Here is a 457636-nt window from a genome sequence, read left to right as displayed (position 1 = left end):
CATGGCCATGTACTGGGGTGGCCTGACCACCCGCGGCGCTCTCTATGGCGGCCTGACCGGCCTGGTCAGCGCACTGGCCCTGGTGATCGGCTCGCCGTCTGTGTGGGTCGGTGTACTGGGGCATGCCCAGGCGCTCTTCCCTTACGACCAGCCGGCGCTGTTCTCCATGCCACTGGCCTTCCTGGTCATAGTTGTGGCTTCCAGGCTTGACCGCAGCGAGCGCGCCGACCGCGAACGCGCCGCCTATGCCGACCAGTTCGTCCGTGCCCAGACCGGCCTTGGAGCTGCCATGGCCAGCAGTCACTGACGCTGCTTTCCGGGGCTGACGCCCCGAGCGCGAGTCCGCTCCTTTGCTTCGCGCTTTTTTACGCCAGCCCTGCGCCACTCGGCGCAGGACACCCCAAAAGCGCCCTTCCCTCGCCAACTCCAAATGGCGCGGGAGCGGCTCGTCGACAACAAAAACAACAAAAGGCATCCAATGAAACCCACCACCCTCACCCTGTTCCTGGCCGGCAGCGGCCTCGCCGCACAGGCTCACGCCGACTTCCTGGCAGACAGCACGGCCAGACTGGAAACGCGCAACTTCTACTTCAACCGCGACTTCCGCCAGGCCAATGCCGCCCAGTCCAAGCAAGAAGAATGGGCCCAGGGCTTCTTGCTGCGCTACGAATCCGGCTATACCGACGGCATGATCGGCGTCGGTATCGATGCCCTCGGCCAGCTCGGCGTCAAGCTCGACTCCAGTCCCGATCGCGCCGGTTCCGGCCTGCTCAAACGCGATAACGAGCCGCCCAAGCGTGCCAAGGACGAGTATGGCGAACTGGGCCTGACGGCCAAGTTCAAAGCGTCCAATAGCGTGCTCAAGCTCGGCACCCTGACCCCGAAGTTGCCGGTACTGCTGGCCAATGACTCGCGCCTGTTGCCGCAAACATTTCGCGGTGGCCAGTTGAACGTTCAAGAGATCAAAGGCCTGAGTTTCGATGCGGGGCGCGTGGATCGGGTCAACCAGCGCGACTCCTCGGACTACGAGAAAATGGCAATCACCACCACCGGCGCCAAGGGCATTGTCAGTGGCCAGGCCCGCAGCGACGCCTTCAACTTCGCCGGCCTTGCCTACCAGTGGAACGATCGGCTGAACACGGGCTACAACTACGGCGGCCTGGACAACTTCTACCACCAACACCAGTTCAGTCTGGTCCACGTGCTGCCGCTGGGCGCAGGCCAGACGCTCAAGAGCGACCTGCGCTACGCCCGCTCCACCGACGACGGCAGCAGCAACATCGACAACAACGCCTTCGGCGCCATGTTCACCTATGCCCTCGGCGGCCATGCCTTCGGTCTCGGCTACCAACGCATGAGCGGCGACACCGGCTTTGCCTACGTCAATGGCAGCGATGCTTACCTGGTCAACTTCGTGCAGATCAACGACTTCGCCAACAAGGACGAGCGTTCCTGGCAGGCGCGCTACGACTACAACTTCGCGGCGCTGGGCATTCCCGGCCTGACCTTCATGACCCGCTACCTGGCCGGCGACAGCATCGATCTGGGCGTCGGCAAGCCAGGCGGTCGCGAATGGGAGCGCGACACCGACATAGGCTACGTCGTGCAGAGCGGCCCGCTGAAAAACCTCGGTTTCAAGTGGCGCAACGCTACGGTGCGCACCGCCCACTTCGGTAACGATCTCAACGAGAACCGCCTGATCCTCAGCTATACCCTGGCGCTCTGGTAAGCCCCGCACAAGGCGGGTGCCGCTCACATCGCCTGACGGTGCGAGCAGCGCCCGCCTTGTGCATTTGCGGCGCATCAGGGATGCCGCAAGCCTGTGTTTTTTTGCATAACGCACGGGATTTTTTGAGCGTTCTTATTTGATTTATGCATGCCTATACTCGATTCAACCGCCTGGTCATGAACCAGGTCAGTCCCAATAAAAATAAACAGGGCACTCACCGTGAAGCCATCCTTGCTTACCGTCGTCTCCCCACTTTCAGGTACCCGCGCGCGTCTCGGGAGACTCCAATGAACAACAACTGCCAACCCTTCCTCGCCGCTCGTGACTTCCTGCTGGCCCACCGTACCGACTACGCCACTGCCGTGCGTGACTTCCGCTGGCCGCAACTGAACGAATTCAACTGGGCGCTGGATTACTTTGACGCCATGGCCGAGGGTAACCAGGCCAATGCCCTGTGGATCGTCGAAGAGGACGGCAGCGAGCAATGCTACAGCTTCCAGCAACTGGCCTCGCGCTCCAATCAGGTGGCCAATCACCTGCGTGCCCTTGGCGTACGCCGCGGCGAACGCATCCTGCTGATGCTCGGTAACGACATCGCCCTGTGGGAAACCATGCTGGCTGCCTTCAAGCTCGGCGCCGTGGTCATCCCCGCCACCGCCCTGCTGACCCCTGAAGACTTGCGTGATCGCATCGAGCGTGGCCATGTGCGTCATTTGGTGGTCGGCGCCGCCCATGTCGACAAGTTCGACGGCCTGGGTGAAGGCTGCACCCGCATCTGCGTCGGCCCGGCCCCCGCGGGCTGGACGCCGCACAGCGCCGCCAGCGAGCACTCCGAACAGTTCGAAGTCGAGGGCAGCACGCTGGCCACCGACCCGATGCTGCTGTACTTCACATCCGGCACTACCTCCAAGCCGAAGATGGTGTTGCACAGTCACCAGAGTTACCCGGTCGGCCACCTTTCGACCATGTACTGGATCGGCCTGCAGCCGGGCGACCTGCATCTGAACATCTCGTCACCGGGCTGGGCCAAGCACGCCTGGAGCTGCCTCTTCGCGCCGTGGAACGCCGGCGCCTGCATCTTCATCCACAATGTCGCGCGCTTCAGCGCTCCAGCCCTGCTCGGCGCTCTGGAACGCTACGGCGTCACCAGTCTGTGCGCTCCGCCCACCGTATGGCGCATGCTGATCCAGGAGGATCTGGCTGGTATAAAGGAACGCCTGCGCCTGCGCGAACTGGTGGGAGCCGGTGAGCCGCTCAACCCGGAAATCATCGAGCAGATCCAGCATGCCTGGGGCCTTCCATTGCGCGACGGGTTCGGTCAGTCGGAAACCACCGCTCTGGTTGGCAACACGCCCGGCCAGCCGCTCAAGGCGGGCTCCATGGGCCGTCCGCTGCCAGGCTACCGAGTGACAATGCTTGACCCCGATGGCGTCCCCGGCAATGAGGGTGAAGTTGCCCTGCCGCTGGACGTGCGACCACTCGGCCTGATGCTGTGCTACGAGGACAGCCCGGAAAAAACCGCCGAAGTGATGCGCGACGGCTACTACCGTACCGGCGACACCGCGCAGATCGACGCGGATGGCTACATCACCTTTGTCGGTCGCGCCGACGACGTGTTCAAAGCCTCCGACTACCGTATCAGCCCCTTCGAGCTGGAAAGCGCGCTGATCGAGCACCCGGCGGTGATGGAAGTGGCCGTGGTGCCAAGCCCGGACCCGCTGCGCCTGGCCGTGCCCAAGGCGTTTCTGATCCTGGCCCATGACGAACCCGGGAGCGCCGAGTTGGCCGGCAACATCCTCGCCTTCGCCCGCGAGCACCTGGCGCCCTACAAGCGGGTACGACGCATCGAGTTCGTCACCGAGCTGCCCAAGACCATCTCCGGCAAGATCCGCCGGGTAGAACTGCGGCAGATGGAAACGCAGCGTCGTCAGAGCGACGCGCGCGGCCCACAAGAGTACTTCGAAGAAGACTTCCCTCAGCTCAAGGGCTGAACCGGGGCCGGTACGCCGGCCTTTCCGAATTCAAATCCGACCGCTCGGCCAATCTGGCCGAGGGGCTTAACTCGACCCAAAGAAACCAGGCAGGACCCGAAAATGACCACTTCCATCGTTCCAAGCGTCAAGCTCCTGATCAACGGCGAGTTCGTCGAATCGCGCACCACTCAGTGGCGCGACGTGGTCAATCCGGCCACTCAGGAAGTCCTCGCTCGCGTGCCCTTCGCCACCGCAGAGGAAATGGACGCCGCCGTCGCCAGCGCCAAGGAAGCCTTCAAGACCTGGCGCAAGACACCGATCGGCGCCCGCTCCCGGATCTTCTTCAAATACCAGCAACTGATTCGCGAGAACATCAAGGAACTGGCCGCCCTGCTCACCGCCGAACAGGGTAAAACCCTGCCCGATGCCGAAGGCGATGTGTTCCGCGGTCTGGAAGTGGTCGAGCACGCCACCTCCATTGGCAACCTGCAGATGGGCGAGTTGGCCAACAACGTCGCCAACGGCGTCGACACCTACACCTTGATGCAGCCGCTGGGCGTGTGCGCCGGCATCACCCCGTTCAACTTCCCGGCGATGATTCCGCTGTGGATGTTCCCGATGGCCATCGCCACTGGCAACACCTTCATTCTCAAACCGTCCGAGCAGGACCCGCTGGTGACCATGCGCCTGGTCGAACTGGCACTGGAAGCCGGTGTACCCAAGGGGGTGCTCAATGTCATCCACGGCGGCGTCGATGCGGTGAACCTGATTTGTGATCATCCGGACATCAAGGCCGTGTCCTTCGTGGGTTCGACCAAGGTCGGCACCCATGTCTACAACCGCGCCACCCAGAATGGCAAACGCGCACAGTGCATGATGGGCGCGAAGAACCACGCCATCGTCCTGCCCGATGCCAACAAACAGCAGACGCTGAACAACCTGCTGGGCGCCTCGTTCGGCGCCGCCGGTCAGCGCTGCATGGCCCTGCCGGTGGTGATCCTGGTGGGTGAAGCGCAGGCCTGGTTGCCGGACCTGATCGAGCGGACCAAAACCCTCAAGATCAATGGCGGCACCGAGCCTGGCACCGACATCGGCCCGGTGATCTCCTGCGCGGCGCTGGATCGCGTCAACAGCCTGATCGCCAGCGGCATCGAAGAAGGCGCCAAACTCGAACTGGATGGACGCAACCCAAGCGTGCCTGGCTACCAGGACGGCAACTTCGTCGGCCCGACCATCTTCTCCAGCGTCACTCCACAAATGTCTGTGTACCGCGAAGAAATTTTCGGCCCGGTACTGTGCGTCATGCACGCAGCCAGCCTGGACGAGGCGATCGAGATCATCAACGCCAACCCGAATGGCAACGGCACCGCCCTGTTCACCCGCTCTGGCGCAGCTGCCCGTCACTTCCAGGAAGAAATCGACGTCGGCCAGGTGGGTATCAACGTGCCGATCCCGGTACCGGTTCCGCTGTTCTCCTTCTCCGGTTCCCGCGCCTCCAAGCTCGGCGACCTGGGCCCTTACGGCAAGCAAGTGGTGACGTTCTACACCCAGACCAAGACGGTCACCCAGCGCTGGTTCGACGAGGATGACACCGGCGGCTCGGTGAACACCACCATCACCCTTAAATGATCTCTGCCGGCCGGCGCCCAGCGTCGGCCGGCCAGAAATTGAACGGTGCAAGACCAGACATAACGGGTCGATGCGCAGTAGCGCCTCCCCACTCGCTAAAGGTAGTCATCATGCATATCGGTTTTCTCGGCCTGGGCAACATGGGCGGCCCAATGGCTCGCAACCTGCTCAAGGCTGGCCACAGCCTGACCGTCTTCGATCCTTTCCCTCAAGCCGTCGCCGCCCTGGTCGAGGCCGGCGCCAGCGCCGCTGACTCGCCTGCCGGCGTGGCCAAAGCCGGGGTCGGGGTGATTATCACCATGCTGCCAACCGCCGAGCACGTGAAGCAGGTCTATCGGGGCAAGGACGGCCTGCTGGCCAATATTGGCCAAGGCGTGCTGTTGATCGACAGTTCGACCATCGACCCGCTCAGTGCCCGCGAGGTGGCCAAATTCGCCCTTGCCCAAGGCAACCCGATGCTCGACGCGCCGGTATCCGGCGGAACCGGCGGCGCGACGGCAGGCACCCTGACCTTCATGGTCGGCGGCCCGGTCAGTGTGTACGACCAGGCCCTGCCGATTCTCTCGGCCATGGGCAGGAACATCGTGCACTGCGGCGCAGCAGGCAACGGTCAGGTGGCCAAGATCGCCAACAACATGCTGCTCGGCATCTCCATGGTCGGCGTCGCCGAGGCCATGGCCCTGGGTGTGACCCTGGGCATGGATGCCAAGGTGCTGGCCGGTGTCATCGGCACTTCCACCGGTCGCTGCTGGAGCTCGGAGATCAACAATCCGTTCCCGGGCGTGCTGGAGAATGCGCCGGCCTCGCGTGGATACAGTGGCGGCTTTGGTACCGACCTGATGCTCAAGGACCTCGGCCTGGCCACCGAAGCAGCCAGACATGCGCGGCAGCCAGTGGTGCTCGGTGCTGCCGCTCAGCAGCTGTACCAGACCTTCAGCCTGCAGGGTAATGGCGGCCTGGACTTCTCCGCGATCATCAAACTGTTCCGCGGAGAAGCCTGAACATGAGCGAGCAGCAAGCCCCGGTGCTGGCCAGTGTGCGCAACCGCATCGGCCACCTGACACTGAATCGACCGAGCGCGTTGAACACCCTCGACCTGACCATGGTGACGCAGCTGTACCGGCATCTATCGGCCTGGGAACGGGATCCGGAGATCGTCGCCGTGACCCTCCGTGGCGCCGGAGAAAAAGCCTTCTGTGCCGGTGGCGACATCCGCATGCTGTACGACAGTCACAAGGGCGGCGACGATCTGCACGAGCTGTTCCTGGAGCAGGAGTACGCCCTGGACGAGTACCTGCATGGCTACTCCAAACCGGTGCTGGCGCTGCTGGATGGTTTTGTTCTGGGCGGTGGCATGGGGCTGGCACAGACTGCCTCACTGCGGGTGATCACCGAGCGCACGAGGATGGGAATGCCGGAAGTCGGCATCGGCTTTTTCCCCGATGTCGGCAGCAGCTATTTCCTGCCGCGCCTTCCGGGTGAGCTGGGTATTTATCTGGGGGTTACAGGCTGCCAGGTCCGTGCCGCCGATGCGCTTTATGCCAATCTGGCTGACTACTGCCTGTCCAGCGAGCGGTTGGCGGAACTGGATGCCGCTCTGGACTATGTGAGTTGGACCAGTGCACCTGAAGAAGACCTGCGAGACTTGCTCGACGGCCTCGCTACCGAGCGTATAGCGGGGTCGGAACTCAAGGCGTATCGCCAGGCAATCGATGAATATTTCGCCCTGCCTGATGTGTCGGCGATTCGCAACGCGCTGCAACTTGAGCAGCGTCCCGAGCTGCGCGACTGGGCCGAACAGACGGTCGCGCTACTCGACAGCCGCTCGCCGCTGGCGATGGCCACGACACTGGAGCTGTTGCGTCGCGGTCGATTCCTGAACCTGGCCGACTGCTTCGCCCTGGAGTTGCATCTGGACTATCAGTGGTTCGACAAGGGCGACCTGATGGAAGGCATACGCGCCCTGATCATCGACAAGGACAAAAGCCCCCGCTGGAATCCGTCAACCCTGGCAGAGCTGGCACCAACGCGGGTGCAGGCCTTTTTCAGCGGTTTCCGGCCAGCCTCCAGCCCTCCCCTTCGCATCGCCTGATCAGCAGGAGACAACGCAATGCACGATATCGAATTGACCGAAGAACAACGCATGATCCGCGACATGGCACGCGACTTCGCCCGCAGCGAAGTCGGCCCGCATGCCCAAGCCTGGGAGAAGGCAGGCTGGATCGATGACGCCGTGGTGGCGCAGATGGGTGAACTGGGCCTGCTGGGCATGGTGGTGCCGGACACTTGGGGCGGCAGCTACACCGACTATGTGGCCTACGCCCTGGCCGTGGAGGAAATCTCGGCCGGCGACGGTGCCCTCGGCGCATTGATGAGCATCCACAATTCAGTGGGCTGCGGCCCTCTGTTGAAATATGGCACCCCGTCCCAGCAAGACAGCTGGCTGCCGCTTCTGGCCAGCGGCCAGGCAATCGGCTGCTTCTGCTTGACCGAACCACAGGCCGGCACCGAAGCACACAACCTGCGCACTCGCGCCGAGCTGCGCGACGGCCAGTGGGTACTCAACGGTGCCAAGCAGTTCGTCAGCAACGGCAAACGCGCCAAGCTGGCCATTGTCTTCGCCGTCACCGATCCGGAGCTGGGCAAGAAGGGCCTGTCGGCCTTCCTGGTGCCAACCGACAACCCCGGATTCGTGGTCGACCGCAGCGAACACAAGATGGGCATCAAGGCCTCCGATACCTGCGCGGTGACCCTGAGCGACTGCATGATCCCCCAGGCCAATCTGCTGGGCGAGCGCGGCAAAGGCCTGGCCATTGCCCTGTCCAACCTCGAAGGCGGTCGCATCGGCATCGCCGCCCAGGCTCTGGGAATCGCCCGCGCCGCCTTCGAGGCTGCCCTGGGTTATGCCCGCGAACGCATCCAGTTCGGCAAGCCGATCATCGAGCACCAGAGCGTGTCCAACCTGCTCGCTGATATGCACACCCGGCTCAATGCTACCCGCCTGCTGGTGCTGCATGCCGCGCGCCTGAAAAGCGCCGGGCAACCGTGCCTGTCGCAAGCGTCCCAGGCCAAGCTGTTCGCCTCGGAAATGGCCGAGCGCGTGTGCTCCAGCGCCATGCAGATCCATGGCGGCTACGGCTACCTGGAGGACTACCCGGTAGAGCGCTATTACCGCGATGCGCGCATCACCCAGATCTACGAAGGCACCAGCGAGGTCCAGCGCCTGCTGATCGCCCGCGAGCTGGCCCACTACGCGCTCTGAGCCGTTGGCCGGACGCGCCCGCTGCGTCCGGCCGCCCCTTCTTCCACCCCCTTCTGGAGTTGCCCATGCCCGGCCTGCGCAATATTCCCATCAGCCACCGTCTATGGTTGATCCTGCTGACGTCCATCCTGATGCTGCTGATTCTCGCCGGCCTGATGCTCAAGCAAAACCATGACGACCTCTACGCGGCCAAGGCGCTGAAAACCCGTCATGTGGTCGAGACCGCCAGCGGCATCCTGCGTCACTTCCAAAACCTGGAAAGCCAGGGTCTGGATCGTGAGCAGGCGCAACAACAGGCCCGCGCGGTCATACGCGACCTGCGCTACGACCGCGAGGACTACTTCTGGATCGAAGACCTCGACACGCGCATGGTCATGCACCCCAATGCCAAGCTCGAGGGCAAGCGCATGGCCGGCACCCGCGACCCTGATGGCAAGGCACTGTTCGACGAGATGGTGACCGTGGCAATGCGCGACGGCTCCGGTCTGGTGCATTACCGCTGGCCAAAGCCGGGCTCCGACACGCCGGTGGAGAAGGTTTCCTATGTCGAACTATTCAAGCCCTGGGGCTGGATTGTGGGTTCGGGCATTTACATCGACGACGTGCAAGTCGAGTTCCGCCGCCAGCTGATGCAGACCTTCGTCATTCTGGTGACGATCGCCCTGCTGCTCAGCGTGCTGATCCTGCTGATTGCCCGCAGCATAGCCTCGCCACTGGCGCAGGTGGTCAATGCCATGGAGAACATCGCCAGCGGCGAAGCCGACCTGACGCACAACCTGGACAGTCGCTGGCGCGATGAGCTGACCGCCTTGAGCGGCCACTTCAATGCGTTCACCAGCAAGCTGCGCGCGGTGATCGGCCAGTCCATGCAGAGTGCCGGCAGCCTGGACAAGGCCTCGCAATCGCTCGGTGAGATCGCCAGCGACAGCCAGCGCCACAGTCAGCAGCAGTCACAGCAGATGGAACTGGTGGCCGCCGCCATTCACGAGGTTTCCTACGCTGTGCAGGAAGTAGCGAAGAACGCTGAGCACGCCGCCAACGAAGTACGCCAGGCCGATGAGCAGGCACGCCAGGGCCAGCACAACATCGATAGCAGCCTGCACCAGATCGATAAGTTGTCCGAGACCATTGGCCAGGCCGTCGAAGTGATCCAGAGCCTGGCCCAGGAAAGCACCCAGATCGGCAGCGTGCTGGAAGTGATCCGCGCCATCGCCGAGCAGACCAACCTGCTGGCGCTGAACGCTGCAATCGAGGCGGCGCGCGCTGGCGAACAGGGTCGCGGCTTCGCCGTGGTGGCAGACGAAGTGCGCCTGTTGGCACAACGCACCCAGCAGTCCACCGCGCAAATCCAGGGCATGATCGAGCGCCTGCAGGGCAACTCGGAAGCGGCGGTCAATGTCATCACTGCCAGCAGTCAAGCCGCTAAACAAACCGTGGAACAGGCCCGCGAAACCGGTGAAAGCCTGCACCAGGTCATCGGCGCGCTGCGCAACCTCACCGAACTGAACGCCTCGATCGCCAGTGCCACCCTGGAACAGTCCCACGTGGTCGAGGACATTAGCCAGAATGTCACCCGCGCAGCCTCGCTGGCCCACGAGAATGCCCTGGCGGCAGACCGGTCCAACGAGGCCAGCCTGGAATTGGGCCAGCTGGCGGGCCAGCTCAATCGGTTATTGGGGCAGTTTCGCGTATGAGGTGGATGAGCAACGATGGAGGTATTGATTCCATGACTGCCCCCCAGCCAGTCACGCCCCGTTGCGCCAGCCCGAACGCACTGTTGGCGAGGCCCATCGAACACGTGCACCACTCGCGCTACCTGGAAACCCGCCACAAGGCACTCGAGCTATTCGCCAGATGTGGTTTCAGCCGGGTAAGCATGCGCGACCTGGCTGCTTATCTGGGCATCAAGGTCGGCTCCATTTACAACCACATCGAAAGCAAGGAGGCACTGCTGTTCGAACTGATCGAGGAACTCTACGAACAGTTGCTTCATGGCGCCAGCCAGGTGAACCGTCGCAAATCCGCGCCCGCCGTACGGCTGCATGGCCTGCTTGAGGCGCACCTCTTGCTGCATGAGCGTATGGGAGCGCATTTCCGCCTGGCGGAGTATGACCTCCATTGTCTAAGCAGCGAACAGCAAGCCTTGATCCTGACTTTACGTCGGCGCTATGAGGAACACCTGTTGGGAACGATAGAGCAGCTTACGGGTACACCGCTGAGCGTCACCCAGCGTGATACCTTGAGCAGCATCGTTTCCCTGCTCAACCAACTGCCGGCCTGGATTGCAGAATCCCAGGCGAGCAAGGGAGCACGGCGCAAGCTGTTACATGAGATCGTCATGGGTGCCCTCCACGGTGCATTGCAGGCGACTCATGCCACCGGTTGCAAATTCCCGGAAAAACCAATCATCTACCGCTCGTGAGACAGCGCTCTGAAAATGTCGGTATTTACGTTCGATTACAGCAGGCTGAACGATTTAGCCAATCTGTTGCGTCGACCGGTTGAATCCACAGCCAAAAGCTGCCTCTCACCAAGGGCAGCCATCAGCCATTTGCGGACATGCCATTGCTTTCCATCACCCTGAACCAGCCGATTTCTGCCTGTCATCCAAGGTAGCAATCGACGGTGTATTCAATCTGTCGAGCTTCTGCTGCGCGTCATGTGTATGAGGGCCGATCGGCCGTTTCCCGAAGAAGGTCGCTCCTCAATGGCATAGGGCACAAACCCAAGCTTGGGGTAGAGCAGCAGCCCTGCCGTGTTTTCGTTAAAACAGGAAATCTGCACCTCGTTGGCTCCGTAACGCTCGAATGCCAAGCCGGTCATCGTCTCTACGAGAAACGTGGCTACTCCTTCGCCCCGAGCGCTCGGCGAGACGATGACATTGCCGATACAGCAAATGCCATTGCGTTCAGCTCGATAGAAATTGGCAAACCCAACGACAGTCCCATTGATCTCCACGACAGTAGAGTCGAAGCGTTGGGAGATCGCGGTATTCAACTGCGTTTCCGTTAGCGGAAAGTGCGCCTTCGGAAACATGAAAAACAACTCTTGAGTGTTCTGAGGAAAGCCGCAGATCATTTTTACGTCGCTAGCCTTCACTGGCCTGTGGTTCAGTTTCATTGCTCGTCTCCAAGCTCCATGAGTCAGTACTTTAGCGGCTAAAAGTGGTCATTCCGTCTGTCTACGAAACCAGGGGTGATTCTCGCAACCTGCGAAGGTTAGTTGGTTAATTGCACTGACTTGACCACCCATTTGCATTCGACCTGACCAGCCATGTGCATCGGACTTGACCTGCACATTTCGTATCCATGACCGGTAGAGCGCGACCCAGGCTGTGTGAAAACACCTGCAATTTAAGTGAGGGTATGGCGCTACTAGCTATGAGGCGTTCGCAGCTGGGCCGAAAAGCTATCGATGCCTATCTGATAATCACGAAAATAAATCAGGAGGCGGTCGTGAAGCTGGAAAAGCGTAGTATCGAGTTTGTCCCTCACAGTGAACGTTACGGAACGCCGCGGCGGTTGTTCACCATCTGGTTCAGTTCCAATTTCCAAGTGACCGCTTTGATGGTTGGTACGCTGGGTATCGCCTCGGGGTTGAGCTTCGGCTGGACATTGCTGGGCCTGCTGATTGGCAATCTGGTCGGCACTGTGTTCATGGCCGCGCACTCCGCCCAGGGCCCTCACTTGGGGGTTCCACAAATGATCCAGAGCCGGGCACAGTTCGGTGTTTACGGAGCCGCGATCCCCTTGCTGGTAATGGTCACGGCGGCGGTGCTATTTCTTGCCGCCAGCGGCGTCTTGATGCGCGATGCCTTAAAGGCGCTGGTGCCAATGAGCGACGACCAGGCCATTGTGGTGGTTGGCGTTCTGACTTTCATCATTGGTTTTATAGGCTACGAGCTGATCCACCGTATGGGGGCGTGGATGAGCCTGTTATCTACCCTGGTGTTTGCAAGCGCCTTGGCCTTGATCCTGCTGCACCCCAGCGACGCGGCATCAACAACCGTCTCAGGTACGGGCTTTACGCTGGCCGCCTTTAACCTGGTCATAGCGCAGGCGGCCTCCTGGACTTTAGGTTACGGCCCCTACGTGGCAGACTACTCGCGTTACCTCCCCGCGAACGTGAGCACCCGCGCCACGTTCTGGACAACCTATTGCGGTTGCGCACTGGGCTCTTTTGCCATGATGGCATTAGGCGCTTTACTGGCAGTAGCGATACCTGCAGCGCTTGAACACGACCCTGCAACCGCCATTGCCACATTGTTTGGCCCGTGGGCACCTTTGGTACTGGGCGTGATCGCGCTTGGTGTCATCCAGTACAACGTACTCTGCTTGTACAGCGCCTATATGTCTTCGGTCACGATATTCGGAGCCTTTGGAGGGCTCAAATACGTCACGGCTCCAGCAAAAGCGTTGGTGATGGCCATGTTGACCGTTGCTGCGACCCTGATCGCCATAGCCACCCAGTACCGTTTTGACACGTTTTTTGCGGACATTCTGATCGGTCAGTTGTATTTGCTGATTCCCTGGAGTGCGATCAACCTGGTTGATTATTACTGGGTGTGTCGCGGTCACTATGAAGTAGGTGACCTGTACGACCCTAAAGGCCGCTACGCCCGCTTCAACGGGCGAACCCTTATGGTCTATGCCGTTTCGATAATCGGCACGATTCCCTTCATGAAACTCTCGTTCTACACAGGCTTTGTAGCGAACTGGCTAGGCGCCGACATTAGTTGGGCGATGGGGTTGGTGTTGGCCGGGGGGCTGTACTGTACGGTCAACAGCCGACCAGTTGTTAAAAGCTCGCGCATGTTTGGTCAAAGATCTCTCGAATAGCATTTCTCCCAAAATGCAGCATTGCGGCGGTTCAGCTCTCCCGGCGTCATACTCCGACCTTCTCAGCCTGCAGCTTGATGGCTCGGGCTATTCGCTCCCACGCCTCAACAAACTGCTCCTGCTCGAATGCAGACGGCTTTAACCAGTAGTGATGCTTCCCGGAGCCTTTGCTTGGATTACTGTCGCGAGTGGCTTGGTTCTTTACCTCGTCGGGGGTCAGGACATGGCACACCGGCGAGTCTGAACCTACATTGCTCGCAATAACCCAGAACGCGCCTTTGATTTTCCCCAAGTCGTGGCCGAGTGGGACGTCACCGCGTGTTTGTCTGCCTTTCACTTGAACGCCGATTGCCATGGCGCAATCATCGCCGTAGACAAATAGATCGGCCCCTGCAGCATTGCGCGCGGTTGGAAGTGTGGACAGCCCAGAGCGCCCGAGCTGATATGCAACCCAGTGGAGGGCCATCTCAGCGCAGTGCTGGCCGCTGTATTTAGCCGCCATGATTTTCTCCAATTACCCTCGATATTTCAGCATGCCACAACTCTAGCGCTGCACGCTTTTCCCGCAGCAGTTCACCCACTCCACTATTTTCAAGGCCTCCAGCGGTATCGAGGTACCGTCATTTGGCGCTCGTCCTCAGTGTCCGTTATGGGTTGTGGATTCAACTGGTCGCGACAGGCAGAAAACGGCCAAAAGCGGTCGGTGGACAGACTAGTAGAAAATAGGTGGTGTTCTGCTACCTTCTTTATGGTAGTCGGGATTGCCGCCCCCCTGTCGGGTTACCCCCGAATAGATCTCGCGCTTAACGCGACAAGAAACGCGACATGGCATGCCACCTCATCGGAGAGTGTCAGGATAGCGCTATGAAAGTTCGATGCCCTGATTGTGGCTATATCACAGACTACCTTCCGCCAACCCATAGGTGCCCTAATTGCGACAGCTTTTCCCACGAATGGCTGATCTATGATTGGGAAAGCTTTGCTTCAACTAAGCGCCTACTTATTAGATGTAACCTTTTAATCATAGGCATAACCCTAATTAATGCACTTGTGGCGATCACCTCTGAATCAACAAATGCGCGACAATGGTTGTTCAGCTTGTTATTTATCCCCGCAATGATCAGTTTGTTTAATTGTCGAAGGCAGCTTAGAAAAAAATCGGAGTATGAAGGGCATAAAAGCAGGGGTCCCTGGTTTATCGGTGGTTCCATTCTCTAAAGCGGCTAACAACTCGTCCACAAGTGATGAGTAATGCTTTTCCAACGCTGTCGTCAGTGCGATTGCATTCGTATATCTAACCGGTGTTGAGCTTGCTCGCCTGGTCACACTGTGGTTCGCGCAACGGGGGCCAGTCGTTCATAGACGATGGCTGGTGGCTGCCAACAGTGAACGACCGCAATGGGTCGGTGGCAGCCCTTCGTGACAGGCAGTAATCGGCCAGAAGCTGCCTCTCACCAAGGGCAGCCATCAGCCAGTAGCGGACGGTGGGCAGAGTGACGGCAAATCGGTTGTAGGGATGATCAGCTTCACAAGCACGGCAGCGTTACAAAACGCAAAGCGAGCATAACCACGCGTTGCACCTATTCATTGCCCTCGATACCAGCGAAGGCAACAATGCACTGAGGTAGAACGATGTATGGAGTGTGGCTAAATTCGTTTTTTAACGGTTGTGGTTAGACGCTCTACCAAGTGTAGAACTTGGTCAGGGTTATCGCGTCGCACGGGGTGTGCCAGCGGGTGTAAATCTCATTGACGGCGCTCTTTTGGCTTCGAGGCTAGCTTGGTCTCCAACTCAAAAATCTGCCTATCAATTTCTGCCAGCAGAGCACGTAACAATTTCTGCTGTCCTCTGCAGAAGTCCAAGCGGTATTGATTTTCAGGCTGTCGTCGCTCAGTAAGAAACGTTTTGAAGTCGTCTTCAAGGGCAGCTACAGAGTTGGCGTAAGATTTACTGGCTTCTTTGGTATTTGCTGCACCAGTCCTGGAGGTGCCAGAAGAATGGATAGCGTACCTATCAATCCAACTATTGAGGCTGGTAATGTTGGTTTCGTATGGTTCGCCTTTTGAGTTCATAACAAACTTACGCTTATTAGGTTTCTCGCCAGCAGCTGTAGCTTGAGCAACATGCTCTAACCACTTTTCAAGTACCAGTCTCCTCTTCGTTTCCCGCTCCAGCATCACCGACCAAGACATATTGCCTCCCCTGCTCTGCGTTGGACCGCTCTCAACGTCCGTGAGCACAACCCTTAAAGTGTAGCTCAAGCCGCCCAGCCGGGTGAAATCAAGCCGGGCTCAAGCAAGCCTAATACTTAATGATTGGCAATATAAAACTGTCTAACGGACTGCTATCGGCCAAAAGCGGTCTGTGGGGCGCGCCTCGTAAATCCAGGGCCACTCACAATTTTGACTCGATACGACTGACTTACTCGGGCCGGTAGCGGTATCGACTTTCCGACGCAGAATCATCATTACCGCAGGTACAAGGCGAGTTGCACTGCGGCTCGCGGATGGCCGCCGGCCACCCGCGAGCCAGTGCCATCAAGCCAGTAGCTTAAGCTCGTCTTTACCGTACTTGAGCGATTTCTCGTCTGGAATCATCAGGCCAGTGTGCTCGTTGCGCCCCTGCAGGATGAAGCGGGCGTTCGGGGTGCCCAACTGGGTAGCGGCCTGCTGGCTGTCGGTGCCGATCTCGCCCTTCTTCATGCGGTTGACGATCACCCCCACCGCCGTATCGTTGAAGTCGCGCAGCATCCAGGCATCGCCATCGCTGTCGCCAGCCACCAACACCGGGCCATAGCCCTTCTGTTTAACCAGCACGTTCTTGATGCCGACGGTCTTGCCCGGCCCGTAGTTGAAGTGCCAGTCCGGCTGATAGCGAGTGGTGTACTTGCCGCCTTCCATCGCCATGCGCAGGCCGATCACGTTCTCAGGCGGCACGCCGTATCCGTAATGAGGATTGCCCGCGAACACGCGTACCACATCGTCGATCGAGGCTGTGCTGACATAGACGTCGATGCCGTTGGCGCGCAGCGTGTGCATCAGGCCGCGGATTTCCTCATGGATGCGGATGCCATGAAAGTGCGTATCCGCCACCACCCCGGCCTTGCCCGGCAACGTGCGTGAGCTCTCGTACTTGACCTTGCGCAGCGCGTCGCCGATGGCGTAATTGTTGGAAGCCTCGGCCATCGCCTGCAACTCAGCCGTGGTCATGTTCTTGTAGAAATACAGAATCCACTTATAGCCGATCTCCACCGGGTAACTGTCGCAGATTGCGTCGTACATGAAGTAGAGCTTGGCGAGAAAATCCTTGTACTGCTCGCTGGCCTGAATCTCTTCCAGGCTCTTGTCGCCGGCGAGCCCCTTGTAGTTGGCGTGCAACCAGCGGTAATCCGCTTCTACGTCGCTGGCGATGTCTTCCATCTTGACCGGCTTGCCGTCCACCGTGGTGTAGTCCTTCATGAATGCGCCGTTCGGCACGTCCTGACGCACCACCTCAGCGAACTCATCGGGCGTCAGCTTGTACTGCAGATGATTGATCTGGTAGACCAGCAGTGCTTCTTCACAGTCGTTCATGATGCAGGTGTTGTCCCAGTCGAACACCGCGTACGGGCGCTGGTCAGGGCGGTAGGACGCGCTCTTGACGCCGTGCTCATCGATCACCGCCTGCAGACGCTTTTGGTTGAGCGGCGACCAGCGCGCCGGGTCCAGCGCACTTGGTGTGGCCGGGGGCGTGGCGGCTTGCGTTATGCGGGATGACAACAACAGCGGACTGACAACGGAAACGGTGGCGAGGGTGTTCAGAAACTGGCGACGCTGCATGGCATAGCTCCTACTTCTAGATGAGAGGTTACAACCGAGGCGATGGCGAAAGCGTGTTTCGAAATGCGGACGAGGGGAAGAAATCGTCCGGCCACGAGGCTAGCTCCAAATACACAAAAAAACAATGATGCCTCAGCATTCCACAAATATGACGCGCAGGCTGCGCCAGCCCAATGATCATGAGGCCGCGCCAAACTTGACAGCGACTGACGCCCCTCCACAATGCGTGCTCGGACAGCGACTCGAACAGCAGGGACACCCGGTATGTGGCAAGAAGAGCGTTACCAGCGGATCCGCGCACTGCTATCGACTTTGCAGCGCGTCACCACCGACCGCATCGTCACGGAGCTGAACGTTTCACGCGAGACGGTGCGACGCGACCTGGTCGCTCTGGAAGAACAGGGGGAGTTGAAGCGGATACACGGCGGCGCCATCCGCGTTGAAGACGAAGCGCCCATCGCCGAGCGGGCGAATATCAACGTCAAATTCAAGCGTGACCTCGCGCGCGCAGCGGTCAGCCTGCTGTCGCACGGACAGACTTTGTTTATCGACGCGGGCACCACCACCGTCATCCTCGCCGAAGAGCTGGCCAAGCTGGGAGGGCTGACCGTGATCACCAACTCGTTCAACGTGGCGTTGCAATTGCGTAATCCCGCTGTGCCAGGCGGCCAGCACAACGAGGTGATCGTACTGGGCGGTTCGCTCGACGACCGAGCTCCCGCTACGGTTGGCGGCACCACGGTGGCGGAAATTGGCCGCTATCGGGCCGACCTCGCGCTGTTATCTCCCGTCGGCATCGACGCCCAGCGCGGTGCCAGCAACTACGACCACCGCGAAGCCGAAGTGGCGCGCGCCATGGCCGACAATGCCGAAGGCGTGGTCATCCTCGCCGACTACAGCAAGATCGGCGTGGAGAGCCGCGTCGCTTTCTGCCCGCCAGAACGCATCGACGTGCTCATCACCAACCACAAGGCCAGTACCGAAGCGGCGTTCGCCGCACTGAACGCCAAGCTCAAACGTATTGTCCTGGCGTAGCAGTGGCTCGGCGGTTGCAACAGGCATTGACGCAGCGTGATGCTCTAGTGCGGCGCAACCGGGTAGATCTTGCACGACGCGACTCTCGGCGCGGGCAAACTGACCGTAACTGTATTGGCTGCGATCGCTTGCAATGGGTCGATTTCTGCACTTGGTGACGGGCAGTAATCCACAGCCAATAACGGTCATTCATTGTCTACAAAATCAGGGGCGATTCAGACAGTTGATTTTTATCAACTGCAAGCTCGACGGCGTTCCTTTCAATCGGGCAAGACTAATGGCTTGACGATCATCAAACTGCACGGTGCCCGGTTTAACACGCTCTCGGCAGTATCGCCGATAAACCGGTCACGCCCACGGTGATAAACCGTGCCCAGCACCACCATGTCAAAGGCATTCTGTTGAGCGAAAAGTCCGATGACCTTGTGGGGGACGCCTGTCAGTGAGTGTCGGCGTGTATTGCTGATGCAATAGCGCTCGGCAAGCACATCGAAAGCCTCTTGTTGGGCATCTTCAATTGCGTCCCTCAAACTGTTATCAAGACTGCCTGTCGGCACACTCATCGGCACATCGCTTATCTCTGACCAACGACTGACGTTAAGTAAGTGCAACTGGGCACCACAACTGGCCGCCAGAGTAGATGCCAGGTCGATTATTCGGTCATTTAATCCCCGAGTCAGCTCTTCCAGATGGGATAAATCGATCGCCGCGAGAATTTTCAAGGGTTTAGGATTTTTGGCGCTGGTAACCAGGTGCAGGGGAGTCGGACACTCGCGTAGCAGTCGCCAGTCCACAGGCCGGTGAAAGGCACGGTCAAGTGCCGGCACATAATGGGTGTCCTTGATTACCAGGTCCGGAAGAAAGTCGTTCACGTACTCAAGCAGGTTTGTCAGGCTCGACTTGGCCCAGACCACTTCGGTGGTCACCTGTATGCCGCCACATCGTTGAAACCGGGCCTGCTGCTCCAGCCAATGACGGTGCACCTGCAGGTAGCCTTCTCGTGCCTGAGCCATCGCATCATGGTCAAGCAGACCGGCTACCGCCAGTGCCTGGACATAATCGAACGCGACAATGTGCAATAAGGCAGCGGTTGCACCAGCCAAGGCATGTGCACGCTCAAACGCCGGGGTCAGGGTCATTTCGCTGGGGGCTATCAATAGAATGCGTTTGAGTTTGAGCATCACATACCTCGCCCTGAAACCTGCCTGAGTGCGAACCCGCCTGGCTGTCGGGGCCTTGAATCAAACGCCTGTTACTTCGAGTGAGCTCGTGACTGCAGCCAGCAAAATATCCGGCAATACAACGAACAAGTACGTTTTCATAATCGTCCCGTCGACTTGTTACGACTGGAAAGCGGTAGTTCGATTATTTGGAGTTATGCCGTGGGGAACCTGACTTTTATCAACTAATCAGCAGCTATCGTTAACGGAACGACTGGCTCTCGATTACTAAAACCCTTGTTGATTCAGCTCAACGATTTTCCGGCTTCTTGGCGTAGAAATACTCTGATTCACCGTCTCCCCTTTCACTGGAGATTTGCCATGCTGGCAGTCACGCTGATCAATACGCTGGTGGTCATCATCACCGTATTGATCCACTATGAATGCCTGTTACGCCTGAATGATTGGCTACCCCGGCTCAAGCTGTGGAGCCGCTTCAGAATCGTAGTTGGAGTGTTCGGCGCCCTCCTGGCCCACGCAATAGAGGTCTGGTGCTTTGCGCTGGTCTATTACCTGATGGTGCACTCAGGGAGATGGGGCAGCCTGACGGGAAACTTCGACGGTTCGCTGATGGACTGCGTTTACTTTTCCTTTACGACGTACACGACGATCGGCTTCGGCGATATTTCGCCTGTGGGTAACCTCAAATACTTGACCGGTCTACAAGCCCTTACCGGGCTGGTGCTCATCACGTGGACCGCATCCTTCCTGTTTCTGGAAATGCAGAAGTACTGGAAGCGCAAATAATCCCCTTTCTGACTCGTATCAGACTCAACTGTCGAACTGACGGTGTGCCATCAAGCCTGGTATAGACTCGATCTAGACGGCCAGAACGCAGCATGGCACCTGATACAGAATATGCTCGGTCGTGCTGCCCAGAAGCTTGTCCACACCGTGGGACTGAACTCTGCCCATCACGATCACATCCACATTGTGTTCATTAGCAAACTCACTCAACGCTGTGACCGGGTTTCCCTCAATGAAATGTCGACGATCGGAGGGCACTCCGAACCGACCTGCCAACCCCAGAAAAGAATTTTCCAGGTCTCTGCGAAGCGCTTTGGTCAGGTCAGCAAGTGTCAGGCCGCCCATGTCCGCCAGAAAAGCGGCCGAGATATCGCAGGCGTATAGCAAATGCAGCTCGGCGTTGCACTGCATCGCAAGGCTGCAAGCCTGTTTGATGATTCGGTCGTTCAGTCCATTGTCGGTTGACTCGATATCCGATACCTCGACCGCTGCTACAACCTTGCGGGGCAAAACGAAGCTGCTCCCGCCTACCAGATAGACCGGCACCAGACAGTGACGCAACAAGTGCCAATCCAACGGGGTGAAGAAGGCTCGCTTGAGCACGGACTCATGCTGAACCTCCTTGATCAACAAGTCGGGCTGCATGTCCGTGACGTGATCAATGATGTCTTGCTTCATGTCTTCAACCCAGGCCACCTCGGAGGTCACCTCTATCCCCCTGTCACGCAAATTTTCGGCCTGAGCCTTAAGCCAGCCGCGATGGTCCTGCAGGTATCGCTCCCGAGCCGATTCTCGATCGCCCTCTTCAAGCAGCGATAACCATTTGAACTAGGGGATAAGCGCCGCGATATGCAAACTTGCACCGCTAGCCTTGGCCAGCGCCGCTGCACGATTCATGGCTGGAGAATGGCGCAAGGCCGGGTTGATGATCAGTAACAGGCTTTGATACTGGCTCATGATAAATCTCCCGTGGGGTGGATATTCGACGCAGGCCGACTCTGTGTAGACGTCAGTGATTGGCCATCAATGTCCATTGCCGGCTCAGCCTAGGCTTCATGTCCCTACAGTTGCTCGGCACTTAGATAATCGCTCATGAACTTCTCCGCCAGAGGATCAGGCAACCAGCAGGTTTTTCCTCGATTCTGAGAGTCTGAAGCGCTCATGACTTGATTTGCATCAAGTCTCAAAGATTGCATATGAACTGAATTGCGCATGTGAGCCAGCCGACGGAACGGTTTTTTACCCGCTTGTCTGTTACGCCCACAATAGTTTGGAACAAAAGGTGGTTTGGGCAGGTAGCACCTATGCTTATCCCATCCATTTCGGGGCATTTAGGTCATGTCTGAAGCCAGGCCGTTTCAAAGTCAAAACCTCAAGTCTGCATGTTCCAACTGCAGCGTCCTGGAACTGTGCCTGCCGCTTGGCCTTACCGGTCTGGAAATCGAACGCCTGGACACACTGATCGTGCAACGATTGAAGGTCAAAAAGGGCGCGGCGCTTTACCGCGCAGGCGACCCTTTGCGTTCGCTGTATGCGGTGCGAATCGGTTCGTTCAAGACCAGCGTGCTTTCGGTCGATGGTCGCGAGCAAGTCACAGGGTTCCAGATCCCCGGCGAAATGCTTGGTCTAGACGCCATCAGCACCGATCTGCATGCATGTAATGCAGTTGCCTTGGAAGATAGCGAGGTCTGCCCCGTCCATTTTTCTCACCTGGAAAAACTTGCTCGAGAACTGCCTTCATTGCAGCACAACCTGAACAAAATCCTCAGCAGGGAAATCGTTCGCGATCACGACATGCTGATGATGCTGGGTAACATGAACTCGGATGAACGCTTGGCCGCTTTTCTCCTGAATTGGTCGCAGCGCTTGAATACCCGCGGTTATTCGTCCAGCAGCTTTGTGCTGAAAATGCGTCGGGAGGAAATTGGCTCTTACCTGGGCCTGCGCCTTGAAACCATCTGTCGGGGCATCGCGCACCTGCGTGACCAGGGAGTGGTGGAAATAAACGGACGCGACGTCAACATCCTGAACATGGACGAGCTTAAGCAACTGATCATGGGCTGCCATCGCAATCTCCGCTGACACCTGTTGACTGGAGAACCTTCATGCGTGCCATGGTTCTGGCTGGCGCTGTTGCGCACAGGTCAGTTCAACGGCGCAATAGTGCTCATTCCCTGACACGCGACCTGACCACCAAAATACTGCCCGCCACAGAGTACAGCGCTCGCTCTGTGTTGCTACCGATCAACCGGTCGAGCCCCACCCGATGCGCAGTGCCCATCACCACTACATCGGCCAGGTATTGCTCGACAAACTCACTGATCACCGGCACCGGCAGTCCCATGACGAAATGCCGTCGCTCCGGTGGCACCCCGTAGCGCTCCGCCAGTGCAACAAACGCCTGGTGCAAGGATTGACGCAGCTCTTCGCTGAGATCCACGCCCCAACCGCCCCCGGCCAATGGCGCGTCGCTGTTGAAAGCGGGCGATAAATCATAGGCGTAAAGCAGGTGTAACGGCGCATCGCATTGCAGAGCCAGGGCGTTGGCGGTTTGAATGATGGTGTCGTTCAATCCGCTGATTTGTGTCGACGGATCGAACGGATCCACTGCTGCCACGATTCGGTGCGGCAAGCTGTACCGGACATGGTTGACCAGATGCACGGGGATCGGGCATTCACGCAATAAGTGACAATCAAGCGGGGTGATGAACACCCGCTTGAGCACAGGTTCAAAGGTCACATCCTTGATCAACAGGTCGGGCTTGAGATCTCCGACCGTCTTCAAAATATCCAGCAGCGGATGGGTGGTGAAGACGGCTTTGACCGTCACGTCCAGCCCCAGGTCGCTGAGTCGATCGAGCTCTTCGGCCTCCCAGCGGCGGTAGTGACGCAAGTACCGCTGTTGCTCTGCGTCGTCGACTTTTTCTTGCCATAAATGAACCACCGGCGCCGGTTCGACAAAGGCCCGCACATCCAGTACGGCCCCGGCTGCCTTAGCCAATGCGACGGCACGCAACTGGGCGGGAGACTGATGCAGGGTTTGGTCAGAGATCAGCAGAAAACGTAGATATTGACCCATCACACACCTCCGTTCGACTCCGGTCATACAGTGCCAGCATGCTTTCAAGACTGCGCTCTATCACCTCGTGCGGTTTGATTTACATCAAGCACACGCAAACCAGTGCCGCCGGCACAGCTGTCTGATCCAGATCAGATTCAAGCATCGACAGCGGTGCAGAAAAGGATTCAAACGCGGTTCTTTTGCCGCATGCCAACCTTTCAAACCGCACAGGAGGAACACCCCATGCTTACCGTCAAAGACCACAATGATCGGGCCGCGGCACCCTCCGCCGCGGTCGACGGCCAATACTGGATCGAAGCGCTCAGGGACGGGCGATACCTGCTGATTCGGCCACTGGCGGAGAAGGATCGCGACCGTGAATACGCATTCATCAAACGGCTGTCTCCCGAGTCCCGCCACATGCGTTTTCTCGCGCAGATCAACGAACCCGGTGCTGCGATGCTCAATCAGTTGATGGACACGGATCATAACCAGCGTGTGGCCTACATCGCTTTGGTCCATGACAACGGGCATCTGGTCGAGATCGGCATCAGCCGTTACGCGGCCACTCGCGAGCATGAGTGTGAGTGTGAATGTGAATGTGCCGTAACGGTCGCCGATGAATGGCAGTACCTGGGTCTGGGCACATTGCTGATGGAACATCTGATCAAGGCGGCCCGCAAAAACGGCTTTCGCCAGATGTATTCGGTGGACGCCTCCAGCAATACCCCAATGCGCGACCTGGTCAAGGCGCTCGGATTCGAGACGCACAATGATCCCGACGACAGCCGTCAGGTGATTCATCGTCTTTACCTGTAGAAAATCGCCCCCGCGATGTTCCGGCCAACGGCTCATCGAGGGGCGATCAATCCCTCAGGATTGCAGTATTCTTCCTGGCTTGATCGCCAGCACACTGCACGGCGCCCGATGCAGGAGTTGCTCGGCCGTGGTTCCGAGTAATTTGCTCAAGCCCTTGTGCTGCACCGTGCCCATGACAATGACATCGCTGCGGTACTCGAAGACAAACTCACAAATACTCGGCACGGGTGCCCCCTCTATGAAGTGACGACGCTCCGGTGACACGCCGTGGCGTTCAGCGATGGCCGCAAATGCTTCACGCTGAACCGCTCCCAACATTTCATAAGTTCCGGTGTCCAACGGCAATGCGGCAAAGCCCATGTCCTGGACGTATACAGCCGTCCAGTCATACACATGCAGCAACTCAAGACTGGCATCACAGACCGCGGCCAGTTTCGCCGCAGCGTCGATAATCTGGTCGTTGAACACACGGTCCTGATCCTCATCGCGCAACACATCAATGATGGCCAGTACGTTGCGTGGTCGGGCATTCAGCGGAGTAGTCACCAGATGCACCGGCACAGGACAATCGCGCAGCAGCTGCCAATCCAGCGGTGTAAAAAACACGCGCTTGAGCGCCGATTCTTCCTGGGCGTCCTTGATGATCAGCATCAGCGGCATCTCATTGATGAAGTTCAGAATCTCCTCATAAGGATGCTGTACCCATACCACTTCGCTGGTGACCTCGACGCCGTGCTTGCTCATCAGTCCGGCCTGCTCCACGAGCCATTGGCGATGGGTTTGCAGATAGCCGTCCCGAGCTAGACTGAATTGTTCCGGGGCGAACAGCCCGGCCACCGCCAGGGCCTGTGAATAGTCGAACGCAACGATGTGTAACGGCAATTGCATCACAAGCGCAAGCGCGGCAGCCCGGTCGAATGCCGGTGTCCGAGTCATGGCTGAAGGAGCAATCAAGAGTAAACGCTGAGATTGCGACATAGGGCACCTCGGCACACGGCCATTTCAATCCAGGAGTAGAACCACAGATTGATTGCTCCTTGTTCCGACCACTTGATTTTTATCAGTTGCGCACGCGATATCCTTCAGAGCAGCCCCATCCCCGCCCACAACGCCAGGGTCAGCAACACCTGGCCCGGGATCACGTAAGCGGCGAAGCGTCGCCCGCCGCTTACCCACGCCACCACGCATTTGCTGACGGAGTTGCTGCTGATCGCAATCAGCACAGGCCCGACAATGGCATCGAAGGGCAACTGACCGGACTTGGCCAGCGTGGCAATCGACGCCGTGGAAGCATGCGCATCAGCAAAACCGCTGAATGTGGCCGTCAACATCACCCCCAGCTGGCCGAAATGGCTGAGCATCACAGACGAAACAAAGGTAATGCCGGTCATGGTCAATGTGACGATCAGGGCCAACTTGAGGTTGAACGCCCCACCGACTTTGATCGGCTGGTTGGCCTCGGTCGCTGACTTGGGAAACATCAGGCATACCCCATACAACGTCGTGGCGGCCGCTCCGGACATCAATGGCCCCCACATATGGCTCAGTAAACCGGGGTCGACCGCCCCCAGAATCAAGCCGACCTGCGTAACGGTGGCCATATTGGACAGGATCGCTGCCGCACTCAGGACCTTGATATTGTCGGGCTGCCGGGCGACGAGATGGCCCATGGCAGCGATCGTCACGGTGCTGGAAGCGAAACCGGAGGCAATCGCGCTGATCGCATATCCGTACCGCGTCCCCAGGGTCCGAACGGCAATATGTCCAATCGCCCCCACCGCCATCAGCAATACGGTCAGGCTGCAAATGGTGCGTAGATTGATGGCAACGTAGGGACCGATAAAGCGGTCCGGTGCCAAGGGCAGCACGACAAGAGCAACCGTCAGGAGGATAAGGCCGTCGCCTAATTCCGCATCAGTCAATTGGCTGCGGGCAAAGTGGTGCAGCTTCTCTCGATAAGTCAGTAGCCCTGCCATCACCACGCCGATAGCAATCGCTAGCTCAGGGTTCATGCCACACAACGCCCCCAATACCAGCACCGTAAATAATGCTACTTCACTGGTCACCCCGGGGTCGTCGCTCAGGCTTCGCCAATAAGCCACAGTGACGAGCAATCCCAGAGCGATGACCACGATGCCCACCAGCAAACCGCCACCGACCTGCATCGCCACATAACCCAGCAACACCGTAATGGCGAACGTCCGTAAACCGGCACAAGCGCGGGTCTCGCCCTGATCCTTATGCCGTTCGCGTTCAAGACCGATGAGCATGCCAATCCCCAGCGCTGCGGCTGCTCCTGTCAGCCCAATGGCTCCGTTCATTGGATCTTCATCTGCTTGAACTGCGCCCCGCACTGGTCCACGTTGTTACTCCATGCGGTCGGCGCAAACCCGTTTGCCATTGGGATAAGCCATTTGACAGCCAGACATCCGTCTTGTGTCGTCTGCCAGGCGAGCACCAACTGGCCAGACATGGGGCGCCTCGATACGTGCCTTGAGCAGGCCAACAAACGCCTGTGCTTCTCCCAAGCTGTTGAAGTTCACTTTCAAGGCATCCATGCACACGACCCAGCAATGGCTTGCCGGCTTCTCCGTGATATCAATGATCATAGATACCTCCGTACTGCTTCGAGTAAGCGCGGACATCCTCAAGGGGTGATTGCGACCTTCATCACACCGTCCCGTTGGTGGGCAAACAATTCATAGGCCGCTTCAATATCATCGAGTTTGAAGCGGTGGGTCACCAGTGGCGACAGGTCCACACCACCACTGTGCACTACGGCCATCAAGCGGCGCATGCGCTCTTTCCCCCCCGGGCACAGGGTGGTGACAATGCTGTAGTCGCCCAATCCTGCGGCAAAGGCATCCTGGGGAATGCGAAGATCGCTGGAGTAAACGCCAAGGCTGGATAGTCGACCACCCGGGCGTAGCACGCGTAACGCGGATTCGAAAGTTCCCTGGGTACCCAATGCCTCGATGGACACATCAACACCACGGCCATCGGTCAGCGCCATGATCTGCTCGACCACATTGCCGTCCTTGAAGTTGACGACATGGGTCGCACCCAACCGTCGCGCGACGCTCATCCGCTCGGCCACGGCATCCACGCCAATGATTGTCGTCGCGCCTTTGAGCCGTGCTCCCGCCACCGCGCACAGGCCGATGGGACCCAGGGCAAACACGGCAACGGTATCGCCGATATTCACCTCGCCCCGCTCTGCACCGGAAAACCCGGTGGACATGATGTCCGGACACATCAATACCTGCTCGTCGCTGAGTCCGTCGGGAATCGGGCATAAATTGGCAAGTGCGTCCGGTACCAGCACGTACTCGGCCTGGCAACCGTCAATGCTGTTGCCGAACTTCCAGCCGCCGGTAGCACGAAAGCCATGGCGGGTATCTGGCCCATCCTGGGAACCGCAGCCGCACAGGCAAGCGTAACTTTGTCCGCTGGGCGTGATGGCGCCGGCAATAACCCGCTGCCCTTCGAAAAAACCGCGCACCTGCGACCCCAGTCGCTCAATGACGCCCACTGGCTCGTGGCCCACGGTCAGCCCTTTGGCCACTGGATATTCACCGCGCAGGATGTGCACGTCGGTGCCGCAAATGGTCGTGGTGGTGATACGGATCAATGCATCCAGCGGTCCGACTTCAGGGACGGGTTTGTCTTCCAGCACGATCCGGTTCTTTTCAACGAAAACAGCCGCTCTCATGGTTGCCACGGTGATCCCTTCTTTAAGTGCGTAAGCCAAAGTTCAGCACGAGCCCAAAGACTGCACCGGGGAGCCAGGCGAAAGATTGATAATGGTCAACAATTTCGTCACTGGACAAAGCCCGGACAACCGCACGTCGGGCAACACCATCCATTCCCTTCCCTTTGACAAAGATCAAACCCGGCGCCCTAATCAGCGGCAGGCTAAGAGCAAGGCTTTACTGCCCAATAACGCCGCAGCATTGGGGCAATGCGATTGCGCGATTACCTACCGGAGATCCGTCATGTCTGATCAATTACGCTTCATGCTGGTCGTCTCGCCGCTGATGGAAAACAGCCCCGCCTTCGACCGGGCCGCTGCTTTGGCCAAGGCTTCAGGTGCTGCCCTGCACATCGTGGCGTTCGACTATCTTGAAGGGCTGGCGACTGCCGGAATGGTCAACGAACAGGCGCTGGAACAGATGCGACGGGGCTATGTCGAGCGCCATCGTCAGTGGCTGGAAGACCAGGCCCGCCCCTTGCGCAAGATCGGTGTGCATGTCACCACGGAAGTCATCTGGGTCGAAAGGCCCTTGCAGGAAATCCTCATTCATCTCAAAGAACAGCCGATGGCCGTACTGATCAAGGCGTTGGAACACGAATCGCTGCTGTCACGCCTGATGTTTACGCCACTGGATATCCACCTGCTACGTGAATGCCCGGTGCCCCTGCATTTTGTCAGTCATTTACACAACGCTTTGCCGCGCAAGATCGTCGCCGCCGTTGACCCTTTTCATTCTGATGACCAATACGAAGGCTTCAACGACAGAATTCTGCGTGAGGCCTCCAAACTGGCGAGCACCTGTAACGCAAAACTGGACGTGATCTACGCCCATGACCTTTCCAGTATCAGTGCGGACGAATTCGGTTTCAGTAATGGCTCGGCGTTTTTCTCCTCGGGAAAAGCCAAGACATTATTCGATGCGCAGACTGATGCGTTTCGCGACCTTTCTGAACGCAATGGCATCCCGCCGGAACACCAGCACATGATCATGGGCAATCCGGCCAAGGTGCTTTCCAGCTACGCGGGGGCCTATGACACCGATGTGATTGTCATGGGGCGCGTTGGACACCGCGGCATGGAGCGGTTGGTTGGCAGTACGGTGGAACATCTGCTGTACAAGTTACCCTGCAGCGTGTGGGTGGTTTCCCCAGAAAAAATCTGAACGATGGATAAAGCGCGTTTCAACAAAACAGGTAACGGGAGAATGAGGAGTGAACGCTCAATTGACCAAAGCTACCCATCGGTTTCTTGTGTGCCTGCTGGCATTCGTGCCAGCGATCGCCGGCGCCGAGACCCTTGAACGGATACGAAACAATCAGTCAGTCGTTCTGGGGTATGTGCCTGACTTCGCCCCTTTCAGTATCCAGCAGGGTGACAAAGCCAACGGTTATGCGATTGATCTCTGCTTGAACATCGTCAACACAATAAAGACCGAGCTGAACCTGCCTTCATTGCAAGTGCGCTACCAACCCGTTCAATTGGGCGAAGAAACCAGCGCCGTCAGTACGGGAAAAATCGACATTCTCTGCACACCGACGCCAGCAACGCTGGAACGCCGTAAAACAGTCAGCTACTCGATTCCTGTCTACACTGCCGGCTTATCAGCCGTTGTCAGCAAAAATGCGCCCAACGCGTTGCTCAGGGTTCTCAAAGGTGAAGTATCTAAAACCGGCCCGACCTGGCGCACAGACATCAACCGCGCACTGGCCAACATGACCTATGCCACGATCGCTGGCGGGGTAACCGAGCAGTGGATCAATCAACAAATGCGGTCCTTGGGCGTGGTCGCTACACTCGTCACGGTGGCAGACGCCAGCGCGGGTCTCAAGCGTGTTGCCGATGGCAAGGCGGATGTTTTCTTTGCCGAACGCACGATGCTCACGCATGACCTGGCCGACAAATATTCCAACGAAAAAATTGTACTGCTCGATCGAATATTTGAGTATTCAGCGACCTCGCTGATGGTTGATCGAGACGATGAAAACTTCCGCTTGCTCGTCGATACCGCGCTCAGCGAGATGTATCGCTCGGGTGAGGTTGAGCACGCATACGACAAACATTTAGGGGGTACCAGCGACACATCCCGGATGCTGTTCAAGCTCTATGCCCTGCCTTGAAAGCGGCAACCAGCATTTCTGTATGCGTTGAAAAGAGTCTCAGCGCATATCGACAGATGAATCGCTTGCTGCCCTTCGCAACAAGCGGCAATTGGCCGTTTTCAGTCTGTCGCAACAGGTAGAAAACGGCCATTTCCGGTCGCTCGTGACTGATCACAGTCGACCCGGTGCAGGCAGGCGGCCAGCGTGGAATGAATCTGTTCCCTTTCTCGCGGATGGGGATCCATGCTGAGTCGAAGCAGATCCGGCTCATCACCCACCGTGAGAACCAAATCTTTACTTGTGAGTAAAGTCGAGCTACCGAGCAGCAAGCCGCCTGTACAGTGACAGCACAGAACAAGGCAATTACAATTTGATTAACATCCAGCGACTTAAGCGATTGAATACCCCATGGAAAGCAAGACTGCGCGCCTCACTGTACTCATTGACCCCATCAAGAAAAAAGCTTTCGAGGAACTCTGTGCAGCACAAGACCTGACGCCTTCACAGGTGGTCCGTCAACTGATTCGTGACTACCTGGATACTCACGGTGCCAGCTATTCGACCAAGAGTAAGCATGCCACCAACACCAAGTCATAATCCAACACGGACAGTTAGCCTCTAGAGAGTCGACGTACCCTCTACGTGACTGACCGCGTTGGCCAGTGCGATGTTGAAATCGGCGTGGTAATGCTCCGGGCCGATTTCTTGCAGGATCCCCACCCTATCGAGTTTGCCGAGCACCTTTGTGTTCGCTTCGCAGAGTTTCACCACGATATTCCGCTTGTGCAGCTGCTGAATAACCTCCTCCAGCACTTGCAAGCCCGTGATATCCATGAACGGTACGCGCTTCAGACGAATAATCAGCAGGCGTGGGTCGGTATGGGTCTGTGCTAACACACGCTCGAAGGTCTCAGCCGCGCCAAAGAACAATGGCCCTTCAATCGTATAAATCAGTATCCCTGGCGGCAGGCGAGCATGCCCGTTGGCCCTCAGCTCTTCTTCAAGTTCGTGTTCGACTATCTGCTGCACCTCCACAGATGAGGCCATGCGGCGCATAAAGTGCAGCATCGCGAGAATGACGCCGATATTCACGGCGATCACCAAGTCACTGAACACGGTGAGGCTGCAGGTGATGAGCAGGATGGATACATCTGCGCGTGGGGCTCGCTGGACCATGCGCTTGAAGTGTTTCAACTCGCTCATGTTGTACGCGACCACGAAAAGAATGGCGGCCAGGGCGCACAGTGGGATGTTTGAGGCTAGAGGTGCCAGGAACAGAATAATAAGCACCAAGGTGACCGCGTGCGTAATGCCGGCCAGTGGGCTCGTGCCGCCGTTACGGATATTGGTTGCAGTACGGGCAATGGCTCCGGTAGCTGCGAAGCCGCCAAACAATGGCGTGACCAGGTTGGCCACCCCCTGACCGATCAGTTCCTGATTGGAATTATGCTTAGTGCCCGCCATACCATCGGCCACCATTGCGGACAGCAGCGATTCGATTGCTCCAAGCATGGCGATAGTGAACGCCGGACCAATCAAATCGATGACGCGGGACAACGTGATTTCAGGCAGGCTAAACGCGGGAAGACCTTGAGGTATGCCACCAAATGCGCTGCCAATCGTGGCGACTCCCTCGAAATGAAAGGTTGTCTGTATCGCTGTAGCGACCGCCATTGCGACTAGCGGGCCAGGCACCCGTTTGAGACCGGGAATTTTGGAAGCGGTGATTACCAGGAAAAGACTGAGCGCAGCCAGCAGGGTGGTGGCCATATGAAGATCCGGGAGTGCCTGTAGCAAATGCCAGAGCTTTTCATGGAAGTGCTCTCCACTGATCGTCGGTAAACCGAAAAAGTCTTTCCACTGCCCGACCCAGATGATCACGCCGATGCCCGCGGTGAATCCGACGATCACTGGATCGGGGATAAACTTGATGATTGCACCGAGCCGGGAAATACCCAGCAAAAACAACATGGCCCCCGCCATCATCGTGGCGATTTGCAGGCCGTCAACGCCATGCTTGGCCGTGACTCCCGCCAGAATCACGATGAACGCACCTGTCGGCCCGGCAATCTGCAGGCGGCTTCCCCCAAAGAGTGAAACCAGCAGGCCGCCGATGATTGCGGTGTAGATGCCTTGCTCTGGCTTGACGCCAGACGCAATGGCAAACGCCATTGCCAGGGGGAGTGCCACTACCCCTACGATCACGCCAGACACCATATTGCGAAGCCAGTGTCCTCGCCCCAACAACCCCGCCTTCCATGCCTCGCCTATCGCAATCATGGCTAGCTCCTCAGTGGATGCATGTGCATAATATTAACATGCAGTGTTAATTGAAATACCCTAGACCCACTGCGTCGTGCGGCTGGAAATGTTTATAGCGAAGACTCGCATGAGGCTGAACGGGCGCGCACTGCAAATAGAAAATTCGAGAGCGCGTGTAGCGTGGTGACTGACATGAATCGTAAAGCTGTGAAAAGCAAACATGCCGAAGGCGTGACCTTTGACACCCATGTGATCGCAAACCCGACCAACCCCAAAGAGTGGATTGTGTTCTTCAAGAAGGACGCCGGCAGAAGTTATTTCTTGGTTGATGACAACGAGGAGGTCGAGTCTTTCGGGCATCTGGATGACTTGATCGCCGAACTTCGAGACTTGGGACTCAAGACCGCTGAAATCCATTTTTAACCCTCGGGTTACGCCCTGGAGACATGATCATGTCAGTGAAGGTCGAGCTTCTATCCAGTCAAAGCAAAGCTCTTAGGTCTGTATGGCTTGGCATCCGACGAGTGCAGTTTCGGCATGAAAAAAGTGCTCAGGACCATGCAACCAGGCTCAAGGAGAGAATCGGGGCTCCGCATGTTTTCCCTCGACGTTGTGAGCCAGCGAAAATTCATAGCTTATAGAGACAGGCAAGGTCGAACCCCACCTGGCATGTCTATCTGCTTGTTGTACAAAGGATCTGGTTGAACTCGCGACCTTCGGTAAAAAGGCCGAGCAGCCCAATCGCCAGTCTTGAAATCTGTAACAGATAGGCGTGTTACTACAAAGGGGTGACTGTTTTTGGCCGGTTGATGCCTGATATGACAGGCAGCTTTGGGTTGTGGATTCAACCGGTCGACGCAACAGAAATCGACCAAGTGCGAACACACGGATTCCGTCCATTAGCGCGAATCGACGAACTACTCCGTAACAACCGCGGTACCTAACGACTTTCGTAGATAGGTTGCCGATGCAGGACACAAATGCTTGAACTGGAGGGTTTGACTGATAGCGACCGGCGCTTCACCCCTATCGAAAATTTCATACCCGTTGGCTGTAAAAAGTCCAGTCGCGCTTTGAGTTAACAAATGCAACCGAAGCACACCTTGGAAGGCAGCATATCGCTCCAGCTCTGACAGCACTGCTTTGCCAAGCCCTTTCCCGCGATGCGAATCACTAACGACTAGTGAGCGAAGCAGCATGTCTTGATCACAACCCTCCAGTCCTCCGTACGCGATCCATTTTCCGTCCATCTCAAAACGGAAAAACTGCCTACCCGGTTCGCTTAAATCATCAAAGGGCAATGCGGCTTGACTCAGAGCCTCACGGAGTTGACTCAATCCGCTCGCCTCGATTTTAAACATCTGCATCATCAGTCCTTCTATTAGCTCCCAAAGCACTCAACGCTAGCAGACTTAGCCGTTGTGGCCTTGTCGCCGGTCGACGCGGTATTGGTCCCTTTGGGTCGATTTCTGTTAGTCATGACAGGCAGAAAACGGCTGTTTGCCGCCCTTCATGACAGGCAGAAAACGGCCAGAAGGAGACATTCGTTTGCGTCGGGATGCCCCCTATTCAGTCGTCAGGCATTAAGCACTGTTGAGATGGTCGCGTATGAACTCGATGAACCGCCGGGGCTTCGCAGGAAGCAGCCGTGTTTCGGTCAGTGCGTAGACCGAGATGCGAGTGCAACTACGACGAGATGTGCCACATCCTCGAAGGCACCGTGCGCCTGACCGATGCGGACGGCGTGGCGAAGACCTTCGGGCCGGGGGGATTCGTTCGTGGTGGCGGCGGGGTTCAAGGGAACCCGGGAAAACATCACGCGGGGGCGCAAGGTGTATTTCATTCGCGGATGCGTTCGGCCCTGGCAAGCCGGGACGATGCGTCGTGCGAGCAATCAGGCCTGCGCCTCGCCTGGGAACGCCGGCAGCCCGTACGTCAACGCAAGTTCCAAGGCCGGTTACAAGGGGTATAACTATCAGAACAAAAGGCGGGTCACCCGGAACAGGCCCTCCAAAGGCAGCGCCCGGGCCAGGCGCCCCAAGCCTGATCGGCGCCTGCGGCGCGGAGCGATGTGATGAGTTCCAGAACATGGCGATGGGCTCGCAAGAGCCTTCTTGTTGGCTGCATAGAGCTGGCCTTGCTGGTCGCTCCACTGTGCGCCAGTGCCATGTTCAAGTGCCAGGCCAGGGACGGAGCCATCAGCTACACCAGCCAAGCCATCGCCAGCGCCCGCTGCACTCGCCTGAATGGCATGGCGGGCGCCGGTGTCGGCGCCAAGGCAATGGCCCTGCCACGGCTTGTGCGGGACGACAACCCGGACGCGGTGCGGATTCGGGTGTGGACCTTCATCCACAAGGGTATTCGTCAATATGTGAGCCGGCGCCCCGTCGGGATCTCCGCACGGGTCGATGTCCTTGAGCTCTATTACATCAAGGGCTGCTATCTGTGCATGGCGCCGAAGGATTTCAAGGTCGCCTCACTGCGCCTGGACACCCATTCCTATCGGCGGGAGATCGAAGCTGCTTCGGATCATTATGGTGTCGACAGGGCGCTGATCCGCGCGGTGATGCATGCCGAATCGGCGTTTCGCCCCAACGCCATTTCCGAAGCCGGCGCCCAGGGGCTGATGCAGTTGATGCCCGCCACCGCCGAGCGCTTCGCCGTGGACAATCCGTTCGACGCACGACAGAACATTCGTGGCGGCGTGCGCTACCTGGCCTGGCTGCTCAAGCGCTTCAACGGCAACCAGGTGCTGGCGTTGGCAGGTTACAACGCCGGCGAAGCGTCCGTGGTCGAGTACAACGGGGTGCCTCCCTACGCCGAGACGCAATCCTACGTCACCCTCGTGCAGTCCTTGACCGAACGCTATCGCAACGATCGCGAGTACCGTAGGGCGCATAACCCGCAATAGGTCATACGGCGGGCGGGGAATGGCTCAACCGAACTTCCACGCTCACCGGTAGCTATCTTCGCGCGATGAGGCTGTCGCATGGGCCGCGCGGATCGCGAGGGCCTGTCGCTGCAACCAAGAGCTGCGCGTCTTTGGGTTTGACCCGGAGTCTTGAGAGTGGTCGTGTAGCTGTGCGTCTTTGCTTGCACACTGCAATGTCTACGATTTTACAGCAGGAGCGCGTCCGAAGATTGATCTAGGCTTGAATGACATCCTGCGGGAGAAACACCATGTCCCTCGCTCTCGGAAATCTGTCCGTTCTTGCCATGGGTGCCTTCTTTTGCACAGTCGCATGCAGTGCAGACTCCATCGCCCCACCGGCGATACTGCCATTGCAATCCGAAACGGCGCCAATACTCACCGCCTATCCGCCACTTGCCGAGCCGCTCGCTCGCGGCGTTGTGATTATCCAGTATCGAACCGAGCACGCCAGGATCATGCCGGTGTTTGGTAAAGAGGCTGTAGAAGTATCACCCCGCCTCGGCCACCTTCACGTGACCGTCGACAACTGGAGCGGCACATGGGCACACACCAGTGAAGACCCGATTATCCTGGTCGGACTCAAGCCCGGCAGTCACAAGCTTCTTCTGGAAGTGGCCGACCCGAATCACAGGATCCTCACCAGCACGACAGTGAGTTTCAGCGTTCCGGAAAAGAAATCAACCGACGCCCCTCACACTGACGATGGCCAAGGAGTAAAGCCATGACAATACCCTGGTTCTCCCTTGGATGACCGGAATGGGATACCTTGGCGACCCCGTTCCTCATTGCTCAGGGAGAGCAGCATGTCTGTGAAAATCGAACGTTCGGAAAATGTGACTGAAGCAGAGCGGCTGGCAATCCTGACACCGTTGCTGGCCCACAACCTGGCCAACGGTGGTGACGACGCCCATGAAACTTTCGCCCTGTTGCTTCGGGCCCCTGACAGTAACGAAGTCATTGGCGGGCTGTACGGGAAGATCTCTTATCGATGGCTGCTCATCGATCTGGTCAGCGTCCCCGAGTCGATGCGCGGCCAAGGCATCGGAGAACAGTTGATGCGCAAGGCCGAAGAAGTTGCGCGGGAGAAGCAGTGCGTTGGCATCTGGCTGGAGACTTTCAGTTTCCAGGCGCCCGGGTTTTATCGAAAACTTGGTTACGTTGAATTCGGGCGTTTGGCGGATTATCCGCCGGGGCATATGCGGTTTTATTATCAGAAGAGGTTGGGCTGATGGTGGGGCGGATTTTGGGGTGATAGCTGCGCTTTGTAGTGGGTAGCTATCGGCCACGAGCCGACACTCGGTCAGCTCAACTTTTAGCCACTTGGTCGAATCTTCAACGCATCGATTTTTTGGCTTTGAAGAAAACAGGGGGCAGTTTTTTACCTGCCCCCCAAGTTGCCTAACCTCGCAGGAAAGCGAGCAAATCGGCATTGATTGTATCGGCGTTCGTCGTAGGCATTCCGTGCGGGAAGCCCGAATAGGTTTTCAGCGTGCTGTTTTGCAATAGCTTGGCCGACAACAGTCCAGAATCTTCATAAGGCACGATCTGGTCATCATCCCCATGCATCACCAGCACGGGGATCGTGATGCTTTTTAGATCTTCGGTAAAGTCGGTCTGGGAAAAGGCCACGATCCCGTCATAGTGTGCCTTTGCGCAGCCCATCATGCCTTGTCGCCACCAGTTCCGGATGATGCCCTCGGACGGTTTTGCACCAGGGCGGTTATAACCGTAGAAAGGTCCAGCTGGAACGTCATGGTAGAACTGTGCGCGGTTGGCCTTCAGCTGTGCCTGCAAGTCATCGAAAACCGACTTTGGCAAACCGCCTGGATTGCTCGGCGTCTGAACCATCAAGGGTGGCACGGCGCTGATGATGGCGGCCTTCGACACTCGATCTTCGCCGTGGCGCGCAATGTAATGGATGACTTCACCACCGCCGGTGGAGTGCCCCACATGAGCTGCACCTTGCACCCCAAGATGGTTGACCACGGCCGCGACGTCATCGGCATAGTGATCCATGTCATGCCCGTCCCAGACCTGACTGGATCGCCCGTGGCCACGCCGGTCGTGTGCAATGACCCGGTAGCCGTTCGCCAGGAAAAACAGCATCTGCGCATCCCAGTCGTCCGCACTGAGTGGCCATCCGTGATGAAAGAAGATCACCTGGGCATCGCGTGGACCCCAGTCTTTGTAAAATATCTCAACACCGTCCTGCGTAGTGACATAACCCATGTTCACATCTCCCGAATGAAATGGAGGGCATGACCAATCGTGTTCTGATCTTGACCCTTGCTGAGCCTCGCCCTTGGTGAATAACGTGCAGTCCATCCAATAGGCGGTTCCCAGGGAATGGTCCTGGTCTGGTTTTCCCTACCCCTGAATTCCATGGCGTCTCAGCAACGCATCACCTCTGCGCCACTTGGCCGCCAAATCACTTTAGGTTTAAAGTCAACTTTAAGGTCAATGGCTTTTTGGGGGGGAATATGAGAATAGGCGAACTGGCGAAAATCAGTGGGCTGGCGCCTTCACGCATCCGCTTTTACGAAGCGAGCGGCCTGATCAAATCTGTCGCGCGCAAAGCCAATGGGTATCGCGACTATGCACCTGACACGGAATGGGTTCTGGAGATCATCACGGGCGCACAGGCCGCGGGTTTTTCATTGGACGAAATCCGACAATTACTGCCGATGAATGCGAACGGCTGGAAGCATGAAGAGCTGCTCAGCGGGCTCAAGCGCAAGGTCGAGGAAATCGAAATCCTCCAGCAACGGCTGGCCCGGAACAAAGCGCAACTGCTGCTGGTGATCGATGGCGTTGAAAGCAAGCCCGAAGGCATGGGTTGCGTGGATAACACCCAGTTGTTATTGCATCGTCTGCGCGAGGAAGGTGCGGCGACAGCACCGCGTGGCCGCGATATCGCGTCGTCCAAGTGAAGCGTGGCCTGTCAGGCTAGTGAAACCTGACAGGTTTTTTGCCGGATCGTTGAATCAATGCGCGTTAGCCAGTGCCGCTAACGGCTTCGGCGCGTAGAGCGCACTTTGGAACGCTGGCACGTATTCGTACTTCATCATTTTCCCCAGCTTCAAGGAGCGGATGTAGTTCGACAGGCTGCCGTCGCCCAGCGTGAGGGTTGCCGAATCCTCGTTCCTGCTGGAGCCGTGGCTGAGCTGGCGGGAAACGGCATACCCATAGGCCAGTTGGCCTTGATGATCGAGATTGGTGAAACTGCTGGTGACAATATCGACGTCACTGGACAGGTCGTCGAGCTTCTTCGCTTTGAAAGACACGTCCACTTTGCCGGTCTGGCTATCAGTAATGTCATAGACCACCGATTGGGCATCCTCTTTTCGATCAATGCCCGTCAGCCATTTCGGCAGGTTGTAACCGACGACACCGCGAACCCTCGCCAGCTCGGTATTGACCGGCAGCTTGAGCACATAACCCCAGAAATCTCCAGACATCGACTGGCCAATCAGCGTGAACGGACCCAGATTGGCTTTGCCAGGTTTGTTGGTGATGATCGATACAGCGACTTCGTTATAAGCGTCGTTATCGCAGTGCTCATAGGTGTACGCGGTAAATGCGATCAAGCCTCGGCCTGGCCAGATCTGCAGAGGTTGGACGGTTGCCAGTATCTCGGGTGGCATGAGTTCCCGGAGCTTTTCCAGATCCGCCGTATAAACCGCCGTCACGCGGCTGTTCTCGTAGTAAAAGTTTGGCGAGTACGATTCAAAGCCAATGTCGACCTTGTTCTTTTCCAATCCTTTGAACCAGCCTAAATCAACGCCCGGTACTTCTGCCGCAATCACCGACAAAGGCGGGTTGGAGCGAAAGCGGTCGTACAAGCCGCCCTTGACGACAGGCACCTGGTGACCTGCGATATCGATCATGGTGGTGTCGGTCTGGCTGGGCATTTCAGGCATCCCCGCCAACGCATGGTTGGCAACAGTGTTGAAAAGCAATCCTGTTAAAACGGCGCTTGCGAGTTTCAATCTTTCTCTCTCCCGGTGATTGCATCTGCTTGATGGATTTAAGGCCTGCCGAAAGAAACCTTAACGTTAAACTTAACTTTAATGTCAAGCGTCAGGGAGACAGATTTTTTGGTTCGCTCGCTGCCGTGTTTTCAGCGTGTCATCGACAAAGGCTTAGCGAGTTACAGTGTCGGCGGAGAGCAAGGCCAATACGGCTTCAGCCACGGCCTTGGGCGACTGAGGGTTTTGGCCCGTCACGAGCCTTCCATCGGTAATGGCAAATGGCGTGAAGGGCAGCCAGGCCTTGCGGTAACGCGCACCCTGGCTCACCAGCCGGTCCTCCAGGAAGAAAGGCACCTGACTCTTCATGCCTGAAAACAGCTCTTCGCGATCAGAGAATCCGGTGATGTTTCTGCCGTTGATGATCAACTGGCCTTGCTCGTCCTTAAGATCCAGTAGTCCCGCTACGCCATGGCAGACGGCAGAGACGATGCCGCCCTGGTTGTAGATTTTTTCGGCGACCCGACGCAGGTCCGGGTTTGCGGGGAAGTCCCACATGACACCGTGCCCCCCCGTGAAATAGATGACGCTGAATCGAGACGGGTCGATATCGGCAACCGGAATCGTGTTTTTCAGTCGAGCGAGAAAGGCCGGCGACTGCAAATGCTCACGGGCTGCCTTGTCCATATAGAGCCAACCGAGGCTGCGTTCGTCCAAAGGAACAGCTCCACCCTTGGGGCTGGCAAAAACCGTCGTGTAGCCTGCCGCTTCCACAACATCGGTGAAATGCGTCAGCTCGGTCAGCCACAGCCCCGTGGTATCGGTTCGTGAGGGATAGCTGGCGTGATTGGTCATGATCACCAGTATCTGGCGGTCCTTTGCAATAGCAATGGAAGCGTTCGGCTCAGCATTTGAAAAGGTCATGAAAGCACCGCCTATCAATACCAACGCACAAGAAAGAAAGGTCTTAAACATCATCCGGGTTCCAACAGTCATGCATGTCCGCGCATGCTCACCTTAAACCTTACTTTAAGGTCAACCCCTGCACCTCTGAAAGTTTCCTGCCGGCGCTGGCACACTTCTGCTTGACTCTAAACCTGACTTTAACGTTAGCGTCTGACGCTGATTGGGCAAGGCAATGACGCACTTCATCAATCCTGTCAGGAGCAATGCATGAGTCAGCAAGACAACCCTGTGACGCAGATGAAATGGATGATCTATGGCGCCTACGGTTATACCGGCGAGTTGATCGCTCGCGAAGCCGTCAAGCGCGGACTCAGGCCGGCTTTGGCGGGACGAAGCCGCGACAGGATCGAAGCCCTGGCCCGGGAGCTGGGTCTTGAAGCCCGTGTTTTCGGACTGGATGACGAGGCGCGATTGCTCGCCCAGATCAAGGGCCATGGTCTGGTTCTGCATTGCGCAGGACCGTTTTCGGCGACCGCCGCCCCGATGATGGACGCTTGCTTGCGTGCCAATGCGCACTACCTGGATATCACCGGCGAAATTGCCGTTTTCGAACATGCCCAGTCCCTGCAAGAACGTGCGCAAACGGCGGGCGTAGTCATTTGCCCTGGCGTCGGCTTCGACGTGATCCCCACTGACTGTGTCGCCGCTGCACTCAAGAGTGCGCTGCCGGATGCAACGCATCTGGCACTGGGTTTTGATTCCCGCTCCAGCTTTTCGCCTGGCACTGCCAAGACGTCAATCGAAGGCATGGCGCAAGGCGGCAAGATACGTCGCGACGGGAAAATCGTGTCTGTACCGCTGGCCTATCAGGTGCGTCGTATCGATTTCGGCGACGGCGAGAAGCTGGCGATGACCATTCCCTGGGGTGACGTTTCCACGGCCTGGCACACCACCGGCATTCCCAACATCAAGGTGTTCATACCGGGCTCTGCTGGCATGATTCGCGGCGCCAGGTTCGCCAACTTCATTCGTCCGCTGCTGGGTTTGTCGTTCGTGCAGAGGCTGCTAAAGGCACGCATCGCCAAGACGGTGATCGGCCCGGATGACGAAAAGCGTGCAGATCAAGGCACTTACGTGTGGGGCGAAGCCCGTAACGCTCGTGGAGAATGCAAAGTGGCACGCGTGCACACCGCGAACGTCTACAGCTTGACGATCTACGGTGCGTTGACCGTGGTCGATTACCTGTTGCAGGTGCGTCCGGCTGGCGGCACTTACACGCCCGCGAGGCTGCTGGGGGCCGATCTGGTGACGGACTTGCCAGGGTCGGGAGCCTTGAAGGTCGAATAGCAATTGGGAGCCAGGCACCGAAACTTCTCATGCTGATTGTCTGCGCCAAGTACTGGGTGATGTGCCGAACTGGCGTTTGAATGCGGATGAATCCGGGCTAAGGCAACAAACGGTGGCCGCAGCGGTCATACGCGTGGCTGGACACCGGGTGCGAGATACCAGAAGCATCACCTGCCGACCGCCACTACCTCTGGGAGAACCAATTGTCAGCTGTCTTTTTGCGTCAAGTCTTCCGCTTAGCGGTACTGTTCTTTTCCGTAGGTACATCATTTTCTGTTTACGCCTGCCCAAAAGGGCAGTACGAAGCCTGCGTGCTCGCTTGCTTTTGTGCTCCAGGCTCCAAAGAGGAAACGGGGGCGATCTTTGAAAGCATGAACCAAATGGCTTCCTCTGGATTACAGAGTTGGATTGTGCAATCGCGCAACACCGCGGCAACTGGCGATATTCAGACAATCCCGCTGAATATCCGAGCCCAACTCGAACCCTACTATGACATTCAAGTGCTTGATTCGGCTCGCTACAAGGTAGGCGACGATGTGGAGCTGAACGCCGCAAACACCATGCTACAGAATCCCGATGTAAGTGCAGTCACCCTTATAGACATCATCGTCTTTCGCAGTGCCGATGATGCACTTAACAATGTCGCGCTGTGGGCGCATGAATTGAAGCACGTGCAGCAGTACCTGCAATGGGGTGTTCGGGAGTTTTCTACGCGCTATACCCGTGATTACACCGCCGTCGAGGCGCCTGCTTACGAGATTCAAACCCAGGTAGCCAAAGCGCTAAGAGCCAGCGTGGTCCAGTCAGAACCTCCTCGGCATCCTTGAGTTCAAAGGTTTTAACCTGGCCAGCTATCACGGGTGAGTTACTTGAAACGACCCTGTGCAGACGTTTTCTAATGTCCGCAAAGCCAAAGAGCGGACACTCGAACACATAACTTGATCGGCTGTTTTTGTAGGACGAAGCGGTCACCCGTGCTCCGCTGCCAACAATGACCTGAACTGCGAAATGATCTCTAAAGATAACCCGGCAGCTTCGAATACTGCGCAGGTAAAGCTAACAGGGGCAGGACCTGGAGCAGTGATGATGCGGTCAGCAACCACAGCAACCTGACTGCTTCGATAAAGCGCGGCCCCGTCATAACCTACGGCATTCTGTTGTAAAAAGTCAGCGCTGTTCGAAGTATGAGGAACCGTGTCGAGAAGCCCGGCCCTCGCAAGTGCCAGCGTTCCTCCACAGATACCGGCAATTGTCGCTCCACTTGAACGACTGGTATGAAGAAAGTCCCGAATATCCGGTGCATCTGCACGCTCCCAGATCATTCCACCGATGACTGCAACAACGTCCGGCTTCCAGTCCAGGCATTGTTGCAAGCTGCTATCCACAGTTACAGCCAATCCACCCTGCGAGCGGAACTGCCCCGTAGTCGAGGCGAAAAACCTGACGTCGATCCCGTAAAACGGCGATGCGGTTCCTGCAATGAAAGCGTATTCCCAGTCCGCAAAACCGGGTGTCAGTATCAAGCCCAAGCGTGCCATCAGTCAGAATCCTCCATGAAAGCGAATAACATAAAGCGACAACAAATAGATCTCAACGGCTGCTTCGGGTTAAAAGCGAACGTCAGGATTCTCGCCAACACCGCGAATAGAGTTAACGATGAAAATTATGCGCGGCGGTTCGAATCTGGGCTTTAATGTCCGTGCTTAGAGGCAACCCCATTAATTTCGACTCCGCAGGACGGTGGATGCGCCTAACGGCGGGGTCAGGTGCTATGCACTTGTCTGATCAAGGAAGAAACGACATTGAAAATATCTTTCGGCGCCCTGTTGTTGGCTTGGCTGACGACTACCGCATTTGCTGACGAGTACCCCGTCGGTTTCCAGTCTTCCACACTGCCGGATTCGCACAATGACCGCGCACTGGAGATGGTGGTCTGGTACCCGAGTGCAACTACCGCAGCCACGCAACTGATCGCCGACACTGCGGTGTTTGTCGGTGCTTCTGCCGTTCGTAACGCGCCGCCATCTGCCGGCGAACATCCATTGGTGGTGCTATCCCACGGATACAGGGGTAACTGGAGCAACCAGACCTGGCTTGCCAGTTCCCTGGCCAAAAAGGGTTACATCGTCGCCGCAATCAATCACCCTGGCACCACGACCCATGACCGCAGCCCTCAAGCAGCTGCACAGTTATGGCAGCGGCCGGTTGATCTGCGCCGAGCCATTGACAGGGTCACGACTCAACCTGAAAAATTTGGCCTGGTCGCCAATGGCCGAATTGCAGTAGTGGGCCATTCACTCGGCGGCTGGACCGCCCTGGAGATCGCCGGTGCTCGTTTCGATCCAGACCTCTTCGCCCATGACTGCAAAGCCCACCCGCAGTTAGCCGGTTGCACCGTTTACGGACAGATAAACCCCGCAGACACCTCAGAATCAAAGGCCGCGTTGGCCGCCGATTGGCGCGATAAACGCGTCACTGCCGTGGTTACACTGGACCTGGGCCTTTCACGGGGCCTGACCAACGAAAGCCTGGCCGCACTGCCTGTACCCGCTCTGGTGATCGCTGCCGGCGTACCGTCGCACGACCTTCCTGCGGAGTTGGAGTCTGCCAACCTGGCCAAACGCCTGCCTGCGGCGTCAAGCCATTACGTCGAGATCAGCGACGCAAGCCATTTCAGCTTCATGTCGATGTGCAAACCTGGTGCGCAAGCAATGCTCGAAGAAGACGTGCCAGGCGATGGCATCATTTGCCGGGATGGCGATAACGGTCGCGCTCGTGGGTTGATTCAGCAACAAGTTACATCACTGATAGCAGAGTTTCTGGCGCAATCACCTGGCTACAAAAAAGACAGTTTGTAAACTGACAGTACTGACTTGCCGCGGCTCACCGAAAACGCCGTAGGCGCCCACGCAATCTCTCGGATTGTTGGTCCGGGATGAGGGCTGGGCCGAAAGCGGCCATTCGTGACAAACAGCAATCGCCCAGAATCAGTCATTCATCAATGGCTGATTCGAAGGAGTCGAGCGACTGCATCCAGAACGACGTCCGGGGCCTCTCGATGGGGGACATGATGGCAATTTTCCAGTATCAGGTATTCCCCGGGCGCGGTCGCAAGTCTGGCGATGCGCATGGGATGCAGAACGGATCCGTACTCGTCTTGCTCTCCATGAAGCGCAAGCAGCGGGCAGTGAATCGAGTCAATGGCATCTTCAATCGTCCAGCCGCTGAATGCCTCCGACAGCCAGGTATCCGTCCAGGCTGACAGCACCCATTGCGCTTTATCGCCATGATATTTCTCAAGACGCGCCATTTGCCCCGGCGCCTCAAACTGCGCCTTGGCATCCCGAATGCCGCGCAGCGTCTGCTTTTCAACGAACGCTTGTGCTGAAACGGTGATCAATGCAACGCAGCTCTGCGGGTACAAAAAGGCGCAGTTCGTTGCCATCGCGCCGCCAACACTATGACCCAGGGCGACAAACTGATCGAACTGGAATTCGGCCCTTACATACGCGAAGAAGCGCTCGGCTTCGTCGCGAATGAAATGCATGGGCAAGATCCCCGGGTACGGATCCGACTGCCCGAAGCCGAGTCGGTCATAGGCAATCACCTCGCGTTTTGTGGCTTGACAGAGTCGTTCAGGAAAGTCTCGCCACAGTTCGACGCATCCCAGGGAATCATGAAAAAGAATGATCGGCGGTTTTACCTGGCTGTATTCCACGCCCGCCGGAAACCAGCGTCGGGTAAAGAGTCGCCCATGTGGCGTATCGATCCAAAGGGTTTCGGCACAGACAAACGATGACATTGGAATCCTCGACTGATCATTCAGGCGGGTAAGAGTAAACGAAGTGTTGCGGTCGCGAGGACAGCTATCAGCACGACTGGGGAAATCGGCAAATAGGTCAGTGGCGGCTCAGTCAAGGGCTCTGTAGGAGCGAGCTTGCTCCGGGCGGCGTTCCGACGATGGTCGTTAACGATTACGCGTGTTTACTGGCTAAACGCGGCGCTCTTGAGTCCATCGCGAGCCAGCTCGCTCCTACAGAGTTCTTGACCGAACTGCATTACGCTAAATGGCGGGCTGGTTCGCCTGCCTGCCGACAGATCCGAATTCAACCGGGGTCTTTATGTAAAACAGGGAGATGTCTTCGGCCTCAAGTCGCTCAAACAGGCGAACTGACTCTTCTTCGGTAATTGCCATATGGATTTCGGTAGGCTGATCGGCCAGCTCAAAAAAATGCGAGGAATGCAGTTTCCCTGAATGCCCGAAGCCTTCGATACCGGTTGCCAGGGTGGCACCGCGCAGCCCCATCTCCTGGGCCAGGTCGACGAGCCAATCACCCAGCATTTTTCCGTGATGTCGACGGCTCTGTTGGGTAATGAAAATCACCAAAAAGCCTTTCATGACTCATCACCTCTCTAGCGTGTGCCAATCAATTGAAGCGATACAAGCCCTGCAACGGTCATCGCCAGCGAACCTGCCACGTGTAGCCCGCGTTACCGGTCCCCGAGGGATGCGCCGATAGCGATAGCAAGTAGTGATTTCAGCATAGCTGTCCGTCTCCTTGGGGCATCCTGTATCAGCCCCGCGAAAGGCGACAACCGGCCACAAGCAATATCAATACTTCATTTTTTCATGGAAACAATCGTGGCTCTACCGCCCTCCAGCTGAAAGGAAAACGATACATGGTCTCCAACCTTCAGCCCTTTGAGCTGATCTTGCGTCACTGAAAAGGCCATGGTCATCGGAGGCCATTGCACAGCTGGAACGGCACCGTGAGCGAGAGTCACCGTTTGCTTTGCAGTGTCCATGGCCTTGATCGTTCCCTCGGCGCTGGCGACTGGAGCCTGCTTCGACTCCTGCTTCATCTCCATGCCCTCCATACCATCCATTTGCATACCTGGCATATCCTCCGCGCGGGCAGAAAGCGATAGCGCAAATACGGTGCTTGCAACTGCAATAAGGGTCAGTTTCATACGACTTTTCCTTGAACATTGGTGGGTACAATCTGGAGTTGCCGGCGACGCATCAAGCGATACGCCGCCGGAATGACAAACAGGGAAAGCAAGGGTGCCGTGACCATACCGCCGACCATGGGTGCGGCGATGCGGCTCATCACTTCGCTACCCGTTCCGCTGCCCAACAGGATGGGTAGCAGGCCGGCGATGATGACGGCCACGGTCATGGCCTTGGGTCTGACACGCTGTACGGCACCTTCACGAATCGCCGCCACCAGTCCGCGCTCAGTGCTGTCGCCGAGGTCTTCACGTTCGGCCCAGGCGTTCTTCAGATAGAGCAGCATGATCACGCCAAACTCGGCAGAAACGCCGGCCAAGGCGATAAAGCCGACCCCGGTGGCGACCGACAGGTTGAACCCCAGCAGATAGAGGAACCATGCCCCGCCAGTCAGCGCGAACGGCAGAGTGGCCATGATCAACAAGGCCTCGTCGAAGCGGGCGAACGTCAGGTACAGCAGCACGAAAATGATCAACAGCGTGGCCGGCACCACCAGTTTGAGGCGTGCGTTGGCCCTTTCGAGAAACTCGAACTGCCCGGAGTAACTCAGGCTCATGCCCGGTTGCAACTTGACCTGTTCATTGACGACCCAACGCAGATCGGCAACCACCGAGGCAATGTCCCGACCCCGCACATCGATGTACACCCAGCCCGAAGGTCGTGCGTTTTCGCTCTTGAGCATCGGCGGACCGTCGCTGACCTTGACCTTCGCCACCGTGCCCAGGGTGATCTGACTGCCCAGCGGGGTATAGATCGGCAGTTGCTCCAGGGCACCGAGCGAATCGCGCCACTCTCGTGGGTAACGTACGTTGATCGGGAAGCGAGCAAGCCCTTCAATGGTCTCGCCGACATTTTCACCACCGATGGCACCGGCGACGATGGACTGCACATCGGCAATGTTCAGCCCATAGCGGGCGGCGGCTTTGCGGTCGATATCCACATCGATATAGCGCCCGCCAGTCAGCCGCTCGGCCAGCGCCGAACTGACACCGGGCACGTCCTTGGCCACTCGCTCGACCGCCTGGGTGACCGCATCGATTTCCACCAGATTGGTGCCGGCAACCTTCACACCGATCGGGCTCTTTATACCCGTCGCCAGCATGTCGATACGGTTTCGAATCGGCGGTATCCAGATGTTGGTCAAACCGGGAACGTTCACCACACGGTCCAGTTCCTCCACCAGTTTTTCCTGGGTCATGCCCGGGCGCCATTGCGCATGGGGCTTGAATTGAATGGTGGTTTCGAACATCTCCAGCGGTGCCGGGTCGGTAGCGCTTTCGGCACGACCGGCTTTACCGAAGACATGTTCGACCTCCGGGATGGTCTTGATCAAGCGGTCGGTCTGTTGCAGCAGTTGCGCCGCTTTCTGCGCCGACAACCCCGGCAGAGCCGAAGGCATATAGAGCAGGTCGCCCTCGTCCAACGGCGGGAGAAACTCGCCCCCCAAGCGAGACATTGGCCATAGCGCACTGACAAACACCAATAGCGCCAGCAGCAGCGTGATCTTTGGCCGACGCAGGACTGCATCCAGGGCTGGCTGATAGATCCGGATCAACCAGCGGTTCAACGGGTTCTGTTGCTCACTGGGGATTCGTCCTCGAATCCAGTAACCCATCAGCACTGGCACCAAAGTCACCGACAATCCCGCCGCGGCGGCCATGGCGTAGGTCTTGGTGAAGGCCAGCGGACCGAACAGACGCCCTTCCTGCGCCTCCAGGGTGAACACCGGAATGAACGACAGGGTGATGATCAACAGACAGAAGAACAGTGCCGGCCCCACCTCTGCCGCCGCTTCGGTCATGACGTGCCAATGACGCTCCCCCTTCAGTTCTTCCCCGGGATTGGCCAGGTGCCAGGCCTCGATCTTCTTGTGGGCGTTCTCGATCATCACCACAGCGGCATCGACCATGGCGCCGATGGCGATGGCAATCCCGCCCAAGGACATGATGTTGGCGTTGATGCCTTGGTAGTGCATGACGATGAAGGCAATGAGCACCCCCACCGGCAGGGAAATGATTGCCACGAGGGATGAGCGCAAGTGCCAGAGGAAGATGCCACACACCAGCGCGACAACGATGAACTCTTCGAGCAGCTTGTGGCTGAGGTTCTCCACTGCGCGGTCGATCAGCTTGCTGCGGTCATAGGTGGTGACGATTTCCACGCCGGCCGGCAGACTGCCTTTGAGTTCGTCAAGTTTGCTCTTGACCGCCGCAATGGTCTGGCGAGCGTTCTTGCCGCTGCGCAAGATCACTACGCCGCCGACCGTCTCCCCTTCGCCGTCGAGTTCGCTGATACCACGACGCATTTCCGGTCCCGTCTGGATCGTGGCGACATCGCCGAGGGTCACGGGCACCCTACCCGCGCCGAGCTTGAGCGGGATCGCCCGAAAGTCATTGAGCGACTTCAGGTAACCGGAAGCCCGCACGATGAACTCGGTCTCCGCCATCTCCAGCACCGCGCCACCCGTTTCCTGGTTGGCCTTGCCGATAGCCTCGGTCACCTCAGCCTGAGTGATGCCGAGGCTGGCCAGTTTGAGCGGATCCAGCTGCACCTGATACTGCTTGACCATCCCGCCGACTGTCGCCACCTCGGCGACGTTCGCGAGGGTCTTGAGCTCGAACTTGAGGAACCAGTCCTGAAGTGCGCGCAGCTGTGCCAGGTCGTGCCCGCCACTGCGATCCACCAGTGCGTACTGGTAGATCCAGCCCACCCCCGTCGCATCCGGCCCCAATGCCGGTTTGGCACTCGCTGGCAAGCGGCTTTGTATCTGACTCAAATATTCCAGGACCCGCGAGCGAGCCCAGTACAGGTCGGTTCCGTCCTCGAACAGCACATAGACAAAGCTGTCGCCAAAGAACGAGTAACCACGCACCGTCTTGGCCCCCGGCACCGAGAGCATGGTGGTGGCCAACGGATAGGTCACCTGGTTCTCGACGATCTGCGGTGCCTGCCCCGCGAAAGGGGTACGGATGATGACCTGGACATCAGAGAGGTCCGGCAACGCATCGATGGGCGTGTTCTGCACCGACCAGATGCCCCAGGCCGTGACGAACAGCGTCGCCAACAACACCAGGAACCGGTTGGCCACGGACCAACGTATGAGGGCGGCGATCATGGCTGGCCTCCGGTTTTTTCCAGGCGCTCGACCCGCAGGCCATCGTCAGTCTGGCTCACCGCGACCCGAACCCTGTCGCCCGGCTTGAGGCCCTGCGTCAGCGCCGGATTGGCGAGCGGGAACGTCATCGTCATACCCGGCATGCCCAGCGTCTTGAAAGGGCCATGGGCGAGCGTGACTTCCCTGTCGTTGATCTCGACGATCTGCCCATCCGCTTCATGCAAGCCGGAGGCGGCTGCGTCGGGTGGCGACTCTTGCTCCGGGCTTGCAACAATGCCCTTCAGACTGGCCTCCGAGTCGAGCAGGAACTGGCCGGACGTAACGACCTTCTGGCCATCTTCCAGACCTTGCAATATCTCCGTCTTGCCATCGCTTTCCTGCCCGGGTTGCACCTCCACCGGCCGGTAGCGGCCCGCGTCTTCGGCAAGCATCACCAAGGCACGCCGGCCTGTGCGGATGACGGCCTCGCTCGGCACCCACAACACACTGTGCTGCGTTGAGCGGTTCAAGCGTACCTGCGCGGTCAAACCCGACCTGAGGCGTCCGTCCGGGTTGGGCAGTTCCACCCGCACACGCAGGGTACGGCTGTCCGGATTGGTCTCCGGCAGAATGGCGCTGACCTTGCCATTGAGCTTTATCCCCGGGAATGCGGGCAATTGCGCTTCAACCGTTTGCCCTACGGAGATGGTTCCTGCCTCCGACTCTGGAACGGCCACGGCCATCCAGACATTGCTCAAACCATTGACGCGAGCCAGCGTCTCGCCCGCTGCAACGGTCATTCCCGTGCGGACATTCAACTCTTGCAGCACACCACCAATCGGGCTGGTCAGCGTCAGGTAGGGTTGGACCTTACCGCCCCGCTCCACCTGAGTGATCAGTGTTGCCGGCATTCCTGTGAGCAGTAGTCGCTGGCGGGCCGCAGCCAGCAAGTCCGCATCGCCGTTGCGCTTGAGCGCCAGGAACTCGGTCTGGGCGGCGACCCACTCGGGCACCAGGATATCCGCCAACGCCGCGTTGGCTTTGAGCACATCACCTGGAGCATGGGCGTAGACCCGCTCCACAAAGCCAGGAGTGCGGGCCTGTATCACGGCGACATCCCGTTCGTTGAATGTCAGGACACCGCTCACATCGAGACTGGAATCAAAGATCCCGCGACTGACTGTCGCAAAACGCAGACCGAGATTCTGAGTCAGGCCGGGATCGATACTGACCGTCGCACGGTCGCTGCCGCCACTGGCATATTGCGGGACCAGTTGCATGTCCATGAAGGGAGACTTGCCCGGCTTATCGAACTTTTGCTGCGGGTACATGGGGTCGTACCAATACAGCGCCTTGCGTTCGTCCGGTGCATTGGGGCTCAGCTGCGGGGCGGCAACGGGTACTTCGCCCATGCGCTGGTGAGCGAACCAATAACCACCGGCAACCCCCAATGCCAGCGAGATGCCCACCAGCAGTGCCCCGTTCCATTTATTCAGGATCATTGGCTGGACTCCCCATAGGCAAAATACAGTCGCGCGCTGGTCAGCGCTCGTTGCTCTTCCACGTCGATCTGTTTGAGGCGGGCTTCGATGAGTTCACGTCGGGCGGCAACAACGGCATTCAAATCGCCCTTGCCGGCACGATAACTGGCCATGCTGAGTTCGACCTTTTCCCTGGCCAGCGGCAACAGGCTTTGCCGGTTTCGCTGTACTGCACGATTCAGGCGTTCGTAGTCAGCCAGTTCGCTCTCCAGTTGCTGGGTATGCTCACGTGACAGGGCTTCGCGCTCGGCCTCAAGCTGGCTGAGTTCAGCCTGTTTGGCCGCGATTCTGGGACTTTGGCGAGCGTCAGGGAACAGTGGCAGATCCCAGGAAAACTGCACGCTGACCATGTCGCCGAACTCACGGCCACGGTGCTGGTAATCCACTTCCCAGCTCCAGTCCGAGCGCTTCTCTGACACGGCCTCACGAACCTTGGCTTGCGCTTCGCGGGTCATCGGCGCAAACACTGCCAACTCAGGATGGTGTTGCAGCTTATGGGTGTAGCTTGAAGTATCGACAGGCCATTCAGGCAAGCTGCCGGCAGGCTTATCGTTGGCGGCAGGACCGATCCAGCGCTTGAGCGCCGCTCGTGCTTGCGTTCTCTGGCGAATCAGCTCGTCCTGTTGTTCCTCCAACCGAGCTGCTTCTTGCCTGGGCGTCACTGCGTCGGCGGGTTGAGCGCGGCCACCGGCAACCTGCGCCCGGACGGTCTCGGTCAGCAGGCGATTTTCTTTGTAAAAGTCCTGGAATAGCGCGTCTTTACGCTCAACCGAGTAGCTATTTATCCAGGCCAATGCCGTGGATTGACGAACGTTCAGACGTTCGACCCGCCGCTCTGCAGCAGCTCGATCAACGGCCGCATCGGCAACTTCAATGCGCGCTTTGCGCTTGTCGCCGTTGGGCATCTCCTGCCTGACTCCGACCATTTGCATGGTCATGAAGTCCTGGTCGATGCTCCAGCGATCCGGACCACCCACGGGGTAGTTCTGCACACCCAGCAGCAGCTTGGGGTCGGGTAGCTCACCGGCTGGAATAGCTGCACTGCTGGCAGCCTGAATTTTCGCGTCTTGTGCCGTCAGCGACGGCGCATTGTTTTCCGCCAGCCGCAACGCTTCGTCGAGTGTCAAGGCGCCAGCGAAGCTCGGCAATGCCAGTACGCTTGCCGCCAGGCCGGCCACGAGGGACCAGCCTGTGCAATAGCACTTGGAGTTCATGTTTACGATTCCTGTGATCATCCACTGCACGCATCAAAGGACACGCGCACAGCCATGCCATCCCGCTAAAACGGAATGACGCTCAATGTGGGTCAGGAATCAAACGCGGGGCGGTCGCCATACCCCGGAAGGGGTCGATACAGGTACGGAATCGCCGATGAGGGAAAGCACTACGGGGCTGAACAACGTAACAGGAGGCTTGATGATCGAGACTTGCAACATGCCACCCGTCTTGCACTCCTGCCCCGGCTTGCAGGGTTTGCCGTGCTCGGTCGGGCTTTTCATATCGTTGCAGCAGTCCATCCCCATGTCGTCCATCATCGCCATGCCCATTGCTTTCATCGGGCACGGCTCTGTCGGCGCCTGAACGCCCGCCATCCCGCTGAGGGGAAGCGCCAGGCTGATCACGAAAATGAGGCAAAACCGCAGGTAGCGTTTCATGGGGTTGGAGTGTAGCCGTCGGAAATAGTACTAACAATCAATTGAACACACGCTCTCGGTTGCCTTGCACAAAGCGCCGATTGCGCACGATCTCAGCGGATCAGAATTAAGCCAGCATTACTGACAGGAAAATGGTTCGTCAGCCCGGCATCGGCAATGGCGTTGAAAAGGGTCGACAGTGCGCCTGCGCCAGGGCCGATGAAAGTTTCGGCCTCGTTGACACGAAAGAGCGACCTGGAAACGCTTCCCTGACCGATCACGCGAGCTTTATGGTGCCGCCCTGGATATCGTCGCGCGCCATTCGCAAATCATTGGCGTCCTGGTTGAGCTGGTGAATCATGTTGAGCAAGCGTTGACGAAGCACCTCGTCCTGGAGCTGCTCTGCTGCGCGCATCACATCGAGCGCCGCTACCTCATTGTGAGTGGCGACTGAGTCGAGCAGTTTGCGCATGCTTCTTGATGGCCGATTCATCTCCAATCCCCTGGGTTTCGGTGACGCGAATCATATGGCTGGAATGTTTCGTCAGTGTTTCAGCTGAACGAGATGGAGGGACGACCTTAAGGGTCGGCCCGTCAGTGATGACGCTAGGCCGCCCGCTCCAAGGTATCCAGCAATCCAAAAAATTCCCGCGAAAGCTTATGCCGGGGAGCCAAATGAACAAGGGGTACTGAGACTTCGTGCGACTCGCGCATCTTGATGGAGCTGCTCAGGTAAACCGGCAGCACAGGTAAACCTTCGGCCAACAACTCATCAACGAGATTCTGGTGCAAGCCGGTATGCCCGGTGAACTGGTTGACCACCACGCCCTCTACTATCAGTGATTCATTGTGATCAAGACGTAGCTCCTCTGCCTGAGCGATGACGCGGTACAGCGCCTGGCGCGAAAAGCTGTCGCAATCGAATGGGATCAGCAATCTGTCCGCCGCCACCAGCGCACTGAATGTGTAGAAGTTGAGTGTCGCTGGTGTATCGATATAGATGCGCTCGTAGTCCTCGGACAGTTCAACCAGCAGCTTGCGCAGCTTATTGATCTTGTATTTGGACTCGAGTTTTGACTGAAGGTCCGTCAGATCGGAGCAGGCAGTCACCAAGTGAAGGTTGTCGTAAGAGGTCTCGGTGATGACCACTCGATTCCTTCTGCCTTCGAAGCCGCCGGATAGTGTCTGTCTGAAAAAGTCAGCGATGCCCGTTGGAATGCTTTCGTTGATCAGGCCTGTCAGGTAGTGAGTCGAATTGGCCTGGGGATCGAGATCAACCAGCAGCGTTCGGTAGCCTTCGGCAGCACTCGCTGCGGCAAGGTTGCAGGCAATGCTGGATTTCCCAACGCCCCCTTTCTGATTGAACACAACACGACGCATAGGGTTTTCTCATCCATGAAAACGGCCAAAGGCCGACTTGAGGAAATGTAAGCTCTCGTGTCAATTCTATGACCGATATATTTCAGTTTTGCGACAACAACCAAGCCAATCGAATTTCAGCTCTTTAGCACTGCGCTTAAAGCAACAAGCGAGAAGAATCGCAGCATTGCTGTTCACCCAAGACAATTTTCAGGCGAGCAGGAAACCTGTGACGAGGGGTTTTTTATGGGCGTTGCAAGGCTCTGGCCCGCACCACAGGAGGGTTCGAACCGCTTGCACTGATCGGAATCCTTATCAGAAATGAGCGAAACGATCATTTGAATGATTGAATTGCGCAGTTTCAGTGGTTGGCTTAAGATCAATCTGACTGAATCAATCACGCAATGATCGATTCAGTCAGATTCGAGGTGAAACACGTCTTGCCAAACAATTATAAAAGGAGACCCTCGTGGCCCAGATTCCTATCAAGCGCACCATTGAACGCATCCCCGGCGGCATGATGATCGTGCCTCTGCTGATTGGCTCGCTCGTGGCGACATTCCTGCCTGACACGCCCAAATTTTTCGGATCATTCACCAATGCGCTGTTCACCGGCGCACTGCCCATTCTGGCGGTGTTCTACGTGTGCATGGGCGCGAGCATCAATATCAAGGCCACGCCTTACCTGCTCAAAAAGGGCGGCACGCTGCTCGTCACCAAGGTCGGCATCGCCGTGCTCATCGGCATCGTGCTTGGCCACTTCCTGGGTGAGCAGCCGATATCCTCCGGGCTTTTCGCCGGTATCTCCACGCTGGCGGTGGTCGCCGCAATGAACGACACCAACGGCGGCCTGTACATGGCGCTGATGGGGCAGTACGGCCGCTCCGAAGACGTCGGCGCCTATTCGGTGATGTCGCTGGAATCCGGGCCTTTTCTGACCATGGTGACCCTCGGCATTGCCGGCTTGTCAGCCTTCCCCTGGCCGACGCTGGTAGGCAGCATCCTGCCGCTGGCCCTGGGCATGCTGCTGGGCAACCTCGACCGCGACATGCGCGACTTCCTGGCCAAGGCCGTGCCGGTGATGATCCCGTTCTTCGCCCTCGCACTGGGTGCCAGCCTCGACCTGCATAACGTCTGGCAGGCTGGTTTGCTGGGGCTCGGCATGGGTGTCGCGGTGGTCGTGCTGACCGGCATTCCGCTGTTCTTCGCCGATCGTTTGACCGGCGGCACCGGTGTTGCCGGCGTGGCGGCAGCCACTACAGCGGGCAATGCCGCCGCCGTTCCGGCGTTGATCGCAGCGGCGAATCCGGTGTACGCCGAAGCGGCCAAGAGCGCGACGATTCTGGTGGCTGCCTGCGTCGTGGTCACCGCGATCCTCGCACCGTTGCTCACCGCAGCGGTGGCCAAACGCGTGCAACAGCGCAAACCCGCCGTCATCCCCGAGTCGGACCTACAGGCGCAAAAGCAGGAAGCCCTGCGATGAGCATTCTGATCATCGCAGACGATCTGTCGGGCGCGGCGGATTGTGCCATCGGCTTTGCCAGCGCGGGGATGCAAACGGTCGTCACGCTCGACCCTTTGCATGACAAGGCTGACGCCCAGGTGATTGCCGCCGATACGGACACACGGCGCCTGTCCCCGGCGCAAGCCGCCGAACGCACGGTCGCTGCGTACAAGGCGCTGCAGCGTCCCGGTCAGCGGCTGTACAAGAAAATTGATTCGACCTTGCGCGGCAACTGGGCGGCGGAAGTGGCCGCCCTGCAACCGCTGGCGGGCCTGGCCATCGTCGCCCCGGCGTTTCCTGCAACCGGGCGCACGTTGCGCGGTGGCCGGGTGTTCGTCAACGGCCAGCCGCTGGAAACCACCGATACCTGGAAGCTCGAAAACGCCGATCGCCCGGCGGATGTCGAGGCGATGCTGGTGGCCGCAGGCCTGAGCACTGCCAGGCTTGATCTCGACACCTTGCGCGGGAATGAAGAAACACTCGTGCGTCACATCGCTGAAGTGGCGAGCAAGGGTACCCAGGCGCTGATCGTCGATACACAAACCGAAGACGACCTGCTGACGATCGCTCGCCTGACCGCGTCCATGGAACAGCCGCTGTTCTGGATCGGCTCGGGTGGGCTGGCGCGGGAAATCGCCAGTCTCGCGGATTTTTCCGAAGCACGCTTCACGGCAATCGAACCCACAGCACAGGAAAAAAGCCAGGCACCGATTCTGATCATGGTCGGCAGCCTGTCAGGTGTCTGCGAGCGGCAATGCGCACTGCTCAAGGAGCGCGGCGGGGTCAGCGAACTGGTGGTCCCGCCCGAAGTCCTGCGCCAAGGCACGACGCACGTCGATTGGGCGCTGTGGCAAGCGCGCATCGGCGAGCGGCTGGACGGCTGGAGCGACCTGCTGCTGCGCATTGGACGCGACGAGGCGTTCGATCCCCTGGAGGGCGCTCGACTCTCAACCCGATTGGCCGTGCTGGTAGAACCGCACTTCGCCAAGGTCGGCGGCCTGATTGCCACGGGTGGCGAGACGGCGCGGGCCATATTGACCACCGTCGGCATCGACAGCCTGCAATTGCTCACGGAAATCGAAGCCGGCGTGGCTTTCGCGCGCCCCACCGTTTCCCGGCAAGGGCATCGTCCCGGCATTGTCACCAAGGCCGGTGCATTCGGCACTGACCGCGCCTTGTATGCGGCATGGCAGCACTTGAGCGAACGCGCCGATCGCTCCCCGCCCCAACGTACCCGAATCCAAGGACTCCAATGAACGCTATGAGCAACTACCTCCCCATCATCGGCATCACCATGGGCGACGCCTCAGGTGTCGGTCCGGAAATCATCGTCAAGAGCCTGACCCACGACATCGTCTACCAACAATGCCGGCCATTGGTGATCGGCGATGCGCGGCGCCTGGAGCAGGCCAACGTGATTGTCGGCGGCAGCGCCAAAGTGCGCCGTATCGAAGACGCCTCCCAGGCGTTGTACGAGGCCGGCACCATCGATTGCATCGATCTCGACCTGATCCCCGATGACCTGCCGTTCGGCGAGCTGTCACCCATTGCCGGTGACGCTGCTTATCAATACATCGCCCGCGCCGTGGAACTGGCCGAGGCCAAACAGATCGATGCGATCTGCACCGCGCCGCTGAACAAGGAAGCGTTGCACGCCGGCGGTCACAAGTACCCCGGCCACACCGAAATGCTCGCGCACCTGACCCACGTCGACGAAGTGTCGATGATGCTGGTGGCACCGCAGCTGCGGGTGATTCACGTCACGACCCACATCGGCATCATCGATGCGATCCGCAAGATCGAACCGGGCCTGGTCCAGCGCACTATCGAACGCGGCAACGCCACACTGATCAAGGCCGGCATCGCCCGTCCGCGGATTGGCGTGTGCGGGATCAACCCGCATGCCGGTGAAAACGGCCTGTTCGGTTATGGCGAGGAGGAAGAAAAAATCATCCCGGCAGTGAAGCTGCTGCAGGAACGCGGCCTCGACGTGACCGGCCCGTTGCCGGCCGACACCCTGTTCTTCCGCGCCGGGCGTGGCGACTTCGATCTGGTGGTGGCGATGTATCACGACCAGGGCCACGGTCCCGTCAAGGTACTGGGGCTCGAAGCCGGGGTGAACGTGACCGTCGGCCTTGAAGTGATCCGCACCTCGGTCGATCACGGCACCGCCTTCGACATCGCCGGCAAGGGCATCGCCGATGAGCGCAGCCTGCTCGAAGCACTGCGCCAGGGCGCTGAGCTAGCCACACGACGGGGATGAGGTGCAGCGGCACTGTCGTGTAAGATCGACCACCGCCCAACCAACGAGCCCCCGCCATGAAAGTGTCCGAACGCCACCGCGCCATCCTCGATCTCGTACGCATCGGCGATGCCAACGTCGAGCAATTGAGCGCGGCCCTCGGCGTTTCGGAGGCGACCGTGCGGCGCGACCTGACCATGCTCGCCAAGCAGCGGCACCTGGTCCGCACCTACGGCGGCGCCACCGCCGTGGTGGGTGTCCATGAACCCGAAGCCTCGCTGGAAGAGCGCAAAACCAGCCAGTGGGAACAGAAAGACGCCATCGCCCTTGCAGCGGCTGCCCACGTCCAGGACGGCGACACCGTCCTGCTCGACGGCGGCACCACTTGCGCCGCACTGGCTCATCATTTGTGCTCGCGCCAGGACGTGCATGTGGTGACCAACAACCTGCTCGCCGTAATGACCCTGGCCAACGCGCCGGGCGTGCGCCTGACCTTGATCGGCGGTGATTTGCGCGGTTCGAGCATGAGCACCCTGGGGCCATTGGCCGAGCTGACGTTGAGCCGCCTGAGCGTGGACAAAGCCTTCCTCGGCGCAGACGGCGTCGTCGCGGAATTCGGCTTGTGCGAGGCGAGTGCGCAGCAGGCTTATCTCAAGGAATGCATCATCAAGCGGGCTGCGCAGATCGTCGTTCTCGCCGACACCGACAAACTCGGGCGAGCGCGGCAGCAGCATTGGACGCCTATCGAACGCGAATGGCGATTGATTACTTGTGCAACTGCCGATGAAGCTGCCCTCGCACCGTTTCACGCGATTGCGCAAATCACTGTAGAAACCGTGGACCTCGCCTGATTGCCTGCCCCGCCCTCCGTAAACATGCTCCGGTCAGCCGGTCTGTGACTGAATGGGTGGTTGCGCCGTCTCATTGCCAAACGGAACGTCGCTTGAGCCACTCGGATGTTGATAACCCAGAGTGGATCCGTGGCCCGATTGCAGTCATTTTCGGTCCATGTCCTGTCACATCCACTGCGTGAAATCTTGCGCAAAAATCCGTCATGACATGTTATGACCTCATCAAAAAAAGGCGTTTCGCCCAACAAATACGGCGTTTAATGGACGAATGGTCGTAAGGCGTCAAGCGCGGGGAATAGCCGGGAGCCTGAAGCCACTACAGGCGACTCAGGTTGGGTGCGTTCGTCGCGGTTTAGTGAACTTCGCGTTCATCACGTGTCACATTAGGTCCTCGTCAAGCGAACTTCAGAAGAGGTAAAGCCTAATGAACATCGCCACAGTAGTAAGTGCAGTAATTTCCAGTCTCGCCCCAAGTGTCTTTGACCAGAACGGCCTGCAAGAACCCGGCGCGCATGTTTCGGCCGTCGAATACCACTACGGAATGGAAATCGATGTAAAGCGGGTACTGCAGCGCACCGATACATCCGACAAGACCGGTATGGTACCGGTGACCCTGGTCTACGAAGACAGCGAGGGTGAGGTCCACAAGATCCGTTTCCTCGAATGGGGTGGAAGCCCTGCCAGTCCAACCAGCATTGTCTGATCCGCTCGCCGCCAGGGTTCCGGGCCACGCCCTCCCCCGCAAGCGCAAGTTGAACTTCATATTCACCCAGTGCGAATTGATGTTTTTGTAACCTGAAAACTTACATGACCGAATGATTAAAAGTTCATTCGCGAAAATCGCTATTATCTTGCCCGCCTAATGCCGCAAGACTAATGAATAGTGATTACTGAATCTTAATTGCAATCAGCAACGGCAAACGCCAATCATGCCGTGCCGAGCGTCATGCTGATTCACTATTGAAGCCAAGAGGTCACCATGGAACTTAGTATGTTTTCTTCGTCCACCGTGGAATATGTTCGTTTGGGCGTTGTATATTTCCACCTAATCGCCTGCTGTGTTGCAATTGGCCTGGTCTTGACCAGTGACGTCGCAATGGTCAAGCAACTCCTGAAGGGAGATGCGTCAGGTCACCATGATGACGCGCACATGGAAAGCCTGCAAAAAACCGTAGTACTTGCACTTTGGGCTCTTTGGATTACCGGCATTGGTATTGTCGGGATCGATTATGCCGGTAAAGGAATGGAATACTTCCTCAATCCAAAACTGCAGGCCAAGATCGGGATCGTTGTACTGTTGACCTTTAACGGCTTCCTGTTGCATAGCGCTGTATTGCCGGCGCTGAAAAAAGCCGGTTCGATACTTAATCTTTCCTTCAGCCTGCGCATGCTGGCGCTGTTCTCCGGTGCGCTCTCTGCCGTGTCGTGGTTCTATGCCGCCATGCTCGGTGTTGGTCGTCCGTTGGCCTGGAAGTACTCGCTGGTCGAGTTGCTGGCAGCCTATCCGGTTCTCATCGTCGGTGGATTCGCGATGATGGTACTGCTCACCGCCTATGCAAAAAACAAAGGCAGCGAAGGGCGTCTGGAGCAAGACACCGGGATCGCACGAAACGCCGCCCTGGCTTGATGGTAAGGCCAGGTTGAACAGGCAGGTTCTGCGTTAGCAAATACATACCGCTATTCGTTATTTACAAACTCTCAACTTGAGGAAACCCAAATGAAATCCATGAAAGTTCTCTTCGTAGCCGCCGCTCTGACCGCTTCTTCTCTGGCAATGGCCACAGGTGGCGGTGATCGCACCTTCACTCGCATGGAGTCGGCCCGAAAAGTCTCGATGGAAGCCTTCCAGGTTGCCCAGAAACAGAAAGCTGAAGCCGCTGTAGCCCAAAGCAAAGCCAAGGTCTCCGATCACAGCAACAGCTGATCCGTGTAACGCGCCAGGAGGCCGCCGCAAATGTGCGGCCTCAACCCTCAAATGCAGCACCCAAGGTGCTGCTGGCGCTGGTTTGACCGAGATCCCCTTGGAACCACGCTTATGCCAGCCTCGCATATCCGCCCCTTACCCGCGCCACTGCTCAAACCTGGAGAAACGGTCGTCTTGTTCGACGGTATCTGCAAGCTGTGCAATGGCTGGGTGAGGTTCCTGATTCGCCATGACCGCCAGCGGCGCGTGCGGTTGGCGGCGGTTCAGTCACCCGAGGGGCAGGCTCTGCTCGCGTGGGCAGGTTTACCCCTGGATCAATTCAACACCATGGCGGTGATCCGCGACCGGCACTACTGGGAACGTTCGGAAGCATTTTTCGAAGTCATTGCCCGGTTTCCCGCACGCTGGCGCCCCGTGAACCTGTTGCGCATCTTCCCTCGCAAGCTTCGAGACTGGGCATACGACCGCATTGCGCTCAATCGTTATCGTCTCTTCGGGAAATACGACACCTGCCTGTTGCCTGATCCTGATCATGAACAGCGCTTTTTGAAAACGCCCCTATAACCCCCCCCTCAAACGCATTGACTGGATCGCCTGTGGCCGGCCGGCGTTCATGTTTGGCTACCACAGCCTGATTCCTGCGCACGACGCCGTCCACCGACCCTCCCTCTGAAAGTACAGCCGCCAGGCGAAATTGAGACGAATGTTCTGATTCGTGTCGGTCGCTTGTATCGAAATGATATGTATTTACTTACAAAAGATAATCGTTATTATTCGCGCGAAAATTCACACAAAAGGTGTCCATGGTGGCTCTATCGCGCATTTACCCAGCCTCTCTGTCGTTGCTGGGCGTTCTGGTCGTACCTGATCTACAGGCAGAAACCGAGACTGCTCTGACCCTGCCGGCAACCGCTGTAAACAGTGAGTACAACGAGCAGAGCTATATGTTGACCGAGAGCAGGAGTGCATTGAAGATCGATGCCCCGCTACGTGATATTCCGCAAACGGTGAACGTGATTCCCCAGAGCGTGATCAAGGACCAGGGCGCGCAGTCGATGGAAGACGTGCTGAAGAATGTCCCGGGGATCGGTCTGTCCAATGGCGATGGCCAGCGCGACCAGGTCACCATCCGCGGCTTCAGCGCCATCGGCGACATGTACATCGACGGTATCCGTGACGACGCCCTGTACTTCCGCGATCTGTCCAACGTCGAGCGCGTGGAAGTGATCAAGGGGCCCGCAGCGGTGCTCTATGGCCGCGGCTCATCCGGTGGCCTGATCAACAGCATCAGCAAAAAGCCCAACTTCGACCCCAAACAGGAAGTGGGTGTCAGCTTCGACAGCGAAGGTAAAAAGCGCACGCAGTTCGACGCTGGCTGGGCCGATCAACAGCAGAACGACAAGGCGTTCCGGGTGACCGGTGCGCTGGAAAACAGCGACACCTTCCGCGATGACGGCTATATCGACCGCAAGGCCATTGCACCTTCGGCTTACTTCAAGCTCTCCGACGATCTGGAATTGAACCTGGGTGCCAGCTATCTGTATGACAGGCGCCTGATCGACTTCGGCATCCCGGCGCGAGGCGATCGTCCGGTCGATGTGGATCGTGGCAAACGCTTTGGTGCTGCCGACCCGGATGACGACTACACCCGCAGCGAGGTGTTTTCGTTCACGGCCGGTGTCGACTACCGGATCAACGACGACTTCAGCCTGAGCAACACCAGCCGCTACTACCACTACGACCTGGATCGCAACAATACACTCGCCGACTCCAGCCCGACACGCTTCGTCACCGCCGCCAATGGCGAACTGTTGGTCAAGCTCAACCGCGGCAATGTGCAGCGCAAGGAGGATGGCTGGTTCAACCAGACCGAGCTCAAGCAACAGGCTACGCTCGCCGGGATGAACCACAACCTGCTTTATGGCGTGGAACTGGGGCGCCAGGTCAAGGACCAATCCGTGTTCAGCCAGAACAACGTGGCGCAGGTTCCGGTGTACCGCGATGGCTTGGTCGACGTGCCGTTCCAGGCCAACCGGCAAACCGCCAAGGGCACCAATACCCAGGACACGGCCGGTTTCTACGTCCAGGATCTCATCGAGTTGGCGCCAAAGTGGAAGGCGCTGGTGGGCGTGCGTTATGACGTGTTCGACCAGGAATATTCCGACGACCTGACGCACAGTTCCCTGTCCCGAACCGATACCACCTGGAGCCCGCGAGTCGGCCTGGTTTATCAGCCGGATCAGGTTCAGTCCTATTACGTCTCGGTGAGTCGTTCCTACCAGCCTTCTGCTGAAATGTTCGCCCTGAGTACGACGAACCAGGACCTGGAACCAGAAGAGACCACCAACTTCGAGATCGGCGGCAAGTGGGACCTGCTCGACAATCGCCTGGCGTTGACGGCGGCGCTGTTCCGTCTGGAACGCACCAATATGAAAACCAGCGATCCGGCGAACCCGAGCAAACTGGTACTGGCGGGTGAGCAGCGTACCGATGGCCTCGAACTGACCGCCAGCGGACAGTTGAGCGACAAATGGCAGGTCTATGCCGGTTACGCCTATCTGGATGCCGAGATCACCAAATCCAACAGCCGAACCAACGGTGTCGCCAACGAAGGCCAGACTCCGACCCTGACCCCGCGCCACAGCGCCAATGTGTGGTTGGTACGCTCTTTGACACAGCAATGGCGTGTAGGCATGGGGGCGAACTATGTCGATGACCGTTACACCTCCCTGGATAACCAAGTGGTCATGCCGGCCTACACCACCGTGGACGCAGCCTTGCTCTACAACCTGCCGAAATGGGACATGGCCCTGCGTTTGCGTAACGTCTTCGACAAGGACTATTACGCCTCGGCGCATGGCTCCGTGGACCTGATCACACCCGGTGCGCCACGGACTCTGGAATTGAGCACCAACTATCGATTCTGAGTGCGGTACTGAGAACAAAGCCCGGTAGTGCGACACTGCCGGGCTTTTTATTGATAGAGGCTCCACATGCGTCTGATGTGTGCGGTTGTTGTATCAAAACAGCCACAGCGCATCAGCCCGGTTTATCTCCTGTCCACAACATTCTCGCCGCGCTTGAATCGGTGGGTATTTCACCTGGCCGAAAGAGCAGATGCAATTACCCATCAGAGCCATGAACTTGAGAAAACTGCACAAGCCGGAGGTGGCGACAGGCAGCAACTGGCCGTTCACTGCCAGTCATGGTTGCTAGAGGGGCGGGTCAAATCCGTTGCAAATGGCTGCCAGCCCCAACTGGAGCCCATGCATCGCGGCTTCTTCGAAGAACGCCGATTCTGCGGGCTGTCGACAGTTCTCCCGGTTCCAGGGCAACAGCAGGTCAGAGTTGAGGTAGTGATGCACGATCGGGTCAATCGCGACATAGGCCTGGCTGTCGTAATGATTGCGCCAGCCAGGTTACCGGGTAGTTGCTTTGAATCGATACCTGCTCGTCAGGCGCAACAGGACCAGGCTTTACGCCCAGCAGGAAATTCGAGTAACCCAGTCTACACGTCAGTGTCTTGAGGTTCCCCAGCCAGTCCTCGAAGCGCTCCGTCTTACCGAGTTGTACCAGATCATCCATTACCAGCATGGTCATTCCCTTCCATGGTCACACTGTTCGACGGTGCTCTCATCCTGATATAGAACGAGGGAAATCGAGCCCCGTCATTAAAGTGGGGTGGTGACGTAGTGACAGGGAGCGTTGAAATCAATATGCCAGCAAAGGACCCGACAATCGCTCACTCAGTCGTCGGGGCCGGGGCTTTGCTGCCCAAGCGGATCAGCTCATTGGAGAAACACAGTCCGACGATGATCAGTGCCGCCCCCGCGAACAGGCTTTCGCGTGGTACTTCATGGAGCACCACAAACGCCAGCAGCGCGGCGAACAGCGGCTCGGTCAGTTCCAGCGCCTGCACTTGGGATGGCTTGAGATATTCGATGGCCTTGGTGGTGCAAAAGAAGCCGAGGATGGTCGGCAGCGCGGCCAGCGCCAGCAGTGCGGCGATCGCCAATGGCGACAGCTCGCCGATCACGAAACCATCGGCCGCAGCCGGCATCAGCAGGTACAGACTGCCAAAAAACAGCAATTGCCGGGTGAGGTGCAGCCCCCCGGACACGCCCATCCGCTTCATGGCAACCGAAAAGGCCCCATAGCCGCAGCCGGCCATGGAGGCAAGCGCAGCGCCTTGCAGGGTAAAGCCCTGTTGCAGGTCGGCGCCAAAGATCACCGCGATCCCGGCGATGGCCAGTGCAGCGCCCACGGTCGCGTTCGCGGTGATGGCATCCTTGAGGAAAATGCGCCCCAGGATGATCGAGGAAATCGAGGCACTGGCCATCAGCACCACCACTACACCTGCCGCAGCGTAATGCCGATAGGCGGACGTTTCGAAGTGAAACAGCACGAAGATGCCCAGGAAGGCGCAGATTGCCGCCTGAGTCCATTTGGCCGTGGACGCCGGGCGCTTGAGGAAAAGCAACAGGATCGAAAGTAGCATGCAACCCAGCAGGGTCTTGATGACAGCCACACTGCTGGCAGTGAAGCCATTACTCATGAGGACTTTGCTAAGCACACCGATCGTCGCGTTCAGTGCCGCGGCGGAGAGTGCAAACATGACGCCTTTGCTGAAACTGGATTGCATTGATGACGGTCCCTGTCGTTGCTTTGTCGTTAGATAGAATGCCGGCCCACATCGACGGCACCAAGTTCGAGGATACAAAGCCCCCGCCAAACCCGGCATTGATTGTGGCATAAACCGGATCGCCCGGCAGAATCCTGTGGGCCTTCTTGAGATTCCAGTGGGCGTCCTGCCCATGCACGTAAAAACTGTTACCTATGTGCTTGAACTGTTTTGTTACCTATGTAGGTGAGTCACACCCTCAGGATCTCTTGCCGGTTTTTTTGTAATGCTTGACTCGTCCTGAGCAAGGGGCAAGTCCCGGCACTTACAGTGGCAAGGTATTACAGTGCTTGATCTCCTTGACCGAAAACCCGGTGTACATTTCCTTGATACTGCCGAGTGTACGTATGCGATGCATGGCGAGTTCATGGAATGCCTCCATGTCTTTGACGACTACCTGCAAGAGGTAGTCGTATTTCCCCGACACTTTATGGCAGGCAATAATGTTGGGCAGCGCCAGAACGCCCGCTTCGAAATGCTCCATGGCGTCCTCGGAGTGACTATCGAGGGTGACGCTGATGAAAGCAAAAAGTCCCAGCCCCATGGTCTTTGGGTTCAAGTGCGCGTGATACCCGACAATCACCTCCTCTTCCAGGCGCTTCAGGCGCTTCCAGCAGGCTGGCGCTGACAGGCAGACACGAGCGGCGATCTCGGCGTTCGTCAGGCGACCATTCGTTTGCAGAATTTCCAGAATTGAACGATCAACCTTATCCATTTCCATCATGTGTTCTCTCCCTTTAACAATGAGTACGCGGCAGGGCGATCGGCCCCATCCCGCAGGTCCTTGATCAAGCATCCATTTCTAGAAACAACGGATATTAGAAAGAAAATTACGTAACGAACACATTTTGGATAATTAACGTCTGAAAATAATTAAATACAGATCCGTTTCGAAAGCTAATTTTCGAGGCGCTGAAATACAATTTCTTGTCACTTCCGACACCCAAGCCACACGCCCTGACAATAAAAACAAGTAACAACGGAGGCAATATTGAGCATTTTCAGAACAAAAGACCTGGACGCAATGATTGCTGCTGCCCGAGCGCCTTCCGGGTTGAAAAAAGTGCTGGGGCCGATGGATCTGGTCCTGATTGGTATCGGTGCAATCGTGGGGACGGGCATCTTTGTATTGACCGGAACCGGCGCATTGACTGCGGGACCGGCCCTCATGGTTTCATTCCTGTTAGCGGCGTTGGCCTGTGCATTTGCAGCGCTCTGTTATGCCGAGTTCGCCTCATCCGTACCGGTAGCAGGCTCGATTTACACCTACAGCTACGCGACGCTGGGAGAGTTGGTGGCCTGGATGATCGGCTGGGATCTGATGCTCGAATACGGACTGGCCAGTTCGGCTGTGTCTGTTGGGTGGTCGGGTTACTTCCAGTCCCTGCTGAGCGGATTTGGGCTGAATCTTCCGGTTGTGCTTACGGCGGCTCCAGGCTCTTTGCCCGGTGTGGAAACCTGGTTCAACCTGCCCGCGCTGGTGATTATGCTGGCAATTACCTGGATGCTTTCCATGGGCATCAAGGAATCCGCGCGCGTAAACAACGTGATGGTGATCATCAAGATCGCCGTGGTGCTGCTCTTCATCGCCGTTGGTGCGCGACATGTTCAGCCGGCTAACTGGCAACCTTTCGCTCCCTTCGGTGGCCAAGGCATTTTGAGTGCTTCGGCCTTGGTTTTTTTTGCTTTTATTGGTTTCGATGCAGTTTCCTCTGCCGCCGAAGAAGTGAAAAAACCGGCGCGTGACCTCCCCATCGGCATTATCGGTTCCCTGGCCGTTTGTGCGGTGTTGTACGTTGCCGTTTCAATGATCATGACCGGCATCGTGCCCTATGCCCAATTCCTTGGCGTTGATCACCCGGTCTCATTGGCGTTGCAACATGCCGGTGAAAGCTGGGTTGCCGGGTTCGTCGATTTAGGCGCAATCATTGGCATGACGACTGTCATTCTGGTTATGGCTTACGGTCAAACCAGGATCATCTACGCGATGTCGCGCGACGGACTGCTTCCCCAGCGCCTTTCCAGGGTTCATCCACGATTCGGTACCCCGTTTTTCGCCACTTGGATGGTCGGAATAGCATTCGGGCTGATCTCGGCACTGATTCCGCTGAACGTCCTCGCCGAGCTGATCAATATCGGTACGTTGGCCGCGTTCAGTCTGATCTCGGTGGCAGTGATCGTATTGCGCAAGACCCGACCCGATCTCCCTCGCGCATTCAGATGCCCGGGCGTGCCCGTTGTTCCGTTGCTCGCCATCGTGTTCTGCGTAACCTTGATGACCTTCCTCAAGCAGACGACCTGGCTGGTATTTGGGGCGTGGTTGGCAATTGGCCTGGTGATCTACTTCGCCTATGCGAGGCGCCGCTCGTTGTTGCATTAATCCGGCATTTCGTCAGGTCACTCTGGAGTGTCAATCCTCACCTCATTTGTCCTGTTTTTTGTCAAAGCGAGCAGAACTTGTCATCAGGATCCGCTGTGAGGATTGCAACACTTCTTCAATGGGGCCAGCCCTGTCGTCAGTGCGATTGCATTCTAGTACTTGGCCGGTGTTGAGCGTGGTCGCCCTGGCCACTCTGTAGTTCGCGCAACAGGGATCGCAGGTAGCTTAAAGGGTCGATTGCTGCCCTTGGTGACAGGCAAAAACAGGCCAAAAGCTACCTTTCACGTAAGTAAATCGCAGTGGCCTGGCAATCCAACACCTGCAGACTTTGATTTGCTGATTCGGTGGCGCCGTCCCGAACTCGCGGAGCACGAGTTCGGGGTCTTCCAGATCGCCACGGATAGCGACGACCCTCAGACAGGCGCAGAGACAAAGCAGAGACCCTCTTGTGGAGAGTGCACCGACAGCAAGGCGCCTGGTGAAGCGCCTCGATTTGGCATGGCTACTAACGCCGTGGAACGCGTAGCGTCCGCCCGCTGTAAGGAGCCCCCATGACAAGTTCAGTTATGGGCGCTGGAAAAACCATTCAATCAATTCGTAGTGGAAATGCTCTGGGTCAAGCCGATCAGTACCGATAGGTTGCCTGCACTGAAACCCCATTCGCACTGTTGTCGTATTTGGCACTGTATTCCGGTTGAAGACCTGAGTTGTTCGACTGCTTCACCGAGACTTTGGAATCCCAGAGATAACCGTAAGCAAAGTCGATCGTCAGATCGGAACTCGGCGAATAAGCGCCACCCAGGGTCACGGCCTGGCGATTCCCGACGGGAACGCGCACGCTACGATCGGCATTGCCGATTGGCGACGGATCATAGGCGTAGCCTGCGCGTAGCAGCCATTGCCGGTTCAATTGAAAGGATGCGCCAACGGCGGTGGCCCAAGTGTCATGCCAGTTCATTTCTTCGGTCACACTTCCCAGGCCCGCCGCCTGGCCCAGGGGGGAAAGTCCGCTGTTGACTGCCTCGACCTTCTTGACCCGGCTCCAACGCTTCCAGGTGGCCCCCAGGTATCCCGTCCAGCGACTGTTGAAATGATGGGTGATAGAGGTGTCGACGGATTCGGGCATCGTGAGGTCTATCTTGTTGTCATACTTTCCGTCCAGCGGAATTACGCTCGGGGAGCCGCTAACCTCGGTATGCCCTTTGAGTTCATAATCCACCTTCGAGTGATAGTTAATCCCCCAACGGGTGGCATCACTCAAGTCAAACAAAACCCCGACGTTGTAGCCAAGTGCCGTGTCATCGCCCTTGATGGTGACCAGCGTGTCTTCGCCGTTGTTCAGGGCGCCGGTGGCCAGGTAGTTCTGAAGCTTTGCATCGAAGTGGTTTATGGTCGGCCCGCCACCAATGGACACGTAATCATTGATCCGCCAGGCAATGGTGGGCTGCAGGGTTATTTCCTTGGTCGTGCTATAGGATCCATGGTAACGGCCTTGAAAACTGCTCTCGTAATCATTGATCAGACCACTCGGGGCATACAGGCCCAGACCAATCGAAAAACGATCGTCAAGCGGCGTCGACATATAGGCAAAGGGCACAACCCCCAAAGGGACCGAGTCCCCTTTATTCGTTCCCTGGGCACTGCTCTGCGCATCACTGATGTCAACGTTCACCGAAACGACCGCGGCTCCGCCGGAAACCTCGGCACGTTTCAATTTGGTCAAACCTGCAGGGTTTCCAAAGATAGTGCTGGCGTCCAACGCGGAAGACGACCTCCCCGCATAAGCAGTACCCGCACTACTTGCACTTTGCTCGTTCAAGGCAATGCCGTTGGCGCCCGCGCTTGTTGAAACGCTGAGTATTGCCGCGGCACCTGTGAATTTGATCCAGGAAGACATTTTTTGCACAGCGCAGAGACACTGGGTTGCACGGTTGCTCAGTTTCATTTCCCACCTCGAATTGTTTTTATTGATTGGTGCGCAGGCAAAGCTTCGCCTTCCGGTGCACTTGGCAGTGCCGGTTGGCGTTGATCGAAGTTGCGAAAAAGGCCCTGGCGGATTAGTACCAGGGGCGGAGTATCGAATTTACGAAGACAACGTCAGGATCATTCAAGCCACTCCACCTGAAAGCTGTAGCGACCTAGAACAAGGGCCAGCGACTCTTGTTCTCGCCCGGCCCGGATGCACGCGACCAATCCACGTTGTTCATGCTGAATCACCTCGACCGCAATGTCCTTCAGGCACATGCGCTGCACTTCCTGCCGAATGACTCGGGCGACCTCATGCTGCTGCAAGGCGGGTTTGAAGATCTTGCCCACCGCCGTCAATGGCAGTGCCTCGAGGATTTCGATCCGCTTGGGAACAGCCGCTCGCTCACTGATGTGACGCTGGGCAAACTGCTCAAGTTCTTCAACGTCGCAGATGTGACCTGGTCGCAGTTGCACGTAGGCGACCGGCACTTCACCCGAATAGGCGTCCGGGCTGCCGATGGCAGCCGCCAACGCCACCGCTGGATGGGCTTGCAGTGCTTCCTCGATTTGCTTGGGATCGATATTGTGGCCGCCGCGGATGATCAGTTCCTTTTTGCGCCCGGTCAGCCAGAAGTAGCCATTTTCATCCTGACGCCCCAGATCGCCCGTATTCAGCCAGCGCTGACCATTGATCCCGATCCACAGGCCCCGGTTATGGCTTTCCTCAACGTAACCCTCGAACAGGTTCGGACCCGTGATGCTGATCAGGCCAATTTCGTCGATGTCGGCGTCGCGCAGATAATCTCCCGCGTCATCGAGCATGACTGCACGCATGTCCTGGTAGGCAATCCGTATACCGATGGAGCCGATATGGCGCTCGCCATGGGGCGGATTGACCGAGGAGACGCACGCGCCCTCCGTGAGTCCATAGCCTTCGAGGATCTTCACCCCGGTCCGGCCTTCAAACTCCCGGAAAAGTTCGACCGGCATCGGCGCGGCACCACACATGGCATAACGCAGGCTGGACAGGTCGCGGCCTTCCAGATCGTTTTGCAACAGTGCGGAATAGACCGTTGGAACGCCGGAGAAGAAGTTGATGCCGAAGTGCTCGACCATCTCCCAGAAGCGTGGGATCACACCCTCACCGCGATAACCCTGCGGCGTGCCGAGGATGACATGATCACCCTGCGTCCAGGGCATCAGGCCTGTCACCAGCTGAGCATTTACATGGAACAGCGGCAACCCGCAAAAAATGACCTGACCCCCGCCATGGGGTTGCATGTGAGTGGCCATGGCCCACGCGTTGAAGACCTCCGCCCCATGGGTACGCATCGCAATCTTGGGCTGCCCGGTGGTACCGCCGGTGCAGAAGTAAGAGGAACGATCCTCAGGGCGGAACAGCCGGGCACTCTTCAGGTGCGAGCCTGGCTGAGCATCCATCAACGTTCGTAATTCATGAATCGTGGCCCCCCTGTGCAACTCACGTTCTTTCTCCGCCAGGGATTCAAGGGATTCGCGCTGAGCGACATCGATATAGGGGCCCATGCCAACCCAAACGACGTGCTTGATCTCGGGAAGTTGATCCAGCTGCGAGGCCAGCTTGGGCCACAGGTCGCTGCCCGGCGTCGGTGCGAGCGTTACCACCACGCTGGCCTTGGCGGCCCGTAGCAAGGCCGCCATCTGTTTGGCCTCCTGCAGCGGATTGATCGCCATGACGACACCGGCCGCTTCCCCCCAGATAGTGAAGTGGGTTTCCGGCAGGTTGGGCAGGATGAAGGCCAGCACTTCACCCGGGGTAATGCCCAGGTCGTGGAAGGCATTCGCCGCGCGGGTGATATCTTCGACGAGTTCGGAGTAGCTCCAGCGGTGGGTGTTTCTGAAGCACGTGGCGTCGGCGAAGAAACTCAGTGCGGGCGCATTGGGAGAAAGCCCGGCCGTACGCGCCAGTGCTTCATAGGTGCTGCAAGCCAAGCCACGCTCCGATAATGGAGCCTGCTCGATACTTTCAATGTCGTTCAGAGATCGCACCATCATCTTCAGGCTTCCTCTACGACTCGGTTGCGTTGCACACCCAGGTCAATCACGCCATCCGCACTGCGAATGCGTGCCTCGACCACGTCTCCTGCCTTGAGATACTGCGTCCGCCCTTCCTGCGCCTTGAGGAACAGCTTCCACTTGGTGGCTTCCGGCATCAGGGCCGCAATGCGCTGTTTGGCGGGCGAAGGGATGGTCAGCGCGCATCCCGCCGGAGTACCGGTGGCGATCAGGTCGCCGGGGGCGAGATCCTGGACAGAGGAGAGTTCGGTCAGGGTTTCAGCGGGGCCATACACCAGGTTGGCCGTGCTGTCGCTTTGTCGCACCTCGCCGTTGACCGTCAGGCGCAACTGCAATGCTTTCAGGTAACGCATGTCCTGGGCGCCCAGCAGGCAGAGATACGGGCCGACCGGGCCAAACGTGCGGAAGCTCTTGCCCTTGTAGAACTGCATCTGCGGGATCTGAATGTCGCGTGCCGAGTAGTCATTGACGATGACCACACCGGCAATGAACTCATGCAGGTTGGCGTCGTTGACGGTCACTGCGCCGCTGATCACGCGTTTCATCACCAGCCCGAGTTCGATCTCATAGTCAAGGAAACGGACGTTGCGCGGCTTGATCAGGACGCTGTCTGCGGCCACCAGGCAACTGGTCGCCTTGGTGAACATCATGTTGTATTTCTTCGCATCCGGGTCCATGCCCGACTCGATCATGTGCTGTCGGTAGTTGGCCCCTTGGCAGACGAACTGTTGATTGCGGGTCACCGGCGACAGCAGCTTCACTTTGTGCGCCTCCAACTGAGTACCATTCAGTTGAGCGAGGTCATCGATACTGTTCTGGCAGATGAAGTCACCCGTGGTCTCAAAAGTGCCCGGGACAATCGTGATACGGTCTTGGCGCAACACGCCCCAGTGGATACCGTTCTCATACTCAAAGCGGACTACGTGTACAGCAGACATTGAAGGTACTCCTGGAGCAGCGTTTGTCCCGCGCTCGATGGCGCGAGAACTGTGGTGTTGTTCTGAGGGTGAGTTGGCGACGCTGTCGATCAACGGGCCGCCGGCCATACCGTGTAGCGTTGCCCGACATGGCGGCCGCTCTACCCGAACATCCGCATCAGCGTGATCAACTTGCGAATCGTCAAGTCCGGGCTGCGCCGCAGGTTGCGGATCAGCGCTCGTACATTGCTGAAGCTCATCCTGGGTTTGGTAAAGCTCTTGGGCATGCGCTGGCCCCACTGCGCCATTGCCTCGGGGCTCACGGGATGGATGCCCGTAGGTTGCATGGCGGTAAAAATATCCCCGTCGCAGTAGTGCTCGTGCTTGTCACCCCAGGGGTCTTGCCAGTAATCGAAGATCTGACTGCCCAGGATGTGCCGGCCGATTCCCCATGAGTGCTCCCAACCCCGCTCTCGCAGGACCCGTTGCCCCATGCCCACCGCGTCGGCGTCGACGACCTCATAGGCGCTATGGCTGTAGGTCGCCATGAACCCCTGGGCGATCGCGAGCGTATGGTGATCCGCAGGCTTGTCACCGAGATCAAGGCGCATGAAAGCGACGATGGGCGTGCCGTCGGGGAGTACCTGCACATCGCTGGGAATGAACCCGAAATACCGGGTGTACCAGGCACAGGTCGCCTGATAGTCGGCCACTTCGACGACGATATGACCCAGTTTGATGACTTCAGGCGGTGCAATCGGCGTGCGCTGCGTGGCGTTGATTCGCGATTGCTGTTGCGCCAGATTCCAGGGAAGCGGAGCTCTGTGTTCCAGGTTTTCACTGGGCGTCTGGTCGCAAACAGCCTCGACAATAAAACCGGAAGGATCGGTCAGCCTGACGTAGTGGCCGCCACCAGGGTGGGTCGGGGCCTCGACAGAAGATGCCCCTGGAATTTGCGTCAGCTTTTCCAGATCCCTGAGCGATCGAACTGCCAGGCCGAACCCGATAAAACCTGCCTTTTCTGCACGGTGCACGCGGTAACAATAGGCAGTTGGCGCTGTGCCGCGCAGATAGAGCATTTCGGCGTTCTGATGACTGACGGTCAGACCGAAGTCCGTCAGGAAGTGCGCCGCCTCATTCAAGTCCGGCCTTTGAAAAATCAGATGAGTCAGACCCTGGGCCTTCACCGTCGGTTGCGGATGTCGGGCAGGTTGTGGCGTCGTCAACTGGGGGATTTCATTTTTGTTGTTCATTGTTCTTGTTTTCCGGTTTTTTCGGGCAAAGCGTCCCCGAACCCCTGAAAATGCCAGGGGTTTGTTCGTGGTGTCGGTTACTGCGTTTAGTCGATCGGAGGAAGCGTCGGCAACTCTACGGTCGCCAGCGCTCTAGCCTCCTCGAGAGGCACGCCCAAGGCCCGCAGCACGAGTTCGGCCGTGTCAGATCCCGATTCGCGCCATGTTCTGTGCCCTTCCAGAACCAGGAAAATGGAGCCGAGGACACTGCTCGATATCAGCGTAAGAACCGAGAGCAATTGCTCTTGCTGAAACTGGTACCGGCCGGTGGAAAGTCCACTCAGAAGATCCGTCGTCGCCTGGCTGGAAAACATTTCACGCAACGAAGCGTTGCTCATGGCGAACTTATGGATGAATGCCCCCCAGTGGGAGTCTTCGTGAGCCCGACGGATGAAGAACCGGATGCCATTGGCCAGGCGTTGAGCGGGATCGGAGAGGGAGTTGAAGCTCTTGTTGACCCGTTCATGCATCTCTCTCGCGAGATGGCTGGCGACCGCCTCGAACAGGCCTTCCATGCTCTCGATGTTGCTATAAACCGTGCCGCGCGCCACCCCTGCCTCTTGCGCAAGGTCGAGGATGTTCACTTGCGAGGTGCCTTTTTCCGCGAACAAGCGAAAAGCGGCCTGGTGAATGCGGCGCTGTGTTGGATTCAGAAGTTCCACGGTCTCTCTCCAGAATTGCCTTATGGGTCAATTGAACACACGTGTTCGATTGACGTCAATCTGGTTTTTGCAATGAGAGGCTATTTTTTCGAATAAAAATCGCGACCGCCCTTTATTTGTCTTATTTAGCGAAGGGCTTTCAAGGCGATAGGGCGAATTTTAGATACATTCGCACTGAAATACTTGAACACGCATGTTCAGAAGCTAATGCAGTCGCAGGGCGGTCCATCAAGTCGCCTGATGCCAGTCGCGTCGTTGATCAGGCAAGAACCCAGATCAGGCAGGTAGTGGCTTTGCAGCGATTTTCCGGGCTTTGGGAGGCGTTACGCCCAGCGCCTGGAGGATCATTTCGGCGACCCGCACATCGTGCTCCAGCACTGCACGGCCCTCGACAATCGCGCGCATTGCCCCGGTTGTGCACGATACGACCATATCCAGGGCGATGCCTTCTTCCTCGTAAGTGAAAATGCCCTCCCGCAGCCCTGCACGCAGGTCGCCAAGCACATGGTCAGCCAAACGCGAGCGCATGGCCTGGTCGTAATGGATGATGCGCAGCAACGCATTCGCCCATTGGTGGTCAGCAGCGGCCCGACACACGAACATGCGTACGCCAATCGAAAGCCGCTGTGCTCCGCACTGCACGTCCGTGCTCAGGACGGAAATGGCGTCAGAGAACTCGGCGGCCATGGCAATGCCCACCGCTTCGAGGACTTCATCACGCGTTCGGAAATAGTTGTAGATGGTGCCGTTGGATACCGCCGCCTCGGCGGCGACTTCGAACAATGCGATCTCCCCCACCTCCTTGCGTGCGACAAGTCGCAATGCCGCGTCCATCAGACCGCGACGGGTGCGCTCACGCTTCTTGTGCCCCCTGGTGAGAGGTTCTGGCGCAGCAGCTTCTGAAGGAGGTGTGGGGAAATCCATGATCAAGCTCGTAATTTAATCGGCTCGTTGATAGTAATGGAAACGCCGTCAGGAGTGGCGTCATCACTCATCAGCAGGCCCCGACAGTCTCGAAGGAGCTTGCTGGCCTCTGTGCCTGGGGCGTGGTGCATGATGATACGGTCAGGACGAACCGCGACCAGCGTTCCTTTCGCAGCCAGCGGCAGGATGTCATGGTTCATGTCTTCGATGAAGTCACAACGGCCGCCGGAGCGTTGACCGCGGGAACGGACCTCCAGGAAGTGACCGCCCATCTTTTCCCAGCAAACGATCTGATCAGTAGTGAGCAGTGACAACGGGTCGACACCGAATCCAACCAGGGTCAGGTTGTCTCCCAGTGCATCGTCGCTCAGCTTGATCTGCTTTTGCAGGGTGCGAATCCAGGCTTGGGGAAACAGGCTGCCACGTACCAGCTTGTCACCCCGACGATGTTGCACGAACAGGCCGTGCTTGAAGGTGTTCTTCGGTTTGATGTCCAACTGCTCGAAGTACCTTCTGGTCGCGGGAGTAAACGCCAGCATGCGCATCAGGCCGTGGATGAAGAAAGCCGCGATCCTGTTCTTGGGCATGACCAGACGGCCCATCATTTTTGCCAGATTGATCATCGCCCGAGCATGCGGGCGACGCTCTACATCGTAGGTATCGAGTATCGCCGGCGCGGCGTGGCCACGAAGGACCCAAGCCAGCTTCCAGGCAAGGTTGGCGCCATCACGAAGGCCCGCTACGAGACCCTGCCCGACGAAGGGAGGGGTAATGTGCGCGGCGTCGCCAACGAGGAACGTACGTCCCTTGCTGAATCGGTTGCAGCAACGAGCGTGGAATCGATACACCGCCTTGCGCTCGATTTCCAGTTCCTGCGGATTGACCCATGGCGCAATGAGCCGGGCGATGCTTTCCGGGCTTTCCAGCTCCTCCCGGGATTCACCGGGTTGCAACATGAATTCCCAGCGTTCCCTTCCACCGGGGGCAGGCATGTGTGGCGTGGGCCGCTGCGGATTACAGATAAACTCAATGTGATCAATGGCTGACTGATGCCGGTTTTTCGCATCGACAATCAGCCAGTCCTCTGCATAGGTTTGTCCTTCGAACTCCTGGCCGATCAGCGCCCTGACCCTGGAACTGGCGCCATCCGCACCGATCAGGTACCGGGCGCGAACAGCATGCGAGTGCCCATCCTGATCCCGTACGGTGGCGACCACGCAATCGGCTTCCTCGACCAGACCCTCCAGTTCGAAACCACCCAGGCTGGTCACTGATTTCAGTCGGGAAACCTGGCCACGCATCGCTCGCTCGAGGTCGGGTTGATAGAAGGTCACAAGCTTGGGATGGCCGTCGATACACCCTTCTGTATTGGCTCGACCGAATTGCCCGAGGACCGGAGAGTGCATCTTCACTTCCGGGATAACGATCTTCTCGAAAGCGTCCTCCGACAATCCGGCGAGTTGCAGGATACGCAGGGCCTCGTTGTCCAGAGCAATGGCACGAGGCATCAGTACGATTTCATGGAGCTTGTCCAGCACCAGGGTCGTAACCCCGTAACGGCCGAGCAGCGCCGCGATTGTCGCACCTACCGGACCGTAACCGACGACCAGCACATCGACGGCGGAGGGAGGCAATTGGGAAACTTTTTTGTTGTTGTTCATCTCGAGCCCTTGTTGTGATTGAAGTCGTGAGGCGCGCAGGTCTCATCGTCAGGCATCACCAAGGTATGCAATATTGAGAGATATTTCAATATTGACGCTTTTGTCATTAAGCTTTCAATCATTGCCAATCCACAGGAAGAGGCATTCAGGAGCGCCAGGGACTTGCGAATCGAGTCCGTGAACGGAGCAATAACCAATGAGTAGCTATGCTTGATGTGTCGCCAGCCCCTGATAGCAACATCGTGAAAGGAGGTGTTTGAAATGCAACTCATCACGTTGAAAATCGATAAGCCGGAAGTGACGAACTTCATTTTGGGTCAGACGCACTTCATCAAGTCCGTCGAGGACATCCACGAAGCGCTGGTCAATGCCGTGCCCGGTATCCAGTTTGGCGTGGCCTTTTGTGAAGCCTCCGGCAAATGCCTGGTGCGGTGGTCTGGCACCGATGCCTCAATGATCGAGCTTGCGCAGAAGAATGCAAAAGCCATCGCCGCAGGCCATAGCTTCATCGTTTTCCTGGGCGACGGTTTCTATCCGCTGAACGTGTTGAACACCCTCAAAATGGTCCCGGAGGTATGCCGTATTTTTTGTGCAACGGCCAATCCAACCGAGGTGGTTCTCGCCGAGACGGAACAAGGGCGCGCCATCCTGGGCGTCGTGGATGGTTTGCGTGCCACTGACATTGAAGGCGATGAAGACATCCTGTGGCGCAAGAACCTGTTGCGGCAGATTGGCTACAAGCAGTGAGGCGGGTGCCGGGTCTCGACTGATTCGTCTCCGATGAACCGCCCTCCCACCGCGCCGGTCAAGCAGTCCCTCACATAAAACCAATAGGAATAATAAAATAATTATTAATTCCTTTGAAGAATATAAACAATCTCCTATAACTGTCCGAAACCGGACACCTCGCAAGTGTTCCCTGGCAAACAGCACTTCAACAAAAATTGCCCGACAGCAACACACCAACCAAAAAAATCAAATAAAACCCTTTAGTTTCATATAGATAAATATTGGTTCGGTTCTTGCTGAGTACTGCCACCGACTCTGTTTGTAGAGCGACAGCACAGGAATCAGACAATGACTGCCCCCTTGAACGTAATCGCAGTATCCGGCGGTGCCTACCGCCCTTCTCGTACCCAGGTTCTCAGCCAGGCCATTCTCGACGAGGTCGCAAACCGTCTGAATATCGTTGGCCGGGTCATCGAGCTTGCCGATCTCGCCCGCGCCGTGGGTGGCGCCCTCAGCCGCAAAGAGCTACCTGCCGAAGTCGAGGCACAGTTGCAGGCCATCGAAAACGCCGACCTGTTGATTGTCGCTTCGCCGGTTTATCGCGGTTCCTATCCGGGCCAGTTGAAGCACCTGTTTGACCTGATCGGCCAGGACGCCCTGATCGACACGCCGGTGCTGCTCGCCGCTACTGGCGGCAGCCCTCGTCACGCGCTGGTGATCGATCACCAGTTACGGCCGCTGTTCAGCTTCTTCCAGTCGCTGACCCTGCCGTTGGGCGTGTATGCAAGCGAATCCGACTTCAGCAATTACCGTATCAACTGCGACCTGCTCCAGGCCCGCATCGGCCTGGCCGTAGAACGCGCCCTGCCATTTTTCAGCAGCCACCAACGCTTGCGCCAGAGCGCCTGAGGAGCAGAACGATGAATGTTTTCTGGTTCCTCCCAACCCACGGCGACGGGCACTTCCTTGGCACCAGCCAGGGCGCTCGCCCGGTGACCCTCAACTACCTCAAGCAGATTGCCCAGGCGGCGGATGGCCTGGGCTATTACGGGGTGTTGATTCCGACCGGGCGCTCCTGCGAGGACTCGTGGGTCATTGCATCGGCCCTGGCCCCGCTGACCGAACGCCTGCGCTATCTGGTGGCGATTCGCCCGGGGATCATCTCGCCAACGGTGTCCGCACGCATGGCCGCCACCCTTGACCGGTTATCTGGCGGGCGCTTGCTGATCAATGTGGTGACCGGTGGTGACCCCGACGAAAACCGTGGCGATGGCATCCACCTCAGCCATGCCGAGCGTTATGAAGTCACCGACGAATTCCTGCAGATCTGGCGCCGGGTGCTGCAAGGTGAATCCGTGGATTTCCATGGCAAGCATTTCCAGGTGGAAAACGCCAAGGCGCTCTATCCACCCGTGCAGCGACCTTACCCCCCGCTCTACTTCGGTGGCTCTTCGGACGCGGCCCATGACCTGGCGGCCGAGCAGATCGATGTTTATCTGACGTGGGGTGAGCCGCCGGCTGCGGTGGCCGAAAAGATCGCCGATGTCCGCGCCCGTGCAGCCAGGCATGGACGGACCGTGAAGTTCGGTATCCGTCTGCATGTCATCGTGCGCGAGAGCGCAGCCGAAGCCTGGCAGGCCGCCGACCGACTGATCGAGCACATATCCGACGAGACCATTAGCGCTGCGCAAAAGTCATTCGCACGCTTCGACTCCGAAGGCCAGCGTCGCATGGCCGCCCTGCATGACGGTCGCCGGGACAACCTGGAAATCGCCCCCAACCTGTGGGCTGGCGTCGGTCTGGTGCGCGGTGGCGCAGGCACGGCACTGGTCGGCGATCCACAACAGGTGGCCGCACGCATCAAGGAATACGCAGACCTTGGCATCGAAAGCTTCATCTTTTCCGGTTATCCGCACCTCGAAGAAGCCTATCGCTTTGCCGAACTGGTGTTCCCTTTGTTACCCGAACCCTATGCCAGCCTGGCAGGTCGGGGAGTGACCAATCTCACCGGGCCCTTCGGCGAAATGATCGCCAATGATGTCCTGCCACGGACACAGAACGCATGAACCTGTCACCCACCAGCCACCACAGAACCAACGAGGAATTGCGCGTGAGCCCCCAACCACAAACGACTGTACTGAGCCCCTTGCAGATCGCGCGCAAACTGGCCGCCACCTTCGCGCAAACCGCCGCCGAACGGGACGAGCACGGCGGTACGCCGAAGGCCGAGCGCGATGCCCTTCGCCACAGCGGCTTGCTGGCCCTGAGCATCCCCACCCGGTTCGGTGGCCTGGGTGCCGACTGGAGCGAGACACTCGGCGTAGTCCGTGAGTTTGCCAAGGTCGACAGCTCGATCGCCCACGTCTTCGGCTTCCAGCACCTGATGCTGGCAACCGTGCGCCTGTTCTCGCGGCCCGAACAATGGCAACCCTGGTTCGAACAGACCGCCCGCAACAACTGGTTTTGGGGCAATGCCCTCAACCCGCTCGACACCCGCACCGTGGTGAAATCGTTTGATGGATGGCGTGAGTTTTCCGGCAAGAAAAGTTTCTGCTCCGGTGCCAGCGACTCGGAAATGCTGATCGCTTCAGCGGTCGACGAAAACGCCGGCGGCAAGCTGCTGATCGCTGCCATTCCCAGTGGCCGGACCGGCATCACCCTGCATGGCGACTGGGACAACATGGGCCAGCGGCAGACGGACAGTGGCAGCGCCACCTTTGAACGCGTACGGGTGGAAGAGTCTGAGCTGCTGCTTGATCCAGGCCCCCTGAGTACGCCGTTTGCCTGTCTGCGCCCACTGATCGCCCAACTGCACTTTGCCCACATTTTCCTCGGCATCGCCGAAGGGGCGTTCGAGGAAGCACGTCATTACACCCTCAAGGAGGGACGCCCGTGGTTCACCTCCAAGGCCCGCCATGTCAGCGAGGATCCCTACATCCTGCGCCACTACGGCGAGTTCTGGGTCGGCCTGGAAAGCGTGCGTGTGCTGGTTGAGCGTGCCGCGGCACAACTCGACGAAGCCTGGCGCAAGGGACACGGCCTGGGCAGCGAAGAGCGTGCGCAACTGGCGCTTTCGATCGCCTGCGCCAAAGTGGCAGCGACCCGTACCGGCCTCGATCTGTGCACCCGTCTGTTTGAAGTCACCGGGGCGCGGGCGACTCATGCCTCACTGCGGTTCGACCGTTATTGGCGCAACCTGCGCACCCAGACGCTGCATGACCCGGTGGACTACAAGATTCACGAACTGGGTGACTGGGCGCTGAACCAGAACCGCCCTACCCCTACTTTTTACTCATGAGCGAGGGAGCCCATGCAACTGCTGACTCTGCCCCCATCCCCATCGTTGGCGACGTCGATCCGCGCCACCGCCCAGGTCTTCGAAGACCCCAAGTCGCAAGCCTTGCTCGCCCATTTGCAACAGGTTGCGCCGAGCGAGGCCAGCGTCCTGATCATTGGTGAAACCGGAACCGGGAAGGAGTTGGTCGCACGCCATATCCATAACCTCAGCCGGCGCAGCCAGGGTCCTTTTGTGGCCGTCAACTGCGGCGCCTTCTCCGAATCACTGGTCGAGGCCGAACTGTTCGGCCATGAGAAAGGCGCCTTTACCGGCGCCATCAGCGCCAAGCCGGGCTGGTTCGAAGAGGCCAACGGCGGCACCCTGTTCCTCGATGAGATTGGCGATCTGCCAATGCCTGTGCAGGTCAAGCTGCTGCGTGTGCTGCAGGAGCGTGAAGTGGTGCGACTGGGGTCGCGCAAGAGCATCGCGATCAACGTCCGGGTGTTGGCGGCGACCAATGTGCAGCTGGAGAAAGCGATCAACGCCGGACATTTCCGCGAGGACCTCTACTACCGCCTCAACGTGGTCAGCCTGCATCTGCATCCGCTGCGCGACCGCCCCGGCGACATTCTGCCCCTGACCCGACACTTCATTCGTACCTACAGCGAACGCCTGGGGTATGGACAGATTGCCCTGAGTGCCGACGCCGAACGCAAGCTGGCGGACTATGGTTGGCCCGGCAACATTCGCGAACTGGAAAACGTCATCCACCACACCTTGCTGATCTGCCGCGACGGTCTCGTGCGGCAGGAGGATTTGCGCCTGTCGAACTTGCGTATCGAGCGCCAGGAGGAAAGAGTCAGCACCTCTGAAGAATCTGCCCAGGCGCTCCTGCAACGGGCGTTCAAGCGACTGTTCGAAGAACACCAGGGGGCGCTTTACGAGAAGGTCGAGGACAGCTTGCTGCGCGCCGCCTACCAGTTCTGCCATCACAACCAGGTGCATACCGCCAGCTTGCTCGGTCTCTCGCGCAACGTGACCCGGGCACGCCTGATTGCCATCGGTGAACTGGTGGTCAACAAACGTCGCACCACCGATCACGAGCCGGACAATCGGGTTATCCAGCTATCGATTTGATTGCCCGGCACTGCCGCCGCCGAAGGCCGACTCAGGCGCCGGCCTGCTCGACCCGATCGGCAATCTGTCGTGCCTGTTGCAGCAACACGTCCAACCCACCAACGGCGGCCTCCACGCGCACCCGCAGGCAACCCAGCGCGCGACCCTGGATGCGCTCGATACCGCCTTGCACCAAATGCGTCCGGCAGCCGAACAGCGCGGCGATGGCCGACAGCTCCGGCTCGTGGCCGCTGGCACCGGTGTAGTGCAGATCCAGCAGTATTTCGGCCGGCTCCTGTGCTGATGGCTCCGGCGCTGACGACACGTCATGATCAGCAGGCAGCAACGTGCCAAGCAAGGCGCGGGTGACGTGGTGTCGAGGGTCACCGAACACTTGCCAGACGTCGCCCTGCTCCACCACCCGGCCATGCTCCATGACCACCACACGGTCACACAGATCGCGGATCACCTCCATCTCGTGGGTGATCAGCACGATGGTCAGCCCCAGGCGCCGATTGATATCGCGCAGCAACGCCAGAATCGCTTGGGTGCTCTCCGGATCGAGTGCCGAGGTTGCCTCGTCACACAGCAGCAAATCGGGCTGCAACACCAGTGCCCGGGCAATGCCGACCCGCTGTTTTTGCCCACCGGAGAGTTGTGCCGGGTAGGCGTCACGCTTGTCCTCCAGACCCACCAGACGCAACAGTTCGTCAACTCTTCGCTCGCGCTCGGCGCGCCCGATGCCCGCCAGTCGCAGCGGCAGGCCAACGTTGTCGCCGACGGTCCTGGAGGCCATCAAGTTGAAATGCTGGAAGATCATCCCGGTGCGCTGGCGCAAACCGGCCAGGCGTGCGCGATCGAAGCCGACGATATCCTCGCCCTCGATCAATACCTGGCCGCTGCTCGGTTGTTCCAGACGGTTGAGTGAGCGCAGCAGCGAGGATTTTCCGGCGCCGCTGCGACCAATGATGCCGAACACTTCACCGCGGCGAATGTCCAGATTGATGTCGTGCAACGCTTGCACGCTCTGCTGCCCGACCCGGTAATGCTTGCCCAGCCCCACCAGGCGTATATGCACGGCAGCGGCCAGGGCCTGCGGATTGAAACTGACCATGAATGAAAGTCCTGCACAAACAAAAGTGACCACGCCCCCCGACACCCGCGGGGCGTACGCTAAAACGCGTGCACCGGCACCTCACGGCACCGGTGGCACGCCGGCCACCGGTCAGAAGCCGGGAGCGATCTGGCCCTTGTAGCGAGTCAGGATGAAATCGCGCACTTGCGGCGAGTTCAGTGCCTTGGCCAGTTTCTGGATGCCGGGATCTTTGATGTTGTCCGGGCGGGCGACCAGGAACTCGACGTACAGGTCCTTGCCCTTCTCGACGATCAGCGCGCTGTTGGTGTCGATACCGGCCTCCAGTGCGTAGTTGGCAAATACGAAGGCCAGATCCACCTGGCTGACCGCACGGGCCAGCAACGCACCTTCCAGCTCACGTATCTTCAGCTTGTGCGGGTTTTCGGCGATATCGTGTTGCGTCGACAGGGTATTGCTCGGGTCCTTGAGCTTGATCAACCCCGCCTCGTGCAACAACACCAGTGCGCGCCCGGTATTCACCGGGTCGTTGGGGATGGCGACACTGGCGCCTTCCGGCAGATCGGCCAGTTTCTTGATCCGGGTCGAATAGGCACCGAAAGGCTCGATGTGCACACCCACTACCGGCACCAGATCGGTATGGCGGGTCTTGTTGAAGTCATCGAGGAACGGCCGGTACTGGTAGTAGTTGGCGTCCAGGTTTTTCTCGGCCAGTTGCAGGTTGGGCTGGATGAAGTCGCTGAAGACTTTGATATCCAGATCGACACCTTCTTTGGCGAGCGCCGGTTTGACGAATTCCAGAATCTCCGCGTGCGGAACCGGGGTGGCACCCACCACCAGCTTTTCGTTGGCGTGGGCGCTCAGGGATAAAACGGCAGCGAGGGCGGCCAGGGTCTTTTTCATGCTCATGACTCCAGAATGATCGAAAAGTGGCCGTCGTGAGGTGGACGTAAGGCCTGCAGCAGCGGTACCCGGCTGCTGCGTTCGGGTATGCAGGGCGCTCAGCGCCTTGTGTAATGTCGTACCAGGCGATCGCCGCTCATCTGCAACGCCTGCACCAGCAGGATCAGCAGCAGCACGGTGACCACCATCACATCGGTCTGGAAACGCTGGTAACCGAAACGAATCGCCAGGTCCCCAAGGCCACCACCGCCCACCACCCCGGCCATGGCGGTGTAATCCACCAGCACGATGGCGGTTACCGTGACCGCGGCGATCAGCCCGGTGCGGGCTTCAGGCAGCAGGGTGTACAGGATGATTTGCGGGGTACTCGCGCCCATTGATTGCACGGCTTCAACCAGCCCGCGATCGACTTCGCGCAAGGCGCTTTCCACCAGCCGGGCAAAGAACGGCGTACACCCCACCACCAATGGCGGAATGGCGCCGCGTACGCCCAGCGAGGTGCCGGTGACCAGGGTGGTCACCGGGATCAGCACGATCAACAGGATGATGAATGGCATCGAGCGCAGTACGTTGGCCACCACCGACAACAGCCGGTAAAGCCGAGGCGATTCGAGTAACTGGCGCTGGCCCGTCAGGTACAACAGCACGCCGAGCGGCATCCCCAGCAACACCGTGCAGCCCAATGCCACGCCGAGCATGCTCGAGGTGTCCAGGCAAGCCTCGGCCACTTCGCTCCAGTTGACATGGGCGAACCACTCGTTCATCGCCGCGCTCCCGCTCGCAAGGCCGCTACCGGATGCGGCACAGCCAGCCGATCGCCCTGACCGAAGAGCTTGTGACGCAGGGTGCCCTCCTGGTACTCGCGCTTGAACAGCCCCCGTGCCTGCAACTCCGGCACCAGCAGATCGACCACTGCCTCAAAGGTCTCGGGTGCGACCACGCTGGCCAGGTTGAAGCCGTCAACACCGGTCTCCTCGACCCACTCCTGTAGCTGATCCGCCACCGTCTGCGCCGAGCCCACCAGGATCGGGCCGTCACCACCGATCGCGCAGTAGTCGGCAATTTCCGCGGTGGTCCAGGTTCGATTCGGGTCGGCGCGGGTGAACGCCTCGACGGCCGACTGGATGGCATCGCTGGGCACTTCACGCAGCACCTGGTCCCGCGTGTATTCGCCGAAATCGATCCCGGTCCACCCCGACATCAAGGCCAGGGCACCGCTCGCACTGGCGTACTCGCGGTACTCGCGCAAGCGCTCCAGGGCCTCGGCGTCCGTCGCGGCGACGATGACCGTGAGCTGCTCGAAAACCAGCACCTGATCGGCCTTGCGACCGGCCGCCTGAACCGCGGCGCGCAGCTGCGCGACCTGTTGTTTGAGCACCACCTTGCTCGGCGCGGCGACAAACACGCACTCGGCATTCGCCGCTGCGAACACCCGACCACGGCTCGACGCGCCGGCCTGGTAGATCACCGGAGTGCGCTGTGGCGATGGTTCGCTGAGGTGAAAGCCGGGCACGGTAAAGAACTCGCCCTGATGATCGATGCCGTGCACCTTGCGCGGATCGGCGTAAACTCCGCTGGCGCGGTCGGCCTGCACCGCGCCCTCCTCCCAGCTGGCTTCCCAGAGCTTGTAGCAAACCTGCAGGTACTCCTCGGCCAGCGCATAGCGCTGATCGTGGGACAATTGCCGCTCCTGGCCCATGTTTCGCGCGCCACTGCTCAGGTAGGAGGTGACGATGTTCCAGCCTGCACGTCCCGACGTCAGGTGATCGAGGGTCGACATGCGCCTGGCGAACGGAAACGGATGCTCGAACGACACCGACGCGGTGACGCCAAAGCCCAGATGGCGAGTGGCTGCGGCCATTGCCGGCACCAGCTGCAACGGATCGTTGACCGGCACTTGCGCCGCACTGCGCAGCGCCTCGTCGGCACTCCCCTGGTAGACGTCATAGACGCCGAGCACATCGGCGATGAACAGGCCGTCGATCTTGCCGCGCTCCAGGGTTTTCGCCAGTTCGATCCAGTAATGGATGTCGGTGTAGCGCGTGGACTGATCACGCGGGTGCCGCCACTGGCCGGGCGACAAATGCCCTACGGTATTCATGCTGAAGGCGTTGAGACGAATTTGCTTGGGCATCTGCGCGACCTCAAGACCAGTCATGGCGAGGAGGCTTGATGCCGTTGAGCAGCCAGTTGCCAATCACGTGGTACTTCCAGCGCACCGGGTCGTGCAGGGTATGAACCCGCGCGTTACGCCAATGGCGATCGAGGTTGTGCTTGCGCAGCGTCGACCGGGTGCCACCCAGTTCGAACAGCTTGTTGCTGGCCTCGATGGCGATTTCGGTGGTCAACACCTTCGCCCTGGCCACCGCCAGCGATGCCTGCGCGACTGACTGCTCATCGGGCGCCGACCGGGCCTGGTCGAGCACAAGGCCCGCACGCTCCAGCAACGCCTCGGCAGCTTCCAGACGGATATCCAGTGCGCCGACCTGAATGATGGTCAACGGATCTTCACTGGCCTTTTCCACCCCGGCATCGATCCATGGCCGCGCCTGCTCACGCACAAAGCCGATGGTGTCGTGCAGTGCCGCACGGGCAATGCCCGCATCAATGGCCGCCGTGGTGATCTGCGCAAAGGGCCCGGCCAGGGTCGGGCGTTCATAGGAGCGGTAAGTCGGGAACAGGTTGAAGGCCGGCACCCACAGCCCCTCGACCAGCACGGTGCCGCTGGAGGTGGTGCGCTGACCGATGCTGTCCCAGTCGTCCACTACGTTCAAACCCTCGGCATGGCGCGGTACGAAGGCCAGTTGTGCACGGTCTTCGCTGTCCAGGGCCAATACACCCAACCAATGGGCATAGAGCGACCCGGTGCAGTAACCCTTGCGCCCATCGATGCGATAACCCTCGCCCTCTGCGACCAGCCGGGTACGGATGTCCTGCACGTTCTTGCCACCGGTTTCCGACAGCGCGTTGGCGAAGCGATTACCCGCAAGTGCCAGGTCGAAGAAGAACCGCTTCTGATCGTGACTGCCCTGCAAACGGATGTCTTCCAGCAGGCAGTAATGGTTCTGCGGTATCTGGCCAAGGGATGGGTCGGCCGCCGAGACAATCGCGATGACCCGGGCCAGGGTCGCATAAGACACCTGCGCGCCACCGTACTCCCGAGGCACCGTAATGCCCCACAGTCCACTGTTGGAAAAAGCATCGACCACCTCGGCCGGCACCTGTCGCGTCAGATCGCGCTCGGAGGCGCCAGCCTGCAACAGCGCAGCGATTTCATGGGCAATGCGAATGGCTTCGGCATCATCACGGATCACATGGGCCGAAGGTGGATTGATCGGGTATGCGGCTGAAACTGACATGGATTCCTCACTCTATCGGTGGCTCCGCCAACGGCCGCACAGTCCTGCAAATGACTGTCGGTACGGAGCCTTACCCGGATGGAGCACGATCCATGCCATGACATTTAATCGTTAAATATCAATATCTTATAAAAAACAGCGGAAACCGGAATAGCCAGCCAGACACTTGCTGTTGAAGCACTGTTGAGTATCCAACAGTGGCTGGCCATTCCCGGCTACGCCAATTCAGCGGGAAAACAGCGCGAACGGTTGCGCCAATGCGGCCTCGTCTTGAAACTCAGGCCGGCTTGAAACAGTACGCAGCCAGTTTGTTCCCATCGAGATCCCGCGCGTAAGCCGCATAGGCGTCAGGTGCCCAGCCTCGCGGACCCGGTGCACCTTCGTCGGTGCCGCCACTGGCCAGCGCCGCGGCGTGGAAAGCGTCAATGGCGGCACGATTCGGCGCCTCGAAGCTGATGGTGACACCGTTACCCACGCTGGCCGGGGCGCCGTTCGCCGGCTTCAGAACGAAGAAGGACGGGGCGCTCTCACCCCAGATCGATCCATTCTCGTCCAGATCAGCGATGCGTTTTTGGCCCAGGGTACCCAGGACATTGTCATAGAAGCTGCGCGCTTTTTGCAGGTCGTTGGTACCGACGGTCACATGAGTGAAAATGGTCATCTTTGTGCTCTCTTTAGTGTAGATACGGTGGGTTGATGTTGCAGGTTTTCGCGCCTTTGACTCGCCCTGACGGGCTTCGCCAATCTGTTGAGTCAGCGATCGAAATGGATAACGGTGCGGATGCTTTCGCCTTGGTGCATCAGGTCGAAGGCTTTGTTGATCTCCTCGAGCCCCATGGTGTGGGTAATGAAACTATCCAGAGGAATCTCGCCCTTTTGCGCGTTCTCGACATAGCTGGGTAGCTCGCTACGTCCTTTCACACCGCCAAATGCCGAGCCGCGCCAGACGCGCCCGGTCACCAGCTGGAAAGGACGGGTACTGATTTCCTGTCCTGCGCCGGCGACGCCAATGATCACCGACTCGCCCCAGCCCTTGTGGCAGCACTCCAGGGCGGCGCGCATCAGATGGACGTTGCCAATGCATTCGAAGGAGTAGTCCACACCGCCCTCGGTCATCTCGATGATCACGTCCTGGATCGGCCTGTCATGATCCTTGGGATTGATGAAATCGGTAGCCCCCAGTTGCCTGGCAATGTCGAACTTGGCCGGGTTGATGTCGATCGCGATGATCCGGCCGGCCTTGGCCATGGTCGCACCGATAATGGCTGCCAGGCCGATGCCTCCCAGACCGAAGATTGCCACGCTGGCTCCCTCCTCCACCTTGGCCGTATTGATCACCGCGCCAATGCCGGTGGTCACACCACAACCGAGCAGGTAGACCTTCTCCAGTGGCGCATCCTTGGGGATTTTGGCCAGGGAAATTTCGGGAAGCACGGTGTATTCGGAGAAAGTCGACGTGCCCATGTAGTGGAAGATTGGGCGCCCCTCATAAGAGAACCGACTGGTGCCATCGGGCATCAAGCCTTTGCCTTGAGTGGCACGGATCTTCTGACAAAGATTGGTCTTGCCGGATGTGCAGAATTTGCACTCGCCACATTCCGGGGTGTAGAGCGGGATCACATGGTCGCCCACCGCCAGTGAAGTGACCCCCTCGCCAACCGCTTCGACGATACCGCCGCCTTCGTGGCCAAGAATGACGGGGAAGATCCCTTCGGGATCGGCGCCAGACAACGTAAACGCATCGGTATGGCAGACGCCGGTTGCGATGATCCGCACCAGCACTTCCCCGGCCTGCGGGGGTGCCACATCGACTTCGACGATTTGCAGAGGCTGGTTCGCCGCGAAGGCGACGGCCGCTCGTGATTTGATCATGTTCATGATTCCCGGACGCAAAGAGACGCCGTTCCTGTGTAGAAACAGTCAAGAGATGGTGTTCAGAGGGGCGTAACAGAGGGCGGGCGTCCTTGCCCTTGAGGCCGATTAGAGCGATGCCTCGATCTTTTTTGCTGCGGCTTCGTCGACCCAGGCATGCCAGATTTCCGGGTGTTCCTTGAGGAACATTCTGGCCAGCTTCGGCGATTCGATGCGTTCCCGGGTCATCCTCGCCAGATTCTGATTCAACAAGTCGATGGGAATGTTGACCTTCTCCAGTACCGAGACCAGTTCAGGAGCCTGTTCATGAAAAGCCTTGGAGAGTCCAACCATGGTGATGACGTCTTTGTTGGCGCCGGTCTTTTCCTCCAGCCTTATCGCATCGATCTGCCCCATCAACGGCGTCGGTGACCAGTAGTAGAACAGTACCGGTTCACCGCGCTTATAGCTGGACAAGACAGCCGCATCCAATGCGGCACCAGTGCCTGGACGGAAATTCGTGAACGTGGTTTCAAGGCCATACTCTTTCAACATCTCGGTATTGTCCTGCTCACAGATCCAACCCGCAGGACAGTTGTAGAAACGGCCTTTGGACGGTTCCTCCGCATCGTGAAAAACACTCGCGTACTTGCTCAGGTCAGCGACTCTCCTGAGGTCGGGCGCCTGCGCTGGCCGGTTACGTTTAGCGTCCCCTTCAACGACGTAACGCGGCACATACCAGCCCTGAGTCGCACCGATGATCGGAGCGCCAACCCCGACAACCTTTCCGGCCGCCGCCGCCTTTTTCCAGACTTCGCTGCGCTCCATCCACTCTTCGCCAAACACCTGAATGTCATTGCCGGCCAGTGCGGTTTCAAGAATGATGGTGTTACCCACCAACTGATCCGTTGCACAACCATAACCATCCTTGAGCACGATCATCATGATGTCGGTCAGGAGCATCCCGCTCTCCCAGTTCAGCCCGGCAAATTTCACCGACTTGCCCGATTCACACCACCCTGATGCCTGGCTTGAAGCACTACCGACAAGCAAGCCAAGGGTGAGCAAAGAGGCCAACAAACTCTTCCTGTTTTTCATGATCAGACGCTCCGAATCATTATTATTGGGGGCAGCGAACTGTTGTGTGCGACACAGGAACAAACGAGTCCATCAGATTCAGTATGGACAAGTGCGTGCGCAAACACGTGAGGCGAAGGCGTGAATCAATTGCTTTTATGGTTATTTGGCGAAGCTCAAGCCAATGGATCTACAGACGTACGCCCGTAGAACAACTGGCGCGCATAGGCACTGAACTCGACATCGGGCTGGTCCACGTACGCAAACACCGCGTTGAGCCTCAGCCTGTCCCCTTCCACCGGCGTAACCCGGTGCAATGAATAGCGGCCGCGGAACAATGTCAGGGTGCCAGGCACTTGAGGCAGGACCTCTACCTGCTGTGTTTGCGAGTCATCGAGGAATTGCCTGACCGCGTCATAGCAATCGTCGCTTTCATTGCGCAGCATCCGCACATACTCGAAATCCCCACCGGCGCTTGCAGCCTGAAGGGACAGCGTGACGCTGAAGTCGGAACGATCAAAGTGCCACCCCAACTCCTGCCCTGCCGTGAAGCCCTGCAAGTTAAGGGCGGCCAATGGATCGGCATGACGATAGAGCGTGTCCAGAGCCAAAACATCTTTGATGAAAGCAAGGACTTCGTCCGACCCATAGATCTGCCGGATCAAATGGTCGGCAGGAATATCGGCATAGGCAACCGTGTCTTTTGCCGTGTTCATCAAGCGTCGTAGCGGATGTTGCGGATCAACGCTTTCATCCTGGGGTTTGAAATAAACCGTGTGGTTTTCCCGAAAATGAAACATGCGCGAGTGCAGTGCAAGTGTCTGCTGCGCCATCGCGACAACCGATGGATCGCGCACAAAACCCGGAAAGATCGCAACGCCCTCTTGTCCCAGCAACGACTGACTGTGAGTGACCAGTGCGAGATAAGCGGGGCTGGTGCGATTGGTGATTGGGTAACGCTCGAGATCGACGAGATCGCCCAGGGTTAGCGCAGGTGTGAAAGGCAGGGTAGTCATTGTTGTTGGTCTCCGTTGGCTCTGCTGGATTCAGATTGCATCGGCACCAAAAACAAGTCACGCTCATAATTTTACGCAATTTTGTGAATTATTTTCAGGTCGTATTCCCATGAGACTGACGCTGGATCACTTGGTGATGTTGCAAACCCTGTCGGAAGTCGATTCGATAACCGCGGTGGCCGAACGTTTATGGCTGACACCTTCAGCCGTCAGTCACCGCATACGCGAAGCGGAGCGGCGGCTAGGTGTGAGCCTGACGGAAAGATCGGGAGGAAAGCTCAGGCTCAGCCCTGCCGGCGTGCGCCTGGAACGGGCCGCCAAAGACATCATCGCCATACTCAATGAGGCTGAGTCCGAGGCCCGGTCCATGGCCGGTGGCGTCACAGCGTTTGTCCGTATGGGTGTCACCTCCTACGGCCCGTTTCGCTGGATTCCAAAGTTCATCAAGCACTACTCAAGTCTTCGACCAGATATCGAAATCACACTGGTGACCGTGCCCCGTAACGACGTTTACGCGAGCCTGATGCAAGGCAGACTGGATGTGTCCATTATCGATGACGGCATGGTGCCTAGCGGTGTCGCCAGGTTGCCGCTTTTTCGGGACGACCTGATTGCAATCATGGCAACCGATCACCCCCTTGCGGGAAGGAAAAATATCTACGCGCAAGACTTCAAGACTTACAACCTGGTGACGTATTCGACCGATCGCGCCAGTGGCTGGGAGTACGACCGTTTCTTCGCCCCCGCCAGCATCTTGCCGCGCCGCATGATCACGGTGGAGTTGATCGAAGCCATCGTCGAACTGGTCCGTTCGGGATACGGAATCAGCATATTACAACGGGATTTGGTAACCCCCAGCCTGGAGCGTGGGGAGCTTGCGTGGGCCGCCCTGAATGACGGCCTGGATATCGCCTGGAACGCAATCGTTCGCCCCTCGGAACGGGAAGATAGTGAGGTCAGTAAAATGGTTACAGAGCTTGATACCTGGATTAAATATGCAGGAAATACCGGGCATGGCTAATCCCGGGTTAGCGCGTGAAAATCGTTTCTTTGGGTCAATTACAGTCTTTCGCATCAGGTAGCTACCGACCAGAAGCGCTCGTCCACCCACTGCCCCCTTGAACACAACGCTCAACTGCCCTGGTTGCCTGGCCATAGCGTCCGCGGAATACATACGGTCCCATCCAGTAGCAATCGGGCTGTTCTCATCAGACCGCAACTCATCAGACGATCATGCCCAGGACGCAATTCTACGGTGAACTCTCCCGTGGGGTGTTCAACCGAGAGTTGCTTGACGTCACCCTCAACGACACACGCCACACCCGCCGCCACACTGCCCTCGACCAGGCAGGCAACCGCCACACTGACCGCACCGAACACGCCGATGCTGGTATGGCATCGGTGCGGAATGAAGGTGCGGGTGCTGAGTGCCCCACCCGCTTGTGCTGGCGCAATCAGGCACATCTTGGGCACATTGCGCTGGCTCACGTCCCCCAGATCCATGCGTGGACCGGCCTGCAATCGGATCGATTCAAGTCGGGCCTTCAACCCGGTGTCGGCATCCAGTTGCTCAGGGTGCTCGTAGCCACTGAGCCCGAGGTCTTCGGCGCGGATAACAATGACCGGCATGCCATTGTCGACACAGGTGACCTCGACACCATCGAACACATCGACAGCGTTACCGGTGGGTAGCAATGCGCCGCAACTGGAGCCGGCGATGTCCTTGAACTCAACGACCAGCGGCGCACCGCTGCCGGGCACACCGTCAATACGTGCTTCGCCAGAATAGCTGACGGTACCCTCCGGCGTCGGTATATGAGCAATCGCGATCTGCCCGGTGTTTTCCATGAAAATGCGCACCGGGGTCACATCACCCGCCGCGGGCACCAGTCCGCGCTCAATGGCAAACGGCCCGACACCGGCGAGAATGTTGCCGCAGTTCTGGCCGTAATCGACACGCGGTTCATCGACCAGTACCTGGGCGAAAAGGAAGTCGACGTCGGCTTCGGCGCGCGCGGAAGGTTTGATGATCGCCACCTTACTGGTGAGTGAGTCGCCGCCACCAATGCCATCGATTTGTCGCGCATCCGGCGAGCCCATGACCGCCAGCAGTACGCGATCTCGAAGCGCTTGCTCATCGGGCAAGTCGCGGGCCAGGAAGTAAACGCCTTTCGACGTCCCGCCACGCATCAACAGGCAAGGAATACGTGTCTGGCCCATGCTCAATCTCCGAGTTCGTCAAGGCTGTCGACATAGCGCAAGCCCTTTTCCGCGAGCCGCTGGCGCATGTTGTATATGTCCAGCCCCAATTCGCCCTTGGCCAGACGCAACGCCTTCTGCTCTTCGAGGTCGGCGCGCGCACGACTGGCTTCGACAACCTGCGCAACTTCGCCGCGACGCACGATGACCACACCATCGTCATCGGCTACCACCACGTCGCCGGGGTTGACCAACTGACCGCCGCACACCAGCGGCAGGTTGACCGAACCAAGGGTCTCCTTGATCGTGCCCTGGGCGCTGATGGCGCGGGACCAGACCGGGAAGCCCATCTCGCGCAGGGTGTGGGTATCACGCACGCCGGCATCGATCACCAGGGCGCGCACGCCGTGGGCCTTGAGCGAAGTGGCGAGCAGGTCGCCGAAGTAACCGTCGGTGCACGGAGAACTGGGAGCAACCACCAGAATATCGCCGGGCCGGCACTGCTCCACCGCCACATGGAACATCCAGTTATCGCCCGGGGCAACCAGCACCGTCACCGCCGAGCCGCTGATGGCCGCCCCTCGTTGAATCGGTGTGATCGAAGACGTCAGCAGGCCTTTTCGCCCCTGCGACTCGTGGATGGTCGCGACACCGAAGCGCCCCAGCTCATCGACCAAAACCTGCTCGGCCCTGGCGATGTTACACACGACGACACCGGTTTTTCCGATCAGCTCGCTCATGCCAGATTCTCCGTCACGCGAGGGAAGATGCTCTGGTAACCCTCGCCATAAACGATGTCACGGCTGGAGGTGATGCCGACGTTGCGCTTGGCCTGCACACCTCGTTGCAGGGCGACACGAGTGTAGTACTCCCACAGGTGTTCCTGACCGGCCATGCACTGGATGGCGGCGTACTTTTTGTCCCAGACCGAGGTGATGTCCAGCAACACATCGGGGCGCCATTCGCATTGCTCGGGCTGGTGCGGCTCGAAGCTGTAGACCGGTGGTGCACCGACGATTTTCTCACCCGGCTTGTAGCCTTCGGCCTGGGCGACGATACGTGCCTCTTGCGTCAGGTTCATGGCCAACGGGTGATCGTAGTTGTACGGGTCTTTCAGCGAGTGGCTGAGGACGAACTCGGGCTGGACGCGACGAAACACGTCCGCCAGGCGAAACAGCGTTTCCTTGTCGGCACGCATCGGGTAATCGCCGATGTCGAAGAACTCGACACTGGCACCGAGGATATCCGCTGCGGCCTGAGCCTCCTGGCGCCGGGCGGTTTTGACTTTCTCTTCGCTCATCTCACCCTTGCGCCACAGCTTGGCGGACTCACCGCGCTCACCGAAGGACAGGCAGACGATGTGCACGGCATAACCCTGTTGTGCATGCAGCGCGATGGCACCGCCGGCGCGCCAGACGAAATCGGCAGAGTGGGCGCTGACGACCAGCGCGTTTTTCGGTGAATCGACCATTGCGGATACTCCTCCTGCGTTTCGAACGAGCATCGCACCGCGACCTGCTCCAGGAGTAATGCGTTGAAGTGTTGGAGGTATGCGTTTTTTTTATTGCTACTCAATCAGGGCGGCGGCATAGTCCAGCTCGAAATGACTATTTGAAGAGTCCGCGCCCCATGGAATCCACCGAACTGCCCAGCCTGATGCACGTACGCGCCTTTGTCCGGGTGGCTGATCACGGGAGTGTTTCCAAAGCCTCTGTGGCGCTATTCCGTGCTCAGTCAGTCGTGACCCGGTCGATCTCCGAGCTGGAGAGCCGTCTCGATGTGCCTTTGTTCGAACGCCACGCCAACGGTATGCGTTTGACCGCTTTCGGCGAGCGCTTGCTGCCTCGGGCGCGTCGCGTGCTGGCCGAGCTGGACAGTGTGCCGCGAATGCTGGATGGCGCGGACAAACGAGCGGTCGAGCCGCTGTACCTGTTCCAGGCCCGGCGCCTGCAAGTGTTCGTCAAACTCTGCGAAACCCGGCATATGCAGACCGTCGCCAGCCTGCTCGGCCTGAGCCAGCCGGCGATCAGTTCGACCATCAAGGTCATGGAAAACGGCTGCGGCCAAGCGCTGTTCGAGCGCACGCCTCGCGGATTGCAGCCAACCCGCGCCAGCCAGGAAATCCTCTTTCCGATCCGCCGGACGCTGAACGAATTGCGCCATATCGAGACCGATATCACCGCTCTGCGCGGCGTCTTGCAAGGCGTGGTGCATATCGGTGCCCTGCCCTTGGGTCGCACCCGTATATTGCCCGAGGCCATTGTGCGCATGATGGCCGATCATCCACAGATCCGGGTGATCACCAACGAAAGTCCGTTTGATTTGCTGGCGACCGATCTACGCGCTGGCGATGTTGATTTCATTTTCGGCGCCCTGCGCCCGGAAGCCTATGCCAGTGACCTTACCGGCGAGGCGCTGCTCACGGAAGACATGGTGGTATTGGCACGGCGTGATCATCCGCTCTATTCAAAAACGACCTTGCACGATGAACTCGGCGCGGCCCAGTGGGTGCTGCCACGTGCCGGCTCGCCAGCCCGGCGGATGCTCGATGAGTGCTTCACCCGATTCGGCATTGCGCCGCCCCGGCCGGTAGTGGAAAGCGGCGACATGGCAATCATTCGCGGGCTGTTGCTGCGCTCGGACATGCTCGCGGCAGTGTCCGCCCACCAACTGGAACAGGAGATTGCTTCGGGCGAGTTGTGCATCCTGCCGCTGGAGTTGAAACAGACCACCCGGGCCATCGGACTGACTTATCGCAGTGGTTGTCTGCACTCGCCCGTGGCGCAAGCCCTGATGGATGTGATTCGCCGGGTGATCCGCGAACAGCAAAATCTGCTTTGTGACTGACGCACAGCCATCGCGAGCAGGCTCGCTCCTACAATGGTTATTCGTCGTACACCGGGCCTGAGTACAACGCCAATCCACTGCTCGCGAAAAACGTCCGGACAACGCGTTCATTCAGACAGCACGCGTTATCGTTGATGTCCATCGCGAGCAGGCTCGCTCCTACATTGGTTGTTGTTCGTGCGCAGCGTTTGAATACAACGCCAATCCCCTGTAGGAGCGAGCCTGCTCGCGAAAAACGTCCGGAAAACACGTTCATTCAGACTGCACGCGTTATCGTTGATGTCCATCGCGAGCGAGCTCGCTCCTACAGCAGGCTGAAGGGATAGCTGACGATCAGGCGGTTTTCGTCGAACTCGTTGCTGCTGTAGTCGCGGCGAATACTGGAGTTGCGCAGGCGCAGGCTGAGGCTTTTGAAGGTGCCGCTCTGTACCGTGTAGCCCAGTTCGGACTCACGCCCCCATTCCTTGCCATCGGTGACGCTGCCCGTGTGCACATTGTCGCCGCTGATGTAGCGGTTCATCAAGGTCAGGCCGGGAATGCCCAGCGCGACGAAATTGTAGTCATGGCGCAGTTGCCAGGATTTCTCCCGGGCGTTGTCGTAGCTGCTGTTGTAGCTGTCGTTGGCCAGTGTTCCGCCGCTGGTGCCGTTGACCCGCATCCACGCATCATCACCGCTAAGTTTCTGCAGGCCGACGTAGAAGGTGTTGCCGCCATAGCGCGCAGAGAGAAGTACCGAGAGGGTACGGTTGTCCAGATCGCCGGCCCGCGCACTGCCATCCTCGCGCCCCCAGAAGTAACCGAGGTTCGCGCCCAACGTCCAGGCACCGAGTGGCTGGCTGTGGACCAGCTGCAAGTATTGCTGCTGATAGATATCCTTGAGCTCGGCATTCCACAGGCCGATCAAGGTACGCTTGTCGTTGAAGCTGTATTCACCGCCGACGAAGTTGAAGCGATCGGACGTGAACGCGGTTTTACCCTGCATGAACATGTCTTCCATGCTCGAGTCGTTGCGCGGGCTGTTCTGCCGAAACTGGCCGCCATACAGGGTCAAGCCATCGATATCCTGCGAGGTGACCTGGCCGCCGCGAAAGGTTTGCGGCAACGAGCGGCCGTCATCGGACCGCAAGATCGGCAGCACCGGCATCCACTCGCCGACCTTCAGTTCGGTTTTCCCCACTTTCATTTTTCCGGCGACCGCCAGACGGCCAAAGTCATCGGCAGGACGCCCATCGCTATCGAGTGGCAACAGCTGCGTACCCCCCGTGCCCTGCCCGCCATCAAGCTTGACCGAATAGAGCCCCAACACATCCACGCCAAATCCCACCGTGCCTTGGGTGAAACCGGAACGAGCATCGAGGATGAAGTTCTGCGTCCACTCTTCGGCTTTCCCTTGCGGGTACGCCGGGTTGGTGAAGTTGCGGTTGATGTAGAAGTTACGCAGGTTCAGATTGGCGCTGGCGTCTTCGATAAAACCCGCGGCCTGTCCTTCCAGAGGTAACGCGCAAGCAACGGCCAGCGAACAAGCGATTCGACGATTAACGGTGATTTTCATTGTTATTGTTGTCCGATTTTTGGGTAAAGGAACGCCCTACGCCCTTATGTGTCGGGCACAGTGAGATCAAGCGAAAAATGGGTGATGGCGACCCGGGCAGGGTCGCCAAGAACTGACGGGGCCGTCGCCCCTGATGATCAGCGCGGTGCTTTACCCGCCACCGAGTAGAGCACCTGCTGGTTCCGGGTTTTCATGAACTCGTCCAGGCTCTGCCCACGCATCGCCGCGTAGACCTGCAAGTTGGGAATGCCGAGTACCGCAGCAAGCTTTTCCAATACGAAGAAGATCGCCCCGTACTGGATCAATCCGCGCCAGTCACGGCGCCGCAGCAGTTCGCGTTCCTCTTCGCTCAAGCGGCCTTCCTCGAACAGCGCCTCCGGGGCATCGAGAAAGCGTTGACGCCATTGCGGCTCGATCATGCGATGCAGGAATTTGTTCAGGCGATAACCCTTGGCACTGCGCTCCAGGGTGAACGGATAGGTCCCTTCAAGTTTCTCGATACCGACCAACTGGTGTTGCATATGCTGCAAATGGCGTGTGTTCACATCAGCCGGAACCGGCCGATCCTGGTTCTCCAGCAACAGTGTCGCGATGCCGGTCATGGACGGCAGGTAATAGTCCTGATGCAGGTTTTTCACCGTGGCCGACAAGGCGCCACGCATGATCAACCAGGTGATCACCTCCGAACCCTCCATGCCCCCGAGAGTGGCGTACTCGGCATGGGTCATCTCGGTCAGCCGTACCGGGTCGTTGACCAGCAGATCAATGAACTGCTCGTCCCACTGCGAATTATTGAAACCGCAACGCTCGCCATGCACCTGATGAGACACGCCACCGGTGGCGACAATGGCCACTTTCAGGTCTTCGGGATAGCTTTCAATGGCCCGGCGCAAGGCCAGGCCCAGCTTGTAGCAGCGCAAGGCGCTGGGGATCGGGAACTGCAACACGCCGACCTGCAGCGGCACGATTTCCACCGGCCATTCAGGTTCGCAAGGCAGCAGCGCCGACATCGGCGAGAAGAAACCGTGGTCCAGCGGCTTGTCGCGGAAGAAGCTCATGTCGAACTCGTCAGCCATCAGGCTTTGGCCAATATGCCGCGACAGCGCCGCATGCCCGCCGACCGCTGGCAGCGAGCGGGGGTTACCGCCCTCGTCCGCCACCTCGTAACGCTCATCGACCCCGAGGGAGAACGCACCATAGTGATCGAAGAAAAACGACGTCACGTGGTCGTTGAAGATGTAGAACAACACATCCGGTTGTTGCTCCTTCAACCACAGCTTGATCGGTTCGAAGCCTTCGAAGATCGGCGCCCAGGCGGCCTCATTCTGTTTGTCGTGATCGACGGCAAAGCCGATGGTGGGTGTATGGGATACAGCGAGGCCACCGATGATGCGTGCCATGATGAGTTCCTTTTTGCGAAGAAGATTATTGCGTCAGCAAGGCCTGGTTGGCCTGGCGCCGCGCATGACCGTTGGCCAGGATCGCCAGTGCGGCGATGAAGGCCGGCACGCTCAACAGGGCGAACAGCAACGGCAGGCCCAACCCGAGACTGAGCACCGCACCACCGATGAGAGAACCAAAGATAGCGCCGAAGCGACCGATGCCCAGCATCCAGCTCACGCCTGTGGCGCGGAAATCGGTCGGGTAGTAACCGGGAGCAAAAGCGTTGAGTCCGGTCTGCGCGCCGCTCATGCAAAAACCTGCCGCGACTACACCGAACGCCAACAGACTCGATTCCAGACTGAACGCCCCCAACAGCAGGATAAACACGCCGCCCAAGGCATAGGACGTGGCGATGACCCTGTTCGGATTGCGCCGGTCCATGGCCCAACCTACCGCAATCGCGCCGACCGTACCGCCAATCTGGAACAGGCCGGTGATGGTCGCCGCCCGCTCGATGGACAGGCCACCTTCGCGCAACAGGGTCGGCATCCAGCCCATGGTCAGGTAGATCACCAGCAGGCCCATGAAGTAGGTCATCCACAGTGCGACAGTGCCGAACCGAAAGCCCTCGGTGAACAGCATGCGCACCGGCGCTTTATGCTGTGCCTGAGGCTCGGTCATGGTGAATTTCGTGGTGGCCGAAAAGGTGCCACCCAACTTGTTCAGCACTTTGGCGATCTGTGCAGCAGGTGCATTGCGGGCCGCCAGGAAACGTGCGGATTCCGGCAACAGCAACCAGAGGAAAGGCAGCAACACCAGTGGCAGGATGCCGCCGACCAGCAACACCGATTGCCAGCCGTGCAATGGAATCAACCAGGCGGCGACCAAACCGCCCATTCCCGAGCCCATGTTGAAACCGGTGAACATGATGGTGATGAACAGCGAGCGGTTGCGCTCTGGCAGGTATTCGGCAAGCAGCGTGGTGGTGTTCGGCATCGCGGCGCCCAGGGCCACGCCGGTCAACAGCCGCAAGGCCGCAAGTTCGTAGGGGTTGCGGGCGAATGCACAGGCAAGACTCAGCACGCTGAATCCGGTCACCGCAAACAGCAGCACCTTCTTGCGTCCCAAGCGATCAGCGTAAGGGCCGGCCGTCAACGCACCAATGGCGAGCCCGACCATGCCCGCGCTCATGACCGGGCCGAATGCGGCTTTTGACAACCCCCATTCCTGAATCAGTGAAGGCGCGATAAACCCCATGACCGCCACATCGAGGCCATCGAATAGAACAATGAAGAAACACAGGCTCATGATGAGCCACTGGTACCTGGCAACCGGACGGTTATCGATCCACGCTTTGATGTCGACCGTTTCGTGACTCATGTTTTCACCTTCTTATTTTTGTAGAAATGCCGAACGGCTTGGGGATTGGCGCAGGCCAGAGGCCGCCCGACAGCCGAACGTTGAGCGTGACTTTAAAGCCGCAGGTGCCTGCCGCGCCTCTGGGAAATCCTTAAACGGGTATCTGTTTTGTTTATCGGATATTTGAGGCGTGCCGCGCGGCCATACAGGAATGCCGATAAAAAAAACCGATAACTGCTTAATGACTTCACAGGCGACGATCGGGAAACGCTTGCCTTAAGGTCGACGCTACTGCCTTGACGGCGGTAGCGGTGATTGACTCTCCGTAGCCGCACATACTAATAAAATAGGGGTTTGAACATGGTCACGCGTCTCGATGACAGCGGTTTTTCCCGCCGCTCGCTGCTCAAGAAAAGCTCCATTGTGCTGACAGCCAGCACCGCGCTCGGCATGCCGATCCTGAGCCAGGCCACCTCACTCAACAACAAGGAAGACCCCCATCAATTGCCAGGCACCGTCATGGATTCCCAACTACTGAGCCTGTTGTCGCAACCCAAGATCGATTGCCACCATCATGTGATCGACCCTGCCCAATACCCCTACCCCACTGACTCCACCTACCAACCGGCAGGGCCTGAGGTCGGACCCGCGGCGTATTACGAACAGGTCATGCAGGCCTATGGCATTCGCCATTCAGTGATCGTGCAGCCGACCTCCGCCTATGGCTACGACAACCGTTGTCTGCTGGACACGCTGGCGCGCAACAAGGGCCGCCATAAAGGTGTCGTCGTGGTGCCGAACGATGTCTCCAGCGAGACGCTCGCGCAGTACAAGGCACAAGGTGTAGTCGGCGTGGCGCTCAATGCGGCACTGCTGGGTCCCGAGCGTTTCCTGAAGGTCGACACCCTGATGGGACGCCTGGCCGAGCTGGACCTGTTCGCCCAGATCCAGGTGAAAGACGATCAACTGCTTGCACTGTTGCCCTTGCTGCAGCGCACACGCCCCCGCGTGCTGATCGACCACTCCGGCCGGCCCGATGCCAGCGTCGGCTTGCAACAGCCGGCCTTCCAGGCACTGCTGGCTCTTGCCGGCAACGGACGCACCTTCGTCAAACTCTCCGGGCTGTCGCAATACTCCAGGCAGAGCTACCCGTATGCCGATGCCCAGCCATACCAGCTTGCACTTTTGCGGGCGTTCACTGCCGAAAACTGCATGTGGGGCACGGACTGGCCGTTCTTGCGCGCGCACCAACACATGGAGTTAGGTACCGTTCTGACAAACTTCGGCGAGATGTTCCCGAATGCCAGTGACCGCCAGCAGATTCTTTGGGAAACCCCAAAACGCCTGTTCGGCTTTACCGCCTGACCCCGAACATCACGGAAAACTCAGCCTGACTTGACCCGGCAGGCTGTCCGGCCGCCCTTTTGACTCAAACCCGAAAGTGGACAACTGGAGGGCTTGATCTTGCAGGGTGCCATAGGAGAAAAGCATTACCGGTTGCTCGGTTGGATGGAACATGGAAGCTCCGAAGTTGTTCAGATCAGCAAGTCTTCATGGAACGCGCCAAACGGACGCTCGGGATGGGTGATCTGAATTTCCAGAATCCACAGGCCGGTGTTCGGGTAATGATCCAGATCCCCGAGGTCGCCGCCCCGGTAAATCGCGTGGGGAAAATCGCTGACTCTGTGGCCTTTGATGTCGAGGTGGAGCTTCCATCCCATGGCCTGTGCCTGAGCGTCCGCAAAGTCATAAAGCGCCACCCCGGAAACACGCTCGCTGCGCCAGAAACTTTCGACCCGGTTGAACAGCTCCTTGGCCGCTGCGGCACAGGCGAGCATTTCTGGATCGGTGCCGGTGGTGAAGGTCGCGCCGGCATCGCCTTCGTGCCCTTGCCACACCACCCCCATGTCGATGAAGAAAATGTCGTCGGCCCCCAGCTCGGGGTCGCCATCGGAGCGTTGCTTGAAAGTCTTGAGCGTGTTGGCGCCAAAGCGAACCAGCAACGGGTGCCAGATCCGGTCCATGCCCAGTTCCGCCAGAATCTCTTTGCCTCGCAACTGCGCCTCGGATTCACGCATACCGGGTGTGATGACACGGGCGATCCGGTCGATAGCCTTCCAGGTCATCTGCTGCGCATGACGCATCGTTTCCAGTTCGTAACGCTCACCTACCGCTTCTTTGCCGCTCAAAAACGTACTCATCATTCATTCCCTTGGTAAGAAAGTGCAGGCCATTCGCTATATAGTTTTGTATATTGCGATACTTGATTTCAAAGATAAAGCCATGACCCAGGCTTCGACCCAACCTTATGACAATCGCCAACACCGCAACCGGTGACCAATGCAGCGCGCTGGATCACTCTCTCAAGCCCGCAGTGACTCGCATCCGCCAGCGCAATCAGCACCTGATCCTGAAGGCCGCCAGCGAAGAGTTTTCAGCGACTGGCTTCGACGCAACCCAGACCCGTGATATCGCAGCGCGTGCCGGGGTTCCCAAGGCCAATCTCTATTACTACTTTCAAAGCAAAGAGAATCTATACGCTCAAGTACTGCTGAGTTTTGTCGAGCCACTGCTCAAAGCTTCAGCGGCATTAAGAGAAAGCGACGACCCGGTGGCTGGCTTGCAGGCCTACATACACGCCCGGATTCGCATCATTCAAGAAAACCCTCTCAGTTCAAAAGTCTTTAGCCACGAACTGTTGTTTGGTGGAAAACATTTACCTGAGGAGTGCAAGAACTTGCTGCAAGTGGAGGCCCAGCGCAACGTCGATTGCCTGCGCAGCTGGATTGATCGTGGTCTGCTCGCGCCGGCTGATCCCGAACATTTGATGCTCTTCATTTGGTCGGCAACCCGAATCTATACCAATCTGGGATGGCAGATGTCACTCATTACCGGCACACAAAAACCGAACGACGCAGACTACAAGTGCGCAGCGGCGACCATTACCCGGATGGTGCTGAGCGGCGTTGTTCCAAAAATCGGGAACGGATTTAAAGCCGCAGCATTTATAACTTGAACGACAGCCTGCCAACACCGGGGATCAGGAATGGCTGGCCAACCAGGCCCGGGTGATCGAGAAAGCCTGAGCCAGCCGCTCAGGTGCGCATGTCGCGGGGCATGGGATTTCCACGCTCCAGTGCAGCCGGGGTGGCAGGACATCGAGCAACTCGGCCAAGGGCAACTGTCCCTGACCGGGCGGCAGGCGACCCTCGCGGGCTTCGCGGATGATCCCCTCCCCCGTGGGCGCCAGCCCCGGCGCATCGCACCACTGCACACCGTGGATGTAACGCCGATCCAGTTGAGCCACGGCAGCGGCGTTGCCGCCGGAGCGGAACAGGTGCAACGCATCCAGCAGCACGCCGCCGTTGGCCTGCCCCGCCGCCGCGATCAAAGCGACGGCCTGTTGCAGGTTGCCAATGTGACGCCAGCGCATGAATTCCAGATCCACACGCAGGCCATAACCGGCAGCCAACTCGCACACGGCAGCGAAATTGTCCGTGAGCCGGCATTGCTCCGGATCGTCGCCCGACACAGTGAGGCAACGCGCCCCCAGTTGTGCCCCGGACTCGAGCAGCGACGCAAACCCGGCGACGTCCACTTGCGGCGTCAGCTCGACGAATTCGATCTCGTTGACCACCACGCCTTCGCTATCCAGCATCGTCTTCAACTGCTGCAGCGCCTGACTGCCCGGCGCCAGCGGGTAAGCGACACCACCCGCCATGGCCGGGTGCAGGCGCAGGCCGACCGAACTGAAACCGGCGCGCGCCGCCTCTCGTACCAGGGCATCGGGCGCCAGCTCCAGCGCGGTGAGGTGCGCGACACCCAGGCCACTCAATAGGTGGCCCTGCCGCCACTGAGGTCGAACACAAAGCCTGTGGTGAAGCTGCACTCGGGCCCGGCGATCCAGGTCACCATGTTGGCGATCTCCTCGATTTGCAGGAAACGCCCCATGGGAATCTTGGCCTTGCTCGCGGCAATGTGTTCCGGGGTCATTTCCGCCATCAGCCCGGTTTCCACCATGGCCGGAGCAATGCAATTGAGCAGCACGCCGTCCTGGGCCAACTCCTTGGCCGCTGCCTTGGTAAATGCGATGACACCGGCCTTTGCCGCCGAATAACCGGAGATGTATTGCACGCCGTCCTTGCCGGCCATTGAGGCGACATTGACGATGCGCCCGTAGCCGCGCTTGCGCATGTGCGGGATGACCGTGCGGCAGCAATGGAACACGCCCGTCAGGTCGATGGCGATGACCTGGTCCCAGGCCGCTGTCGGGTACTCCCAGCAAGGGGCTACCGGTCCATTGATACCGGCATTGTTGACCAGGATTTTGACGCCGCCCTGCTGGGCAACGACCTCGCCGAAAGCCGCCTCGACGGACGCCAGTGAGGCGACATTGACGGCTTGCCGCATCACCGGTTCAAAGCCGTTGGCGACGCTGTCCCAGCCATCGACCGCCAGGTCCCAGATGACGATCTGCGCGCCAGCCTTGTGCAAGCGACGGGCAATGCCCAGGCCAATGCCACGCATGCCGCCGGTAACGATGGCCGTCTGGCCTTCAAGGTATCGGGTCATCAAAGTGCTCCTTGTTGAACGGATTGGATTTCGGGCAGGCGGCGCAGATCGCGCACCATGAACAGGTAACACAGCGCACCCAGTACGGTGATCGAGGAGACGAAAGCCAGGGCCCAGACGAACGAGCCCGTGGTTGTGACAATGACGCCGATGGTCAACGGGGTGACGATGCCGGCGGCATTGGCGAACAGGTTGAACACACCACCGCTCAAGCCGAGCAAGCCTTTGGGGGCGATATCGGAGACGATCATCCAGGCCAGCGCCGACATGCCCTGGGCGAAATAGGCCACGCACAGAATGGCGATCACCAGTGCGTCGGAGTCCACGTAATTGGCCAGCACGATCACCGATGCGGTCAAAAGACCTGCGATCACCGGCAACTTACGCGCGACATTCAACGAGTAACCGCGGCGCAGCAACGCGTCCGACAGCCAGCCTCCGGCCAGGGTGCCCAGGGAAGCCGCAATGAACGGCAGCACCGCCACCCAGCCTACCTTAAGCCAGGGCATGTGCCGCTCGGTGACCAGATACGTGGGGAACCAGGTCAGGAAAAACACGTTCGTCGAGTTACAGGCAAACTGCCCCAGGCAGATCCCCAGCATGTTGCGATGCTTGAGCAATGCAGGAATCTGCGACCAGGAGAATCGCGTGGCCTTCTGGCCCCCATCGACCACCCCGCCGCCTTCGGCGATGTAGTCGAGCTCGGCCTGATTGGCCGTGATCGACTCATGGGGCTCGTGGTACTTGCGCCACCACACCAGGCCATAAAGAACACCCAGGATGCCCACCGCCATCAGCAGTACGCGCCAGCCATGGGCGTGCAGCACCCAGAACAGCAACGGCGTGAGAAACGCCAGCCCGACGTATTCGGCGAAGGTGTAGATGCCGGTCGCCCGAGCGCGCTCGCTCTGCGGGAACCAGGTCGCGACCACCCGACTATTGGTGGGAAAGCACGGTGCTTCGCTGGCGCCCACCAGCAGGCGAAAACCCAGTAACGAGAGAAAGCCCTGGGCGAGACCTTGCAGGCCGGTGAACAACGACCATAACGTCAGCGCCAGCCAATAGGTGAACTTCGTGCCCAACCGGTCGATCAGGATGCCGCCGGGAATCTGCGCGGCGGCATAGGTCCAGGAAAATGCCGAGAAGATGAGCCCCATCATGACGGCATTCAGCCCCAGGTCGGCACTGATGCTGGGGGCGGCGATACCCATGACGCTGCGATCCAGGTAGTTGATCATGGTGCCACCGGAAATCAGCGCCAGGATCATGAATCGGGTGCGGGTTCTGGCGGTTTGCGCCGTCGGACAGGCGAGCGTTGCCGCCGCAAATCTATTGTCGGTCGTCATCGTTTTGTTCCTTGTTGTTATCGGGGGTATTACTAGTGGCGCAACTGCCCTGGGCAGGCTCAATGCTCGCCAAAACCGAACAGTCGCCGTGGCGTGTCCCACATCACCTTTCGCCTTACACTGCAATCGGGCATCAGTCGCTCGGCCAGTTTGAGCAGCGGCCCGTAGTCCACGCGCGATTGCTCGCGAATGAACGGCCAATCCGAACCCCACACGCACGCATCCGGGCCAAAGGCCTGGAGCAGCGCCCGCACGTAGGCACCGGCTTGCTCATCGAGATGATCGTGAGCGGCGAACTTCTGCATGCCGGAGATTTTCACCCAGGCCCGGCCGCTCGCGGCCAGACCCAGTAGCGCCTGGAACCCTGGCTGACCGAGGCCTGCGCGGACGTCGGGACGGCCACAGTGGTCGATGAGCAGCCGCGGCGCAGTCGATTCAATCAAGCCCAGCAACTCGACCAGTTGGTTGCCATGGACCTGGATCTGGGCGAACAGGTCCAGTTCGGCGAGCCGCCCGAAAAGCCCGGCCGCATCACTCATGACGTCCACGCCTTCCAGCGCGGGATTGAACGCAATGCCCACCACGCCCTGTTCCTTGAGCGCGGCCAGTTCATCCAGGCCGGTGTCATGGTCGACAACGGCAATCCCCTTGAAGCGGCCCTCGCTTTGCCCCAGCGCATGCAGCAGGCAACGATTGTCCGTGCGGTAGCCACTGCTCGGCCCCACCAGCAAAGCGTGTTGCACACCATAGGCGCCCATGACCCGGCCGAACTGCTCCAGGGTCGCGACCTCCTGCCCGGCGGGTGCGTAAATCGTGTCGGCGCGATAGGCAAAGCGCGCGGGGTCAAACAGATGGTTATGGCAATCGATCTTGGGTTCGTCGTAGATGCTCAAGGCTGCTCCCGCCAAGCGTCACTGCGCCTGCTCACTGATCTTTGTTATTGTTCGCCGCGTGGGCGATGCCGTGGCAGTGAAGATACGACCAGGCGATCAATAGCGCTCATACAGAGATCGCTCGAACAATAACCAAAGGTTAATGACCCATGCCCTACGGCGAAGGCCCCGACGCCAACACGATGCTGTTCAAACTGCGGCACATGGAAGTGTTCCGGGCGGTGATGCTGACCGGCTCGATCAGCGGTGCGGCAAAAATGCTCTACGTGTCGCAGCCGGCAGTCAGCAAGCTGATCACCTATATCGAGAGTCGGCTGGTCTACCGCCTGTTCCAGCGCATCAACAATCGCCTGGTGCCCACCGCCGAAGCCGTGACCCTTTACCGGGAAGTCGAGCGTGTCTACCAGGCTGCGCTGGCCGTCAATGAGTGTGCGTTGGCCCTGGCCAACGGCCCCCACCGTCAGCTGCGCATCTGCTGCAGTGCTTCACTGTCGACGGTGGTCATCCCGTTCGCCCTGGCCCGACTCAAGCGGGAATTGCCATCGCTCAACATTGAATGGCAAACCACGCTGATGGGCGACATGCCCAACCAGATCCTCTCGAAGAAAGTCGACCTGGCTGTTTCGGCGCTGCCGCTGATCCATGACCACCTGCACTCGCTGGCCTTCATGCGCGCACGCATGGTCTGTGTAATGCCGGCTGATCACCCCTTTGCCCACCGATCTTCATTGTCACTGCACGAACTGGTCGACCAGCCGTTGTTGCTGTTTCGCCCCGACATGCCTTTTGGCCGGCTGCTGGCCGACGAGATCGAACGCCAGGGCCTGAACCTGTGCTCCATGCTGAATTTCACCAATGCCAACGAAGCGGTCGCCCTGGTCAAGCAAGGCATGGGGCTGACCATCATTGATGAGTTCGTGGCCCAGGACAGTGGCCTGATCGTCGTACCGCTGGTTGAGGCGATTCATTTCGATATCAGCTTTGTCTACTCGCGGTTTGAGCCGCTTGGCGAATCCGCCATGCAGCTCATGCAGGTGCTTTATCGCCAGGCGGTCAAACTGGGACGAGTGATCCCCGGCTGCGAACTGCCGAATGTCGACCGATAACCACGAAGGCAGCGCACAGATTGAACATCGATACCCGAATCAAATTCCGTCATCTTGTCTGCTTTCTCGAGGTCGCGCGCCAGGGCAGCCTGGCACGAGCTTGCGACAAGTTGGCAATCAGCCAGCCAGCGCTCTCCAAAACGCTGAAGGAACTGGAAACCCTGCTGGCTGCCACGTTGTTTGAGCGGGGAAAAAAGGGCTCGACACTGACCGAGGCCGGAGTGGCCTTTTTGCACTATGCGGGACCGAGCGTGCAATCGCTACGTGAAGGGGTCAACAGCCTGCGCTCCGGTGTACATGAGCCGATTACCGTACGACTGGGCGTGCTATCCACCGTCGAAAGCCTGTTGGTTCCTGAAGTTGTCTGCCGTCTGCACGACCGACAACCCGCGTTGACGGTCAGTGTCGTGACCGGGCCAAGCGCTTACCTATTGTCCCAACTGCGTGTCGGTGAGCTGGATCTGGTGATTGGCAGAATGACCGATAGCCCATCGATTCTCGGCTTGTCGTTCGAGCACCTTTACAGCGAATCCATGACCCTGGTGGTACGTTGCGGCCATCCGCTGCTGACCGATCCACTGGGGCATAAAAACCTCGAAGACTATCCAGTGGTATTGCCATTGGCGGGAACGACGATCCGGAAATTCGCCGACGGCCTGTTTGTGCAGCACGGAATTACCCCGTCACGCCAACGCCTGGAAACCCTGTCGGTAGCCCTGAGCCGGCGCTACGTGCAATGCAGTCAGGCAATCTGGATCGCGCCTCTCGACGCAGTCCGACAGGACTTGCGGCAAGGTGAGTTGGTGGAGTTGGATCTGAGGATGCGTGAGCCAGGCGGTTCTGTAGGGTTATGTACAAACCCTGCGATGCCTGTGACACCGGCAGCGCAGTGGTGCGTGGAGGCTCTGCGGGAGGTCGGGCAAGAATATCGTGAGGGGAAATATCCATAACCTTTTGGATATGGATAAAGTCGGTTTTTTCAATTTCGGGTTGGGGCGCAACGAGGGAGACTGAGCCACAGGTAGCCGCCAATGTAGCGCTTGCCTCTGACTAACCCTGACAACAGGAAGACCGACATGTCTGATGCGCATGACAGCCGCTTCGTCATTCGTGACCGTAACTGGCACCCCAAAGCCCTGACGCCTGACTACAAGACTTCGATCCCGCGATCCCCCCGCCAGGCACTGGTGAGCATCCCTCAATCGTTATCGGAAACCAGCGGTCCGGATTTTTCCCACCTGAAACTGGGCCGGCACGATAACGATCTGCTGGTGAACTTCAATCATGGCGGCTTGCCCGTTGGCGAACGCATCATTGTCGCGGGTCGGGTTTGCGATCAGTACGGCAAGCCGATTCCCCATACCCTGGTGGAGATGTGGCAAGCCAATGCCGGTGGCCGTTACCGGCATAAAAAAGACAGTTATCTGGCTCCCCTTGATCCGAATTTCGGCGGCGTCGGCCGTGCATTGACCGACCGCGATGGCAACTACAGCTTCCGCACGGTCAAGCCCGGCCCCTATCCATGGCGCAACGGCCCCAACGACTGGCGGCCGGCCCATATCCATGTCTCCATCAGTGGCCCGTCAATTTCCACGCGCCTGATTACCCAGCTGTATTTCGAAGGTGATCCGCTCATCCCCATGTGCCCGATCGTCAAGTCGATCGCCAATCCGGACGCGGTGCAGAGCCTGATCGCCAGGCTTGATATGAGCATGGCCAATCCTATGGATTGCCTGGCTTATCGCTTTGATATCGTCCTGCGCGGCCAGCGCAAGACTCACTTCGAAAACTGCTGAGGAGGCCTGCACATGCCCGTTCAACTGCTGCCTGAAACCCCGTCGCAAACGGCCGGCCCCTATGTGCATATCGGACTGGCACTGGAGGCGGCCGGCAACCCGCCGCGCGAGCAGGAAATCTGGAACGTCATGGCTAAACCGGGCGCGCCCGGTGAGCACATTCTATTGATGGGTCACGTTTACGATGGCAATGGGCATTTGATTCGTGACGCATTTCTGGAGTTCTGGCAGGCGAACCACGACGGCCTCTACGACACCGCTTACGATCAGGAAAAACCATTCAACGGCTTTGGCCGTACGGCCACCACGGATGTCGGTGAATGGACGATCGAAACCGTGAAACCTGGCCTGGTGAAGAACGCCTCGGGTGTGCCGATGGCAGCGCATATCAATGTGTCGCTGTTCGCTCGGGGCATCAACATTCACTTGCAGACGCGGCTGTATTTCGACGACGAATCCGAGGCCAATGCAGTGGATCCCGTATTGAACCTGATCGAACAGCCACATCGGCGTGAATCCCTGATCGCCAGGCGCTGCACGGTTGACGGGAAGTTGGCCTACCGCTTCGATATCCGCCTTCAAGGCGAATCGGAAACGGTGTTCTTCGATTTCTAACGACGCACGCACCGTGTTGAGATACCCGATCCGCCTTTGCGCGAGCGCAGTTGCCAGCGTCACGCACAGAGCCCACCGCGGATTTATCCGCGATGGGCTCTGCAACCGCGCATCAATGTGCGACCAGCAGCAAACGCATCATGCCGACAGGATAAAGTCCGCCTGATCGATACCCGCACTGTTAACACCGACAAGGCGAATAGAGTCCATTCCGATCCCGATCAGCGTGTCCGCCCCATCAGCCGTAATGCTCACGTTGGCAGCGAACGTCTCGCTGCTGATCCCCAGCCCCGCGATGTTGAGCAAGTCCTGCCCTCCGGCCGGATCGACGTCGAAGCCCTGAATCGAGTCGTTGCCGAAGCCTGCGGCAGCAAACGCGAAGGTATCGTTGCCGAGGCCGCCGTTGAGCGTGTCGTCGCCCAGCCCGCCGATGAACAGATCGTCACCCGCACCGCCGACCAGAATGTCGTTGGCCAGGCCGCCCAGCATCGTGTGGTTTGCCGCCGCTGCATCGTAGGCGAGCTCACTGCCGCTGCCCTCGGTGTTCGCCTGCAATCCCGCCGCCGCGTATTGGCCATTGAGCGCGACCTGCGTCGCGTGCGCGCCGTCGTTCACGATCAACAGGCCGCCGGTGCCTGCGTCATTCGCTGCATAGGTAATCTGCGTATTGGCGCCGAACGCAATATCGCCAAAATCCAGCCTGTCACCTTCGGCAAATCCGCTGACGCTGCCACTGAACGCCGTCGACATGTCGAGCTTCAGCGTGCCTGCCGCACCGCTGTCAAACGTCACATGCTGATCGGAGGCAGCACCGAACTCCAGCATCGCCGAACCGCTGATAGTCGCGTTTCCTGCGCCTGTGGCATCTCCGTGGATGGTGATATTGCCATCGTTCGCCCACAGGCTGCCGCTGTTGACGAGCGCACTTTCAATCACCAATCCGCCGCTGCCGCTCGCTTGCAGCACGCCAGTGTTGGTGACGGCGTTGCTACCGGTATCGATCACCAGCGCATTGACGCCGCTGGCCAGGATCAGGCCCGAGTTGACCAGCATCATCTGCCCCGCACCCAACTGGCCGGCACCCGAGATGGTGTTGTCGGCATTGGTGAGCACCGTGTCTGCACTGCCTCCAAAAATCACGTTATGTGCGCTGTCGGACAGAACCACTTGGCCGCCACCGGTCAACGTCGCGCCACGGAACAGAATCTCGAGATCGGTCCCGCGGCCGGTGGAGCCGAGCGCTATGGTGCCGCTGTTGTCGATGCGGCCACCGAACGGCATGATCGCGCCGTCGGCAATGGTGATGGTGCCCGTATTGGTCGTGACCGGGTCCACATCGAACAGCAGGTTGGCCCCGCTCAACGCCGCCGCATCCACACCTTTGACCGTGATCGTCTGGTCGGCGCTGATGCTGAGCACGGCATTGCCGTTCGCGTCGTTGACGATACTCACATCCGCAAAATCGTTGACGCCCGTGAAGCCGATCAAGTCGATCTTGTCCGCCGCCGCGTCGAAGCTGTAAATGACGTTGTTGCCGATCGGCTGGGCGAAGACGAAGGTGTCGGCACCGGACGAGCCGGTCAGGTTGTCGTCGGCGGACAAGGCGAAGATCGGCGTGCCCGGGGCATAGACTTCGACGTTGTTGAACACATTGGCGCTGGCGGTGCTGCCATCGCTGTTGCTCCAGTGCATGTTGACATCGAGCACCAACGCACCGGCGAAGTCGCTTGGAGTTGTCACAGTCAATGCGCCGGGATCGCTGGTTTGCACGGTCCAGGTGCCGTCGCCGTTGTCGGTACCTGCATTGAACCTCCAGCCCGAGGGAACACCGCTGATGGCCACCGTTATCGGGCCGCTGATATCGGCCGACGGAACGTTGAGGGCTAGATTGATGGGTTCGCCAGCCACACCTGCCGGGAGATTTGCGCTAGAGGTGTACGCAACACCCGTATTACCAGCCAAGTCCGTGTAGGTGTTTGCAATGCTGGCTTTTACAGATCCATTGCCGGTTCTTGTGAAATCCACTGTATAAGTAGTGCCGCTACCGGAGAAGTTGCTGAGGGTTCCGCGGCCTGCGGTGACACTGAAATCACTGATATCGAAGTTAATCACAGCTTCACTGAATGTGATGGTTATTTTGCCGCTTACGTTGTTCTCTAACATTGGGGACGCAGTAATGGAAGTCACTGTTGGAGCCACGGTATCAACTGGCGTCTCAACGACGTTCTGCACGTTTACCGTAATGGTCTGCGTGTCGGTTCCGCCATTGCCGTCGGCCACCTGAACGTCCACAACGTAGGCGTTGTCGCCGTCGGTGCCACCGATATCCTGGGGATTCTCGTAATCGGGCGCCGAAGTGAACGTCAGCACCCCGCTCGAACTGATCGAGAACCTGCTGAAGTCCGTCCCGGCCGTATTCAGGATCGAGTAGCTCAGCGTCTGCGCCGGCAGATCAGCATCGGTCGCCAGCACTGTCGTGACCGCCGTGGTGTTCTCCGCCACGTTGACCGAAGCCGTTGCACCACCACCGTTGGAGCTGATCACCGGTGAGTTGTCGTTGACGCCCGTCACGGTTACCGCGATCGCCTGGTCGTCAAACAGCGTGCCGTCCGACGCCCGCACAATCACGTCATAGACGTTGTTCGTTCCCGAATCAGTCGGTGCTTCAAAGTTGGGTGCAGAGATAAAGCTCAGCACGCCTGTGCCTGAAACGATCGAGAACTTCGCGGCATCCGCTCCGCCGACGATGCTGTAGCCCAGCGTTTGCGCCGGCAGATCAGCATCGGTCGCCGCCACCGTCGTGACCGCCGTGGTGTTCTCTGCCACATTGATCGAAGCCGTCGCACCGCCACCGTTGGAGGTGATCACCGGGGAGTTGTCGTTGACTCCCGTCACGGTTACCGCGATCGCCTGGTCGTCAAACAGCGTGCCGTCCGATGCCCGCACAATCACGTCATAGACGTTGTTCGTCCCCGAATCAGTCGGCGCTTCAAAGTTGGGTGCAGAGATAAAGCTCAGCACGCCTGTGCCTGAAACGATCGAGAACTTCGCGGCATCCGCTCCGCCGACGATGCTGTAGCCCAGCGTTTGCGCCGGCAGATCAGCATCGGTCGCCGCCACCGTCGTGACCGCCGTGGTGTTCTCCGCCACGTTGATCGAAGCCGCCGCACCGCCACCGTTGGAAGTGATCGTCGGTGAGTCGTTGCTGCCGGCGATATGCACGGTGACCGAAGTGAGGGTGCCGTCGGCACTGCTCACCGCGAAGGTGTCGGTGTAGGTGGTACCGGCAGCGAACTCGTTGTGGGCGGAACTGGCGACATAGGTCCAGGCACCGCCGGTGCCGATGGAGAACTGGCCGTAGCTGCCGGTGGTGTTGGTTTGGGCGACGAAGGTTGCGGCGCTGTCGACGTCGCTGATGGTCAGGGTGCCGCCGGTGGAAATGTCGACGGCGGTATTGGTCTCGGTGAGGTTGGCGATGTCGGCGGACAGCACGGCCGCATCGTTGGTGCCGAGGATATGCACGGTGACCGAAGTGAGGGTGCCGTCGGCACTGCTCACCGCGAAGGTGTCGGTGTAGGTGGTGCCGGCGGCGAACTCGTTGTGGGCGGAACTGGCGACGTAGGTCCAGGCACCGCCGGTGCCGATGGAGAACTGGCCGTAGCTGCCGGCGGTGTTGGTTTGCGCGACGAAGGTTGCGGCGCTGTCGACGTCGCTGATGGTCAGGGTGCCGGCGGTGGTCAGCGCAGCATTGGTCTCGGTGAGGTTGGCGATGTTGGCGGACAGCACGGCCGCATCATTGGTGCCGAGGATATGCACGGTGACCGAAGTGAGGGTGCCATCGGCACTGCTCACCGCGAAGGTGTCGGTGTAGGTGGTGCCGGCGGCGAACTCGTTGTGGGCGGAACTGGCGACGTAGGTCCAGGCACCGCCGGTGCCGACGGAGAACTGGCCGTAGCTGCCGGCGGTGTTGGACTGCGCCTGGAAGCTTTCCGGGCTGTCGATATCGCTAATGGTCAGGCTGCCGCCGGTGGTCAGCGGAGCATTGGTTTCGCTCAGCGTAACGCTGGCCGAGGACAGCACGGCGGCGTCGTTGCTGCCGGTGACGGTGATAGTCACCAGTTGGGTGTCGACGCCGCCGAGGCCGTCGCTGACCTGCACGCTGAACACTTCGTTGTGACTCTCGCCCGCCTGCAGCGACTGCACCGCGCTGGCGACACCGTCGGTGCCATTGGCCAGGGTGTAAGTCCACTTGCCGGTGTTGTCCACCGCGATCGAACCGTAGGTGCCCGTATCCGTACCCGCAATGCTCCAGGTCGCCGTGGCGTCGTGGTCGATGTCGGTCGAGCTGAACTGACCGATGACGCTGAGCGTGGTGTCTTCCTGCACCGCGCTGGCATCATTGCCCGTCGCGAAGCTGAGCACGGGCGCGTCATTGCTGCCGGTGACGGTGACGGTCACCAGCTGGGTGTCCACCCCGCCGAGGCCGTCGCTGACCTGCACGCTGAACACTTCGTTGTGGCTCTCGCCCGCCTGCAGCGACTGCACCGCGCTGGCGACACCGTCGCTGCCATTGGCCAGCGTGTAAGTCCACTTGCCGGTGTTGTCCACCGCGATCGAACCGTAGGTGCCCGTATCCGTACCCGCAATGCTCCAGGTCGCCGTGGCGTCGTGGTCGATGTCGGCCGAGCTGAACTGGCCATTCACGCTGAGCGTGGTGTCTTCCTGCACCGCGCCAACATCGTTGCCGGTCGCGAAGCTGAGCACTGGCGCATCGTTGCGGCCGGTGACGGTGACGGTCACCAGTTGGGTGTCCACGCCACCCAGGCCGTCGCTGACCTGCACGCTGAACACGTCGTTGTGACTCTCGCCCGCCTTCAGCGACTGCACCGCGCTGGCGACACCGTCGCTGCCGTTGGCCAGCGTGTACGTCCACTGGCCGGTGTGGTCCACGGCGATCGAACCGTAGGTGCCCGTATCCGTACCGGCAATGCTCCAGGTCGCCGTGGCGTCATGGTCGATGTCGGCCGAGCTGAACTGGCCACTCACGCTGAGCGTGGTGTCTTCCTGCACCGCGCCAACATCGTTGCCGGTCGCGAAGCTGAGCACTGGCGCATCGTTGCGGCCGGTGACGGTGACGGTCACCAGCTGGGTGTCCACCCCGCCGAGGCCATCGCTGACCTGCACGCTGAACACGTCATCGTGGCTCTCGCCCGCCTGCAGCGACTGCACCGCACTGGCAACGCCATCGGTGCCGTTGGCCAGCGTGTACGTCCACTGGCCGCTGCTGTCCACGGCGATCGAGCCATAGGTTCCAGTTGGCGAGCCATTGATGCTCCAGGTCGCCGTGGCATCGTGATCGATGTCGGTCGAGCTGAACTGACCGCTGACGCTGAGGGTGGTGTCTTCCTTCACGGTGCCAACATCGTTGCCGGTCACGAAGCTGAGCACCGGTGCGTCGTTGCTGCCGGTGACGGTGACGGTCACCAGCTGGGTGTCCACCCCGCCGAGGCCATCGCTGACCTGCACGCTGAACACGTCATCGTGGCTCTCGCCCGCCTGCAGCGACTGCACCGCACTGGCAACGCCATCGGTGCCGTTGGCCAGGGTGTACGTCCATTGGCCGGTGGTGTCCACCGCGATCGCGCCGTAGGTTCCAGTTGGCGAGCCATTGATGCTCCAGGTCGCCGTGGCATCGTGATCGATGTCGGCCGAGCTGAATTGGCCGCTGACGCTGAGGGTGGTGTCTTCCTGCACCGCGCCGGCAGCATTGCCCTCCGCGAAACTGAGCACTGGCGCATCGTTGCTGCCGGTGACGGTGACGGTCACCAGCTGGGTGTCCACCCCGCCGAGGCCATCGCTGACCTGCACGCTGAACACGTCATCGTGGCTCTCGCCCGCCTGCAGCGACTGCACCGCACTGGCAACGCCATCGGTGCCGTTGGCCAGGGTGTACGTCCACTGGCCGCTGCTGTCGACCGCGATCGAGCCATAGGTTCCAGTTGGCGAGCCATTGATGCTCCAGGTCGCCGTGGCATCGTGATCGATGTCGGCCGAGCTGAATTGGCCGCTGACGCTGAGCGTGGTGTCTTCCTGCACGGTGCCAACATCGTTGCCGGTCACGAAACTGAGCACCGGTGCGTCGTTGCTGCCGGTGACGGTGACGGTCACCAGCTGGGTGTCCACCCCGCCGAGGCCATCGCTGACCTGCACGCTGAACACTTCATCGTGGCTCTCGCCCGCCTGCAGCGACTGCACCGCACTGGCAATACCATTGGTGCCGTTGGCCAGGGTGTACGTCCATTGGCCGGTGCTGTCCACCGCGATCGCGCCGTAGGTTCCAGTTGGCGAGCCATTGATGCTCCAGGTCGCCGTGGCATCGTGATCGATGTCGGCCGAGCTGAATTGGCCGCTGACGCTGAGGGTGGTGTCTTCCTGCACCGCGCCGGCAGCATTGCCCTCCGCGAAACTGAGCACTGGCGCATCGTTGCTGCCGGTGACGGTGACGGTCACCAGCTGGGTGTCCACCCCGCCGAGGCCATCGCTGACCTGCACGCTGAACACGTCATCGTGGCTCTCGCCCGCCTGCAGCGACTGCACCGCACTGGCAATACCATCGGTGCCGTTGGCCAGGGTGTACGTCCACTGGCCGCTGCTGTCGACCGCGATCGCGCCATAGGTTCCAGTTGGCGAGCCATTGATGCTCCAGGTCGCCGTGGCATCGTGATCGATGTCGGCCGAGCTGAATTGGCCGCTGACGCTGAGCGTGGTGTCTTCCTGCACGGTGCCAACATCGTTGCCGGTCACGAAACTGAGCACCGGTGCGTCGTTGCTGCCGGTGACGGTGACGGTCACCAGCTGGGTGTCCACCCCGCCGAGGCCATCGCTGACCTGCACGCTGAACACTTCATCGTGGCTCTCGCCCGCCTGCAGCGACTGCACCGCACTGGCAATACCATTGGTGCCGTTGGCCAGGGTGTACGTCCATTGGCCGGTGCTGTCCACCGCGATCGCGCCGTAGGTTCCAGTTGGCGAGCCATTGATGCTCCAGGTCGCCGTGGCATCGTGATCGATGTCGGTCGAGCTGAACTGACCGCTGACGCTGAGCGTGGTGTCTTCCTGCACGGTGCCAACATCGTTGCCGGTCACGAAACTGAGCACCGGTGCGTCGTTGCTGCCGGTGACGGTGACGGTCACCAGCTGGGTGTCCACCCCGCCGAGGCCATCGCTGACCTGCACGCTGAACACTTCATCGTGGCTCTCGCCCGCCTGCAGCGACTGCACCGCACTGGCAATACCATTGGTGCCGTTGGCCAGGGTGTACGTCCATTGGCCGGTGCTGTCCACCGCGATCGCGCCGTAGGTTCCAGTTGGCGAGCCATTGATGGTCCAGCTGGTCGTGGCATCGTGATCGATGTCGGTCGAGCTGAACTGACCGCTGACGCTGAGGGTGGTGTCTTCCTGCACGGTGCCAACATCGTTGCCGGTCGCGAAGCTGAGTACCGGTGCGTCATTGCTGCCGGTAATGGTGATGGTGACGCTCTGCGCCGCGGAGGTTGCGTTGGCCGTACCGCTGTTGTCGCTGGCCACCACGCTGTAGGAGAAGCTGATGGTTTCGCCGGCACGCAGGAAATCCAGGTTCTCGCTGCTGCTGTAGTGCCAGCTGGTCTGATCGACCGAGAAACCGGCGACCAGCGCCGCAGCCTGCGCCGCACCGAGGGTGCCGCCGCTCCAGACGATATCGTGGTTCGAACTCTGACTGATCGTGACGACGTCATTGCTGTCCAGGTCGGCGAAGCTCAGCACCCCGCTGTCGCTCAGCGTGGCGGCGCCGTTGCCTTCGTTCATCGCTCCGCTCGCGTCGCCGACGCTCAGGGTTGGCCGGTCGTTGGTGCCGGTCAGGGTGATGGTCACCGTCTGCGCTACCGAGACGGCGTTGGCCGCGCCGCTGTTGTCGCTGGCCACCACGCTGTAGGAGAAGCTGATGGTTTCGCCGGCGCTCAGGAAATCCAGGTTCTCGCTGCTGCTGTAGCTCCAGCTGGACTGATCGACCGAGAAGCCGGCCACCAGCGCGGCGGCCTGCACCGCACCGAGGGTGCCGCCGCTCCAGACCAGATCGTTATTGGCGGTCTGGCTGACCGTCACGATGTCATTGCTGTCCAGGTCGGCGAAGCTCAGGGCCCCGCTGTCGCTCAGGGTGGCGGCGCCGTTGCCTTCGTTCATCGCTCCGCTCGCGTCGCCGATGCTCAGCGTCGGCCGGTCGTTGGTTCCGGTCAGGGTGATGCTCACCGTCTGCGCTGCCGATACGGCGTTGGCCGCACCGCTGTTGTCGCTGGCGACCACGCTGTAGGAGAAGCTGATGGTTTCACCGGCACGCAGGAAATCCAGGTTCTCGCTGCTGCTGTAGTGCCAGCTGGTCTGATCGACCGAGAAACCGGCGACCAACGCGGCAGCCTGCGCCGCACCGAGGGTGCCGCCGCTCCAGACAATATCGTGGTTCGAACTCTGACTGACCGTGACAACGTCATTGCTGTCCAGGTCGGCGAAGCTCAGCGCCCCACTGTCGCTCAGCGTAGCCGCGCCGTCGCCTTCGTTCATCGCACCGCTCGTGTCGCCGATGCTCAGCGTCGGCCGGTCATTGGTGCCGGTCAGGGTGATGGTCACCGTCTGCGCTGCCGAGACGGCGTTGGCCGTGCCGCTGTTGTCGCTGGCGACCACGCTGTAGGAGAAACTGATGGTTTCGCCAGCGCGCAGGAAGTCCAGGTTCTCGCTGCTGCTGTAGTGCCAGTTGTGCTGATCGACCGAGAAGCCGGCCACCAGCGCCGCGGCCTGCGCCGCACCGAGGGTGCCGCCGCTCCAGACGATATCATGATTCGAACTCTGACTGACCGTGACGACGTCATTGCTGTCCAGGTCGGCGAAGCTCAGTGCCCCGCTGTCGCTCAGGGTGGCGACACCGTTGCCTTCGCTCATCGCCCCGGTCGTGTCGCCGATGGTCAACGTTGGCCGGTCGTTGGTCCCGGTCAGCGTGATCGTCACGCTCTTGCTCACTGTCGCCCCGAAGTCATCGGTCAGCGTCACCGTGAACACTTCGGCCTTGGTCTGGCCCGCCGCCAGGTACTGCGCCGCGCTGTTGTTCAGCGTGTAGGTCCAGCCCACGCTGCCCGCCGCGTCGCCGGTGCTCTCATCGCTGACATTGGCCACCAGCGTACCCAGCACACCGGACGGTGCGCTCACGCTGGCCACATGGGCGTCATCGGCCAGATCGACGTCGCCGAAGGCAAAGCTGCCGCTGGCCACCGTGGTGCCGTCTTCGGTCACCGCACCGCTTTCGACTTCTGCCGCCGTCACCGTCGGCGCGTCATTGGTCCCGGTCAGGGTGATCGTCACATTCTTGCTCACCGTCGCCCCGAAGTCGTCGGTCAGCGTCACCGTGAACACTTCGGTCTTGGTCTGGCCCGCCGCCAGGTACTGCGCCGCGCTGTTGTTCAGCGTGTAGGTCCAGCCCACGCTGCCCGCCGCGTCGCCGGTGCTCTCGTCGCTGACATTGGCCACCAGCGTACCCAGCGCACCGGACGGTGCGCTCACGCTGGCCACATGGGCGTCATCGGCCAGATCGACGTCGCCGAAGGCAAAGCTGCCGCTGGCCACCGTGGTGCCGTCTTCGGTCACCGCCCCGCTTTCGACTTCGGCCGCGGTCACTGTCGGCGCATCATTGGTGCCGGTCAGGGTGATCGTCACGTTCTTGCTCACCGTCGCCCCGAAGTCATCGGTCAGCGTCACCGTGAACACTTCGCTCTTGGTCTGGCCCGCGACCAGGTACTGCGCCGCGCTGTTGTTCAGGGTATAGGTCCAGCCCACGCTACCCGCCGCGTCGCCGGTGCTCTCGTCGCTGACATTGGCCACCAGCGTACCCAGCGCACCGGACGGTGCACTCACGCTGGCCACATGGGCATCATCAGCCAGGTCGACGTCGCCGAAGGCGAAGCTGCCGCTGGCCACCGTGGTGCCGTCTTCGGTCACTGCCCCGCTTTCGACTTCTGCCGCCGTCACCGTCGGTGCGTCATTGGTGCCGGTAATAGTGATGGTCACATTCTGCGTTGCCGACGACCCATGACCATCGCTGATGGTGACCAGGTAAGTTTCGGTTACTGTCTGTCCCTGGGCCAGGTACTGCGCTGCCGCATTGTTCAGGTTGTACGTCCATTGCACCGAACCGTTGGCAGCATTCGCGGCTTCGCTTACCGACGAGAGCATGAACGTACCAAGATGAGTAGCGTTGCCCCCCGCCGGCGCGAACGTCACCATGTGCGTGTCACTCAGGTCGACGTCGTTAAAGACAATCGTGCCGCTGGCCGTCAGCGAGTCGGTCGTGCTCGCAGTGGTGTTGGCGTCTTCGGTCACCGTGCCGGCCTGTGCGCCGAGACTGATCGTCACACCATTATTCACGCCCGAAAACTGCACCGTCGCAGTAGCCCAACTGAGCGTTCCGTTGCCGAGGCGAATCGCATAGGTAAAGCTGTCCGTCAGGAGCTCGCCAGTGGCAAGCGCCTGGAGTTGTTCCTTGAACGCAGATGAGAAAGTGGCGGCGTCGTAGCCGACCTTACCGTCCGAGGTGATCCAGATCTTTGCACCATTCAAACTGGTGTCAGAACTTGTCGCCTCGGCCCTCGCCGTATCCTGGGTCAGGAGGTCGGCCGGAGCATAAGTCTTGGTGGCCGTAGAAAGACTGTCCGCGTTGTCGAGTGACCAGAGTGTCTTCGCGTTTCCACCGAGGTCATTGGACATGACGTCCCAATAGACGACCCCCAACAGGTTTTCAGTGGTGCTGAAGATGTCATCCTTCGCCTGCGGCGTGTTGGAAAACGAGGTAACGGTTCCGCCGCTGGTAGTTGTAGTGCTAGCCATGTCTTTCTCCCAAGAATGTCACCCTGAGCAAAAAACCGCTGTGGACCGCTAACAGCCACAGGCCGATTCTTCCTCACCCCACGAACACCTCACTCAACCGGCACCAGCCGGCTGGTCAGCAGTTTCACGCCCGCCCCGGTCCTGCCACCCTGTGGCTCAATGCGCACGATTTGTCCTTGCGCCTTGAACTTCATGGGGCCGCCGGGAGTGTCGAGTTCGATCTCGAATTCAATCAAGCTACCCAGTTGCTGCTCGCTATCGGTTTCGAAATACAAACCGGAGGCGCTGATGTCACGGGTGACACCGTGGCTCCCACCGGTCAGTTTCAGCGACAGGGTGACTTGTTCACGGGGCTCAACTCGGTATGTGCCTTTCATGGCTGCAGTCTAAAAGGACCCTTGTTTTTTACATGAGCGCGCTATCCCTTTTTTCTGGGAGTCAATCAGCCATGAAAACAGTGTTTTACGGGACAAATGTCATGGGAGGGGTTGCCCGAAGCGCTATAGAAAAAAGCTACAGGCTGCAACGATTGCTATCATGATCAGCTAACACAACCCGCCTAAAGAGGCAGCGAACCGCATGCCAATTCAAGTCCTGCTAGTTGCTCTACCGCTCGTGGCCTGGGGTCTTGAGCGTCTGGTGGAAAGCGCTCAACCGAGGTTGATGCTGGCGGGTTCGGTGTCGTCGGTGGCGCAATACCTGCTTTCGCTGCACCAATACACGCCAGATGTGGTGGTACTGGACCTGGACAGCGAGGACTGTATCGAGTCGCTGGCCGACTTGCACAGCCAGACCAAAGCCAAGATTCTGGTAGTGACAGGGTCGAGCGACGTGGCGCTACATGACAGTGCGGTGCTGGCGGGCGCACGTGGTGTAGTGGATAAGCGGGAGTCGGCATCCGCCTCAACATTGCTCAAAGCCATAGAAAAAGTGCATGACGGCGAACTCTGGATCGACCGCAATGCGACCAGTCGTATCTTCCTTGAACTGGCGCGCAAGAAAGCCGAGCGGGATATAGATCCGGAGCAACATAAAATCGCCAGGCTAACGCGTCGCGAGCAGCAGACCATTGCATCGCTGGCCAGCGACCCCTCAGCCCCTGGCAAGCTGGTGGCCGAGAAGCTGCACATCAGCGAGCACACGCTGCGCAACCATTTGACATCGATCTACAGCAAGCTGGGCCTGACGAACCGCGTGGATCTGTATGCCTACGCACACAAGCATGGGCTTTTCACAAGTGACTGAGGACTGCGGTGGCACGCCGGGCGGCGTTTCGATGATGGACGTTAGCGATGGCGCGGGAAACCTGGTACCCCGCGGTGCGCTCGGGTTTTTCGCGAGCGAGCTCGCTCCTACAGGGGGGACAAAAACAAAACCCCTACCTGCAGATGCAGATAGGGGTTTCGGAATTTAATCTTGACGATGACCTACTCTCACATGGGGAAACCCCACACTACCATCGGCGATGCATCGTTTCACTGCTGAGTTCGGGATGGGATCAGGTGGTTCCAACGCTCTATGGTCGTCAAGAAATTCGGGTACTGAGTCGTGACCGGAGGGCCTCGCTTCAGCAAATTGGGTATGTGATGGAAATCGGTGTTTTGTGAGCGTCGAACTTTCGGTTCTTTCGTCTTCACACACCGCAATCTGATGCTCTTTCGAGTAGTCAAATTGCTTGGGTGTTATATGGTCAAGCCTCACGGGCAATTAGTATTGGTTAGCTCAACGCCTCACAGCGCTTACACACCCAACCTATCAACGTCGTAGTCTTCGACGGCCCTTCAGGGAGCTCAAGGCTCCAGTGAGATCTCATCTTGAGGCAAGTTTCCCGCTTAGATGCTTTCAGCGGTTATCTTTTCCGAACATAGCTACCCGGCAATGCCACTGGCGTGACAACCGGAACACCAGAGGTTCGTCCACTCCGGTCCTCTCGTACTAGGAGCAGCCCCTCTCAAATCTCAAACGTCCACGGCAGATAGGGACCGAACTGTCTCACGACGTTCTAAACCCAGCTCGCGTACCACTTTAAATGGCGAACAGCCATACCCTTGGGACCGGCTTCAGCCCCAGGATGTGATGAGCCGACATCGAGGTGCCAAACACCGCCGTCGATATGAACTCTTGGGCGGTATCAGCCTGTTATCCCCGGAGTACCTTTTATCCGTTGAGCGATGGCCCTTCCATACAGAACCACCGGATCACTAAGACCTACTTTCGTACCTGCTCGACGTGTCTGTCTCGCAGTCAAGCGCGCTTTTGCCTTTATACTCTACGACCGATTTCCGACCGGTCTGAGCGCACCTTCGTACTCCTCCGTTACTCTTTAGGAGGAGACCGCCCCAGTCAAACTACCCACCATACACTGTCCTCGATCCGGATAACGGACCTGAGTTAGAACCTCAAAGTTGCCAGGGTGGTATTTCAAGGATGGCTCCACGCGAACTGGCGTCCACGCTTCAAAGCCTCCCACCTATCCTACACAAGCAAATTCAAAGTCCAGTGCAAAGCTATAGTAAAGGTTCACGGGGTCTTTCCGTCTAGCCGCGGATACACTGCATCTTCACAGCGATTTCAATTTCACTGAGTCTCGGGTGGAGACAGCGCCGCCATCGTTACGCCATTCGTGCAGGTCGGAACTTACCCGACAAGGAATTTCGCTACCTTAGGACCGTTATAGTTACGGCCGCCGTTTACCGGGGCTTCGATCAAGAGCTTCGCGTTAGCTAACCCCATCAATTAACCTTCCGGCACCGGGCAGGCGTCACACCCTATACGTCCACTTTCGTGTTTGCAGAGTGCTGTGTTTTTAATAAACAGTCGCAGCGGCCTGGTATCTTCGACCGGCGTGGGCTTACGCAGTAAATGCTTCACCCTCACCGGCGCACCTTCTCCCGAAGTTACGGTGCCATTTTGCCTAGTTCCTTCACCCGAGTTCTCTCAAGCGCCTTGGTATTCTCTACCCAACCACCTGTGTCGGTTTGGGGTACGGTTCCTGGTTATCTGAAGCTTAGAAGCTTTTCTTGGAAGCATGGCATCAACCACTTCGTCACCCAAAGGGTAACTCGTCATCAGCTCTCGGCCTTAAGATCCCGGATTTACCTAAGATCTCAGCCTACCACCTTAAACTTGGACAACCAACGCCAAGCTGGCCTAGCCTTCTCCGTCCCTCCATCGCAATAACCAGAAGTACAGGAATATTAACCTGTTTTCCATCGACTACGCTTTTCAGCCTCGCCTTAGGGACCGACTAACCCTGCGTCGATTAACGTTGCGCAGGAAACCTTGGTCTTTCGGCGTGGGTGTTTTTCACACCCATTGTCGTTACTCATGTCAGCATTCGCACTTCTGATACCTCCAGCAAGCTTCTCAACTCACCTTCACAGGCTTACAGAACGCTCCTCTACCGCATCACTTGCGTGATACCCGTAGCTTCGGTGTATGGTTTGAGCCCCGTTACATCTTCCGCGCAGGCCGACTCGACTAGTGAGCTATTACGCTTTCTTTAAAGGGTGGCTGCTTCTAAGCCAACCTCCTAGCTGTCTAAGCCTTCCCACATCGTTTCCCACTTAACCATAACTTTGGGACCTTAGCTGACGGTCTGGGTTGTTTCCCTTTTCACGACGGACGTTAGCACCCGCCGTGTGTCTCCCATGCTCGGCACTTGTAGGTATTCGGAGTTTGCATCGGTTTGGTAAGTCGGGATGACCCCCTAGCCGAAACAGTGCTCTACCCCCTACAGTGATACATGAGGCGCTACCTAAATAGCTTTCGAGGAGAACCAGCTATCTCCGAGCTTGATTAGCCTTTCACTCCGATCCACAGGTCATCCGCTAACTTTTCAACGGTAGTCGGTTCGGTCCTCCAGTCAGTGTTACCTAACCTTCAACCTGCCCATGGATAGATCGCCCGGTTTCGGGTCTATTCCCAGCGACTAGACGCCCTATTAAGACTCGCTTTCGCTACGCCTCCCCTATTCGGTTAAGCTCGCCACTGAAAATAAGTCGCTGACCCATTATACAAAAGGTACGCAGTCACCCAACAAAGTGGGCTCCCACTGCTTGTACGCATACGGTTTCAGGATCTATTTCACTCCCCTCTCCGGGGTTCTTTTCGCCTTTCCCTCACGGTACTAGTTCACTATCGGTCAGTCAGTAGTATTTAGCCTTGGAGGATGGTCCCCCCATATTCAGACAAAGTTTCTCGTGCTCCGTCCTACTCGATTTCATGACCAAGAGATTTTCGCGTACAGGGCTATCACCCACTATGGCCGCACTTTCCAGAGCGTTCCGCTAATCTCAAAGCCACTTAAGGGCTAGTCCCCGTTCGCTCGCCACTACTAAGGGAATCTCGGTTGATTTCTTTTCCTCAGGGTACTTAGATGTTTCAGTTCCCCTGGTTCGCCTCTTGCACCTATGTATTCAGTACAAGATAACCATCTTATGATGGCTGGGTTCCCCCATTCAGACATCTCCGGATCAAAGTCTGTTTGCCGACTCCCCGAAGCTTTTCGCAGGCTACCACGTCTTTCATCGCCTCTGACTGCCAAGGCATCCACCGTATGCGCTTCTTCACTTGACCATATAACCCCAAGCAATCTGGTTATACTATGAAGACGACATTCGCCGAAAATTCGCACTTGCTCATAGAGCAACTCACAAATTTTACCTTAGCCTGATCCGCTACCAGTGAAAGTAACGTTCAGTCTATCTTTCTATCACATACCCAAATTTTTAAAGAACGAACTAGTCAAAGACTAGAAATCAACATTCACACTGGAATATTCATTTCTAAACTCTAACGAAACAGACCGCCTTAAAGGCTCGTCTCTCGTCTTCTTCAATGAATCAAGCAATTCGTGTGGGAACTTATGGAGCAGCTGAGTCGTCGATTAAGGAGGTGATCCAGCCGCAGGTTCCCCTACGGCTACCTTGTTACGACTTCACCCCAGTCATGAATCACACCGTGGTAACCGTCCCCCCGAAGGTTAGACTAGCTACTTCTGGTGCAACCCACTCCCATGGTGTGACGGGCGGTGTGTACAAGGCCCGGGAACGTATTCACCGCGACATTCTGATTCGCGATTACTAGCGATTCCGACTTCACGCAGTCGAGTTGCAGACTGCGATCCGGACTACGATCGGTTTTGTGGGATTAGCTCCACCTCGCGGCTTGGCAACCCTCTGTACCGACCATTGTAGCACGTGTGTAGCCCAGGCCGTAAGGGCCATGATGACTTGACGTCATCCCCACCTTCCTCCGGTTTGTCACCGGCAGTCTCCTTAGAGTGCCCACCATTACGTGCTGGTAACTAAGGACAAGGGTTGCGCTCGTTACGGGACTTAACCCAACATCTCACGACACGAGCTGACGACAGCCATGCAGCACCTGTCTCAATGTTCCCGAAGGCACCAATCCATCTCTGGAAAGTTCATTGGATGTCAAGGCCTGGTAAGGTTCTTCGCGTTGCTTCGAATTAAACCACATGCTCCACCGCTTGTGCGGGCCCCCGTCAATTCATTTGAGTTTTAACCTTGCGGCCGTACTCCCCAGGCGGTCAACTTAATGCGTTAGCTGCGCCACTAAGAGCTCAAGGCTCCCAACGGCTAGTTGACATCGTTTACGGCGTGGACTACCAGGGTATCTAATCCTGTTTGCTCCCCACGCTTTCGCACCTCAGTGTCAGTATCAGTCCAGGTGGTCGCCTTCGCCACTGGTGTTCCTTCCTATATCTACGCATTTCACCGCTACACAGGAAATTCCACCACCCTCTACCATACTCTAGCTTGTCAGTTTTGAATGCAGTTCCCAGGTTGAGCCCGGGGCTTTCACATCCAACTTAACAAACCACCTACGCGCGCTTTACGCCCAGTAATTCCGATTAACGCTTGCACCCTCTGTATTACCGCGGCTGCTGGCACAGAGTTAGCCGGTGCTTATTCTGTCGGTAACGTCAAAACAGCAAAGTATTAATTTACTGCCCTTCCTCCCAACTTAAAGTGCTTTACAATCCGAAGACCTTCTTCACACACGCGGCATGGCTGGATCAGGCTTTCGCCCATTGTCCAATATTCCCCACTGCTGCCTCCCGTAGGAGTCTGGACCGTGTCTCAGTTCCAGTGTGACTGATCATCCTCTCAGACCAGTTACGGATCGTCGCCTTGGTGAGCCATTACCTCACCAACTAGCTAATCCGACCTAGGCTCATCTGATAGCGCAAGGCCCGAAGGTCCCCTGCTTTCTCCCGTAGGACGTATGCGGTATTAGCGTCCCTTTCGAGACGTTGTCCCCCACTACCAGGCAGATTCCTAGGCATTACTCACCCGTCCGCCGCTGAATTCGGGAGCAAGCTCCCGTCATCCGCTCGACTTGCATGTGTTAGGCCTGCCGCCAGCGTTCAATCTGAGCCATGATCAAACTCTTCAGTTCAAACATCTTTGGGTTTTGAGAAAACCCTAAACTTGGCTCAGCAATCGTTGGTTACATCTTTGATTTCTCGCGGAGTAACTTGTGATGCTGATAATCTGTTGACTAGCAGTCTGACTCCACAAGCACCCACACGAATTGCTTGATTCAGTTGTTAAAGAGCGGTTGGTTAAGATCTTTCGTCTCAACCGAGGCGCGCATTCTACAGCACCTCTTTCAAAAAGCAACCTTAAAAGTTTCTGTTTTTACTTAATAAAATCAGCTACTTAAGCCAGACCAGCAGCAAACTGCTCGTCAGCGGGAGGCGAATACTACAGCATTAAAATACGCGGTCAACCCCCCACTAAAAATTCTTTTCCTTCCAGCGCACCCACTGCAGTTTTCATCCTGGTTCAAGTTCATATACGGATACCGACGTGAATTCCCCAGGATCGTTCAGGTGTGAAGCAAGTCTGTTGTCGCCTCAAGACCCGCCATCAACGAGTCTCACCCTGTGGCAATCAGAGGGGCCAAGTTTCTGACCGCTTGATGAACGAACATCAAGCGGCATCAGAGGCTGGCCGGACTCGTTATCCAGCAGTACAGAGCACGCCTCCTCTGGCTTGAACAGGAAACGTTCGCCCCACTGCCTCATACTGACCACAACCGGAAAGATCTCCCGCCCTTTTTCCGTCAGCACGTACTCCTTGTAGGCGCTGCCATCTGACGCCGGTCTAACATCGAATACCCCGACTTCAACCAGGGTTTTCAGTCGCGATGCCAGAATATTCTTGGCTACGCCCAGGCTCTTTTGAAATTCGCTGAAGCGGCGAATGTCGTCAAAGGCGTCGCGGATGATCATCAGCGACCAGCGATCACCGATGGCCTCAAGTGTTCTTGCTACCGGGCATTCGCTGCTTTGCGGTGAAGTGTCTGCGACCATCTTTTTGACCTTCCGGAATTTCGATTTGCCAAGTCTGTCCACCGGCCCGGCACAATGTGGTTGCATTTTGAAACAAGATTCGACAACAATCGAACAGGTTTTGAATTGAAACCAGTTTAGCGCCATGGAGGCGTACATGACAGCAGATGCCGACTCAGCTACCACGCGTTTCTCCAGTCAGCCTTCGGCATTGCCGCCTGCGGACATTGAAAAAAGCGGCAGGGCCGAGCGATCTCCGGGGCTTTCTCCGTCGCTCACGTTGTTGTTTTCTTTCACCTGCGCGCTTGCGGTAGCCAACGTTTATTTCGCACAACCATTACTCGACTCCATGGCTCAGAGTCTGGGTGTGGCCTCATCAACGATCGGGGTTGTGGTGACTGCGACTCAGGCTGGATACGCGCTGGGGTTGCTGTTCATCGTCCCGCTCGGCGATCTGGTCAACCGTAAGCGGCTGATCCTGACTCTAGTACTGCTGTCTGCCATTGCGCTGGCGGCAGTCGGCGCATCACAGCAATGGCTGGCACTGCTGGGGGCCATGATCGTGATGGGCTTGCTGGCAGTGGTCGTTCAGGTGCTTGTGGCATACGCCGCGGTGCTGGCAACGCCATCACAACGCGGGCAGGCCGTGGGGACGGTAACCAGTGGCATTGTCCTGGGCATTCTGCTGGCGCGGTTTACCTCTGGCCTGATTGCGGACATCGCTGGCTGGCGCGCCGTTTACTTTGTGTCCTCGGCAATGATGCTGATCCTCGCGGCAGTGTTGTGGAGAGCGGTTCCTGTCACAGCGTCGCCAAGGCATCAAGACGCCTATCCGGTGCTCGTGGGTTCGCTCTTCAAACTATTCATCAGCGAGCGCACGCTGCGCGCCAGGGGCCTGCTGGCCCTGCTGATCTTTGCCGCTTTTTCCGTGCTCTGGACATCCATGGTGCTGCCATTGAGCGCCCCGCCGCTGTCGCTTTCACACACGGCCATCGGCCTGTTTGGCCTGGCTGGCGTCGCCGGCGCGCTTGCTGCCGGAAGAGCCGGTCGCTGGGCCGATCAAGGGCTGGGGCAACGGGTGACCGGTATTTCGCTGGGGCTCCTGACGTTGTCCTGGCTGCCCATCATGTTTGCCGAGACATCCCTGGTCGCGCTGGTCTGCGGCGTAGTGCTGCTCGACTTCGCGGTGCAGGCAGTACACGTCACCAACCAGAGCATCATTTTCGCTGCACGACCCGACGCTCAAAGTCGCATGGTCGGCGCCTACATGTGCTTCTACTCGGTTGGCAGCGCACTGGGCGCCGCAGCCGCGACCCAGGTGTATGCGCTATGGGGCTGGATGGCAGTCAGCCTGCTGGGCGCCTTTATCAGCGCCAGTGCCCTGACTCTGTGGTTTTTCACGCGTCATTGCTCAACGGCCAATAAAGGAAGATCAACATGAGAGTCAGGCAACGCAAACAACCCACCGCCCTCCAGATTGCAAGGCATGTCATCCACTGCTCTGTCCTGATCTGCTCACCCAGGGCCAGGGCCACTGCAACCCTCAACAGCGGTTCAACATGACCCGGCAAACCAGACAGGCTCAATGGCAGCAGTCAAATGGCCCACGGAGGCGAAGGGATAAACTTTGACTCGATCCATTGTTTGAACGCGACAACCACGGCACCGGGAAACTTGGCCGATGGCCTGACCAGATAGACCCCACCTGCGGCATCCAGTTGCCAGTCAGGAAGCACATGCAACAGTTTCCCGGCAGCAATATCACGACTCATCAACCAGTCGCCCGCCCCCAGGATTCCTGCATCGGCGCGGGCCGCGGCAAGTAATGATTCGCTGTCATTGGCAGTCAGGTTTCCTTTAGGAGAAACCCCTTGAAGTTCGTTGCCGCGATGGAGTCTCCACAGGGGAAAAGACGCAAGACCACTGAAGCGAAGGCAATTGTGCTTGATCAGATCCTGTGGGGTTTCGGGCATGCCGTGCTTTTTGATGTAGGCAGGCGAGGCGCACAGAATCCGGCGATGGTCGCTCAGCTTCCTGGCGATCAACCTGTTGTCTTCCAGTTCTCCAATCCGGATTGCAGCGTCAAATCCTTCATCAATGATGTCCACCAGACGCTCGCTATAGTCTGCATGGATCGAGACATGAGGATGAGCCGCAAGAAACTCCGGAAGCATCGGGCCGAGCCAACGCCGTCCCATGGCGGCTGGCAGTGCAATTCGCAAAGTACCGCGAATTTCGCTGGCACCTTCGGCCGCCTGCTGTTGCGCTTCATTCATCAACCCGATGGCTGAGCGAAGACGCTGCTCCAGCCTGACACCGACTTCAGTGATTCGCACCTGCCGGGTCGAGCGCTCCACGAGCCGAACGCCAAGGCGCTTCTCCATTGCCGCGAGCCGCTTTGAAACGACTGTGGGGTGTCGCTGCAATAGCCGGCCGGCACCGACAAATGAGCCTTGCGAGGCCACGGCCAGAAACGCAGCGATTTCGTCACTGTGCTGATTGTTCAGAACATCAGGATTCATGGTTTTAGAATGATCGCCCCCGAAGAACGCCCCGACTCCAGAACGGCATGTGCCAACGCTGCATCAGCCAGCGAGTAGCTGGCCCGGATTCGGGGCTTGATAATTCCCGCGCCTATCGCGGCCAAAACATCCTGTGCACGCTCCTGGTACTCCGCGACACTCGCCGTATGGGCTGCCAACGAGGGGCGTGTCAGGAACAGCGAGCCCTTGGCGTTGAGTGTCGACAGCTCCACGGCTGACGGCGCACCGGATGAAGCGCCGAACGATACCATCAGGCCACGGGGTCGCAAGCTGTCCAGGGATGCCTGGAAAGAAACACGCCCTATCGGGTCATAGACGACGTCGACCTTTTTCCCGCCGGTGATCCGTGCGACATCCGATGCCAGGCTGTCAGCATCAAACACCAGGACTTCATCGCATCCCGACGCTCTGGCCTTTTCGACACTGGCCTGTTTTGAAACCACGCCAATCACAGTGGCACCCAAGTGCCTGGCCCACGGCACCATGATTTCCCCCACCCCTCCAGCCACACCGTAGAGGAGAATGGTTGTGCCCTGCCCTACGGGATAGGTGGTTTTCAAAAGGTACTGCGCAGTGATGCCCTTGAACATGACGGCTGCGGCATCATCGAACGAGAGCGCATCCGGAATCCTGACCAGGCGCTCCGCCGGATAAAGCCGGGCGCAAGCATAGGAACCGACGGGGCCGGTGGCATAGACGACACGATCCCCTACCCGCACATTGCTGACACCGGCACCTACAACGGCGACACGCCCGGCGCCTTCCAGCCCAAGCCCGGACGGCAACGCAATGGGCACCGCGCCCTTGCGCTGGGTGACGTCGAGGAAGTTGACACCAATGGCTTCCTGCTCAAGCCAGACCTCGCCTGGCCCTGGCGATTGTTCGCTCAGTGTCTCCAGGTTCAGTACTTCAGGATTGCCGCACTGGTTAAACCTGATCGCAGATACCATTGTCATTTCCCCTTCAGTCAGAAGCTGCCTTCACATAGATGCCGCCAGTGTGAGAACTGACCTTCCAATGAACAAGACGGGTTGCGTGCAGATCATTAGTGCATAGATTGCAGCAATCACATCACAGATACCACGCGTCATTGCGTGGAACAATGCGGGTCGTAGCGATACTTGATCTTCACTTTATCCGGGCTGAATACAAACCGCGCATCCTGGTGTCGATTTCGCAGCGTCTGGTTCGACTATCTAACAGGGATATGATCTCAAGGGGTCGCAGATATCCCTGCATAGACACTTTCACCCGGATGAATCAGGAGAAGAGCATGCGCACACTGACCGTTGCCGCGTTCATCAGTCTGGACGGTGTCATGCAGGCGCCCGGCGGGCCTGAAGAGGATCGCGCTGGCGGATTCCGGTTCGGTGGCTGGATCGTCCCCTACGCCGACAAAACCACCGGCCAGGCCGTGCAGGACCTGTTCTCACAGCCATTCGATTTGTTGCTGGGGCGTCGCACCTACGACATCTTCGCCTCCTACTGGCCGCGCATTCAGCCCGACTCAACCAACCGAACAATTGCCGACCTGTTCAACGGCGTGCCCAAGCATGTGGCCACGCACCGCGCCGATTCGCTGGACTGGCAGAACAGTCATGCGCTGCCGGGCAACCTGGTCGACGCGATCAGCGCCCTCAAGCGTCAGGACGGTCCCCGGTTGTTGACACAAGGCAGCGGCGATCTGGTTCGCCAGCTGCTTGCCGTCGGCCTGGTGGACGAATTGCGGCTGATGATTCACCCGATCCTACTGGGGCGCGGCAAGCGCCTGTTCGACGACAACGCCCAAGCATCGGCTTTCACCATGCTGAGCTCGATCAGCTCGCCCGGGGGCGTGCTGATCGCCCGTTACATCCGCAGCGGCGAGGTGCGAACAGGTACGTTCGAGGGCGTCAGGCAGCAATAGCCTGCGCCCCTGGCAACGGCTCAAAACCGTGCACCCGCCTCGATACCAACGGCCCGGCTGAAATTAAGCTTGGGCTAAGGTTGCCTGTTTAATCTTCGACGCTTTTGAGTCGTCGAGCATTTCGCAGATGGGTAGTGTCGATACAAACGCCAAACCACCGTTCAGCATCGTTCTGGTTAATTACAAAACCCTTGATTTGACCAGGATCTGCCTGGACCTCTTGCGCGAGCCTGTACAAAAAGCCGGAATTGCCGTCTGGGTGGTGGATAACGATTCGGCGGACGCCAGCGTCGAGTATTTGCGCTCACTCGACTGGATCAACCTGATCGAACGCGATGCGCCCACCAAAGAGCCGGGGCACATCGCCCATGGCAAGGCACTGGATATGGCGCTGGCCAGGATCGATACCGACTACCTGTTCCTGATGCACACCGACACCTTCGTCTTCGATGCCAATGTCTTTGCGATGATGATGGAGCACTGCACAAAGGATCGAAACGTCGCAGCGGTCGGATGCACCGAGCAACTCAATCGCGGACTGCCAAGGACCGCGTGGCGTTTCAGTTCACGCCTTTGCAAACACCATTACCGACGCCTGAAGCAGTCGCTGGGCCTGCGATCAAAAGAACCGAAACCCTACCGGGAAACCCACTTGAAAAGCTTTTGCACGCTATGGAATTGCAGGCTGATGAAGCAACAGGGTCTGCATTTTCAGATCGACGATCGTGTGCCCGGCTATGAACTGCAGGATCGGGTGATCGGGCTTGGCTACAAGGTAGTGTTTCTGTCGCCGGGCAAAATATTCAAGTACCTGGACCACGTTCAGGCCGGCACCGTCGCCGCCGCTGGCGGATATGGCCAGGATCACCGAAGGACCAGAATGTACCAGGACATTCTCAAGCGCTTCAGTGCGGACAACACCTCGGTGTCTTGAACGAACCTCACATACCCGACCACAAAAAAGCCCACTGACCGTCGCCGGTTCAGCGGGCTTTTTTGCATCAGGCTCACTGGCTCATGATGAACGTCGCCAGGCTTTTCAAGTCGTCCGAGCTCAACTGCGCAAAAGGCGGCATGGGCACATCCCCCCACTTTCCGCTGCCGCCGTGCTCAATGCTGGACATGACCCGGGCCAGTGCCTGCGGGTCATTGGCATATTTGGTCGCCACATCGTGATAGGCCGGGCCGACGACCTTGTGGTCGACCGCATGACAGGACAGGCAGGCGTTGTCCTTGAGCAAGGCCGAGGCGACTTTCGCGACCGACACCGTCGGTGGCTGATCCGCCGGCGGGTTCGAGGCCGCCTGAACATCGGCATCGCTCGCCTGGGCACTGCCGTAGGTCACCGCCAGGTAGGCGCCGATGACATTCACCTCCTGGTCGCTGATCGGCGCACCGTACACGTGCTGCATCTTGCCCGCCTCGGCGGTCCACTGCGCCAGGCTCATGCCAGGCGGCTGGAAGTTGATGTAGTCGGCCGAATGGCAGATGGAACACTTCTGCTGGGCCAATGGGTAGCCAGGCAGTGTACTGGGCTTCAAAGCAGCTGTTTCGGGCGGCAGCGTAATCGAAAGTGGTGCTGCGCCAGCCATGCTGGCCAGACCGACCTGAGCCGCACACAGCAAGGCAGTCATGAACTTCATTGGTTTCATGCGGCCCTCCTCAGGCGACGGTGACGTGGCTGGTTTCTACGACGTGGCGGCGGTAGCCACCGGGGTTCCAGTCGGCTTGCAACGGTTGCGTCTCGCCGGCACTGTTGCTGGCCCGCACCATCAACTGGGTGGCACCCTTGCTGGTAAAGGTGATCGGCAGCGTCCACTCGCGGAAGGAAAAACGGCCAAGGTCCTGCCCGAGGGCGGATTCGCGCCAGGTTTTTCCGCCGTCGATCGACACTTCCACCTTGTTCACCCCGACGCCGCCGTCGAACGCGATGCCCTTGAGCACCACGCTTTTGTTCAGCGGCAATACATCGCCGTGCTTGACGCTGGTGATGAAACTGCGTACCGGCAATTTTGAAATCGGCTGGGTTTTCGCCGGCGTAGTGCCGGGAGCAACGCAGAAGCAGTCGTTATCCGGAACCCGATAACCCTTGGCCATGAAGAAACCGTCGTAGGTATGGTCGACGACTTCGATCTCGCTCAGGTGCTTGACCCAATACGTGCCGAAATAGCCAGGCACCACCAAACGAATCGGATAACCGTTGAGAAATGGCAGGTCGGTGCCATTCATCGACCAGGCAATCATCGGCTCGCCGTCCATGGCATGGCTGATGTCCAGCGCCTTGATGAACTCCGGCGTGCTCGGCAGCACCGGTTTATCCAGCCCACGGAAAGTTACTTGCCGGGCCTCGGCCTTGACGCCGGCCTTTTCCAGCACCGCCTTGAGCGGCACCCCCAGCCAACGCGCATTGCCCATGGAGCCATTGCCCAACTGAGCGCCGAACACGCGCGGCATCGAGAAGCCGCGGCTGTTGCCCGAACACTGATTGACGGCCACCACTTCCACCGGCTCGGCGAGGGCCTTGAGCTCGGCGAGGGACAGTGACAGCGGCGTGTCGACCACACCCTTGATCGTCAGGCGGTAGGTGTCGGGGTCGATGCTGGTCGGGAAATTGGCCAGGTGGTAACGCACGAAAAAGGCGTCATTGGGCGTGATCGGTCCTTCGTTAAAGACAGAGAACGGCGTCTCCAGATGCGGCGGCCGAGTGGTCACCAGGGTCAACGGGCGCTTTTGCGGGTATTGCACCAGCGGTCGTGGGCCAGCGGCAAAGGTTACTTCCTCGGAGGATTCACTGGCTGCCCCGCTTTCCTCGGCTGCCCTGGCGAGGCTGGCCAACGGCGAAGCCACCAAAGCCAAGGTGAAAGCATCGCGTAAAACCCGCCGCCGGCTCGGCTGGCTGCTGTCTACAAAACTGAACTTCATTGCACGCTCTCCTTGATTGTTTTATCGAGATGCAACTGACAGTTCCTCGTCAGGATGAAGAGGCATCAGCCTTGATGTGCCAGTGCGGGTTCTCTTTATTGTTCGATGTCGATAAACAAACCAGTATCGTCAGGTGCACATGGGTTGCTTCGCATTAAACGTCAGGGACTTGGCAATTGATGACAGGAGCAGCCGAAAGGAGCGGCATTGAGAGGCACCCTCTCAGTGGCTATTTTTCACATTAGCCTAAAAACTGCCCTCGCCTGCTACCGCCAAGGCAATCGCCTGTTGAATCCCCAGCGCCAGAGAGGATGAACGCCAGCCTGTAGGAGCGAGCTTGCTCGCGATGGACGTCAACGATAACGCAGGCTGCCTGAATGCCCGCGTTGTCCCGGCGTTTTTCGCGAGCAAGCTCGCTCCTACAGGGAGAAGCGTTCAATTGCGATCAGGCCGGCCAGCAGGCCGCCTCGCTTTGGCTTTTGATCTGCTTGCCCCCTCGAGAGGCCGAGCGCAGGTTCTGCGCAGTGGGCAACCCGGCATGGATGCCGGGTTAGCCGCGTACGGCCAGGGATGGCCGATCGTGGCGGGCCCACGGAGCAGGACCGGAGCGAGGCACCGAACGTCAGGGGCAAGAGCCCTTGGTTACTTGGGGCCGGGCGGCGCTCCGCTCTTCCAAGTAATCCGCCGTAAAGGCGGAACCACAAGTAGCCGTGACCGCAGAAACGGATACGCACACAAAAACAACATCGCCACCAAGGTAATCATCTATTGAATCCCCTGCGCCAAATTGCATTCAGGGCCGGAGAGGATGAACGCCAGCCTGTAGGAGCGAGCTTGCTCGCGATGGTCGTCAACGATGACGTGGGCTGTCTGAGTCCCCGCGGTGTCCCGGCGTTTTTCGCGAGCAGGCTCGCTCCTACAGGGAAGCGCGTTCAATCGCGGTCAGGTCGGCTGTCAGGCCGCCTCGCTTTGGCTTTTGATCTGCTTGCCCCCTCGAGAGGCCGAGCGCAGGTTCTGTGCAGTGGGCAACCCGGCATGGATGCCGGGTTAGCCGCGTACGGCCAGGGATGGCCGATCGCGGCGGGCCCACGGAGCAGGACCGGAGCGAGGGAATGCCGAGCCTTGGCGAGGCACCGAACGTCAGGGGCAAGAGCCCTTGGTTACTTGGGGCCGGGCGGCGCTCCGCTCTTCCAAGTAACCCGCCGTAAGGGCGGAACCCTAAGTGGCCGTGACCGCAGAAACGGATATGTACGCAAAAAAAAACCCGCCAACCGTAACCGGTTCAGCGGGCTTTCTTTTATACGGGTCAGCTAACCCAAACACCCCACCTCAACGGCAGGACATCCGAATCACAGAGCCATATCACTCGCAGCATTAGCCTTCGGCGCTTTTACAGCCGTGTCGACCGTCACTGGCTTCACAGCCGGCGCGATCACCGCTGGTGGCGGAGTCAGCTCCAGCACCTTGGCGGTATAAGCCCACTCTTCAGCGACTTTCTCCGGGCTGGCGTTCAGCTGGGTGCCGTAGCTCGGCACGATCTGGTGCAGTTTTGCCTGCCAGTCAGGAGTCGCAACCTTGTCCTTGAACACTTTCTGCAGCACGGTCAGCATGATCGGCGCAGCGGTCGAAGCGCCTGGGGAGGCACCCAGCAGGCCGGCAATACTGCCGTCTTGCGAAGCAACGATCTCGGTGCCCAGTTTCAGCACGCCACCGGCCGCTTCATCACGCTTGATGATCTGCACGCGCTGGCCGGCTTGCCACAGGCGCCAGTCTTCAGCCTTGGCGTTCGGGAAGTATTCTTTCAGGGCGTTCATGCGGTCTTCGTCAGACAGCATCAACTGGCCTGCAAGGTACTCGACCAGCGGGTATTCCTTGATGCCGACCTTGGTCATTGGCCACACGTTGTGCGTGGTCGTGGTGGTCAGCAGGTCCAGGTACGAACCTTCTTTCAGGAACTTGGTGCTGAAGGTCGCGAATGGGCCAAACAGGATCACGCGCTTGCCGTCCAGCACGCGGGTGTCCAGGTGCGGAACCGACATCGGCGGAGCGCCTACCGAAGCCTTGCCGTAGGCCTTGGCCAGGTGTTGCTCGGCGATGGTCGGGTTCTCGGTCACCAGGAACGAGCCGCCTACCGGGAAGCCTGCGTATTCCCTGGCTTCCGGAATGCCGGACTTCTGCAGCAGGTGCAGGGCACCGCCGCCGGCGCCGATGAACACGAATTTCGCGTCGGTTTCGGTCTTGCTGCCGTCTTTCAGGTTCTTGTAGCTGACGCGCCAGCTGCCGTCTTCGTTCCTGGTGATGTCCTGCACTTCGCTGGACAGCTTCAAGTCGAATTTAGGCGTGGTCTGCAGGTGTGCAACGAACTGACGCGTGATTTCGCCGAAGTTCATGTCGGTGCCGATCGGGCTCCAGGTGGCCGCGATTTTCTGGTTCGGGTCACGCCCTTCCATCATCAGCGGTACCCACTGCTTGATCACGGCCGGGTCTTCGGAATACTGCATGCCGGCGAACAGCGGGCTCGCCTGCAGGGCTTCGTAGCGTTTTTTCAGGAACTTGATGTTGTCATCGCCCCACACGAAACTCATGTGCGGAGTGGAGTTGATGAACGAACGCGGGTTCTTCAGCACGCCTTGCTGAACCTGCCAGGCCCAGAACTGACGGGAGATCTGGAACGCTTCGTTGATTTCAACGGCCTTCTGGATCGAGACCTTGCCGTTCTCGTCTTCCGGGGTGTAGTTCAGCTCGGCCAGGGCGGAGTGACCGGTACCGGCGTTGTTCCAGCCGTTGGAGCTTTCCTGGGCGACGCCGTCGAGGCGCTCGACCATTTCCATCGACATGCCGGGTTCCAGCTCATTGAGCCACACACCCAGGGTCGCGCTCATGATGCCGCCGCCAATCAGCAGTACATCGACTTTCTTTGCCTCTTCTGCGTGGACGGAAGTCATCCCCATCGACAACGCCAGCCCCAGCAGGGCCGTGTTCACTTTCTTAAACATCTGTAGCACCTATGATAAAACGCCATCCGCCCTTCCATCCTCACGCGCACAGCCCCATGTTTCACGGCAGTCACGGGTGCGGCACTCAAGGATTGCAGGGTGGGCACACAAGGCCGACGAACCGCGTCGACCCCCGTTTAATGTCCCTTCTGAACTGACTTTTTATCTTTATTGGCTTCAGCTACTTGAGCGACAGTGATTCTGCCGGCACGTCTCGAGGACACGCCGACTGAACAGGTCAAACCAAGTGGGCGCGAAGAATATCACGACAAGGCTTACCCGCGCGTCTGTTCCCGACTCTGTAGGAGCTGGCTTGCCAGCGATGGCGGCCTTGAGTGTTGTATCGCATCAGAGGCCGCCATCACCGGCAAGCCGGCTCCTACAGGTTCCGGTGCACGAGGTTACGGCGGATCGGCGACTATACTCAGTGGTCTTCAGATGAGCAGGTGAGGACAAGTCATGAGCGACAAAGACGATCTGCGCAAGTACTCCTCTCAAGTGATCGACGGCGTGGAAGCCGCCCCCGCACGCGCCATGTTGCGGGCCGTGGGCTTTACCGATGCAGACTTCAGCAAGCCGCAGGTCGGCATCGCCTCGACCTGGGCCATGGTCACCCCCTGCAACATGCACATCGACAAGCTGGCGCTCGAAGCCGAAAAAGGCGCGAATGCCGCGGGCGCCAAGGGCGTGATCTTCAACACCATCACCATTTCCGACGGCATCGCCAACGGCACCGAAGGCATGAAGTATTCGCTGGTGTCCCGCGAGGTGATCGCCGACTCCATTGAAGTGGTCACCGGTTGCGAGGGTTTCGACGGCCTGGTGACCATCGGCGGTTGCGACAAGAACATGCCGGGGTGCCTGATCGGCATGGCGCGGCTCAATCGCCCGTCGATCTTTGTCTATGGCGGCACCATCCAGCCGGGGGCCGGTCATACCGACATCATTTCCGTGTTCGAGGCCGTGGGCCAGCACGCGCGGGGCGACATCAACGAGATTCAGGTCAAGCAGATCGAGGAAGTGGCGATTCCCGGTCCCGGTTCCTGTGGCGGCATGTACACCGCCAACACCATGGCCTCGGCCATTGAGGCATTGGGCATGAGCCTGCCCGGCTCCAGCTCCCAGGACGCCATCGGCGCCGACAAGGCATCGGACAGCTACCGGGCCGGCCAGCAGGTCATGGAGTTGCTCAAGCTCGACCTCAAACCCCGCGACATCATGACCCGCAAAGCCTTCGAGAATGCCATCCGCGTGGTGATCGCCCTCGCCGGCTCGACCAACGCCGTGCTGCATTTGCTGGCCATGGCCAATGCGGTGGATGTCGAACTGACCCTGGATGACTTCGTCGAGCTGGGCAAGATTTCCCCGGTGGTCGCCGACCTGCGCCCCAGTGGCAAATACATGATGAGCGAGCTGGTGGCCATCGGCGGTATTCAACCGCTGATGAAGCGCATGCTCGATGCCGGCATGCTGCACGGCGATGTGCTGACCGTCACCGGCCAGACCCTGGCGGAAAACCTGGCAAACGTGCCCGATTACCCGGCCGGCCAGGACGTGATCCGGCCTTTCGACCAGCCGATCAAAAAGGATTCCCACCTGGTCATTCTGCGCGGCAACCTCTCGCCCAACGGCGCCGTGGCCAAGATCACCGGCAAGGAAGGCCTGCGTTTTGAAGGCACGGCCCGGGTCTATCACGGTGAGGAAGGTGCGCTGGCCGGCATCCTCAATGGCGAGGTACAGCCCGGCGAAGTGATCGTGATCCGCTACGAAGGCCCCAAGGGTGGGCCAGGCATGCGCGAAATGCTCTCGCCGACCTCGGCGGTCATGGGCAAGGGCCTGGGCAAGGATGTGGCGCTGATCACCGACGGGCGTTTTTCCGGCGGCTCCCACGGTTTCGTGGTCGGCCACATCACGCCGGAAGCCTTCGAAGGCGGACCGATTGCGCTGGTCGAAAATGGCGACAGGATCATCATCGATGCGCAAACCCGGCAGATTACCGTGGACGTCTCCGAGGCTGTGCTGGCCGAGCGCAAGTCGCGTTGGGTGCCGCCGCCCGCCAAGTACACACGGGGGGTGCTGGCCAAGTATGCGAAGACGGTGTCCAGTGCTTCGGAGGGGGCTGTGACGGACAAATACCTGTAGCCCGTAGTTTTGCGTTGTATGGTCTGCCGCCTTCGCGAGCAAGCCAGCTCCCACATTAGGCCGCGATCAAATGTGGGAGCTGGCTTGCTCGCGAAGGCGTCTTGTCAGGCAACCTCTACCTCAAAGCCTGAACCGATCCACCGACTGCGCCAACTGCCCCGCCAGGCTCGACAACTCATCGGTGGTCGAAGCCGTCTGCCCGATCACCTTGCTGTTGCCTTGCGACATGCCGGCAATCATCTCCACCTGATGGGCGATCTCGTTGCTGGCCAGGCTTTGCTCGCCGATGGTGCGGCTGATGTCATTGACCAGTTGCGTGGTGTTGAGCGTGGCATCGAGGATTTCACGAATGGCGCGCTCGACATCGGCCGTCACCGCCATGCCTTTGTCGACCTGGGCCACGCCCTCCTCCATGCTGATCACCGCCTCGCGGGTGCTTTGCTGGATGCGTGCGACCATGCTGGCGATTTCCTGGGTGGAAGCGCTGGTGCGCCCCGCCAGGCTGCGGACCTCATCGGCCACCACGGCAAAACCACGGCCCTGCTCGCCGGCACGGGCGGCTTCGATGGCGGCGTTCAGGGCCAGCAGGTTGGTCTGGTCAGCGATGCCCTTGATCACCTGAATGATGTTAAAGATCCCCTCGGACTCTTTGTCCAGCGTGCGGATCACCTGCGCCGAGTGCTGCGCCGAACGCGCGATGCCGTCCATGTCGCTGACCACTTGGTGGATCACCCGGCCACCGTCCTTGGCCAGCGCCTCGGCCTGATTGGCCATGTTCAGCGCCCGCTCGGCATGCCGGGTGATTTCCTCGATGCTCGCCGTCATTTCGCTGGCGGCCGCGGCCATGGTGCTGGCCGCCGCGCTTTGCTGCTGGCTGCTGCCGGCCACCTCATGGCAACCGTTGCTCAGTTGCGCGCTCATGCCACTGACACCGTGGGCGTTGCTGCGCACCACCTCGATCATGCCGCGCAAATCCCGCTGCATGGTTGCCAGGCTACGAATCAATGCGCTGGCTTCGTCCTTGCGGGTGGGCTCGACAATCGGCTCGCCGAGGTTGCCATGGGCGATGCTCTGGGCAATGCGACTGGCGGTTTGCAGCGGGCCCATGATGCTCAGGATCGCCGAACGCCCCAGGGCCAACAGCAGCAACAAACCGGCGATCAGCATGCCGCCGAGGGTCAGGTTGGCGTTGCTGATGACTTGCGCCGTGCCCTGGCTGGTCTGTTGCGTATTGCTTTCGATCAACTCGCTGAGAGCCTCCATCTGGTCTTCCAGCTGGCTGAAGGCGTTGTTGAAGGTGCCCAGCTGCTGTTGTGCCGCTTCCGGGTTTTCCAGCGCCAGCCCGGCGATGCGCTCGGCGGCACTGATGTAGGTGTCGAGGCTCGGCTTGATCTTGTTCAGGCCGGCCTTAATGGTGTCGTGGACCGGCAGCTTGAGGTTTTCCCCGAGCACTTCGCGAAAGCGTTGGGCGTGCTCTTCGATGGAACTGCGCACCTCGGCCTTGCTGCTGGTGCTTTTGTTCAAGCCCACCAACATGGCCGACAACACGTCGGCGCGCAACGCGTCGTGCATCATGTCGCCTTCCAGGTGATTGCGCAGCGCGGCCATGCTGACGTTGTTGTCGTCCACGGCCTCGGCCATCCGGGTGTTTCCCAGATAACTGACCAGGCTCATGATCAACGCAGTGAGCAATCCGGTGCCGATCAACAATATTAAACGCAGTTTTATGGACACTCTGTGGTTCCTCTCTGGCACGTTTGGCGACGGGGTTTGCCCCGCGCGGGTGGCACGCTTCAAGAGGGTATCGACGGGTTCGAGCAGTAGTTGAAGCCTATTCCCACAGATTGCTTTTTTTACGACACGCGGTCGTCAGCGGCTGTTTTTGCGCCATGCCGCGCAGGGACACCAGAAACAGGCTGACCAATGCACCGGCGAGCGCGATGGCCATGTCCTTTTGCGAGTCCCAGGGGTCGTTTTGTGCGCCGACGAAGGCGTTCGCCGTGTCATTGCCCAGAAAGGCACCGCCGATCCACTCCACCAGTTCATACATGGCGGAGGTCGACAGCATGATGTTCAGGGTCACGAAAAACAGCCAGAACCCGCGTAGCGGGGTCAGGCGCAACAACACTTCGCGCACCGGATAAGCCAGCAGCAGTCCGTAGCTCAGATGCACCAGTCGGTCGTAGTGATTGCGGTGAACGCCTGACGCCTGCTCGAAACTGAAACCCAACCACGCCGAAGACCAGCGTTCGTAAGGCACCAGGGAATAGGTGTAGTGGGCACCCAACTCATGCACGCACAGAAACGCAAACACCAGCGTGATGGATGTCGCCGACAAACGGAACCGCCGCGAAACCGCCACCAGCGTGCCCACCAGCAACAGCACCAGCAGGTTTTCCAGCGCCCAGTCCACCCGGCTGCGGGGAGCAAAACCCGACACCACGACGATCACCAGAAACACCATGAGCAACGTCAGGTCGTGCCGTAAACGCGGGTCAGGCTGCATGGTGCAATACCTCGAAGTCAGGGCATCGCCCTTTTAACTTCGAGGCATGGCTGCAGGGCAAGTTCGCTTTTTCCCTCCATCGCATGATAGGTTGTACGATGACTGACGAATACTCGAGCAGTCATAGCGCCATCCCTACAACAACAAGGAAACACCCATGAAAAAAACAACAGTGCTGATTGGTTTTCTGTGCCTGTTCAGCGGCTACGTCGCCGCCACCCCGGCTGCCGCGGACAAAGACGTCGCCCAGGCTGTCGACCACCTGACCCAGGCCATGCTGCACAAAGACATCCCGGAGCTGAACGCCTTGACCGCCGAGAACCTGACCTACGGGCACTCCAGCGGCAAGATCCAGGACAAGCAGGCGTTCATCGCCGACATCGAAACCGGCAAGAGCGCCTTCAAGACCCTGGAGATGCAAAACCAGACCATCACCGTCTCGGGCGATGTCGCGCTGGTCCGCCACCACTTCTCGGCGCAAGCGCTCAAAGGTACCGAAGTGGTGCCAACCGAAATCGAGAACCTGCAGATCTGGCAAAAGCAGAACGGCAAATGGCTGTTGGTGGGACGGCAAGCGTACAAGTTCTGATGAGTGCGTAAGCCACCAACATAACCTGTAGGAGCGAGCCTGCTCGCGATGGAGGTCAACGATAACGCGGGCTGCCTGACTGAACGCGTCGTCTGGACGTTCTTCGCGAGCAGGCTCGCTCCTACATTTGATCTGTGCTCGGCTGAAACTCTCAGTGCTTTCGCAACCACTCGATAAACAGCGCAAACAACTCCGAGTGCGAACCCACTTCCAGTTTCAGGTACAGGTTCGGTTTCCGGCGAGATGCTCATCCGGCGGGCGGTAGAACTCACTCGTCAGAACCAGGTTCAAGACGCCTGGTTCAAAAGTGGCGATGCAGGCATCAACACCGTGCCCCAGAGACCCGCCGCAGCCGCGCCGCCACTGAAGATGAATTGCGGCCCGGCACCGCACTGTATCGCCTGCGTGCCGGCACCGACGGCTAGCCAAGCCGAAGCGCAGCCCGGATGACCCAGCATTGCGTCGAGGTTGCACAATCCCGACCTATTGCCTGACATGGCGACTTCAGACCACACGCCTGCAATGGCGGCAGCCCGTCGCGCGTCGATACCCACTCGCCAAACCCGCTCGATTGATGTCGATTCAAGCGGCACCCAATCAAGCGCCTGGCGCGTTGCGTAAAGCAGGTCATCGGCATCGCATGACAAGCAACTATGGCGAAACGTCGCTCCATCCACCCTCGACGCTTGTGCCTTCAGCGCCATCGTCCCACTCAACAGAGCTTCCAGCTGTATTGCCGGTTCATCCTCAGGCTCTCGAAGCGCGGTCTGCAAGCTCACGCCCAACACCTGCTGCGATCGACGGCCCTGACGAATCTTGCGGATCAGGTCTTCTTCACGAGCTTCATCCCAACCATCGGCGGCACCATGTTCGCCTGCGTGCAACAGCACTCGCCCGAATCCCAGCACGCACCAGCCCAGGATTGGAATGCCCAAGGCCAGGCTCCAGAAATCCGAAGGCCGCTGGGGTAAGGTTTCGTCGCCGAACAACAGCGTCGCTCCTGCGCCCAGCAAACAAAACAGCAACAACAAGCCGAGCCAAAGAAGAAATCGGGGTCGTTGAGGACGGAGTGCGGGATGGGGAATTTTATCCAGTCTGATTGGCATGGTGACCTACCTCGCAGAAAAATTAATTGACTTACACTCCATCCACTTATCAACTATTTTTACTTTTGCTTGGTATGAGATCTTGCACCACCCAGCCCACGAATCTTGCACTAAAATCTTATCCCCTTTAATTAAGTACATTTTTGGTGAATACTGCAGCAACGGCTCCGAGCCGCCATCATAAAGAACATTTTTTTCTAAAACTGTACCGGGAATTTTTTTGTCAGCAATGATAGCGCGAAACAAGGGTGAACCTGCAGCTTTCTCAACACTACTCTTATCTTTATACGGATATATATACGGTACTCTCCCTTGCCTATCAATTTCATCCCCACCCAAATGAAAAAAACGAGTGAGTTTTTTGTCCAGAAACAAAGAATCCGCGCCAACCCTAAACACGCTTACATCGTATATATCTCTTACCCGACTCCACGAATCTGGCGCTACTATGTGATGAATAACGAACAACATTTCTTCTCCCCTACCAACGGGGAGAAAAAACGCGTCGATGATTTTACCTTCCGTACCATCATATGGAAATTCATAAACAAGTTTTGGGGTATCAGATGAAACAACTGAATAGAGGGATATTCCATCAGGATCACGCGATAGCTGCCCCTCGGTTTGCACATCTGATTTTGTGTAGACGATACATGCATTCACCTTATCTACATCGAAAGAGCTATAAGCTTCCCGAAGACCAATACCTCTGCAATTATTCGCACCGGGCACTTTTGTTTCGCCAAGCTCTATTGCCTGTATACCTTTATATGCGTCGTCAATTAAGTAATCTTTACCAGGAAGATTACAGCCTTTATTAAATATTTTTTTGCCATATTTTCTGGAAACAACATTATAGCTAAAAGAATTCAGACGTTCAAATGAGTAAAGATATTCGCCTTTTTTAAAGCGAAGAGCGGTCCCCGTACTATCTGGGTTTTTCGAGCTGTAAATTGCAAATATTCCTTTAGGAGGTGTTTTCTGCTCAGGAAATTGCATCTCTACGTTGGCCGGACCAAGTCCGTAGGATGGTATGCCGTAGCGATATTGTACATAACCGTTATCGGGAGAAGTGTTGGATCTCGCGCAAATGGAAGCTACTTCACCTATATAGTCATACTGATCCATGTCAGGATTAAAGGCACAGCTTATATAGACATCCTCTCCTTCCACGCACATTGTGCTACTTATATCCACGTATGGGTCTTTCGCCCAAGCTGAAAGATGCATGAAAAATGGTATAGCCAAGCAACAAATCAGTGTTATTTTCATTTCAATGCACCCACCCTCAACAACTCGGAAAAATTCTCTCTTCTACCGGGATAACTCTTCGTATGTTTGTTTACTATTGCGGTTATAGAATCCACAACCTCCGGAGTGCTACCTTTATCTGCGATCTCATACAGCTTATTACCCAACCAAAAATTTGCTGCCGATCGAACTGCATATTTTATCTCCAGTAGCAAGTCAGGGTTCGCAACAAAATCAACGTGATCATTCGGCCATTGCGCTGAATGTTTTGAGTGCCAATATTGAAATGCTTTGTAATTGTGTAACCCTGTCAATTGCTTCAGACCTCTCCCTCTGTATCTCCACCCATCACCGCTTGAAATCCCTCCATTGCCAAGATCAGCGCGCCCCCCATATGCCCCATTGGCGATGGCCTCATAATCGGTACGGGTCATAGGCAGGCCGTTTTCTTTAATTTTCCCAGCCCGTGTTTCGTAACCGTATCGCCTTGCCTCTTCAGGGTTTTTCCTGAAATAGCTAAACAAGCTCATAAGCGCGTTGGCTCCGTGGCTAAAATCTTCATCCACCGACAAGTTCTTTCCCGTTTCTTCTTGAATCTGCGCGAAAAAGTGTGTTCTCCGCAGCGGCGTGTCCAATCTAAAAAATTCGAGATTTTCGTTTAACTCATCAGCGATTTTTTGCAAATCACCGTATCGATCTTCCTTGAGATTTGGATAAATGCTCTTCATGACCTTCAGCGAAAATTTAAATCTGTTATCGCCAAAATTCCCCATCAACCCAATTGGATGAAAGTGATATGCACTGCCCCACGAAGGCAACCCCACTTTCTCCGCAACCTCCCTCCACCATCCCAACTGCGCAATCCGCTGCTTTTCCGCCAGCCAGTGCAGATGCGGCGTCGAGCCGCTATGACCGAGCAAATCGTCCAGTGCGTCCCAGACCTTGGGCTGGTGAAACCACTCGCTTTCCTTGTACAGGATCATCTGCGAAATCGACTGCGCATGAGCCGGTCGCTCAAGGGCCGCTTGCAGTTCGGTGGCCGTCATCTTGCCGTCGCGGTTGCGATCGATGATTTCGTACAAGCGGCTTTTCATCGGGCCCTTGTCGTCTTTTTCGGCGATGGAACGATAACGCTCGCGCTGCGCGTCGCTGAAACCGTCGATGGCGCTGAGAAAGGAGGCCAACAAGTGTTTGGGTCTGCTGTAGTCGATGATGACGCCATAGCCTTCCCACGCCCACGGACTGACCCAGGGCGTTACGCCGATCTCTTCACACACCCAGCCATCGAGCAGATTGTTATCGGCGTCGTGGAGCAAGTTTTCCAGGCGATACCAGTTGCGGGCCTTGCGCGTCAGGGTCGCGGGCACCTCGACTTTTCGGTCCGCCGGCAGCTCGTCGAGCAACGTCTTGGGGACCAGCAAGTCGGCGGCACTGCGTGGGCTGGAAGCACTGGACACCAGCAGTTGCGCAGCGGTGGTATTACCTTCAGGCGGCACCACCCGTGTGCCCTTGGCGAGCTTGAGCCAGGTATTTTCTTTTTCCGGCAGGCGCTGCGCCCAAACCCGGCATTCGTCGATGAACGTCTCGATGTCATCGCCAGTGAAGGTTTCCAGGTGCAGCTTCTTTTCCGGTTGTTGAGCGTCACCGTCCTGATACAGGCCGAGATGGCCGATCAAGTCTCCCGCCTTGATCGCCACGGGCTGCTCCAGCACCACGACCTGATCTTTCGCTAGTGGCTCAATGGCGCCGTCCAGCGAATCAAAACTCACATACTGGTTGATGCGTTCAAGCTTGCGAAACTCGCCCTCGCCACTGACCGTGACCTCCGAATCAACCGCTAAATTGAAAATGATGTTATCCGCAGCAATCACCGGTTCGGCCCGGACATTGACGGTTTTCTTCGACGAACTGATGCGGGTCTGTTTGAGGTCCGGGTTTTGGAGCACCTGGATAGAGAGATAACCTTTGATCGAACCATCGGGGTTTAGCAGTTTGGCCGGTCCCAGGCTGCTCTCCAACTGGCGAAATTGCCCGGTGCCGCTGATGGTCACTTCGGCGCCTCGCGGCAGAAAATCGATTTCCCGGCCGTGCCACCGGTTATACACCTTCAGACCACGCTGCTCGTGCTGCCCGGGGAGAGGGTCGTTCGCTGTCTGCTTGACAATAAAGGTCGCACGCTCAGGCCAGAATGCCGGGCGGGCGATGGTCGAGTCCTGCCGATACTTCGCCCAATCCTGCAAATGCATGTACAGGCTGTAAAAGATCAGGCTGGGTGGGATGTCCGTGCTGCCTTCGATCTTTGGGGGTTGGAGGCGATGGCGGACCAACACGAAGTTGCGCGAGAAAGGTTTCTCGACCGTTTGTTCATCGGTGAAGTAAGAGGTTTTCGGCGAATCCGTATCGATGCGATAGGCCACCACTTCTCCGTCGGCCAGGCAGTGCACGCTGGATTGATCAAGGGTGCCAGCAGTGCCGCTGTCGAAGTGCACGCCGCCGTGCCACAGGCCGTTGCGTCCGAGTGGATAGTAGCCAGCCACCGCTTTGGCCAGGTGGGTCAGTTGATCCAGCGGATTGCCTTTGGCCTTGAAGGGGTGGCACCAGTTTTTCACCGGTTGCAGTGTGGCAGTCTCGGACACCGGAGGCGGGGGTGGGGGGAAGAGGCTGGCCTTGGCCAGCGGCGAGATCGGGAGGCTCGGCCGCTCAAATTGAGGGGGCTTGCGGTTGTCGTGAATTCCAAAAAGTCGGGAAAGCAAACTGACCATGTTGAATGTTGCTCCTTGTCTGGCATGAACTGACATACGAGGAGGCTTCATTTACACCCTCGTTCAAGCGCTCGACAGCTTTCTGGAAGAGGACAAGGGATAAAATAGGACGCGTCTGATATGCGCGTAGGATGCGTCCGGATGTTGGATTTCCGGATCCGCTGAAGCTGTAGGAACCTTTTTGGGAGTTCCCACAAGGGGTCAGGCGGTGGTCAGCTGCCCTTCCATTCCCGCGGGCTCAATCCCGTCTTGCGCCGAAACGCCCGGGCCAGTGCCGAGGGGCTCTCGTAACCAACCTCCTCGGCAATCAGCGCAATCGGCCGGCCCTCGCGCAAGCGTTTCTGCGCCAGGCTGATGCGCCAGCTCACCAGGTAATCCACTGGCGTCTGCCCGACCACCCGGCGAAAGTGTTCGGCGAAACTGGCCCGCGACATGTTGGCGGCGACCGAGAGTTCGGCCACGCTCCAGGCCTTGGCCGGGGTTTGATGCATCAGGCTCAGAGGGCGCGCCAGGCGCGCATCGGCGAGGCCGGCCATCATGCCCGGTTGCTGGCCACCGGTACTCAGAATGTGCCGCAGCAACAGAATCACCAGCAGTTCAAACAACCGGTCCATTACCGCCTCACGCCCGCATGTACCGTCAAACGCCTCGTTGAACAGCCATTCCAGGGTCCCGGCCATCGCCGGGATTTCATCGAGCTTAAGCACCAGGTAATCAGGCAGTGCCGCCGCCAGGGCATTGCCCGCACCGCCGTCGAAATCCAGGGTCGCGCAGACCAGTTGCGTGCCGGACGCTTCTGAAGCGAGCAGGCGATGCCGATAGGGCCGAGGAAAAAAGATCAGGGTCGGTTCGGTCAGTTGCAGATCCGGCTGATCACCCAACCTGAGCAGCAACTCACCCGCCTGAAGCAGGTGCAAATGACCGCCGGCCTGTTGGCCGTCGAAGGCGGCGGTACCGCAAAACGTACCGCTATGGAACGTGCCGGCATTGACGCCAAAGTGTGTGAGCAACGTGGACAAGCGATCCATGACAAGGCTCCCGAGGGCAGTTCTGGACGATCTGTCGCATATCCTCGACGATTTGCACCCAACAAGCCAGACACTCTCCCTAACATCAGCTCCGTACCCAGCGCATTCCGCGCTTCACACCACGGAGTATCACCATGAGCCGCATTGCCCCGATCAGCCTGGAACACGCCACCGACGCCACCCGCCCGCTGCTGGAAGGCGTGCAGAAGAAAATCGGCTTTTTGCCCAACGTCTTCAAGGTACTGGCCCACGCCCCGGCGGTGTTGGCCTCGTACCTGCAAAACTCCGCCGCACTGGGCAAGACGTCCTTGAGTGCCACGGAAAAAGAAGCGGTGTTCCTCGCCACTTCCCAGGTCAACGGCTGCGACTACTGCCTGGCGGCTCACACGCTGTTCGCCGGCAAGGCCGGGTTGTCAGGCCAGGACATCCTCAGCGCGCGTCAGGGGGAACTCAATGCCTATGCCACCCTCGCCCGCCAGGTCACCGAAAGCCGTGGCCACCTGACGGTCGAGCAGATCGCCGCAGCCCGTGCTGCCGGTATCGGCGACGGCAAGATCATTGAAGTGATCGCCCACGTGGCTGCGCAGACGCTGACCAACTACCTGAACAACGTTGTGCTGACCGACATCGACTTCCCGGCTATCGACGCCTGAATGACTTGAGCGACGGAGAATCCACCATGAATACCGTGACCTTGTACACCACCGACACCTGCCCTTATTGCCGCAACGCCAAGGCGTTGCTCGCCAGCAAAGGCGCGGTAATGGAAGAAATCAACATCCAGAGCGAGCCCGGAAAGTTCGAAGAAATGCTCAGCCGCAGCAACCGCCGCAGCGTGCCGCAGATTTTCATCGGCGACACGCACATCGGCGGTTTCGACGACCTGGCCAGACTGGATCGTCAGGGTGGGTTGATGTCGATGCTGGCCTGACCAGGTCAGGTATTGGTTTTCAGCTTGGTCCACAAACGCGTGCTCAGACGTGCGATGGCCGCGGGCAAGTCTTCGACGGTGAACAGCTTGTCCATCACGGTTTTCGGCGGGTAAATCGCCAGGTCCTGCTTCACCGCCGGGTCGACATAGGCATCCGCCGCGCTGTTGGGGTTGGCGTAGTGGATGCTGTTGCTGATGTTGGCGATCACCTTCGGCTGCAGCAGGTAGTTCATGTAGGCGTAGCCGTTGTGCTCATGGGGCGCGCTCTTGGGCATGACCACCATGTCGAGCCACAGCGTGGAACCTTCGTCCGGGATCGAGTAGGCAATATCGATCCCGTTTTTGGCTTCCCTGGCGCTGGCGGCGGCCTGCACGATGTCGCCGTTGAAACCGATCACCGCGCAGACATTGCCGTTGGCCAGGTCGCTGATGTACTTGGACGCATGGAAATACTGCACGTACGGGCGGATCTTCAGCAGGGCCTGCTCGGCTTTCTTGTAATCGGCGGGCTCATGGCTGTGGGGTGGCAAGCCCAGGTAATTGAGGGTAATCGGAAGGATCTGCGTCGGGTTGTCGATGATCGCCACACCGCACTCGCTGAGTTTCCTGATGTTGTTCTCGTCGAAGAACAGGCTCCAGGAATGGGTGACATCGGTGTTGCCGAAGATCGCCTTGATCTTCTCGACGTTATAACCGATGCCCGCCGTTCCCCACATGTAGGGGAAGCCGTACTGGTTACCCGGGTCGTTGACCTCGAGTTTCTTCATCAACGCCGGGTCAAGGTTCTTCCAGTCGGGCAACTGAGTCTTGTCGAGCTTCTGGATGGCCCCGGCCTTGATCAGGCGCGACAGGAAGTGGTTCGACGGGCTGACCACGTCATAACCGGTGTTGCCGGTCATCAACTTCGACTCCAGCACTTCGTTGCTGTCGTGGATGTCGTAGGTCGCCTTGATCCCGGTTGCCTTGGTGAAGCTGGGCAAGGTGTCGTCGGCGATGTAGCCGTTCCAGTTGGAAATGTTGACGGTTTCGTCTGCATAGGTCGAGGCGGAAAAGGTCGAGATCAGGGCCACAAGGGAAAGCGTATTGACGCGCATGTTGAATCACCTTCGATGGGAAGTGCTTTTGTTCTTGTCGTTAAACGGGTGTGTTCATATTTCGCTTCTGGCCCGGACCGCTTCCACGCGCATACGCAGCATGGCACCGATATCGAGCAACGGCTTGGGCGGCAGCCAGCCGGGCTGCGCCCGTTGGATGACCGAGTGCAGCAGCGGCGATTCGCGACCCGAGGCCCACTCCGCCAGCAAGCGGCCCCACAGCGTGCCCCGGGCCACGCCGGAGCCATTGCACCCGGCCACGGCAAAAACGCCCTCCTCGACCTTGGCGAAATACGCTTGCCCGGAGCGCGAAGCGCTGAGATGGCCGGTCCAGGTGTATTCGATGTCCTGCTCACCGAGCATCGGGAACCGCCGCTGCAACCCCAGCACATGGTGCTGGCGGCGGCTCGACAATTCGCCCAGGGACAGATCCCGGGCGCGGTATTCCGCAGTGTTGCGGATCATCACCCGGCGATCCGGCGTCAGGCGCACCGTGGCGCCCAACGGGCGGGTCGACAGCACGCCCCAGGACGCGGGCGCACCCATGGCCTGAAACTCTTGATCGCTGAGCGGTCGCGTGAGGCTGGCGCTGAGCTCCATGGCAAATGTGCCGCTGTCTTCGATACCCGCCCGAGGCACAAAGGCGTTCAGACAGACCAGTACTTGCCTTGCCTCGACGCAGCCGTTTTGGCTACGGGCGCGAATTCGGCCATCGCCCAGGCGCTCAAGGCCGGTGATGTCGGTGTTTTCACAGACCGTCACTGTCTGCGGCAAGGCCTCGAGCAAGCCCCTGACGTACTTCGCCGGTTGCAGCAGCGCATTGCCGTTACCGCACCAGATCGCGGCGCGGTAGTGCCGGCTGCCGAGTTTCTCGATCAATGCCTGGCCCTGCAGAAAATGCGCGCTGGCGCCAACGGCACGCAGGGTCTGCAGCTTGGCCTCGACGTGGGTCAGCTTGCGTGGATCGCTGACGGCGAAGAAATAACCCGATTCCCTGAAGTCGCACTCGATACCGTGGCGGGTAATCTGCTTGCGGACTTCGTCGGCGGCTGCGCGGCCGATGGCCGTATCCACTTGATACCCGGCGAATCCGGCACTACCCACCAGTTCGCCAGCGGCGGGATGCTCATGGGCCACCACAAAACCGGAGTTGCGCGCCGATGCCCCTTGCGCAGCCCGCTGGCGATCAACCACCACAATGCGGGCCTTGGGGTGCATTTGCGCCAGAGCGTGCGCCGCACTGAGGCCGGTAATGCCGCCACCGATCACCAGCCAGTCGGCTTGTTGCGTGCCTTTGAGCGGATCGCGCAACGGAGAACTCCCCGCTTGTGCAATCCAGCCACAGATATTTTCCATGCGTCACCTCAGGTTCTTGTTCTGCCGGCCGTCTCGATCCAAAACAACACTGCATGCAGGATTCGCATAAGTGGTTTTCGAGTACGGTGGCAATGACTAGAATCTAAAGGGTCAAAACACGGACAACCAACGTTATTAAATCATCGAGGCATTCTGAAAACGCATGGATAAAATTCGCCACGTGCCCTCGTTGCAGGGCTTGCAGGCCTTGGTCGAGGTCGCCGGGTCAGGCAGCTTCACCCAGGCGGCGCAAAAGCTCTGCCTGACCCAAAGCGCCGTGAGCCGACAGATCCAGCAGTTGGAGAGCCACTTCGGCGTACCGCTGTTTGTCAGGAGCAGCCGCAGCATTCAACTGACCGCGGAGGGTGAACAGGTACTGGCCAGCGCCCGCAGCATCCTTGAACAGCTACGGACCCTCGAAGAGCGGCTCGCGCCGCAGGAACGCCCGTTCCGCATCCGCATGCACGTGTCACTGGCGGTGCGCTGGCTGCTGCCCAGACTGAGCGATTTCTACCGGCATCACCCGGACGTATCCCTGGCAATCGAAACCGTGGCCACCGAAGTGGTTGAGCCGGCCAGTGACAGTGACGCCTATATTCTCTATCTGCCAGAGCCATCCACAGCGCCCGATTGCCTGACCCTGTTCGAGGAAGCCCTGGTGCCGGTGTGCGCGCCGGGCCTGGGCAACGCCGGTCGGCCGATGTCATCGCTGGAAGATTTATCGGGGTTCGCCCTGTTGCACCGCTCTTCCGACCAGCATGACTGGCAGGCCTGGCTGTTGGCCAACGGCGGCCTGTCGCTACAGGACTATCGGCATATCCCCTTCAACCTCGACGAACTGGCACTCGATGCCGCCGCGCGTGGCCTGGGGGTGGCGATGACCGACATGACCCTGGCAGGCGAATCGATTCAACGCGGCGAACTGGTGATTCCGTTCGGCGAACCGTTGAAGACCCGGGGGATCTATTCGCTGTGCCTGCAACCCTCGGCCGCCGCGCATCCGGCCTGCGGGGCGGTGATGCAGTGGTTCACCGCGCAAGCCACCACATGACCCTGTGGGAGCGGGCTTGCTCGCGAAGGCGTCGGGTCAGTTGACACTTATTTCACTGACACACCGCTTTCGCGAGCAAGCCCGCTCCCACAGGTATGCACTCGACTGACAGGCATTCATCGCCCTCAATCATCCTCATGCAACTTGATGCCGCGTTTATGCAACACATAGGGCACCACCAGCACCAGCAGCGTCAGGGCGAGGAAGAACGCCGAGATCGGTTGCGTGACGAACACCGTCCAGTCGCCCTGGCCAATGGACAAGGCGTTACGTAGTTGTTTCTCGGCCATCGGCCCCAGCAGCATGCCGACGATCACCGGGGCGACGGGGAAGTCGAACCGCCGCATCAGCACCCCGCCCCAGCCAATCGCCAACATCAGGATCAGGTCGAAGGATGAGTGGCGCATGCCATACACGCCGATGGTGGCGAACACGAGGATGCCGGCATTCAGGTACGGCCGGGGGATTTGCAGCAGTCTGACCCACAGTCCCACCAGCGGCAGGTTCAACACCAGCAGGATCACGTTGCCGATGTACAGCGAGGCCACCAGCGTCCAGACCAGGTCGGCGGAGGTTTCGAACAGCATCGGCCCCGGTTGCAGGTTGTAGTTCTGGAACGCGGCCAGCAGGATCGCAGCGGTAGCGGACGTCGGGATGCCCAGGGTCAGCAACGGCACCAGGGATCCGGTCGCGCTGGCGTTGTTGGCCGCTTCGGGGCCGGCGACACCTTCGATGGCGCCCTCGCCCTTGTTGGCGGAAAACTCCTTGGGGTAGCGGCTGAGCTTGCGCTCGGTGGAGTAGGACAAAAAGGTTGGAATCTCGGCGCCACCGGCCGGAATCGAACCAAACGGGAAACCGATCAGCGTGCCCCGAAGCCATGCGGGCACCGAGCGTTTCCAGTCCGCGCGGGTCATCCACAACGAAGTCAGGCGGTGCCGTCCTTCGTTTGATTCCCCTTGATAGAGCAGGCTGTACAAGGCCTCGCCAACCGCGAACAACCCGACCGCCACCAGCACCACCTCGATACCGTCCACCAGTTCGGGCACGCCGAGGGTGTAGCGGGCAATGCCCGAGGTCGAGTCCAGGCCGATCAGCCCGATGGTCAGCCCGACGCCGAGCGAAGCAAACCCTCGGAGCATGGAAGCGCCAAGCACCGCCGACACGGTGGTGAACGACAGCACCAGGATCGCGAAATATTCGGTCGGGCCGAAATTCAGTGCCAGCCTGGCGACGATGGGTGCAAACAGTGTCAGCAAAATCGTCGCGATGGTCCCAGCGACGAATGAACCTATCGCCGCCGTTGCCAACGCAGGTCCCGCCCGACCGTTGCGCGCCATCAGGTTGCCTTCCAGGGCCGTGACCATCGAAGACGATTCACCGGGGGTGTTGAGCAGGATCGAGGTGGTGGAGCCACCGAACTGTGCGCCGTAATAAATCCCGGCGAACATGATCAGCGCACCGGTCGGGTCGACCTTGGCGGTGATCGGCAACAGCAGTGCCACCGTCAGCGCCGGACCGATCCCCGGCAACACGCCGATGGCGGTGCCGAGCAGGCAGCCGATGAACCCCCACATCAGGTTGATCGGCGTCAGCGCCGCTGAAAACCCCATCATCAGGCTTGAAAGAATGTCCACGGTGTCGATCTCCTCTCACAGCCAGATGTTGATCAGCGATGGCAGGGAAACCCCCAGCCCGGCGTTGAACAGCCAGTAGATCGGCAGGGTCAAGGCAATGCCGATGGCCAGGTCCCGCACCGGATGACGACTGCCAAACCCCCGCGCCGAACAGGCGAACAGCAGCCCGGCGGCCAGCACAAAGCCGATGAGGTTGATCAGCACCGCCACCCCAACCAACCCGCCAGTGACCCAGGCGGCCCCGGATTTTCCGCCAGGGATCACACCATTGCCGCTGTCCAGTTCGCGAAAACCGCCGGTTAGCGCCTGATAACTCAGCAGCAGGCCCACCACGCCGAGAAAGCCGGCGACGATCCAGGGATAGACGTAAGCCGGCAGAATCACGAAGCCCATCTCGGGCGGAAAGCGGTTGGCTCCCTCGGCCAGCAAGGCGCTGAGGGCGATCAGTCCAAGGCCGATCGCCAATTGCGTCGGCACGATTGCGCGTGACCCGGCCATCTCAAAGCAGCCCGACCTTGACCAGCATCGCCCGCAGACGCACGTGCTCTTCGTCGACGAATTTGCCGAAGTCATCACCGGTCAGCACGCTCTCGGTCCAGGCATTGGTTTTGATGTTCTCTTGCCAGACTTTGCTTTTGCTGGCGGCCACAACCGCGTCGGTCACTTCTTTACGCTGCTCGGCTGTGAGGTTCGCAGCACCGTAGACACCACGCCAATTGCCGATGATCACGTCGTAGCCGCTTTCCTTGAGGGTCGGCGCATCGATCCCCGGGACACGCTCGGGCGCACCGATGGCCAGCACCCGGATCTGGCCGGCCTTGATGTATTGACCCAGTTCGGCGTAGCCCCCGGTGAGCACCTTGATCTGGCCGCCCAGGGTCTGGGCGACGATTTCACCCCCACCGCCGGTGGCGATGTAATTGACCTTGTTGACCGGGACATCCAGTTTGCCCGCCAGCTCGGCGATGCCGATGTGGTCGATCGACCCCTTGGAACCACCGCCAAAAGTGACGCTAGTGGGCTTTTCCTTGAAGTCCTTGATCAGGTCATCGAGGGTCTTGTATGGCGAATCCTTGCGCACGGCAATCACGTTGTATTCGGTAAACAGGCGCGCAATCGGCGTCACATCCTTCAGGCTGATCTGCGGTTTGTTCTGTTCGATGCCCGCGACCATGATCGCGCCAACCACCAGCAATGCGTTCGGGTCACCCTTGGTGCTGTTGGCAAACTGTGCCAGCCCCAGGGTCCCACCGGCCCCGCCCTTGTTCTCGAAGGTCACGGCCTTGGCCGTATTGGCTTCGAGCATGGCCTTGCCCAGTACCCGGGCGGTCTGGTCGTAACCACCGCCCACGGAGCCCGGGGCCATGAATTTCACGGTATCCAGCGCGAAGGCTGGTGCGACCAGCACGGCAGCGGTCAAACCGGCGGCCATGCAGCGACTCAAACGTTGGATCAAAGCGGACATGGGCATCTCCTGATTGCATTGTTTTTATAGGTGCCGTTTGCCCATCGACGTACTCGATGAACATCGGCCTGCGAACAAGCTTAGGCCATGGATCCGTGGGTCGGTCCGTTTTGCTGAAACCACTTTCCAATGTCGCTGCTGCCCCTTGTGGGAGCGGGCTTGCTCACGAAGAGGCCATCACATTCAACATTGATGTTGGCTGATACACCGCCTTCGCGAGCAAGCCCGCTCCCACAGGGTCCCGGGTGCTCCCGCCATCCTTTCATTACAACTTTGTCATCAAGCTGTTGGTCGGCTGTCCGGATCGCCTCGTTAACCTGAACTCACTGTCAGGCCAACCACCGGCAGCCACCCTGCCCTTGTAGAGAGAGATTCGTCATGAAAATGTTGATCCTTGGTTTTGCCGCCCTGCTCGCCACCGGTTCGGCGTTTGCCGCAACTCAATCCACTTCACCCGTCATCCACGACAAGGACGGTTTTTATGTGGACGTGGATGTCGCCAAAGTGCTGTCCATGACCGACCTCAATGGCAAGTGCGGCATCGTGCCGGCGCAGTTCAATTACCTCGACCACCAGGGGCGCGAGCACCAGCTGGACTATCAGGTCCAGGGCGTGAATTGCATTGGCGAGAACTGATCGGATGCCTGTATCGACGATTGATCGGGCTACACTTGCGCCACTGGCTTGCCCCTGTAGCCCGACCGAATCAGGCAGACTTTCATGAACATCCTCGTAGTCGAAGACGAACCCAAGGCCGGCAATTACCTGCTCAACGGCCTGCAGGAACTCGGATACACCGTGAGCCTGGCGCGCGACGGCGTCGATGGTTTGCACCTGGCCCTTGAGCACGATTTCGATGTGATCGTACTGGACGTCATGATGCCGAAGATGGATGGCTGGGAAGTCCTGCGTCGCTTGCGCAAGGAAGCCGACACACCGGTGTTGTTCCTCACCGCCCGGGATGACATCGCCGACCGCATCAAAGGCCTGGAACTTGGCGCCGACGATTACCTGATCAAACCGTTTTCCTTCGCTGAACTGGTGGCACGCCTGCGCACCCTGACCCGGCGCGGCCCTACCCGGGAAGAGGAGCACCTGCACGTCGACGACCTGCAGATCGACGTGCTCAAGCGACGCGTCAGCCGCGCCGGCAATCGCATCACCCTGACCAACAAGGAATTTGCCCTGCTGCACCTGTTCGCCACGCATCAGGGCGAAGTGCTGTCACGCTCGATGATCGCCTCGCGGGTCTGGGACATGAATTTCGACAGCGACACCAATGTCGTCGATGTCGCGGTGCGCCGCCTGCGCCTGAAAATCGATGATCCGTTCCCGCTCAAGTTGATCCACAGCGTGCGCGGCATCGGCTACCGCTTCGACACTCAACCCTGAATACCGCCATGAATGCGATGACACCGCTGCAATCCGCTTCCCGCCTCAGTCACTCCCTGACCTTGCGTCTGGCGCTGGTGTTTGCCCTGCTGGCGTTTGTCTCGCTGGCGCTGTTGGGTGTCGCGCTGTACCGCGACCTGGAGCGCGAGTTGATCCGTCGCGACGACATTGCCCTGATCACCCGCATCGACCAGTTGCGTACCTTCCTCAACGACAGCAATACCCTGGACCTGATCAAGGCCAAGCCGGCGCTGTTCCAGAACATGATGGGCAACCGCGAGGCCCTGCTGACCATCGGCACCCCAGGCCAACCGCCGTTGCTGGTGGTCAACCCGGGCAACCTGAAAATGCCGGTGCTGACCCCGGTGGCGATGGATCATCGCCTGACCCTGAATGACGTGCAGCACTTGCCCAACGTCAATGGCGTGCCGTTTTCCGCCTTGGCGGCGACCATCGACTCGGGTGATCTGGGCAGCCTGCAAGTGGTGACAGGGCGCTTGATGACCGAACGCACCGCCGTGCTCGCCGACTACCGCTTCAACGTGTACCTGTTCGCCAGCGTCGCGGCGATTCTGCTGTCGCTGTCCGGTTATGTGCTGGTGCATCGTGGCCTGTTGCCCGTGCGGCGCCTGGCCCGTCACACCCAGAGCATCGACGTCGGCAACCTAAACGAACGCCTCGACAGCCAGGGCGCGCCACTGGAGCTGTTGCCGATGATCGACGCCTTCAACGCCATGCTCGACCGGCTGGACAAAGGCTTCATACAACTGGGCCAGGTGTCGACCGACATGGCCCACGAACTGCGCACGCCGATCAACAACCTGCTGGGTGAAACCCAGGTGGCCTTGCAGCAGAACCGCAGCACCGACGCCTATCAGCAACTGTTGGCCTCGAACGTCGAAGAACTTGAACGCCTGGCGCGCATGCTCGACAACATGCTGTTTCTGGCCCGCACCGATCCGCGCAGCGCCTTGCGCCAGCGTCAGGAACTGGATGCCGCCGACGAAATGCAACGCATGGCCGACTACTTCGAAGGCCCGGCGGGCGACGTTGGCATCTGCATCAATGCCCAGGGCAGCGGTCTGATCTGGGCCGAGCCCATGTTGCTGCGCCGTGCCCTGGCCAACCTGTGCGCCAACGCCATCAAGTACGGCGCCCCGCATTCCGAGCTGTGCATCCACGCCAACCCGACTGCCGACGGCATCCAGGTGCAAGTGCGCAACCACGGTCCGACCATCGCGCCGCACCATCTGCCACGGTTGTTCGAACGCTTCTACCGGGTCGATGAGTCCCGCGAACGCTCGTCCCAGTCCAATGGCCTGGGCCTGTCGATCGTGACGACGATCATGCAACTGCACAACGGTGCCTGCCATGTCAGCAGTGCCGACGGCATCACCTGCTTCGAGCTGTTTTTCCCGGCGCGACAACAGCATGAGTAACGCCTGAACGAAAACCACCCGGGTCACTTGCGACAAAACTTCGCTCGAGGGTGCGTGTCATGGCCTAACCTCATTGGCTAAGTGATCAACAACCCGTCGAGCACGCCGATGTGCAACGTATTCAAGTCAATGATCTGCATCGCCTTCGCGCTTCTGGCGGCAAGCCCGGGCTGGCTGTTGGCGACACCCATGGCCGACGCCCTTACCCCCGCCGCCACCCCTGCGGTCATCAGCATCCCCGATAACGATCTGCTGGGGCTGCAAAACCAGTTGAACAGCCTCAAGCAGCAGGTTTCCCTGGCCACCAATTACACCCAACTGGAAAGCGCACAGGATCAGGTGCAAGTACTGATCCAGGATATTGATAGCCTGTCTGCATCGCTACTGCCCGGGCAGGCGCAGTTGCAGGCGCAACTCAACGTGCTGGGGCCCGTGCCCCTCGCCGAGAATGCACAGGTGACGTCTGCCATTACCACCCAGCGAGACACCCTCGGCGAGCAGAAAAACAGGATCGATAGCCAACTCAAAACCCTGGAAGCGCTGAAAAAAAGTGCCGCCGAGCTGATCACCCAGATAGCCAGTATTCGCCGCAGCCTGCTGGAAGCGGAAGTGACCCAGCAAACCACCAGTATCCTGAACCCGGTTTTCTGGTCACCTTTGTTCAATTTTCCGGCAGAAGACCGCCAGCGTTTCAGTGCCCTCATCGAGCAACTCGGGGCCACGCACCGGGCGGCCTGGCAACCCGGACAACGCGGGATCACGGCCGCACTGCTGATACTGGCCCTGGCCATCTGGACCGTTGGGCGACGGTTCGCCGGGCGGGGCCTGGCGTGGCTGTGCATCCATCGAATGCCTGAAGGCCGGTTGCGGCGCAGCTCCCTTGCATTGGCGTCGGTACTGGCGACGGTGCTGACCGCCGGCGCAGCCTTGCAATTGCTGCACTTTGCCGGGACCCGGCAACTGCCCTACACCCCGCTGCTGGCCGATCTGGCGCAGTATCTGGAAAAGCTGGCCTATACCTGCGTGCTGATCACCGGATTGAGCCGAGCACTGCTGTCGACCAAACATCCCTCATGGCGCCTGCCCGATATTGCCGATCCGGTGGCCCTGGCGATGGCGCCCTATCCAAGGTTGCTGGCAAGCCTGCTGCTGGTGCTGGTGACACTGGTGCAGATGAGTAATGTCACCGGCATGAGCGCCGAAGTGGTGTTGTTCGGTCGGGGCATCGTGGCGTTGGTCGCTGCCCTGGTGATCGGTGCGCTCCTGTTGCGCGTCAGCAAGACCCGCAGAGACCTGATCGTTGCCGGAGAAGCCCCCGAAGGTGTCACAACCTTTGCCGGCCTGATTTATGCGTTTACCGGCGCTGCCGTGGTGGGGTCGCTGTTCGCCCTGGTGATCGGCTACGTGACGATGGCCCGGTTCATCACCTATGAACTGGTCTGGATATTCATCATCTTCGCCGGTTTCTACCTGCTCACACAGGTTTACCAGGATACTTGCGATTACCTTTTTTCAGCCCGGCAACCCACCGGCAGGACCATCAAACAGCTGCTGGGCATCGGCAATCCGCGCCTGGAGCAGATCTGCACCGTATTGTCCGGGGCAGGACGCGCGATCCTGATACTGATTGGCCTCATTGCGTTGTTTGTCGGCGGGATCGGTACGACACTGGGGCAACTGGTCACCGGCACTGTGGCCGTACTCGGCGGTGAAGGGCTGCGCGCGCTGAACATCGTCCCGGACAACTTGATGCGTGCCGTCCTGACACTGATGATCGGTGTCTATCTGATCCGCACGTTACGCCGCTGGCTGGACAAGGAGTTCCTGCCGAAAACCGAGATGGACCCGGGCATGTGCGCCTCGCTCAGCACCCTGTTTGCCAATATCGGTTACGCATCGGTGGTGCTGCTGACGCTGTCGTCGCTGGGGATCAAGTGGACCAACCTGGCCTGGATCGTCAGTGCCTTGTCGGTCGGCATCGGCTTCGGCCTTCAGGAGATCGTGAAGAACTTCATCTCCGGCCTGATCCTGCTGACCGAGCGCCCGGTGAAAGTCGGCGACCTGATCAGCATAAGTGGTGTTGAAGGCGATATACGACGGATCAACGTGCGGGCCACGGAAATACAACTCGCCGACCGCTCGATCATGATCGTGCCTAACTCGCATCTGATTTCGCAGAACCTGCGCAACGTCACCCTCGGCGGCAGCGCCCAGGGCGTGGTGATACTCGAACTGATGTTCCCGCTGGACATCGACCCTGAGCAAGTACAGAACCTGCTCTACGACACCTTCACCGAACACGAATCCATTCTGGATAAACCGGTGCCATTTTTGCGCTTCAGCCAGCTGAAACCCGAAGGCATCACGTTGACTATCACCGGCTATGTCGGCAGTCCCCGCACGGTCGGCGCGATCAAAAGCCAGCTGCTGTTTGAAATTCTCAAGCGGCTGGGTGCCGCTGGCATTGAACTGGCGAAACCGCCTGCTGCGTGATATTCGATCACGCGGCAGGCGGTCGCTACATCAATGCGCGATGCACACCGACTTGAGCTCGGTGTACGCCTCGATCACCGCACGGCCGAACTCGCGGCCCATGCCCGATTGCTTGACGCCGCCGAACGGCATCGCCGGGTCGAGCAGCACGTGGGCATTGACCCACACGGTGCCGGCCTCGATGCGTGGCACCAGGTTCATGGCCTTGCCCAGGTCGTTGGTCCACAGGCTGGCGGCCAGGCCGTAGCGGTTGTCGTTGGCCAATTCGATCACGGCGTCTTCGTCGTCGAACGGCATCACGCCCAGCACCGGACCGAATACTTCTTCGCGGGCCACGGCCATGCTGTGGTCGATGTCCGCCAGGATGGTCGGCTGCACGAAGAAGCCGTCGCCTTGCAGCAACTCACCTCCCGTCACCACCCGCGCACCTTCCTTGCGGGCCAGTTCGATGTGCTTGAGTACGCTTTGCTGTTGCTTGCGCGACACCAGCGGGTTGATCGCCGCTTCGCAGTTCATGCCCGCGCCAATCGGCATCGCCGAGACGGCGGCCGCCAGGGCTTCGACAAACTGGTCATGGATCGAACGGTGCACATAGAAACGCGAGGCCGCTGCGCAGACCTGGCCGTTGTTCAGCAAGCCACCGAGGATCGCGCCTTGCACGGCTTTCTCGATGTCGGCATCGGCGAGCACGATCATCGGGTTCTTGCCACCCAGTTCCAGGGAGAAGCGCGTCATGTTCTCCATGCACGCCACGCCGACACTCTTGCCCACGGCGGTGGAACCGGTGAACGACACTTTGTTCACCAAAGGATGCTGGGTCAGCGCGCCGCCGACGGAAGCGCCACCCCCGGTGACCACGTTGAATACGCCGGCCGGGATGCCCGCTTCCAGCGCCAGTTCAGCCAGGCGCATGGCGGTCAACGGGGTTTCCATGGCCGGTTTGATGATCACGGTGCAGCCGGTGGCCAGGGCCGGCATCAGTTTCCAGGCCGCGATCAGCAGCGGGAAGTTCCACGGCACGATGCCGACCACCACACCCACCGGCTCACGCTTGGTGAAGGCAGTGAACTTCGCACCGGGTGGCAACGGGATCGACACATCGAAGGTCTGGCCTTCGATCTTGGTCGCCCAGCCGGACATGTAGCGCATGAATTCCACGGTGGCGTTCAGGTCCAGCGCGCGGGCCATGTTGATCGACTTGCCCTGGCTCAAGGTTTCCAGCTGCGCCAGTTCTTCGGCGTGCTCTTCGACCAGACGGGTGAAGTTCAGCAGGATGCGCTCACGGTCCGCCGGACGCAGGCCCGACCACACGCCAGACTTGAAGGCCTTGTGGGACGACTGCACGGCGCGCTCGACGATTTCCAGCGGTGCATCCAGGGTTTCGCACAGGGTTTGCCCGGTGGCCGGGTTGACCACGGCGATACTGTCGCCCTCGGCAAACACCCACTGGCCATCGATGAAGCAGCCGTGGCGACGTTCGAGGAATGCAGCAACCTGGGGCAGGATTTCAACGTTGCTCATAATTCACCTTTCATTCAGACGATGTGTTCAGGCGCAGATCCGGCCTGATCAGTGTTGTTCTTTGAGGAAGCATGCGACTGCCTGACGGTCGTCGGCGGAGGCCAGGCCCATGTACGGCATGTAAGTGCCCGGCACGTAGGCCTGGGGCTGGGTGATCAATTGCGTGATGTTCTCGGCTTGCCAGTCGACGTCCTTGTCGCGCATGGCCTGGGAGTAGCTGAAGCCCGGCAGCGAGCCGGACTTGCGTCCATACACACCGAACAGGTTCGGTCCCATCATGCCGGTCGTGCCCTTGGTCACCGCGTGGCAAACACTGCATTCAGTGGAGAACACTTCGGCACCACGGCGGGTATCCGGGGCGCATTCGGCGGCAGACACCGCCTGAACCAGAGTGAAGGACAGCAAGCCGATCAGGGGCAAACGCAGCGAAGTGAACATAAGAAACCGACCTTGAAAATCCGCGCACTCGCCGGCAGGCGAACGCCAACACTAATAATGCCGAGGCTGGGAGCTTCGGCAGGTTGTCAGGGATTGTCGGTGGTCGCCGGCCCGCAGGTTTTGCCCTGCGTGCCAGTTGTATTGGCCGGGCTGCCAAACCGGGGAATCTGGCATGCACAGCCAACTTATTGGCAAACAGGGAAAAGGGCAGGGAAAAGTCGGGCCTTAGTATCTAAAAAGACCGCAAACCTGCGCTCAAGAACAAGAACGGATGCCACACCATGCTCAAGTCCCCCTTGCTTCGTCTCTCGACTCTCGCGCTGATGATCAGTGCCGGCCAGGCCAGCGCCTATGAGCTGTACGCCGATGACGACAGCCATCTGAACGCCACGCTGGAAGCGGCGTTCGGCATTTTCCACAGCCAGGAAAACTACGCCCTGTCCGGCCGCCTCGACGAAGGTTCGTCGTCGTGGCGCGAGGGCTACATCAAATACGGTTTGAGTTTCGACAAGGGCCTGGGCGGTGCGGGCACGGCTTACGGCGCGGGCAACCTGCTCAGCTCCGGCACCTGGGGCGACGGCGATGCCGCCGGCTTCAGCGACGGTTCGGAACGCACCACCAAGTTCGAAGATGCCTACCTCGGCTGGCGTTCCGCGGACCTGTTCGGGGCGTTGGGCAAGGACGGCGTCGACCTGTCATTCGGTCGCCAGAACATCATGATCGGCGATGGTTTCCTGATCAATGGCGACGCGCTGAACATAGGAAAAGGCCTGGCCGACGGCGAATTCAACCGTGGCGGCGCCTACTACCTGGCGGCGCGCAAGGCCTTCGACGAAACCGCCATATTGCGTCTGGGTGGCAAGGAAGGCTGGCGCGGCGACCTGATGTGGCTCAAGTCCGACAACCGCGCCCAGGCCAAGACCGAAATGTACGTCGGCACCCTGGAACACGTGGCCGAGGCCGGCACGGTCGGCCTGACCTACATCAAGACCACCGACATCGACGAACAGTTCGCCTCCCCGGCGCAACTCGAACGCGACGGCATGAAAACCTACAGCGTACGCGCGGCAGGCAATGCCGGGGTGAAAGACCTGTTCCTCTCCGGCGAATACGCCAGGCAGGACAAGCCCCACGCCTCCGACGAAAACGCCTGGTACCTGGAAGCCGGCTGGACCTTTTCCGACGCTGCCTGGACGCCGAACGTCAGCTACCGCTACAGCCGCTTCTCGGAAGGCTACGACACCTTGTTCTACGGCATGAGCCGTGGTTACGGCACCTGGTTCCAGGGCGAAGTGGCAGGCAACTACGCCGGGCCGTTCAACACCAACTCACGCATCCAGAACGTCGGGCTGAAAGTCTCGCCGCTGGAGAACCTGAACCTCGGCGCGCTGTACTTCAACTACGACACCATCGACCGCAGCCTGGGCAACACCGACGGCCACGAAGTCGACCTGTATGCCGAATGGCACGTCAACGATCACCTGACCGTGATGCCGCTGGTGGGCTTCTACCAACCGGACAAGAGTGCTGACAACGGCGGCACGCAACTGGGTAACAACGACCGGAACGTCTACGCCCAACTGCTGTTCGTCACTGGTTTCTAATGTCGGTCACGGGCAACGGCGCTGTCGTTGCCCGTGTGGAAAAAGGTATTTCCAATGCACAAAAAATTCCTGACGATCCAGAGCAAGATCGCCCTCCTCGCCGGCCTCTGCCTGCTGCTGGTCGTTGGCTTGCTGATGGGTTTGTCGCTCTATCAGACCCACAAGAGCAGCGAGCAAGTGGCGCAAGCCAGCGGCGACATGCTCGCCAATGCGGCCAGGGAACACATGCAAGCGCTGGGCAAAGTGCAGGCCATGCAAGTGCAACGCACCTTCATGCAGACCCACGAATACGGCCAGGGGTTATCGCGCTACCTGTTGTACCTGCGACAACTGCAACAAAAGGGCAACCTGACCCGCCAACAACTGCGCCAGGAGCTGAGCACCCAGCTTCACCAGGCCTTGATCGACAAGCCCGACCTGCTCGGGCTTTATGTCATTTTTGAACCCGGTGCACTCGATGGCGCCGACGCCGGTTTCGCCAACCAGGCGGAACTTGGCAGCAATGAAACCGGACGCTTTTCGCTGTATTGGGTGCAGAGCAAACCCGGCGAACTGCAAGCGGTGATCGGCGACGAAGGCCTGCTCGCCAACACCGAGCCGGGGCCGAGCGGCGCGCCGTACAACGCCTTCTATACCTGCGCCCGCGACACCCGCCAGGCCTGTGTGCTGGAGCCCTATTTCGACGAAGCCTCCGGCAGCCGCAAACTGGTGACCAGCGTTGCCTTCCCGCTGCTGGAAAACGGCAAGGTCATTGCCGTGGTGGGACTGGATATCAACCTCGCCGCCCTGCAACAAAACAGCGAAACCAGTGCCCGTGCGCTGTTCGATGGCAACGGTCGGATCAGCATCGTCAGCCCGCGTGGGGTAATCTCCGCCAACAGCCAGGATGTCAATCGCCTGGGCCAACCGATGGACAGCAACGAGGTCATGGACGCCTTGCGCCAGGGCAAACCCGAAGTGTTTGTCGACGCCCGGCAGATCAAGGTCCTTGAGCCGCTGTCGCCGATTGCCGGTGCCGCGCCATGGGGTGTGTTGGTCGGTGTGCCGCAGGACGTGTTGCTGGCACCAGTCGCCACACTGCAAAACGAACTCGATGCCCAAGGCGTGCAAAGCACTGCGCTTGAACTGCTGCTCGGTGGCGGCTCGGCCCTGCTCGGCCTGCTGCTGATCTGGTACACGGCGCTGCGCATCACCCGGCCGCTGCAAGTACTGACCCGGGTCATGGAGGATATTTCCCTCGGCGAAGGCGATCTGACCCGGCGCCTGCAAGTGCAATCGCGGGATGAAATCGGGCAACTGGCGACCGCTTTCAACCGCTTTCAACCGCTTTGTCGAGCGCATCCACCATTCGATCCGCGAGGTGTCATCGGCGGCGCTGGGGGTGAACGAAGGCGCGCGGCGGGTACTGGATGCGTCAAACTCGTCGATGAGCAATTTCGACGATCAATCCACCCGCACCAACAGCGTGGCGGCGGCAATCAACCAGTTGGGCGCGGCCGCACAGGAGATCGCCCATAACGCCTCCGACGCCTCGCATCAGGCCTCCAATGCCCGGCAACAGGCCGAGGATGGGCGCCAGGTGGTACAGCGCACGATCGAGGTGATGAACGAACTGTCTGGCAAGATCAGTGCGTCATGCACCAACATCGAAGTGCTCAACGACAAGACCGTGAACATCGGGCAGATCCTCGAGGTGATCAAGGGCATCTCCCAGCAGACCAACCTGCTGGCGCTCAACGCGGCGATCGAAGCGGCGCGGGCCGGTGAAGCGGGCCGTGGTTTTGCTGTCGTCGCTGACGAAGTGCGCAGCCTGGCCGGACGCACCCAGACATCGGCGCTGGAGATCCAGCAGATGATCGAGGAACTGCAAGTGGGCGCGCGGGAATCGGTCACCACCATGACAGAGAGCCAGCGCCACAGCGAAGAAAGCGTCACCATCGCCAACCTCGCCGGCTCCCGCCTGGGCAGCGTGACCCAGCGCATCGGCGAAATCGACAACGTCAACCAGTCCGTCGCCGCCGCCACCGAAGAACAGACCGCGGTGGTCGAGGCCCTGAATGTCGACATCACGCAAATCAACACCCTGAACCAGCAAGGCGTGGAGAATTTGCAATCGACATTGCGCGCTTGTACCGAGCTGGAGCAACAGGCGGCGCGGTTGAATCAGTTGGTGGGGAGTTTTCGGATCTGAGGATTGATGTTGCCTGATCTGCCGCCTTCGCGAGCAAGCCCGCTCCCACATTTGATCCAGGTCGCACACAAACTCTGTGTTCACTGAAAATCCCTGTGGGAGCGGGCTTGCTCGCGAAGAGGCCAGCACATCCAACATCAATCTCGACTAAACATTGGGAAGATCCATCCTATAACCCGCGCCCAGTGCACCTTCATGCAGCGCCGACTGAATTTTCGAATACAAGGCGTTCGCCTCAGCAGTAGTGATGGATCGCGAACAATCCCTCAGTACAACGCGCAGCAGCACATTTTCCTGTCCCGGCAGAAGCCCCAGGCGCTCAATTGCCTGCATAGGTAAATCCGAGAATGGCCAACGCCCCTTGACCTGCATTTCTTCGATCCAGTCAGAACAGTCGCCAGCAGCCTGCAACATCCTTTCGGTCAACACTTCCTCGCTCAAACCCGGCGTTACCGCTAACGAAATATCACGAGTAATCGAAGGCAACCGAGAGACGGCGCTCCACGGATTCAGATCATGCATCTGCGCCTGTACTCGTTCGTTCTTGTCGCGTAACAAACGAATATCCGGGATTCCTTTGCGCAACATGGTCAGACGATCCAATCCCATTCCGAGCGCCAACCCGCCATGACGCACAGGATCTATCTTCAGTCGGTCCAGCAAGGATTTCGCAATTCGACCGCACTCCAGCACCTCGACCTGAGCGCGGTCGTTCAACACATTCACTTCGATTCCACCCTCCGTGTAGTGATGCGGACTTTGGTTGTAGATCCAGGACTTGTCAGGCACCGCTGATTTGAGGATATCGCTAACCAGACGCAGCAAATGTTCATGCGTCGACAACTCGGGATCACCCAGCACCCAGATATCCATCTGATGTGGTTCCGCACAGTGCCAACGATCCCGACTGTCGCGGCGGAAAGTGATGCCGGGTGCGGCCAGTAATATTGTCTCTCCTGGTTGTCGTACTTGAGCCGCACGCTGAAGTGCTGCTGGAATTTGACTGGTGGTTTGCGTGCGCAACAACGAGCACTCGTCGACCCAGCGTGTGTGTGCACTCCCTAGCGTAACTTCTGACGAGTCATAACCGAGTAACCCGTAGTTTTCTTCAGCGGACACAATTCGTGGCCCTGTCAGTAGCTGCGCTTGCGGCCAGCCTTTTTCAGTCAGTTTTTGAAGGATTTCCTTCAGCAATAACCGAACAGCGTGATCCGGCGTGGCAGCTTCCGTTAGATCGATCTGCAGCAGGGCTTGTTGGAATGCACCTCCTGATACGGTTTTCTTTGAAGACGTGTCCATGCTCTTCCTCTCCTCCTTAAAACACAGTGCCAACACAGTACACAGCCGTTGGCCTGCATATCCTTAGAGCTGGAAAAATCAGAATGAACTGACAGGCGGGTCTGACATTGCAGGTGGGATGCGCAGATCTCTGCTCGTCTTGGACCGAGGTGTTGCCTTCGCATGCAGGCTCCCGAAGAGGATCACCATCGGGATCAAATCTGGCACCCACAACCAACGACATGGCATGCGCACAAACATGCCGCGCCGCGCCCCGCGCGTAGTATCGAGACCAGCCCCATTCCATGGGCGCAAAGCAACGCTGAACCCCTCCATTCCTCACTAAAACAATAATTCGGCCTTCGGGTCGCGGGAGACTTCTGTGCTCAAGAAAAGTGCGCTGGGCTGGCCAAAGATTGCCGGCCTCGGAATTGCGTTGGTGGTGGCCGGGCAGTTTTCCGGCTGGAACTTCGGGTTGGCGGCCGGTGGCTGGCTGAACATGCTGGTCGCCACATTGTTGATGGCCCTGCTCTGCGGCGGCCTGGCCTTGTGCGTGGCGGAACTGTCCACGGCGCTACCGAGTGCCGGTGGTGTGTTCGTGTATGCGCAAAGTGCGTTCGGGCCGTTCGTGGGTTACCTCGTCGGTTTCGCCTGTGCCCTGGCACTGACTATCGGCACCGGCGCGGCGGCCACCTTTATCTGCGCTTACACCGAATCGATTTTCGGCCTCGGTGGCTGGCCGGTGAAGATTGCCCTGTTCGCGGTAATCATCGGCATCCACATGCGTGGCGTCGGTGAAGCCATGGGCCTGACGTTCATTGCCGGTGTGATCGCCGTTGTCGCCCTGCTCACTTTTGGCGTGGCCATGGCGCCCCATGTCGAGTTGGCCAACTTGCTGAAGTTGCCCGCCAGCGTCGCAACACCGGTCAGCCTTGGCGGCATCTTCGCCTGCGTGCCATTCGCGATCTGGTTGTTCATCACCGTTGAGCAAACCGGCTCGGCCGCCGAAGAGGCGCACAACCCCGGTCGCACCATGCCCCGCGGCATTCTGGCGGCCATTGGCACCTTGCTGGTGACCGCGCTGGTGGTGCTGGTGTGTGCACCGGGTGCCGGTGGTGTCGAGCTGGTCGGCTCGGCTGGCGACCCGCTGTATGCCGCGATGTCCAGCAACAGCGCCTTCGGTGAAGGTTCATGGCTGGCCAGGGTGATTGGCTGCGGCGCGGTGTTCGGCCTGATCGCTACCTTCTTTTCCCTGGTGTACGCCGCCTCCCGGCAACTGTTCGCCATGGCCCGCGACGGCCTGTTCCCGCAATGGCTGGGCAAGACCGGCAAACGCGGCACGCCCTACCCGGCGCTGTTGCTGATCGGCGCCATCGGCCTACCGCTGTCCGAAATAGACCCGGCTACGGTGATGCTCGCGGTCGTGCTGCTGCTCAACGTTTGCTACCTGTTCATCTTCGGCGCGTACCTGCACATCAAGCGCAACCAACCGGACCTGCCACGGCCGTTCACCCTGGTCGGCGGCAAACTGGTTGCGTGGCTGGGCCTGGCCCTGACGCTGGTGGTGATCGCCGCCTGCTTCCAGCTCGACATGCTGATGCTGATCGCCCTCGCCGTGACCTTCACCCTGTGCATTTTCAATTACCTGCTGCGCAACCGCCGCACCACCGTCATCGAGGTTCCAGACCATGCCTGAAGACTCTCTCCTGCACCGCCGTCATCGCGTACTCGGCAGCGCCTCGCCGCTGTTCTACGACAAGCCCTTGCACCTGGTGCGCGGCGAAGGTGTCTGGCTGTTCGACGTCGACGGCCGGCGCTACCTCGACGTCTACAACAACGTGCCCTGCGTCGGTCACTGCAACCCCCACGTGACCGAGGCCATGCACCGCCAGGCCACCACGCTGAACATCCACACCCGCTACCTGGATGAACACGTGGTGCGCTACGCCGAACGTCTGACCGCGACCTTCGCCGCGCCGCTGGACACCGCCATGTTCACCTGCACCGGCAGCGAAGCCAACGAACTGGCGCTGCGCCTGGCGCGGTTCGCCAGTGGCGGCACCGGCATCATCGTCAGTGACTACAACTACCACGGCAATTCGGCATCGCTGGCAGAAGTCACCACCGCCCTGCCCTCACCGGAGCCCTTCGCCGCCCATGCGCGCGCCGTGCCGATTCCGTGCCTGTACCGCGCACCGGCCGGCACCACCGAGGCACAACTGGCCGAGGAGTATGCGGCCAACATCGCAGCGGCGATTGCCTCGATGCAGGCCCAGGGCATTCGCCCGGCCGCATTGCTGATCGATACCCTGTTCGCCAACGAAGGCCTGCCGCGGGTGCCGGCCAGTTTCGTCAACAAGGCCGCGGCGCTGATCCGTGCCGCTGGCGGTCTGTTCATCGCCGACGAAGTGCAATCGGGTTTTGGCCGTACCGGCGATCACCTGTGGGGCCACCAGGCACACGGCGTGGTGCCGGACATCGTCACCCTCGGCAAACCGATGGGTAACGGCTATCCACTGGCCGGGTTGATCACCCACAAGGCGCTGGTCGAATCCTTCGGGCGCCACGCCATGTACTTCAACACCTTCGGCGGTTCGCCCGTGGCGGCTGCGGTCGGCATGGCGGTACTGGATGTGATCGAAGAGCAGCAACTGCTGAAAAACGCACAAAGCGTCGGTGCCTATGTGCAGCAACGCCTGCAAGTGTTGGCCGACAAGCACTCGATCATCGGCGACGTGCGCGGCAAGGGCCTGTTCTTCGCCATGGAACTGGTGCGCGACCACGCAAGCAAAGAGCCGGCCGGACTGGAGGCGCGCAAGGTGGTCAACGACATGCGCGAGAACGGCGTGCTGATCAGCAAGATCGGCGCCGGCGACAACATTCTCAAGCTTCGCCCACCGCTGGTGTTCGGTCGCGACCACGCGGACCTGTTCGTCGACACCCTGGATAACGCGCTCAGCGCGATTTGAGGCCTTGCCATGACTGAATTCCACACCTTGTCCCATGACCAGCAAGTGGCCCGTCTGCACGAACTGGCGCACCATGCCCTGCACCAGTGGGACGGCGAATTCGCCGACATTGAACTGGTGAAGTTTCGCGAGAACGCGGTGTTTTCCGCCCGCCGCCACGATGGTCAGCGGGTGGCCCTGCGTATCCATCGCAATGGCTATCACAGCCAAGCCGCGCTGCGCTCCGAGCTGCAATGGATGGAGGCGCTGGCGGGCGCCGGTATTACCGTTCCGCAAATCATCCGTGCGCAAAATCAAAGCCACCTGGTCGAAGTCACCCATCAAGCCATCGGCGAACCCCGCCACATCGACATGCTCGCCTGGCTGCCCGGTGCGACCGCAGGCACCTCGGAGAACGGGGTGCAGGCCGATACCGAAATCGACTTTCTGTTCAGTGAAGCCGGCGCAATTGCCGCGCGTATCCACCTGCATTCAACGCACTGGCAGCAGCCGGACGAGTTCGTCCGGCATGCCTGGGACGAAGAAGGCTTGATCGGCGCCAACCCGTTCTGGGGGCGTTTCTGGGAACTGGAACAGCTCAGCGATGAGCAGCGGGATCTGCTGCAACAGGCCCGGCGCAGGGCGCGCAAGGACTTGCGCCAGTATGGTCGGCACCTGGGCAACTTCGGCATGATTCACGCCGACCTGGTGCCCGAGAACCTGCTGATCGAAGGGCCGCGTCTGCGGTTGATCGACTTCGACGATGCCGGGTTTGGCTGGCACATGTTCGAGCTGGCCACGGCGCTGTACTTCTGCCTGGATGACCCGCGCTATGAGCAGATCAAGGCGGCGCTGCTCGACGGCTACAACGCGGTCAAGCCGCTGACCGAGACGGATCGCAAGACCCTGGCGTTGTTTCTGATGCTGCGCGGCACCACCTACCTGGGCTGGATTCACACCCGCCAGGGCACGCCGACGGCGATTGAAATGGCGCCGATGCTGATTGAACGGGCTTGCTTGTTGGCTCGGGAATATCTGCAGGCCTGATATACCGCTATCGCGAGCAGGCTCGCTCCCACATTGGATCTCTGTACGACACAAAATCAATGTGGGAGCGAGCCTGCTCGCGAAAGGGCCATTACATCCAGCATATTTACTGCCTGACACTCCCCCCCACTGTATTCAGCGCCTAGCCGGGTGGATCAAACTGATCCAAAGCCCGGTTCACCGCCAACTCCCCCAGCATGATCACTTGCGCGATACCCAGCAGGGTATTGCGGTGCGTGCCTTGCAGAAATCCCGCCAGATCGTTGGCCATGACACTCGCCGATGCCAGCGATTCGCAGGCGTGGGCCAGCAAGGTTTCGGTGTCGATTTGCGGGTTGATGGTGAACATCGTGGAAGGTTTGTGCGAGGTGGCCATGATGTGGGCCGTGGGGTTGGGACAGGAATCGGTGTGTGGTGGATCGGGGGTAACCTTCAACATCGTTCGGTCTCCAGAACTGGAGCCGTCACCGATACGCTGCTAAACGAAGGGTGGCGGCTGTACGCAGGTTAGCAGACCGGGGAGACACGAAACCGGCGCGCCCGAGGGCGCCCTGCGCACAGCTGCCATCAAGTGCAGGGATGGGGAATACCTGACTGTCTGGACTGCCAATGCGCCTCATGTCACCACGGGCTGCTAAACCCGATCACTGGATATCAGTGACGCGGACCAAGTTACCGATGGCCTCCAGGGCGCACAAGCCGGCGGATTCTGGCTTAGCTGTAGGCAACGACGCAAGGCGCTGTAGCTTGCAGGAAGTTACTCCTACAACCGTTAAACAAGCACTCCAGATTGACACCGCCATCGCGGGCAGGCTCGCTGAACTCGTTTCCCTGCTCGCGAAAAACGCCGGGACACCGCGGGGATTCAGGCAGCCCGCGTTATCGTTAACGTCCATCGCGAGCAAGCTCGCTCCTACAGATGAGAAGAGCAGGCCGAGCGTTAGCTCGCCTGCCGCTTTTGATCTTGATCCACCCGCCCCCTCGGCAGGCTGAGTGGAGGCGTTTATCCGGGGAATGGCGCGCAGCGCCGTTCGACGCAGTCGAACTCATTGCATGTAGGTCGCGCGAAGCCGACCGGAGGGCAATGCCCCCGGATGAATGCCGGAGCGAAGGAACCCCGAGCCCAGGCGAGGGGCCGGACGTTCGGGGCGAGCGTTTTTTTGCTTACTTTTTTTAGGCGCTTGTAAAAAAAGTGAGTCGCCGTAAGGGCGAAACCGCCAGCCGTCGCTACCCAAATAATGGATATGTACTCAGTCAGACCGCCTTCGCGAGCAAACTCACTCCCACCTTCTCAGCAATGCGCCCCCGCATGCTCAAGGCGATGAAACAACCGGTTGAAATACACCAGGCTATCGCGCGGCTCCCGCACCCCGACCTTTTCCAGCTCGACAAACATCACCGAATGCGACCCCACTTCCTTGCACTCGCTGATCCGCCCTTCCAGCTGCACCAGGGCATCGCGCAGCACCGGCACGTCGGCCGCGCCATCGTCCCACAGGTCCCAGGCGAAACGCTCGGCCATCGGCACCTGGGTCATGCCGGCGAAGTGCCGGGCCAGTTCTTCCTGCTCGCCACACAGCACGTTGACGCACAACCGGCCGTTGGTGCGGAATACGTCGTGGGTGGCGCTGTTGCGGTTGACGCACACCAGCACGGTGGGCGGCGAGTCGGTCACCGAGCACACGGCGCTGGCGGTGATGCCGCAGCGCCCGCCCGGGCCGTTGGTGGTGATGATGTTCACCGCCGCCGGCAGCTGTGCCATGGCGTTGCGAAAGTCGATTTGCTGCTGGCTCAGGTCGGCCATGTCGATGCCCCTTCCTTCAGGAGGACCGCGTCGAAAGCGGCCCGTAGGTGATGGAACAAGACTAAGGCCGCAGGCGCGGCACAACCATTCTGACGATCCCCATGCCGGGGCCGGGTTTCCGCTAGTCGACTAGGTGGTTTCTTTATCGCAAGGGCCGGCCACAGTGGGTATTCTGCATACAGGCTCCAGAACGATGAGCCGATGCGTGCCGCGCGTTCGCGTGCGAAAACAATAATTAGAAAATTTCGTGGCAGCCCCGATGGAAACCCGTAAACCGATTGTTTATATCGTTGACGACGACAAGGACCTGCGCACCTCCCTGGCCTGGTTGCTGGAGTCGGTCAGTGTGCAGGCGCAGTGCTTTGCCGGTGCCGAAGAGTTCCTCAGTCAATACGACCCCAAGCAGCCCGCCTGCCTGGTGCTCGACGTGCGCATGCCGGAGACCAGTGGCTTCCAGCTGCAGGAAATCCTCAACCAGCGCGGCAGCACCCTGCCGACCATTTTCGTCTCGGCCCATGGCGATATTCCGATGTCGGTCACGGCGATGAAGAACGGTGCGCTGGATTTCGTCGAGAAGCCCTACAACCCGCAGCAGATGATCGACCGCATCCAGGCCGCGCTGAAGACCGCCGTACACGCCCAGGCCGATCAGCAGCAGCGGCAGAACCTGCAAGGCAAGCTGGCACTGTTGACCAGCCGTGAGCGGGAAGTGTTGATGCTGGTGATCGATGGCAAGGCCAGCAAGGTGATTGCGCGGGAACTGAACATCAGCGTGAAGACCGTTGACGTGCACCGCACCAAGATCAAGGAAAAGATGGGCGTGACCAGCATCGCCATGCTGGTGCGCGAGGTGCTGCATTTGCCGACTGAAGAGCCGGTGCGGCACTGAGTGATCTGCGGCGGTCATGAGGCCGCCTTCGCGAGCAAGCCCGCTCCCACATTGGCTCTGTGTACGGCGCAGATCCAATGTGGGAGCGGGCTTGCTCGCGAAGGGGCCAGCACATCCAACATCAATTGTGGCTATAGCGCTTGCGATAAGCACCCGGCGACACGCCGAAGCGTGATTTGAACGCTGAGGAAAAATAGCTGGAGTCAGAAAAGCCCCAGGCATAACACAGTGCCGAAAGCTTCTGCTCGACATCGGCGCGGCGCAGGTTTTCGGCGCAGAAGTCCAGGCGTCGGTGCTTGATGTATTGCGCCACCACCAGGCCACGCTTGGAGAACATCCGGTATAGGCCGCGCACGGAAATCCCCACTTCACGGGCAATCAGTTCGGGGCACAGTTCTTCGTCGCTCAGGTGCGCGTCGATGAAGGCGATGATCTTGCGAAATTGTCGCTCGTGCGGGTCCGCGCCACTGTCGCGGGCGCTGATGCCCGGCAGCAACAGGCTGGCCAGGGCATCGAGCACGGCTTCGCTCTCCTGCATGTCCAGCCCTTCCTGCTGGCGGGTGCCCTGCACCAGCTTGTTGGCCATCGCCGCAAGAGGGCTGCTGGCCGCGATTCGCGTGGCACAGTTGACGGCATTGAAGTGCGAACCACGCTCGACCACCTGGCGTGGAAGAATCAACGAAAGCTGGCGGCAATCGTCGTTGTAGATCATGTCGCTCGGACGGCTGGCGTCGATCAGCGCGATGTCACCACAACCCAATTGAGCACGGTTGTCGCCCTGCTCCAGTTGCGAGCTGCCCCGCATCTGGAACACCGCGTAGTAGTGGCCGTCGCTGCTGGTGCTGACGTCCTTGCTGGTGCGATACAAATGCACGTGCGCCATGTCGACCACACTGAGGTTGATCGCACCGCTGCGAAATTCCGCCAGTTCGCCGTAGAAATCGGTATCCAGCGCCCGGGCATCGAAACGCCCACAGGCCTGGTTCACCTGGCTCAACCAGCTTTCGAACGCCTCGTTGCGCACCGTCGATGCTGTAATCATGTCCGCAATGCCTCACGTTTTTTGTTGTTATTTTTCGACCGCTTCATCGAGCGGTTCGTCAAAACCGTTGTTTCTGTAGCCATCGCCTCCCTCGACGGCCGCCGGGCGCCCATTCAACAGGCTCCGGCGCAGGCTTTCCAGCCTTCCTGGTCTTAAAGGTCCAATACCAGACGAGCGGAAAGCGCCCGTGATACACAAGCGCAAATCTGCTTGTTGGACGCCTTTTCCTTGTTCGACAGGCAGTTGTCGCGGTGCTCCGGCACACCGTCCAGGACCTCGACGATGCAGGTGCCGCAAATGCCTTCACGGCACTCGGTGTCGATGTCGCAACCGTGAGCCTGCAGTACGTCGACCAGACTGGCGTTGGCGGGCACCTGCAGCACCACGCCGGAACTGGCCAGTTCCACTTCGAACGTGCCGGCCGGCGCGCTGTTGGCCGCCGGGGCCGCCGCGAAATGCTCCAGGTGAATGGCATCATCCGGGCGACTGCGCGAAGCCACCTCCACCACTTTGTTCATGAACGGTGCCGGGCCGCAGGTGTAGACATGGGCGGCGCTGCCGGCGCGCTCCAGGCATTCGCTCAGCGCGCCGTCCAGATCCGCAGGCTCCACGCCGTAGTGGAACTCCACGTGATCGGCAAAATTCGTCGCCAACAGCTGGGTAAACGCAGCGTACTGCGCCGAACGGGCGAAATAGTGCAGACGGTACGGCTGACCGCTTTCCGCCAGTCGATAAGCCATGCTCAACAGCGGCGTCACGCCGATACCGGCGGCGAACAGCACGTGTTCGCCGGCACTTTCATCGAGGCGGAACAGGTTGCGCGGCGCACCCATTTCCAGCTCCATGCCCTCTTCAACCTGCTCATGCAACGCCAGCGAACCACCGCGCGACTGCGCTTCTTTCTTTACCGCCACCAGATACGCACGGCGATCCTGGGGCGGGCTGCACAGCGAATACTGGCGGGTCACCCCGGTCGGCCCGGTCAGGTCGACGTGGGCACCCGGCTCATAGGTGTCGAGCGGCTGGCCGTCACTGCGCACGAGGCGAAAGGAACGGATATCCAGCGCTTCGTCGACGATCCTTTCGATCTTCACCTTCATCATTGCATCACCTGAATACTTGTTTTTGTTTAACGGTACGACTTGGGCCGATCCCCTGTAGGAGCGAGCTTGCTCGCGATGAACCTGAGAACAACACGGGGTGCCAGGTTTCCAGCGTCATCGTTGACGACCATCGCGAGCAGGCTCGCTCCTACAGGGGGGCATTTTTCTGCGTCTCAGCGCATGAACAGGCCGCCGTTGATGTCCCAGCACGCGCCCGTTACGGAGGCGGCGTTGTCGGCGACCATCAGCAATACGCTGTCGGCGATGTACGACGGATCGCCAAGGGTGCCGGCCGGGATCATTTTCAGGATCTGTTCCAGACGCTCAGGCGCCACGGTTTCGCGCACCACCGGCAAGTCCAACGGACCTGGCGAGATGCTGTTGACGGTCACGCCTTGCGGGGCCAGTTCACGGGCAAAGACCTTGGTCAGGGTCGCCACGCCACCCTTGGCCGCCGCATAGTGCGCACCGGTTGCGGTGCCACCGTTCTGTCCGGCCAGGGACGCGATGTTGACGATGCGCCCGAAGCCACGCTCGGCAAAATGTGCGCCGAATACCTGGCAGGCCACGAAGGTGCCGCGCAGGTTGATCGCCATCGACTCGTCGAACTCTTCCGGCGTGATGTCCATCAGCGCCGCGACCTTCGACACACCGGCGTTGTTCACCAGAATGTCGGTGCCGCCCCAGTGCGTGGCGAGCAGGTCACGGGCGCGCTGGAAGTCGGCCTTGCTGCGCACATCCAGCTCGATGGCGACGGCAGTGGTGCCGCTGCCATCCAGCTCGGCGGCCAGTTGCCGCACGCCATCGAGACGCACATCCGCCAGGCCGACGCGATAACCCGCTGCGTGCAGACGTCGGGCGATGCACTCGCCCAGTCCGCGCGAGGCACCCGTTACGAGGGCTACTCGACTCATGATTCTGCCCTCACAAAAGGAAGCCGAGCGCGCTCAGGCTGTCGGTGGAGTTGATCAGGCGCACCACTTTTCGCTCCAGCGACGGCACGCCGTCGGTGAAGCGGATACGGTGGTTCAGGTCGGCCACGAACGGCGTGTGCACGCCGCGCTTGTAGGCGTACAGCAACTGCGCCGAATTGACTTCGACGATGTCGCCGGCCGCTTCCACCAGACGGAAACGCGAAATCGTGCGGATGGTTTTAGCTGCATCCACCGCCGACGGCGAGTAACCGGCAGTCAGGCGCTCGATGCGCAGATCACGCATGCGCGCATCGTCGTAGGCGTAGTTGAGGGTTGCTTCGAAATCTTCGGTGTCCGGGTCGATCGGCACGATGTACTTACCGCTTTCGCTCCACAGGGTCGCCCATTCGACGTAGTTCTTGTGGTCGAGCAGTTCGGCTTCGCGCCAGATGAATTCGATGGCCTGGGCCAAGGGACCTGCAAAACCGTTCAGGGTGTCGTGATTGCTCATTGGCTCATCATCCTTTTCCACATGTCGTAGGCTCCGCGCATGCCGCCTTCGTCGGTGGCGTGGCTGACCTTGTCGCCGTTTTCAGCGGTGATTTCGCGGTTCAGGCCGCGGTTGACCAGGATTGGCGCATCGACGCCGGCATACGAGCCGCGCTGCACGCGGTCCCAGGCTTCGGCATCGTCAGGGCTGCCAAAACCGAACGGGCCCTGGAAGTGTTCGTGGATGCGCATGCGTTCGCGGTTGGCGATTTCCGGGCCGCCATCCATGCCGAGGGCAACGTGGCGAATCTCGGTTTCGGTGACCGACACCGGGCGCAGCACGCGGAAGAACGACATCGACATGGCCACATTGGGGAACAGGTTCAGGTTGAACCCGGCGCCGTGCAACGAACGCACGATGCGACGTACCTGATCGGCCGGCATGCTTTTCGACAGCTCTTCAGTGACGTGAGCGAAGCGCTCCTGCAACTGCTCGGTGCCGTCATCGTGATCGAGGTCGACGTGCTCCGGCACCATCACCATCACGCTGTGGCCGTTGCCCAAGGAGTGAGTCACGGCTTGCTCGTCGGTCATGAACGAGAGCATTTCCGAGGTTTCTTCATCCACCGACGACATGAACGACTTGTGCACGATCGGGAAATGGTACCCGTCGGTGGTGTTTTCCAGCTGGATCTTCCAGTTGCCCTTGAAGCTGAACTTGTGTTCGCCCTGGGTCTTGATCGGGTAGCCGGCGCCCTGCTTCATGAACAGGTCCATCCAGTGTTTCGCGCCGCCGAGGAAGTCTTCCAGCGGTTCGATCTCGTCGTTATAGCTGGCGAAGACCATGCCGGCGTAACTTTCGACGCGCAGGCTGGTGAGGGGCAGTTCGGATTTCTCCAGGATGCCTTCGTAGCCATCCGGATAAGGCAGCGCCCGCAGCTTGCCGTCCAGGCCATAGGACCAGCTGTGATACGGGCAGGTGAAACCGCTGGCATTGCCCTTGTGCTTCTCGCACACGGTGGCGCCACGGTGCCGGCAGCGGTTTTCCAGAACGTTGATGTTGTTCTTCTTGTCGCGCACGACGATCACGGGGCGACGGCCGATGGTGGCGGTCTTGAAGTCGCCGCTGTTGCGCACTTCGCTTTCGTGGGCAACCCATACCCAGGTGCGGTAGAAAATCTTTTCCAGCTCGGCTTCGAACAGCGCCGGATCGTTGTACAGCGAGACATCGACGCGGTCGCTCCGGACCAGGTCTTCGGGGCTTTTCGACGTTGCGATCAGCCGGTATTCATGAGTGCTCATGCGGTTCTCCTCATGGCTTGTTTTTATGATTTCGTTGTAGAGACCGGCCCTTAACGGGCCCTGCTCTGTTGCAGCTGCGCACCGAAGGCGCAGACCAGTTCGTCCTGACCTTTACGGCCGACGATTTGCAGGCCGACTTTCAAGCCGCCGCAATCGATTTCCACCGGCACCGTCAGGGCCGGATGGCCACTCAAGTTGAAGGGGCGTACCAGCGGCGTCATCCCGGCCACGGCCTTGCTTGCGCTGCGGGCTTCTACCAGCGTCGGTGGCAGGCTCGGCATCGTCGGCAACAGCAGCACTTCAAATTGCTCCAGCGCGGCATCCACCTGTTGGCTGAAGCGCGTGCGGACCTGTTCGGCTTGCGCCAAATCGGCAGCGCTGGTGCGGCTGGCGGCCAACAGGCGTAGCTCGACGTCCGCACCGATCAGGCCCTGGCCGGTGAGGTGGCCGAACGCGGCCCAGTTTTCAAAGTTGATCACCGTCAAACCGGCGGCAAACGCCGCTTCGAATTCACTCAACTGCACGCTGCTGCGGCGCCAGCCGGCACGGTCGGCGGCAGCGCCGAGGCACGCTTGCAAATGCGCGTCGCAGGCAACGTCGAGAAAGCCGACTGAGGCGTTGCTCGACGGCAAGCCCTGAGCCTGGAAACCGGGACAAATCACTTGCATCGCAGCGATCAGGTCATTCATGTCGGCCGCAAATGGCCCCACGCAATCGAGGCTGGATTCGGCCGGATGTGCACCCATTCGGCTGACGCGACCATAGGTCGGTTTCAACCCGGCAATGCCGCAGCAGGCGGCTGGTACCCGAACGGAACCACCAGTGTCAGAACCGATGGCGATGTCCGCCAGCCCCGCCGCAACGGCGGCGGCCGAACCGCTGGACGAACCGCCAGGCACCCGATCCGGCGCCTGCGGGTTGATCGGTGTGCCGGTCCAGTCGTTGATGCCGGTGACGCCAAACGCCAGCTCGTGCATGTTGGTCTTGCCGACGATCTGCCAACCCGCCGCGAGGATCGCATCGACCACCTCAGCGTTGCGCAGGGCTGGCAAAGCACGGGCAAAGGCGCGGCTGCCGGATTGGGTGGCGTGGCCGGCGATGTCGATGGAATCCTTGATGGCAACACGTTTGCCGCTGCCACCGAGCAGAAATTCGCTGATGAAGGTACTCATGCGCTCAGCTCCTGCTTTGATAAATGAGAGCTGAACAAGCGTTGCGTGCGGAAATGCGCGATCAGCCAGACACCGTCGACACAACGGAAATCGATGTTCAGGCGCGTGCCGAACAGTTCGTTGCGGCCATCGGCATAAGTCGAGATCTGCTGCATGATCCACTGTCCCTGCGCAGCCTTGCCGTCGACCACGATCGACTCGCTGGTGAGGTAATGCAGGTTCAACTTGAAGTGATCGGATGGCGGCAGGTAACCACCGATGAACGTCGCCACCGCCGCACGTCCGTGATGCTGACCGAAGGTCTGCGCGGTCTGGGTGCCGAGGCCTTCCCAGATCGCATCCTCGGTGAACAACTGCGCCAATTGGCTCAGATGAATCGCCGCCCGCGGCACATCGCACAGGTCCATGTAGCTCGCCATCAAGCGACGCACTGCGCTTTCCCCTTCGAGCGTCGCCAGACGCTGCAGCAAGGCCTCGTCCATGGCTTACACCCTGGCTGCGTCTGGGATGGTCAGCGGACGACCGATGCGTGCTTCGACCTTCGCGTAGCGCCACAGGCTGTATTCGCCGACCGGGGTGGTGCGGAACAGGTTGCAGGCGTCGATCACCGACTGGTGGCAGTCGACGTCGGCCATGATGTACACGGTCCAGGGCGAGGTGGTGGACGGGCCGACCATCAGGCGGTCGTCATCCATGGCGCCGAGCACGGTGATGCCGGGCATCGCGCCGAGGGAGCCCATCATCTGGCTGAAGCCTTTCCAGACGCTCAGGCCTTCGCCGGTGGGCAGGTCGAAAAAATTCTGGGTGATGCCGATGCAGAAGACGACGCGCAACGGTTCTTGAGTGGTTTGCGACATGGCGCTGGATCCTTGAAAAGTTGAAGGGAATTCAGATGTAGCCCGGGAACGGCGGCACGCCGAGGAACACCGAGCCGGCGCCGTCGTACAGGCCTTCGCTGAGGAAGGCGTGCTGGGTCACCACCATCGAGTCGCGCAGGTAACGTTGCAGCGGATGACGCAGGTAAATGGCGGTGGTCCCGGCCAGGCTGTAGGCGCTCTGCACCACGGCGGCACCGGCCTGGGACACGTGAATCGCGGACAGACGCAGCAGGCTGGTCTGCTCCGGCGTCACCGGGTTGCCGGCCAGGATCGAGTTCCATACCTGTTCGGTGGCGTTGTAGAAGAACCCGCGGGCGGCGGCGAGCCTGGCTTCGGCCTTGGCGATTTCGATGCGCACGTAGGCGCGGTCGGCCATTTTCGGCGCGCCGGTAATGCCGCCGGCACCGGCCATGCGGCTGATTTCGTCCAGCGCTGCACGAGCCAGGCCGAGGTTGACCACCGCCAGCACTTGCGCGGCATAGGCAATCGTCGGGTAGCGGAACAGCGGCTCATCAATGGTTGCCGCCCCACCCCGGATAAACGTCCAGCGGTCCTCGACGAATTTATCGGTGACGCGCAGATCGTGGCTGCCGGTGCCCTTGAGGCCGACCACGTCCCAGTTCTCGACGATCTCGACCTGACTGGCCGGGAACACCGCCGTGCGTGGCTTGCCGCCCGCGGCGCTGACGCCGATGCCGACACCCAGCAGGTCCGCGCCTTTGCTGCCGCTGGCGAATTTCCAGGTGCCGCTGACTTGCCAGCCACCTTCGACCGCTTCGGCAGGCTGCAACGGGAACAGCCCGCCGGCGAACACCAGGTCGGGGCTCTCGGCGTAGATTTCAGCCAGGGTTTGTGGCGGCAAGGCCGCCAGGTAGACGCCGGCGCTGCCGAAGCTGGCCACCCAGCCCGCCGAGCCGTCGGCTTCGGAGATGCGCTCGATCATTTGCAGGAACAGCGCCGGTGCCAGGGCGTCGCCGCCGAAGCATTTCGGCGTGGCAGCGCGATAGATGCCCACCTGCTTGAAGCGCTCGATCATGTCCCGAGGCACGTGGGAGCCAGCGTCGAATTCGTCGCGGCGTTGGCGAACCTCATCCAGCACCTGCTGAAATAGCTCGCTCTCGACCATTGGCACGACCGGGCCGGACACGGGGTCTTTTTGCGCGACAGCTGAACGCAGCATGGGCTTTCTCCGTTTTGCTTATTGTTAGTGGGGCGACACCGCGACCGACCTCTGTAGGAGCGAGCTTGCTCGCGATGGACTCCAACGATTACGCGCCCTGTCTGGATGACCGCGTTGTCGAGGCGTTTTTCGCGAGCAGGCTCGCTCCTACAGTGAAAGGGGTGCTGCCCTTGCATTGAGGTCCAGTGTAAAAACCGCATCCGGGCACCACTATTGGGGCGTGCAGCCCCCTCGCTAAAGAAAACCCCTAGGTCCACGCCGGTTACCTCTGAGCGCATCCCTCTGTGCGAGCAGGTATAAAACGCCATACTGCAAACTCTGCCGCCAAGGGCCGTGCGATGTACTTGCCAAAACCGAACGACTTTCATGCGCTGATCGAAGCCATGCCGCTGTGCATCATTCTTCATGACGCGCACACTAAGGAAATTCTCTGGGCCAACGCCGCTGCCCTGGCGGCGCTGGGCTTTACCCTGGAGGAACTGACGCCGCTGAAGGCCTCCGACATGACCCGCGATGCGCCGAAATACCGGCGCTCCATAGGTTTGCGCTGGCTCGAACGGGCCGCGCGCACCGGGCAACGGGCCATCGAGTGGTGCTATCGCTCCAAGCAAGGGGTGGAGATTCTTTCCGAGGCGGTGGCGACCCTGGTGCACCTGGACGGTCGCGATGTGTTAATGGTGCAGTTCCGCGACATTTCCAAAGAGGACAAGGTCAAGCGCGACCTCAAGCGTTTCGAGAGCCGGCTCAAGGCCTTCATGCAGGACCTGGCCGAAGGCGTGGCGGTGCTCGGCCCCGAGGGCGATATCGGTTTTATCAGCGACTCCGGCGCGCACCTGCTCGACAGCGAAGTGCACCAACTGATGGGCAAGAACTTCCTGGCCTGGTGCGACGACGCTTCGCGTCAGCGCCTGTTGCAACGGTTCGCCCAGGAGACACCTGAGCACGCGCCGTTCAGCGTGCACTACAAGGTACAGCGCCGGGACGGCGAATGGCGCTGGCATGACGCAACCTGCCGCTACATCGAGATTGAAGACGATCTGGTCGGCCATCTGCTGCTGTTTCGCGACGTGACCGAGCAGGTGCAGGCCGAAGAGGCGCGGCGGGTCAGCGAGCAGAAGCTCGAATACCTGGCGCGCTACAACGCCATGGGTGAAATGGCCGTGGCCATCGCCCACGAACTGAGTCAACCCCTGGCCGCCACCCGCAACTTCATCGAAGGCACGGTGATTCGCCTGGGCAACGCCGGCGACACCGATCAAGGCGTCGCCTGGGGTTTGCAGAACGCGGTGCGGCAAATCGAGCACGCGTCGGTGATCATCAAGAGCGTGCGCGATTACGTGGTCAAGCTGGAGCAGACCGAAGAGCTGGTCGACCTTAATGAGCTGCTGCGCGAAACCCGCTACTTCATCAGCCTGCGGGCCGATCCGAGCCTGGTGCGCGTGGAAATCGTCACCGCGCCCGAACCGCTGCAGGTCAGTTGCGAGAAAGTCCTGATCGGCCAGGTGATCCTCAACCTGGCCTTCAACGCCATTGAAGAAATGGCCGACCTGCCGACTGAACGCCGGTTGCTGCGCATCCATGCCAGCCGCGACAACGATGTGGCATTGGTGCGCATCGAAGACTGCGGCCGTGGCATTCAGGCCCAGGCGCAGGAGAAGCTGTTCGACGGTTTCTTCTCGTCAAAGGTCAGCGGCAACGGCATCGGCCTGGCGTTGTGCAAGAACATCATCGGCCGCCACCGTGGCGATATCTGGGCGCAAAACCTCGAGCCTTGTGGTGCCGTGTTCAGTTTTTCCCTCCCCCTCGCTACTTCTCCCAGCCCCCTGTAGGAGCGAGCTCGCTCGCGATGGTCGTAAACGATAACGCGTAAAACCAGATGCCCAGCGGCGCCCCTGGGTTTTTCGCGAGCGAGCTCGCTCCTACATAAAGCGTTTTCTGACACTGGCACAGACACACAAACACTTGGCAGGCAGGGCAATTCTCCCAATCGCGGGGCACGGCAGAATCAAAGGGTAAAAATCTGCCAAAGCACCCGCGATCCGCGTTACCAACAATTCAGGAAGTTCCCCTTATGCGAACAAACAGGATCTCCGTACAGTCAGCGCTTGGCCTGAGCCTGCTTGTACTAGGTTTGAACAGTGCCCGCGCGGACTTGCCCGCCGGTACGATTGGCCAGACCGTTCTGGCGTTCCCCCCGGAAGCTCACCGAGCGTTCGTCATCGACGTCGAGTTCGACAGCTTCGTGGCAGGCCGTGTGACCGTGGTCGATCCGGACCAGAAGCGCATCCTCGGCATGGTGCCGACCGGCTTTGCTGCGCCGTCGACCCTCAGTCACGACAAGAAAACCATCTACAGTGCGGACATCTGGTATTCGCGCGGCACCCGCGGCACCCGCACCGACGTGCTCACCGCATGGGACAGTTCGACCCTGTCGCCGGCCTGGGAAGTGCTGATTCCAAACAAGCGCGCCGAGTCGCTGACCCAGCGTTACTCGCTCAAGCCGAGCGGCGACGACAAGTTCGTCTACGTCTACAACTTCACCCCGTCGACATCGGTCACCGTGGTCGACACCCAGGCCAAAGCGGTTGCCACGGAAATTTCCATCCCCGGTTGCGTGCTCAACTACCCGATCGGCAACCGCCGTTTCGCCTCGCTGTGCGGTGACGGCAGCTTGCAGGTGGTAACCCTCAACGATCAGGGCCAGGAAACCGCGCGCAGCCGCACGCCGTTCTTTGATCCGAACGCGGAAAAACTGGTAGAGCGCGCAGTCAACGTCGGCGACACCTACTACTTCACTACCACGACCGGCACCGTACGCGGTGTGGATTTCAGCGGCGACGCACCGAAGGTCCTGCCGAGCTGGTCGCTGGTTTCCGACGAAGACAAGAAGGCGGGTTGGGCTCCGGGTGGCTGGCAGCTGATGGCAGTCGCGCCGAAGCTGAACCGCTTGTACGTGCTGATGCATGACGCCCACGAACCGATGAAGTGGGAAGACCCGAGCACCCTGATCTGGGCCTTCGATCTCAAGACTCAGAAGAAAATCGCCACCCTGGAAGCCCCGGCCCCGATCTGGAGCATGCAGGCCACCGACGACGACAAGCCGCTGCTGCTCGGTGCCGATGTGGAAGGTGGCTTGCAGATTTTCGATCTGAAGACCAACAAGCTCACCAGCAGCATGCCGAAAGTCGCGAAGACCGCGACTCAGGTCCTGAGCTACTAAGAGGTTCGGCCATGCACACAGATCCGATCTTCATCATTGCCAACGCCATCGCCATCGCGGTGTTGCTGGCCAGCGCCGCGACCCACAAATTGCGCGCGCCGGCCCGCTTCGCCCGGCAATTGGCGGACTATCAACTGCTGCCCCAAGCGCTGGTGCGCCCGACGGCACGGTTGGTGCCCATGCTGGAACTGGCCATTGCCTTCGCCTTGCTGGTACCGGTCAGCCGTGGTTATGCCGCGCTGGGGGCCGCCAGCCTGTTGGCGCTGTACGCCGTCGCCATCGGCATCAACCTGTGGCGCGGTCGTGCGGACATCGACTGCGGTTGCGCAGGTCCCGACCAGGCACAACCGTTGCGCCCGGTCCTGCTGCTGCGCAACAGCGTGCTGGTGGCGCTGGCGCTGCTGGCAAGCGTCGCACCGGTGGTCCGCGACATGACTGTATTCGATGGCTTCGTGACCCTGGCTGCCGCCGCCGTCGCGCTGCTCATCTACGCCGCCGCCGATGGCTTGCTGGCGAATTCCCCTTTTCTGCTCAAATTGATTGGTAGGTAATCGAAATGGAAGGCTTGATAGTTTCCAACGTTCTGCTCTGGGTGCTGCTGGTGGCCGTGGCGTTTGTCGTCATGGGTCTGGTGCGGCAGATTGGCGTATTGCACGGTCGCCTGGCCCCGGCTGGCGCGCTGATGGTCGACAAAGGTGTGGCGGTGAACGAAGCCGCCCCGCAAATCACCGCCGCCGACCGTAACGGTCGCCCGGTGAACTTCGGTTATGCCGGTGAGAAATCGCAACTGCTGTTCTTCCTCTCGCCGACCTGCCCGATCTGCAAGTCGTTGCTGCCGGCGATCAAGTCCATCGCCAAGGAACAAGCTGATCGCCTTGACGTGGTGTTCGTCAGCGATGGCGACATGGACGCCCAGCAAGCACTGATCCGTGAACACAAACTGGAAGACGCCACCTATGTGGTCGGCCCGGAAGTGGGCATGACCTACCAGATCGGCAAGCTGCCGTACGCCGCGCTGATCGACAAGGCCGGCACCCTGCGCGCCAAGGGCCTGGTCAACTCCCGCGAGCACCTGGACAGCCTGTTCGAAGTCGAGCACCTCAAGCACGCCACGCTGCAGCAGTACCTCAATGCCCAACCGCACACCCACGACCACAGCCACGGCCACGGCCATAGCCACTGATAAGGCAGGGAGACGTTTATGAAACTGCTGGATCTGTTGTTCGAGCGCTCCTCGCGCCGTGTTGCCGACACTACCTCGCGCCGCAAACTGCTGGCACGCATGGGCTCGTTGATCGTTGCCGGTGCCGCTCTGCCCGTACTGCTGCCGCTGGATCGCACCAGCAAGGCGCTGGCCGCCACTGACCCGAAAGCCGGCGACCCTGGCGATCCGAACAGCTGCGACTACTGGCGCTACTGCTCCATCGACGGTTTCCTGTGCAGCTGCTGCGGCGGGTCGGTGACCTCCTGCCCACCGGGCACCGAAGCCTCGCAAGTGACCTGGATCGGTACCTGCCGCAACCCGGCCGATGGCAAGGACTACATCATTTCGTACAACGACTGCTGCGGTAAGCAGAGTTGCGCGCAATGCGCCTGTACCCGTAACGACAGTGAAGAACCGGCCTACCGCCCGTTCAACAACAACGATGTGAACTGGTGCCTGGCCGCCAAGTCGCACATCTACCACTGCACCGTTTCGGTGATCCGCGGCGTCGCCGTATAAACGCGCACTTTCCGCCGGTTGCTCGCGCAATCGGCGGCTTTTTTTCTGTGGCTGCTGTTCTTTTTTTACTGCTTTGAATGTGTACCTGTAGGAGCGAGCTTGCTCGCGATGGACGCAAGGGCGACGCGTTAAACCAGATAGCCCGCGTTATCGTTGACGTCCATCGCGAGCAAGCTCGCTCCTACACCTACAAGTGCCAAACCGGTCATCAGCGGAGATTTTTTATGCGTAGGTTGATATTGCTCGGTCTTGTCTGTGCCCTGAGCACCCCGCTCGCTTTCGCCCGGGCCATTCCCGACCCGAACCAGCATCACGCGCCGGGCAATGAATCACCGCAAACGCCGATTGCCCAGGCCGGGTACGGCGTCGGCGTGAACTATCAGTTGCAATGTGCCGGTTGCCACCTGGGCGACGGCACGGGTTCCGCCGCCAACGACACACCGCGGATGAAAGGCTTTGTCGGCAACTTCCTGAAAGTACCCGGTGGCCGCGAATTCCTCGTGCGGGTGCCGGGCATGTCGCAGTCGGCGTTGAACAACGCGCAACTTGCAGATTTGCTCAACTGGCTGATGCGCAAAGACGGCATGGCGGGCGACAGCCTGCCGGCCGACTATCAGCCGTATACCGCCGAGGAAGTCACGGAGTTGCGCGCCAGGACCATGCTCAACCTGCCCGGCACCCGAAGCGAATTGATCAAGGCCATGCGTGCCCAGGGCATCGCTATCGAAGACGGGATGAATTATTGACGCGGGGTGTCCCGGACAAACCTTCGACCACCCGGACGATGGACTCTCTGACGTTAAATAAGTAACGTAACCGGCGCTGCTTTCACACCCGGAAAATCGAAAAGGGAGTTTGCATCGTGACCGAAGAGACAAAAACCAAAGGACCGGCTTCGTATTTCCCGTCAATCGAAAAGAAGTATGGTCAGCCGATCGCCCATTGGCTGGATCTGCTCAAGACCGTCAACGACAAGAAGCACATGGAAATGGTGGCCTGGCTCAAGACCGAACACGGCATGGGTCATGGTCACGCCAACGCGTTGGTTGCCTATCATTTGGCAGCCACCAAAAGCGGCTAGCCCGCCCGGCGTTCGCTGCGCTGCCGGTGGAGCCAGTTCCACCGGCAAATCATCTGTACTGGAAATGGCTGATCGGCGCCTTTGCCCTATCCTTTCATCCAACCCACCACGCCGGACAACGCCATGCCCGCCCCCGAATCCACCCTCCTCGACAGCTGGCACCACAATGCCCAGGCCTGGATCGACGCCATCCGCACGGGTAGCATCGAAAGCCGCCTCAAGGTCACTGACCAGGCGATCCTGCTGGCGGTTCTGGGTCGTCAGCCCGAGCGTGTGCTCGACCTGGGTTGCGGCGAAGGCTGGTTATTGCGTGCACTGACTGAACGTGGCATCGATGCAGTCGGTGTTGATGGCGATGCGACGCTGGTGGAGGCGGCGCGGGCGGCGGGCACTGCGCCGGTGCATCTGGCGAGCCATGAACAGTTGGCAGAAGCGAAAGTCGACATCGGCCGCGGCTACAACCTGATCTGCGCCAACTTCGCCCTGCTGCATCAGGACATCATCCCCCTGCTCGCCGCCATGAACAGCCTGCTCGCCCCTGGCGGCGCGCTGCTGATCCAGACGCTGCACCCGTGGACAGCTGCAGCCGGCGACTATCAGGATGGCTGGCGGGAAGAGACTTTCGCCGGGTTCAAGGGGCAATGGCAACCCATGCCATGGTATTACCGCACCTTGTCCAGTTGGCTCAATGCACTGGACATGGCAGGTTTTGCACTGGCCAGCTTGCAGGAACCACAGCACCCGCAAAGCCCCGTACCTCAGTCGTTGCTGCTGGTGGCCGAGCCCCGGCTGTAGGAGCGGGCTTGCCCGCGAAGGCGTTTGCACAGCCAACATTATCGGTGACTGGCCTACCGCTTTCGCGGGCAAGTCGGATCGCCGCACCGCCGCTCCCACAAGGGTTGTTTGCCGGCCTCGATATTTGTGGTCGACATCGATCACTGTGGGAGCGGGCTTGCCCGCGAAGACGTCGGCACAGCCAACATAGAAACCGGAGCACTGTGAAGTACTCCGGCCTGCTCATGCTGCTAAAGCGTCAGGCCCATTCTTTACGCAGTTGACGCGCCGCATTGACCATATGCACCAGCGCCGCTTCGGTTTCCGCCCAGCCGCGGGTTTTCAGGCCACAGTCCGGGTTGACCCACAGGCGGTCGGCGGGAATGCGTTTGGCTGCCTTGCGCAGCAGGTTGGCCATTTCCGAGGAGTCCGGTACCCGTGGCGAATGGATGTCGTACACGCCCGGGCCGATTTCGTTGGGGTAAGCGAAGGCTTCGAACGCATCCAGCAGTTCCATGTCCGAGCGTGAGGTTTCGATGGTGATCACGTCGGCATCCATGGCGGCGATGAACTCGATCACATCGTTGAACTCGCTGTAGCACATGTGGGTGTGGATCTGGGTTTCGTCACGCACCCCCGAGGCGCACAGGCGGAACACTTCGGTGGCCCAGTCCAGGTAGTGCTGCCACTGCGCCTGGCGCAACGGCAAGCCTTCGCGGAACGCGGCTTCGTCGATCTGCACGATCTTGATGCCGGCGGCTTCCAGGTCCACCACTTCGTCGCGAATGGCCAGGGCCAGCTGGCGGGCCTGCACTTCGCGGCTCACGTCTTCACGCGGGAACGACCACATCAGCATGGTCACGGGACCGGTCAGCATGCCTTTCATCACTTTGTCGGTGAGGCCTTGGGCATAGCGGATCCACTCCACAGTCATGGCTTTCGGACGGCTCAGGTCGCCGAAGATCACCGCTGGTTTCACGCAGCGCGAACCGTAGCTCTGGACCCAGCCGAAACGGGTGAACACGTAGCCGTCGAGTTGCTCGGCGAAGTATTCGACCATGTCGTTGCGCTCGGCCTCACCGTGCACCAGTACGTCCAGGCCCAGGTTTTCCTGCACTTGCACGGCGTGACGGATCTCGCTGTGCATCGCTTCGGTGTATTCGGCCTCGGTCAGCTTGCCTTGCTTGAACGACTGGCGAGCCAGACGGATCGACGCGGTTTGCGGGAACGAACCGATGGTGGTGGTCGGGAACAGTGGCAGGTTCAGGCCGGCGCGCTGTTTCTCGATACGTCGGGCAAACGGCGAGTGCCGCTGGCTGTCCCTGGCGGTGATGGCGGCAACACGCGCCTGCACGGCTGGCTTGTGAATGCGTGGCGATGCCGCACGGCTGGCCTGCACGGCACGGCTTTGAGTCAGCGCTTCAAGCACCTTCTGCGCTTCCGGCTCGTTGACTGCCTGGGCCAGCAGCGCGACTTCTTCACACTTCTGCACGGCAAACGCCAGCCAGCTTTTCAGTTCGCTATCGAGCTGGTCTTCACGCCCCAGGTCGACCGGGCTGTGCAGCAGCGAGCAGGATGGCGCGACCCACAGCCGATCACCCAGACGCTCGTTTGCGTGCTGCAAGGTGGCCAAAGCGTTTTCCAGGTCGCAGCGCCAGACATTACGGCCGTTGACCACGCCCAGCGACAGCACTTTGTAGGCTGGCAGGCGATCGAGGATGGTCGGGAACTGCTCGGGGGCGCGCACCAGATCGATGTGCAGACCGTCCACCGGCAGGTTGGCGGCCAGGCCCAGGTTTTCTTCCAGACCACCGAAGTAAGTGGCAATCAGTTTCTTCAGCGGGTCGCGCTGAATCAGGTTGTAGGCACGCTCAAAGGCGTTTTTCCAGGCTTGCGGCAGGTCGAGAACCAGGATCGGCTCGTCGATTTGTACCCATTCAACGCCTTGTGCCGCCAGGCGCTGGAAGATCTGGCCGTACAGCGGCAGCAGGCGATCGAGCAGTTCGAGCTTGTCGAACTCGACGCCCTTGGCCTTGCCCAGCCACAGGTAAGTCAGCGGGCCGATGATGACGGGTTTGACGTTGTGTCCCAGCGCACGGGCTTCCTCGACTTCCTCGAACAACTGGTCCCAACCGAGCTGAAACTGCTGATCGGCGCTGAATTCAGGGACGAGGTAGTGATAGTTGGTGTCGAACCACTTGGTCATTTCCTGGGCGTGCGCGCCGCCGCAGCAGCTGTCGCTTACGCCACGAGCCATGCCGAACAGGGTTTGCAGGCTGGCCTTGCCGTCGTGCGGGCGGAAACGCTCCGGGATCACCCCGAACATCAGCGAGTGGGTCAGGACCTGGTCGTACCAGGCGAAGTCGCCGACCGGCAACAGTTCGACCCCGGCCTTTTTCTGCAAGTCCCAATGGGTCTTGCGCAAGTCGCGGCCAACGGCACGCAGACCGGCTTCGTCCAATTCACCTTTCCAGAACGCCTCTTGGGCTTTTTTCAGTTCGCGGTCGCGGCCAATGCGCGGAAATCCAAGGGAATGGGCCAATGCCATGACGAAAAACTCCATGTGGTTAATGGCGTCATTGTCGGCAATCGAGCCTTAGTGAGACAAACTCATTTAAATCGTGATGATCACGAGATTATTTCATGAGGATAGACGTAAGCCTTTGCGTCGAATGTGTCGCAACCAGGCACTACTCCTCGTAGTAGTAGAGCTTGTTAATGATCACCCATCGCCCGTCCACCTTCAGCAACGACAGGTAATCGGTAAACCGTATCCCGGCGAAATCATCGATGACCTTGACTGCGGCGGCATCGCCGGTGACATCAAGATTGATCACCTGCCAAAACGGCTGCGTCCCGGCACGCGCCGGGATTTCGGCCTTGATGGCCACGACAAATTCATCCAGGGATGCCCATTCAAGCACCTTTTGGAAGTGACCGATGATGCGACAGTCTGGATGAAAGGCCTGCCGCAGCAACGCTTCATCGGCAAAGACCATACCTTCCACGTAATGGCGAACCACCTGGTTGATCTGTTCGGTATCTATCGATTGAGTAGTCATGTTTTAACCTCTGGTTTGCATGTCCGCGCACCGCTCGCGCAGGTTGACCGACAGTCTCCCCAAGGCTGATCAAGCTGAAAGTCTAGGCACCGCCAGTTCAATTGCGCGGCTTTACGACCGGAGGCACTGCAAAACCACTGGCGTGACCGAACTGTGGCGTGTGCGCAAGCCGAGCGTCGATGGCATCATCACCCGCTACGAAGGTTTCGATGCCGAAGGCGAACTGGTCATCCAGTTGTTCGACGTGCGCAAACCGGGCATCCCTGAGCGTGGCGACTGGCGTGCCCTGGCTGAAACCGCCACCGCTCTGATCGGCTAAGGAATAGTCCCGATGCGTATCAAAACACTTCTGGCCTGTGCCACGGCGCTCTACCCGGACGCCAAAGCGCAGACCGTCGGGCTCAGCCAATGACGGCCATTTTCCGGCCGCGTCCGACGTTGATCTTTTTGCTGCTGTTGCTGGTGCTGGTGTTCTGGTTGTCCCTGGCCCTCGGGCCGGTCAGCCTGCCGCTGAGCGATACCTTGCTGGCCGGGATGCGCCTGCTCGGGTTGCCACTCGACGGTGGTGACACGCAGCAAGCGCAGCTGATCCTCGGTCAGATTCGTCTGCCGCGCAGCCTGCTCGGCATCGCCGTGGGTTCGGTACTGGCGTTGTCCGGCGTGGCGATGCAGGGGTTGTTCCGCAACCCCTTGGCGGACCCGGGTCTGGTCGGCGTTTCCGGTGGCGCGGCACTCGGTGCCGCCCTTGCCATCGTCGGCGGCAGCCTGCTCGGTGGCGTGCCACCGGCCATCGAGCCTTATCTGCTGTCGGTCAGTGCCTTCGCCGGTGGCCTGATCGTCACGGCGGTGGTGTATCGCTTCGGCCGCCGGGACGGGCAAACCGACGTGGCGACCATGCTGTTGGCGGGTGTGGCGATGACGGCCATGGCGGGTGCCGGCGTGGGGCTGTTCACCTACCTGGCCGATGACGCAACGTTGCGCACCCTGACGTTCTGGAACCTGGGCAGCCTCAACGGTGCCAGCTACCCGCGCCTGTGGCCGTTGCTGATCGTCACCGTGGGCGTGGCGTTGTGGTTGCCACGTCGGGCGGCGGCACTCAATGCAATGCTGCTGGGTGAGTCGGAGGCCCGTCACCTGGGTTTCGACATCGAGCGGATCAAGCTTGAGCTGGTGCTGTGCACGGCGCTCGGCGTCGGCGCGGCAGTCGCGGCGGCCGGCCTGATCGGTTTCATCGGCCTGGTGGTGCCGCATCTGATGCGCCTGCTGGTCGGCCCGGATCACCGGGTGTTGTTGCCCGCATCGTTGCTGGCCGGCGCGAGCCTGCTGTTGCTGGCCGATCTGGCCGCGCGCCTGCTGTTGGCGCCGGCTGAATTGCCCATCGGCATCGTGACGGCACTGATCGGGGCTCCGTTCTTTCTTTATCTGCTGGTACGAGGGCGTTCCTGATGCTGCGGGCAAACAACTTGCTGGTTCGCCGTGGCAACCGCACGGTACTGGCGAACATCGATATCCAATTGCGCCCCGGTGAAGTGCTCGGCGTGCTGGGACCCAATGGCGCCGGCAAAAGCACCCTGCTCGCTGCTTTATGCGGCGAACTGGCGAGCAGCGAAGGCACGGTCAGCCTCGACGAACGTCAACTCGCCGACTGGCCGGGTCAGGAACGGGCCAAACGCCTGGCCGTGCTGCCGCAGAGCTCGAGCCTGAACTTTGCGTTCTCGGTCAATGAGGTCGTCGGCATGGGTCGCTTGCCTCACGCCAGCGGCCGCGTGCGCGATGCCGAAATCGTCGCCGAGGCGCTCAAGGCTGCCGATGCGCTTCATCTGGCCGGACGCAGCTACCTGGCCCTGTCCGGCGGTGAACGCCAGCGCGTGCATCTGGCGCGGGTGCTCGCGCAACTCTGGCCGGGGGCCGAAGGACAGACCCTGCTGCTCGATGAACCGACGTCAATGCTCGATCCACTGCACCAACACACCATTTTGCAAGCCGTGCGCGACTTCGCCGAGCGCGGGGCAGCCGTACTGGTGATCCTGCACGACCTCAATCTGGCCGCACGTTACTGCGATCAACTACTGTTGTTGCAACAAGGCCTGCCCCACGCCTACGGCCCACCGGCAGACGTGTTGACTGCCGAGGCACTGGCGGCGGTGTATGGGCTGGAGGTGCTGATTCATCAGCATCCGGAACGCGGCCACCCTTTGATCATCGCGCGCTGATATCGCCCCCTCCTCTGTCATCGAGGGGGCACCTGCCCAATAAGGAAAACCGATGCGCTTTCTGTTGCTCTGTGCATTCAGCCTGCTGGCTGCCTGCCAAACCACCCATCAGGTCACACCGCCCCCGGCGCCCATTGCTCCGCAAGGCCGTGATCACGCTGACCAGGGAGTCATCCGCGAACTGGCGACCGGTCGCACGTTGACGCCCCGGGAACTGGTCGAACGCCTGGCCGTTGCACCGCGTGTCCTGGTCGGTGAACAGCACGACAACCCGGACCACCACGCCCTGCAATTGTGGCTGCTGCGCGAACTGGCGGCACAACGCCCTCAGGGCAGTCTGCTGATGGAAATGCTCAACCCCGATCAACAGGCCAGGGTCGATGCCGCGCAAGCCGCGGCCCGCGCCGGCCAGCCACCGGCCGATGCGTTCGAGGCGCTGGCCTGGCAGGCCAATTGGGACTGGAGTGTTTATGGCGCCCTCGTCACCTACGCGCTGCGACAACCGTATCCGCTGCTGGCGGCGAACCTGGACCGCGCGCAGATCATGCAGATCTACAAACAGCGCCCGGTACTCACCGGTGAAGCGTCCACCACCCAACAGGTGCAGACGACCTTGCTGGACGACATCCGCCAATCCCATTGCGGCCTGCTGCCCGAAGCACAGATGCCGGCCATGCTCGCCGTGCAGCAACAGCGCGACCGGCGCATGGCCGAGCGCCTGATGGCCGCGCCGGCGCCAGCGTTGCTGCTGGCCGGTGCCTTCCACGTGCGCAAGGACCTGGGGGTGCCACTGCACCTGAAAGACCTCGGTGCCGGTGCAGACAATGCGGTGCTGATCCTGGCCGAAGCGGGCAAGACCGTGACTGGCGAGAGCGCGGACTATGTCTGGTACACCGCGGCGCAACCGGAACAGGATCACTGCGCGCAGCTGCGTCGTTAAGCTCGCCCCAAGGGGGCGGCTGGTCCTGCCCCCTCGCTCCGGCGCGACACTATGTCACGCCTCTGCGTCGGTCCAATGGTCGTATCCCCCCCTCCGGCACCGGCACAGTTTGTTAACATCCCCGGGATTTTTTCGTCTGTACAGTCATCACGCTGTCATTTCAGCCTGTTCAACAGGATGCTTTCCTTCATGAGTACCTTGTATACCCGCCGAACCGTCCTGCAAGGCATGGGCCTGTTGAGCCTGGGCCTGCTCGCCGGTTGCGACGACAGCAGCAAGCTGTCGTTCAAGTACGGAAAAGACCTCAGCGACAAGATCATGGGGCGTAACTTCAAGCTCAAGAACGCCGAGGGCGAAACCCGGATGCTGGGCAGCTATCGCGGCCTGATGCCGATGGTGTTCTTCGGTTTCACCCAGTGCCCGGCCGTATGCCCCACCACCCTGGCCCGTGCGGCCCAGGCCAAGAAATTGATGGGTCGCGATGGCGAAAGGCTGCAGGTGATCTTCATCACCCTGGACCCTGAGCGCGACACGCCAGAGATGCTCGACAAGTACGTCAAGGCTTTCGACCCGAGTTTCGAAGCGCTGTACGGCACCCTGGAAGAAACCGCCGCCACCGCCAAGGAATTCGGCGTGTTCTTTGAAAAAGTGCCGAGCGGCGACACCTATACCCTCTCCCATACCGCGACCAGTTATGTCTTCGACTCCCGGGGCACTCTGCGCCTGGGACTGTCCACGTCCCTGACGGCCAAAGAGTGTGCAGAAGACCTGCTCACCGTGATGGAGGTTTGCTGAAATGAATGCCCCGCAGGCTAAAAACCGTTTCGTGCAACGTTGCAAGCAACTGGCGCTGGGCTTGTCCCTGGTCGGCCTGGCCTTTCAGGTGTCGGCACAAACCCGGGTCGAAGACGCCTGGGTCCGTGCCACCGTAGCCGGCCAGCCGTCGAGTGGCGCCTTCATGACCGTCACCGCGAGCGGCGACAGCAAGTTGCTGAGCGTGCAAACGCCGGTTGCCAAACTTGTGCAGATTCATGAAATGAGCATGAAAGACGACCTGATGAAAATGCAGCAGGTTCAGTCTGTCGCGCTGCCGGCTGGTGAGGCGGTGAGCTTCGATCCCCACGGCTACCACATCATGCTCATGAACCTGACGGCCCAGATCAAGGAAGGCGACAAGGTGCCGCTGACCCTGACCGTGGAAGACGCCAGGGGCGAGAAAGAGTCGATTCAGGTTGAAGCCGTTGCCAAGGCGATCGGCACCATGGATCACAGCACGATGACGCATGATCACAGCAAGATGAATTGATTGCTCCGCCAGCTAACACACAGAACCTGTAGGAGCGAGCCTGCTCGCGAAAAACGCCGGGACACCGCGGGGATTCAGACAGCCCGCGTCATCGTTGACGTCCATCGCGAGCAGGCTCGCTCCTACAGGGCCGAGCGTTAGCTCGCCTGCCGCTCTTGATCTTGATCCACCCGCCCCTGACGTTCGGCCTCTCGAGGGGGCAAGAAGATCAAAAGCCAAAGCGAGGCGGCCTGCTGGCCAGCCTGATCGCAATTGAACGCGTTCCCCTGTAGGAGCGAGCTTGCTCGCGAAAAACGCCAGGACACCGCGGGGATTCAGACCGCCCGCGTCATCGTTGACGACCATCGCGAGCAAGCTCGCTCCTACAGAAGAGAGAAGAGCAGAGCAAAAGCAGGTCGGCATACCCCCACGCTTTTCACCATTCAACAGGCCGAGCGTTAGCTCGCCTGCCGCTCTTGATCTTGATCCACCCGCCCCCTCGGCAGGCTGAGCGGAGGTGTTCATCCGGGGTATGGCGCGCAGCGCCGTTCGACGCAGTCGAACCCATTGCATGCAGGTCGCGCGCAGCCGACCGGAGGGCAATGCCCCCGGATGGACACCGGAGCGAAGGAACCCCGAGCCTTGGCGAGGGGCCGGACGTTCGGGGCGAGCGTTTTTTTGCTTACTTTTTTTAGGCGCTTGTAAAAAAAGTGAGTCGCCATCAGGGCGAAACCCTAAGTCGCCGTTACCGCAGCAACGGAAATGTACACCGTCAACAAGAGACAGGCTGACGGAAACACCGCCTTCGCGAGCAGGTCGGATCGGGGCAGCAAGCACTTCAGGCCTTGGCGACAACCCATGTCGTTCGCCAAGGCCTTTTCATGTCAACTCAAACCAGCTTGAGCACGACGTTGATGTTGTTGCGCGTGGCTTTCGAGTACGGGCAGTACTGGTGCCCAGTCTCGACGATTTTCTGCGCGGTTTCACGATCCAGCCCCGGCAGGCTGACGTTAAGCCGCGCCTGCAACAGATAGCCGCCTTCGTTGGTGCCCAGGTCGACTTCGGCATCGACGGCCACATCCTTGGGCAGCGCCACTTTCATTTCCCTGGCCGCCACTTGCATCGCACCGATAAAACAGGCTGACCAGCCGGCAGAGAACAGTTGCTCCGGATTGGTTCCGCCGCCGCCCGCGCCCGGGGACGAAAGCTTCACATCGAGGATTCCGTCGGAGCTGCGGGAGGCGCCGTCACGCCCGCCGGTGGTGTGGGTTTTGGCGGTGTACAACACTTTATCGATCTGGTTCATGGTGACCTCCTGATTGAGTTGTAAGAAACCGGTTTTAACACCCCATCCGGTCGCTGGGATGGTCAATCAATATAGACGTCACAGGCCCATACCGTGGTCGATCCGACCGACGTTCGCTTCTTTTCTACTTACGCGCCAATTTGTACCTGACGCAGTCTTCATAAAAACTCTGCCGTACAGCAGTCGGTTTCAATCGCGACGAACTGTCATAAGTTTGCTCGGTAATGCCAAGTGCCATCATGCGCATCCATGTTTTGGCAAACTTGTAGGCCTGGATTTTTTGCCGTGCGGCGTACAGAGAAACGCCTGAAAGCTTGAGTTCCTGTGCCCTTGCAGCCGTGCCCGCGCCCCAACTGCACATGTACTGATCATTGGTGGCCAGTTCTTTGGCGTGAGCCGAATTGGCTGTACCCGCAACAACTAGCGGGATTAATGCGATCCATATCTTGCGCATCTTGACCTATTTAACTGGCTGAAAATGAACTAATTTTGCGGAGGATTTTTAAACTTGGGGGCCAGCATCCTGCCTTTTTTGCGATTTAGTGCAAAAACGAAATGAGTGACGCCATTTCTTGCGAGTTTTCAATCCTTTGCTATAGCTAAGACTCTCAATCGCCAACTAAGTGAGGCAACGGAATGTCAGTCGCAAAGAAAATGAGTGTGGGGCAACTGACAATGTTGACTGCCGTCAACATGTTGGGCTCCGGCATTGTGCTGCTACCGACGAAACTCGCGGAAGTCGGTGCAATTTCGATTCTTTCCTGGCTGGTGACGGCCACCGGCTCCCTCGCTCTGGCCTACGCCTTTGCGCGATGCGGGATGCTCAGCCGCAAGACCGGCGGCATGGGCGGCTATGCCGAATACACGTTTGGTAAAGCTGGCAACTACATCACCAACTACACCTACGGCCTCTCACTGTTGATTGCCAACGTGGCGATCAGTATTACTGCGGTTGGTTATATCCAGGTGTTGTTCGGGATAAAGCTTGATTCCCTGCAAGTAGGCCTGGCGACCATCGCCTTGTTATGGATCACCACCTTCGCCAACTTTGGCGGCGCCAGAATTACCGGCCGGATCGGCGCGGTGACGGTCTGGGGTGTGATTGCACCGGTGGTGCTGGTATCCACGGTTGGCTGGTTCTGGTTCGACAGCAGCGTCTACGCCGCCGGCTGGAACCCCCACGACAAGAGCTGGTTCGAAGCGGCAGGTGCCTCGGTGGCGATCACCCTGTGGGCCTTCCTCGGCCTGGAATCGGCTTGCGCCAACACCGACGCGGTGGAAAACCCCGAGCGCAACGTACCGATTGCCGTGCTGGGCGGCACCCTGGGTGCTGCGGTGATCTATATCGTCTCCACCAACGTCATCTTCGGTATCGTCGGCAACGAAGAACTGGTCGCGTCCACCGCACCTTTCGGCCTGGTGTTCGCCAAGATGTTCACCCCGATGGTCGGCGACATCGTGATGGCGGCAATGGTGCTCGCCTGTATCGGCTCGCTGCTGGGTTGGCAGTTCACCATCGCCCAGGTGTACAAAAGCTCGGCTGACACCGGTTACTTCCTGTCGATCTTCGCCAAGGCCAACAAGGCGGGAACGCCGATTGTCGGCATGATGGTACTGCTCACCGCACAGACCGCGCTGGCGCTGCTCACCATCAGTCCCGACCTGAGCAAGCAGTTCGACACCCTGGTCAACCTTGCAGTGGTCACCAACCTGGTGCCTTACATCCTGTCCATGGCCGCGCTGATGACCATGCAGAAAGTCTCCAACGTGCCGGAAGGCAAGGCACTGGCAACCAACGTCATCGCCCTGGTCGCGGCAGCCTACAGCTATCTGGCGCTGTACAGCTCCGGTGAGCAGGCGCTGATGCTGGGCGGCGTGGCCACCATCTTTGGCTACACCCTGTTCGGCTTCGTCAACAACCGCCTGATCCGCCTTGAAGCTCTCAACAACAGCGTACCGACGCAAACCGTCAGCGCGCAGCACCTCACTGCCGAGCCAGTGCCGGTGAACAATCTGAATAAAGCCATTCTGGAGGTTCAATCATGACGGAATATAAACACTCGCTCGGAATGCTGGCACTACTGGTCAGCAGTCCGCCGGACAAGCGAACGGTGTTCGGCCGCGCCCTGGATCAACTGGTCCACGACGTGGAGGGACGTGGCGTCAGTGTCCTGGCCTCGGAAAGCCTCAGTGATGCCGCCTCGATCCTGCGTTCGGACCCTGCCGTTCAATGCGTGCTCATCCGATGGGAAATGGACGCGAGCGAAGGCCACGCCGACTGCATCAAACTGCTGGTCAAGCTGCGCGAGCGCAACACACGCGTGCCGGTGTTCCTGATCAGCGACCGCACCACCGCGTCGAGCATTCCGCTGCTGGTCATGCAACACGCCGACGACTTCATCTGGCTGCCCGAAGACACTTCACGCTTCCTCAGCGGGCGCATCCTGGCCGCTATCGAACGTTACCGTCAGGCCGCCCTGCCGCCGATGTTCGGCGCGCTGGTGAAGTTCGCCCGCACCTATGAATACTCCTGGCACACCCCCGGCCATGCCGGCGGTACGGCGTTTCTCAAGAGCACTGCCGGGCGTGCCTTCTACGAGTTCTTCGGCGAGAACCTGCTGCGTTCCGACCTGTCGATCTCCGTCGGCGAACTGGGCTCCCTGCTCGATCACAGCGGCCCCATCGGCCAGGGCGAACGCTATGCCGCCAAGGTCTTCGGCGCGCACCGCACGTACTATGTGACCAACGGTTCGTCGATGTCCAACCGCGTCATCCTCATGGCCAGCGTCACGCGCAACCAGATCGCCCTGTGCGACCGCAATTGCCACAAGTCCGCAGAACATGCGATGACCCTGTCCGGGGCGATTCCGACCTACCTGGTGCCGACCCGCAACCGCTATGGCATCATCGGCCCGATCCTGCCGCAGACCCTGAGCGCCGAAGGCGTGAAAGCCGCCATCGCCAACAACCCGCTGGTCAAGACAGGCATCGACCCGACGCCGGTGCACGCCATTGTCACCAACTCCACTTACGACGGCCTGACCTACAACGTCACCCGCGTCGAAGAGCTGCTGGGCGAAAGCGTTGACCGCCTGCACTTCGACGAAGCCTGGTACGGTTATGCGCGCTTCAACCCGCTGTACAGCGGGCGCCATGCCATGCACGGCGACCCGGGCGATCACGACAAGTCCAAGCCGACCGTGTTCGCCACCCAGTCGACCCACAAGTTGCTGGCCGCCCTGTCCCAGGCCTCGATGATCCACGTACGCGACGGCCGTAACCCGATCGAACATGCGCGTTTCAACGAGTCGTACATGATGCACGCCTCGACCTCGCCGAACTACGCGATCATGGCGTCTTGCGACGTCAGCTCGGCGATGATGGAAGCACCGAGCGGGCAGATCCTCACCAGCGAATCGATCGAAGAGGCCATCAGCTTCCGCCAGGTGCTCTCGCGCATGCACAACGAGATGCTGAGCAAGGACAACTGGTTCTTCACCTGCTGGCAGCCACCGACCGTACAGGTGGGCGCAGCGACCGTGCCGTTCCATGAGGTCGACCCGGCTACGCTTAAAACCGATCCGAACTGCTGGGTCCTGCACCCGAACGCGGTATGGCACGGTTTCGGTGACATCGAAGATGGTTACTGCATGCTCGACCCGATCAAGGTCTCGGTGCTCAGTCCGGGCATGGGCGACGACGGCACCCTGCTCGCGTCCGGCATCCCCGCTTGCGTGGTCACGGCGTACCTGGGCCGCCAGGGGATCGTGGTCGAGAAAACCACCGACTTCACCATCCTGTTCCTGTTCTCGATCGGCATCACCAAAGGCAAGTGGGGCACGCTGCTCAACGCCCTGCTCGACTTCAAGCGTGATTACGACGACAACGCCGAACTCGAGCTGTGCCTGCCCGACCTGTACAACGCCCACCAACAACGCTATGCCGGCATGGGCCTGAAGGATCTGGCCGACGAAATCTTCGCCGCCATGAAGAAACACAAGACCACCGCCAACATGTCCCAGGCCTTCGGCACCCTGCCAAAAGCCGAATTCAGCCCGGTGGAGGCCTACGAAAAACTGGTGCGCAACGACATCGAACTGGTCACCCTCAACGAAGCTGCAGGGCGCCTGGCCGCCACCGGTATCGTGCCGTACCCGCCAGGCATCCCGCTGCTCATGCCGGGTGAGAACGCAGGGCCTGCGGACGGTCCGTTGCTGGCGTATCTCAAGGCACTGGAAGCCTTCGACAAATCCTTCCCGGGCTTCACTCATGATACCCACGGGATCGAAGTCGAAGACGGCGTTTACCGGATGCTGGTACTGAAGTAAGTCAGGCAGGTTCACCGCAACCCCTGTGGGAGCGGGCTTGCTCGCGAAGGCGTAGTGTCAGTCGACGCAAATGTCGATTGACAGGGCGCTTTCGCGAGCAAGCCCGCTCCCACATTTTTTTGGAGCGCCCTCACGCCAAAAACCCATGGGCAAATTCGATCACGGCGCTCTATGATTGAATCACATGAACGTCTCCACTCCGATTCGCCAACCCTGCCCGCCCGGTGCCTGCGACTGCGGGCGTGACCCGTTGCTGGAAACACCGGGGGCGGACCTGCGCATTCTGTTTCTGACCCGCAACGAAGAAAAACGCCTGATCGAACGCCTGGAGAACCTGCAGAGCCTGAGCGATCTCGAGCACGTGCAACGGCGCATGTTCGAACAGTTGGGGATCCGCGTGGACATCGCCCCCGGCTTCAATGAAGTGCGCACCATGCGCGGCATCGGTATCCAGATTGGCGAACTGCCGGGGCTGTGCCGCAAGACCCGCGCCAACATCCCCGCAGCCATTCGCCGCGCCATGGAAAAGCGCCCGGAGATTGCCTACGAGCTGCTCAATGCCAACGACCTGTTGCGTGACGCCTGATGAAGCCCATTCTCGAATTCCCTCGCACCGACGAGATCCTCACCTCGTTCGCCCTGGCCATCGGTGCCGACCTGCAGGGCTACCGCAACCACATTTACCGGGTGCTGAATTTCCATAGTGCCCTCAGCGGTGCCGAAGGCTTGCCCTCGGATGCCGTACAGATCGCGGCGGCGTTTCACGACCTGGGTATCTGGACCGATGACACCCTGGACTACCTGCCGCCATCCATTGCCCTGGCCACCGAGTACCTCGACCACCAACAACGACCGGAACTGAAGGATGAAGTCCGTGCGTTGATACTTGAGCATCACAAGGTGCGCCGGTATCGCGGCGCTTGTGCCGACAGCGTCGAATTCTTCCGCCAGGCCGATCTGGTGGATGTGTCCCTGGGCCTGGTCCGTTTCGGCTTGCCCCGAAGCTTCATCAAGACCATACAGTCGATCTTTCCCGACCATGGTTTTCACTCGATGCTGATAAAGCGTTCAGCCCGACAATTCATCCGCTCGCCGCTGCGGCCGCTGCCCATGTTTCGCTGGTGAAACACGCATCCGTTACCCCCTCGAACAGCCACCTGAACAGGATCAGCGGTCGTACATGAATCGCGGGGCGCTGCTATGCCTTCCATGGGAGATTCCGCCGCAAACCAGCCAGCACGGATCTGCAAACCCAAGCGCGGCCACGGCCCCGGCGCCAGCCAGGTTCGCGCATGAAAACCGGTGCCAATCCGTAACAGGAGGTGGCCAATGTTATTCATCGTCAGTTGGACAATCAGCCCGGACAACCGTGATGCCGCAATCGCACGTTTTCTCAAGACCGGTGGTGCGCCGCCCGAAGGCGTCACCATGCACGGACGCTGGCACGCCGTAGGGAGCTCGGCCGGCTTCGGCATTGCCGAGGCGAGCGATCTGGTGCCGATTCAAAAATGGGTGCTGGAGTGGAACGACCTGATGAGCATGGACGTGCATGCCGCATTGACCGATCAGCAAATCGCACCATTGCTGGCCGCCACTGCCGGTCGGTAATGGCGATTGAGGCGGCGAGTTCCGCTCGCCGCCCCGATTTGGCCGGTGTCTTTGACGGAGCACTCTTTCGGTTAGATGCACTTGAATCAACGCTTTCTGACTACTCATTACTGGATATTTCTCATTTCAAACCTACGCTCAAGGTTCACTTGGACGGCAATGATCACGGGAAAAAGTCCGTCGAACCGGCATGAAATCTTCTACTTTGGAGAGAGTGCCCTGGGCGCGATCCGTATCGATGACTTCAAGTACCGCTTCATCGACCAGCCTGGTGGCTGGCCGGGTGCCAGGTAAACAGCCGAATCCAGGGTGGCCGGCACAGGTTACCCGTATTCGAAATGGACATTTGTCGAGGTAGATACGTGCCGACCAGAACACTTGCCCAGCCTGCTTGCGCGCTACTCGCCCTGTGCTGTCAACAGGCCTGGGCCGGCGGCATCATGCTGTACGAAATCGGCACCGATAACGCAGGCCTCGCCAACGCCGGTGCCGCCGCCCGAGCCCAGGGCCCCTCGACCATCGCCAGCAACCCGGCAGGCATGAGCTACCTGCCCGGCACGCAAATCACTGCCGGCTTGCAGGTCCTGTACGGCGATTTGAGCTTCGACCGCGACTCCGGCACCAACGTCCCGGGCAGCGGCAGCGGCAATGCCCTCGATCCGATTCCCGGTGGCAGCTTCTTCATCAGCCATGAACTGGACGAGCACTGGAGCGTCGGTTTCGGCCAGTACGGCGACTTCGGGCTGGCGGTCAATTACGACAACGACTGGTCGGGCCGCTATTTCGCGCAGAACTCCAGCCTGCTCGGCTTGTCGCTGGTACCGAGCGTGGCTTATCGCTTCAACGAACAGTGGTCGGTCGGCCTGGGCATCAAGGCCATGTACGGCATGTTGAAGGCAGACACGGCTATCGACCGCTCCCCTTTCGGCTTCACCGACCGCTCTGACGGTCAATTCAAATACCGGGACAACACCTGGGGCTATGGCGCCAACGTCGGGGTGATCTACGCCCCGCAACCCGACACACGCATCGGCCTGACCTATACCAGCCAGGTCGACCTGGACTTCGAGGACCGGCTGGACGTCAAGGGCGACGGCCGCCTGCTCGAGCGCGTCAACAACACCGATACCGAACTCGACATGCAGGTGCCGCAGACCGTCACCCTGAGCCTGTTCCAGCAACTGGACCGACAATGGGCCTTGCTGGCCTCGGCCAACTGGCAGGACTGGTCCGGGTTCGGCGACATCGCCGTAGAGGTCGACACCACGGCATTGGGAGCGCAATCGAAAACCGTCGACGCCGGCTTCAAGGACACCTGGCATCTTTCCCTTGGCGCGCAATACCAGGCCACCGAGCAGTGGTTGTGGAACTTCGGCGTGGCCTACGACAGCAGTGCCGTCTCGGACAGCAATCGCAGCGTGGTCGTGCCGATGAGCGAATCCTGGCGCATTGCGACAGGAGCCACCTATGCTCTGAACGAGGACACCGATGTCAACGTCAGTTGGGCCATGGTCTGGCTCGGCGACATGCCGGTGGACCAGGCCAAATCCGTATCGGGCAATCGAGTTTCCGGTCAATTCGACAATGCCTGGATTCAAGCCTTGGCCGGGAACATGACCTGGCGATTCTGATGCACTGCAAACGAAAGAACGACGATTTCATCCAAGGAGTAAACACCACTATGAATCTGTCCCGAAAACTGCTGGTCGGCGCTGCGCTGGCAAGTCTGTTGCTAGGCGGTTGCACCTCGAAAGTGACTGAGAAAGCGCAATACTCAGGTTTCCTGTCCAACTACAACAACCTGCAGGAAGTCCAGACGCCGAGCGGTGGAACCGCGATGCGCTGGGTCAGCCCTTCGTGGAACCCGAACGCTTATGACACCGTGGTGTTCAACAAGCTGGAGCTGTACCCGGCGCCCAAACCCAATGAGCGGGTCAACCAGCAGACGCTGGCCGACATTCAGAACTACATGACCAGCAAGGCCAAGGCAACGCTGGGTCAGAAGTACCGTGTAGTGCCTAACTCCTCCGCTGCACCGGCGGGTTCCCGCCCCCTGATCATGCGTGCGGCGATCACCGGGGTGACCGCCGAAAACGAAGGCATGAAGTGGTATGAAGTGGTCCCCATCGCGGCCGCAGTCGGGGCAACGCAGGCAGCCACCGGTCACCGTGACCAGGAAACCATCCTGTTCATCGAAGCCGAGTTCATCGACGCAAAGAGCAACCAGACCGTGGCCAAAGTGGTGCGCAAGGTATTTGGCACTGCCCTGGAAAACGAGAGCCAGAAGGTTACCGCCAAGGACTTCAAGGCGGCGATCGACAAAATGGGTACCGACTTCCAGGCGTTCCTCAAGTAACACGCTCTTGTGGCGAGGGAGCAAGTTCCCTCGCCACATGGGGTTCCCCCCTGACCGTAGCCATCACTTTTTCATTCCGACCCGCCGAGATGCACCCCGTCAGGCAGTCCCCCTGGCCTGCTGCTCCAGATGCACTTGCAGTTCCGGCTCGATCTGCAACGCCGCAGCCAGTTCATCCAGATAGCTGCGCTCGGCGTCCTGCTGATCGTCCACCAGCATCACACTGGCCAGGTACATCTCCGAAGCCATGCCAGGGTCGGTGGCCGACTGCGCCACTTCACTGGCGTCCAGTGGCTTGGCAACTTCATCGTCCAGCCATTGCTGCAATTGCGGATCATCGGTATGACGCCCGATTTCAGTGCTGATCATCTGCTTCTCGGCGTCATCGATCCGGCCATCGGCCTTGGCCGCGGCAATCAACGCCCGCAGGATCGCATGGCTGTGTTCCTCGACTTGCGGGCCGGCCAGCAAGTCCACGGTCCGTGGCGCTTCTTGCGGCGCCGACGCCTGACTGCGCTGCCAGGCCTGGTACGCCTGGAACGCCATCATGCCGAGGGACGCCAGCGCCGCGTAGTTGGTACCGCCGCCGGACCGGCCTTGCGGCGCACCGCCCATCGGCGAACCGCCGCCAAGCAAACCACCGAGCAAACCGCCCAACCCTGCGCCACCGCCGCCAGCACCCGCGCCTGCGCCACCGCCCAACAACCCGCCGAGCAATCCACCGAGGTCGCCGAGCCCACCTTGGGCCGAGGTGCCGCCTTGTTGCGCCATCGAACCCTGGCCGGCGCGCAATAATTGTTCGAGCAGATCGCTGGTGTTCATGACGCTTGTCCTCTTGGCAAGGGGTTTATCCAGTCAGGCAACGATAGACCTCGCAGGCGAATGTACCAGCACCGTTGGGCCGACATGCCCGTGCTACCGCGGATTTGTCCGGGGTGTTTTTTTGCCGTGCAGCTAAGATTCATAGGTGGTGAACCTTATTCCCCAATACCCGGTCGATACCTGCAACCCGACCCGCTTTGCCAGCGCCCCCGTTCGCGGGGTGACAACCGGCTTGCTTCATTCACTGGAGAACGCCCCCGTGATCTCAACCCTGCACATCGCCAGACTCAAAGCATGGGGCGCCCATGGTTTCACTGCCACTGGCGTGGTCACCGCTTTCCTCGCCACCCTGTCGCTGCTGGACAACCAACCGACCCATTGCCTGCTGTGGCTGGGCGTCGCCCTGATCGTCGACGGACTGGACGGTGCGCTGGCGCGCAAGGTCAACGTGCAGACGGTGTTGCCGAGCTTCGATGGCTCGATCCTCGACCTGGTGATCGATTACCTGACGTATGTGTTTATCCCGGCACTGTTCATCTATCGTTACATCCCGTTGCCGGACTACACCTTGCTGCTGAGCGTGTCGGTGATTCTGGTGTCGTCGCTGTTCTGCTTCTGCAACGTCAACATGAAGAGCAAGGACAACTACTTCCAGGGCTTCCCCGCCGCCTGGAACGTGGTTGCCCTGTGCCTGTACATCATTGCCCCGTCGCCGTGGATCACCTTCATTACGGTCATTGGCCTGGCCCTGCTGACCGTGACCCGGATGAAATTCCTGCACCCGTTTCGGGTGCGCCGGTTCATGCCGATCAACATTGCGGTGACGGCGATCTGGCTGCTGTGCAGTCTGTCGCTGGTGCTCAACCATCCAGTGATCAACCCGTTGGTGATGGGGCTGTGGCTGCTGATGTCGGCGTATTTCCTGGGCATCTGCTTCTGGCGCACCGCGCTGGAGTGGTTCGACGAATCGCGGCTCAAGTAGCCATGCCGGTCCATATCGTTCAACTCGGATCACCCCGTCGCCCCGACGAAGGATTGCGCCTGGGCACGGTACGCCGCCCTCCCCGGGGCGTTCCGAAAGCCGAATTCGCCCGTCGGGATTTTTATGATGTCTGGCAACCGCTGCTGTCGCCCAGTACGGAGTTGGTGGCCGAGGCCAAGGCTGCGCAGGATGCCAAGGCCTGGGAGGTGTTCAGACGCAAGTTCAAGGCCGAGATGAACCAGCCCGCTGCCAGTCAGATGCTCGACCTGCTGGCCGCGCTGTCCCATCAGACTTCACTGGCCGTGGGCTGTTATTGCGAGGATGAAGCGCATTGTCACCGGTCGGTGTTGCGCGAGTTGCTGGTGGCACGTGGTGCCGAAGTGATTTAGATGCCATTGACCACCACACACCCCCTGTGGGAGCGGGCTTGCTCGCGAAAGCGGTGGAACAGCCCCAAACAAAAACGGCACCTTTCCGTGTCGTTTTTGCGTTTGGTGCTTCAATGACAACCTGAAAATTTGTCCATCGAGTTATCTGAGTTTGAGTAGCAAGTATGTAATGGCCATCCAAATCAGGGTAGCGATCGTCATCACCACGTTGATCATCAGAAGACGCTTCAGCTGAGGTGGGAAGTTTTCGAGATCGACAGGGTCCACATCACAGAGATGTAAATGCCTGTAGTTACGAACTTCATGTTGATATCGACCGCAATACTAAATGTGCAGTTGTTTTTCTGCCCGTTGAGTATTTCATGGGCGCGCCCAATCCGTGATGCATTGTTTTAGGCGATCCGAAACCGTGCCGCTGCCTTCACGGTGATCAATATCACCGTTGGCATCAAGGTAAATGTGCGTATTGGGCCACTTCGGGTTTATGTTGACGCAGTGAGGACGCACGTTTTTGCTCCACCAGGAAATCTCCATGAAGAAGTTCTCATCTGGAGACAAGAAGCCATGATCTTGCGTACTGCTGCCGGGCGGCATGCCACCTTTGTATATCCGATGTTGCACATTCCAGATGAAGCGCAATTCGTCTGCGCCATTCCTGGAGTAATGAACGGTTGCGCCGGGCAGCACAACAATTTACCAAAGGGCAACAAGCAGAAGCACCAGCAACGGCAGCCATATCGGTAATAACAGAATCAACAACCACCGCATGTAACGCCAACCAGATTTATGTGCAGACGTGGACACGGACTCCATCTCCTCAGTTTTCTTGCCTGCGACTAATTGTGGGAGCGAGCCTGCTCGCGAAGGCGATGGACTCGCAAAAAAGAAAACAGCACCTTTCGGTGCCGTTCGCGATTATGGTTTCACCAAATCCCATTGACACTCTTTCAACCTATCTACATCAATACCATTCCCTTTCTGCATATCAATGTTGCCGTCGGCGTCGAGGAAAATATGCATGTTGGGCCACTTCGGCGTGATGCTGATGCAGTGCCAACGCTCGTTCTCGACAGCCCAAGAAAATTCCATGAAGAATTCGGTATCAGGAAAGAGATATCCGTGGTCACTGGTGGAACCTCCGGGAGACATCCGTCCCCTGTATATCCGGTCTTGGACGTTCCATGTGTACCGCAATCCCCGCTCGGCATCCTTGGAATAATTGACGGTTGCGCTGGGTAGAACATAAATATTCCATAGGGCCATCAACTGCAGTACCAGCAACGGAAACAATGGAATCCATAGCCATCCTATGTACCGAAATCGTGGTTTATTTACAGACGTGGACACTGACTCCATCTCCCCAATTCTCTGGAGCTACCGCCAACACTTTATTCATGATCATCTGCGCTGTTATCCCGCCATTAGGGTGCTGATTGGCGAGCTTTATACCGATACTTATCGACACTCTATCAGCTACATCATCCCATGATCGCAATTGAGTCCAAGGGCTGGCGGTGGGACGAGGACCAGGGAGTTCTCTATCCTTTTTGGGGGTTGTTCGTAACTCTTCGACCTTGCGCAAGGTATCTGATGCAATTTGTTCGGCCCCTGCGCCGTCTAGCAGCAAGCTTTCGGAAAGCCCCCCTATGATTCCGACATAACCGTAGTGGATGTTCGACCAAATATCGTAGTAGTAGAGGTACTTCCCTTGCTTGTGCCGGACTCCGGGGAATAGTTCACGAAGCTTCGGCTTGTGATCCCACTCCATATTTTGACCCACTTGTTTAGTCCAGATCGCCATCGCCTCAAGCTTCTTAGCCAACGCGATAGCGTTGAAATTCGGTGGCCCAGCCAGTCTGGCATACCACGGTAATTCCAGAAATTTCCTGGCAGCCGCGCTACTGTCGTAGCTGATCAGCTCTTTCATTTGCAACACAGCCGGATGTTGGATGTTTCGATTCATCTCTCCAGCGATGTAGGCGGCAAGCTCTTCCATTTGATCTGGATGGTCACAACCTCCGGCTGCACCGAGGTCGCCGAGTGGTGAGGGGGCTTTCCCTGCAAGATTCGGATCAGCCGGATTGAATTTTGTCGTCTCAGCTCTATCGGAATGAATTGCTGGCTGAACAGCGGCCCCTGTAGCACTCCGCACGGGGCTTGGCTCATTTTTATAGCTGGCCGTAAACACCGAGGGAATCAGTTGGGCCTTGCAGGGACAATTACTGCGACTATCAAGCGTCCCCGCCATAGCTCTACCATGGCTGGTCTTGTGCGAAATGCCCCCCACAATCCGATAAGTCTTGCTGTCCTTGCCACAGGTGACCCGATCACCTTCGCACGCATGGGCGACGCCAAACATCATGACCCGAGTGTCACCATCCAGCACTTTGCCGCCGCAGGTGGTCTTGTCATGCAGGCCGATGAAATATCCTTTCTCCATTAGTTCTGTACTCCCTCTATGGAGGGCAGAAAATCCTCTCCCATGGGCACGCCTTCACGCGCCACGTACATGCAAATGCCTTGGGATGTATTGATGATCTCGTCGCCATTGCACAGACGACTACCGACCAGCGCCAGATGGCTATTCTCTTCGCCTGCTGTGGTTACGATCTGCGCCGTCCTGCCATCGGCATACACGACGAAATCGCCTTTCTGCGCTCCACGTACTTTTTGACCGCTGTCCAATATGAACTCAAGGGGCGACGTCGCTTGCTGGATCACCCCGCCGTTACGGGTCTGACTGCCCTCGGATGCGACTCGGTAAATAGCGCGAGGTGGATGTGTTTCAACGTAAGCACGCTGCCGATCAATGATCGCCCGGGCCTCCTCGTCAAATTGCGCAAGTTGCTCCTCGGTGAAAGGCGAGTTGTCCAGACTGCGGAGAATTTCAGGAGAGACTTCGTTGGTATACAAGGTGTACAGGGGGGCATTCATTTACAACGTCCTTATTGGCATCGATTGGTGTTGCCTTCCCTCTCGTCTCGGCAGAAGCGCTGAGCAGTGAGAATCTTGGGCGACGACGAATAAGACGGTGGAACATATGCTGAACGCAATCCAATGGCGTAGCCAAATGAACGAATAGGAAGTTTCTCAAAAGCAAACAACCAATTTCCTACAGCGGTAGTTAAAAAAGTTAATTTTTCGCGCAGTGGAAGCCCACTCAAAGAAAATTAAACGTACCCGTTTAATTGCTTGGGAAATTACTTCCTGAAAGCTACACCACCTTGCGCCGTTGCCTACCGGTGCGACAGAATCCGCCGGCTTGTGCGTCGTGGGCTTGGGTTCTATCGTTTGCCGGTCATTGAAAAATCAGTGATCGGGCTTGGTAGGCCCGAAGCATCGACGCATAGCGTCACCTTTACTGCCCAGTGTCTGGGCGGTGTTTTTATGGTGACCATGCGCAGGGCTCCTTCGGGGGCGCCGGTTCCGATGCCCGGTCTACCAACCTTCGTATGGTCGCCACCCTTCGTTTGGTAGCGGGGCGGTGATGGCTCCTTTTAATAGCGTCGGAGTTCCATCTATGTTCAAGGTCACACCCAATCCGCCGAAGACCGATCCACCATCCCCGTACGAAAACGCCGATTCAAAAAAACCTCACGTAGACGCCGAACAGACCCTCGACTATCACCTGAAGCCAGACGTCCCCATCATGGACAATCCGCGCTCAGTCGGCACGATGTTCTTCGTCAACCCAGAGCTCGATACAGAAACCCTGCTGGCCCATGCATGCGAATCGCTGGCTTCGGCCAATGTCATGACCATGGACTTGGCGGATCATATGGAAGGCCCCAGGCGCAACTCCCTACTCGGCATTGCGCAAGTCATCATGCTGGGCGAGCTGGCGGTGAACCGCGCGCTGGACCAACTTGACCCACCTGAATAACCGCCGCTGCCTTTGACCGACTCGCTTGACCTGATTTTCTGATCTCCGTTTACAGGAACAGGCGAAAAAAAACGGCACCTTCGGGCGCCGTTTTTGCATTTGGGTTTAACATCAAAAGATCGCAGACTTGGGTTATCAGGGATGACCTCTTCGCGAGCAAGCTCGCTCCTACAAGGGGTTATGCATGGCCACTCAACGCCGCGTAATCACCACCTCCAGGTATTCACTCGGCACCACCAGCGACTTGTCACCCGCCCGGTTCATCCGGTTGATCAGCTCGGTCAGGTCCTTCTCCAGGGCCTTGGCGCCGTCGGCGGGCAGCGCGGCGAAGGCCTTGTGCATCGGCCCGTACCAGTCGCGGAAGGTGTCGATGAAATGCACCGCCGAGCGATAGCGGAAATTAAACGTGCGGCGCGTCACCTGGAGCAGAAATTCGCGCTCGTCAAAATGCTCGTGCAGCCAGGCTTCGGTGCCCCAGCGCGAGGGTGGATTCGCTCCCGGCGGGGGTGGCAGGTGTTGGCCCAGGGTCTTGAACATCTGGCCGACGAAGCCTTCCGGCGTCCAGTTGGCCAGACCGATCCGCCCACCCGGGCGACAGACTCGCGCCAGCTCCGCGGCGGCTTTGGGCTGGTCCGGCGTGAACATCACGCCGAAGGTCGACAGTACGGCGTCGTAACTCGCATCCGCAAAAGGCAAGGCTTCGGCATCGGCGACCTGGAAGGCGACGTTCAGGCGTTCTGCCCGGGCCCGCTCTTCGCCGCGTTCGAGCAAGGCAGCGACATAGTCGGTGGACGTCACCTGGCAGCCACGACGCGCCGCAGCGAGGGTCGCATTGCCGTTGCCGGCGGCAACGTCGAGCACGCGCTCATCACACAACAGGTCGCAGGCTTCGGCCAGTTGCTCGCCGACAATTTGCAGGGTGGTGCCGATCACGGCGTAGTCGCCGCTGGCCCAGGAGGCCATCTGGCGGTTTTTCAAGGCAGTCAGATCAATGGGTGTACTCATGGAGACGGTCTCTGGGTTGAAACACGAATCGGGCCTGACCGCGGTTACTCCGCCGTCGTCGGATCGATGATGTTCATGACCTGGGAAATGCGGTTGGCGGGAAAACCACTGATTCTGGCGTGCTCCTGGATCTGCGCCTCGCTCGGCGAGATATACACGCAGTAGAGCTTGTCACCGGTGACATAACTCTGCAGCCACTGCACCTCCGGCAGCTCACGCAAAGCCTGGCAAGACTTTAGCGAAGCGGCTTTCAAATCCCTTTCCGACAGAGCTCCGGCGCCCTGGATCTCACGTTCAATCACGAACTTCGGCATGGCAACCTCTCTTTTCTTGTTGTGGGTGGCAGGGCCGGTACAGACCCTGTGAACCAACTATCGTCCTGACGGACGCTCGCGTCCTGTCCGATCGTCGCCCAAGCCTGCCCGATCGTCCGGAGATTCCACGTTGCACGCCGAGGCGCTCACAATCAGAACTCCTTCCACGGGAAATCCCCAATGGACGCCCTGTCACAGACCCTGCGAGTCGTGCACCTGGTCGGCGCGATCTTCATCAACGCCCGGTTCACCGCGCCCTGGTGCTACCAGTCGCCCAGTGCCGACACGGCGGCGCCGTTTCTGGAGCCCGATGCGGAACGGGTGGTGATCTTTCACCTGATCACCGAGGGCGAGTGCTACGTCGAACTGGGCGATGACCCGCCGCTGCTGCTGAGCGCGGGCGACGTGGTGATCTTCCCCCAGGGCGATGCCCATCGCATGTGCTCCCGACCGGGATTGCCCCCGGCCACGGGTGCGCGACTGGATGCGGTGCTGGCGCGCCGGCCCCGGCAGTTGAGTTATGGCGGCGGTGGCGCGGTCACCCGCCTGGTGTGCGGCTACCTGGCGTGCGACACGCGGCTGGCGGGCATGTTGCTCAAGGGATTGCCGGCCGCGGTGCGGGTCAATGTGCGCGGTTCGAGTGCCGGTGTCTGGCTGGAGTCCTCCGTGCGTTATGCCCTCGCCGAAGCCCGTTCGCCCCGCCCCGGCGGCGAAGGGGTATTGGCCAAACTCGCCGAAGTGCTGTTCATCGAAGTGCTGCGCCTGTACATGAATGAACAAGGCGAAGGCCGCACCGGCTGGCTGGCCGGCGTACGTGACCGCATCGTCGGCGCCGCCCTCAACGCCTTGCACAAAAAACCCTGTCACGCCTGGACGCTGGACGAACTGGCGCGCACCGCCAGCACCTCAAGATCGGTATTGGCCGAACGCTTCCAGCAACTGGTGGGGATGTCACCGATGCAGTACCTGACGCAATGGCGCATGTTGCTCGCCGCCAATCTGTTACGCAGCAGCAACAGCTCATTGACGCGGATCGCCGAAGAAGTCGGCTACCAGACCGATACCGCCTTCAGCCGGGCTTTCCGTCGCGAGTTTGGAGCACCGCCGGCGGCATGGCGACGCGGTCAGGCGGCCTCGAATCAGTTGAACGGTCGCTGAGCCAGGGGAGGCGACAGCACCGTTCGGGCCCGCTACTCTCGCTACCCAGCGACTGACCTTTGAAAGGACTCACAACATGGCACTCCGCCTGGACTGGCTTGCTCGACATATGCAACACAGCAACACATTCGCTTCGTGGATCCACCAGCAGTTCCACTACGAATACGCCGCACAGCCCCTGCCCGACTGGCAACGGGAATTCGCCGAAGGCCAGGACAATGGCGACTGGAAATGCCTGATCGCCCTCGACCACGACGAGCTATTGGGCGGCGCAGCACTGGCCAGGGCCGACCTGGCCCATCGCCCGGATCTGGGGCCGTGGCTCGCTTGCGTATTCATCACCCCCGAGGCACGCGGCAAGGGCCTGGCAGAGCGCTTGATCGAAGGTATTTGCGCGCAAGCCAAAGCCGGCGGCGAGAAGAGGATCTACCTGCACACCCAAGACCAGAGCGCTTATTACGCCAAGCGCGGCTGGGTGTTGCTGGAGCATTTTCAGGCGTGGGAAAAAGATCAACGGCTCATGGCGCGAGACCTGTGAGCCATTGATCGAGCGGATTACGCCGCTGGCGCACTGGCCTTGGCCTCCTCGAGTAACTGCTGAATGATTTTTTCCTGAGTGTCGTAGCTGCCTTCACCAAAGTGGGTGTAACGCACCTGCCCCTTGGCGTCGATCAGGTAGTGCGCCGGCCAGTACTGGTTGTCGAAGTTGCGCCAGATTGCGTAGTTGTTGTCGATCGCCACCGGGTAGGTGATGCCGTACTCCTTCACCTTGGCCTTGACGTTGTCGATGATGCGTTCAAAGCCGTATTCAGGCGTGTGCACACCGATCACCACCAGTCCGTCCTTTTCATACTTCTTCGCCCAGTCCTTCACGTACGGCAAGGTGTGCTTGCAGTTGATGCAGTCGAAGGTCCAGAAGTCCACCAGCACCACTTTGCCTTTCAGGGCTTCGTTGGTCAGTGCAGGCGAGTTGAGCCAGTCCACTGCGCCGGACAGCGACGGCATCGCGCCCTGGGCATTGTCCATGGCGCTGTCGGCCTTGACCTTGCTGACCAGGTAATCGACGACTTTCGGCACGGTTTCCAGCACGCCTTTCTCGACACGGCTGACACCTTCGGATGAGGTGTTGGCCAGCAACACGTCATTGGCCCCCGTTGCAATCACCGCCGCACCGGCCAGCACCGCAACCCCGGCGCCGCGGCGCAACCAGCCGGTGACCGGGATCGACGGTTTCAAGCGATTGACCAGGCCGCGACCGACAAAGATCAAGGTACCCAGGGACAGTGCACTGCCCGCGCCATAGGCCACCAACAACAGACTGGTGCCGGCGTTCGCGCCTTGCAGCATGGCGCTGGTCAGAATCACCCCGAGGATCGGCCCGGCGCAGGGCGCCCAGAGCAGCCCGGTGGCGACACCGATCATGATCGAAGCCAGCGGCCCGGACATCTTGCGCGAGTCCGGGTCGATGCGATTGCCCAGCAAAACGAAGGGACGGGCCAGCCAGTCACCGACCCGGGCGGAGATCAGCGACAGGGCAAACAGCACCATCACCGCCAGCGCTACATGGCGGCCGGTGTTGCTGGCCTGAATCACCCACTCACTGCTGACCACGGCCAGGCTGGAGACCAGGGCAAAGGTCAGGACCATGCCGCCGAGGGTGAGCAGGATCGAAGAGCGTGTGCGGTCGGCTCCGGCGAACAGGAAAGGCACGACTGGCAGGATGCACGGGCTGAGGACGGTCAATATGCCGCCCAGGAAAGCGATGAGTAACATGGGATCACCAGATACAGGTTAAAGGGCGACACAGAACCCATGTGGGAGCGGGCTTGCTCGCGAAGACGGTGTGTCAGTCGACATATGTATTGCCTGACACACCGCTTTCGCGAGCAAGCCCGCTCCCACAGTGGATTGAGGGTGTTCTCAAGCTGTTTGCTCATCCAGCAAATGCCCCTGAGGCGTGCGGCTGGTGCCGTTCTCGGCGAGCATCTGCCCTTGCGGCGTACGGCTGGAACCGTCTTGCGCCAGGAAGCCCTGGGTGCCCTTCTCTGCTACCGGCGTGAGCTGGAAGCAGGTGTTGCTGGCGCAGGCGCTTTGCTCGACAGCAGCGTTGGCGTGGGCTGCCGCACCGGCGACGGTAAAGGCGATGGCGGTCAGGTAGCGGGAAAAGTTGTTCATGATGTCCTTCCTGTTTCAAATGGATTAAGCGGTGGTTGATCGCAACACTCAGTTTTCCGAGTTGCAGTTGTCAGCGAATTTGCGGTAATCCAGCACCTGGGTTTTGGACTGAGCGTCGAGGTACGTCAGCCGCGCATTCACCACGCCGCAGGAAGGCGTAGCGTCTTCGGTCAGCGACACCACCTTCCTGATGTCAAGTTGGGTGCCGTAGGTGTAGGTTTTGGGGGCGACATCGGCTTCGGCACGGGCCGACAAGGTGCAGATGTTCAGTGCGGCAAACAGGCAGGCGGCGTAGATGGCTTTGGTGTTCATGGCGGATTCCTCAAGGTTTCAACAGGTCAACTGTTCGTTGGGCCGAGGCGCTCTGCTTTGCCTCGATGGAACCTATTAAAAGCCTGCGAGGTATCTCGTCTGTGTCGGGAATCGGCGAGAATCAATCGGTACGTATCAGAACGGTGCCTGGATACAAAGCAATACAAAACCGCCGGAAACCGGCTTTTTTGCCTTCGTGTGTATCCGCAGGCAAGCCGGATACACTGCAATACAAAGGGCGGCAGGCGACTCCGCCCTGGCTCGATAGACTGTGTGGCAATCCCCATTCATCAGAGGTTTGGCCCAATGGATCACGTTGATCACATCCTCATCGTTGACGATGACCGCGAAATCCGCGAGCTGGTAGGCAACTACCTGAAGAAGAACGGCCTGCGCACCACCGTCGTGGCGGATGGACGGCAGATGCGCGCTTTTCTGGAAACCACCCCGGTGGACCTGATCGTGCTGGACATCATGATGCCGGGGGACGATGGCCTGCTGCTGTGCCGCGAATTGCGCGCTGGCAAGCACAAGGCCACGCCGGTACTGATGCTCACCGCCCGCAATGATGAAACCGACCGCATCCTCGGCCTGGAAATGGGCGCCGACGACTACCTGGTCAAGCCGTTCGCTGCCCGCGAACTGCTGGCGCGGATCAACGCGGTGCTACGACGCACCCGCATGCTGCCGCCGAACCTGGTGGTGACCGAAGCCAGCCGGCTGCTGGCCTTCGGCCGCTGGCGCCTGGACACCTCGGCCCGTCACCTGCTCGATGCCGACGGCACCATGGTTGCCTTGAGCGGCGCCGAATATCGATTGCTGCGGGTATTTCTCGATCATCCGCAACGGGTGCTCAACCGTGATCAATTGCTCAACCTGACCCAGGGACGCGATGCCGACCTGTTCGACCGCTCCATCGACCTGCTGGTCAGTCGTCTGCGCCAGCGCCTGCTGGACGACGCCCGCGAACCGGCCTACATCAAGACCGTGCGTAGCGAAGGCTATGTATTTTCCCTACCGGTGGAAATCCTGGGCGATCAATCATGACGCAGGCGTTGCATTGGCCGCGCACCCTGGCCTCACGGCTGTCGCTGATTTTCCTGATCGGCCTGATCCTCGCCCAGGCGTTGTCCTTCGGCGCGCAATATTACGAGCGCTACGAATCGTCGAAAAACACCATGCTCGGCAATCTGGAAACCGACGTTTCCACGTCCATTGCCATCCTCGACCGCTTGCCCGCCAATGAGCGAGCCGGATGGCTGCAACAACTGGAACGACGCAATTACCGTTACCTGCTCAATGAAGGTTCGCCGGGCACGCCCATACGCACCGACATGCCCGATGCGCCCATCGCCATCGCCTCGATCAAGGACGCCATCGGTCACGATTACCCGATGACCTTTACCGACATCCCCGGGCCGAACAAACATTTTCAAGTGCACTTGAACCTGGCCGATGGCAGCCCGCTGACCATCGACGTCCGCCCGGCGATGGTCCCGTTGTCGCCCTGGCTGCCCATCGTGTTGCTAGGACAACTGGCGCTGATGCTTGCCTGCTCCTGGCTGGCGGTGAGAATCGCCATCCGCCCCCTCACCCGCCTCGCCGATGCTGTCGAGAACCTGGACCCCAATGCCCATCCAGTGCTCCTGAACGAAAAAGGCCCGACTGAAGTCGCCCATGCCGCCAGAGCCTTCAACTCGATGCAGGCACGCATCGCGGCGTACTTGAAGGAACGCATGCAATTGCTGGCGGCGATTTCCCACGACCTGCAAACCCCGATCACCCGCATGAAACTGCGCGCCGAATTCATGGACGACTCCAGCGAAAAAGACAAACTGTGGAACGACCTGGGCGAGATGGAACACCTGGTACGCGAAGGCGTGGCCTACGCCCGCAGCATCCACGGCGCCACCGAAGAAAGCCGCCGCACCGACCTCGACTCGTTCCTCGACAGCCTGGTATTCGACTACCAGGACATGGGCAAGGACGTACAGCTCACAGGCAAGAGTGCCGCCGTGATCGACACCCGCCCCCACGCCTTGCGCCGGGTGCTGGTCAATCTGACGGACAATGCGCTGAAGTTTGCCGGTGCTGCCGAATTGCGGGTGGAAAAACAGGCCGATGGCAACCTGTCGATCAAAATCCTCGACCGCGGCCCCGGGATCGCCGAGGACGAACTGAAGCAAGTGATGGAACCCTTCTACCGCGTGGAAAACTCCCGCAACCGCAGCACCGGCGGCACCGGGTTGGGGTTGGCGATTGCCCAGCAACTGGCGATCGCGATTGGCGGGACGTTGACCTTGAGCAATCGTGAAGGCGGTGGGTTGTGTGCAGAGCTGAGGTTGCCGGGCCAGGCGTAAGGAAATGGTTGGCTGGCAGGGCGTCTTCGCGAGCAAGCCTGCTTGCGATGGCTGTATGTTGAGCGACGTGTTTTTTACGGGTGTACATATCCGTTGCTACGGTAAAGGCCGCTGGCGGTTCCGCCCTTACGGCGGGTTACTTGGAAGAGCGGAGCGCCGCCCGGCCCCAAGTAACCAAGGGCTCTTGCCCCTGACGTTCGGTGCCTCGCCAAGGCTCGGCATTCCCTCGCTCCGGTCCTGCTCCGTGGGCCCGCCGCGATCGGCCATCCCTGGCCGTACGCGGCTAACCCGGCATCCATGCCGGGTTGCCCACTGCGCAGAACCGGAACGAAGCCTCTCGAGGGGGCAAGCAGATCAAAAGCCAAAGCAAAAGCGAGGCGGCCTACCGGCCGGCCTGATCGCAATTGAACGCGTTCCCCTGTAGGAGCGAGCTGGCTCGCGAAAAACGCAGGGACACCGCGGGGATTCAGACAGCCCGCGTTATCGTTGACGTCCATCGCGAGCAAGCCCGCTCCCACAGAAGAGCAGAGCAAAGCAGGGCCGCATACCCCCACGCTTTTCACCATTCAACAGGCCGAGCGTTAGCTCGCCTGCCGCTCTTGATCTTGATCCACCCGCCCCCTCGGCAGGCTGAGTGGAGGCGTTCATCCGGGGATAGGCGCGCAGCGCCGTTCGACGCAGTCGAACTCATTGCATGCAGGTCGCGCGCAGCCGACCGGAGGGCAATGCCCCCGGATGAATGCCGGAGCGAAGGAACCCCGAGCCCAAGCGAGGGGCCGGACGTTCGGGGCGAGCGTTTTTTTGCTTACTTTTTTTAGGCGCTTGTAAAAAAAGTGAGTCGCCGTAAGGGCGAAACCCTAAGTCGCCATCACCCAAAAAACGGATATGTACGCCATCAACCAAGAACCTGGTCGGCCCAAAGGCCGCCAAGGTCAAACACCCCCAACAACCCCCTCCTCATGCATCTGCCGCAACAACCCCAAACCACCCTCGAAAAACACCGAAGAACCCACCTGCCCAGCCTCCACCGCCACCCCCTGCAACTGCGCCCCCCCGGTCAACTCCGGAAACTCAACAATCCGCTGCAACAACCGCCACGCCAACGGACTCAACCCGGAAAACCTCACACTCCAGTCCTCAGCCCGACGCACCAGCAAAAACGTCGGCTGATCAGGTAACGCATCCGGCTGAAAATCGGGCCCCAACAACTGCACCGGCCAGGCATACGCCAACGGCCAGGCCAGCGGCGACACCTGCAAAGGCCGATCCAGCAACAACGCCGCATCACCACCAACCAGCGGCTGCGCATCGGACTGTTGCAACACCATTTCCACCCACTCGTAATGCGCCAGCTCCACCATGAACGGCGGCCACGCCCCATCGCTCAATGCCTCAGGCCCGCTCGCGAGAAACTCGACAAACTCCTCAGCGATTTCACCAAATTTCGGTGTGCGGGCCCGGTAGTCCCGCAAAAAGATCCGCACCAGCGAACCCCAGCGTTCATTGCCGATAATCTTCACCAACACCGGAAAGGTGCCACTGAGCAGCGAAGACAGGTTGGCGAACACCAGATCGCGGTAAACCTGTGCCCGCGCCGGGTCCATACCGGTGGGTGGCGCGTTGTGTTCAGGGTCGCGCAGGTACAGGCCCATCGTGGTTTGCTGATGCAAGAGACCCGACTTATCCACGGCTCACGCCCTCCTGTTGCAAACGGCGAATGGTCTGCAATTCCGCCACCAGTTCGGCGAATGCCGGAAAATTGAAATCGCGCTCCAGCAAGGTCGGTTGCGCACCGAACCGGGCATACGCCTGGGCCAGCAACGACCACACCGCCGGTTTTACCGAAGCACCATGGGTGTCGATCTTCAAGGTATCGGACTCGTCGAAATGCCCGGCAATGTGCATGGCCACCACCCGCCCCGAATCGATTCCGGCGAGAAATTCCTGGGGATCGAAACCGTGGTTGATCGAATTGACGTAGACATTGTTGACGTCCAGCAGCAGGTCGCAATCGGCCTCACGCAGCACGGCATTGGTGAAAGTCACCTCGTCCATGTCCTGTCGGGGGGCGGCGTAATAGGAAACGTTTTCCACCGCCAGACGCCGACCAAGGATGTCCTGAGCCTGACGAATCCGCGCGGCGACGTGGTGCACCGCTTCTTCAGTAAACGGCAGCGGCAACAGGTCGTACAGGTGGCCGTCATCGCTGCAATAGCTCAAATGCTCGCTGTACAGCGGCACGTTGTAGTGATCGAGAAAACCCCGGACTTCCTGCAAGAACCCGACGTCCAGCGGCGACGGTCCGCCCAGGGACAGGGACAGGCCGTGACAGGACAACGGATAACGCTCGGCCAGTGCCCGCAACGCCGCACCATGGGCGCCGCCGATGCCGATCCAGTTTTCCGGCGCGACTTCCAGAAAGTCGAAATCGCCTGTCGGTGCAGCCTGGAGGTCTTTGAGTAAACCGCGACGCAGGCCAAGCCCTGCGCTGGCCTTGGCTACAGGGGGAATGGATGTCTGCATGATATCGATCTCAAACGGTGTCTGGGGTGCGAGCACCGTATGGATGCTCGCCGTCAGACACAGTTAATCGAAGGGGTGTATCGGGCCTGTGTTCACTTGTGCCGGAAAATGCCAGCGTCTGTATCGCCGGCAAGTCCATACACACTGTGGTACAAACCCGCCATTGGCTGTCAGGCCAGATCGTATTTCTCACGCACCAGATGGCCGATGCCCATGCGATCGAGCACCGCCATCGGGCACAGGAACGTCACGCGCACGGTGCCCGGCAGGCGACTGATGTCGATCGAGCCGGTGATAGTGGCGCGGTTGAGGACTTCGTCATAAGGCAGGCCGGTGACGGAAGCGGCGCGTTGCAGGCCGTTTTCCACCGCCAGATTGAGGTTCTCGCCGCTGCCGATGAAGGTGATCGGCCCGCTCTGTTCGATCTCGTGCTGGCCCCAACGCTCGCCCAGTTCACGGACTTTTGCCCTTTGTCCGGCGCTCATTGGCCGCGCCATCGGCGGCAAGTCATCCAGGTTTTGCAACAGGATCGGCCCCTCCAGGGTCAGGTTCTTCACCACTTCCACCACCACTTCGGTTTCCCCGGAGCAATCGGTGGCGTGTCCGGCGATTTCGCCGTTGCCCTGCTGGGCATGCATGTCACCCATGTACACCCCGGCACCGGGAACTTTCACCGGGCAAATCAGTACGCAGCCTTCGCGGATCGAGTTGGTGTCCATGTGGCCGTCGGTTTTCGCCGCGTGCAGTTCTTCGCGGGTCATGCCGAAACGGTGCGGCGCATTGATCAGGTACTGGCCGAAGTCGGCGCAGTTGTGGGAGTCGGGCAAGTCCCGGGATGGCAGGGTACCGATGTTGCCGAGAAACGGCCGCATGTGAGCCGCAACGCCGGGGATGTCGGCACGGGCCAGGGACAGGATCGAATGCTGGGCAGCGAACTCCGGCAGTGCCGACATTTCCGAAGCGTTACCCGCCAGACGATTGGCGATGTCCTGATTGACCGTCAGACTGACCTGGTTCTGCGCATCGAACACGATCACATAACCGTGGCTGAAACGAAACGCGCTGACCTCGGCACCACAGTGGTTGCAGCGAATGGCCTCGGCGCCGATGCCTTCGACATGGCTGGCGGGATGATCGGTGCCACAGGTGGAGCAGAATTTCGAGACGAACGGATCGCCGTTGTACCGCCCCTCGACAAATTTCATGACCCCGGACGAAGTCGCCAGCGACGTCACGCGCATGCTTTTGATCTTGATGGCCACCGCATCACCGATTTGCGCCCCGGCGATCGCCACCGGTTGCGTCACTTCATGCCCGCCCTCGAAGGCTGGCGTGATCATTGGCCCCCAACAGCCCGGTGGTGTACCGGTGATCAGCGTGCCGCCGTCGGCCAATGGCCCGAGCATCGGCTGGCTTGGGCCGATGATGCCATTGGTGTAGTGATCGACCCGCAGGCGATCCACGGGTGTGACGTTGGGATCGGGTTGAGACACAAGCGTTGTCATGGAAATCCCCTTGACCGCATCAGGCGCGGAACAGAGTCAGGAGCGTACGACCGTCGGTTGCGACGGCCAGGGAAAGAGTTTTGGCCGCCACGCAATAGCGGCGCCAAAACGGCCTTCACAGTTCATCGCAGGTTTGTATCGGGTCTGTGTTCGGCTGGTGCCTGAAGTTGCGCGGGACTGTATCGAAAGGCGGGTGAGATACAGTGAGATACATCCCCCCTACAGAGTCATGTGCCCGCAGGGAAAACGTCGCTTTCGTCGCGCCAGACCGCGCAGTACAAGGCCCGAACTAAACTGTATGCACACAGGACCCGCTTGGTGCCCTGCACATTCCCACGACCACCGCCCAGCGGCGAGCGCCTCGCCAGATAATGCCCCTGGACCGTGATCCCGTTGAAGGAGCACACGTGATGGACGAGGCCAGACTCAACGATTTCATGGGCAAACTGGTGAACGACATGGGCGGCGCGGCGATGCTCGCCAACGTCATCCTCGGCGAAGAGCTCGGCCTGTACCGGGCGATGGCCGACAGTCAGCCAATCACCCCCGAAACCCTTGCCGCGAAAACCGGCTGCAACACCCGCCTGCTGCGCGAATGGCTCAGCGCCCATGCCGCCTCCGGCTACATGGAACACCACGACGGCCAGTTCCGCCTGCCCGAAGAGCAAGCCATGGCCTTGGCCATCGAAGACTCACCGGTCTATATCGCCGGGGGCATCGGTGTCGTCGCGTCGTTTTTCCACGACAAGGACAAGCTGGTCAACGCCATGCGCGGCAACGGCGCCCTGCCTTGGGGAGAACACCATCCGTGCATGTTCAGCGGAACCGAACGCTTCTTCCGCCCAGGTTACAAAGCCCATTTGGTCGCCGAATGGTTGCCGGCCCTCGACGGCGTGGTGGCCAAACTGGAAGCCGGGGCCAAAGTGGCGGACATCGGCTGCGGCCATGGCGCCTCGACGGTGATCATGGCCCAGGCGTTTGCGGATTCGCGATTCGTCGGCTTCGACTACCACGCGCCCTCCATTACCGTCGCCACCCAAAGGGCCGAAGAAGGCGGTGTGTCCGGTCGGGCCCGATTCTTCCAGGGCACGGCCAAAAGCTACCCCGGCAACGACTACGACCTGATCTGCTACTTCGACTGCCTGCACGACATGGGCGACCCGGTGGGCGCGGCCAGACATGCTTATGAATCGCTGAAAGACGACGGCACGGTGCTGCTGGTCGAGCCCTACGCCAACGACTTGCTCGACGACAACGTCAACCCGGTCGGACGCCTGTTCTACGCCGCCTCGACGTTTATTTGCACGCCGAACTCGCTGTCCCAGGAAGTCGGCCTCGGCCTCGGCGCCCAGGCCGGCGAAGCGCGGTTGCGCAAAGTGTTTACAGAGGCTGGTTTCACGCGCTTTCGCCGGGCCACCGAAACGCCGTTCAACCTGATTCTGGAGGCGCGTAAATAAACACCCCCGCCATCTCTGTAGGTGTAGGAGCGAGCTTGCTCGCGATAAACGCGATCACGCCGCGGGGTGTCAGGATTAAAGTGTTATCGTTGACGACCATCGCGAGCGAGCTCGCTCCTACAGGCCTGCACAACATGTTCGACAACCTGATCCACGAACAGCTCTATCGCCTCCACCGGCTCATGGCCGACGCGCCGTTCGCGGTCCTGACCGGGGCTGGCATCAGCACGCCCTCGGGCATCCCGGATTATCGCGACAACCAGGGCGTGCGCCGTGGCCGGCAGCCGATGATGTACCAGGAGTTTCTCTCTGCAGCGCAATCCCGGCGACGCTATTGGGCGCGGGCGATGCTCGGCTGGCCACGGGTGCGTCAGGCGCAGCCGAACGTGGCCCACGACACACTGGCCAGTCTGCAAGGCACGCGCCAGATCAGCGGGTTGATCACCCAGAACGTCGACACCCTGCACGACCAGGCCGGCAGCCATGACGTGATCGAACTCCACGGCAGTTTGCACCGGGTGTTGTGCCTGGATTGCGGCCGGCGCAGCGAGCGCGATTCGATCCAGCGCTTGATGGAAACACAGAACCCGTACCTGGCCGGCGTCGACGCAGTACAGGCGCCGGACGGCGACACCTTGCTCGACCCGGCTTTCGAGGCACGCTTCCAGGTCCCGCACTGCCCGCATTGCGCCGGGGAACGGATGAAGCCGGATGTAGTGTTTTTTGGCGAAAACGTCGCACAGGCCACGGCGGCCAGGGCGATGGCCACCGTCGAGCAGGCTGCCGGGCTGTTGGTGGTCGGCTCGTCGTTGATGGCCTATTCGGCGTTTCGCTTGTGCCGGGCGGTGGTGGATCAGGGCAAGCCGTTGATTGCGATCAACCTGGGCAAGACCCGGGCAGACGAGATGCTGGATGTGAAGATCGAGGGGTCGTGCGAGCAGCTTTTACCGCTGCTGGCCGAACGACTCAACAACTGACAAGACCCGCTCCCACAGGGGCATTTTGATTTGTTCATGTAAGTTGGTGACTGAAATTTTCCGCTTTCAGCACATCAAACATCGCCTGCGCCGCCGCCGACAGCTCTCCCCCCGGCAATGTCAGCACCCCAAGTGCCCGCTCCACTACCGGGTCACGCAACGTGATGCAACGCGCGCCCAGCTCACGCATTTGCCCGGCACACAAGGCCGGCACCGCGCTTACGCCCAGGCCACTGGCGACCATGCGCCCGACCGTCGCCAGTTGATGGCTTTCAAACTCCACCGGCAGCTTCATGCCGCGGGCCTGCAAGTGCTCTTCCAACATTACCCGCACGGTGGAAGGTCGCTGCAAGGTAATGAACGGCTCCTTGAGCAGGGTCTGCCAATCGATGTCATCCAGCCCGGCCAGCGCCGAATCCAGGGGCACCACCGCGACGAAACGGTCGATGTACAACGGCGTGAATTGCAGCGACGAACTCTGCGTCGGCTCGAACGCCACCCCCAGTTCCACCTGCCGATCCCGGACCATTTCCAGCACCTGCTCGTTGATCACATCGTTGACCGTGACGTTGACGTTCGGATAGCGGGCGCGGAATGTCTTGAGGATCGGCGGCAGCAGATTGCCGGCGAACGATGGCATGGCCGCCAGGGTCACGCGGCCGCGTTGCAGGGTGAAGCGCTGGCGCATCTCGTCCTCGGCATTGTCCCAGTCAGCAATCAGCCGGCGCGCCAACGGCAGCAGGGATTCGCCTTCGGCGGTCAGCGCGACGTTACGGGTGTTGCGGGTGAACAGCCGCCCGCCCAGGCCCTCCTCCAGCGCCTTGATGGTCAGGCTCAGGGCCGACTGCGACAGGTGCAGGCGCTCGCAGGCCACGGCGAAACTCAGGCTCTGGGCCACGGCCAGGAAGGCGCGGATCTGCTTGATGGTCATCTCGCTACGCTCAAGTTGTAAGCTGCTAGCTTCAAGCTGCAAGTTTAGAGCAGCGGTTTGTTGAGTTTTATCTATCAATCAACCTTAAAAATCAACTTAACAAATGAATCAAGCAGCGCGACACTCAACTCCATTCGGCTAGCCAGCCGCCCACAAAGAATAAAAGAGGTGCATATGGCAGGTTTCGACAAGCGCGTGAGTTCCTATGAGGAAGCTCTGGCAGGTCTTGAAGACGGCATGACCGTGATCGCCGGCGGCTTCGGCCTGTGCGGGATTCCGGAGAACCTGATCAACGAGATCAAGCGCAAGGGCACTCGCGACCTCACGGTAGTTTCCAACAACTGCGGCGTCGACGGTTTCGGCCTGGGCGTACTGCTGACCGACCGCCAGATCAGCAAGGTGGTGGCCTCCTACGTCGGCGAAAACAAGCTGTTCGAAGAGCAACTGCTCAAGGGCGAAATCGAAGTCATCCTGACCCCGCAAGGCACCCTCGCGGAAAAAATGCGCGCAGGCGGCGCCGGCATTCCGGCCTTCTTCACCGCCACCGGCGTCGGCACTCCGGTCGCAGAAGGCAAGGAAGTCCGCGAATTCCATGGCCGCAAGTACCTGATGGAAGAGTCCATCACCGGCGACTTCGCCATCGTCAAAGGCTGGAAAGCCGACCATTTCGGTAACGTGATCTATCGCCACACCGCGCAGAACTTCAATCCGCTGGCCGCCACCGCCGGCAAGATCACCGTGGTCGAAGTCGAAGAAATCGTCGAACCCGGCGAGCTGGACCCGGCGCAGATCCACACCCCTGGCATCTACGTCGACCGGATCATCTGCGGCACGTTCGAGAAGCGCATCGAACAGCGCACCGTGCGTAAGTGATCCCCTGCCCCCGGACCGAATGAAGGAATAACAACAATGGCACTTTCCCGCGAACAAATGGCTCAACGCGTCGCCCGCGAAATGCAGGACGGCTTCTACGTGAACCTGGGCATCGGCATTCCGACCCTGGTCGCCAACTACATCCCCGAAGGCATGGAAGTCATGCTGCAGTCGGAAAACGGCCTGCTGGGCATGGGTCCCTTTCCTACTGAAGAAACCATCGATGCCGACATGATCAACGCCGGCAAACAAACCGTGACCGCACGTATCGGTGCTTCGATTTTTTCCTCGGCCGAGTCCTTCGCGATGATCCGCGGCGGTCATGTCGACCTGACCGTGCTGGGCGCCTTTGAAGTGGACGTGCAAGGCAACATCGCCTCGTGGATGATCCCCGGCAAACTGGTCAAGGGCATGGGCGGCGCGATGGACCTGGTGGCCGGCGCAGACAACATCATCGTCATCATGACCCATGCGTCCAAGGACGGTGAATCCAAGCTGCTGTCCCAATGCAGCCTGCCGCTGACCGGCGCCGGGTGCATCAAGCGCGTGCTGACTGACCTGGCTTACCTGGAAATCGAAAACGGTGCGTTCATCCTGAAAGAACGTGCGCCGGGTGTCAGCGTCGAAGAGATCGTCGCCAAGACTGCCGGTAAACTGATCGTGCCGGACCATGTACCGGAAATGCAGTTCGCTGCCCAGTGAGGAATCATTCCATGCAAGAAGTCGTCATTGTTGCCGCCACGCGCACCGCGATCGGCAGCTTCCAGGGTTCCCTGGCCAATGTCTCCGCCGTCGAACTGGGTGCCGCGGTAATCCGCCAGCTGCTGGCCCAGACCGGCCTGGACCCGGCGCAAGTCGATGAAGTGATCATGGGCCAGGTGCTGACCGCCGGCGCCGGGCAGAACCCTGCGCGCCAGGCAGCCATCAAGGCCGGCCTGCCCTTCGCCGTACCGGCCATGACCTTGAACAAGGTCTGCGGCTCGGGCCTCAAGGCCCTGCACCTGGGCGCCCAGGCGATTCGCTGCGGCGATGCCGAGGTGATCATCGCCGGTGGCCAGGAAAACATGAGCCTGGCCAACTACGTCATGCCAGGTGCCCGCACCGGCCTGCGCATGGGCCACGCGCAAATCGTCGACACCATGATCAGCGATGGCCTGTGGGATGCGTTCAACGACTACCACATGGGCATCACCGCCGAGAACCTGGCCGAGAAATACAGCCTGAGCCGCGAGCAGCAGGACGCGTTCGCCGCCGCCTCGCAGCAGAAAGCCGTGGCCGCCATCGAAGCCGGGCGTTTCGTTGACGAAATCACACCGATCCTGATCCCGCAGCGCAAGGGCGATCCACTGTCCTTCGCCACCGACGAGCAGCCACGGACCGGCACTACCGCCGACTCCCTGGGCAAGCTCAAGCCGGCCTTCAAGAAGGATGGTTCGGTGACAGCCGGCAACGCTTCGTCACTGAACGACGGTGCCGCTGCGGTGATCCTGATGAGCGCCGACAAAGCCAAGGCCCTCGGCCTGCCGGTACTGGCGAAAATCGCTGCCTACGCCAACGCGGGTGTCGATCCGGCAATCATGGGCATCGGCCCGGTATCGGCCACTCGCCGCTGCCTGGACAAGGCAGGCTGGTCCATCGACCAGCTTGAGCTGGTTGAAGCCAACGAAGCCTTCGCCGCACAATCCCTGGCCGTGGCCAAGGACCTGGAGTGGGACTTGAACAAGGTCAACGTCAACGGCGGCGCCATCGCCTTGGGTCACCCGATCGGTGCCTCGGGTTGCCGTGTGCTGGTGACGCTGCTGCATGAAATGCTCAAGCGTGACGCCAAAAAAGGCCTCGCCACCCTGTGTATCGGTGGTGGTCAGGGCGTGGCGCTGGCGCTCGAGCGGGCGTAAGCCAACAGCGTTCAACAGACGGCACGGGGACCCACGAAGAACCGTCGCCGCCTGGAAAAACACCCGGTGTGACGCAAGTTGCACCGGGTTCTTTTTTGCCCGCGTGTTTATCAGAGGTCACAAATCCCCTGTGGGAGCGGGCTTGCCCGCGAAGGGGCCAGATCCGTCACCCCAAAAATCGCAGAATCAACAGGCTCAGGGCACCACACCCAGCAACTGCTGGCGCAGCTCGGGGTTGTTGGTTCGCGGATCGAGCCAGATGGCAAAAAATGCCTGGGCGAATTGCAGGTCCGTCACTTCACGCAACAACTGCTGGCCGAGGAAAAACCGCGCGCCCTGCCCTGGCAGATAGACACAGGTCAGCCGCGTGCCAGCCTGCACATCGACGAACGACTGTTGCATCTGCGCCTGCCAGGACGCCAGTTGCCCGGCACTGATCGCGGTACCGGCGAGCCGCTTGATTTCCCTGACACTGGCGCTTACCAGGTCATCACGGGAAATGCTGCGCTGGTAGATCAACTCCAGGGCAAACGGCTGATCGTTCGCCAAGGGCCGCGACGTACTCCAGAGCCGCGCGCTGTAGACATCGAAGCCGTACTTGCGAAACTCGCCACTGCCGAGGACTTGCGCGCCGGGCAGCGATTCCTGCCAATTGGCCAGGGCCTGACAGCTCAGCAAAACAAGTAGCCACAGGCCATGGCGCAGCAGCGATCGTTGATGGTTCATGGCGGGTTGGCCTCTTTGTGGATGCCCGGATAAGTCGTAGGCGCAAAAGACCCTTCCGTACAAATTTCGAACGAGCCTTATTTTTGTATACAAAACTCGCACACACATAAAGCAATCTACCCGACGCAATGTTACCGTTGCCACCTCACACAGGTCGGAGACGTGCGCGTGTTGATTCTCAAACTGCTGGTGATCCCAGGCTTCCTGCTGCTGATTTCCCTGGCTGGCAAACGCTGGGGGCCGAGCGTGGCCGGCTGGTTATCGGGGTTGCCGGTGGTAGTCGGGCCGATTCTGTTGTTCCTCGCCCTTGAACAAGGCCAGGCGTTCGCTGCGCAATCGGCCACCGCTGCGCTGTCGGCCATGTTCGCGATGATTGCGTTTTGCGTGACCTACGCCCAGGTCGCACAACGGGCCGGATGGCCGCTGGCGTTGATGGTCTCACTGTCGGTCTGGGCGGTGGTGGCAATTGTGCTGTCGCTGATCCCGACATCCCTGGTGTTTTCGGTGTGCGCCGCCGCCAGCGCGCTGCTCGCCGCACCCTACCTGTTCCCAACCGTGCAACCGGTGCCCAGTGGTCCTGTGCCGAAATCCGACAAGCTCCTGCTGCGCATGGTGGCCGGTGCATTGCTCACGCTGGTCGTGACGCTGCTGGCCAGCACCGTCGGCGACCGCTGGAGCGGCTTGCTGGCGGTGTTCCCGGTATTGGGCAGCGTCATGGCGGTGTTCTCCCAGCAAACCCGTGGCCCGGCCTTTACCGCCGCATTGCTGCGCGCCACCGCCACCGGCATGTACTCGTTCGCCGCCTTCTGCCTGGTGTTGGCGCTGGCGTTGCCGACGATGGGAATGAACGCTTTTGTCCTGGGCATCGCCGTGTCGGTGGCCATGCTGGGTGTGACCAAACGCTTGCTGGCACGGCCCGTGGGCCCGACGACGGACACTGAAGGAACCGTCAAAGCACCGAAACCCGTTCGATAGTTTTGCACGACCAGAACAATAACCCTGCACGTCAATCGAACGGGTTTGCTTCAACATCAGCCTCAGTTCCAACCCCTACCCGACTGAGGCCTGCACCATGAAATTCTTTTTCCACCCTTCGCCGAACCCGATGAAAGTTGCCCTGCTGCTCGAAGAGCTGCAAACGCCTTACGAATTGATCGGCGTCGACACCTTCAAGGGCGAGCAACACCAACCGGCCTTTCTGGCGATCAACCCGAACGCCAAGGTACCCGCACTGGTTGATGGCGATGCCAGCGTGTTCGACTCCCAGGCGATCCTGCTGCACCTGGCGCAGAAACATCAGCGCTTCCTGCCCACGTCCATTGCCGGCCAGGCCGAAATGCTCTCGTGGCTGATGTTCATCGGCACCGGCCTGTCGCCGTTCTCCGGCCAGGCGGTGCACTTCCTGCACCACGCACCGGAAGATCTGCCTTACGCGAAAAACCGCTATTTGAAGGAAGTCGAACGCCACTACCGCATCCTCGACGAGCGCCTGGCCCGGCTTCAGTACCTGGCTGGCGACACCTACAGCATCGCCGACATGGCCCTGTGGGGCTGGGCCAACTACGCGCCCTACATCCTCGGCGAGAGCGGTCTGGCGGCGTACCCGAACGTCAAGCGCCTGTACGATGAAATCAGCGCCCGCCCGGCCGCCCTGCGCGCCCACGGCCTGAAAGAGAAACTGGTGCTCAAGGCCGAATTCGACGAAGAAACCCGTCGCAACCTGTTCCCGCAAAACCAGGTGTAAGCACAAAGCGACCGCTCGTTAGCGCACACTGGAATGCAGCACAACCTCCGTGGGATGATCGCGCCCCACCGCGCGCCCATCCCTGGAGATTCCGATGTCATTGTTGAGTAAAAAAGCCCTTGTCCTGCTACTGGCCGCGGCTACCGGCCTGGGGGCTTTGAATGCGCAGGCCGCCAAGGCCACTTCCAGCGATAACGCGCCCGCCCAACAAGTCTCGATGCTCGGCGGCAAGTTCACGTTCAACCTGCCCAAGGGTTTCATCGCCAACCCGCTGCCCGCCAACCCGGGCGGTGCGACGGGCACCCTGTACAGCAACGCGACGACCAAGACCGTGGTCATAGCCGCGGAAAACAACCTGCCCGATGGCATCAGTGTCAAAGACAACGACGGCCAGTTCCTCGACAGCACCGTGGCCGACTTCGATTCGGCGCAACACACATCCCTGCCCGACTACAACAAACTGAGCGAGAAGTCCCTGACCCGGAAAAGCGGATTGGGCCTGCGCCAGGTCGACGGCACCGCCACACAGGGCGGCGGCATGACCCTTACCACCACGCTGATGGCGGCATCCGGCACCCGCATGACGGTAATCCAGGTGATCTCCCGTCCCGGCGACATGGCGGCCCACGAAACCCTGATCAAACAGATCGTCAGCGGAAAATGAGGCTCAGGGGTTCAAGCGCTGCAACCAGGCGCTCAAGTCCTGTATCTCCTCGGCGCTGATGTTATGGCCGACACCGGGGTAGCCGTGAAACTCGGGTTCGAGTGACACGCTCTGCAACAGGCTGTTGGCTTCCGTGCCGTCGCTGTAGGGAAGGCGTTTGTCCTGCTCGCCATGACCGATGAAAATCGCCAGCGACTGGCGTTTTTCATCCGGTGTGAGCTCGGCCTTGAGCACCGGCAGAACCCGCCCGCTCAACGCAGCGATCCCGCCAAGCGCCTCGGGATGCCGCAGGCCCACTTCGTAGGACATGATCGCGCCCTGGCTGAAGCCGACCAGGAACACCTTCTCGGGTTCGGTGTGATATTTCTTCGTGGCCTGTGCGACAAAATCCAGCAGCACCTGGCCACTGGACTTCAGATCATCGGTCTCACCGTTGTAGGCCCCTTCGCCCTTCTTGCGAAACCACTGATAGCTGCCCGCCTCCATCACCAAAGGTGCCCGCACCGACAGGTAGGTGTAGGACGCAGGCAAGTCATCCTTGATGCCGAACAGATCCTGCTCGTTACTGCCGTAACCGTGGAGGAAAATCACCAGGGGTTGATGGTTCGAATCGGCATTGGCCTGCTCCAGGTACTTGAGCGGCAAGTCGGTTTGCAGCGGGGTTTGGGCGTGAACGACAGTGGATGCCAACAGCGTGAGCAGCGCGAGAATCTTCAACATGGGTCTTCCTTCACGGAATGCAGGATTCGGGGAAGAGCCTAACACTGAGAATCAGACAGGAACATCTCGGGTGTGTCTGATGCCGCCTTCGCGAGCAAGCCCGCTCCCACACTGGATCGTCGTTGCACACCTATTCTGTGTTCACTGAAGATCCAGTGTGGGAGCGGGCTTGCTCGCGAAGAGGCCCGAACAGTCGGCAAAAATTCCCGGATCAGTCGTTGATCAACTTCCCCACCCGAATCGGCTCGCGCCCGGCGACTTTCGCCTGCCAGGTGCCGGGCTGGGTGTAGCGCCCACGGTCGATGGCAAACAGCACACCGCTGGTACCGGCCTGCACGGTGGTGACCTTGTCGTTCAACGGATCGACCACCTCGAACAGCGCATCGCCCTTCTCCACCCATTCCCCGGCTTCACGCAAGAAACTGACCACGCCGTGGTGCGGTGCGAACAGGTATTGGGTGCCTTCGAACGGCATGCCTTCACAGCATTCGTCCGGTGCCGCCGGCCAGCTGCCGGAGATGAAGCCCTGCTCGGCGAGGAACCCGAGAATGGCCTCGCAATTGGCCTGGGCCTGGTCGACGCGGGTATCACCCATGCTGCCCAGCTCCAGCGTGGTCGCCAGGTTCGCCGGTGGAATCGCCGCCGCCGGGAACGCCCTGGCCAGACGCAACCATGGCGAAGAACAGGACTCATCGAACGAGCTGCCGCCGGAGTCTTCGCACAACAACGCCACGCCAGCCTTCAAGCGCGCCGCCAGGGATTGCCATTGTGGCCAGTGCTGCGGCAAGGCGTAGAGGTGAATCGCAGCAATGAAATCGCAATGCAGGTCGAGGGTGATGTCGGCGTCGCAGGCATGGCGCAGCAACAGGCGGTGCATCGCTTCGAGCTGCGATGTCGCTGCCGGCAAGTCGCCGAGGACCTGGCCCATGGTCTGGCGAATCAGCGCGATGTTGGCCTGGGCATCGTTGCCGAGGCGATCACCGATCAACTCGGCCACCGGCACACTGAGCTCAACGAACGAGCGGTTGAAGTTCTTGCCGCTGCCCAGCTCGAAACGCCCCATGTGGCTGCCTTGCAGGTGCTGATCGAGGCCAATGGGATTGGCCACCGGCACCAGTTCGATCACACCGTTCAATTGTCCCTGTCGTTCAAGTTCGGCCAGGCGTTTCTTCAACTCCCAGGCCGTGCGCATGCCCGGCAGTTCGTCAGCGTGCAGGCTGGCCTGGATGTACACCTTGCGCGGGCCCGCGCCATAACGGAACACGCTGAGGGTGCGCTCTGTGCCCAGGTGGCTCCAGGGAAGCTGGTGGTCGATGCGTTGCATAGGGGGAACTCCTGATGTCAGAACGGCGAGATCACCTGTGGGAGCGGGCTTGCTCGCGAAGGCGTCGGTACATTCAACATCGATGTTGCCTGACACGACGCCTTCGCGAGCAAGCCCGCTCCCACAGGTTTCTCGTTTCAATAGAAAGAAAGCACAAAAAAAATGGCAACCGCACCAACGGTTGCCATTTTTTCAACCCGCTCGCTTACTCGCCGTAAACGTCAAACTTGAAGTACTTGTCCTGCACTTGCTTGTACTTGCCGTTGGCGCGGATGTCGGTGATGGCTTTGTTGAATTGCTCGGCCAGGGCGGTATCGCCCTTGCGCACGGCAATGCCGGCGCCGCCACCGAAGTATTTCGGATCGTTGTACTCAGGGCCGACGAAGGCAAAACCTTTACCGGCGTCGGTTTTCAGGAAACCGTCGTCCAGGTTGACCGAGTCGGCCAGCAGCGCGTCAATGCGGCCGGAGACCATGTCCAGGTTGGCTTCCTGCTGGGAGCCGTAGCGCACCAGGTCGATGCCGGCGGGTACCAGCACTTCCGTGGCGAAGCGGTCGTGGGTACTGGCGCGCAGCACACCGACTTTCTTGCCCTTGAGTTCGGTCAGCGGGTCCTTGATGCTGGAACCTTCCTTCATCACGAAGCGTGCCGGGGTGTGGTAGTACTTGATGGTGAAATCGACGTTCTTCTTGCGGTCGTCAGTGATGGTCATGGACGACAGGATGGCGTCGATTTTCTTGACCTTGAGCGCAGGGATCAGTCCGTCGAACTCTTGCTCGACCCAGGTGCACTTCACTTTCATCTGCTCGCACAGGGCGTCGCCGATGTCCACGTCGAAACCGGTGAGTTTGCCGTCAGGGGTTTTCATCGAGAATGGCGGGTAGCCGGCTTCGATACCGATGCGGATCGGCTTTGCGTCTTCAGCCACGGCGGTCAGGGACAACATCGACAGTGCCAGGGCACCGAACATCACTAGCTTCTTCATTTATAACTCCTGTGCGCGGAGGCTTTTATTGGCAGCTTCGATTGGCAGCGTTCGGTCATCGCTTTGTGGGCGGGAACCGAAGTGGCCGGCAGTCTAGAGCGGCTACAGGAGGGTAAATTACGCCGAGGCGACAAATATTTACAGAAAAGTGGCACCAAGACGGAGGTATTGAGGTTAAGCCTCAATGACAGTGAAATGTCTGTCAGACATATCGCGTTTTCAGCCCGGACCCTGAGGTTTTTCGGCCTATTCCAATGAAATGAACCGACTGGCGATACCCGATGTTTTACGGCACATTGAGCCCCCTTGCGTCCCATCGAGAATAGCGCGATGCCCACGTTGAACCTGATCCAGCACCACCCCGCCGAAGGTCCGGGTGCCATTGCCTTTTGGGCCGAGTCCCGGGGGCTGACGCTGAAGGTGTTTCGCGCCGACCTCGGTGAGTTGCCGGCCGTCAGCGCCGATCCGGTGATCCTGTTGGGCGGGCCTTACGAATCCAATGCCGGTCCGGCCTGGCTGGAGGCCGAACGGCAATGGCTCAAAGGCAGTCTGGATCTGGGTGGGGCCGTGTTCGCCATATGCCTGGGGGCTCAGTTGCTGGCATTGAGTCTGGGCGGCAATGTACGGCGGATGGAGCACAGCGAAACCGGATGGACCACGGTGAGATTTATCGATGGGCAAACGCTGAAGGTACTGGAGTGGCACGAAGACGCCATCAACCTGCCGCCTGCCGCGCAACTGCTGGCCAGCAGCGCGCAATGCGTACAGCAGATGTACCGCGCCGGGCCGACGCGGCTGGGGTTGCAGTTTCATCCAGAGTGGAACGCCGAGTCGGTGGCCATGCTCAATGCGCATTTTGGCGATGAGTCACCATTGCCCCGAGGGCCGCAGGACGATGCTGCCTACGCCGACGTGTTGGCTTGGTTGCAGGCAACACTGGATGAGTGGTGGGCAGCCTCCAAGCCACACTGAGGTGATTGGGTATCAGCATTCGCAACCGATCGCGGCATTCGCCGGCCGCGGCACCTCGACGCTCAACTCAAACCCCTCATCCAGCCATCCGGTCACGCCGCCGATCATCTCCTTGACCGGATAACCCAGGGCCGCCAGTTTCACTGCTGCCTTGTTGGCACCGTTGCAATGAGGCCCGGCGCAATAGACCACAAACAGGCTGTTTTTCGGATAAGCCGCCAAGCCTTCGGCGCTCAGCAAGCGCCCGGGAATGTTGATCGCTCCCGGCACATGTCCGCGTTCGAACGCCAGTGGGCCACGAACATCCACCAGAACGAAATCGACTTCACCGCCCTGCTGGCTGGCGTGGACGTCGGAACAATCGGTTTCGAACGTCAGACGGTTGCTGAAGTGCATCAGGGCGATGGCCGATGGGGCGGCGGGAATTTCGCGAACCAGGCTGGTCATGGGCTGTACTCCAAAGTAGCGGTGGGTGTGGGAAGACTTTATCCGTCCGTCACTTGCGGCTACAGTGGCGCACAAGACACTCACCGGGAACTTTCCGCCAAATGCACCCTACCCCTGGAATGGTGGCGATTCTGGTCTACGACGGCCTCTGCACGTTCGAGTTCGGCATTGCCGTGGAGATCTTCGGCCTGCCCCGACCTGAATTCGATTTTCCGTGGTACGAGCATCGTATCGTCGCTGTCGATCAGGGCCCGATGCGTGCCATGGGTGGCATCCAGGTACTGGCCGATGGCGGCATGGAATTGCTCGCCGATGCCCGCACCATCATCATTCCCGGCTGGCGCGACCGTAGCGCCGCGGTGCCTGCGCAGTTGATCGCCGCCCTGCGCCAGGCCCATGCGCGGGGGGCGCGGTTGCTGTCGATCTGCTCCGGTGTTTTCGTCCTCGCCGCCACCGGGTTGCTCGACGGGCGCGGCGCGACCACGCACTGGCGCTACACCTCGGAACTGGCCGAGCGGTTTCCCGGCATCCTGGTGGACCCGGACGTGCTGTATGTCGATTCCGGCCAATTGATCACTTCCGCCGGCAGCGCGGCGGGCATCGATGCCTGCCTGCATCTGGTGGCACGGGATTTCGGCACGCAGGTGGCCAATTCCGTGGCCCGGCGCCTGGTCATGTCGCCGCAACGCAGCGGTGGCCAGGCACAATTCATTCCGACGCCTGTCAGCCCCACACCGCGCAGCGATCTTTCCCGCGTCATGCAATGGGCACGTGAGCGTTTGCACGAACCGCTGGAGGTGCGCGACCTGGCCAGCGAAGCTGCAATGAGCGAACGCACGTTCCTGCGCCGCTTCAGCGAAGCCAGTGGGCAGTCGCCGAAAACCTGGTTGCAGCATGAACGTTTGGGCCGAGCCCGCGAACTGCTGGAAAGCAGCGACCAGAACACCGAGCAGATTGCCGAGCGTTGTGGTTATCGCTCGGTGGAAAGCTTCCGGGTGGCGTTTCGCACGGTGGTCGGCGTGCCGCCGTCGGTGTATCGGGAGCGGTTTGGGCGTGGGGGTAATGCTGCTTCTTGAGGTGTTCTCGAGGACCTCTTCGCGAGCAAGCCCGCTCCCACAGGGAAATGCATTTCAAATGTGGGAGCGGGCTTGCTCGCGAAGACGTCGGTCTGGCTACCACAAACCTCAGGGTTTTCGCAGCAGATAGGTATCCATGATCCAGCCATTGGCCAGCCGCGCGGCCTTGCGCACCCGTTCGATTTCATCCGCCACATCCTTGAGCTTGCCACTGATCAGGATTTCATCTGGCGTCCCCAGGTACGCCCCCCAGTAAATCTCGGTGTCCTGATCCACCACCTGACGGTAAGCATCCTGAGCATCGAGCATCACCACCAGGCTGTCGGCATCGCTCACCTGCCCTGCCGCCAGGCGCCGGCCCGTGGTGATTTCAACGGAGCGACCAATCTGGTTGAGCGGCACCTTGTGCTGCGCCGCCAACGCCTGGACGCTGGTAATGCCGGGGACCACCTCGAACTCGAATGCGCTGGCACCTGAAGCCTTGATCGCCTGCAGGATGCGAATGGTGCTGTCGTACAACGCCGGGTCGCCCCACACCAGAAAACCACCACACTGGCCGTCGGACACTTCTTCATTGATCAGCCGTTCGAAGGTCTGCTGCCTGGCCAGGTTCAAGTCGTCGACACTGGTCTTGTAGTCCACCTCACCGCGCTCGCGCTCAGGGCTGCGGGCTTCGACAAAACGGTAATCGTGGTCGGTGATGTAGCGTTCGCAGATTTCGCGCCGCAGATCGATGAGTTTGTCCTTGCTCTGGCCCTTGTCCATGAGAAAAAAAACATCGACCCGATTCAGCGCCTTCACCGCTTGCATCGTGATGTAGTCGGGATTGCCGGCACCGATGCCGATGACCAGGAGTTTTTTCATCAAGGCAGCTCCTCGGCATCTGTGCCCGGCAAGCGCAGGCGCCAGCGACCATGAAACCTCAACTCGAGCGCCGACAGGGGCTCGACGTCGATCAGGCTGGACGATCCACCCTGCAACACCTGCGTCAGCGCGGCGCGGATGACAAAGGGATGTGTAATGGCAACGATGTGCCCTGGCGTCGACTGCAACGCTGTCAACCAGGCGCCCACTCGCTCACCCAGTTGCACCAGCGACTCGCCACCGTGGGGTGCTGAAGCGGGATCCCCCAGCCAATGCTGGAGCGCCTCCGGGTCGTTTTTTTGCAGGTCGCCGATGCGCTCACCGCCCCAGCGCCCGAAATCGCAGTCCTTCAACGCATCGACAATCTGCGGCGCACTGCCGAACAGTTCAGCGGTTTGCCGGGTGCGCAATTCCGGGCCGCAGACAAGACGCGCGGCGCCCTTGAACTGATTGCAACGGGAAAGCCTGAACGCGTGCCAATCCATCTCCAGAGGCTCGTCCAATGGAAAGCGCGCCAATTTCTGGGCGACGGTTCGAGCGTGACAAATCAGGGTTAAACGGGTTGCCTGCACCGGCAATCACTCCATGGATGGAAAGGAACGACGGCGTCAGGTGAGCGCCATTGCGCAATTGTGCCGCAAGAAAGCACGCCTTGGGGGGGTGTTTAATATTCCTGCATGAAACGGATTCGTTCAGTCAAATCCTGCCAGGTTTTCTGTGATGGCTGACTGCAATAGAGGCAATCACCTACAAGACTTTACGAGATCGCTGTAGTCCCTTGGTATAGGCACTTCGCCGCTTTTTCGGGCACGGCCAGACCCTGCGAAAATTAACTAGACAGGCAGTGCGCGATAATTAAATACTCCTTTCAACGGACTGTTAAAACATGAGCCACACTCATCCAGCAGGAGCCCGGATGCCCTTTCTCGAACCCCCGATCAACGCGCCTGGCCAGGTATCGCATCCGGCCGAAGCGCCCGATCCTTGTTTAACTCGGTCCCTCTCAAGAACATCTGACAAGAATAACAGTGGCGCCTGACTACGTTCAGACGACCACCGATTTGATGTGTGGAAAAACCGACAGTGATAGTCAGGTTCGGCTCAAACCGCCGAATCGTTTGATACAGGAGTGTCTCCATGCTGGTCTTGCGTCCAGTCGAGTTGGCCGACCTGCCCCAGTTGCAGAAGCTGGCTCGTGAAAGCCTCGTAGGCGTCACATCCCTGCCCGACGATAGCGAACGATTACGCGGAAAAATCCTTGATTCCTGTGCCTCGTTCGAGAAGGACATCGAGGGTCATGGCCCGGAAAACTATTTCTTCGTCCTCGAAGACCTGACCACGCAACACCTGGTCGGCTGCTCGGAAATCCTCGCCACGGCCGGGTACAACGAGCCGTTCTACAGCCTGCGCAACCGACACTTCACCAGTGCCTCCAGGGAACTGAACATCGAGCACGGCGTACCGGCCCTGTCGTTGTGTCACGACCTCAGTGGCCACACCTTGTTGCGGGGTTTCCATATCGATGCCGCTCGGGTACGCACCGCACACTCCGAGCTGCTGTCGCGGGCGCGCCTGTTGTTCATCGCCGCCCACGCCCGGCGTTTTTCCGAAACGGTGATCACCGAGATCGTGGGCTACAGCAGTGATGAAGGCCACTCGCCATTTTGGGATGCCGTAGGCAAGCATTTCTTCGACTTGCCCTACGTCGAGGCCGAACGGCTTTGCGGCCTGCAGAGCCGCACGTTTCTCGCCGAACTGATGCCACACTATCCGATTTACGTGCCAATGCTGCCCCAGGCGGCACAGGACTGCATCGGCAGCATCCATCCCGATGGCCAGGAAGCCTTCGATATCCTCGAACGTGAAGATTTCGAAACCAACAGCTACATCGATCTGTTCGATGGAGGCCCCACGCTGTTTGCGCGCACGTCGGGTATTCGTTCCATCGCCCACAGCCAGCGCGGCGTCACGCTGCCTGGGCCGGTGATCGATGCTCGTGGCCGCTTTCTGGTGAGCAACGAATCCTTGAAGGACTATCGGGCCATCGTTGCCGATCTTGATTACATCACCGGGCAACCCGTGACACTGGATGCGGCCATGTGTGAGGCGCTGAAGGTGACCGAGGGCAGCCCGATCAGGCTGATCGCCCTGTGAATACCCGCCAGGGTCAACGCCAACGCCCGAGCACACGCGAACAAGGAACAACCGCATGATTGTCCGTCCGGTCCAGATCACCGACCTGCCCGCCGTGCTCATACTGGTGCGCCAGGCGGCTCCGGGGCTGACCAGCCTGCCGGCCGACGAAGAACGCCTGGCCCATCGGATCCGCTGGGCCCAACGTACTTTCGCCGGGCAGGTCGATCGGGCCGATGCCGATTATCTGTTCGTGCTCGAGGACGACGAGCAGCAAGTGGTGGGCGTCAGCGCCCTGAAAGGTGGGGTCGGCCTGCGCGAGCCCTGGTACAACTACCGGGTCGGACTGACGGTCAGTACTTCACCGGACCTGGGTATCCAGCGCCAGATCCCGACCCTGTTCCTGAGCAATGAATTGACCGGGCAATCGGAAGTCTGCTCGTTGTACCTGCGCCCCGATCAGCGCCAGGGAAGCAACGGTCGCTTGCTGTCGCTCGGGCGTTTGTTGTTTGTGGCCGAATTTACCCAGCTGTTTGGCGACCGGCTCATCGCCGAATTACGCGGAAGTGCCGACGAACGAGGTGGCTCACCGTTTTGGGACAGCCTCGGCCGGCACTTTTTCAAGATGGATTTCAGTCATGCCGACCACTTGTCCGGGCTGGGCAACAAATCGTTCATCGCCGAACTGATGCCACGCCAGCCGCTGTACACCTGCCTGCTCACCGAACAGGCCCAGGCGGTGATCGGCAAGGCCCACCCGAATACCGCGCCGGCCCTGAAAATCCTCAGCGCCGAAGGCTTTGCCCATAAGGGCCACATCGATATCTTCGACGGCGGACCGGTCATTGAAGCCCCGGTTTCCGCGATCCGCACCGTGCGCGACAGCCAACCGCTGTCTCTGGTCATCGGCTCGCCAGACGATAAAGCGCCGATCTGGCTGATTCACAATCGCCGCCTGGAAAACTGTCGCATTACCTGCGCCACGGCCCTACAGGCGGGCAACAGCCTGGTGGTTGATCGCCTGACCGCCAAGCGCTTGCAACTGCAACCCGGTGACTCGGTGCGCGCCGTGCCGTTGCTTGACCAACGGCAACAGACCGTGGCGGCGTGACTCATCAGGTTCATCGTTGCAACGTCAATCTGCCGAACCCGGCAAATTCGTCATCATTCTCCCCCTGCGCGCGTGATAGCCTTTTATTTCTTCGGCGTTGACACTTTTGCTCAAGCCCTTCCATTCCATTGGTGGAACTCATATGTCCAGGCTTTCCCATCAAGATTTGCGCCGCAATTTTCGCCAACTGCTCGCCTCCGACACCTGCTACCACACAGCCTCGGTTTTCGACCCGATGTCGGCCCGTATCGCCGCCGACCTGGGCTTCGAAGTCGGGATCCTCGGTGGTTCGGTTGCCTCGTTGCAAGTGCTGGGCGCCCCTGACTTTGCCCTGATCACCCTCAGCGAGTTCGCAGAACAGGCCACCCGTATCGGCCGCGTCGCCCAGTTGCCGGTGATTGCCGACGCCGACCACGGCTACGGCAACGCGCTCAACGTCATGCGCACCATCGTCGAACTCGAGCGTGCCGGCGTCGCCGCGCTGACCATCGAAGACACCCTGCTGCCCGCGCAGTTCGGCCGCAAATCCACCGACCTGATCACGGTCGCCGAAGGCGTCGGCAAGATCCGTGCGGCACTGGAAGCCCGCTGCGATAAGGAAATGGCGATCATCGCCCGTACCCACGCGGGGATCCTGCCGGTTCAGGAAATCATCAGCCGCACACGCCAATACCAGCGCGCCGGGGCCGACGGCATCTGCATGGTGGGTGTAAAGGACTTCGACCATCTGGAGCAGATCGCCGAGCACCTGAGCGTGCCGCTGATGCTGGTGACCTACGGCAACCCGCTGCTACGCGATGACAAGCGCCTGGCCGAACTGGGTGTGCGCGTAACCATCGACGGCCATGGCGCGTACTTCGCCGCGATCAAGGCGACCTACGACAGCCTGCGCGAGCAACGCCAGATCCTCACCCAGACATCGGACCTGAGCGCGACCGAGCTGACGCACACCTACACGCAACCGGAGGAATACATCCGCTACGCGGAGGAGTTCATGAGCGTGAAGGAATGACGCTTTAAACCGACACGCCGCCTTCGTCGGATCGCCGCCCGGAGCAAGCCCGCTCCCACAGTGGGCTTGCGGTGAGCAGATCATTTGGGTCCACCCGCGATCATTTGTGGGAGCGGGCTTGCTCGCGAAGAGGCCATCACAGCCAACACCCACGCTGCCTGACACACCGCCTTCGCGGGCAAGCCCGCTCCCACAGGTTTTGCGGTGAGCGGTCACGCCGAGTCGAGCAGTTCGCGATAGGGTTTCCCGTCACCGCAACAGATCACCCGGTTACGCCCGGTGGTCTTGGCTTCGTATAGCGCATGATCGGCGTCGTTGAGCCAAAGCGTCGCGTCGCAATGGGCCGGATTGAATGACGCCAGGCCAATGCTCAGGCTGACTTTCAGCGCCGGGCTCTGCTCGTACCCCAAGGTGGCGAAGCGATCACGCAGGGCATCCATGACGGCGGCGGCGCGGTTCAGGGGCAGGTCCGGAAGGATCACGCAGAACTCGTCACCGCCGTAGCGCCCTGCCACATCGGTCGCCCGCAGGTTCTGCTTGAGCATTTTGCTCAATTGGCGCAAGACGATATCGCCGGCAACATGGCCGCAGGTGTCGTTGATGGCCTTGAAATGGTCGATGTCGATCAGGGCAATCGCCCCGCCTTTTTGCTGGTGTTTGCAACGCTGGAACTCGACTTCCAGCTGGTCCTTCCAGGCGCCATGGTTCAGCAGGCCGGTCAGGCTGTCGGTGCGGCTCAGTGCCAGCAGCTCACGTTTTTGACGGCCAAGGGTATGGGCCTGACGAAAGCAGATCCAGCCCAGCGCCAGCGGATACAGGCACAGCAACGGCAAACAGGCATAGAGCTGCACCGGGCTGGTGGCAGGAATGAACGCCGGGGCGAAAATCTGCAGGCCGACACAGATGCCCAGTACTTGCGCGGCCGTCCCGGCCAGCAGGAAGCGCAAGCCGCCGATGGCCACGTTGTTCATGGCCATCATGGAAATGGTGGTCGCGCTGGGCAGTGGATTGAATTGCATCGCGGCAATCCAGAAGCCACCGAGAAAGGCATCGATCAGCAGGTTGCGGTGTTCGGCATGATAGGGCGTCCTGGCCCGGCGCGCCCATTGGTATGCCAGGTGCGGCCAGACCAGGCCATTGAACCACATGAAACCCCAGACCCAAGGCGCTGGATCGAGTGGATACATCGCCGCGCTCACGCACACCAATCCCAGGGCCAACCCCAGGATTCGCGATGTATAGAGCCTCCTGGCTAATGAAACCCCCCTTCCTCCCGTTTTTGCCATAGGGCCTCTGTACCACTCGACGGAATGCGATAACAGCCTGTGCCTCTGCTCTGGAGTCTATCAGGGTGAGATTAAATAGCCATCACCGGCTTGCGGGCTGAATATCGCTGCATCACGCTCGCATAAAAGCAAAAGCCTCGTCTCCAGAAACGGCTATACATGAAAGAAGGGATTGATCAATGACCATAAGAGGAGGCCCATGCAGACCTTTCAAGTATTGATCATCGGCAGCGGTTTTGGTGGCCAATGTGCCGCAATCAATTTGCTCAAGGCCGGCATCGACGATTTCCGCCTGCTGGAGCGACGGGACTTCTTCGGTGGCACCTGGTGCCAGAACACCTACCCCGGCGCGGCAGTCGACGTGCCCTCGCCGCTGTACTCCTTGTCTTTCGCCCCGTATCAATGGACGCAAATGTTCGCCGGACAGGCCGAACTGCATCGCTACACCCGCCATGTGATGGAACACTTCGGCCTGCGGGACAAAGTGGAACTGGACGCCAATGTCGTGCGCATCGAATGGGACGAGGCCAACAGGCGCTGGAAGGTGTTCACCGCGGGCAAAGGCACGTTTTGCGCGCAGTTTCTGATCAACGCGACCGGGCCGCTGAGTCAACCGGTGGTGCCGCACTTCGACGGACAGGAGCGCTTTCGGGGCAAGACTTTCCACACCAACAACTGGGATCACACCTGCGACTACCGGCAAAAACGCGTGGCCATCGTCGGCAGCGGTGCCAGTGCGGCCCAGGTCATTCCAGCGATTGCCCCGGACGTCGGGCACTTGCATGTATTCCAGCGCACGCCTCACTGGGTACTGCCTCGGGCTGACCGCAGCTTCGGCCGCTTGCAGCGCTGGCTGCTGGGGCTCAAGCCCGCCTACAAGCTGCTGCGCTGGGGAATCTACTGGCAATTCGAAACCCGGGTGATCGCCTTCAAGTATTCGAAGCCGGCGGTGCACATGGTCCAGCGCCAGGCCCTGCGCTTTCTCAAACGCCAGGTACCGGACGCCGAACTACGGCGCAAACTGACGCCGGACTACACCATCGGCTGCAAACGGGTGATCCTGTCCAGCACGCTGTACCCGGCACTGGCCCGCCGCAACGTGACGCTGCACAGCCGCGAGCAAGGCATCGCGTCCATCGACGAAACAGGCATCGTTACCCTCGATGGCCACCACATCGACCTGGACCTGATCGTCTGGTCCACCGGCTACGACGCCACCGACGGGGTGATTTCCTACCCGGTAACGGGCAAAAACGGTACCCGTCTGCAAGAGGTCTGGGCGCAATACCCGCGGGCCTACCTCGGCACCGCCCTGCCCGACTTCCCCAATCTGTTCATCGTCACCGGGCCGAACACCGGCATCGGCCACACCTCGGCGCTGTTCATCATCGAATCCCAGATGAACTACATCCTCGATTGCATTCGCACCTTGAAGACTCGAGGTTTACGCAGCATCGAAGTTCGCCATGAGGCGGAACGTACCTACACTGAAATGATCCACCGGGAAATGGAACGTACCGTGTGGAAGTCCGGTGGTTGCCACAGTTGGTACCAAAGCAAGAGCGGTCATGTGATTGCCATGTTTCCGGGGTTCAGCTTCAGTTTTCATCGCTTGACCCGAGCGCTGAAACCCGCCGATCACATTTTGTCCTGAGCAGATAGAAGGGAGACGCATGATGCTTTTGTTATTCGTCGTTCTCGCAGTTTTCGTCGCCTGGAGCTGGCTGACCTACCCGGCCATCGGCTACTGGCTCTACGACTTGAACATGGCGGCCGAGGCCAAGCTGTACCGGTTGCACAAAATCGTCGTGCCCATCCCCGAGATGACCGTCTCGACCTGGCAAGGCGGGCCATACGAAGCCACCAGCAATGTGCTGATGCTCCATGGCTTCAGCGCCGACAAGAACCTCTGGCTGCGTTTCGCCCGGCACTTTGTCGGCAGCCATCGGGTGATCATCCCGGACATCGCCGGCCATGGCGAAACCGGATTCAAGGCCGGCGGCGGCTACGACATCCCGCTGCAGGCCAAGCGCATGATCCAGCTGCTGGACGTGTGCGGGGTCGAGAAAGTGCATGTCATCGGCAACTCCATGGGCGGCTACATGGCCGCGTGGCTCGCGGCCAACTACCCGGAGCGCATTGTGTCCGTGGCCCTGATCGACCCGGCCGGCGTCACCTCGCCCGAGCCCAGTGACCTCGAGCGGCATCTGGCCAAGGGCCACAACCCGTTTCTGATTCATTCGCGGGAAGAATTCCGGCGTTTCTACGCCATGACCATGGCTTCGCCACCCTGGGTACCGAAGCTGGTGCTCGATGCCGTCGCCCAGCGTTATGAACAGTCCCGCGAGGAGCTGGAAGAAATCTTCCGGGAGTTCCGTGCCAGCCCGCCGATGGAACCGCACCTGTCCGACATCAGCGCCCCGGCGCTGTTGCTGTGGGGGCGCAAGGACCGGCTGATCGATGTCAGCAGCGTAGCGGTCTGGAGCAAGGGCATCGTCGACTTGCGCGTGCATATCTGGGACGCCATCGGGCACATGCCCATGGTGGAAGCCCCCACCGGTTCGGCGCGTCTGTATCGCGAGTTTTTGGCATCGCTGCGCTCGGAGAGCCCACAGGATCAACGACAGCATTAGGGGGCGTTCTCAATTAGTTTCCCCACCGCGCCGGGTCTGCTGTTGTGCAGGGCAAGGCGCGAGAAGCGCAGTTTGGTCATTCCAAATCAGCTTCGAGCAACACAGCCCTGCACAACAGCAGGCCCGGCCCTTCGGGTTGTGCCTTAAAGCTGGCCATGCTGCGTTGCAGGCCTTGGAAAGGGAACAACCATTCCCAGCGGCCTACGCCTTGCCTGGCCAGCTTTAAGGCGACAACGCGGTGGGGAAACTAATTGAGAACGCCCCCTTGCAGTCCTTTGCAGAATGAAGTTCGTCAGAAACTTCGTTTGTCGGCGTCGCTGAAGGCTGCGATCTTTCGTCCATCCTTTACGTCACCGCGCCAGGAATCCTGTTCATGAATCACCCGAACTTCGTCAGCCCTGACCTGATCCGCCAACGCTTCTCCAAAGCGATGTCCGACATGTACCGCGAGGAAGTGCCGTTGTACGGCGCGTTGATGGAACTGGTGGAACAGACCAACCGTCACGCGCTGGAAAGCGACCCGCAACTCCTGCAGCAGCTCACGAGTACCGGCGAAATCGAGCGCCTGGACCTGGAGCGACATGGGGCGATCCGTGTCGGTACGGCCGATGAACTGGCGACCCTCGCCCGCCTGTTCGCGGTGATGGGCATGCAACCGGTGGGTTACTACGACCTGACACCGGCCGGCGTGCCGGTACATTCCACGGCGTTTCGCGCGGTGCACGAAGCGTCGTTGCAGGTCAGCCCGTTCCGGGTGTTCACCTCGCTTCTGCGCCTGGAATTGATCGAAGACCTGGAACTGCGTGCGTTTGCCCAGTCGATGCTCGACCAGCGCTCGATCTTCACCCCCACGGCCCTCACGCTCATCGAGCGTGCCGAAACCCGGGGTGGCCTGACCGAACAGGAAGCCCTGGAGTTCGTCGAACAGGCCCTGGAAACCTTTCGCTGGCACCACAGCGCCACTGTCACCGCCGAGCAGTATCAAAAGCTCAGCGCCCAGCATCGGCTGATCGCCGACGTGGTGGCGTTCAAGGGACCGCACATCAATCACCTGACACCACGGACCTTGGACATTGACATCGTCCAGGCGCAAATGCCGGTCCATGGCATCACCCCCAAAGCGGTGATCGAAGGCCCGCCCCGCCGCCAGTGCCCGATCCTGCTGCGCCAGACCAGTTTCAAGGCCCTCGACGAACCGATTGCCTTCACCGATCAAAACGAGGCTCGCGGCAGTCACAGCGCCCGCTTCGGCGAGATCGAACAGCGCGGTGCCGCCCTCACGCCCAAGGGCCGCGCACTGTACGACCGCTTGCTCAATGCCGCACGGGACGAACTCAAGGACTTCCCCAGCGAAGCCAACGCCGCGCGCTACAACGCCCTGATGGCGCAGCATTTCAACGAGTTCCCCGACACCTGGGAAGGCATGCGCCAACAGGACCTGGCTTACTTCCGCTACTTCGTGACGGAAAAAGGCCTGGCGGCAGGCGACCTGAAAAACGCCGCCCTGGAAGACCTGCTCAGCGGCGGTTACCTGCGGGTTGAACCGCTGGTGTACGAAGATTTCCTGCCGGTCAGCGCGGCGGGGATTTTCCAGTCAAACCTGGGGGACGCGGCGCAGGCCCGCTACGGTGTGCACTCCAATCAGCAGGCGTTCGAAAAGGCCCTGGGCCGGCCGACGATCGATGAACTGGGGCTGTATGCCCAGAGCCAGCAGCGTTCGATCGAACAGTGTTTCGCCGCGTTGGCCGATGTTGTTCAAGTCAATAAAAAACAGGACTGAACGACATTTCACAACTGTGTAAAAACAGGACTCGGCAAAAAAAACGGGCGACCTGCAGGACGCCCGTTTTTTTATATCCGAAACTTTCAATACAGCATACAAAGGGTTCGCCCAGTGCACTGGCCTCGGCAATCCATGCACTGGTAAAGAGCCCTGCACTGGGCGAACGGAAAGCATTTTAGTAGAAGTAGCTAAATATGTCCGTGTGCTGAACATGAAATTTATCGACACCATATTTAATTAGATGTCGATTTAAATCCAATCCAGCACAGAACAACGAACTCACCAGTTCGACCAATAGAGTTGATTATTCCTATACAAAACCCGCACAAAAACAATCAACCCGTTTAGAGCCAATATTCAATTTCAGTGCTTGCTGGTCACCGTCAATATATCGGTGTAAACCACGTTCACGCTTTGCCCGACTTTCAGGTCCTTGAGTTTGGCCTGAACTTCAGGTCGCTTGACGTCAACCGTCTTGGACTTGCCTTCCGGGTTTTCGAAGGTCACCTGGTTTTTCTTCAGGTCAATATGGGTGATTTTCAGCTGCACTTTCACCTGACGGTAAGCTTCGCCGCCGGGGTTGGCGCTACCGGGTGCTGCGCGCACTTCGCCACTGGCTTCGGCGGTGCCTGGCAGGCCTTTGTCGACGTCAGTGTCGAGGTAGGCTGCAACGGCGCTGGTGACCTTGATATCGACGGTATCGCCGACCTTGAGGTTTTTGAGGTTTTTCGCTTTTTCGGTCAATTGCACCGGGAACTCATTACCCTGCGGGCCTTTAAGGACCACGGAATGGTTCGCGGTATCTACGGAAACGACTTTGGTGGAAACCTTATCAACCACCACGACTTCGGACAACGGGATATCGGCGGCTACCGCGGCAAAACTGGCGGTCGACAGCAAAGTAGCGAGGGTGATGGCTTTGGTCAGTACGTGGCGTTTCATAGGCAGAACGTTCCCTGTGATAGATGGCAACAGACGACGTTGAAACAGGCTCAACGCCATGTGTGCGATGAGCATAGACGCTGTTTAGCGAGTGGTCGCGGCGGGCCGCTGACTTTCGTGGCGCAGGGTACTAATACCCGGTCATTTCCAGATATCCGTTCCCGGCATGGCTGCCACTGAGACGTACCGGGCCTTCCCAGTAAGGAATGCGCAAATCCATCCAGGCCTGGGGATTGAGCGCGGTGATGGCGATATCAAGGTGTCTGGCGGGGATCTTGATCAACCAGCGCACGGGCATTTCGCGCCCGGCCACGCGGGCGGTGTCTTGCGGCGTCAGGCTGATGTCGCTGGCGTGGAGCAATTGTGTCTGGCCCCGGGCGTCGATCCAGGTGCCGGTGAGGTAAGGCGCGCCATCCTTTTGCCGCATGCGATACAGCATCACCTGCTCGCCGCTGTCCAGGTGCAGGGAGAACCAGTCCCAGCCGCTCTGGTTGGCCGTCAGGGGCTGGCTGCTCCATTCGCGGTCGAGCCAGGCCGGGCCGCTGACCTGATAGGTTTGGCCATCGATGTCCAGGGTGCCGCTGGCTTGGAAAAACGGCTGGCTGTAGTAATAGGAGGCTTGGCCCTGTTCGGATTTCTGGCTGAAGCCCTGGTCCCCCTGAAGCACCAGCGGACCTGTCGAGGTCAACCGCAAGCGGTAGCTGAAACGCTGGTCGCGAGCGCTGAGCAGCAGGTCGGCCAACGGATTGTCGGCAGTCGCCTGACTGCGCAATTGCCAGTCGTCGATCCATGCATTGAACGGCGCGACGCTGACACCGGCCTGGCCGACGCCGCCACGGGCATAACGCTCAGCCGCGTGATGCGCCGTCGCCGACGTCACCGCCGCGTGACCGAGCCAGATTGTTTGATTCTGCCAACCTGTCAGTTCGGGGGCGGCTTTCAAGGCACTGCGGAACAACGTCCATTGTGCGCCGAACTCATGCCCCTGATCGTCCTTGAGGTTGGCCGTGATGTACCACCATTCGATGCGAAAGCCGTCGTGCGGGCCGTGATCCGCCGGGAAGCTGAACACCCGACCGGGCACCACCGGGGTGAACGCAGCAGCCTGGTTGCCCAGCCCGGCAAAACCCTTTTCTGCCGGTGCCGGTTGATCGCAACCGCTCGCCAGCAGCGCCAGGAGCAACACGCCGAGCTTAATCTTCATGGGCAAACGTCCGCAGCAGATCCGCTGGTTGCGTGCGGTACAAACGGTACAACGGCCAGGCCGAGGCCAGTAACGTCGCCACCAGCGCCAGCCCCATCAACTGCAGCAGTTGCCATGGAAACACCCGCAGCGGCAGGCGCCAGCCAAAGGCCTGCACGTTGATCACCGTGTCCAGGCACCACGCCAGGGCGATGCCCAACGGCAACGCCAGCACCAGGGTCAGCAGCGCCAGCAACCAGGTCTGCCCGAGGTTGAGCAACATCAGATGCCGACGTGTCACGCCCAGCGCCCACAGCGGCGCCAGTTGCCCGAGACGACTCTGGCTTTGAGTCAACAGACTGATGAACAACGCCACCCCGGCCACACACAGCGTCAGGCTGTTGAGCGCGGCGGTGGCGGCGAAGGTGCGTTCGAAGACTTGCGTGGACCAGCCCTTGAGCCGCGCCTGATCGACGATACGGCTGTCGTCCAGGGTAAAACGCGCCTGCAACGCCGTGACGAACGCCGGGATCGACGCCGGATCGATGCGCAGGTTGAAGCGGTTCGGAGTCAGTTGCGGCCAGCCGCGCAACAGGTGGCCGATATTCACCAGAATGTGGCCCTTGGGATTGCCATAGTCGGCGTAGATCCCGACGACCCGTGGCGACCACGAGCCCAGGGGCGTCGGCAGCGTCAGGTGATCGCCCAGTCGCACGTGCAGGCGCCGGGCCAGTTGTTCGCTGAGCATCACCGCATCGTCCTTGGCCAGTCGCTCCCAAGGGTCATCGCCCAAGGCTTCGAGCAGTGGCCAGTGCTGGCGATAGGTCAGGTGGTCGATGATCCCGGACAGGTCCGTCGGCCAACCCTGCAACTGGATCGACACCTGCCAGTTGGGCAGCACCGCCGCCAGTTGCGGCTGCTGGTTGAGCCAGCTGTGCAGCTCCCGGGCCTGGGCCGGGTTCTGTGGGTTGAGGTAAAGCTCGGCCGTCAGCCGTTGTTCGAGCCAGTCGCTGAAGGTCTGGCGAAACCCGGCAGTCATGCTGCCGGCCCCGATATTCGCCGCCATGGCCAACAGCAATGCCATCAATGCCAGGCTCAGCGCCGGTAATTGCTGGCGGCAATCGGCGACAAACCATTGGCCAAGCACCGAGCGACTGCGCTGCGAGCCGAAATTGAGCAGCGAACTGAGCACCACCGGCAGTGCCAGTGCGGCGCCGATCAACAGCGCCGCCATCAAGACGAAGCCACTGACCAGGCTGTCGCCGAAGATCAGCGCCAGCAGCGCAATCACCCCGGCCATTGCCGCCACCGCGCCCTGGCGCAGCAACCAGCGGGCATGGGCCTGATGCCAGGCCTGCGGGTCGGCCAGCGCCAACAAGGGCAAACGCGCTGCCCGCAGCAGACTGTTGACCCCGGCCAGCATCGCGCCGATCAAGCTCAGGCCGATACCGCTGAACCACCATGCCAGGCTGAGGCTCAACTGCCCCGCCACTTCGGCACCGTACAAGCCGCGCAGGCTGGCGGCGACATCCGGCAACAGCATGCCGGCCAGCAGGTAGCCGCTGACCACCCCGGCCACACCGCCGATCAGGGCCAATCCGCCCAGTTCGACGGTGAGGCAAGCGATCAGCATCCGCGCACTCACACCGCAGGCACGCAAGGTCCGGAGCAAGCTTCGCCGCTGCTCCAGTGCCAACCCGATGGCCGCGTGCACGATGAACAGACCGACCACGAACGACAGTACCCCCAGGGCATCGAGGTTCAGGTGAAAGCTTTCGGTGAGGCGCGTCAGGTTGTTTTCTTCACCGGCGCTCTTGAGTTGCAACTGTCCCTTGAACGCTTCCGGCAGCGGCGCGGTGAAACCCTTCGGTAACAGCAGTCGCGACAGTTGATCCGGCAACCCCAGAATCTGCTGGGCAAAACCGATGTCCATCAGCAGCACACCAGGCGCCATATCGGCCTGCACATGCAGCGGCGGCAGTGCCGCGCCAGCCAGGTTCAAGGGCCGGTCACCTTCGCGCAAACCCAGTGCCTGCAAAGTCTGTGACGAGATCCAGGTACTGCCCGGCGGGCTGAAAAAGCCGACAACCTGCTCAATCGCCAAGGCCTGCCCGGCCACCGCCGCGCCGGCCGGCAGCGACACCGGCTCGATGCCCATCAGCTGCAAGCGCTGTTCTTCGTGCCCCTTGAGGGTGACCCGCCCTTGCAGCACCGGTGATACGGGCCACCCCGCCTGGCGCAGATCGATAAACCATTGCTGAGGGAAGGAGCCGCCACCGGGCGCACCGAGGCTGGCCTGAGGTTCGCCGCCGATCAACTGACTGGCGCGGGCATAGCTGTCGCGGGCCTGGCTGTTGAGTGCCTGGACGCCGGTCAACAGACTGGTGGCCAGCCACAACCCGGTCAGCACACTGAAAAACTGCACCGGGTGCTGCCGCCAGTGGCTGAGTAGTGCGCGCAGGGTTTCGCCAAAGATGCGCATGTCAGCGCTCGCCCGCACTGGCCAGGCGACCACCGCACAGCAAGGCTTTTTCCGCCAGCCGCGCCGCCACGCCGGGACTGTGGGTGACCATCAACAGGCTGGTGGGGCTGTCGTCGAGCAATTCCAGAAGCAACTGCAACACCTCGGCGCCGGTGGTTTCATCGAGGCTGCCGGTGGGCTCGTCGGCCAGCAGCAATGGCGGGCGTGACGCCAGCGCCCGGCCCAGTGCGACCCGTTGCTGCTGACCGCCGGACAGTTGCTCCGGGTAGCGCCGCAGCAACTCGCCCAAGCCCAGGCGCCGCACCAGATGCGCTTGCCAGCGTGAGTCATGGCGTCCCGCCAGTCGCGCCTGAATCGCCAGGTTGTCTTCGACCCGCAGGCTGCCGATCAGGTTGAATTGCTGGAACACCAGGCCGATTTCCGTACGGCGCCAGTTCGCCAGTTGCCCTTCATTCATCTGCTCCAGACGATGCTCGCCACTGCGGATGCTGCCGCGATCGACCTTGTCCAGCCCGGCGATCAAGTGCAGCAAGGTGCTTTTGCCACTGCCCGACTCGCCCATCAGCGCCAGGCTGCTGCCGGGCCTGAGCGTCAGGTCGACGCCTTGCAGCACCGGCAGCGGCCCTTGCGGTGTGGCGTAGCTTTTGAAAACGCCGTGGACTTCAAGCATGGGGCAACCTGTTGGATATGCTTGGCCCAAGGATAGCGGCCCGCAATGGTATTTGTCCGGTGACGCTCATCGCCCCGCTCGGCCCCAAGTAACCAAGGGCTCTTGCCCCTGACGTTCGGCCTCTCGAGGGGGCAAGAAGATCAAAAGCAAAAGCCAAACCAAGGCGGCCTGACAGCCGACCTGATCGCAACTGAACGCGTTCCCTCTGTAGGAGCGAGCTTGCTCGCGAAAAACGCCAGGACACCGCAGGCATTCAGGCAGCCCGCGTCATCGTTGACGTCCATCGCGAGCAAGCTCGCTCCTACAAGGCCGAGCGTTAGCTCGCCTGCCGCTCTTGATCTTGATCCACCCGCCCCCTCGGCAGGCTGAGCGGAGCGAAGGAACCCCGAGCCCTGGCGAGGGGCCGGACGTTCGGGGCGAGACCTTTTGGTTCCTTTTGTGTCGTTTGACAAAAGGAACTCGCCGTAAGGGCGAAACCCCAAGTCGCCGTTACCAAAAAACCGGATATGTACACAGTCAACAGCCGCTACTCAGCTCTTCACCACCACCCACGTAAAACACAACGGCAACTGCGCTGCCTGCTGCTGATAACGGTCATAGAGTTCTTCGCGGTTGGAGTGCGGGTATTCCTTGAAGTGACGAATCTGCAGCCCTGCCGCAATGGCGGCGCTGAAGAGGTCGCTCAGGGTATGGACGAACCAGTAGGATGCCGCCGATGGCTGTTCGATCCTGCCTTCGTAGACGATCGGTTCGTGTTGCACGAACGGTTCGCGACGGAAATATGAACTGTCCAGGCGAAAAGGATCGGTTGCCTCGGGGTCGAACATTTCCAGGAACGGGTGGGTTTCGTACACCACCAGCGCCCCACCCGGCTTCAGCGTGCTCGCCACATGGCGGAAGAATTCGCCGATGTCAGGCATCCAGTTCAAGACCCCGATGGTGATCAGCGCCAGGTCAAAGCGCTCCTGCAGTTGCGCAGGCAGGTGGTGAATGTCCGCTTCGATGAATTGCGGCGCATGGGGCGAGCGGGACGCCAGCTCCCGAGCCTGCTCGAGAAATGCTTCAGACTGGTCGACACCCACCACGCTGCGCGCGCCCAGGGCGAACAGTGACAGGCTTTCGCGGCCGTTGTTGCAGCCCAGTTGCACCACCTCCTTGCCGTCGACGCCTGTCTGGGTCAGCAAAGCGGTCAGGGTCTCATCCAGGCAGGAAAAATCCGCGTGCGCCACATCCTTCAACAAGGCTTGCCATTCGCCGGAATCCTTGTGGTGACGGGCAGAGTCATTCCAGGCCTCGCGGTTACTGGCGATGGCTTGTTCTTTTGTCGGCATTTCCATTGCACGCTCCAGGGTTCGGGTCGTCGATTTGACCGGCCGAAGTCTAGATCAACCCCATCCTGGCAGATGTTGCGAACTTGTAATCCGCGCAGCGCCGACGACTGCCCACGGCGACAGCTATAGTTAATGACCTTGGGGACATGCGGTTAAACCGATTTCGCAGGTGTTGCCATGAAAATAATCGACCTGAGGCTTTTGCTCGCCGTCTGCCTGAGCGCGACCGCTGTCGCCCGTGCCGACGACTTGCCAGCCACCACTGACTACAGCAGTGAATTCAACTATTACGGCGCCGACCAACCCTTCGCACACCCCGTACCACCGTCCATGAGCAGCGTGCCGCCGGGCACATACATTCCGACCGCACCCGGGGATTTCATCCCGGTTTCAAGCGAGCATGTGTTCTACGATTCGCGCCTGCCGACCGTGGCCGACGCCACGGTTCGGGTGTTTATCCGCTCCTACGATCCGGAGCATGGCGTCTACGTGAACCAGGAAGTCGAGAATCCCGATTGCATGCTGTCCTGCCTGAGGCAGGGCCCGGTGTTGCAGTGAGCACCAGGGGGCGTTCTCAATCAGTTTCCCTACCACTGGCGTTTGTCCGGGCGGGCGAGGCCGAGTTTTTCGATCCGGTAGCGCAACATGTCGCGGCTCAGACCCAGCAGGCGTGCCGATTTGGTGACGTTCCAGTCGGTCTTGTCGAGCATCTTGCGCACCATGTCGCGCTCCACTTCCGGCAGGTTCATGGATTCGCTGCTGTTGTAGGACGGACGCGGTTCGCTGAAGTGTTGTGGTTCATGATGAAACTTCGGTGGCTCATCCACCAGGCTCAAGCAAACGTTCAGTTGATGGGCGGCAATGGTGTCGCTTTGCGCCAGCAGCACGGTTTGCTCCAGCATGTTGCGCAATTCGCGTACGTTGCCCGGCCAGCTGTAGCTGAGCAGCAACTCTTCGGCCTGGTCGCTGAAATGCAGGTTCGGCTTGCCGTAGCGTTTGCCATGCAGTGCCAGGAAGTGCCGGGCCAGCAGCAGGATGTCGGCGCCACGGGCATACAGGCGCGGCACCTTGATCGAAATGATGCGCAGGCGGAAAAACAGATCGCGGCGGAATTTGCCTTGCTGGACCATTTGTTCGAGATTGCAGTTGGTGGCGCTGATCACCCGCAGATCGACCTTGCGCTCCTTCACTGAGCCGACCCGGCGAATGGTCCGGTCTTCCAGCAGTTTCAGCAGCTTGGCTTGCAACAGCAGGTCCATTTCACCGATTTCGTCGAGGAACAACGTGCCGCCATCGGCCGCTTCCACCAGCCCCATGCGACGATCCTTGGCGTCGGTGAAGGCGCCCTTCTCGTGGCCGAACAGCTCTGATTCCACCAGATTGGACGGGATCGAAGCGCAGTTGAATTCAATGAACGGGCCCTTGCTGCGCGGGCCGTCGAAATGCAAGGCCCGGGCCACCAGTTCCTTGCCGGTGCCGGTCTCGCCTTCCACCAGCACCGGCGGCAGATCGCTGTTGGCCATCCGCCGTTCGGCGTCGAGCAACTGGCTGATGGTGCTCTTGAGGTACGCCATCGGGGCCGACTCGCCAATCAGTGCCTGCACCCCCGACTTCTGGGCCTCGCGCTCCTGGTAAAACGACAGCGTGCGCTCCATGCGGTCGGTGGCCAGGGCCTTGTCCAGCAGCAGTTTGAGCTCCGGCAGGGCCACCGGCTTGGTGACGTAGTGAAAAGCGCCCTCTTTCATCGCCACCACGGCGTCTTCGACGTTGCCGTAGCCGGTCATCATGATCACTTTCAGATCCGGCGCACTGATGCGCAGCTTCTGGATCAGGTCGTGACCACTCATGCCCGGCAACGAGTTGTCGGTCAGTACCACGTCAGGAGCGAAAGAACCCAATTGCTCCAGTGCATCTTCAGCCGAGTGGCAGACGGTCACCTCGAAGTCCTTGCGCTCCAGGTAAGTCTGAATATTCTCGGCGAGGATTTCGTCATCCTCGACCAGCAGAATGCTGTGCTCCATACTCCCCTCCCGTTGCCACTCTGAAATTGAGACAAACGCGGGTTCCTTCCTGCTCCCGGCTGGTCAGTTCGACCGAACCGTCAAACCGCTCCATTATTCTTTTGACCAGGGCCAGGCCAACGCCCAATCCGCCTTGTTTGGTGGTGAAAAACGGCTTGAAGACCATTTGCTGTTGTTGTTTGGACATCCCCTTGCCGGTGTCGGTCAGGATCATGCTCACGTCGCCAGGAACCGAGGAGTCGATCTCGATCTTCAGCACGCCCCCTTTGGGCATGGCTTCCAGTGCATTGGCAAACAGGCTATTGAGTATTTGCGTGAGCAGCACCTGTTGGCTGACGACCGGTGGCACGCTGGCGGGAGAAAAGCGCACCTCGACGTTCGAACGTTTGATCAAGGACTCAAAGGCACTCAAGGTGTCTTCCAGGGCCAGTACCAGGTCGACCGTTTCGAAGTCGTCATTCATCGGTCGCAACGACACAAGCAATTCACGGACCCAACGCGACATGCGGTCGACCTGACTGATGATGTCGCCAATGTTTTTCTGTGCGGTCTGGCTGGCGATGTCCTGGGCCAGTTCGGCGCTGGAACGGATGTTCGCCAGCGGATTGCGCAGGCTGTGGGCCACCGCCGAGGACATTTCCCCCAGGGCGACAAAGGTTTCGTTGGCGATCAGTTGTTTTTGCTGGCTCTGCAGCAGTATTGCCGCGCGCCGGACGATCCAGAACAGCCCCAGGTAAATGGCCGCCCCACCGATCAGGGTGGCCAGCCAGATCGCCTTGAAGCCACGCTGGATGCGTTCCACCAGGTCCACCGGTTCCTTGTAGATCTCCACCATGGCAATCACTTTGCTTCTGTCGGCGTTGAACATCGGAATGTAGTTCTCGACGAACAGGTATTCCGGTTCGCGCAGCAGACGCTGTTCAGGACGTTCCTCATCGATCTGGTGGTAGCTGGTGGACACCGGCGATTTCATTTCGAAGGACTCGTCCAACTCACTGTCGTCTTCGATGCGCACGCCGATCAACTCGGCGTTGGTCGACCAGACCACGGTGCGGTCCAGGGCATATACCGTCGCCAGCAGGATGTCCGGCAGATGCTCCACATGGTCGAGAAACTCGACGCGCGCGGCGGCCCGGGATTCGGGGTTGATGTCGGGATCGGCATGGTCCAGGCGCGGGTCGAGCATTTCACCCATGGTTCTGCCCGGCAGAATCCCGGCATGACGGATTTCGGCCTCGCCAATGGATTGAATGAACTGCGCGGTCAGCATTGAATCGCGCTCGATGCTTTCATCGACCACAAAGCGCGTGGAGATGTAACCCAGCCCCAACGCCACCGCGGCAATGATGAAAAAGCTTGCCAGGGAGAACCAGCGGAGCAGGTTGAACTGCGGCCGCCACCCCTTGCGCGGTGCTGCCGGAGCCTGCGGCGCAGCTACTTTTTGTTGTTCCAGTATCTGCATGGCGGTGTCCTGGATGCTTGAAATCGAGCCTGTTCAGCCGCTGTCTGCATCAGTGTAGGTGGCATTGATAGCAACTGACTGGCCAATGTAATTTTCTTGACACTATTGCGCCTGGCTCATCTCGGGTTGCGCGACCGAATGATGGTGCTCAGGCTCCTCGTTACCACTGGCCGCTGGCGGATGCTGACGGTCAGTCTCTTCATGCAGGAAATCGATGATGGACCGGGCGGAATGCTCATCCAGCCGCAGGTTGGGCATCGGGATCCTGTTGTAGCTATCGAACAGTTCCATCGCAATCGGGTCCTTTTCCACGAGCATGCGATCCGGTTCGCGGATCCAGCGGATGAGCCAGGCCAGTTCGCGCCTATGGGTCACGCCGATGAGGTCCGGGCCGATGCTGCGCAAGCCGATGCCCTGTCCATCCAGCGGACCGAGGCTGTGGCAAGACGCGCAACGGGTGCGGAACAGCTCTTCGCCATTGCTCGGCGGGCGGATTTGCGGAGCATCGGCGTAGCTTTCTTCGACGCTGGGCTGCTTCCAGTTCTGCAGGGTATTGGCCAGTTGGTCGGCCAGCATCCACGGGTTTTCGAACGGCGAGGCTTTCATCCAGCGGCCCGTTTCCTGGTTGCCGACGATCAGGCTCAGGTTGTGGTCCTTGTTGCGCCCGTTATCGATGCCTTCAATGAACAATCCCAGTTTCTTGCGCAGCTCGGTGACGTCGGCGAACTCCCCGGTGAGGAATTTCCAGCCCGGCCCGACCTGGAAGCGTTGCGCATAAGCCTTCAGCACTTCGGGTGTATCACTCAGAGGGTCGATGCTGATGGAATAGAAGAAGATGTCCTTGCCGACCCGATCCCCCAGCAATTTCTGCACCTGGCGCAGGCGCGCGGTTTCCAGCGGGCAGGAGTCACTGCACGAGGTGAAGATGAAGTTGATCACCACCACCTTGCCTTTGATCATGTCATCGAAAAAACGCAGCTGCTGGCCGTCCTGGTCAGTCAGCAGGGTGTTGGGGAAATAGTTGCCGCCCCACGGGGTATCGGCTTCAGCGACAGCGGGTACGGGAGTGGATGCCGGAGCAGGTTCGGGCGTCGATAATGGCTGGCTGGCGACCAGCAGCTGGCTGGCCAGCAAACCGGTCACCAGCATCAGCACCAGGTGCATGCCCAAGGCCCGCGAGCGTGGTGAATGCAGCTTCAAAGGCGTAAACGCTCCTGAACGCTTGAAGTTGTAGCGCGCTTTTTTTGCCATCACCAGCCGCCTCGCAATCGTGTAGGAGGTGATGGTGACGATGCAAGGACCTCGCCAACTTTTTGACTGACTTATATAAAAGCATTAACACTCGATAAAACAATGACTTATCAAAATCAATATGCCATTGACCATGGAAATGACCGGGGACTGACCCCCCACTAACGGGGAATGTTCATGGGGCCAACTTGAACGACAGACGAACAGTGGTGCCCGCGCCTTCGCGACTGTCGAGGGTCACTACACCACCAAAACGCTCCATGATCCGCTTGACCAGCACCAGCCCGACGCCCAGCCCGCCCTGCTTGGTGGTGAAGAACGGCCGGAAGGCCATGGTGCGCTGTTCTTCGCTCATGCCTTTGCCGGTATCGCTCACCCTCACGCTGACGCGCTGCGCATCTGGCGGCTCGATCTGGATGGTCAGCGTACCGCCGTTGTCCATGGCTTCCACCGCGTTGGACAGCAGGCTGTTGAGGATCTGGGTCAGTTGCACCTGCTGGCTCAGGACCATGGGCGTCTGGTCCGGCTCGAACACCACGTTGACCCTGGCCTTGCTGATCTGGTGCTCGAAAGCCATCAGGCTGTCATGCAGTGCCGCCACCAGGTTCACGGGCTCAGCCTCGTCATTGAGCGGTCGCAGGGACTGGAGCAAATCCCGGACCCATGTCGACATGCGATCGACCTGGCTAATGATGTCGTTGATATTCCCGTGTGCCGGACCGTTGTCGAACTCTATCGCCAGCTCGGCGCTTGAACGGATGGTCGCCAACGGATTGCGCAGACTGTGGGCGACCGCCGAGGACATTTCCCCCAGGGCCACAAAGGTTTCGTTGGTGATCAATTGCTTCTGCTGCGTCGCCAGCAGGATCGCTGCCCGCCGCACGATCCAGTACAGGCCCAGGTAAATCAGACCGCCGCCCAGGGCGGTCGCCAGCCAGATCAGCACCAGGCCGCGCTCCATGCGGTTGATCAGGTCCTGCGGTTCCTTGTATACCTCGACCATCGCCGTGACGGTGCGGCCATCGACATCGAACAGGGGAATGTAGTTTTCGATGAAGAGGTATTTGGGTGGCACCCTGAACTTCTGCTCCATGCGGGTTTTGTCGACATCGTGGTAGCTGGTCGACACAGGTAGCTTCGAGCTGAACGCCCGCTCAAGGTCCTCATCGCCTTGGATCGTGGTGCCCGTCAAGGCCGGGTTGGTCGACCAGATCACCATGCGGTCGGGGGCATAGATGTTGACCAGGATCACGTCCGGCAAATTTTCGATATGGTCGAGGAAATCACCACGGGCACTGGCGCGGGCCAGCGGGTCGACGTCTGGAAAGTCCTTGTCTTTTCGTGGGTCGAGCAAGTCGCCCATGGTCCGGATGTTGGGAATCGGTGCATGGCGCACCTCGGCCCACGCAATCGCCTGAATGAATTGTGAGGTCAATAGCGCATCGCGCTGCACGCTTTCGGTAATCACGAACCGCGTGGATACCGCCCCCAGCGCCACCGCCACAGTCCCGATCACCGCCATGCTGACCAGCGAAAACCAGCGCAGCAGATCGAACGGCTGCTTGCGCGTGTTCAAGCGGACTTCGCTTTCGGTCGCAAGCACTTTGGCGATTGTGGTCATGGACACGGTTCCCGGTTTACCCCCCTATAGGTTTATAGCCCACCCATGGCGGTTTGCCCGAACCTGGGTACTGCGACTCCCCATCCGCCCCGCCGCCCAATCCACCCCCAATGTTGGGGAAAACCGCCCGATCTCGAACTTTCCAGTCTGTCACCCGCGACTGCGCCAACGCCTGTAGTTCGGGCCTATCACGGGCGTTTTCGCTGATTGGTATGGAAGTTGCCAAACTCCCAGCCAACTGACCCATCCCCAAGGGGCAGGTACTTCGATAGAGGGAATACTCATGCACCCTTTACTGTGCAAAACCGCGACCGCCCTGGTTTTTACCGCTCTAGCCCAAGGCATTGCCCAGGCAGCGCTGTTTGCCGTAGACCCCGGACCCTACCTGCCAGCCAATGGCAATTTCGCCGCCTGGTATCAGGATAGCCACGGCCGAACCCTTGACCTGTGCTTATCAAAGGCTGTCAGTTCCAGGGTTGCCAGCGCACCAGGCGCCCCGACTTACATGTGCTCGTTGATCCCTAATCCCGGCATTTTCGATGACACCAAACCTTTGGTCTTCCCGACCAATTTCCCCGACGAAGCGTTCTGGGCTACAGGCGAAACGACCATCGTCGATGCCGCCCGAGGCATCGACCTGACCTATGTGTCGGCGCTCGAAGCCGCCTTCAGTGGCGGTGATCCACTGGAGGGCGACCAGATCAGCTTCGCCCGTATCCGTATTCGCATCGACGTGCCTACCGCCGGCACTTATGTCATCACCCACCCCTACGGCGTCGAAGTGTTCAATGTCGACACCCCCGGCCGACGGGCGATCAACATGACCCGGGACATCGGCATCGGTGCGCCAAAAACCTACGATGGTGCGCTCAAAGGCGACGTCGGGCCGTTTCTGCGCAGCGTCAATGGCCCCTATACCGAGACCAATCCGACCACGGGCCAGGCCGAACAGTTCGTCGGCGATCCGAACCTCAATGAAGCGGTCACCGGCAGCCCGTTCAACACCAACTACGTGCGCATCGAAGGCCCCAATGGCCTGGACTTGCGCACCACCCTCTTTGCCGTTTCCGGCAAGTTGTCGTCGGTGGTCCGGCCAACCCCGGTGATCGCCGAGCGCAGCACCTACTCGCGGCATGCCGGTACCAGTGCACCGGTGGCCCAGCAGGACGTGTTCGTGCTGGCCCCGCCACCACCGGCCACTGTGACCCTGGCCAGCAACAACCCGGTCCTGAACTTCACCGAAGCGAACACCACCGGCCACTGGTATGCGCAGTCACCGAACGATCCGACGCTGCCGAGCACCTTGCAGGTAACCGCCGACAACCACCTGGCCATCGCCAGCAGCACGCCGACCACCCTGCCCATGCCGCTGACCGACCTGGTGACGATCTCACGTGCCGAATACAGCCTGAGCACCGGGCAAATCACCATCACGGCCTCGACCAGCGATGAAACGTCGCCACCGGTACTCACCGCTACCACTGGCACCGGTCTCGCCATCGGCGCCCTGAGTGGCGACGGTGCAGTGAAAAGCCTGGCCACCGGCATCTCGCCGATTCCGCCAGCCCAGGTTCGCGTGACGTCATCCAATGGCGGCAGCGATACCGAAGAAGTGGTCATCGTGCAATGAACGCTCACATGCCCAGATCCTCATCAGGAGGCATCATGAACAATTGGCCACGCCTGGCGCTCAACGCCCTGGGACTGACTCTATCGCTGTCCGGCAGTGCTTTCGCGCAACTTGCCGCCGTCGATCCCGGCCCTTACACCTTTGCCACCGGGAAATTCCCGATCTGGTATCAGGACCAGAACCAGCTGTCGATGGAGCTGTGCCAGTCCCGAGCCGTCAGCACACGGGTGCCAGCCAGTGTGCCACCGGCCTACATGTGCACCCTGTTGCCGACACCAGGCATTTTCGACGACACCCTGCCAATGGTGTTCCCGGATAACTGGCCAGACGAAGCCTTCTGGTTCCTCGCCGAGACCAGCATCCCCAACAACGCCGCCGGCTATGGCATGGACGCTTATGTCGCCGGGATCGAGGCTGCCTTTGCTGGCGGTAATCCGGTCGACGGCGACCAGATCAGCTTCGCGCGGATTCGTATGCGGGTGAACATTCCCACTGCCGGGACCTACACCATTACCCACCCCTACGGCGTGGAAACGGTCAACGTCACCACCCCAGGCCGTCGTGCGATCAACATCACCCGGGACGTCGGCGTCGGTGCACCGGGGGTTTTCAGCGGTGCAGTGAACGGAGCGATCGGGCCGTTCCTGCGCAGCGTCAACGGCCCCTATACCGCGGTGAACCCGGACACCGGCGCCATCGAGACCTTCGTCGGCGACCCGAACCTCACCGAAGCCGTGACCGGCAGCCCCAACAACACCAACTTCGTGCGCATCCAGGGTCCGGCCGGGACCATCCAGACCAACCTCTTCACCCTGTCCGGCAAGGTGCTCGACAACCGCGCGCAAACCGCGGTGGACATGACCCGAGCCACCTACCGCCGCACAGCAGGCACGGGCGGCAACACCACCCGGGTCGAAGTGTTTGCCAAAGCCGCCAACGGTTCGACCCTGTGCTTCCGTGAAAGCATCGCGCTGGTGCCCGGCCCGCCTGTATCGCCTTGCCAGACCAACATGCTGAGCGATAACAACGGCGTGTTCTTCGCCCAACATCTGCTGACCAACGCAACCGTGCCTCCGGTCGTGGTGGTCACTGCCACCAACCCGGCAGGGACCACCCGCCCGACCGCGGTGTCGAGCAAGCTCTCGGACGTGGTGAAAATCCAGACCGCCCTTTACAACTGGAGCAACCACAGCCTGCTGATCGAGGCCACCTCCACAGACGAAGTGGTGGTACCGGACATGGTCGCCCAGGGCTACGGAAGACTATCGAAAACCGGCACCCTGCAACGCCTTACGGTGACTGACCTGAGCCAACCCCCTGCAACCGTTACGGTGAAATCCGCCGCCGGCGGCAGTGACACCGAGCCGGTCGTAGTCGTCGGCACTGCACCGGACACCGGCGCGAACCAGGCACCGATCTCCGTCGCCGATACCGGCAGCACCAGCTTCGGCGTGCCGATCACCCTCAACCTGCTGGCCAACGACAGGGACCCGGACGGCAATACGCCGCTGAGCATTACCGCGCTGACCCCGCCGGCCGCCGGCCAGGGCACCGTAGCATTGAGCGGCACTACGGCGGTGGTCTACACCCCTCCCGCTGTGGTCAACGCGCCGCTGACCACGACCTTCACCTACAAGGCCCAGGACGTCAAAGGCCTGGCCTCGACGACGGCGGCAACCGTGACCATCACCGTGGCGCCTAACCGGCCACCGGTGGCAGTCGCCGATGCCGTCACCACACTGGGTGTGGCGATTCCAATCAACGTGCTGGCCAACGACACCGATCCGGAAGGCAACCTGCCGCTAGCGGTCGCCAGCTTCACTCAACCACCGACAGGTCGCGGCATCGTCAGCAGTAACGGCACAGTGCTCACCTACACCCCACCGGCCACCTTCCCCACGGCCTTCACCACGACCTTCACCTACATCGCCCGGGACAGCTTCGGTGCCCAGTCGACGTCGCCGGCCACGGTCACGGTGCAGGTCTCGCCACGGCCTGTTGCGGAAACCTTCGCAGTGACTACCGCAACGGTGAGCGCCCGCTCCAACAACCGCTTCACCTGGAACTTTGCCGGTACCTCATCGGTGACCACCGGCAACACCATCACCATCAAGGTCACCACTCCGACCGGACTGGTCACCCTGGGCACCACCGCCGTACCGGCGAACGGTCGCTGGAAGTTGACGGTGAACAACACCACCACGGTCGTTCCGTCAGCGAACCCGACCGCCACGGTCAGCTCGTCCCAAGGCTCCGTGCAGACGGTGCCGGTGATCGCCAACTGAGCCTGCGCCCCATCAGCCACGCTGGCTGATGGGGCTGGCTTCAACCCTATGGAAAACCGCGACCTCGGGTGGGGGGCAGCTTACGCTTTGAAGGTGTACATATCCGGATCTTTGGTAATGGCGGCTTATGGTTCCGCCCTTACGGCGGGTTACTTGGAAGAGCGGAGCGCCGCCCGGCCCCAAGTAACCAAGGGCTCTTGCCCCTGACGTTCGGCCTCTCGAGGGGGCAAGAAGATCAAAAGCCAAAGCAAAAGCGAGGCGGCCTGCTGGCCGGCCTGTTCGCAATTGAACGCGTTCCCCTGTAGGAGCGAGCTTGCTCGCGAAAAACGCCGAGACACAGCGGGGATTCAGGCAGACCGCGTCATCGTTGACGTCCATCGCGAGCAAGCTCGCTCCTACAATGGGTCTGCGTAGACCCACGCTTTTCACCATTCATTGCATGCAGGTCGCGCGCAGCCGACCGGAGGGCAATGCCCCCGGATGAATGCCGGAGCGAAGGAACCCCGAGCCCCGGCGAGGGGCCAGACGTTCGGGGCGAGCGTTTTTTTTTGCTTACTTTTTTTGAGGCGTTTGTCAAAAAAAGTGAGTCGCCGTAAGGGCGAAACCATCAGCCGCCGTTACCCAAGCAACGGATATGCACTCAGCCCCACAACCTGATTAGCGCACCAACCGCTCGGCCAACGCCTTGGCCTGGCTCGCCACATCGGTGACGGCAGTACTTTCCCACCACATGCCACGCAACGGCGGCCCCATGGCAAACAGACGGCGGGCCGGCTGCCCCTCGGCGTTCAGGACCGCGCCATCAACCTCTGCCGCGATGCCCAGGGCCAACGGCCCCGGCTGCACCAGGCCTCGGGCAAGCAGTTGCCGGGGCAACGGTCGCGCGACCCGGCGCCAGTCGTATTCGATACCGCTGGAGTTGATCAGGGCGGCACCGCTGACCACACAGGTCTGCGCCTCGCCGCGCCGCCGAAGGCGGATACTCACCCCGCCATTCATCGCAGGCTCAAGGCCCTTGTACGAGGCTGCGTGAATACGTAGCCGCCCTTCTTTATACAAGCGTTCCACCAATTCGGCGCTCAGAGGTGGCGAGCGGTGGTGATGACTTTCCCACCACGGCCGCACATGCCGCACGAACTGCCGACGCTGCTCATCCGTCGCCTGATGCCACAAGCGGCCAATGTGTGCTCGCACCGTGTCCAGTGGCGCCTGCCAATCGATGCCCTGGGCGATGGCGTCCCGGCAGTGTCGACGCAGCTCGCGCATCAACTGGCGGGGTGTGCGGATGCTCGGGTCCTCAGCGAGAAAATCCACCCAGGCCGGTGGCTGGCGCCGCACATGGGGCAACAGTCCATGGCGGGAAAACACTTCGATCGGCCCACGGTGTCCGGCCTGTTCAAGGGACACCACGGCGTCGACCATGGTCAGGCCCGAGCCGATGATCATGACCGTCGATTGCGGATCGAGTTGCTGCATGGCCGCCACATCCCACGGATCGAGGGCCGCCGCGTTCAAACCACTGGACCGGGTTTGTGGCGTGCGCGCGGCGGGAAACATCCCGGTGGCCAGTACCGCAAAAGCGCCCTGCACGCATCGGCCATCGCTCAGGGTCAATCGTACGGCGTCGGCATCGGTTTGCAGATCGACCACCTCGGCCTGCACATGCCCGACCGTCGAACCGTTCAAGGCACCCACCGCCTGCGCTTCCGCCAGGCGCTGCCGGGCATACAGGCCGAAAACGCCCCGCGGTGGAAACAGCTCGCTGACCGGTACGTGCTGCTGATCCGATTCCGGCCAGCCGCCCGCCTCGATGTACTCGGTCAACCATTGGGTCAGGTCGTCGGCGTTGTCCGGGTCGACACTCATCCGCGCCGCATTGCCGTTGAGCGTATGGCCCGGCTCCACCGCGCTGTAGGCTTCGCCCCGCCCCAGCTCGGCCCGGGGCTCGATCACCAGCACCCGGCGCTGGCCCGGCAAACGCATCAACTGCGCCGCCAGCATCGCGCCACTGAGGCCGCCGCCGACAATCAGGATGTCCGCGTCATTGGTCAAGGTCTGGTCCATCGTGCACTCCCTGTTCAGATCACTACGTTTCGCACAAACCGCGCCGCCACTGCGCCGTCGTTGCGATAACAGTGCGGCTGGTTGCTGGCGAACATGAAGAATTCACCTGCCGCAATATGCTGTGGCTGCTCGCCGAGCATAACGGTCAGGCAACCTTCAAAGACATAAATCTGCTCGCTCCAGCCATCGGCGTCCGGCTCCGACGGATACACCTCGCCCGGTTGCAGGCACCACTCCCACTGCTCGACTTCGCGGCTGGCCTGGGCCTTGGAAAGCAGCACCGCCTTGCTGCCTGGGATCGTGCCAGTCCAGGCCAGCTCATTGATACGGCTCGGATCACGGGCGTCGGGGGCCTGGATCAAATCACTGAAGGCAACGTCGAGGGCTTCGGCCACCCGGTCGAGGGTGGTCAGGCTGACGTTCTTTTCCCCCGCCTCGATCGCCACCAGCATTCGACGGCTGACACCGGACTTTTCCGCCAGCGCGGTCTGGCTCAGGTCGGCGGCATGACGCAAGCGACGGACGTTTTGACTGACGTGCTGGAGGACCGATGCCCGTTGGGTAGAATCTTTGTGCACTATATTGCTCACTGAGTGGGGTTGGGCAGTATACTGCGCAACATTCGGCGCATTGTGCGTCTCCCTCCAGTAGCGTGCAAGGTCATGACGTCGGTGAATTCCCCAAAGGCTTCCTCCCGTTTTACAAGGTTCAGCAAGGCCGAATGCGTGCTGGTGCTGATCACGATGGTCTGGGGCGGTACCTTCCTGCTGGTGCAGCATGCGATGACCGTCAGCGGCCCGATGTTTTTCGTCGGCCTGCGCTTTGCCGCCGCCGCGAGCATTGTCGCGCTGTTTTCCTGGCGCCACCTGCGCGACCTGACCCTGTTCGAACTCAAGGCCGGGTCATTCATCGGCATGGCGATCATGCTCGGCTACGGCTTGCAGACGGTCGGGTTGCAGAGCATTCCCAGCAGCCAATCGGCGTTCATTACCGCGCTGTATGTCCCGTTTGTGCCGTTGCTGCAATGGCTGGTGCTGGGACGGCGTCCGGGGTTGATGCCCAGCATCGGCATCATGCTGGCCTTTACCGGGCTGATGCTGTTGTCCGGGCCGGCCGGTGCGTCGTTCAACTTCAGCCCCGGTGAAATCGCCACCTTGATCAGCGCCGTGGCCATCGCGGCCGAGATCATCCTGATCAGCACCTATGCCGGCCAGGTCGATGTGCGCCGGGTGACAGCGGTACAACTGGCGGTCACTTCGGTACTGTCGTTCCTGATGGTGGTGCCGACCAACGAAGCGATTCCGGACTTCTCCTGGTTGCTGCTGTGCAGCGCACTGGGCCTTGGGGCCGCGAGTGCGGCGATTCAGGTGGCGATGAACTGGGCACAGAAAAGCGTGTCACCGACCCGCGCCACCCTGATCTATGCCGGTGAGCCGGTATGGGCCGGGATAGTCGGGCGCATCGCCGGGGAACGCCTGCCGGCGATTGCCCTGGTCGGCGCCGGATTGATTGTGGCGGCGGTGATTGTCAGCGAGTTGAAGACCAAGGGTAAGACGGCTGCGGTCGAGGAAGAGCTGGAACAGGAAACACAGGGTTAAGCTGTAGCCTCTGTTTTGTCTGTTGAATGACTTTCGCGAGCAGGCGGTGTGGGTTTTTGAAGGTGTACATATCCGTTTCTGCGGTAACGGCGGCTTATGGTTCCGCCCTTACGGCGGGTTACTTGGAAGAGCGGAGCGCCGCCCGGCCCCAAGTAACCAAGGGCTCTTGCCCCTGACGTTCGGTGCCTCAAGGGGGCAAGAAGATCAAAAGCAAAAGCAAGGCGGCCTACTGGCCGGCCTGATCGCAATTGAACGCGTTCTCCTGTAGGAGCGAGCTAGCTCGCGAAAAACGCCAGGACAACGCGGGCATTCAGACAGCCCGCGTCATCGTTGACGACCATCGCGAGCAAGCTCGCTCCTACAGAAGAGAGAAGAGCAGAGCAAAAGTAGGTCGGCATACCCCCACGCTTTTCACCATTCAACAGGCCGAGCGTTAGCTCGCCTGCAGCTCTTGATCTTGATCCACCCGCCCCCTCGGCAGGCTGAGTGGAGGTGTTCATCCGGGGAATGGCGCGCAGCGCCGTTCGACGCAGTCGAACTCATTGCATGCAGGTCGCGCGCAGCCGACCGGAGGGCAATGCCCCCGGATGGACACCGGAGCGAAGGAACCCCGAGCCCAGGCGAGGGGCCGGACGTAAGGGGCGAGACCTTTTGGTTCCTTTTGGGGCGTTTGCCAAAAGGGACTCGCCGTAAGGGCGAAACCGCCAGCCGCCGTTACCAAAAAATCAGATATGTACCCCCTCGACAATAATCACCTCAGCCAAAGCCACGCCTTCGCGATACCCCCTCGCCTCCTGATACAACGCCGAGTGATAGCAAGCCACCGCCTGCTCATAGGAATCAAACTCGATCACCACACTGCGTTGCGGCGTCGATCGGCCTTCCATCGCCTCGCTACGCCCACCCCGCGCCAGAATCCGACCGCCATACAAGGCAAACGCCTTCGGCGCGCGCTGCGTGTATTGGCTGTATTGATCGGGATCAGTGACATCCACATGAGCAATCCAGTACGCCTTCATAGTGACCCCTCGGTTTATTTTGTATTATGGTATACCACATTATCCATCCAACAAAAACCGAGACTCCAGCATGGCCTTCAACAGCATCGAAGAAATCATCGAAGATTACCGCCTCGGCAAAATGGTCCTGCTGGTCGACGACGAAGACCGGGAAAACGAAGGCGACCTGTTGCTGGCCGCCGATTGCTGCACACCCGAGGCGATAAGCTTCATGGCCCGTGAAGCCCGCGGCCTGATCTGCCTGACCTTGACCGACGAACACTGCAAACGCCTGGGCCTGGAGCAGATGGTGCCGAGCAATGGCAGTGTGTTCAGCACCGCATTCACCGTGTCCATCGAGGCCGCCGTCGGTGTGACCACCGGCATCTCCGCTGCAGATCGTGCCTGCACCATCGCCGCCGCCGTCGCCGCCAACGCCGGCCCCGCCGACATCGTGCAACCCGGTCATATCTTCCCGTTGCGCGCCCGCGAAGGCGGCGTGCTGACCCGCGCCGGTCATACCGAGGCCGGTTGCGACCTGGCCCGCCTGGCCGGCTTCACGCCCGCTTCGGTGATCGTCGAAGTGATGAACGACGACGGCACCATGGCCCGCCGCCCCGACCTGGAAGTGTTTGCACGCAAGCACGGGATCAGGATCGGCACCATCGCCGACCTGATCCACTACCGCCTCAGCACCGAACACACCATCGTGCGCATCGGTGAACGTGATCTGCCAACCGTACACGGCACCTTTCGTCTGATCACCTTTGAGGATCGCATCGAAGGCGGTGTCCACATGGCCATGGTCATGGGCGATCTGCGCCGCGATGAGCCGACGCTGGTGCGCGTGCATGTGATCGACCCGTTGCGCGACCTGGTCGGTGCCGAGTACAGCGGGCCGAGCAACTGGACCTTGTGGGCGGCCTTGCAGCGTGTCGCCACCGAAGGCCACGGCGTGGTGGTGGTGCTGGCCAATCACGAATCCTCGCAAGCGTTGCTCGAACGTGTGCCGCAATTGACCCAGTCATCCCGGCAGTTCAGCCGTTCGCAGTCGCGGATCTACTCGGAGGTGGGCACCGGTGCGCAGATCCTGCAAAACCTTGGCGTGGGCAAGCTGCGCCACCTCGGGCCGCCGCTGAAATATGCGGGCTTGACCGGCTACGACCTGGAAGTGGTGGAGAGTATTCCATTCGCGGGTTGACGCATCCCCTGTGGGAGCGGGCTTGCTCGCGAAGAGGCCGGTACATCCAACATCTTCGTTGACTGTTACACCGCCTTCGCGAGCAAGCCCGCTCCCACAGGAAGAATGTGTCGACGCTGAAAATTGCGTTTTTGGCTGATAGCCGGTACGGCAAAGTGCTTGCACAAAGTTTGGAATACCATAATATGATATTCCATAGACCGGACAGTCGAAGCTGACTTGACGGACCTGTTGCTCCCGATAGGCGGGCACTCAAAAGCCCCGCTCATAAACACAACAATGAGGGCGTGAAAATGGTGTTGAACAAACGTGCGACCGCGGTTCTTTTTGCGGGACTGCTGAGTGTGACCAGCCAGGCATTGCTGGCGGCTGAAAGCGTCAACTTCGTGAGTTGGGGCGGCAGCACCCAGGATGCGCAAAAGCAGGCCTGGGCCGATCCGTTCAGCAAAGCCAGCGGCATCACCGTTGTGCAGGATGGCCCGACCGACTACGGCAAGCTCAAGGCCATGGTCGAAAGCGGCAACGTGCAGTGGGACGTGGTTGACGTCGAAGCCGACTTCGCCCTGCGCGCCGCCTCCGAAGGTTTGCTCGAACCCCTCGATTTCAAAGTCATCGAACGTGACAAGATCGACCCGCGTTTTGTCTCCGATCACGGCGTCGGCTCGTTCTTCTTCTCCTTCGTCCTCGGCTACAACGAAGGCAAGCTCGGCGCCAGCAAACCTCAGAACTGGTCCGCCCTGTTCGACACCAAGACCTACCCCGGCAAACGCGCCCTGTACAAATGGCCAAGCCCTGGCGTGCTCGAACTGGCACTGCTGGCCGATGGCGTGCCGGCCGACAAGCTCTACCCGCTGGACCTGGACCGCGCGTTCAAAAAACTCGACTCCATCAAGAAAGACATCGTCTGGTGGGGTGGCGGCGCGCAGTCGCAGCAACTGCTGGCCTCCGGTGAAGCAAGCATGGGCCAGTTCTGGAACGGCCGGATTCATGCGCTGCAGGAAGACGGCGCCCCGGTCGGCGTAAGCTGGCAGCAGAACCTGGTCATGGCCGACATCCTGGTCATTCCCAAGGGTTCGAAAAACAAGGACGCGGCGATGAAGTTCCTGGCCAACGCCAGCAGTGCCAAGGGTCAGGCGGACTTCTCCAACCTGACCGCCTACGCCCCGGTCAACGTCGACAGCGTGGCGCGCCTGGATTCGGTGCTGGCCCCTAACCTGCCGACCGCTTACGCAAAGGATCAGATCACTCTTGATTTCGCGTACTGGGCCAAGAACGGTCCGGCCATCGCGACACGGTGGAACGAATGGCTGGTCAAATGAAAATGACGGCAACCGCGTCTCATCCATCCACCGCCACCGGGAGCGCCACTGGCGCTGCCGGTTCGGCACCAGGCCAGCCCCTAGCCAGGCAACCCTCGCCGTCGCTGAAACAGCGTTGGCGTGGCGCCAGCAACCTGGTCCCGGCGCTGCTGTTTCTTGGCCTGTTCTTTCTCGCGCCGCTGATTGGCCTGCTGTTGCGCGGCGTGCTGGAACCGGTGCCGGGCCTGGGCAACTACGAGCAACTGTTCGCCAACTCGGCCTACGCACGGGTACTGCTGAACACCTTCTCGGTGGCCGGCCTGGTGACGTTGTTCAGCCTGTTGCTGGGCTTCCCGCTGGCCTGGGCGATCACCCTGGTGCCACGCGGCTGGGGTCGCTGGATCCTGAACATCGTGCTGCTGTCGATGTGGACCAGCCTGCTTGCCCGCACCTACTCCTGGCTGGTGTTGCTGCAAGCCTCGGGGGTGATCAACAAGGCGCTGATGGCCCTGGGCATCATCGATCAACCGCTGGAGATGGTGCACAACCTCACCGGCGTGGTGATCGGCATGAGCTACATCATGATCCCGTTCATCGTGCTGCCGTTGCAGGCGACCATGCAGGCCATCGACCCGATGATCCTGCAGGCAGGTTCCATCTGCGGCGCCAGCCCCTGGACCAACTTCTTCCGGGTGTTCCTGCCGCTGTGCCGGCCGGGGCTGTTCTCCGGCGGCCTGATGGTGTTCGTGATGTCCCTCGGTTACTACGTGACCCCGGCCTTGCTGGGCGGCGCGCAGAACATGATGCTGCCCGAATTCATCATTCAGCAGGTGCAGTCGTTCCTCAACTGGGGCCTGGCCAGCGCCGGCGCCGCGTTGCTGATCGTGATCACGCTGGTGCTGTTCTACTTCTACCTGAAGCTTCAGCCGGAATCCCCGGTTGGCGCCAGCAACGCGAGGTAAGCCGTCATGCTCCTGACTCCCAATGCCATGAGCCGGCGCATGCGCTTCGGCCTGTATGCCACCACCGGGCTGATCGGGCTGTTCCTGCTGCTGCCGATCGTATTCATCGTGCTGCTGTCGTTCGGCTCGTCACAATGGCTGGTGTTCCCGCCACCGGGCTGGACGCTGAAATGGTACGGCCAGTTCTTCTCCAATGCCGACTGGATGAACGCGGCGATGGCCAGCCTCAAGGTCGCGATGCTGACGACGTTCTTCGCCGTCGCATTGGGCCTGCCGACTGCGTTCGCCCTGGTTCGCGGCCGTTTCCCCGGCCGGGAAATGCTCTACGGCCTGTTCACCCTGCCGATGATCGTGCCCCTGGTGATCATCGCCGTGGCGGTGTACGCGCTGTTCCTGAAACTCGGCTACACCGGGACCATGTTCGCGTTCGTGGTCAGCCACGTCATCGTCGCGCTGCCGTTCACCATCATCTCGATCATCAACTCGCTGAAGCTGTTCGATCAGTCGATCGAGGATGCGGCGGTGATCTGCGGCGCCTCGCGCCTGCAAGCGGTGTTCAAGGTGACCTTCCCGGCGATCCGTCCGGGCATGGTGGCCGGCGCCCTCTTCGCCTTCCTCGTCTCGTGGGATGAAGTGGTGCTGAGCGTGATGATGGCCAGCCCGACCCTGCAAACCCTTCCCGTGAAAATGTGGACCACCCTGCGCCAGGACCTGACGCCCGTGATCGCCGTCGCCTCGACGCTGCTGATCGGCCTCTCGGTCTTGGTCATGGTGATCGCCGCCGCTCTGCGCCGGCGCAACGAAATCAGCGCCTGAGCGCCCAGGAGTACGACATGAGTGCAGTGATCAAAGATTCCGCGCAGCAAAATGACAAGCCCCTGGTCAGCCTGCGTAACCTGAACAAGCACTACGGCGACTTTGCCGCCGTGGACAACATCTCGCTGGACATCAAGGACGGTGAATTCCTCACCTTCCTCGGCTCCAGCGGCTCGGGCAAAAGCACCACGCTGTCGATGCTTGCCGGTTTCGAAACCCCGAGCAGCGGCGAGATCCTGGTCAGCGGCCAGTCGCTGGTCAACGTGCCGCCGCACAAACGCGACATCGGCATGGTGTTCCAGCGCTACTCGCTGTTCCCGCATCTGTCGGTGCGCGACAACATCGCCTTCCCGCTGGCAATCCGCAAACTTGCCGCCGCCGAGCGTGACAAGCGCGTCGACGCGATGCTCAAACTGGTGCAGCTGGAGCAATTTGCCCATCGCCGCCCTTCGCAACTGTCCGGTGGCCAGCAGCAACGCGTCGCCATTGCCCGGGCACTGGTCTATGAGCCACGCATCCTGCTGATGGACGAACCGCTGGGAGCACTCGACAAAAAACTGCGCGAAGACTTGCAGGATGAACTGCGTCAGCTGCATCGGCGCCTGGGCATCACCATCGTCTACGTGACCCACGATCAGGAAGAAGCCATGCGCCTGTCCCAGCGCATCGCGATTTTCAGCCACGGCAAGATCGTCGGCCTGGGCAGCGGTTACGACCTTTACCAGAACCCGCCGAACGCCTTTGTCGCATCGTTCCTCGGCAATTCGAACTTCCTCAAGCTCAAGGCCCAGGGAAATGCCGTGGCGACTTTCGAAGGCCAGGCGCTGTCGATCCGGCTCACCGCCGGCCTGCGAACCGACCAGGACGTGCTGCTGATGGTGCGTCCGGAAAAAGCCCTGGCCCTGAGCAATGACCAGGCGATTGCCGAACCGCTGGCCGCCGGCTGGAACGAAGTCTCGGCCAAGGTCGTGGAAGTGCTGTTTCTCGGCGAAAGCCAGACCTGCAGCGTGGTCACCGCTGGCGGCACCTCGATGACGGTCAAGGCACTGTCCGCTGCCGGCATGCCGCTCAAGTCCGGTGACCCGGTGCGGGTGCGCTGGGCCACGGCGGACGCCTGCGTGTACACCGAATGGGCCGAAAGCGACCTGAACAAGGCCGCCGGCGCTCACTGATCCATTGGCCTGCGCGTGCGGGCCACTATAATGAGTCACCCTCGGGCCACCACAACGTCGGGTTGTGGTGGCCTTTTTTCTGTCGCCTGTAAGATAAATTGGACAACGGATTCCTAAAATCCCGGTTTAATGCTAAATAGTGCTCAGTATTTTTAACACCCGACCCTGTCGTGCCACACAGTGCAACGAGAATAACGATATGAATGTCCATTTCGAGAAAAGTGAAGTGTTTGGGACCCTCCACCTGCAAATGGCGGTGGCAGCATGATCGAAGTCACCGAAGTTTCCATTGCCCAACTGCGCGCCGCGCTTGAATCCGGCCAGACCACGTCAGTTGAGCTGGTCCAGGCTTATCTTGCGCGAATCGACGCCTATGACGGCCCCGAAACCGCCACGGCGCTGAACGCAGTTGTAGTGCGCAACCCCGAGGCCCTCGCCGAAGCACAGGCCGCCGACGCCCGTCGCGCCAAGGGCCAGGTGCTGGGGCCGCTGGACGGCATCCCTTACACCGCCAAGGACAGTTATCTGGTCAAGGGCCTCACCGCCGCTTCCGGCAGCCCGGCCTTCAAGGACCTGGTCGCCTATCGCGATGCGTTCACCATCGAACGCCTGCGCGCCGCCGGGGCGATCTGCCTGGGCAAGACCAACATGCCGCCGATGGCCAACGGCGGGATGCAGCGCGGTGTCTACGGCCGTGCCGAAAGCCCGTACAACGCCGACTACCTCACCGCCCCTTTCGCTTCCGGCTCGTCGAACGGTGCCGGTACGGCGACCGCGGCCAGTTTCTCGGCCTTCGGCCTGGCGGAAGAAACCTGGTCGAGCGGCCGTGGCCCGGCCTCGAACAATGGTTTGTGCGCCTACACCCCCTCACGCGGGGTGATCTCGGTACGCGGCAACTGGCCGTTGACCCCGACCATGGACGTGGTCGTGCCGTTTGCCCGGACCATGGCCGACCTGCTCGAAGTGCTCGACGTGGTAGTGGCCGATGACCCGGACACCCGCGGTGACCTGTGGCGCTTGCAGCCTTGGGTGCCAATTCCGAAATCGTCTGAGGTACGCCCTGAATCCTATGCCGAGCTGGCGGCGAACAGCGAAGCGCTCAAAGGCAAGAAGTTCGGCATTCCGCGCATGTACATCAACGCCGACCCTGAAGCGGGCACTTCCGAAGCGCCGGGCATCGGCGGGCCAACCGGCCAGCGCATCAACACCCGTCCTTCGGTGATCGGGCTCTGGGAACAGGCGCGCAAGGCCCTCGAAGCCGCGGGTGCCGAAGTGCTCGAAGTGGACTTCCCGCTGGTTTCCAATTGCGAAGGCGATCGCCCTGGCGCACCGACCGTGTTCAATCGCGGCATCGTCTCCAAAGAATTTTTACACCATGAGCTGTGGGACCTGACCGCCTGGGCGTTCGATGATTTCCTGCAGGCCAACGGCGACCCGAAATTGAACCGTCTGGTCGATGTCGACGGTCCGCAGATCTTCCCTCACGACCCGGGCACCCTGCCCAACCGCGAGGGCGACCTCGCCGCCGGCATGGACGAATACGTGCGCATGGCCGAACGCGGCATCACGCCGTGGGACCAGATCAGCACGGTGCCGGACGGCCTGCGCGGACTGGAAAAGACCCGCAAGATCGATCTGGAAGACTGGATGGATCGCCTGGGCCTCGACGCGGTGCTGTTCCCGACGGTCGCCGATGTGGGGCCGGCGAATGCCGATGTCGATCCGCAATCGGCGGATATCGCCTGGAGCAACGGCGTCTGGGTCGCCAACGGCAACCTCGCCATCCGTCACCTCGGCGTGCCAACGGTCACCGTGCCGATGGGCGTGATGCCGGACATCGGCATGCCGGTCGGCCTGACGTTTGCCGGTCGCGCCTATGACGACTCCAGGCTGCTGCACCTGGCGTCGGCGTTCGAGTCGACCGGCAGCAAGCGCATGATCCCGCCGCGTACCCCGCCATTGGCGGCTGACCAACAGTAAAAAGGTTCTTTCACTGGTTTGGACGCTCCCTTGTAGGAGCTGGCTTGCCAGCGATGGTCGTTAACGATAACGCGTTCGAGCTGGATAAACGCGGCGTACTTGAGTCCATCGCCGGCAAGCCGGCTCCTACAGCTTCCCGGGATTATCAGGGATCAACCTGGGCCATCAGTTCCGGAATCGATTCCGGCCGATTGGCAAAACGCTGCGCCAGCACCGCACAGACCATCAGTTGAATCTGGTGGAACAGCATCAACGGCAGGATCAGCACGCCAATGGTGCTACCGGCAAACAACACCTGCGCCATCGGCACACCGGTTGCCAGGCTTTTCTTCGAGCCGCAGAAGAGAATGGTGATGCGGTCTTCCTGATTGAAACCGAATGCCTTGCCCAGTACGGTCGAGGCCACCAGCACCAGCCCCAGGACCACGCAGCACGCCACCACCAGCCCGAGCAGATCCAGCAATGGAATCTGATGCCAGAGGCCCTCGATCACCGCCTCGCTGAACGCGCCGTAGACCACCAACAGAATCGAGCCCTGATCGACGAACTTCAGCCAGCTCTTGTTGCGCGCCACCCAGTTGCCAATCCAGCGCCGCGCGATTTGCCCGGCAATGAACGGCAGCAGCAACTGCACGCTGATCTTGAGGATGGCGTCGAGGGTCGAGGAGCCTTCGCCGTGCACATTCAGCAGCAAGGTCACCAGCAACGGCGTGAGAAAAATCCCGAACAGGCTGGACGCCGCCGCGCTGCAAATCGCCGCCGGGATGTTGCCCCGCGCCAGTGAAGTAAAGGCAATCGCCGACTGCACCGTGGCGGGCAGCGCACACAGGTAAAGCATGCCCATGTACAGGTCTTTGCCAATCAGCGGCGACAGCAGCGGCTTGAGCGCCAGGCCGAGCAACGGAAACACCACGAAGGTCAGGCTGAACACCAGCAAATGCAGGCGCCAGTGCCCGGCACCGGCAATGATCGACTCGCGGGACAGCTTGGCGCCATGCAGGAAAAACAACAGCGCGATGGCGATGTTGGTCAACCAGCCAAAACCGACCGCAACCTGGCCGCTGGCGGGCAGCAGGCTGGCGAGCGTCACCACGCCGATCAGGGTCAGGGTGAAGTTGTCGGGTAACAAGCGGGGGCGAGTCATGGGTTTGATCATCCGGGGGTTGCCAGTACGTGAAAGCGACTCTAACGTGCTTGTGAATTACCGACTAACGCCGATGAGCCAGCAGATGCCGCCTAAAGGACATGACAAAAGTATCCGGCGCAGTATTCCCGGGCTGTCCAGCCTGCCACGGCCACTCTACGGCCGTACCGAATCGCTGCCCAATCGCGCATTGACCCGGCGCCACAGCCACCCTTGGGTGCAGCTGTCCTATGCGATCCAGGGCGTGCTCGAAATACAGACCGGCGCCGGGCGTTTCGTGGCCCCGCCAGAGCGCGCGGTGTGGATTCCGGCGGGCATGCCGCACCGGGTGTTCAGCTCGCCGCGTACGGAAATGCGCAGCCTGTACATCGACTGCAGCGTCTCGACTTGGGCGCCGCCGGGCTGTCATGTGTTGGGGGTCAGCGATTTGCTGCGCGAGTTGATCCGTGCCTTCAGCCAGATTCCGGTGGAATACGATCAGAACGGTCCGCACGGTCGGTTGGCCCAGGTGATTCTGGATCAGTTGGCCGAGGCGCCGCAGATCGACTTGATGCTGCCACTGCCCCAGGACAGCCGATTGCGGCAGATCGCGCAGAGCCTGGAGTCGCACCCGGAGCAACAGACCACGCTCAGTCACTGGAGCGACAAATTCGGCGTCACCGAGAAAACCCTCAGTCGCCTGTTCCTGCGCGACACCGGCCTGACCTTTCGCGCCTGGCGACAGCGCTTGCGCCTGCTCGGCGCCCTGACGCCACTGGAACAGGGCGAACGAGTGACCGACGTCGCATTGGCTTGTGGCTATGACTCGACGTCGGCATTCATCGCCGCCTTCCGCCAGCAGTTCGGCGAAACACCGGGGGAGTTCTTCCGCTGACTGCTCAAACAGAACCCCGTGGGAGCGGGCTTGCTCGCGAAAGCGGTGGATCAGTCGACACATGCATTGACTGGCACTCTGCATTCGCGAGCAAGCCCGCTCCCACAGTGTTTTTTGTCGGACAAGGGATTTGTGTTCGACATCAACTGAATGTGCGAGCGAACCTGGGTGCACACAACACCTGTGCCCCACACAAAAACCCGTGGGAGCGGGCTTGCTCGCGAAAGCGGTGGGTCAGTCCCCCATGTATTGACTGACACTCTGCATTCGCGAGCAAGCCCGCTCCCACAGTGTTTTTTGTCGGACATGGGATTTGTGTTCGACATCAATTGAATGTGGGAGCGGGCTTGCTCGCGAAAGCGGGGGGGCAGTCGACACATGTATTGACTGAGACCCCGCATTCGCGAGCAAGCCCGCTCCCACAAGGATCCTGGTGTTACTGATCGGACTTGATGCTGGTCCAGACCCGGGTACGCACCCGCTCAAGCTTTTGCGGCAGTGGCTGCACGACGTACAGCGTCTTCAATGCCTCGCTGGTCGGCGTCAGGTTCGGGTTGCCGGTGATGTCCTTGTCGATCAGCGCCAGCGAGTCCTTGTTGGCATTCGGGTAACCGAGGAAGTCGCTGATCGGCGCGATGACTTTCGGGTCCAGCAGGTTGTTGAGGAACTCGTGGGCTTCGACCACGTTCTTCGCGCTTTTCGGGATGGCGAAAGTGTCGAACCAGATCGGCGCGCCTTCTTTGGGCAGGCGCCAGTCGACGACCACGCCGTTGCCCGCCTCTTTGGCGCGATTGCCGAATTGATAGAAGCTGCCTGAGTAACCGATGGCCACGCAGATATCGCCGTTGGCGATGTCGGTCATGTATTTGGCGGAGTTGAAGTAGGTGACGTAAGGGCGAACCTTGAGCATCAGCGCCTTGGCCTTTTCGTAGTCATCCGGGTTCTGGCTGTTCGGGTCCAGCCCCAGGTAATGCAGGGCCAGCGGCAGGATCTCCGACGGCGAATCGAGCATCGCCACGCCACAGGCCTTGAGCTTCTCCATGTTCTCGGGCTTGAACACCAGGTCCCAGCTGTCCACCGGCGCATTCTCGCCAAGCGCCGCCTTGACCTTGGCCGGGTTGAAACCGATCAGCACGGTGCCGTACATGTAGGGCACGCCGTACTGGTTGCCGGGGTCGTTCTTGTCCAGCAGCTTGAGCAAGGCCGGGTCCTGGTGCGACCAGTTCGGCAGTCTGGACTTGTCGAGTTTCTGGAACACCCCCGCCTTGATCTGGGTTTCGATGAACTGGTTCGATGGCACCACCAGGTCGTAGCCCGAGTTGCCGGTGAGCAGCTTGGCTTCCAGGGACTCGTTGGTGTCGAAGGTGTCCCAGGTCACCTTGATCCCGGTGTCCTTGGCAAAATCCTTGGGCACGGACGGCAGGATGTAGTCCGCCCAGTTGTACACCCGCAATTCGTGCTGTTCGGCTTGCACCGCGCTGGCCAGCAGCGACAGCCCGCAAACGGTGGCGCCCAGTATGCGTTTCATTGAGTCCATGGATCATTTCCCCAAGTGTGGCGTGAGTACGATGGTTTTTATGTTCTGTACACGGCAGCAGCCTTGAAAATTGCCAAGGGCAAGGAAGTGAAGCGTCTGGTTGTGATTTGACCTGGGGTTGCCGAACCGGCAACCCGCGTCTGATTCTTGCTGACGGCGTGGCCGGTTCACAGCGTGAGGCAGGCCAAAAGGAGACCGAAACGGCCAAAATACGTGTCCGTATTGATCAGCGCCGCGGTGGTCCGCAAACCTTAGGTGTGCTGCCTGACACATCGCTTCGCGAGCAGGCTCGCTCCCACTGGGGTTGTGATGTGACTACAACAGCGACAAGGTGTAATTAATGATGAACCGGTTCTGATCCACGTTGCGGCCCGCGTCAGTGTTCGACCTGGCGTTACGCAGTGTGAAACCCACCCCTTTGAACGTGCCCGACTGCAACACGTAGTCCAGGGTCATGTCGCGCTCCCACTCGGACTGATCGCTGGCGTTTTGCGCTTTGATGTCCGTGCCCTTCAAATACACGATCGAGGCTTTCAGGCCCGGCACGCCCAAGGGCGCGAAGTCGTAGGTGTACTGCCCGAAGTTGGTCTGTTCGCCGGCCCGGGCAAAGTTCTGGATCATCTTGTCGGTGGGCAGGTAGACACTGCCGCCGCCCGCCCCTTTGTCCACCAGGCTGCCCTGGTTGGGCTGGACGAAGTTGCTGCCATCGCCCACACGCTGATGCCCCACCGACACCGCGTGGCCGCCATGGGTGTAGGTGACCATAGCCGACCAGGTGCTGTTGTCGATTTCACCGTCGTTGTCGTCGGTGTAGCCCGATACCCGATAGCCTTGCGCGCGGCCGGAGGCCGAGCTGTTGGCACCGCTCGAGGTGGTGCGGAAGTAGCGCAGGTCGGTGGTCAGTGAGTTGGCGCTGTCGATTGGCAGGATGTGCGTCAGGCCGAGGAAGTTCTGGTTGTAGAAGTCCTCCAGCTGCGCGAAGTAATACTGGGTCTTAAGCGTTTTGGTGAGGTTGTAGTCACCACCGGCGTAATAGAACTTGTTGCTCTCGCGCGTGCTGCCGGCGACCGACAAGCCTGTGCGGTCCGTCGAGGCGCGCCCTACCGCGTGCTCAAGCACACCGCCGGTCAACGTCAGGCCATCGATGTCGTTCGAGGTGAGCTGGGCACCGGTAAACGATTGCGGCAACACGCGAGCATCGTTCGCCAGAAGGATCGGCAACTTTGGCAGCAAGGTGCCGTAGCGAAATTCTGTCCTGGCAAGGCGCATCTTCGCCGTAGGACCGAAGCTGCTCCAGGTGTCGGCCGCGCCGTCGCCGTCAGAAGGAATCATGCCGCTACCGACGTGGCGCCCCGCTCCGCTGTCCAGTGTGATGCCGAGCAATGCCTGGGCATCGAGCCCGAACCCCAGCGCGCCCTGGGTAAACCCGGATTCATAGCGCAACACAAACCCTTGGGCCGCTTCTTCGGTTTTCGAAGGATCAGCCGTGCCGTCGCGATTGTCGCTGTTGAAGTACAGGGTACGCATCGAGAGGCTGGCCTTGCTGTCTTCGAGAAAACCATGGGCTGCGCTATCGGCGGCCTGTACGCACAGCGAACTGGTGGCCAGCAGGACTGCAGTGGGAATCGCTCGTTTGAACATACGGTGCTCCTGGGTGTTTCTTATCGTTATTTGAAGGTTTCACCGCCAGACAGGACCCGATTTCCGCCCACGCAACAGCGCTCAACACGGGCGCGAAATCAGGCGCGCTCGATGAGTGACATGAGTCATGGGACGTTCGAGGTGAGGGTTGACTGGCTGGCTTGTGAAACTCTTAAAACATTTCGAGAGGCTATTATCAAACGCGACGAAAGTAGTTTTCGTGGAGGGATACGGCTTGTCGCGCCGGGGTATGGACGGTCACTGTTTTTGCATATCGGTGTGGCGAATTTTCACCATACTGATTTCATCGGCAGTGTTCGGCGACTGCCTGCATGTCCCGACAAGAGCAATGACTCATGAACGATCAAATCGAGCTGTTCGGTGCCAACACGGGCAACAGTCTGCGGGCAGCGATTGCCCTGGAAGAGTCGGGCATCGCCTACACGGCACGCAAGCTGGACCTGTATGCACAGGAGCAGCGTGGGCCGGCCTTCCTGGCGCTAAACCCGGCCGGGAAAGTCCCGACCCTGATCGATCACGGGACTACGCCGATGCTGATCATCAACCAGTCCAACGCCATCATCCAGTACGCCGATGCCAAGGTGCCTGGACGGCTGGCACCGGCGCAGCCAGGGCCCGAGCGCATCCGGGTGATCGACCGCTATTTCTTTTTCGTGACCGATGTCATCGCCCCCAGCCATGCCGCGTTTTTCCTGCACCAGGCGGGGCAGGACAAGGCGGCGGCGATCATCGATCTGCGGGTGATCGAGCAACTGACCTGGTCGGAAGGTTTTTTGACGGACGAATTCATGGCCGGAGAGCAGTTCTCCATGGCCGACATTATGGCGTTCACCATCGCCACCGCGTTCCGTGATCGACTGGACTGGACGCAACTGCCTCAGCTATCGCGCTGGTTCGACAGGGTCGAAGCCAGGCCGGCGCTGCAACGCGGCCTGAATGTGTTCAACCATTCCTGAGAGTCGCCGTCACTGTAGGAGCGAGCTTGCTCGCGATGGTCGTTAACGATTACGCGTGTTTACTGACTAAACGCAGTGCTCTTGAGTCCATCGCGAGCAAGCTCGCTCCTACAGTGACGTAATATGCCGGGCATTTTCTCACGAACACGAAACGATTTCGCCTCAGTCGGCGTAGCCGAGTTTCACCGAGCGACTTTCCTGCACCTGGCTTCGCGTAGCGAGGCAGTAATACAACGGGCACGTCACCACCAGCCCCACCAGCCACGACAGGTCCGCGCCATCTACCAGATTGGCGTACGGGCCGACGTACAGTGAAGTATTGGCGAATGGCAGCTGCACGATGATGCCGATGAAGTAGGCAATGATCGCGTGCAGGTTGAAGCGACCGTAGATGCCGCCGTCGGCCCGGAAGATCGACGCGATGTCATAGCGACGACCCTTGATCAGGTAAAAGTCGATCAAGTTGATCGAGGCCCACGGCACCAACACCAGCAACAGCGCCAGGATCAGGCCGATGAACTGCGAGATGAAATTCGCCGAGGCACCCAGCGCCACCACGCAGCAACCCGCCAGCACGATGCTCGACAACACCACGCGCACCTTGATGCTGGGCGTCCACTGGCTGGCGAAGGTCTGGATCGAGGTGATGATCGACAGCACCGCGCCGTACAGATTCAAGGCGTTGTGGCTGATGATGTTGAGCAGGAACAGCACCATCAGGATCGGCCCCAGCCAACCGGTGGACTGCTTCACCGCCGCCATCGCCTCGGTGCCTTCCGGGGTAGCCAGTACCGCCACGGCACCGAAAGTGAACGACAGGATCGTGCCCAGGGTCGCCCCCAGGTAAGTGGCGAAGAACGGCCGGGTGATGCCGATGTCCGCCGGCAGGTAGCGCGAGTAGTCCGACACATACGGCGAGAAACTGATTTGCCAGATGATGCCCAGCGAGACCGTGGCCAGCCAGCCGGACAGGTTGAACCCGCCGCGAGTGAAGAAGTCCGCCGGCAGGTCATGGGCGAAGATGTAGAGGAAACCGGCCAGCAAGGCACTGCCCATGACCCAGGTGCCGATGCGGTTGAGGGTATGGATGAAGCGATAACCGATCACCCCGATGGCCGTGGCGCTGAGGGCACCGATGAGGATGCTGGCCGGCACCGGAACCGACGGCGCAATGCCGACAATCGATTTGCCCGCCAACACGATGTTGGAAATGAAGAAACCGATGTAGATCAGTGCTGCGAAGAACACGATCAGCAGCGCGCCATAGCGGCCGAACTGACCACGGCTCTGCACCATCTGCGGAATGCCCATGCACGGTCCCTGGGCCGATGCGAGCGCAATCACCAGACCACCGACCATGTGCCCGAGCGCAATCGCCAGCAGGCCCCAGAACAGGTTGAGGTGGAACACCTGGACCACCATGGCGCCGGTGACGATGGGCAGTGGCGCGATGTTGGTGCTGAACCACAGAGTGAAAAGATCGCGGGCCTTCCCGTGGCGCTCTGCGAGTGGAACGTAGTCGACCGTGTGATTCTCGATCAACGGATCTTGCCGGGACATCTGGGACATGTGCATGAACTCGAGTTGGTCTGTTCTTATCTTTGTATGAAGCCAAACCGGGGGGACTCTCTGGCCGCCCCTCAGATGCCGACCATATTATGGTATTCCAAACTTTAAACAAGACTGAACCGGTCTTTGAGCACGCATCTGAACCGGCATCCTGCCCGATTCACGCCAGCTCTGGATAGCTTAAAGCCCCGTAATCATTGAGTTCCCGACGAAAGACGTACGTTTATCGGTTCACCCAAAAAGACCTTGCAATCGATGTATTACGGTATACCATCAGACCTACAAACACATAAAAAACGCGTCACACCACCCGAGGACCGTCCAATGATCGATGCCGCCATCTACAAACAAGTCATGGGTTCGTTCCCGTCCGGAGTGACCGTGATCACCACCCTGGATGACGATGGGCAAATCGTCGGCCTGACCGCCAGCGCCTTCAGCTCGCTGTCGATGGACCCGGCCCTGGTGCTGTTCTGCCCGAACTACAGCTCCGACTCCTACCCGGTCTTGATCAAGAACAAGCGTTTTGCCATCCACGTGCTCTCCGGCGGCCAGCAAAACGAAGCCTATGCCTTCGCGCGCAAAGGCAAGGACAAGGCCCAGGGGATCGAGTGGACGCTCAGCGAACTGGGCAACCCGATTCTGGCCAATGCCACGGCGGTCATCGAATGTGAGCTGTGGCGCGAATATGAAGGTGGCGACCACGCCATCATGGTCGGCGCCGTGAAAAACCTGATCGTGCCCCGCCAGAGCAGCGGGCCACTGGTGTATTGCCACGGCAAGATGGGCGCTTTACCGGTGCTTGCCTGATCCCTCTGATATCACCGCATACCCCTGTGGGAGCGGGCTTGCTCGCGAAAGCGAACTGCCAGGCGGCATATGTGTTGACTGACACTCCGTCTTCGCGAGCAAGCCCGCTCCCACACTGGTTAGCGTTAGCCGCGATGAGAAGTCATTTGCGGAAAATATGTATTATGGTATACCAATATTCAACGAGCCCGCAGTCGACAGGCCGATAACAAAAGATCCGAGGTAAACGTCATGAAGTTTTCCCTGTTCGTACACATGGAACGTTGGGACGAAAGCGTCAGCCACCGCCAGTTGTTCGAAGACCTGACCGAACTGACCCTGATGGCCGAGGCCGGTGGTTTCAGCACCGTGTGGATTGGCGAACACCACTCCATGGAATACACCATCTCGCCAAGCCCGATGCCACTGCTGGCTTATCTGGCGGGCAAGACCACCACCATTCACCTGGGCGCCGGCACCATCATCGCGCCGTTCTGGCACCCGCTGCGGGTGGCCGGCGAATGCGCATTGCTCGACGTGATCAGCAATGGCCGCATGGAAGTCGGTCTGGCCCGTGGCGCCTACCAGATCGAATTCGACCGCATGGCCGGCGGCATGCCAGCCTCCTCCGGCGGCCAGGCATTGCGCGAAATGGTGCCGGTGGTGCGCGCACTGTGGAACGGCGATTACGCCCATGACGGCGATATCTGGAAATTCCCGACGTCCACCAGCGTGCCCAAGCCGATCCAGCAGCCGAACCCGCCGATGTGGATCGCCGCCCGCGACCCGGACTCGCACAACTTCGCCGTGGCCAACGGCTGCAACGTCATGGTCACGCCGCTGATGAAAGGCGACGAAGAAGTCCTCGACCTGAAGAACAAATTCCAGGCCGCCCTGGACAACAACCCGGACGTGCCGCGCCCGCAACTGATGGTGCTGCGTCACACCCACGTGCACACCGCCGACGACCCGCAGGGTTGGGAAGTCGGAGCCCGGGCGATCTCGAAGTTCTACCGCACGTTCGATGCCTGGTTCGGCAACAAGACCACCCCGGTCAACGGCTTCCTCGCGCCGAGCCCGGAAGAGAAATTCGCCGGTCGCCCCGAGTTCGAACTGGAAAGCCTGCACAAGACCGCCATGATCGGCACCCCGGAAGAAATCATTCCGCGCATCAAGTACTACCAGGAACTGGGGGTCGACGAATTCAGCTTCTGGTGCGATAACAGCCTGCCCCACGCGGAGAAGAAAAAATCCCTGGAGCTGTTCATCAAGCATGTGGTGCCAGCGTTCCGCTGAATGCGCCACCCTGCTCCCCCGGACGCGAAGCCGGGGTTGCAGAACACCTCAACTGTAGGAGCGAGCTCGCTCGCGATGGACGCCAACGATAATGCGTGCCGTCTGGATGACTGCGTTGTCTAGAGTTTTTCGCGAGCGAGCTCGCTCCTACAAGGGTCGATTCCAATGATGACTGGTCGTCTCCCATCACTCGCCCTTCCCTCCGGCGCCGCGCGGGCTTACCTGCGCGGTGAATGGACCGCTTCGCACCTGCACTTCAAGCGCCTGCGCGCCAGCGTTTCGGCCAAGCAGAACGGCTTCTGGCAAATAGTTCACTGAGCCCACCCGAACAGCCAATCACGCACCCTACGTCTCGCCATTGCATGGCGTGTGCGGTGCCTTGTGTTTCGCCTTTGATCAGGTTTGCCCAATGAACAATAACAACGCGCTGTTGATCATCGACATGCAGCAGGAGGACGGTTTCGTCCTGGAAAACTTCGACAGGGTGGTCGCCCATACCGCCGCCCTGCTCGATACCGCACGCAACCAGCGGATGCCGGTCATCTATACCCGCCACATCAATCAGGCCGATGGCAGTGACCTGCCCCACGGTGAACCCCTGGCCGCCGACGGTGGCCCCGGCAGTTACCGCGCCGGCACCCGGCAAGTGGAAATCATCGAGTCGCTGACGCCGCAGTCCGGTGAATTGATCATCGACAAGGGCCGCTACAGTGCCTTTCACCGCACCGACCTCAATGCCCGACTCAAGGCACTGGAGGTCGATACGCTGATCGTCTGCGGTGTGCTGACGGACGTCTGCGTGCTGACCAGCGTGTTCGATGCCTTCGCCCTGGGCTATCGCGTGCGCCTGGTCAGTGATGCCTGCACCACGACCAGCGAGGCCGGGCATTATTCGGCCCTGCTGATCATGGCCAACTGGGTCTACTCGCTGGAAATCCTCACCACCACCGAGTGCCAGCGCGCCCTGGAACAGCGCGACTACCTGAGCCTGATCCCCGAGCGTCCGGACCTGTTTGCCCACCAGCCCCATGAGCTGCCCGGCACCATCGCCCGCCTGCATTCCCACCTCGTCCGGACTCAGGAGTGATCGCCATGCAAGTCGAAAAAAGAAGCATCGATTTCATCCCCGAGACCGAACGCCACGGCAAGCCGGGCTCGCTGTTCTACATCTGGTTCGGCGCCAACATGAACATCACCACCATCGCCTCCGGTGTGTTGCCGGTGGTGATGGGGCTCAACTTGTTCTGGAGCGCGCTGGCGATCATCGTCGGCTCGTTGCTGGGGGCGATTTTCATGGCCTCCCACTCGGCACAGGGACCGAAGCTGGGCATTCCGCAAATGATCCAGAGCCGGGCGCAATTCGGCGTGTTGGGGGCCGTGTTGCCGCTGCTGTTCGTGATGCTGATTTACCTGGGCTTCTTCGTCAGCAACACCTTGCTCGCAGCCCAGGCACTGGAGTCCGTCAGCCCGCTGCCGATGTCCGGCAACATCTACCTGATCGGCGCGCTGTGCTTCGTCGTCGCGCTCTATGGCTATCGGTTGATTCACCGCTTGCAGAAGCTGCTGTCGATACTGTCGCTGGTGGTGTTCGTGGCCGCCACGGTGCTCGCCTTGCAGTTGCCGATCCCGGCCGAACAGTGGTTGCCGACCGGCTTCTCGTTGTCGAAGTTCCTGGTGGCGGTGAGCATTGCCGTGACCTGGCAACTGTCCTATGCACCTTACGTCGCCGACTACTCGCGCTACCTGCCGAGCAGCACGCCGACCGCCCGGGTGTTCTGGTTCAGCTACGCCGGCACGGTCACCGGCGGCGCGTGGATGATGATTCTCGGGGCGATTCTGAGCGTCGGCATCGGCGACTTTTCCAGCAACGTCGGCGGGCATGTCGCCGGTCTGTTCGGCAGTGGCGCGGTACTGCTATTCGCCTTCATCGTCTACGGCCAGGTGTCGATCAACGTGTTCAACCTGTACGGCGCGTTCATGTCGACCATCACCGTGATCGAACCTTTCGCCCGACTCAAGGTGACCCCGCGGGTACGCGGCGTGTTCATGCTGCTGATCAGCCTGGTGGCCACGGCCCTGTGCACCATCGGTCAGGACGACTTCATCAACTTCTTCCTGAACTTCATCTTCTTCATGAGCTACTTCCTGATCCCGTGGACGGCGATCAACCTGGTGGACTACTACTGCCTGCGCAAAGGCCAGTACCGGATTGACGACATCTTCGACGTTAACGGGATCTACGGGTGCGTTAACCGGATTGCCTGCGGCAGCTTCCTGCTGGCGATTGCCCTGGAAATTCCGTTCATGAACACCACGCTGTACGTCGGCCCGGTGGCCACGGCGCTGGACGGGGTGGACCTGGCGTGGATCGTCGGGCTGCTGGTGCCGGCGCTGAGTTATTACTGGCTGATGAAGCTCGGCAAGCATGCACCGATGCTGGAGTCAGCAGCCGACTAAATTCCAGGCAAAAAAAATCCCAGGCAGCTGATGGACGCCTGGGATTTAAAAATGCATAAACCGTGGTGGTGAACGCGGCGCGGATATTACGGAATATTTCACGCTGTAACAAGATATTTTTATTCACTATCTAGTTAATAAACGTTCCAAGTCCTTAAATATCCACATATTTTCTAAGGCTGACTAGAGGAACCAGCGATATTCCCGCGCGCTGATGTCATGCAGAAATGCCAGATGATCCTGACGTTTGTTTTCGCAATAGACGTCCACAAACTCCGCCCCCAAGCCTTCGCGCAGCGATGCATGACTTTGCATGGACTGCACCGCTTCGAGCATTTCCAACGGAAAGTCGATGCCACTGCTGCGGTCTTCGTTGAGCGGTGCAATCGGCTCGCGCTCCGCTTCCAGACCTCGCTCCAACCCCACCAGAATTGCCGCCAACGCCAGATACGGGTTGGCATCGGCGCCCGCCAGGCGATGTTCGATACGCAGGTTCTTGACGTCCGACTCCGGTATACGCAAGCACGCATCGCGATCCTCGAAGCCCCAACTGGCGCGGGACGCGACGTTCACCGTGCCGCTCAGGCGGCGCATGGCATTGTGGTTCGGGGCAAAAATCGGCATGCAGTGCGGCAACACCTCCAGGCAACCGGCCACCGCATGACGCAGCGCCCGCTGTCCGTTCGCTGCCAACAGGTTGTTGCCGGCCTCGTCATACAGGCTGACATGCACGTGCATGCCGCTGCCGGGGTGCTGCAAGTAAGGTTTGGCCATGAAGCTGGCGCGCAAGTTGTGTTTGAGCGCCACGCCCCGGGTGCTGCGGCAGAACAGGGCGGCCCAGTCGGCGGCGCGCAGGCCGTCATCGCAATGGCCGAAGTTGATTTCGAACTGCCCCGGGCCGAGCTCGGCAGTGATCACCGTGGCATCCACGCCTTGTTCACGCGCGGTCTCGACCATTTCATCGAGCACCGGAGCAAATCGCGACAAGCGTTCGATGTGCATGTTCGGCTGATCATCGGCATCGCCAGTCAGCTCGTCACGGGGAAATTGCGGCAAGCCGTCCTTCAGGCGGCTGTCGAACAGGTAGAACTCCAGTTCGAACGCCACCACCGGATGAATGCCCTTGCGCTTGAGCCGCTCCAGCACCTGCGCCAGTACCTCGCGGGGCTCGAAGACAATCGGTTTTTGCGTGCCGTCGGAGGTGATCAGCATCTGGCCCAATGGCTGTTTTTCCCAATTCACCCGTTTCAGCGTGCCGGGCACCAGGCGACGGGGCGCATCCGGGTCGCCGTCGTTGAAGCAGTAATCACCGATCTTGAACAACCCGCCCTGGGTGCCGAGCAATACGCAGTTCTGCGGTAGCTTGAGCACGCTGCCGGCAGCGACTTTTTCGAGCATCTCGATCGGGTAGCGCTTGCCGTAGAAATGCCCCGGAATGTCCAGGGAGATCAGGTCGACGTAACGCACTTCGGGGTTGCAGTGGCGGAAGTTGCGAACCTCGGCCAGCAGTTCAGAGCACACAGCATCCATCGATTTGTTCCTTGTTGTTATCAGGTGTAAACCCAAAGCACGCGGGTCGGTTGGTCGGACAGGTTGCCGTAGCGGCAGTGCGCATGGCTGGCCAGTTGAAAGCTGTCACCGGGATGCAGGGTCACCGGTTGGTTGTCGTCGAGCCACAGGGTCAACTCCCCTTCCAGGACGTAACCGCCCTGCTCCGAGCTGTCCTTCATGTGCCGGTCGCCGCTGCTGGCACCGGGCTCAAGCCGGCTTTCGAGCATCGAGAACGAGGCGCGCATTTTTGGCGAAACGAGGATGTCGGTAATGCCGTCGGCGTAGTACAGCGTGCGGCGCTCGTCCGGGCGGGTGACCCAGGACAGGGCCATGGGTTTGGGCAGGCTGTAGAAATAGGTGGTCGGCACGCCCAGGGTTTCGCTGATGGCGGTCAGGTCCGCCACCGTCGGGCGCGACAGTCCGCGCTCGACCTGGGACAGGAAACCGACGGAGCGACCGATTTTGTCCGCCAGTTCCTTCAGGGTGTACTTCTTGTGTTTGCGCAGGTCCTGGATCAGGATCGCCAGCGCCGAGATTTCTTCTTGCATGTCCATCTTGAGGCTTCCAGAAAGTGTCGCTTCAAATACTGTCGCGCAGTCGATACCAGGCCTTGCCGATGGCTTCCAGCGGCGCGGCCAGGTATTTGCCGCCGGGAAAACTGCCGTTGTTCAGGCCCTGGTACAGGGACAGCTCGTCGGGTTGACCGAGTACCGCGTCGGACACCGCCCGCGCCGCGGCCAGCGTCGGCAGCACGCCATGCCCGGAATAGCCCTGCATCCAGTACAGGTCGCCGCGCCGTCCGATATCCGGTGTGCGCTTGAGGGTCAGGTCGATGTGTCCGCCCCAGGCAAACTCCAGTTCGACGCCCGTGAGCTGCGGAAACACGCGCTCCAGGAACGGCCGGGTCGCCGCTGCGATGTCCTTTGGCATCCCGCCCAGGTATGTGCAACCGCCACCGAACAGCAGGCGGTTATCCGGGGTGCGCCGGAAATAGTCGAGCACGAACTGGTTGTCGGTCACACACACGTTGCTCGGCAGCAGCGCGGTGGCTTGCTCCGTCGTCAGCGGCGCGGTCGCGACCTGATACGTCCCGACCGGCAACACGCAACTGGCCAGTTGCGGGTCGAGTCGATCGAGGTAAGCGTTGCACGCCAGCACCAGCACATCGGCGCGGATGCGACCGCGCTCGGTGGTCACCACAAAGCCGTCGCCCTCCTCGCCATAGCTCAGCGCCTTGCTTTGCTCATGGATGCGGCCACCGGCCCGCTCAATCGCATCTGCGAGGCCCAGGGCCAGTTTCAGCGGGTTCAAATGCCCGCCCTCGGGATCGAACAGGCCGGCCTGATAACGCTCGCTGGCGACCCACTGCGGCAAATCGCTGCGCTCGATAAATTGCAGTTTGTCATGGCCCCACTTGTGGCTCGCCTCGTCTTGCCACTCGGTCAGCAGCCCCACTCGCCGCGGCATCACCGAAGTCCAGAGATGGCCGGCGCGGTAGTCGCAATCGAATTCATGGCGACCGGGCAAATCACGCAGTTCGCGCGCGGCCCAGCGCATGCCGTCCCACAGTCGTCGCGCCCGTTCGTATCCCAGCGCCGCTTCCAGCGGTGGCATGTCGCACGACCAGCCGAGAATCGCCTGTCCGCCATTACGCCCGGACGCGGCCCAGGCCACCCGGCTGGCTTCGAGCAAGGTCACGCGCTTGCCGGCCAGCGCCAGGCGCAACGCCGTGTGCAAACCGCTGAAACCGGCCCCGATGATCAGCACTTCAGTGTCTTGCTCACCTTCCAGTGCGGCTCGATCGACCAGACGATCGGCGCAGGAATGGGCGTAGTAACTGGCGACATGCCGGGTGGATTGCTGAAACATACGGCCTCGTGAAATTTTGTATTTATAATTTCATGAAAAAATACACGGTAAATTTCACACAGGCAATCAGGGCGTAAAAAAATCCCGCTCAGGCGAACCCGAGCGGGATTTTTTCTTCAGACGCGATATTCGAATCAGGCCACGGGAATCATCGGGTCCGCCGAAGCCAATGCAGTGACACGGTCAGCCGCTGGCGGGTAGATCCACTGGGTGTTGATCTGCGTCTTCAATGCCTTGGCTTCATGCTTGACCAACTTGACCTGACGATCCCAACCCTCGGTGTAGACCGCGCCCCAGGCGCCCAGATCGAGGCAGGTCACGTATTTCGGCTGGCTGTACGGCGTCGGGTCGACACCGAGAATCTGCGCCGCGACGTTGTTACCTGCATGGCGGCCCAGGGAAATCGCGTGCTGGCAGGTCATCAAGGCGTAGTTGCCGATCTCGTCACTGGCCGCACAGGCAACGTCGCCGGTGGCGAAGATGTCGTCCTGGCCAATGACTTTCAGGTGTGCGTCGACATGCAGGCGGCCCAGGTGATCGCGTTCGGCCGGAATCTGCTCGGTCAGGGAGCTGGCGCGAACGCCGGTGGTCCAGACCACGGTCTTGGTATCGATTCGCGCACCGTCGGACAGGGTCACGCCGTTGGCATCGACCGACACGACCGAGGCTTTCAAGTGCCATTTCACGCCGGTCGCCACGCTGGCCTCGACGATCGACTCTGCGATTTGCTCACCCATCGAGCCGCCAACCTTGTCGCCGCGGTCAACGATGATCACATTGATGTCGGCACGGTCACCGAAGATGGCCCGCAGGCGGGTCGGCATTTCAGTCGCGGTTTCGATCCCGGTGAAACCGCCACCGGCCACTACCACCGTGTTGCGTGCCGTGCTTTCGGGCTGATTGGCCAGCGCCTTGAGGTGGTTTTCCAGGCGCACGGCCTGTTCGATCTGATCGACGTCGAAGGCATGTTCGGCCACGCCCGGGGTGTTCGACGAAGCCAGGCGACTGCCGGTAGCCAGAACGAGTTTGTCGTAGCTGCAGACTTGCGGGGTCCCTGCGGCATCGACATAGCCGATCTGCTTCTGCGCGACGTTGATGGTCTGCGCCGCACCCTTGATGAACCTGACCCCTACAGCATCGAACAGATCGCCAATCGGCGCGGCCAGTTGATGGGCGTTCGGCTCGTAGAAGCGCGGACGCACACGCAGTTCGGCCTGAGGAGCCAGCACGGTCACTTCAACATCGTTGTGGCCATGAATGTCGAACAGACGCGTGGCACTCAAAGCGGTCCACATGCCACCGAAACCTGCGCCGATCACCAGAATGTGCTGTTTCATTTTTAACTCCAGAGGATAAACAAGTGTTGTCGATCGTGATGGGTCACGCTCATCGGGAGCGGGCATGAGGTCGGTGTCGTTCGAAAATCGCTCACCTGTGCCGCTCGAATAACTACGACTGTATTGATCCAAGTTAAATTCTGCAACCCGTATTTTTTGATGACAGGCATCGAAAGCAACGATGCCTTCTCAGAAAAGGCTCAAGAACGCGTATGGCGCCGGCGTTTCACGCTGGAAAAGAAAATTCAGGACGCGACGATTCGTTGCCCGGCTTGCTTTCGGCTGTTAGAATTGGCGACTAATCAAGTCGGAGATCTGTATGTCTCTTTACAGCGCGGGTGTCGAGTACGGCATCCACTGCCTGCTTTTTCTCGTAGGCAATGGCGGCGACTCTCGCGAGGCGAGCGTGCGCGACCTTGCCGAACTGCAAGGCGTTCCCCTGGACTATCTGGCGAAAATCTTCACCAAACTGGCCAAAGGCAAACTGGTGGTCGCCACCGAGGGCATGCGCGGCGGCTTCAAGCTGGCCCGGCCCGCTGACGAAATAACCCTGCTGGATATCGTCAACGCCATCGACGGTCGCAAGTCGATTTTCGATTGTCGGGAGATCCGTGGCCGTTGCGCCGTGTTTGACGGTGCCCCGCCTGAATGGGCACTGGACGGTCCGTGCGCGGTCCATGGCGCAATGATGGTTGCGCAAAAACGCATGGAAGAGGCCCTCGCCCAACAGACCATCCTGGACATCGCCAGGAAGCTCGGGCGCAAAGCCCCGCCGGAATTCGGTGTAAAGGTGGAAAACTGGATGAACGAGCGCCGGGAGCGCAAAAGTGCCGCCCAGGGCAGTGAGCAACTCATCCCGACGACCGATCTTTCAGACTGACCCACACAAAAAACCGGATGCACGCCAGGCATCCGGTTTTTTTCACTCTTGCGCGCTTACAAACAGTCGCGGACGATTTGGCGCAGGTCGCCGGATTTGGCCCAGGGTGGCCCCTGATACAGCGAAATCCGGCTGCCATCCTTGTACTTCACGATATCCAGCACTTCGTCGGCCGTGATCACGCTGGGCGCGGTGATCCGATATCCGTTGGATATCGAAACCTGGGTCGTATTCGCTACTTCCTTTTGCCAGGCAGGCAACACACACGCCGCATACTCTTTTGGCGCCTTCGCGCTGTGCTTGCTGACATTCGGCTCGCCCGGAACCAGCGATGCCGGCAACGAACACCCGGCCAGCAATGCCAGCGCGACTCCCCCCATCAACATCCGCATGCTGTTTCCTTGAATTCGAAATAAGAAAATGTAGCTTGCCGTCGGCCGTACAGCCATCCCGACGATTCGGCGACTGTCATTGATATCGCTTCTCTCGGTTAGTTCCCCGACCAAAGGAAGCCCGGCTGATTCAGACGAACACAACATCCGGTAAACGGGTCTAAAATTCCGGAGTGTAGTATTCAGGAGGTCATCATGTGGCTTAACGAATCGGAACAGCAGCTTCGGCGTGATCTGCAAGGGCTTGCGTCAGATTTGCGCTGGTCGGCAGTGGAGCTTCTGCGCATAGAGGAGCAATTGCGCCTGCTCGGGAGCGAAGCCGACGCGCAAGCCGTTAAAAGACTGTGTTCTTTATTTCAGGGCGATGAAGCAAAACTGTCCGGCTATGCCGAGGAAGTGAAAGCCAAGGTCATTAGCCGCAACAAGGCTCAATAGCGGGAGCGCTGCCATGAACAGGCCTCTATTCACGCTGGTCGTTGCACTGACGGCGTTGACAGGCTGCAGCACCAACTCGATCTACCAGGACCAGCCGCTGGTTGCGAAAGTCAACACCGGCATGACTCAGGAGCAAGTCCGGCAAATCGGCGGCCAGCCCATGGCGGTCACCGATCGTACCGTCGAACCCGGTACGTGCTTTGACTACAGGCTGACTCAGGCCGGCCATCAGCAGCCGTACAACGTCAGCTTCGACGGCCGTGGCATGGTTGACCACAAGAGCTTCATGACCTGCGCGGAATGGAGCCACATGCAGCAAAAAGCCCGGGAACCCTCCCGCCCCAGCGGAGGCGGTGGCTACTAGCGCCCTCACGGATTTTGTAGGAGCGAGCCTGCTCGCGATGGACTCAAACGCGCCGAGTTTAGCCAGGAAACACGCGTTATCGTTAGCGACCATCGCGAGCAAGCTCGCTCCTACAGGCGATTACCGGCGAACCGAGGCTTCGGGCATGAGTTCATTTTGTTTGATGGCTGCCCGCTGGCCTGCCTGCACGAGCCCTGTAGCCGGGCAACGACGCGGCAAACGCCAGTGCCTCTTCCCGACTGCCAAACGAGCCAAGCCGGTCACCCTGGGTGCATACCCGCCAGGGGCCGTTGTTCACGCTGAGTACGTCGTAACCGTTCATATGCATTTTGTTCAACATCGGAACGCTCATAGTCACCTCCTCCTGGGCAGTGTTCTCAGGTTGACTTGCTTACCTTACACCCACCCTTCTGTGAAATACCGACCAGATGTCGCCATGGAAATTCCCCATTCCGGTTGCATTTGGACCTTAACCCTCGGCCAACGCCGTCGCTGCCCTGTCGATCAATGCCGCCACTTCGGCGGGCATCGACGCCAATGACGCATGGCTGGCGTTCAAGGTCAGAATCTCCCGGGCGTTGAGCCGCTCGGCCATCCATTGCTGGTTTTGCGGCGCGATCATCCGGTCTGCGCTGGAAATCTGATACCACGATGGTTTTTTCTTCCAGGCCACCTTGCTGATGACGTCACCGAAGGTCCTGGCCAGCGGCGCTTTCTGGGTGACCCCCATGACCAACCCTTCGGTCGCCGGCAGGTCCTGGCAGAAGCTTTCGTGATAGAGCTCAGGCTTGACCCACAGGTATCCATCGCTGTCGGGAGCCAGGTTGGCCGCCGCCGCAGGCAGATGCCGTTCCGTGATACTACCGGGGCTTTCACCAGCGTCCGGCGCGAAGGCGGCGATGTACACCAGCCCAACCACATTCGGCAAATCACCCGCTTCAGTGATCACCGCACCGCCATAGGAATGCCCCACCAGCAGCACCGGACCGGGCAGCTGGGCGACCATCTTGCGTGTACGCTCGGCATCCTCGGCCAGGGACGTCAGCGGCAACTCGACGGCACGAATGTGCGTGTCACCCCGGCCGAGCAATTTGACGATGACCTTGTTCCAGTGGGCAGCGCCGCCCCAAAAACCATGGACCAGCACGATCGTGGGTTTGACACTCATCATCATGTCTCCGATTGCGGATGGGGTTGTCTGTCGCTCGCGTCAGCCCTGATCGCCGCCGCCCACGGGCATGACCATGCCGGTGATATAGGACGCTTCGTCGCTGGCCAGAAACAGAATAGCCCCCGCCTGCTCATCCAGGGTGCCGTAGCGTTTCATCAAACTGCTGTCGAGGGTCTGGTCGACGATCTGCTGGTACCAGTGTTTTTCCTGCTCACTCTGCTCGGCACCGTTGCGCGGTATGCGTCGCGGCGGTGCTTCGGTGCCGCCAGGTGCAGTGGCGTTGACCCGCACACCACGACCGGCGGTTTCGAATGCCAGACAAGCGGTCAAGGCATTCACCCCACCCTTTGCCGCACCGTAGGGCACGCGGTTGAGACTGCGGGTGGCGATGGACGATACGTTGACGATCGCCCCGCTGCCCTGCTCCAGCATGAACGGCAGCGCCGCATGGCAACACCACAAGGTCGGGAACAGCGAACGGCGAACCTCGGCCTCGATCTGCGACGCTTCATAGTGCTCGAACGGCTTGGCCCAGATCGTGCCGCCGACGTTGTTGATCAACACGTCGAGGCGTCCGAATCGCTCGACGGCGGTTTGCATCACCCGGCAGCATTCCTCGTATTGCTCAAGGTCGGCGGTCAGGGCCAGAACCTGGCCGGTTGGCGCCAGGTGTTGCTGCACTTCGAACACCAGTTCGGAACGATCCACCAGGATCAGCTTCGCCCCTTCCGCGGCCATACGCTCGGCCACCCGCCGCCCGATGCCTTGGGCGGCGCCGGTGATCAGTGCGACTTTTTCGTGAAATCTGTTCATGTGTACCTCTCTTTGTCGGGCCCGATATCTGTGTACGGTTTCAATCACCCGCTCGCGAAAGCGGTGTCACGGGCAATATCAAGGTTGGATGTTCCGGCCTCTTCGCGAGCAAGCCCGCTCCCACATGCGTCCTGTGTCGGGCACGGCATTTGTGTACGACCACTACCAACTGTGGGAGCGGGCTTGCTCGCGAAAGCGGTCTAACGGGCAATATCGATGTTGAATGCTCTGGCCTCTTCGCGAGCAAGCCCGCTCCCACATTGGGTATTTGTGCGCGACTCAAGCCGCGCTGGCGGCGAATTTCTCAAAGTAAAAGTTCGCCGGCTTGATGCCTTGCTCGCCAATGTACTTGCTGACGGCCTCGACCATCGGCGGCGGGCCGCACAGGTAGACGTCGACGTCGCCATCGTTCAAATGCCCTGGCTCGATGTGCTGGGTCACGTAGCCCTTGAGCGGATGTTGGCTCTCGGGGCTGGCGACACAGGTGCTGAAGGTGAAGTTGGGGATGCGCGCGGCGAAGGCTGCCAGACGATCGAGCTCCACCAGATCGAAATCGTGGGTCACGCCGTAGATCAGATGCAGCGGGTGATCGCTGCCCTGCTCGGCGATCTTCTCCAGCATTGCGGTGAACGGCGCCAGCCCGGTGCCACCGGCCAACAGCAGCAATGGACGGCGAATGTCACGCAGGTAAAAACTGCCCAACGGTCCTGCCAGGCGCATGCTGTCGCCGGCCTTGGCCATGCCGGTGAGGAAACTGCTCATCAAGCCGCCCGGCACGTTGCGGATCAGGAAGCTGACCTCGCCATCGCGCTGCAACGAACTGAATGAATAAGCCCGGGTCTGCTCGCTGCCGGGGATCCCCAGATTCACGTATTGCCCCGGCAGGAACGCCAGCTTGCTCAAGGACTCACCCTTGATCGACAGCGCGATGGTGCTGTCGGACAACTGGCGCACGGCGCTGATGGTCGCGTCGTAACTGGCCTGGCGGGTACGACAGACTTCCGAGGACGTCGGCACCCGCACCACGCAGTCACTCCGGGCGCGCATCTGGCAGGTCAGGACAAAACCCTGCTCGGCCTCTTCGGGGCTGAGGGCGTCTTCGATGTACTCCTCGCCCAGATCATAGGTGCCAGCCTCGGCAAAACACTTGCAGGTGCCGCAGGCGCCGTCGCGGCAGTCCAGCGGGATGTTGATGCCCTGGCGATACGCGGCGTCGGCCACGGTTTCGCCGGCATTGGCGTCGATGAAACGGGTGACGCCGTCTTCAAAATTGAACGCGATGGAATGGGTCATGACGGCCGCCTCACAAGTGGTAAACATCGATGACCTGGCGAACGTAGTCGTTCTTCAGGATCACTTTCTTGGCCAGGATCAGCGGGTTTTCACCGCGCACGTCGAGGGTGTAGAAACTGCTGCCGAAATAGCTGTCGACGGTCTTGTAGCGAAAGCTCAGGGTGTGCCAGTTGAAGCGCACCTTGCACAATCCGTCGGCCTGTTCGAGCAGCTCGATGTTGCTGATGTTGTGAGACGTGCGGGTGTCCGGCACGCTGGCGCTGGAGCGCTCGGTCTTGATGCGGAAGATACGGTCTTCCAGGCCGGTGCGGTTGCCGTACCAGATCAGCGAGATTTCCCGCTGCGGGTCTTCGGTCAACTCGTCGTTGTCATCCCAGGACGGCATCCAGAACGTTGCGTCCGGGGCGTAAAGCTCCAGCCACTCGTCCCACTGCCGGTCATCGAGGTAACGGGCTTCGCGGTAGAGAAAGTCGCGCACGGTATCAAAGGAAATGCTCATTGCACGTCCTCCACGGCGATCAACTTCGACTGCTCGGCGGCCAGGGCCTTGAGCATGGTCTGCTGCCAGTACTTGTGTTGCAGCACGAACAGGCCCTCGTCTTCGGTGCGCACACCACTGAGCAGCGGATGCAGGTCGATTTCCCTGGCTGCCTCGTCGGCGCCTTCGATCCAGTGCTCAGCGCCACGGGACATGTCGTTCCAGGTGGTGACGCTGCCCTGGTAGCTGGTCTGGCAGGAGCGGAACTCTTCCAGATCGTCCGGCGTGGCCATGCCGCTGACGTTGAAGAAGTCTTCGTACTGGCGAATCCGGCTGGACCGCGCGTGGTCGCTTTCGCCTTTGGGCGCGATGCAGTAGATGGTGATTTCCGTGCGGTTGACCGAGATCGGCCGGGCGATGCGGATCTGCGAGCTGAACTGGTCCATCAGGTACACGTTGGGGTACAGGCACAGGTTGCGTGAGTTCTCGATCATCCAGTCGGCGCGGGCCTTGCCGAAGTCCTGGGCCAGTTCGTCGCGACGTTCGTACAGCGGGCGGTCCTCGGGGTTGGCCCACCGGGTCCAGAGCAACATGTGGCCCTTGTCGAAGGAATAGAAACCGCCGCCCTGCTTGGCCCAGCTGCCGGCGCTCATGGTCGGGTTTTCGTCACCGGCTTCGCGCTGTTTGCGCTGGTTCTGGGTGGCGGCGTAGTTCCAGTGCACGGAGCTGACGTGGTAGCCGTCGGCGCCGTTTTCGGCGGTGAGCTTCCAGTTGCCTTCGTAGATGTAGCTGGAAGAACCGCGCAGCACTTCCAGGCCATCGGCGGACTGGTCGACGATCATGTCGATGATCTTCGCCGACTCGCCAAGGTGCTCGACCAGCGGCAGTACATCGGCGTTGAGACTGCCGAACAGGAAGCCACGATACGACTCGAAACGCGCCACGCGGGTCAGGTCGTGGGAGCCTTCGCAGTTGAAGCTCGACGGGTAGCCGGCGTTCGCCGGGTCCTTGACCTTGAGCAGCTTGCCGGAGTTGTTGAACGTCCAGCCGTGGAACGGGCAGGTGTAGGAGCTTTTGTTGCCGGACTTGTGCCGGCACAGGGTCGCGCCGCGATGGCTGCAGGCATTGATGAACGCGTTCAGTACACCGTCCTTGTTGCGTGCGATAAAGATCGACTGACGCCCCATGGTGGTGGTGTAGAAATCGTTGATGTTGGGGATCTGGCTTTCGTGGGCCAGATACAGCCAGTTGCCTTCGAAGATGTGCTGCATCTCCAGATCGAACAACCGGGGGTCGGTGAACATCTCGCGCTTGCAGCGATAGAGGCCCTGCTCGGGATCGTCTTCAAGCAGGGAATGCAAATATTCGGGTCGCAGGGACATGGCCGCCGCCTCCATTGTTATTGTTCAGGCAGGGCCATGCTAGGACGGGGGATCAGGCTGGAATATCCGCTGGGTGCAGACCTTTATCCGTTTTGTGCAGGGGGATTTTTTGTAGAGACCAGGTTTGCCGCCATGCACATCCATCAAGACTCGGAACCTGTGGGAGCGGGCTTGCTCGCGAAGAGGGAGTGTCAGCCGGCATTGACCTTGCCTGACACACCGCCTTCGCGAGCAAGCCCGCTCCCACAGGTTTTCGAGGCGGCTGCGCAAGTCGTATGAGGGCCCCACTCAATGCCGGCGCTTGAGGGTATCCGACGGCAATTCGCCGAACTGCTTGCGGTAGCTGTCGGAGAATCGCCCCAGGTGCAGGAAGCCGTAGTCCATTGCGATTTCAGTGACGTTGCGCACGTTGCAGGTCGGGTCGCTGAGGCAGGCGTTGACGCGTTCCAGGCGTTTCTGGCGGATGTAGTTTTTCGGTGTGGTGCTCGCGTTGCGTTCGAACAGGCCATACAACGAGCGCAGGCTCATGCTGGCCTGGCGCGCCAGCTCTTCGCTGTCGATGTCCTGCTTGAGATTCCTGGCAATGTAATCGGCAATCGCTTCGAACGTGGCGGCCTGCGAGCCGATTTCGAGGCGGCTGACGTTGGTTTTCATCAGGCTCAGCATCTTGCTGACGATGATCTGCGCGTAATGTTCCTGCACCCGGGGAATCTGCTCGGTGGCCTCGGCCTCCTGGCAAATCATCGCCAGCAGGCCGACAAAACCTTCCAGTTCATTGAGCTGATAACGGTTCTCCAGGAACCGTACGCCCTGCCCCGGATATCGCCAGCGCTGCTCGTTGCAGACAGATTCGAGCAATGAAGTGGGGACTTTGAGGATGAATTTTTCGCAGTCGTCCGAGTACGTCAGGTCGACCGGATCGTCGGGGTTGATCAGCAGCAACTCGCCGGGGGCGAAGTAATGCTCCTGCCCGTGACCGCGCCACAGGCAATTGCCCTGCAACAACACTTGCAAGTGATAGATGCTTTCCAGCGCGCCCGAGGTGACGCGAACGCTGCCGCCGTAGCTGATGCGGCACAGGTCGAGGCTGGCGAACTTTCGATGATTGAGGCTGGCCAGCGGGCGCCCGGCCCGGGGCATCAGGATGCAATGATTACCGACATGCTGATTGACGTAGCCCGACACCGCGTAGGGGTCGGCGTGGTCGAATACGGCGCTGCGCTGACTCAACAGTTGCGCTTGCATCATCGGGTCACTCTCGTTTTTGTTATCGGTTGCGTCGATCCATTCTAGAACCGAACCCTCTGTAGGAGCGAGCTTGCTCGCGATGGACTTGAGAACGCCGCGGGGAATCAGGCACCCAGCGTCATCGTTAACGTCCATCGCGAGCAGGCTCGCTCCTACAGGGGATCGGGACAATCAGTCCTCGAGTGCGCGGACCCGTTCGTGGCGCTGTTGTTCCTCGGGCTGGGCGGACGACTGCAGGGTGAAGTCGAAGTCGATTTCGGCAAAGCGACCGCTCACGCCATGGGCCGCCGCGCGCTGCTGATCGTCGCTGAAGGTGATTTTGGCGATCAACTCGTCACGGGTGGCGTAGGCGAAATCGTCGTGCAGGTACTGATCACCGTCGAGGTTGATCTGGGTCGTCAGGTGGCGGTGATCCGGCGCGGAAATGAAGAAGTGCACATGCGCCGGGCGCTGGCCATGACGGCCCAGTTGATCGAGCAGTTGCTGGGTCGGACCGTCCGGCGGGCAGCCGTAGCCCGACGGCACGATGCTGCGCAAACGATAGCGGCCTTCGGAGTCGGTCACGATACGGCGACGCAGGTTGAATTCCGATTGCGTGGTATCGAAGTACGAGTAGGTGCCACCGGTATTGGCGTGCCAGACGTCGACGACGGCGCCGGCCAGGGGCTCGCCAGCGGTGTTGAACACGCGGCCTTGCATGAACAGGGTCACACCCGGATCGACGCCATCGTCGAGGCGCGCTTCGCCGACCGACAGCGGCGCGCCCGCCACGTACAGCGGGCCTTCGATGGTTCGCGGCGTGCCGCCGGACTTGCCGGCCTGTTCGTCTTCGGCGTCCATCAGCAGGTCGAGGTAATGCTCCAGACCGAGACCGGCCACCACCAGCCCGGCCTCCTGGCGCGCACCTAGCACGTTGAGGTAGTTGACGGCTTTCCAGAATTCTTCCGGGGTCACCGCCAGGTCTTCGATGATGTTCACCGAGTCACGCAGGATGCGGTAGACCAGCGCCTTGGTCCGTGGGTTGCCGGCGTCATTGAGCAGGCCGCTGGCCTCTTCGAGAAATTTCTGGACTTCGGCAGTGTGGGAAATCTTGACGTTCATTTTGCAGGGTTCCTCATCTTGTAATTATTAGCGTAGCGAACTGAACAGGCTGGGCTCAGCGGTCATCGTCACGGATGGAAGAAGGATGCCGGCACATCGCGTCGATTTCGATGGCCATGTACGGGAACAGTGGCAATTGCATCAGCAGGTCATGCAGTTCCTGAACGCTGTCGACATCGAACACGCTGTAGTTGGCGTAGTGCCCGGCGATGCGCCACAGGTGGCGCCACTTGCCCTGCTCTTGCAGGCGCTGGGCCAGGGCTTTTTCGTCAGCCTTGAGCCTGGCGGCCGCTTCAGGATTCATGTCGACCGGCAGGTTCACGGTCATTTTTACGTGGAACAGCATAATGCTCTCCTCAGGCTTGATGAATGGTCTTGTCGCGGCGGAAGAACGCCAGGCGCTCTTCATCCAGGCTCAGGCCCAGGCCCGGCGTTTTCGGCACGTGCAGTTCAAAATCGCGATACACCAGCGGTTCGCTGAGAATGTCTTCGGTCAGCAGCAACGGGCCGAACAGCTCGGTGTCCCACGCCAGTTTGTTCAGGGTGACGAAGGCATGGGCCGAAGCCATGGTGCCCAGGCCGCCTTCAAGCATGGTGCCGCCGTACAGAGCGATGCCGGCCGCTTCAGCGATGGCGGCGGTACGCAACACGGCGCGTGGGCCACCGTTCTTGGCGATTTTCAGGGCGAACACCGAAGCCGCGCCTTCGCGGGCCAGGTTGAACGCATCTTCCACGCTTTCGATGGATTCATCGGCCATGATCGGCGCCGGGCTCATGGCGTTCAGGCGGGCCATGCCAGCGCGGTTGTTGCGCGAGATCGGCTGTTCGATCAGGTCGATTCCGTTGCTGCCGAGGACTCGGCAGGCACGTATCGCGACGGCTTCGTCCCACGCCTGGTTGACGTCGACCCGCACGCTGGCGCGATCACCCAGGGCTTTCTTGATGGCAATCACATGGGCCAGGTCGCGGTTGACCTCACCGGCACCGATCTTCAGTTTGAAGATGCGATGGCGGCGCAGGTCGAGCATTTTTTCCGCTTCGGCGATGTCTTTTTCGGTGTCACCGCTGGCCAGGGTCCAGGCCACGGGCAGCGAGTCGCGAACACGGCCGCCGAGCAATTCGCTGACCGGCAGGCCGAGGCGTTTGCCCTGGGCGTCGAGCAGCGCGGTTTCGATACCGGATTTGGCAAAGGTGTTGCCACGGATGCTGCGCTCCAGGCGCAACATGGCGGCGTTGACGTTGCCACTGTCCTGGCCGATCAACAGCGGTGCGAAGTGCGTATCGATATTGGTCTTGATGCTGTCCGGGCTTTCATTGCCGTAGGCCAGGCCACCGATGGTGGTGGATTCGCCAATGCCTTCGATGCCGTCAACGCAACGCACGCGAATGATCACCAGGGTCTGGTTCTGCATGGTGTGCATCGCCAGCTTGTGCGGGCGGATGGTCGGCAGATCGACGATGATCGTCTCGATCGACTCAATGGCGGTTGCTAGCATTTCGATACCCGTCAGGTTCTTGAAGTTCTGAGTCGGATTCTCATACGGCTTTTTCCGGGCGGCCAATATAGAATTGGTCTGGCTTGATACCTTAAAGGTATTCAATTGAAAATCCGGAGGCCCCATGGAACTGCGTCACCTGCGTTACTTTCAGGTGCTGGCTCAAACCCTCAACTTCACTCGCGCCGCCGAGCACCTGCACATTGCCCAACCGCCGTTGAGCCGGCAGATCCAGCAACTGGAGGACGAGTTGGGGGTGATGCTGCTGGAGCGCGGCCGACCGCTGAAGTTGACTGACGCCGGGCGGTTTTTCCACGAGCACTCCACTGCCCTGCTCGAACAACTGAGCAAGGTCTGCGACAACACGCGGCGTATCGGCTCGGGTGAGAAAACCTGGCTGGGTATCGGCTTTGCGCCATCGACACTGTATGGCGTGCTGCCGGAACTGATCCGGCGGTTACGCAGTGGCGAGCCGCTGGAGCTGGAGTTGGGTCTGTCGGAAATGACCACCCTGCAACAGGTGCAGGCATTGAAGGCCGGGCGCATCGACATCGGTTTCGGCCGAATCCGTATCGACGACCCGGCCATTATCCAGACCGTGCTCACCGAAGACCGCCTGGTCGCCGCCCTGCCCGCCGGGCACCCGTTGCTCGCAGGCCCCATCAGCCTGCGGGAACTGGCAAGGGAACCCTTTGTGCTGTACCCCGGCAATCCACGGCCGAGTTACGCCGACCATGTGATTGCCCTGTTTGAGTCCTATGGCGTGAGCATCCACGTCGCGCAATGGACCAACGAGTTGCAAACGGCGATCGGTCTGGTGGGGGCAGGAATCGGGGTCACGCTGGTGCCGGCCTCGGTGCAGTTGCTGCACCGCGACGACATCGGCTTCACCCCGCTGCTGGAAGACAACGCCACCTCGCCGATCATTCTCAGCCGACGGGTGGGCGATGTGTCGCCGGGGTTGAACCATTGTTTGCGGATGATTGATGAACTGCTGCCACCAGGGATTTAAGGCAATAAATACCTGTGGCGAGGGAGCTTGCTCCCGCTGGGCCGGGCTGGTGCTCCTGCGCGCAGCGGCCCTATCTGCACGTTTTCTAATGGGTGTTCCCGCCCCAGATCCAGTTCCAGAACCCCGGCAACTCGACAGGCTGTGAATCGTCGCGCACGGTTCGCGCCATGGCGGCCCGCAGCAACGCGGCCTGATCCTCGTAGAATGGCTTGTCCGCGGTTTTCACCCCGGTCTCCCGGGCGCTGTCGAGCAGTATCTGCAGGTACTCACGGGTATGCCGGGCGGTGTACCGGTTGAGGTCGTGGAAGGTCACCACCACCGGAATCACGCCATCGACCACTGGCAATTCGCCACGGGCAATGCGTTCGCGTACTTCGGACATCGAGCGCAGCATGTGCGACCGGCGGCGGGGGCTGGCGTTGAAGCCCCAGATCTTGCCGTCATTGGCGCTCAAGTCCGTCAGCAGTACATGCAGGCCATGCTGCTGATAGGCGGCGAAAGTGCGTTTGTCGTAGTTCCAGAATGGCGGGCGCAGCAGGATCGGGGGGGCGCCGGTGATCGCCGCGATGTCGGCGCTGCCATCGGTCAGGGCCTGTTCCAGCTCTTGCGGCTCCAGCGAGCGATGGTTGGTGTGCCAGGGCGTCGCCGTGTGGAACCCCAGAATGTGACCTTCGGCGTTTTCGCGCCGCATGATGTCCCGGCCCAACTCGCTGCCGCCGGCTCGCGGTGCGCGTGTTTGCACGAAGAACACGGCTTTGATGCCCGGTTGCAGCGGGTTTTGCGCCAGGCTCTCAAGCACTGTGACAGTCGGATTCCACCAGCTCGATGCGCTGGGGCCGTCATCGAAGGTCAGCAGAAACCGGACGGGGGGTTGCTCACGCAAACGCTGTTCGGTCTGTGGAGTCATTTCAATCGGTGCTGCGATACAGCCCAGCAGACTCACTGCCAAAGCGCACACCGTTAAACATTTGAACAACTGTTTCATCTTCTGCCTTGGGCCAGACCATCACGGTCGATACGTCAACTGGCAAGAATCCTTCGCCCGTTCATCCGTCGTCAGCCCGCATCGAGACGGCGAGCCGAGGTTGGATAAGGTACACAGAGTTTGGTTCCAGTGCTTGCCAGGCCCATTTCGTCGCCACCGACTAAACTGAAAAAAACGCTCAACCAGAGTGTCAGGCCATGTGCGGACGACTGTCGCAATACCGTGGAATCCACGACTTCGTGGCGGTGCTGAGCATCCCCGATGCGCTGGTCAACCGCGTCGGCAACGAACCCCTGGCGCACTATAACGCTGCGCCCACCACGCAACTCGCCCTGTTGCACCTTGAGAATGAGCGGCTGCACGCCGACGCCGTGTGCTGGGGTTGGCGACCGCACTGGGCGACGGATCGCGTGGCGCCGATCAATGCCCGGGTCGAGAAAGTCGCCCACGGCCCGTACTTCCGGGCGATCTGGCCCCATCGCGCGATCTGCCCGATCGATAACTGGTTCGAATGGGTCGACGACGGTGACGGTAACAAACAACCGTGGCTGATTCGGCGACGCAACCGGGCACCGGCTTTTTGCGCGGCCATCGGCCAGTACCCGATCGGCGGAGCCCCTCACCGGGAGCACGACGGTTTCGTCATCCTCACGGCCGACAGCGCGGGCGGGATGCTTGACGTGCATGACCGACGCCCGGTGGTGTTCTCGCCCGAGCTGGCGCGGGAATGGCTGGACCCGGCCACGCCCAAGGAACGAGCCGAGGAAATGGCGCTGTCCCAGGGCGAGGCCAGTAACGTATTTGAGTGGTACAAGGTCGACAAGGCGGTTGGCAATGTCAGGAACCAGGGCGCCGCGCTGATTAAAGAAGTTCCATGAACTTATCAATAACGACAGCTGCGCATGCAAACTGAAATTCAACAACATCACATGACAAAGCCCCGCTCACTAGCGGAATTGCTGTAGGAGCGAGCTTGCTCGCGATGGACGTTAACGATTACGCGTGTTTACTGGCTAAACGCGGTGCTCTTGAGTCCATCGCGAGCAAGCTCGCTCCTACAGCAGCATTACGCACAATGGCGGGGCTTTGTTGTATTCGCGTGCAGCTCAAAATTTGCGGTCAGGCTCTGACAGTTCCTTGCCGTCGTCAGGATGCTTCCAGTCCGGTACCGAGCGCTTCTGTTGCTCAATCTCTTCTTCCGTGGGTTCGTCCTCTTCTTCTTCCAGATCCGGACGCTTGGGGTCATTGGCCATGTTCACCTCTCTTCCTGAAGGGATCGGTCATCCACTTTAAGCGTAGAACAGTTTCCGTCGACCGGCTCACAGCCACCAGCGCAGCAAAAAGAAGAAGCCCATGCTCAACAGCATGCTGAGCAAGGTGTTGCGGGTGTAGAGCACCAGGCCGACGGCGACCAGTGAACTGATCAGATAAGGGTTGTCCCATTGCAGGTTCAACTGTTTTTCCGGCATGAACACAATCGGCCCGCAGATGGCGGTCAACATGCCCGGTACGGCAAACCCGAGGAATTGCCGGGCATTGCTGCTCAGGCGCACCGGCAGTCGCGGCTCCAGAAAAACATAGCGATTGAGGAACACCAACACGCCCATGCCGACAATCACTGCCCAGACCATCATGTGCGTCCACCATGGAATTTATTGCAGACAAACCCGGCGGTCATGCCCGCCAGCCCCGACAACACCAGCGCCGAGCCCCATTGCCAGTAGCTGAACAGCACCGAGCAGAACAGCGACACTGCCACGCACACCACGGTCGGCACGTTACGGACCACCGGGGTGATCAGGGCAATGAAGGTGGCCGCGATGGAGAAATCCAGGCCCAGGTGTTCGAGGCCCGGGATGCTGCTGCCAAGCACAATGCCCGCCAAGGTGAACAGGTTCCAGGCGATGTAGAACGTCAACCCCACGCCCAAGGCGTACCAACGGTTGAATTGCTGCTTGTCGTGCTGGCTGGTCAGGGCGAACAACTCATCGGTGAGCAAAAAACCCAGGCCTGCACGCCAGTGCCCCGGCAACGGAGAAATCACCGAACGCATGCTCATTCCGTAAAGCAGATGCTGGGAGGTCAGCAGCAACGTGGTGAGCAGAATCGAAAAGATCCCGGCTCCGCCCTTGAGCATGCCGATGGCCACCAGTTGCGCGGCTCCGGCAAACACAATGCTCGACAGCCCCTGGCCTTGCAGGGGCGTGAGGTTGGCCTCGATGGCCATGGAGCCGGCCAGCAAGCCCCAGGGCGCGGTGGCCAGGGACAGCGGCATGATCGCCGCAGCGCCACGCAGAAAGGCACTGCGCGGCATCATTGAGTTGGACATGACGTTCTACAGACAGGGAAAGACCCCAGACTTTGCCAGCTATGGCGGCCAATGGCTTGAACAATCTTGCTCACTGACAGGACTGCGTGCCATTCATCGGCTGCCCGCTTGATTCGCCAAAGTGACAACAACATGATGGCGCTGCATTTTCATCGAGGCAGTCCCTTCATGAGTTCAGTCGAAACCGACAGCGACGTTTATAAAACCCTGCTTGAGTCAACCCGGGCGATTCCCTGGCGCATCGACTGGAAAACCATGACTTTCAGCTATATCGGGCCGCAGATCGAGGAGCTGCTGGGCTGGAAGCAGGACAGCTGGACCACGGTCAACGACTGGGTCGAACGCATGCACCCTGATGATCGCAACTACGTGATGGACTTCTGCGTCTCGCAATCGCGCGCCGGTCTCGATCACGAGGCTGACTATCGGGCGCTGACCGACAGCGGCGAGTACGTGTGGATTCGCGATGTGGTGCACGTGGTGCGCAAGGACGGCGAAGTCGAAGCGCTGGTGGGTTTCATGTTCGATATCAGCGAGCGCAAGAAAACCGAAGAACACCTGAGCCGCCTGCAAAAGCAGCTCGAAGAGTATTCCTTCCAGGACGGCCTGACCGGCATCGCCAACCGGCGCATGTTCGACACTGTGCTGGAACGCGAGTGGAGCAATGCCCAGCGCACGGGCTCGCCGTTGTCGGTGATCGTGCTGGATATCGATTACTTCAAGCAGTACAACGACCATTACGGCCACATCAAGGGCGACGAATGCCTGCGCCGCGTCGCGCAAACCCTGTCCCTGGCGGCGAACCGGCCACGGGACTTCATCGCCCGGATCGGCGGCGAAGAGTTCGTCTGGTTACTCCCGGAAAGCGATGCCGAATCCGCCAGGCTGGTGGCGCACAAATGCCTGCACCTGATTCGCCAGCAGCAGATCCCCCATGAATTCTCGAACGTGTCGAACCTGCTGAGCGTCAGCCTGGGCGTCGGCACCACCGCCGTTTCGATCCATGCCACGGCGCTGGAGTTCGTCGACCAGGTCGATCAATTGCTCTACAAGGCCAAGCACGAGGGTCGGATGCGCGCCGAGTTCGCTGATTTTCGTGATTGACAAACAGCGCGCCGGCTTTTAAAACTGGGCGCCTCACTCAGGGTGTAAGCAAGCATGTCCGCAACCTTCAACTTCAACTTTTCTGTCTTTGGCTTGATTGCCAAGGCGCAAGGTTGCGTTGCGCACGCCCTCAAATCGAAGAAACAGTCGCTCATGTGACCGGGGCGCGCTGTCCCGTCAGATGAGCTGACAGGACATTGAGCGCGACGGACCACCCTCCCCTTGCTTACTCTCCTTCTACGCTCCTGACGGTGACGAAATCGGTCAACCATCAGGAGAAAGTGCATGTCTGCGTTTCAAGGTATCTGGGTTCCACTGGTCACACCATTCCACAACGGCGCCATCGATTTCGTCGGCTTGCGCCGGCTGGTCAGCCATCTGCTGGAAAAAGGCGTCGACGGCCTCATCGTTTGCGGCACCACCGGCGAACCGGCCGCCATGGACAAACATGAGCAACTGGCGGTGCTCGATGCGGTGCTCGAACTTGTGCCGGCACAGCAGGTGGTCATGGGTCTGGCGGGTAACAACCTGACCGAGTTGTTGCAGTTCCAGAGCGAGATTCTCAAGCGCCCGGTGGCTGGCCTGCTGGTACCGGCGCCGTATTACATCCGCCCTTCCCAGGCTGGCCTGGAAGCGTTTTTCCGCACGGTCGCCGATGCCTCCAGCGTTCCGCTGATCCTCTACGACATCCCCTACCGTACCGGCGTGGCCTTCGAACAGGCGACCCTGCTGAACATCGTCGCCCACGAGCGCATCGTCGCCATCAAGGATTGCGGCGGTAATTTTTCCAACACCCTGGCCTTGCTCGATAGCGGCCAAGTCGACGTGCTGTGCGGTGAGGACAACCAGATCTTCAATGCCCTGTGCCTGGGCGCCAAAGGCGCGATTGCCGCGTCGGCGCATGTTCATCCCGAACTGTTCGTGCAGTTGCACCGGCAGATCCGCGACAACCGGTTGGCGGACGGCCGCGCCACGTTTTTCCGTTTGCTGCCGTTGATCAACAGCCTGTTCCTGGAGCCCAACCCGGCCCCGGTGAAAACCGCGCTGGCCCTGCAAGGCTTGATCGGTGACGAACTGCGTGCGCCGATGCAACGCAGCAGTGAATCGATGACCGAACGTATGAAAGGCGTGCTCAGCGCATTGGGTCGCGACAATCGCTAGAGCGCCCGACACCGGTCCGAGTACCATGGAGCGATTCGTTCAGCCTTCAGGGGCACCGATATGCTGTACCGAATCGCAGCCGATGGGCTGATGCTGTTTCACCTGTTGTTCATTGTGTTTATGTTGTTCGGCGGGTTGCTGGTGCTCAAATGGCGCCACCTGATCTGGTGGCATCCGCCTGCAGCGCTGTGGGGCATGGCGGTGGAATTCTTCCACTTGCCCTGCCCGCTGACCGACTGGGAAAACCGTCTGCGCCACGGGGCCGGGCAATCCGGCTATGGTGGTGGATTCATCGAGCATTACCTCTGGCCGGTCATCTATCCCGCCGGCCTGACACCCGGCATTCAGTTGGGCCTGGGCGCCGTGGTGCTGGCGATCAACGTGCTGGTCTATCTTCGATTGATCCGGCAATGGGCCGCCTGAAACTTCAACCACCCGCCAAGGACTGAACACATGCTGTCGACCGAAGACCTGGCACTGCTCGAGGCCATCCGCAAAACCGGCAGTCTGTCGCGGGCGGCGGCCCACCTGGGCAAGGCGCCGTCGACCGTGTCCTATGCGGCTCGGCAGCTGGAGGAGCGTTTCGATGCATTGCTGTTCGACCGCCGCCGCTACCGTTTGCAACTGACCCCGGCGGGTGAGTTGCTGGTCAACGAAGCGGCGCGGCTGATGCAGGACGTCTCGCGCCTGACCCAGCGGGTCCGGCAAGTCGCCAACGGCTGGGAGAGTCGCTTGTGGATCGTGACCGACGAACTGCTGGAGTTCGAAACCCTGATCCCGGTGATCGACCAATTCGATGCGCTGCAATCGGGCGTACCGCTGCGCATCACCCAGGAAGTGCTCAAAGGGGTCTGGGAAGCCCTGCGCGAAGGCCGCGCGGACCTGATCATCGGCGCCACCAACGAGCCTCCGGCGATCCCGTCCTTGCGCTGGATGCAACTGGGGGAAATGGAGTGGGTGTTTGCGGTGTCGCCCAAACACCCGCTGGCCAAGGCCAAAGGCCCGATTACCCGGGCCATGGTCGCGCAGCACCGGGCGATTGTGGTGGCCGATTCCTCCAGAGCCACCGAGGGCAGCACCTACGGCGTCACCGGGGGGCAACCGGTGCTGGCCGTGCCGACCATGCGCGCAAAGATCCTCGCCCAGTGCAATGCGCTGGGGGTAGGTTGGCTGCCGCGACACCGGGTTGGCTCGCTGCTGAAAAACGGCATGCTGGTTGAAAAGCCGATGGCCGACCCGCGCGAACCGAACATCCTGTACGCCGGTTGGCGTGGCGACCATGACGGTCGCGCCCTGGGCTGGTGGCTGGAGCAGCTTGAAAAGCCCAACCTGGCTACCCGGCTGGTTCAGGGAACGGACCGGTTTGCCTGACGCCTGACGTTCAGTTGGCGATCACGCTCATGTTGCGCCCGCTGGCCTTGGCCACGTACAGCGCCTTGTCTGCCGCACCGATCAGGTCTTCGGGGCGAACCTGGGAAGTGGCATTGCTGGCACACACACCGACACTGACCGTCACGCTGCCTTCCGGGCTGTCGCTGTGGGCAAATTCGGCCTGTAGCACCGCGCGACGGATTTTCTCCGCCATCAGAAATGCCCCCACGTAGTCGGTTCCGGGCAGCACCACGGCAAACTCTTCGCCACCATAACGGGCGGCCAGGTCAACGGGGTGATTGATGTTGTCCGTGATGATCGCACCGACCTTGCGCAAACACTCATCACCGGCCAGATGGCCGTAGCGGTCATTGAACGGTTTGAAATGATCGACATCAATCATCAGCAGCGCTAATCCGGTCTGGCTGCGCCGGGCACGCCCCATTTCGGCATCGATGAACGCATCGAGCTGACGCCGGTTGGCCAGCCCCGTCAGCGCATCCTTGAGGGCCAGGCCTTCGAGGTTGCGATTGACCTCCAGGAGCTTGTCCTGGGTGTCCAGCAACTCGACCTGTACCAGATTCTGCTGCTTCATCAACTTGATGAGCCGAAACCCCAGTACCCCGAGAACACTCAGCAACAACGTGACGATGCAGACGCTGAGCAGGGTTTCCCGGCGCCAACCGGCCAGCACTTCATCCTTGTTCAACGCGGTAAAAACGATTAACGGGTAACCCTCGACCCGGTGGTACCCCGTCACCCGCTCGACACCGTCGACGATCGAAGTGATCGTGGCCGTGCCCGAGTCGCCCTTGGGCAACAACCGGGTGAACAACGGGCTTTTGGCAAGGCTGGTACCGATATCCGTCTCCTTGAAGGGTCTGCGAATGACAATGCTGGCATTGTCGGCGATCAGGTTGATCACGCCGTTACTGCCCATGTCGATGCTGTCGTAGAGTTGCAGGAAATGGCTGAGGTAAATCGACGCCAGTGCCACGCCGGCAAAGCTGCCATCGGGATGATTGACCCGGCGCGAAACCGTCACGATCCATTCACCGCTCGAACGGCTCTTGATCGACGGTCCGATGTGGGGCCCGCGGCTGGGGTTGTCGCGATGGAAGATGAAATATTCGCGGTCGGAGTTATTGACGCCGGTTTGGCCGACGCCATTGGAATTGGCGATCCACTGCCCTTTTTCGTCGAAAACGAACAGGCCGTGGAGCTGGCTCAACTCACTGCGTTGGGCGTTGAGCAATTGCGGCAGCCGGGACTGATCCATACCGTCGTGCTCCAGACGGTCGACCAGAGTGAACAGCAGCGTGTCGGCCTGCTTGATTGTTGCCTGCGCTTGCGAAGCCAGGGTCTGCGCAAGGTTGGACATCACCACTTCCTTGTCATGCAGACGGTACTGGCGTGAGCTCCAGGCTTCCCAGATCACGATAACCACCATCGACAGGCACACAGCGAGCAGCAGGATCACCGCCGAGCGGACCTTGAGCCGGGGCACCGCTGGCCGGAGCATTTCAATATTATCGTTGATCGACGGATGTCCCATGGTGCTCCCTGATTGTCTGTGACAGGGCGAATCTTCCTGATCGCCTCTTTTGCTCACTATGCCTGGTCCAGGCTCGCGATGATGTTAGCGCGACGCTGGCTTTACCGCCTCCAGCCACGCCGGATCCAGGCGCGTCTGCCCGGTATCGATGCCCAGCGCCTGCATCCGCTCCTTGTGCCGGTCCATTTCGCGGATCAACTGGCTGTGGTCACTGGAGTTGCCGTCCAGTTGATGCATCTGGTCCAGCCCCAGATGGTAGAAACGCAACAGCTTCATGGCAACCGGATCACCCTTCTCCACGGCCGCCGTTACATGATGCATGACATTGGTGATGCTCATCAGGCTGCGCTTGAGCTGCCAAGCGTAGACCGCCGGCGCCATCCATTCCTGGTGCCAGAACACTTTGCGCATCAGCGCCGCCATCGCCAGCACCGCGACAAACACGCCACCGACGTTGAAGCGCAGATTGTCACCCCCTGGCACTCCGAACAGAGCCACCGCCACCGTGGACAGGCCCATCGCCAGCGCCAGAAAGATCAGGGCAATGATGATCGTGCTGCGCCGCGTCTGTTGCCGGTAGGTATCGGCGTTCATCGGCTGGATTTCGAACATTGCGTCGGGTTTCCTGAGCTTCAATGGTAAAAAGGGGTCTGAAGTAAAAAGACTGCGGGCCATTATCGCCTCTGCGAGGGATTTAGCTATGCTGGGGCTCCTTTTCATCTTTTCATCGTCAAGCGGGGGACATGGCGAGACCGTGCAGTTCGTGCCATCTTCTTTCATGAATACACATTATTCGGATGCCATTCGTGGTTGCTGTGTGAATGACATCGTTTTAAGGATCAATGAATGACCCAACGCCAAGTTATCAACGCCTCCGTCAGCCCCAAAGGCAGCCTGGAAACGCTCTCGCAACGGGAAGTCCAGCAGTTGAGCGAAGCCGGTTCCGGCAGCACCTACACCCTCTTCCGCCAGTGCGCCCTGGCCATCCTCAATACCGGCGCCCATGTCGACAACGCCAAGACCATTCTTGAAGCCTATAAAGATTTTGAAATCCGCATTCACCAACAGGACCGCGGCGTACGCCTGGAACTGCTGAACGCCCCGGCCGACGCCTTCGTTGACGGCGAAATGATCGCCAGCACCCGGGAAATGCTGTTCAGCGCCCTGCGTGACATCGTCTACACCGAAAACGAACTCGACAGCCAACGCATCGACCTGAGCAATTCCCAGGGCATCAGCGATTACGTCTTCCACCTGCTGCGCAACGCCCGCACCCTGCGCCCCGGCGTCGAGCCGAAGATCGTGGTGTGCTGGGGCGGGCACTCGATCAACACCGAAGAATACAAATACACCAAGAAAGTCGGCCACGAACTGGGCCTGCGCAGCCTGGACATCTGCACCGGTTGCGGCCCCGGCGTGATGAAAGGCCCAATGAAAGGCGCGACCATCGCCCACGCCAAGCAACGCATCCACGGCGGCCGCTACCTGGGCCTGACCGAACCCGGAATCATCGCCGCCGAAGCGCCGAACCCGATCGTCAACGAACTGGTGATCCTGCCGGATATCGAAAAACGCCTGGAAGCCTTTGTCCGCGTCGGCCACGGCATCATCATCTTCCCGGGCGGCGCCGGGACGGCCGAAGAGTTCCTGTACCTGCTCGGCATCCTGATGCACCCGGGCAACGAAGGCCTGCCCTTCCCGGTCATCCTCACCGGGCCGAAACATGCCGCGCCGTACCTGGAACAACTGGACGCGTTCGTCGGCGCCACCCTGGGTGACGCCGCCAAGCAGCACTACCAGATCATCATCGATAACCCGGCCGAAGTGGCGCGGCAAATGACCCAGGGCCTCAAAGCGGTCAAGCAATTCCGTCGCGAGCGCAACGATGCGTTCCACTTCAACTGGCTGCTGAAAATCGACGAGGGCTTCCAGCGCCCGTTCGACCCGACCCACGAAAACATGGCCAACCTGAAACTCAGCCTCGACCAGCCATCCCATGAACTGGCGGCCAACCTGCGCCGCGCGTTCTCCGGCATCGTCGCCGGCAACGTCAAGGACAAGGGCATCCGTCTGATCGAAGAACACGGGCCGTACCAGATCCGTGGCGACGCGGCGATCATGCAGCCGCTGGACCTGCTGCTCAAGGCCTTCGTCGCCCAGCACCGCATGAAACTGCCGGGCGGCGCGGCGTATGTGCCGTGTTATCGGGTGGTGGCGTAACGATATCGGTGTGAGAGCGTCAACCTGAGTTTTACCGTCGCGAACCGCAGTGAAAGCTGCGGTTCGCGGCACTCTATGGAAAGAAAAAAATGCGCCAACGCAAGTCCGCCAGACTGCTGGTGATCAATCCCTCGCAACAGGTTCTGCTGTTTCACTTCCAGCACACAAACGATGCCCTCGCCGGCAAAAGCCACTGGGCGACACCCGGTGGTGGGCTCGAGCAGGGTGAATCCTTTGAGGCTGCGGCGGTCCGTGAACTGTTTGAAGAAACGGGCCTCCACGTCGACACCATAGGTTCGAGCATTGCCGATCGCAGTTTTCCAATGATGCTGCCGAGCGGTGAAACGGTGTTGTCCGTTGAGCGCTATTTCGTGGTTCATACCGACAGTGAACGCCTGTCCCGTGAGGGGTGGACGGCTCACGAGGTTCGGGTGATGGCGGACCATAAATGGTGGTCGGTGGCAGAGCTACGGGAGACCCGCGAAACGGTGTGGCCGGAGCAGTTGATCGAGATGCTGGAAAACGTCTGAAGATCGTACAGACATCCCCAACCTCAGTGGTGAGGGAGCTTGAAGATTTTCGTTAGATGCCAAGCCGCCTTCGCGAGTAGCCTGCTCGCGATGGCGGAGTGTTGGGCGACGTTTTGTTGTGTACATATCCGTTTCTGCGGTCACGGCTACTTAGGGTTCCGCCCTTACGGCGGGTTACTTGGAAAAGCGGAGCGCCGCCCGGCCCCAAGTAACCAAGGGCTCTTGCCCCTGACGTTCGGTGCCTCGCCAAGGCTCGGCATTCCCTCGCTCCGGTCCTGCTCCGTGGGCCCGCCGCGATCGGCCATCCCTGGCCGTACGCGGCTAACCCGGCATCCATGCCGGGTTGCCCACTGCGCAGAACCTGCGCTCGGCCTCTCGAGGGGGCAAGCAGATCAAAAGCCAAAGCCAAAGCAAAAGCAAAAGCAAAAGCAAAAGCGAGGCGGCCTACTGGCCGGCCTGATCGCAATTGAACGCGTTTCCCTGTAGGAGCGAGCTTGCTCGCGAAAAACGCCAGGACACCGCGGGCATTCAGACAGCCCGCGTTATCGTTGACGTCCATCGCGAGCAAGCTCGCTCCTACAGAAGAGCAGAGCAAAGGCAGATCGGCGTCCCCCCACGCTCCTCACCACTCAACAGGCCGAGCGTTAGCTCGCCTGCAGCTCTTGATCCACCCGCCCCCTCGGCAGGCTGAGTGGAGGTGTTCATCCGGGGAATGGCGCGCAGCGCCGTGCGGCGAAGCCGCACACATTGCAGGGAGGTGCAGCGAAGCAAACCGTAGAGCAATGCCCCCGGATGAATGCCGGAGCGAAGGAACCCCGAGCCCTGGCGAGGGGCCGGACGTTCGGGGCGAGCGTTTTTTTGCTTACTTTTTTTAGGCGCTTGTAAAAAAAGTGAGTCGCCGTAAGGGCGAAACCGCCAGCCGTCGCTACCCAAATAATGGATATGTACTCAGTCAGCCCGCCTTCGCGAGCAGGCTAGCTCCCACAGGGGATCGCATTCACCCACAAAAGCCTGGTCGGCCCGAAAGCCGCCAAGATCAAAGATCAAAGTCACTGTAAACGCTCCGGCTTTACGACTGCTGCGCAGCCGAACGGGAGCAAGCTCCCTCGCCACATGACGGGTGTGAGCCTGAAAATTTTCGTTGATGCTAGGCCGCTATCGCGAGCAGGCTCGCTCCCACAATCGGGTTCCCGGTTTTTACTCGATACTTGTGGCCACTGAAGATCCCTGTGGGAGCGAGCCTGCTCGCGATGGCGGGATGTTGGGTGACGTGTCTTTTACCGGTGTACATATCCGTTTATGCGGCAACGGCGGCTTAGGGTTCCGCCCTGACGGCGGGTTACTTGGAAAAGCCCCAAGTAACCAAGGGTTCTTGCCCCTGACGTTCGGTGCCTCGCCAAGGCTCGGCATTCCCTCGCTCCGGTCCTGCTCCGTGGGCCCGCCGCGCTCGGCCTCTCGAGGGGGCAAGCAGATCAAAAGCCAAAGCGAGGCGGCCTACTGGCCGGCCTGATCGCAATTGAACGCGTTTCCCTGTAGGAGCGAGCTTGCTCGCGAAAAACGCCAGGACAACGCGGGGATTCAGGCCGCCCGCGTTATCGTTGACGCCCATCGCGAGCACGCTCGCTCCTACAGAAGAGCAGAGCAAAAGCAGATCGGCGTACGCCCACGCTCTTCACCATTCAACAGGCCGAGCGTTAGCTCGCCTGCCGCTCTTGATCTTGATCCACCCGCCCCCTCGGCAGGCTGAGCGGAGGTGTTCATCCGGGGATGGGCGCGCAGCGCCGTTCGACGCAGTCGAACTCATTGCATGTAGGTCGAGCGCAGCCGACCGGAGGGCAATGCCCCCGGATGAATGCCGGAGCGAAGGAACCCCGAGCCTTGGCGAGGGGCCGGACGTTCGGGGCGAGCGTTTTTTTGCTTACTTTTTTTAGGCGCTTGTAAAAAAAGTGAGTCGCCGTAAGGGCGAAACCCTAAGTCGCCGTAACCCAAAAAACGGATATGTACCCAGTCAGGCCGCCTTCGCGAGCAAGCCCGCTCCCACAGAAGAGCAGAGCGAAGGCAGATCGGCATACACAAATGCCGCCAGCCAGCGACGATTCATGGCTGCAAAGCCTGGGGCTCGGTGGACTGTGCTTTCGGCGGCCCCTCGGTTTCCTCGAGGGAGGCTTTCTCGGCCACGAACTGCCAGTCCTTGTAGCTGGCCATGCCGTTGAAGTCCGACCACTGGCTGGGAAAGTTCACCTGCTTGAGCGGCTTCTCCGTGGACGGGCAATACACACCGCTGATACGCCCGTCGATACCGCGAATCAGCTCCCATTCGCCACCTGTCATCGGCTCCGGGTACAACTGCCGGATATGGTGCCTGGCCGACGGAAAACGCTCGTCCTGCAACAGGTCCGCGAGTTCTTTCGGGTACTGCGCCACACCGGGCGAACTTCGGTAATAGCTGCGCAGCGCCTGGGCATACTGCGTACCGACCCAGAGCAACTGGTTTTCGCGATCCCGGCGCGCGGCGGTGGCCCACAACTCGCCGGCACTGGCCAGGCCCATGCCAATCACGACGATCAGAAACAGCACCCCCAGGTAGGTGAAGCCATCCTGGTCCGATGGCTTACCACTCGGAATAAAGGCTGCCATCACGTGCCCTCCCTTTGGCCCCACTCTTGATGTCAGCCACCCCGCCCGCCACGCCATCCGGTGGTGCAACCACAACCCAGGCGTCCTTGCGCTCGACAATCGGGTCCAGCGGCTGGTTACGCAGGTAGCGCAGTTCGACCAGCTGTTCGATGGAGTCGGGATAACGCCCGGTGTCCCCGTAATAGTGGTCCAGCGCCTCGCGCATGGACGACAGGCTCTGGTGCAGGGTGGTCTCTTTCGAGGCCTCCAGACTGTTGAAGTAGCGTGGCAAGGCAATCGTCATCAGGGTCGCGATGATTGCCAGGACCACCATCAGTTCAATGAGGGTAAAACCCTTTTGCCGACGCATATGCTCACCACTCTCGGTAGGCGATGCCGTTGAGACCCTTGCCCCGGGCCTTGGAGTAAACGTCAAAGACGTCCTGGCCCTCCCGCGGGTTCTCAGCGGAACTGTCATAGGAACGCAGGCCCCAGCCACCATTGTCGTCACGCTTGATGGTGGCCAACGGGTCACGGGGGATGCGCCGCAGGAAATAGAACTTGGCACCCTTGGCGCTACGCACGTCACGCACACCGTCGACCAGCACTTTCAGGTTCGGCGGGTAGCCATTGCTGTCGAGCGACTTCTCGATGTAGCCGGCGTCGAAGGCACGTTTGTAGGCGTCGATGCCGTCGCGGATCTGGTACAGCGCGGTCCGCAGTTCCTGTTCTTTGCCCCGGCGCACCACGGTCTCGGTCAGCGGTGCGGCCATGCTGGCCAGCAGGCCCACCAGGGCCAGCGTCACCACGACTTCGATCAGGCTGAAACCGCGTTGCGAGGCGTTCATGATCAAGGCTTCCCGACAGTAACCGTGGTGGCGATCGGTGTGCTCATGGGGTTCGTCTGAACCGTCGTGCTCATCGAGCGGTCCGGTGCCTGGATGTGCATGCTGGTTTCGGTACCGGTCGGGAATTCCATATCCGACGGGCTCTGGTACGGCAGGTTGCGCACGATCCGCGGGGTGATCGACAGCACCAGCTCGGACTTGCTGACGTCATCCTTGTTGCTGCCGAACAGGCGACCCAGGCCGGGAATGTCACCCAGGCCGGGAATCTTGTTGCCGGTGGCGCCATGGTCGTTGCGCACCAGACCGGCGAGGATCTGGGTTTCGCCGTCATGCAGACGCAAGGTGGTCTGGGCGTTGCGGGTATCGACCTGGACCGGAATGGTGCCCTGGCGGGTCGGTTCCAGCGGCGTGGCGTTACTGACTTCCAGCGCGACCTTGATCGCCACTTCGTTGTTCAGGTGCACGATCGGTTGCACTTCGAGCTTGAGACCGACGTCGAGGTAGGTCACGCTTTCGGTGATCACCGGGCCCTGGGTCGAAGGCACCGACGTGGCGCTGATGATCGGCACACGCTGACCGATGTGGATGCGCGCCTGTTCACGGTTACTCACCCGAATCACCGGGCTGGCCAGGGTGTTGATGTCCTTGTCCTGGGCATTGATCTTGGCCTGCGGCGCTGGCGAGATGGAAATCCGGCTGGAGTCGATGCCCTTGAGTTGGTCAAGAATGGACACTGGCGAGCCGTCGCTGTTGATCACACCGAAGGTGTTGGGCCATTGCAGGCCAAGGTCGAGAATGCGCTGACGGGCGACTTCCATCACTTCCACTTCCAGCACCACTTCCGGGTTGGACTGGTCCTGGGACTGCAGGAGTTTTTCCGCCATGCGCACCGCGTCACCGGTATCGCGCATGGTCAGAGTGTTGAGGCGCTCGTCAACGAACACGTCGCGGGTCTTGAGCATGGTTTTGATCATGTTCAGCGCCGTGTTGGCATCGATGCTGGTCAGGTAGAAGGTGCGCATCACCAGCTCCTGATAATCCTTGAGCTTCTGCGGCGAGTCCGGGTAGATCAGCAGGGTGTTTTCATTCACCACTTTCTGATGCAGCTGATTCTGTTGCAGCAGCAGCTCCACGGCGTCTTCGATACGTACGTCGCGTACGAAGATCGTGGCTTTCATGTCCGGGCGCAGATCCTTGTCGAAGATGAAGTTCAGGCCGGCGACCTGGGACAGCACTTCGAAAATGGTCTTGAGGTTGGCATCGCGAAATTCCAGGGTCACCGGCCGGTCCAGGCGCGTACGCAACTGCGGGTACTGCACCACATTGCGGCTCTGCACCAGGCGGATGCTGTCTTGCAGCTCCAGGGCACCTTGGTTATTCGGGTCCAGTTCGAGAATCTGTTTGACCTGGCGGTCGGCTCCGTAGATGTCACCGCGACGCAGGTCGCCACGGGCCAGTTCGAGTTTCTCATCCATGCTGCGCAGGTAGTCGAGCTGGTGCAGGGAATCCTGGGCACGACGGTTGTGCGGTTCGATGGTCAATACCCGGCTGTAAGTCATGCGGGCCCCGGCGAAATTACGCTGGGCCCGGTCCATGTCAGCCTGGGTCAGCAGCGCCGTCACGGCGCGGGCCCGACCGCTGTTGAGGGCCATGTGCAGATCGGTATCGCGAGGGTTTTCACGCAATCCCTGTTCGATGCGGGCCAGACCGGCTTCGTACTGACCCGACTCCATCAGGGCCGAAGCTTCGTCCCTGGCAACCTGCGCCGAACTGCACGCGGCCAACCCTGCGCACAGGCAGAGGCTCATCAGCAAACGGGATTTGTTCATTCCGTACTCCCCACAGGCAAGGTCTGCGCTAAACGCAGAGGCAGGTAGACCAGGCTCAGCTCCTCATCGGAAATCCGCTCGATCCGCCAGGTGTCGTCGATTACATCCCCTTTGCGCACGACGTATATTTTTTCGCCGTTCTGCAAGAACACCTGCAGATCGGAACGGTCATCCAGCCTGCCGACAAACTGGAAGGGCAACGGCGGTGCAGTGGGGGTTTGCACCACCGGATTAACGATTTCCGATTGTTCAGTGACGGTGCCGGTGCCGGGGGCCGCTGCCGCTTTCCAGCTGCGGGCGGCGAACAGGTCGCCGGCCGGGCTCAGATCCTTGATCGGCGTCACCGCAGCGGCAGTCGATGCCGCCGCCGATGCGCCAGGGGTCTTGTCTCTGGTTGGCGTGGCTACGGTGGCCACCGCGGGCTCGCTGTCGTCAGCCTGTTTGAAGTATTCGGGGAACCAGGCGAGCGCTGCCGCTACACCGAAGAACACCACCCAACCCACCACTCGTTTGGTATTCATCATGACCTCGACAGGTAAAGGGTCATGCGGATTCGCCCGGTCAGGTCGGTTTCGGCGATGTTCTTGCGCTGGAACTCCACATCCTCCAGTACCACCGCCGGCAACTGGCCAAGCAAGGCGTGCAGGAAACGCCGCAGTTGCGGATAGCTGCCCCGTACCGGCAGCAGGATCTGATAACGGGCCAGGTGCGTCTTGGGGTCCACGCCCAGGGAGTATTCACCCCGGGACAAGGTGATGCGCTCCTGGGCGGCCAGGGCATAGATCCTGTCGATGACCACCGTGGCCTGAGGCTGGGACGGTAACTTGCTGCGGAAGTCGTCGAGCTGGCGCTGCGGCACAACCGGTGCAGCCACGGTGCCGTCTTCGACCTTGGCCAGGTACTCGGTGGCTTCGCGGGTCTGCTGGTTGAGGTTTTGCAGCGACTCCCAGTCCGGCAGCAACCCGACCAGGCCATAGCTCAGCGCCAGCACCAGCATGCCCAGCCCTGCCAGCCCCGGAACGCCCAGGCCTTGCAGGTATTCGTGGACGATCAATTTATGGATTTGCATCGCCGATCTCCCAGGTAGCCGACAGGTTGAACTGCACCGGGTGTTCCGGCACGTTGGCGACAATTTCGTGGTCCAGCAGCGACACGTCGGACAGCTCGCCGCTGGCTTCGAGGCGGCGGTGGAAATCGAGCATGGCGTCCAGGTCCAGCGCCTCGGCGCTGATCCGCACCTGGCCCTTGCGGGCATCGGGGGTCAGGCTCAGCAGGGCAATGTTGTCCCGCGGCATGGCTTCGAGGGTGGCGAACAAGCGTTCCCAGGGGCGGCGCAGCTGCTGCGAGACCTTGCGCATTTCAGCCAGGTTCTGTGCCTGCTCGCGGATTTGCGCCGGGGTCAGGCTGACCTTGCTGCCGTTATCGCCAGTGAGCACCCGCTGTGTGGTTTGCAGGTGGCCTTGCTGTTGTTCGGCCTCGTTGCTCAGGTGCTGCTGCACCAGCAGGCAAGTCAGTGTCAGCACCACGCCACCGGCCAGCAGGCTCCAGCCCAGAGGACCGCAACGGCGACGCGGCTGAAAGTCGAGCATCAGGGGGCGCATGTCAGGCCACCGCCCGAGACATGACGTACAGGCAATCGCGTACGGCTGTCCGGTCCTCTTCGAGGGTGCGCAGATGCGCACCGGGCACGTCAGGGGGCGAATCGATGCGCGCCGGTGCATGCAGGTAGACATTCAACGGCCGATCGCTGGTGGATGCCTGCAACTGGTTTTCACGGCCGATCAGTGCGCTCAGCGCGGCATCGCTGTCGCTGCTGCCCACCGAGCGCACCGAGGTCCAGCGCCCCTCCCGGGCCAGCAGCAAAACGCTGCGTACCGGTTCGGCGACCACGAACAGGAAGTCTCCGGCATCAAGGCTTTTATCGAAATGGTTGAACGCCGCCATCAGGTACGGCTGCACCGAACGCAAGCGCAGGCCGCGAGCGCTGACCACGGCGCGCAGGCGTTCGAGCAAGTCCTGTGGCAGCGCGGTGGCGATACGGTCGTAACCGGCGGGTTCGGGCGACAGCACCATGCTCCAGGGTTGCGCCGGGGCACCGTAGAGGTCTTCGAAACACAGTTGGGCGAAGCCGAGCAATTCGGCCGGGCTGCTGATCTGCTCGCTCCAGGGCACCAGGCAATAGCGGCTGAAGTGTCCGGAGATCACCACGGTCAGTTCTGCCCTGGCAACGGCATGTTCGGCCAGCAAACGGTCGAGGGTGTCGAGGGCCACCGTCCAGGCCTGGAAACCTTCGTCGATGTAGCCGACGCTGCCCAGCCAGTGGGTTGCACTGCCCTGCCGTTGCCCCAGGCCGACACCGCTGGCGCCGAGCACGGCGACAAATTGCTCACGAGATAAAAGTGACACGATTGATCTCCTCGAGAGTGGTCCGGCCTTGTTCCACCAGTTCCAGCGCCGACTCGCGCAACAGACGCAAGCCATGTTTGCAGGCATGGGCCTTGATTCTGGAAATGGGTTGGCGCTCGACGATCATTTGCCGCAGCTCGTCGTCCAGGTGCAGCAGCTCGGCAATCGCGCTACGCCCGCGATAACCGGTGCCGCGGCAATGCCCGCAGCCCTTGCCGTGGACGAACTGGAAGTGAGCGACCTTTTGCGGATCGAGCCCCGAGACCTCCAGCTCTTCGACTGTCGGGCTGTACGGGGCGCTGCAACTGGTACAGACCAGGCGGATCAAACGCTGGGCCAGCACGGCATTGAGCGCCGAGACCAGGCTGTAGGGGTCGATTTCCATCTGGGTGAAACGGCTGATCACGTCGAACACGTTGTTGGCGTGAATGGTGGTGAACACCAGGTGACCGGTGAGCGCCGATTGCACGGCGATCTGTGCGGTGTCCGGGTCGCGGATTTCACCGACCATGATCTTGTCCGGGTCATGCCGCAGGATCGAGCGCAGGCCCCGGGCGAACGTCAGGCCTTTTTTCTCGTTGACCGGGATTTGCAGCACGCCCGGCAGTTGATATTCCACCGGGTCTTCAATGGTGATGATCTTGTCCACGCCATGGTTGATCTCGGTGATCATCGCGTACAGGGTGGTGGTCTTGCCGCTACCGGTAGGCCCGGTCACCAGCACCATGCCGTAGGGTTCGGCGGCCAGCCGGCGCAGCTGGCGCAGGGTTTCGTCTTCAAAGCCCAGGGCCTGCAGTTGCACGCCACAGACCTTGTCGGCGAGGTCTTGTTTGTCGAGTACCCGCAGTACCGCGTCTTCGCCGAAGATGCTCGGCATGATCGACACCCGGAAGTCGATCTGCCGGCCGCTGATACCGACTTTGAAACGACCATCCTGGGGCACACGCTTTTCGCCGATGTCCAGTTCGGCCATGACCTTGACCCGGGAAATCACCTGCTCGGCGAACTCGCTGCCCTGGATCTTGCTGATGTTGTTGAGCACGCCGTCGATCCGGTACTTGATCACCAGGCCGCTGCCGGTGGTGCCGAGGTGGATGTCGCTGGCGTGCATTTTCAGCGCGTCGTACAGGGTCGAGTTGACCAGTTTGACCACCACGCTGGAGTCTTCGCTGATGCTGGTCAGGGACAGGCTTTGCACGGTGTCGATTTCGGTTCCGGCCTCGGCCTGGGCGTTGAGCGACTCCACCGCATGGAAACTTTCTTCGTGCCGCGCCAGGTAGGCCTTCAGGTCGTCGGCATGCACCAGGTACAGCGGCGCGCCGTGCAGGCATTCATCGATCCAGGCCAGGCGCGCACTGTCGAAAGGGTCGGCGAACACACCGATGACCGCATCGTCATGGCGCAGCAGGATGAATTCGCGCTTGAGGCATTGGGCCAGGGTCACCCGGTCGAACACCGGGGTGGAGTTGAACAGGCTGTCGGTGTCGAGCACCGGATAGTGCAGGGTTACACCCAGGCACTGGATGAAAGGCATGGGAGCCAGTCCACTCAACTCCCCGAGGGTGTCCAGCATCCGCTCGCCGGAACTGGTGGCCTGGGCCCGGGCCTGGGCCAGTTGTTCACTGGTAAATCGAGTCGGTACACATTCCTGTTGCGCCGGTTCTACAACAAGGGATAGACGGTCCATGGCATGCTCTCCAACGCCCGGGGCTTTGAGCCCTGTCGGCGCGACGAGCAATTTCGGCGGGGGCCGGAACGGCGTGTCGCGCCACTACTCCCCGGTGAGCAATTGTTCGTCGTCCGGTGCCATGGAGGCCGATGTATTTTTTCGGCGATCTGCAAGCACCCAACTACCGTCGTACAACTGCAGCGGGAAACTTTCGGTCCTGCTCTGGCGTCGTTCGACGAATCCTTCGCAAGTGCTCACACCCGGTCTGGGTTCGCGCTTCCTGCCCAGAAGATCAAGTACTGCACGGGCCAGTTCCGCCAGGGGAAACGGTTTGAACAGGATATGGCTGACTCCCAGTTGCCGGGCCCGCTCGCAAACTTCCGCGGTTGGATGCCCAGTGATCAGCACAAAATGACAATTCCTGTTCTGGCGGACGGCATCGAGCACCTGAAAGCCTTCCATATCGGGCAAGCGGTAATCGAACACCATCACATCGGGTGCGAAATCGTCAGCTTCGGCGATTCCTTGTGCACCGTCGTGAGCAATCCGGACTTCCAGTGCTTGCGCCTGCAGGTAACCCTGGAGGTTTTCCGCCAGCAACTGTTCGTCATCAACAACCAGTACTTTGTTCAACAAGGTCGACTCCTTGAAACCGCAGGTCCGGGATTGAACCTGGCCGAGTGCGCGCCTTGACAGGACTTACGCACACTTCATGCCAGGCTGAGCGCCGGTAATGTCAGGTCTTCATGTCCTTGAATTTAAAAACAATGCCCTCTCGTACAGGCATTCGATCCCCCCAAACACGGGGGAAGCGATCGGATCGTCGCTGACGTTTTTCCCCCACTTTTGGGGAACCCCCCTATTCATCGTCAATCCGCTCGATTCGATTGCGCGAGCGCAATTGCGCCAGTGCCTGCAAGCGCGCTTGAACCTGTTGTTGCCGGGCGAGGTAAGCCCGAACCATTTCAAGCCCTTGCTCCTGCGGGACATTGGTCGCCTCCATGTGGTTTTCCAGATAAATCAAATGCCAGCCCACCGACGTACGCACAGGTTCGCTGACAGCCCCCGGTGCCAGGGCAAACGCGACAGCCTCGAACTCCGGCAGCATCCGTCCACGGGGAAAGTAGCCCAAGTCGCCACCTTCGCTGGCCGACGCGTCTTCGGACCCGCTGCGGGCAAGGCTGGCGAAATCGGCCCCGGCAACGATGGACGCCCGCATTCCCATCAAGCGTAGCCGCGCGGCTTCGACAGTGGAAGGGTCTGCGCCGGGCCCTACCTTGACCAGGATATGCCGGGCCTGCACTGCTTCGGGCCGGTTCATCTCGGCACGGTGCTCTTCGTAGAACGCCCGGACCTGTTTTTCGTCTGGCTCACCGGCCTGGGTGAGGTCATTGAACACTTGCCGGGCCGCCAGTTCACGGCGGGTGTATTCGGTGTAACCGGCTTCGTCAAAACCGGCATCTTCAAGACGCCTGGCAAACACCTCGGCACCGCCCATGGCCTGGCGGGTCTGATCGATCCGGTCCTTGACCACGGCATCACTGATCACCACGCCGCGCTTGATGGCTTCCTGCCACAACAATTCGCGGTCGATCAAGGCATCCAGCGCGGCCTTGCGCAGTTGCCGGTAGGCTTTGGGATTGTCAATGCTGCCTTCCACCCGGCCCTGGTCTTCCAGGTATTCGGCGAAATAGCGCTCCAGGCGTAACCGGGAAATTTCCTCGCCATTGACCCGCGCCGCGGCCGGGCCATTGCTGCACCACGCCACGGGCCCCCACAGCGTCAACAGGACCAGCAAAGTGTTGAGTTTCATGATCGGCCTCCCGTCAGGGCGTGGCAGCAATGGGCTTATAGGGGGCGACCAGATAAAAACGCTGGTCCGGCAGATCCACCGTGACGATATGGGCACCGCTCAAGCCCAGGCGTCGGCCAGGACCAAAGCTGATCAGTGGCGTCAGCCCGGTATCGAAGTCATGCAGGCCTTCCAGGGCACTGACCAGCTTGCCGCGGCTGGCATCCCGCCCGGCCTGCTTCATGCCTTCGCTGAGCAGCATCATCGAACTGAACGCCCCCACTTGCAGCACCGCGTGCTGGCCACCGAGGCCCTGGTGTTCGCGCAATTGGGTCAGGGCCAGGCGCCCGGCCAGGGTCCAGTCGCTGGGCACGAACGGATAGGCCAGGAACACCCGCCGGGAAAATCCACTGGGCACCTGCGTCAGATTGCCCGCCACCTGGTTCGAGGTGGCGAACAGGTAAGGCACCTGCCCCGCCGTTTGCAAGCGCTCGGCCAGTCGACTGAAACCGCTGCTGCTGCCCAGGTAAAACACCGAGCGCGACCCCAGGGGCAAATCATCCCCGGTCGGGTCATAGGCTTGCAGGCGCACCTTCTGCCAGGCGTGCCCCTGCAAGTACCGGCCAAGTTCCTGCGCCGCCAGCCGTTGACCGGATTCGTCCGGATAGGCGATCAGCGTCGGCCCCTGAAGCACCCGCAGGCTGGCACCGGCGTATTCGGCCAGGGCGATCAATTGCTCGCGAAGCCCCGGCAGCGGTTCGAATATCTGCGGGCTGGTGTGGGGCGTGCCCTGCAAGGACAGCGGCCCGATCAGGGGAATGCCGGCCTCTTCCAGACGCGCGGCAAGGTCCATGTCCAATGCTGGCGCCAGCGGGGCAATCAGGGCAAACACCTGCTCCTCATCGATCAACCGGTCCAACGCCTTTTCGGCACTGACGCGGTCGGTGCCGGGATCGAGGATGGTCAGGCGCAACTGCCGGCCATGAATTCCGCCCGCCTCGTTGATACGCGCCACGCAGCCGTTGAGCACCGCCGCCACCGTGGCCCCCTCCTCGCTCAATGGCCCGGCACCCGGCAACAAAGTGCCCAGGTGCAGAGTGTCGGGGCTCAGGCCCGGATCGCGGTCTTCGGCCAGACGCTTGAGGTACGCCGTGAGGTTGCGTTGATCGTTCGTCGACAACACGAACCGTGGCATTGTCGGATCGAGCCGGTTGTTGCCGGGGTCGCGCCCCTCCTGTACCGCCCGCGCCAGGGTGCTGTCGCTGTAGGCCGGATAACTGCGGCCGTTGACCTGCTGCTGGCCGGGAGTGCTGGCCAGCCGCGACCAGCTCAAGTCCGATGGTCGCACCCTGCCTTCCGGGCGACCGAGGCCGTCGTCGCCATGACAACTGGCGCACGGCAGTTGGGTGGCCGGTAGCACCATGTTGGATACGCCAACCCGGGCCATGATCGGCTCGCCACTGGCCGACACACCTTCGCGGTACAACCGCTTGCCGGCAATTTCGCTGAGGCTCAGCGGCAGCGCCTGGGCGCTGAACGTAAGGCTCCCGAGGAGCAGCAGGCCAAGGACGAGGGCAGCATTCATGGCCATGGCTCAGCGACCGGCCACAGGCATTGTCAACAACACAAGGTCCATTCGCGCCTTGTCGCCGGTAAGAAAAAACCAGTGGGGCCCATCGATGCCCTCTTTCAAGGTGTAAGCCTTGAGTACCGCCGGGGTGTCCCGCAGCGGATCACTGGTAAGGGAGATAACGGAGATGCCGTTGGCCTTGTCGCCCAACGCTTGAGGTACGTCCTTGAGCTTGCGGGCAATCAGCGGGCAAGCATCGTTGCAACGGGTGAAAATCACATTGCGCAGCACCACCTGGTCCTGCAACGGCGCGTCGGCAAACCAGTCGATGGCTCTCATGGCTGCTGCTCCAAGGCGATGGCCGTGTGCTTGGCGTGGGTGTTGCGTTCACCACTGAGCTTTTCGACGGCCCGGGCCAGCTCCGTCGGGTCGGTGAGTCCGTAGTAACGGGTCCAGAAACGGTTGTTGCCGTCCCCCACCAGAATCTGCGGCGAGTGATTCTTGAAGTCACCGCTGTAGGCGAGCCCCTTGAGGGTGGCATCGACCGACTGCGGCGAACCGGTCAGCCAGCTCCAGCCCGGCCCAGCCTGGAACGTGCGGGCGTAGTCGCTCAGGCGCTGGGGATCATCACGCTGCGGGTCGATGCTGATCGACACCAGTTGCACCTCGGTGCCGACCCGCGCACCCAACTGCTTCTGCACCTTGCCCATGATCGAGGACACCATCGGGCAGACCGTGGTGCAACTGGTGTAGATGAAGCCCATGACCACGATCTTGTGCCTCACCAGGTCTTTTTCCAGACTGACGACCTTGCCGTCCTGGTCCAGCAGGTCCACGTCGGCAAACTTGATCCGGGTGGTCTCCGGACTGGCCTTCCCGGCGGCCATGTCGTGCCCGTCATGTTCATCCGACGAGTGAGCCAGCGCCTGGCCGATACCGATGGCCAACAGACAGAACGTCAGCAGGCCGCAATGTGCGAATCGGTTCATGTCAGCTTCCTCTTGGTGGGTATCGCCGGGTATGACCCGAACGCTGGCAATGGTCTTGTCGTCGAAACTCGAACCGAGGGACGCCACCGGCACGTGCAGGTACCAGGCACCGTTCTGGTCGAGGGTCACCGGGGCTTCATGAATACCGTCGCTTGCGCTCGCAACGTGCAATTGCGCAGGCAATCCCGATGCCGGGCATCGATGTCACCAACAACGGCAAATCAATCAGGGACGGGGCGCGAGATATGCCGATCATAGTCTCGGGCCTCGTTGCGGATCATCCGGGGTGAGCTTCTCGATAAATCGTCCAGAGCAATCTGCATGCCACAAAAAATTACGTTATTAATCATCTAGTTATGATAATGACTTGATAAACCGGGGGGGATATTCCCCACCCAACCCCCACTTTCTCGCTGGGGCCACTATTCCCCACTATTGGGGAAAATCGCCCCGGGGTTTCGATCACAGCGGCGCATCCGCGGACAACCCCTGCAAAAGCCGATACTGGTTCAGCACGCTGGGCACATAACGCTGGGTTTCGGCGAACGGCGGGACCACGTTGCCCCGGCTGAGCACCGCTTGCGGACCGGCGTTGTAGGCCGCCACGGCGAGGCGGATATCGTTGTCGAACATCGTCATCAGGCGCTTGAGATAACGGGCGCCACCCTGGATGTTGGCCTTGGGGTCGTAGACGTTGGTCACGCCCATTTCGCGGGCGGTGTCGGGCATCAATTGCATCAGCCCGCGAGCGCCCCTGGGTGAGGTTGCGCGGGCGTTGTATCTGGATTCGGTCTTGATCACTGCGTGCAGCAGCGCCGCCGGGAGTTCGTTGGCCGTGGCCGCCGCCGACACCAGCTCGGCATAGGGTTGCGCGGCGATCATCTGCGGTTGCTGGTCGAGGCTGACGACCGCCGCATCAGGTTCATGGATCACCCGTTCATAGTGGCGTCCGGGGCGGTGGACATTGGACAGGACGTAGCTGCCATTGGCGTCCACGGAAACAAACACATCGGCCTGTGCGGCGCCGGTCAACACAAGCAGACCCAGCAACCCGGTGGTGAGTGATTTCATTGTTATACCTCCCCTTTCCGGCCCCGAAAAATGGGGGTATTGCCCCAATGGCCAGTCGTGCAACAGCCATACGCAAGCACTGTGCCGTAAGTGAGAAGGCCCGTAGTACGGGGGGTGCAGAAGGATCACCAAACGTGAGCATGGCAATTGCATGCGTATACATGACAACTGTGCCGCCGACTGTGTGAGGTCATCATGAATCAGCGACTGTGTTATGCCCGGCGGACCCAAAGCGGGTTCACCCTGCTCGAACTGTTGGTGGTGCTGGTGGTGCTGGGGTTGTTGGCTGGCATCGTGGCGCCGAAGTATTTCGCCCAACTGGGTCGTTCCGAAGTGAAAGTGGCCAAGGCGCAAATAGAAGGCTTGAGCAAAGCCCTGGACCTTTATCGCCTGGAGGTCGGCCATTACCCGTCGACCGAACAGGGTTTGCAGGCGCTGGTCACTGCCCCCGCCGACGAACCGCGCTGGACCGGCCCATACCTGCAGAAAAAACTCCCGCTAGACCCCTGGGGCCACAACTACACCTATCGCTACCCCGGTGAAAACAGCGAGTACGACCTGCTGTCCATGGGCAAGGACGGACAACCCGGCGGTGAAGGCGAGAACGCCGAAGTCACCAACTGGAACTGACGGGAATGGCGACCATGCGCTTTCATCTAAAGGCCGTCGGCAAGGCAGGTGTCGTGTCGATGACCGTCGAGGCACCGGGGCACAGCGAAGCCAGGCGCATCGCCGAAGACCAGGGCCTGCGCGTCGTCAGCCTGCACGCCGAGCGACATTGGCGCGCGTTGCGCCTGCACCGGCGCGAGACGTTCAACCTGGTGTTGTTCAGCCAGGAACTGACCACATTGCTCAACGCCGGCCTACCTTTGATCGATGCGCTGGAAAGCCTGGCGGAAAAAGAAACCGCGCCACAGGCCCGTAAAACCTTGAGCGAGCTGGTGCGTTTGCTTTACGAGGGCAAATCGTTTTCCCAGGCTTTGAGTCAGCTGTCGGCCGTTTTCCCTGCGCTGTACGTTGCGCTGGTGCAGTCCAGTGAAAAGACCGGTGCCGTGGGCGATGCCCTGGGCCGGTATGTCAGCTATCGCCAACGCATGGACGAGGTTCGCCAGAAGATCGTAAGCGCGTCGATCTACCCCATGCTGTTGCTAGTGGTGGGCGGTGGCGTGGTGTTGTTTCTGATGGGTTATGTCGTACCGCGCTTCAGTCTGGTATTCGAGGGGCTGGGGTCGAACCTGCCATGGATGTCGCAGATCCTGATGAGCAGCGGCATGTTCCTTCACTCCCACCAGGGCGAATTCTTCGGCGGCCTGCTGGCCATCATCGTCGCCCTCGTCCTGCTCCAGCGCCAACCGGCCTTTCGTCGGGGGCTGGACCGCCTGATCGAAAAGCTCCCGGCGGTGCACCAGCGCATCTTCATGTATGAGCTGGCGCGCTTCTACCGTTCGCTGGGGATTCTGCTGCAAGGCGGCATTCCTCTGGTCACCGCCATGGGCATGGTCCGTGGCTTGCTCACCGTCGCCTCCCGCGCGCGCCTGGACCAGGCGTGCGAGCGGGTACGCGAGGGGCAGTCACTCTCTACCGCGCTGGAACTCAACCACCTGGTGACCCCCGTGTCGCTGCGCCTGCTGCGCGCTGGCGAACAGTCCGGCAATCTCGGGCAGATGATGGAGCGCAGCGCCGACTTCTACGACGAAGAAATCAGCCGCTGGATCGAGTGGTTCGTGCGGCTGTTCGAACCCTTGCTCATGACCTTCATCGGCCTGTTGATCGGGGTGATCGTGATCCTGATGTACATCCCGATTTTCGAGCTGGCCTCGAGCATCCACTGACCTTATGCAACAGGGTCGCGCTGCCCGTTGCATTTTTTCAACCGCCAATTGAATAAATCAGTCCAGCGAGGTGTTTAACAAGTTCCCATGGGAAGAAAGCAGCACGTAGCAATGTTCATCAACGTTCCAATCTGAACAAGAGACGGAGAACGACATGCACATCAATAAGCTTTTACTCGCAGTAGCTATTGGCGCGGTTCTGTCGGCGTCTACCGTACTGATTCCGGACCACCTGTCCGGGGTATCCAGTGCTCAGGCCAAGGAAGGGGGTAGTGGCGGTGGTGGTGGCGGCAGTGGTGGTGGAGGCGGCGGTGGAGGCGGCGGTGGAGGCAGCGGCGGTGGCGGCGGCGGTGGCGGCGGAAGTGGCGGTGGTGGCAGTGGTGGCGGCAGCGGCCACGGTGGCGACCATGGCAGCAACAGCGGCCATGGCAGTGCCAACAGCGGTTCGGGTCACTCCGGATCGGCCTCGTCCTCAGGACGCAGCGGCACCCATGATGAACCCGGGGATGACCGCGGCGTGCATCGCGCTGGTGAAGTCGGCGACGATCGTGGCGTTCATGCCAACGGCGAAGTCGGCGATGACCGAGGCGTTCATGCCAACGGCGAAGTCGGCGATGACCGAGGCGTTCATGCCAACGGCGAAGTCGGCGATGACCGAGGTGTCCATGCCCAGCCAGGGGATGACCGTGGCGTCCATGCCCAGCCAGGGGATAAACGGGGGGTCCATGTCGAGCCCGGCGATGACAAAAGGACCTGATTCCAACTGATCCCCATACACACAAAACCCTGTGGGAGCGGTGGTGCGGCGATCCGACTTGCTCGCGAATGCGGTGGGTCATCGAACATTGATGTCGACTGACACACCGCATTCGCGAGCAAGCCCGCTCCCACAGGTTCGCTTGAGTCAGGCACTCCGCGTTTTTACACCCCACCCTCAACCCGATCCAGGCGCTCGCGCAAGAACTCAACCAGCGCCTGCACCGGCCGCGAACTCTGCCGGTGTTGCGGATACACCGCAGACAACGTCAGCGCCTCCGGCCGGAAATCCCCCAGCACTTGCACCAGCCGTCCATCCTTCAGTGCCGAACCGACAATGAACGTCGGCAAATACGTGATCCCCAGCCCGGCGATGGCCGCATCCTTGAGTACTTCGCCATTGTTGACCCGCATCCGCCCGCTGACGTTGACCGTCAGCGGCTTGCCCTGCCCGGCAAAACGCCATTGCACCTGTCGACCATGGCCGTACGGCAGACAGTCATGACCGTGCAAATCCTCAGGTTTGAGCGGAGTACCGCGTTCGGCCAGGTACGCCGGGCTGGCGCAATACACCCGCTGGATCGACGCGATCCGCCGGGCAATCAACGTCGAGTCCTCGAGCGTACCGATGCGCAACGCCAGGTCGTAACCCTCACCCAGCAAATCCACAGGCCGATCGCTCAAATCCATCTCCACCGTCACGTCGCGATAGCGCTGCAAAAACACCGGCAGCAGGCACCCCAGATGTGCCAGTGCGAACGACAGCGGCGCACTCACACGAATGGTTCCCCGTGGCTCGGTGGTCTGGCCGGCAATGCCCTGTTCCACTTGTTCGACTTCGCTGAGCAGGCGCAAGGCTGACTCGTAATAGCTTTGCCCCAGCGGCGTGACATCCAGCCGCCGGGTCGAACGATTGAGCAATCGCACGCCCAGGCGCTCTTCAAGTTGCATCAAGCGGCGGCTGACAAACTGCTTGGACAGGCCCAATTGATCGGCGGCCGAAGTGAAGCTGCCGGAGTCCATCACCTGGCAAAAAATGCGCATATCTTCGAAGGGGTTCATTGTCACTTCCCGGTTGACAGTCAAGCATTTTATAGCTGTTTTTCCCTTCCAGACACACTATTAATCTGTGTTCAAGGCGCGGTGTGGCGACGGGCTTTTCTGTGGTGGCCGGCTGTAGCAGGATGTCATCGGCGCACTCGGTGGCGGTCAGGAAAGGTGGTTTTCCGGGGTGGTTGCTGAGTCGCTGAGCGACTGTGAACACAAAACCCGGTGGGAGCGGGCTTGCTCGCGAAAGCGGTGTGTCAGGCAACATTGCTGTGACTGACACTCCCTCTTCGCGAGCAAGCCCGCTCCCACAGGTCAGGTCTTACTTGGCGGTAAATTTCATGTAGCTGTTGATCAGGTTGCGGTAGTTCGGCAGGCGTTCCGACAGCAGGTTGGCCAGGCCTTCCATGTCGTTGCGCCAGTCGCCTTGCAGCTCGCAGGCCACAGCGAACCAGTTCAGCAGGTGAGCACCGGCAGCCGACATCCGCGCCCAGGCCGCTTGTTGCACGGTGGTGTTGAAGGTGCCGGAAGCGTCGGTCACCACAAACACCTCAAAGCCTTCGGCAATGGCCGACAGGGTCGGGAACGCCACGCACACGTCGGTCACCACACCCGCGATGATCAGTTGCTTGCGGCCGGTAGCCTTGATCGCCTTGACGAAATCTTCGTTGTCCCAGGCATTGATCTGGCCCGGGCGTGCAATGAACGGCGCGTCCGGGAACTGCGCCTTGAGCTCCGGCACGATCGGGCCGTTCGGGCCGCTGTCGAAGCTGGTGGTGAGGATGGTTGGCAGCTTGAAGAACTTGGCGATGTCGCCCAGCGCCAGCACGTTGTTCTTGAACTCGTTGGGCGAGAAATCCTGTACCAGCGAGATCAGACCGGTCTGGTGGTCGACCAGCAGCACAACGGCATCGTCTTTGTTCAGGCGTTTGTAAGGAACGTTGCTCATTTGAAACTCCTCGGAGGGTGGTGAGGTGAAGCGTCGACCACGATGGCCGACGCTTTGTTGAGACTCAGAACGCGAAGCAGGAACAGCCGAAGGCGCCCCAGAAACCGGCGAAGTCACTCACCGGCACGTTCGACATACGGGCCTTCTCATGGCTGTGGGTATGCACGGCGCACGGGCCGCTGCACTGGTGAACCTGCGCCTGCAGCGGCGCGTTCGGCCGCCAGTGCCCCGGAACCTTCGCCACCGGCGACCAGTCCGGCAGCACCGGCAGGCTGACAGGCCCGAGTTTTTCGAAGTCGCCGGCACCGTAGACAATCTTGCCGCCGACCACGGTCAGTACCGACTCGATCCACTTGATCGCTTCTTCCTCGACGCTGAAGAAGTCCGCGCTCAGTGCGGCCAGGTCCGCCAGTTGCCCGACCTTGATCTGGCCTTTGTTGCCCTGTTCCGACGAAAACCAGGCGCTGCCGTGGGTAAACAGCTCCAGTGCCGTGGTGCGCGGCAACCCTTCCTCGTACAGCGCCAGACCGCCGACGGTACGGCCGCTGACCATCCAGTACAGCGATGTCCATGGGTTGTAGCTGGAGACTCGGGTGGCGTCGGTACCCGCACCGACCGGCACGCCTTCGGCGAGCATGCGCTTGATCGGCGGCGTGGCTTCGGCGGCCTGCTTGCCGTAGCGGTCGACAAAATATTCACCCTGGAACGCCATGCGATCCTGAATCGCAATGCCGCCCCCCAGCGCCCTCACCCGCTCGATGTTCTGCGGGGTGATGGTTTCGGCATGGTCGAAAAACCACGGCAAGCCGTTGAACGGAATGTCGCGGTTGACCTTCTCGAACACGTCGAGCATGCGGCTGATGGATTCGTTGTAAGTCGCATGCAGACGGAACGGCCAGCGTTGCTCGACCAGGTGGCGCACCACCGGCTCCAGTTCGGCTTCCATGGTCTGCGACAAGTCCGGGCGCGGTTCGAGGAAGTCTTCGAAATCCGCCGCCGAAAACACCAGCATTTCCCCGGCGCCGTTGTGCCGCAGGAAATCGTCGCCCTGGTGCAGCTTCACGCTGCCGGTCCAGTTCTTGAAGTCGGTCAACTCTTGCTTCGGTTTCTGGGTGAACAGGTTGTAGGCGATACGGACGGTCAGTTGCTCGTCCTTGGCCAGTTGCTCGATGACCTGGTAATCGTCCGGGTAGTTCTGGAAACCGCCGCCGGCATCGATGGCGCTGGTCAGGCCCAGGCGATTGAGTTCGCGCATGAACTGACGGGTCGAGTTGACCTGATACTCCAGCGGCAGCTTCGGCCCCTTGGCCAGCGTCGAGTAGAGAATCATTGCGTTCGGCCGCGCCACCAGCATGCCGGTCGGGTTGCCGTTGGCATCACGCACGATCTCGCCGCCTGGTGGGTTGGGTGTGTCACGGGTGTAACCGGCGACACGCAGCGCGGCGCGGTTGAGCAAGGCGCGGTCGTACAGGTGCAGAACGAACACCGGCGTGTCCGGTGCCGCCTGGTTGAGTTCTTCGAGAGTCGGCATGCGCTTCTCGGCGAACTGGAATTCGTTCCAGCCACCGACCACCCGCACCCACTGCGGCGTCGGCGTGCGATCGGCCTGCTCCTTGAGCATGCGCATGGCATCGGCCAGGGACGGCACACCTTCCCAGCGCAGTTCGAGGTTGTAGTTCAAGCCGCCACGGATCAGGTGCAGGTGCGAGTCGTTGAGCCCGGGGATCACACAACGACCCTTGAGGTCGATCACCTGTGTGTTCGCGCCACGCAGGGCCATGGCTTGTGCATCGTTGCCGACCGCGACGAAGCGCCCGTCGCTGATCGCAACGGCGCTGGCGAGCGGTTTTTCGCGGTCAACGGTATGGAATTGACCATTGAACAGAATCAGATCGGCGTTCATCACGGTTCCTCGTGTAAAGCGGCGGGAGACAGCCAGGGCGCGAACAGGCGCGTCGCCATGGGCATGAACAGGTAGACCACAGAAACCACGATGGTCAGGGTGATCAGGAACGTGGCGACCACGTAATTGGACAGAAAGATGTTGAGTTTGAGCAGCGGCCCCCAGAGCAGCGGCACCAGCAAGGTGTGCGGCAGGATCACCAGCAGCGTCACCACCGCCTGCTTCCAGCGCGGCGGTGGCGTACCGGCTTCGGCCTGGGGCGAGAACCAGAACTCGTTGACCGGATTGACCTCGGTCTGGTCGCCATCGGCCAGCATCTGCGCAGCTTCGTCGACCAGCGCCTGGCGCTGTGGTGAATCGAGCCAGTTCTGCATCGCCTCGGTCGAGCAAAAGCGCAGCACGCAAGTGTAGGTGTCGAGGCCGGCGTTCTTGCCGCGCACCACATCCACGCCCAGGTGCCCGTCGCTCTGCGCGGCCACCTTGACAATGTTGCGCAGCCAGGCTGCATAAGGCACTTCGAAACCGGCCTTGACCCGGTGTTTGACGATCAGCGTCACCACCTCATCAGGCCCCGGACTTGCCGGCTCACGGCGATTGGATTCAGACATAACGCAAGGCTCCGGCGAAACGGACATTGAGTGCCAGGCGTCCCGGCCCGGCGATGAAAATGCTGGTGAACACAATCAACAACAGCCAGCCGAACTGGCCTTCGAAGAGTGTCCACTGCGGATGCACGATCAACATCGACACCCACAGCAGAAACAGAATAGGCAAACACGCCAGACGCACCAGCAACCCGACGACGATCAGCAGCGGGCATACGACCTCGGCGAAAATCGCCAACACCAGCGTCAGGTTCGCGCCCAGATGGAAAGGGTCTTCGATGTTTTGCAACTCGGCACTGTAGTGAAGCAGCTTGGGCAAACCATGTACCCACAACAGGAACAACCCGCCGCTGACCCGCAGGAACAGCAGCCCCCAGTCTTGCGCCCGATCATCACGTCGCGAAGCGTCCATGGCCTACCCGCACAAATGAATAACCACCGGCGACCAGCCGCCGGCACAGGGTTAAATAGTGCCGGGGCAGGAGGGGGAAAAATTGAATGTACGTGCTCTGTTTGCAATGTGGGCCGAGAACTGCCCAGCGATGCAGATCCCTGTGGGAGCGAGCCTGCTCGCGATGGTGGATTGTTGGGTGGTGTGGATTTTTGAGGGTGTACATATCCATTGCTGCGGTAACGGCCACTTAGGGTTCCGCCCTTACGGCGGGTCACTTTGAAAAGCGCAAAGTAACCAAACGCTCTTGCCCCTGACGTTCGGTGCCTCGCCAAGGCTCGGCATTCCCTCGCTCCGGTCCTGCTCCGTGGGCCCGCCGCGATCGGCCATCCCTGGCCGTACGCGGCTAACCCGGCATCCATGCCGGGTTGCCCACTGCGCAGAACCTGCGCTCGGCCTCTCGAGGGGGCAAGCAGATCAAAAGCCAAAGCAAAAGCAAAAGCAAAAGCGAGGCGGCCTGACCACAACCGAACGCCCTTCCCCTGTAGGAGCGAGCTTGCTCGCGAAAAACGCCAGGACACCGCGGGCATTCAGGCAGCCCACGTCATCGTTGCCGACCATCGCGAGCAAGCTCGCTCCTACAGAAGAGCAGAGCAGAGCAAAAGCAGGTCGGCATACCCCCACGCTTTTCACCATTCAACAGGCCGAGCGTTAGCTCGCCTGCCGCTCTTGATCTTGATCCACCCGCCCCCTCGGCAGGCTGAGCGGAGGTGTTCATCCGGGGAATGGCGCGCAGCGCCGTTCGACGCAGTCGAACTCATTGCATGCAGGTCGCGCGCAGCCGACCGGAGGGCAATGCCCCCGGATGAATACCGGAGCGAAGGAACCCCGAGCCTAAGCGAGGGGCCGTACGTAAGGGGCGAGACTTTTTGGTTCCTTTTGTGTCGTTTGACAAAAGGAACTCGCCGTAAGGGCGAAACCCTAAGCCGCCGTCACCCAAAAAACGGATATGTACACAATCAGGAGGGAATATCCAAAGAAGCAGACATGAACTGACTGATCCGCGCCCGCAACCACCGCTCAGCCGGATCATTGTCATGCACCCCGCTCCAGGCCATCGACAACTGCGCCGCCTCAATCTCGAACGGCGGATCCTCAGCCCGCAACCCACACCCCTCCACCAACGCACAGGCCGCATAATCGGGCACCGTGGCAATCATCTCGGTACCCGCGAGCAACGCCCGCAACCCACTGAACTGCGGCACCCCCAGCACCACACGACGACTACGCCCGACCTTCGCCAGATCCAGATCGATATTGCCGCTCAAGTCCCCCGAGAACGACACCATCGCATGGGGCCGCTCACAGTACTCGTCCAGGGTCAGGGTCCCTGGGCGGGTGTCGCCACGCAGCACTTTGCAGGGGATATCGCGCAGCTTCTTGCGCTTGGCATTGGCCGGCAGATCCGTGGTGTAGCTCACGCCCACCGAAATTTCCCCCGACGCCAGCAGCGCCGGCATCAACAGGTAATTGGCCCGCCGCACGACCACGACGATGCCCGGTGCTTCCTCTTGCAACTGGCGCAACAACGGTGGAAACAAGCCGAATTCGGCATCGTCCGACAGCCCGATGCGAAACACATCGCAACTGGTCGCCGGATCGAACTCCCTGGCCCGGCTGACCGCGCCGGAAATGGTGTCCATCGCCGGCTGCAACTCCTTGAGGATCGCCAACGCGCGCGCCGTCGGTTCCATGCCGCGACCGTTGCGCAGCAGCAACGGGTCGTCAAACAGATCGCGCAAACGCCCCAGCGCGGCGCTCACCGCCGGCTGCCCCATGAACAGTTTTTCCGCGACGCGGGTCAGGTTCTTTTCGAACATCAGGGCTTCGAAAATCACCAGCAGGTTCATGTCGACGCGACGCAGATCGTTACGGTTCATAAGTACGGGTTCCTTGTGTGTTCGGCCAGGCATGAGTGCGCTGGACTTTACTCGATCAACGGCACGTTCGCCGCGCGTTTGTACGGTCCGTACTCCACCGGCACCCACTCGAAATGCTTGCCTTGTGCGCTGATATGACCGATGCCGGGGAACGGCAGATGCGCCGCCGTCACCCAGGTCTTGCTGGCGGCCGCGGCACTGAACACCTGGTTGCGACTGTTGATCGCTTGCTGGCTGTTGACGTCGAAACCGATCGATACCTCAGGGTGCAGGAACTGCACGGCGAGGTTGTGCACCAGGTCCCCTATGAACAGGATGCTTTGCCCTTGGGAAGTGAAACGGTACGTGGTGCTGCCCGGCGTGTGCCCGGCTTCCAGTTGCGCCTCGACCACACCCGGCAGTGGTGACTGACCGGGGGTGAAGGTCTTGAAACGACCGGCGGTAACGTAAGGGGCCGTGGAATCCTGAGCGATCTTGAAGTAGCCCTTGGCCGCTTCCGGCGCCTTGGTCAATGCTTGCGGATCGAGCCAGTAGTCAGCTTCGGCCTTGGCCGCATACACCGTGGCGTTGGCGAACACCGGTTGTTGCTGGCCGTCCACCAGACCGCAGACGTGATCCAGGTGCAGGTGAGTGATCAGGATGGCGTCCACCTGCTCAGGTTTGTAGCCGGCCGCTTGCAGGTTGGCCGGGAGCTGGCCGGCGGTAGGACCGATGCACTGCCCTGCCCCGGTATCAATCAGTACAAGCTGTTTACCGGTGTTGACCAGAAACGCGTTGAAGGCGGTCTGCACACCCGGGGTTTCAATCGAACGACGGGCCAGCAGAGCGCGGATCTGGCTCTGGCTCATGCCTTGCAACAGCTTCGGCGACAGGTCGTTGTAGCCGTCGAACAACGCCGTCACTTCGTAATTCCCCAGCGCCAGCCGGAAGTACCCGGGTACTTGCGTACCCACCTGCGCGGGCGCCTGGGCCAGCGCGCTGGTGGATATCAGAACCAGGCCAATGGCCCCCAGCGTTCCCTGCCATGTCCGTTTCATCTGCTCACCTTTTCAAGCCAGCCAGCGGTCCGAGATGGCCCGCTCCATGCTGCGCATCTTGTGCCCATCGCCGTTGCTCACACTTGCAGCGATGTGCTGTGTTCATACCTTCGGGGGATGGAATTAACAACGTTTAACTCGTCAGACGCTGAGGGCAACTCCAACAATGAAGCCCTCAGCGCAGAACTGTTTTTTTTCCAGAGTAACGGTGCTGATCGCTCAAGCCGGGCGCCAGTGCTTTTCCTCCCCGAACGGACAATGGCCATGGCTTACCCTCAGCACATCACTAACCGCGCACCTGCCAGCGAGCCTCGCAAGACCAGTACCGGCGGCCTCAGCCCGCAGCGCGAAAAACTGGTCAAGCAACTGATCCTCGATCGCCTCGGTGACAGCCTGGAAGTCACCGATCTGGCACAGGCCTGCGCCCTCTCGCGCAGTCACTTTTCCCGCGCTTTCAAGTGCAGCACCGGCCTCTCGCCGCAGGACTGGATTCGCCAGCAACGCATTACCCTGGCCAAGCAATTGATCCAGTATACCGACATGAGCCTTACGCAGATCAGCCTCGAGTGCGGCTTCTGCGATCAGGCGCACTTCTGCCACATTTTCACCCGCAGCGAAGGCATCACCCCGTTTGCCTGGCGCTGTCAGTTTGTCCGCGGCACCTCGTCGAGCGGCAAAAGATCGCAGGCTGCACCTGCGATCTTTCAGTCGGATATCACCCCTTGAGGAACGCCAGCAGATCCGCGTTGAGCTGATCCTTATGGGTGTCCGTCAAACCGTGAGGGGCGCCCGGGTAAATCTTCAGGGTCGAGCCCTTCACCAGTTTGGCGCTGGAGACGCCCGCCGCCTCGTACGGCACGACCTGATCCGCATCGCCATGCACCACCAGGGTCGGCACGTCGAACTTCTTCAGGTCTTCGGTGAAGTCGGTTTCCGAGAACGCCTTGATGCAGTCGTAGGCGTTCTTGTGGCCGGCCATCATGCCCTGCATCCAGAACCAGTCGATCATGCCCCGGGACGGTTTTGCGTCAGGTTTGTTGAAACCGAAGAACGGGCCGCTGGCGAGGTCAATGTACAGCTGCGAGCGATCGACCAGCGAGGCCTGGCGAATGCCGTCGAACACCTCCAGCGGCAGGCCGCCGGGATTGGCTTCGGTCTTGAGCATCAGCGGCGGCACGGCGGAAATCAGCCCGGCCTTGGCCACGCGGCCGGTGCCGTGGCGACCGATGTATCGTGCCACCTCGCCACCGCCGGTGGAGAAGCCGAACAGCACGGCGTCCTGCAGATCGAGCAGCTCGATCAACTGCGCCAGATCGTCGGCGTAATGGTCCATGTCATTGCCCGACCACGGCTGGCTGGAACGTCCATGACCGCGACGGTCGTGGGCGATGACCCGGTAGCCCCTGGAGGCCAGGAAGATCATCTGCGATTCCCAGCTGTCAGCATTCAATGGCCAGCCGTGACTGAAGACAATCGGCTGTCCGGTGCCCCAGTCCTTGTAGTAAATCTCGACGCCGTCGCGGGTGGTAAAGGTGCTCATGGGTGATGCCTCCTAAACGAGGGTTGGGGGGGGAATCAAACCGGTAGTTGCTTCATGCGATCCGCCAGGCGCGCCACACGCTCGCCCAGGTGCGCGGCGGTGCAGCGATCCTCGGGCGGAGGGGCATCGTCGGGGGATTGCTCGACATTCGACTGGGCCATGGCGCCCAGTGAGCTGCCCAAGCGATTGAGTTGGCCGTTGAACGCGCCGGTGCTGGAGCGCGCCGGCAACAGGTCAAGGCCGACCCAGATCATCGAGTGCTGGGCGGCGAACACCGCCATCTGCAGCAAGGTGTTGAGTTTGTCGCCGCACAGGCAGCCGGAATTGGTGAACCCCGCGGCGAGTTTGTCGCGCCAGGGCTGGGCCAGGTAGAACGCCGCCGTGGCCTCCATGAACGCCTTGAAGGCCGCCGAGGCGCTGCCCATGTAGGTCGGCGCGCCGAAGATAATGGCATCGGCGTTGTGCAGGCGCTCCCAGTGCTCGTGCACTTCCTCGACCGGTATCAACTGGCAGGTGCTGCCCAGGTGCCGTTCCACGCCCCCGGCCACAGCTTCGGCCATGACCCGGGTGTGCCCGTAGCCACTGTGATAGACCACCACCACGTTGCTCATTGGTTTGTCCTTGAGATGGATTTAATTCCCTTGTAGGAGCGAGCTTGCTCCGGGCGGCGTTCCGACGATGGAATATCAGTCGACACCAATGTGGCTGACACACCATCGCGAGCAAGCTCGCTCCTACAGGTAGAGAGTTTTGGGCGCAGTCGGGCGCAGGACGAGTTAAACGTTGTTAATTTTCCATGGTGCGCAAAAAGCCCCGGCAATCGCTGTCCATCTGTCGCGCCCAATGATCTCGGGGCTGACGGTCCCGGGCCTGTACGTTAGAGTCATTGCCTGCACCCGACAGTCACCCGGTCGGCGCATTGCGCTTAGTGAAAAACCTGAGGAATATGCTCGAAAACCGCGTACCAGACGGATGCTCCAGGAGTGACTCGTTGACCCTATCCCCCGAACAGGTTGTGCATTTCGGCCCCTACCGGGTCTACCCCGGACAACGCCTGGTGATGGAGGCTGACCAGCCCTTGCGCCTGGGTCGGCGCGCCATGGACATCCTGTTGATCCTGCTGGAACACGCCGGCAACGTGGTCAGCAAGCAACAATTGATCGCCCGGGTCTGGCCCGACAGCGTGGTCGAAGACATCAACCTGCGGGTGCACATGGCCGCGTTGCGCAAGGCGCTCGGCGACGGCCAGGCCGGCCAGCGCTATATCATCACCGTGGCCCAGCGCGGGTACAGTTTCGTCGCACCGCACTCACTGGAGCAGGCCGGGCAACCGCCAGCGCCCGAGGCGTATGCGCCGAGCCGACATAACCTGCCGGTGCGCCGTACGCGCATGATCGGCCGGCAGACGCTGGTCGACCATCTGATGATGCAACTGCCACGCCAGCGCTTCATCACCCTCGTCGGTCCCGGCGGCATCGGCAAGACCACCGTAGCCCTGCGGGTCGCCGAACAGATGATCGGTCGCTACCGGGACGGCATTCGCCTGCTGGACCTGGCCCCGGTCAACTGCCCGCTGATGATCGACGGCCATCTGGCGACATTGCTCGAACTGGCCCTGCACGACGATGAACCCCTGAGCGGGCTTGCAGACTACCTGCGCGACCGCCACATGCTGCTGGTCATCGACAATTGCGAGCACCTGGTCGACGCCATTGCCCAGCTCAGCGAAAACATTCTGCGCAGTGCGCCGCAAGTGCACATCCTCGCCACCAGCCGCGAGAGCCTGCGGGCCGAAGGGGAATTCGTCCAGCGCCTGGAATCACTCGACTGCCCGCCGCCCATCGCCGTCCTCGACCGCGCCCAGGCCATGACCTTTTCCGCCGTGCAACTGTTCGTCGAACGGGCCATGGCCAGCCATGACAGCTTTGAACTGACGGACGATGAGCTGCCGCTGTTGATCGACATCTGCCACCGTCTGGACGGCATTCCACTGGCCATCGAACTGGCAGCGGCGCAAGTGGGCAACTTCGGATTGCACGGCTTGCTGGCGCAGTTGCAAAGCAGTTTCCGGGTGCTGACCCAGCCCTGCCAGACGCCCCTGGCGCGCCATCAGACCTTGCGCGCAACCCTGGACTGGAGCTTCGAACTGCTCAACGCCTGCGAAAAGACCTGCCTGTGCCGACTGAGTGTGTTTCGCGGTGGCTTCACCCTGGAGTCGGCAGCGGCAGTGATTGTCGGCGAACACATCGAACCCCGCGTGGTGTTCGGCTCAATCACGCAACTGGTCGCCAAGTCGTTATTGAACGTGGAGGTGGGCGACGAAGACGTGTACTACCGCTTGCTCGATACCACCCGCCACTACGCCCTGGAAAAGCTCACGCAAACCACCGACCTGTCCGGCACGCGGGAGCGGCACGCCGAGCGCTGCCTGGCGCTGATGCAACAGGCGCAGGACGCCTGGGAGAAAACCTCGACCGGCCTGTGGATCGAGCGCTATGGCCGCGCCCTGGACGATATCCGCGCGGCCCTCGACTGGGGTTTGCACGCGCAAGGGCCGAGGGCACTGGCGATACGCCTGGCCGCGGCGTCCACCCCCTTGTGGCAGGAGCTGTCACTGCTCAAGGAACATGGCGGTTATGTGCGCAAGGCGCTGGCCTTGCTCGATCAGTCACCCGAGCCTTGCCCGCGCTTGAAGATGGCCCTCAAGCTGGCCCTGGGCAGTGCCTGTTACCACGCTCAGGGTGGTAGCGCCGAAACCGTTGGCGCCTTTGTCAGCGCCAGAGCCCTGGCCAGACAACTTGACGATGTGGCGGGTCAGCTGCGGGCGATTTCCGGTCACCTGGCCGTCAATCTCAGCTGCGGTCATTACCAGATGGCCCTGGAACAGAGCGGGCAATTCGATCAACTCGGGCTGCATGACGACGCCCTGATGTCCCTCAGCACGAACCGATTGCGCGTGCTGGCCCTGCACTTCTCCGGCGACCAGCATCAGGCTCGGGAGCATGCCGAACAGGTGCTGCAACGCATGGCCCACAGCGGCCATCTCAACCGTTTCACCCATGGTTTCGGCGTGCAATACGACCAGGGCGTTGCGGCGCTGACCATCCACGCGCGCGTCCTCTGGCTGCAAGGCCAACCGGAACAGGCCTGGCGCACGGCCCGGCAGGCGCTGGACATCGCGTTGCAGATCAACCACGGCACGTCGATCTGCTACACCCTGGCGCTCTCCGGCTGCCTGATCGCCTACTACAACGGCGACACCCGCAGTGCCCGCGAACTCCTGCGCCTGCTGCTGGAACAGGCGCAGAAACATTCGGTTCCTCTGTTCTACAACTGGGCGCAACACTATGCGCAGGTGATCGGCGGCACCGATGTTCGGCCAACCGGCCGCCAAAGTGTCGGTTTGATCAAAGACATCATGGTCACGCTGGATCCGACCTGCGTCGACGATGATTTGCTCGAACGCGCGCAAAGCGGTGCGTCGGGCTGGAGCACGGCAGAGATTCTGCGGGCCAAAGCCAGGACGTTGCTCGCAACGGATTGTCCGGTCAAGGCCGCGACGGCCGAAGCGGTGCTGCTCAATGCACTCGACGTGGCAAAGGCCCAGGGTGCCCTGGCCTGGGAGCTGCGCAGCGCCACCTCGCTGGCGCAGATGTGGCAGCGTCAGGGCCACTCCCAACGGGCGTATCAATTGCTGGCACCGGTCTACCAGCGCTTCACCGAAGGTTTTGCCACGCCAGACCTGATGACGGTTCGCCAGCTACTCGACGAGTTGCAATGCCGCCTGCCCGCCTGAAGGCCAGCGCATTTGACTGATGTAACCGGCATAACGCACTTCGAGGGTGCGCAACTCACCACTGAGTTCGAGTTTTTCCAGCGCGTAGGTGCGGGTGGTGTTGAGGAAGCGGTAACGGATCACTCCACTCACCTGCTCCCGGGACAGCAGTGACTTGAATGCCAGGCTTTCCAGCACCTTGATCAAGTCGGCGGCGAGCAGCCTGTCGCAACAGATCACGCCAATCGCTGCGTCCTGGGTAAACGCCATTTTGAACACCGCCAGGCGCTGCAACACGGTTTGTTCCACTGCAGTCAACCGCTCGTAGCTCCAGTCCAGCGCGGCCTTGAGGGTCTGATGCCGGGGAACGGCCGTGCGACGGCCCTGGGTCAGCAACTGAAAACAGTTGTCGAGCTGGGCCTGCAACCCCACCAGCGCCAACGCATCGATCTGCGCCGCGGCCAGTTCAATCGCCAGTGGCAAGCCATCCAGGCGCCAGCAGATTTCGCGCACGACCTTGAGGTCTTGTTCACGCAGGTTAAAGCCTTGCTGACGGGCCCGGGCACGGCTGACAAACAACTGCACCGCCGTATAACCCATGACCTCGGCAACACTGCGCAGCGCTGATGCCGGTGGCACCGCCAGCGGTGGCAGACGCAACACGGTTTCACCCGCCGCCTTGAGCGGCTCGCGGCTGGTGGCGAGGATCGACAGTCGAGGCATCGAATGCAGCAGTGTCCCGATCAGCGTCCGGCAGCGTTCGAGCAGATGCTCGCAGTTGTCCAGGACCAACAAGGCGTGCCGTTGCGACAGCGCTTCCAACGTGGTGCCGACCTTCAGTTCAAGGGTTCGCGTGAGGTGATCGGTCACTTGCGCCGGGTCATCGATTGCCGCCAGGTCCACCAGCCACACGCCGTGCCGATAGTGCTGCAACAACAGTTCGGCCACACGCAGGGCTACGGTGGTCTTGCCAATCCCGCATGGCCCGACCAGGGTCATGAATCGCCGCACCGGTAATTGCCGCACCAGACTGCCGACAACGGCATCGCGTCCGGTAATCGGCGTGAGCCGTGTCGGCAGGTTGTGCACAGGTTTTTGTACGGTCTCGCTCGGGAACGATACGGGCTCTGGCGAGTGCTGCACCGGGGCGACAAAACTGTAGCCGCGCTGGGGAATGTTGACGATGTAGCACTGGCCGTTCTGCCCGTCGCACAGGGCACGGCGCAGGGCAGCAATGTGTACGCGCAGGTTGATCTCTTCGACCACCGAGCGCGGCCAGACCTGCGCAATCAACTCCTCCTTGCTGACCACCGAGCCCGCGTGCTCGACCAGCACCTGCAACACATCAAGGGCACGGCCGCCCAGGCGCAGTGGTCGATCGCCGTCCAGCACCAGTCGCTGACTTAGGTGAAAGACGTAGGGACCAAATCGCAGCACCGCTTCGCTGTTTACATCTCTGAGGCTGTTCATGGGCTGTCACCCGCTGGAAACCTGGCTTGTATCCTGGCTCCACATCTTCCTTGCAATAAGTTCAGCGGTATCTTGGCAGGCCTCGGTGACCGTACAACTGTCACGGGAGGAGCGTCACGGCCATTGCGGTGCGCGCGACGGACACGCGCCAGCTAGCTGAACTGCTCGCGGTATTGAGTCGGGGTCAGGCCAAGTTTTTCACTGAACAGAAACCGCATGTGCCGCACGCTGCCGAAGCCGCTTTTGAACGCCACGGTCTTGAGCGGCAATTCCGTGGTTTCCAGCAGGTTCCTGGCGCAATCGATGCGGGCGCTTTGCAGAAACTCCATTGGCGTCATGTTCACATCCCTGGCAAACACCCTGGCGAAATGACGCGGGCTCATGTTGGCCAGCCCGGCCATGGACTCGATGCTGTAGGTTTCATCAAGGTGCTCAAGCACATGGTTCTGCACGCGGGTAATCGCCGTTTCCTGGGGGGCCACCGCTGCCATCAACGGGCTGAACTGCGCCTGCCCGCCCTGGCGCTTCATCACCACCAGCAGCACCTTGGCCACATCCTGGGCGACCTTCTTGCCGTGGTCCTGCGCCACCACCGACAACGCCAGGTCGATTCCGGCAGTCACGCCGCCGGAAGTGATCAGGCTACGGTCCTGAACAAAGATCTGATCGGTCTCGACAGTCGCTTTCGGAAAGGCCTTGATCAGTCGCTCGGTGTAGTGCCAGTGGGTGGTGACGCGATAGCCATCGAGCAAACCGGCATGCCCCAACACGAACGCCCCGGTACAGATGGAACCATAACCGGCGGACCGGCTGACGTTGTGCCTGAGCCAGTCGAGCAATGGCGGATGCTTTTCGTTGTAGGCGCCGGGGCCACCGGGTACCAGCAGCAAATCAAAACCCTCGCAGGCCTGATCGATGTGCCGGTCGGCGTGCACGCTCACTCCGTTGGACGCCCGCAGTGCGCCGGGCTCGGTGCCGATGGTCGTCAGCACATAGTGATCTTCGGGTTTCAGATAACGGTTGGCGATGGAAAACACTTCCATGGGCCCGGCCATGTCGAGCAGGAGAAAGTCGGGAAACAGCACCATTGCCACGGTTTTCATGGATTGGAATTCACTGGGATCAAAGGCGGAAACATTGACCGGTATTGAAACCTGTGGGAGCGGGCTTGCCCACGATAGCAGTGTGTCAGCCAACATCAATGTCGACTGGAAGTCAGTCATCGCGGGCAAGCCCGCTCCCACAGGTTTGGTTGCCGTGATTTATGGCAGATTATGCCTCAAATACCGGTGGCTCATTTTACAAACAACTGTCAACCTGACAGAGACAGTATTTCAATTTTCATCTACTTATTGAACCAACAGGTAAACATTAACCTTCTCCTCAGTCGGACGAATTCACGTCCCCACAGGAGATTTCATCATGCTGACTCTTCGCAAAGCCTCGGATCGTGGCCTGGCCAATCACGGCTGGTTGAAGTCGTTCCATACCTTTTCCTTCGCCAACTATCGCAACCCGAAAGAGCAGGGTTTTTCTGACCTGTTGGTGATCAACGACGACCGCGTCGCCGCCGGTAAAGGCTTCGGCCAGCACCCGCACCGCGACATGGAGATTTTCTCCTACGTGCTTGAAGGAGCCCTGGAACACAAGGACACCCTGGGCACCGGTTCGGTGATCCGCCCCGGCGACGTGCAACTGATGAGCGCCGGCAGCGGCGTGGCCCACAGTGAGTTCAACCACTCCAGCACCCGGCCGGTGCACTTTCTTCAGATCTGGATCGTGCCCGACGTCAGCGGCGCCAAACCGCGCTATCAGCAAGAGCACTTCAGCACCCAGAAGAAACGCGGGCGCCTGCAACTGATCATCTCGCCGGACGGTGCCAAGGGTTCGCTGAAGGTGCGTCAGGATGCGCGGGTGTATGCCGGCCTGATCGACGGCAAGGAAAGCGCCACCCTGGAGCTCGCCGCCAACCGCTACGCCTATGTACACGTGGCCCGAGGTAGCGTCGAACTCAACGGAGTGTTGTTGCAGGAAGGCGACGGTGTGCGGGTCCGCGAAGAACAGGCGCTGACCTTGAGCAACGGCGTGGACGCTGAAGTACTGGTCTTCGACCTGCGCCCACAGGAATTGCCGGAAATGCCATGACAAAACCCTGTGGGAGCGGGCTTGCTCCGGGCGGCGATCCGACGAAGGCGCAGTGTCATTCAACAGAGATGTCGTCTGACACTCCGCCTTCGCGAGCAAGCCCGCTCCCACAGGTTGTGTGGTCCCCGGATTTATTCGCCGGTCCCGGCGAACCCCGCGACAATCTCATCAATCACCGCCCGGACCCGGGCCGTATGCCGCAGGTCCGCGTGGGTCACCAGCCAGATGTCATAGGGCAACGGTCGTGCGCGTTCTGGCCACAGCCTGACCAGTCCGTCTCGCTCCCCCATGTACACCGGAACCTCCCCGACCCCGATCCCCGCCGCAATCGAACGGCGCACCAGCAGGCTGGAACTGAGGCTCGCGACAATCCGCCCGCGCGCCACCGGCTCAGAGACCAGCGTCAGGTCTTTATTGCCCTGCAAGTACGGTTGATACACCACCAAATCATGCCCGGCGAACGCCGAGCCAGGCTCCGGTACGCCGTGGGCATCGACATAGGCTTGCGAGGCAAACAGACCCACCGGCCAGCGCGCGATGCGCCGGGCAATCAGGTCCGGGTTGTCAGGACGGGTGTTGCGCACGGCGATGTCCGCCTCGCGTTTGGCCAGGCTGAGAATCTGTGTGGTGGCGTCCAGTTGCACCCGTACATCCGGGTGTTGTCGATGCAGGCGGGCAATCGCCGGGATCAGGAAATCAATCGCCAGGGTATCGGTGGTACTGACGCGTACCGTGCCACTCAAGCGATCGTCCAGGCCCTGGATCCGGCGTTCCAGCTCCAGGGCCGAATGTTCCATCTTCTCCACCGCCTTGAGCGCCGCTTCGCCAACAGCCGTCAGCGCGTAACCTTCGGAGGTGCGCAGGAACAAGGTCGCGCTCAATGACTTCTCCAGCGCCGTGATGCGCCGGCCGACCGTGGCCTGATCGACCCCCAACACCCGCGCCGCGCCACGCAACGTGGATTCGCGGCAAACCGCGAGAAATACCCGGGCGTCATCCCAATTCATACCGCTCTCCTGATGATGCAATTGCGCATCAGCATAGCGCGTAATCGCTGCATTAATGCTTCGAAGAATCTCGATATGCTGAAAGCCTGAGTGACTCCACAGGACAATGCGCATGCACAGTTCATCGCCTCCGGTTACCCCTGCACGCAGCTCGATCTGGCTGCCGATCTTCGCCGGTCTCTGCGCCAGCCTGGTCAGCATCGGCCTGGCGCGTTTCGCCTATACACCGTTGATACCTTCGCTGATCCAGGCTCAGTGGTTTTCCGCCAGCGACGTGGTGTACCTCGGTGCCGCCAATCTGGTGGGTTACCTGATCGGCGCACTGATCGGCCATCCACTGGCACGCCGAACCTCGAACAAGACCGCCCTGCGCCTGATGATGCTGGCAGTGACGCTGGCGTTTTTCGCCTGTGGTTTTCCGTTGTCGGTGAGCTGGTTCTTCGGCTGGCGCCTGCTGTCGGGTATTGCCGGTGGCGCGATCATGGTACTGGTGGCGGCAACCGTATTGCCCCACGTGCCGGCGGCCCGCAAAGGCCTGGCCAGCGGCGCGATTTTCCTGGGCATCGGCTTGGGCATTGCCGGGTCGGGGACAATCGTGCCGCCGCTGCTGAGCCTCGGCTTGCAGCAAACCTGGTTCGGCCTTGGTGTGCTGGCTCTGATTCTGACCGCTGCCAGCTGGTTTGGCTGGCCACCCGCCACGCACCCGACAGCCGCTGCGCCGTCGAATACATCGTCGTCGAGCCCAACCGACCCGAGCGTTTACCTGCTGTTCGCCCAATACGCGTTCATGGCCGCCGGGCTGGTACCGGCCATGGTGTTCCTGGTGGATTACGTCGCCCGAGGGCTCAATGCCGGGGCGCATGTCGGCGCGCTGATCTGGGTGATGTATGGCCTGGGCGCGATTGTCGGGCCGGTGAGCTACGGTTTTCTGGCCGACCAACTGGGCGCGAAAACGGGTATCCGCATCGTGCTGGTGGTGCAGGCGCTGGCGGTTGGCCTGCTATCGATCAGCAGTTCGTTCGCGGCGCTGGCTGTACTGGCGGTGATCCTCGGCTCCTTCCCGCCAGGCATCGTGCCGCTGGCGTTGGCGCGGGTGCATGAGCTGATCCCCGGGCATCACCGGCAACAGGTTGCCTGGAGTCGCGCCACCGTGTCGTTCGCTACCTTCCAGGCCCTCTCGGGGTTCGCTTATTCGGCGCTGTTCAACGCCAGTGGCGGCCATCATGCCTTGATGTTCGTGATTGCCGCCGGCGCCATTGTTGTAGCGCTGTTGCTGGAACTGGGCAGCCGACTGCTCAGCCGTTCGACCGAATCATTAACACTCAATACAGGTATATGAAATGACACTGCCCCAGACCATGACCCTGATCGAAATCTACAAACCCGGTGGCCCCGATGTCCTGCAACCGCGCCAGGCGCCTGTGCCCGTTGCGGCGGCCGGCGAGCTTCTGATCCGCGTGCACGCCGCCGGGGTCAACCGCCCGGATGCGCTGCAAAGGGCCGGCAAATACCCGTTGAAACCCGGCACGAACCCGATTCCGGGACTGGAAGTCGCCGGTGAAGTGGTGGCGATTGGCGCGGGCGTCAGCGGGTTTGCGCTGGGCGACAAGGTCTGCGCCCTGACCAATGGCGGCGGGTACGCGCAATACTGCGTGGTCCCGGCCAGTCAGGCCCTGCCGATCCCCAAAGGCATGGACTGGTTGCAGGCGGCGGCCATCCCGGAAACCTACTTCACGGTGTGGGCCAACCTGTTCGGTCTTGGCGGTGCACGCCAGGGTCAGCGTGTGTTGATCCACGGTGGCACCAGCGGCATCGGCACCACCGCGTTGATGCTGTGCCGCGAGCTCGGCATCGAAGCATTCGCCACCGCCGGCAGTGAAGAAAAATGCGCAGCGATCTGCGAATTGGGCGCTGAGGCAATCAACTATCGCGATCAGGACTTTGTGCAGGTCATCGCGGAAAAAACCGCGGGCCAGGGCGTCAACGTGGTACTCGACATCATGGGCGGCTCGTACCTCAACAACAATGTGGCCGCCCTGGCCCTGGAAGGTCGCCTGGTGATGCTCGGTTTCCTCGGTGGTGCTTACGCCAGGGATGTCGACTTGCTGGCGATCATGGCCAAACGCGCCGTTGTCACCGGCTCCCTGTTACGCTCAAGAACCGGGGAAGAAAAAGCCGCCATCGCCCGACAACTGCACGAACACGTATGGCCGGTGCTGACTGCCGGACGCTGCCTGCCGATGATCGACCAGGTTTACCCACTCGCTGAAGCGGCACAGGCCCATGCCCGGATGGAAGCGGGAGAGCACATCGGCAAGATTGTCCTGCGGGTGGACTGAGCCGGTGCCAACTTCGGCAGGCAGCGACGTTTAACCATTGCGCCTCAACGGTGGTCGGAAAAATCTCCTGGTGCACGGGTTCATCTGTTAAAACCCGTGCTTCCCATTCTGATGGACCGTCCGATGTCTGCTCCCCTCCTCGCTCTCTTGCGCCGACGCTGGTTGTCGTTGCTGTGCATGGCCGTGCTGGTCGTCGGCTTGCCGGTGAGTTGTGGGGCGCTCAAATACAAAGAGCGCGAGTTGCTGTTCCGCATCGAACCGGGCACGGCAGGCTGGTATCGCGGCTTGCCGCAGGACGTTCAGGAATTCGATATCCAGCCCGCCAGCTTCAAGGCCGGGCAAAACCTGCATGCCTGGTGGTGGCCGGCCGCCCGCCGCGATGCGCCGGCAATTCTCTACCTGCATGGCGTGCGCTGGAACCTCACGGGCCAGGCGTTTCGCATCGAGCAATTGCGGGCCATGGGCTATTCGGTGCTGGCCATCGACTACCGTGGCTTCGGTCAGAGCAAAGGCGATTTGCCCTCGGAAGCCAGTGTGTATGAAGACGCGCACGTCGCCTGGGAACGCTTTGTCGCGATGCAACCGGATGCCAGCAAGCGTCTGATCTACGGACACTCACTGGGCAGTGCAGTGGCCATCGAACTCGCGGCGGACCTGGCTGCACAGGCTAAGCAGCAGCACGTCCCGGTGCCGGTGCGCGGTCTGGTCATCGAGTCTTCTTTCACCTCGTTGGGCGATGCGGTCGCGGAGGTGGCCAACAACAACCTGCCGATGAGCGGGTTGCCAGTGCGCTGGCTGTTGTCGCAGAAGTTCGACTCAATCGACAAGATCGTCGACATCGATATGCCGCTGCTGGTGGTGCACGGCCTGGCTGATCCGTTCATGCCCTCACGATTCAGCCAGCAACTGTTCAATGCCGCCCATGAACCCAAGCGCCTGCTGCTGATACCCGGCGGTACACACAACAACAGCATGAGCCTGGGTGGCAGCCAGTATCGCCAGGCACTTGATGGCTTGCTGAAGGCAAGCCCCCATCAGGTGGTCGGACAGGCGCTGGTTCAGGGCTCGCAGGACTCCTGAAGGTTGGTCGCTTCTGCGCCCCGCTCCCCCTGATAACGGGCCCGATAGCGCCCCGGACTTTCCCCGGTCCACTTCTTGAATGCCCGATGGAAGGCGCTGGGTTCCTGGAACCCCAGTCGCTCGGCGATATCGCTGATGCTCGCATCGCTCTCACGCAATTGCTCGAAGGCCACACCGCGCCGTACTTCGTCCTTGATCTCCTGATAGGAGCAGCCTTCACGCTCCAGTTTGCGGCGGAAGGTGCTGGGGCTCAGATGCTGTTCCAGGGCAAAGGCCTGCAACGTCGGCCATTCACTGTAATGATTGCCGCGCAAGCGCTGATGAACCTGCGAGGCCAGGCCATGCTGGTTTCGGAAGCGGATCACCAGCCATTGCGGCGCGGTACGCAGAAACACTTTCAGCGAGGCCAGATCCTGAACCACCGGCAGGCGCAAGTAATGGCTGGCAAATTCGATTTCGGTGCGCTCGGCACCAAAGGTCAGGTTGGGGCCCCAAAGCAGACGGTCGTCGCCAAGCGACAGGCGCGAATGGCGGAAGTCCGCGCGGTCTATGGGAATGCGCCGGCCGCCCAGCCAGCACATCAGACTGATCATCAACACCAGGAACGTTTCTTCACCAAACCGGCTGGCGTCGTTGTCCGTCGAACAGGTTTCCAGGCTGATGACCGCACGCTTGCCCCGTACGGCCAGCGAACCGCGAAAATCGCGCAGGAACAACCCGAAGTTGGCCAGGCACTGACGCATGGCCTTGTGCAGGTCGGGTTCCTGAATCAAGGCTCGGCAAATCAGGGCGAAGCTGCCCGGCGGCATGCCATGGGAATCGAGCCCGAAAAACTCGTCATCGAGTTCGCGGATCTGAATCAGCCACAACGCGGCAAACGCATTGGCCGGCACCCGCGCCGTGGGTTCGTTCATGACCGCCGGATCAATGCCCGCCTGTTCGAGCACCGCCGTCACGCGCTGCGGATCATCCCTCAGCCCATGAATCATTGCCTGCACGAAATAGGCGGCAACCGAGTCCTTTTCCCGCATTGGTACGCTTCTCTCTCATCACCCGAATGGCAAAAAACATCATTGCCGTTGAACAGTTTTGGCATAGGACAACGGCCCTGCCGGCTCTAGACTCGCGGCAATAGTACGCCTTCGGCTGCCGTCGCGGCCAAGGTATCGCAGGGTTTGATCGAAGGATGGGAACATGAATCTGCAAAACATCGGGGTGATTGGTGCGGGCACCATGGGCAATGGCATTGCACAAGTCTGCGCCATGGCCGGTTTCAACGTGACCTTGCTCGACATTTCCGAAAGCGCTTTGCAAAAAGCCGTCGCAACAGTCGGTAAAAACCTGGACCGGCAGATCGCCAAGGAAACCCTGACGCAGGAGCAGAAACAGGCCGCCCTCGACAAAATCCGCACCAGCACCGACTACAGCAGTCTGCAAAATGCGCAGTTGGTCATCGAAGCGGCGACGGAAAATCTCGACCTGAAACTGCGTGTGCTGCAACAGATCGCCGCGCAAGTCAGCAGCGAATGCGTGATTGCCTCCAATACCTCGTCGCTGTCGATCACTCAACTCGCCGCCAGTGTCAGCCAGCCCGAGCGCTTCATCGGCCTGCATTTCTTCAACCCGGTGCCTGTGATGGGCCTGATCGAAGTCATCCGCGGCCTGCAAACCAGTGACGCGACCCACAAACTGGCGCTGGACATGGCGACCACCCTTGGCAAAACCGCGATTACCGCCGGCAACCGTCCGGGCTTCGTGGTCAACCGGATCCTGGTGCCGATGATCAACGAAGCGATCCTGGTGTTCCAGGAAGGCCTGGCCAGCGCCGAAGACATCGACGCTGGCATGCGTCTGGGTTGCAATCAGCCTATCGGTCCGTTGGCCCTGGCGGACCTGATTGGTCTGGATACCCTGTTGTCGATCCTCGAAGCCTTCTATGACGGTTTCAACGACAGCAAATATCGCCCCGCGCCGCTGCTCAAGGAAATGGTCGCGGCCGGTTACCTGGGGCGCAAAACGGGGCGCGGCTTCCATGCCTATGCCTGAGCGTTGCTCGCGCTTTGCCGAGTACCGGGACAAGGTCCTGGAGCTGTTTGCCTGCAAGGGGTTCGGCCAGGTCGGCATGCGTGAGCTCGCGACGAGCCTGGGGCTCTCCCCAGGCTCGCTGTATCACCATTACCCCAGCAAACAGCATCTGCTGCTCGACCTGATCGAGGAGTTCTACGAGGAGTTGCTGGCCACCCTGGGGCGCATTCAGCAGAAAGCGCCGGCCAAACGCGACAAGCTCAACAGCCTGATCCGCGCGCACTTGAATCTGCATCGGGAGATGCCTTGGCATTTTCGCCTGGTGGAGCGCGACAGCGGTTGCCTGAACGAAGAGCAACAGGCTCGGGTCCGGCAATTGCGCGAGCAATACGAACGCACGCTGCTGAAGATGCTGGGCGCGAAGTCCCGTTTCAGCGAGCAAGGCCTGCTGGCCGCCGGACATGCCATTGGCGCCCTGCTCAACAGCGCGCCCAGTTGGCTGACGCCCCATGTGCTGGACGAGCAGGAACGTGATGAGCTGCTGGAGAGCATGGTCAGCGGCGCCATCGAACGCGTGCTTGCGCCGCGGCGTGCGCCGGAGGCGATAAGCCTGGCGCGGCCTATAGAAAAAACGTCTAAAGAAACCCAGGCTCCAGCGACGATTTAGCGCTTTGCTTGTCGGCTCGACACAATCGGAATTCGCCGACAATCCCGGCGTCCAAACCGATGTGTGCACTTGAGCACCTGGAGCCGACCATGAAAATCAATCCCTACCTTATCTTCAACGGCGACTGCAAAGACGCCTTCACGTTCTATGCGCAGTGCCTGCAAGGCCAGCTCGAAGCCATGTTGTCCTTCGGTGAAACCCCTGCCGCTGGGCATGTCCCCAAGGATCTGCACAACCTGATCATTCATACCCGCCTGATAGTGGGCGATCAGGCCATCATGGGGTCGGATACCACACCTGATCGCCCCGTCGATAAAATGAGCGCCTGCTCGATTTCACTCAACGTCGACAGCATTGCCGAGGCCGAACGGGTCTTCAATGCGCTGGCTGGCGGCGGCACCGTGCAAATGCCACTGGAGGCCACGTTCTGGGCGGCGCGCTTCGGCATGCTGGTCGACCGTTTTGGTGTGTCGTGGATGGTTAACTGCGAAAAGGATCAGTTGTAGGAGCGAGCTGGCTCGCGATGGACGTTAACGATGACGCGGGAAACCTGGTACCCCGCGGTGCGCTCGGGTTTTTCGCGAGCGAGCTCGCTCCTACAGGGGGGTGGGGCGCCAAAAACAAAACCCCTACCTGCGTGCGCAGATAGGGGTTTCGGAATTTAATCTTGACGATGACCTACTCTCACATGGGGAAACCCCACACTACCATCGGCGATGCATCGTTTCACTGCTGAGTTCGGGATGGGATCAGGTGGTTCCAACGCTCTATGGTCGTCAAGAAATTCGGGTACTGAGTCGTGGCCAGCTGGCCGCGCTTCAGCAAATTGGGTATGCGATAGATTTGTGTGTTTGCGAACTTTCGGTTCATTGCGTCTTCACACACCGCAATCTGATGCTCTTTCGAGTAGTCAAATTGCTTGGGTGTTATATGGTCAAGCCTCACGGGCAATTAGTATTGGTTAGCTCAACGCCTCACAGCGCTTACACACCCAACCTATCAACGTCGTAGTCTTCGACGGCCCTTCAGGGAGCTCAAGGCTCCAGTGAGATCTCATCTTGAGGCAAGTTTCCCGCTTAGATGCTTTCAGCGGTTATCTTTTCCGAACATAGCTACCCGGCAATGCCACTGGCGTGACAACCGGAACACCAGAGGTTCGTCCACTCCGGTCCTCTCGTACTAGGAGCAGCCCCTCTCAAATCTCAAACGTCCACGGCAGATAGGGACCGAACTGTCTCACGACGTTCTAAACCCAGCTCGCGTACCACTTTAAATGGCGAACAGCCATACCCTTGGGACCGGCTTCAGCCCCAGGATGTGATGAGCCGACATCGAGGTGCCAAACACCGCCGTCGATATGAACTCTTGGGCGGTATCAGCCTGTTATCCCCGGAGTACCTTTTATCCGTTGAGCGATGGCCCTTCCATACAGAACCACCGGATCACTAAGACCTACTTTCGTACCTGCTCGACGTGTCTGTCTCGCAGTCAAGCGCGCTTTTGCCTTTATACTCTACGACCGATTTCCGACCGGTCTGAGCGCACCTTCGTACTCCTCCGTTACTCTTTAGGAGGAGACCGCCCCAGTCAAACTACCCACCATACACTGTCCTCGATCCGGATAACGGACCTGAGTTAGAACCTCAAAGTTGCCAGGGTGGTATTTCAAGGATGGCTCCACGCGAACTGGCGTCCACGCTTCAAAGCCTCCCACCTATCCTACACAAGCAAATTCAAAGTCCAGTGCAAAGCTATAGTAAAGGTTCACGGGGTCTTTCCGTCTAGCCGCGGATACACTGCATCTTCACAGCGATTTCAATTTCACTGAGTCTCGGGTGGAGACAGCGCCGCCATCGTTACGCCATTCGTGCAGGTCGGAACTTACCCGACAAGGAATTTCGCTACCTTAGGACCGTTATAGTTACGGCCGCCGTTTACCGGGGCTTCGATCAAGAGCTTCGCGTTAGCTAACCCCATCAATTAACCTTCCGGCACCGGGCAGGCGTCACACCCTATACGTCCACTTTCGTGTTTGCAGAGTGCTGTGTTTTTAATAAACAGTCGCAGCGGCCTGGTATCTTCGACCGGCGTGGGCTTACGCAGTAAATGCTTCACCCTCACCGGCGCACCTTCTCCCGAAGTTACGGTGCCATTTTGCCTAGTTCCTTCACCCGAGTTCTCTCAAGCGCCTTGGTATTCTCTACCCAACCACCTGTGTCGGTTTGGGGTACGGTTCCTGGTTATCTGAAGCTTAGAAGCTTTTCTTGGAAGCATGGCATCAACCACTTCGTCACCCAAAGGGTAACTCGTCATCAGCTCTCGGCCTTAAGATCCCGGATTTACCTAAGATCTCAGCCTACCACCTTAAACTTGGACAACCAACGCCAAGCTGGCCTAGCCTTCTCCGTCCCTCCATCGCAATAACCAGAAGTACAGGAATATTAACCTGTTTTCCATCGACTACGCTTTTCAGCCTCGCCTTAGGGACCGACTAACCCTGCGTCGATTAACGTTGCGCAGGAAACCTTGGTCTTTCGGCGTGGGTGTTTTTCACACCCATTGTCGTTACTCATGTCAGCATTCGCACTTCTGATACCTCCAGCAAGCTTCTCAACTCACCTTCACAGGCTTACAGAACGCTCCTCTACCGCATCACTTGCGTGATACCCGTAGCTTCGGTGTATGGTTTGAGCCCCGTTACATCTTCCGCGCAGGCCGACTCGACTAGTGAGCTATTACGCTTTCTTTAAAGGGTGGCTGCTTCTAAGCCAACCTCCTAGCTGTCTAAGCCTTCCCACATCGTTTCCCACTTAACCATAACTTTGGGACCTTAGCTGACGGTCTGGGTTGTTTCCCTTTTCACGACGGACGTTAGCACCCGCCGTGTGTCTCCCATGCTCGGCACTTGTAGGTATTCGGAGTTTGCATCGGTTTGGTAAGTCGGGATGACCCCCTAGCCGAAACAGTGCTCTACCCCCTACAGTGATACATGAGGCGCTACCTAAATAGCTTTCGAGGAGAACCAGCTATCTCCGAGCTTGATTAGCCTTTCACTCCGATCCACAGGTCATCCGCTAACTTTTCAACGGTAGTCGGTTCGGTCCTCCAGTCAGTGTTACCTAACCTTCAACCTGCCCATGGATAGATCGCCCGGTTTCGGGTCTATTCCCAGCGACTAGACGCCCTATTAAGACTCGCTTTCGCTACGCCTCCCCTATTCGGTTAAGCTCGCCACTGAAAATAAGTCGCTGACCCATTATACAAAAGGTACGCAGTCACCCAACAAAGTGGGCTCCCACTGCTTGTACGCATACGGTTTCAGGATCTATTTCACTCCCCTCTCCGGGGTTCTTTTCGCCTTTCCCTCACGGTACTAGTTCACTATCGGTCAGTCAGTAGTATTTAGCCTTGGAGGATGGTCCCCCCATATTCAGACAAAGTTTCTCGTGCTCCGTCCTACTCGATTTCATGACCAAGAGATTTTCGCGTACAGGGCTATCACCCACTATGGCCGCACTTTCCAGAGCGTTCCGCTAATCTCAAAGCCACTTAAGGGCTAGTCCCCGTTCGCTCGCCACTACTAAGGGAATCTCGGTTGATTTCTTTTCCTCAGGGTACTTAGATGTTTCAGTTCCCCTGGTTCGCCTCTTGCACCTATGTATTCAGTACAAGATAACCATCTTATGATGGCTGGGTTCCCCCATTCAGACATCTCCGGATCAAAGTCTGTTTGCCGACTCCCCGAAGCTTTTCGCAGGCTACCACGTCTTTCATCGCCTCTGACTGCCAAGGCATCCACCGTATGCGCTTCTTCACTTGACCATATAACCCCAAGCAATCTGGTTATACTATGAAGACGACATTCGCCGAAAATTCGCACTTGCTCTAAGAGCAACTCACAAATTTTACCTTAGCCTGATCCGTTACCAGTGAAAGTAACGTTCAGTCTATCTTTCTATCACATACCCAAATTTTTAAAGAACGATCTAATCAAAAGACTAGAAATCAATATTCATCGCGGAATATTCATTTCTAAACTCTTCGACACGTTGAAGCAGTTTATGGTGGAGCCAAGCGGGATCGAACCGCTGACCTCCTGCGTGCAAGGCAGGCGCTCTCCCAGCTGAGCTATGGCCCCATACAAAATTGGTGGGTCTGGGCAGATTCGAACTGCCGACCTCACCCTTATCAGGGGTGCGCTCTAACCAACTGAGCTACAGACCCAATTTCGAGCTTGTAACTGTTAGCGTGAGCTATCAGCTTGGAGCTTAAAGCTGCTTCTATCGTCTTCTTCAATGAATCAAGCAATTCGTGTGGGAACTTATGGAGCAGCTGAGTCGTCGATTAAGGAGGTGATCCAGCCGCAGGTTCCCCTACGGCTACCTTGTTACGACTTCACCCCAGTCATGAATCACACCGTGGTAACCGTCCTCCCGAAGGTTAGACTAGCTACTTCTGGTGCAACCCACTCCCATGGTGTGACGGGCGGTGTGTACAAGGCCCGGGAACGTATTCACCGCGACATTCTGATTCGCGATTACTAGCGATTCCGACTTCACGCAGTCGAGTTGCAGACTGCGATCCGGACTACGATCGGTTTTATGGGATTAGCTCCACCTCGCGGTTTGGCAACCCTCTGTACCGACCATTGTAGCACGTGTGTAGCCCAGGCCGTAAGGGCCATGATGACTTGACGTCATCCCCACCTTCCTCCGGTTTGTCACCGGCAGTCTCCTTAGAGTGCCCACCATTACGTGCTGGTAACTAAGGACAAGGGTTGCGCTCGTTACGGGACTTAACCCAACATCTCACGACACGAGCTGACGACAGCCATGCAGCACCTGTCTCAATGTTCCCGAAGGCACCAATCCATCTCTGGAAAGTTCATTGGATGTCAAGGCCTGGTAAGGTTCTTCGCGTTGCTTCGAATTAAACCACATGCTCCACCGCTTGTGCGGGCCCCCGTCAATTCATTTGAGTTTTAACCTTGCGGCCGTACTCCCCAGGCGGTCAACTTAATGCGTTAGCTGCGCCACTAAGAGCTCAAGGCTCCCAACGGCTAGTTGACATCGTTTACGGCGTGGACTACCAGGGTATCTAATCCTGTTTGCTCCCCACGCTTTCGCACCTCAGTGTCAGTATCAGTCCAGGTGGTCGCCTTCGCCACTGGTGTTCCTTCCTATATCTACGCATTTCACCGCTACACAGGAAATTCCACCACCCTCTACCATACTCTAGCTTGTCAGTTTTGAATGCAGTTCCCAGGTTGAGCCCGGGGCTTTCACATCCAACTTAACAAACCACCTACGCGCGCTTTACGCCCAGTAATTCCGATTAACGCTTGCACCCTCTGTATTACCGCGGCTGCTGGCACAGAGTTAGCCGGTGCTTATTCTGTCGGTAACGTCAAAACACTAACGTATTAGGTTAATGCCCTTCCTCCCAACTTAAAGTGCTTTACAATCCGAAGACCTTCTTCACACACGCGGCATGGCTGGATCAGGCTTTCGCCCATTGTCCAATATTCCCCACTGCTGCCTCCCGTAGGAGTCTGGACCGTGTCTCAGTTCCAGTGTGACTGATCATCCTCTCAGACCAGTTACGGATCGTCGCCTTGGTGAGCCATTACCTCACCAACTAGCTAATCCGACCTAGGCTCATCTGATAGCGCAAGGCCCGAAGGTCCCCTGCTTTCTCCCGTAGGACGTATGCGGTATTAGCGTCCCTTTCGAGACGTTGTCCCCCACTACCAGGCAGATTCCTAGGCATTACTCACCCGTCCGCCGCTGAATTCGGGAGCAAGCTCCCGTCATCCGCTCGACTTGCATGTGTTAGGCCTGCCGCCAGCGTTCAATCTGAGCCATGATCAAACTCTTCAGTTCAAACATCTTTGGGTTTTGAGAAAACCCTAAACTTGGCTCAGCAATCGTTGGTTACATCTTTGATTTCTCGCGGAGTAACTTGTGATGCTGATAATCTGTTGACTAGCAGTCTGACTCCACAAGCACCCACACGAATTGCTTGATTCAGTTGTTAAAGAGCGGTTGGTTAAGATCTTTCGTCTCAACCGAGGCGCGCATTCTACAGCAGCCTCATTTGCTGTCAAGTGATTTTTTTCAGAAGTTTTCAAGGAATCCTTAACAACTTCAACCACTTGCGCTTCAGATCTCTCGTCAGCGGGAGGCGAATTCTACAGCGTTACACGCTGCTGTCAACACCTCTTTTTCAACTTCCTTTCGGCTTCGATGACCTGAAGCAACCTGCTGCCGAAACCTGGGTAACTCTTTGTTTTCCAAGGAGTTTTCCGTTTCGACTGCGCCGGAAGTGGGGCGAATTATAGGCCTCCAGAATCTGCCGTCAAGCACTGATTCCGCTTTTCTATCAATAACTTGCAGAAAGCACCAGAACGCCCAAAGGAAGCCTGTATAGAGGAGCCAAAATGCTCCTTCTATATAGAAGGACTTCCTCATAGGCAGCCACTACCCCTGACATAGCCAAAAAAACAAGGCCAACGCGCGCAGACGATTGGCTGGCCGCCAAAAAACAAAAAAGCACCCAAGGTGCTTTTTTGTTGCTGCCATCAGCTATATAAAGCCGCCACCCTGGCCCGCGCCATATGCAGCTTCTTGTAGCTGTCGACCAGCCGAAGGTGCCTGTCGAGCCCTTCCAGTTTCATGCTCGTCGGTGTCAGGCCGTAGAAACGTACGCTGCCATCCACGGACCCTATCGCCGCGTCCATCCGCTCGTTGCCGAACATCCGGCGGAAGTTGGCTTCGTAATCGCTCAGCTCCAGATCATCGTCCAGTTGCATTTCCAGCACGACGTTCACGGCTTGATAAAACAAGCCGCGTTCGACGGTGTTGTCGTTGTATTGCAAAAAGGCTTCCACCAGATCTTTCGCCTGATCAAACTTCTGCAAGGCGAGATAAATCAGCAGCCTCAGCTCCAGGATCGTCAATTTGCCCCAAGGCGTGTTGTCGTCAAACTCGATGCCGATCAGAGTGGTGATGTCGGTGTAATCATCCAGCTCGCTGTTTTCCAGACCCTTGGCCAGCGTTCTCAGACCGACTTTGCTCAGGCTGTGCAGATTGAGGATGTCGGCGCGGAACTGCAGCGCTTTGTTGGTGTTATCCCAGATCAAATCTTCTACCGGGTAAATCTCCGAATAATCCGGCACCAGAATGCGACAGGCCTTGGCACCGATGTGCTCATAGACCGCCATGTACACTTCCTTGCCCATGTCTTCGAGAATGCCGAACAACGTTGCGGCTTCTTCAGCATTGGAGTTTTCGCCTTGACCGGAGAAATCCCACTCAACGAATTCGAAATCCGGCCTGGCGCTGAAGAAACGCCACGAGACCACACCGCTGGAATCGATAAAGTGCTCGACGAAGTTGTTTGGCTCAGTCACCGCCTGACCTTCGAAGGTCGGCTGGGGCAGATCGTTCAAGCCTTCAAAACTGCGGCCTTGCAGCAGTTCCGTCAGGCTGCGCTCAAGAGCCACTTCCAGGCTTGGGTGCGCACCGAACGAGGCGAACACGCCCCCGGTACGCGGGTTCATCAAGGTGACACACATCACCGGGAACTCCCCGCCCAGCGACGCATCCTTGACCAGCACCGGGAAGCCCTGCTCTTCCAGGGCCTGGATACCCGCCAGAATGCCCGGGTACTTGGCCAGCACTTCCTGCGGCACATCCGGCAGGGCCATTTCGCCTTCGAGGATTTCGCGTTTGACCGCACGCTCGAAGATCTCGGACAGGCATTGCACCTGGGCTTCGGCTAGCGTGTTGCCAGCACTCATGCCATTACTCAGGAACAGGTTTTCGATCAGATTGGACGGGAAGTACACCACCTCATTGTCCGACTGGCGCACAAACGGCAGTGAACAAATGCCACGCTGGGTGTTGCCGGAGTTGGTGTCGTACAGATGCGAGCCACGCAACTCGCCGTCCCGGTCGTAAATCTTCAGGCAGTACTCGTCGAGGATTTCGGTCGGCAGTTCGTCCTTCGGGCCAGCCTTGAACCAGCGCTCGTCCGGGTAATGCACAAACGCCGCATTGGCGATGTCCTCGCCCCAGAACTGATCGTTATAGAAGAAGTTGCAGTTGAGCCGCTCGATGAACTCGCCCAGTGCCGATGCCAGCGCGCCTTCTTTGGTCGCGCCTTTGCCGTTGGTAAAACACATCGGCGAGTGCGCATCGCGGATGTGCAGCGACCACACATTGGGAACGATGTTGCGCCACGAAGCGATTTCAATCTTCATGCCCAGGTCGGCCAGGATGCCCGACATGTTGGCGATGGTCTGTTCCAGTGGCAGGTCCTTGCCCGCAATGTAGGTGCCCGCTACGCCAGTCGAGTGTGGCATCAGCAATGCCTGGGCATCGGCGTCGAGGTTTTCGACCTCTTCAATCACAAACTCGGGCCCGGTTTGCACCACCTTTTTTACTGTGCAACGGTCGATGGAGCGCAAGATCCCCTGCCGATCCTTGGCAGAGATGTCCGCCGGCAACTCGACCTGAATCTTGAAAATCTGGTTGTAGCGGTTTTCCGGATCAACAATGTTGTTCTGCGACAGGCGGATATTTTCGGTGGGGATATTGCGGGTTTCGCAATATAACTTCACGAAATACGCCGCGCACAACGCCGACGAAGCCAGGAAGTAATCGAACGGCCCCGGTGCCGAGCCATCGCCCTTGTAGCGAATGGGTTGATCGGCAATCACCGTGAAGTCGTCGAACTTGGCCTCAAGTCGAAGGTTGTCGAGAAAGTTGACCTTGATTTCCATGCGTGCTTACCAGAATAACGAGCTATACGATTTGGCCGCCATTATCCGGTTTTTCAGCACAGACCGTTAACTTTCCACTATTTTTCGACCAACACCACCCCGCGCTCCTCAAGCAAGCGCACAAACATCGTCAGGCTCTGCGACACCGTCCCCCTGCGCCACACCAGCCAGGTGCGTAAATAGCGGAACGACTCCGACAATGGCCAGACGCTGACCGTCGTGCATCCAGGCATGCTTTCGAGCATGCTGCGGGGCATCAGCGCCAGACCGGCACCGGCGCTGACGCAGGCCAGCATGCCGTGATAGGACTCCATTTCGAAAATCTTGCCGGGCACCGCCGCGCCATTGGCGAACCAGCTTTCGAAATGATGGCGATAGGAGCAGTTGGAGCGGAACGCATAGATGTTTTCGCCATTCACATCCTTCGCCCGATGAATCGGGTCATGATTGAGTGGTGCGATCAAGACCATTTCCTCCTCGAACGCCGGTACCCCCTCCAGCGCCGGATGCAACACCGGGCCATCGACAAATGCAGCGGCCAGCCGACCTGACAGCACCCCATCGATCATGGTCCCGGAGGGCCCGGTGGACAGGTCCAGTTCGACCTTGGCGTGTTTCTGGTTATAGGCGGCCAATAGCTCCGGGATACGTACCGCTGCAGTACTTTCCAGCGACCCCAGGGCGAATGCTCCTTGCGGCTCTTCACCCGCCACTGTGGCCCGGGCCTCCTGGACCAGGTCGAGAATGCGTCGAGCGTAATCCAGAAAGCTCCAGCCGGCCGGCGACAGGCGCAGGCGACTCTTCTCGCGGATAAACAGGTCCACCCCCAGGTCCAGCTCAAGCTGCTTGATTCTGGTCGTGAGATTCGATGGCACCCGATGAATATGCTGGGCGGCCACGCTAATGCTGCCGTGCTCGGCAACAGCCTTGAAGATTTCGAGCTGAACCAGATCCAAGTCATTCTCCAAACGTGAACGTTATGCTCAGTATTATTCAGTTTCCATAAAACATATAGCCCCATAACCTGAGCCCATCCCCACCTCGCAGGACGGTGCCATGACCAACGTTTCCAGCCTTACCCATGCCATTTCGATCAACCCGACTACCGGCGAACAGATCGGCCAGTACCCTTTCGAATCCGATTCAGCATTGCAGGCCACGCTGGCGCGGGCCGCTGCCGGGTTTCGTAGCTGGCGCAGCAAACCGGTTGAACAACGCGCACAGCTTTTGATCAACCTCGGCCAGGCCTTGCGCAACAACGTAGAGGCCATGGCGAACATGATCACCCGGGAAATGGGTAAACCGATCACTCAGGCCCGCGGTGAAATTGAAAAATGCGCGCAGCTCTGCGAATGGTACGCCGAGCACGGCCCCGCCATGCTGAACCCGGAACCGACCCTGGTTGAAGGCGGCAAGGCACGCATTGAATATCGCCCGCTCGGCCCGATTCTCGCCGTCATGCCGTGGAACTTCCCCATCTGGCAAGTCCTGCGCGGTGCGGTCCCCACCCTGCTTGCCGGCAATACCTACGTACTCAAGCACGCGCCAAACGTCATGGGCAGTGCCTATTTGCTGCTGGAAGCCGTCAAGCAAGCGGACTTTCCTGAAGGTGTTTTCGAGATCATCAATGTCACGCCGGAGGGTGTATCCAAAGCGATCGCCGATCCACGCATCACAGCTGTCACCCTCACCGGTAGCGTCCGTGCGGGCATGGCCATCGGTGCTCAGGCTGGAGCAGCACTGAAGAAATGCGTATTGGAACTGGGTGGCTCCGACCCGTTTATCGTGCTCGACGACGCGGACCTCGATGAGGCGGTAAAAGCCGCCGTGATCGGGCGCTATCAGAACACCGGACAAGTCTGCGCCGCCGCCAAACGCCTGATTGTCGAGCAAGGCATTGCCCGGGAATTTACCCGCAAGTTCGTCGAGGCCACCCGACAACTGGTCGTCGGTGATCCACTGGCCGCCAACACCTACATCGGCCCGATGGCTCGTTTCGATCTGCGCGACGAACTGGATCAACAGGTGCGCGACACGCTGGAAGAAGGCGCGACATTGCTGATGGGTGGAAAGAAGGCCGAAGGCCCCGGCAATTACTATGAACCCACTGTACTCGGCGACGTGACCGACCAGATGACATCATTCAAACAGGAGTTGTTTGGTCCTGTGGCTTCAATCATCACCGCCAGAGACGCAGCCCATGCACTGGAACTGGCCAATGACAGCGAATTCGGCCTCACCGCCACCCTCTACACGCGCAATGTCGAACTTGCGCGGCAGATGGCCGGCGAACTTGAAACCGGCGGCGTGTTCATCAATGGCTATAGCGCCAGCGATCCGCGCGTCAGTTTTGGTGGAGTGAAGAAGAGTGGCTTTGGCCGGGAACTCTCGCATTTCGGGGTGCGCGAATTCTGTAACGCACAAACGGTCTGGCTGGATCGGCGTTAAGGGTTCTGCAGGAGCGAGCTTGCTCGCTCCTGCAGTAACAGCGCTAGCTCAATGAGAGGGAGGATCAATCGTCTCTGTCGTCGCGATCGCGATACTGGCGGTGGTAGCGATCATAGTCACGACGATCATGTCGACGATAATAACCTTGATCATCGTCATTCCCCTGGTCGTATCCACGACGATAATCATGATCATAATCCCGACCGTACCTCCCTCCGTCTTCCCAGTGAGGACCGCAGCCTCCCAGCAAGAGCAAACCTGAAATGGCCAAGATCATCATTACTGCGCGCTTCATTTGAACGTCCTAAATGGTCAGGGCTACAGGGACGGTTGTCGCTCTCCGGGAATTTCATCCGGACAGCATCCAGCCGTAATTATGACCACTCAGTAACTCAATGATTCATTTTTGAAATCCAGCAATCCAAAACTGTTGCCTCAGGGCAAGCAGCCCCTACCAAGAGCGGTCGGTGAAACAGGGCCGCTACTGTCTCCATAAATGGGGCAATACACCCACCCAACCGGGCGTTTACCACCTGATTTGAGGAATATTCCCCACTCACCCTTTCTCCAGCTCGAAACGCCCGGAAGCAGTCTATTAATTAAGTTGAACTTTTTTCGCTCTATTGAAATGGCTCATTAGTTGCACCCCCTCCTCGTACCCGTAACAGCTGCCGTCCGGGACATCATGGAGACGGCGGGGCTTGCCAGAGTCGGCATGACGCGAGGGGTGAAATATGCAACGCGCGACACCACCAGTCAGCGGTTCGCCCTGACTGGCGCGCACTGCTCATCCTGCCGGTGATCCTGATGTACACCCTCTGCAGCCATTACGTGTTCCGCGGAAAAGTGAGGATTGGCGATGGCTTCCACTAATAAATCAATTGCTCGAATCACGAATAGACCGATACCCCGTTATAAGCATGTCGCTCAGCTGAGCCTGATGTTTATAGCGTTGTTGATTGCGCTGGCGTTGTCCACTGTACTGGCGATGGAATTGACGCTTGGAACGCTCTGACGAGGCCGGTTAAAAAAGCAAATCATGCTCTTGGTATCGGCGACACACTGTAAATGATAGTTATTTTCATCATCATTCCGATACTATATGAAGATCACAACACCTGCGCAATGGAATGATTGCAAGCCACGTCACCAAGTTCTATTTACAACCAATCGGAACAGCAGTCATCAGGCTGACGGTATCAATAGCGCTGGACTGGCCGCGCTGAAGTCGGGTCCTCACCGAAAACCTGCCAGCTGGGGCCGCGTATTTCCCTTGCAACTCCCGCCATCAGGCGTCCATGACTCGAGACTTGGCAAAAACGGAAAAATATTGTTTTTAAACCACCACTGTTTCTTCAAAAATATCAGCCAGACTTTTTAATACATTAATCAGCATAAAACCATCGAAGTCGACCAACACTCACGCACCATCGCGCCGAAGTTATTTCTCCCGCCCCAACTCCCATCATTACATTACACCTCATTGAACAGTCATTACTGAGTACACTTCAACATTTAAACTTTCCACGAGCAACATAACACCTTAATAACACTCACCCCTACAGCAAAAAACATCGCTGACTTCTTATAACAATCGTTGACACTAAGATTTAGACACTCTAGATTAATGGCACTCTGCCAACATCCAGACAACGCATAAACTTTTCAAGTTAATGATTTCAAGTTAATGGAATGCTGAGTTTCTGAGTTATTCCATTCCCGGTACAACGCATGAAATATGTAGACGATATTGCGAAACTCTTTACACGTTTTGGCGCCAATGCGGAGAGCTACCAGGAAATACAACCGAACTACAAAGATTTCAAAGACGATCCGGCTACACCTGCGCTGGCTGAGCCAGAACCGTCGGCGGCCTTGCCTCCCCCAACACCAGCATCCCCTGTATTTCTACTGGACCAGCCACAGCCTTCTTTATTGATTGGCGCGCCGGTCGAGCCTGTGAAGAATGCTGCACTCTCGCAACCTTCGCCCAAATCCCCTCCCCTGGCCAAGCCACCTGCAAGTTCTGCTACGGGTGACCGTCAGCGATTGAGCGATCTGTTGCGCGAACTCAACCAGGTTCGTCGAGACGGTCTGCCAGAAACGACTCGCAAGCGGACCAGGGCGAAGGTCATCGCTATCGTTTCGGCGAATGGTGGGGTGGGTAAAAGCACCGTCGCCGCCGGCCTCGCAAAAACACTTCGGCGCCCTGGCGGGCGAACCATCGCGATTGATCTGGACCCTCAGAACGCGCTGTCCAGCCACTTGGGTATCACCCGGCAGGTTCCCGGGCTGATCCAGCTCAAAGAGCAGGACGCCGACTGGGGCGCTCATCGCCTGCCGGGCTTCAGCGACAGCGAGTGCCTGCCCTTCGGCACTGGCGAGGTGAACGATCGCCGACTGCTCAAGCAGTTGATGCTTGAAGATTCTGCCTGGTTGAATGAGCACCTTGCGTCAATGAACCTCAGCGAAAACGATACCGTGATCCTGGACACCCCTTCGGGTGCGACCGTCTATTCGCAACAGGCACTCGATGCCGCCGATCTGGTGCTGGTGATGACGGTGGCTGACGCGGCCTCCTACCTGGCACTGGACTCCATGACCCAGTGGCTGGAAACCAGCCGGCGACGCGCGCAGCAGCACCGGTATGTGCTCAACCAACGGGATGAGTCGCGTTCGTTCTGCAGGGACATGGGCGTGCTGTTTCGGCGGCGGCTCGGCGCCAACCTGATCGGCACGATTCGCCTCGATCACCAGTTCAACGAGTCGCTTGCCTATGGTCGGGACCTGCTGCAGTACGCACCCGGGAGCATTGGCAGCCAGGATATTCTCTCGCTGACAGGCGCGGTCCATGCGCTGCTATGCGCGGATGATTCCAGCCAGCAGGGCACGCCATGACCGCCCGGCTTGATCAGGCACCCGCGAAGGCGTGGTGGCTGGAAGAACTATTGGATAGTTTCCAGGCTCGCGTCAGTCGATGGCCCCTGCTTTGGCGCCAGGGCCTGAAGCTCTCGGCCGGGCTGATCGCCGCATTGTTGGTGCTGGGTATCCTCATTGCGCCGCTGAACCTGTATTCCCAGGCTGCGTTTGCCGCCGTCTGTTTCGCCACCAGCCTGATCATCCGCAAGCGAGCCGGGCGTCTGGCGATCCTGACCCTGATCACCCTCTCGCTGATCGCTTCGCTGCGCTACATGTACTGGCGCCTGACCGACACCCTGGGCTTCGACAACTGGCAGGATGCCGTATTTGGCTACGGGCTGGTGCTGGCCGAGCTGTATGCCTTGCTCGTCCTAGTCTTCGGTTACGTACAGACCGCCTGGCCGCTGCACCGCAAACCGCAGTTTCTGCAACAGCCGCCCGCGCAATGGCCAACGGTGGATGTCTTCATTCCCACCTATAACGAAGCGTTGGGCATCGTCAAACTGGTGGTGCTCGCCGCTCAGGCCATCGACTGGCCCGAGGGCAAACTGCGGGTGCACGTGCTCGATGACGGACGCCGGGAGGAGTTCAAGGCTTTCTGTCAGCAGATTGGTGTCAACTACATCACCCGCGACAACAATCAACATGCCAAGGCCGGCAACCTCAACGAGGCACTCAAGGTCACCGATGGCGAGTTCATCGCCATATTCGACGCCGACCACGTGCCCACTCGCTCCTTCCTGCAAATCACCATGGGCTGGTTTTTAAAGGACCCGAACCTGGCGTTGCTGCAAACGCCGCACTTCTTCTATTCACCCGATCCGTTCGAAAAGAACCTCGATACCTTTCGCTCGGTACCCAATGAAGGTGAGCTGTTCTACGGCCTGGTGCAGGACGGCAACGACCTGTGGAACGCGGCATTCTTCTGCGGCTCCTGCGCGGTCATCCGGCGGACTCACTTGCTGGAAGTCGGCGGCATCGCCACCGAAACCGTGACCGAGGACGCGCACACGGCACTCAAGCTCAATCGCCGTGGTTTCAATACCGCTTACCTCGCCATTCCACAGGCGGCGGGCCTGGCCACCGAAAGCCTTTCCCGACACATCAGCCAGCGCATACGCTGGGCGCGGGGCATGGCGCAGATTTTCCGGACCGACAATCCATTGTTTGGCAAAGGACTGAACCTGGGGCAGCGCATCTGCTACCTCAACGCCATGATGCACTTTTTCTACAGCCTGCCCCGCCTGGTGTTCTTGACCGCACCCCTGGCCTACCTGTTTTTCGACGCGCAGATTTTCCATGCCTCGGCGTTGATGGTCGCGGTCTATGTACTGCCGCATATTTTGCATTCCAACCTGACCAACTCCGCCATCCAGGGGCGTTTCCGCCATTCCTTCTGGAACGAAGTGTATGAGTCGGTGTTGGCCTGGTACATCATGCGGCCCGTACTGATGGCCCTGATCAGCCCTTCGCTGGGCAAGTTCAACGTGACTGACAAGGGCGGCACCATCGAAAAGGACTATTTCGACTGGAAGCTCGCACGGCCTTACATCGTGCTGCTGACCCTGAACATGACCGGTCTGGTGATTGGCGTGGTGAAGCTGATCGCGAGTGATTCGGCCGAGGCCACGACCCTGCTGATCAACCTGGCCTGGACCCTGTACAACATCATCATCGTCAGCACCGCCATAGCGGTGGCCACTGAGTCCTCTCAGGTGCGCAACGAACCCAGGGTGCCCGCTGACCTGCCCCTGCGTGTCTACCGCGAAGACGGCACCTGGTTCGATTGCAAAACCCAGGACTTCTCACAAAACGGCGTGGGTCTGGCGCTGCCACCGCAGGTTCAGCTCAGCGTCGATGAGAAGCTGCGGCTGTGCATTCTGCGCACGCCGCCTTCAAGCCTCTTTCCCGCAACAACGATCTTCAGCAACGATGGCGTTGCGGGCGTGCAATTCGAGGGTTTGACCCTGCGCCAGCAAAGTGAATTGGTGCGACTGACCTTTTCACGGGCCGACACCTGGGCCAATACCTGGGGTAACGGCCGCCTCGACGCGCCCATGTCGGCGTTGCGCGAGGTCAGCAGCATTGGCTTGCGCGCCATCCTGCGCCTGTTTGTTGCAACCCTGAAAGACAGCCGGGCGCTGCTGCGCAAACGCCCGGGCGCGCCATCACCTATCGACTCCACCGCGGACACGCAACGATCTTGAAGCCTTCCACTCGCCGGACCTTTCCTCCTCGTCGCTCACTCCTGCCGATTGCCTGCTCGCTAATGGGCTGGAGCGGCTGGGCGTTGAGTGCTGCCACCCAAATCAGCGCCACAGAGCCGGCGGTGTTGCCGGCCGCATCGTTGCCCGTGGCCGATGCCCCGGGCAACAGCTATACCCGCACCCTCAAGGAGCTGGGCAAAAGCTATTCGATGACCCTTAAAGGCGTGGAGGCTACCGACAGTGTGAATTTCGATGTGCGCGCCGATGAAGTCGTCACGGCTGCCCAGGTCACGCTGCAGTACAGCTACTCACCGGCACTGCTGGCCGACCTTTCGCAAATCAACGTGCTGATCAACGATCAAGTGGCCGCCAGCCTGCCCCTCCCGAAGGAAGAGGCCGGTAAACTGCAGACCCGGACCGTGCAGATTCCGCCGCAGACCATCACCGAATTCAACCGGCTCAGCCTGCAGTTCATCGGTCACTACACGATGCAATGTGAAGACCCATTGCACTCCAGCCTCTGGGCCAGGATCGGCAACGAGAGCCAGTTGAGCCTTCAGGTGTCGTCGATTAAACAGCCCAACGATCTGTCCGCTCTGCCGCTGCCCCTGTTCGATCGTCGAGACGCCTCGCCCCTGACACTGCCCTTCGTGTTCGCCGCGCGCCCGGGCGGTCCTGAGCTTGAGGCCGCCGGTATCCTGTCATCCTGGTTTGGCGCCCTGGCCAGCTACCGTGGCGCAACCTTCCCCGCCAGCCTCACCAGCCTGCCGGCCAAAGGCAACGCGGTGGTGTTTGTCAGCGGCAGCGAATCAACGGCCTTGAGCGGCTTGCCGATCAAAGAGGCCACGGGGCCGACGTTGACCCTGGTGAGCAACCCGAATGATGCCCAGGGCAAACTGTTGATCGTCTCCGGGCGCGATGGCGCCGATCTCAAGGTCGCCGCGGCAGCGCTGGCCCTCGGCGGCTCGGCTTTTTCCGGGCAGAGCGTGGTGATCGACCGGATCGACTCGCTCAAGCCACGCCAACCGTACGACGCGCCAAACTGGCTGCCGTCCGATCGCCCGGTTCGCCTGGGTGAACTGGCGAAGCCCGCAGAACTCAATGTGTCGGGATATAACCCGGGACAAATGACGGTTGCGCTACGCCTGCCACCCGACCTGTTCAACTGGCGTGAGCCCGGTGCGCAACTTGACCTGAAATACCGCTACACGCCGCAACCGGTCTCCACCAACTCTTCGTTGCTGATCAGTTTCAACGACACCTTCATCAAGTCGATCGACCTGCCTTCGATCGAGAAACTCGGCAACAGCGATAGCCTGCTGTCGATGCTCAAGACCGACGACAGCCTGGCCCGCACGTCGCGCATGCTGTTGCCCCTCAATTCAGTCGCGCTGCAATCGCGCCTGCAATTTCGCTTCATGTATGACTACATCAAACAGGGCGAATGCCGCGACATCATCATCGACAACATGCGCGGCGTGATCGACCCGGACTCGACCCTGGACCTCAGCCAGTACGAGCATTTCATGGCCATGCCCAACCTCGGGGTGTTCAAGGACAGTGGCTTCCCGTTCACCCGCATGGCCGACCTGTCGGAAACATCGGTGATCCTGCCCAACGAGCCAGCCCCGGCCGAGCTGAGTGCCTATCTGACCCTGCTGGGCCGCTTCGGCGACTCCACCGGTTATCCGGCCACCGGCGTGAAGGTGGTCCACGCCGACCAGGTGGCCGAGCAAAGCGACCGGGATTTGCTGGTGCTCGCCTCGGGCAACAATCAGCCGCTGCTGGAGCAATGGCAAAACCTTCTGCCGGCCAGGGACGTAGATGCTGCGCAGTACTTTGAACTGTCTGACCTGCCCTTGCGCCTGCGCAACTGGATCAGCCCGGATACGAAGACCAATCTGCGTGAAGCGCGCAGCAGCTTCAGGTTCAGTGCCGAAGACGGCAGTGCTTATCTGACCGGATTCGAATCGCCGCTCAAGAGTGGGCGCAGCGTGGTGTTTATCGCCGGCACAAGGCCCGGCGGCCTGGCCGACGTGACCAACGCCCTGCTCAGCAGCGAAGAAAATGCCCAGGATTTGCAAGGCAGCCTGGTGGTGGTCAGGGGCAAGCATGTCGAATCGCTGGTCGCCGAACAGGATTACTACGTCGGGCGCCTGGGTCCGTTGCGCTATCTGCAGTGGTACCTCTCGCAGAACGTAATGGCGCTCATGCTGTTCACCCTCCTCGGGGTCATGCTGCTGGCTTCGATGGCCTACCTGGCCCTGCGCCTGCGGGCCAAACGTCGTCTTGGCCAATGAGCCGCACAGGCCTGTGTCGTCCATGAGCAGCCGGGGTACTTCACTTCGCCAGGGCCTGCGCGGTAACGCGCGCAGGCTGAGCGCCGTGCTTGCGCTTGCCCTGCTGGCGCCGGCGATGGCGGCCGCACAATCCTGCGAGTCGCCAGCCTGGCCACTTTGGCAAACCTACGCAACGCGCTTTGTCCAGGACGACGGCCGGGTTCTCGAATCGAGCCTGAAGAGCAATCACAGCACCTCTGAAGGGCAGTCCTACGGCATGCTCTTTGCGCTGATCGGCAACGATCAGCCACGCTTCGACACGCTCTGGCGCTGGACCTCGGCCAACCTCGCCGGCGCAGACATCGCCACACGCCTGCCGGGCTGGTTATGGGGGCAAGGCACGGACGGTCAGTGGCGCCTGCAAGACGCCAATTCGGCCGCCGACGCCGACCTGTGGATCGCCTACGCCCTGCTCGAAGCCGCACGCCTGTGGCATCGGCCGGACTATCGCCAGGACGCCCTGCACCTGATGGCGACGATCGAAGCGCAATTGGTCGTCAACCTGCCCGGGCTGGGCCCGATGGTATTGCCTGGACCACAGGGTTTCGTCCAGCCGGACGCACTCTGGCGCCTGAACCCCAGCTACCTGCCACTGCCGCTGTTACGGCGGCTGGCCAAGGAAGCACCGTCCGGGCCGTGGCAAGCGATTGCCCACAACACCGCGACGATGATTGCCCAATCCAGCCGCCACGGCTTCGTCGCCGACTGGGTCGGTTATCAAGGCACTTCAGCGCAATCGGGTGTCTTCGTCAGCGATCCGGTCAATGGCGACACGGGCAGCTACGACGCCATTCGCGTGTACCTCTGGCTGGGCATGAGTGATACCTCCGAACCGCTGGCAGCGCTGCTGCTCAAGCGGCTGGACGGTATGGCCCGCAGCACTGTCGCGACGGGTTCCCCCCCGGAAACAGTCCAGGTTCTCCACGGCAGTGTTCAGGGCCAGAGCCCGTTCGGATTCCGGGCCGCACTGATTCCCTACCTTCAGGCCAAGGGGCAACCCAAGTTGGCCGATCAACAACGAAGCCGCGTGGAACTCGCCCTGCGCGAAGCGCTGGCCAGGCCTGATGCCGCCGCCGGTGCGCCGCGTTACTACGACTTGATGCTCAGCCTGTTCGCGCTCGGCTGGGCCGATAAACAATATCGATTCCGGGAAGACGGAACGCTGAAACTCTCCTGGGAGACCGCATGCACCCGCACCACCGCACGCTAGCCATCGCCGTCATGAGCGCGTGGACGGCCGCTGCTGCCCACGCTCAAAGTCCGACGCCACAGACATTACTCGTCGAGCAAGGGCAGTACTGGCAGTTGCACAACAACCCTCAACGCGCGGCGGAAGTCTGGCTGAAAGTCCTGTTGTTGGACCCGGTCCAGGTTGACGCACTGTATGGCCTGGGCTTGATCGGCGTGCAACAGGGCAAGCCACAACAGGCGCAGCAATACCTCGCCCGCTTGCAGGCCATCCAGCCAGCGCCTCGGCAGGCATTGCAACTGGCGCAGGACATCGCCCTGGCACAACCGCAGAACCAGCAGCGCCTGGAAGAGGCTCGGCGCCTCGTCGATGCCGGTGAGCGTGACAAGGCGACCGGCGTGTTTCGCTCACTGTTCGATGGCCGTCCGCCTCAAGGTACGATCGGCCGCGAGTATTACAACAACCTTGCTTTCAATCAGGCTGACTGGGCTGAAGCACGCGGCGGATTTCAGCGCCTGCAACGTGAGATGCCCAACGACTCGATCGTCGCGCTGTTTTACGCCAAGCATCTGGTGCGCCATGAAGACAGTCGTGCCGAGGGCATCCGCGCCCTGGCCGCGTTGACCCAGCGTACCGACATTGCCGGTGATGCCGACGAAAGCTGGCGCCTGGCGCTGACCTGGATCGGCCCACCCAATCCGGCACAAGTGCCATTGTTCGAGGCGTACCTCAAGACGCATCCGGATGACGCGGAAATCCGCGCGCAGATGAACAAGGGCAAGCAACAGCTGGCAACGACGGCCAGCAAGGCATGGCAACCGCCCGCCGAAGTCGCGCGTGGCCTGAAGGCGCTCAAGGAAGGTGATCAGGCCACCGCTGAACAGGCTTTTCAAGCGCGCCTGAAAGCCCGGCCCGACGATGCCGACGCGCTGGGTGGCCTTGGAGTTGTTCGCCAGCAGCAACACCGCTTGGCCGAAGCGGAAAAGCTCCTGGGTCAGGCCACGCGACAACCTGGCGGCAGCCAGTGGCAAGTCGCGTTGAACGAAGTGCGCTACTGGTCTGCGTTGCAGCAGGCTCGGGACGCCCAGGCCAAAGGCCAGACAGCCCAGGCACAAGCCCTGGTAAACCAGGCGCTGCGCCTTACCCCGAACGGGGTCGACGCTCGCCTCGCCCTGGCGGACATTCAGGCCAGCGCGGGCCAGTTCGATGACGCTCAGGGCAACTATCGCCAGGTGCTGAGCCTGCGCCGCGACGACCCGCAAGCACAGGAAGGGCTGGTCAACGTGCTGCTCAAGAGCGGCAAGAACGATGAAGCCCTGCAACTGATCAACACTCTGCCAGCCACTGGACAGACCAGGAACGGCCAGTCCGCACGCCTGCAAGCCTTGCGCGCGACGCAACAGGCCGCCCTCGCCGAACAGCGCAACGATCTGCCCGCTGCGCGCAACGCCCTGCAAGACGCGCTGCGCTACGAACCGGACAACATCTGGACGCGCTTCGCCCTGGCCCGCCTGAACCTGGCGATGGGCGAACCGCAAAAGGCTCGGGACCTGATCAACGCCATGCTCCAGGCCCACCCCGACAATGCCGATGCGCTTTACGTCAGCGCCTTGCTGTCGGTCCAGATGGGTGAGTGGAAAGCCGCCCAGACCACCTTGGGACGCGTGCGTCCCGACCAGCGCACCCCGGACATGCAAGCGCTGGCCGCAGATGTCAGCCTCAACCTGCAACTCAGCCAGGCGATCGACCTGGGCAAGCGCGGACAGCGCCAGGAAGCCCTGACCCTGCTCGAGCGTATTCAGCCGATGGCCAACAACAGCCCGGATCGCACCGCGAGCCTGGCCTCGGCCTATGTCGCCGTCGGTGAGCCGACCCGTGCACTGGCCCTCATGCGCGGCCAGTTGCAAAACACCACGGCGCCCTCGGCGGACTTCATCCTGCAATACGCCGCTGTCCTGCTTGAATCCGGAGAAGACGCCCAGGTCAACGAGATTCTGCGCGACCTTCAGAACAGGCCCCTGAACGCGCCCGCGCGCAAGCGTTTCGACGACCTGCTGTATCGCTATCGCATCCGCCAGGCTGACCAGCTGCGTGAGCGCGGCGATCTGGCCAACGCCTATGACACGCTGGCGCCCGCACTGGCGCAACGTCCCGGTGACAGCGCTGCCGTCGCGGCCCTGGCGCGGATGTACTCGGCCAACGGCGACACGGCAAAAGCCCTCGAACTCTACAAACCGCTGTTGCAGCGCCAACCAAGCGACCCGCAACTGCTGCTGGGTGCTGCCGACGCGGCGGTGTTGGCACATGACACGGCCTTTGCCGAACAGGCGCTGCAACAGCTGCTCAAGACCGAATCCGGTAACCCTCAAACGCTGACCGAGGCCGCACGTCTCTACCAGAACATGGGCAAGACCGGCATGGCCGCCGATCTGCTGCGCAAGGCAGTGGCCATCGAACAGAGCGAGAAACGCAGAAACCAGGGCGGCCAACTGGCAGGTTCGACAGTGGCGCCCAACCCTTTTGCCGGGGTGTCGGGTCCACGTAGCGAGGTCAGTCGCGACACCTTGTTGGCAGCGATCCCGCCACCGGCTCAGGAGATGCCGGGCAGCGTGAGGTCTCACAGCCCTTTTGGCATCGACGCCCCGCCAAGGCCGCAGCAGGCGAGCAATCCATTCGAGTCGCAGCTGCCGCGCGCAGCACTGGTGAGCGAGGACATCAGCCCCGCGCAACTGGCGCTGAATAAAATCCTTCAGGAGCGCAGTGCCTACGTCACCCATGGCGTGAGCATTCGCAGCAACAACAGTGAGTCGGGGTTGAGCAAACTGACCGATGTTGAAACACCGCTGGAAATCAGTATTCCTCTGGATGAAAGCCGCGTCGCCCTGCGCGTGACGCCGGTCTGGCTGAACGCCGGTAGTGCCAGCGGCGAGGCGCTGTCGCGTTTCGGTAACGGTGCGCAGAGCGGCAGCGTCGGCTCGCAGAAAGCCGAGGGTGTCGGCCTTTCCGTCGCCATGCAACGGCCCGCGGATGGGCTCAAAGCCGATCTCGGCACCACCCCGCTCGGCTTCAAATACACCACCGCCACCGGCGGCATCAGCGTTGATCGCCCCATCAGCGACGCCTCCAATGTCCGCTACGGGGTTAGCGTTTCCCGGCGTCCGGTGACTGACAGCCTCACCTCGTTTGCCGGCGCCACGGACAAACGCAGCGGGCAGTCCTGGGGCGGTGTGACCGCCAACGGCGGGCGTGGCCAGTTGAGCTATGACGACAACGAAGTCGGCGCCTATGGCTACGCCTCCTGGCACCAGCTATTGGGCAACCATGTCGAATCCAACAGCCGCAGTGAACTGGGCAGCGGTGTGTACTGGTACCTGCAAAATGCAACGGACAGCAAGCTGACCGTCGGCCTGAGCATGACCGGCATCAGCTACGCCAACAATCAGGACTTTTTCACCTACGGCCACGGCGGCTATTTCAGCCCGCAGACGTTCTTCGCCCTGGGCGTGCCGGTGACCTGGGCACAACGTACCGGGCGCTTGACGTATCAAGTCAAGGGCTCGGTCGGCGTGCAGCATTTCGAGCAGGACAGCGTCGACTATTTCCCGACCGACAAAGCCCTGCAGGCGGCCTCGGGCCTGCGCTACGCAGGGCAAAACAAAACCGGGATCGGCTACAGCGTCGCCGCGGCGGCTGAATACAAGGTCGCTTCGAACTTCCTGCTGGGCGCCAATCTGGGCCTGGACAACGCCCGCGACTACCAACAACTCAGCGGTGCCCTGTCCTTGCGCTACCAGTTCGAAGAGATCGGCGGCCCCATGAGCCTGCCGGTCAGCCCGTACACCTCGCCTTATTCCAACTGATCATTCTGGAGCTTTCGATGCCCACTTCTGCCCTTGCCGGTCTGACTCTCCTTGTCCTTGGGGAGAGCCATATGAGCCTCGCGGACCATTTGCTGGAGCCGCTGCACGACAACCTGACTCGCCAAGGCGCTCAGGTCCATTCCATCGGTGCCTGCGGCGCCAGCGCCGGTGACTGGCTGATCAGCAAAAAGGTCGACTGCGGTGCCGAGCGCAAAGGCAACGACAAGATTGTGATCAAAGGGCGCGAGGCAACCACCACACCGATCCAGGACCTGATCGCCGCCGACAAGCCCGACCTGGTGGTACTGGTCATCGGCGACACCATGGCGTCCTATGACAAGCCGGTGTTCCCGAAGGCCTGGGCATGGCAAAGCGTCACCGGCCTGGCCAAGGCCATCGCGGCCACCGGGACCCGTTGCGCCTGGGTGGGCCCGGCCTGGGGCAAAGCCGGTGGCATGTACCAGAAGAATGATGCCCGCACTCAATTGATGTCGCAGTTTTTGGCCGCGAACGTGGCGCCTTGTACCTATATCGATTCGCTGACGCTCTCCAAACCCGGGCAGTGGATCACCACCGACGGGCAGCACTTCACCGTCGCCGGTTATCAATCCTGGGGCAATGCAATCGGTGATGCCCTGGCCAAACTGCCCGCCGAGCGCGTCAGCAGCACGGGAGCCGGCAAATGATCCGATCCGCATTCAGCTGGGCGCTGTTCGCGCCCTTGATGCTCAGCCAGCACGCCGAGGCCGCCGACATTGCCCTGTACCCGACGGGCCCGGATCAGGACTCGGCCTTCCTGCGTTTTATCAACGCCGCCGACCGCCCCCTGCAACTGCTGGCCGAAGGCTCGCGGGCAAGCCTCAAGCTGGAAGGCAGCAATGCCGTGTCCGACTACCTGCCCGTGCCCGCCAACCAGCCGATCAAGGGCACCCTGGAACGCAACGGCAAGAGCCAGCCGCTGGACATCCAGGTGGCGGCAGGCGAGTTCGCCAGCGTGATCGCCTTGCCAGACAGCGCACAAGGTATCCGCCAGGTCGTCATCCGTGAGCAGCCCGACGACTTCAATAGCCTGAGAGCCTCGCTGGCGTTTATCAGCGCCGATCCCGCGTGCACCCAGGCCGGTTTGCGCGCTGCCGGGAAAAACGCCGAGCTGTTCAAGGAGGTGGCCGACGGCAGCGTGCAACGTCGCGCAATCAACCCGGTCAGCCTGTCGGTTCAATTGGTCTGCGCCCAAACCAACGTCGGTGCCCCGCTTGACCTGGGTCAGCTCAAGGCTGGCGAGCGCTACAGCGTTGTGCTGCTGCCTGGCGCAAATGGCCCTTACCTGTTGCTCGCGACTGACGTCCTGGCCCACTGATCGGATCGCGCCACCACCATGGTTTTTGCTTCTCTCGAGTTTCTGACGTTGTTCCTGCCGCTGTTCCTGTGTGCCTATGCACTGTCCCCGGCCGCCTGGCGCAACGTCACGCTACTGATCGGCAGCTGGCTGTTCTATGGCTGGTTGAGCCCACGGTTCCTCGCTGTGCATGTGGCGCTGACGATCACGGCATGGGTCGGCGGCTTGCTGATTGACGCCTTGCGGGAAGAAGGCAAGGGCCGCGTGCGGTTGCTCGCAACGCTGATCGTGCTCAATACGGCGGTGCTGTGCTGGTACAAGTACGCCAACATCGTAGCCGGCACGTTGATCGATGCCGCCACCTGGTATGGCGCCATGCCCCTGGACTGGCAGCGGGTCATCATGCCGGCCGGGCTGTCGTTTATCGTCTTGCAGGCGATTTCCTATCTGGTGGATGTGCATCGCCATACCGTGCCGGTTGAACGCAGCTTCATCAACTACGCCACCTATATTTCGATGTTCGGCCATTCGGTCGCCGGCCCCATCATTCGCTATGACTGGGTTCGGCGTGAGCTGAATCAACGTTACTTCAACCTGCAGAATTTCTCGCTGGGCGCACGCAGGTGTATGGTCGGGATGTGCATGAAGGTCCTGGTGGCCGACACCCTGTCGCCCGTGGTCGATGTGGCGTTCAGTTTGCCGGCCCCCAGTTTCCTCGACGCCTGGGTTGGCTGCCTTGCCTATTCGTTGCAACTGTTCTTCGACTTCGCCGGCTACAGCGCCATGGCCATTGGGCTGGGATTGATGCTGGGCTTTCACTTTCCCGAGAACTTCGACCGTCCGTATCTGGCCAACAGCATCCAGGACTTCTGGCGCCGCTGGCACCTGTCGCTGTCCAGTTGGCTACGTGACTATCTGTATATTCCGCTGGGCGGCAATCGCAACGGCACCTGGAAAACCTACCGCAACCTGTTCCTGATCATGGCCATCGCCGGACTCTGGCACGGTGGCGACAGCTGGAACTATCTGCTGTGGGGCTGCGCCCATGGCCTGGCGTTATGCGTTGATCGTGCCTGGAGCCGTTCCACCCTGCCCTCAGTACCGCCGGTGCTGTCCCATGGACTGACATTGTTGTTCGTCTGCCTGGCCTGGACACTGTTCCGCGCCCCCGACTTTCATGGCGCGCTGAACCTGTACGCCGGACAGTTCGGCCTGCAGGGCATCGCCCTCGGTGACGAACTGTCCGCGACCCTGCGCCCGGTACACGGCCTCGCGGGGTTGCTGGGGGTGTTCGGTATCGTCGCACCGCTGCTGCGCCCTTACTGTGAGAAACGACCGGGCGGCCTTGTGCTCTTCGCCGCCACCCTTTGGCCCATCGCCGGTTTCATGCTGTCGTTCGCCCTGATCGCCAGTCGCGAAACCGTACCCTTCCTGTACTTCCAATTCTGATGACGATCCCAAGGCACACCCCGCCCTCCACTCAGCCAGATGATCTGGCGACACGCAGCAGTCGGTTGGCAGGCGTGGCGCTGCTGATATTCCTGTTCGTCGGACTGCTGTCCTCTGGCAGCCTGATCGTTTCAGGGCAGATCTCGCTGTCGGCCGATAAAGTGCAGGCTCCGCAGTTTTTTGATGGCGATATCACGCATCGGATCGCCAAGGAACTGTCGAACGCTCAACTCCCCACGACCTTCGCCGAACTGGAGCGCGGTGTCAGTTGGCTGCTCCTCGGTGACACCGGGCCGAGGGTTCGCCCGGGTTGTCCTGACTGGTTGTTTTTGGCCGATGAGCTCAAGGTCCATCATCACGCGCAGCGCAATGCCGAGGCCAAAGTCCAGGCAGTGATCGATCTGCAGCAGCAGCTCTCCCAGCGTGGCATCCGCCTGTTGGTGGTCATCGTTCCAGACAAGAGCCGCATCGCTGCTGAGCAGCGTTGCGCACTGCACCGCCCAGCCGCTCTCGAAGGGCGCATCCAGGCCTGGACCTCGAAGCTGGCTGTGGCTGGCGTGTCGAATCTGGACCTCACCGCTGCGCTGACGCCACTGGGGGCCAGTGCCTGGTTGCGCACCGATACGCACTGGAGCGAATCCGGCGCGAAGGCGGCGGCCGAGGCCATCGCGCAGCGCCTGAAGACCCTGGGCATCAGCGCAACGCCACGCAGGTCGTTCAACGAAAGTCATGCCCCGCTCGCGGTGCGACCTGGCGATCTGGTCCATCTGGCGGGCATCGACTGGCTGCCGCTCAAATGGCAACCCGCCCCCGAAATGGTCGCCCAGACCAGCACCCACGAACTTCCCGTAGCATCAGCCACCAGCCCTGACACAGAGGCAGACCTCTTTGGCGATGCCGACCTCCCCGATACCGTGCTCATCGGCACTTCATTCTCACGCAACTCCAACTTCGCCGGGTTTCTGCAGCAGGCGCTGGGCGCCCCCATAGGCAACTTCGCCAAAGACGGCGGAGCGTTCTCTGGCGCTGCCAACAGCTACCTGAACAACCCGGCCTCCAAGGAAACGCCGCCAAGGCAAATCATCTGGGAGATCCCGGAGCGGGACCTGCAGACGCCTTACGTCGACCCCATTACCTATCGCTCGTTGCGGTAGGCCAATCGCAACCAGCCGAACCGACACCCGGTACTGGGCTTTTCGTATCTGCCCTGTCACACCTTCGTCACACCTGCCAGGCACAATGCACTCAGCCAAAGGGATTTGGCCCATCTACAGAAAGCCCGGCCAGTGCCGGGCTTTTCGTTTCTGCCCCATGCCTCCCATGTCGCAAGGGTGATTCACAATGCAGAGTGGTTCAATTCAACCCGGTCTGATGTTGCCCGGCGAATTGTCTGTGGAACCAGTCCGAGAGCATGGCCTTCTCGGAGTAGAGTCTGTCACTTCTGTTGGCGCGCCCCGGACGTTGGAGGTAGAGCTGATCCATGACCCTGGCGTCGGCCTGGCTCACGATCTGGCCGTTTTGTTTGAGCACGTAATGCAGATCGATGCTCGGCCAGGTAATGTCGCGCATGAAGCGCACCTGATAGGCATTTAGCCTCCAGGGTTCGTAACGACCGGCCAGATCGATGTTACGTATTTCAATTTGCAGCTGCTGGCCGGCTGGCAGGTACCGTTCGCCAAGCTTCTGGATGTAGCTGCGCAGCTCTTTCATGACAAAAGCATCGGCACCACGCTCATAACCTGGACTATCCAGGCTGGCATCGCTGAATTTTTCGGGGTTCTTGAATTCGACTTCGACCGAAGACGCTGCGGTGGCAATTGGCACCATAAACAGCGCAACCAGTGCGATCGAGGTGCAAACGGGTATTGAGCGCATGGCTCACCTCCACGTGCAGCGCTTTTCAGTGCATGCTGCACCGTGTTTAGTTTACGCCTGAGGTGCATGTCAGGGCACTGACATGATCCATGGTCCTTCTTCCAGGTGGCGACCTCGACTGATGGATCAGTGCTACATCGCAGACAGGCGGCCACTGAGCAGGTTTTTTCATTCCAGCGACATGCTTTTCACGAAACGCTCACAGAATGGAGCGCAGATTAAACGGACAAAAGGATTTGACCCCACACAAAAAGCCCGCCACCGCGCGGGCTTTTTGCTGCCTGCCAAGCTATGGCTCAAGAGCGCTGCGTTTAGTCAGTAAACACGCGGCATCGTTAACGACCATCGTCGGAACGCCGCCCGGAGCAAGCTCGCTCCTACAGGAGGATCAAGCCATGCCGACCAACGACCTCGTCCCTTCCCTGATCTACAAACTCAACGAAAACCAACTCGCCATAGCTGCGGCCGTGGAAGATCTGTCCGTTTGGATTGAACAGCTGCATGGGCCCGCTGAAGACGGAGCCAGAATCCGCAACTCACTGACCAAGCTGGATGAAAACCTGGAATTCATCACGCGCGGGGTCGCCGAGTTGTTGAATGATCGATAGTTCTGTCGGGGCTTTCCCAACAAGCAGGATGATGGGCATGTGGACGTGAAAGTGGTAGGCAAGCCGGTGGGTGATTGCCAGGCCCGATTAAAAAACCGTAAGGCCCTCTCTAGACGACGTCAAGACGACACGCCGCCTGTACCTGCGTTTTACCACCATCACAAAGGAAGCGGCCTATCCTGAATGACCCGTTTCATAACGAGGGTCGAGGTCAACCGTTGTACGTTGGGCAAGGTCGAAAGGCTCTCATCGTATAGCTGTTGGAAGGCTGGCAAATCCTGAGTGATGACGTGCAGCAGGTAGTCCGGCTCCCCAAATAACCTCTGGGCATCGACCACTTGCGGGATCTCAACGAGCGCCGTCTCGAAAGCCTCGACAGCCTGCCGGTCGCCCTCACGAAGCGTGGCAAACACCATCGCTGAAAAATTCAGGCCGAGTGCGCCTGGGTCCAGCTGTGCCCTGTAGCCAAGCAACACACCTGACTCTTCCAGTGCCCGTACTCGCCGATGGCAAGGGGAAAGGCTCAACCCAACTCGCTCGGCAAGCTCAGTGACCGAAAGACGGCCATCCTTTTGCAGCTCAGCAAGAATCTTCCGGTCAATTCTGTCCACGCAGAACAATCTCCCAATCTACAAACTAAAAACGACCATCTTTGAAAGATAATTCTAACCATATTTCATTAATCTTCCTCCGATCATTAACAACCGTACCCCTCTTCAGAAAACAAGAGGGGCGGCCTTTGATGTGAGAGACGGGATGATGAATTACGCGGTGAATGATGAACCGGCGCAGGTGACGCCATGACCTTCAGTGTTTTTGTTGCCTTCTGGGCGGTGTCGATTTTGTTCGTCATCACACCCGGAGCCGATTGGGCCTACGCGATATCGGCCGGTTTGAAGCATCGAGTCGTCATACCCGCTGTCGGCGGACTGTTGTCCGGCCACTTGATCGCCACAATGGTGGTAGCCGGCGGTGTTGGCACTCTGGTCGCCAACCACCCCGTGGCCATGTCCGTGCTAACGATTACCGGGGCGGGTTACCTGCTTTGGCTGGGTATCAACATGCTCGTGCGCCCCGCCACACCGCACGCGGATGAGGTTCAGGCGTCAGGCTCATGGAAGCGCTGGGCGCTCAAAGGGCTTTGCGTCAGCGGGCTGAATCCAAAAGTGTTTCTGCTGTTCCTGGCGCTCCTGCCTCAATTTGCCGACGCCACTGCACCCTGGCCTGTACCGATGCAGATGATTGCACTCGGGCTCGTCCACACTTTCAGTTGTGGCGTGATCTACCTTCTGGTCGGATTTGGCTCGCAGGTTGTTCTTCGGGCACGCCCGGCCGCCGCACGCCTGGTCAGTCGTTTTTCTGGAGCGGCCATGATCCTCATCGCAGTGGCTCTGTTTGCCGAACAACTGCTGGGTTAATTCACCTTCAACGAGCCTCCCATGAACGATCAGCCTTCACCCTATGGCAACACCCCTCTCGCCCGGCAGACGACACGCATCCGAATACCGCACCTGAAACAGATGAAAGTGGAGGGCCAGAAATGGGCAATGCTCACCGCGTATGACATGTACAGCGCAGCCATTTTCGAAGAAGCCGGAATACCCGTCCTGCTGGTAGGCGACTCGGCCTCCAACAACGTTTATGGCAACGAGTCCACGTTATCCGTCACCGTTGACGAACTGATCCCTCTGGTTCGCGCCGTCACCAGCTCGACTCAACGGGCACTGGTGATTGCCGACCTTCCTTTCGGCTCTTACCAGGGCTCGGTGGAGCAATGCTTCCACACTGCCGTGCGATTCATGAAAGAGGCCGGTGCGCATGCGGTCAAACTTGAGGGGGGGATCGAAGTACTACCTCAAGTCGAGAAACTCGCCAGTTCAGGCATACCCGTCATGGCGCACATCGGCTTCACACCACAGCAGGAGCATCAATTAGGTGGCTATCGCGTTCAGGGCCGGGGTGAGGACGCGCAGCGACTGATAGACAGTGCCAAAGCGTTAGAAGCAGCTGGCGCATTCGCTATCTTGATCGAAATGGTGCCGGGTAATGTAGGTCGAGCGATCACCGAAGCGATTTCAATTCCGACCGTCGGGATTGGCGCTGGCAACCAGTGCGACGCTCAGGTTCTGGTCTGGCAGGACATGACTGGACTACGCACCGGCCGCATGCCGCGATTCGTCAAACAGTACGCCGACCTTCGTTCGGTACTTCACACCGCGGCAAGGGATTTTGCACTTGAGGTGGAGGCAGGAACATTTCCTGGCCCCGAACACACTTTTTAGCCAGGAAGTCGTTATGAAGAGTCCGAGAGAACGCACTGCCGAAGGCCTCCAGGTCAGAGACCGCTTCACGATAGTCCGCTGCTTTTCAGATGACGATATTCGTCAATTCGCGCAGATTTCACGAGACTACAATCCGGTTCACTGTGATACGCGCTACGCCGTGATATGCAGGTTCAAGGAGCCCATCGCCCACGGACTTCTGACAGCCAGCCTCGTCACCGAAATTGGCGGGCAAATCGGTTGGCTGGCAACCGGGATGACTTTCGCATTCAAACGACCGGTGTATGCGGGAGAACAGATCACCTGCCACTGGCTCATCACTGACATCGATGAACGCGGTCACGCAAAAGCCGAGGTCAGAATACTCAACGCAGAGGGAATCACAGTGCTGGAGGCGACTACGACCGGAGTGCTACCCGGAGCTGAAGAGCGTGAATGCCTCAAGCAGATGATTGCTGAGGGAGATTCCGCCAACGGTGCCGCCCGATCCCCCAGTTGATAGCCTGGAATCGATGGCAAGCAGTTTCCAGTTTTACTTCAATACGTGATGGGGGGTAATGCAAAGCGAGAGCCAGAACTGGCCCTCGCTGTTTTTGCAGTCAAATTCAGCGCTTGAGTTTGCGCTTGTTACGGTATTGGTCGATAACCACCGCGACTACGATGATCAGGCCCTTGATGATGTCCTGGATGTAGGCATCGACCCCGACGAAAGTGAACCCGCTGGCCATCACCCCAAGGATCAGTGCACCGATGACGGTGCCGGTGATGCGCCCCACCCCGCCCGCCAGGCTGGTACCGCCGATAACCGCTGCGGCAATCGCATCCAGTTCATAGGACATGCCCATCCCGGCCTGCCCGGTGGCAGCACGGGCCGAAGCGACCACGCCCGCCAGTCCCGCCAGCAACCCGGCGATGCTGTAGACGATGACCAGATGGCGTTTGACGTTGATACCGGACGTACGCGCCGCCTGCATGTTGCCGCCGATGGCGTAGGTGTATTTGCCGTACTTGGTGTAGCGCAGCGCGATGTGGAAGATCACCGCCACCACCAGGAAAATGATCACCGGCATCGCGCCGTGACCGATGGCCGTGTAGGAATCCGATAGCATGCTCACCGGCTGGCCTTCGGTGTAGTAACGCGCCAGGCCACGGGCCGAGACCATCATGCCCAAGGTGGCAATGAACGGTGGAATCCCGGTGATCGCAATGATACTGCCGTTGATTGCCCCCGCCAGCAGCCCGACACCGAGCCCGACAATCACTGGAATCCACACCGGCAAGTCGGTCAGAGACGGGAATACTGCCCGAGCGAAATCCGAGGTCTGCGCCAGGCTGGCAGCGATCATCGCCGATAAGGCCAGCACCGAGCCCGACGACAGGTCGATGCCGGTGGTGATGATCACCTGGGTCACGCCAATTGCCAGCAGGCCAATGATCGACACTTGCAGGATCATCAAGACCAGCCGCTGGGAGTTCATCAGGAAGCTCTGGTCGCGCACGATCCAGCCGAACATTTCGAACACCAGGCCGATGCCGATCAGCACCAGGAAGATGCTCAGCTCGGTCGGAAAGCGCCGACGACTCTTGACCGGTGCCGTTGCTGGCTTGTTTTCCAGTATCGCGTTCATAACCACTCACCCTTCTATCGCATCGTCGACGCTGGCCGAGCCAGCGCCGGCATCCATTAGTGAACCACGGACATGCCCGAGGCCAGTTGCATCACTCGCTCCTGAGTCGCTTCGCTGCGGTCGAGGGTGCCCATCAGGTCGCCCTCATGCATGACCATGACCCGATCACTCATGCCGAGTACTTCCGGCAGCTCCGAGGAAATCATGATCACCGCCATGCCTTCGCTGGCGAGGTAGGAGATAAGCCGGTAGATCTCGGCCTTGGCGCCGACATCGATGCCGCGGGTCGGCTCGTCGAGAATCAGGATTCGTGGATTGGTCATCAGCCAGCGCGCCAGCAAGGCCTTCTGCTGATTACCGCCGGACAGCGTGTCGATGCATTGCTCGAGCGACGGGGTTTTCACCCGCAACTTCTTGCACATGTCTTCGCACAGGGCGCGCAGGGCTTTTTGCTGGATGAAACCGTGGCCGGCGTAGTGCGGCAGCACCGCCATCTCCATATTCTCCAGCACCGACAGGCACGGGAACAGGCCGCTGAGCTTGCGATCCTCGGTCAACAGGGCGAACCCCTTCTCGATGGCCATGTGCGGATCGGTAATGCGCACCACTTCACCGTCGAGGCGAATCTCGCCACCGTCGCTCGGGGTGATGCCAAAGATCGCCTCGGCGATGTTGGTCCGTCCCGAGCCCATCAACCCGGCAATGCCGAGGATCTCGCCGGCATGCAGATCGAAGGAAACGTCCTTGAAAATGCCATCGAGCTTGAGGTCGCGTACCGACAGCAGCAGATCGCCGATCGGCGTCTCGCGCACCGGGAATAACTGGCTCAGTTCACGCCCGACCATCATCGAAATCAGGCTGTCGCCGTCCATGCTGTCGGCCCGTTGCAGGCCGATGTAGGCGCCGTCGCGGAACACTGCCACTTCGTCGGCGATGCTGAACACCTCATTCATTTTGTGGGTGATATAGATGATGCCTTTGCCCTGGCGCTTGAGGTCGGCAATGATCGAAAACAGGTGGGCGACTTCCTTGTCGGTGATGGCCGAGGTCGGTTCGTCCATGATCAGGATGTCGGAATCGTAGGACACTGCCTTGGCGATCTCGACCATCTGCCGTTCGGCGATGCTCAGGTTGCCGACCTGTTCTTCCGGATCAAGGTTGATGCGCAGGCGCTCCAGCAGCTTCGCCGTGCAACGGTGCATTTCCCGGTGGTCGATCATGTGGAAAGCGTTGAGCTGCTCACGGCCAATCCAGATGTTCTCGGCGATGCTCATGTGCGGCATCAGGTTGAGCTCCTGATGGATCATCGCGATCCCGGCCTGCAGCGCCGCCAGGGGCGTTTCGAACACCACCGGCTTGCCCCGCAGGCGCAGTTCGCCGGCGTCCGGCTGGTAGATGCCGGCGATGATTTTCATCAAGGTGGATTTGCCAGCGCCGTTCTCGCCCATCAGGGCCAGCACGGAACCGGGGCGTACCCGCAGTTGTACGTCGGACAAGGCCACCACCCCGGGGAATCCCTTGCTGACGTTGACGATCTCCAACAGGTACGGCTCATCGACAGGTATTGCGGTTGGCTGCCCCCCCATCAACGGGGTGCTCGAAGCAGTCGCTGAAGCGAACATGATCAGGTACTCCATCAGCAAGGTCGCGGTTGCCACCTTGCGTGTTTATTGTTGTTATTGAACGGACGGACTATTTGAACTGGTCAACGTTTTGCAGCGTGATCAAGCGATACGGTACCCATACGGCCGGCTCGACCGGCTCGTTTTTGGCCATTTTCACTGCTGTCTCGATCGAACCGTCTGCCTGACCCTTGGCGTCCTGAAACACAGAGACGACCAGAGACCCCTTCTTCACGGCGTTCAAACCGTCAGGCGTACCGTCGACACCGGCGATCAGAATACTGCCCTTTTCCACTCCGGCCTGTTGCAGAGCCATCGCGGCACCGATGGCCATCTCGTCGTTGTTGGAGACGACCGCATCGAACTTGCGGCCCTGTGTCAGCCAGTCGTTGACCAGGGTCATGCCCTTGTCCCTCAACCAGATGCCGGTTTGCTCTTGCTCGATCTTGATGTTGGGGTACTTGGCCAACACCTCTTTGACGCCCTTGGTACGGTTGGTGGTGGAGTTGTTCGCCAGGTCGCCCAGCAGAATCACGATGTCGCCCTTGCCGCCCATTTTGTCGGCCAGGTATTGCATCTGCATCTGCCCCGCCTCCAGGTCGTTGGAGGCGACGGTGACCACGCCTTTGGGCAGGTTCAGGTCATCGGGACGGCGGTTGACGTACACCAGCGGAATGCCGGCCTTGACCGCCGATTCAGTGATTTTCTTGGTCGCGGCGGTATCCACCGGGTTGACCACAATGGCGTCGACCTTCTGACTGATGAAGCTTTCCACCTGGCTCAACTGCCGGACCACGTCGCTGCGCGCGTCTTCGAACTGCAGCTTGACGCCATCGGGATAGGATTTGGCTTTTGTGTCCATGGATTCGCGCAGGTAGGTCAGCCAGGTGTCATCGAACTGCGACATGCTGACGCCGATCTTCATGTCAGCGAGTGCGGCACCACTGGCGAACATCAGGGACAAGGCGAGTGAGGCGAAACGGATCTTGGTCTTCATGAAAAGTCTTTCTCCACATTCTTGTTGGTTTTTATGGATAAGGCGTGACGATTTCAGTAAGCGGACAAGCGGGAAAAGAGTCGGAACCGGGAGCGAGGCAGCTCACTGGAAATGACTTTATTGGAAAATATTTTCCATATCAACTCATTTTAGAATTTTATTATGATTTTGTTCATTGACGTTCGAGTGGGCTCAATTGCACCACCTGATGGCGCTCGGCACTCAGCCGCGCAGCGTCTAGCACACGGGTGGTCGCCAGTGCATCACGGGCGTCCACAGGCATTGGGCCACCGCTCTGCAATGCGGTTTGCAGCTGTAAATAGAACTGATTCCAGCAACCGCGCTCGGAGGAAACCCTTTCGCGCACTTCGCCCTGTTCGAACCAGCCCCAGCGGCGATGCTCTTCCACGCCCCAGCGTTCACCTTCGGATTTCGGTGTGAGCCCGGCGAGCACCGACGCCTCCTGCCCGTCCAGGCCATCGACGCTGTAGCAACCCTGAGTTCCGGTCACGCGAAAGCGCGGGCCGGGAGTGTTTTGCAGGCAACTGCCACCCAGGTGCGAGGTCACGCCGTTGACGTGAACCAGGGACATAAAGAAGCCGTTGTCGAAGACCTGGCCTTTTTCGACGTAATCCAGTTCGGCGTACACCCGAGTGACGGGGCCGAAAAGCAGCAGCGCCTGATCCACCAGATGGCTACCCAGATCGCGCAGGAAACCGCCGCCACTGCCGTTGTTCACCGACGATGGCGAATAGCGTTCGATTCGCGATTCGAAGCGGGTGACCTGGCCCAGCGCACCGGACTCGATGAGTTTGCGCACGGTGAGAAAGTCCGAGTCCCAACGCCGGTTCTGGTAGACGCTCAGTTGCACACCCTGGCGCTCGGCCATGGTGATCAAGGTTTGCGCCTGTTGCGCGTCGGCGGCGAACGGCTTGTCGCTGACCACCGCAACATTGTGTTCGATGGCGTCGAGCACCAGCGCCGGGCGACCTTTGAGCGGCGTGGACACCACCAGCACATCAACCTCGGCTTCGACCAGTTGGCCGATGCTGTCGAAGGCCGGCACGCCGGGGTGTTCTGCCGCCAGCAACTGGCGCCGCTCCGTTGAACGGGTAACCACACCGACGAAGGTTGCACCCGGCAAACTGCTGATCAGCGGAGCATGGAAAAACCGGCCGCCATGGCCGTAACCGACAAGTCCGATACGCATGAAAGAATTCTCCTTATAGAACGCGAACCCTGTGGGAGCGGGCTTGCTCGCGAAGGCGGTGTGTCAGGCAACATCTTTGTCGACTGAAGGACCGCTTTCGCGAGCAAGCCCGCTCCCACAGGTATTGCGGTTAGCCGTAGAAGCGGGGGCGATCAGGGAGTGCAACTTTGACAATCGCTCCGCTGTTCTGCGCCTCGATGCACGCATCCGCCGCCACCGCCGCTGCGAAGCCATCCCACGCCGAAGGCCCGCCAACCTGCCCGGCGCGCACGCCATCGATGAACGCCTGCAACTCAACGTCATACGCCGCGATGAACCGATCCTTCCAGTCCATCAGAATCGCGTTGGACAGCTTCGCCCCGCTACGCAGTTGAACCTGGGACGGCTCCGGCAGCTTGGCGATGCCGGTCTCCCCCACCACTTCGCACTGGATGTCGTAGCCGTACTGGCAATTGACGAAGACTTCCACGTCGATGCGCGTGCCCTTGGCGGTTTCCAGCAGCACGATCTGCGGGTCTTTCAAATGCGCGAGCGCCTTGCTGCTCTTGCGTGGGAACACCACTTGCACTGACACGTAATCGTCGTCGAGCAACCAGCGCAACACGTCCAGCTCATGGATCAGCGTGTCGGTGATCGCCATGTCGGTCTTGTAGTTTTCACCCACGGTCGGGTTGCGGTGCGCGCAGTGCAACATCAATGGCTCGCCAATCTGACCACTGTCGATCACGGCCTTCAGTGCCCGATAACCTTCGTCATACGGGCGCATGAAACCGACCTGGACCAAGCGTTTGCCGTAGGCCACTTCGGCCTCGACGATTTTGCGGCAGCCTTCAGCGGTGACCGCCAGCGGCTTCTCGCAGAACACCGGCTTACCAGCGGCAATCGCGGCCAATACGAACTCTTCGTGGCTCGGGCCCCAGGAGGTGACGAGGATCGCTTCAACCTCCGGCGCTTTGATCAACGCGTGGCCGTCGGGATAGACCTCGGCGGTCAGTTTCAGGTCGGAAACGACCTTCGCGGCTTGCTGCAAGTTGATGTCGGTTACAGCGACGACCTGACTATTGAGCAAGGTCTGGCTGCAACGACGAATGTGATCCTGGCCGATGGCCCCGGTACCGATGACGCCAAGCTTCAAAGACATTTAATGACTCCTAGATTTGTTGCTGTTCGTTCAGGGCAATCAGTACTGACGGGCTTTGGCCAGTCGTTCATTCAGGGTCTTGGCCACCGCCTCGGTGCGGGCGCTGGTGGAGACTTGCGCCACGCCGACCCGCCACCACGACAGGTAGCCGTGAATCATAGTTTTGGGCAGCACCTTGATGTCGATCAGCGTCGACACCGTCTGCAAGCGCGCATCGGCCAATGCCGCCTTCAGTTCTTCGACCGTGGTCACCTTGTAGGTCTTGCAGCCATAAGCCGCTGCGCTCATGGCGAAATCCACCGGCACGAACCCGCCGTCGAGCTTGCCGGTTTGCGGGTTGCGGAACCGGAACTCGGTGCCGAAGCTGTCCATGCCGTTGCCCATCTGCAGGTTGTTGATGCAACCGAAGGTCATGTTGTCGAGCAACACCACGTTGATCTTGCGTCGTTCCTGAATCGAGGTCGCCAGCTCCGAGTGCAGCATCATGTAAGAGCCGTCGCCGACCAGCGCATAGACCTCACGCTCCGGCTCGGCGAGCTTCACACCCAACGCGGCGTTGACCTCGTACCCCATGCAGGAATAGCCGTACTCGACGTGGTAGGTGTTCACACCCTTGCTGCGCCAACTGCGCTGCAAGTCGCCAGGCAGGCTGCCGGCAGCGGCGACGATCACTGCGTCGTCCGCCAGGGTTTCATTGAGCACGCCGAGCACGCGGCTCTGGGTCAGGCAGGAACCGGTCAGTTCGATGAATTCGCGCAGGACGGCCGGGTCCATGTGGTCGTTGATTTCCGGGACGAAATCCTTTGCCTGATACTCCACCTGATAGATGCGATCGACTTCTTCATCCAGTTGCGCCTTGGCCTGACGCGGCTGATCACCCCAACTGGAGCGATAGTCACCCAGGGCATCAGCCAAGGCGTTCAAGCCGGTTTTGGCGTCGGCCAGCAGTTGCACCCCGTCGAGTTTCAGAACGTCGCAGGGACTGATATTAAGATTGAGGAACTGAACCTCGGGGTGTTTGAACAAGGATTTCGAAGCGGTGGTGAAATCGCTGTAACGGGTGCCGATACCGATGATCAGATCAGCATCCCTGGCCAACAGGTTCGCCGCCAGGCAACCGGTTTCACCAATGCCTCCGACGTTCAGCGGATGGCTGGACACCAGCGCACTCTTGCCCGCCTGGGTTTCGGCGAAGGGAATATCGAAGCGCTCGGCAAACGCTTGCAACGCGCTGTTGGCGCCAGAGTACTTGACCCCGCCACCGCAAATAACCAGCGGTTTGCGCTTGCCTTTGAACAGCGCCAGCGCATCACCCAGCATGGCCTCGGTGACTGGACGACGCTCGATGCGGTGCACGCGTTTTTGCAGGAAGTAATCGGGATAGTCGTACGCCTCGGCCTGCACGTCCTGCGGCAAGGCCAGGGTCACGGCGCCGGTTTCGGCCGGATCGGTGAGCACACGCATGGCGTGGATTGCCGCCGTCATCAGTTGCTCGGGACGGTTGATGCGATCCCAGTATTTGCTCACAGCCTTGAATGCATCGTTGGTGCTGATACTCAGGTCGTGGAACTGCTCGATCTGTTGCAGCACCGGGTCCGGTTGGCGACAGGCGTAGACATCACCGGGCAACAAAAGCAATGGAATGCGGTTGGCTGTCGCGGTGGCGGCAGCGGTCAACATGTTCGCCGCACCTGGCCCCACGGATGAAGTACAGGCGTAGATCCTGCGCCGCAGGTGTTGTTTGGCGAAACCGATCGCCGCGTGAGCCATGCCTTGCTCATTGCGGCCCTGATGGACGATCAGGTCACCGCTGTCTTGCTCCAGGGCCTGCCCCAGGCCCAGCACGTTGCCGTGGCCGAAGATGGTAAAGATCCCGGCGACGAACTTGCTCTGAACCCCATCGACCTCGATGTACTGGTTGTCGAGGAATTTCACCAGGGCCTGGGCCATGGTCAGTCTTGTTGTGGTCATGCTTGCACCTTCCTTTGAGGCCGAATCCGGGGTGTGCGGTGAAAACCAATCACTGTGGGAGCGGGCTTGCCCGCGATAGCGATCTACCTGACACATCAATCTTGAATGTGCTGCCGTCATCGCGGGCAAGCCCGCTCCCACAGGGGATCTCCATCAACCTTGAGATTTCTGCAGGTGATCCATGCTCGCGCCGATCGCCCGTTCGATATCTGTCAGGCCATGGACGCTGTCAGCAAAGGGTTCGAACGACAGGTAGCCGCTGTAGCCGCTGCTGAGCAAGGTGTCGATTTGTGCCGCGTTGCCGAGAATGTCACCCTCGCCCACCAGCACCCGATGGCCGTCACGAATGGTCGCCAGCGGCGCCTCGGCATCCTCGACGCCGGAGATGTGCACCAGCCCGGTCAGCTCGGGAAAGAACTCATGCTCGCTGGCCAGGTGATGGTGAAAGGTGTCATGCACCAGGCGGAACACATCCAGCCCGCCGATGACCTTGATCGCATCGACGGCCGTGCGTTTGCGGCGCAGCGAACATTCTTCGAAACCCAGCGGCTCGATGAAACCGAGGATGCCGTGATCGCGCAGGATCGGCGCCAGCTGACTCAATGCCGTGCGCAGGCCTGAAGCGCGCTCGGCTTCGGTACGCAGGTCGGCACGATCGTTCAACGGGCACATGACCAGCCCTTGGGCGCCACAGTCCCTGGCATAGGCAGCGAGCTTCAAGGTTTGCGCACGGCGCTCGTCACTCCACACATCAAACGGATACAGCGCGTTGATCGACAGCACGGTGATGCCTTTGGCTGCGCACAACTCGCGCACACGCTCGGGCGCGGTGCCGTCCTCGATCTCGACGCCTTTGAGGTCGTTGCGGATCTCGATGGCGTCCGCCTTCAGGGTCACCGCCAACTCGATGAACGCGGGCAGGGACAAACGTGGGGCAACCATACGGTTCAGGGCGAAACGCAGGGGTTTGCTCATTATTGTTGTTCTCCGCACAGGTGAATTATTTGGCCGTTGGCATGCTGAATTCAGGGCCCTTGGCGATACTGTCGGGCCAGCGTTGCATCACGCTTTTGTAGCGGCTGTAGAAGCGGATGCCTTCTTCGCCGTATGCGTGGTGATCACCGAACAGCGAGCGCTTCCAGCCGCCGAACGAGTGCCAGGCCATGGGCACCGGAATCGGTACGTTGATACCGACCATGCCCACCTTGATGCTGCGGGCAAACGAGCGAGCAATGCCGCCATCGCTGGTGAAGCAGGACACGCCGTTGCCGAATTCATGGGCGTTGATCAGGGCCACGGCGCTGGCAAAGTCCGGCACGCGAACGATGCCCAGCACCGGGCCGAAGATTTCCTGCTGATAAATGCTCATCTCGGTCGTGACGTTATCGAACAGTGTCGCGCCGACGAAGAAACCATTCTCGGCCCCCGGCACCTTGAAGTGGCGGCCGTCGACGATCAGCTGTGCACCCTGGGCCACGCCCTGATCGATGAAGCCTTCAACCTTGGCCTTGTGTTCGGCAGTGACCAGCGGCCCCATGTCGGTGTCACCCAGCAGGCCATTGCCGACTTTCAATTGATCGATACGCGGCAGCAGTTTGGCGATCAACCGGTCGCCGACATCGCCGACCGCGACGGCAATCGAGATCGCCATGCAGCGCTCGCCCGCCGAGCCGTAAGCGGCGCCAATCAAGGCATCCGCCGCTTGATCGAGATCGGCATCGGGCATGACGATCATGTGGTTCTTCGCCCCGCCCAGCGCCTGCACGCGCTTGCCGCGCGAGGTCGCCTGCTGGTGGATGTACTCGGCAATCGGCGTCGAACCGACAAACGAAATCGCCTCGATGTCCGGGTGTTGCAGCAAGGCGTCGACCGCCGTCTTGTCACCCTGGACCACGTTGAACACACCATCCGGCAAGCCGGCTTCGGTCAGCAGGCGGGCCATCAGCAAACTGGCGGACGGATCGCGCTCGGACGGTTTGAGGATGAAGCAGTTACCGGTAACCAGCGCCAACGGAATCATCCACAGCGGCACCATCACGGGGAAGTTGAACGGCGTCACCCCGGCGCAAACACCCAGGGGCTGACGCAGGTTCCAGTTGTCGATGCCGCCACCGATGTTGTCGCTGAACTCGGTCTTCAGCAGGTTCGGCGCACCGCAGGCGTATTCGACGATTTCGATGCCGCGGGTGACTTCGCCTTTGGCGTCCGAAAAGACCTTGCCGTGTTCGCGGCTGATGATTTCTGCCAGTTCGTCGTGATGGCGATCGAGCAGCTCCTTGAACTTGAACATCACCCGCGAGCGCCGCAGGGACGATTGCTCGGACCAGGCCGGAAAGGCTTTCAGGGCCGAGGCGACCGCCTCGTCCACGGTCTTGTCGCTGGCCAGCCCGACGCGCGCCTGCACGCTGCCAGTGGCCGGGTTGAAGACGTTGCTGAGCCGCTCGTTACCGCTGTCCTGCACCTGACCGTCGATGTAATGGCCGATTACCGGGGCGTCGCTCATCGTTATTGCTCTCCGTGCAGATAGTGGAATTCAGAGATCCAGCAGCCAGCTGTGCTGCGGATCGTTATGGAACTGCCAGACGCGTTTCGGACCGGCCATCACATTCAGGTAATACGACGCGTAGCCGTACGGCACGCTGACCGGGTGATAGCCTTTGGGCACGACCACCAGGTCGCCGTTTTCCACGGCCATGGCCTGATCGATGCTGCGATCGTCGGTATACACCCGCTGGAACACGAAGCCCTGGGGCGGGTTGATCTGGTGGTAATAGGTTTCTTCGAGAAAGCTCTGGTGCGGCAGATCGTCGGTGTCGTGCTTGTGCGGCGGGTAGCTCGACGAGTGCCCCGAGGGCGTACGCACTTCCACCACCAGCAGCGAATGGGCCGGCTCGGTGTCCGGCAGGATGTCGCAGACGTAACGGGTGTTGGCGCCCTTGCCGCGCACACTGCGTTTCATTGTTTCAGGTTTGATCAGGCGGGGGCCGAGGGTTTCGGTGGTCGAACCAGGCGCAGCGCACACGGCAATTTGCACATCGCTCAGGGCGACCACCTGGGCTTGACTGCCGGGCGGCAAGTACGCGGCGACCGGAGACTTGTCTTCGAACACCGACTGCCGATCGCCAAGGTTGTCCCAGTCGAATGCGCCCTGCCCCGACGCTTCACCCTTGATGCTGACCCGGCCGCTGAGCAGCACCAGGCACAGTTCCTTGTCACCGGCAGCGACCGGCAGGGTTTCGCCGAGGCTCAAGCGGTAAGCGGCGAAACCGACGTATTCAAGCTCACCTTTGCCCAACTCGACCATGGTCCGGCCACGGGCATTGCTTTTGACCAGCAGGCTCATCGTGCAGTCCTCTCGTCGAGCAGCGCGCGCAAGGTGTCGAAGCCTTTTTTGGCATAGGCGTAGCTCGGGGCCACCGCCGGGTCCTGCTCGGCCTCGACCACCAGCCAGCCGTGGTAATCGGCCGCCAGCAGCACGTCGAGCAGCTCAGCGAAGTCGATGTCGCCATCTCCCGGCACGGTGAAGGTGCCGTTGATGATGCAGTCCGGGAAGCTCCACAGATTGTTGCGCGCCAGCTGCACCACCGGTTTGCGCACGTCCTTGAAATGCACATGGCAGATGCGTGAGATGTGTTTGCGCAGCATCTGCAAGGGTTCACCGCCGCCCATGTAGCAATGGCCCGAATCGAACAGCAGGCCGACTTCGCTGCCGGTCAACGCCATCAGTTTGTCGATGTCCGCCAGGGATTCGACGTAGGCGCCCATATGGTGGTGATAGGCCAGACGTACGCCCTGGGACAAGGTGAAACGCGCCAGCTCGGTGAGCTTGTCGGCGTATTCCTGCCAGGCCTGTTCGGTGTGAAAACGCGGGCGTTCGACCAGGGGAATGCGCTGGCCCTGGATGGAGTCCGCGACCTCGCCATAGACCAGCACCTTGGCGCCGTTCTTCGCCAGCAGTTCGACATGGTTGCCGATGGCGTCGATTTCCTCGGCCACCGAGCGGTGGGCCAGACGACTGGAATACCAGCCGGACACCAGCGCCAGGTCATACGGTCGCAGCACATCGCCAACGCCCTTGGCGTCCTTGGGGAATTTTCCGTTGAGTTCAAAACCTTCGTAACCGATTTCCTTGCCTTCGCTCAGGGCGGTGCTCAATGGCGTCTCGCCACCGAGGGACGGCAGGTCGTCGTTGCTCCAGGAGATCGGGTTGATGCCAATTCGGATAGCGGGCATGGCTGCACCTTTTATTGTTTTTACATTAACCATCAAGTCTGGCGCTGCACCCCTGTGGGATCGCGCGGTGTTCCATCAAGCGCGGGCAGTACGCCAGGCATCGATCAATTCGACGAAGGTGCCCTGCACCTGTCGAATCAGCGCCTCATCGTCGATCTCACCGGCCAGCCACGCGCGGCTGGGCTCCTGGAAAATCGTCCGGCCCACGGCGAACCCACGGCATGTCCGGCTCTGGCTGGCCTGTTGAAAGCCTTCGGCCAACGCTGATGCCGGGGCATTCAAGCCCAGCAACACCACACCACGGCAGTACGGATCACGCTCCTGAATCAGTTCGTCGAGTTGCTTCCACTCCTCGGCGCTTTGCGCTTCGATCTTCCACCACGCCGGGTAGATGCCCAGGTTGTAGAGGCGTTTGAGGGCGCGATACAACACGTCCGGGTGCGTCGAGGGGTGATCCTTGGGCGGGATGATTTCCAGCAGCAGTTCATGACCGCTGACCTGGGACGCCTGATACAAACCCTTGATCTGCGCCTCCTGTTCCAGGCGCAGTAACGGTTCGTCATCGGGGTGAAATTGCACCAGGCACTTGATGATCTGCTCTTGTGGCCAGGCGATCAGGTTGCTGCCGATCGAACGCCCGTGTTCGAAGGCCAACGGACGGGAGCCTTGTACCTCGACCGGCCGCGCCACCCACCAGCCGCGACCGGTGGCGGCGTTCAGTGAATCCTGGCCGAAACGTTGATCGGCCAGCAGCCCGACATCGGCATCGATGCCTTGCTTTTGCAAATCGGCGTCGACCCGCTCCACGGCCCGGATAAAAAGCTGCTTGAGCTCGCTGATGGAGTTGAGGTCACGGCCGCCCTTATGGGCCAACTCCACCAATTGCCAGCGATGGTCGAACGCAAAGATGAACAGTTGCTTCCACTGTTTGCGCGGCACGCTGACCTGATGCAGGCGTTGCAACATTACGTCCTGATCCGGACGCGTAATCGGTACCGGGCTGTTGAACAGGTAATCCAGTTCGGCGCGGGTCGGCATCGCCGGGGCGCAGGCATGGCGCGACACCACCAGGCCACCGCAGGCATTGGCCAGCTGGCAGCAGCGCTCATCGCTGGCGTCCTCCAGCCAACCGCTGAGGAAGCCCGACATGAAGGCATCGCCGGCCCCCAGCACGTTAAGCACCTCCACACGCACGCCAGGATAAATCGCACCGTCTTCAAGACGGGCCGGGATCTCTCCATGAATCACCGTGCAGCCTTGCGGGCCGAGCTTGATCACCAGGGTCGCGTCGCTCAATCGACGGACATTGCGCAGCGCGGTGAGCAAATCCCCGGAACCACCGGCAATCAGAAACTCTTCTTCGGTGCCGACAATGAGATCGAAACGCGGGAGGATTTTCTGCACATGCTGACTGACGTTCTGGTCAGCGACGAAACGGGTTTCACCGTCCGCCTTGCCAGCCAAACCCCAGAGCACCGGGCGGTAGTCGATGTCCAGCACCCGTTTGACGTTATGCTTCTGTGCATAGTCCAGTGCCTGGATGCTCGCCTTGTAGACGCCGTCGGTAGAGAAATGCGTGCCGGTGATCAGCAAGGCCTTGCTGGAGGCGATAAAGGCTTCACTGATGTCTTCGGCCCGTAGCGCCATGTCGGCGCAATTTTCGCGGTAGAACACCAGAGGAAAGGTTTCGCGGTCCTTGAGGCCGAGCAACACCATCGCCGTCAGGCGCTCCGGATCAACCTTGATAGCGCTGGTGTCGCAGCCTTCGCGGGCCAGGGACTCGACCAGGAAACGCCCCATGTGGTCGTCCCCTACCCGGCTCAGCATCGCTGACTTCAGCCCCAGGCGAGCGGTGCCGAAAGCGATGTTGGCGGACGATCCACCGAGGTATTTGGCGAAGCTGCTCACATCCTCCAGCCGCGCCCCGACCTGCTGTGCATAAAGGTCGACGCCAAGGCGCCCCAGGCAAATCAGATCCAATTGACGTCCACTGGCAAAACGAGTCTGGCCCATGCTGGCTCCTGTTATTTTTATCAGCCTGTGTTCAGGACGATGACCGCGCCGAACACTCTTGGTGGATGCAGACTAAAACGACAGGGATCGAACAATCAATAATTATTCCAAATATTTTTTACGTGGAATATTTTTTCCAATAAACTTCAGTACAAGCGTTCCAGACGCAGTGCATCGTTTCAGCAAGCTGCTGACTGCTGCAAGCTCAAGATTTTGTTCGGGCCTACCCTGTAGACTGCGCACAGCCAACCTATTGTCCTGGGACGCGGTGAAACATCGTCGCTATAAGAACAAGCCAAGAACAAGCCAGAAGGATTCCCTATGTCCCGCACCGATCAGCCGGATTCGACCGAGAGCACGCCCGAGAGCGATCTTGCCAGCCCCCCGATCAATGCCGAGAGTCTGCTGCAGCTGATCACCCAGGAATACGAAAGCCTGCCGCGCCAACTCAAACGCATCGCCAGTTACATGAGCCAGCAAAGCGACCGGATCATGGTCGACCGCATCAGCGACATCGCCCGCGAGTGCGAAGTACACCCGTCGGCCATCGTGCGGTTTTCCCAACGTTTCGGCTTCAGCGGCTTCAGCGAAATGCAGGCGCTGTTCCGCGAGGCGTATACCCACAAAACCACCCCGATGCAGAACTACCAGCAACGCATTCGCAGCATGATCGCCAACAAGTCGCAGAAAGCCAGCGGTGGCGATCTGGCGCGCGAGTGCATCAACGCGACCCTGTCGGGCATCGAACGACTGGGGCTGGAACTCGATGACCAGGCCTTCGACAAGGCAGTGGACCTGGTGGTCAATGCCGACAACATCTACGTGGTCGGTGTGCGCCGCTCGTTCGCGGTAGCCGATTACCTGGTCTACAACCTGCAACACACCAACAAGCGCATTCACCTGGTGTCGGGGCTCGGCGGCAGCTACCGCGAGCAAATGCGCAGCGTGCGCGCCAACGACCTGGTGATCGCCATCAGCTTCACGCCGTACGGCAAGGAAACCCAGCACTGCCTGCGCATCGCCCAGCATAATCAGGCGAAAACCCTGATCATCACCGACAGCAATCTCTCGCCCCTGGCCAAGCGCGCCAACACCCTGCTGCTGGTTAACGAAGGCAGCTCGTTTGCGTTTCGTTCATTGAGCGCGACCCTGTGCCTGTGCCAGGCGCTGTTTATCGCCGTGGCCTATCGACTGGAGTTGAAGGTCGACGAGATTCACGAGCAGGTCGGGTTCGAAGACTGACCGAGACACTGGCGTTACGGCTCCCCGCACAACTCACCGGCAGCGATTCAGCGATCTGCTGTAAATTTTTATTCTAAAAATTGATGTTAGGGAATATTTATTCTATAAGTTGGATCTCTGAAAACAAGAATTCAAAGGATCCTGTCATGCGCGAACTCGGAATCGGACTTATCGGCACGGGTTTCATGGGGCGTGCCCATGCCCTGGCCTTTCGCAACGTCAGTGCGGCATTCGAACTGCCCTTCACGCTTCGCCTCGCTGCCCTGGCTGACGCCGATCCCGTTCGTGCGCAAGCATGCGCCACTGCCTGGGGTTTTGAGCAGGCCTATGGCGACTGGCAGCAATTAATCGACGATCCCAAGGTCACCCTGATCGCCATTACCACGCCCAACCACCTGCACTACCCGATGGCCATGGCCGCAATTGCCGCTGGCAAGCCGGTGTACTGCGAAAAACCGCTGGCGGTGAACCTTGAACAGGCCAATGCCATGTACCTGGCGGCCAAGGATGCCGGCGTGGTCACCCGTGTCGGCTACAACTACCAGCACAACCCGATCATCGGCCTGGCGCGCGAGTTGATTCAGAGCGGTGAACTCGGCGAAATCATCAGCTTTCAAGGCGAATTCAGCGAAGACTTCATGGCCGATCCAGCGTCCCCCTGGTCGTGGCGCTGCGAGGCCGGACATGCCGGCGGGGCGCTGGCGGATCTGGGCAGTCACTTGCTCGCCATGGCGCGCCATCTGCTGGGTAATGTCGAAGCGGTGTGCGCCGATTCCCAGACTGTGCACCGCCTGCGCCCGGTCACGGCCGGTAGCCAGGAACAGCGCAGCATTGCTGTCGACGATCAGGCCCATGCCTTGCTGCGCTTCGCCAACGGTGCACGTGGCACCTTCAGCAGCAGTTGGCTCAAGCACGGCTACAAGAATCACCTGAGTTTCGAGATCAGTGGAACCCAAGGGACCCTGTCATTCGATCAGGAGCGTTTGAATGAGTTACGCCTGTGCCGTGTCGGCCAGGACGGTTTCCAGCGCTTACTGGCCGGGCCGAACCTGCCCGGATATGCCGCGTTCAGTCCGGCGCCGGGGCATCAACTGGGCTACAACGAGTTGAAAACGCTGGAAGTGCATGAGTTGATCATGGCCTTGGCCGGCCAAGGACAAGCCGGCACTGATTTCGAGCAAGCCCTGGAAGTGGAGCGACTGGCGACGGCGATTCGATTGGCGGCACGGGAACAGCGTTGGGTCAATATCAGCGAGATCTGATCGCCGATAAGGCTGCCGCCAATGGCAGTGGCAGGATGCGAAAGGTGCACTCGCAGCGTGTGCCTTTTGGTCTCTACCCTTGCAGGAGTTGTACAGGTCATTGTCGGGAATCAGGACGCAGCTGCCCTCGCAAGCATAACGCCCGAATGAAGCGTCCAAAATCATTAGGCCAGTTCAAAACCACAATATCGCTATATAGGGACAGGCTCCAAAAGCGACGACATATTCGAAGACGGGGCAGATGCGCCGTGGTTTGTGGTTCGTCGTGGAGAGTGGATTGAAAGGGTTAGGGATCGCGTATGTCTGGCGCCCACTGAAATAACAGCACCTCAATGATACTAATTAGCCACCACCCTACCAATTTTTCCTCAAGCGAAATGTACGCCTGCTCGCAAGTCACTCCCCGGGCTCTGGCTTGGTCAGCATTTGCAGCCAGGTCAAACGCTCGTTGGTCAGCGCGCTTGAACGCGTCGATAAGCACAGCGACGGCTGGAGGGTATGCAGATTCAGCAGGGTGAAGTGGCCGTCCATCCAGCCGCCGGTGTCGATGTGGTAGACGTTGCCGAGAACTGCTGGCTGGCGCACCGGTGTATGACCAACCACAACAGCCCTGACCCCGCTAACCACCTGGGAGCTTTCTTCAGAAATACGCTTCCTCGACCATTGGGCAATCGCTGCAACGTGAGCTGCTTCCACGGAGCTTCCCTGCTCGATCACCTGTACGAATTCATTCCAGTGGTCATAGGGGCAGTCGGCGTGGACGATCCCGATAAGGCCCGCTGGCGTCCACACTTCGATCACCAGTGGCAAGTCGGCCAACAGCTCGGAATACCAAGCTTGCTCAACAGACGAGCGCGCATAAAGCCAAGAACCACCGTTGATGAGGTGCATTACCTTCATGCGACCTTCAGGGTCTGCACGGTAGGCATCTACTGCCATCTGCTCATGATTTCCGCGCACGGCGTGAAACCATGGCTTGCCCAGCCAAGAGTCAACCTGCTCCGACTCCGGCCCGCGATCCACGAGATCGCCGACGCTGAAAAGCCGGTCAACATCAGGATTGAACTGAACTGCATCCAAGGCGGCTTGCAACCTGGAGAAGCAACCATGGATATCACCAACCGCAAAGTCCCGGCCGATTTCGTTGATTTTGAAGCGATCAATCCGGTTCATGCCGCCACCTCGCCCAGCAGATCGGTGAACACCACACCGCGCGCAGTGAAATCAGCCACGATGCGGTCCGTGTATTGATCTGCGTCATCTTGGCAACACGCTGGTAAAGGGCAAACCAGAGGGCATTCTGGTCGAGGATATGGTCCTTGCCCGGACGCAGAGAGACCACAGCGTACTTCTTATCCCGGAACATGGTGTTCAGCCTCGTGATAGCCTCAGCGAGCCTGGCTTGGCTGTTAACGCTGATTTTACCAGTCATTGCGCCGCCCTCTTCACTTCCAGTTCACTATGAGCAAACGCAAGCCCGACAACATGCGGGTACGGATCGAGCAGTCCTGCCGGGCGCTGCTCAGCAGCAACCACGTTGCGCCAGCACCGACGACAGACATGGCTGGGTCTACCGGCCCACGGAATTGAAGAGGCAGGCCATGGCCAAGAGTGGACAGGAACGATCGGCGAACGCTGCATAGAAGCGGATCGAGTACGACGAGAAGGAAATGTGGTGCGGATGTTTCGAAATGAAAGTTTGCGGGAGCTGCGCAGGGACCCGGGTGACGAGCACTTCGCGTCCTGAACGGTCATTCCTGCAATCAGTTACCTCGACTGAGCTGCAAGTTCCGGGTCGTGCATTCAGTGGTGCTAACAGTACCCATGAAAGCGTTCATCTTCACGGCGCACCTCTCGATATTCAAGCCATTACATCCATCGCTTGAGATGTTGGTGACTATGGGCCAGGGAGCCGCCACCCGCAGGTTTGATGCTCAAGTAGCTTTCCCCCTGACACCGTTCCCATGCCCGTTTCCAATGTCATCCAGGCGTGCATTCGCAGATACGATCACGACCCTATGTGCGAAAGTTCTTCGTCAATGGTTCGCTCTGCATTCTGCGCAGCGGTTGTCGCGAACTCGTAACAGACCCAGAAGTCCTGCTCCGTTACGGATGCAGATCCCTGCAAGTTCTCCAGGCAGCGCGTTAATGCATGCTTTATCAAGCCATCATTTAGAACATTACGGGCTGCCTCTTCACCTTCAACCGCTCGAATGGCAGCTTCGATTTCTTCGATCTGCTCAATCTTTGCCGCCAGCGCGACCTTGGCGAACTCATCTCGCTCGATGATTTTGCTCCAAGAGTGATCAACTATCAGCGTTTTCATTAGTAGTCCCCTGTCTTCCGGACTCATGAAGGGCCATCAAGCAATAGCCCAAAAACTCGAATCACGCCAGCCCGGTGGCGCTAGCCCAAGGCAAAGAGGTTCTGCCGTTCGGACCGCCCTGCGAAGGTTTCGATTTCACCGGCTGTGAATGCCCATGATCTGGTATCGATGGAGTGATCATCGGCCTCACCTTTTGTCGCAAGTCGATTGACTGACAGGGGCCTTGGGAGCTCAGTTATCAGCCGGCTAAACCTGATCAGAAGAGAAACACCATGTCTAAAATTACAGTGATATCCGGTGACTTTCTGGCAGGTGATGCCGAATTTCAATCTGGACGGTTCACTCTAAAATCCGCATTAAAACCTTCTCGCGAATTAACGATATCCATTTCAAAACTGGAAGCCCTGGAAACAGCAACCGAAGAGGTCGTAAACAAGAAAGGAAGCGTCATTCGATGGAGCCTGGCTGGAGCATTGCTTTTAGGGCCGATTGGACTGGTTGCGGGCTGGTTGCTATGTGATAAAGAAAGGGAAATAACCTTCTACGCAAAATTCAAGGATGGCCGCTCCCTTCTTGCTACAACTGATATCGACACTTACTCCAAAATCTCTGCCTCGCCCCTCAAGTAACACCACTCCCCCCCCTTCAAAGTCAGCCGCTAACACGGCAAGGGCGAAGTCATGTCTGAAGAAACTGTTTTGATCCAGTCGCTGCCGGTCGAACCGGGCGCCGAGTCGATCCCGAGACTGAAAAGTGTTGCGGCGCCTGCTTGTGTGATGATGGATCCAGGCGAATATCACGCTCTTCACGGCACGGCATTGGGAACTCTACAAGCAGTATTGAGCGAACGTTTCGATAAAGACGATTTCGTGTTGCTGCACATTCTGAAACCTTATGCCAGGCCCAGTCATCCCCATTGGCCGCCAGTGTTCGTTAGTTGGTGTTCAACGTGGTGAACAATCAAACCGAGGCTTTTAAATCCACGCCCAGCGCCTGGGCAAATGCCTTCACCAAGGGGCTGCGCACAGTGTTATGGCGCAGGATCAGACTGAACGGCGTGACGATGTTGATCAGGTCCGGGCGCACCGCGCGAAACTCTCCCCGCGCCACCATCGGCGCGGCGTAATGCTGGGGCAGGAAACCCAGGAAACGACCAGTCTTGATCAGCAGCGCAACGGCCTCCACCTGGGTTGCCGAGGCGGAAAAGCTGTCGTAGTGGGCAAATTTCAATTTGTCGCGATGAATCGCGTAGCGATGGTTGATGCATTCGTAATCCTTGAGCACATTACTACCCATGTCCGCGTCCGCCATGGAGAACAGCGGGTGGCCGAGCGCGCAATAAACCTCCGAGCGTTCTTCGTATAGCGCGTAGTAATCGAACTCCTCGCGCTTTTGATAAACCGGCACAATCCCCGCAACTAACCGCCCCTCGACGACACCTCTTTCAACCTCATCAAGCTGCGTTGCCTGAAGTTGAAATCTAACCTTGGGAGACTGTTCGTTTATACGTCTAAGCGCGGCAACTAACGGCGAATTGGCGTCAGAGATGGTGTTATCAATAACCCCCACACCAAGATCACCGACAAGTTCGTTTTGCGCCGAACTAAGGCGGTCACGAAAGTTGTCGACCGAAGCAAATAAGTCTATTGACGCCTGATACACCAGACGCCCTTCTTCCGTCAGGTGAAAGCCCTCTCGCCCTCGCGTGCAAAGGCGCATGCCGATACGGATTTCCAGGTCGGAAATTTGTTTGCTGATGGCTGCCAGCCCCACATTCAGCTCATTTTGCGCGGCACTGAAGCCTCCAGCCTCGACCACGGCCTTGAACACTTTGAGCAATTTGAAGTCCAGCCCGCTGAGGGCTAACGGTGCCCGTTGCAGGGTTTTCGGCGGCGGGTTTCCGGAATTGGAAAGTGGGGTTTCCATAATGCTTATTTACCTCTGGCGCCCTATTCAACAATCTGTGCCCAACAACAAAAACATAGCTGGCCTAATAAATAATGAACACAGAAAACCAGGCTTGGCAACCGCCAATAAATCCCGAACATCAGTGCCAAACCACTGATCTCAAAATATTAAAAGCTGACACTTCGATCAGTTCTCGCTCCTTTGCAACTGCCCTCTTGAAAACTGCCCTGGCCTGATTTCGCTCGCTGACTTTGTAGCGACGTTGCGGCCCGGCATCCCCATTTCAGTTCGCGTTACCGACGAGGAAAACAACAATGTCTCAAACCACCGACCGTCTCTGGGGTGCTCGCTTCAAAAGCGGCCCGTCCGAAGCCTTGGCGGCCCTGTCCCGTTGCCCTGAGCGCTACTTCCGGCTCACCCCGTACGACCTCGCCGGCTCCAAGGCCCATGCCCGGGAACTGCAGCGCGCCGGACTGCTGAGCGAGCAAGAAACCCGGACCATGCTCGACGCCCTGGAACGTATCGGCGCTGACTTTCGCGCCGGCAGCATCGCCCCGACCCTGGACGACGAAGACGTCCACACCTTCATCGAGCGTCTGCTGACCGAACGCCTTGGCGCCCTCGGTGGCAAGCTGCGCGCCGGTCGTTCGCGCAACGACCAGACCGCCAACGACCTGCGTCTGTTTCTGCGCGACCACGTACGCACCCTGGCCGCCGAAGTGCTGGCCTTGCAACAGGCGCTGGTGGCTCAGGCCGAACAACACATTGAAACCATCTGCCCCGGCTTCACCCACCTGCAGCAGGCACAACCGATCGTGTTTGCTCATCACCTGCTGGCTCATTCGCAATCGATGCTGCGTGACGTGCAGCGCCTGGTGGACTGGGACGCTCGCACCTCGCTATCGCCACTTGGCGCAGCCGCGATGGCCGGGTCTGCCATCGCTCGCCTGCCGCAGCAATCGGCGAAAGAAATGGGTTACAGCGGTGTTTGCGAAAACTCCATCGACGCCGTGGCCAGCCGCGATCACGTCGCCGAGTTCCTGTTCATCGCCAGCATGCTCGGCATCAACATCTCGCGCCTCGCCGAAGAGTTCTGCCTGTGGTCGTCGCGGCAATTCCGCTGGGTCGCGCTGGACGACGCCTACGCCACCGGCAGCTCGATCATGCCGCAGAAAAAGAACCCGGACATCGCCGAACTGGCGCGGGGCAAGGCGGGTCGCCTGATCGGCAACCTGACCGGCCTGTTGTCCACCCTCAAATCCCTGCCGCTGTCCTACAACCGCGACTTGAGCGAAGACAAGAACGGCGTGCTCGACAGCGTCGACACCCTGCTGCTGGTGCTGCCGGCCATGGCTGGAATGGTCGCGACCATGAAGGTCAACGTCGAAGAGCTGCGTCGTCAGGCACCTATGGGGTTCACCCTCGCTACCGAAGTCGCCGACTGGCTGGCCGTACGCGGCGTGCCGTTCAAGGAAGCCCACGAAATCACCGGCGCGTTGGTCCAGGCTTGTGAGAAACACGACATCGAATTGTGGGAAGCCTCGCCGACACTGTTGGCCGAGATCGATCCACGCCTGACCCCGCAAGTGCGCGACAGCCTGACCCTCGAAGCCGCCATCGCCGCCCGCAGTGGCTGGGGTGGCACCGCGCCGCAACAGGTGCGCGAGCAGATCGGCCGTTTGAAAACCGCCCTCGCCGCCCAGCAAGCATGGACCGAGAACTATCAGGGCTTCCGCCTCTGAGCCAAAACACAAAACTCCTGTAGGAGCGAGCCTGCTCGCGATGGACCTGAGAGCGCCACGGGGTGTCAGGTTCCCAGCGTTATCGTTGGCGACCATCGCGAGCAAGCTCGCTCCTACAAGGGATAAGTGTTTGACCCGAATAAAGTGTACGGAGAAACAACAATGAGCCAGACACAGGCAGAGCGACTCCAGGCGGAGCGCAAACTGGCGGAAAACCAGTTTGATATCACCCAGTACGATCATGTACCGCGGCGTTACTACGGGCGGATTTTCTTTGCCACGGTGATCGTCATCGCGATCATTGGCCTGGTGCGCGCCTTCGCCGAAGGCAAGATCGAATGGTCGTATATCGGCCAGTTCCTCACCTCCCAGGCGATCATGTGGGGCTTGCTCAACACCATCGTCATGGCGGTGCTGGCGATGGCCCTGGGCATCGTGTTCGGGGTGATCACCGCGATCATGCGCATGTCGGCCAACCCGATCCTGCGCTATGTGGCGCTGACCTACACCTGGCTGTTTCGCGGTACGCCACTGATTCTGCAACTGCTGTTGTGGTTCAACCTGGCGCTGATCTTCCCCACCATCGGCATCCCCGGCCTGTTCGAAATGGACACCGTGAGCCTGATGACGCCGTTCGTGGCGGCCCTGCTCGGCTTGAGCATCAACCAGGGTGCCTACACCGCCGAAGTGGTGCGCGCCGGCCTGCTCTCGGTGGACACCGGGCAATACGAAGCCGCCAAGTCGATCGGCATGCCGCGCCTGCAGGCACTGCGCCGGATCATCCTGCCCCAGGCCATGCGCATCATCATTCCGCCGGTGGGCAACGAGTTCATCGGCATGGTGAAAATGACCTCGCTGGCGAGCGTCATCCAGTACTCGGAATTGCTCTACAACGCGCAGAACATCTACTACGCCAACGCCCGCGTGATGGAGCTGCTGATCGTCGCCGGTATCTGGTACCTGGCCACCGTCACCGTCCTGTCCTTCGGTCAAAGCCGTCTGGAGCGTCGTTTCGCCCGCGGCGCCGGCAAGCGTTCTTGAGGAATCCGACATGAGAAGCATCGTCAAGGCCGTGAGCCTGAACAAGTATTACGACCAGTTCCACGCACTCAAGGACATCAACATCGAAGTCGAGCAAGGCGAAGTGCTGTGCATCATCGGCCCGTCCGGTTCCGGCAAGAGCACCTTGCTGCGTTGCGTCAACCAGCTGGAAAAGATCGACAAGGGCGGCCTGTGGGTTGACGGCGAGCTGGTGGGTTACCGGATCGTCGGCAACAAGCTGCACGAACTCAACGAAACGCAGATCGCCCGCCAGCGCCTGTCCACCGGCATGGTGTTCCAGCGTTTCAACCTGTTCCCGCACATGACCGTGCTGCAAAACATCATCGAAGGGCCGTGCCAGGTGCTCAAGCGTTCGCCCAAAGAGGCGCACGAAGAAGCCGTGGAACTGCTCGCTCGCGTCGGCCTGGCCGACAAGCGCAACAGCTACCCGATCGAACTGTCGGGTGGTCAGCAACAACGCGTCGCCATTGCCCGTGCATTGGCCATGCGCCCCAAGCTGATGCTGTTCGATGAACCCACTTCGGCACTCGACCCGGAACTGGTCGGTGAGGTGCTGTCGGTGATGCGCGATCTGGCGCAGACCGGCATGACCATGATCGTCGTCACCCATGAACTGGGCTTCGCTCGCGAGGTTTCCAACCGCATGGTGTTCATGGACGGCGGGCAGATCGTGGAGGCTGGAAGCCCCGAAGAAATACTAATAAGTCCGCAAAACCCTCGCACCCAAAGCTTCATTTCTGCCGTTCGAACCTAAGGGCCGTGCTTGGAAAACAAGAGCCGCCTCACAACACTCATAAGAGAACGACCATGAAGAACTTCGTTATTCCAGCAGTACTCGCCGGCGTTATGGCATCCGGCTTCACCTTCGCTGCCGAATTGCCGGCCAGCATCAAGGCCAAGGGCGAAATCGTCGTAGCGATCATGCCGAACTACCCGCCGATGGATTTCAAGGACCCGGCCACCAACACCCTCACCGGCCTGGACTATGACCTGGGCAATGCCCTGGCCGAACGTCTGGGGGTGAAGATCAAATGGCAGGAAACCGGCTTCGAACAAATGATCAACGCCCTGACCACCGACCGAGTGGACATGGTGCTGTCGGGCATGACCGACACCGCCGAACGTCAGGCCAGCGTGACCTTCGTCGACTACTTCACCAGCGGTCCGCAGTTCTACACCTTGCAGAAAAACAAGGACACCAACGAGATCGTCGACCTGTGCGGCAAGAAAGTCGGCACCAGCCGCCGTACCACCTTCCCGGCGGAAATCGCCGAGTGGAGCAAGGCCAACTGTGAAGCCGCCGGCAAGCCTGCGATCAATGTGATCGGCACCGAAGGCTCGGCCGATGCCCGTGCGCAACTGCGCCAGAGCCGCATCGACGCCGCCATGCAGGGCAGCGAAACCCTGCCCTACCTCAAGACCCAGGAAAAGGATATGTACAAAACCGTGGGCCTGCCGATCTCCGAGCAGTACACCGGGATGGGCGTGAGCAAGAAAAAACCTGAGCTCAGTGAAGCGGTGAAGGTTGCGCTGCAGAGCATGATCGACGACGGCAGCTACCAGGCGATCCTGAAGAAATGGGACCTGGAACTGGGTGCGATCAAGACTGTGACGGTTAACGCCGGGAAGTAAGTTTGCAGGGATAAATGCAATACCTGTGGGAGCGCCAGTGCGGCGCTCCCACAAGGTCTTGTGATTGTTTATGGATCACCGGAGCACTAACGATGTCCTCCTCACCCCAACCCACCTGGCCCGACCGGCACAAGGCCTGTCTGGCCCTGGCCTTCGACCTCGACGGCCCTACCGGCGATGCCATGCTCAATGGCTCGATCTGGCGCAAGCCCGAGTATTTCGGTTTCGGCGGTTACGGCCCGTACCGGGCGCTGCCGCGGATTCTCGATCTGCTCGACGAGTTCCATATACCGACGACCTTCTTCGTCCCGGCCTGGGTCGTGGAGAACTGGCCGAAACAGTGCCAGGCGATTGTCGAGCGTGGGCATGAGGTGGCTTATCACGGCTACAAACACGAATCCTTCTACGCCCTGACGCTGGAACAGCAAAAGGACGTGATGAAGCTGTCCCGCGAGGTGTTCTGGAAGCACCTGCACATCCGCGCCGAAGGTTTCCGCACGCCGTCCGGCGACTGGCGGGCCGAAACCCCGGCGATGCTGGTGGAGGCCGGCGTGACTTACTCCAGCAGCATGCGCGGCGATGACCGGCCTTACCTGGTCAATGTGCCGGGCCATGCCACGCCGCTGGTGGAAATCCCCGGCCGCTGGGAAATGGACGACTACGCCTCCATCGCCTACACACGGGCCCCGGACTTCCCGTCCGGGCTGGACCGCACCGCCAGCTACGCCCTGACCCTGGACAACTGGTGCCGTGAATACGACGGCGCCATGGATGAAGGGCTGTGCCTGACCACCCTGTTCCACCCCAAGATCACCGGCAAGCCTGGGCGCATCCTGCTGCTGGAAAAACTCTTTGAACACATGCGCCGACGCGACGACGTGTGGTTCGCCACCTGCCGCGATGTCGCCCAGTGGTGGCTGAAGGAGCATCACCATGGCTGATTCCACTGTCTGGCCCAAGGGCTATCGCTGCGCGGTAGTGCTGACCGTCGACTACAACGACATCCACGGCATCCTCACTCAGGCCCCGCAAGTTGCCGGGCGTGACAAGACCCTGTCGGTCTGGCGCTACGGCACCCAACGCGGGGTCGAGCGTTTGCTCGCGTTGTTCAAGGAGCTCGGAGTGTCCAGCAGCTGGTTCGTACCCGGTATCGTCGCCGAGGAAAACCCCGAGCATATTCGTGCGATCCAAGCGGGCGGGCATGAGATTGCCTGCGCCGGGTATCACCATCAGAACTACGACACCCTCGACCTCGCCGCGCAGAGCGCTGACATTGCCAAGGGTTGTGAGGCGTTGACGACGCTGACCGGTCAGCGTCCCACTGGTTTCCGCATCCCCGCCGGTAACGGTGCACCCGGCTTCATCGAGGCGTTGAGGGATCAAGGAATTCGCTGGTCGTCGTCTTGGCGTGGTGATGACTTGCCCTTCGCTCACCCGACCGCACCCGACGTGATCGAGTTGCCCCTGCATTACGAGCTGGAAGACGAACCCTATTTCGCCTTCAACCTCAGCCCGGCGGTGCCTCCGGCGCAATCGCGGATCGCATCCTACAGCCACACCCTGGGCAACCTGCAAATGGACTTCGCCGGGTTTCATCGCTTCGGCCTGTGCTACGTGCTGCGCCTGCACCCGGAGATCATCGCCACGCCGGGACGGATTGGTGTGTTGCGTGAATTGCTTGAGGGAATTCTGCAGCACGATGACGTGTGGATCGCCACAGGTAGCGAGGTCGCCCAGTGGTGGGAGCAGTCGGCTGCGCCAGTGACCGAGGATCATCCGGCGTCAGTGTATGAGCGGCACTATCGGGATTATCTGTCATGACCGAACGCATGCAACGACTGGCGCAATTTTGCGTGGATACGCGGTTCGAGGACCTGCCGACCGCACTGGTGGAACAAGCCAAGCGTCATATCCTCGATACTTTCGGCGCGACCCTCGCCGGGGCAGACAGCGAAGTCGCGAAAACGGCAAGGCAGGTATTCGAAGACGAAACGGGCGACACCCTGGTCTGGGGTACTCGCCAGCGGGTCGGCGCCGCTCAGGCCGCCATGCTCAACGGCATCGCCGCCCATGCCCTGGAACTGGACGACACCGGTGGCTGCGACCACTCAGGCGCCGTAGTGCTGCCGGCGGTCATGGCGGCGGTGTCGATGACCGGGCAACCGGTGAGCGGCCACGAGTTCATCACGGCCGTGGTGATCGGTTACGAAGTCGGGCGCCGGGTGCTCGAAGCCTGCGGCGGCTACTCAGCCCATAACGGCGCTGGCTGGCACTCCACGGCGACCTGCGGAGTGTTCGGCGCGGCAGCCGCCAGTGCCCGGATCTTTCAATTGAATGCCGGGCAAACCTTGTCGGCACTGGGCATCGCCGGCAGCTTCAGCGGTGGCTTGTGGGCTTTCATCCACGACGGTTCACAAAGTAAAAAACTGCACAGTGGCCGGGCCGCCGAAGGGGGGTTGCTGGCGGCGCGGTTTGCGCAGCAGGGCATCAGTGGTCCAACCAGGTTGTTCGAGGATGTCTGGGGCGGCTTTTTGCAGACACTTGCCGCCGCCACCTCAACCCCCGAAGCACTGGATGCCGACCTCGGCACCGTATGGAAACTTGCCCGCTGCTCGATCAAGCCCTACGCCTCGTGTCGCGGCACGCATTCGGCCATCGATGCGTTGGGGCTTTTGCTCGACCAATTGAATGTGCCAGTCGATCAGGTCGAAGACATACAGGTTTCGCTGTGCGGTTTTCTCCAGGACATGTGTGGCGGCCATGATGTCGGCACCCTCGCGGCGGCGCAGATGAGCCTGGCGTATGCACTGGCGGCACGGCTGGTACATGGCCATTGTCGATTGCAGGCCTATGACGATGAGGCGCGCAACGATCCACGCATTGTCCAGTGGATGTCACGCATTCGCCTTGAAGTGGACCCGCAACTGTCAGAGGACGGCGAGCCCGTGGTGACACTGCGGACCGTGGACGGTCGGCAAGCGAGCCTGTGCGTTGAAGTGCCGTTGGGCGCGCCGGGTAATCCGCTGAGTGATGTGGCGCTGGAGGAGAAGTTTTTCAGTTTGGCGATGCGGGTCATGTCCCGGGAGCGGGTTGAGGAACTGCTCGGGCAGTTGTGGCGGATTGAAGAACTGGAATCGGTTCGTACTCTGGATCGGTGGCTGACTTGATGTTTGTGCCATCCGCAAGGGCCTCATCGCGGGCAAGCCCGCTCCTACAGGTACGAGCCGACTTGCCCGCGATGGCAGCGACGCGATATTGCGGCGAACACCAACAATCTGAATAAGGACATTTGCCCCACCGTGGTTACTTACTCGCTCGTTATCCGCCGCTTGATGATCGTTTCACTGACCATCGTGGTCAGCCGCGCCATTACCAGCCCCTTGCTCACGCTGTTCCTGAGCAACAAGCTGGGCCTCAACCAACAGGACGTTGGCTTGCTGCTCGGTATCGCGGTGTTCATCGCCACCCTGCTCGCGCTTTACGGCGGCTACATCATCGACCGCCTGGAAAAGCGCCGGCTGCTGATCCTGGCAATGCTCTCCAGCGCTATCGGCTTCGTGCTGCTGACCTTTGCCGAAAACCTCTACCTGACCACCGCCACCCTGGTGATCACCGAGACCGCGTCAGCGCTGTTCCTCATCGGCTCCAAAGCGATCCTCAGCGAAAACCTGCCCATGGGCCAGCGGGCCAAGGCGTTTTCCTTGCGCTACACGCTGACCAACATCGGCTATGCCACAGGTCCCATGCTCGGCGTGGTGATTGCCGGGGTCTATCCGGTTGCACCGTTCCTGATTGCCGGTGGCATCGCGTTCTTCAGCATCTTCCTGATGACAGGCATTCCCAGGGATTCGGCGCAGGCACCCGCCATCGGGCAACCCCAGAGTTTCCTGAAAACCCTGGTCACCCTGAAAAACGACCGCACCCTGATCATGTTCACTTGCGGCTGCCTGCTCAGCACCGTGGTGCACGGGCGTTACACCCTCTACTTGTCCCAATACCTGCTGGTGACCCACGATTCCAAACGCGCCCTGGAGATCATGGCCGCCCTGCTCGCCTGCAACGCCATCAGCGTGATCCTGCTGCAGTACCAGATCGGCCGGTTCCTCAATCGCGAAAAGTTGCGCTACTGGATTGCCGCAGGCACCAGCCTGTTCATCCTTGGCCTGATCGGTTTCAGCCTGGCCGACAGCATGCTGAGCTGGTGCGTGGCGATGTTCATCTTCACCCTCGGTGAAATGATCATTTACCCGGCCGAATTCCTCTTCGTCGACACCCTGGCCCCGGAAGAGCTGCGCGGCAGTTACTACGGCGCCCAGAACCTGGCAGCCCTCGGTGGTGCCCTGAGCCCGGTGATTTGCGGCTTTCTATTGATGCACACCCCCGCGCCCACGATGTTCTATGCCTTGAGCGCACTGACCGCGATGGGTGGGTTCCTGTGCTTCATGAGCGGTCGTCGGGTGGCTAAAGTGCAAAAATAAGGCACTGAAACTGCATTGACATGGACCTTTCAGTTTCAGGAATGCCAGTCGCCCTGGCCGTTGGCGCAGGCGTTGACCCGCGCGTCGAGAGCGACCGGCGCCGCCAGTCAGCCCCAACTTGGGCGCCGGGTCAATACATGCACCACGCCATCCGCCAGCACCATCACCCCCGGCACACCCGCCGCACGCAAGGCCTGTTCGTCCAGTCGGGTTACATCACGCAACTGGACCCGCACTCGCGTTATCGCAATGCGCTGTTGCGACGCCAGGTTTTCCAGCCCACCCAGCGCGCAGACCACACTCGACGGCAGCTCCGTAGAAGGCAGGGCAGCTACCTTCGGCTCATCCACCAGCAGATCCGGGGTCAATGCCCTCCAGAACGCCCGTTGCATTTTCTCGAACATGTTCAGTTCTCCAACACCTGTGAAGTTTCGACCATCGCCTGCTGCTGCGAAGACAAGGCCTCGCGGACCTGCTCAGCGCTCTCCAGCCCGAGTATCCGATGCGCGACAGCCTGACAGTCGCTGAGCTCGACCTCGCGAATCGCGGCCTTGATCGCCGGAATCAGCGGCACGCTGACCGACAGTTCATCCACCCCAAGCCCCAGCAACAGTGGCACTGCCAGAGTCTCCGAAGCCAACGCGCCACATACCCCGACCCACTTGCCGTGGGCATGGGCGGCCTTCACGGTGCCGGCGATAAGACGCAGTACCGAGGGGTGAAAACTGTCGGCCTGGCTGGCCAGGCGTGGGTGATCGCGGTCCATGGCCAGGGTGTATTGGGTCAGGTCGTTGGTGCCAATGGAGAAGAAGTCCACCTCGGGGGCAAACAGGTCCGCCATCAATGCCGCGGACGGGACTTCGATCATGATGCCCAGTTTCGGCAGCGCCTTGAGCCCGAGCGCCAGCGCCTCTTCTTCCAGCATCTGCCGCGCCAGACGCAGCTCCGACAACTGGCTGACCATAGGCAGCATGATGTGCAGACGGGCCAGACCGGCGCTGCTCAGAATTGCCCGGAACTGCTCGCGCAACAGTTGCGGACGCTCCAGGCACAAGCGAATTCCGCGCATGCCCAGAAACGGATTGGCCTCGCTGTCCATTGGCACGTAGGCCAGCGGTTTGTCGCCGCCCACATCCAGTGTGCGCACCACCAGATTGCGCTCTGGCCCAAGGGCCCGGGCGATGGCGCTGTAAGTGACCGCTTGCTCGTCATGGCTGGGCGCGTTGTTGCGCTCCAGATAAAGAAACTCCGAACGCAGCAGACCGACACCCTCGCCGCCCAGCATCATCGCCTGTTCGACCTCAAGCAGCGAGGCAACGTTGGCTGTCACTTCGAAGTGATGGCCGTCACGGGTACAGGCCGCCAGCGAAGCCTGCTCGAGTTCGCGCTGATGCCGTTGCCGTTGCTGCTGACGTTTGGCGTGCAGCTGTTCGATGGCCGACAGATCAGGGTCCAGGTGCAACTCGCCCTTGTCCGCATCAAGCAGCACTCGGGTTCCGCTGGCCAGCGACAGCACCTGCGCCGGTAAACCACACACCGCCGGCAAACCCAAGGCCTGGGCCAGTATCGCTACATGGCTGGTCGCACCTCCGCCCACCGTGGCGAAACCCAACACTTTGCCGCTATCCAGGGCAGCGGTCTGCGACGGTGTCAGTTGTTCGGCAATCAAAATCGCCTGATCCGGCAACTCCCAGACACCGTCCGGCACCCCGAGAATCAGCTTGAGCACACGCTGGCCGACATCCATCAGGTCCAACGCCCGCTCGGCCAACAACGTGTTGCCCAGTGACTTGAACAGCGTAGCGGTGGCTTGAGTGGCACTGTTCCAGGCAAACGCCGCACTCTTGCCCTCGGCAATCAGGGCCTGGGCTTGCTCCAGCAGACTCGGGTCCTCCAGTAACTCCTGATGAGCCTTGAAGATATCCCCCTGCGCCTTGCCTTCGGCGTTGTCGCGCAAGTGTTGCAGCGCCTGCGTCGCGTGTGCCAGCGCACGCTCCAGCGACTCGCGCTCCCCGCGTTGATCCGCGGCAAACTCAGGCACCTCCAGGGTGCTCTCAACCACCTGCACCACCTGCCCAAAGGCCGAACCCGCCGAAGCACAGACACCGCGCAACAACTTCGTCGACACATCCTGCACCTGAACCACTGGCGCGACGACCTCCACCGCCGTCACGGCCTCACCGCAGCCATCGGCCAGCAGTTGGGCCAACGTGCTGATTGCCAGTTCGGCATCTTCGCCCACCGCACTGACCTGCAGTGCATCGCCGTGAACCGTCTGCAACGCCATGATCGCCACCAGGGACTTGGCGTTGGCACTGTCCTGCTGCTTGTGCAGGCAAATGCTTGCCGCAAAACCTTTCGCCGCCTGCGCAAAAATCGCCGCCGGCCGCGCGTGCAGGCCATTGGGGTTGGGCAGGTGAACCGGTTTGGAGAACAGCGCTTCGCCCTCCTCCTGCGCAACGCTGGAACGCGGATCGCCCAGGCTCAGGCGCAACACGGGCTGTGCACAGGCCACCAGGCCGTTGTCAGGTGCCAGCAGGCTGAAGGGCTCGCCACTGACCACCAGCATCAAGGTCAACAGGCTGCGGGCATGCAGGGCTACATAGTCGGCATCGAACTCGATCAACGGCTGTCCGGCCTCGACACGCTGGCCCTGCCCGACCAAGGCATTGAACCCCTTACCCGCCAGGTTCACGGTGTCCAGACCAATGTGCAGCAGCACCTGTACGCCGCTGTCGTCGGTGATGCTGATCGCATGGCCACTGTGTTGAAGGTTGCTGACCACGCCGGCCAACGGCGCGCAAAGGGTCTGCGAGGTCGGATCGATGCACAGGCCGTCGCCGATCACCCGGCTGGCGAACACCGGATCCGGCACGTGCTCAAGTGGCACCAGCACCCCGGACAGCGGCGCCAGCAATTGCAATGGTTGGGTTATGGTCATGACTTCACCTGCGGTTTTATTCTTTGAAGTGCCGATGGAGCGCGAGCTCCGACAGCATCGCTTATTTCCACCAGTACTCGACTTGCAATCCGACGTTCGCACCATGCAGCGCCGTGCCGAACGCGCCGGTATCGGACAACGCTGAACCTTGCGCCAGTTCATTGGCCGCACGCTTGGCCGCTTCGTTCCAGCTGGCATAGGTGTAGTACAAACGCACCTCGGGACGTTCCCAGAACTCCGGGCCGTTTGGCGACCAGGTCGGGGCAAAGGTGAACTTGCTCAACTTGCGCGTCCCCCCCGGGGCCTCGACCTGATCGTGTCCCAGCTCAGTCACCAGCTTGAATTGATCGGTGATCGCGTAAGCCGGGCGAACGCCCAGGGAAATCCAGTTCTGGGCGTTACCGTCCGGGCGGATGTCCTTCTGATAGACCGCTTCGACCTGACCACCAAAACGCGGTGTCACTTGCCAGTCGAAAAACTCCACCAGCCGGTAGCTCTTGTTGCTGTCGTCCAGGCCCACATCGCCGGTGTAACCCAACCCGGTACCAGGCCCTTCGCCGTATTGCAGCGCCAGTTTGTTCTTGCCGCCAAGGAAGTTTTTCTGCACATACTGGGCGGTGATTGCCCAACCTGCGTGCGCATCGTTGCGGTCAGGCTTTTCGATGTAACTCAGGCCAAACTCCAGTTCACCGCCGGGGTTGGTCTGAAAACCCGCGACGTTGAAATCCTGCCGGGTGACATAATCCTTCTGGTACAGGTTGTCCTTGCGCGAAAAGGCGTAGCTGTATTTCAGGTCGCCGATCTTCACATCCTCGATACCACCACCCGTGGCGCTCTGGTTCCAGTAGTAGAAGTCGGAAATATGGATGTCGTTTCGTTTGTAGTAACGCCGACCGGCCCACAACGAACCACCGTTGAGACTCGGCAAGTTCGACCATTGTGCGTACATCTGTGGCATGCGCACCGAGCCGTTATCACCGTTGAACGTCAGGTCTTTATCGTACTGGTTATACAACGAAGCCATGCCGTCGACGCTCAGCACAGAGCCATCGTCCAGGGTGAACAAGTCCTGACGCAACTCCAGTTCGGCGTACTGCTCACATTCGTTGCCCAAGCGGTATTTCGACTGGGCACCCGGCAGTTGAAAACACTGTTGAGAACCGCTGTTGACCGAAGTCCCGACGCCGCTACGCAAGTAACCGGCGAACTCCAAAGCCTGTGCCGGGAACGGCAACACCAGACACACGCACGATGCCGCAAGGCTGCGATAAATTGTTGTTTTCAAGAGCCACCCCATTATTTTTATTGTGCTCATCCGGTAAAACCTGCGCGCAGGAAGCCCCCGCGCAGTGCTCTGCGAGTTGTTTGAAGATCGTTTTGTTTAGTTATCGGTGAGGTGCAGAACAAACGACTCGTACGGCCGCAGGAATAGTTGCCGACTACGCGTATCACAATCCGGGTAGTTGCTGATCACCAGGCGTTGCAACATGCCGTCGGTAATTACCCGTTCCGGCAACTCGACTTCACACGCCGTGCCATAGAAGTTGTTCACCACCAGCAGATGCTCGCCTTCACCTTCGCGCAGGTACACCCAGACCTGCGGGTGCGTGGGCAAGAGCTGGCGATACACGCCGCCCTGAATCAGCGGTTCGCTGCGGCGCAGGGCAATCAACCGGCGATAGTGGTGCAGCACCGAAGTCGTGTCGTCGAGTTGGTTTTCGACGTTGATCTGCATGGCGTTGGCCGGCACGCCGATCCAGGGTTCGGCACGGCTGAATCCGGCATTGGCTTGCGTGCTCCAGTGCATCGGGGTGCGACTGTTGTCGCGGGATTTCTGCATGATCGCGCTCATGCTCGTCGCCTCGGACTCCCCGGCATTGCGCTTGAGCCGGAAGATGTTCAGCGTCTCGACATCGCGGTACTGCTCGATGCTCTCAAAGCCCGGGTTGGTCATGCCCAACTCTTCACCCTGATAGATGAACGGCGTGCCCTGAAGAAAATGCAGCGCGGTGCCAAGCATCTTCGCCGATACCACACGGTGTTCGCCGTCATCGCCAAACCGCGAAACCACTCGCGGCTGATCGTGGTTACACCAGAACAATGCATTCCAGCCGCCACCGGCCTGCATGCCGGTCTGCCAGTCGGAAAGGATGCGCTTGAGTTCGAGGAAGTCGAAGGCAGCGCGAACCCACTTCTGCAGGTTCGGGTAATCAACTTTCAGGTGATGAAAGTTGAAGGTCATCGACAGCTCTTTCGAGTCCGGCCGCGAGTAACGAATGCAATGTTCCAGGCTGGTGGAAGACATCTCGCCGACGTTGATCAGGTCATGGCCTTCGAAGACTTCGCGGTGCATTTCCTGCAAGTAGTCGTGCACGTTCGGGCCGTCGGTGTAGAAACGCCGGCCATCGGTGCTGTCCTCGGGAAAATCTGCTGGCTTGGAGATCAGGTTGATCACGTCCAGGCGGAAACCGCCCACGCCCTTGTCACGCCAGAAGCGCATCATGTTGAAGACTTCGGCGCGCACCTTGGGGTTGTCCCAGTTCAGGTCGGCCTGAGTGTGGTCGAACAAATGCAGGTAATACTGACCGGTCTGGGCTTCGTACTCCCAGGCCGAACCGCCGAACTTGGATTCCCAGTTATTCGGCTCGTCGCGCCAGATGTAGAAGTCACGGTAAGGGTTATCGAGGCTGCTGCGGGCCTGCTGGAACCAGGTGTGTTCGATCGAAGTGTGGTTGACCACGATGTCGAGCATCAGCTTGATCCCGCGCTTGCCGGCCTCGGCGATCAGCAATTCGCAGTCGGCCATGGTTCCGTAGCTCGGGTCGATGGCGTAGTAATCGCTGATGTCATAACCGTTGTCACGCTGGGGCGAACGCAGGAACGGCGTGATCCACAGGCAATCGACACCCAGCCAGTGCAGGTAATCGAGCTTGGCTACCACACCGAGCAAATCCCCCGTGGGGTTGCCGGCGTGGCTGTGAAAACTCTTCGGGTAGATCTGGTAGATCACCGAACGCTGCCAGTCTTGCATGGCGGATTCCTTTTTGAATATGTACTGACGAATGCGATCTGTCAGGCGACCCGATACCCAGGCCGGACAATTTTCATGCTCAGCCCGCAGGTCAGAACGAACGGCACGACCATGGCAATCACCATCCCGACCACGAACATCGGAATGAACTGCGGGATGATCGAGATGAAACCGGGCAAGCCACCGACACCGATCGCCGAGGCCTGGACCTTGTTCAGCGACAGGAACATGCAGCCCAGCGCCGAGCCGATCAACGCTGCGTAGAACGGAAACTTGTAGCGCAGATTGACGCCGAACATGGCCGGTTCGGTGATGCCGAAATAGGCGGAAATCGCTGAGGTCGAGGCCATGCTTTTATCCCGCGCACTGCGGGTCATGTAGAACACCCCGAGTGCCGCGCTGCCTTGTGCGAGGTTGGACATGACGATCATCGGCCAGATGAAGGTGCCGCCCTGAGTGGAAATAAGCTGCAAGTCGACCGCAAGAAACATGTGGTGCATGCCGGTAATCACCAGCGGCGCATACAGCAGACCGAAAATCGCCCCGCCGACCATCGGCGCCAGGTCAAACAAGGTCACCACGCCTTCGGTGATCAGAATCCCCAGGTGACGGGTCACCGGACCGATCACGGCCAGCGCCAACACCCCGGTCACGACGATCGTGGTAATCGGCACCACCAGCAGTTGAATGGCATTGGGTACCCGCGCCCGCAGCCATTTTTCAATGACGCTCATGACGTAGGCGGCCAGCAGGATCGGCAGAATCTGGCCTTGGTAGCCGACCTTCTCGATCTTGAACCAGCCAAGAATATCGAAGTACGGCAGGCTCTGGCCGTCCAGCCCGGCCACTGCCTTGCCGTAGTTCCAGGCGTTGAGCAGGTCCGGGTGAACCAGCATCAGACCCAGCACGATGCCAAGGATTTCACTGCCGCCAAAACGCTTGGCCGCCGACCAGCCGACCAGCGCCGGGAGGAACACGAACGAGGTGTTGGCCATCAGATTGATCAAGCTCCAGACACCGTCCAGCGTCGGGTAGGCCTCAAGCAGAGTCTTGCCGGCAATGAACATGCCTTTGGCGCCGATCAGGTTGTTCACCCCCATCAGCAGGCCGGCAATGATCAGCGCCGGCAGAATCGGCATGAACACATCGGAGAACACCCGCACCAGCCGCTGCATGGCATTGGTTTTATCGGCGCCCTTCTGTTTCACGTCGGCGATGGTCGACGCCGCAAGCCCTGTCTGCGCGCGCAGCGCGGCGTAAACCTTCTCGACCTCGCCGGGACCGATGACCACCTGAAACAGGCCGCCCGTGAAAAACGAGCCTTTGACCAAATCGATCTGATTCAGCGTCGTACTGTCGACCCGCTGCGGGTCTTTGAGGGCCAGGCGCAGGCGCGTGACGCAATGTGCGGCCTGCTCAAGGTTGTCGGCACCACCGAGGCTATGAAGCAGCTCGCTGGCGATCGTCGCGTAATCATGGCTCATGCTTTTCATCCACTGTGTTTTTTTGTTGTTTGGCAGCACACCGAAGCGAAAAATACTCGTCTGTACGAGTTAAAGCAACAACTCGTACAGACGAGTTTGGATTTATTTATCAATAACCCGCCCAGCGGTAATATTTCCGACAGCCACGACCGCCCCGCCATTCGTGCAATAGACAAACCCTCACGCGTTCCCTAAGGTTCCTGCCTTGAGCACAACGCAGCCACTCCCATGAGCAAATACAACCAGATCTACAGCGATCTGCTTACCAGCATCACCACCGAACGTCTGGAACCCGGCGCCCGGCTGCCTTCCGAAACCGAATTGATGGACAGCTACCAGGCCAGTCGCGGTACTGTGCGCAAAGCCATAGAAATGCTTCAGGAACGCGGCTTCGCGCAAAAAATTCACGGTAAAGGCACCTTCGTGCTTTCGCCCAATCCGATCGAATTCCAGCTCGGCGGCATCGTCAGCTTCCAGGAAACCCACCCAAGGCTGGGCAATGACGTCAGCACCGAGGTGGTGGCGTTCGAGCAGTTCCCCCTGCAAGGTGCCTTGCGTGAACACCTGAAAGCCGAAGAAGGCAGCCTGATCACCCGGATCAAACGCGTGCGTCGAATCGATGGCAAACGGGTCATCCTCGACATCAACCACTTCGTCGCCGATCTCATTCCGGGGCTCAATAGCGAGATTGCCGAGCATTCGATCTATGCCTTCATCGAACAGACGCTGCAACTGCAAATCAGCTACGCCCAGCGCACCATCGAAGCCGTACCGCGAGGCAAGGACGACCAGCAGCACCTGGACCTGGAGGGGCAGAGCCATGTGATCGTGGTCAGCAACCAGACCTTTTTGCAGGACGGCCGTCAGTTCGAGTACACCGAGTCGAGGCACACCCTGGACAAGTTTTACTTTTCGGATGTGGCTAGACGGTGAAGGGGGATCAATGTGCCTGCTGCAGAACGGGGTAATCAATGCAGCATGCACTTCATCAATGGTGGTGGATGGGGTCTACGAGCTGTCCGGCATCGAGCAAGGCTGGTACGCCAGCATCCATCAAGACTTGCCTCTGGTGATCGAGGGCCATACGCCGCTCAGGCAGCCGGTTGTACTCGGGAATGTTTCGCGCCGATCGCCAATCCAATGAACGTCGATGCTCCACGACGATAAGGCCCGTGAGCGTTTTTACACACTCCGGGCCAAAAGCAGACAGCTCCTCCAGCAATCAAATCAGCAGATACACCGGAAAGCATTCACACAAATGCATCACCCGACGCCGGGTGTTATCCAGCAGCGCCGCGTTGTTCGGCTGCTCCAGCAGATCGGCGATCAGGTTCGCCACTTCCGCACATTCCGCTTCACCAAAACCGCGGGTGGTCAACGCCGGCGTGCCGATGCGAATGCCACTGGTGATCGCCGGTTTCTGCGGATCGTCGGGTATCGCGTTTTTGTTCAACGTGATGTGGGCACTTTCCAGCAGCGCTTCGGCATCTTTGCCGGCGATGTTCATCGAACGCAGATCGAGCAGGAACATATGGCAATCGGTGCCCCCGGACACCACCCGCAAACCCCGTCGGGTGAGGATGTCGGCCATGGTCCTGGCGTTGCTGATCACCCGTTGCTGGTAATGCTTGAACCCATCGCTCAAGGCTTCATTGAACGCCACGGCCTTGGCGGCGATGATCATTTTCGGCCGATGCTCCCGGGCCAGGGCTTCCATTTCGGCGTAGTCGAGGGTTTCGGTTTCTTTCTCCAGCCCGTAGGAAAACGCCCGGTAGAACTTGCCGGAAAAATTCACCGAGGCACCGTGGGTCAGATGCCCGCCGCGAGCCAGTGACATCCCCAGAATCGTATCGCCGGGTTCGAGCACCGCCAGAAAAACGGCTTGGTTGGCCTGGGATCCGGAGTGCGGCTGGACGTTGACATATTCACAGTTGAACAGTTTGCGGGCGCGTTCGATGGCCAGGTTTTCGATCTCGTCGACGACCTTGCAGCCGCCGTAGTAGCGCTTGCCCGGATAACCTTCGGCGTACTTGTTGGTCAGCACCGACCCTTGGGCCTGGAGCACTTCTGCGCTGACATAATTTTCTGAAGCGATCAGCTCCAGGTGGGTTTCCTGGCGATTGCGTTCGTGGTCGATCAGGCGGGCAATGGCGGGATCTAAATGTTGCAGGCTCATGGTCGGCGGCCCTCAGCGAGGGCAGCGGTTTTGCTTTCCCGGGTGCAGGTCAGTACGAAGTTCGCCACGAGGCCGAAGATCAACCCCCAGAACGCAGCGGCCAAACCGAGGAAGCTCATGCCCGAGGCCGTCACCAGGAAAGTAATCAGCGCCGCTTCCCGTTGTTTCTCGTCTGCCATGGCGCCGGTCAGCCCGGCGCTGATTGCACCGAACAAGGCCAGGCCGGCAAGGGAGGCAATCAACTCTTTGGGCAGGGCGGAAAACACCGAGGCCAGGGTCGCGCCGAAGGTGCCCATCAGAATGTAGAACAGCCCGCAGGCAATCCCGGCGATGTAGCGTTTGTCGCGGTCTTCGTGGGCTTCGCGGCCGGTGCAGATCGCTGCTGTGATTGCTGCGAGGTTAAAGCCGTGGGAGCCGAACGGCGCCATCAGGACCGAGCCGATCGCGGTGACCGAAATGATCGAGCGCGCGGGGGTGTTGTAACCCGAGGTGCGCAACACCGCCATGCCCGGCACGTACTGGCCGGTCAGGGTCACCAGCGCCAATGGCAGGCCAATGTTGATGATCGCGTGCCAGCTCCACTCGGGGGCGATGAAGACCGGATGGGCCACGGCGATGGTGATCGAGCTGCCGTTGAGTTCACCGAACGAGGCCGCCACTGCACAGCCGACAATCAGTACCGAGAGAATCGCGTAGCGCGGCGAAAAGCGTTTGAAGATCAGGTAGGCCGCGATCATCGACAGCACCAGTTCCGGTTGCAGCTTGATCGAAGTGAACAGCTCGGCGCCGAAGCGGAACAGAATGCCCGCGAGCATGGCGGCGGCGATGGCTTTGGGCAGGCGTTTCATCAGTTTGTCGAACGCCCCGGACAAACCGACCACGGCAATGATCACCGACGCCACGACATAGGCGCCGATGGCCTGCGGCAGGGTGACGGTGGGCAACATCGTCACCAGCAACGCCGCACCCGGCGTCGACCACGCGGTGATCACCGGAACTCGCAGGCGCCAGCTCAGGAACAGGCCGGTAATACCACTGCCGATGGAAATGGCCCAGATCCACGAAGACACCAAGTCGTTGGGCAGGTGCGCCTCCTTGGCTGCCTGAAACACAATGATCAAAGGGCCGGCGTAGGAAATGATCACGGCAATAAAGCCCGCGATGACGGCTGACAGAGATAGATCCTTTCTGAGTGTGTCCATGATGTCTCGACTTGGCACGACAGAGTCGCGCAGTGAACAGGGAGGATTGAGTCGATTGCTTCGATTCTATATGAGTGTATTTGAAAGAATTGAGTTGATTCAATAGGTGACAGAGTTGTTACGAGATGTTTTTTTGCTATCAATGGCTGATTTTTCTCTATTTACTGCTTAAATATATGATTTACAAGCGAATTAGCCGTGTGAAAAATATCTTTTTTGAGCATTGGATATCGACTCAATCACAGGCTCAATCGAATCAATTTATCGATTGAGTCGATTTATCAGCTGCTTAACCTCCATGTGATATGCTCGGATATTCATCATTTCTACGATGGGCAGTGATCATTCATGTGGGTTCCCCAGCTAAGCGAGTTCAACCAGCCGATGTATTTGTCGATTGCCGATGCGTTGGCGCGCGATATCAGCAACGGCGTGTTGAATGAAGGCGATCGCTTGCCGACCCTGCGGGAGCTGGCCACTACCCTGAATGTCACGCCGGGCACCATCAGCCGGGCCTATAGCGAAGCCCATCGACGTCGCCTGGTGCAGGGGGAAGTGGGCCGCGGTACTTATGTGCTCAACCAGAAGCAGCTGGAACTGCCGGCGAGCAACAGCGCCGCACCGCTCAATCTGGGGCAATCCGAGTTACTCGATCTGTCGATCATCAAGCCCTATAGCGAAACCCTGGAGTACTGGTTGCGCGACGCCCTTGTGGGGATGGCCAAAAGCACCGATTTCGCCCGAGCCCTGGATTACGCGCCGGACGGCGGTCACCCGGCGCATCGCGAGGCGGGCGCGCAGTGGTTGCGCCATTCGTTGCCCGATGCGCAATGGCAGCAAGTGGTGATCACCGCCGGGGCCCAGCATGGCTTGATGGTCGCGATGAGCGCCCTGACCAACGCCGGTGACCTGGTGCTCTGCGAAGCGCTTTGCTACCCCGGTATCATTTCCCTGGCCCACGGCCTTGAGCGCCGCCTGCGTGGCGTACCGATGGACGACGAAGGGATCATTCCCGAAGCGTTGCGCGAACTGTGCGAGCGAGAGAAACCAGCGATGCTGGTTTGCGTGGCGACCTGCCAGAATCCGACGGCGGCGATCATGTCGCAAAAGCGTCGGGCCCAAATCGCGGCACTGGCCGAAGAATTCGACTTCATCATCCTCGACGACGACATCTATGGCTTCCTCGCCACCGATCCGTCAATCAAGCCGCTGTCGGCATTTGCGCCGGACCGTTCGGTGTACCTGACCAGCCTGTCGAAATCGATCATGCCGGCGCTGCGCGTCGGTTATATCCATAGCCCGCCGAAACTGCTGTCACGCCTGACCTCGATGGTGCGCAGCAGCGTCTGGATGCCGTCGCCGTTGACCGCACAACTGGCCAGCAATGTGATTACCGAAGGCCTGGACAAAAAACTGATCCGCATCCAGCGCAACGAAGCCGCCGGGCGACAAGCGATTGCCCGGGAAATCTTTGCCAATTTCGAACTCAAGACCCAGCCCTATTCGTACCACATCTGGTTGACGCTGCCCGAGCCGTGGACCAGCGACGAGTTCACCATGCTCGCCCGGGCCAACGGTGTGCTGGTACTCAGTGGCACCCAGTTCCAGGCTGAACGCTCCGGGATTTCCCGTTGTGTACGGCTGGTATTGATGTCGCCCACGAGCCAGGACGAATTGCGCTTCGCCCTGACCAAACTGGCCAGCCTGATCGAGTCCGACCCGCGACGGTACTACTGAGTCGCCGCAGGCTGGCATATTCGAAAGACCCACATCACCCGCGTGCTCCGCATGACGGTTGTGACGGTTACGGGCTGACTGGCAATCAAACGGACAAGGCATTCAACACATTTAAAAAAAGGAATTTAAGAATGTTCATTGGACGACTCGCCAGATTGACCGGCTGCACACCAAAAGCCATTCGACTGTATGAACAGATGGGCTTGATAAACGAGCCGGAACGCGACGGTCGATACCGGACCTACAACGCTCACCATCTGGAAATCGTCCACCTCATTCGCAGGGCACAAATTGCCGGTTTCAAACTGGCAGAGATGAGCCCCCTGATCAGCGCCAAAAACGAGCTCAAAGGCGAGATGAACTCATTGTTCGGTCCTGCACCGACGTCAGTTCTTCATAAGGCTGGGTCGATCGCCTGCCCAGATAGACAAAAGCTGACATCAGCGCCTCTTCGGGCGGTCGCGGATTGAACCCCAATTCAGTCTTCGCCTTGACGATGCTGTACTCCTGCCGAACGTTATGGAACAGGCGCACCTGGCTGAGCAGTAACCTGGAAGGCTTGCCAGTCAGTTGCGCGGCCCGTTCCTGCATCCAGGCAATGCAGACCAATAGCCACTGCGGGGCTCGCGGTGGCTGGCGATAACCCGGTGAAAGCGCATTGACGGCCTTGACCAGATTGGCGAGCGACGATGAGCGCTCATTCGCAAGAATATAGCGCTGCCCTGCCCGGCCCTTTTCGGCGGCCAGAATCAACCCCTCCGCCACGTCGCGCACATCCACGAAATTGAAATGGAACCCTGGGTCCAGCGGGATCTGACGCTGCCTGACTGATTCCAGAAACCCCATGGTATCGGTCAGCCGGGTCGCGTTTGGCCCCACCATCGCCGAGGGCAGTACCGACACCATCCAGAGCCCCAGGTCGTTGGCGGTCCGCCAGGCCATTTGCTCGGAGAGAATCTTGGATTTGTAGTAGGCATTTTCGGCCTCGTCATTCCAATGCGCTTCATCCAGAGCACTGCCGTCATGACCAACCGCGGCGACGGAACCGACATGGACGACACGCTTGACGCCCGCCCGTGCAGCGGCCTCCAACACACTACGTGCCCCCCGCACATTGGGCTCGACAATCTCGGTTTCCGGGCTTTTGGCCCAATGCCTGAAAACTGCCGCCACTTGAAACAGCACGTCGACACCGTCCAACGCCTTGAGCATTGCAGGCCCGTCCAGCAATTCGGCATAGACCAGCTCGCAATCAAGCCCCGCGAAGGGCGCCGTGTTACCGACGTCACGCACTCCGGCTCGGACTCTGTAGCCCTGACTGAGCAATGCTCTGACCAAGGTATTGCCCAAATGCCCATTGGCGCCCGTGACCAGACATAACTTGCTCACTGAAACTCCTTCTTCTGGAAGAGAACCATTCTGTTCAGGATCTAGAAAATCATAAAGTCTGTCCCCCAGGACAGAGTCAAGCGTGTCCTGGCACGTTAGTTCGAGTTATCAGAAAAACACGTCAATGAAATATTTAGACACATCCGCCCGACACAACATTCAACAGACTTAACACCCACAGGTGCAGGGTCTTTTTTGACTGCCCCCCTCCCGCACTCAAGCCCCTCACCTTCTCGCCGATACTGCGACTGCATACTTTGCTCAACATATTTTATGGAAGAAGGTAATGATCAGAAGTTCTTGGCTACTTGCTGTCCTCTGCTGCAGCGCCTCGTCTATAGCCCTGGCCAATGCTTCAAATGAGAAGGGGATTCACTGCGCGGCTTACTACGAAATACTGTCAGTAGCTGGTGACCAACCAGATATCAGTCGCAAACAGTCCTCACGAGCCTTTTACGCATTTCTAAAGCATGCCGGAGATACTCCTGAGGTCCAGGAACGCATTGCGCAGAAAATGGTGGATCTTGGCAAAGAAATGCCTGGGAAAATGACCTCCGAAAATGTTGCAAACTTCAGAGATAAGTATGATGCCCAGTGCCAAGCCTTACTGAAACCCGTTTGGTGCGAAGCCTATAAAGACCCGGGAGCTTGTGCTGAGTGACGCCTTTTCGGCGGATTCACACTTTAGCTATTGTCTATTGAAGCTCTACTCTCACATAGCCCGGCCTCGTATCGGGCTTTTTCATTTGGCCTCCCCGCTGCAGAGTTGCAGGCTGTCATCAGTAAATGCCGCGACGATATCGCCTCACCTTATCTGGCAAACCGCAAACCTGATCGCCTGAAACACAAACAGAAACAGGCACAGACCAAGGACCTCTGGACGAAGGCTGAAGAAAGATATTTGACCCGGGCGTTCAAAGACGCTCGGGAAGCGACGGAATGCGACAAGTAATGGAAGGAAGAGGAGATGCCGGGCTTCCACGAAGTGCGAGCGCTGTCGCTGTACCTGTACAAGAAAGCCGGAAAGGACGGGTAGAAAATCGCGAGACATGCGAGCGAAGGAATGACCAAGAACTACCAGCGGGACCACGCGGAAATCGTCTAGCCAGAGGCAATTCCCGACCTGAACATCAGCGAAATCACCGGCTAGTTTTGCGCGGGTTTTTCGCCAGCCTGAAACGAGAAAGGGGACCAAGCACCTAAGCACTTGATCCCCTTACGAAATATGGTCGGGACGGAGTGATTCGAACACTCGACCCCTAGCACCCCATGCTAGTGCGCTACCGGACTGCGCTACGCCCCGACTAGGCGTGAAACCTGTCCCTCATCTCGAGGAACGCTTAAGAATATATCGCAAGCTTTTGAAAACTGGAAGTATTTAAAAGCAGGAATTTATTTCTTGAGCACCACCAGAACATCTTCGAGCTCGGCGATCATCTGGCGGATCATTTGTTTGTATTGGGTGGTGTCGTCTTTGGCTTCATCGCCGGACAAACGCAGACGCGCTCCGCCGATGGTGAACCCCTGATCATAAAGAAGCGCGCGGATCTGCCGGATCATCAGCACGTCCTGGCGCTGATAATACCGGCGGTTTCCGCGGCGTTTGACAGGGTTGAGCTGAGGAAACTCCTGCTCCCAGTAGCGCAGCACGTGTGGTTTGACCGCACACAGCTCGCTGACTTCACCAATGGTGAAGTAGCGTTTGCCCGGGATGACGGGGAGCTCGTCGTTATGACTTGGTTCCAGCATAAGCCTCAACTCGGGCCTTCAACTTCTGCCCTGGACGAAAGGTGACCACACGGCGAGCCGTGATCGGGATTTCTTCCCCCGTTTTCGGATTGCGGCCAGGCCGCTGGCGTTTGTCCCGAAGGTCGAAATTGCCGAATCCGGACAATTTGACTTGTTCGTTGTCTTCGAGCGCGTGCCTGATTTCTTCAAAAAACAGTTCGACCAATTCCTTGGCCTCCCGTTTGTTCAGGCCCAGCTCTTCATACAGACGTTCCGCCATCTCAGCTTTCGTCAGAGCCCCCATACGTCACTTCCTTAACGTGGCGTTCAACCTTTGTTCGAGCGAGGTGAGGATGTTTTGCGTTGCGGTATTCACCTCATCGTCATTAAGAGTGCGCGATGGATGCTGCCAGGTCAAGCCGACTGCGAGGCTTTTTCTATCAGGATCAATACCTTTACCCTGATACACGTCAAATAGCCTGAGGTCTGTCAGCCATTCGCCTGCATTTTCACGGATTACATCCAGCACAGCCGTGGCTGCGACGTCTTTGTGTGCAATCAGTGCAAGGTCACGACGCACTTCAGGAAAGCGCGATAACTCGTGGAATTCAGGCATCTTGCCCAGCGCCACTTCCGCCAGAACCAGCTCGAAGACGAAGACCGGACGGTCGAGACCGAGGTTTTTCGACAATTCAGGATGGATAGCGCCAATGAAGCCGACCAGACGACCTTCACGCTCGATGCGCGCGGTTTGACCCGGGTGCAACGCCGGGTGCTTGCCCGGTACGAAAGTGAAGGAATCCAGCGCACCGGCAAAACCCAGAACTGCTTCGACATCGGCCTTGACGTCGAAGAAGTCGACGGTATCGCGACCCTGCGCCCAGCCTTCCGGCAGGCGGCTACCGCAGACAACACCCGCCAACATCGGCTCTTGCTTCAGGCCTTCGAGCTGGCCAACGAAACGCAGGCCGCTTTCGAACAGACGCACGCGATCCTGCTGGCGGTTCAGGTTGTGCTGAAGCGCCTTGACCAGACCCGGCCACAGGGACGAACGCATGGCCGCCATGTCGTTGGAAATCGGGTTGGCGAGCAGCAATGGCTCCACCCCTGGATTAAACAGCTCGAACTGTTTCGGATCGATGAAGCTGTAGGTAATTGCTTCCTGATATCCACGGGCAACCAGCAGGCGGCGCAGTTCAGGCAGATCGCTGCGCGCTTCGGCCTTGGCTTGTGGCGCCAGACGGGCTTGCGGGTAGCGAACCGGCAGACGATTGTAACCGTACAGACGGGCCAGCTCTTCGATCAGGTCGACTTCCAGGCTGATATCAAAACGGAAGCTTGGCACTTCAACGCGCCACTGCCCTGCCCCATCGGCAGTAATGGTCAGGCCCAAAGCACCGAGCAGACGCTCGACTTCGGTCGAATCCATTTCCATGCCCAGCATCTGGGTGATGCGTTGGGCGCGCAGGGTGATCGGCGCGATCGACGGTAAGTGTTGTTCGCTGACGGTTTCGACAATCGGGCCCGCTTCGCCACCGGTGATTTCCAGCAGCAGGCCAGTGGCGCGCTCCATGGCTTCACGGGCCAGCTTCCAGTCCACGCCACGCTCGTAGCGATGCGAGGCGTCGGTGTGCAGGCCATAGGAACGAGCCTTGCCAGCGACGGCGATCTGGTCGAAGAACGCGCTTTCCAGGAATACATCGCGCGTGGTCGCGGACACACCGCTGTGCTCGCCCCCCATGACACCGGCAATCGCCAGAGCGCGGGAATGGTCGGCAATCACCAGCGTATCGCTACGCAGGCTGACTTCCTGACCGTCGAGCAATACCAGCTTCTCGCCTTCTTCGGCCATGCGCACACGGATGCCACCGTTGATTTCGGCGAGATCGAAAGCGTGCAGCGGCTGACCCAGTTCCAGCATCACGTAGTTGGTGATGTCGACGGCGGCGTCGATGCTGCGCACTTCGGCGCGACGCAGGCGCTCAACCATCCACAGCGGCGTAGGCCGGGACAGGTCGACGTTACGAATCACACGACCCAGGTAACGCGGGCACGCGGCGGGCGCCAGCACTTCTACCGAGCGCACTTCGTCGTGCGCGGCAGGAACCGGAGCCACCACCGGACGGACTACCGGCGCTGCGTACAGTGCACCGACTTCACGCGCCAGACCCGCCAGGGACAGGCAGTCACCACGGTTCGGGGTCAGATCGACCTCGATGCTGGCGTCTTCCAGATCCAGGTAAACACGGAAATCCTCACCCACCGGCGCATCGGCCGGCAGTTCCATCAGACCGTCATTGCCTTCACCAACCTGCAGCTCGGTTTGCGAGCACAGCATGCCGTTGGATTCAACGCCACGCAGCTTGGCCTTCTTGATCTTGAAGTCGTCTGGCAGCTCGGCGCCGATCATGGCGAAAGGAATCTTCAGGCCCGGGCGCACGTTTGGCGCACCGCAAACAACCTGGAAGGTTTCCGAACCGTTGCTGACCTGGCACACGCGCAGCTTGTCGGCGTCCGGGTGCTGCTCGGTGCTCAACACCTCGCCAACGACCACGCCGCTGAAAACACCGGCGGCCGGCGTAACGCTATCGACCTCAAGACCGGCCATCGACAGACGAGCAACCAGCTCGTCGCGACTTACCTGCGGGCTAACCCAGCCACGCAGCCATTGTTCACTGAATTTCATCCTGCTCTCCTAAGAATTCGTTACGACTAGCGAAATTGCGCAAGGAACCGCAAGTCGTTGTCGAAGAACAGACGCAAGTCGTTCACGCCGTAACGCAGCATGGCCAGACGCTCAACGCCCATGCCGAAGGCAAAGCCCGAGAACTCTTCCGGGTCGATACCGGACATGCGCAGCACGTTCGGGTGAACCATGCCGCAGCCCATCACTTCCAGCCAGCCAGTCTGCTTGCAGACGCGGCAGCCTTTACCGCTGCACATCACGCATTCCATGTCGACTTCAGCGGATGGCTCGGTGAACGGGAAGTACGAAGGACGGAAACGCACGGCCAGTTCTTTTTCGAAGAACACCCGCAGGAACTCTTCGATGGTGCCTTTGAGGTCGGCGAAATTGATGTCGCGATCGACCAGCAGGCCTTCGACCTGGTGGAACATCGGCGAGTGGGTGATATCGGAGTCGCTACGGTATACGCGGCCTGGGCAGACGATGCGGATCGGCGGCTGTTTCGACTCCATGGTGCGGACCTGTACCGGCGAGGTATGGGTGCGCAACAACATGTTCGCATTGAAATAGAAGGTGTCATGCATCGACCGGGCCGGGTGATGGCCTGGGATGTTGAGCGCTTCGAAGTTGTGATAATCGTCTTCGACCTCAGGGCCTTCGGCGATGCCGTAGCCAATACGGGTGAAGAACTGTTCGACGCGTTCCAGAGTGCGGGTGACCGGATGCAGACCACCGGAGGTCTGACCGCGGCCAGGCAGGGTCACGTCAATGGACTCGGCAGAGAGTTTGGCAGCCAGGTCGGCTTCTTCAAACAATGCCTTGCGCGCATTAAGGACCTCTGTGACACGTTCCTTGGCAACGTTGATCAGAGCACCGACCTGCGGACGCTCCTCTGCCGGCAAATTCCCCAGGGTCTTCATCACCTGAGTCAATTCACCCTTCTTGCCAAGGTAGTGAACCCGGATTTGCTCCAGGGCATTGATATCTTCAGCGCTTTGCACAGCCTCTAGAGCTTGAGAGACGAGCGCATCCAGGTTTTCCATGTACAGACTCCAGATACAAAATAGGGGAAGAGCTTGAAGGCTCTTCCCCTATTTATGACGTTTAACACCTGACCCCACAGATGCGAGGCCGGGTGACTGTCGGGGGTACTTAAGCCAAGGTGGCTTTAGCTTTCTCGACAATCGCAGCAAACGCCGCTTTTTCGTTCACTGCCAGATCAGCCAGAACCTTACGGTCGATCTCGATGGACGCTTTTTTCAGGCCGGCGATGAAACGGCTGTAGGACAGACCGTTGATACGAGCACCAGCGTTGATACGAGCGATCCACAGAGCGCGGAACTGACGTTTTTTCTGACGACGGTCACGGTAGGCGTATTGGCCTGCCTTGATTACCGCTTGCTTGGCAACACGGAATACGCGCGAGCGAGCGCCGTAGTAGCCTTTAGCAAGTTTCAGAATTTTTTTGTGACGTTTACGGGCAATGACGCCACGCTTTACACGAGCCATGAGTTACTTCCTCTATTCTTGACTAAAATTAACGAAGGCGCAGCATGCGCTCGACTTTTGCCACGTCAGACGGATGCAGCAAGCTGCTACCGCGCAGTTGACGCTTACGCTTGGTCGACATTTTGGTCAGGATGTGGCTCTTGAAAGCGTGCTTGTGCTTGATACCGTTAGCAGTTTTCAGAAACCGCTTAGCAGCACCACTTTTGGTCTTCATTTTTGGCATGTTCGGATACTCCGCATTCAGTTGATAAACATAATCAGAAGGCCTGCCGTGCCCTGTTGATTACTTCTTCTTTTTCGGGGCGATGACCATGATCAGCTGGCGTCCTTCCATCTTAGGATGCTGTTCGACCGAACCGTACTCGAGCAAGTCACCTTCAACTCGCTTGAGGAGTTCCATCCCCAGCTCCTGGTGGGCCATCTCACGGCCGCGGAATCGCAAGGATACCTTGGCCCTGTCCCCGTCACTCAGGAAACGTACCAGGTTGCGCAGTTTTACCTGGTAATCCCCTTCCTCCGTCCCTGGACGAAACTTGATTTCTTTAACCTGAATCTGCTTCTGGTTTTTCTTGGCCGCAGCAATCTGCTTCTTCTTTTCGAAGATCGATTTGCCGTAGTCCATCAGTTTGCAAACAGGTGGTACTGCATCGGCGGAAATCTCCACCAGATCCAGCTTGGCCTCTTCAGCCTTAAGAAGCGCGTCTTCGATTGACACAATCCCGAGCTGTTCACCTTCAGCCCCAATTAACCGAACCTCGCGTGCCGAGATATTCTCGTTGATCGGGGCTTTCGGTGCAGTTCGTTTATCTTGTCTCATTTCACGCTTAATAATAATTACTCCGAATCTTGGCGACCACGCCGGGAAACCGCTTGGGCGAGGAACTCAGCGAACTGGGCGACGGGCATCGAGCCCAGGTCAGCACCTTCACGAGTACGCACAGCGACAGTCTGCATCTCGACTTCCCGATCTCCGATAACCAAGAGATAAGGAACCTTGAGCAAAGTATGCTCGCGGATTTTAAAGCCGATCTTTTCATTTCTCAAGTCGGACTTGGCACGAAACCCGCTTTCGTTGAGAGTTTTTTCGACTTCGGCGGCAAAATCTGCCTGTTTATCAGTGATGTTCATCACCACTGCCTGGGTCGGAGCCAGCCACGCCGGGAATGCGCCCTCGTAGTTCTCGATCAGAATTCCGACGAAACGCTCGAAAGACCCCAGGATCGCCCGGTGCAGCATGACCGGGTGCTTGCGGCTGTTATCTTCGGAGACGTATTCGGCTCCCAGACGGACAGGCAGGTTAAAATCGAGCTGCAGGGTACCACACTGCCAGACGCGACCGAGGCAATCTTTCAGCGAGAACTCGATCTTCGGACCGTAGAACGCACCCTCGCCCGGCTGCAGATCGTACGGCAGGCCCGCGCTATCAAGGGCTGCAGCCAATGCCGCTTCGGCGCGATCCCAAAGCTCATCGGAACCGACGCGTTTTTCCGGACGAGTGGACAGTTTCATTTCGACTTCTTTAAAGCCGAAGTCGGCGTAGACGTCCATGGTCAGCTTGATGAACGCAGCGGACTCGGCCTGCATCTGCTCTTCTGTGCAGAAGATGTGGGCGTCGTCTTGAGTGAATGCACGCACGCGCATGATGCCGTGCAAGGCACCCGATGGCTCGTTACGGTGGCAGGCACCGAACTCGGCCAGGCGCATCGGCAACTCGCGGTAGCTTTTCAGGCCCTGGTTGAACACCTGCACGTGGCAAGGGCAGTTCATTGGCTTGATCGCGTAGTCGCGGTTTTCCGACTGCGTGGTGAACATGTTGTCGGCGTAGTTGGCCCAGTGCCCGGATTTCTCCCACAGGCTGCGGTCAACGACTTGCGGCGTCTTGATCTCGAGATAGCCGTTGTCGCGCTGAACCTTGCGCATGTACTGTTCGAGAACCTGGTACAAAGTCCAGCCATTGGGGTGCCAGAACACCATGCCCGGCGACTCTTCCTGGGTGTGGAACAGGCCCAGGCGCTTGCCGATCTTGCGGTGATCGCGTTTTTCGGCTTCTTCAATGCGCTGGATGTAAGCCGCCAGTTGCTTCTTGTCCGCCCAAGCGGTGCCGTAGACGCGTTGCAATTGCTCGTTCTTGGCATCGCCGCGCCAGTAGGCGCCGGACAGTTTGGTCAGCTTGAAGGATTTCAGGAAGCGAGTGTTCGGCACGTGCGGACCGCGGCACATGTCGACGTATTCTTCGTGATAGTACAGACCCATGGCCTGCTCGTTCGGCATGTCCTCGACCAGGCGCAACTTGTAGTCTTCGCCACGGGCCTGGAACACTTCGATCACTTCGGCGCGCGGAGTGACTTTCTTGATCACGTCGTAATCTTTCTCGATCAGCTGCTGCATGCGCTGTTCGATGGCCGCCAGGTCGTCCGGGGTGAAAGGACGTTCGAAGGCAATGTCGTAATAGAAACCTTCGTCGATGACCGGACCGATGACCATTTTGGCGGTCGGGTACAACTGCTTGACCGCGTGGCCAACCAGGTGGGCGCAAGAGTGGCGAATGATCTCCAGCCCCTCTTCATCCTTTGGCGTGATGATTTGCAGCGACGCGTCGCTGTCGATGATGTCGCTGGCGTCGACCAGCTTGCCATTGACCTTGCCGGCGACGGTGGCCTTGGCCAGGCCTGCACCGATGGATGCGGCGACCTCGGCTACGGAAACCGGGTGATCGAATGAACGTTGACTGCCGTCGGGAAGAGTAATAGTTGGCATGGCGCCTCCTCTCCTAGTGGTGACCCCTACCAAAGGTCACGTGGGTTGGGATGAGCCAGTACAAGATCCGGTCCAGGCCATTCAATGACGAACGCCTGCCTTACAGCGGCAGGAGCCTTGCGGCCAACCGGAAAACCGAACCAGAGTGACTGGGATTCAAATCAGGGTTAATCGCGCATCTGCCGCTACCGGGACTGAAGGTCCGTCGGAGCCTGCAAACGCCCGAGCGAGGCATGCTAGCACAGATGAACGGTTATCGACTTGCACGCATTCAGACCGTGAAGATTTACTCACTCTTATGACGCAGAGTGAACTTGAGATGTACGAGTCGCCTCAAATTGACTGAGAATCGCCACAGATACCGATCCCAAGGAGTTCATGTCATGCGCCTTACCCGTCTTTTTGCCGTTGCCGCCCCACTTGCCCTGCTGTTGCCGCTGAGCGCCCACGCCGCTTGGCCAGCAGGCGTGAAAGCGCAGTACATGGGCGACTGCACAAAAGCCGCAAGCCAAAGCATTAATCCGGCCGAAGCAAAGAAACACTGCGCATGCGGCGCCGACGTGCTGGAAAAGAAATTCACCACACAAGAGATCGCGCAACTGATGGACAAAAACAACCCGCCAAGCGCTGATCTGGGCCAGCGCGCCCTGAAAGAAATTTCGGTGTGCAGAGTCCAGAAATAGAGCTTTGCAGGACGTTTTTGAGGAGTCCAGGGGGCCAATACAGCCAAATATCGGCTGATTTGCATAATTTACGCAGCTTTTACGGGTTTTTTTACTCCCCTATTTTGTAGCGCAAACCCCCTGAAACCGGGGCTCTCAGCCATTCACGACAGTGAAAGACGTGCAATATGAAAGCAAACAACACGTCTGGGGGGGTCCCAAAGCGAACATTTCGACTATGATACTCGGGTGTGCCCAGTTGGCCTGAGCAGCACAGTACTACTGAAAATATATGTTTCTTGGAGATACACCATGTCTAATCGCCAAACCGGCACCGTTAAATGGTTCAACGATGAAAAAGGCTTCGGCTTCATCACTCCTCAAGGTGGCGGTGACGACCTGTTCGTACACTTCAAAGCTATCGAAAGCGACGGTTTCAAAAGCCTGAAAGAAGGCCAGACCGTTTCCTTCGTGGCTGAGAAAGGCCAAAAGGGTATGCAAGCTGCTCAAGTTCGCCCAGAGTAATTTCCAGGCGCACTAAAAAAACCCCGTCCATGTGACGGGGTTTTTTATGGGTGAAACAAAAGCCGAAGGATCAGCCGCAGTTGACGCGGGTGACCACCCTGTTGGCATCGGTGTTCAGGTTCAGGCGATCGGAACGGTACTCCAGCGTCACCATGTCGGTTGGCAGCAGGAACCGTGCGTTTTGTGCCCCTGCGCGGGTACGCGCCTGCTCAAGCAACTGCGGCGATGCCTGCTTGCCGATGGTGAACTCGGCAGCCTTCGCTTCACAACGGCTGTGACCCGTGTCAGTCGTCGCAACATCAGTTGTTGCCGACTCCGTAGAGGCGGTACTGCAACCGGCCAGCGTGGCAACGGCCAACAAAGTACCCAATGACGCGAGCTTCCAAGGCATGAAGCCTCCTTTTTTCAAAGATTATGCTGAGATCGTGCGACCACCAGACTGGCGTTTGGTTTCACAGGCAGTGCCAGCACCCTGCCTGCAATCCGGACGAGCCGCGATTTTGCCTGAGCAGCGCCCTCCCCTTGATCACTGAATCGTGACTGAATATGAACGACGCTCAATAGACGTCGATATAGTCGTAAGGCGGATTGGGCCAGTTTGCTTTCAAGGCGTTGAAGATTTGCATGACCCAGACTTCATCGCTGGCCGCGACCCGCCCGACATAACCGGAGCCCTTGGCCCAGGTTTCGAGACGAAACAACAGCCCGTCGATATCGGTACCGCCCACGACGCCCGAGGAGATGTAGGCAATGCCTCCCTTGGTGACCCGCAACTGAGTGTGCTCATCGTCACTGGCGCTGGCCAGCAACTGACGCACAGCCTCAAGGGTCAGGCCATCTGGAGAGTTCAGATCGATCTGCACAGCGCATTCCTTGAATATTGATCAAAGACCAAGTGTCGCATAGCACTCCTTTCCTGCCTAAGTCGGCGTGTCAAAAGCCCCGCGAAATGGTTAACTCGGCACTCAGACTTCTCCCCGACTTCACGAGTGCCAACATGACCACCGTAAGCATCGACGCTGACATCAAGGCCAAGTGGCAGGACGGCCACAGCTCCTACAGTCCAAGCAGCACGGAAGAGCTTGCCATTATCGGTATCGACCTATTGGTCAGGGACCTTGGAACCGAAGCCGCCCAATCGTTCATCGAGCAGATTTTCGAGAAACACCGGTCGGCCCAGAAGGCCTGAGCTGTCAGCGGGCGGGAGTGAAACCCGCAAGCGGGCACCTGCGGGATATGCTGCCTATTTCAGGCGGGCCAGACGCTCGACCAGCAGGTCGAAAAAGCCCTGGGCATCGCCATTTTCAACCCAGAAGGCATTCCTTGGCGCTTTCAAGCCGTCATACCAGTCAACGATGGTTTGCCCGAAGGTCGGTCCTTCGCGGCTGTCGACCACCACGTTGACCGAGCGACCGCTGAACAATTGCGGCTTGAGCAGGTAAGCGACAACCGTGGCGTCATGCACCGGACCGCCCGGAATGCCGTAGTGCTCCATGTCGCCCTTGATGTATTCATTGAGAATGTCGCCCACCAATCGGCTGGCGTTGTTATTAAGCGCGGCAATCTGTTTCAGGCGCGCTTCGCTGGTGAGGATCTTGTGGGTCACGTCCAGCGGCAGGTAGGTCAGCTTCACGCCACTGTTGAGCACCACTTCGGCGGCGTGCGGATCGGCGAACAGGTTGAACTCGGCCACCGGCGTGATGTTGCCGCCATTGAAGTGCGCACCGCCCATGACCACCACTTCCTTGATGCCCTGGACAATTCCCGGCTCCTGGATCAGCGCCAGGGCCAGATTGGTCTGCGGCCCAAGCATGGCGATAGTGATGCTGTGGGGCCTGGCCGATTTAAGGGTCTCAATCAGATAAGTGATGGCGCTGCCCTTGGCCAGCTCCTGCCTGGGCTCATGCACGGCAATGCCCGACAACCCTTCCTTGCCATGAATGTCCTCGGCGTAGACGGGTGCACGCATCAGGGGCCTGGGTGCCCCCGCATAGACCGGCACCTCTTCGCGCCCCGCCCACTCCAGGGCCAATCGCGCATTGCGCGAGGTCTTGTCCAGGCGAACGTTGCCCGCAACGGTGGTCAATGCCCGAACATTCAGCTCGTCCGGCGATGCCAGGGCGAACAACAAGGCAACGACATCGTCGGCCCCTGGATCGGTGTCGATGATCAAGTCGATCTTTTGCGCCGCCTGGGCGTTCGTTGCGGTCATCAGGGACAAAAGCGGAAGACTCCGGAGCAGTGGGTGCAGTTTCCGAACATGGCGATACGTGGCGCACTCCTTGCGCCGGGAAAATCAAAACGCGGGCCGTCAGTCAAAATGTTACGCCAGCGACCAGCACAATGTTGCAGTACGGCTGGCACTCGCCGGTACGAACAATCGCTCTCGCTTGTCGGCTCAGGACCTTGAACTGTTCATGGGTGAGCACCTCGCGCCGACCCAGCGCACCTTCGCCGTCCAGCTCATCCAGTGCGACAAGGGTCGTCGGCTTTTTATCGAAGATTTCCTGAGCCAGCACATGGCTTTCAACCTGCATCTCACTGAGCACCACCTTCAAGGTGCTGACAAAATCCGGAATGCCATGGGTCAAGGCCAGGTCGATCAATTCAACGCCTGGAGGAACCGGCAGCCCTGCATCCCCGATGACGACCCTGTCGCCATGCCCCAATGAGGCGATCAGCCGCGACAGCGCAATGTTAAGCAGTGGGGTCTTTTTCATGGTGTTTTAAACGCCTGCACTTCGCTCAAGGCGGGAATCGAAGGTTGTGCACCGGCACGGGTGACCGACAGCGCTGCGGCCACCTGTCCGAAGCGGATCGCCTGCGCCTCGTCTTTACCCGCGGCCAGCGCCGCAGCAAAACCGCCCACGAACGTATCGCCCGCCGCGGTGGTATCGACAGCCTTTACGGCGGGCGCGGGGAAATGCTCGAAGCGTTGGCCATCGGCAAACAGCGAACCTTGCGCACCGAGAGTGATGATCACCTTGCCGGCGCCCAGGGCAATCAGCCGGGTTGCTGCGGCTTGCGCTGCCTCCAGGGAGTCGACCGCAAGACCGCTCAGGGCCGACGCTTCGCTCTCGTTGGGGATCAGGTAATCGATAGACGCGTACCAGTCCGATGGCAGCGGACGGCTGACCGGTGCCGGGTTGAGGATAACCGTCTTGCCCAGCTCGCGGCCGCGCTTGAGCGCATGGCCAACAGACGCATCGGGCACTTCCAGCTGACAGATGAGCACGTCCGCCGCCTGAATCACCGAATCAAAACGGCCAATGGCTTCAGCGGTCAATGCACCGTTGGCACCGGGGACGATCACGATGGAGTTCTGGCTGCTGTCGTCGACCACAATCAACGCCACGCCGCTGGAACCGTCAACGGTGCTGACTGCCTGGCAATCGATCTGCTCAGCCAACAGCGCACCGCGCAGCGCCTCACCATACGCGTCATTGCCCACGCACCCGATCATCGACACCTCGGCTCCCAGCCGCGCAGCAGCCACGGCCTGATTGGCGCCCTTGCCGCCGGAGACGGTGGCAAACGACTGACCAATCAATGTTTCACCGCCCTTGGGCAAGCGCGGCGCCCGGGTCACCAGGTCCATGTTCAAACTGCCTATTACCACTACTTTTGCTGGCATACATTGCTACTCATCGATTCTGTTTCGGCGGCGCTGTTGGGTCAGCGGCTTTCTGTTTTCAACGGCTCTCTGTTTCAACGGAATTGGGCAAACACGCCGGCCAGCGGCGCAGTCGATTCACGCATGACGATACTCGGCGTCACGATCCGCTGATCGGTCACCAGGTCCGGCGTGGCGATGCGCCGTAACAGCACTTCGGCGGCCATTTCGCCGAGTTGCAGGATCGATTGCCCGACCGTGGTCAACGACGGGTAGACATACCGACTCATCTGGATATCGTCGAAGCCGATCACCGACAACTCGCTTGGTACGCGGATATTGCGCTCGGCGGCGGCCCGCAGTACGCCGATGCCGATCATGTCGTTGGCGGCAAAAATGGCGCTAGGCGGATTGCTTTCCAGCAAAACCGCGGCAGCGCTGTAGCCGCCAGTGCTGGTGAAATCGCTTTCCAGCATGCGCCCGGGAGAGACTTCGACACCCGCCTCTCTCAAGGCCCGGCAATAACCCGCCAGACGCATCTGCGCCACACTGGTGTTTTCCGGCCCGCTGATCGTGGCGATATCCCGATGCCCCAACTCCAGCAGGTGCCTGGTCGCCAGGTACGCGCCGTATTCATGGTCGATGCGCACCAGGTCCGCATCGACACCGTCCAGTCCACGGTCGACGATCACCATGGGTGTGCGCACGCCTTTCAGGCCTTGCGCCAGGCCAATGTCACCGCCGGCCGAGGCGACAATCAGGCCGTCGATGCGTTTTTCCAGCAGCACACGCAGGTAGCTGCGCTGCTTGTCCGGATTGTCGTCGGAGTTGCACAGGATGACGCAGTAACCGTTTCGCTCGCAGTAATCCTCGATACCCCTGGCCAGTTCGGCGAAATACGGGTTGAGGTTGTTGGGGACCAACAGGCCGATGGTCGCCGTGGTTTTGGCCTTGAGTGAACGGGCCACGGCACTGGGAACGTAGTCGAGGGTCTTGATCGCCGCCTCGACCTTGATCCGCACCTCTTTACTGACCGGGCGGGTCTTGTTCACCACATGGGAAACCGTGGTGTAGGAAATGCCCGCCAGGGCTGCCACATCTTTGATAGTCGCCATGACTCAGGTCCGCCGGCTTGCGCGTTGACTGCGATAAGTGTCCAGCACAACCGCCACCACAATCACCGCGCCGGTAATGATGCGCTTGGTCGGCTCGGTTGCCCCGATCTGCGCCAGCCCCGCGGCCAGCACGGAAATGATCAGGACACCAAAAAACGTGCTGATCACCGAGCCGCGGCCGCCCATCAGGCTGGTCCCGCCGATCACCACGGCTGCAATCACTTGTAACTCAAGACCGGAGCCTGCGTTCGGGTCGGCGGCTTCCAGGCGAGAAATCTGGAACAACGCAGCAATACCGGCCAGCAACCCCATCAGGCTGAAGACCAGGATTTTATAGGGTTTTGGATTGATCCCCGCCAGCCGCACGGCCTCTTCGTTGGTACCGATACCGATCAGGTAGCGTCCGAACACCGTGCGAGTCAACACGGCCTGAGCAATGAAAATGATCAGCAACGCAATGATGAACGACGGCGAAATGCCGAAGGCGATCGGATTGGACAACCAGGCGAATGCATCGCCGATGTAGGCCGTGCGCGAGCCGGTCATCTGATACGCCAACCCGCGAGCCATTTCCAGCACGCCCAGGGACACGATGAATGACGGTATCCGCCACGCCACAGTGATCGAACCGGTGATGGTACCGGCGAGCGCCGCGATGGCCATGCCCAGCAGCGCCGCCGGCAGAACGCCCCAGCCCCAGCCAAGAATCGCCACGCTCACGGTCGAGGCCGCCAGCGCCAGCACCGAGCCTACCGACAGGTCGATGCCACCGATGATCAACACGAAGGTCATGCCGACCGCCAAGACCATCAGGTCCGGAATCTGGTTCGCCAGGGTGCTGAAAGTATCGTACGAGAGGAAATGACTGCTCAGCACCGAGAACAGCACGATCATCGCCAACAAGGCACCCGCCAGGCCCAGATAGGTGCCCAGGCCGTAGAAGCTGGCATTACGTTTGCCGGCGAAAGAAGCGGTATTCATGGAAGATCCCTAGGCGCGACTTCAAAGAGCTGCGCATCACGTTTTTGGTAGCCGGCGAAAGCCGCGGCAAGCAACTCATCCTGGGTCCAGCTATCGCGATCGAATGTATCGATCAGGCTTCCTGCCGACAGCACACCGATCCGGTCGCAGATCAGCATCAGCTCACGCAAGTCGCTGGAGACCACCACCAGCGCCTTGCCCTGGCGGGTCAACTCACCGAGCAGGTTGTAGATATCGAACTTGGCGCCGACGTCGATACCTCGGGTCGGCTCGTCGAACAGCAGCACCGAGCAGTCGCGTTCCAGCCAACGACCGATGACGACTTTCTGCTGATTGCCGCCGGACAGCTCGGACACCAACTGTGCCGGACCGGAGCTGCGAATGCGCATGGCGTCAATCTGACGCTGGGCCAGGGCGCGCTCCTTATCGTTGTCGACAAAGCCCGCGCCGGAGATGCCGGGCATGTTGCCCAAAGCGATATTGGCGCCGATTGACTGCGTCAACAAAAGGCCTTCGCCCTTGCGATCCTCTGTGATCAACGCGATGCCATGCCCGACCGCATCCACTGGCGAGCGAATGCTGACGACTTGCGCCGGCGCGCCCAGGGCGATCGTACCGCTGTCGGCGATATCGGCACCGAAGATCAGTCGCAGCAACTCGGTGCGACCCGCGCCGATCAAACCGGAAATGCCGAAAATCTCACCGGCACGGACTTCGAACGACACGTCGCGAACCTTGTCGGCACGGGACAGGCCCTTGACCGTCAACACCGGAGCGCCGATCTTGCGCACGCCCATATCGATGTGTTCGCCGAGCTCGCGCCCGACCATCAAGGTGACCAGTTGCTCGCTGTTGTAGTTGGCCATCGGTTCGACACAGACCAGGTTGCCATCGCGTAGCACGGCAATGCGCTGCGCGACCCGCGCCAACTCTTCGAGGCGATGGGAGATGTAGATGATCGATACGCCGCGAGCCTGCAGGCGGGTGATCTGCTCGAACAGCATTTCGACTTCGCGCGCAGTGAGCATCGCCGTCGGCTCATCGAGAATCAGCACCTGACAATCGCCAATCAGGTTGCGGGCGATCTCGACCATTTGCTGGTGGCCGATGCCCAGCTCACCGACCAGGGTGTCCGGGTCAATGGCGTCGAGTCCGACCTGAGCCATGGCCTCGATGGCAGCGTTGCGTAACTGCTTGCGACTGATCCAGCCGCCGTTGCTCGGCAGATTGTGGAGAAACAGGTTTTCCGCCACCGACAAGGTCGGCAGCAGGTTGAGTTCCTGCATGACCATGCGGATACCCAGCTCTTCAGCCTGAGCCCGGCTACCCGGGCGGTAGTCCTGCCCTTGAAACTGCATGTGACCGGTGGTCGGCGTGACCAGCCCGCCAATAATCTTCGAAAGCGTGCTTTTGCCTGCGCCGTTCTCGCCAGTCAACGCCAGCACTTCACCGCGCATGAGCGTCAGGTCAATGCCGGCCAGAACCGGTTGGGCGTAGGTCTTGCCGATACCGCTGACCGAGAGGACAGCGTTCGTAGCGCAAGCGGACATAAAAATTCTCCATGCGCCCGTCCGGCTGGACGAGCGCCGTTGCGTCGCCAGAAGCTTACTTGGTAACCAGCTCTACCGGTGTTTCGATCACGCCATTGGCGCCGCCGTCGACCTTGTCGCCCTTGAGAATTTTCAATGCCGTCTCGATGCCGAACACTGCTTGCCTGGCCGCAAACTGGTCTGCCGTGGCCAGCACACGACCATCCTTGAGCATTGGCTGGATGGCGTTGATGTTGTCGTAGCCGACCACTTGCACCTTGCCGGCCTTGCCCGCGGCGCGCACCGCAGACACCGCACCGACCGCCATGCTGTCGTTGCCGGCCAGCAGGGCCTTGGTTTGCGGGTATTCACTGAGAATCGACGCGGCCACCTTGTTACCTTTGTCGATCTCCCAGTCACCGGACTGCAGGGACACGACCTTGATCTGCGCCGCTTCCATCGCATCCTTGAAACCTGCGGTCCGCTGCTGGGCATTGGTGGTGGTGGACACGCCTTCGATGATGCCGACTTCGTCTCCGGCCTTCAGCTGTCTGGCCAGGTAATCGCCCACCAGTCGTGCACCCTTGCGATTGTCCGGGCCCACGAACGGAACGTTGATGTTTTTGCTTTTGACGACGGCGGGGTCCAGCTGGTTATCGATGTTGATCACGGTGATGCCGGCATCGATGGCTTTCTTGATCACCGGAACCATGGCTTTGGAGTCTGCTGGCGCGATGACCAGTGCATTGACCTTGGCCAGGATCATTTGCTCGACGATGCGCGTCTGGCCTGCGGTGTCGGTTTCATCCTTGATGCCGTTGGAGATGAGCTCGAATTCGCCGGAGTGATCCTTCTGGTAGGCCTTGGCGCCGTCCTCCATTGTCAGGAAGAACTCGTTGGCCAGGGATTTCATGACCAGTGCGACTTTCGGTTTTTCAGCAGTTTCGGCAAAAGCCGAAGAGACAGGCAGTGCAGCGGATGCGGCCGCCAGCATAGCGACAGCGAGAAGGCGTCCAGCGAATGGCAGCTTCATGGGTTCACTCCGATCTTATGATTATTGTGAGCAACGCGTGCGCTGGCGTAAGTTCCACGACCCACCGCGATGAATAGTCATCACTAGAGCCGCGCAAACGTTTGCGCGAACCGAACTATGCGAACCCTGCCGCTATTTGTCAACGACCTGAAAAATGCTTTCAGAGATGTTCTGCGAAAAAAACGGCATTCAGCTCATGCCGTGGTGTTGACCACCGATCCCGTGCCAGAACCCTTGGTCAGCTCTTTGATCAGGCTCGCACTCACTTGCAGGATGGCGCCGTTGGTGTCGGCAACCTGCCCCTGAATGGCGGCTACCGCGGTGGTCCTGGCTTCCGGAGTCGGATAGGACGCCGCCTGGGCCTGCGCCAGTTGCTGCTGTTGCTCA

410 protein-coding genes, 3 tRNA genes, 6 rRNA genes and 13 pseudogenes (2 of these 432 running past the window's edge) are annotated in these 457636 nt (G+C 59.9%); 191 read left to right on the top strand and 241 right to left on the bottom strand.

Annotated elements, in window-relative coordinates:
* From AC06G5_RS12615 to AC06G5_RS12575, 9 genes are all read left to right on the top strand, one after another.
* On the top strand, positions 1-307 hold the 3' end of the coding sequence (locus tag AC06G5_RS12615; protein ID WP_413428210.1) for a cation acetate symporter. Its footprint begins 1343 nt before the window's first position; 307 of the gene's 1650 nt are visible here — the last part of the coding sequence; its start codon lies beyond the left edge, outside the window; the stop codon is at positions 305-307.
* Between the two features lie 171 nt (positions 308-478).
* On the top strand, positions 479-1729 hold the full coding sequence (locus AC06G5_RS12610; protein ID WP_480459591.1) for an OprD family porin: 1251 nt from the start codon (positions 479-481) through the stop codon (positions 1727-1729).
* A gap of 287 nt (positions 1730-2016) precedes the next feature.
* Positions 2017-3720, top strand: a complete 1704-nt coding sequence (locus tag AC06G5_RS12605; RefSeq protein WP_413428208.1) for an AMP-binding protein — start codon at positions 2017-2019, stop codon at positions 3718-3720.
* A 102-nt stretch (positions 3721-3822) separates the two neighbouring features.
* Positions 3823-5331 carry a CoA-acylating methylmalonate-semialdehyde dehydrogenase gene (locus AC06G5_RS12600; RefSeq protein ID WP_413705055.1) on the top strand — a complete coding sequence of 503 codons (1509 nt, stop codon included), beginning with the start codon at positions 3823-3825 and terminating at the stop codon, positions 5329-5331.
* A 110-nt stretch (positions 5332-5441) separates the two neighbouring features.
* Entirely contained in the window at positions 5442-6332 is an 891-nt protein-coding gene (mmsB, locus tag AC06G5_RS12595) for a 3-hydroxyisobutyrate dehydrogenase (RefSeq protein ID WP_480459589.1), read from the top strand.
* Between the two features lie 2 nt (positions 6333-6334).
* Positions 6335-7423, top strand: coding sequence for an enoyl-CoA hydratase/isomerase family protein (locus tag AC06G5_RS12590; RefSeq protein ID WP_413428205.1), 1089 nt, complete (start codon positions 6335-6337; stop codon positions 7421-7423).
* A gap of 18 nt (positions 7424-7441) precedes the next feature.
* Positions 7442-8593 carry an acyl-CoA dehydrogenase family protein gene (locus tag AC06G5_RS12585; RefSeq protein WP_413428204.1) on the top strand — a complete coding sequence of 384 codons (1152 nt, stop codon included), beginning with the start codon at positions 7442-7444 and terminating at the stop codon, positions 8591-8593.
* Positions 8594-8658: 65 nt separating this feature from the next.
* Positions 8659-10287 (top strand): methyl-accepting chemotaxis protein, encoded by a 1629-nt coding sequence (locus AC06G5_RS12580; protein WP_480459588.1) that lies wholly within the window; start codon positions 8659-8661, stop codon positions 10285-10287.
* A 32-nt stretch (positions 10288-10319) separates the two neighbouring features.
* The gene (locus AC06G5_RS12575) at positions 10320-11015 is read left to right on the top strand and encodes a TetR/AcrR family transcriptional regulator (protein WP_413428202.1); all 696 of its coding nucleotides are present in this window, start codon (positions 10320-10322) and stop codon (positions 11013-11015) included.
* Between the two features lie 209 nt (positions 11016-11224).
* Here the strand turns inward: AC06G5_RS12575 and AC06G5_RS12570 are convergent, their stop codons facing one another.
* Positions 11225-11713, bottom strand: a complete 489-nt coding sequence (locus tag AC06G5_RS12570) for a GNAT family N-acetyltransferase (protein WP_413428201.1) — start codon at positions 11711-11713, stop codon at positions 11225-11227.
* A gap of 335 nt (positions 11714-12048) precedes the next feature.
* Here AC06G5_RS12570 and AC06G5_RS12565 point away from each other — a divergent pair, with 335 nt between their 5' ends.
* Positions 12049-13431, top strand: coding sequence for a purine-cytosine permease family protein (locus tag AC06G5_RS12565; RefSeq protein WP_413705056.1), 1383 nt, complete (start codon positions 12049-12051; stop codon positions 13429-13431).
* A 46-nt stretch (positions 13432-13477) separates the two neighbouring features.
* Here the strand turns inward: AC06G5_RS12565 and AC06G5_RS12560 are convergent, their stop codons facing one another.
* The 3 genes from AC06G5_RS12560 to AC06G5_RS12550 form a co-directional block, all read right to left on the bottom strand.
* Positions 13478-13933 carry a hypothetical protein gene (locus AC06G5_RS12560; RefSeq protein WP_413428199.1) on the bottom strand — a complete coding sequence of 152 codons (456 nt, stop codon included), beginning with the start codon at positions 13931-13933 and terminating at the stop codon, positions 13478-13480.
* 1244 nt (positions 13934-15177) lie between these two features.
* Positions 15178-15624: a hypothetical protein gene (locus tag AC06G5_RS12555; protein ID WP_480459586.1), complete on the bottom strand. Its 447-nt coding sequence runs from the start codon at positions 15622-15624 to the stop codon at positions 15178-15180.
* A 345-nt stretch (positions 15625-15969) separates the two neighbouring features.
* Positions 15970-17250, bottom strand: coding sequence for a haloacid dehalogenase-like hydrolase (locus AC06G5_RS12550; protein WP_413422270.1), 1281 nt, complete (start codon positions 17248-17250; stop codon positions 15970-15972).
* A gap of 264 nt (positions 17251-17514) precedes the next feature.
* On the opposite strand from AC06G5_RS12550, the gene AC06G5_RS12545 reads away from it, so the two are divergent.
* Positions 17515-18285 carry a DeoR/GlpR family DNA-binding transcription regulator gene (locus AC06G5_RS12545; RefSeq protein WP_413422272.1) on the top strand — a complete coding sequence of 257 codons (771 nt, stop codon included), beginning with the start codon at positions 17515-17517 and terminating at the stop codon, positions 18283-18285.
* Positions 18286-18545: 260 nt separating this feature from the next.
* Here the strand turns inward: AC06G5_RS12545 and AC06G5_RS12540 are convergent, their stop codons facing one another.
* Positions 18546-19466, bottom strand: a complete 921-nt coding sequence (locus tag AC06G5_RS12540; protein ID WP_413422274.1) for a universal stress protein — start codon at positions 19464-19466, stop codon at positions 18546-18548.
* Positions 19467-19826: 360 nt separating this feature from the next.
* Between AC06G5_RS12540 and AC06G5_RS12535 the strand changes: the two genes are divergently transcribed.
* Positions 19827-20252: a potassium channel family protein gene (locus AC06G5_RS12535; protein WP_413705058.1), complete on the top strand. Its 426-nt coding sequence runs from the start codon at positions 19827-19829 to the stop codon at positions 20250-20252.
* A 72-nt stretch (positions 20253-20324) separates the two neighbouring features.
* Here AC06G5_RS12535 and AC06G5_RS12530 read toward each other — a convergent pair.
* Positions 20325-21209: pseudogene (locus tag AC06G5_RS12530) on the bottom strand (universal stress protein).
* A 381-nt stretch (positions 21210-21590) separates the two neighbouring features.
* Between AC06G5_RS12530 and fnr the strand changes: the two are divergent.
* On the top strand, positions 21591-22334 hold the full coding sequence (gene fnr, locus AC06G5_RS12525; RefSeq protein ID WP_413422280.1) for a fumarate/nitrate reduction transcriptional regulator Fnr: 744 nt from the start codon (positions 21591-21593) through the stop codon (positions 22332-22334).
* An 85-nt stretch (positions 22335-22419) separates the two neighbouring features.
* Here fnr and AC06G5_RS12520 read toward each other — a convergent pair whose 3' ends face one another.
* Positions 22420-23331, bottom strand: a complete 912-nt coding sequence (locus AC06G5_RS12520) for a universal stress protein (protein ID WP_413422449.1) — start codon at positions 23329-23331, stop codon at positions 22420-22422.
* Positions 23332-23556: 225 nt separating this feature from the next.
* On the opposite strand from AC06G5_RS12520, the gene AC06G5_RS12515 reads away from it, so the two are divergent.
* On the top strand, positions 23557-24132 hold the full coding sequence (locus AC06G5_RS12515) for a GNAT family N-acetyltransferase (protein WP_413705060.1): 576 nt from the start codon (positions 23557-23559) through the stop codon (positions 24130-24132).
* A 54-nt stretch (positions 24133-24186) separates the two neighbouring features.
* Here the strand turns inward: AC06G5_RS12515 and AC06G5_RS12510 are convergent, their stop codons facing one another.
* From AC06G5_RS12510 to AC06G5_RS12495, 4 genes are all read right to left on the bottom strand, one after another.
* A complete protein-coding gene (locus AC06G5_RS12510) occupies positions 24187-25110 on the bottom strand; it encodes a universal stress protein (RefSeq protein ID WP_413705061.1) in 924 nt (307 codons plus the stop codon).
* 104 nt (positions 25111-25214) lie between these two features.
* Complete coding sequence (locus AC06G5_RS12505; protein WP_480459583.1) at positions 25215-26453, bottom strand: MgtC/SapB family protein; 1239 nt, start codon at positions 26451-26453, stop codon at positions 25215-25217.
* 45 nt (positions 26454-26498) lie between these two features.
* Positions 26499-26741, bottom strand: coding sequence for a hypothetical protein (locus AC06G5_RS12500; RefSeq protein ID WP_413422288.1), 243 nt, complete (start codon positions 26739-26741; stop codon positions 26499-26501).
* A 38-nt stretch (positions 26742-26779) separates the two neighbouring features.
* Positions 26780-27853, bottom strand: a complete 1074-nt coding sequence (locus AC06G5_RS12495; protein WP_413422290.1) for an NAD(P)-dependent alcohol dehydrogenase — start codon at positions 27851-27853, stop codon at positions 26780-26782.
* 274 nt (positions 27854-28127) lie between these two features.
* Between AC06G5_RS12495 and AC06G5_RS12490 the strand changes: the two genes are divergently transcribed.
* The 3 genes from AC06G5_RS12490 (at position 28128) to AC06G5_RS12480 (ending at position 30582) form a co-directional block, all read left to right on the top strand.
* Complete coding sequence (locus AC06G5_RS12490) at positions 28128-29048, top strand: universal stress protein (RefSeq protein ID WP_413705484.1); 921 nt, start codon at positions 28128-28130, stop codon at positions 29046-29048.
* A 49-nt stretch (positions 29049-29097) separates the two neighbouring features.
* On the top strand, positions 29098-30003 hold the full coding sequence (locus AC06G5_RS12485; protein ID WP_413705063.1) for an amino acid ABC transporter substrate-binding protein: 906 nt from the start codon (positions 29098-29100) through the stop codon (positions 30001-30003).
* Positions 30004-30393: 390 nt separating this feature from the next.
* Positions 30394-30582 carry a ribbon-helix-helix protein, CopG family gene (locus AC06G5_RS12480; protein ID WP_057399463.1) on the top strand — a complete coding sequence of 63 codons (189 nt, stop codon included), beginning with the start codon at positions 30394-30396 and terminating at the stop codon, positions 30580-30582.
* Positions 30583-30603: 21 nt separating this feature from the next.
* Here AC06G5_RS12480 and AC06G5_RS12475 read toward each other — a convergent pair whose 3' ends face one another.
* Positions 30604-32265 carry a SulP family inorganic anion transporter gene (locus AC06G5_RS12475; protein ID WP_413422295.1) on the bottom strand — a complete coding sequence of 554 codons (1662 nt, stop codon included), beginning with the start codon at positions 32263-32265 and terminating at the stop codon, positions 30604-30606.
* Positions 32266-32439: 174 nt separating this feature from the next.
* On the opposite strand from AC06G5_RS12475, the gene AC06G5_RS12470 reads away from it, so the two are divergent.
* Positions 32440-32670, top strand: a complete 231-nt coding sequence (locus AC06G5_RS12470; RefSeq protein WP_032828974.1) for a hypothetical protein — start codon at positions 32440-32442, stop codon at positions 32668-32670.
* Between the two features lie 494 nt (positions 32671-33164).
* Here AC06G5_RS12470 and arsN2 read toward each other — a convergent pair whose 3' ends face one another.
* Both arsN2 and AC06G5_RS12460 read right to left on the bottom strand, forming a co-directional pair.
* Positions 33165-33617: an arsenic resistance N-acetyltransferase ArsN2 gene (gene arsN2 / locus AC06G5_RS12465; RefSeq protein ID WP_413705064.1), complete on the bottom strand. Its 453-nt coding sequence runs from the start codon at positions 33615-33617 to the stop codon at positions 33165-33167.
* Positions 33618-33830: 213 nt separating this feature from the next.
* A pseudogene (locus tag AC06G5_RS12460) lies at positions 33831-33923 on the bottom strand (LysR family transcriptional regulator); the annotation flags it as partial.
* Positions 33924-33943: 20 nt separating this feature from the next.
* On the opposite strand from AC06G5_RS12460, the gene AC06G5_RS12455 reads away from it, so the two are divergent.
* The 4 genes from AC06G5_RS12455 to AC06G5_RS12440 all read left to right on the top strand — a co-directional run bounded on the left by AC06G5_RS12455 (position 33944) and on the right by AC06G5_RS12440 (position 36408).
* Complete coding sequence (locus tag AC06G5_RS12455; RefSeq protein ID WP_413422453.1) at positions 33944-34219, top strand: hypothetical protein; 276 nt, start codon at positions 33944-33946, stop codon at positions 34217-34219.
* Between the two features lie 102 nt (positions 34220-34321).
* The gene (locus AC06G5_RS12450) at positions 34322-35158 is read left to right on the top strand and encodes a lytic transglycosylase domain-containing protein (protein WP_413422299.1); all 837 of its coding nucleotides are present in this window, start codon (positions 34322-34324) and stop codon (positions 35156-35158) included.
* A gap of 269 nt (positions 35159-35427) precedes the next feature.
* Positions 35428-35904 (top strand): DUF6130 family protein, encoded by a 477-nt coding sequence (locus tag AC06G5_RS12445; protein WP_413422301.1) that lies wholly within the window; start codon positions 35428-35430, stop codon positions 35902-35904.
* 78 nt (positions 35905-35982) lie between these two features.
* On the top strand, positions 35983-36408 hold the full coding sequence (locus AC06G5_RS12440; protein ID WP_413422303.1) for a GNAT family N-acetyltransferase: 426 nt from the start codon (positions 35983-35985) through the stop codon (positions 36406-36408).
* Positions 36409-36577: 169 nt separating this feature from the next.
* Here the strand turns inward: AC06G5_RS12440 and AC06G5_RS12435 are convergent, their stop codons facing one another.
* On the bottom strand, positions 36578-37408 hold the full coding sequence (locus tag AC06G5_RS12435; protein ID WP_413422305.1) for an alpha/beta fold hydrolase: 831 nt from the start codon (positions 37406-37408) through the stop codon (positions 36578-36580).
* A gap of 251 nt (positions 37409-37659) precedes the next feature.
* On the opposite strand from AC06G5_RS12435, the gene AC06G5_RS12430 reads away from it, so the two are divergent.
* Positions 37660-38109 (top strand): MerR family transcriptional regulator, encoded by a 450-nt coding sequence (locus AC06G5_RS12430; protein ID WP_480459581.1) that lies wholly within the window; start codon positions 37660-37662, stop codon positions 38107-38109.
* Between the two features lie 54 nt (positions 38110-38163).
* Here AC06G5_RS12430 and AC06G5_RS12425 read toward each other — a convergent pair whose 3' ends face one another.
* Both AC06G5_RS12425 and AC06G5_RS12420 read right to left on the bottom strand, forming a co-directional pair.
* Positions 38164-39168, bottom strand: a complete 1005-nt coding sequence (locus AC06G5_RS12425) for an acetoacetate decarboxylase (ADC) (protein ID WP_413422309.1) — start codon at positions 39166-39168, stop codon at positions 38164-38166.
* 153 nt (positions 39169-39321) lie between these two features.
* A complete protein-coding gene (locus tag AC06G5_RS12420) occupies positions 39322-40125 on the bottom strand; it encodes a type 1 glutamine amidotransferase domain-containing protein (RefSeq protein WP_413422311.1) in 804 nt (267 codons plus the stop codon).
* Between the two features lie 195 nt (positions 40126-40320).
* Between AC06G5_RS12420 and AC06G5_RS12415 the strand changes: the two genes are divergently transcribed.
* Both AC06G5_RS12415 and AC06G5_RS12410 read left to right on the top strand, forming a co-directional pair.
* Positions 40321-41400, top strand: a complete 1080-nt coding sequence (locus tag AC06G5_RS12415) for a saccharopine dehydrogenase family protein (protein WP_480459579.1) — start codon at positions 40321-40323, stop codon at positions 41398-41400.
* A gap of 203 nt (positions 41401-41603) precedes the next feature.
* Positions 41604-42227, top strand: a complete 624-nt coding sequence (locus AC06G5_RS12410; protein WP_480459578.1) for an eCIS core domain-containing protein — start codon at positions 41604-41606, stop codon at positions 42225-42227.
* 141 nt (positions 42228-42368) lie between these two features.
* Here the strand turns inward: AC06G5_RS12410 and AC06G5_RS12405 are convergent, their stop codons facing one another.
* On the bottom strand, positions 42369-42938 hold the full coding sequence (locus tag AC06G5_RS12405) for a DJ-1/PfpI family protein (RefSeq protein WP_480459577.1): 570 nt from the start codon (positions 42936-42938) through the stop codon (positions 42369-42371).
* A 264-nt stretch (positions 42939-43202) separates the two neighbouring features.
* On the opposite strand from AC06G5_RS12405, the gene AC06G5_RS12400 reads away from it, so the two are divergent.
* Positions 43203-44258 (top strand): alpha/beta hydrolase family protein, encoded by a 1056-nt coding sequence (locus tag AC06G5_RS12400; RefSeq protein WP_413422319.1) that lies wholly within the window; start codon positions 43203-43205, stop codon positions 44256-44258.
* Positions 44259-44398: 140 nt separating this feature from the next.
* On the opposite strand, the gene AC06G5_RS12395 is transcribed toward AC06G5_RS12400, so the two are convergent.
* The 9 genes from AC06G5_RS12395 to AC06G5_RS12355 all read right to left on the bottom strand — a co-directional run bounded on the left by AC06G5_RS12395 (position 44399) and on the right by AC06G5_RS12355 (position 54060).
* Positions 44399-45202: an alpha/beta fold hydrolase gene (locus AC06G5_RS12395; protein WP_480459576.1), complete on the bottom strand. Its 804-nt coding sequence runs from the start codon at positions 45200-45202 to the stop codon at positions 44399-44401.
* A 261-nt stretch (positions 45203-45463) separates the two neighbouring features.
* Entirely contained in the window at positions 45464-45799 is a 336-nt protein-coding gene (locus AC06G5_RS12390; RefSeq protein WP_413705070.1) for a DUF190 domain-containing protein, read from the bottom strand.
* A gap of 221 nt (positions 45800-46020) precedes the next feature.
* Positions 46021-46371: a copper-binding protein gene (locus AC06G5_RS12385; protein ID WP_480459574.1), complete on the bottom strand. Its 351-nt coding sequence runs from the start codon at positions 46369-46371 to the stop codon at positions 46021-46023.
* A complete protein-coding gene (locus AC06G5_RS12380; RefSeq protein ID WP_480459572.1) occupies positions 46368-49526 on the bottom strand; it encodes an efflux RND transporter permease subunit in 3159 nt (1052 codons plus the stop codon). The genes AC06G5_RS12385 and AC06G5_RS12380 overlap by 4 nt, the downstream gene beginning before the upstream one ends.
* A complete protein-coding gene (locus tag AC06G5_RS12375; protein ID WP_413422329.1) occupies positions 49523-51007 on the bottom strand; it encodes an efflux RND transporter periplasmic adaptor subunit in 1485 nt (494 codons plus the stop codon). Before AC06G5_RS12375 ends, AC06G5_RS12380 begins: the two co-directional genes overlap by 4 nt.
* A complete protein-coding gene (locus AC06G5_RS12370) occupies positions 51004-52260 on the bottom strand; it encodes a TolC family protein (protein WP_413422331.1) in 1257 nt (418 codons plus the stop codon). The genes AC06G5_RS12375 and AC06G5_RS12370 overlap by 4 nt, the downstream gene beginning before the upstream one ends.
* Before the next feature lie 99 nt (positions 52261-52359).
* Positions 52360-52701 carry a hypothetical protein gene (locus tag AC06G5_RS12365; RefSeq protein WP_413422333.1) on the bottom strand — a complete coding sequence of 114 codons (342 nt, stop codon included), beginning with the start codon at positions 52699-52701 and terminating at the stop codon, positions 52360-52362.
* A 256-nt stretch (positions 52702-52957) separates the two neighbouring features.
* The gene (locus tag AC06G5_RS12360; RefSeq protein ID WP_413422335.1) at positions 52958-53173 is read right to left on the bottom strand and encodes a hypothetical protein; all 216 of its coding nucleotides are present in this window, start codon (positions 53171-53173) and stop codon (positions 52958-52960) included.
* Positions 53174-53286: 113 nt separating this feature from the next.
* On the bottom strand, positions 53287-54060 hold the full coding sequence (locus tag AC06G5_RS12355; RefSeq protein ID WP_413422337.1) for a ParA family protein: 774 nt from the start codon (positions 54058-54060) through the stop codon (positions 53287-53289).
* A gap of 448 nt (positions 54061-54508) precedes the next feature.
* Between AC06G5_RS12355 and AC06G5_RS12350 the strand changes: the two genes are divergently transcribed.
* From AC06G5_RS12350 to AC06G5_RS12310, 9 genes are all read left to right on the top strand, one after another.
* The gene (locus AC06G5_RS12350) at positions 54509-55522 is read left to right on the top strand and encodes a 2-keto-3-deoxygluconate permease (RefSeq protein WP_413422339.1); all 1014 of its coding nucleotides are present in this window, start codon (positions 54509-54511) and stop codon (positions 55520-55522) included.
* The gene (locus tag AC06G5_RS12345; RefSeq protein ID WP_413705075.1) at positions 55519-56799 is read left to right on the top strand and encodes a four-carbon acid sugar kinase family protein; all 1281 of its coding nucleotides are present in this window, start codon (positions 55519-55521) and stop codon (positions 56797-56799) included. The genes AC06G5_RS12350 and AC06G5_RS12345 overlap by 4 nt, the downstream gene beginning before the upstream one ends.
* Before the next feature lie 5 nt (positions 56800-56804).
* A complete protein-coding gene (gene pdxA / locus AC06G5_RS12340; RefSeq protein ID WP_413422343.1) occupies positions 56805-57806 on the top strand; it encodes a 4-hydroxythreonine-4-phosphate dehydrogenase PdxA in 1002 nt (333 codons plus the stop codon).
* A gap of 56 nt (positions 57807-57862) precedes the next feature.
* A complete protein-coding gene (locus AC06G5_RS12335; RefSeq protein ID WP_429371950.1) occupies positions 57863-58636 on the top strand; it encodes a DeoR/GlpR family DNA-binding transcription regulator in 774 nt (257 codons plus the stop codon).
* Positions 58637-59060: 424 nt separating this feature from the next.
* Positions 59061-59339 carry a DUF2790 domain-containing protein gene (locus tag AC06G5_RS12330; protein WP_413422347.1) on the top strand — a complete coding sequence of 93 codons (279 nt, stop codon included), beginning with the start codon at positions 59061-59063 and terminating at the stop codon, positions 59337-59339.
* Between the two features lie 276 nt (positions 59340-59615).
* Positions 59616-60263, top strand: coding sequence for a hypothetical protein (locus AC06G5_RS12325; protein ID WP_413422349.1), 648 nt, complete (start codon positions 59616-59618; stop codon positions 60261-60263).
* A 90-nt stretch (positions 60264-60353) separates the two neighbouring features.
* Positions 60354-60560, top strand: a complete 207-nt coding sequence (locus AC06G5_RS12320) for a co-regulatory protein PtrA N-terminal domain-containing protein (protein WP_413422351.1) — start codon at positions 60354-60356, stop codon at positions 60558-60560.
* Between the two features lie 111 nt (positions 60561-60671).
* Complete coding sequence (locus AC06G5_RS12315) at positions 60672-61124, top strand: thiol-disulfide oxidoreductase DCC family protein (protein WP_413422353.1); 453 nt, start codon at positions 60672-60674, stop codon at positions 61122-61124.
* Between the two features lie 239 nt (positions 61125-61363).
* The gene (locus AC06G5_RS12310; RefSeq protein ID WP_480459568.1) at positions 61364-63487 is read left to right on the top strand and encodes a TonB-dependent receptor; all 2124 of its coding nucleotides are present in this window, start codon (positions 61364-61366) and stop codon (positions 63485-63487) included.
* A 285-nt stretch (positions 63488-63772) separates the two neighbouring features.
* Here AC06G5_RS12310 and AC06G5_RS12305 read toward each other — a convergent pair whose 3' ends face one another.
* From AC06G5_RS12305 to AC06G5_RS12290, 4 genes are all read right to left on the bottom strand, one after another.
* Complete coding sequence (locus AC06G5_RS12305) at positions 63773-63925, bottom strand: hypothetical protein (protein ID WP_480459567.1); 153 nt, start codon at positions 63923-63925, stop codon at positions 63773-63775.
* A 7-nt stretch (positions 63926-63932) separates the two neighbouring features.
* Positions 63933-64160 carry a hypothetical protein gene (locus tag AC06G5_RS12300; RefSeq protein ID WP_413422359.1) on the bottom strand — a complete coding sequence of 76 codons (228 nt, stop codon included), beginning with the start codon at positions 64158-64160 and terminating at the stop codon, positions 63933-63935.
* A gap of 142 nt (positions 64161-64302) precedes the next feature.
* Positions 64303-65202, bottom strand: a complete 900-nt coding sequence (locus tag AC06G5_RS12295) for a DMT family transporter (RefSeq protein WP_413422361.1) — start codon at positions 65200-65202, stop codon at positions 64303-64305.
* A 304-nt stretch (positions 65203-65506) separates the two neighbouring features.
* The gene (locus AC06G5_RS12290) at positions 65507-65965 is read right to left on the bottom strand and encodes an Lrp/AsnC family transcriptional regulator (RefSeq protein ID WP_413422363.1); all 459 of its coding nucleotides are present in this window, start codon (positions 65963-65965) and stop codon (positions 65507-65509) included.
* Positions 65966-66232: 267 nt separating this feature from the next.
* Between AC06G5_RS12290 and bcaP the strand changes: the two genes are divergently transcribed.
* Positions 66233-67621 (top strand): branched-chain amino acid transporter BcaP, encoded by a 1389-nt coding sequence (gene bcaP, locus AC06G5_RS12285; protein WP_413422365.1) that lies wholly within the window; start codon positions 66233-66235, stop codon positions 67619-67621.
* A 625-nt stretch (positions 67622-68246) separates the two neighbouring features.
* On the opposite strand, the gene AC06G5_RS12280 is transcribed toward bcaP, so the two are convergent.
* The 7 genes from AC06G5_RS12280 to mhpA form a co-directional block, all read right to left on the bottom strand.
* Complete coding sequence (locus AC06G5_RS12280) at positions 68247-69566, bottom strand: outer membrane protein transport protein (RefSeq protein WP_413422367.1); 1320 nt, start codon at positions 69564-69566, stop codon at positions 68247-68249.
* Between the two features lie 158 nt (positions 69567-69724).
* A complete protein-coding gene (locus AC06G5_RS12275) occupies positions 69725-71623 on the bottom strand; it encodes an acyl-CoA synthetase (protein WP_480459565.1) in 1899 nt (632 codons plus the stop codon).
* 2 nt (positions 71624-71625) lie between these two features.
* Entirely contained in the window at positions 71626-72582 is a 957-nt protein-coding gene (locus AC06G5_RS12270) for a fumarylacetoacetate hydrolase family protein (RefSeq protein WP_413705079.1), read from the bottom strand.
* A 140-nt stretch (positions 72583-72722) separates the two neighbouring features.
* A complete protein-coding gene (locus tag AC06G5_RS12265) occupies positions 72723-73814 on the bottom strand; it encodes a VOC family protein (RefSeq protein ID WP_480459562.1) in 1092 nt (363 codons plus the stop codon).
* A gap of 86 nt (positions 73815-73900) precedes the next feature.
* Complete coding sequence (locus AC06G5_RS12260) at positions 73901-74515, bottom strand: TetR/AcrR family transcriptional regulator (protein WP_413422375.1); 615 nt, start codon at positions 74513-74515, stop codon at positions 73901-73903.
* Between the two features lie 276 nt (positions 74516-74791).
* Positions 74792-75439, bottom strand: coding sequence for a TetR/AcrR family transcriptional regulator (locus AC06G5_RS12255; protein ID WP_413705080.1), 648 nt, complete (start codon positions 75437-75439; stop codon positions 74792-74794).
* Positions 75440-75441: 2 nt separating this feature from the next.
* Entirely contained in the window at positions 75442-77100 is a 1659-nt protein-coding gene (gene mhpA, locus AC06G5_RS12250) for a bifunctional 3-(3-hydroxy-phenyl)propionate/3-hydroxycinnamic acid hydroxylase MhpA (protein ID WP_480459559.1), read from the bottom strand.
* Positions 77101-77361: 261 nt separating this feature from the next.
* On the opposite strand from mhpA, the gene AC06G5_RS12245 reads away from it, so the two are divergent.
* The 5 genes from AC06G5_RS12245 (at position 77362) to AC06G5_RS12225 (ending at position 82243) form a co-directional block, all read left to right on the top strand.
* Complete coding sequence (locus AC06G5_RS12245; protein ID WP_413422381.1) at positions 77362-77847, top strand: adenosine-specific kinase; 486 nt, start codon at positions 77362-77364, stop codon at positions 77845-77847.
* A gap of 330 nt (positions 77848-78177) precedes the next feature.
* Complete coding sequence (gene msuE, locus AC06G5_RS12240; RefSeq protein ID WP_413422383.1) at positions 78178-78738, top strand: FMN reductase; 561 nt, start codon at positions 78178-78180, stop codon at positions 78736-78738.
* A gap of 11 nt (positions 78739-78749) precedes the next feature.
* Positions 78750-79895: an FMNH2-dependent alkanesulfonate monooxygenase gene (gene ssuD / locus AC06G5_RS12235; RefSeq protein ID WP_480459556.1), complete on the top strand. Its 1146-nt coding sequence runs from the start codon at positions 78750-78752 to the stop codon at positions 79893-79895.
* A 44-nt stretch (positions 79896-79939) separates the two neighbouring features.
* Entirely contained in the window at positions 79940-81127 is a 1188-nt protein-coding gene (locus AC06G5_RS12230) for an acyl-CoA dehydrogenase family protein (RefSeq protein ID WP_480459554.1), read from the top strand.
* A gap of 12 nt (positions 81128-81139) precedes the next feature.
* Positions 81140-82243: a sigma-54 interaction domain-containing protein gene (locus AC06G5_RS12225; protein WP_413422389.1), complete on the top strand. Its 1104-nt coding sequence runs from the start codon at positions 81140-81142 to the stop codon at positions 82241-82243.
* 31 nt (positions 82244-82274) lie between these two features.
* Here AC06G5_RS12225 and AC06G5_RS12220 read toward each other — a convergent pair whose 3' ends face one another.
* From AC06G5_RS12220 to AC06G5_RS12180, 9 genes are all read right to left on the bottom strand, one after another.
* The gene (locus tag AC06G5_RS12220; RefSeq protein WP_480459553.1) at positions 82275-83336 is read right to left on the bottom strand and encodes a methionine ABC transporter ATP-binding protein; all 1062 of its coding nucleotides are present in this window, start codon (positions 83334-83336) and stop codon (positions 82275-82277) included.
* 111 nt (positions 83337-83447) lie between these two features.
* Positions 83448-84218: a MetQ/NlpA family ABC transporter substrate-binding protein gene (locus AC06G5_RS12215; RefSeq protein WP_413422393.1), complete on the bottom strand. Its 771-nt coding sequence runs from the start codon at positions 84216-84218 to the stop codon at positions 83448-83450.
* Between the two features lie 98 nt (positions 84219-84316).
* On the bottom strand, positions 84317-84982 hold the full coding sequence (locus AC06G5_RS12210; RefSeq protein ID WP_413422395.1) for a methionine ABC transporter permease: 666 nt from the start codon (positions 84980-84982) through the stop codon (positions 84317-84319).
* On the bottom strand, positions 84979-86352 hold the full coding sequence (locus AC06G5_RS12205) for an LLM class flavin-dependent oxidoreductase (RefSeq protein ID WP_480459552.1): 1374 nt from the start codon (positions 86350-86352) through the stop codon (positions 84979-84981). The genes AC06G5_RS12210 and AC06G5_RS12205 overlap by 4 nt, the downstream gene beginning before the upstream one ends.
* 10 nt (positions 86353-86362) lie before the next feature.
* A complete protein-coding gene (locus tag AC06G5_RS12200) occupies positions 86363-87577 on the bottom strand; it encodes an SfnB family sulfur acquisition oxidoreductase (protein ID WP_480459551.1) in 1215 nt (404 codons plus the stop codon).
* Between the two features lie 277 nt (positions 87578-87854).
* Positions 87855-88238 (bottom strand): VOC family protein, encoded by a 384-nt coding sequence (locus AC06G5_RS12195; RefSeq protein ID WP_102669643.1) that lies wholly within the window; start codon positions 88236-88238, stop codon positions 87855-87857.
* A 92-nt stretch (positions 88239-88330) separates the two neighbouring features.
* Positions 88331-89449, bottom strand: a complete 1119-nt coding sequence (locus tag AC06G5_RS12190; protein ID WP_480459550.1) for an S-(hydroxymethyl)glutathione dehydrogenase/class III alcohol dehydrogenase — start codon at positions 89447-89449, stop codon at positions 88331-88333.
* A 108-nt stretch (positions 89450-89557) separates the two neighbouring features.
* Positions 89558-90526, bottom strand: a complete 969-nt coding sequence (locus AC06G5_RS12185; protein WP_413422403.1) for an ABC transporter substrate-binding protein — start codon at positions 90524-90526, stop codon at positions 89558-89560.
* Positions 90527-90681: 155 nt separating this feature from the next.
* A complete protein-coding gene (locus AC06G5_RS12180) occupies positions 90682-91521 on the bottom strand; it encodes a HalD/BesD family halogenase (RefSeq protein WP_413422405.1) in 840 nt (279 codons plus the stop codon).
* Between the two features lie 109 nt (positions 91522-91630).
* On the opposite strand from AC06G5_RS12180, the gene AC06G5_RS12175 reads away from it, so the two are divergent.
* Positions 91631-92542, top strand: a complete 912-nt coding sequence (locus tag AC06G5_RS12175; protein WP_413422407.1) for a LysR family transcriptional regulator — start codon at positions 91631-91633, stop codon at positions 92540-92542.
* Positions 92543-92652: 110 nt separating this feature from the next.
* Here the strand turns inward: AC06G5_RS12175 and AC06G5_RS12170 are convergent, their stop codons facing one another.
* From AC06G5_RS12170 to galB, 3 genes are read right to left on the bottom strand one after another with little or no spacing between them, the layout of a single operon-like run.
* Positions 92653-93741 (bottom strand): 4-oxalomesaconate tautomerase, encoded by a 1089-nt coding sequence (locus AC06G5_RS12170; protein WP_480459549.1) that lies wholly within the window; start codon positions 93739-93741, stop codon positions 92653-92655.
* A gap of 2 nt (positions 93742-93743) precedes the next feature.
* Positions 93744-94460: a 4-carboxy-4-hydroxy-2-oxoadipate aldolase/oxaloacetate decarboxylase gene (locus AC06G5_RS12165; RefSeq protein WP_413422413.1), complete on the bottom strand. Its 717-nt coding sequence runs from the start codon at positions 94458-94460 to the stop codon at positions 93744-93746.
* Positions 94457-95191, bottom strand: a complete 735-nt coding sequence (gene galB, locus AC06G5_RS12160; protein WP_413422415.1) for a 4-oxalmesaconate hydratase — start codon at positions 95189-95191, stop codon at positions 94457-94459. The genes AC06G5_RS12165 and galB overlap by 4 nt, the downstream gene beginning before the upstream one ends.
* A 158-nt stretch (positions 95192-95349) precedes the next feature.
* On the opposite strand from galB, the gene AC06G5_RS12155 reads away from it, so the two are divergent.
* On the top strand, positions 95350-96567 hold the full coding sequence (locus AC06G5_RS12155; RefSeq protein WP_480459548.1) for a LysR family transcriptional regulator: 1218 nt from the start codon (positions 95350-95352) through the stop codon (positions 96565-96567).
* 304 nt (positions 96568-96871) lie between these two features.
* Here AC06G5_RS12155 and AC06G5_RS12150 read toward each other — a convergent pair whose 3' ends face one another.
* From AC06G5_RS12150 to AC06G5_RS12140, 3 genes are all read right to left on the bottom strand, one after another.
* Positions 96872-98119 carry an OprD family porin gene (locus AC06G5_RS12150; protein WP_480459547.1) on the bottom strand — a complete coding sequence of 416 codons (1248 nt, stop codon included), beginning with the start codon at positions 98117-98119 and terminating at the stop codon, positions 96872-96874.
* A gap of 137 nt (positions 98120-98256) precedes the next feature.
* Entirely contained in the window at positions 98257-99519 is a 1263-nt protein-coding gene (locus tag AC06G5_RS12145) for a gallate dioxygenase (RefSeq protein WP_413422422.1), read from the bottom strand.
* A gap of 25 nt (positions 99520-99544) precedes the next feature.
* On the bottom strand, positions 99545-100882 hold the full coding sequence (locus tag AC06G5_RS12140) for an MFS transporter (RefSeq protein ID WP_413422424.1): 1338 nt from the start codon (positions 100880-100882) through the stop codon (positions 99545-99547).
* Between the two features lie 339 nt (positions 100883-101221).
* Between AC06G5_RS12140 and AC06G5_RS12135 the strand changes: the two genes are divergently transcribed.
* Positions 101222-102226 carry an amidohydrolase family protein gene (locus AC06G5_RS12135; protein ID WP_480459546.1) on the top strand — a complete coding sequence of 335 codons (1005 nt, stop codon included), beginning with the start codon at positions 101222-101224 and terminating at the stop codon, positions 102224-102226.
* Positions 102227-102259: 33 nt separating this feature from the next.
* On the opposite strand, the pseudogene AC06G5_RS12130 reads toward AC06G5_RS12135, so the two are convergent.
* A pseudogene (locus tag AC06G5_RS12130) lies at positions 102260-102379 on the bottom strand (gamma-glutamylcyclotransferase); the annotation flags it as partial.
* Positions 102380-102396: 17 nt separating this feature from the next.
* The gene (locus tag AC06G5_RS12125; RefSeq protein ID WP_413422428.1) at positions 102397-103062 is read right to left on the bottom strand and encodes a M24 family metallopeptidase; all 666 of its coding nucleotides are present in this window, start codon (positions 103060-103062) and stop codon (positions 102397-102399) included.
* Positions 103063-103235: 173 nt separating this feature from the next.
* Between AC06G5_RS12125 and AC06G5_RS12120 the strand changes: the two genes are divergently transcribed.
* On the top strand, positions 103236-103877 hold the full coding sequence (locus AC06G5_RS12120; RefSeq protein ID WP_480459884.1) for a TetR family transcriptional regulator C-terminal domain-containing protein: 642 nt from the start codon (positions 103236-103238) through the stop codon (positions 103875-103877).
* A 24-nt stretch (positions 103878-103901) separates the two neighbouring features.
* Here the strand turns inward: AC06G5_RS12120 and AC06G5_RS12115 are convergent, their stop codons facing one another.
* The 4 genes from AC06G5_RS12115 to AC06G5_RS12100 are packed head-to-tail and all read right to left on the bottom strand — an operon-like array spanning position 103902 to position 107672.
* On the bottom strand, positions 103902-104696 hold the full coding sequence (locus AC06G5_RS12115) for a sugar phosphate isomerase/epimerase family protein (protein WP_480459545.1): 795 nt from the start codon (positions 104694-104696) through the stop codon (positions 103902-103904).
* The gene (locus AC06G5_RS12110) at positions 104693-105433 is read right to left on the bottom strand and encodes an SDR family NAD(P)-dependent oxidoreductase (protein WP_480459543.1); all 741 of its coding nucleotides are present in this window, start codon (positions 105431-105433) and stop codon (positions 104693-104695) included. The genes AC06G5_RS12115 and AC06G5_RS12110 overlap by 4 nt, the downstream gene beginning before the upstream one ends.
* Positions 105433-106779 (bottom strand): MFS transporter, encoded by a 1347-nt coding sequence (locus tag AC06G5_RS12105; protein WP_413422435.1) that lies wholly within the window; start codon positions 106777-106779, stop codon positions 105433-105435. The genes AC06G5_RS12110 and AC06G5_RS12105 overlap by 1 nt, the downstream gene beginning before the upstream one ends.
* A gap of 59 nt (positions 106780-106838) precedes the next feature.
* Positions 106839-107672, bottom strand: coding sequence for an amidohydrolase family protein (locus AC06G5_RS12100; RefSeq protein WP_413422437.1), 834 nt, complete (start codon positions 107670-107672; stop codon positions 106839-106841).
* Between the two features lie 149 nt (positions 107673-107821).
* Between AC06G5_RS12100 and AC06G5_RS12095 the strand changes: the two genes are divergently transcribed.
* The 4 genes from AC06G5_RS12095 (at position 107822) to pcaG (ending at position 111189) form a co-directional block, all read left to right on the top strand.
* Positions 107822-108778: a LysR family transcriptional regulator gene (locus AC06G5_RS12095; protein WP_413422439.1), complete on the top strand. Its 957-nt coding sequence runs from the start codon at positions 107822-107824 to the stop codon at positions 108776-108778.
* 20 nt (positions 108779-108798) lie between these two features.
* A complete protein-coding gene (gene pcaQ, locus AC06G5_RS12090; RefSeq protein WP_413705093.1) occupies positions 108799-109728 on the top strand; it encodes a pca operon transcription factor PcaQ in 930 nt (309 codons plus the stop codon).
* 126 nt (positions 109729-109854) lie between these two features.
* Positions 109855-110574 (top strand): protocatechuate 3,4-dioxygenase subunit beta, encoded by a 720-nt coding sequence (gene pcaH, locus AC06G5_RS12085; protein ID WP_413422443.1) that lies wholly within the window; start codon positions 109855-109857, stop codon positions 110572-110574.
* Positions 110575-110586: 12 nt separating this feature from the next.
* Positions 110587-111189, top strand: coding sequence for a protocatechuate 3,4-dioxygenase subunit alpha (gene pcaG, locus AC06G5_RS12080; protein ID WP_480459542.1), 603 nt, complete (start codon positions 110587-110589; stop codon positions 111187-111189).
* 138 nt (positions 111190-111327) lie between these two features.
* Here the strand turns inward: pcaG and AC06G5_RS12075 are convergent, their stop codons facing one another.
* Positions 111328-122094, bottom strand: coding sequence for a VCBS domain-containing protein (locus AC06G5_RS12075; RefSeq protein ID WP_480459541.1), 10767 nt, complete (start codon positions 122092-122094; stop codon positions 111328-111330).
* A gap of 89 nt (positions 122095-122183) precedes the next feature.
* A complete protein-coding gene (locus AC06G5_RS12070) occupies positions 122184-122471 on the bottom strand; it encodes a PilZ domain-containing protein (protein WP_413428837.1) in 288 nt (95 codons plus the stop codon).
* Between the two features lie 202 nt (positions 122472-122673).
* On the opposite strand from AC06G5_RS12070, the gene AC06G5_RS12065 reads away from it, so the two are divergent.
* Complete coding sequence (locus AC06G5_RS12065; RefSeq protein WP_413705096.1) at positions 122674-123339, top strand: LuxR C-terminal-related transcriptional regulator; 666 nt, start codon at positions 122674-122676, stop codon at positions 123337-123339.
* A gap of 169 nt (positions 123340-123508) precedes the next feature.
* On the opposite strand, the gene rrf (AC06G5_RS12060) is transcribed toward AC06G5_RS12065, so the two are convergent.
* The 4 genes from rrf (AC06G5_RS12060) to AC06G5_RS12045 all read right to left on the bottom strand — a co-directional run bounded on the left by rrf (AC06G5_RS12060) (position 123509) and on the right by AC06G5_RS12045 (position 129439).
* A 5S ribosomal RNA gene (gene rrf, locus AC06G5_RS12060) occupies positions 123509-123624 on the bottom strand.
* Positions 123625-123780: 156 nt separating this feature from the next.
* Positions 123781-126672 (bottom strand): 23S ribosomal RNA (locus AC06G5_RS12055).
* A gap of 311 nt (positions 126673-126983) precedes the next feature.
* Positions 126984-128520 (bottom strand): 16S ribosomal RNA (locus tag AC06G5_RS12050).
* The 16S, 23S and 5S rRNA genes sit together here, the layout of an rRNA operon.
* A 460-nt stretch (positions 128521-128980) precedes the next feature.
* Positions 128981-129439, bottom strand: coding sequence for a winged helix-turn-helix transcriptional regulator (locus tag AC06G5_RS12045; RefSeq protein ID WP_480459883.1), 459 nt, complete (start codon positions 129437-129439; stop codon positions 128981-128983).
* Positions 129440-129575: 136 nt separating this feature from the next.
* Here AC06G5_RS12045 and AC06G5_RS12040 point away from each other — a divergent pair, with 136 nt between their 5' ends.
* Positions 129576-130859, top strand: a complete 1284-nt coding sequence (locus AC06G5_RS12040; protein ID WP_480459882.1) for an MFS transporter — start codon at positions 129576-129578, stop codon at positions 130857-130859.
* A gap of 154 nt (positions 130860-131013) precedes the next feature.
* Here the strand turns inward: AC06G5_RS12040 and AC06G5_RS12035 are convergent, their stop codons facing one another.
* Together AC06G5_RS12035 and AC06G5_RS12030 are read right to left on the bottom strand one after the other, a co-directional pair.
* Positions 131014-131940, bottom strand: a complete 927-nt coding sequence (locus AC06G5_RS12035; protein WP_413705098.1) for a LysR family transcriptional regulator — start codon at positions 131938-131940, stop codon at positions 131014-131016.
* A complete protein-coding gene (locus AC06G5_RS12030; protein WP_480459881.1) occupies positions 131937-132911 on the bottom strand; it encodes a quinone oxidoreductase family protein in 975 nt (324 codons plus the stop codon). Before AC06G5_RS12030 ends, AC06G5_RS12035 begins: the two co-directional genes overlap by 4 nt.
* A gap of 323 nt (positions 132912-133234) precedes the next feature.
* On the opposite strand from AC06G5_RS12030, the gene AC06G5_RS12025 reads away from it, so the two are divergent.
* Together AC06G5_RS12025 and AC06G5_RS12020 are read left to right on the top strand one after the other, a co-directional pair.
* On the top strand, positions 133235-133867 hold the full coding sequence (locus AC06G5_RS12025) for a dihydrofolate reductase family protein (protein ID WP_413705099.1): 633 nt from the start codon (positions 133235-133237) through the stop codon (positions 133865-133867).
* 127 nt (positions 133868-133994) lie between these two features.
* A complete protein-coding gene (locus AC06G5_RS12020; protein ID WP_413705100.1) occupies positions 133995-134801 on the top strand; it encodes a glycosyltransferase family 2 protein in 807 nt (268 codons plus the stop codon).
* A 73-nt stretch (positions 134802-134874) separates the two neighbouring features.
* On the opposite strand, the gene sorB is transcribed toward AC06G5_RS12020, so the two are convergent.
* The 3 genes from sorB to mqo form a co-directional block, all read right to left on the bottom strand.
* A complete protein-coding gene (gene sorB, locus AC06G5_RS12015; RefSeq protein ID WP_413705101.1) occupies positions 134875-135519 on the bottom strand; it encodes a SorB family sulfite dehydrogenase c-type cytochrome subunit in 645 nt (214 codons plus the stop codon).
* Between the two features lie 10 nt (positions 135520-135529).
* Positions 135530-136789: a SorA family sulfite dehydrogenase catalytic subunit gene (sorA, locus tag AC06G5_RS12010; protein ID WP_480459539.1), complete on the bottom strand. Its 1260-nt coding sequence runs from the start codon at positions 136787-136789 to the stop codon at positions 135530-135532.
* 1349 nt (positions 136790-138138) lie between these two features.
* Complete coding sequence (gene mqo / locus AC06G5_RS12005; protein WP_413427083.1) at positions 138139-139785, bottom strand: malate dehydrogenase (quinone); 1647 nt, start codon at positions 139783-139785, stop codon at positions 138139-138141.
* Between the two features lie 459 nt (positions 139786-140244).
* Between mqo and ilvD the strand changes: the two genes are divergently transcribed.
* Positions 140245-141927 carry a dihydroxy-acid dehydratase gene (ilvD, locus tag AC06G5_RS12000; RefSeq protein WP_413427085.1) on the top strand — a complete coding sequence of 561 codons (1683 nt, stop codon included), beginning with the start codon at positions 140245-140247 and terminating at the stop codon, positions 141925-141927.
* A gap of 120 nt (positions 141928-142047) precedes the next feature.
* Here the strand turns inward: ilvD and AC06G5_RS11995 are convergent, their stop codons facing one another.
* From AC06G5_RS11995 to AC06G5_RS11985, 3 genes and pseudogenes are all read right to left on the bottom strand, one after another.
* A complete protein-coding gene (locus tag AC06G5_RS11995) occupies positions 142048-142773 on the bottom strand; it encodes a methyl-accepting chemotaxis protein (protein WP_480459880.1) in 726 nt (241 codons plus the stop codon).
* A gap of 132 nt (positions 142774-142905) precedes the next feature.
* Positions 142906-143661, bottom strand: a pseudogene (locus tag AC06G5_RS11990) (MCP four helix bundle domain-containing protein); the annotation flags it as partial.
* Between the two features lie 97 nt (positions 143662-143758).
* Positions 143759-144433 carry a DUF2238 domain-containing protein gene (locus AC06G5_RS11985; protein WP_413427087.1) on the bottom strand — a complete coding sequence of 225 codons (675 nt, stop codon included), beginning with the start codon at positions 144431-144433 and terminating at the stop codon, positions 143759-143761.
* 157 nt (positions 144434-144590) lie between these two features.
* On the opposite strand from AC06G5_RS11985, the gene AC06G5_RS11980 reads away from it, so the two are divergent.
* Positions 144591-145022 carry a nuclear transport factor 2 family protein gene (locus tag AC06G5_RS11980; RefSeq protein ID WP_413427089.1) on the top strand — a complete coding sequence of 144 codons (432 nt, stop codon included), beginning with the start codon at positions 144591-144593 and terminating at the stop codon, positions 145020-145022.
* Positions 145023-145173: 151 nt separating this feature from the next.
* Here AC06G5_RS11980 and AC06G5_RS11975 read toward each other — a convergent pair.
* The 5 genes and pseudogenes from AC06G5_RS11975 to AC06G5_RS11955 all read right to left on the bottom strand — a co-directional run.
* A pseudogene (locus AC06G5_RS11975) lies at positions 145174-145288 on the bottom strand (LuxR family transcriptional regulator); the annotation flags it as partial.
* A 21-nt stretch (positions 145289-145309) separates the two neighbouring features.
* Positions 145310-146128, bottom strand: a complete 819-nt coding sequence (locus tag AC06G5_RS11970) for a hypothetical protein (RefSeq protein ID WP_480459538.1) — start codon at positions 146126-146128, stop codon at positions 145310-145312.
* Between the two features lie 6 nt (positions 146129-146134).
* Complete coding sequence (locus tag AC06G5_RS11965) at positions 146135-147400, bottom strand: hypothetical protein (protein ID WP_480459537.1); 1266 nt, start codon at positions 147398-147400, stop codon at positions 146135-146137.
* Complete coding sequence (locus AC06G5_RS11960; RefSeq protein ID WP_480459536.1) at positions 147397-150141, bottom strand: glycoside hydrolase family 19 protein; 2745 nt, start codon at positions 150139-150141, stop codon at positions 147397-147399. Before AC06G5_RS11960 ends, AC06G5_RS11965 begins: the two co-directional genes overlap by 4 nt.
* A gap of 212 nt (positions 150142-150353) precedes the next feature.
* On the bottom strand, positions 150354-151169 hold the full coding sequence (locus tag AC06G5_RS11955; RefSeq protein WP_413427091.1) for an AraC family transcriptional regulator: 816 nt from the start codon (positions 151167-151169) through the stop codon (positions 150354-150356).
* Positions 151170-151303: 134 nt separating this feature from the next.
* Here AC06G5_RS11955 and AC06G5_RS11950 point away from each other — a divergent pair, with 134 nt between their 5' ends.
* The gene (locus AC06G5_RS11950) at positions 151304-151822 is read left to right on the top strand and encodes a carboxymuconolactone decarboxylase family protein (protein ID WP_413427093.1); all 519 of its coding nucleotides are present in this window, start codon (positions 151304-151306) and stop codon (positions 151820-151822) included.
* Positions 151823-151848: 26 nt separating this feature from the next.
* Positions 151849-152100, top strand: coding sequence for a glutaredoxin 3 (gene grxC, locus AC06G5_RS11945; protein WP_413427095.1), 252 nt, complete (start codon positions 151849-151851; stop codon positions 152098-152100).
* Positions 152101-152105: 5 nt separating this feature from the next.
* Here grxC and AC06G5_RS11940 read toward each other — a convergent pair whose 3' ends face one another.
* Together AC06G5_RS11940 and AC06G5_RS11935 are read right to left on the bottom strand one after the other, a co-directional pair.
* Positions 152106-153194 (bottom strand): polyamine ABC transporter substrate-binding protein, encoded by a 1089-nt coding sequence (locus AC06G5_RS11940; protein ID WP_480459535.1) that lies wholly within the window; start codon positions 153192-153194, stop codon positions 152106-152108.
* A gap of 54 nt (positions 153195-153248) precedes the next feature.
* A complete protein-coding gene (locus AC06G5_RS11935) occupies positions 153249-154550 on the bottom strand; it encodes an NAD(P)/FAD-dependent oxidoreductase (protein ID WP_413427099.1) in 1302 nt (433 codons plus the stop codon).
* A 163-nt stretch (positions 154551-154713) separates the two neighbouring features.
* Here AC06G5_RS11935 and AC06G5_RS11930 point away from each other — a divergent pair, with 163 nt between their 5' ends.
* Entirely contained in the window at positions 154714-155601 is an 888-nt protein-coding gene (locus tag AC06G5_RS11930; protein ID WP_413427101.1) for a LysR substrate-binding domain-containing protein, read from the top strand.
* A 125-nt stretch (positions 155602-155726) separates the two neighbouring features.
* Here AC06G5_RS11930 and AC06G5_RS11925 read toward each other — a convergent pair whose 3' ends face one another.
* From AC06G5_RS11925 to AC06G5_RS11915, 3 genes are read right to left on the bottom strand one after another with little or no spacing between them, the layout of a single operon-like run.
* Positions 155727-157235: a tripartite tricarboxylate transporter permease gene (locus AC06G5_RS11925; protein ID WP_413427103.1), complete on the bottom strand. Its 1509-nt coding sequence runs from the start codon at positions 157233-157235 to the stop codon at positions 155727-155729.
* A 15-nt stretch (positions 157236-157250) separates the two neighbouring features.
* Positions 157251-157733 carry a tripartite tricarboxylate transporter TctB family protein gene (locus tag AC06G5_RS11920; protein WP_413427104.1) on the bottom strand — a complete coding sequence of 161 codons (483 nt, stop codon included), beginning with the start codon at positions 157731-157733 and terminating at the stop codon, positions 157251-157253.
* Between the two features lies 1 nt (position 157734).
* Positions 157735-158700: a Bug family tripartite tricarboxylate transporter substrate binding protein gene (locus tag AC06G5_RS11915; protein ID WP_413427106.1), complete on the bottom strand. Its 966-nt coding sequence runs from the start codon at positions 158698-158700 to the stop codon at positions 157735-157737.
* Between the two features lie 378 nt (positions 158701-159078).
* On the opposite strand from AC06G5_RS11915, the gene AC06G5_RS11910 reads away from it, so the two are divergent.
* The 4 genes from AC06G5_RS11910 to AC06G5_RS11895 all read left to right on the top strand — a co-directional run bounded on the left by AC06G5_RS11910 (position 159079) and on the right by AC06G5_RS11895 (position 164024).
* Positions 159079-159336: a DUF2790 domain-containing protein gene (locus AC06G5_RS11910; RefSeq protein ID WP_413427108.1), complete on the top strand. Its 258-nt coding sequence runs from the start codon at positions 159079-159081 to the stop codon at positions 159334-159336.
* 84 nt (positions 159337-159420) lie between these two features.
* The gene (locus tag AC06G5_RS11905; protein ID WP_046040381.1) at positions 159421-160092 is read left to right on the top strand and encodes a heavy metal response regulator transcription factor; all 672 of its coding nucleotides are present in this window, start codon (positions 159421-159423) and stop codon (positions 160090-160092) included.
* Between the two features lie 8 nt (positions 160093-160100).
* On the top strand, positions 160101-161531 hold the full coding sequence (locus AC06G5_RS11900) for a heavy metal sensor histidine kinase (protein WP_480459530.1): 1431 nt from the start codon (positions 160101-160103) through the stop codon (positions 161529-161531).
* 189 nt (positions 161532-161720) lie between these two features.
* The gene (locus tag AC06G5_RS11895; RefSeq protein WP_413427112.1) at positions 161721-164024 is read left to right on the top strand and encodes a DUF3772 domain-containing protein; all 2304 of its coding nucleotides are present in this window, start codon (positions 161721-161723) and stop codon (positions 164022-164024) included.
* Between the two features lie 30 nt (positions 164025-164054).
* Here the strand turns inward: AC06G5_RS11895 and AC06G5_RS11890 are convergent, their stop codons facing one another.
* Together AC06G5_RS11890 and AC06G5_RS11885 are read right to left on the bottom strand one after the other, a co-directional pair.
* A complete protein-coding gene (locus AC06G5_RS11890; protein ID WP_413427114.1) occupies positions 164055-165545 on the bottom strand; it encodes an aldehyde dehydrogenase family protein in 1491 nt (496 codons plus the stop codon).
* Between the two features lie 48 nt (positions 165546-165593).
* Positions 165594-165983, bottom strand: coding sequence for a c-type cytochrome (locus AC06G5_RS11885; protein ID WP_480459528.1), 390 nt, complete (start codon positions 165981-165983; stop codon positions 165594-165596).
* A gap of 281 nt (positions 165984-166264) precedes the next feature.
* Here AC06G5_RS11885 and AC06G5_RS11880 point away from each other — a divergent pair, with 281 nt between their 5' ends.
* The 3 genes and pseudogenes from AC06G5_RS11880 to AC06G5_RS11870 all read left to right on the top strand — a co-directional run.
* The gene (locus tag AC06G5_RS11880; RefSeq protein ID WP_413427118.1) at positions 166265-167587 is read left to right on the top strand and encodes an alginate export family protein; all 1323 of its coding nucleotides are present in this window, start codon (positions 166265-166267) and stop codon (positions 167585-167587) included.
* A gap of 54 nt (positions 167588-167641) precedes the next feature.
* A pseudogene (locus AC06G5_RS11875) lies at positions 167642-168322 on the top strand (cache domain-containing protein); the annotation flags it as partial.
* Between the two features lie 495 nt (positions 168323-168817).
* Positions 168818-169778: pseudogene (locus tag AC06G5_RS11870) on the top strand (methyl-accepting chemotaxis protein); the annotation flags it as partial.
* 147 nt (positions 169779-169925) lie between these two features.
* On the opposite strand, the gene srmL reads toward AC06G5_RS11870, so the two are convergent.
* A complete protein-coding gene (gene srmL, locus AC06G5_RS11865) occupies positions 169926-171077 on the bottom strand; it encodes a PheS-related mystery ligase SrmL (RefSeq protein WP_480459526.1) in 1152 nt (383 codons plus the stop codon).
* A gap of 361 nt (positions 171078-171438) precedes the next feature.
* On the opposite strand from srmL, the gene AC06G5_RS11860 reads away from it, so the two are divergent.
* The 3 genes from AC06G5_RS11860 to AC06G5_RS11850 are packed head-to-tail and all read left to right on the top strand — an operon-like array spanning position 171439 to position 175051.
* The gene (locus tag AC06G5_RS11860; protein ID WP_413427122.1) at positions 171439-172752 is read left to right on the top strand and encodes an amino acid permease; all 1314 of its coding nucleotides are present in this window, start codon (positions 171439-171441) and stop codon (positions 172750-172752) included.
* Complete coding sequence (locus tag AC06G5_RS11855; protein WP_480459524.1) at positions 172745-174025, top strand: aspartate aminotransferase family protein; 1281 nt, start codon at positions 172745-172747, stop codon at positions 174023-174025. The genes AC06G5_RS11860 and AC06G5_RS11855 overlap by 8 nt, the downstream gene beginning before the upstream one ends.
* A gap of 9 nt (positions 174026-174034) precedes the next feature.
* Positions 174035-175051, top strand: a complete 1017-nt coding sequence (locus AC06G5_RS11850) for a phosphotransferase enzyme family protein (protein ID WP_480459522.1) — start codon at positions 174035-174037, stop codon at positions 175049-175051.
* A 142-nt stretch (positions 175052-175193) separates the two neighbouring features.
* Here AC06G5_RS11850 and AC06G5_RS11845 read toward each other — a convergent pair whose 3' ends face one another.
* Both AC06G5_RS11845 and hpaC read right to left on the bottom strand, forming a co-directional pair.
* The gene (locus tag AC06G5_RS11845; RefSeq protein WP_480459521.1) at positions 175194-175490 is read right to left on the bottom strand and encodes a DUF6124 family protein; all 297 of its coding nucleotides are present in this window, start codon (positions 175488-175490) and stop codon (positions 175194-175196) included.
* 852 nt (positions 175491-176342) lie between these two features.
* Complete coding sequence (gene hpaC / locus AC06G5_RS11840) at positions 176343-176855, bottom strand: 4-hydroxyphenylacetate 3-monooxygenase, reductase component (RefSeq protein WP_008023304.1); 513 nt, start codon at positions 176853-176855, stop codon at positions 176343-176345.
* Positions 176856-177114: 259 nt separating this feature from the next.
* On the opposite strand from hpaC, the gene AC06G5_RS11835 reads away from it, so the two are divergent.
* Entirely contained in the window at positions 177115-177744 is a 630-nt protein-coding gene (locus tag AC06G5_RS11835) for a response regulator transcription factor (RefSeq protein WP_480459520.1), read from the top strand.
* Between the two features lie 121 nt (positions 177745-177865).
* Here AC06G5_RS11835 and feaR read toward each other — a convergent pair whose 3' ends face one another.
* The 9 genes from feaR to AC06G5_RS11790 form a co-directional block, all read right to left on the bottom strand.
* Positions 177866-178786, bottom strand: a complete 921-nt coding sequence (gene feaR, locus AC06G5_RS11830; RefSeq protein WP_413427134.1) for a transcriptional regulator FeaR — start codon at positions 178784-178786, stop codon at positions 177866-177868.
* A gap of 152 nt (positions 178787-178938) precedes the next feature.
* A complete protein-coding gene (locus AC06G5_RS11825) occupies positions 178939-179889 on the bottom strand; it encodes a PDR/VanB family oxidoreductase (protein ID WP_413427136.1) in 951 nt (316 codons plus the stop codon).
* A 173-nt stretch (positions 179890-180062) separates the two neighbouring features.
* On the bottom strand, positions 180063-180803 hold the full coding sequence (locus AC06G5_RS11820) for an SDR family NAD(P)-dependent oxidoreductase (RefSeq protein ID WP_413705114.1): 741 nt from the start codon (positions 180801-180803) through the stop codon (positions 180063-180065).
* Positions 180804-180813: 10 nt separating this feature from the next.
* Entirely contained in the window at positions 180814-181314 is a 501-nt protein-coding gene (locus AC06G5_RS11815) for an aromatic-ring-hydroxylating dioxygenase subunit beta (protein WP_413705115.1), read from the bottom strand.
* Positions 181311-182594, bottom strand: coding sequence for an aromatic ring-hydroxylating oxygenase subunit alpha (locus AC06G5_RS11810; protein ID WP_480459519.1), 1284 nt, complete (start codon positions 182592-182594; stop codon positions 181311-181313). The genes AC06G5_RS11815 and AC06G5_RS11810 overlap by 4 nt, the downstream gene beginning before the upstream one ends.
* 50 nt (positions 182595-182644) lie before the next feature.
* On the bottom strand, positions 182645-183766 hold the full coding sequence (locus tag AC06G5_RS11805; RefSeq protein WP_480459518.1) for an amidase: 1122 nt from the start codon (positions 183764-183766) through the stop codon (positions 182645-182647).
* Positions 183763-184248, bottom strand: a complete 486-nt coding sequence (locus tag AC06G5_RS11800; protein ID WP_413705118.1) for a nuclear transport factor 2 family protein — start codon at positions 184246-184248, stop codon at positions 183763-183765. The genes AC06G5_RS11805 and AC06G5_RS11800 overlap by 4 nt, the downstream gene beginning before the upstream one ends.
* A 3-nt stretch (positions 184249-184251) precedes the next feature.
* Positions 184252-184623 carry a hypothetical protein gene (locus tag AC06G5_RS11795; RefSeq protein WP_413705119.1) on the bottom strand — a complete coding sequence of 124 codons (372 nt, stop codon included), beginning with the start codon at positions 184621-184623 and terminating at the stop codon, positions 184252-184254.
* A gap of 31 nt (positions 184624-184654) precedes the next feature.
* A complete protein-coding gene (locus AC06G5_RS11790) occupies positions 184655-185824 on the bottom strand; it encodes an acyl-CoA dehydrogenase family protein (protein WP_480459517.1) in 1170 nt (389 codons plus the stop codon).
* Positions 185825-186162: 338 nt separating this feature from the next.
* Here AC06G5_RS11790 and AC06G5_RS11785 point away from each other — a divergent pair, with 338 nt between their 5' ends.
* The 8 genes from AC06G5_RS11785 (at position 186163) to AC06G5_RS11750 (ending at position 192643) form a co-directional block, all read left to right on the top strand.
* The gene (locus tag AC06G5_RS11785) at positions 186163-187653 is read left to right on the top strand and encodes a PAS domain-containing sensor histidine kinase (protein ID WP_480459516.1); all 1491 of its coding nucleotides are present in this window, start codon (positions 186163-186165) and stop codon (positions 187651-187653) included.
* A gap of 242 nt (positions 187654-187895) precedes the next feature.
* On the top strand, positions 187896-189044 hold the full coding sequence (locus tag AC06G5_RS11780) for an amine dehydrogenase large subunit (protein ID WP_480459515.1): 1149 nt from the start codon (positions 187896-187898) through the stop codon (positions 189042-189044).
* 11 nt (positions 189045-189055) lie between these two features.
* Positions 189056-189595 (top strand): MauE/DoxX family redox-associated membrane protein, encoded by a 540-nt coding sequence (locus AC06G5_RS11775; RefSeq protein ID WP_413427613.1) that lies wholly within the window; start codon positions 189056-189058, stop codon positions 189593-189595.
* A gap of 5 nt (positions 189596-189600) precedes the next feature.
* Positions 189601-190227, top strand: a complete 627-nt coding sequence (mauD, locus tag AC06G5_RS11770) for a methylamine dehydrogenase accessory protein MauD (RefSeq protein WP_413705123.1) — start codon at positions 189601-189603, stop codon at positions 190225-190227.
* 18 nt (positions 190228-190245) lie between these two features.
* Positions 190246-190767: a methylamine dehydrogenase light chain gene (locus AC06G5_RS11765; RefSeq protein ID WP_413427615.1), complete on the top strand. Its 522-nt coding sequence runs from the start codon at positions 190246-190248 to the stop codon at positions 190765-190767.
* A gap of 224 nt (positions 190768-190991) precedes the next feature.
* Entirely contained in the window at positions 190992-191513 is a 522-nt protein-coding gene (locus tag AC06G5_RS11760; protein ID WP_480459512.1) for a cytochrome C, read from the top strand.
* Positions 191514-191629: 116 nt separating this feature from the next.
* Positions 191630-191848: a DUF4287 domain-containing protein gene (locus tag AC06G5_RS11755; RefSeq protein ID WP_480459511.1), complete on the top strand. Its 219-nt coding sequence runs from the start codon at positions 191630-191632 to the stop codon at positions 191846-191848.
* Between the two features lie 123 nt (positions 191849-191971).
* Entirely contained in the window at positions 191972-192643 is a 672-nt protein-coding gene (locus tag AC06G5_RS11750) for a class I SAM-dependent methyltransferase (RefSeq protein WP_413427618.1), read from the top strand.
* Positions 192644-192881: 238 nt separating this feature from the next.
* Here AC06G5_RS11750 and metE read toward each other — a convergent pair whose 3' ends face one another.
* On the bottom strand, positions 192882-195170 hold the full coding sequence (gene metE / locus AC06G5_RS11745; protein ID WP_480459510.1) for a 5-methyltetrahydropteroyltriglutamate--homocysteine S-methyltransferase: 2289 nt from the start codon (positions 195168-195170) through the stop codon (positions 192882-192884).
* Between the two features lie 142 nt (positions 195171-195312).
* Positions 195313-195684, bottom strand: a complete 372-nt coding sequence (locus tag AC06G5_RS11740) for a nuclear transport factor 2 family protein (protein ID WP_413427620.1) — start codon at positions 195682-195684, stop codon at positions 195313-195315.
* A gap of 124 nt (positions 195685-195808) precedes the next feature.
* On the opposite strand from AC06G5_RS11740, the pseudogene AC06G5_RS11735 reads away from it, so the two are divergent.
* The 6 genes and pseudogenes from AC06G5_RS11735 to AC06G5_RS11710 all read left to right on the top strand — a co-directional run.
* Positions 195809-196003 (top strand): annotated as a pseudogene (locus AC06G5_RS11735) (hemin-degrading factor); the annotation flags it as partial.
* Positions 196004-196146: 143 nt separating this feature from the next.
* On the top strand, positions 196147-197130 hold the full coding sequence (locus tag AC06G5_RS11730) for a FecCD family ABC transporter permease (protein WP_413427634.1): 984 nt from the start codon (positions 196147-196149) through the stop codon (positions 197128-197130).
* The gene (locus tag AC06G5_RS11725) at positions 197130-197897 is read left to right on the top strand and encodes a heme ABC transporter ATP-binding protein (RefSeq protein ID WP_413427621.1); all 768 of its coding nucleotides are present in this window, start codon (positions 197130-197132) and stop codon (positions 197895-197897) included. The genes AC06G5_RS11730 and AC06G5_RS11725 overlap by 1 nt, the downstream gene beginning before the upstream one ends.
* Positions 197898-197949: 52 nt before the next feature.
* Positions 197950-198837 (top strand): ChaN family lipoprotein, encoded by an 888-nt coding sequence (locus AC06G5_RS11720; protein ID WP_480459509.1) that lies wholly within the window; start codon positions 197950-197952, stop codon positions 198835-198837.
* A gap of 189 nt (positions 198838-199026) precedes the next feature.
* Positions 199027-199632 (top strand): SCO family protein, encoded by a 606-nt coding sequence (locus AC06G5_RS11715; RefSeq protein WP_057398495.1) that lies wholly within the window; start codon positions 199027-199029, stop codon positions 199630-199632.
* 1 nt (position 199633) lies between these two features.
* Positions 199634-200143, top strand: coding sequence for a copper chaperone PCu(A)C (locus tag AC06G5_RS11710; RefSeq protein WP_413427623.1), 510 nt, complete (start codon positions 199634-199636; stop codon positions 200141-200143).
* An 868-nt stretch (positions 200144-201011) separates the two neighbouring features.
* Here the strand turns inward: AC06G5_RS11710 and AC06G5_RS11705 are convergent.
* Both AC06G5_RS11705 and AC06G5_RS11700 read right to left on the bottom strand, forming a co-directional pair.
* Positions 201012-201428 (bottom strand): organic hydroperoxide resistance protein, encoded by a 417-nt coding sequence (locus AC06G5_RS11705; RefSeq protein WP_413427624.1) that lies wholly within the window; start codon positions 201426-201428, stop codon positions 201012-201014.
* A 124-nt stretch (positions 201429-201552) separates the two neighbouring features.
* On the bottom strand, positions 201553-201882 hold the full coding sequence (locus tag AC06G5_RS11700; protein ID WP_413427625.1) for a hypothetical protein: 330 nt from the start codon (positions 201880-201882) through the stop codon (positions 201553-201555).
* 182 nt (positions 201883-202064) lie between these two features.
* On the opposite strand from AC06G5_RS11700, the gene potE reads away from it, so the two are divergent.
* From potE to AC06G5_RS11660, 8 genes are all read left to right on the top strand, one after another.
* Entirely contained in the window at positions 202065-203474 is a 1410-nt protein-coding gene (potE, locus tag AC06G5_RS11695; RefSeq protein ID WP_413427626.1) for a putrescine-ornithine antiporter, read from the top strand.
* Entirely contained in the window at positions 203471-205756 is a 2286-nt protein-coding gene (locus AC06G5_RS11690; RefSeq protein ID WP_413427627.1) for an Orn/Lys/Arg family decarboxylase, read from the top strand. The genes potE and AC06G5_RS11690 overlap by 4 nt, the downstream gene beginning before the upstream one ends.
* 184 nt (positions 205757-205940) lie before the next feature.
* Positions 205941-206342: a hypothetical protein gene (locus AC06G5_RS11685; protein WP_413427628.1), complete on the top strand. Its 402-nt coding sequence runs from the start codon at positions 205941-205943 to the stop codon at positions 206340-206342.
* Entirely contained in the window at positions 206342-206881 is a 540-nt protein-coding gene (locus AC06G5_RS11680) for an HD domain-containing protein (RefSeq protein WP_413427629.1), read from the top strand. The genes AC06G5_RS11685 and AC06G5_RS11680 overlap by 1 nt, the downstream gene beginning before the upstream one ends.
* Positions 206882-207085: 204 nt before the next feature.
* Positions 207086-207364 (top strand): DUF3303 domain-containing protein, encoded by a 279-nt coding sequence (locus tag AC06G5_RS11675; protein WP_413427630.1) that lies wholly within the window; start codon positions 207086-207088, stop codon positions 207362-207364.
* Between the two features lie 159 nt (positions 207365-207523).
* Complete coding sequence (locus AC06G5_RS11670) at positions 207524-207658, top strand: hypothetical protein (RefSeq protein WP_413427635.1); 135 nt, start codon at positions 207524-207526, stop codon at positions 207656-207658.
* Positions 207659-207726: 68 nt separating this feature from the next.
* Positions 207727-208995: an OmpP1/FadL family transporter gene (locus AC06G5_RS11665; RefSeq protein ID WP_413427631.1), complete on the top strand. Its 1269-nt coding sequence runs from the start codon at positions 207727-207729 to the stop codon at positions 208993-208995.
* Positions 208996-209045: 50 nt separating this feature from the next.
* Entirely contained in the window at positions 209046-209720 is a 675-nt protein-coding gene (locus AC06G5_RS11660; RefSeq protein WP_413427632.1) for a DUF3313 domain-containing protein, read from the top strand.
* A 99-nt stretch (positions 209721-209819) separates the two neighbouring features.
* Here AC06G5_RS11660 and AC06G5_RS11655 read toward each other — a convergent pair whose 3' ends face one another.
* The gene (locus tag AC06G5_RS11655) at positions 209820-210542 is read right to left on the bottom strand and encodes a tellurite resistance TerB family protein (protein WP_413705128.1); all 723 of its coding nucleotides are present in this window, start codon (positions 210540-210542) and stop codon (positions 209820-209822) included.
* 259 nt (positions 210543-210801) lie between these two features.
* On the opposite strand from AC06G5_RS11655, the gene pcsA reads away from it, so the two are divergent.
* Together pcsA and AC06G5_RS11645 are read left to right on the top strand one after the other, a co-directional pair.
* A complete protein-coding gene (pcsA, locus tag AC06G5_RS11650) occupies positions 210802-211524 on the top strand; it encodes a phosphatidylcholine synthase (RefSeq protein ID WP_413428501.1) in 723 nt (240 codons plus the stop codon).
* 2 nt (positions 211525-211526) lie between these two features.
* Positions 211527-211913, top strand: a complete 387-nt coding sequence (locus AC06G5_RS11645) for a DUF488 domain-containing protein (RefSeq protein WP_413428500.1) — start codon at positions 211527-211529, stop codon at positions 211911-211913.
* Between the two features lie 360 nt (positions 211914-212273).
* On the opposite strand, the gene AC06G5_RS11640 is transcribed toward AC06G5_RS11645, so the two are convergent.
* From AC06G5_RS11640 to AC06G5_RS11625, 4 genes are all read right to left on the bottom strand, one after another.
* A complete protein-coding gene (locus AC06G5_RS11640; RefSeq protein ID WP_413428499.1) occupies positions 212274-212552 on the bottom strand; it encodes a hypothetical protein in 279 nt (92 codons plus the stop codon).
* Between the two features lie 276 nt (positions 212553-212828).
* Complete coding sequence (locus AC06G5_RS11635) at positions 212829-213203, bottom strand: hypothetical protein (protein ID WP_413428498.1); 375 nt, start codon at positions 213201-213203, stop codon at positions 212829-212831.
* 37 nt (positions 213204-213240) lie between these two features.
* On the bottom strand, positions 213241-214353 hold the full coding sequence (locus AC06G5_RS11630) for a polymorphic toxin type 44 domain-containing protein (protein WP_480459506.1): 1113 nt from the start codon (positions 214351-214353) through the stop codon (positions 213241-213243).
* Positions 214353-214847, bottom strand: a complete 495-nt coding sequence (locus AC06G5_RS11625) for a hypothetical protein (protein WP_480459504.1) — start codon at positions 214845-214847, stop codon at positions 214353-214355. The genes AC06G5_RS11630 and AC06G5_RS11625 overlap by 1 nt, the downstream gene beginning before the upstream one ends.
* Before the next feature lie 586 nt (positions 214848-215433).
* On the opposite strand from AC06G5_RS11625, the gene AC06G5_RS11620 reads away from it, so the two are divergent.
* Entirely contained in the window at positions 215434-215796 is a 363-nt protein-coding gene (locus AC06G5_RS11620; RefSeq protein WP_413428495.1) for a DUF6124 family protein, read from the top strand.
* 192 nt (positions 215797-215988) lie between these two features.
* Here AC06G5_RS11620 and AC06G5_RS11615 read toward each other — a convergent pair whose 3' ends face one another.
* Together AC06G5_RS11615 and AC06G5_RS11610 are read right to left on the bottom strand one after the other, a co-directional pair.
* Positions 215989-216801, bottom strand: coding sequence for a class I SAM-dependent methyltransferase (locus tag AC06G5_RS11615; protein ID WP_413428494.1), 813 nt, complete (start codon positions 216799-216801; stop codon positions 215989-215991).
* Between the two features lie 44 nt (positions 216802-216845).
* Positions 216846-217115 carry a DUF4242 domain-containing protein gene (locus AC06G5_RS11610; RefSeq protein WP_218484132.1) on the bottom strand — a complete coding sequence of 90 codons (270 nt, stop codon included), beginning with the start codon at positions 217113-217115 and terminating at the stop codon, positions 216846-216848.
* 180 nt (positions 217116-217295) lie between these two features.
* Between AC06G5_RS11610 and AC06G5_RS11605 the strand changes: the two genes are divergently transcribed.
* Together AC06G5_RS11605 and AC06G5_RS11600 are read left to right on the top strand one after the other, a co-directional pair.
* A complete protein-coding gene (locus AC06G5_RS11605; protein ID WP_413428493.1) occupies positions 217296-218273 on the top strand; it encodes an AraC family transcriptional regulator in 978 nt (325 codons plus the stop codon).
* Between the two features lie 76 nt (positions 218274-218349).
* Positions 218350-218811, top strand: coding sequence for a GNAT family N-acetyltransferase (locus AC06G5_RS11600; RefSeq protein ID WP_413428492.1), 462 nt, complete (start codon positions 218350-218352; stop codon positions 218809-218811).
* A gap of 17 nt (positions 218812-218828) precedes the next feature.
* Here AC06G5_RS11600 and AC06G5_RS11595 read toward each other — a convergent pair whose 3' ends face one another.
* The 3 genes from AC06G5_RS11595 to AC06G5_RS11585 form a co-directional block, all read right to left on the bottom strand.
* On the bottom strand, positions 218829-220046 hold the full coding sequence (locus AC06G5_RS11595; protein ID WP_480459502.1) for a cytochrome c biogenesis protein DipZ: 1218 nt from the start codon (positions 220044-220046) through the stop codon (positions 218829-218831).
* 147 nt (positions 220047-220193) lie between these two features.
* Complete coding sequence (locus AC06G5_RS11590; protein WP_413428490.1) at positions 220194-220448, bottom strand: hypothetical protein; 255 nt, start codon at positions 220446-220448, stop codon at positions 220194-220196.
* Positions 220449-220496: 48 nt separating this feature from the next.
* On the bottom strand, positions 220497-220760 hold the full coding sequence (locus AC06G5_RS11585) for a DUF2790 domain-containing protein (protein WP_008050460.1): 264 nt from the start codon (positions 220758-220760) through the stop codon (positions 220497-220499).
* A gap of 306 nt (positions 220761-221066) precedes the next feature.
* Between AC06G5_RS11585 and AC06G5_RS11580 the strand changes: the two genes are divergently transcribed.
* Together AC06G5_RS11580 and AC06G5_RS11575 are read left to right on the top strand one after the other, a co-directional pair.
* Positions 221067-221807 (top strand): response regulator, encoded by a 741-nt coding sequence (locus AC06G5_RS11580; protein ID WP_008023822.1) that lies wholly within the window; start codon positions 221067-221069, stop codon positions 221805-221807.
* Positions 221804-223120, top strand: coding sequence for an ATP-binding protein (locus tag AC06G5_RS11575; protein ID WP_413428489.1), 1317 nt, complete (start codon positions 221804-221806; stop codon positions 223118-223120). The genes AC06G5_RS11580 and AC06G5_RS11575 overlap by 4 nt, the downstream gene beginning before the upstream one ends.
* Before the next feature lie 932 nt (positions 223121-224052).
* On the opposite strand, the gene AC06G5_RS11570 is transcribed toward AC06G5_RS11575, so the two are convergent.
* The 3 genes from AC06G5_RS11570 to AC06G5_RS11560 form a co-directional block, all read right to left on the bottom strand.
* Entirely contained in the window at positions 224053-224808 is a 756-nt protein-coding gene (locus AC06G5_RS11570; protein ID WP_480459500.1) for an HvfC family RiPP maturation protein, read from the bottom strand.
* Positions 224801-225643 carry an HvfB family MNIO-type RiPP peptide maturase gene (locus AC06G5_RS11565; protein ID WP_480459499.1) on the bottom strand — a complete coding sequence of 281 codons (843 nt, stop codon included), beginning with the start codon at positions 225641-225643 and terminating at the stop codon, positions 224801-224803. Before AC06G5_RS11565 ends, AC06G5_RS11570 begins: the two co-directional genes overlap by 8 nt.
* 170 nt (positions 225644-225813) lie before the next feature.
* Positions 225814-227148, bottom strand: a complete 1335-nt coding sequence (locus AC06G5_RS11560; RefSeq protein ID WP_413428416.1) for an acetamidase/formamidase family protein — start codon at positions 227146-227148, stop codon at positions 225814-225816.
* A 410-nt stretch (positions 227149-227558) separates the two neighbouring features.
* Here AC06G5_RS11560 and AC06G5_RS11555 point away from each other — a divergent pair, with 410 nt between their 5' ends.
* The gene (locus AC06G5_RS11555) at positions 227559-228605 is read left to right on the top strand and encodes a class I SAM-dependent methyltransferase (RefSeq protein WP_413428415.1); all 1047 of its coding nucleotides are present in this window, start codon (positions 227559-227561) and stop codon (positions 228603-228605) included.
* Positions 228606-228739: 134 nt separating this feature from the next.
* A complete protein-coding gene (locus AC06G5_RS11550) occupies positions 228740-229582 on the top strand; it encodes an NAD-dependent protein deacetylase (protein WP_480459496.1) in 843 nt (280 codons plus the stop codon).
* Positions 229583-229616: 34 nt separating this feature from the next.
* Here the strand turns inward: AC06G5_RS11550 and AC06G5_RS11545 are convergent, their stop codons facing one another.
* Positions 229617-230513 (bottom strand): LysR substrate-binding domain-containing protein, encoded by an 897-nt coding sequence (locus AC06G5_RS11545; RefSeq protein ID WP_480459495.1) that lies wholly within the window; start codon positions 230511-230513, stop codon positions 229617-229619.
* Between the two features lie 174 nt (positions 230514-230687).
* Here AC06G5_RS11545 and AC06G5_RS11540 point away from each other — a divergent pair, with 174 nt between their 5' ends.
* The 3 genes from AC06G5_RS11540 to AC06G5_RS11530 are packed head-to-tail and all read left to right on the top strand — an operon-like array spanning position 230688 to position 233281.
* The gene (locus AC06G5_RS11540; RefSeq protein WP_046816298.1) at positions 230688-231386 is read left to right on the top strand and encodes a CoA transferase subunit A; all 699 of its coding nucleotides are present in this window, start codon (positions 230688-230690) and stop codon (positions 231384-231386) included.
* 36 nt (positions 231387-231422) lie between these two features.
* Positions 231423-232088, top strand: coding sequence for a CoA transferase subunit B (locus AC06G5_RS11535; RefSeq protein ID WP_057399619.1), 666 nt, complete (start codon positions 231423-231425; stop codon positions 232086-232088).
* 11 nt (positions 232089-232099) lie between these two features.
* Positions 232100-233281, top strand: coding sequence for an acetyl-CoA C-acetyltransferase (locus AC06G5_RS11530; protein WP_413705136.1), 1182 nt, complete (start codon positions 232100-232102; stop codon positions 233279-233281).
* Positions 233282-233476: 195 nt separating this feature from the next.
* Here AC06G5_RS11530 and AC06G5_RS11525 read toward each other — a convergent pair whose 3' ends face one another.
* Positions 233477-234007 (bottom strand): chalcone isomerase family protein, encoded by a 531-nt coding sequence (locus AC06G5_RS11525; RefSeq protein ID WP_413428409.1) that lies wholly within the window; start codon positions 234005-234007, stop codon positions 233477-233479.
* 168 nt (positions 234008-234175) lie between these two features.
* On the opposite strand from AC06G5_RS11525, the gene AC06G5_RS11520 reads away from it, so the two are divergent.
* The 3 genes from AC06G5_RS11520 to AC06G5_RS11510 all read left to right on the top strand — a co-directional run bounded on the left by AC06G5_RS11520 (position 234176) and on the right by AC06G5_RS11510 (position 236415).
* Entirely contained in the window at positions 234176-234982 is an 807-nt protein-coding gene (locus AC06G5_RS11520) for a hypothetical protein (protein WP_480459879.1), read from the top strand.
* A 97-nt stretch (positions 234983-235079) separates the two neighbouring features.
* Complete coding sequence (locus AC06G5_RS11515; RefSeq protein ID WP_413428408.1) at positions 235080-235751, top strand: glutathione S-transferase family protein; 672 nt, start codon at positions 235080-235082, stop codon at positions 235749-235751.
* 94 nt (positions 235752-235845) lie between these two features.
* Entirely contained in the window at positions 235846-236415 is a 570-nt protein-coding gene (locus tag AC06G5_RS11510) for a DcrB/PsbP domain-containing protein (RefSeq protein ID WP_413428407.1), read from the top strand.
* 3 nt (positions 236416-236418) lie between these two features.
* Here AC06G5_RS11510 and AC06G5_RS11505 read toward each other — a convergent pair whose 3' ends face one another.
* The 3 genes from AC06G5_RS11505 to AC06G5_RS11495 form a co-directional block, all read right to left on the bottom strand.
* A complete protein-coding gene (locus AC06G5_RS11505; RefSeq protein WP_413428406.1) occupies positions 236419-237135 on the bottom strand; it encodes an alpha/beta hydrolase in 717 nt (238 codons plus the stop codon).
* Between the two features lie 211 nt (positions 237136-237346).
* Complete coding sequence (locus tag AC06G5_RS11500; RefSeq protein ID WP_413428405.1) at positions 237347-238459, bottom strand: succinylglutamate desuccinylase/aspartoacylase family protein; 1113 nt, start codon at positions 238457-238459, stop codon at positions 237347-237349.
* 205 nt (positions 238460-238664) lie between these two features.
* Positions 238665-239444: an ABC transporter substrate-binding protein gene (locus AC06G5_RS11495; protein ID WP_413428052.1), complete on the bottom strand. Its 780-nt coding sequence runs from the start codon at positions 239442-239444 to the stop codon at positions 238665-238667.
* Between the two features lie 330 nt (positions 239445-239774).
* Between AC06G5_RS11495 and AC06G5_RS11490 the strand changes: the two genes are divergently transcribed.
* Positions 239775-240416 (top strand): type 1 glutamine amidotransferase, encoded by a 642-nt coding sequence (locus tag AC06G5_RS11490; protein ID WP_480459491.1) that lies wholly within the window; start codon positions 239775-239777, stop codon positions 240414-240416.
* 12 nt (positions 240417-240428) lie between these two features.
* On the opposite strand, the gene AC06G5_RS11485 is transcribed toward AC06G5_RS11490, so the two are convergent.
* Positions 240429-240863 carry a rhodanese-like domain-containing protein gene (locus AC06G5_RS11485; RefSeq protein WP_413428050.1) on the bottom strand — a complete coding sequence of 145 codons (435 nt, stop codon included), beginning with the start codon at positions 240861-240863 and terminating at the stop codon, positions 240429-240431.
* A gap of 101 nt (positions 240864-240964) precedes the next feature.
* On the opposite strand from AC06G5_RS11485, the gene ftrA reads away from it, so the two are divergent.
* The gene (gene ftrA / locus AC06G5_RS11480) at positions 240965-241939 is read left to right on the top strand and encodes a transcriptional regulator FtrA (RefSeq protein ID WP_480459490.1); all 975 of its coding nucleotides are present in this window, start codon (positions 240965-240967) and stop codon (positions 241937-241939) included.
* Positions 241940-242047: 108 nt separating this feature from the next.
* On the opposite strand, the gene cobF is transcribed toward ftrA, so the two are convergent.
* Positions 242048-242803: a precorrin-6A synthase (deacetylating) gene (cobF, locus tag AC06G5_RS11475; RefSeq protein ID WP_480459489.1), complete on the bottom strand. Its 756-nt coding sequence runs from the start codon at positions 242801-242803 to the stop codon at positions 242048-242050.
* Positions 242803-243375, bottom strand: coding sequence for a histidine phosphatase family protein (locus tag AC06G5_RS11470; protein ID WP_413428048.1), 573 nt, complete (start codon positions 243373-243375; stop codon positions 242803-242805). The genes cobF and AC06G5_RS11470 overlap by 1 nt, the downstream gene beginning before the upstream one ends.
* Before the next feature lie 565 nt (positions 243376-243940).
* Between AC06G5_RS11470 and AC06G5_RS11465 the strand changes: the two genes are divergently transcribed.
* From AC06G5_RS11465 to AC06G5_RS11455, 3 genes are all read left to right on the top strand, one after another.
* Complete coding sequence (locus AC06G5_RS11465) at positions 243941-244957, top strand: arginine N-succinyltransferase (protein WP_480459488.1); 1017 nt, start codon at positions 243941-243943, stop codon at positions 244955-244957.
* Positions 244958-245012: 55 nt separating this feature from the next.
* Positions 245013-246047 (top strand): arginine N-succinyltransferase, encoded by a 1035-nt coding sequence (astA, locus tag AC06G5_RS11460; protein ID WP_413428046.1) that lies wholly within the window; start codon positions 245013-245015, stop codon positions 246045-246047.
* Between the two features lie 142 nt (positions 246048-246189).
* Entirely contained in the window at positions 246190-247059 is an 870-nt protein-coding gene (locus tag AC06G5_RS11455; protein WP_413428045.1) for an isocitrate lyase/PEP mutase family protein, read from the top strand.
* 212 nt (positions 247060-247271) lie between these two features.
* Here AC06G5_RS11455 and AC06G5_RS11450 read toward each other — a convergent pair whose 3' ends face one another.
* Complete coding sequence (locus AC06G5_RS11450) at positions 247272-248345, bottom strand: diguanylate cyclase (RefSeq protein WP_413705141.1); 1074 nt, start codon at positions 248343-248345, stop codon at positions 247272-247274.
* 199 nt (positions 248346-248544) lie between these two features.
* Here AC06G5_RS11450 and AC06G5_RS11445 point away from each other — a divergent pair, with 199 nt between their 5' ends.
* From AC06G5_RS11445 to hglS, 3 genes are all read left to right on the top strand, one after another.
* On the top strand, positions 248545-249999 hold the full coding sequence (locus AC06G5_RS11445) for a flavin-containing monooxygenase (protein ID WP_480459486.1): 1455 nt from the start codon (positions 248545-248547) through the stop codon (positions 249997-249999).
* 22 nt (positions 250000-250021) lie between these two features.
* A complete protein-coding gene (locus tag AC06G5_RS11440; protein ID WP_413705491.1) occupies positions 250022-250978 on the top strand; it encodes an alpha/beta fold hydrolase in 957 nt (318 codons plus the stop codon).
* A gap of 373 nt (positions 250979-251351) precedes the next feature.
* On the top strand, positions 251352-252758 hold the full coding sequence (gene hglS / locus AC06G5_RS11435) for a 2-oxoadipate dioxygenase/decarboxylase HglS (protein WP_413705142.1): 1407 nt from the start codon (positions 251352-251354) through the stop codon (positions 252756-252758).
* Positions 252759-253124: 366 nt separating this feature from the next.
* Here hglS and AC06G5_RS11430 read toward each other — a convergent pair whose 3' ends face one another.
* The 5 genes from AC06G5_RS11430 to AC06G5_RS11410 all read right to left on the bottom strand — a co-directional run bounded on the left by AC06G5_RS11430 (position 253125) and on the right by AC06G5_RS11410 (position 259375).
* Entirely contained in the window at positions 253125-253703 is a 579-nt protein-coding gene (locus AC06G5_RS11430; RefSeq protein ID WP_413428041.1) for a hypothetical protein, read from the bottom strand.
* 130 nt (positions 253704-253833) lie between these two features.
* Positions 253834-254907, bottom strand: a complete 1074-nt coding sequence (locus AC06G5_RS11425; protein ID WP_413428040.1) for a lipocalin-like domain-containing protein — start codon at positions 254905-254907, stop codon at positions 253834-253836.
* Entirely contained in the window at positions 254897-257368 is a 2472-nt protein-coding gene (locus AC06G5_RS11420; RefSeq protein ID WP_413428039.1) for an ABC transporter permease, read from the bottom strand. The genes AC06G5_RS11425 and AC06G5_RS11420 overlap by 11 nt, the downstream gene beginning before the upstream one ends.
* A gap of 1 nt (position 257369) precedes the next feature.
* Positions 257370-258038 carry an ABC transporter ATP-binding protein gene (locus AC06G5_RS11415; protein WP_480459484.1) on the bottom strand — a complete coding sequence of 223 codons (669 nt, stop codon included), beginning with the start codon at positions 258036-258038 and terminating at the stop codon, positions 257370-257372.
* Positions 258039-258568: 530 nt separating this feature from the next.
* Positions 258569-259375 carry a class I SAM-dependent methyltransferase gene (locus AC06G5_RS11410; RefSeq protein ID WP_413428761.1) on the bottom strand — a complete coding sequence of 269 codons (807 nt, stop codon included), beginning with the start codon at positions 259373-259375 and terminating at the stop codon, positions 258569-258571.
* Positions 259376-259546: 171 nt separating this feature from the next.
* Here AC06G5_RS11410 and AC06G5_RS11405 point away from each other — a divergent pair, with 171 nt between their 5' ends.
* Positions 259547-259927, top strand: a complete 381-nt coding sequence (locus tag AC06G5_RS11405) for a hypothetical protein (RefSeq protein WP_413428760.1) — start codon at positions 259547-259549, stop codon at positions 259925-259927.
* Positions 259928-259956: 29 nt separating this feature from the next.
* On the opposite strand, the gene AC06G5_RS11400 is transcribed toward AC06G5_RS11405, so the two are convergent.
* The 4 genes from AC06G5_RS11400 to AC06G5_RS11385 form a co-directional block, all read right to left on the bottom strand.
* The gene (locus AC06G5_RS11400; protein ID WP_413428759.1) at positions 259957-261390 is read right to left on the bottom strand and encodes a sigma-54-dependent transcriptional regulator; all 1434 of its coding nucleotides are present in this window, start codon (positions 261388-261390) and stop codon (positions 259957-259959) included.
* On the bottom strand, positions 261359-262852 hold the full coding sequence (locus AC06G5_RS11395) for a sensor histidine kinase (RefSeq protein WP_413428758.1): 1494 nt from the start codon (positions 262850-262852) through the stop codon (positions 261359-261361). Before AC06G5_RS11395 ends, AC06G5_RS11400 begins: the two co-directional genes overlap by 32 nt.
* Positions 262853-262954: 102 nt before the next feature.
* Positions 262955-264103, bottom strand: a complete 1149-nt coding sequence (locus tag AC06G5_RS11390) for an SCO family protein (RefSeq protein ID WP_413428757.1) — start codon at positions 264101-264103, stop codon at positions 262955-262957.
* A 175-nt stretch (positions 264104-264278) separates the two neighbouring features.
* Positions 264279-265724 (bottom strand): sensor histidine kinase, encoded by a 1446-nt coding sequence (locus AC06G5_RS11385; protein ID WP_413705154.1) that lies wholly within the window; start codon positions 265722-265724, stop codon positions 264279-264281.
* A 283-nt stretch (positions 265725-266007) separates the two neighbouring features.
* Here AC06G5_RS11385 and AC06G5_RS11380 point away from each other — a divergent pair, with 283 nt between their 5' ends.
* A complete protein-coding gene (locus AC06G5_RS11380; protein WP_413428141.1) occupies positions 266008-267354 on the top strand; it encodes a hypothetical protein in 1347 nt (448 codons plus the stop codon).
* Positions 267355-267389: 35 nt separating this feature from the next.
* A complete protein-coding gene (locus tag AC06G5_RS11375; protein ID WP_480459483.1) occupies positions 267390-269639 on the top strand; it encodes an Ig-like domain-containing protein in 2250 nt (749 codons plus the stop codon).
* Between the two features lie 657 nt (positions 269640-270296).
* On the opposite strand, the gene AC06G5_RS11370 is transcribed toward AC06G5_RS11375, so the two are convergent.
* Positions 270297-271703, bottom strand: coding sequence for an FAD/NAD(P)-binding protein (locus tag AC06G5_RS11370; RefSeq protein WP_413428143.1), 1407 nt, complete (start codon positions 271701-271703; stop codon positions 270297-270299).
* A gap of 14 nt (positions 271704-271717) precedes the next feature.
* Positions 271718-272281 carry a helix-turn-helix domain-containing protein gene (locus AC06G5_RS11365; protein WP_413428144.1) on the bottom strand — a complete coding sequence of 188 codons (564 nt, stop codon included), beginning with the start codon at positions 272279-272281 and terminating at the stop codon, positions 271718-271720.
* Between the two features lie 84 nt (positions 272282-272365).
* Between AC06G5_RS11365 and AC06G5_RS11360 the strand changes: the two genes are divergently transcribed.
* Positions 272366-273301 carry a DMT family transporter gene (locus AC06G5_RS11360; RefSeq protein WP_480459481.1) on the top strand — a complete coding sequence of 312 codons (936 nt, stop codon included), beginning with the start codon at positions 272366-272368 and terminating at the stop codon, positions 273299-273301.
* Positions 273302-274026: 725 nt separating this feature from the next.
* Here AC06G5_RS11360 and AC06G5_RS11355 read toward each other — a convergent pair.
* Complete coding sequence (locus tag AC06G5_RS11355) at positions 274027-274320, bottom strand: DUF1330 domain-containing protein (protein ID WP_413428146.1); 294 nt, start codon at positions 274318-274320, stop codon at positions 274027-274029.
* Positions 274321-274390: 70 nt separating this feature from the next.
* Between AC06G5_RS11355 and ribBA the strand changes: the two genes are divergently transcribed.
* The 6 genes from ribBA to AC06G5_RS11325 all read left to right on the top strand — a co-directional run bounded on the left by ribBA (position 274391) and on the right by AC06G5_RS11325 (position 281728).
* Positions 274391-275500 carry a bifunctional 3,4-dihydroxy-2-butanone-4-phosphate synthase/GTP cyclohydrolase II gene (gene ribBA / locus AC06G5_RS11350; RefSeq protein ID WP_413428147.1) on the top strand — a complete coding sequence of 370 codons (1110 nt, stop codon included), beginning with the start codon at positions 274391-274393 and terminating at the stop codon, positions 275498-275500.
* Positions 275501-275793: 293 nt separating this feature from the next.
* Complete coding sequence (locus AC06G5_RS11345) at positions 275794-276819, top strand: ABC transporter substrate-binding protein (protein WP_085714764.1); 1026 nt, start codon at positions 275794-275796, stop codon at positions 276817-276819.
* Complete coding sequence (locus AC06G5_RS11340) at positions 276816-277760, top strand: ABC transporter permease (RefSeq protein WP_413428148.1); 945 nt, start codon at positions 276816-276818, stop codon at positions 277758-277760. The genes AC06G5_RS11345 and AC06G5_RS11340 overlap by 4 nt, the downstream gene beginning before the upstream one ends.
* 6 nt (positions 277761-277766) lie before the next feature.
* Entirely contained in the window at positions 277767-278576 is an 810-nt protein-coding gene (locus tag AC06G5_RS11335; RefSeq protein WP_480459479.1) for an ABC transporter permease, read from the top strand.
* 17 nt (positions 278577-278593) lie between these two features.
* A complete protein-coding gene (locus AC06G5_RS11330; RefSeq protein ID WP_480459477.1) occupies positions 278594-279748 on the top strand; it encodes an ABC transporter ATP-binding protein in 1155 nt (384 codons plus the stop codon).
* A 264-nt stretch (positions 279749-280012) separates the two neighbouring features.
* The gene (locus AC06G5_RS11325) at positions 280013-281728 is read left to right on the top strand and encodes an amidase (RefSeq protein WP_480459474.1); all 1716 of its coding nucleotides are present in this window, start codon (positions 280013-280015) and stop codon (positions 281726-281728) included.
* 145 nt (positions 281729-281873) lie between these two features.
* Here AC06G5_RS11325 and AC06G5_RS11320 read toward each other — a convergent pair whose 3' ends face one another.
* On the bottom strand, positions 281874-282872 hold the full coding sequence (locus AC06G5_RS11320) for a bile acid:sodium symporter family protein (protein WP_413428151.1): 999 nt from the start codon (positions 282870-282872) through the stop codon (positions 281874-281876).
* 85 nt (positions 282873-282957) lie between these two features.
* On the opposite strand from AC06G5_RS11320, the gene AC06G5_RS11315 reads away from it, so the two are divergent.
* The gene (locus tag AC06G5_RS11315; protein WP_057395995.1) at positions 282958-283746 is read left to right on the top strand and encodes an AraC family transcriptional regulator; all 789 of its coding nucleotides are present in this window, start codon (positions 282958-282960) and stop codon (positions 283744-283746) included.
* A gap of 436 nt (positions 283747-284182) precedes the next feature.
* Here AC06G5_RS11315 and AC06G5_RS11310 read toward each other — a convergent pair whose 3' ends face one another.
* Together AC06G5_RS11310 and AC06G5_RS11305 are read right to left on the bottom strand one after the other, a co-directional pair.
* The gene (locus tag AC06G5_RS11310) at positions 284183-285283 is read right to left on the bottom strand and encodes a polyamine ABC transporter substrate-binding protein (RefSeq protein WP_413428090.1); all 1101 of its coding nucleotides are present in this window, start codon (positions 285281-285283) and stop codon (positions 284183-284185) included.
* A gap of 315 nt (positions 285284-285598) precedes the next feature.
* A complete protein-coding gene (locus AC06G5_RS11305; RefSeq protein WP_480459472.1) occupies positions 285599-286924 on the bottom strand; it encodes an OprD family porin in 1326 nt (441 codons plus the stop codon).
* A gap of 111 nt (positions 286925-287035) precedes the next feature.
* Between AC06G5_RS11305 and AC06G5_RS11300 the strand changes: the two genes are divergently transcribed.
* Complete coding sequence (locus AC06G5_RS11300) at positions 287036-287284, top strand: hypothetical protein (RefSeq protein WP_480459471.1); 249 nt, start codon at positions 287036-287038, stop codon at positions 287282-287284.
* The gene (locus tag AC06G5_RS11295; protein ID WP_413705161.1) at positions 287281-287901 is read left to right on the top strand and encodes a glutathione S-transferase family protein; all 621 of its coding nucleotides are present in this window, start codon (positions 287281-287283) and stop codon (positions 287899-287901) included. The genes AC06G5_RS11300 and AC06G5_RS11295 overlap by 4 nt, the downstream gene beginning before the upstream one ends.
* A 162-nt stretch (positions 287902-288063) precedes the next feature.
* Here AC06G5_RS11295 and AC06G5_RS11290 read toward each other — a convergent pair whose 3' ends face one another.
* Entirely contained in the window at positions 288064-289470 is a 1407-nt protein-coding gene (locus AC06G5_RS11290; protein ID WP_413428093.1) for a purine-cytosine permease family protein, read from the bottom strand.
* A gap of 324 nt (positions 289471-289794) precedes the next feature.
* Between AC06G5_RS11290 and AC06G5_RS11285 the strand changes: the two genes are divergently transcribed.
* The 5 genes from AC06G5_RS11285 to AC06G5_RS11265 all read left to right on the top strand — a co-directional run bounded on the left by AC06G5_RS11285 (position 289795) and on the right by AC06G5_RS11265 (position 294012).
* Positions 289795-290280, top strand: a complete 486-nt coding sequence (locus tag AC06G5_RS11285; RefSeq protein WP_008000480.1) for a flavin reductase family protein — start codon at positions 289795-289797, stop codon at positions 290278-290280.
* 231 nt (positions 290281-290511) lie between these two features.
* Positions 290512-291555 (top strand): LLM class flavin-dependent oxidoreductase, encoded by a 1044-nt coding sequence (locus AC06G5_RS11280; RefSeq protein WP_480459470.1) that lies wholly within the window; start codon positions 290512-290514, stop codon positions 291553-291555.
* Between the two features lie 168 nt (positions 291556-291723).
* Complete coding sequence (locus tag AC06G5_RS11275) at positions 291724-291873, top strand: hypothetical protein (RefSeq protein ID WP_162130443.1); 150 nt, start codon at positions 291724-291726, stop codon at positions 291871-291873.
* Between the two features lie 91 nt (positions 291874-291964).
* On the top strand, positions 291965-292642 hold the full coding sequence (locus AC06G5_RS11270) for a cysteine hydrolase family protein (RefSeq protein ID WP_480459469.1): 678 nt from the start codon (positions 291965-291967) through the stop codon (positions 292640-292642).
* A 5-nt stretch (positions 292643-292647) separates the two neighbouring features.
* Positions 292648-294012: a purine-cytosine permease family protein gene (locus AC06G5_RS11265; protein WP_480459468.1), complete on the top strand. Its 1365-nt coding sequence runs from the start codon at positions 292648-292650 to the stop codon at positions 294010-294012.
* A gap of 183 nt (positions 294013-294195) precedes the next feature.
* On the opposite strand, the gene AC06G5_RS11260 is transcribed toward AC06G5_RS11265, so the two are convergent.
* The 4 genes from AC06G5_RS11260 to AC06G5_RS11245 all read right to left on the bottom strand — a co-directional run bounded on the left by AC06G5_RS11260 (position 294196) and on the right by AC06G5_RS11245 (position 298769).
* Positions 294196-295542 (bottom strand): glutamine synthetase family protein, encoded by a 1347-nt coding sequence (locus AC06G5_RS11260; protein ID WP_480459467.1) that lies wholly within the window; start codon positions 295540-295542, stop codon positions 294196-294198.
* Positions 295543-295562: 20 nt separating this feature from the next.
* Positions 295563-296117: a helix-turn-helix domain-containing protein gene (locus tag AC06G5_RS11255; RefSeq protein ID WP_008021279.1), complete on the bottom strand. Its 555-nt coding sequence runs from the start codon at positions 296115-296117 to the stop codon at positions 295563-295565.
* Between the two features lie 25 nt (positions 296118-296142).
* Entirely contained in the window at positions 296143-297432 is a 1290-nt protein-coding gene (locus AC06G5_RS11250) for an NAD(P)/FAD-dependent oxidoreductase (protein WP_413705165.1), read from the bottom strand.
* A 134-nt stretch (positions 297433-297566) separates the two neighbouring features.
* Positions 297567-298769 (bottom strand): NAD(P)/FAD-dependent oxidoreductase, encoded by a 1203-nt coding sequence (locus AC06G5_RS11245; RefSeq protein ID WP_413428100.1) that lies wholly within the window; start codon positions 298767-298769, stop codon positions 297567-297569.
* 319 nt (positions 298770-299088) lie between these two features.
* Between AC06G5_RS11245 and AC06G5_RS11240 the strand changes: the two genes are divergently transcribed.
* Positions 299089-299649: an RrF2 family transcriptional regulator gene (locus tag AC06G5_RS11240; protein ID WP_413428101.1), complete on the top strand. Its 561-nt coding sequence runs from the start codon at positions 299089-299091 to the stop codon at positions 299647-299649.
* 56 nt (positions 299650-299705) lie between these two features.
* Here AC06G5_RS11240 and AC06G5_RS11235 read toward each other — a convergent pair whose 3' ends face one another.
* The gene (locus AC06G5_RS11235; protein WP_413428102.1) at positions 299706-300041 is read right to left on the bottom strand and encodes a hypothetical protein; all 336 of its coding nucleotides are present in this window, start codon (positions 300039-300041) and stop codon (positions 299706-299708) included.
* A 195-nt stretch (positions 300042-300236) separates the two neighbouring features.
* Here AC06G5_RS11235 and AC06G5_RS11230 point away from each other — a divergent pair, with 195 nt between their 5' ends.
* Positions 300237-300476, top strand: coding sequence for a hypothetical protein (locus AC06G5_RS11230; protein WP_085718877.1), 240 nt, complete (start codon positions 300237-300239; stop codon positions 300474-300476).
* Between the two features lie 13 nt (positions 300477-300489).
* Positions 300490-300840 carry an osmotically-inducible lipoprotein OsmE gene (osmE, locus tag AC06G5_RS11225; protein WP_413428103.1) on the top strand — a complete coding sequence of 117 codons (351 nt, stop codon included), beginning with the start codon at positions 300490-300492 and terminating at the stop codon, positions 300838-300840.
* Between the two features lie 151 nt (positions 300841-300991).
* On the opposite strand, the gene AC06G5_RS11220 is transcribed toward osmE, so the two are convergent.
* From AC06G5_RS11220 to AC06G5_RS11175, 10 genes are all read right to left on the bottom strand, one after another.
* On the bottom strand, positions 300992-301192 hold the full coding sequence (locus AC06G5_RS11220; protein WP_413428104.1) for an SPOR domain-containing protein: 201 nt from the start codon (positions 301190-301192) through the stop codon (positions 300992-300994).
* Positions 301193-301309: 117 nt separating this feature from the next.
* Positions 301310-302008, bottom strand: a complete 699-nt coding sequence (locus AC06G5_RS11215) for an alpha/beta hydrolase (RefSeq protein ID WP_413428105.1) — start codon at positions 302006-302008, stop codon at positions 301310-301312.
* Positions 302009-302050: 42 nt separating this feature from the next.
* Positions 302051-302824 carry a 1,6-dihydroxycyclohexa-2,4-diene-1-carboxylate dehydrogenase gene (locus AC06G5_RS11210; RefSeq protein ID WP_413428106.1) on the bottom strand — a complete coding sequence of 258 codons (774 nt, stop codon included), beginning with the start codon at positions 302822-302824 and terminating at the stop codon, positions 302051-302053.
* Between the two features lie 279 nt (positions 302825-303103).
* A complete protein-coding gene (gene benC, locus AC06G5_RS11205) occupies positions 303104-304117 on the bottom strand; it encodes a benzoate 1,2-dioxygenase electron transfer component BenC (protein ID WP_413428882.1) in 1014 nt (337 codons plus the stop codon).
* A 10-nt stretch (positions 304118-304127) separates the two neighbouring features.
* Positions 304128-304616 (bottom strand): benzoate 1,2-dioxygenase small subunit, encoded by a 489-nt coding sequence (gene benB / locus AC06G5_RS11200; protein ID WP_413428883.1) that lies wholly within the window; start codon positions 304614-304616, stop codon positions 304128-304130.
* A complete protein-coding gene (gene benA, locus AC06G5_RS11195) occupies positions 304613-305977 on the bottom strand; it encodes a benzoate 1,2-dioxygenase large subunit (RefSeq protein WP_413428884.1) in 1365 nt (454 codons plus the stop codon). The genes benB and benA overlap by 4 nt, the downstream gene beginning before the upstream one ends.
* Before the next feature lie 288 nt (positions 305978-306265).
* A complete protein-coding gene (locus AC06G5_RS11190) occupies positions 306266-307225 on the bottom strand; it encodes an AraC family transcriptional regulator (RefSeq protein ID WP_413428284.1) in 960 nt (319 codons plus the stop codon).
* Between the two features lie 171 nt (positions 307226-307396).
* Complete coding sequence (catA, locus tag AC06G5_RS11185; RefSeq protein WP_413428285.1) at positions 307397-308326, bottom strand: catechol 1,2-dioxygenase; 930 nt, start codon at positions 308324-308326, stop codon at positions 307397-307399.
* A gap of 55 nt (positions 308327-308381) precedes the next feature.
* Positions 308382-308672 (bottom strand): muconolactone Delta-isomerase, encoded by a 291-nt coding sequence (catC, locus tag AC06G5_RS11180; RefSeq protein WP_007978984.1) that lies wholly within the window; start codon positions 308670-308672, stop codon positions 308382-308384.
* Between the two features lie 10 nt (positions 308673-308682).
* On the bottom strand, positions 308683-309822 hold the full coding sequence (locus AC06G5_RS11175; protein ID WP_413705166.1) for a muconate cycloisomerase family protein: 1140 nt from the start codon (positions 309820-309822) through the stop codon (positions 308683-308685).
* 124 nt (positions 309823-309946) lie between these two features.
* Here AC06G5_RS11175 and AC06G5_RS11170 point away from each other — a divergent pair, with 124 nt between their 5' ends.
* The gene (locus tag AC06G5_RS11170; protein ID WP_413705167.1) at positions 309947-310834 is read left to right on the top strand and encodes a LysR family transcriptional regulator; all 888 of its coding nucleotides are present in this window, start codon (positions 309947-309949) and stop codon (positions 310832-310834) included.
* Between the two features lie 85 nt (positions 310835-310919).
* On the opposite strand, the gene AC06G5_RS11165 is transcribed toward AC06G5_RS11170, so the two are convergent.
* The gene (locus tag AC06G5_RS11165; RefSeq protein ID WP_413428289.1) at positions 310920-311819 is read right to left on the bottom strand and encodes a polysaccharide deacetylase family protein; all 900 of its coding nucleotides are present in this window, start codon (positions 311817-311819) and stop codon (positions 310920-310922) included.
* Between the two features lie 197 nt (positions 311820-312016).
* On the opposite strand from AC06G5_RS11165, the gene AC06G5_RS11160 reads away from it, so the two are divergent.
* Positions 312017-312697: an SOS response-associated peptidase family protein gene (locus AC06G5_RS11160; RefSeq protein ID WP_413428290.1), complete on the top strand. Its 681-nt coding sequence runs from the start codon at positions 312017-312019 to the stop codon at positions 312695-312697.
* 228 nt (positions 312698-312925) lie between these two features.
* On the opposite strand, the gene AC06G5_RS11155 is transcribed toward AC06G5_RS11160, so the two are convergent.
* The 3 genes from AC06G5_RS11155 to AC06G5_RS11145 form a co-directional block, all read right to left on the bottom strand.
* Positions 312926-313072 carry a hypothetical protein gene (locus AC06G5_RS11155; RefSeq protein ID WP_413428291.1) on the bottom strand — a complete coding sequence of 49 codons (147 nt, stop codon included), beginning with the start codon at positions 313070-313072 and terminating at the stop codon, positions 312926-312928.
* A gap of 66 nt (positions 313073-313138) precedes the next feature.
* Entirely contained in the window at positions 313139-313450 is a 312-nt protein-coding gene (locus AC06G5_RS11150) for an AzlD domain-containing protein (protein WP_178076748.1), read from the bottom strand.
* A complete protein-coding gene (locus AC06G5_RS11145; protein ID WP_008021878.1) occupies positions 313450-314148 on the bottom strand; it encodes an AzlC family ABC transporter permease in 699 nt (232 codons plus the stop codon). Before AC06G5_RS11145 ends, AC06G5_RS11150 begins: the two co-directional genes overlap by 1 nt.
* A gap of 168 nt (positions 314149-314316) precedes the next feature.
* On the opposite strand from AC06G5_RS11145, the gene AC06G5_RS11140 reads away from it, so the two are divergent.
* The 4 genes from AC06G5_RS11140 to AC06G5_RS11125 all read left to right on the top strand — a co-directional run bounded on the left by AC06G5_RS11140 (position 314317) and on the right by AC06G5_RS11125 (position 317784).
* On the top strand, positions 314317-315252 hold the full coding sequence (locus AC06G5_RS11140) for a GGDEF domain-containing protein (RefSeq protein ID WP_413705168.1): 936 nt from the start codon (positions 314317-314319) through the stop codon (positions 315250-315252).
* Positions 315253-315537: 285 nt separating this feature from the next.
* Positions 315538-316413: a 4-hydroxy-tetrahydrodipicolinate synthase gene (gene dapA, locus AC06G5_RS11135; RefSeq protein ID WP_413705169.1), complete on the top strand. Its 876-nt coding sequence runs from the start codon at positions 315538-315540 to the stop codon at positions 316411-316413.
* A gap of 60 nt (positions 316414-316473) precedes the next feature.
* Positions 316474-316836: a DUF2784 domain-containing protein gene (locus AC06G5_RS11130; RefSeq protein ID WP_413705170.1), complete on the top strand. Its 363-nt coding sequence runs from the start codon at positions 316474-316476 to the stop codon at positions 316834-316836.
* A 30-nt stretch (positions 316837-316866) separates the two neighbouring features.
* Entirely contained in the window at positions 316867-317784 is a 918-nt protein-coding gene (locus AC06G5_RS11125; protein ID WP_413705171.1) for a LysR family transcriptional regulator, read from the top strand.
* A gap of 10 nt (positions 317785-317794) precedes the next feature.
* Here the strand turns inward: AC06G5_RS11125 and AC06G5_RS11120 are convergent, their stop codons facing one another.
* The gene (locus AC06G5_RS11120; protein WP_413705172.1) at positions 317795-319339 is read right to left on the bottom strand and encodes a sensor domain-containing diguanylate cyclase; all 1545 of its coding nucleotides are present in this window, start codon (positions 319337-319339) and stop codon (positions 317795-317797) included.
* A gap of 84 nt (positions 319340-319423) precedes the next feature.
* On the bottom strand, positions 319424-319951 hold the full coding sequence (locus tag AC06G5_RS11115; protein ID WP_413428297.1) for a DUF3087 domain-containing protein: 528 nt from the start codon (positions 319949-319951) through the stop codon (positions 319424-319426).
* Positions 319952-320185: 234 nt separating this feature from the next.
* Between AC06G5_RS11115 and ppnN the strand changes: the two genes are divergently transcribed.
* Both ppnN and AC06G5_RS11105 read left to right on the top strand, forming a co-directional pair.
* The gene (gene ppnN, locus AC06G5_RS11110) at positions 320186-321559 is read left to right on the top strand and encodes a nucleotide 5'-monophosphate nucleosidase PpnN (protein ID WP_413428298.1); all 1374 of its coding nucleotides are present in this window, start codon (positions 320186-320188) and stop codon (positions 321557-321559) included.
* Positions 321560-321648: 89 nt separating this feature from the next.
* A complete protein-coding gene (locus tag AC06G5_RS11105) occupies positions 321649-322089 on the top strand; it encodes an NUDIX hydrolase (RefSeq protein WP_413705173.1) in 441 nt (146 codons plus the stop codon).
* A gap of 2097 nt (positions 322090-324186) precedes the next feature.
* Here AC06G5_RS11105 and AC06G5_RS11100 read toward each other — a convergent pair.
* The 15 genes and pseudogenes from AC06G5_RS11100 to AC06G5_RS11030 all read right to left on the bottom strand — a co-directional run bounded on the left by AC06G5_RS11100 (position 324187) and on the right by AC06G5_RS11030 (position 336879).
* Positions 324187-324726, bottom strand: a complete 540-nt coding sequence (locus AC06G5_RS11100; protein WP_413428300.1) for a type II secretion system protein — start codon at positions 324724-324726, stop codon at positions 324187-324189.
* Complete coding sequence (locus AC06G5_RS11095; protein WP_057397270.1) at positions 324701-325075, bottom strand: type II secretion system protein; 375 nt, start codon at positions 325073-325075, stop codon at positions 324701-324703. Before AC06G5_RS11095 ends, AC06G5_RS11100 begins: the two co-directional genes overlap by 26 nt.
* 4 nt (positions 325076-325079) lie before the next feature.
* Positions 325080-325553, bottom strand: coding sequence for a type II secretion system protein (locus AC06G5_RS11090; RefSeq protein WP_413428301.1), 474 nt, complete (start codon positions 325551-325553; stop codon positions 325080-325082).
* 2 nt (positions 325554-325555) lie between these two features.
* Positions 325556-327382 carry a secretin N-terminal domain-containing protein gene (locus AC06G5_RS11085; protein WP_413428302.1) on the bottom strand — a complete coding sequence of 609 codons (1827 nt, stop codon included), beginning with the start codon at positions 327380-327382 and terminating at the stop codon, positions 325556-325558.
* Positions 327379-327903: a hypothetical protein gene (locus AC06G5_RS11080; RefSeq protein ID WP_413428303.1), complete on the bottom strand. Its 525-nt coding sequence runs from the start codon at positions 327901-327903 to the stop codon at positions 327379-327381. The genes AC06G5_RS11085 and AC06G5_RS11080 overlap by 4 nt, the downstream gene beginning before the upstream one ends.
* A complete protein-coding gene (locus tag AC06G5_RS11075; protein ID WP_413428304.1) occupies positions 327903-328451 on the bottom strand; it encodes a GspMb/PilO family protein in 549 nt (182 codons plus the stop codon). Before AC06G5_RS11075 ends, AC06G5_RS11080 begins: the two co-directional genes overlap by 1 nt.
* Positions 328438-328983, bottom strand: a complete 546-nt coding sequence (locus AC06G5_RS11070) for a PilN domain-containing protein (protein ID WP_413705174.1) — start codon at positions 328981-328983, stop codon at positions 328438-328440. Before AC06G5_RS11070 ends, AC06G5_RS11075 begins: the two co-directional genes overlap by 14 nt.
* Before the next feature lies 1 nt (position 328984).
* On the bottom strand, positions 328985-329788 hold the full coding sequence (locus AC06G5_RS11065; RefSeq protein WP_413428306.1) for a hypothetical protein: 804 nt from the start codon (positions 329786-329788) through the stop codon (positions 328985-328987).
* On the bottom strand, positions 329769-331475 hold the full coding sequence (locus AC06G5_RS11060; RefSeq protein WP_413428307.1) for a GspE/PulE family protein: 1707 nt from the start codon (positions 331473-331475) through the stop codon (positions 329769-329771). The genes AC06G5_RS11065 and AC06G5_RS11060 overlap by 20 nt, the downstream gene beginning before the upstream one ends.
* Before the next feature lie 84 nt (positions 331476-331559).
* Complete coding sequence (locus tag AC06G5_RS11055; protein WP_413428308.1) at positions 331560-332093, bottom strand: response regulator; 534 nt, start codon at positions 332091-332093, stop codon at positions 331560-331562.
* 223 nt (positions 332094-332316) lie between these two features.
* Positions 332317-333270, bottom strand: a complete 954-nt coding sequence (locus tag AC06G5_RS11050) for a peptidylprolyl isomerase (protein WP_413428309.1) — start codon at positions 333268-333270, stop codon at positions 332317-332319.
* Between the two features lie 13 nt (positions 333271-333283).
* The gene (locus AC06G5_RS11045) at positions 333284-334834 is read right to left on the bottom strand and encodes a cytochrome c/ABC transporter substrate-binding protein (protein ID WP_480459462.1); all 1551 of its coding nucleotides are present in this window, start codon (positions 334832-334834) and stop codon (positions 333284-333286) included.
* A 36-nt stretch (positions 334835-334870) separates the two neighbouring features.
* Positions 334871-335143 (bottom strand): annotated as a pseudogene (locus AC06G5_RS11040) (SCO family protein); the annotation flags it as partial.
* Between the two features lie 11 nt (positions 335144-335154).
* Entirely contained in the window at positions 335155-335808 is a 654-nt protein-coding gene (locus tag AC06G5_RS11035) for an SCO family protein (RefSeq protein WP_480459878.1), read from the bottom strand.
* A gap of 462 nt (positions 335809-336270) precedes the next feature.
* On the bottom strand, positions 336271-336879 hold the full coding sequence (locus AC06G5_RS11030) for a lytic transglycosylase domain-containing protein (RefSeq protein WP_057397278.1): 609 nt from the start codon (positions 336877-336879) through the stop codon (positions 336271-336273).
* Between the two features lie 195 nt (positions 336880-337074).
* Between AC06G5_RS11030 and gspG the strand changes: the two genes are divergently transcribed.
* The 3 genes from gspG (at position 337075) to AC06G5_RS11015 (ending at position 339468) form a co-directional block, all read left to right on the top strand.
* Positions 337075-337509, top strand: a complete 435-nt coding sequence (gene gspG, locus AC06G5_RS11025) for a type II secretion system major pseudopilin GspG (RefSeq protein ID WP_085718840.1) — start codon at positions 337075-337077, stop codon at positions 337507-337509.
* Positions 337510-337523: 14 nt separating this feature from the next.
* Positions 337524-338711 (top strand): type II secretion system F family protein, encoded by a 1188-nt coding sequence (locus AC06G5_RS11020; protein WP_413428311.1) that lies wholly within the window; start codon positions 337524-337526, stop codon positions 338709-338711.
* A 154-nt stretch (positions 338712-338865) separates the two neighbouring features.
* Positions 338866-339468: a hypothetical protein gene (locus AC06G5_RS11015; protein WP_480459460.1), complete on the top strand. Its 603-nt coding sequence runs from the start codon at positions 338866-338868 to the stop codon at positions 339466-339468.
* Positions 339469-339632: 164 nt separating this feature from the next.
* Here AC06G5_RS11015 and AC06G5_RS11010 read toward each other — a convergent pair whose 3' ends face one another.
* The 7 genes from AC06G5_RS11010 to AC06G5_RS10980 all read right to left on the bottom strand — a co-directional run bounded on the left by AC06G5_RS11010 (position 339633) and on the right by AC06G5_RS10980 (position 347339).
* On the bottom strand, positions 339633-340529 hold the full coding sequence (locus tag AC06G5_RS11010; protein WP_413428850.1) for a LysR family transcriptional regulator: 897 nt from the start codon (positions 340527-340529) through the stop codon (positions 339633-339635).
* 307 nt (positions 340530-340836) lie between these two features.
* Positions 340837-341463: an isochorismate family cysteine hydrolase YcaC gene (ycaC, locus tag AC06G5_RS11005; protein ID WP_007991021.1), complete on the bottom strand. Its 627-nt coding sequence runs from the start codon at positions 341461-341463 to the stop codon at positions 340837-340839.
* A 64-nt stretch (positions 341464-341527) separates the two neighbouring features.
* Positions 341528-343366, bottom strand: a complete 1839-nt coding sequence (locus tag AC06G5_RS11000; RefSeq protein ID WP_480459458.1) for an amidohydrolase — start codon at positions 343364-343366, stop codon at positions 341528-341530.
* A complete protein-coding gene (locus tag AC06G5_RS10995; RefSeq protein ID WP_413705178.1) occupies positions 343366-343974 on the bottom strand; it encodes an antibiotic biosynthesis monooxygenase in 609 nt (202 codons plus the stop codon). Before AC06G5_RS10995 ends, AC06G5_RS11000 begins: the two co-directional genes overlap by 1 nt.
* Entirely contained in the window at positions 343967-344383 is a 417-nt protein-coding gene (locus AC06G5_RS10990; RefSeq protein WP_413428847.1) for a DoxX family protein, read from the bottom strand. Before AC06G5_RS10990 ends, AC06G5_RS10995 begins: the two co-directional genes overlap by 8 nt.
* A 998-nt stretch (positions 344384-345381) precedes the next feature.
* Positions 345382-346302 (bottom strand): LysR family transcriptional regulator, encoded by a 921-nt coding sequence (locus AC06G5_RS10985; RefSeq protein ID WP_413428589.1) that lies wholly within the window; start codon positions 346300-346302, stop codon positions 345382-345384.
* 47 nt (positions 346303-346349) lie between these two features.
* The gene (locus tag AC06G5_RS10980) at positions 346350-347339 is read right to left on the bottom strand and encodes an MBL fold metallo-hydrolase (RefSeq protein WP_413428588.1); all 990 of its coding nucleotides are present in this window, start codon (positions 347337-347339) and stop codon (positions 346350-346352) included.
* 264 nt (positions 347340-347603) lie between these two features.
* Here AC06G5_RS10980 and AC06G5_RS10975 point away from each other — a divergent pair, with 264 nt between their 5' ends.
* Positions 347604-348065, top strand: coding sequence for a helix-turn-helix domain-containing protein (locus AC06G5_RS10975; RefSeq protein WP_480459457.1), 462 nt, complete (start codon positions 347604-347606; stop codon positions 348063-348065).
* On the opposite strand, the gene AC06G5_RS10970 is transcribed toward AC06G5_RS10975, so the two are convergent.
* Together AC06G5_RS10970 and AC06G5_RS10965 are read right to left on the bottom strand one after the other, a co-directional pair.
* Entirely contained in the window at positions 348055-348879 is an 825-nt protein-coding gene (locus AC06G5_RS10970) for an alpha/beta fold hydrolase (RefSeq protein WP_480459455.1), read from the bottom strand. The two genes, AC06G5_RS10975 and AC06G5_RS10970, sit on opposite strands and share 11 nt — an antisense overlap.
* Before the next feature lie 35 nt (positions 348880-348914).
* Positions 348915-349490 (bottom strand): flavodoxin family protein, encoded by a 576-nt coding sequence (locus tag AC06G5_RS10965; RefSeq protein ID WP_413428585.1) that lies wholly within the window; start codon positions 349488-349490, stop codon positions 348915-348917.
* Positions 349491-349870: 380 nt separating this feature from the next.
* On the opposite strand from AC06G5_RS10965, the gene AC06G5_RS10960 reads away from it, so the two are divergent.
* The gene (locus AC06G5_RS10960) at positions 349871-352675 is read left to right on the top strand and encodes an ATP-binding protein (RefSeq protein WP_413705180.1); all 2805 of its coding nucleotides are present in this window, start codon (positions 349871-349873) and stop codon (positions 352673-352675) included.
* Here the strand turns inward: AC06G5_RS10960 and AC06G5_RS10955 are convergent.
* Both AC06G5_RS10955 and AC06G5_RS10950 read right to left on the bottom strand, forming a co-directional pair.
* Entirely contained in the window at positions 352640-354124 is a 1485-nt protein-coding gene (locus AC06G5_RS10955; RefSeq protein ID WP_480459454.1) for an ATP-binding protein, read from the bottom strand. The genes AC06G5_RS10960 and AC06G5_RS10955 overlap by 36 nt on opposite strands.
* 152 nt (positions 354125-354276) lie before the next feature.
* Positions 354277-355227: a GlxA family transcriptional regulator gene (locus AC06G5_RS10950; protein ID WP_413705182.1), complete on the bottom strand. Its 951-nt coding sequence runs from the start codon at positions 355225-355227 to the stop codon at positions 354277-354279.
* Positions 355228-355546: 319 nt separating this feature from the next.
* On the opposite strand from AC06G5_RS10950, the gene AC06G5_RS10945 reads away from it, so the two are divergent.
* Complete coding sequence (locus AC06G5_RS10945) at positions 355547-356269, top strand: pirin family protein (RefSeq protein ID WP_008020093.1); 723 nt, start codon at positions 355547-355549, stop codon at positions 356267-356269.
* A gap of 131 nt (positions 356270-356400) precedes the next feature.
* On the opposite strand, the gene AC06G5_RS10940 is transcribed toward AC06G5_RS10945, so the two are convergent.
* A complete protein-coding gene (locus AC06G5_RS10940; RefSeq protein ID WP_480459453.1) occupies positions 356401-357276 on the bottom strand; it encodes a LysR family transcriptional regulator in 876 nt (291 codons plus the stop codon).
* Between the two features lie 112 nt (positions 357277-357388).
* Here AC06G5_RS10940 and AC06G5_RS10935 point away from each other — a divergent pair, with 112 nt between their 5' ends.
* The 3 genes from AC06G5_RS10935 (at position 357389) to AC06G5_RS10925 (ending at position 360695) form a co-directional block, all read left to right on the top strand.
* On the top strand, positions 357389-358615 hold the full coding sequence (locus AC06G5_RS10935) for a YbfB/YjiJ family MFS transporter (RefSeq protein WP_480459452.1): 1227 nt from the start codon (positions 357389-357391) through the stop codon (positions 358613-358615).
* Position 358616: 1 nt separating this feature from the next.
* Positions 358617-359615, top strand: coding sequence for an NAD(P)H-quinone oxidoreductase (locus AC06G5_RS10930; RefSeq protein ID WP_480459451.1), 999 nt, complete (start codon positions 358617-358619; stop codon positions 359613-359615).
* Positions 359616-359738: 123 nt separating this feature from the next.
* On the top strand, positions 359739-360695 hold the full coding sequence (locus AC06G5_RS10925; RefSeq protein ID WP_480459449.1) for an alpha/beta hydrolase: 957 nt from the start codon (positions 359739-359741) through the stop codon (positions 360693-360695).
* Here the strand turns inward: AC06G5_RS10925 and AC06G5_RS10920 are convergent.
* Positions 360674-361726: an AraC family transcriptional regulator gene (locus AC06G5_RS10920; protein WP_480459447.1), complete on the bottom strand. Its 1053-nt coding sequence runs from the start codon at positions 361724-361726 to the stop codon at positions 360674-360676. The two genes, AC06G5_RS10925 and AC06G5_RS10920, sit on opposite strands and share 22 nt — an antisense overlap.
* 163 nt (positions 361727-361889) lie before the next feature.
* Between AC06G5_RS10920 and AC06G5_RS10915 the strand changes: the two genes are divergently transcribed.
* From AC06G5_RS10915 to AC06G5_RS10905, 3 genes are all read left to right on the top strand, one after another.
* Entirely contained in the window at positions 361890-362741 is an 852-nt protein-coding gene (locus tag AC06G5_RS10915; protein ID WP_413428751.1) for a 3-hydroxybutyryl-CoA dehydrogenase, read from the top strand.
* On the top strand, positions 362728-363387 hold the full coding sequence (locus AC06G5_RS10910; protein WP_413428752.1) for a TetR/AcrR family transcriptional regulator: 660 nt from the start codon (positions 362728-362730) through the stop codon (positions 363385-363387). Before AC06G5_RS10915 ends, AC06G5_RS10910 begins: the two co-directional genes overlap by 14 nt.
* Before the next feature lie 89 nt (positions 363388-363476).
* A complete protein-coding gene (locus AC06G5_RS10905; protein WP_413428753.1) occupies positions 363477-363893 on the top strand; it encodes a VOC family protein in 417 nt (138 codons plus the stop codon).
* Between the two features lie 159 nt (positions 363894-364052).
* Here the strand turns inward: AC06G5_RS10905 and rrf (AC06G5_RS10900) are convergent.
* The 7 genes from rrf (AC06G5_RS10900) to ptrR all read right to left on the bottom strand — a co-directional run bounded on the left by rrf (AC06G5_RS10900) (position 364053) and on the right by ptrR (position 373128).
* Positions 364053-364168 (bottom strand): 5S ribosomal RNA (gene rrf, locus AC06G5_RS10900).
* Between the two features lie 149 nt (positions 364169-364317).
* Positions 364318-367209, bottom strand: a 23S ribosomal RNA gene (locus tag AC06G5_RS10895).
* A gap of 240 nt (positions 367210-367449) precedes the next feature.
* Positions 367450-367525, bottom strand: a tRNA-Ala gene (locus AC06G5_RS10890).
* 9 nt (positions 367526-367534) lie between these two features.
* Positions 367535-367611, bottom strand: a tRNA-Ile gene (locus AC06G5_RS10885).
* A 121-nt stretch (positions 367612-367732) separates the two neighbouring features.
* Positions 367733-369269, bottom strand: a 16S ribosomal RNA gene (locus tag AC06G5_RS10880).
* A 698-nt stretch (positions 369270-369967) separates the two neighbouring features.
* The gene (locus AC06G5_RS10875; protein WP_413705189.1) at positions 369968-372172 is read right to left on the bottom strand and encodes an OsmC domain/YcaO domain-containing protein; all 2205 of its coding nucleotides are present in this window, start codon (positions 372170-372172) and stop codon (positions 369968-369970) included.
* A gap of 77 nt (positions 372173-372249) precedes the next feature.
* Complete coding sequence (ptrR, locus tag AC06G5_RS10870; protein WP_057396399.1) at positions 372250-373128, bottom strand: putrescine utilization regulator PtrR; 879 nt, start codon at positions 373126-373128, stop codon at positions 372250-372252.
* 100 nt (positions 373129-373228) lie between these two features.
* Here ptrR and AC06G5_RS10865 point away from each other — a divergent pair, with 100 nt between their 5' ends.
* Positions 373229-374620, top strand: a complete 1392-nt coding sequence (locus AC06G5_RS10865) for an aldehyde dehydrogenase family protein (protein WP_480459444.1) — start codon at positions 373229-373231, stop codon at positions 374618-374620.
* Positions 374621-374684: 64 nt separating this feature from the next.
* Here the strand turns inward: AC06G5_RS10865 and AC06G5_RS10860 are convergent, their stop codons facing one another.
* Positions 374685-374915 (bottom strand): hypothetical protein, encoded by a 231-nt coding sequence (locus AC06G5_RS10860; protein ID WP_413421348.1) that lies wholly within the window; start codon positions 374913-374915, stop codon positions 374685-374687.
* Between the two features lie 485 nt (positions 374916-375400).
* Here AC06G5_RS10860 and AC06G5_RS10855 point away from each other — a divergent pair.
* The 10 genes and pseudogenes from AC06G5_RS10855 to AC06G5_RS10810 all read left to right on the top strand — a co-directional run.
* Positions 375401-375493: pseudogene (locus AC06G5_RS10855) on the top strand (hypothetical protein); the annotation flags it as partial.
* An 858-nt stretch (positions 375494-376351) separates the two neighbouring features.
* Positions 376352-377518, top strand: coding sequence for a cellulose biosynthesis protein BcsQ (gene bcsQ / locus AC06G5_RS10850; protein WP_413421346.1), 1167 nt, complete (start codon positions 376352-376354; stop codon positions 377516-377518).
* Entirely contained in the window at positions 377515-379746 is a 2232-nt protein-coding gene (gene bcsA, locus AC06G5_RS10845) for a UDP-forming cellulose synthase catalytic subunit (protein WP_413705192.1), read from the top strand. The genes bcsQ and bcsA overlap by 4 nt, the downstream gene beginning before the upstream one ends.
* 41 nt (positions 379747-379787) lie before the next feature.
* Positions 379788-382046 carry a cellulose biosynthesis cyclic di-GMP-binding regulatory protein BcsB gene (bcsB, locus tag AC06G5_RS10840; RefSeq protein ID WP_480459877.1) on the top strand — a complete coding sequence of 753 codons (2259 nt, stop codon included), beginning with the start codon at positions 379788-379790 and terminating at the stop codon, positions 382044-382046.
* 22 nt (positions 382047-382068) lie between these two features.
* Positions 382069-383295 (top strand): cellulose synthase complex periplasmic endoglucanase BcsZ, encoded by a 1227-nt coding sequence (bcsZ, locus tag AC06G5_RS10835; protein ID WP_480459443.1) that lies wholly within the window; start codon positions 382069-382071, stop codon positions 383293-383295.
* Positions 383271-387134 carry a cellulose synthase subunit BcsC-related outer membrane protein gene (locus tag AC06G5_RS10830; RefSeq protein ID WP_480459442.1) on the top strand — a complete coding sequence of 1288 codons (3864 nt, stop codon included), beginning with the start codon at positions 383271-383273 and terminating at the stop codon, positions 387132-387134. Before bcsZ ends, AC06G5_RS10830 begins: the two co-directional genes overlap by 25 nt.
* Before the next feature lie 17 nt (positions 387135-387151).
* Complete coding sequence (locus AC06G5_RS10825; protein WP_111282033.1) at positions 387152-387820, top strand: SGNH/GDSL hydrolase family protein; 669 nt, start codon at positions 387152-387154, stop codon at positions 387818-387820.
* Entirely contained in the window at positions 387817-388491 is a 675-nt protein-coding gene (locus AC06G5_RS10820) for an alginate O-acetyltransferase AlgF (RefSeq protein WP_480459441.1), read from the top strand. The genes AC06G5_RS10825 and AC06G5_RS10820 overlap by 4 nt, the downstream gene beginning before the upstream one ends.
* Before the next feature lie 18 nt (positions 388492-388509).
* A complete protein-coding gene (locus tag AC06G5_RS10815; protein ID WP_480459440.1) occupies positions 388510-389919 on the top strand; it encodes an MBOAT family O-acyltransferase in 1410 nt (469 codons plus the stop codon).
* The gene (locus AC06G5_RS10810) at positions 389919-391073 is read left to right on the top strand and encodes an alginate O-acetyltransferase AlgX-related protein (protein WP_413421334.1); all 1155 of its coding nucleotides are present in this window, start codon (positions 389919-389921) and stop codon (positions 391071-391073) included. Before AC06G5_RS10815 ends, AC06G5_RS10810 begins: the two co-directional genes overlap by 1 nt.
* Positions 391074-391272: 199 nt before the next feature.
* On the opposite strand, the gene AC06G5_RS10805 is transcribed toward AC06G5_RS10810, so the two are convergent.
* Positions 391273-391794, bottom strand: a complete 522-nt coding sequence (locus AC06G5_RS10805; protein WP_413421332.1) for a DUF3016 domain-containing protein — start codon at positions 391792-391794, stop codon at positions 391273-391275.
* Between the two features lie 395 nt (positions 391795-392189).
* Here AC06G5_RS10805 and AC06G5_RS10800 point away from each other — a divergent pair, with 395 nt between their 5' ends.
* Positions 392190-392402 (top strand): hypothetical protein, encoded by a 213-nt coding sequence (locus AC06G5_RS10800; RefSeq protein ID WP_008021224.1) that lies wholly within the window; start codon positions 392190-392192, stop codon positions 392400-392402.
* A gap of 158 nt (positions 392403-392560) precedes the next feature.
* Here AC06G5_RS10800 and AC06G5_RS10795 read toward each other — a convergent pair whose 3' ends face one another.
* Complete coding sequence (locus AC06G5_RS10795; RefSeq protein WP_413421330.1) at positions 392561-393013, bottom strand: Lrp/AsnC family transcriptional regulator; 453 nt, start codon at positions 393011-393013, stop codon at positions 392561-392563.
* A 189-nt stretch (positions 393014-393202) separates the two neighbouring features.
* Between AC06G5_RS10795 and AC06G5_RS10790 the strand changes: the two genes are divergently transcribed.
* Genes AC06G5_RS10790 through AC06G5_RS10780 form a run of 3 tightly spaced genes read left to right on the top strand, consistent with a single transcriptional unit; the run spans position 393203 to position 395183 of the window.
* Entirely contained in the window at positions 393203-393820 is a 618-nt protein-coding gene (locus tag AC06G5_RS10790) for a LysE family translocator (RefSeq protein WP_413421328.1), read from the top strand.
* A gap of 21 nt (positions 393821-393841) precedes the next feature.
* Complete coding sequence (gene panB / locus AC06G5_RS10785; RefSeq protein ID WP_480459438.1) at positions 393842-394684, top strand: 3-methyl-2-oxobutanoate hydroxymethyltransferase; 843 nt, start codon at positions 393842-393844, stop codon at positions 394682-394684.
* Positions 394685-394697: 13 nt separating this feature from the next.
* Positions 394698-395183, top strand: coding sequence for a MaoC family dehydratase (locus AC06G5_RS10780; protein ID WP_480459436.1), 486 nt, complete (start codon positions 394698-394700; stop codon positions 395181-395183).
* 106 nt (positions 395184-395289) lie between these two features.
* On the opposite strand, the gene AC06G5_RS10775 is transcribed toward AC06G5_RS10780, so the two are convergent.
* From AC06G5_RS10775 to AC06G5_RS10725, 11 genes are all read right to left on the bottom strand, one after another.
* A complete protein-coding gene (locus AC06G5_RS10775) occupies positions 395290-396312 on the bottom strand; it encodes an ABC transporter permease (protein ID WP_057396421.1) in 1023 nt (340 codons plus the stop codon).
* Between the two features lie 56 nt (positions 396313-396368).
* Positions 396369-397934, bottom strand: a complete 1566-nt coding sequence (locus tag AC06G5_RS10770) for a sugar ABC transporter ATP-binding protein (RefSeq protein ID WP_480459435.1) — start codon at positions 397932-397934, stop codon at positions 396369-396371.
* 70 nt (positions 397935-398004) lie between these two features.
* Positions 398005-398931, bottom strand: a complete 927-nt coding sequence (locus AC06G5_RS10765) for a sugar ABC transporter substrate-binding protein (RefSeq protein WP_007994285.1) — start codon at positions 398929-398931, stop codon at positions 398005-398007.
* 172 nt (positions 398932-399103) lie between these two features.
* On the bottom strand, positions 399104-400141 hold the full coding sequence (locus tag AC06G5_RS10760) for a Gfo/Idh/MocA family protein (RefSeq protein ID WP_413705198.1): 1038 nt from the start codon (positions 400139-400141) through the stop codon (positions 399104-399106).
* 130 nt (positions 400142-400271) lie between these two features.
* Positions 400272-401282 carry a bifunctional inositol 2-dehydrogenase/D-chiro-inositol 1-dehydrogenase gene (gene iolG / locus AC06G5_RS10755; RefSeq protein WP_413705199.1) on the bottom strand — a complete coding sequence of 337 codons (1011 nt, stop codon included), beginning with the start codon at positions 401280-401282 and terminating at the stop codon, positions 400272-400274.
* A 39-nt stretch (positions 401283-401321) separates the two neighbouring features.
* Positions 401322-403253, bottom strand: a complete 1932-nt coding sequence (gene iolD / locus AC06G5_RS10750) for a 3D-(3,5/4)-trihydroxycyclohexane-1,2-dione acylhydrolase (decyclizing) (protein ID WP_413421315.1) — start codon at positions 403251-403253, stop codon at positions 401322-401324.
* A gap of 153 nt (positions 403254-403406) precedes the next feature.
* Positions 403407-404228: a TIM barrel protein gene (locus AC06G5_RS10745; protein ID WP_413421313.1), complete on the bottom strand. Its 822-nt coding sequence runs from the start codon at positions 404226-404228 to the stop codon at positions 403407-403409.
* A 25-nt stretch (positions 404229-404253) separates the two neighbouring features.
* Complete coding sequence (locus AC06G5_RS10740) at positions 404254-405756, bottom strand: CoA-acylating methylmalonate-semialdehyde dehydrogenase (RefSeq protein ID WP_413421311.1); 1503 nt, start codon at positions 405754-405756, stop codon at positions 404254-404256.
* Between the two features lie 30 nt (positions 405757-405786).
* The gene (iolB, locus tag AC06G5_RS10735; protein ID WP_480459434.1) at positions 405787-406596 is read right to left on the bottom strand and encodes a 5-deoxy-glucuronate isomerase; all 810 of its coding nucleotides are present in this window, start codon (positions 406594-406596) and stop codon (positions 405787-405789) included.
* Positions 406593-407486 carry a myo-inosose-2 dehydratase gene (gene iolE / locus AC06G5_RS10730; RefSeq protein ID WP_480459433.1) on the bottom strand — a complete coding sequence of 298 codons (894 nt, stop codon included), beginning with the start codon at positions 407484-407486 and terminating at the stop codon, positions 406593-406595. Before iolE ends, iolB begins: the two co-directional genes overlap by 4 nt.
* A 75-nt stretch (positions 407487-407561) precedes the next feature.
* The gene (locus AC06G5_RS10725; RefSeq protein WP_413705203.1) at positions 407562-409499 is read right to left on the bottom strand and encodes a bifunctional 5-dehydro-2-deoxygluconokinase/5-dehydro-2-deoxyphosphogluconate aldolase; all 1938 of its coding nucleotides are present in this window, start codon (positions 409497-409499) and stop codon (positions 407562-407564) included.
* A 321-nt stretch (positions 409500-409820) separates the two neighbouring features.
* Between AC06G5_RS10725 and AC06G5_RS10720 the strand changes: the two genes are divergently transcribed.
* Together AC06G5_RS10720 and AC06G5_RS10715 are read left to right on the top strand one after the other, a co-directional pair.
* Positions 409821-410741, top strand: coding sequence for a MurR/RpiR family transcriptional regulator (locus tag AC06G5_RS10720; RefSeq protein ID WP_480459432.1), 921 nt, complete (start codon positions 409821-409823; stop codon positions 410739-410741).
* 146 nt (positions 410742-410887) lie between these two features.
* Positions 410888-412003: a Gfo/Idh/MocA family protein gene (locus tag AC06G5_RS10715; RefSeq protein WP_413421301.1), complete on the top strand. Its 1116-nt coding sequence runs from the start codon at positions 410888-410890 to the stop codon at positions 412001-412003.
* Between the two features lie 286 nt (positions 412004-412289).
* Here the strand turns inward: AC06G5_RS10715 and AC06G5_RS10710 are convergent, their stop codons facing one another.
* The 4 genes and pseudogenes from AC06G5_RS10710 to AC06G5_RS10695 all read right to left on the bottom strand — a co-directional run bounded on the left by AC06G5_RS10710 (position 412290) and on the right by AC06G5_RS10695 (position 414329).
* Positions 412290-412484: a hypothetical protein gene (locus AC06G5_RS10710; protein WP_413421299.1), complete on the bottom strand. Its 195-nt coding sequence runs from the start codon at positions 412482-412484 to the stop codon at positions 412290-412292.
* Complete coding sequence (locus AC06G5_RS10705) at positions 412400-413176, bottom strand: metallophosphoesterase (protein ID WP_413421297.1); 777 nt, start codon at positions 413174-413176, stop codon at positions 412400-412402. Before AC06G5_RS10705 ends, AC06G5_RS10710 begins: the two co-directional genes overlap by 85 nt.
* A 76-nt stretch (positions 413177-413252) precedes the next feature.
* A pseudogene (locus AC06G5_RS10700) lies at positions 413253-413435 on the bottom strand (hypothetical protein); the annotation flags it as partial.
* A gap of 576 nt (positions 413436-414011) precedes the next feature.
* Positions 414012-414329, bottom strand: coding sequence for a hypothetical protein (locus tag AC06G5_RS10695; protein WP_413421295.1), 318 nt, complete (start codon positions 414327-414329; stop codon positions 414012-414014).
* A 272-nt stretch (positions 414330-414601) separates the two neighbouring features.
* On the opposite strand from AC06G5_RS10695, the gene AC06G5_RS10690 reads away from it, so the two are divergent.
* Positions 414602-414958 carry a hypothetical protein gene (locus tag AC06G5_RS10690; protein WP_085716578.1) on the top strand — a complete coding sequence of 119 codons (357 nt, stop codon included), beginning with the start codon at positions 414602-414604 and terminating at the stop codon, positions 414956-414958.
* Between the two features lie 51 nt (positions 414959-415009).
* A complete protein-coding gene (locus AC06G5_RS10685) occupies positions 415010-415285 on the top strand; it encodes a hypothetical protein (protein WP_413421291.1) in 276 nt (91 codons plus the stop codon).
* Positions 415286-415289: 4 nt separating this feature from the next.
* On the opposite strand, the gene AC06G5_RS10680 is transcribed toward AC06G5_RS10685, so the two are convergent.
* Positions 415290-416255 carry a LysR family transcriptional regulator gene (locus AC06G5_RS10680; protein WP_413705207.1) on the bottom strand — a complete coding sequence of 322 codons (966 nt, stop codon included), beginning with the start codon at positions 416253-416255 and terminating at the stop codon, positions 415290-415292.
* Positions 416256-416551: 296 nt separating this feature from the next.
* On the opposite strand from AC06G5_RS10680, the gene argH reads away from it, so the two are divergent.
* The 8 genes from argH (at position 416552) to AC06G5_RS10640 (ending at position 425151) form a co-directional block, all read left to right on the top strand.
* On the top strand, positions 416552-417979 hold the full coding sequence (gene argH, locus AC06G5_RS10675) for an argininosuccinate lyase (RefSeq protein ID WP_413421287.1): 1428 nt from the start codon (positions 416552-416554) through the stop codon (positions 417977-417979).
* 162 nt (positions 417980-418141) lie between these two features.
* Positions 418142-419020: an amino acid ABC transporter permease gene (locus AC06G5_RS10670; protein ID WP_057396441.1), complete on the top strand. Its 879-nt coding sequence runs from the start codon at positions 418142-418144 to the stop codon at positions 419018-419020.
* Positions 419021-419030: 10 nt separating this feature from the next.
* On the top strand, positions 419031-419795 hold the full coding sequence (locus AC06G5_RS10665) for an amino acid ABC transporter ATP-binding protein (protein ID WP_413421285.1): 765 nt from the start codon (positions 419031-419033) through the stop codon (positions 419793-419795).
* A 53-nt stretch (positions 419796-419848) separates the two neighbouring features.
* Complete coding sequence (locus tag AC06G5_RS10660) at positions 419849-420673, top strand: ABC transporter substrate-binding protein (protein ID WP_413421283.1); 825 nt, start codon at positions 419849-419851, stop codon at positions 420671-420673.
* A 92-nt stretch (positions 420674-420765) separates the two neighbouring features.
* Positions 420766-421614, top strand: coding sequence for a polysaccharide deacetylase family protein (locus tag AC06G5_RS10655; protein WP_413421281.1), 849 nt, complete (start codon positions 420766-420768; stop codon positions 421612-421614).
* Positions 421607-422494 carry a polysaccharide deacetylase family protein gene (locus AC06G5_RS10650; protein ID WP_413421279.1) on the top strand — a complete coding sequence of 296 codons (888 nt, stop codon included), beginning with the start codon at positions 421607-421609 and terminating at the stop codon, positions 422492-422494. The genes AC06G5_RS10655 and AC06G5_RS10650 overlap by 8 nt, the downstream gene beginning before the upstream one ends.
* A complete protein-coding gene (locus AC06G5_RS10645) occupies positions 422491-423840 on the top strand; it encodes an MmgE/PrpD family protein (RefSeq protein ID WP_480459429.1) in 1350 nt (449 codons plus the stop codon). Before AC06G5_RS10650 ends, AC06G5_RS10645 begins: the two co-directional genes overlap by 4 nt.
* Positions 423841-423972: 132 nt before the next feature.
* The gene (locus AC06G5_RS10640) at positions 423973-425151 is read left to right on the top strand and encodes an MFS transporter (protein ID WP_413421275.1); all 1179 of its coding nucleotides are present in this window, start codon (positions 423973-423975) and stop codon (positions 425149-425151) included.
* A gap of 107 nt (positions 425152-425258) precedes the next feature.
* Here the strand turns inward: AC06G5_RS10640 and AC06G5_RS10635 are convergent, their stop codons facing one another.
* From AC06G5_RS10635 to treP, 5 genes are all read right to left on the bottom strand, one after another.
* The gene (locus AC06G5_RS10635; protein ID WP_413421273.1) at positions 425259-425555 is read right to left on the bottom strand and encodes a PTS sugar transporter subunit IIB; all 297 of its coding nucleotides are present in this window, start codon (positions 425553-425555) and stop codon (positions 425259-425261) included.
* A gap of 2 nt (positions 425556-425557) precedes the next feature.
* On the bottom strand, positions 425558-428092 hold the full coding sequence (gene ptsP / locus AC06G5_RS10630) for a phosphoenolpyruvate--protein phosphotransferase (protein WP_480459426.1): 2535 nt from the start codon (positions 428090-428092) through the stop codon (positions 425558-425560).
* Positions 428093-428153: 61 nt separating this feature from the next.
* Positions 428154-429377, bottom strand: coding sequence for a carbohydrate porin (locus AC06G5_RS10625; protein WP_480459424.1), 1224 nt, complete (start codon positions 429375-429377; stop codon positions 428154-428156).
* Positions 429378-429473: 96 nt separating this feature from the next.
* The gene (gene treC / locus AC06G5_RS10620; RefSeq protein WP_480459421.1) at positions 429474-431123 is read right to left on the bottom strand and encodes an alpha,alpha-phosphotrehalase; all 1650 of its coding nucleotides are present in this window, start codon (positions 431121-431123) and stop codon (positions 429474-429476) included.
* 41 nt (positions 431124-431164) lie between these two features.
* Positions 431165-432607 carry a PTS system trehalose-specific EIIBC component gene (gene treP / locus AC06G5_RS10615; RefSeq protein WP_413421265.1) on the bottom strand — a complete coding sequence of 481 codons (1443 nt, stop codon included), beginning with the start codon at positions 432605-432607 and terminating at the stop codon, positions 431165-431167.
* A gap of 228 nt (positions 432608-432835) precedes the next feature.
* Between treP and treR the strand changes: the two genes are divergently transcribed.
* Together treR and AC06G5_RS10605 are read left to right on the top strand one after the other, a co-directional pair.
* Positions 432836-433540, top strand: coding sequence for a trehalose operon repressor (gene treR / locus AC06G5_RS10610; protein WP_413421263.1), 705 nt, complete (start codon positions 432836-432838; stop codon positions 433538-433540).
* A 10-nt stretch (positions 433541-433550) separates the two neighbouring features.
* Positions 433551-433751, top strand: coding sequence for a hypothetical protein (locus AC06G5_RS10605; RefSeq protein ID WP_413705211.1), 201 nt, complete (start codon positions 433551-433553; stop codon positions 433749-433751).
* 78 nt (positions 433752-433829) lie between these two features.
* Here AC06G5_RS10605 and glyA read toward each other — a convergent pair whose 3' ends face one another.
* Together glyA and AC06G5_RS10595 are read right to left on the bottom strand one after the other, a co-directional pair.
* The gene (gene glyA / locus AC06G5_RS10600; protein ID WP_480459419.1) at positions 433830-434783 is read right to left on the bottom strand and encodes a serine hydroxymethyltransferase; all 954 of its coding nucleotides are present in this window, start codon (positions 434781-434783) and stop codon (positions 433830-433832) included.
* A complete protein-coding gene (locus AC06G5_RS10595; protein ID WP_413421259.1) occupies positions 434780-435985 on the bottom strand; it encodes a benzoate/H(+) symporter BenE family transporter in 1206 nt (401 codons plus the stop codon). Before AC06G5_RS10595 ends, glyA begins: the two co-directional genes overlap by 4 nt.
* Before the next feature lie 348 nt (positions 435986-436333).
* Here AC06G5_RS10595 and AC06G5_RS10590 point away from each other — a divergent pair, with 348 nt between their 5' ends.
* Together AC06G5_RS10590 and AC06G5_RS10585 are read left to right on the top strand one after the other, a co-directional pair.
* The gene (locus AC06G5_RS10590) at positions 436334-437722 is read left to right on the top strand and encodes an aminotransferase-like domain-containing protein (RefSeq protein ID WP_413705213.1); all 1389 of its coding nucleotides are present in this window, start codon (positions 436334-436336) and stop codon (positions 437720-437722) included.
* Positions 437723-437853: 131 nt separating this feature from the next.
* Positions 437854-438039, top strand: a pseudogene (locus AC06G5_RS10585) (MerR family transcriptional regulator); the annotation flags it as partial.
* Positions 438040-438067: 28 nt separating this feature from the next.
* Here AC06G5_RS10585 and AC06G5_RS10580 read toward each other — a convergent pair.
* Positions 438068-439111 (bottom strand): NAD-dependent epimerase/dehydratase family protein, encoded by a 1044-nt coding sequence (locus AC06G5_RS10580; protein ID WP_480459416.1) that lies wholly within the window; start codon positions 439109-439111, stop codon positions 438068-438070.
* Positions 439112-439397: 286 nt separating this feature from the next.
* Here AC06G5_RS10580 and AC06G5_RS10575 point away from each other — a divergent pair, with 286 nt between their 5' ends.
* Together AC06G5_RS10575 and AC06G5_RS10570 are read left to right on the top strand one after the other, a co-directional pair.
* Positions 439398-439772, top strand: a complete 375-nt coding sequence (locus AC06G5_RS10575) for a hypothetical protein (RefSeq protein ID WP_413421253.1) — start codon at positions 439398-439400, stop codon at positions 439770-439772.
* 102 nt (positions 439773-439874) lie between these two features.
* Positions 439875-440216: pseudogene (locus AC06G5_RS10570) on the top strand (site-specific integrase); the annotation flags it as partial.
* Between the two features lie 121 nt (positions 440217-440337).
* Here AC06G5_RS10570 and AC06G5_RS10565 read toward each other — a convergent pair.
* From AC06G5_RS10565 to thrS, 9 genes are all read right to left on the bottom strand, one after another.
* Positions 440338-440414, bottom strand: a tRNA-Pro gene (locus tag AC06G5_RS10565).
* Positions 440415-440503: 89 nt separating this feature from the next.
* Positions 440504-440860, bottom strand: a complete 357-nt coding sequence (locus AC06G5_RS10560) for a MerR family transcriptional regulator (RefSeq protein WP_003179985.1) — start codon at positions 440858-440860, stop codon at positions 440504-440506.
* Complete coding sequence (gene ihfA / locus AC06G5_RS10555; RefSeq protein ID WP_002553164.1) at positions 440841-441143, bottom strand: integration host factor subunit alpha; 303 nt, start codon at positions 441141-441143, stop codon at positions 440841-440843. Before ihfA ends, AC06G5_RS10560 begins: the two co-directional genes overlap by 20 nt.
* A 3-nt stretch (positions 441144-441146) precedes the next feature.
* The gene (gene pheT / locus AC06G5_RS10550; protein WP_480459414.1) at positions 441147-443525 is read right to left on the bottom strand and encodes a phenylalanine--tRNA ligase subunit beta; all 2379 of its coding nucleotides are present in this window, start codon (positions 443523-443525) and stop codon (positions 441147-441149) included.
* Between the two features lie 26 nt (positions 443526-443551).
* A complete protein-coding gene (gene pheS, locus AC06G5_RS10545; RefSeq protein ID WP_007992477.1) occupies positions 443552-444568 on the bottom strand; it encodes a phenylalanine--tRNA ligase subunit alpha in 1017 nt (338 codons plus the stop codon).
* A gap of 109 nt (positions 444569-444677) precedes the next feature.
* Positions 444678-445034, bottom strand: a complete 357-nt coding sequence (rplT, locus tag AC06G5_RS10540) for a 50S ribosomal protein L20 (RefSeq protein WP_007905879.1) — start codon at positions 445032-445034, stop codon at positions 444678-444680.
* Positions 445035-445062: 28 nt separating this feature from the next.
* Entirely contained in the window at positions 445063-445257 is a 195-nt protein-coding gene (gene rpmI / locus AC06G5_RS10535) for a 50S ribosomal protein L35 (protein WP_002553160.1), read from the bottom strand.
* 60 nt (positions 445258-445317) lie between these two features.
* Complete coding sequence (gene infC, locus AC06G5_RS10530; RefSeq protein ID WP_172435703.1) at positions 445318-445869, bottom strand: translation initiation factor IF-3; 552 nt, start codon at positions 445867-445869, stop codon at positions 445318-445320.
* On the bottom strand, positions 445869-447791 hold the full coding sequence (thrS, locus tag AC06G5_RS10525) for a threonine--tRNA ligase (protein WP_413705290.1): 1923 nt from the start codon (positions 447789-447791) through the stop codon (positions 445869-445871). Before thrS ends, infC begins: the two co-directional genes overlap by 1 nt.
* Before the next feature lie 383 nt (positions 447792-448174).
* Here thrS and AC06G5_RS10520 point away from each other — a divergent pair, with 383 nt between their 5' ends.
* Together AC06G5_RS10520 and AC06G5_RS10515 are read left to right on the top strand one after the other, a co-directional pair.
* A complete protein-coding gene (locus tag AC06G5_RS10520; RefSeq protein WP_413422208.1) occupies positions 448175-448474 on the top strand; it encodes a hypothetical protein in 300 nt (99 codons plus the stop codon).
* A gap of 291 nt (positions 448475-448765) precedes the next feature.
* The gene (locus AC06G5_RS10515) at positions 448766-448978 is read left to right on the top strand and encodes a cold-shock protein (protein ID WP_003179963.1); all 213 of its coding nucleotides are present in this window, start codon (positions 448766-448768) and stop codon (positions 448976-448978) included.
* Positions 448979-449048: 70 nt separating this feature from the next.
* On the opposite strand, the gene AC06G5_RS10510 is transcribed toward AC06G5_RS10515, so the two are convergent.
* Positions 449049-449369, bottom strand: a complete 321-nt coding sequence (locus AC06G5_RS10510; protein ID WP_057396100.1) for an I78 family peptidase inhibitor — start codon at positions 449367-449369, stop codon at positions 449049-449051.
* A gap of 166 nt (positions 449370-449535) precedes the next feature.
* Entirely contained in the window at positions 449536-449841 is a 306-nt protein-coding gene (locus tag AC06G5_RS10505) for a hypothetical protein (RefSeq protein ID WP_413422210.1), read from the bottom strand.
* Between the two features lie 134 nt (positions 449842-449975).
* On the opposite strand from AC06G5_RS10505, the gene AC06G5_RS10500 reads away from it, so the two are divergent.
* Positions 449976-450167 (top strand): hypothetical protein, encoded by a 192-nt coding sequence (locus AC06G5_RS10500; RefSeq protein WP_057396101.1) that lies wholly within the window; start codon positions 449976-449978, stop codon positions 450165-450167.
* Positions 450168-450221: 54 nt separating this feature from the next.
* On the opposite strand, the gene AC06G5_RS10495 is transcribed toward AC06G5_RS10500, so the two are convergent.
* From AC06G5_RS10495 to AC06G5_RS10460, 8 genes are all read right to left on the bottom strand, one after another.
* Complete coding sequence (locus tag AC06G5_RS10495; protein ID WP_413422260.1) at positions 450222-451190, bottom strand: nucleoside hydrolase; 969 nt, start codon at positions 451188-451190, stop codon at positions 450222-450224.
* Between the two features lie 103 nt (positions 451191-451293).
* Positions 451294-451698: a D-ribose pyranase gene (rbsD, locus tag AC06G5_RS10490; protein ID WP_413422213.1), complete on the bottom strand. Its 405-nt coding sequence runs from the start codon at positions 451696-451698 to the stop codon at positions 451294-451296.
* The gene (gene rbsK / locus AC06G5_RS10485; RefSeq protein ID WP_413422215.1) at positions 451695-452612 is read right to left on the bottom strand and encodes a ribokinase; all 918 of its coding nucleotides are present in this window, start codon (positions 452610-452612) and stop codon (positions 451695-451697) included. Before rbsK ends, rbsD begins: the two co-directional genes overlap by 4 nt.
* Before the next feature lie 74 nt (positions 452613-452686).
* Positions 452687-453706 (bottom strand): LacI family DNA-binding transcriptional regulator, encoded by a 1020-nt coding sequence (locus AC06G5_RS10480; protein WP_413422217.1) that lies wholly within the window; start codon positions 453704-453706, stop codon positions 452687-452689.
* A gap of 3 nt (positions 453707-453709) precedes the next feature.
* On the bottom strand, positions 453710-454687 hold the full coding sequence (locus AC06G5_RS10475; RefSeq protein WP_413422218.1) for an ABC transporter permease: 978 nt from the start codon (positions 454685-454687) through the stop codon (positions 453710-453712).
* Complete coding sequence (locus tag AC06G5_RS10470; protein ID WP_480459411.1) at positions 454684-456237, bottom strand: sugar ABC transporter ATP-binding protein; 1554 nt, start codon at positions 456235-456237, stop codon at positions 454684-454686. The genes AC06G5_RS10475 and AC06G5_RS10470 overlap by 4 nt, the downstream gene beginning before the upstream one ends.
* Positions 456238-456292: 55 nt before the next feature.
* Positions 456293-457249 carry a sugar ABC transporter substrate-binding protein gene (locus AC06G5_RS10465; protein WP_413422222.1) on the bottom strand — a complete coding sequence of 319 codons (957 nt, stop codon included), beginning with the start codon at positions 457247-457249 and terminating at the stop codon, positions 456293-456295.
* A 194-nt stretch (positions 457250-457443) separates the two neighbouring features.
* Positions 457444-457636, bottom strand: the final stretch of a protein-coding gene (locus AC06G5_RS10460; RefSeq protein ID WP_413705293.1) for a hypothetical protein. It continues 266 nt past the right edge of the window; 193 of the gene's 459 nt are visible here — the last part of the coding sequence; the start codon falls outside the window, past its right edge — the gene reads right to left on this strand; its stop codon occupies positions 457444-457446.

The sequence above is a fragment of the Pseudomonas sp. WT-JTC genome (genome assembly GCF_056711565.1).
Note: the sequence above shows the minus strand (reverse complement) of the source record. Positions and strands in the feature narration are given on the sequence as shown.

What these genes read in the sequence shown, in the direction of transcription:
- AC06G5_RS11490 (WP_480459491.1), top strand. Translation starts at nt 239,775, where the DNA reads ATGCCCACGTTGAACCTGATCCAGCACCACCCCGCCGAAGGTCCGGGT.
- AC06G5_RS11370 (WP_413428143.1), bottom strand. Translation starts at nt 271,703, where the DNA reads ATGGACCAGACCTTGACCAATGACGCGGACATCCTGATTGTCGGCGGC.
- AC06G5_RS12075 (WP_480459541.1), bottom strand. Translation starts at nt 122,094, where the DNA reads ATGGCTAGCACTACAACTACCAGCGGCGGAACCGTTACCTCGTTTTCC.
- AC06G5_RS11250 (WP_413705165.1), bottom strand. Translation starts at nt 297,432, where the DNA reads ATGTTTCAGCAATCCACCCGGCATGTCGCCAGTTACTACGCCCATTCC.
- AC06G5_RS11600 (WP_413428492.1), top strand. Translation starts at nt 218,350, where the DNA reads ATGGCACTCCGCCTGGACTGGCTTGCTCGACATATGCAACACAGCAAC.
- AC06G5_RS10560 (WP_003179985.1), bottom strand. Translation starts at nt 440,860, where the DNA reads ATGCTGGAACCAAGTCATAACGACGAGCTCCCCGTCATCCCGGGCAAA.
- AC06G5_RS10725 (WP_413705203.1), bottom strand. Translation starts at nt 409,499, where the DNA reads ATGGGCCAGACTCGTTTTGCCAGTGGACGTCAATTGGATCTGATTTGC.
- AC06G5_RS11845 (WP_480459521.1), bottom strand. Translation starts at nt 175,490, where the DNA reads ATGTTGAAGGTTACCCCCGATCCACCACACACCGATTCCTGTCCCAAC.
- iolD (WP_413421315.1), bottom strand. Translation starts at nt 403,253, where the DNA reads ATGACCACAACAAGACTGACCATGGCCCAGGCCCTGGTGAAATTCCTC.
- metE (WP_480459510.1), bottom strand. Translation starts at nt 195,170, where the DNA reads ATGGCATTGGCCCATTCCCTTGGATTTCCGCGCATTGGCCGCGACCGC.
- AC06G5_RS11775 (WP_413427613.1), top strand. Translation starts at nt 189,056, where the DNA reads ATGCACACAGATCCGATCTTCATCATTGCCAACGCCATCGCCATCGCG.
- mauD (WP_413705123.1), top strand. Translation starts at nt 189,601, where the DNA reads ATGGAAGGCTTGATAGTTTCCAACGTTCTGCTCTGGGTGCTGCTGGTG.
- AC06G5_RS11825 (WP_413427136.1), bottom strand. Translation starts at nt 179,889, where the DNA reads ATGATGAAGGTGAAGATCGAAAGGATCGTCGACGAAGCGCTGGATATC.
- AC06G5_RS12195 (WP_102669643.1), bottom strand. Translation starts at nt 88,238, where the DNA reads ATGACCATTTTCACTCATGTGACCGTCGGTACCAACGACCTGCAAAAA.
- AC06G5_RS11940 (WP_480459535.1), bottom strand. Translation starts at nt 153,194, where the DNA reads ATGCGCGTCAATACGCTTTCCCTTGTGGCCCTGATCTCGACCTTTTCC.
- AC06G5_RS12245 (WP_413422381.1), top strand. Translation starts at nt 77,362, where the DNA reads ATGCAACTCATCACGTTGAAAATCGATAAGCCGGAAGTGACGAACTTC.
- ycaC (WP_007991021.1), bottom strand. Translation starts at nt 341,463, where the DNA reads ATGAGCAACGTTCCTTACAAACGCCTGAACAAAGACGATGCCGTTGTG.
- arsN2 (WP_413705064.1), bottom strand. Translation starts at nt 33,617, where the DNA reads ATGATGCAGATGTTTAAAATCGAGGCGAGCGGATTGAGTCAACTCCGT.
- AC06G5_RS12190 (WP_480459550.1), bottom strand. Translation starts at nt 89,449, where the DNA reads ATGATCAAATCACGAGCGGCCGTCGCCTTCGCGGCGAACCAGCCTCTG.
- AC06G5_RS11405 (WP_413428760.1), top strand. Translation starts at nt 259,547, where the DNA reads ATGAAAATAATCGACCTGAGGCTTTTGCTCGCCGTCTGCCTGAGCGCG.
- AC06G5_RS11150 (WP_178076748.1), bottom strand. Translation starts at nt 313,450, where the DNA reads ATGGTCTGGGCAGTGATTGTCGGCATGGGCGTGTTGGTGTTCCTCAAT.
- AC06G5_RS10595 (WP_413421259.1), bottom strand. Translation starts at nt 435,985, where the DNA reads ATGGACACACTCAGAAAGGATCTATCTCTGTCAGCCGTCATCGCGGGC.
- AC06G5_RS11230 (WP_085718877.1), top strand. Translation starts at nt 300,237, where the DNA reads ATGTGGCTTAACGAATCGGAACAGCAGCTTCGGCGTGATCTGCAAGGG.
- AC06G5_RS11500 (WP_413428405.1), bottom strand. Translation starts at nt 238,459, where the DNA reads ATGCAACGCATCGACCACCAGCTTCCCTGGAGCCACCTGGGCACAGAG.
- benC (WP_413428882.1), bottom strand. Translation starts at nt 304,117, where the DNA reads ATGACCCATTCCATCGCGTTCAATTTTGAAGACGGCGTCACCCGTTTC.
- AC06G5_RS11305 (WP_480459472.1), bottom strand. Translation starts at nt 286,924, where the DNA reads ATGTTCAAACGAGCGATTCCCACTGCAGTCCTGCTGGCCACCAGTTCG.
- AC06G5_RS11495 (WP_413428052.1), bottom strand. Translation starts at nt 239,444, where the DNA reads ATGAAGAAGCTAGTGATGTTCGGTGCCCTGGCACTGTCGATGTTGTCC.
- AC06G5_RS12515 (WP_413705060.1), top strand. Translation starts at nt 23,557, where the DNA reads ATGCTTACCGTCAAAGACCACAATGATCGGGCCGCGGCACCCTCCGCC.
- AC06G5_RS11605 (WP_413428493.1), top strand. Translation starts at nt 217,296, where the DNA reads ATGGACGCCCTGTCACAGACCCTGCGAGTCGTGCACCTGGTCGGCGCG.
- AC06G5_RS11855 (WP_480459524.1), top strand. Translation starts at nt 172,745, where the DNA reads ATGCCTGAAGACTCTCTCCTGCACCGCCGTCATCGCGTACTCGGCAGC.
- AC06G5_RS11235 (WP_413428102.1), bottom strand. Translation starts at nt 300,041, where the DNA reads ATGCGGATGTTGATGGGGGGAGTCGCGCTGGCATTGCTGGCCGGGTGT.
- AC06G5_RS12200 (WP_480459551.1), bottom strand. Translation starts at nt 87,577, where the DNA reads ATGTCAGTTTCAGCCGCATACCCGATCAATCCACCTTCGGCCCATGTG.
- AC06G5_RS12395 (WP_480459576.1), bottom strand. Translation starts at nt 45,202, where the DNA reads ATGTCATCGTTTGTCTGTGCCGAAACCCTTTGGATCGATACGCCACAT.
- AC06G5_RS11445 (WP_480459486.1), top strand. Translation starts at nt 248,545, where the DNA reads ATGCAGACCTTTCAAGTATTGATCATCGGCAGCGGTTTTGGTGGCCAA.
- AC06G5_RS11120 (WP_413705172.1), bottom strand. Translation starts at nt 319,339, where the DNA reads ATGGGACATCCGTCGATCAACGATAATATTGAAATGCTCCGGCCAGCG.
- AC06G5_RS10575 (WP_413421253.1), top strand. Translation starts at nt 439,398, where the DNA reads ATGATCAGAAGTTCTTGGCTACTTGCTGTCCTCTGCTGCAGCGCCTCG.
- AC06G5_RS12300 (WP_413422359.1), bottom strand. Translation starts at nt 64,160, where the DNA reads ATGACCATGCTGGTAATGGATGATCTGGTACAACTCGGTAAGACGGAG.
- AC06G5_RS11595 (WP_480459502.1), bottom strand. Translation starts at nt 220,046, where the DNA reads ATGTTACTCATCGCTTTCCTGGGCGGCATATTGACCGTCCTCAGCCCG.
- AC06G5_RS11720 (WP_480459509.1), top strand. Translation starts at nt 197,950, where the DNA reads ATGCGCTTTCTGTTGCTCTGTGCATTCAGCCTGCTGGCTGCCTGCCAA.
- AC06G5_RS11890 (WP_413427114.1), bottom strand. Translation starts at nt 165,545, where the DNA reads ATGAGCAACGTTGAAATCCTGCCCCAGGTTGCTGCATTCCTCGAACGT.
- AC06G5_RS11100 (WP_413428300.1), bottom strand. Translation starts at nt 324,726, where the DNA reads ATGGCAGCCTTTATTCCGAGTGGTAAGCCATCGGACCAGGATGGCTTC.
- AC06G5_RS10860 (WP_413421348.1), bottom strand. Translation starts at nt 374,915, where the DNA reads ATGAAGCGCGCAGTAATGATGATCTTGGCCATTTCAGGTTTGCTCTTG.
- AC06G5_RS12035 (WP_413705098.1), bottom strand. Translation starts at nt 131,940, where the DNA reads ATGAATCCTGATGTTCTGAACAATCAGCACAGTGACGAAATCGCTGCG.
- AC06G5_RS11095 (WP_057397270.1), bottom strand. Translation starts at nt 325,075, where the DNA reads ATGCGTCGGCAAAAGGGTTTTACCCTCATTGAACTGATGGTGGTCCTG.
- AC06G5_RS11440 (WP_413705491.1), top strand. Translation starts at nt 250,022, where the DNA reads ATGCTTTTGTTATTCGTCGTTCTCGCAGTTTTCGTCGCCTGGAGCTGG.
- treC (WP_480459421.1), bottom strand. Translation starts at nt 431,123, where the DNA reads ATGCAAGACTGGCAGCGTTCGGTGATCTACCAGATCTACCCGAAGAGT.
- AC06G5_RS11725 (WP_413427621.1), top strand. Translation starts at nt 197,130, where the DNA reads ATGCTGCGGGCAAACAACTTGCTGGTTCGCCGTGGCAACCGCACGGTA.
- AC06G5_RS11685 (WP_413427628.1), top strand. Translation starts at nt 205,941, where the DNA reads ATGAACGTCTCCACTCCGATTCGCCAACCCTGCCCGCCCGGTGCCTGC.
- AC06G5_RS10660 (WP_413421283.1), top strand. Translation starts at nt 419,849, where the DNA reads ATGAAGAACTTCGTTATTCCAGCAGTACTCGCCGGCGTTATGGCATCC.
- AC06G5_RS10760 (WP_413705198.1), bottom strand. Translation starts at nt 400,141, where the DNA reads ATGCGTATCGGACTTGTCGGTTACGGCCATGGCGGCCGGTTTTTCCAT.
- AC06G5_RS11085 (WP_413428302.1), bottom strand. Translation starts at nt 327,382, where the DNA reads ATGAACAAATCCCGTTTGCTGATGAGCCTCTGCCTGTGCGCAGGGTTG.
- AC06G5_RS12040 (WP_480459882.1), top strand. Translation starts at nt 129,576, where the DNA reads ATGACAGCAGATGCCGACTCAGCTACCACGCGTTTCTCCAGTCAGCCT.
- AC06G5_RS11360 (WP_480459481.1), top strand. Translation starts at nt 272,366, where the DNA reads ATGACGTCGGTGAATTCCCCAAAGGCTTCCTCCCGTTTTACAAGGTTC.
- srmL (WP_480459526.1), bottom strand. Translation starts at nt 171,077, where the DNA reads ATGGACACGTCTTCAAAGAAAACCGTATCAGGAGGTGCATTCCAACAA.
- AC06G5_RS12210 (WP_413422395.1), bottom strand. Translation starts at nt 84,982, where the DNA reads ATGAACGAGTGGTTCGCCCATGTCAACTGGAGCGAAGTGGCCGAGGCT.
- catC (WP_007978984.1), bottom strand. Translation starts at nt 308,672, where the DNA reads ATGCTGTTCCACGTAAAAATGACCGTGAACCTGCCGGTCGACATGAAT.
- sorB (WP_413705101.1), bottom strand. Translation starts at nt 135,519, where the DNA reads ATGAAACCAATGAAGTTCATGACTGCCTTGCTGTGTGCGGCTCAGGTC.
- AC06G5_RS11295 (WP_413705161.1), top strand. Translation starts at nt 287,281, where the DNA reads ATGAACGATCAAATCGAGCTGTTCGGTGCCAACACGGGCAACAGTCTG.
- mqo (WP_413427083.1), bottom strand. Translation starts at nt 139,785, where the DNA reads ATGTTTAAGAAAGTGAACACGGCCCTGCTGGGGCTGGCGTTGTCGATG.
- AC06G5_RS11375 (WP_480459483.1), top strand. Translation starts at nt 267,390, where the DNA reads ATGAACAATTGGCCACGCCTGGCGCTCAACGCCCTGGGACTGACTCTA.
- AC06G5_RS11020 (WP_413428311.1), top strand. Translation starts at nt 337,524, where the DNA reads ATGCGCTTTCATCTAAAGGCCGTCGGCAAGGCAGGTGTCGTGTCGATG.
- AC06G5_RS12320 (WP_413422351.1), top strand. Translation starts at nt 60,354, where the DNA reads ATGAAATCCATGAAAGTTCTCTTCGTAGCCGCCGCTCTGACCGCTTCT.
- AC06G5_RS11625 (WP_480459504.1), bottom strand. Translation starts at nt 214,847, where the DNA reads ATGAATGCCCCCCTGTACACCTTGTATACCAACGAAGTCTCTCCTGAA.
- AC06G5_RS12135 (WP_480459546.1), top strand. Translation starts at nt 101,222, where the DNA reads ATGGTCACGCGTCTCGATGACAGCGGTTTTTCCCGCCGCTCGCTGCTC.
- AC06G5_RS10775 (WP_057396421.1), bottom strand. Translation starts at nt 396,312, where the DNA reads ATGAACGCGATACTGGAAAACAAGCCAGCAACGGCACCGGTCAAGAGT.
- AC06G5_RS12065 (WP_413705096.1), top strand. Translation starts at nt 122,674, where the DNA reads ATGCCAATTCAAGTCCTGCTAGTTGCTCTACCGCTCGTGGCCTGGGGT.
- AC06G5_RS11140 (WP_413705168.1), top strand. Translation starts at nt 314,317, where the DNA reads ATGAGTTCAGTCGAAACCGACAGCGACGTTTATAAAACCCTGCTTGAG.
- AC06G5_RS10475 (WP_413422218.1), bottom strand. Translation starts at nt 454,687, where the DNA reads ATGAATACCGCTTCTTTCGCCGGCAAACGTAATGCCAGCTTCTACGGC.
- AC06G5_RS11510 (WP_413428407.1), top strand. Translation starts at nt 235,846, where the DNA reads ATGTCATTGTTGAGTAAAAAAGCCCTTGTCCTGCTACTGGCCGCGGCT.
- AC06G5_RS12105 (WP_413422435.1), bottom strand. Translation starts at nt 106,779, where the DNA reads ATGACGACCGACAATAGATTTGCGGCGGCAACGCTCGCCTGTCCGACG.
- AC06G5_RS11565 (WP_480459499.1), bottom strand. Translation starts at nt 225,643, where the DNA reads ATGCAGACATCCATTCCCCCTGTAGCCAAGGCCAGCGCAGGGCTTGGC.
- AC06G5_RS11750 (WP_413427618.1), top strand. Translation starts at nt 191,972, where the DNA reads ATGCCCGCCCCCGAATCCACCCTCCTCGACAGCTGGCACCACAATGCC.
- AC06G5_RS10940 (WP_480459453.1), bottom strand. Translation starts at nt 357,276, where the DNA reads ATGAATTGGGATGACGCCCGGGTATTTCTCGCGGTTTGCCGCGAATCC.
- AC06G5_RS10500 (WP_057396101.1), top strand. Translation starts at nt 449,976, where the DNA reads ATGACCACCGTAAGCATCGACGCTGACATCAAGGCCAAGTGGCAGGAC.
- rbsD (WP_413422213.1), bottom strand. Translation starts at nt 451,698, where the DNA reads ATGAAAAAGACCCCACTGCTTAACATTGCGCTGTCGCGGCTGATCGCC.
- AC06G5_RS11130 (WP_413705170.1), top strand. Translation starts at nt 316,474, where the DNA reads ATGCTGTACCGAATCGCAGCCGATGGGCTGATGCTGTTTCACCTGTTG.
- pcaG (WP_480459542.1), top strand. Translation starts at nt 110,587, where the DNA reads ATGCCCGTTCAACTGCTGCCTGAAACCCCGTCGCAAACGGCCGGCCCC.
- AC06G5_RS10995 (WP_413705178.1), bottom strand. Translation starts at nt 343,974, where the DNA reads ATGTCTGAATCCAATCGCCGTGAGCCGGCAAGTCCGGGGCCTGATGAG.
- osmE (WP_413428103.1), top strand. Translation starts at nt 300,490, where the DNA reads ATGAACAGGCCTCTATTCACGCTGGTCGTTGCACTGACGGCGTTGACA.
- sorA (WP_480459539.1), bottom strand. Translation starts at nt 136,789, where the DNA reads ATGAAGTTCAGTTTTGTAGACAGCAGCCAGCCGAGCCGGCGGCGGGTT.
- AC06G5_RS11950 (WP_413427093.1), top strand. Translation starts at nt 151,304, where the DNA reads ATGAGCCGCATTGCCCCGATCAGCCTGGAACACGCCACCGACGCCACC.
- AC06G5_RS11545 (WP_480459495.1), bottom strand. Translation starts at nt 230,513, where the DNA reads ATGACCATCAAGCAGATCCGCGCCTTCCTGGCCGTGGCCCAGAGCCTG.
- AC06G5_RS11680 (WP_413427629.1), top strand. Translation starts at nt 206,342, where the DNA reads ATGAAGCCCATTCTCGAATTCCCTCGCACCGACGAGATCCTCACCTCG.
- AC06G5_RS12345 (WP_413705075.1), top strand. Translation starts at nt 55,519, where the DNA reads ATGAGCATTCTGATCATCGCAGACGATCTGTCGGGCGCGGCGGATTGT.
- AC06G5_RS11045 (WP_480459462.1), bottom strand. Translation starts at nt 334,834, where the DNA reads ATGAATGCTGCCCTCGTCCTTGGCCTGCTGCTCCTCGGGAGCCTTACG.
- AC06G5_RS10515 (WP_003179963.1), top strand. Translation starts at nt 448,766, where the DNA reads ATGTCTAATCGCCAAACCGGCACCGTTAAATGGTTCAACGATGAAAAA.
- AC06G5_RS10720 (WP_480459432.1), top strand. Translation starts at nt 409,821, where the DNA reads ATGTCCCGCACCGATCAGCCGGATTCGACCGAGAGCACGCCCGAGAGC.
- AC06G5_RS12580 (WP_480459588.1), top strand. Translation starts at nt 8,659, where the DNA reads ATGCCCGGCCTGCGCAATATTCCCATCAGCCACCGTCTATGGTTGATC.
- AC06G5_RS11880 (WP_413427118.1), top strand. Translation starts at nt 166,265, where the DNA reads ATGCTCAAGTCCCCCTTGCTTCGTCTCTCGACTCTCGCGCTGATGATC.
- AC06G5_RS11585 (WP_008050460.1), bottom strand. Translation starts at nt 220,760, where the DNA reads ATGAACACCAAAGCCATCTACGCCGCCTGCCTGTTTGCCGCACTGAAC.
- AC06G5_RS11290 (WP_413428093.1), bottom strand. Translation starts at nt 289,470, where the DNA reads ATGTCCCAGATGTCCCGGCAAGATCCGTTGATCGAGAATCACACGGTC.
- AC06G5_RS12030 (WP_480459881.1), bottom strand. Translation starts at nt 132,911, where the DNA reads ATGGTATCTGCGATCAGGTTTAACCAGTGCGGCAATCCTGAAGTACTG.
- ssuD (WP_480459556.1), top strand. Translation starts at nt 78,750, where the DNA reads ATGAATGTTTTCTGGTTCCTCCCAACCCACGGCGACGGGCACTTCCTT.
- AC06G5_RS12450 (WP_413422299.1), top strand. Translation starts at nt 34,322, where the DNA reads ATGAGTTCCAGAACATGGCGATGGGCTCGCAAGAGCCTTCTTGTTGGC.
- AC06G5_RS12165 (WP_413422413.1), bottom strand. Translation starts at nt 94,460, where the DNA reads ATGAGCGAGCTGATCGGAAAAACCGGTGTCGTCGTGTGTAACATCGCC.
- AC06G5_RS12275 (WP_480459565.1), bottom strand. Translation starts at nt 71,623, where the DNA reads ATGATGGTGCGATCTCTGAACGACATTGAAAGTATCGAGCAGGCTCCA.
- AC06G5_RS12480 (WP_057399463.1), top strand. Translation starts at nt 30,394, where the DNA reads ATGGAAAGCAAGACTGCGCGCCTCACTGTACTCATTGACCCCATCAAG.
- AC06G5_RS11970 (WP_480459538.1), bottom strand. Translation starts at nt 146,128, where the DNA reads ATGCCAATCAGACTGGATAAAATTCCCCATCCCGCACTCCGTCCTCAA.
- AC06G5_RS12215 (WP_413422393.1), bottom strand. Translation starts at nt 84,218, where the DNA reads ATGAAAAAGACCCTGGCCGCCCTCGCTGCCGTTTTATCCCTGAGCGCC.
- AC06G5_RS12375 (WP_413422329.1), bottom strand. Translation starts at nt 51,007, where the DNA reads ATGATCCTGAATAAATGGAACGGGGCACTGCTGGTGGGCATCTCGCTG.
- pdxA (WP_413422343.1), top strand. Translation starts at nt 56,805, where the DNA reads ATGAGCAACTACCTCCCCATCATCGGCATCACCATGGGCGACGCCTCA.
- AC06G5_RS12325 (WP_413422349.1), top strand. Translation starts at nt 59,616, where the DNA reads ATGGAACTTAGTATGTTTTCTTCGTCCACCGTGGAATATGTTCGTTTG.
- AC06G5_RS11515 (WP_413428408.1), top strand. Translation starts at nt 235,080, where the DNA reads ATGAAATTCTTTTTCCACCCTTCGCCGAACCCGATGAAAGTTGCCCTG.
- AC06G5_RS11885 (WP_480459528.1), bottom strand. Translation starts at nt 165,983, where the DNA reads ATGTTCACTTCGCTGCGTTTGCCCCTGATCGGCTTGCTGTCCTTCACT.
- AC06G5_RS10480 (WP_413422217.1), bottom strand. Translation starts at nt 453,706, where the DNA reads ATGGCGACTATCAAAGATGTGGCAGCCCTGGCGGGCATTTCCTACACC.
- AC06G5_RS11300 (WP_480459471.1), top strand. Translation starts at nt 287,036, where the DNA reads ATGAGTGACATGAGTCATGGGACGTTCGAGGTGAGGGTTGACTGGCTG.
- gspG (WP_085718840.1), top strand. Translation starts at nt 337,075, where the DNA reads ATGAATCAGCGACTGTGTTATGCCCGGCGGACCCAAAGCGGGTTCACC.
- AC06G5_RS11980 (WP_413427089.1), top strand. Translation starts at nt 144,591, where the DNA reads ATGAAAAAAACAACAGTGCTGATTGGTTTTCTGTGCCTGTTCAGCGGC.
- ihfA (WP_002553164.1), bottom strand. Translation starts at nt 441,143, where the DNA reads ATGGGGGCTCTGACGAAAGCTGAGATGGCGGAACGTCTGTATGAAGAG.
- iolE (WP_480459433.1), bottom strand. Translation starts at nt 407,486, where the DNA reads ATGCCCGCTATCCGAATTGGCATCAACCCGATCTCCTGGAGCAACGAC.
- AC06G5_RS11760 (WP_480459512.1), top strand. Translation starts at nt 190,992, where the DNA reads ATGCGTAGGTTGATATTGCTCGGTCTTGTCTGTGCCCTGAGCACCCCG.
- AC06G5_RS11160 (WP_413428290.1), top strand. Translation starts at nt 312,017, where the DNA reads ATGTGCGGACGACTGTCGCAATACCGTGGAATCCACGACTTCGTGGCG.
- AC06G5_RS12600 (WP_413705055.1), top strand. Translation starts at nt 3,823, where the DNA reads ATGACCACTTCCATCGTTCCAAGCGTCAAGCTCCTGATCAACGGCGAG.
- feaR (WP_413427134.1), bottom strand. Translation starts at nt 178,786, where the DNA reads ATGATTACAGCATCGACGGTGCGCAACGAGGCGTTCGAAAGCTGGTTG.
- ilvD (WP_413427085.1), top strand. Translation starts at nt 140,245, where the DNA reads ATGAGCGACAAAGACGATCTGCGCAAGTACTCCTCTCAAGTGATCGAC.
- AC06G5_RS11540 (WP_046816298.1), top strand. Translation starts at nt 230,688, where the DNA reads ATGGCAGGTTTCGACAAGCGCGTGAGTTCCTATGAGGAAGCTCTGGCA.
- AC06G5_RS12510 (WP_413705061.1), bottom strand. Translation starts at nt 25,110, where the DNA reads ATGTCGCAATCTCAGCGTTTACTCTTGATTGCTCCTTCAGCCATGACT.
- AC06G5_RS11245 (WP_413428100.1), bottom strand. Translation starts at nt 298,769, where the DNA reads ATGAAACAGCACATTCTGGTGATCGGCGCAGGTTTCGGTGGCATGTGG.
- AC06G5_RS10715 (WP_413421301.1), top strand. Translation starts at nt 410,888, where the DNA reads ATGCGCGAACTCGGAATCGGACTTATCGGCACGGGTTTCATGGGGCGT.
- AC06G5_RS11090 (WP_413428301.1), bottom strand. Translation starts at nt 325,553, where the DNA reads ATGAACGCCTCGCAACGCGGTTTCAGCCTGATCGAAGTCGTGGTGACG.
- AC06G5_RS12540 (WP_413422274.1), bottom strand. Translation starts at nt 19,466, where the DNA reads ATGCTCAAACTCAAACGCATTCTATTGATAGCCCCCAGCGAAATGACC.
- AC06G5_RS12605 (WP_413428208.1), top strand. Translation starts at nt 2,017, where the DNA reads ATGAACAACAACTGCCAACCCTTCCTCGCCGCTCGTGACTTCCTGCTG.
- AC06G5_RS10680 (WP_413705207.1), bottom strand. Translation starts at nt 416,255, where the DNA reads ATGGAAACCCCACTTTCCAATTCCGGAAACCCGCCGCCGAAAACCCTG.
- AC06G5_RS10945 (WP_008020093.1), top strand. Translation starts at nt 355,547, where the DNA reads ATGCTGACTCTTCGCAAAGCCTCGGATCGTGGCCTGGCCAATCACGGC.
- AC06G5_RS11505 (WP_413428406.1), bottom strand. Translation starts at nt 237,135, where the DNA reads ATGTTGAAGATTCTCGCGCTGCTCACGCTGTTGGCATCCACTGTCGTT.
- AC06G5_RS11815 (WP_413705115.1), bottom strand. Translation starts at nt 181,314, where the DNA reads ATGAGCAATCACGACACCCTGAACGGTTTTGCAGGTCCCTTGGCCCAG.
- AC06G5_RS12360 (WP_413422335.1), bottom strand. Translation starts at nt 53,173, where the DNA reads ATGAATCGGCCATCAAGAAGCATGCGCAAACTGCTCGACTCAGTCGCC.
- AC06G5_RS12390 (WP_413705070.1), bottom strand. Translation starts at nt 45,799, where the DNA reads ATGAAAGGCTTTTTGGTGATTTTCATTACCCAACAGAGCCGTCGACAT.
- AC06G5_RS12505 (WP_480459583.1), bottom strand. Translation starts at nt 26,453, where the DNA reads ATGAACGGAGCCATTGGGCTGACAGGAGCAGCCGCAGCGCTGGGGATT.
- AC06G5_RS11385 (WP_413705154.1), bottom strand. Translation starts at nt 265,724, where the DNA reads ATGACCACAATCGCCAAAGTGCTTGCGACCGAAAGCGAAGTCCGCTTG.
- AC06G5_RS12095 (WP_413422439.1), top strand. Translation starts at nt 107,822, where the DNA reads ATGCCCTACGGCGAAGGCCCCGACGCCAACACGATGCTGTTCAAACTG.
- AC06G5_RS12225 (WP_413422389.1), top strand. Translation starts at nt 81,140, where the DNA reads ATGCAACTGCTGACTCTGCCCCCATCCCCATCGTTGGCGACGTCGATC.
- AC06G5_RS11335 (WP_480459479.1), top strand. Translation starts at nt 277,767, where the DNA reads ATGCTCCTGACTCCCAATGCCATGAGCCGGCGCATGCGCTTCGGCCTG.
- AC06G5_RS10910 (WP_413428752.1), top strand. Translation starts at nt 362,728, where the DNA reads ATGCCTATGCCTGAGCGTTGCTCGCGCTTTGCCGAGTACCGGGACAAG.
- AC06G5_RS11410 (WP_413428761.1), bottom strand. Translation starts at nt 259,375, where the DNA reads ATGGAAATGCCGACAAAAGAACAAGCCATCGCCAGTAACCGCGAGGCC.
- AC06G5_RS11800 (WP_413705118.1), bottom strand. Translation starts at nt 184,248, where the DNA reads ATGGACGAGGCCTTGCTGCAGCGTCTGGCGACGCTCGAAGGGGAAAGC.
- AC06G5_RS11270 (WP_480459469.1), top strand. Translation starts at nt 291,965, where the DNA reads ATGAACAATAACAACGCGCTGTTGATCATCGACATGCAGCAGGAGGAC.
- AC06G5_RS11105 (WP_413705173.1), top strand. Translation starts at nt 321,649, where the DNA reads ATGCGCCAACGCAAGTCCGCCAGACTGCTGGTGATCAATCCCTCGCAA.
- AC06G5_RS10815 (WP_480459440.1), top strand. Translation starts at nt 388,510, where the DNA reads ATGGTTTTTGCTTCTCTCGAGTTTCTGACGTTGTTCCTGCCGCTGTTC.
- AC06G5_RS11580 (WP_008023822.1), top strand. Translation starts at nt 221,067, where the DNA reads ATGGATCACGTTGATCACATCCTCATCGTTGACGATGACCGCGAAATC.
- AC06G5_RS12150 (WP_480459547.1), bottom strand. Translation starts at nt 98,119, where the DNA reads ATGAAAATCACCGTTAATCGTCGAATCGCTTGTTCGCTGGCCGTTGCT.
- AC06G5_RS12440 (WP_413422303.1), top strand. Translation starts at nt 35,983, where the DNA reads ATGTCTGTGAAAATCGAACGTTCGGAAAATGTGACTGAAGCAGAGCGG.
- iolG (WP_413705199.1), bottom strand. Translation starts at nt 401,282, where the DNA reads ATGTCTTTGAAGCTTGGCGTCATCGGTACCGGGGCCATCGGCCAGGAT.
- AC06G5_RS12445 (WP_413422301.1), top strand. Translation starts at nt 35,428, where the DNA reads ATGTCCCTCGCTCTCGGAAATCTGTCCGTTCTTGCCATGGGTGCCTTC.
- AC06G5_RS12560 (WP_413428199.1), bottom strand. Translation starts at nt 13,933, where the DNA reads ATGGCGGCTAAATACAGCGGCCAGCACTGCGCTGAGATGGCCCTCCAC.
- AC06G5_RS11050 (WP_413428309.1), bottom strand. Translation starts at nt 333,270, where the DNA reads ATGAAACTCAACACTTTGCTGGTCCTGTTGACGCTGTGGGGGCCCGTG.
- AC06G5_RS10745 (WP_413421313.1), bottom strand. Translation starts at nt 404,228, where the DNA reads ATGAGCAAACCCCTGCGTTTCGCCCTGAACCGTATGGTTGCCCCACGT.
- AC06G5_RS12475 (WP_413422295.1), bottom strand. Translation starts at nt 32,265, where the DNA reads ATGATTGCGATAGGCGAGGCATGGAAGGCGGGGTTGTTGGGGCGAGGA.
- cobF (WP_480459489.1), bottom strand. Translation starts at nt 242,803, where the DNA reads ATGAAAAAACTCCTGGTCATCGGCATCGGTGCCGGCAATCCCGACTAC.
- AC06G5_RS10495 (WP_413422260.1), bottom strand. Translation starts at nt 451,190, where the DNA reads ATGACCGCAACGAACGCCCAGGCGGCGCAAAAGATCGACTTGATCATC.
- ftrA (WP_480459490.1), top strand. Translation starts at nt 240,965, where the DNA reads ATGCACCCTACCCCTGGAATGGTGGCGATTCTGGTCTACGACGGCCTC.
- AC06G5_RS11835 (WP_480459520.1), top strand. Translation starts at nt 177,115, where the DNA reads ATGGAAACCCGTAAACCGATTGTTTATATCGTTGACGACGACAAGGAC.
- AC06G5_RS12070 (WP_413428837.1), bottom strand. Translation starts at nt 122,471, where the DNA reads ATGAAAGGCACATACCGAGTTGAGCCCCGTGAACAAGTCACCCTGTCG.
- AC06G5_RS11155 (WP_413428291.1), bottom strand. Translation starts at nt 313,072, where the DNA reads ATGGCCAATGACCCCAAGCGTCCGGATCTGGAAGAAGAAGAGGACGAA.
- treR (WP_413421263.1), top strand. Translation starts at nt 432,836, where the DNA reads ATGAGCAAATACAACCAGATCTACAGCGATCTGCTTACCAGCATCACC.
- AC06G5_RS12570 (WP_413428201.1), bottom strand. Translation starts at nt 11,713, where the DNA reads ATGAAACTGAACCACAGGCCAGTGAAGGCTAGCGACGTAAAAATGATC.
- AC06G5_RS10930 (WP_480459451.1), top strand. Translation starts at nt 358,617, where the DNA reads ATGACACTGCCCCAGACCATGACCCTGATCGAAATCTACAAACCCGGT.
- AC06G5_RS12310 (WP_480459568.1), top strand. Translation starts at nt 61,364, where the DNA reads ATGGTGGCTCTATCGCGCATTTACCCAGCCTCTCTGTCGTTGCTGGGC.
- AC06G5_RS12610 (WP_480459591.1), top strand. Translation starts at nt 479, where the DNA reads ATGAAACCCACCACCCTCACCCTGTTCCTGGCCGGCAGCGGCCTCGCC.
- AC06G5_RS12205 (WP_480459552.1), bottom strand. Translation starts at nt 86,352, where the DNA reads ATGCCCAAGCAAATTCGTCTCAACGCCTTCAGCATGAATACCGTAGGG.
- AC06G5_RS11415 (WP_480459484.1), bottom strand. Translation starts at nt 258,038, where the DNA reads ATGCTTGAAGTCCACGGCGTTTTCAAAAGCTACGCCACACCGCAAGGG.
- potE (WP_413427626.1), top strand. Translation starts at nt 202,065, where the DNA reads ATGTCAGTCGCAAAGAAAATGAGTGTGGGGCAACTGACAATGTTGACT.
- AC06G5_RS11780 (WP_480459515.1), top strand. Translation starts at nt 187,896, where the DNA reads ATGCGAACAAACAGGATCTCCGTACAGTCAGCGCTTGGCCTGAGCCTG.
- AC06G5_RS11320 (WP_413428151.1), bottom strand. Translation starts at nt 282,872, where the DNA reads ATGACTCGCCCCCGCTTGTTACCCGACAACTTCACCCTGACCCTGATC.
- AC06G5_RS10800 (WP_008021224.1), top strand. Translation starts at nt 392,190, where the DNA reads ATGCCGACCAACGACCTCGTCCCTTCCCTGATCTACAAACTCAACGAA.
- mmsB (WP_480459589.1), top strand. Translation starts at nt 5,442, where the DNA reads ATGCATATCGGTTTTCTCGGCCTGGGCAACATGGGCGGCCCAATGGCT.
- AC06G5_RS12575 (WP_413428202.1), top strand. Translation starts at nt 10,320, where the DNA reads ATGACTGCCCCCCAGCCAGTCACGCCCCGTTGCGCCAGCCCGAACGCA.
- AC06G5_RS11170 (WP_413705167.1), top strand. Translation starts at nt 309,947, where the DNA reads ATGGAACTGCGTCACCTGCGTTACTTTCAGGTGCTGGCTCAAACCCTC.
- AC06G5_RS12490 (WP_413705484.1), top strand. Translation starts at nt 28,128, where the DNA reads ATGTCTGATCAATTACGCTTCATGCTGGTCGTCTCGCCGCTGATGGAA.
- AC06G5_RS10685 (WP_413421291.1), top strand. Translation starts at nt 415,010, where the DNA reads ATGTCTGAAGAAACTGTTTTGATCCAGTCGCTGCCGGTCGAACCGGGC.
- AC06G5_RS12220 (WP_480459553.1), bottom strand. Translation starts at nt 83,336, where the DNA reads ATGGTCAGTTTCAATCCGCAGGCCCTGGCCGCTGCCGTGCATATACGC.
- AC06G5_RS11660 (WP_413427632.1), top strand. Translation starts at nt 209,046, where the DNA reads ATGAATCTGTCCCGAAAACTGCTGGTCGGCGCTGCGCTGGCAAGTCTG.
- AC06G5_RS10650 (WP_413421279.1), top strand. Translation starts at nt 421,607, where the DNA reads ATGGCTGATTCCACTGTCTGGCCCAAGGGCTATCGCTGCGCGGTAGTG.
- AC06G5_RS10665 (WP_413421285.1), top strand. Translation starts at nt 419,031, where the DNA reads ATGAGAAGCATCGTCAAGGCCGTGAGCCTGAACAAGTATTACGACCAG.
- AC06G5_RS12255 (WP_413705080.1), bottom strand. Translation starts at nt 75,439, where the DNA reads ATGGATTTCCCCACACCTCCTTCAGAAGCTGCTGCGCCAGAACCTCTC.
- AC06G5_RS12590 (WP_413428205.1), top strand. Translation starts at nt 6,335, where the DNA reads ATGAGCGAGCAGCAAGCCCCGGTGCTGGCCAGTGTGCGCAACCGCATC.
- AC06G5_RS11280 (WP_480459470.1), top strand. Translation starts at nt 290,512, where the DNA reads ATGAAGTTTTCCCTGTTCGTACACATGGAACGTTGGGACGAAAGCGTC.
- AC06G5_RS11315 (WP_057395995.1), top strand. Translation starts at nt 282,958, where the DNA reads ATGCCGCCTAAAGGACATGACAAAAGTATCCGGCGCAGTATTCCCGGG.
- AC06G5_RS11060 (WP_413428307.1), bottom strand. Translation starts at nt 331,475, where the DNA reads ATGGACCGTCTATCCCTTGTTGTAGAACCGGCGCAACAGGAATGTGTA.
- bcsQ (WP_413421346.1), top strand. Translation starts at nt 376,352, where the DNA reads ATGAAATATGTAGACGATATTGCGAAACTCTTTACACGTTTTGGCGCC.
- AC06G5_RS10990 (WP_413428847.1), bottom strand. Translation starts at nt 344,383, where the DNA reads ATGGACGCTTCGCGACGTGATGATCGGGCGCAAGACTGGGGGCTGCTG.
- pheS (WP_007992477.1), bottom strand. Translation starts at nt 444,568, where the DNA reads ATGGAAAACCTGGATGCGCTCGTCTCTCAAGCTCTAGAGGCTGTGCAA.
- AC06G5_RS12500 (WP_413422288.1), bottom strand. Translation starts at nt 26,741, where the DNA reads ATGATCATTGATATCACGGAGAAGCCGGCAAGCCATTGCTGGGTCGTG.
- AC06G5_RS12585 (WP_413428204.1), top strand. Translation starts at nt 7,442, where the DNA reads ATGCACGATATCGAATTGACCGAAGAACAACGCATGATCCGCGACATG.
- AC06G5_RS11215 (WP_413428105.1), bottom strand. Translation starts at nt 302,008, where the DNA reads ATGAGTGTCAAACCCACGATCGTGCTGGTCCATGGTTTTTGGGGCGGC.
- AC06G5_RS11030 (WP_057397278.1), bottom strand. Translation starts at nt 336,879, where the DNA reads ATGAAATCACTCACCACCGGGTTGCTGGGTCTGCTTGTGTTGACCGGC.
- catA (WP_413428285.1), bottom strand. Translation starts at nt 308,326, where the DNA reads ATGAACGTCAAGATTTCCCACACTGCCGAAGTCCAGAAATTTCTCGAA.
- AC06G5_RS11610 (WP_218484132.1), bottom strand. Translation starts at nt 217,115, where the DNA reads ATGCCGAAGTTCGTGATTGAACGTGAGATCCAGGGCGCCGGAGCTCTG.
- AC06G5_RS11785 (WP_480459516.1), top strand. Translation starts at nt 186,163, where the DNA reads ATGTACTTGCCAAAACCGAACGACTTTCATGCGCTGATCGAAGCCATG.
- AC06G5_RS10470 (WP_480459411.1), bottom strand. Translation starts at nt 456,237, where the DNA reads ATGTCCGCTTGCGCTACGAACGCTGTCCTCTCGGTCAGCGGTATCGGC.
- AC06G5_RS10690 (WP_085716578.1), top strand. Translation starts at nt 414,602, where the DNA reads ATGTCTAAAATTACAGTGATATCCGGTGACTTTCTGGCAGGTGATGCC.
- AC06G5_RS10915 (WP_413428751.1), top strand. Translation starts at nt 361,890, where the DNA reads ATGAATCTGCAAAACATCGGGGTGATTGGTGCGGGCACCATGGGCAAT.
- AC06G5_RS10830 (WP_480459442.1), top strand. Translation starts at nt 383,271, where the DNA reads ATGCACCCGCACCACCGCACGCTAGCCATCGCCGTCATGAGCGCGTGG.
- argH (WP_413421287.1), top strand. Translation starts at nt 416,552, where the DNA reads ATGTCTCAAACCACCGACCGTCTCTGGGGTGCTCGCTTCAAAAGCGGC.
- AC06G5_RS11430 (WP_413428041.1), bottom strand. Translation starts at nt 253,703, where the DNA reads ATGAAACGCCACGTACTGACCAAAGCCATCACCCTCGCTACTTTGCTG.
- AC06G5_RS11700 (WP_413427625.1), bottom strand. Translation starts at nt 201,882, where the DNA reads ATGCGCAAGATATGGATCGCATTAATCCCGCTAGTTGTTGCGGGTACA.
- AC06G5_RS11455 (WP_413428045.1), top strand. Translation starts at nt 246,190, where the DNA reads ATGTCCAGGCTTTCCCATCAAGATTTGCGCCGCAATTTTCGCCAACTG.
- benB (WP_413428883.1), bottom strand. Translation starts at nt 304,616, where the DNA reads ATGAGCATTTCCTTTGATACCGTGCGCGACTTTCTCTACCGCGAAGCC.
- benA (WP_413428884.1), bottom strand. Translation starts at nt 305,977, where the DNA reads ATGTCCCTGCGACCCGAATATTTGCATTCCCTGCTTGAAGACGATCCC.
- AC06G5_RS11255 (WP_008021279.1), bottom strand. Translation starts at nt 296,117, where the DNA reads ATGGACATGCAAGAAGAAATCTCGGCGCTGGCGATCCTGATCCAGGAC.
- AC06G5_RS12175 (WP_413422407.1), top strand. Translation starts at nt 91,631, where the DNA reads ATGAGACTGACGCTGGATCACTTGGTGATGTTGCAAACCCTGTCGGAA.
- AC06G5_RS10875 (WP_413705189.1), bottom strand. Translation starts at nt 372,172, where the DNA reads ATGGAAATCAAGGTCAACTTTCTCGACAACCTTCGACTTGAGGCCAAG.
- AC06G5_RS11070 (WP_413705174.1), bottom strand. Translation starts at nt 328,983, where the DNA reads ATGCGCCCCCTGATGCTCGACTTTCAGCCGCGTCGCCGTTGCGGTCCT.
- AC06G5_RS10770 (WP_480459435.1), bottom strand. Translation starts at nt 397,934, where the DNA reads ATGTTCGCTTCAGCGACTGCTTCGAGCACCCCGTTGATGGGGGGGCAG.
- ptsP (WP_480459426.1), bottom strand. Translation starts at nt 428,092, where the DNA reads ATGACCATAACCCAACCATTGCAATTGCTGGCGCCGCTGTCCGGGGTG.
- AC06G5_RS11550 (WP_480459496.1), top strand. Translation starts at nt 228,740, where the DNA reads ATGTTCGACAACCTGATCCACGAACAGCTCTATCGCCTCCACCGGCTC.
- AC06G5_RS12415 (WP_480459579.1), top strand. Translation starts at nt 40,321, where the DNA reads ATGAGTCAGCAAGACAACCCTGTGACGCAGATGAAATGGATGATCTAT.
- AC06G5_RS11420 (WP_413428039.1), bottom strand. Translation starts at nt 257,368, where the DNA reads ATGCGCATCTTTGGCGAAACCCTGCGCGCACTACTCAGCCACTGGCGG.
- AC06G5_RS11525 (WP_413428409.1), bottom strand. Translation starts at nt 234,007, where the DNA reads ATGAACCATCAACGATCGCTGCTGCGCCATGGCCTGTGGCTACTTGTT.
- AC06G5_RS10905 (WP_413428753.1), top strand. Translation starts at nt 363,477, where the DNA reads ATGAAAATCAATCCCTACCTTATCTTCAACGGCGACTGCAAAGACGCC.
- AC06G5_RS11675 (WP_413427630.1), top strand. Translation starts at nt 207,086, where the DNA reads ATGTTATTCATCGTCAGTTGGACAATCAGCCCGGACAACCGTGATGCC.
- AC06G5_RS11080 (WP_413428303.1), bottom strand. Translation starts at nt 327,903, where the DNA reads ATGAATACCAAACGAGTGGTGGGTTGGGTGGTGTTCTTCGGTGTAGCG.
- AC06G5_RS10520 (WP_413422208.1), top strand. Translation starts at nt 448,175, where the DNA reads ATGCGCCTTACCCGTCTTTTTGCCGTTGCCGCCCCACTTGCCCTGCTG.
- AC06G5_RS11960 (WP_480459536.1), bottom strand. Translation starts at nt 150,141, where the DNA reads ATGGTCAGTTTGCTTTCCCGACTTTTTGGAATTCACGACAACCGCAAG.
- AC06G5_RS10740 (WP_413421311.1), bottom strand. Translation starts at nt 405,756, where the DNA reads ATGAGCGACGCCCCGGTAATCGGCCATTACATCGACGGTCAGGTGCAG.
- fnr (WP_413422280.1), top strand. Translation starts at nt 21,591, where the DNA reads ATGTCTGAAGCCAGGCCGTTTCAAAGTCAAAACCTCAAGTCTGCATGT.
- AC06G5_RS10670 (WP_057396441.1), top strand. Translation starts at nt 418,142, where the DNA reads ATGAGCCAGACACAGGCAGAGCGACTCCAGGCGGAGCGCAAACTGGCG.
- AC06G5_RS12045 (WP_480459883.1), bottom strand. Translation starts at nt 129,439, where the DNA reads ATGGTCGCAGACACTTCACCGCAAAGCAGCGAATGCCCGGTAGCAAGA.
- AC06G5_RS11310 (WP_413428090.1), bottom strand. Translation starts at nt 285,283, where the DNA reads ATGGACTCAATGAAACGCATACTGGGCGCCACCGTTTGCGGGCTGTCG.
- treP (WP_413421265.1), bottom strand. Translation starts at nt 432,607, where the DNA reads ATGAGCCATGATTACGCGACGATCGCCAGCGAGCTGCTTCATAGCCTC.
- AC06G5_RS11985 (WP_413427087.1), bottom strand. Translation starts at nt 144,433, where the DNA reads ATGCAGCCTGACCCGCGTTTACGGCACGACCTGACGTTGCTCATGGTG.
- AC06G5_RS11850 (WP_480459522.1), top strand. Translation starts at nt 174,035, where the DNA reads ATGACTGAATTCCACACCTTGTCCCATGACCAGCAAGTGGCCCGTCTG.
- AC06G5_RS11115 (WP_413428297.1), bottom strand. Translation starts at nt 319,951, where the DNA reads ATGTTCGAAATCCAGCCGATGAACGCCGATACCTACCGGCAACAGACG.
- AC06G5_RS12455 (WP_413422453.1), top strand. Translation starts at nt 33,944, where the DNA reads ATGTGCCACATCCTCGAAGGCACCGTGCGCCTGACCGATGCGGACGGC.
- AC06G5_RS11555 (WP_413428415.1), top strand. Translation starts at nt 227,559, where the DNA reads ATGGACGAGGCCAGACTCAACGATTTCATGGGCAAACTGGTGAACGAC.
- AC06G5_RS11895 (WP_413427112.1), top strand. Translation starts at nt 161,721, where the DNA reads ATGGCCGACGCCCTTACCCCCGCCGCCACCCCTGCGGTCATCAGCATC.
- AC06G5_RS11535 (WP_057399619.1), top strand. Translation starts at nt 231,423, where the DNA reads ATGGCACTTTCCCGCGAACAAATGGCTCAACGCGTCGCCCGCGAAATG.
- AC06G5_RS11275 (WP_162130443.1), top strand. Translation starts at nt 291,724, where the DNA reads ATGACTGGTCGTCTCCCATCACTCGCCCTTCCCTCCGGCGCCGCGCGG.
- dapA (WP_413705169.1), top strand. Translation starts at nt 315,538, where the DNA reads ATGTCTGCGTTTCAAGGTATCTGGGTTCCACTGGTCACACCATTCCAC.
- AC06G5_RS12145 (WP_413422422.1), bottom strand. Translation starts at nt 99,519, where the DNA reads ATGGCACGCATCATCGGTGGCCTCGCTGTATCCCATACACCCACCATC.
- AC06G5_RS10810 (WP_413421334.1), top strand. Translation starts at nt 389,919, where the DNA reads ATGACGATCCCAAGGCACACCCCGCCCTCCACTCAGCCAGATGATCTG.
- AC06G5_RS10825 (WP_111282033.1), top strand. Translation starts at nt 387,152, where the DNA reads ATGCCCACTTCTGCCCTTGCCGGTCTGACTCTCCTTGTCCTTGGGGAG.
- AC06G5_RS10865 (WP_480459444.1), top strand. Translation starts at nt 373,229, where the DNA reads ATGACCAACGTTTCCAGCCTTACCCATGCCATTTCGATCAACCCGACT.
- AC06G5_RS10980 (WP_413428588.1), bottom strand. Translation starts at nt 347,339, where the DNA reads ATGAAACGGACATGGCAGGGAACGCTGGGGGCCATTGGCCTGGTTCTG.
- AC06G5_RS11645 (WP_413428500.1), top strand. Translation starts at nt 211,527, where the DNA reads ATGCCGGTCCATATCGTTCAACTCGGATCACCCCGTCGCCCCGACGAA.
- AC06G5_RS11740 (WP_413427620.1), bottom strand. Translation starts at nt 195,684, where the DNA reads ATGACTACTCAATCGATAGATACCGAACAGATCAACCAGGTGGTTCGC.
- AC06G5_RS10985 (WP_413428589.1), bottom strand. Translation starts at nt 346,302, where the DNA reads ATGAACCGTAACGATCTGCGTCGCGTCGACATGAACCTGCTGGTGATT.
- AC06G5_RS10935 (WP_480459452.1), top strand. Translation starts at nt 357,389, where the DNA reads ATGCACAGTTCATCGCCTCCGGTTACCCCTGCACGCAGCTCGATCTGG.
- AC06G5_RS12430 (WP_480459581.1), top strand. Translation starts at nt 37,660, where the DNA reads ATGAGAATAGGCGAACTGGCGAAAATCAGTGGGCTGGCGCCTTCACGC.
- AC06G5_RS11450 (WP_413705141.1), bottom strand. Translation starts at nt 248,345, where the DNA reads ATGGCAAAAACGGGAGGAAGGGGGGTTTCATTAGCCAGGAGGCTCTAT.
- AC06G5_RS11165 (WP_413428289.1), bottom strand. Translation starts at nt 311,819, where the DNA reads ATGAAACAGTTGTTCAAATGTTTAACGGTGTGCGCTTTGGCAGTGAGT.
- grxC (WP_413427095.1), top strand. Translation starts at nt 151,849, where the DNA reads ATGAATACCGTGACCTTGTACACCACCGACACCTGCCCTTATTGCCGC.
- AC06G5_RS11000 (WP_480459458.1), bottom strand. Translation starts at nt 343,366, where the DNA reads ATGAACGCCGATCTGATTCTGTTCAATGGTCAATTCCATACCGTTGAC.
- AC06G5_RS11465 (WP_480459488.1), top strand. Translation starts at nt 243,941, where the DNA reads ATGCTGGTCTTGCGTCCAGTCGAGTTGGCCGACCTGCCCCAGTTGCAG.
- AC06G5_RS10970 (WP_480459455.1), bottom strand. Translation starts at nt 348,879, where the DNA reads ATGAGCACCTTTACCACCCGCGACGGCGTCGAGATTTACTACAAGGAC.
- AC06G5_RS11715 (WP_057398495.1), top strand. Translation starts at nt 199,027, where the DNA reads ATGAGTACCTTGTATACCCGCCGAACCGTCCTGCAAGGCATGGGCCTG.
- AC06G5_RS11915 (WP_413427106.1), bottom strand. Translation starts at nt 158,700, where the DNA reads ATGTCCGCTTTGATCCAACGTTTGAGTCGCTGCATGGCCGCCGGTTTG.
- AC06G5_RS11210 (WP_413428106.1), bottom strand. Translation starts at nt 302,824, where the DNA reads ATGAACAGATTTCACGAAAAAGTCGCACTGATCACCGGCGCCGCCCAA.
- AC06G5_RS11485 (WP_413428050.1), bottom strand. Translation starts at nt 240,863, where the DNA reads ATGACCAGCCTGGTTCGCGAAATTCCCGCCGCCCCATCGGCCATCGCC.
- AC06G5_RS11260 (WP_480459467.1), bottom strand. Translation starts at nt 295,542, where the DNA reads ATGGATGCTGTGTGCTCTGAACTGCTGGCCGAGGTTCGCAACTTCCGC.
- AC06G5_RS12270 (WP_413705079.1), bottom strand. Translation starts at nt 72,582, where the DNA reads ATGTCTGCTGTACACGTAGTCCGCTTTGAGTATGAGAACGGTATCCAC.
- AC06G5_RS11705 (WP_413427624.1), bottom strand. Translation starts at nt 201,428, where the DNA reads ATGAACCAGATCGATAAAGTGTTGTACACCGCCAAAACCCACACCACC.
- ribBA (WP_413428147.1), top strand. Translation starts at nt 274,391, where the DNA reads ATGGCCTTCAACAGCATCGAAGAAATCATCGAAGATTACCGCCTCGGC.
- AC06G5_RS11220 (WP_413428104.1), bottom strand. Translation starts at nt 301,192, where the DNA reads ATGAGCGTTCCGATGTTGAACAAAATGCATATGAACGGTTACGACGTA.
- AC06G5_RS11710 (WP_413427623.1), top strand. Translation starts at nt 199,634, where the DNA reads ATGAATGCCCCGCAGGCTAAAAACCGTTTCGTGCAACGTTGCAAGCAA.
- AC06G5_RS12550 (WP_413422270.1), bottom strand. Translation starts at nt 17,250, where the DNA reads ATGCAGCGTCGCCAGTTTCTGAACACCCTCGCCACCGTTTCCGTTGTC.
- AC06G5_RS11615 (WP_413428494.1), bottom strand. Translation starts at nt 216,801, where the DNA reads ATGAGTACACCCATTGATCTGACTGCCTTGAAAAACCGCCAGATGGCC.
- mhpA (WP_480459559.1), bottom strand. Translation starts at nt 77,100, where the DNA reads ATGAACAACAACAAAAAAGTTTCCCAATTGCCTCCCTCCGCCGTCGAT.
- bcsZ (WP_480459443.1), top strand. Translation starts at nt 382,069, where the DNA reads ATGAGCAGCCGGGGTACTTCACTTCGCCAGGGCCTGCGCGGTAACGCG.
- AC06G5_RS11590 (WP_413428490.1), bottom strand. Translation starts at nt 220,448, where the DNA reads ATGAACAACTTTTCCCGCTACCTGACCGCCATCGCCTTTACCGTCGCC.
- AC06G5_RS11285 (WP_008000480.1), top strand. Translation starts at nt 289,795, where the DNA reads ATGATCGATGCCGCCATCTACAAACAAGTCATGGGTTCGTTCCCGTCC.
- AC06G5_RS11265 (WP_480459468.1), top strand. Translation starts at nt 292,648, where the DNA reads ATGCAAGTCGAAAAAAGAAGCATCGATTTCATCCCCGAGACCGAACGC.
- AC06G5_RS12280 (WP_413422367.1), bottom strand. Translation starts at nt 69,566, where the DNA reads ATGAAACTGAGCAACCGTGCAACCCAGTGTCTCTGCGCTGTGCAAAAA.
- AC06G5_RS12295 (WP_413422361.1), bottom strand. Translation starts at nt 65,202, where the DNA reads ATGCAATCCAGTTTCAGCAAAGGCGTCATGTTTGCACTCTCCGCCGCG.
- pcaH (WP_413422443.1), top strand. Translation starts at nt 109,855, where the DNA reads ATGTCTGATGCGCATGACAGCCGCTTCGTCATTCGTGACCGTAACTGG.
- AC06G5_RS11820 (WP_413705114.1), bottom strand. Translation starts at nt 180,803, where the DNA reads ATGAGTCGAGTAGCCCTCGTAACGGGTGCCTCGCGCGGACTGGGCGAG.
- hpaC (WP_008023304.1), bottom strand. Translation starts at nt 176,855, where the DNA reads ATGGCCGACCTGAGCCAGCAGCAAATCGACTTTCGCAACGCCATGGCA.
- AC06G5_RS12315 (WP_413422353.1), top strand. Translation starts at nt 60,672, where the DNA reads ATGCCAGCCTCGCATATCCGCCCCTTACCCGCGCCACTGCTCAAACCT.
- AC06G5_RS11620 (WP_413428495.1), top strand. Translation starts at nt 215,434, where the DNA reads ATGTTCAAGGTCACACCCAATCCGCCGAAGACCGATCCACCATCCCCG.
- AC06G5_RS12370 (WP_413422331.1), bottom strand. Translation starts at nt 52,260, where the DNA reads ATGAACTCCAAGTGCTATTGCACAGGCTGGTCCCTCGTGGCCGGCCTG.
- ppnN (WP_413428298.1), top strand. Translation starts at nt 320,186, where the DNA reads ATGACCCAACGCCAAGTTATCAACGCCTCCGTCAGCCCCAAAGGCAGC.
- AC06G5_RS11015 (WP_480459460.1), top strand. Translation starts at nt 338,866, where the DNA reads ATGCACATCAATAAGCTTTTACTCGCAGTAGCTATTGGCGCGGTTCTG.
- AC06G5_RS11145 (WP_008021878.1), bottom strand. Translation starts at nt 314,148, where the DNA reads ATGTCCAACTCAATGATGCCGCGCAGTGCCTTTCTGCGTGGCGCTGCG.
- AC06G5_RS10805 (WP_413421332.1), bottom strand. Translation starts at nt 391,794, where the DNA reads ATGCGCTCAATACCCGTTTGCACCTCGATCGCACTGGTTGCGCTGTTT.
- AC06G5_RS10925 (WP_480459449.1), top strand. Translation starts at nt 359,739, where the DNA reads ATGTCTGCTCCCCTCCTCGCTCTCTTGCGCCGACGCTGGTTGTCGTTG.
- AC06G5_RS12355 (WP_413422337.1), bottom strand. Translation starts at nt 54,060, where the DNA reads ATGCGTCGTGTTGTGTTCAATCAGAAAGGGGGCGTTGGGAAATCCAGC.
- AC06G5_RS10955 (WP_480459454.1), bottom strand. Translation starts at nt 354,124, where the DNA reads ATGAACAGCCTCAGAGATGTAAACAGCGAAGCGGTGCTGCGATTTGGT.
- AC06G5_RS12545 (WP_413422272.1), top strand. Translation starts at nt 17,515, where the DNA reads ATGTGGCAAGAAGAGCGTTACCAGCGGATCCGCGCACTGCTATCGACT.
- AC06G5_RS11575 (WP_413428489.1), top strand. Translation starts at nt 221,804, where the DNA reads ATGACGCAGGCGTTGCATTGGCCGCGCACCCTGGCCTCACGGCTGTCG.
- AC06G5_RS12155 (WP_480459548.1), top strand. Translation starts at nt 95,350, where the DNA reads ATGGAATCCACCGAACTGCCCAGCCTGATGCACGTACGCGCCTTTGTC.
- AC06G5_RS10790 (WP_413421328.1), top strand. Translation starts at nt 393,203, where the DNA reads ATGACCTTCAGTGTTTTTGTTGCCTTCTGGGCGGTGTCGATTTTGTTC.
- rpmI (WP_002553160.1), bottom strand. Translation starts at nt 445,257, where the DNA reads ATGCCAAAAATGAAGACCAAAAGTGGTGCTGCTAAGCGGTTTCTGAAA.
- AC06G5_RS11190 (WP_413428284.1), bottom strand. Translation starts at nt 307,225, where the DNA reads ATGATGCAAGCGCAACTGTTGAGTCAGCGCAGCGCCGTATTCGACCAC.
- iolB (WP_480459434.1), bottom strand. Translation starts at nt 406,596, where the DNA reads ATGAGCCTGCTGGTCAAAAGCAATGCCCGTGGCCGGACCATGGTCGAG.
- AC06G5_RS11995 (WP_480459880.1), bottom strand. Translation starts at nt 142,773, where the DNA reads ATGGCCGCGGCCGCCAGCGAAATGACGGCGAGCATCGAGGAAATCACC.
- pheT (WP_480459414.1), bottom strand. Translation starts at nt 443,525, where the DNA reads ATGAAATTCAGTGAACAATGGCTGCGTGGCTGGGTTAGCCCGCAGGTA.
- AC06G5_RS12365 (WP_413422333.1), bottom strand. Translation starts at nt 52,701, where the DNA reads ATGAAACGCTACCTGCGGTTTTGCCTCATTTTCGTGATCAGCCTGGCG.
- AC06G5_RS12335 (WP_429371950.1), top strand. Translation starts at nt 57,863, where the DNA reads ATGAAAGTGTCCGAACGCCACCGCGCCATCCTCGATCTCGTACGCATC.
- AC06G5_RS10695 (WP_413421295.1), bottom strand. Translation starts at nt 414,329, where the DNA reads ATGAAAACGCTGATAGTTGATCACTCTTGGAGCAAAATCATCGAGCGA.
- AC06G5_RS11355 (WP_413428146.1), bottom strand. Translation starts at nt 274,320, where the DNA reads ATGAAGGCGTACTGGATTGCTCATGTGGATGTCACTGATCCCGATCAA.
- AC06G5_RS11340 (WP_413428148.1), top strand. Translation starts at nt 276,816, where the DNA reads ATGAAAATGACGGCAACCGCGTCTCATCCATCCACCGCCACCGGGAGC.
- AC06G5_RS10510 (WP_057396100.1), bottom strand. Translation starts at nt 449,369, where the DNA reads ATGCCTTGGAAGCTCGCGTCATTGGGTACTTTGTTGGCCGTTGCCACG.
- AC06G5_RS11175 (WP_413705166.1), bottom strand. Translation starts at nt 309,822, where the DNA reads ATGCTAGCAACCGCCATTGAGTCGATCGAGACGATCATCGTCGATCTG.
- AC06G5_RS11670 (WP_413427635.1), top strand. Translation starts at nt 207,524, where the DNA reads ATGATCACGGGAAAAAGTCCGTCGAACCGGCATGAAATCTTCTACTTT.
- AC06G5_RS10705 (WP_413421297.1), bottom strand. Translation starts at nt 413,176, where the DNA reads ATGAACCGGATTGATCGCTTCAAAATCAACGAAATCGGCCGGGACTTT.
- AC06G5_RS12290 (WP_413422363.1), bottom strand. Translation starts at nt 65,965, where the DNA reads ATGATGGAAATGGATAAGGTTGATCGTTCAATTCTGGAAATTCTGCAA.
- AC06G5_RS10645 (WP_480459429.1), top strand. Translation starts at nt 422,491, where the DNA reads ATGACCGAACGCATGCAACGACTGGCGCAATTTTGCGTGGATACGCGG.
- AC06G5_RS11765 (WP_413427615.1), top strand. Translation starts at nt 190,246, where the DNA reads ATGAAACTGCTGGATCTGTTGTTCGAGCGCTCCTCGCGCCGTGTTGCC.
- AC06G5_RS12025 (WP_413705099.1), top strand. Translation starts at nt 133,235, where the DNA reads ATGCGCACACTGACCGTTGCCGCGTTCATCAGTCTGGACGGTGTCATG.
- AC06G5_RS10780 (WP_480459436.1), top strand. Translation starts at nt 394,698, where the DNA reads ATGAAGAGTCCGAGAGAACGCACTGCCGAAGGCCTCCAGGTCAGAGAC.
- glyA (WP_480459419.1), bottom strand. Translation starts at nt 434,783, where the DNA reads ATGAGCCTGCAACATTTAGATCCCGCCATTGCCCGCCTGATCGACCAC.
- AC06G5_RS10920 (WP_480459447.1), bottom strand. Translation starts at nt 361,726, where the DNA reads ATGCGGGAAAAGGACTCGGTTGCCGCCTATTTCGTGCAGGCAATGATT.
- AC06G5_RS11930 (WP_413427101.1), top strand. Translation starts at nt 154,714, where the DNA reads ATGGATAAAATTCGCCACGTGCCCTCGTTGCAGGGCTTGCAGGCCTTG.
- AC06G5_RS11390 (WP_413428757.1), bottom strand. Translation starts at nt 264,103, where the DNA reads ATGGCAAAAAAAGCGCGCTACAACTTCAAGCGTTCAGGAGCGTTTACG.
- AC06G5_RS11010 (WP_413428850.1), bottom strand. Translation starts at nt 340,529, where the DNA reads ATGAACCCCTTCGAAGATATGCGCATTTTTTGCCAGGTGATGGACTCC.
- AC06G5_RS11655 (WP_413705128.1), bottom strand. Translation starts at nt 210,542, where the DNA reads ATGAACACCAGCGATCTGCTCGAACAATTATTGCGCGCCGGCCAGGGT.
- AC06G5_RS12170 (WP_480459549.1), bottom strand. Translation starts at nt 93,741, where the DNA reads ATGGGCCAGACACGTATTCCTTGCCTGTTGATGCGTGGCGGGACGTCG.
- AC06G5_RS10765 (WP_007994285.1), bottom strand. Translation starts at nt 398,931, where the DNA reads ATGAAGACCAAGATCCGTTTCGCCTCACTCGCCTTGTCCCTGATGTTC.
- AC06G5_RS12535 (WP_413705058.1), top strand. Translation starts at nt 19,827, where the DNA reads ATGCTGGCAGTCACGCTGATCAATACGCTGGTGGTCATCATCACCGTA.
- AC06G5_RS10590 (WP_413705213.1), top strand. Translation starts at nt 436,334, where the DNA reads ATGTGGGTTCCCCAGCTAAGCGAGTTCAACCAGCCGATGTATTTGTCG.
- AC06G5_RS11075 (WP_413428304.1), bottom strand. Translation starts at nt 328,451, where the DNA reads ATGCAAATCCATAAATTGATCGTCCACGAATACCTGCAAGGCCTGGGC.
- AC06G5_RS12110 (WP_480459543.1), bottom strand. Translation starts at nt 105,433, where the DNA reads ATGACCCGATACCTTGAAGGCCAGACGGCCATCGTTACCGGCGGCATG.
- hglS (WP_413705142.1), top strand. Translation starts at nt 251,352, where the DNA reads ATGAATCACCCGAACTTCGTCAGCCCTGACCTGATCCGCCAACGCTTC.
- AC06G5_RS11910 (WP_413427108.1), top strand. Translation starts at nt 159,079, where the DNA reads ATGAAAATGTTGATCCTTGGTTTTGCCGCCCTGCTCGCCACCGGTTCG.
- panB (WP_480459438.1), top strand. Translation starts at nt 393,842, where the DNA reads ATGAACGATCAGCCTTCACCCTATGGCAACACCCCTCTCGCCCGGCAG.
- AC06G5_RS10820 (WP_480459441.1), top strand. Translation starts at nt 387,817, where the DNA reads ATGATCCGATCCGCATTCAGCTGGGCGCTGTTCGCGCCCTTGATGCTC.
- AC06G5_RS11965 (WP_480459537.1), bottom strand. Translation starts at nt 147,400, where the DNA reads ATGAAAATAACACTGATTTGTTGCTTGGCTATACCATTTTTCATGCAT.
- AC06G5_RS11530 (WP_413705136.1), top strand. Translation starts at nt 232,100, where the DNA reads ATGCAAGAAGTCGTCATTGTTGCCGCCACGCGCACCGCGATCGGCAGC.
- AC06G5_RS10655 (WP_413421281.1), top strand. Translation starts at nt 420,766, where the DNA reads ATGTCCTCCTCACCCCAACCCACCTGGCCCGACCGGCACAAGGCCTGT.
- AC06G5_RS11795 (WP_413705119.1), bottom strand. Translation starts at nt 184,623, where the DNA reads ATGTCGCAAACCACTCAAGAACCGTTGCGCGTCGTCTTCTGCATCGGC.
- AC06G5_RS12125 (WP_413422428.1), bottom strand. Translation starts at nt 103,062, where the DNA reads ATGAGTACGTTTTTGAGCGGCAAAGAAGCGGTAGGTGAGCGTTACGAA.
- AC06G5_RS12385 (WP_480459574.1), bottom strand. Translation starts at nt 46,371, where the DNA reads ATGAAACTGACCCTTATTGCAGTTGCAAGCACCGTATTTGCGCTATCG.
- AC06G5_RS12435 (WP_413422305.1), bottom strand. Translation starts at nt 37,408, where the DNA reads ATGGGTTATGTCACTACGCAGGACGGTGTTGAGATATTTTACAAAGAC.
- AC06G5_RS12405 (WP_480459577.1), bottom strand. Translation starts at nt 42,938, where the DNA reads ATGGCACGCTTGGGCTTGATACTGACACCCGGTTTTGCGGACTGGGAA.
- rbsK (WP_413422215.1), bottom strand. Translation starts at nt 452,612, where the DNA reads ATGCCAGCAAAAGTAGTGGTAATAGGCAGTTTGAACATGGACCTGGTG.
- AC06G5_RS11920 (WP_413427104.1), bottom strand. Translation starts at nt 157,733, where the DNA reads ATGGCCGGGTCACGCGCAATCGTGCCGACGCAATTGGCGATCGGCCTT.
- AC06G5_RS10965 (WP_413428585.1), bottom strand. Translation starts at nt 349,490, where the DNA reads ATGAGCAACGTGGTGGTGGTCTATCACAGTGGCTACGGGCACACCCGG.
- thrS (WP_413705290.1), bottom strand. Translation starts at nt 447,791, where the DNA reads ATGCCAACTATTACTCTTCCCGACGGCAGTCAACGTTCATTCGATCAC.
- AC06G5_RS11125 (WP_413705171.1), top strand. Translation starts at nt 316,867, where the DNA reads ATGCTGTCGACCGAAGACCTGGCACTGCTCGAGGCCATCCGCAAAACC.
- AC06G5_RS10465 (WP_413422222.1), bottom strand. Translation starts at nt 457,249, where the DNA reads ATGAAGCTGCCATTCGCTGGACGCCTTCTCGCTGTCGCTATGCTGGCG.
- AC06G5_RS11380 (WP_413428141.1), top strand. Translation starts at nt 266,008, where the DNA reads ATGCACCCTTTACTGTGCAAAACCGCGACCGCCCTGGTTTTTACCGCT.
- msuE (WP_413422383.1), top strand. Translation starts at nt 78,178, where the DNA reads ATGACTGCCCCCTTGAACGTAATCGCAGTATCCGGCGGTGCCTACCGC.
- AC06G5_RS12520 (WP_413422449.1), bottom strand. Translation starts at nt 23,331, where the DNA reads ATGGGTCAATATCTACGTTTTCTGCTGATCTCTGACCAAACCCTGCAT.
- AC06G5_RS11345 (WP_085714764.1), top strand. Translation starts at nt 275,794, where the DNA reads ATGGTGTTGAACAAACGTGCGACCGCGGTTCTTTTTGCGGGACTGCTG.
- AC06G5_RS12330 (WP_413422347.1), top strand. Translation starts at nt 59,061, where the DNA reads ATGAACATCGCCACAGTAGTAAGTGCAGTAATTTCCAGTCTCGCCCCA.
- AC06G5_RS11905 (WP_046040381.1), top strand. Translation starts at nt 159,421, where the DNA reads ATGAACATCCTCGTAGTCGAAGACGAACCCAAGGCCGGCAATTACCTG.
- AC06G5_RS12555 (WP_480459586.1), bottom strand. Translation starts at nt 15,624, where the DNA reads ATGTCTTGGTCGGTGATGCTGGAGCGGGAAACGAAGAGGAGACTGGTA.
- AC06G5_RS11560 (WP_413428416.1), bottom strand. Translation starts at nt 227,148, where the DNA reads ATGACAACGCTTGTGTCTCAACCCGATCCCAACGTCACACCCGTGGAT.
- AC06G5_RS12185 (WP_413422403.1), bottom strand. Translation starts at nt 90,526, where the DNA reads ATGAAAAACAGGAAGAGTTTGTTGGCCTCTTTGCTCACCCTTGGCTTG.
- rplT (WP_007905879.1), bottom strand. Translation starts at nt 445,034, where the DNA reads ATGGCTCGTGTAAAGCGTGGCGTCATTGCCCGTAAACGTCACAAAAAA.
- AC06G5_RS12140 (WP_413422424.1), bottom strand. Translation starts at nt 100,882, where the DNA reads ATGAGTCACGAAACGGTCGACATCAAAGCGTGGATCGATAACCGTCCG.
- AC06G5_RS10950 (WP_413705182.1), bottom strand. Translation starts at nt 355,227, where the DNA reads ATGAAAACCGTGGCAATGGTGCTGTTTCCCGACTTTCTCCTGCTCGAC.
- AC06G5_RS11425 (WP_413428040.1), bottom strand. Translation starts at nt 254,907, where the DNA reads ATGAAGATTAAGCTCGGCGTGTTGCTCCTGGCGCTGCTGGCGAGCGGT.
- AC06G5_RS11935 (WP_413427099.1), bottom strand. Translation starts at nt 154,550, where the DNA reads ATGGAAAATATCTGTGGCTGGATTGCACAAGCGGGGAGTTCTCCGTTG.
- bcsA (WP_413705192.1), top strand. Translation starts at nt 377,515, where the DNA reads ATGACCGCCCGGCTTGATCAGGCACCCGCGAAGGCGTGGTGGCTGGAA.
- AC06G5_RS10975 (WP_480459457.1), top strand. Translation starts at nt 347,604, where the DNA reads ATGGCTTACCCTCAGCACATCACTAACCGCGCACCTGCCAGCGAGCCT.
- AC06G5_RS11955 (WP_413427091.1), bottom strand. Translation starts at nt 151,169, where the DNA reads ATGGATCGCTTGTCCACGTTGCTCACACACTTTGGCGTCAATGCCGGC.
- astA (WP_413428046.1), top strand. Translation starts at nt 245,013, where the DNA reads ATGATTGTCCGTCCGGTCCAGATCACCGACCTGCCCGCCGTGCTCATA.
- AC06G5_RS11790 (WP_480459517.1), bottom strand. Translation starts at nt 185,824, where the DNA reads ATGCTGCGTTCAGCTGTCGCGCAAAAAGACCCCGTGTCCGGCCCGGTC.
- AC06G5_RS11330 (WP_480459477.1), top strand. Translation starts at nt 278,594, where the DNA reads ATGAGTGCAGTGATCAAAGATTCCGCGCAGCAAAATGACAAGCCCCTG.
- AC06G5_RS11400 (WP_413428759.1), bottom strand. Translation starts at nt 261,390, where the DNA reads ATGGAGCACAGCATTCTGCTGGTCGAGGATGACGAAATCCTCGCCGAG.
- AC06G5_RS11630 (WP_480459506.1), bottom strand. Translation starts at nt 214,353, where the DNA reads ATGGAGAAAGGATATTTCATCGGCCTGCATGACAAGACCACCTGCGGC.
- AC06G5_RS11810 (WP_480459519.1), bottom strand. Translation starts at nt 182,594, where the DNA reads ATGAGCACTCATGAATACCGGCTGATCGCAACGTCGAAAAGCCCCGAA.
- AC06G5_RS12020 (WP_413705100.1), top strand. Translation starts at nt 133,995, where the DNA reads ATGGGTAGTGTCGATACAAACGCCAAACCACCGTTCAGCATCGTTCTG.
- galB (WP_413422415.1), bottom strand. Translation starts at nt 95,191, where the DNA reads ATGGTCGATTCACCGAAAAACGCGCTGGTCGTCAGCGCCCACTCTGCC.
- AC06G5_RS10605 (WP_413705211.1), top strand. Translation starts at nt 433,551, where the DNA reads ATGTGCCTGCTGCAGAACGGGGTAATCAATGCAGCATGCACTTCATCA.
- AC06G5_RS10635 (WP_413421273.1), bottom strand. Translation starts at nt 425,555, where the DNA reads ATGTTCGAGAAAATGCAACGGGCGTTCTGGAGGGCATTGACCCCGGAT.
- AC06G5_RS12180 (WP_413422405.1), bottom strand. Translation starts at nt 91,521, where the DNA reads ATGACTACCCTGCCTTTCACACCTGCGCTAACCCTGGGCGATCTCGTC.
- AC06G5_RS11325 (WP_480459474.1), top strand. Translation starts at nt 280,013, where the DNA reads ATGATCGAAGTCACCGAAGTTTCCATTGCCCAACTGCGCGCCGCGCTT.
- AC06G5_RS11035 (WP_480459878.1), bottom strand. Translation starts at nt 335,808, where the DNA reads ATGAACCGATTCGCACATTGCGGCCTGCTGACGTTCTGTCTGTTGGCC.
- AC06G5_RS11395 (WP_413428758.1), bottom strand. Translation starts at nt 262,852, where the DNA reads ATGCAGATACTGGAACAACAAAAAGTAGCTGCGCCGCAGGCTCCGGCA.
- AC06G5_RS12265 (WP_480459562.1), bottom strand. Translation starts at nt 73,814, where the DNA reads ATGAACAACAAAAATGAAATCCCCCAGTTGACGACGCCACAACCTGCC.
- AC06G5_RS12380 (WP_480459572.1), bottom strand. Translation starts at nt 49,526, where the DNA reads ATGATCGCCGCCCTCATACGTTGGTCCGTGGCCAACCGGTTCCTGGTG.
- AC06G5_RS11240 (WP_413428101.1), top strand. Translation starts at nt 299,089, where the DNA reads ATGTCTCTTTACAGCGCGGGTGTCGAGTACGGCATCCACTGCCTGCTT.
- AC06G5_RS12470 (WP_032828974.1), top strand. Translation starts at nt 32,440, where the DNA reads ATGAATCGTAAAGCTGTGAAAAGCAAACATGCCGAAGGCGTGACCTTT.
- AC06G5_RS11690 (WP_413427627.1), top strand. Translation starts at nt 203,471, where the DNA reads ATGACGGAATATAAACACTCGCTCGGAATGCTGGCACTACTGGTCAGC.
- AC06G5_RS11900 (WP_480459530.1), top strand. Translation starts at nt 160,101, where the DNA reads ATGAATGCGATGACACCGCTGCAATCCGCTTCCCGCCTCAGTCACTCC.
- AC06G5_RS11805 (WP_480459518.1), bottom strand. Translation starts at nt 183,766, where the DNA reads ATGAGTACCTTCATCAGCGAATTTCTGCTCGGTGGCAGCGGCAAACGT.
- AC06G5_RS12420 (WP_413422311.1), bottom strand. Translation starts at nt 40,125, where the DNA reads ATGATGTTTAAGACCTTTCTTTCTTGTGCGTTGGTATTGATAGGCGGT.